At 62.6% G+C, this 367,933-nt stretch carries 313 protein-coding genes, 1 tRNA gene and 10 pseudogenes; 132 read left to right on the forward strand and 192 right to left on the reverse strand.

All coding sequences use genetic code 11. The features are described 5' to 3' along the window. Positions 1-911: IS21 family transposase (istA, locus tag XH84_RS00010; RefSeq protein ID WP_245471573.1), on the reverse strand; the 911-nt coding region annotated here is incomplete at its 3' end. A 1,567-nt stretch (positions 912-2,478) separates the two neighbouring features. Between istA and XH84_RS00015 the strand changes: the two genes are divergently transcribed. Continuing rightward, positions 2,479-3,228 (forward strand): P-loop NTPase family protein, encoded by a 750-nt coding sequence (locus XH84_RS00015; protein WP_128947931.1) that lies wholly within the window; start codon positions 2,479-2,481, stop codon positions 3,226-3,228. Positions 3,229-3,287: 59 nt separating this feature from the next. Beyond that, positions 3,288-4,007: a hypothetical protein gene (locus tag XH84_RS00020; protein ID WP_128947932.1), complete on the forward strand. Its 720-nt coding sequence runs from the start codon at positions 3,288-3,290 to the stop codon at positions 4,005-4,007. A gap of 279 nt (positions 4,008-4,286) precedes the next feature. Here XH84_RS00020 and XH84_RS00025 read toward each other — a convergent pair whose 3' ends face one another. Then, positions 4,287-4,544, reverse strand: a complete 258-nt coding sequence (locus XH84_RS00025; protein ID WP_208757026.1) for a hypothetical protein — start codon at positions 4,542-4,544, stop codon at positions 4,287-4,289. Between the two features lie 11 nt (positions 4,545-4,555). Between XH84_RS00025 and tnpA the strand changes: the two genes are divergently transcribed. Then, the gene (gene tnpA, locus XH84_RS00030) at positions 4,556-4,978 is read left to right on the forward strand and encodes an IS66-like element accessory protein TnpA (protein WP_128947933.1); all 423 of its coding nucleotides are present in this window, start codon (positions 4,556-4,558) and stop codon (positions 4,976-4,978) included. Between the two features lie 126 nt (positions 4,979-5,104). Here tnpA and XH84_RS00035 read toward each other — a convergent pair whose 3' ends face one another. The 3 genes from XH84_RS00035 to XH84_RS00045 are packed head-to-tail and all read right to left on the reverse strand — an operon-like array spanning position 5,105 to position 8,267. Further along, on the reverse strand, positions 5,105-6,118 hold the full coding sequence (locus XH84_RS00035) for a tyrosine-type recombinase/integrase (RefSeq protein WP_128947934.1): 1,014 nt from the start codon (positions 6,116-6,118) through the stop codon (positions 5,105-5,107). After that, positions 6,115-7,029, reverse strand: a complete 915-nt coding sequence (locus tag XH84_RS00040; RefSeq protein WP_128947935.1) for a tyrosine-type recombinase/integrase — start codon at positions 7,027-7,029, stop codon at positions 6,115-6,117. Before XH84_RS00040 ends, XH84_RS00035 begins: the two co-directional genes overlap by 4 nt. Continuing rightward, positions 7,029-8,267: a tyrosine-type recombinase/integrase gene (locus XH84_RS00045; RefSeq protein WP_208757028.1), complete on the reverse strand. Its 1,239-nt coding sequence runs from the start codon at positions 8,265-8,267 to the stop codon at positions 7,029-7,031. The genes XH84_RS00040 and XH84_RS00045 overlap by 1 nt, the downstream gene beginning before the upstream one ends. A 152-nt stretch (positions 8,268-8,419) precedes the next feature. Here XH84_RS00045 and tnpB point away from each other — a divergent pair, with 152 nt between their 5' ends. From tnpB to XH84_RS00060, 3 genes and pseudogenes are all read left to right on the forward strand, one after another. Next, positions 8,420-8,743, forward strand: a complete 324-nt coding sequence (gene tnpB, locus XH84_RS00050) for an IS66 family insertion sequence element accessory protein TnpB (RefSeq protein ID WP_128947936.1) — start codon at positions 8,420-8,422, stop codon at positions 8,741-8,743. Positions 8,744-8,793: 50 nt separating this feature from the next. Further along, positions 8,794-10,368: pseudogene (gene tnpC / locus XH84_RS00055) on the forward strand (IS66 family transposase). Next, positions 10,365-10,967 (forward strand): plasmid pRiA4b ORF-3 family protein, encoded by a 603-nt coding sequence (locus tag XH84_RS00060; RefSeq protein ID WP_128947937.1) that lies wholly within the window; start codon positions 10,365-10,367, stop codon positions 10,965-10,967. Before tnpC ends, XH84_RS00060 begins: the two are co-directional and overlap by 4 nt. A 42-nt stretch (positions 10,968-11,009) precedes the next feature. Here XH84_RS00060 and XH84_RS41550 read toward each other — a convergent pair. Continuing rightward, positions 11,010-12,482 (reverse strand): annotated as a pseudogene (locus XH84_RS41550) (NEL-type E3 ubiquitin ligase domain-containing protein); the annotation flags it as partial. 898 nt (positions 12,483-13,380) lie between these two features. Here XH84_RS41550 and XH84_RS00070 point away from each other — a divergent pair. From XH84_RS00070 to ahpD, 5 genes are all read left to right on the forward strand, one after another. Next, entirely contained in the window at positions 13,381-13,680 is a 300-nt protein-coding gene (locus XH84_RS00070) for a hypothetical protein (RefSeq protein WP_245471556.1), read from the forward strand. 2,074 nt (positions 13,681-15,754) lie between these two features. Continuing rightward, a complete protein-coding gene (gene modC / locus XH84_RS00080) occupies positions 15,755-16,948 on the forward strand; it encodes a molybdenum ABC transporter ATP-binding protein (protein ID WP_164937315.1) in 1,194 nt (397 codons plus the stop codon). Between the two features lie 163 nt (positions 16,949-17,111). Next, positions 17,112-17,432 (forward strand): DUF2478 domain-containing protein, encoded by a 321-nt coding sequence (locus XH84_RS41745; protein ID WP_128947940.1) that lies wholly within the window; start codon positions 17,112-17,114, stop codon positions 17,430-17,432. A 571-nt stretch (positions 17,433-18,003) separates the two neighbouring features. Then, a complete protein-coding gene (locus XH84_RS00090) occupies positions 18,004-18,558 on the forward strand; it encodes a peroxiredoxin (RefSeq protein WP_128947941.1) in 555 nt (184 codons plus the stop codon). Positions 18,559-18,564: 6 nt separating this feature from the next. Continuing rightward, a complete protein-coding gene (ahpD, locus tag XH84_RS00095; RefSeq protein ID WP_128947942.1) occupies positions 18,565-19,113 on the forward strand; it encodes an alkylhydroperoxidase, AhpD family in 549 nt (182 codons plus the stop codon). A 224-nt stretch (positions 19,114-19,337) separates the two neighbouring features. On the opposite strand, the gene XH84_RS00100 is transcribed toward ahpD, so the two are convergent. From XH84_RS00100 to nifH, 6 genes are all read right to left on the reverse strand, one after another. Further along, a complete protein-coding gene (locus tag XH84_RS00100) occupies positions 19,338-19,634 on the reverse strand; it encodes a ferredoxin family protein (protein ID WP_128947943.1) in 297 nt (98 codons plus the stop codon). Positions 19,635-19,671: 37 nt separating this feature from the next. After that, positions 19,672-20,979, reverse strand: a complete 1,308-nt coding sequence (locus XH84_RS00105) for an FAD-dependent oxidoreductase (protein ID WP_128947944.1) — start codon at positions 20,977-20,979, stop codon at positions 19,672-19,674. Positions 20,980-20,990: 11 nt separating this feature from the next. Continuing rightward, positions 20,991-22,100, reverse strand: coding sequence for an electron transfer flavoprotein subunit alpha/FixB family protein (locus tag XH84_RS00110; RefSeq protein ID WP_128947945.1), 1,110 nt, complete (start codon positions 22,098-22,100; stop codon positions 20,991-20,993). 891 nt (positions 22,101-22,991) lie between these two features. After that, positions 22,992-23,333 (reverse strand): nitrogenase stabilizing/protective protein NifW, encoded by a 342-nt coding sequence (nifW, locus tag XH84_RS00115; protein ID WP_128947946.1) that lies wholly within the window; start codon positions 23,331-23,333, stop codon positions 22,992-22,994. A gap of 862 nt (positions 23,334-24,195) precedes the next feature. After that, on the reverse strand, positions 24,196-24,972 hold the full coding sequence (locus XH84_RS00120; protein ID WP_164937316.1) for a nitrogen fixation protein NifQ: 777 nt from the start codon (positions 24,970-24,972) through the stop codon (positions 24,196-24,198). Positions 24,973-25,116: 144 nt separating this feature from the next. Then, entirely contained in the window at positions 25,117-26,001 is an 885-nt protein-coding gene (nifH, locus tag XH84_RS00125) for a nitrogenase iron protein (protein WP_128948000.1), read from the reverse strand. A gap of 576 nt (positions 26,002-26,577) precedes the next feature. On the opposite strand from nifH, the gene XH84_RS00130 reads away from it, so the two are divergent. Together XH84_RS00130 and XH84_RS00135 are read left to right on the forward strand one after the other, a co-directional pair. After that, positions 26,578-26,991 carry a thioredoxin domain-containing protein gene (locus XH84_RS00130; RefSeq protein WP_128947948.1) on the forward strand — a complete coding sequence of 138 codons (414 nt, stop codon included), beginning with the start codon at positions 26,578-26,580 and terminating at the stop codon, positions 26,989-26,991. Positions 26,992-27,442: 451 nt separating this feature from the next. Then, entirely contained in the window at positions 27,443-28,186 is a 744-nt protein-coding gene (locus XH84_RS00135) for an OmpW/AlkL family protein (protein ID WP_164937325.1), read from the forward strand. Between the two features lie 439 nt (positions 28,187-28,625). Here the strand turns inward: XH84_RS00135 and XH84_RS00140 are convergent, their stop codons facing one another. From XH84_RS00140 to XH84_RS00200, 10 genes are all read right to left on the reverse strand, one after another. After that, positions 28,626-28,973, reverse strand: coding sequence for a (2Fe-2S) ferredoxin domain-containing protein (locus tag XH84_RS00140; RefSeq protein WP_128947949.1), 348 nt, complete (start codon positions 28,971-28,973; stop codon positions 28,626-28,628). A 24-nt stretch (positions 28,974-28,997) separates the two neighbouring features. Then, positions 28,998-29,228 carry a hypothetical protein gene (locus XH84_RS00145; protein WP_128947950.1) on the reverse strand — a complete coding sequence of 77 codons (231 nt, stop codon included), beginning with the start codon at positions 29,226-29,228 and terminating at the stop codon, positions 28,998-29,000. Positions 29,229-30,772: 1,544 nt separating this feature from the next. Continuing rightward, entirely contained in the window at positions 30,773-31,129 is a 357-nt protein-coding gene (locus XH84_RS00160) for a DUF3024 domain-containing protein (protein ID WP_128947952.1), read from the reverse strand. Positions 31,130-31,191: 62 nt separating this feature from the next. Beyond that, positions 31,192-31,386 (reverse strand): nitrogen fixation protein NifZ, encoded by a 195-nt coding sequence (locus XH84_RS00165; RefSeq protein WP_128947953.1) that lies wholly within the window; start codon positions 31,384-31,386, stop codon positions 31,192-31,194. Continuing rightward, complete coding sequence (locus XH84_RS00170) at positions 31,383-31,697, reverse strand: nitrogen fixation protein NifZ (protein WP_128947954.1); 315 nt, start codon at positions 31,695-31,697, stop codon at positions 31,383-31,385. Before XH84_RS00170 ends, XH84_RS00165 begins: the two co-directional genes overlap by 4 nt. Positions 31,698-32,035: 338 nt before the next feature. Then, positions 32,036-32,260, reverse strand: a complete 225-nt coding sequence (locus tag XH84_RS00175; RefSeq protein WP_128947955.1) for a 4Fe-4S binding protein — start codon at positions 32,258-32,260, stop codon at positions 32,036-32,038. Positions 32,261-32,270: 10 nt separating this feature from the next. Further along, positions 32,271-33,830, reverse strand: a complete 1,560-nt coding sequence (gene nifB, locus XH84_RS00180; protein WP_164937317.1) for a nitrogenase cofactor biosynthesis protein NifB — start codon at positions 33,828-33,830, stop codon at positions 32,271-32,273. Between the two features lie 652 nt (positions 33,831-34,482). Then, positions 34,483-34,707, reverse strand: a complete 225-nt coding sequence (gene nifT / locus XH84_RS00190) for a putative nitrogen fixation protein NifT (protein WP_128947956.1) — start codon at positions 34,705-34,707, stop codon at positions 34,483-34,485. Positions 34,708-34,712: 5 nt separating this feature from the next. Then, positions 34,713-35,885: a cysteine desulfurase NifS gene (nifS, locus tag XH84_RS00195; RefSeq protein WP_128947957.1), complete on the reverse strand. Its 1,173-nt coding sequence runs from the start codon at positions 35,883-35,885 to the stop codon at positions 34,713-34,715. Between the two features lie 324 nt (positions 35,886-36,209). Then, the gene (locus XH84_RS00200; RefSeq protein ID WP_128947958.1) at positions 36,210-36,530 is read right to left on the reverse strand and encodes an iron-sulfur cluster assembly accessory protein; all 321 of its coding nucleotides are present in this window, start codon (positions 36,528-36,530) and stop codon (positions 36,210-36,212) included. Positions 36,531-36,791: 261 nt separating this feature from the next. On the opposite strand from XH84_RS00200, the gene XH84_RS00205 reads away from it, so the two are divergent. After that, positions 36,792-37,382, forward strand: a complete 591-nt coding sequence (locus XH84_RS00205) for a hypothetical protein (RefSeq protein WP_128947959.1) — start codon at positions 36,792-36,794, stop codon at positions 37,380-37,382. Positions 37,383-37,391: 9 nt separating this feature from the next. Here XH84_RS00205 and XH84_RS00210 read toward each other — a convergent pair whose 3' ends face one another. The 14 genes from XH84_RS00210 to ald all read right to left on the reverse strand — a co-directional run bounded on the left by XH84_RS00210 (position 37,392) and on the right by ald (position 50,921). Further along, on the reverse strand, positions 37,392-37,787 hold the full coding sequence (locus XH84_RS00210) for a Rieske (2Fe-2S) protein (protein WP_128947960.1): 396 nt from the start codon (positions 37,785-37,787) through the stop codon (positions 37,392-37,394). 621 nt (positions 37,788-38,408) lie between these two features. After that, positions 38,409-39,245 (reverse strand): host specificity protein, encoded by an 837-nt coding sequence (locus XH84_RS00215; protein ID WP_245471557.1) that lies wholly within the window; start codon positions 39,243-39,245, stop codon positions 38,409-38,411. Positions 39,246-39,315: 70 nt separating this feature from the next. Continuing rightward, a complete protein-coding gene (locus tag XH84_RS39460; RefSeq protein WP_164937318.1) occupies positions 39,316-39,609 on the reverse strand; it encodes a hypothetical protein in 294 nt (97 codons plus the stop codon). 543 nt (positions 39,610-40,152) lie between these two features. Further along, positions 40,153-40,452, reverse strand: a complete 300-nt coding sequence (gene fdxB / locus XH84_RS00225) for a ferredoxin III, nif-specific (protein WP_128947961.1) — start codon at positions 40,450-40,452, stop codon at positions 40,153-40,155. Positions 40,453-40,463: 11 nt separating this feature from the next. After that, on the reverse strand, positions 40,464-40,664 hold the full coding sequence (locus XH84_RS00230) for a CCE_0567 family metalloprotein (RefSeq protein ID WP_128947962.1): 201 nt from the start codon (positions 40,662-40,664) through the stop codon (positions 40,464-40,466). Between the two features lie 12 nt (positions 40,665-40,676). Then, a complete protein-coding gene (locus XH84_RS00235) occupies positions 40,677-41,141 on the reverse strand; it encodes a NifX-associated nitrogen fixation protein (protein ID WP_128947963.1) in 465 nt (154 codons plus the stop codon). Positions 41,142-41,147: 6 nt separating this feature from the next. Then, the gene (gene nifX, locus XH84_RS00240) at positions 41,148-41,543 is read right to left on the reverse strand and encodes a nitrogen fixation protein NifX (RefSeq protein WP_128947964.1); all 396 of its coding nucleotides are present in this window, start codon (positions 41,541-41,543) and stop codon (positions 41,148-41,150) included. Next, positions 41,540-42,949 (reverse strand): nitrogenase iron-molybdenum cofactor biosynthesis protein NifN, encoded by a 1,410-nt coding sequence (nifN, locus tag XH84_RS00245; RefSeq protein WP_128947965.1) that lies wholly within the window; start codon positions 42,947-42,949, stop codon positions 41,540-41,542. The genes nifX and nifN overlap by 4 nt, the downstream gene beginning before the upstream one ends. Positions 42,950-42,958: 9 nt before the next feature. Continuing rightward, complete coding sequence (gene nifE / locus XH84_RS00250; protein ID WP_128947966.1) at positions 42,959-44,605, reverse strand: nitrogenase iron-molybdenum cofactor biosynthesis protein NifE; 1,647 nt, start codon at positions 44,603-44,605, stop codon at positions 42,959-42,961. Positions 44,606-44,699: 94 nt separating this feature from the next. Beyond that, positions 44,700-46,256: a nitrogenase molybdenum-iron protein subunit beta gene (gene nifK, locus XH84_RS00255; protein WP_128947967.1), complete on the reverse strand. Its 1,557-nt coding sequence runs from the start codon at positions 46,254-46,256 to the stop codon at positions 44,700-44,702. A 66-nt stretch (positions 46,257-46,322) separates the two neighbouring features. After that, a complete protein-coding gene (gene nifD / locus XH84_RS00260; protein ID WP_128947968.1) occupies positions 46,323-47,825 on the reverse strand; it encodes a nitrogenase molybdenum-iron protein alpha chain in 1,503 nt (500 codons plus the stop codon). Between the two features lie 321 nt (positions 47,826-48,146). Next, positions 48,147-48,587, reverse strand: coding sequence for an aminotransferase class V-fold PLP-dependent enzyme (locus XH84_RS40495; RefSeq protein WP_347338860.1), 441 nt, complete (start codon positions 48,585-48,587; stop codon positions 48,147-48,149). A gap of 517 nt (positions 48,588-49,104) precedes the next feature. Continuing rightward, the gene (locus tag XH84_RS00270; protein ID WP_245471559.1) at positions 49,105-49,410 is read right to left on the reverse strand and encodes a 4Fe-4S binding protein; all 306 of its coding nucleotides are present in this window, start codon (positions 49,408-49,410) and stop codon (positions 49,105-49,107) included. A gap of 398 nt (positions 49,411-49,808) precedes the next feature. Continuing rightward, positions 49,809-50,921: an alanine dehydrogenase gene (ald, locus tag XH84_RS00275; RefSeq protein ID WP_128947970.1), complete on the reverse strand. Its 1,113-nt coding sequence runs from the start codon at positions 50,919-50,921 to the stop codon at positions 49,809-49,811. A gap of 70 nt (positions 50,922-50,991) precedes the next feature. On the opposite strand from ald, the gene XH84_RS00280 reads away from it, so the two are divergent. Next, the gene (locus XH84_RS00280; RefSeq protein ID WP_128947971.1) at positions 50,992-51,249 is read left to right on the forward strand and encodes a hypothetical protein; all 258 of its coding nucleotides are present in this window, start codon (positions 50,992-50,994) and stop codon (positions 51,247-51,249) included. A gap of 49 nt (positions 51,250-51,298) precedes the next feature. On the opposite strand, the gene hypE is transcribed toward XH84_RS00280, so the two are convergent. The 15 genes from hypE to XH84_RS00365 form a co-directional block, all read right to left on the reverse strand. After that, positions 51,299-52,345 carry a hydrogenase expression/formation protein HypE gene (gene hypE, locus XH84_RS00285; RefSeq protein WP_128947972.1) on the reverse strand — a complete coding sequence of 349 codons (1,047 nt, stop codon included), beginning with the start codon at positions 52,343-52,345 and terminating at the stop codon, positions 51,299-51,301. After that, positions 52,342-53,484: a hydrogenase formation protein HypD gene (gene hypD, locus XH84_RS00290; RefSeq protein WP_164937319.1), complete on the reverse strand. Its 1,143-nt coding sequence runs from the start codon at positions 53,482-53,484 to the stop codon at positions 52,342-52,344. The genes hypE and hypD overlap by 4 nt, the downstream gene beginning before the upstream one ends. Continuing rightward, entirely contained in the window at positions 53,481-53,717 is a 237-nt protein-coding gene (locus XH84_RS00295; protein WP_128947974.1) for a HypC/HybG/HupF family hydrogenase formation chaperone, read from the reverse strand. The genes hypD and XH84_RS00295 overlap by 4 nt, the downstream gene beginning before the upstream one ends. Before the next feature lies 1 nt (position 53,718). After that, positions 53,719-55,974 carry a carbamoyltransferase HypF gene (gene hypF / locus XH84_RS00300; RefSeq protein ID WP_128947975.1) on the reverse strand — a complete coding sequence of 752 codons (2,256 nt, stop codon included), beginning with the start codon at positions 55,972-55,974 and terminating at the stop codon, positions 53,719-53,721. Beyond that, on the reverse strand, positions 55,971-56,912 hold the full coding sequence (gene hypB / locus XH84_RS00305; protein WP_128947976.1) for a hydrogenase nickel incorporation protein HypB: 942 nt from the start codon (positions 56,910-56,912) through the stop codon (positions 55,971-55,973). The genes hypF and hypB overlap by 4 nt, the downstream gene beginning before the upstream one ends. Beyond that, complete coding sequence (hypA, locus tag XH84_RS00310) at positions 56,912-57,253, reverse strand: hydrogenase maturation nickel metallochaperone HypA (RefSeq protein ID WP_128947977.1); 342 nt, start codon at positions 57,251-57,253, stop codon at positions 56,912-56,914. Before hypA ends, hypB begins: the two co-directional genes overlap by 1 nt. Beyond that, the gene (locus tag XH84_RS39465; protein WP_164937320.1) at positions 57,246-58,340 is read right to left on the reverse strand and encodes a hypothetical protein; all 1,095 of its coding nucleotides are present in this window, start codon (positions 58,338-58,340) and stop codon (positions 57,246-57,248) included. Before XH84_RS39465 ends, hypA begins: the two co-directional genes overlap by 8 nt. 91 nt (positions 58,341-58,431) lie before the next feature. Then, positions 58,432-59,289 carry a hydrogenase expression/formation protein gene (locus XH84_RS00325; RefSeq protein WP_430641863.1) on the reverse strand — a complete coding sequence of 286 codons (858 nt, stop codon included), beginning with the start codon at positions 59,287-59,289 and terminating at the stop codon, positions 58,432-58,434. Between the two features lie 608 nt (positions 59,290-59,897). Beyond that, positions 59,898-60,188, reverse strand: a complete 291-nt coding sequence (locus XH84_RS00335; RefSeq protein WP_128947980.1) for a HypC/HybG/HupF family hydrogenase formation chaperone — start codon at positions 60,186-60,188, stop codon at positions 59,898-59,900. 16 nt (positions 60,189-60,204) lie between these two features. Then, positions 60,205-60,789 (reverse strand): HyaD/HybD family hydrogenase maturation endopeptidase, encoded by a 585-nt coding sequence (locus XH84_RS00340; RefSeq protein ID WP_128947981.1) that lies wholly within the window; start codon positions 60,787-60,789, stop codon positions 60,205-60,207. Between the two features lie 34 nt (positions 60,790-60,823). Then, positions 60,824-61,516, reverse strand: coding sequence for a Ni/Fe-hydrogenase, b-type cytochrome subunit (gene cybH, locus XH84_RS00345; RefSeq protein ID WP_164937321.1), 693 nt, complete (start codon positions 61,514-61,516; stop codon positions 60,824-60,826). Positions 61,517-61,520: 4 nt separating this feature from the next. Next, entirely contained in the window at positions 61,521-63,311 is a 1,791-nt protein-coding gene (locus tag XH84_RS00350; protein ID WP_128947982.1) for a nickel-dependent hydrogenase large subunit, read from the reverse strand. Positions 63,312-63,324: 13 nt separating this feature from the next. Then, on the reverse strand, positions 63,325-64,425 hold the full coding sequence (locus XH84_RS00355; protein ID WP_128948005.1) for a hydrogenase small subunit: 1,101 nt from the start codon (positions 64,423-64,425) through the stop codon (positions 63,325-63,327). Positions 64,426-65,244: 819 nt separating this feature from the next. Further along, the gene (locus XH84_RS00360) at positions 65,245-66,507 is read right to left on the reverse strand and encodes a serine hydrolase domain-containing protein (RefSeq protein ID WP_128947983.1); all 1,263 of its coding nucleotides are present in this window, start codon (positions 66,505-66,507) and stop codon (positions 65,245-65,247) included. Positions 66,508-66,585: 78 nt separating this feature from the next. Then, entirely contained in the window at positions 66,586-67,368 is a 783-nt protein-coding gene (locus XH84_RS00365; RefSeq protein ID WP_430641860.1) for a molybdate ABC transporter permease subunit, read from the reverse strand. Positions 67,369-68,367: 999 nt separating this feature from the next. Here XH84_RS00365 and dctA point away from each other — a divergent pair. From dctA to XH84_RS00390, 5 genes and pseudogenes are all read left to right on the forward strand, one after another. Next, on the forward strand, positions 68,368-69,690 hold the full coding sequence (dctA, locus tag XH84_RS00370; protein ID WP_128947984.1) for a C4-dicarboxylate transporter DctA: 1,323 nt from the start codon (positions 68,368-68,370) through the stop codon (positions 69,688-69,690). 962 nt (positions 69,691-70,652) lie between these two features. After that, positions 70,653-73,325 carry a PAS domain S-box protein gene (locus tag XH84_RS00375; protein ID WP_128947985.1) on the forward strand — a complete coding sequence of 891 codons (2,673 nt, stop codon included), beginning with the start codon at positions 70,653-70,655 and terminating at the stop codon, positions 73,323-73,325. Next, on the forward strand, positions 73,322-74,005 hold the full coding sequence (locus tag XH84_RS00380; RefSeq protein WP_128947986.1) for a response regulator transcription factor: 684 nt from the start codon (positions 73,322-73,324) through the stop codon (positions 74,003-74,005). Before XH84_RS00375 ends, XH84_RS00380 begins: the two co-directional genes overlap by 4 nt. Before the next feature lie 86 nt (positions 74,006-74,091). Further along, positions 74,092-74,478 carry a response regulator transcription factor gene (locus tag XH84_RS00385; RefSeq protein ID WP_164937322.1) on the forward strand — a complete coding sequence of 129 codons (387 nt, stop codon included), beginning with the start codon at positions 74,092-74,094 and terminating at the stop codon, positions 74,476-74,478. A gap of 863 nt (positions 74,479-75,341) precedes the next feature. Then, positions 75,342-76,460, forward strand: a pseudogene (locus tag XH84_RS00390) (IS630 family transposase). 40 nt (positions 76,461-76,500) lie between these two features. Here the strand turns inward: XH84_RS00390 and XH84_RS00395 are convergent. The 3 genes from XH84_RS00395 to glmS form a co-directional block, all read right to left on the reverse strand. After that, positions 76,501-77,262 (reverse strand): Effector protein NopP, encoded by a 762-nt coding sequence (locus XH84_RS00395; protein WP_245471561.1) that lies wholly within the window; start codon positions 77,260-77,262, stop codon positions 76,501-76,503. 490 nt (positions 77,263-77,752) lie between these two features. Continuing rightward, positions 77,753-77,995, reverse strand: coding sequence for a hypothetical protein (locus tag XH84_RS41750; protein ID WP_430641861.1), 243 nt, complete (start codon positions 77,993-77,995; stop codon positions 77,753-77,755). A 512-nt stretch (positions 77,996-78,507) separates the two neighbouring features. Continuing rightward, the gene (glmS, locus tag XH84_RS00400) at positions 78,508-80,334 is read right to left on the reverse strand and encodes a glutamine--fructose-6-phosphate transaminase (isomerizing) (protein WP_128948007.1); all 1,827 of its coding nucleotides are present in this window, start codon (positions 80,332-80,334) and stop codon (positions 78,508-78,510) included. Between the two features lie 1,040 nt (positions 80,335-81,374). Between glmS and gmd the strand changes: the two genes are divergently transcribed. After that, positions 81,375-82,460: a GDP-mannose 4,6-dehydratase gene (gene gmd, locus XH84_RS00405; RefSeq protein WP_128947989.1), complete on the forward strand. Its 1,086-nt coding sequence runs from the start codon at positions 81,375-81,377 to the stop codon at positions 82,458-82,460. Continuing rightward, positions 82,441-83,418, forward strand: a complete 978-nt coding sequence (locus tag XH84_RS00410; RefSeq protein ID WP_208757030.1) for a GDP-L-fucose synthase family protein — start codon at positions 82,441-82,443, stop codon at positions 83,416-83,418. Before gmd ends, XH84_RS00410 begins: the two co-directional genes overlap by 20 nt. Before the next feature lie 273 nt (positions 83,419-83,691). On the opposite strand, the gene XH84_RS00415 is transcribed toward XH84_RS00410, so the two are convergent. The 7 genes and pseudogenes from XH84_RS00415 to XH84_RS40505 form a co-directional block, all read right to left on the reverse strand. Next, positions 83,692-84,828, reverse strand: coding sequence for an MFS transporter (locus XH84_RS00415; protein WP_430641864.1), 1,137 nt, complete (start codon positions 84,826-84,828; stop codon positions 83,692-83,694). Between the two features lie 773 nt (positions 84,829-85,601). Then, entirely contained in the window at positions 85,602-86,081 is a 480-nt protein-coding gene (locus XH84_RS00420) for a hypothetical protein (protein ID WP_245471562.1), read from the reverse strand. Continuing rightward, positions 86,020-86,310 (reverse strand): hypothetical protein, encoded by a 291-nt coding sequence (locus tag XH84_RS40500; protein WP_245471563.1) that lies wholly within the window; start codon positions 86,308-86,310, stop codon positions 86,020-86,022. Before XH84_RS40500 ends, XH84_RS00420 begins: the two co-directional genes overlap by 62 nt. Positions 86,311-86,997: 687 nt before the next feature. Beyond that, positions 86,998-90,102, reverse strand: coding sequence for an efflux RND transporter permease subunit (locus tag XH84_RS00425; protein ID WP_128947992.1), 3,105 nt, complete (start codon positions 90,100-90,102; stop codon positions 86,998-87,000). A gap of 663 nt (positions 90,103-90,765) precedes the next feature. Further along, positions 90,766-90,942: a pantoate--beta-alanine ligase gene (locus XH84_RS41755; protein ID WP_430641862.1), complete on the reverse strand. Its 177-nt coding sequence runs from the start codon at positions 90,940-90,942 to the stop codon at positions 90,766-90,768. Continuing rightward, a pseudogene (locus XH84_RS41760) lies at positions 90,935-91,277 on the reverse strand (pantoate--beta-alanine ligase). Before XH84_RS41760 ends, XH84_RS41755 begins: the two are co-directional and overlap by 8 nt. A 119-nt stretch (positions 91,278-91,396) precedes the next feature. Beyond that, positions 91,397-91,570: pseudogene (locus XH84_RS40505) on the reverse strand (3-methyl-2-oxobutanoate hydroxymethyltransferase); the annotation flags it as partial. A 2,258-nt stretch (positions 91,571-93,828) separates the two neighbouring features. Here XH84_RS40505 and XH84_RS00445 point away from each other — a divergent pair. Both XH84_RS00445 and XH84_RS00450 read left to right on the forward strand, forming a co-directional pair. Beyond that, a complete protein-coding gene (locus XH84_RS00445) occupies positions 93,829-94,224 on the forward strand; it encodes an Lrp/AsnC family transcriptional regulator (protein WP_128947994.1) in 396 nt (131 codons plus the stop codon). An 877-nt stretch (positions 94,225-95,101) separates the two neighbouring features. Beyond that, positions 95,102-96,358, forward strand: coding sequence for a site-specific integrase (locus XH84_RS00450; RefSeq protein ID WP_128947995.1), 1,257 nt, complete (start codon positions 95,102-95,104; stop codon positions 96,356-96,358). Positions 96,359-96,665: 307 nt separating this feature from the next. Here the strand turns inward: XH84_RS00450 and XH84_RS00455 are convergent. After that, positions 96,666-96,742: transfer RNA gene (locus XH84_RS00455), tRNA-Pro, on the reverse strand. A 68-nt stretch (positions 96,743-96,810) separates the two neighbouring features. Here XH84_RS00455 and XH84_RS00460 point away from each other — a divergent pair. The 6 genes and pseudogenes from XH84_RS00460 to XH84_RS00485 all read left to right on the forward strand — a co-directional run bounded on the left by XH84_RS00460 (position 96,811) and on the right by XH84_RS00485 (position 102,608). Further along, positions 96,811-97,800, forward strand: coding sequence for an L-threonylcarbamoyladenylate synthase (locus XH84_RS00460; protein WP_164935897.1), 990 nt, complete (start codon positions 96,811-96,813; stop codon positions 97,798-97,800). A 23-nt stretch (positions 97,801-97,823) separates the two neighbouring features. Beyond that, positions 97,824-99,251, forward strand: a complete 1,428-nt coding sequence (locus XH84_RS00465) for an FAD-binding oxidoreductase (protein WP_128916709.1) — start codon at positions 97,824-97,826, stop codon at positions 99,249-99,251. Continuing rightward, positions 99,248-99,696: pseudogene (locus tag XH84_RS00470) on the forward strand (GNAT family acetyltransferase). Before XH84_RS00465 ends, XH84_RS00470 begins: the two are co-directional and overlap by 4 nt. 9 nt (positions 99,697-99,705) lie before the next feature. Then, the gene (locus XH84_RS00475; RefSeq protein ID WP_128916708.1) at positions 99,706-100,287 is read left to right on the forward strand and encodes an NUDIX hydrolase; all 582 of its coding nucleotides are present in this window, start codon (positions 99,706-99,708) and stop codon (positions 100,285-100,287) included. A 161-nt stretch (positions 100,288-100,448) separates the two neighbouring features. Continuing rightward, positions 100,449-101,378 (forward strand): glycine/sarcosine/betaine reductase selenoprotein B family protein, encoded by a 930-nt coding sequence (locus tag XH84_RS00480; protein ID WP_128916707.1) that lies wholly within the window; start codon positions 100,449-100,451, stop codon positions 101,376-101,378. 36 nt (positions 101,379-101,414) lie between these two features. Then, positions 101,415-102,608 (forward strand): CaiB/BaiF CoA transferase family protein, encoded by a 1,194-nt coding sequence (locus XH84_RS00485; RefSeq protein ID WP_128916706.1) that lies wholly within the window; start codon positions 101,415-101,417, stop codon positions 102,606-102,608. A 107-nt stretch (positions 102,609-102,715) separates the two neighbouring features. On the opposite strand, the gene XH84_RS00490 is transcribed toward XH84_RS00485, so the two are convergent. Beyond that, positions 102,716-103,480 (reverse strand): SOS response-associated peptidase, encoded by a 765-nt coding sequence (locus XH84_RS00490; RefSeq protein WP_128916705.1) that lies wholly within the window; start codon positions 103,478-103,480, stop codon positions 102,716-102,718. Positions 103,481-103,543: 63 nt separating this feature from the next. Between XH84_RS00490 and XH84_RS00495 the strand changes: the two genes are divergently transcribed. The 4 genes from XH84_RS00495 to XH84_RS00510 all read left to right on the forward strand — a co-directional run bounded on the left by XH84_RS00495 (position 103,544) and on the right by XH84_RS00510 (position 105,350). Beyond that, positions 103,544-104,044 (forward strand): hypothetical protein, encoded by a 501-nt coding sequence (locus XH84_RS00495; RefSeq protein ID WP_128916704.1) that lies wholly within the window; start codon positions 103,544-103,546, stop codon positions 104,042-104,044. A gap of 17 nt (positions 104,045-104,061) precedes the next feature. Further along, positions 104,062-104,496: an NUDIX hydrolase gene (locus XH84_RS00500; protein WP_128916703.1), complete on the forward strand. Its 435-nt coding sequence runs from the start codon at positions 104,062-104,064 to the stop codon at positions 104,494-104,496. Between the two features lie 46 nt (positions 104,497-104,542). After that, on the forward strand, positions 104,543-104,920 hold the full coding sequence (locus XH84_RS00505; RefSeq protein ID WP_128916702.1) for a TIGR02301 family protein: 378 nt from the start codon (positions 104,543-104,545) through the stop codon (positions 104,918-104,920). Positions 104,921-105,083: 163 nt separating this feature from the next. Next, positions 105,084-105,350: a hypothetical protein gene (locus tag XH84_RS00510; RefSeq protein ID WP_128916701.1), complete on the forward strand. Its 267-nt coding sequence runs from the start codon at positions 105,084-105,086 to the stop codon at positions 105,348-105,350. A gap of 57 nt (positions 105,351-105,407) precedes the next feature. Here the strand turns inward: XH84_RS00510 and XH84_RS00515 are convergent, their stop codons facing one another. The 5 genes from XH84_RS00515 to XH84_RS00535 all read right to left on the reverse strand — a co-directional run bounded on the left by XH84_RS00515 (position 105,408) and on the right by XH84_RS00535 (position 109,669). After that, on the reverse strand, positions 105,408-105,728 hold the full coding sequence (locus XH84_RS00515) for a cupredoxin domain-containing protein (RefSeq protein WP_128916700.1): 321 nt from the start codon (positions 105,726-105,728) through the stop codon (positions 105,408-105,410). Between the two features lie 10 nt (positions 105,729-105,738). After that, positions 105,739-106,272, reverse strand: a complete 534-nt coding sequence (locus XH84_RS00520) for a DUF4142 domain-containing protein (protein ID WP_128916699.1) — start codon at positions 106,270-106,272, stop codon at positions 105,739-105,741. 88 nt (positions 106,273-106,360) lie between these two features. Then, positions 106,361-107,050 carry an RNA polymerase sigma factor gene (locus tag XH84_RS00525; RefSeq protein WP_164935896.1) on the reverse strand — a complete coding sequence of 230 codons (690 nt, stop codon included), beginning with the start codon at positions 107,048-107,050 and terminating at the stop codon, positions 106,361-106,363. Between the two features lie 260 nt (positions 107,051-107,310). Then, a complete protein-coding gene (locus XH84_RS00530) occupies positions 107,311-108,180 on the reverse strand; it encodes a sulfurtransferase (protein ID WP_128916697.1) in 870 nt (289 codons plus the stop codon). 154 nt (positions 108,181-108,334) lie between these two features. After that, on the reverse strand, positions 108,335-109,669 hold the full coding sequence (locus XH84_RS00535) for a dihydroorotase (protein ID WP_128916696.1): 1,335 nt from the start codon (positions 109,667-109,669) through the stop codon (positions 108,335-108,337). Positions 109,670-109,770: 101 nt separating this feature from the next. On the opposite strand from XH84_RS00535, the gene ygfZ reads away from it, so the two are divergent. The 6 genes from ygfZ to XH84_RS00570 all read left to right on the forward strand — a co-directional run bounded on the left by ygfZ (position 109,771) and on the right by XH84_RS00570 (position 116,561). Then, positions 109,771-110,646 (forward strand): CAF17-like 4Fe-4S cluster assembly/insertion protein YgfZ, encoded by an 876-nt coding sequence (gene ygfZ / locus XH84_RS00540; protein ID WP_128916695.1) that lies wholly within the window; start codon positions 109,771-109,773, stop codon positions 110,644-110,646. Beyond that, entirely contained in the window at positions 110,643-111,269 is a 627-nt protein-coding gene (locus XH84_RS00545) for a DNA-3-methyladenine glycosylase I (protein ID WP_128916694.1), read from the forward strand. The genes ygfZ and XH84_RS00545 overlap by 4 nt, the downstream gene beginning before the upstream one ends. Further along, a complete protein-coding gene (locus XH84_RS00550; protein WP_128916693.1) occupies positions 111,266-111,880 on the forward strand; it encodes a YfbR-like 5'-deoxynucleotidase in 615 nt (204 codons plus the stop codon). Before XH84_RS00545 ends, XH84_RS00550 begins: the two co-directional genes overlap by 4 nt. Before the next feature lie 215 nt (positions 111,881-112,095). Further along, a complete protein-coding gene (locus XH84_RS00555; protein ID WP_128916692.1) occupies positions 112,096-112,602 on the forward strand; it encodes a tyrosine phosphatase family protein in 507 nt (168 codons plus the stop codon). Positions 112,603-112,822: 220 nt separating this feature from the next. Beyond that, complete coding sequence (locus XH84_RS00565; protein ID WP_128916690.1) at positions 112,823-113,791, forward strand: NUDIX hydrolase; 969 nt, start codon at positions 112,823-112,825, stop codon at positions 113,789-113,791. A gap of 49 nt (positions 113,792-113,840) precedes the next feature. After that, a complete protein-coding gene (locus XH84_RS00570) occupies positions 113,841-116,561 on the forward strand; it encodes a DUF2339 domain-containing protein (protein WP_128916689.1) in 2,721 nt (906 codons plus the stop codon). 3 nt (positions 116,562-116,564) lie between these two features. Here the strand turns inward: XH84_RS00570 and XH84_RS00575 are convergent, their stop codons facing one another. After that, a complete protein-coding gene (locus XH84_RS00575) occupies positions 116,565-118,253 on the reverse strand; it encodes a methyl-accepting chemotaxis protein (protein ID WP_164935895.1) in 1,689 nt (562 codons plus the stop codon). Here XH84_RS00575 and XH84_RS39470 point away from each other — a divergent pair. Beyond that, positions 118,228-118,467 (forward strand): hypothetical protein, encoded by a 240-nt coding sequence (locus XH84_RS39470; RefSeq protein ID WP_164935894.1) that lies wholly within the window; start codon positions 118,228-118,230, stop codon positions 118,465-118,467. The genes XH84_RS00575 and XH84_RS39470 overlap by 26 nt on opposite strands. 68 nt (positions 118,468-118,535) lie before the next feature. Here the strand turns inward: XH84_RS39470 and XH84_RS00580 are convergent, their stop codons facing one another. The 6 genes from XH84_RS00580 to XH84_RS00605 all read right to left on the reverse strand — a co-directional run bounded on the left by XH84_RS00580 (position 118,536) and on the right by XH84_RS00605 (position 126,073). Beyond that, complete coding sequence (locus XH84_RS00580) at positions 118,536-120,506, reverse strand: methyl-accepting chemotaxis protein (RefSeq protein ID WP_128916687.1); 1,971 nt, start codon at positions 120,504-120,506, stop codon at positions 118,536-118,538. Between the two features lie 198 nt (positions 120,507-120,704). Then, positions 120,705-122,447, reverse strand: coding sequence for a methyl-accepting chemotaxis protein (locus XH84_RS00585; protein WP_164935893.1), 1,743 nt, complete (start codon positions 122,445-122,447; stop codon positions 120,705-120,707). Between the two features lie 230 nt (positions 122,448-122,677). Continuing rightward, entirely contained in the window at positions 122,678-122,911 is a 234-nt protein-coding gene (locus tag XH84_RS00590) for a DUF6894 family protein (protein ID WP_128916685.1), read from the reverse strand. Positions 122,912-123,077: 166 nt separating this feature from the next. Further along, positions 123,078-123,677 carry a hypothetical protein gene (locus XH84_RS00595; protein ID WP_128916684.1) on the reverse strand — a complete coding sequence of 200 codons (600 nt, stop codon included), beginning with the start codon at positions 123,675-123,677 and terminating at the stop codon, positions 123,078-123,080. A gap of 113 nt (positions 123,678-123,790) precedes the next feature. Further along, on the reverse strand, positions 123,791-124,777 hold the full coding sequence (gene acuI / locus XH84_RS00600; protein ID WP_128916683.1) for an acrylyl-CoA reductase (NADPH): 987 nt from the start codon (positions 124,775-124,777) through the stop codon (positions 123,791-123,793). A 42-nt stretch (positions 124,778-124,819) separates the two neighbouring features. After that, the gene (locus tag XH84_RS00605) at positions 124,820-126,073 is read right to left on the reverse strand and encodes an MFS transporter (RefSeq protein WP_128916682.1); all 1,254 of its coding nucleotides are present in this window, start codon (positions 126,071-126,073) and stop codon (positions 124,820-124,822) included. A 339-nt stretch (positions 126,074-126,412) separates the two neighbouring features. Between XH84_RS00605 and nadA the strand changes: the two genes are divergently transcribed. The 3 genes from nadA to nadC all read left to right on the forward strand — a co-directional run bounded on the left by nadA (position 126,413) and on the right by nadC (position 130,203). After that, positions 126,413-127,519, forward strand: a complete 1,107-nt coding sequence (nadA, locus tag XH84_RS00610) for a quinolinate synthase NadA (protein ID WP_128916681.1) — start codon at positions 126,413-126,415, stop codon at positions 127,517-127,519. Positions 127,520-127,711: 192 nt separating this feature from the next. Beyond that, entirely contained in the window at positions 127,712-129,316 is a 1,605-nt protein-coding gene (locus tag XH84_RS00615; RefSeq protein ID WP_128916680.1) for an L-aspartate oxidase, read from the forward strand. An 11-nt stretch (positions 129,317-129,327) separates the two neighbouring features. After that, positions 129,328-130,203 carry a carboxylating nicotinate-nucleotide diphosphorylase gene (gene nadC, locus XH84_RS00620; protein ID WP_128916679.1) on the forward strand — a complete coding sequence of 292 codons (876 nt, stop codon included), beginning with the start codon at positions 129,328-129,330 and terminating at the stop codon, positions 130,201-130,203. Between the two features lie 125 nt (positions 130,204-130,328). Here nadC and XH84_RS00625 read toward each other — a convergent pair whose 3' ends face one another. The 3 genes from XH84_RS00625 to XH84_RS00640 all read right to left on the reverse strand — a co-directional run bounded on the left by XH84_RS00625 (position 130,329) and on the right by XH84_RS00640 (position 135,589). After that, positions 130,329-131,783 (reverse strand): cell wall hydrolase, encoded by a 1,455-nt coding sequence (locus XH84_RS00625; protein ID WP_164935892.1) that lies wholly within the window; start codon positions 131,781-131,783, stop codon positions 130,329-130,331. Positions 131,784-132,388: 605 nt separating this feature from the next. After that, positions 132,389-135,337, reverse strand: coding sequence for a pyruvate, phosphate dikinase (ppdK, locus tag XH84_RS00635; protein WP_164935891.1), 2,949 nt, complete (start codon positions 135,335-135,337; stop codon positions 132,389-132,391). Between the two features lie 96 nt (positions 135,338-135,433). Next, positions 135,434-135,589 (reverse strand): DUF3096 domain-containing protein, encoded by a 156-nt coding sequence (locus tag XH84_RS00640; RefSeq protein WP_018648785.1) that lies wholly within the window; start codon positions 135,587-135,589, stop codon positions 135,434-135,436. Between the two features lie 227 nt (positions 135,590-135,816). Between XH84_RS00640 and XH84_RS00645 the strand changes: the two genes are divergently transcribed. Then, positions 135,817-136,170: a DUF1236 domain-containing protein gene (locus tag XH84_RS00645; RefSeq protein ID WP_128916675.1), complete on the forward strand. Its 354-nt coding sequence runs from the start codon at positions 135,817-135,819 to the stop codon at positions 136,168-136,170. A 291-nt stretch (positions 136,171-136,461) separates the two neighbouring features. On the opposite strand, the gene glyS is transcribed toward XH84_RS00645, so the two are convergent. From glyS to XH84_RS00675, 6 genes are all read right to left on the reverse strand, one after another. Next, a complete protein-coding gene (gene glyS / locus XH84_RS00650) occupies positions 136,462-138,561 on the reverse strand; it encodes a glycine--tRNA ligase subunit beta (RefSeq protein ID WP_128916674.1) in 2,100 nt (699 codons plus the stop codon). Continuing rightward, the gene (locus XH84_RS00655) at positions 138,561-139,499 is read right to left on the reverse strand and encodes a glycine--tRNA ligase subunit alpha (RefSeq protein WP_128916673.1); all 939 of its coding nucleotides are present in this window, start codon (positions 139,497-139,499) and stop codon (positions 138,561-138,563) included. The genes glyS and XH84_RS00655 overlap by 1 nt, the downstream gene beginning before the upstream one ends. Before the next feature lie 196 nt (positions 139,500-139,695). Continuing rightward, a complete protein-coding gene (locus XH84_RS00660; RefSeq protein WP_074122886.1) occupies positions 139,696-139,887 on the reverse strand; it encodes a hypothetical protein in 192 nt (63 codons plus the stop codon). Positions 139,888-139,991: 104 nt separating this feature from the next. After that, entirely contained in the window at positions 139,992-140,900 is a 909-nt protein-coding gene (locus XH84_RS00665; protein ID WP_128916672.1) for a S49 family peptidase, read from the reverse strand. A 214-nt stretch (positions 140,901-141,114) separates the two neighbouring features. Next, entirely contained in the window at positions 141,115-141,882 is a 768-nt protein-coding gene (locus tag XH84_RS00670) for a tRNA1(Val) (adenine(37)-N6)-methyltransferase (RefSeq protein ID WP_128917154.1), read from the reverse strand. Continuing rightward, positions 141,875-142,102 carry a putative signal transducing protein gene (locus XH84_RS00675; protein ID WP_126260423.1) on the reverse strand — a complete coding sequence of 76 codons (228 nt, stop codon included), beginning with the start codon at positions 142,100-142,102 and terminating at the stop codon, positions 141,875-141,877. The genes XH84_RS00670 and XH84_RS00675 overlap by 8 nt, the downstream gene beginning before the upstream one ends. 132 nt (positions 142,103-142,234) lie before the next feature. Between XH84_RS00675 and XH84_RS00680 the strand changes: the two genes are divergently transcribed. The 5 genes from XH84_RS00680 to XH84_RS00700 all read left to right on the forward strand — a co-directional run bounded on the left by XH84_RS00680 (position 142,235) and on the right by XH84_RS00700 (position 147,025). Beyond that, on the forward strand, positions 142,235-143,242 hold the full coding sequence (locus XH84_RS00680; RefSeq protein WP_128916671.1) for a polyprenyl synthetase family protein: 1,008 nt from the start codon (positions 142,235-142,237) through the stop codon (positions 143,240-143,242). 429 nt (positions 143,243-143,671) lie between these two features. Beyond that, a complete protein-coding gene (locus tag XH84_RS00685; protein WP_128916670.1) occupies positions 143,672-144,187 on the forward strand; it encodes a winged helix-turn-helix transcriptional regulator in 516 nt (171 codons plus the stop codon). Position 144,188: 1 nt separating this feature from the next. Next, the gene (gene fabF, locus XH84_RS00690; protein ID WP_128916669.1) at positions 144,189-145,451 is read left to right on the forward strand and encodes a beta-ketoacyl-ACP synthase II; all 1,263 of its coding nucleotides are present in this window, start codon (positions 144,189-144,191) and stop codon (positions 145,449-145,451) included. Between the two features lie 58 nt (positions 145,452-145,509). Continuing rightward, a complete protein-coding gene (locus tag XH84_RS00695) occupies positions 145,510-146,142 on the forward strand; it encodes a LysE family translocator (RefSeq protein ID WP_128916668.1) in 633 nt (210 codons plus the stop codon). Positions 146,143-146,149: 7 nt separating this feature from the next. Then, on the forward strand, positions 146,150-147,025 hold the full coding sequence (locus XH84_RS00700) for an alpha/beta fold hydrolase (RefSeq protein WP_128916667.1): 876 nt from the start codon (positions 146,150-146,152) through the stop codon (positions 147,023-147,025). Positions 147,026-147,131: 106 nt separating this feature from the next. Here XH84_RS00700 and XH84_RS00705 read toward each other — a convergent pair whose 3' ends face one another. From XH84_RS00705 to XH84_RS00715, 3 genes are all read right to left on the reverse strand, one after another. Further along, positions 147,132-148,016 (reverse strand): 4-(cytidine 5'-diphospho)-2-C-methyl-D-erythritol kinase, encoded by an 885-nt coding sequence (locus XH84_RS00705; protein ID WP_164935890.1) that lies wholly within the window; start codon positions 148,014-148,016, stop codon positions 147,132-147,134. Between the two features lie 84 nt (positions 148,017-148,100). Beyond that, positions 148,101-149,897 (reverse strand): tetratricopeptide repeat protein, encoded by a 1,797-nt coding sequence (locus XH84_RS00710; RefSeq protein WP_128916665.1) that lies wholly within the window; start codon positions 149,895-149,897, stop codon positions 148,101-148,103. A gap of 305 nt (positions 149,898-150,202) precedes the next feature. Next, positions 150,203-151,864, reverse strand: coding sequence for an electron transfer flavoprotein-ubiquinone oxidoreductase (locus XH84_RS00715; protein WP_128916664.1), 1,662 nt, complete (start codon positions 151,862-151,864; stop codon positions 150,203-150,205). 136 nt (positions 151,865-152,000) lie between these two features. Between XH84_RS00715 and XH84_RS00720 the strand changes: the two genes are divergently transcribed. Then, on the forward strand, positions 152,001-152,807 hold the full coding sequence (locus tag XH84_RS00720; protein ID WP_128916663.1) for a uracil-DNA glycosylase: 807 nt from the start codon (positions 152,001-152,003) through the stop codon (positions 152,805-152,807). A 151-nt stretch (positions 152,808-152,958) separates the two neighbouring features. On the opposite strand, the gene XH84_RS00725 is transcribed toward XH84_RS00720, so the two are convergent. The 4 genes from XH84_RS00725 to XH84_RS00740 form a co-directional block, all read right to left on the reverse strand. Then, a complete protein-coding gene (locus XH84_RS00725; protein WP_128916662.1) occupies positions 152,959-154,467 on the reverse strand; it encodes a glycosyltransferase family 39 protein in 1,509 nt (502 codons plus the stop codon). A gap of 246 nt (positions 154,468-154,713) precedes the next feature. After that, positions 154,714-155,562, reverse strand: a complete 849-nt coding sequence (gene rnhB, locus XH84_RS00730; RefSeq protein WP_128916661.1) for a ribonuclease HII — start codon at positions 155,560-155,562, stop codon at positions 154,714-154,716. A gap of 73 nt (positions 155,563-155,635) precedes the next feature. Beyond that, positions 155,636-156,091, reverse strand: a complete 456-nt coding sequence (locus XH84_RS00735; protein ID WP_128916660.1) for a VOC family protein — start codon at positions 156,089-156,091, stop codon at positions 155,636-155,638. Between the two features lie 22 nt (positions 156,092-156,113). Further along, on the reverse strand, positions 156,114-157,280 hold the full coding sequence (locus XH84_RS00740; RefSeq protein ID WP_128916659.1) for a PA0069 family radical SAM protein: 1,167 nt from the start codon (positions 157,278-157,280) through the stop codon (positions 156,114-156,116). A gap of 220 nt (positions 157,281-157,500) precedes the next feature. On the opposite strand from XH84_RS00740, the gene XH84_RS00745 reads away from it, so the two are divergent. From XH84_RS00745 to XH84_RS00760, 4 genes are all read left to right on the forward strand, one after another. Further along, positions 157,501-159,915, forward strand: a complete 2,415-nt coding sequence (locus tag XH84_RS00745) for a phosphoketolase family protein (RefSeq protein WP_128916658.1) — start codon at positions 157,501-157,503, stop codon at positions 159,913-159,915. 2 nt (positions 159,916-159,917) lie between these two features. Next, on the forward strand, positions 159,918-161,108 hold the full coding sequence (locus XH84_RS00750; RefSeq protein WP_128916657.1) for an acetate/propionate family kinase: 1,191 nt from the start codon (positions 159,918-159,920) through the stop codon (positions 161,106-161,108). A gap of 82 nt (positions 161,109-161,190) precedes the next feature. Next, entirely contained in the window at positions 161,191-163,119 is a 1,929-nt protein-coding gene (locus tag XH84_RS00755; RefSeq protein WP_128916656.1) for a hypothetical protein, read from the forward strand. A 10-nt stretch (positions 163,120-163,129) separates the two neighbouring features. Next, positions 163,130-164,740, forward strand: coding sequence for a PEP/pyruvate-binding domain-containing protein (locus XH84_RS00760; RefSeq protein WP_128916655.1), 1,611 nt, complete (start codon positions 163,130-163,132; stop codon positions 164,738-164,740). Here XH84_RS00760 and XH84_RS00765 read toward each other — a convergent pair. Continuing rightward, on the reverse strand, positions 164,734-165,573 hold the full coding sequence (locus tag XH84_RS00765) for an RMD1 family protein (RefSeq protein WP_128916654.1): 840 nt from the start codon (positions 165,571-165,573) through the stop codon (positions 164,734-164,736). The two genes, XH84_RS00760 and XH84_RS00765, sit on opposite strands and share 7 nt — an antisense overlap. A 322-nt stretch (positions 165,574-165,895) precedes the next feature. On the opposite strand from XH84_RS00765, the gene XH84_RS00770 reads away from it, so the two are divergent. Together XH84_RS00770 and XH84_RS00775 are read left to right on the forward strand one after the other, a co-directional pair. Continuing rightward, a complete protein-coding gene (locus tag XH84_RS00770; protein WP_128916653.1) occupies positions 165,896-166,471 on the forward strand; it encodes a glycosyltransferase family protein in 576 nt (191 codons plus the stop codon). 62 nt (positions 166,472-166,533) lie between these two features. Further along, positions 166,534-167,463: a bifunctional helix-turn-helix transcriptional regulator/GNAT family N-acetyltransferase gene (locus XH84_RS00775; RefSeq protein WP_128916652.1), complete on the forward strand. Its 930-nt coding sequence runs from the start codon at positions 166,534-166,536 to the stop codon at positions 167,461-167,463. 238 nt (positions 167,464-167,701) lie between these two features. Here the strand turns inward: XH84_RS00775 and moaB are convergent, their stop codons facing one another. Together moaB and ypfJ are read right to left on the reverse strand one after the other, a co-directional pair. Further along, positions 167,702-168,265 (reverse strand): molybdenum cofactor biosynthesis protein B, encoded by a 564-nt coding sequence (gene moaB / locus XH84_RS00780; RefSeq protein WP_128916651.1) that lies wholly within the window; start codon positions 168,263-168,265, stop codon positions 167,702-167,704. A gap of 218 nt (positions 168,266-168,483) precedes the next feature. After that, positions 168,484-169,425 carry a KPN_02809 family neutral zinc metallopeptidase gene (ypfJ, locus tag XH84_RS00785; RefSeq protein WP_128916650.1) on the reverse strand — a complete coding sequence of 314 codons (942 nt, stop codon included), beginning with the start codon at positions 169,423-169,425 and terminating at the stop codon, positions 168,484-168,486. Positions 169,426-169,850: 425 nt separating this feature from the next. Here ypfJ and XH84_RS00790 point away from each other — a divergent pair, with 425 nt between their 5' ends. From XH84_RS00790 to XH84_RS00800, 3 genes are all read left to right on the forward strand, one after another. After that, positions 169,851-170,981, forward strand: a complete 1,131-nt coding sequence (locus tag XH84_RS00790) for a site-specific DNA-methyltransferase (RefSeq protein ID WP_128916649.1) — start codon at positions 169,851-169,853, stop codon at positions 170,979-170,981. 184 nt (positions 170,982-171,165) lie between these two features. Then, on the forward strand, positions 171,166-171,492 hold the full coding sequence (locus XH84_RS00795; RefSeq protein ID WP_128916648.1) for a hypothetical protein: 327 nt from the start codon (positions 171,166-171,168) through the stop codon (positions 171,490-171,492). Between the two features lie 125 nt (positions 171,493-171,617). Next, positions 171,618-172,304, forward strand: coding sequence for a glutathione S-transferase family protein (locus tag XH84_RS00800; protein WP_128916647.1), 687 nt, complete (start codon positions 171,618-171,620; stop codon positions 172,302-172,304). A gap of 58 nt (positions 172,305-172,362) precedes the next feature. Here the strand turns inward: XH84_RS00800 and XH84_RS00805 are convergent, their stop codons facing one another. The 4 genes and pseudogenes from XH84_RS00805 to XH84_RS00820 form a co-directional block, all read right to left on the reverse strand. Then, the gene (locus tag XH84_RS00805) at positions 172,363-174,372 is read right to left on the reverse strand and encodes a HAMP domain-containing methyl-accepting chemotaxis protein (RefSeq protein WP_164935889.1); all 2,010 of its coding nucleotides are present in this window, start codon (positions 174,370-174,372) and stop codon (positions 172,363-172,365) included. A 213-nt stretch (positions 174,373-174,585) separates the two neighbouring features. Beyond that, positions 174,586-174,819, reverse strand: a pseudogene (locus XH84_RS00810) (response regulator); the annotation flags it as partial. 17 nt (positions 174,820-174,836) lie between these two features. Continuing rightward, the gene (locus tag XH84_RS00815; RefSeq protein WP_128916645.1) at positions 174,837-174,992 is read right to left on the reverse strand and encodes a YjiS-like domain-containing protein; all 156 of its coding nucleotides are present in this window, start codon (positions 174,990-174,992) and stop codon (positions 174,837-174,839) included. Positions 174,993-175,057: 65 nt separating this feature from the next. Further along, the gene (locus XH84_RS00820; RefSeq protein ID WP_128916644.1) at positions 175,058-175,501 is read right to left on the reverse strand and encodes a nuclear transport factor 2 family protein; all 444 of its coding nucleotides are present in this window, start codon (positions 175,499-175,501) and stop codon (positions 175,058-175,060) included. Positions 175,502-175,593: 92 nt separating this feature from the next. On the opposite strand from XH84_RS00820, the gene XH84_RS00825 reads away from it, so the two are divergent. Continuing rightward, positions 175,594-176,517, forward strand: a complete 924-nt coding sequence (locus XH84_RS00825) for a LysR family transcriptional regulator (protein WP_128916643.1) — start codon at positions 175,594-175,596, stop codon at positions 176,515-176,517. A gap of 286 nt (positions 176,518-176,803) precedes the next feature. Here the strand turns inward: XH84_RS00825 and XH84_RS00830 are convergent, their stop codons facing one another. Continuing rightward, entirely contained in the window at positions 176,804-177,424 is a 621-nt protein-coding gene (locus tag XH84_RS00830; RefSeq protein ID WP_128916642.1) for a glutathione S-transferase family protein, read from the reverse strand. A 126-nt stretch (positions 177,425-177,550) separates the two neighbouring features. Here XH84_RS00830 and XH84_RS00835 point away from each other — a divergent pair, with 126 nt between their 5' ends. Then, complete coding sequence (locus tag XH84_RS00835; protein WP_128916641.1) at positions 177,551-178,825, forward strand: flavin-dependent oxidoreductase; 1,275 nt, start codon at positions 177,551-177,553, stop codon at positions 178,823-178,825. Positions 178,826-179,028: 203 nt separating this feature from the next. Here XH84_RS00835 and XH84_RS00840 read toward each other — a convergent pair whose 3' ends face one another. Then, positions 179,029-179,448, reverse strand: a complete 420-nt coding sequence (locus XH84_RS00840) for a PaaI family thioesterase (protein WP_128916640.1) — start codon at positions 179,446-179,448, stop codon at positions 179,029-179,031. Positions 179,449-179,500: 52 nt separating this feature from the next. Continuing rightward, on the reverse strand, positions 179,501-180,619 hold the full coding sequence (gene mutY, locus XH84_RS00845) for an A/G-specific adenine glycosylase (protein WP_128916639.1): 1,119 nt from the start codon (positions 180,617-180,619) through the stop codon (positions 179,501-179,503). 161 nt (positions 180,620-180,780) lie between these two features. On the opposite strand from mutY, the gene XH84_RS00850 reads away from it, so the two are divergent. The 9 genes from XH84_RS00850 (at position 180,781) to XH84_RS00890 (ending at position 191,104) form a co-directional block, all read left to right on the forward strand. After that, positions 180,781-181,278, forward strand: coding sequence for a DUF721 domain-containing protein (locus XH84_RS00850; RefSeq protein ID WP_128916638.1), 498 nt, complete (start codon positions 180,781-180,783; stop codon positions 181,276-181,278). Positions 181,279-181,416: 138 nt separating this feature from the next. Next, positions 181,417-182,088: a DsbA family protein gene (locus XH84_RS00855; protein WP_128916637.1), complete on the forward strand. Its 672-nt coding sequence runs from the start codon at positions 181,417-181,419 to the stop codon at positions 182,086-182,088. 219 nt (positions 182,089-182,307) lie between these two features. Further along, positions 182,308-185,772: a chromosome segregation protein SMC gene (gene smc, locus XH84_RS00860; RefSeq protein ID WP_128916636.1), complete on the forward strand. Its 3,465-nt coding sequence runs from the start codon at positions 182,308-182,310 to the stop codon at positions 185,770-185,772. Positions 185,773-185,921: 149 nt separating this feature from the next. Beyond that, positions 185,922-186,902, forward strand: coding sequence for a small ribosomal subunit Rsm22 family protein (locus XH84_RS00865; RefSeq protein ID WP_128916635.1), 981 nt, complete (start codon positions 185,922-185,924; stop codon positions 186,900-186,902). Between the two features lie 138 nt (positions 186,903-187,040). After that, entirely contained in the window at positions 187,041-187,601 is a 561-nt protein-coding gene (locus XH84_RS00870; RefSeq protein ID WP_128916634.1) for a LemA family protein, read from the forward strand. Between the two features lie 153 nt (positions 187,602-187,754). Then, on the forward strand, positions 187,755-188,996 hold the full coding sequence (locus XH84_RS00875) for a M48 family metallopeptidase (RefSeq protein WP_128916633.1): 1,242 nt from the start codon (positions 187,755-187,757) through the stop codon (positions 188,994-188,996). Positions 188,997-189,202: 206 nt separating this feature from the next. Next, on the forward strand, positions 189,203-189,955 hold the full coding sequence (locus XH84_RS00880; RefSeq protein WP_128916632.1) for a P-loop NTPase family protein: 753 nt from the start codon (positions 189,203-189,205) through the stop codon (positions 189,953-189,955). A 62-nt stretch (positions 189,956-190,017) separates the two neighbouring features. Continuing rightward, positions 190,018-190,686, forward strand: coding sequence for a P-loop NTPase family protein (locus tag XH84_RS00885; RefSeq protein ID WP_164935888.1), 669 nt, complete (start codon positions 190,018-190,020; stop codon positions 190,684-190,686). Positions 190,687-190,771: 85 nt separating this feature from the next. Further along, positions 190,772-191,104 (forward strand): GIY-YIG nuclease family protein, encoded by a 333-nt coding sequence (locus tag XH84_RS00890; RefSeq protein ID WP_128916630.1) that lies wholly within the window; start codon positions 190,772-190,774, stop codon positions 191,102-191,104. Between the two features lie 13 nt (positions 191,105-191,117). Here the strand turns inward: XH84_RS00890 and XH84_RS00895 are convergent, their stop codons facing one another. The 6 genes from XH84_RS00895 to petA form a co-directional block, all read right to left on the reverse strand. Then, on the reverse strand, positions 191,118-191,657 hold the full coding sequence (locus tag XH84_RS00895) for an adenine phosphoribosyltransferase (protein WP_018323310.1): 540 nt from the start codon (positions 191,655-191,657) through the stop codon (positions 191,118-191,120). A gap of 9 nt (positions 191,658-191,666) precedes the next feature. Further along, complete coding sequence (locus XH84_RS00900; RefSeq protein WP_128916629.1) at positions 191,667-193,832, reverse strand: anthranilate synthase component I; 2,166 nt, start codon at positions 193,830-193,832, stop codon at positions 191,667-191,669. A gap of 237 nt (positions 193,833-194,069) precedes the next feature. Beyond that, the gene (locus XH84_RS00905) at positions 194,070-194,357 is read right to left on the reverse strand and encodes a hypothetical protein (protein WP_128916628.1); all 288 of its coding nucleotides are present in this window, start codon (positions 194,355-194,357) and stop codon (positions 194,070-194,072) included. A gap of 103 nt (positions 194,358-194,460) precedes the next feature. Further along, a complete protein-coding gene (locus XH84_RS00910) occupies positions 194,461-195,135 on the reverse strand; it encodes a dienelactone hydrolase family protein (RefSeq protein ID WP_128916627.1) in 675 nt (224 codons plus the stop codon). Positions 195,136-195,411: 276 nt separating this feature from the next. Then, positions 195,412-197,484: a cytochrome b/c1 gene (fbcH, locus tag XH84_RS00915; protein ID WP_128916626.1), complete on the reverse strand. Its 2,073-nt coding sequence runs from the start codon at positions 197,482-197,484 to the stop codon at positions 195,412-195,414. A 62-nt stretch (positions 197,485-197,546) separates the two neighbouring features. After that, positions 197,547-198,077 (reverse strand): ubiquinol-cytochrome c reductase iron-sulfur subunit, encoded by a 531-nt coding sequence (gene petA / locus XH84_RS00920; protein ID WP_128916625.1) that lies wholly within the window; start codon positions 198,075-198,077, stop codon positions 197,547-197,549. Between the two features lie 278 nt (positions 198,078-198,355). On the opposite strand from petA, the gene XH84_RS00925 reads away from it, so the two are divergent. The 7 genes from XH84_RS00925 (at position 198,356) to XH84_RS00955 (ending at position 203,494) form a co-directional block, all read left to right on the forward strand. Then, complete coding sequence (locus XH84_RS00925; protein ID WP_128916624.1) at positions 198,356-198,814, forward strand: tRNA (cytidine(34)-2'-O)-methyltransferase; 459 nt, start codon at positions 198,356-198,358, stop codon at positions 198,812-198,814. A 19-nt stretch (positions 198,815-198,833) separates the two neighbouring features. After that, positions 198,834-199,466 (forward strand): 7-carboxy-7-deazaguanine synthase, encoded by a 633-nt coding sequence (gene queE, locus XH84_RS00930; protein ID WP_128916623.1) that lies wholly within the window; start codon positions 198,834-198,836, stop codon positions 199,464-199,466. Between the two features lie 133 nt (positions 199,467-199,599). Beyond that, a complete protein-coding gene (gene hemF / locus XH84_RS00935; protein ID WP_128917153.1) occupies positions 199,600-200,487 on the forward strand; it encodes an oxygen-dependent coproporphyrinogen oxidase in 888 nt (295 codons plus the stop codon). Positions 200,488-200,492: 5 nt separating this feature from the next. Next, positions 200,493-201,236: an HAD family hydrolase gene (locus XH84_RS00940; RefSeq protein WP_206734072.1), complete on the forward strand. Its 744-nt coding sequence runs from the start codon at positions 200,493-200,495 to the stop codon at positions 201,234-201,236. 301 nt (positions 201,237-201,537) lie between these two features. Beyond that, positions 201,538-202,587 carry a hypothetical protein gene (locus XH84_RS00945; RefSeq protein WP_128916621.1) on the forward strand — a complete coding sequence of 350 codons (1,050 nt, stop codon included), beginning with the start codon at positions 201,538-201,540 and terminating at the stop codon, positions 202,585-202,587. A gap of 139 nt (positions 202,588-202,726) precedes the next feature. Further along, entirely contained in the window at positions 202,727-203,239 is a 513-nt protein-coding gene (locus XH84_RS00950; protein WP_164935886.1) for a GNAT family N-acetyltransferase, read from the forward strand. Positions 203,240-203,287: 48 nt separating this feature from the next. Next, the gene (locus tag XH84_RS00955; RefSeq protein WP_128916619.1) at positions 203,288-203,494 is read left to right on the forward strand and encodes a YodC family protein; all 207 of its coding nucleotides are present in this window, start codon (positions 203,288-203,290) and stop codon (positions 203,492-203,494) included. Between the two features lie 154 nt (positions 203,495-203,648). Here the strand turns inward: XH84_RS00955 and XH84_RS39475 are convergent, their stop codons facing one another. The 6 genes from XH84_RS39475 to XH84_RS00980 all read right to left on the reverse strand — a co-directional run bounded on the left by XH84_RS39475 (position 203,649) and on the right by XH84_RS00980 (position 207,686). Further along, positions 203,649-203,819 carry a hypothetical protein gene (locus XH84_RS39475; RefSeq protein ID WP_164935885.1) on the reverse strand — a complete coding sequence of 57 codons (171 nt, stop codon included), beginning with the start codon at positions 203,817-203,819 and terminating at the stop codon, positions 203,649-203,651. Between the two features lie 269 nt (positions 203,820-204,088). Beyond that, positions 204,089-204,859 (reverse strand): sulfite exporter TauE/SafE family protein, encoded by a 771-nt coding sequence (locus tag XH84_RS00960; protein WP_128916618.1) that lies wholly within the window; start codon positions 204,857-204,859, stop codon positions 204,089-204,091. Next, positions 204,856-206,124, reverse strand: coding sequence for a CCA tRNA nucleotidyltransferase (locus XH84_RS00965; protein WP_128916617.1), 1,269 nt, complete (start codon positions 206,122-206,124; stop codon positions 204,856-204,858). Before XH84_RS00965 ends, XH84_RS00960 begins: the two co-directional genes overlap by 4 nt. Before the next feature lie 10 nt (positions 206,125-206,134). Further along, on the reverse strand, positions 206,135-206,398 hold the full coding sequence (locus tag XH84_RS00970; protein ID WP_128916616.1) for a DUF6111 family protein: 264 nt from the start codon (positions 206,396-206,398) through the stop codon (positions 206,135-206,137). Beyond that, positions 206,395-207,066 carry a CoA pyrophosphatase gene (locus tag XH84_RS00975; protein WP_128916615.1) on the reverse strand — a complete coding sequence of 224 codons (672 nt, stop codon included), beginning with the start codon at positions 207,064-207,066 and terminating at the stop codon, positions 206,395-206,397. The genes XH84_RS00970 and XH84_RS00975 overlap by 4 nt, the downstream gene beginning before the upstream one ends. Next, positions 207,063-207,686, reverse strand: a complete 624-nt coding sequence (locus tag XH84_RS00980) for a DUF1285 domain-containing protein (RefSeq protein ID WP_128916614.1) — start codon at positions 207,684-207,686, stop codon at positions 207,063-207,065. The genes XH84_RS00975 and XH84_RS00980 overlap by 4 nt, the downstream gene beginning before the upstream one ends. 258 nt (positions 207,687-207,944) lie before the next feature. Between XH84_RS00980 and XH84_RS00985 the strand changes: the two genes are divergently transcribed. From XH84_RS00985 to XH84_RS01010, 6 genes are all read left to right on the forward strand, one after another. Continuing rightward, positions 207,945-208,943 (forward strand): AAA family ATPase, encoded by a 999-nt coding sequence (locus tag XH84_RS00985; RefSeq protein ID WP_128916613.1) that lies wholly within the window; start codon positions 207,945-207,947, stop codon positions 208,941-208,943. After that, positions 208,943-209,887: a DUF58 domain-containing protein gene (locus tag XH84_RS00990; RefSeq protein ID WP_128916612.1), complete on the forward strand. Its 945-nt coding sequence runs from the start codon at positions 208,943-208,945 to the stop codon at positions 209,885-209,887. Before XH84_RS00985 ends, XH84_RS00990 begins: the two co-directional genes overlap by 1 nt. Further along, a complete protein-coding gene (locus tag XH84_RS00995) occupies positions 209,884-212,694 on the forward strand; it encodes a DUF4159 domain-containing protein (RefSeq protein WP_128916611.1) in 2,811 nt (936 codons plus the stop codon). The genes XH84_RS00990 and XH84_RS00995 overlap by 4 nt, the downstream gene beginning before the upstream one ends. 142 nt (positions 212,695-212,836) lie before the next feature. Beyond that, entirely contained in the window at positions 212,837-214,900 is a 2,064-nt protein-coding gene (locus XH84_RS01000; RefSeq protein ID WP_128916610.1) for a hypothetical protein, read from the forward strand. Between the two features lie 153 nt (positions 214,901-215,053). After that, a complete protein-coding gene (locus XH84_RS01005; protein WP_128916609.1) occupies positions 215,054-215,470 on the forward strand; it encodes a DUF2946 family protein in 417 nt (138 codons plus the stop codon). 147 nt (positions 215,471-215,617) lie between these two features. Next, entirely contained in the window at positions 215,618-217,999 is a 2,382-nt protein-coding gene (locus XH84_RS01010) for a TonB-dependent receptor (protein WP_128916608.1), read from the forward strand. Positions 218,000-218,164: 165 nt separating this feature from the next. Here XH84_RS01010 and XH84_RS01015 read toward each other — a convergent pair whose 3' ends face one another. Beyond that, positions 218,165-218,680 carry a GNAT family N-acetyltransferase gene (locus XH84_RS01015; protein ID WP_128916607.1) on the reverse strand — a complete coding sequence of 172 codons (516 nt, stop codon included), beginning with the start codon at positions 218,678-218,680 and terminating at the stop codon, positions 218,165-218,167. A 149-nt stretch (positions 218,681-218,829) separates the two neighbouring features. Continuing rightward, positions 218,830-219,321, reverse strand: a complete 492-nt coding sequence (locus XH84_RS01020) for an NUDIX domain-containing protein (RefSeq protein WP_128916606.1) — start codon at positions 219,319-219,321, stop codon at positions 218,830-218,832. A gap of 92 nt (positions 219,322-219,413) precedes the next feature. Between XH84_RS01020 and XH84_RS01025 the strand changes: the two genes are divergently transcribed. Next, the gene (locus tag XH84_RS01025; RefSeq protein ID WP_128916605.1) at positions 219,414-220,295 is read left to right on the forward strand and encodes a metallophosphoesterase family protein; all 882 of its coding nucleotides are present in this window, start codon (positions 219,414-219,416) and stop codon (positions 220,293-220,295) included. 101 nt (positions 220,296-220,396) lie between these two features. Here XH84_RS01025 and XH84_RS01030 read toward each other — a convergent pair whose 3' ends face one another. From XH84_RS01030 to XH84_RS01040, 3 genes are all read right to left on the reverse strand, one after another. After that, positions 220,397-220,951, reverse strand: coding sequence for a hypothetical protein (locus XH84_RS01030; RefSeq protein WP_128916604.1), 555 nt, complete (start codon positions 220,949-220,951; stop codon positions 220,397-220,399). A 183-nt stretch (positions 220,952-221,134) separates the two neighbouring features. Further along, positions 221,135-221,344: a DUF4170 domain-containing protein gene (locus XH84_RS01035; RefSeq protein ID WP_028134831.1), complete on the reverse strand. Its 210-nt coding sequence runs from the start codon at positions 221,342-221,344 to the stop codon at positions 221,135-221,137. A 30-nt stretch (positions 221,345-221,374) separates the two neighbouring features. Then, entirely contained in the window at positions 221,375-223,009 is a 1,635-nt protein-coding gene (locus XH84_RS01040; protein ID WP_128916603.1) for an isocitrate lyase, read from the reverse strand. A 229-nt stretch (positions 223,010-223,238) separates the two neighbouring features. Between XH84_RS01040 and XH84_RS01045 the strand changes: the two genes are divergently transcribed. After that, positions 223,239-224,684, forward strand: coding sequence for a helix-turn-helix domain-containing protein (locus XH84_RS01045; protein WP_128916602.1), 1,446 nt, complete (start codon positions 223,239-223,241; stop codon positions 224,682-224,684). A gap of 176 nt (positions 224,685-224,860) precedes the next feature. Here XH84_RS01045 and XH84_RS39480 read toward each other — a convergent pair whose 3' ends face one another. Continuing rightward, a complete protein-coding gene (locus XH84_RS39480) occupies positions 224,861-225,154 on the reverse strand; it encodes an antibiotic biosynthesis monooxygenase (protein ID WP_014497428.1) in 294 nt (97 codons plus the stop codon). A gap of 381 nt (positions 225,155-225,535) precedes the next feature. On the opposite strand from XH84_RS39480, the gene XH84_RS01055 reads away from it, so the two are divergent. Both XH84_RS01055 and XH84_RS01060 read left to right on the forward strand, forming a co-directional pair. Continuing rightward, positions 225,536-226,336, forward strand: a complete 801-nt coding sequence (locus XH84_RS01055; RefSeq protein ID WP_164935884.1) for a hypothetical protein — start codon at positions 225,536-225,538, stop codon at positions 226,334-226,336. 163 nt (positions 226,337-226,499) lie between these two features. Then, positions 226,500-226,853 (forward strand): hypothetical protein, encoded by a 354-nt coding sequence (locus XH84_RS01060; protein WP_128916600.1) that lies wholly within the window; start codon positions 226,500-226,502, stop codon positions 226,851-226,853. A 161-nt stretch (positions 226,854-227,014) separates the two neighbouring features. Here the strand turns inward: XH84_RS01060 and XH84_RS01065 are convergent, their stop codons facing one another. After that, positions 227,015-227,656 (reverse strand): tetratricopeptide repeat protein, encoded by a 642-nt coding sequence (locus XH84_RS01065; RefSeq protein ID WP_181769489.1) that lies wholly within the window; start codon positions 227,654-227,656, stop codon positions 227,015-227,017. 135 nt (positions 227,657-227,791) lie between these two features. After that, entirely contained in the window at positions 227,792-228,739 is a 948-nt protein-coding gene (htpX, locus tag XH84_RS01070; RefSeq protein ID WP_128916598.1) for a zinc metalloprotease HtpX, read from the reverse strand. Between the two features lie 389 nt (positions 228,740-229,128). Between htpX and XH84_RS01080 the strand changes: the two genes are divergently transcribed. From XH84_RS01080 to XH84_RS01095, 4 genes are all read left to right on the forward strand, one after another. Next, positions 229,129-229,329 carry a hypothetical protein gene (locus XH84_RS01080; RefSeq protein ID WP_208757032.1) on the forward strand — a complete coding sequence of 67 codons (201 nt, stop codon included), beginning with the start codon at positions 229,129-229,131 and terminating at the stop codon, positions 229,327-229,329. A 57-nt stretch (positions 229,330-229,386) separates the two neighbouring features. Continuing rightward, positions 229,387-230,691, forward strand: a complete 1,305-nt coding sequence (locus tag XH84_RS01085) for a lytic murein transglycosylase (RefSeq protein WP_430641865.1) — start codon at positions 229,387-229,389, stop codon at positions 230,689-230,691. 109 nt (positions 230,692-230,800) lie between these two features. Next, entirely contained in the window at positions 230,801-231,304 is a 504-nt protein-coding gene (locus XH84_RS01090) for a DUF1993 domain-containing protein (RefSeq protein WP_128916596.1), read from the forward strand. 176 nt (positions 231,305-231,480) lie between these two features. Continuing rightward, positions 231,481-232,581 carry an alkene reductase gene (locus XH84_RS01095; RefSeq protein ID WP_128916595.1) on the forward strand — a complete coding sequence of 367 codons (1,101 nt, stop codon included), beginning with the start codon at positions 231,481-231,483 and terminating at the stop codon, positions 232,579-232,581. A gap of 189 nt (positions 232,582-232,770) precedes the next feature. On the opposite strand, the gene XH84_RS01100 is transcribed toward XH84_RS01095, so the two are convergent. The 7 genes from XH84_RS01100 to glpD all read right to left on the reverse strand — a co-directional run bounded on the left by XH84_RS01100 (position 232,771) and on the right by glpD (position 240,485). Continuing rightward, the gene (locus XH84_RS01100) at positions 232,771-234,513 is read right to left on the reverse strand and encodes an ABC transporter substrate-binding protein (protein ID WP_164935934.1); all 1,743 of its coding nucleotides are present in this window, start codon (positions 234,511-234,513) and stop codon (positions 232,771-232,773) included. A gap of 131 nt (positions 234,514-234,644) precedes the next feature. Beyond that, a complete protein-coding gene (locus tag XH84_RS01105) occupies positions 234,645-234,974 on the reverse strand; it encodes a DUF2160 domain-containing protein (protein WP_128916593.1) in 330 nt (109 codons plus the stop codon). Positions 234,975-234,984: 10 nt separating this feature from the next. Further along, entirely contained in the window at positions 234,985-235,791 is an 807-nt protein-coding gene (locus XH84_RS01110) for a carbohydrate ABC transporter permease (protein ID WP_128916592.1), read from the reverse strand. After that, the gene (locus XH84_RS01115; protein WP_128916591.1) at positions 235,791-236,765 is read right to left on the reverse strand and encodes a carbohydrate ABC transporter permease; all 975 of its coding nucleotides are present in this window, start codon (positions 236,763-236,765) and stop codon (positions 235,791-235,793) included. The genes XH84_RS01110 and XH84_RS01115 overlap by 1 nt, the downstream gene beginning before the upstream one ends. Beyond that, on the reverse strand, positions 236,765-237,850 hold the full coding sequence (locus XH84_RS01120) for an ABC transporter ATP-binding protein (protein WP_128916590.1): 1,086 nt from the start codon (positions 237,848-237,850) through the stop codon (positions 236,765-236,767). Before XH84_RS01120 ends, XH84_RS01115 begins: the two co-directional genes overlap by 1 nt. An 11-nt stretch (positions 237,851-237,861) precedes the next feature. Next, on the reverse strand, positions 237,862-238,938 hold the full coding sequence (locus XH84_RS01125; protein WP_128916589.1) for an ABC transporter ATP-binding protein: 1,077 nt from the start codon (positions 238,936-238,938) through the stop codon (positions 237,862-237,864). Then, positions 238,935-240,485, reverse strand: a complete 1,551-nt coding sequence (gene glpD / locus XH84_RS01130; RefSeq protein ID WP_128916588.1) for a glycerol-3-phosphate dehydrogenase — start codon at positions 240,483-240,485, stop codon at positions 238,935-238,937. The genes XH84_RS01125 and glpD overlap by 4 nt, the downstream gene beginning before the upstream one ends. 229 nt (positions 240,486-240,714) lie before the next feature. Here glpD and XH84_RS01135 point away from each other — a divergent pair, with 229 nt between their 5' ends. Both XH84_RS01135 and XH84_RS01140 read left to right on the forward strand, forming a co-directional pair. Then, on the forward strand, positions 240,715-240,999 hold the full coding sequence (locus XH84_RS01135; RefSeq protein ID WP_128916587.1) for a type II toxin-antitoxin system Phd/YefM family antitoxin: 285 nt from the start codon (positions 240,715-240,717) through the stop codon (positions 240,997-240,999). Further along, positions 240,996-241,421 (forward strand): type II toxin-antitoxin system VapC family toxin, encoded by a 426-nt coding sequence (locus tag XH84_RS01140; protein WP_128916586.1) that lies wholly within the window; start codon positions 240,996-240,998, stop codon positions 241,419-241,421. The genes XH84_RS01135 and XH84_RS01140 overlap by 4 nt, the downstream gene beginning before the upstream one ends. A gap of 3 nt (positions 241,422-241,424) precedes the next feature. On the opposite strand, the gene XH84_RS01145 is transcribed toward XH84_RS01140, so the two are convergent. Together XH84_RS01145 and XH84_RS01150 are read right to left on the reverse strand one after the other, a co-directional pair. Continuing rightward, complete coding sequence (locus tag XH84_RS01145; protein WP_128916585.1) at positions 241,425-242,270, reverse strand: DeoR/GlpR family DNA-binding transcription regulator; 846 nt, start codon at positions 242,268-242,270, stop codon at positions 241,425-241,427. Between the two features lie 92 nt (positions 242,271-242,362). Beyond that, entirely contained in the window at positions 242,363-243,037 is a 675-nt protein-coding gene (locus tag XH84_RS01150) for an HAD family hydrolase (RefSeq protein ID WP_128916584.1), read from the reverse strand. A 154-nt stretch (positions 243,038-243,191) separates the two neighbouring features. Here XH84_RS01150 and XH84_RS01155 point away from each other — a divergent pair, with 154 nt between their 5' ends. Continuing rightward, complete coding sequence (locus XH84_RS01155) at positions 243,192-243,641, forward strand: nuclear transport factor 2 family protein (RefSeq protein ID WP_128916583.1); 450 nt, start codon at positions 243,192-243,194, stop codon at positions 243,639-243,641. 118 nt (positions 243,642-243,759) lie between these two features. On the opposite strand, the gene XH84_RS01160 is transcribed toward XH84_RS01155, so the two are convergent. The 10 genes and pseudogenes from XH84_RS01160 to XH84_RS01205 form a co-directional block, all read right to left on the reverse strand. Next, the gene (locus XH84_RS01160) at positions 243,760-243,951 is read right to left on the reverse strand and encodes a hypothetical protein (RefSeq protein ID WP_128916582.1); all 192 of its coding nucleotides are present in this window, start codon (positions 243,949-243,951) and stop codon (positions 243,760-243,762) included. 290 nt (positions 243,952-244,241) lie between these two features. Next, complete coding sequence (locus tag XH84_RS01165; RefSeq protein WP_128916581.1) at positions 244,242-244,673, reverse strand: acyl-CoA thioesterase; 432 nt, start codon at positions 244,671-244,673, stop codon at positions 244,242-244,244. A gap of 209 nt (positions 244,674-244,882) precedes the next feature. After that, positions 244,883-245,506: pseudogene (locus XH84_RS01170) on the reverse strand (fatty acid desaturase CarF family protein); the annotation flags it as partial. A gap of 57 nt (positions 245,507-245,563) precedes the next feature. Then, positions 245,564-247,660, reverse strand: coding sequence for a 3-hydroxyacyl-CoA dehydrogenase NAD-binding domain-containing protein (locus XH84_RS01175; RefSeq protein WP_164935883.1), 2,097 nt, complete (start codon positions 247,658-247,660; stop codon positions 245,564-245,566). A 2-nt stretch (positions 247,661-247,662) separates the two neighbouring features. Then, positions 247,663-248,946: an acetyl-CoA C-acetyltransferase gene (locus XH84_RS01180; RefSeq protein ID WP_128916578.1), complete on the reverse strand. Its 1,284-nt coding sequence runs from the start codon at positions 248,944-248,946 to the stop codon at positions 247,663-247,665. Beyond that, on the reverse strand, positions 248,946-251,213 hold the full coding sequence (locus tag XH84_RS01185; RefSeq protein WP_164935882.1) for an acyl-CoA dehydrogenase: 2,268 nt from the start codon (positions 251,211-251,213) through the stop codon (positions 248,946-248,948). Before XH84_RS01185 ends, XH84_RS01180 begins: the two co-directional genes overlap by 1 nt. 290 nt (positions 251,214-251,503) lie before the next feature. Next, entirely contained in the window at positions 251,504-252,127 is a 624-nt protein-coding gene (locus tag XH84_RS01190; protein WP_128916576.1) for a flavin reductase family protein, read from the reverse strand. 178 nt (positions 252,128-252,305) lie between these two features. Next, complete coding sequence (locus tag XH84_RS01195) at positions 252,306-252,905, reverse strand: TetR/AcrR family transcriptional regulator (RefSeq protein ID WP_128916575.1); 600 nt, start codon at positions 252,903-252,905, stop codon at positions 252,306-252,308. Positions 252,906-252,939: 34 nt separating this feature from the next. Continuing rightward, positions 252,940-256,077 carry an efflux RND transporter permease subunit gene (locus XH84_RS01200; RefSeq protein WP_128916574.1) on the reverse strand — a complete coding sequence of 1,046 codons (3,138 nt, stop codon included), beginning with the start codon at positions 256,075-256,077 and terminating at the stop codon, positions 252,940-252,942. Positions 256,078-256,365: 288 nt separating this feature from the next. Continuing rightward, entirely contained in the window at positions 256,366-257,472 is a 1,107-nt protein-coding gene (locus tag XH84_RS01205) for an efflux RND transporter periplasmic adaptor subunit (RefSeq protein ID WP_128916573.1), read from the reverse strand. Between the two features lie 167 nt (positions 257,473-257,639). Between XH84_RS01205 and XH84_RS01210 the strand changes: the two genes are divergently transcribed. Further along, positions 257,640-257,870 carry an antitoxin MazE family protein gene (locus tag XH84_RS01210; RefSeq protein WP_128916572.1) on the forward strand — a complete coding sequence of 77 codons (231 nt, stop codon included), beginning with the start codon at positions 257,640-257,642 and terminating at the stop codon, positions 257,868-257,870. Between the two features lie 153 nt (positions 257,871-258,023). Then, the gene (locus tag XH84_RS01215; RefSeq protein WP_128917152.1) at positions 258,024-258,377 is read left to right on the forward strand and encodes a type II toxin-antitoxin system PemK/MazF family toxin; all 354 of its coding nucleotides are present in this window, start codon (positions 258,024-258,026) and stop codon (positions 258,375-258,377) included. A gap of 72 nt (positions 258,378-258,449) precedes the next feature. Here XH84_RS01215 and XH84_RS01220 read toward each other — a convergent pair whose 3' ends face one another. After that, positions 258,450-259,790 (reverse strand): MFS transporter, encoded by a 1,341-nt coding sequence (locus XH84_RS01220; RefSeq protein WP_128916571.1) that lies wholly within the window; start codon positions 259,788-259,790, stop codon positions 258,450-258,452. Between the two features lie 80 nt (positions 259,791-259,870). Here XH84_RS01220 and XH84_RS01225 point away from each other — a divergent pair, with 80 nt between their 5' ends. Then, a complete protein-coding gene (locus tag XH84_RS01225) occupies positions 259,871-260,299 on the forward strand; it encodes a ribosomal maturation YjgA family protein (RefSeq protein WP_164935881.1) in 429 nt (142 codons plus the stop codon). Between the two features lie 84 nt (positions 260,300-260,383). Here XH84_RS01225 and XH84_RS01230 read toward each other — a convergent pair whose 3' ends face one another. The 3 genes from XH84_RS01230 to XH84_RS01240 all read right to left on the reverse strand — a co-directional run bounded on the left by XH84_RS01230 (position 260,384) and on the right by XH84_RS01240 (position 262,282). Further along, on the reverse strand, positions 260,384-261,550 hold the full coding sequence (locus XH84_RS01230) for a winged helix-turn-helix domain-containing protein (protein ID WP_128916569.1): 1,167 nt from the start codon (positions 261,548-261,550) through the stop codon (positions 260,384-260,386). 115 nt (positions 261,551-261,665) lie between these two features. After that, positions 261,666-261,917, reverse strand: a complete 252-nt coding sequence (locus tag XH84_RS01235; protein ID WP_128916568.1) for a hypothetical protein — start codon at positions 261,915-261,917, stop codon at positions 261,666-261,668. A 119-nt stretch (positions 261,918-262,036) separates the two neighbouring features. Further along, positions 262,037-262,282 carry a hypothetical protein gene (locus tag XH84_RS01240; RefSeq protein ID WP_128917151.1) on the reverse strand — a complete coding sequence of 82 codons (246 nt, stop codon included), beginning with the start codon at positions 262,280-262,282 and terminating at the stop codon, positions 262,037-262,039. A gap of 495 nt (positions 262,283-262,777) precedes the next feature. On the opposite strand from XH84_RS01240, the gene XH84_RS01245 reads away from it, so the two are divergent. Then, the gene (locus XH84_RS01245) at positions 262,778-263,419 is read left to right on the forward strand and encodes an OmpA family protein (RefSeq protein ID WP_128916567.1); all 642 of its coding nucleotides are present in this window, start codon (positions 262,778-262,780) and stop codon (positions 263,417-263,419) included. A 52-nt stretch (positions 263,420-263,471) separates the two neighbouring features. Here the strand turns inward: XH84_RS01245 and XH84_RS01250 are convergent, their stop codons facing one another. After that, entirely contained in the window at positions 263,472-264,902 is a 1,431-nt protein-coding gene (locus XH84_RS01250; protein ID WP_128916566.1) for a phospholipid carrier-dependent glycosyltransferase, read from the reverse strand. Between the two features lie 51 nt (positions 264,903-264,953). Here XH84_RS01250 and XH84_RS01255 point away from each other — a divergent pair, with 51 nt between their 5' ends. Beyond that, positions 264,954-265,655: a FecR family protein gene (locus tag XH84_RS01255; RefSeq protein ID WP_164935880.1), complete on the forward strand. Its 702-nt coding sequence runs from the start codon at positions 264,954-264,956 to the stop codon at positions 265,653-265,655. A gap of 2 nt (positions 265,656-265,657) precedes the next feature. Further along, the gene (locus tag XH84_RS01260) at positions 265,658-266,812 is read left to right on the forward strand and encodes a hypothetical protein (protein WP_164935879.1); all 1,155 of its coding nucleotides are present in this window, start codon (positions 265,658-265,660) and stop codon (positions 266,810-266,812) included. Between the two features lie 121 nt (positions 266,813-266,933). Here the strand turns inward: XH84_RS01260 and XH84_RS01265 are convergent, their stop codons facing one another. The 3 genes from XH84_RS01265 to XH84_RS01275 form a co-directional block, all read right to left on the reverse strand. Further along, positions 266,934-267,422 carry a VOC family protein gene (locus tag XH84_RS01265; RefSeq protein WP_128916563.1) on the reverse strand — a complete coding sequence of 163 codons (489 nt, stop codon included), beginning with the start codon at positions 267,420-267,422 and terminating at the stop codon, positions 266,934-266,936. Between the two features lie 41 nt (positions 267,423-267,463). Further along, positions 267,464-267,892 carry a VOC family protein gene (locus XH84_RS01270; RefSeq protein WP_128916562.1) on the reverse strand — a complete coding sequence of 143 codons (429 nt, stop codon included), beginning with the start codon at positions 267,890-267,892 and terminating at the stop codon, positions 267,464-267,466. Between the two features lie 115 nt (positions 267,893-268,007). Beyond that, on the reverse strand, positions 268,008-268,541 hold the full coding sequence (locus XH84_RS01275; protein ID WP_128916561.1) for a cupin domain-containing protein: 534 nt from the start codon (positions 268,539-268,541) through the stop codon (positions 268,008-268,010). Between the two features lie 128 nt (positions 268,542-268,669). Here XH84_RS01275 and XH84_RS01280 point away from each other — a divergent pair, with 128 nt between their 5' ends. Beyond that, positions 268,670-268,888 (forward strand): CsbD family protein, encoded by a 219-nt coding sequence (locus XH84_RS01280; RefSeq protein WP_128916560.1) that lies wholly within the window; start codon positions 268,670-268,672, stop codon positions 268,886-268,888. Between the two features lie 168 nt (positions 268,889-269,056). On the opposite strand, the gene XH84_RS01285 is transcribed toward XH84_RS01280, so the two are convergent. The 5 genes from XH84_RS01285 to ggt all read right to left on the reverse strand — a co-directional run bounded on the left by XH84_RS01285 (position 269,057) and on the right by ggt (position 275,265). Continuing rightward, on the reverse strand, positions 269,057-269,521 hold the full coding sequence (locus XH84_RS01285) for an FKBP-type peptidyl-prolyl cis-trans isomerase (RefSeq protein WP_018323238.1): 465 nt from the start codon (positions 269,519-269,521) through the stop codon (positions 269,057-269,059). A gap of 61 nt (positions 269,522-269,582) precedes the next feature. Then, complete coding sequence (locus XH84_RS01290) at positions 269,583-271,874, reverse strand: xanthine dehydrogenase family protein molybdopterin-binding subunit (protein WP_128916559.1); 2,292 nt, start codon at positions 271,872-271,874, stop codon at positions 269,583-269,585. 2 nt (positions 271,875-271,876) lie between these two features. Then, entirely contained in the window at positions 271,877-272,893 is a 1,017-nt protein-coding gene (locus XH84_RS01295; RefSeq protein WP_128916558.1) for an FAD binding domain-containing protein, read from the reverse strand. Between the two features lie 4 nt (positions 272,894-272,897). Further along, positions 272,898-273,512: a (2Fe-2S)-binding protein gene (locus tag XH84_RS01300; RefSeq protein ID WP_128916557.1), complete on the reverse strand. Its 615-nt coding sequence runs from the start codon at positions 273,510-273,512 to the stop codon at positions 272,898-272,900. Positions 273,513-273,678: 166 nt separating this feature from the next. Then, the gene (gene ggt / locus XH84_RS01305) at positions 273,679-275,265 is read right to left on the reverse strand and encodes a gamma-glutamyltransferase (RefSeq protein WP_128916556.1); all 1,587 of its coding nucleotides are present in this window, start codon (positions 275,263-275,265) and stop codon (positions 273,679-273,681) included. Positions 275,266-275,461: 196 nt separating this feature from the next. Between ggt and trhO the strand changes: the two genes are divergently transcribed. Both trhO and XH84_RS01315 read left to right on the forward strand, forming a co-directional pair. Beyond that, positions 275,462-276,229 (forward strand): oxygen-dependent tRNA uridine(34) hydroxylase TrhO, encoded by a 768-nt coding sequence (trhO, locus tag XH84_RS01310; protein WP_128916555.1) that lies wholly within the window; start codon positions 275,462-275,464, stop codon positions 276,227-276,229. After that, entirely contained in the window at positions 276,219-276,437 is a 219-nt protein-coding gene (locus XH84_RS01315) for a SlyX family protein (protein ID WP_128916554.1), read from the forward strand. Before trhO ends, XH84_RS01315 begins: the two co-directional genes overlap by 11 nt. A 21-nt stretch (positions 276,438-276,458) precedes the next feature. Here the strand turns inward: XH84_RS01315 and XH84_RS01320 are convergent, their stop codons facing one another. After that, positions 276,459-278,363, reverse strand: coding sequence for a sensor domain-containing diguanylate cyclase (locus XH84_RS01320; protein ID WP_128916553.1), 1,905 nt, complete (start codon positions 278,361-278,363; stop codon positions 276,459-276,461). Between the two features lie 172 nt (positions 278,364-278,535). Continuing rightward, entirely contained in the window at positions 278,536-278,751 is a 216-nt protein-coding gene (locus tag XH84_RS01325) for a hypothetical protein (RefSeq protein WP_164935878.1), read from the reverse strand. 106 nt (positions 278,752-278,857) lie between these two features. On the opposite strand from XH84_RS01325, the gene hemE reads away from it, so the two are divergent. After that, positions 278,858-279,892 carry a uroporphyrinogen decarboxylase gene (hemE, locus tag XH84_RS01330; protein ID WP_128916551.1) on the forward strand — a complete coding sequence of 345 codons (1,035 nt, stop codon included), beginning with the start codon at positions 278,858-278,860 and terminating at the stop codon, positions 279,890-279,892. A gap of 255 nt (positions 279,893-280,147) precedes the next feature. Here hemE and hemC read toward each other — a convergent pair whose 3' ends face one another. The 3 genes from hemC to XH84_RS01345 are packed head-to-tail and all read right to left on the reverse strand — an operon-like array spanning position 280,148 to position 283,423. Beyond that, the gene (gene hemC / locus XH84_RS01335; RefSeq protein WP_128916550.1) at positions 280,148-281,128 is read right to left on the reverse strand and encodes a hydroxymethylbilane synthase; all 981 of its coding nucleotides are present in this window, start codon (positions 281,126-281,128) and stop codon (positions 280,148-280,150) included. Between the two features lie 24 nt (positions 281,129-281,152). Next, positions 281,153-282,778, reverse strand: a complete 1,626-nt coding sequence (locus tag XH84_RS01340; RefSeq protein ID WP_128916549.1) for a GMC family oxidoreductase — start codon at positions 282,776-282,778, stop codon at positions 281,153-281,155. A gap of 54 nt (positions 282,779-282,832) precedes the next feature. Further along, positions 282,833-283,423: a TetR/AcrR family transcriptional regulator gene (locus tag XH84_RS01345; RefSeq protein WP_128916548.1), complete on the reverse strand. Its 591-nt coding sequence runs from the start codon at positions 283,421-283,423 to the stop codon at positions 282,833-282,835. Positions 283,424-283,523: 100 nt separating this feature from the next. On the opposite strand from XH84_RS01345, the gene XH84_RS01350 reads away from it, so the two are divergent. Then, positions 283,524-283,889: a nuclear transport factor 2 family protein gene (locus XH84_RS01350; RefSeq protein WP_128916547.1), complete on the forward strand. Its 366-nt coding sequence runs from the start codon at positions 283,524-283,526 to the stop codon at positions 283,887-283,889. Between the two features lie 6 nt (positions 283,890-283,895). Here the strand turns inward: XH84_RS01350 and XH84_RS01355 are convergent, their stop codons facing one another. Together XH84_RS01355 and XH84_RS01360 are read right to left on the reverse strand one after the other, a co-directional pair. Continuing rightward, positions 283,896-284,138: a hypothetical protein gene (locus XH84_RS01355; protein WP_128916546.1), complete on the reverse strand. Its 243-nt coding sequence runs from the start codon at positions 284,136-284,138 to the stop codon at positions 283,896-283,898. Between the two features lie 24 nt (positions 284,139-284,162). Next, positions 284,163-284,450, reverse strand: a complete 288-nt coding sequence (locus XH84_RS01360) for a hypothetical protein (protein WP_128916545.1) — start codon at positions 284,448-284,450, stop codon at positions 284,163-284,165. Between the two features lie 372 nt (positions 284,451-284,822). Here XH84_RS01360 and XH84_RS01365 point away from each other — a divergent pair, with 372 nt between their 5' ends. Continuing rightward, positions 284,823-286,784, forward strand: coding sequence for a putative bifunctional diguanylate cyclase/phosphodiesterase (locus XH84_RS01365; protein ID WP_128916544.1), 1,962 nt, complete (start codon positions 284,823-284,825; stop codon positions 286,782-286,784). Positions 286,785-286,984: 200 nt separating this feature from the next. Here XH84_RS01365 and XH84_RS01370 read toward each other — a convergent pair whose 3' ends face one another. The 4 genes from XH84_RS01370 to pgm all read right to left on the reverse strand — a co-directional run bounded on the left by XH84_RS01370 (position 286,985) and on the right by pgm (position 291,724). Next, a complete protein-coding gene (locus XH84_RS01370; RefSeq protein WP_128916543.1) occupies positions 286,985-287,965 on the reverse strand; it encodes a PDR/VanB family oxidoreductase in 981 nt (326 codons plus the stop codon). A gap of 11 nt (positions 287,966-287,976) precedes the next feature. Beyond that, positions 287,977-288,729: a GntR family transcriptional regulator gene (locus XH84_RS01375; RefSeq protein ID WP_128916542.1), complete on the reverse strand. Its 753-nt coding sequence runs from the start codon at positions 288,727-288,729 to the stop codon at positions 287,977-287,979. Positions 288,730-288,732: 3 nt separating this feature from the next. After that, complete coding sequence (locus tag XH84_RS01380; RefSeq protein ID WP_128916541.1) at positions 288,733-289,782, reverse strand: aromatic ring-hydroxylating dioxygenase subunit alpha; 1,050 nt, start codon at positions 289,780-289,782, stop codon at positions 288,733-288,735. 295 nt (positions 289,783-290,077) lie between these two features. Further along, complete coding sequence (gene pgm, locus XH84_RS01385) at positions 290,078-291,724, reverse strand: phosphoglucomutase (alpha-D-glucose-1,6-bisphosphate-dependent) (protein ID WP_128916540.1); 1,647 nt, start codon at positions 291,722-291,724, stop codon at positions 290,078-290,080. A gap of 227 nt (positions 291,725-291,951) precedes the next feature. Between pgm and XH84_RS01390 the strand changes: the two genes are divergently transcribed. Together XH84_RS01390 and XH84_RS01395 are read left to right on the forward strand one after the other, a co-directional pair. Further along, positions 291,952-293,088: an alpha/beta hydrolase family protein gene (locus tag XH84_RS01390; RefSeq protein WP_128916539.1), complete on the forward strand. Its 1,137-nt coding sequence runs from the start codon at positions 291,952-291,954 to the stop codon at positions 293,086-293,088. A gap of 49 nt (positions 293,089-293,137) precedes the next feature. Beyond that, positions 293,138-293,908, forward strand: coding sequence for a transglycosylase SLT domain-containing protein (locus tag XH84_RS01395; protein ID WP_128916538.1), 771 nt, complete (start codon positions 293,138-293,140; stop codon positions 293,906-293,908). Between the two features lie 10 nt (positions 293,909-293,918). Here XH84_RS01395 and XH84_RS01400 read toward each other — a convergent pair whose 3' ends face one another. After that, positions 293,919-294,776 carry a response regulator transcription factor gene (locus XH84_RS01400; protein WP_128916537.1) on the reverse strand — a complete coding sequence of 286 codons (858 nt, stop codon included), beginning with the start codon at positions 294,774-294,776 and terminating at the stop codon, positions 293,919-293,921. A 314-nt stretch (positions 294,777-295,090) separates the two neighbouring features. Between XH84_RS01400 and XH84_RS01405 the strand changes: the two genes are divergently transcribed. Together XH84_RS01405 and XH84_RS01410 are read left to right on the forward strand one after the other, a co-directional pair. Then, positions 295,091-296,233 carry an acyltransferase family protein gene (locus tag XH84_RS01405; protein ID WP_245471564.1) on the forward strand — a complete coding sequence of 381 codons (1,143 nt, stop codon included), beginning with the start codon at positions 295,091-295,093 and terminating at the stop codon, positions 296,231-296,233. Positions 296,234-296,320: 87 nt separating this feature from the next. Next, positions 296,321-297,169 carry an MBL fold metallo-hydrolase gene (locus tag XH84_RS01410; RefSeq protein ID WP_128916535.1) on the forward strand — a complete coding sequence of 283 codons (849 nt, stop codon included), beginning with the start codon at positions 296,321-296,323 and terminating at the stop codon, positions 297,167-297,169. Positions 297,170-297,218: 49 nt separating this feature from the next. On the opposite strand, the gene XH84_RS01415 is transcribed toward XH84_RS01410, so the two are convergent. Further along, positions 297,219-298,094 (reverse strand): aldose 1-epimerase family protein, encoded by an 876-nt coding sequence (locus tag XH84_RS01415; protein WP_128916534.1) that lies wholly within the window; start codon positions 298,092-298,094, stop codon positions 297,219-297,221. 187 nt (positions 298,095-298,281) lie between these two features. Here XH84_RS01415 and XH84_RS01420 point away from each other — a divergent pair, with 187 nt between their 5' ends. The 7 genes from XH84_RS01420 (at position 298,282) to XH84_RS01450 (ending at position 310,626) form a co-directional block, all read left to right on the forward strand. Next, positions 298,282-299,385, forward strand: a complete 1,104-nt coding sequence (locus tag XH84_RS01420) for a glycosyltransferase family 4 protein (protein WP_128916533.1) — start codon at positions 298,282-298,284, stop codon at positions 299,383-299,385. A gap of 221 nt (positions 299,386-299,606) precedes the next feature. Further along, positions 299,607-300,785, forward strand: coding sequence for a glycosyltransferase (locus tag XH84_RS01425; RefSeq protein WP_245471565.1), 1,179 nt, complete (start codon positions 299,607-299,609; stop codon positions 300,783-300,785). Further along, positions 300,785-302,122, forward strand: coding sequence for a hypothetical protein (locus tag XH84_RS01430; RefSeq protein WP_128916532.1), 1,338 nt, complete (start codon positions 300,785-300,787; stop codon positions 302,120-302,122). Before XH84_RS01425 ends, XH84_RS01430 begins: the two co-directional genes overlap by 1 nt. 30 nt (positions 302,123-302,152) lie before the next feature. Continuing rightward, positions 302,153-303,430, forward strand: coding sequence for a glycosyltransferase family 4 protein (locus XH84_RS01435; RefSeq protein ID WP_128916531.1), 1,278 nt, complete (start codon positions 302,153-302,155; stop codon positions 303,428-303,430). Then, on the forward strand, positions 303,427-304,818 hold the full coding sequence (locus tag XH84_RS01440; RefSeq protein WP_128916530.1) for a hypothetical protein: 1,392 nt from the start codon (positions 303,427-303,429) through the stop codon (positions 304,816-304,818). Before XH84_RS01435 ends, XH84_RS01440 begins: the two co-directional genes overlap by 4 nt. A gap of 519 nt (positions 304,819-305,337) precedes the next feature. Then, positions 305,338-309,246, forward strand: a complete 3,909-nt coding sequence (locus tag XH84_RS01445) for an RHS repeat domain-containing protein (RefSeq protein WP_128916529.1) — start codon at positions 305,338-305,340, stop codon at positions 309,244-309,246. 255 nt (positions 309,247-309,501) lie between these two features. Continuing rightward, positions 309,502-310,626 carry an acyltransferase family protein gene (locus tag XH84_RS01450; protein WP_128916528.1) on the forward strand — a complete coding sequence of 375 codons (1,125 nt, stop codon included), beginning with the start codon at positions 309,502-309,504 and terminating at the stop codon, positions 310,624-310,626. Positions 310,627-310,653: 27 nt separating this feature from the next. Here XH84_RS01450 and XH84_RS01455 read toward each other — a convergent pair whose 3' ends face one another. After that, positions 310,654-312,015 (reverse strand): polysaccharide pyruvyl transferase family protein, encoded by a 1,362-nt coding sequence (locus XH84_RS01455; protein ID WP_245471566.1) that lies wholly within the window; start codon positions 312,013-312,015, stop codon positions 310,654-310,656. Between the two features lie 19 nt (positions 312,016-312,034). Then, positions 312,035-313,492 carry a lipopolysaccharide biosynthesis protein gene (locus XH84_RS01460; RefSeq protein ID WP_128916526.1) on the reverse strand — a complete coding sequence of 486 codons (1,458 nt, stop codon included), beginning with the start codon at positions 313,490-313,492 and terminating at the stop codon, positions 312,035-312,037. A 290-nt stretch (positions 313,493-313,782) separates the two neighbouring features. Between XH84_RS01460 and XH84_RS01465 the strand changes: the two genes are divergently transcribed. Beyond that, complete coding sequence (locus tag XH84_RS01465) at positions 313,783-314,880, forward strand: glycosyltransferase family 4 protein (protein ID WP_245471567.1); 1,098 nt, start codon at positions 313,783-313,785, stop codon at positions 314,878-314,880. Between the two features lie 18 nt (positions 314,881-314,898). Here XH84_RS01465 and XH84_RS01470 read toward each other — a convergent pair whose 3' ends face one another. The 4 genes from XH84_RS01470 to XH84_RS01485 are packed head-to-tail and all read right to left on the reverse strand — an operon-like array spanning position 314,899 to position 319,659. Beyond that, complete coding sequence (locus tag XH84_RS01470; RefSeq protein WP_128916524.1) at positions 314,899-315,990, reverse strand: acyltransferase family protein; 1,092 nt, start codon at positions 315,988-315,990, stop codon at positions 314,899-314,901. Further along, the gene (locus tag XH84_RS01475; protein ID WP_128916523.1) at positions 315,987-317,093 is read right to left on the reverse strand and encodes an acyltransferase family protein; all 1,107 of its coding nucleotides are present in this window, start codon (positions 317,091-317,093) and stop codon (positions 315,987-315,989) included. The genes XH84_RS01470 and XH84_RS01475 overlap by 4 nt, the downstream gene beginning before the upstream one ends. Positions 317,094-317,102: 9 nt before the next feature. After that, positions 317,103-318,440 carry a hypothetical protein gene (locus XH84_RS01480; protein WP_128916522.1) on the reverse strand — a complete coding sequence of 446 codons (1,338 nt, stop codon included), beginning with the start codon at positions 318,438-318,440 and terminating at the stop codon, positions 317,103-317,105. A 7-nt stretch (positions 318,441-318,447) separates the two neighbouring features. Next, positions 318,448-319,659, reverse strand: coding sequence for an acyltransferase family protein (locus XH84_RS01485; RefSeq protein ID WP_245471568.1), 1,212 nt, complete (start codon positions 319,657-319,659; stop codon positions 318,448-318,450). Between the two features lie 688 nt (positions 319,660-320,347). Between XH84_RS01485 and XH84_RS01490 the strand changes: the two genes are divergently transcribed. The 3 genes from XH84_RS01490 to XH84_RS01500 all read left to right on the forward strand — a co-directional run bounded on the left by XH84_RS01490 (position 320,348) and on the right by XH84_RS01500 (position 323,894). After that, positions 320,348-320,839, forward strand: a complete 492-nt coding sequence (locus XH84_RS01490; RefSeq protein WP_128917148.1) for a hypothetical protein — start codon at positions 320,348-320,350, stop codon at positions 320,837-320,839. A 31-nt stretch (positions 320,840-320,870) separates the two neighbouring features. Beyond that, a complete protein-coding gene (locus XH84_RS01495; protein WP_128916521.1) occupies positions 320,871-323,102 on the forward strand; it encodes a Wzz/FepE/Etk N-terminal domain-containing protein in 2,232 nt (743 codons plus the stop codon). Positions 323,103-323,603: 501 nt separating this feature from the next. Further along, complete coding sequence (locus XH84_RS01500; RefSeq protein ID WP_128916520.1) at positions 323,604-323,894, forward strand: hypothetical protein; 291 nt, start codon at positions 323,604-323,606, stop codon at positions 323,892-323,894. 42 nt (positions 323,895-323,936) lie between these two features. Here the strand turns inward: XH84_RS01500 and XH84_RS01505 are convergent, their stop codons facing one another. Continuing rightward, a complete protein-coding gene (locus tag XH84_RS01505; protein ID WP_128916519.1) occupies positions 323,937-325,367 on the reverse strand; it encodes an undecaprenyl-phosphate glucose phosphotransferase in 1,431 nt (476 codons plus the stop codon). Between the two features lie 613 nt (positions 325,368-325,980). Between XH84_RS01505 and XH84_RS01510 the strand changes: the two genes are divergently transcribed. Beyond that, complete coding sequence (locus XH84_RS01510; protein WP_128917147.1) at positions 325,981-326,718, forward strand: metallophosphoesterase family protein; 738 nt, start codon at positions 325,981-325,983, stop codon at positions 326,716-326,718. A gap of 178 nt (positions 326,719-326,896) precedes the next feature. Here XH84_RS01510 and XH84_RS01515 read toward each other — a convergent pair whose 3' ends face one another. Next, entirely contained in the window at positions 326,897-327,175 is a 279-nt protein-coding gene (locus XH84_RS01515; RefSeq protein WP_245471570.1) for a hypothetical protein, read from the reverse strand. Positions 327,176-327,756: 581 nt separating this feature from the next. Here XH84_RS01515 and XH84_RS01520 point away from each other — a divergent pair. Next, positions 327,757-328,020: a hypothetical protein gene (locus XH84_RS01520; RefSeq protein ID WP_128916517.1), complete on the forward strand. Its 264-nt coding sequence runs from the start codon at positions 327,757-327,759 to the stop codon at positions 328,018-328,020. A gap of 302 nt (positions 328,021-328,322) precedes the next feature. Here the strand turns inward: XH84_RS01520 and XH84_RS01525 are convergent, their stop codons facing one another. Continuing rightward, the gene (locus tag XH84_RS01525) at positions 328,323-339,038 is read right to left on the reverse strand and encodes a VCBS domain-containing protein (RefSeq protein ID WP_164935877.1); all 10,716 of its coding nucleotides are present in this window, start codon (positions 339,036-339,038) and stop codon (positions 328,323-328,325) included. 1,011 nt (positions 339,039-340,049) lie between these two features. On the opposite strand from XH84_RS01525, the gene XH84_RS01530 reads away from it, so the two are divergent. Further along, the gene (locus tag XH84_RS01530) at positions 340,050-341,150 is read left to right on the forward strand and encodes a helix-turn-helix transcriptional regulator (protein WP_128916515.1); all 1,101 of its coding nucleotides are present in this window, start codon (positions 340,050-340,052) and stop codon (positions 341,148-341,150) included. Positions 341,151-342,808: 1,658 nt separating this feature from the next. On the opposite strand, the gene XH84_RS01540 is transcribed toward XH84_RS01530, so the two are convergent. Beyond that, complete coding sequence (locus XH84_RS01540; protein ID WP_128916513.1) at positions 342,809-344,260, reverse strand: OpgC domain-containing protein; 1,452 nt, start codon at positions 344,258-344,260, stop codon at positions 342,809-342,811. Between the two features lie 437 nt (positions 344,261-344,697). On the opposite strand from XH84_RS01540, the gene XH84_RS01545 reads away from it, so the two are divergent. Next, positions 344,698-345,360 (forward strand): response regulator transcription factor, encoded by a 663-nt coding sequence (locus XH84_RS01545; protein ID WP_128916512.1) that lies wholly within the window; start codon positions 344,698-344,700, stop codon positions 345,358-345,360. On the opposite strand, the gene XH84_RS01550 is transcribed toward XH84_RS01545, so the two are convergent. Together XH84_RS01550 and XH84_RS01560 are read right to left on the reverse strand one after the other, a co-directional pair. Next, a complete protein-coding gene (locus XH84_RS01550; protein ID WP_164935876.1) occupies positions 345,355-347,475 on the reverse strand; it encodes an MASE1 domain-containing protein in 2,121 nt (706 codons plus the stop codon). The two genes, XH84_RS01545 and XH84_RS01550, sit on opposite strands and share 6 nt — an antisense overlap. A 1,437-nt stretch (positions 347,476-348,912) precedes the next feature. Next, the gene (locus XH84_RS01560; RefSeq protein WP_128916511.1) at positions 348,913-349,575 is read right to left on the reverse strand and encodes a phytochelatin synthase family protein; all 663 of its coding nucleotides are present in this window, start codon (positions 349,573-349,575) and stop codon (positions 348,913-348,915) included. Positions 349,576-349,780: 205 nt separating this feature from the next. On the opposite strand from XH84_RS01560, the gene XH84_RS01565 reads away from it, so the two are divergent. The 4 genes from XH84_RS01565 to XH84_RS01580 all read left to right on the forward strand — a co-directional run bounded on the left by XH84_RS01565 (position 349,781) and on the right by XH84_RS01580 (position 351,165). Beyond that, entirely contained in the window at positions 349,781-349,996 is a 216-nt protein-coding gene (locus tag XH84_RS01565) for a dodecin family protein (RefSeq protein WP_128916510.1), read from the forward strand. A 161-nt stretch (positions 349,997-350,157) separates the two neighbouring features. Further along, positions 350,158-350,469, forward strand: a complete 312-nt coding sequence (locus XH84_RS01570; RefSeq protein WP_128916509.1) for a hypothetical protein — start codon at positions 350,158-350,160, stop codon at positions 350,467-350,469. A gap of 148 nt (positions 350,470-350,617) precedes the next feature. Beyond that, positions 350,618-350,833 (forward strand): hypothetical protein, encoded by a 216-nt coding sequence (locus XH84_RS01575; protein ID WP_128916508.1) that lies wholly within the window; start codon positions 350,618-350,620, stop codon positions 350,831-350,833. A gap of 8 nt (positions 350,834-350,841) precedes the next feature. Beyond that, the gene (locus tag XH84_RS01580; RefSeq protein WP_128916507.1) at positions 350,842-351,165 is read left to right on the forward strand and encodes a GcrA family cell cycle regulator; all 324 of its coding nucleotides are present in this window, start codon (positions 350,842-350,844) and stop codon (positions 351,163-351,165) included. A gap of 137 nt (positions 351,166-351,302) precedes the next feature. Here XH84_RS01580 and XH84_RS01585 read toward each other — a convergent pair whose 3' ends face one another. From XH84_RS01585 to XH84_RS01610, 6 genes and pseudogenes are all read right to left on the reverse strand, one after another. Continuing rightward, positions 351,303-351,641, reverse strand: coding sequence for a hypothetical protein (locus XH84_RS01585; RefSeq protein WP_128916506.1), 339 nt, complete (start codon positions 351,639-351,641; stop codon positions 351,303-351,305). Positions 351,642-351,676: 35 nt separating this feature from the next. Beyond that, positions 351,677-351,910: a DUF6894 family protein gene (locus tag XH84_RS01590; protein WP_128916505.1), complete on the reverse strand. Its 234-nt coding sequence runs from the start codon at positions 351,908-351,910 to the stop codon at positions 351,677-351,679. Between the two features lie 663 nt (positions 351,911-352,573). Next, positions 352,574-355,741: an ATP-binding protein gene (locus XH84_RS01595; protein WP_245471571.1), complete on the reverse strand. Its 3,168-nt coding sequence runs from the start codon at positions 355,739-355,741 to the stop codon at positions 352,574-352,576. A gap of 75 nt (positions 355,742-355,816) precedes the next feature. After that, positions 355,817-355,942 (reverse strand): annotated as a pseudogene (locus XH84_RS41765) (double zinc ribbon domain-containing protein); the annotation flags it as partial. A gap of 1,587 nt (positions 355,943-357,529) precedes the next feature. Beyond that, complete coding sequence (locus XH84_RS01605) at positions 357,530-357,895, reverse strand: hypothetical protein (protein ID WP_128916503.1); 366 nt, start codon at positions 357,893-357,895, stop codon at positions 357,530-357,532. 241 nt (positions 357,896-358,136) lie between these two features. Then, a complete protein-coding gene (locus XH84_RS01610; protein ID WP_245471576.1) occupies positions 358,137-359,564 on the reverse strand; it encodes an alpha/beta fold hydrolase in 1,428 nt (475 codons plus the stop codon). Positions 359,565-359,858: 294 nt separating this feature from the next. Here XH84_RS01610 and XH84_RS01615 point away from each other — a divergent pair, with 294 nt between their 5' ends. Next, positions 359,859-360,797 (forward strand): class I SAM-dependent methyltransferase, encoded by a 939-nt coding sequence (locus tag XH84_RS01615; RefSeq protein WP_128947997.1) that lies wholly within the window; start codon positions 359,859-359,861, stop codon positions 360,795-360,797. A 174-nt stretch (positions 360,798-360,971) separates the two neighbouring features. On the opposite strand, the gene XH84_RS01620 is transcribed toward XH84_RS01615, so the two are convergent. The 8 genes and pseudogenes from XH84_RS01620 to XH84_RS01655 all read right to left on the reverse strand — a co-directional run bounded on the left by XH84_RS01620 (position 360,972) and on the right by XH84_RS01655 (position 367,484). Continuing rightward, positions 360,972-362,096, reverse strand: coding sequence for an alpha-amylase family protein (locus tag XH84_RS01620; RefSeq protein ID WP_128916500.1), 1,125 nt, complete (start codon positions 362,094-362,096; stop codon positions 360,972-360,974). Between the two features lie 306 nt (positions 362,097-362,402). Then, positions 362,403-362,741, reverse strand: a complete 339-nt coding sequence (locus XH84_RS01625; protein WP_245471572.1) for a hypothetical protein — start codon at positions 362,739-362,741, stop codon at positions 362,403-362,405. Positions 362,742-363,236: 495 nt separating this feature from the next. Continuing rightward, positions 363,237-363,503: a hypothetical protein gene (locus XH84_RS01630; protein WP_128916498.1), complete on the reverse strand. Its 267-nt coding sequence runs from the start codon at positions 363,501-363,503 to the stop codon at positions 363,237-363,239. 538 nt (positions 363,504-364,041) lie between these two features. Next, positions 364,042-364,692, reverse strand: a complete 651-nt coding sequence (locus XH84_RS39485; protein WP_164937323.1) for a hypothetical protein — start codon at positions 364,690-364,692, stop codon at positions 364,042-364,044. Positions 364,693-364,925: 233 nt separating this feature from the next. After that, on the reverse strand, positions 364,926-365,147 hold the full coding sequence (locus tag XH84_RS01640; protein WP_128916497.1) for a hypothetical protein: 222 nt from the start codon (positions 365,145-365,147) through the stop codon (positions 364,926-364,928). A gap of 434 nt (positions 365,148-365,581) precedes the next feature. Next, positions 365,582-365,764, reverse strand: coding sequence for a hypothetical protein (locus XH84_RS01645; RefSeq protein ID WP_128916496.1), 183 nt, complete (start codon positions 365,762-365,764; stop codon positions 365,582-365,584). A gap of 377 nt (positions 365,765-366,141) precedes the next feature. Further along, entirely contained in the window at positions 366,142-366,378 is a 237-nt protein-coding gene (locus XH84_RS01650; protein WP_128916495.1) for a hypothetical protein, read from the reverse strand. Positions 366,379-366,723: 345 nt separating this feature from the next. Continuing rightward, positions 366,724-367,484: pseudogene (locus tag XH84_RS01655) on the reverse strand (IS5 family transposase). 160 nt (positions 367,485-367,644) lie between these two features. Between XH84_RS01655 and XH84_RS01660 the strand changes: the two are divergent. Then, positions 367,645-367,926 (forward strand): hypothetical protein, encoded by a 282-nt coding sequence (locus XH84_RS01660; RefSeq protein WP_128947998.1) that lies wholly within the window; start codon positions 367,645-367,647, stop codon positions 367,924-367,926. The last annotated feature ends 7 nt before the right edge of the window (positions 367,927-367,933 follow it).

The raw sequence follows: 367,933 nt of genomic DNA on the forward strand, positions 1-367,933 counted from the left end.
CGCGTCACGCCGAGCCGCCGGATCGGCCGCTCCTCGTTGAGCCTGGTGAGCAACTCGCCGATCGCTGCGTTGACCTCGGCGAGGCTGTAGAAGGTGCGATGGCGCAGCCGGCCGAGCAGCCAGCGCTCGACGATGAGGACAGCCTGCTCGACCTTGGCCTTGTCGCGCGGCTTGCGTGGTCGCGCCGGCAAGACGGCCGTGCCGTAATGCGCCGCCATCTCCGCATAGGTGCGATTGATCTGCGGGTCGTAGAGGCTCGCCTTGATGACCGCGACCTTGGTATTGTCGGGCACCAGCAGCGCCGGCACGCCGTCGATCGCCGCCGAGGTGCCGACGTGGGCGCTGATCCAGTCGGCGAGTCCCTGCGTCCACGTCGCCTGCGCATAGGTGAAGTTCGAGGCGCCGAGCACGGCGACGAAGATCTGCGCCGTCCTCCGCTCGCCGGTGAGGCGGTCGACCACCACCGGCACGCCGTCGCCCGCGTAGTCGACGAACAATTTGTCGCCGGCCGCGTGTGACTGGCGCATCGTCACCGACAGGCGACCCTCCCAGGCGCGGTAGAGCTCGCAGAAGCGCGAGTACCGGTATCCGCCAGGCTCGGCGGCAATGTACTCCTCCCACAGGATCGACAGCGTCACGTGCTTGCGCTTGAGCTCGCGGTGCACCGCCGCCCAGTCGGGCTCGGCGATGCGGCGGTGACCTTGCCGGTTGCCGTTGCCGGTCTTGGCGAACAGGCGGGCCTCCAGGGCCGCGTCCGTGAGTTCGTCGGGCAACGGCCAGCTCAGACCTACGGCCTCGAACCGCCGGATGGTCAACCGCACCGTCGAGGGTGCCGCGCCCACCCGTCGCGCAATCTCGCGGCTCGGCAGCCCGGCCGCCTTCATTCTGATCACATCGCGCACACGGCGCATCGCAAGCCTCTCCGTCGGCATCCAGGTCCCCTTCGCAAAGCCGAAAGGGTTGCCCCTATGGGAGCCAGAAGAGGTCTCGTCACCCGGGCGACATCATCCCGGAATGGTGGGCGACATCATCTCGGAACGGGCGGGCGACTTCAAATCGGAATGGTGGGCGAGATCATCTCGGAATGCTGGGCGACATCGAGCGGAATCCGCATTTTGCGCAAACGCGTTAAACATGGCGGCAGTCCGAGTTAAACTTCAGGTAAGCCAAATAAGACAGAGATTGCCAACCTGCCAGAGCCCCGGATCGGAGCTCTTCGCAGCGCCAGGGGATCGCTACTTTCGGCCGGCCTTCGGCGGCAGCTTCGAGCTCGACCCCTCCTTTCAGGCATCCCTCGATTGTTACAGTGAGTATCCGGCTTAATCGCGTTCAGGAGTGTTCGAGTTGCATTGCCTTGCCATGCCGGCGCTATATACCGTTGCGCCGGCAGGATCGATGCCCCCTGGAGCGCAAACTATAGTGGGCGGCCTCACCATGCTGCGGTTGTTATTCCATATGAAGTAGAGCATGACGTAGCTGCTTTAGGCCGAGGCCGAATTTGCAGATCAATTACGTCAAGCGCGATCGATCAGAAGAAAGAGAACTTGACGCACAGCTCGCAACCCATTTCAGGCGGACTTGCTAGCATATCGAAGGGTGGTCAGAGTGGGCGCCTTAAAACCCTAGCGTATAGTATCTTCTGCCCCAAGGAAGCGCCCAACGAGAGTGCACACCCGCCAGGCTATCGTTCATTCCACTAAGAGTCCTTTTCGCCCCGTAGTACGTAGCTCGGCGAAATCTCTGTCCGAGACAAGATCGCCGGTTCCGACCATTCGACGTCGGCTTCTTTTAACGGAGCATCCGATATCGCTTCCCCACCGGTGCTGCACCGTCGGCCAGAGGTCAGCTCTCCCTTCGATCTTGGTCTCAGTGGCAGCGATAATCTCGCTGCAGAGCGACAGATGCATGCCTCCTATTGCGTCACCAACGCGTTTCAGCGTTCGCATATCCCGACATTCTTCAGCAGAGTGAGAGCTCGCTCGTTCACGGTCGCCCCTCGGGAACTAGCCAGCTAATTCGCTCTCGTCCGAAAGAAGACGATCTGATCCAGCAGACCTTTGATGGTCTGCCAACCCATAGTCGGGCCGCATAGCATCGGCTTGATTTGCGCTCTCATCGAGCTCGCAATCTGACGTAACGTAAGACTCGTTTGCTTCATGAAAATTGGATGGTGGCAGCGACGGCTTCCATAGCTCTTGGCAATGCAACGATCACCGCCGGCAGAAAGTTGATTCTTGGCCCGCGCATTCCAGCGGCACAAACCTCACGTAAATCGCCACTACAAGTGATTGCTCCCATTCTCGGGCCTGCATCATCACACGACGTTACTCGCTTGATGTTGAAAACGTCTATCAGTTGCAGAACTCTCGCACCCAAGGTTCATTGCCCCTTCTTTCCGCCATGTTCGCAACCAAAGCAGAGACGCGCTGATTGCGCACTTCGCGCGCGGCGATAGCGAGAGTCTCAGGAGACGTTTCTATGGTAAAGCCAGTGGTAATTGTGGTCGGCGCGGACAAGGGAGGAGTCGGGAAGACGACCGTATCACGAACGCTACTGGACTACTTCAGCGTGAACAACGTGCAAACACGCGCATTCGACACAGAGTGGCCTCGGGGAACGCTGAAGCGCTTTTATCCTGGGATTACTGAGATCGTCGACATGACGACGACCACGGACCAGATGAAGATCTTCGATACCTTGAATTCAGGGCTGTCCGTCACTGTCATCGATGCTCGCGCAGGCCTACTTTCCTCTGCGCTGGCTTCCTTGCGCGACATCGGCTTTCTGGACTCGGCACGGTCTGGCCAGATCACATTTGCGGTGTTCCACATCCTTGGATCATCCATCGCGTCGCTAGACGAGATCGCGGAAACCGCGACTTTCATGAGCGGCGCAAAGTACTACCTGGCCAAGAACTTCATTAACGACACTCAATTCTTCCAGTGGGACCAAGCGACTTACAATTCCTATTTTCACCGCATCAAACATGCGACTGAGTTGACCATACCGAAGCTTAACGAGATGGCCTATGAGCAGGTGGAGATCGCATCCGTCCCATTCATAGACTTCGTCGCAAACAAAGCACGGAACGATGAACCCGCGAACAACTCCTTCGTGCTGCGCGGCTATGTCCGGCACTGGCTGGCAAATGTCTGGAGCGAATTTGACCGAATCAACTTGACGGAATTGGCCGGCGCCAAGTCCGCCACCCGGACCGGCGAGAAGTAGTCGCATATCTGGCGAGCTCAGGTCGGGCCCACGTACGGAACGAAATTGATCTGCTGGCTATGTTAGCGACCCCCATCTACATCATCTGCTCTCCTAGCCCGCAGGTCGGTAAAACCCTCATCGCTCGGGCCATGAGCGAGTTCTTGCTGCTGAAAAACGGCACAGCGCTGTCGTTTGATGTCAACTTGAAAGATCCGTCATTGCTCGACTACCTTCCCAACATCACGGAGACCGCGGATGTGATCGACACTTACGGCAAGATGCAGCTGATGGACCCTCTTATCATCCACGATCGTGTAGCCAAGGTAATTGACCTCGGCTTTCACGCCTTCGACGAATTCTTCAAGATGTGCGAGGAGATTGGCTTCATGAAGGAGACAGCGCGCTGCTATGTCGCCCCTATCATCCTCTTCGTCGCAGCCGCAGACCGTATCTCCTTGCGCGCTTATGAAATGCTGCGGCGGCGAATTCCGCCGAGGTCGCTGATCACCGTCCACAATGAATTCGTGCTGCACGGCGGATTACCCGACGCGATGGATAGCGAGCGGGTGATTCGCATTTCCGCACTTCCGCTGTTCCTCAAAAGATATATAGACCGGCTTAGCTTTTCCTTCACTGGATATCTGCGCAACGAGAAGGACTGGTCCACCGAGCTGCATCAATGGATCCGACGGAACTACAGTATGTTTCGCGATCTGGATTCGAGTGTGACGCTGCGAAAGTCCGATCGACCGCGGGGGACGGATATCGATAGCCTACGTTGCACAAAGTCCACTTGAGAGTTCGGCCTGGTTGCCATCTATTCGCCCGGGCTCTGAATGGTCGTTGATCCCTGAGTTCGATGGCGTTCGCAACGCGAAGGCATGGAGTTTTGTATGCGACTCTTCGCTTGGATCTCCATCCTTACCGTAATCGTCCCGACGGACAGCACGAGGGGCAATTGACGGTGGCTCATTCGCGAATGCCTCTTTCAAAGAGCACGTCCTCGAAGGAATCGATGACTCTCTTGACGTTGTGATCGGTTAGGCGGATCGGCTGGGCCTTCCTTCGGAGGGCGCTCATAGCTCAAGGTCGAGTTTCCCGAGCACCTGATGCAAGACCGCACTTTTGATCTCCCGGGCGATCTCGTTTCGTATCTCTGCGCCGAGGACCCGCTCGGCATCGGCATCGCCTGTCAGGCCATGCTCGGCCAGTCGCCCATTCAAGCGGGTTTCAAACTGTACGCCCATGGCGTCGACGGTAAGCGTAGCGCCGAGGCCCTTCAGATTGCCTGTGCGCAGCCTTGGGAGCACCGTTAGAAGAGTCATCTTCGGCAAGGGTGCTCATAATGGACGACCATTCGGACGACATAAGACGACCGTTGACGCAGCGTATCGAAGTGTATGCTGGCGCAGGCCGGAAGCAGTGGCCGGATGCTTTGAAGGCACAGATTGTCGCGGAAAGCCTCGAGCCAGGTGCGGTTGTAACAGATATCGCACGCCGCCATGGCTGCCGGCCGCAGCAGGTGCATGACTGGCGGCGCCGGGCGCGTTCAGGTCAACTGGTGCTGCCGGCTTCGGCGGATACACTATCATTCGTGCCTTTGGTGTCGGAGACGTCGCTGCCGGCGGCTGCCGCGCCCTCCGGATCGCCCGAGGCTGCCGCTGTTACGGTTGAGTTCCTAGGGGCACGGGTGGAGGTGCGCGGAACGCCTGGGCTTGCCGTGCTGAGTGATGTGTTTGTGGCATTACGCCGGACACGTTCATGCTGACGGCTCCCGCTGGCCTCATGATTTACGTTGCAACCCGACCTGTAGACTTCCGGAATTATGCGGAGCCCACGATTATGCGGAGTGTGCGGCGGGAAGTTGGTTCCCGCCGCGGTCTTCTCGCCTGTTTCACTCCGCATAATTCGGCTTGCGTCCGGCCACATTCAGCATGGCCAGGAGCTTGTCGGGCGCCCGGAATCGACCGGGCGTCAGCATTGGCGGCGACATGGCGGCGAGCGCTTCGAGCTTCTCTGTCGGATCGGCGCGAAGGTAGACCTCGGTGCTTTGCAGGCTGGCGTGTCCGAGCCATAGCGAGACTTTCCGGACGTCGCGAGTCGCCTGAAGCGTATGCATGGCGCAGGTATGGCGCAGTACGTGCGGACTGACGCTTTTGCCGGCGATCGACGGCGCCTTGCGAGCGGCGGCGGCGACATGCTTGGTCAGGATGTATTCAAAGCCCGAGCGGGTCATTGCCTGAGCACGGGCGTTGAAGAACAGCTCAGGAGCGTCGGTGACTGGGCGCACTTTGAGCCAAGCCTTCACGGCTGCAGCCGTTTGTTTCCAGAGCGGCAAGACACGTTCACGACGGCCCTTACCCATGATGTGCACGCTGGACATGGTCTGGCGGTCGATCTGATCGAGCCGGAGGCCGACTAGCTCCGACACGCGCATGCCTGCGGCGAAGGCCAGATGCAGCATGGCTCGATCACGGATGCCGGACACGGTGCTCGCGTCTGGCGCATCTAACAGAGCCTGCAGCTCGTCACGAGTGAGATAGCCGACGAGCGCCTGATCGGTCTTCTTCATCGGGATCGCATGGATCCGACGTGATTGGTCGAGGCAGGATGGCACCCTGTATTCCAGATAGCGGAAGAACGAGTTGATCGCAGCGAGCCGGGCATTGCGAGTTCGCGCCGAGTTGCCGCGCTGCCTCTCTAGATGCTCCAGGAATGCCAAGATCAGCGGCGCGTCGAGCCGTTCGATCTCGATCTTCGATGGCTTGAGCTTGAGTCGGCCGGCGGCAAATTGGAGCAACAGCTGGAAGCTCTGGGCATACGCCTCGCAGGTATGCTGGCTCGCCCTGCGTTCTTTGGGCAGGTGCTCGCGCAGGAAGCTGCTCAGGTAGGGGGCGAGCGCAGTCATGCGGCGCCTCCAATGAGCAATGCCTCGCCGGCCTCGGCGATCTGGCCCATTAGGGTCGGCGTCGCCTGCAAGTACCAATAGGTGTCGGTCACGTGGGCGTGGCCGAGGTAGGTGCTGAGCGCCACGATATGGCGGGCGATCGCAGCACGATCGTGGCGGCACTGCTCCAGCGAGCGGACCGCGAAGGTGTGGCGCAGATCGTGGATGCGCGGATCTCGCCCCGCGCAGGCGCCCCTGAGATTGGTACTGTCGAGGAGTTGCAGGAAGATGCGTCGCACGGTGTTGTAGGGCAGCGACTGTCCGGCAACCGATACGAAGAGAGCACGATCTGTGGTGGTCAGCGACCGCCGGGTGACCAGATATCTGTCGAGCGCCAGCCGAGCTGTTGCGTGAAGTGGCAACAGCCGGCTCTTCTGGAACTTGGTCTGTCGGACGACGAGCCCATCGGCAGTTACATCGTCGATCCGCAGCGCCAAAGCTTCCGCGATCCGCATGCCGGTAGCGGTGAGCAGGCCGAAGAGCGTTACGTACATGGTCGGTCTGATCGAGCCTACCGGCCGGAGTGCCGCCGCAGCGCGAAGCAATCGTGCGATCTCGTCCGCACTATAGATATAAGGCGGTCGCCGCTTGACGACAGCGTGGCCGAGTGCATCCGCCGCCGGAACCTGATGGCGCGGATTCTCGGCGTGCATCGCCAGCGCGAACCGCCGCACGGTAAGCAACCGGTTGCGGCGCTGCTCCGGTGACGGCGCTCGTGCGGCCCATGCCAGGACCCGGGCACTTCTGATGTGCCGGTCGCCGTGCTCCTCGGCGAAGCTGACGTAGCCCCTCAGCAGGATTTGCTGGACACGGAACTTGAACCCCAGCGACTGCTGCTGGTCCACATATTTGGCCAGATATTGACTCAGCATCACGCATCTCCCGGCCAGGGCTGCGCGATCTGCAGCAGCATCGTCACGTCGACTTTGGCATAGTGCGCGGTCATGTCAGGCGAGCGGTGGCGGAGCACGGCACCAACCGTGTCGAGCGTCGCGCCGCCCCGGAGCATGGCCGTCGCGGCCGAGTGTCGAAGCAGGTTGGCCCCATTCGACGGAGCGGTGATGCCGGCCTTTCGTATTGCACAGCGCACAACGTCAGAGACTACGCTCGACCTTGTCAGTGGTCGGATTGGTGCGTTCAACATGAAGAAGATTCGACCACCGACGACGTGCGGCCGGGCTTGATCCAGATAAGCGAGCACGGCATCACCGGCGTCTTGCGGCAATGGTAATCTCGTTTCCCGGCGCCCCTTGCCACGAACCGACAGCGTGGCTTGTTGCCAATCAATGTCGGTGAGACGAAGAGAAAGAATGTCGCTGGCTCGCAAACCCAGTCGCGCCAACAGCAGCAAGATCGCCCGATCACGCACGCCAGTCGCCGTGGTCTGATCGCACGTTGCAATCAACGTCTCGACATCCGACGAGCGGATGTATCGCGGCAGCGACGACAGTCGCCACTGCGGAATGATTGGCACAGCCTGATCGAGTCCAGCTCGGCACAACCCCCGCGCGCTGAGGAACCGCAAATATCCTCTCAGCGCCATCGTCATCGTCTTCACATAGGCCAGCGAGACCTGCTTCGTCTCTGCAATGATCACGTCGCGAATGAGCTGAGCATTCCAACTTCGCGGCCTGATGCCAAGCGCCGGGAGCAGCCGCATGACCATGCGACCGTGCCGATCTATTGTCAGCTCTGTGACGCCGCGATGCTGTCGCAGCCAGTCCTGGAACTCGACCACCCGGCGGTGGGGCGTCGGTAATGCGGGCTTCGGCTTGCGCTGGACGATTCCGCGCTCGCCGAGAAACTCGATGAACCGGCGTACCCGCCTCACGTACTTCGCGGAAACGCTCCTCTCGCGACGGATGCCGGGGCATCGACAGCGATGCCGAGCGAACCGATCGGCGACGCCATCATCGATATCAGCGACTGCGATCTTGGCCAGCGTCAGCCATTGCGCGAGGTGACGGGCTGCAGCGTCATAGCCGCTCACCGTCAAGCTCTTATGCCCCAACACCGTCAGGTGTCGTGTGAACTCCGTCACCAGCGGGGCGAGATCGCCTGCGTCCATGCAGCGCAGCCCGTGGCAGTGATCCTCACTCGACTTGGCCATTCCTTGTCTCCCTTTCGTTGCCATCAAGGCAGGAAGGGAGGCCTCAGATTATGCTGAGTGAGAAAGAGGGCAGCAGGAACTAAACTGTTGATAACGAAGCGGGTCTCGGATTGAACGGCCGCACACTCCGCATAATCGTGGGCTCCGCATAATTGCGGTTATGTGGTGCACCACATAACAGAAAGGGCGCGGATGGCTTGGCACTCTTGGCGAAGGAGACGCTGGGCCACGATCCGATGAAGGGCGTGGCAGTGGTCTTCCGTGCGAAGCGTGCCGATCGGGTGAAGATCGTCGTTTGGGATGGCAGTGGCCTTGTGCTGTACTGGAAGCGGCTTGAGGGCAGCGCCTTCAAATGGCCGCCGGTTGTTGACGGTGTGATGCGGATGAACGCCGCGCAGCTGTCGGCGCTTCTGGCCGGCATGGATTGGACACGCATGCACGCACCTCGAATCCCGCAGCCGAAAGCACTTGCGTAGGGAATAAAATCTTCGCTGCATCGGGGCGCGAAGCATGGCAGACTCGGGCAATGAGTGATTTGCCTGATGTGCTGCCGAGCGATCCAGCCGAGTTGCGTGCCTTTGCCGCGGCTCTGCTGGAGCGCTGCGCCAGGCTCGAGCGGTTGCTCAAGCTTGCAAAAGATGCGCAGTTCGGTCGATCCTCGGAAAAGCTTGACGCTGATCAGCTCCAGCTTGTTCTGGAGGATATCGATCAGGCCGTCGCGGCTCTCGAAGCAGCCGAGGATCGTGCCAATCCCAAAACATGCGAGAAGAGAGCTGCCGAGCGCAGGGCCAATCGCGGTCAGTTGCCGGAGCATTTGCCACGCATCGTTGAAACACTGATGCCGGCTGCAACCTGCTGCCCATCCTGCGAAGGCGATCTCGTTGAGATTGGTCACGATGAGAGCCAGAGGCTGGACGTCGTACCGGCGCAGTATCGCGTAATCGTCACCCGCCGGCCCAAACTGGCCTGCCGCGCCTGCCAGGGCGTCGTTCTCCAGCACGCTGCTCCCGAGCGACTGATCAGGGGTGGATTGCCTACCGAGCGGCTCGTCGCGCATGTGATCGACGCCAAGTATCATTGGCATTTGCCTCTCTACCGCCAGGCGCAGATGCTGGCAACCCACGGAATTGCCATTGATCGTTCCACGCTCGCCTTCTGGGTCGGCTATGCTGCCCAGGAGCTGAAGCCCTTGTGGCGCCGTCTGCGCGAGGTTTTGCTCGCCTCGGCAAAGCTTTGTGTCGATGAGACCCCGTTTGTGTCGATGAGACCCCGGCGCCAGTGTTGGATCCGGGGCGTGGCAGGACCAAAACCGGCTACTTCTGGGCGCTCTCGCGCGATGACCGGCCTTGGGCCGGACCTGACCCACCTGGGGTGATCTATGCCTATGCACCGGGCCGCGGCGCCGTCCATGGCTTGAGGCTGCTCGAAGGCTACCGTGGCATCATCCATTGCGATGGCTATGAGGCCTACAAGACCATGACACGAGAGACGCGTGCGGACGCCCTGTCCGGTACGCTCGCGTTCTGCTGGTCGCATCTACGGCGTCAGTTTGTGAAGATCGAGCGCGAAGCGTCGCCGGCACCGGCTCCGGTTGCCCGCGAGGCCCTCGCGCGCATCGCCCAGCTCTATGCGGTCGAGAAAGCCCTCCGCGGCCGAGCGCCGCGCGGGCCGACAAGCGCATGCCCGGCCTCTGGCTGCAGCCTTGAAGCAGTGGTTCGAGGCAACGCTTGATCACCTTGCGCAGAAAAGCGACACGGCGAAGACTTTGCGCTATGCGCTGCGTCATTGGAACGGCTTGACGCTCTACCTTAATGACGGGCGCATCGAGATGGACACGAATGCGGTCGAGCGTGCGATGCGGCCGATCAAGCTCAATGCCAAGAACGCCCTGTTCGCTGGGTGCGACGAGGGTGCCGAGAATTGGGCATTGCTGGCTTCGCTCATTGAAACGTGCAAGCTCAATGGCGTCAGCGCCGAGCGCTGGCTCTCCGACGTTCTCGCGAAGCTCGTCAATGGCTGGCCTGCGGCGCGACTGGACGAACTGCTTCCCTGGGCGTCGACCTACACGATGCATGCGCACGATCCGAGGCTAGCAACATGAGCCTGAACACGACCGCCGTCCGGATCAGGGTAACCCTCAAGGACGTGAAGCCGGAGGTGATGCGTTGCCTTGTCGTACCCGTCACCCTGCGCCTTGATCGGCTGCATCTGACGCTTCAGGCGGCGTTTGGCTGGACGAACAGCCACCTCTTCGAGTTCCTAGCTGGCGAAGGACGTTGGGGCATCCCTGATCCCGACGGTGATTTTGGCCCCCAGCCGATCGATGCCCGCAAGGCGCGGCTCTCCGATATCGTTCAAGAGACAGGCGCCAAGACGATCCATTATCTCTATGACTTCGGCGACAGCTGGGACCATGTGATCAAACTCGAAAAATGGTTCGACAACACGACGATAGAGGGACTTCCCCTCCTGCTCGAGGCCGCCGGTCGTTGTCCTCCGGAGGACGTCGGCGGTGCGCCAGGCTATGCCGACTACCTCGACGCCATCGGCGACCCTACCCATCCAGAACATGAAAATATGCACCTCTGGGGGCCCGAACAGTTCGATCCCAACGTCGTCGACCGGAAGACGCTCGAGGCCGCCGTCAACGCATTGTCCGGAATTTGGAAGCCGCGGCGGCGCGCCACGCGGCTCAAATAGACGTCAAGCGTCAATCAAAAGGGCCGCAGAGCTACGCTTACCGTCGACGAGCCGCTCCTGCATTTCAGCATAGACTTGGGGTGCGATGCGCCTCACCGCACTTTCCCATGGTTGCCAGCGCGCTGCCAAATAGTTCGGAAATTCCGCCGCTTCCTGGTCCCGCACTGATGCCTCGGCCCTGGCCACATCCTCCTCGGTCACGTGAGAGACGTTCGTGAAGCGCATGTCGGGAGCGATTTGCCTCAGCTCCAGCGCGTCCCGCAGCTGGGTCTGGTAGGCAAGGTAGACCTCGATCTCATCGACGTCCGCGCCGGGATCGGCACGACGAAGCGAGTTGACCCTCTCGCGCGCGATCCCATCAAGCGCTTCCAAGCGAAACATGACGCGGCCGTTCTGAAGCAATTCGCCGACTCGCCCGTCATAGACGCCGTCCTGCACATCAGCGTTCAGGCGCGCTGTCTGCATGCCGTTCCAGACCAAAGTAATGCGATCTTCGCAGCTCGCGTTCGCTCCTGAAGCCAACTCGAAATACTACTCGCGCAAGCGCGGCCTGACAGCTGCCTGCCGCAGATCTTCGGCAACCGCCTGACGGAACGTCTCGTGATGGTAGTTCAAGGTGCTCCGGAGCCTGTCAAGGAAACGTGCATAGTCCGCGGCCCCCGGCTCATGGGCGAAGTGTTGCCAAGCGGCCACTACCGTGGGCTCGCCCTCGAGCCACTCCGCGGCAACCTCTTGCAGGGACCGCGCCGCAACCTCCAACGCTCCACTCATGGTCGAGATGAAAACCTGAGGGCCGGCATAGTGTCTGGCGCGCATCGCTGTTGCCAGGCCGACCTGCACCCAATCGGCGAGCGGATTATTCTCCAGATTAACGCTCGACTCGCGGCTTAGACGCGTCAGCAGCGTCTCGGGCACGCTGGTCAGCTGATTGTTGCTGGCGCCGAGCCATAACAGCTGGTGCGGGACGGTCTCAGGCAGGTTGGTCAGCCGGTTGTGGCTGGCGCTAAACCATTCGAGCCCGGCCGGAAGAGGCTCGGGCAGCTCCGTCAACTGATTGTACTCGACGTTCAGAAGCTGGAGCCCGGCCGGAAGCCGGGGTAGGTAGGTCAGGCGGTTACCGCTGGCGTCCAACTCCTGAAGCGTTGCTGGAAGGTGTTCGGGCAGGCTTGCCAGCCGATTGTTGTCGACATTCAGGCGGCGCACGCCGGCCAGAATGGGCGCAGTTAACATAGTCAGGGACAGGGACGACAGAGCTAGCGGCTCATCGAGATCACCCGTGCCCCGCCAAGCCCTCGTAAGACTTACCGCCTGTTGCCGATCCTCATGTTGCGCCTGCCCGTCTTCGGCAGCCCAGTCGGCCAACACCTCCTCCTGCCAGGCAGCCGCCTCGGCAGCGGACGCGTGCACGTCCCTCAAGACCTCTCCCCACTGCGACGCGGCCGGAGAGCCCGGTTGGGAGCTTTCGGAATCAGAAGTTGCGGAAGGAGTACCTGCGCCGAGCTGTTCTGCGTTCATCGATATGGTTTCTTAGGTAGCAAAATGGAGCGAACGCGCCGGGTCGGCGCATCTTAGAACTGGTAGTCCCCCCTATCGCTGACACCCCACCGGCCGACCGAAACGAGGTGTGATCCCACAATCGGGCCGTCCCGCACGACCGGCGCGAATACGCTTCTGCAGGTGCCACCGAGCAACTGCAGGCAGTGCAGCCGGCAACATCCCGCCCGTGGATCGGCTGATATCGGAGTCCACCCCGGTCTCGCCTGCGAGGTCTGAACCTTTTGAGCCGAGCCTGCGAGCGAGTAGCGATGTTCATAATGTGGAAGCTAGCTGTCGATAAGCTGACGGACACCGGAGCGACGGGAAGACTGATGGCCCCCCATCGATTTCTCAACCTTAAGCTCGGTCCTGCGCAGATGAATCAGTTCGAGCTAGACCGCCTGGTGCCGGGTGCAGGCACGACGGCAGCGGCGCCCTTACGCCGGCAACTTTGCTGTGGCTTGGGGCGAGCTAGCCCCACTGCCATTCTCCGCCTGGCTCAAGACCTAGTCCTTCTGTTTTGTTCAATTCTGTAGTTCTTGGCGATCACATCGGCGATTGCGAATGCCCGTAGCAGCGCGGATCTATTTAAGTACTCTCCGGCCACACCAATCCTGTGGAGCGCTGGAATTGTGCAGGACACACGATCGCGGCGCCGCGAAAACGCGAGGATCTGCCGCGATTTATCGTCACACGAGCAGTGTAGGGTGATATTGATTGGTAAGAGTTGCATACATCGAACTGCTCGCCGCGTCGGGGAAGAACGACGCTGGAAGTCGCAAGTCCTCGGCTCAACTAATCGGCAGGAATGCAAAGCCGAGGGACGGCCGCTCGACGACGATCGCCATGCTTGATACTCCAGGGACGAACATCTGTGATGACTTCGATTGATGATACACTAAGTGAGATCAGATGGCTGCGAAACGACATCTGGCGCTGCCGTCGGTTACTTAATGCTAGTCTTCCTGGCGCTGAGCGCAAGCTCGTTGAGAAGCGGCTACTTGAACAGCTTTCTGCCTTTGAAGGACTCTTGTCGACGGCGTTTCCTTTGGCCTTGGGGCCAAAAGTGTGTTCGGTCGAGAGGACCACGATCGGGCGAAGCCATTCCCCTGAAGCGGTCATCGAGAACGCCGCGATGGCATCAAGCGTTACATTCGGCAAGTCGATCAGCGGCTAACAAACGAGCTTCCTAGCTCAATCTGTTGTCTTGAGGCCGGCGGTCCAGCCGAAGGTAATCCCAAGCTGGGAAATGCAAGAAAAACCTGGATGGTCTTCTACCTGTCACAACCGACTTCGCCACCTTCCCTAAAATACCTAGTCGCCGACCACGACACCATAGATTGGTGAGTAGTCCAGAATTCCTGCATATGTCTGGCCCATTATCTCTACAGCTGACGCAGATTGTCCGTCGGACACTTACAGCGAACCGATAGCCCTCTGACGAATGCCTCGGAGTCGCCGAATGCTGCAGCGCTCAATAAAGCACAAATGCTGCGGTACGAAATCAAAATTCGGGGCGCACTACAACCTCGTAACACGGGTGGGTGCACCGTCTATCGCTGATCGAGGCCAATCGATTCACGGATCAGTCCTCAGATAGTTGAGCTGCACCTCGCAGGTTGATGCTCCAGCTCGATCGCCTTTCAGCCAACGACCTGGCCAAACCCCAGCGCCAGTCAGTCTGAACATCTCACTATCGTTCGAGTTCGCAACTGCCGCCCCTCACTCTCGATGAAGGCCTACGGGACGCCTATTCAGAGATTCTCTCGGTCCGTTGTTTCCGTCCGCGGCGGTTGGCATCATGCGTCGGCATTCGCGGCGCAAGTTTTTGAAATTGTCCTTAAGACAAAAAATGGCCACATCAACATCGCTACGGCCTGTAAAGCGGTCACAGAAGCGACTCACGTCTGGTTTGCACGACACCAAGACGTCCTCGGCGCGACGATCTCGCGCGCGAGCGTGTGCTGTGCACCACGTCGCTGCGATCGCGATCGCAGCGAGGGCGGCTGCACCGCGATGCGCGTTGCAAGTCCAGCCCATTCGTCGCAATTGATTCACCACACCTCTCTTAATCCGCATATGCTTCACTATTTTTCTTTGCCCCGCGAGGGCGATCCGTTTACCGGATTGCAACGCCTCGGCAGCCACCGGCTCGCTGTTCCGGGCCGACGCAATGATTAGAGGGCCCGAATCATCGTCCCTCAACGCGCAACACGCATTGCGAAGACCGGGATGCAACAGAGATCGGCCGTTTAGCGCTTGTGTACCGATGTTGGCTCCCGATATGGCGTTCTGCTTCGCAATGCCTACAACCTGACGCTACGGTCGATTCAAGCGCTTTAAGCGCGCAGGCACCGCATATCATCTCATATCAGCGCTTCTTCCAAACGACCGGCCACCGACCGTCTCCTGTGCTCAGGTCGGAAGATACACCAATCGGATGGCCTGGACTTGTGCATCATTGACGAGTCTTACGGACTCATATTCGCCAAGCACCATGGCCTCTGCGATAGGCATCGTATCATCTTCGGGTGCCATCTCGTAGCTCTTACATGCGCGGTTGGTGACGCGAACGTCCAAAGTCTTACAATAAGATGCAGCGATCTGAGACGCTGGGTGGAGACCGATACAAAAGCCTGCCTTGCCACTAGCCGCCCAGATATTCCTTGAAACGGCACAGCGATTGCTGGGTGAGGATCAGCCAGTTGCGAAGGAAGCGGTGGCGGCGGACCGGGGTTCCAATGAGGCTTATTCGATTCATTCTGATTGATCTGGCTTTGATGCTGCTCGCACCTGAGAGTGCAGAGGCCACGATTATGAGGACCTGCGCAGACTTCAAATCGGCTCGCGAAACTTTGGGATGCTTGAGGCCGATTTCCGTCCGGAAGCTGGTATTCAGCCCTGGCGTGATCCGACATCTTTGCCGGCACACCTCTCAAGCCGCGCCATTCGAACATTCAACAGAAGCCCTCGGCCCGCCAAGCAGAGTGACAACCTCGCGCGGCCGGAAAGCCGCTTACCTCTCAATGGGTAGCGCACAGGACAGCGTCTGATTGCCACGAGCCTAGCGGCTCGGAGATGCTCAATAAGACTGAAGTCTTGACACCGATCTGCGGTCCGTCCTCCCACCTTATGCCCTCACGCGAGCTGAAAACACCCTGCTGGAGCGGAATAGAATGGATCGTCGGAGGCATGGCGATCACCTCCATTGCAACCACCGGGATTGTGACACAGATGAGAAGATACAGCACATGCGCAGGTTCATCAGAGAAGCCAAAAAGGGCTATATTGAAGTTGCCTTCAACGGCTCTCCCGCAAGCATTCCGCTGGATACGCAATTCAGCCTACCCGCCAAAGGGGTCACAGCGATTTTTGGTCCCCCCGGGTGCGGTAAAACTACACTCGCTCGCTGCATCGCTGGCGTGCAGCGTCTACCAAATGGATTTTGTGCGATTGATGGGGAGATTTGGCAGGATGAGACGACGTTTCGACCACCTCATATGCGTCGCGTCGCATATGTCTTCCAGCCACCGATTCTCTCCTCTCAATTGTCTGTACGACGCACCCTTTTATACAACGCGTCAAAATCGGAACCGACACTGATCGATTTTGATGGTGTGGTCGATTTGCTCGCCCTGGCCCCACTGCTCGAGCGTTCGCCATCACATCTTTCCGGGATCGAGCGACAGCGACTTGCCCTTGGCTGCGCGCTGTTAGGCCAGCCTCGGCTACTCTTGCTGGACGATCCGCTTCTTGTGCGCGACCGCGCCGCCAAATGCGAGATCCTGCCATTTCTCGAGCGCATGCGGCAAACGCTTCCATTGCCAATGATCTACATCAGCCATGACATCGCTGATATCGAGCGTATTGCCGATCAGCTCGTCATGATGAAAGATGGCGCCGTGACTGCGGCCGGTCCACTCAATGTCGTTCAGGGCGATCCGGCGCTTGCCAGGCGCGGCGAAGCGGCAGTCTGTCTTGATACGGTGGTCGGCGGTTATGACGGGCGCTATGGGCTGATCATGCTCCGCCTCAAGAATGCGCGCTTTCTGATACCTGGAGTGCCGCTTAGACCGGGCGCGCAGCTGCGGCTGCGTATCGCTGCCGACGACGTCAGCATTGCGTGCGAGCGTCCGCGCGCAAGCTCTATCCTCAATGTATTTCGAGCACGCATAACAGCCTCCCTACCGCACGGCGAGGCTGAGGTCACCTTGGTTCTGATCCTTGAAACCGGCCGTTCTAGCGTGCCGCTTTTGGCGCGCATCACGCGCCGCTCCTTTGATGTGCTACGGCTCAGCATTGGAGCGGAAGTATTCGCGGAGGTCGCGCGCGCCGTTCCGCTCGGGCTGCCGAGCGGTAGCTTGCAACGCCCGCCGCATCCGCATGAGCACCTTCGACAGCTATACCCGGACGTGAGAAAAGCACCAACAGATTCCCGGCCGTGATCTAGCTGAAATAGATCCGAATAGCCTCGTGGGCAGTTCTCTACCTTCCAAAAGACGAGGTCGATAGGCTACTGGCCGAATTGGCTCACGATGTCGCGCAGCAAGGCGTAGGCGTCAGCCGCAGGCGCAGCGACACTCGAGGGGAGCAAATGGCACACACATTATGCTCGCAATCGAGGTTGCGACGGGACAAGATCCAGATTTACCAACCACTCGGCAGCCGAGCCTCGAGATCGGCAAATTCGCCGAACAACGAGAAACAGCTGGCTGGGGCCTTCGCGCCGAATTCGTTACCATAACCCGAGGCGTACCAGTCCTGACAGACGTTCCGAAAACATGCCTTGCCGGCTGGCGAGCCTCACCGCGAACGTTGACACGCTGCTGCCTTGCGATCGTCGACTTTTTCAGCAGCAGTGGTTCGATATCTCAAGCGGCGGCGCGCGGCAGCTGCGGTTATTGGTCACAACGATACCGGACCACTTGAAGGTGACATTGAGGCTGCCGAGTACGTCGGCTCGGAAATCGTCCATCGGACTCGTTGGCCATCTCCGGCAGCCGCCTTAGCTCGGGCGTCGGCTCCTGGCCACCTTGATGCCTTGCGAACGCGCCGATTGTGGACCTTCAATGGCGAGACGTCGCAGTTCAACCGGCTTCGTCCGCTAAATAGCCCAAGCCGATGTCAACCCCTAGTCGCCTCTGCAGTGCCCGCCGGTTGAGAACGAGATTGCTACGGTTCAGGAGTGGCTGCCGTGTTCGCGCCAACCGCCTAGCCTGCGCTCGCGTACTGTCGAGCTCAAAGGCACCGCGATCGTAGGCATTCGTCCGCTGGCGTAGGGGAGTGTTTCTCAGGGTGGCCCCAACGCGTTGTGTGCGAGCGCAGGTGCTCCAGATGACCGCCAGCTTAGCGGGATCGAGGCACCAAGCGCGCAAGCATGCCTGTAACCAGGCCGCTGGGCTTGTCTTGTTGGGCCCATTCCCGTCCTAAGAACGGGTGGCATATAGTTTGCTCCACCAGTGAGGTCACGATCCCAAAAAGCAAAATGCGTGAGGACAGCATGCTCGGAATTGGAAGTCAGTTGCCGCCGTTCGAAATCACAGGCGTGAAGCCCGGTTTTCAAGCGCAGGAAGAAGAAGGACAGAGTGCATTTGAGACGCTGACCGAAATGAGCTTTCCGGAAAAATGGAAGATCATCTTCTTCTATCCCAAGGACTTTACCTTCGTCTGCCCGACGGAGATCGCTGAGTTTGCCCGCCTTTCCAAGGAATTCGCTGACCGCGATGCGGTTGTACTGGGTGGTTCGACTGATAACGAGTTCTGCAAGCTCGCTTGGCGGCGCTCACATGTCGACCTGCACAATCTACCAATCTGGCAGTTTGCCGACACAAAGGGAATGCTCGTCGATGGTCTTGGTGTGCGTTCACCCGAAGGGGTTGCCTATCGTTACACCTTTATTGTTGACCCCCAAAACACGATCCAGCACGTCTATGCGACGAATCTCAGCGTCGGGCGCAGTCCCAAGGACACACTCCGCGTTCTGGACGCACTGCAAACCGACCAGCTCTGTCCCTGCAACCGCGAAATCGGCGGCGAAACATTGAAAGTTGCTTGACGCCGCATGTCGTCGATCGAACAAATATACGATAGGATTCCCGATTTCGCGGAGGATGTCAGGCTTAACTTGACCTCCTTGGTGACTGATGAGACGCTTTCGCCGCAACGAAAATACGGGGTGCTGGTGGCGAGCGCGATTGCCACCCGCAATTCAGCTCTGATTGCCGCGGTCGAATCGGCAGCCTCCGCCGTGATGACATCTGTAGCGATCGCTGCCGCGAAAGCCGCGGCGTCTGTAGTGGTAATGAACAACGTCTACTACCGCTTCGCTCACCTCGCTTCCAACCCGGAATACAAGACAATGCCGCCGCGGCTGCGTATGGACGTGACCGCCAATCCCGGCGTAGACAAGACCGACTTCGAGCTGTGGTCGCTTGCTGTCTCCTCCATAAACGGCTGCGGTGTCTGCATCGATGCCCATGAGAAGACACTGAGAGCCGCGGGCGTGAATTCGGAAGCGATCCAGACCGCTGTGCGCTTTGCTGCGATCATACAGTCAGTGGCGATCGCAATCGAGGCCGCTGGGCCTGTCGCCCCTCAGGCGGGAGACTGATCTTTCCTCTGCCATTCGCTCCACGGCATTGTGGCGCTACTCAGTGCGCCACAACCAGCCCTTTGCGGCTTCCGAACGAGTGCGATATCTGCAAGTCATGCCTTGCGGAGCGTCCCCATGACGTGTCTTGCTCGAATACCCGGCGCCATCCAACTGACGGTGAACGCGCCGCGGATACGGTGAGATTACGCGAAACTTGGTCTCACCACTGCGGCGTCCTCTCATCAGCCAAACTTGAACAGAACGCCATATCCGCCGCGCGGATGGCTCCATTGGATGTCGCCGGTCGGCTCGGCGATCACGCGGCAGGTACCGCACTCGATGCAGCCGTCAACTGCTATCTCGACTTGGCCGTCGTCGTTGAGCTCGTAGCATCGTGCCGGGCAGGCCTTCAAAAGTGCGAGGAGCTGCGGCGATGGCGTCTTGTGCGCACGGATCCTGACGTGAGGGTGACCGACGTCGACAAGATAGCGGTTGTAATACAACTTGTCTTCAACGCGCACGGAGGGTTCGACGTTCATGCTTTTGCGTTCCATTGTTGGGCATCACACGTTGCGGTCAGCGCCAGGCCCTGGCAAGACGACAAGCATCGCCGACCAGACCTGACCATGACCGCGCCTTGACAAAGGATTTCAGGCTCGCCTTCTCCTTCTCAGCCTTGGGCGTACCATCGACGCGCACAAAGTTCTGCATCGCCTTGGAGATGAGCTGCGGATAGGTGAGAAAGAAATTTTGGGAGTGGGTATGCATGAGGGGTGGCAAATCCTTGTACTTCTTCAGATCTTTGATGACGAAAGAGTCGTCCAGCATCTTCTTGTAGATTGACAGATTTGCTGCAGTCATCGGTTCACCGCGCGATTTGATCAGTCCGATCGCTTCGGCGGCGATACGGCCGGAGGTCATCGCGAGATTTGAGCCCTCACGATGAATGGCATTGTTCAGTTGGGCCGCATCGCCCACTACGACCCAGCCTTCCCCATAAAGCTGCGGGATGGATTTGTAACCACCTTCGGGAATGAGATGCGCCGAATATTCCTTTACTTCCGACCCTGCTATCAGGGGCGCCACAGACGGGTGCCTCTTGAATTGATCGAGCAGGCCGTACGGCGTTTGGCCCGTGCGCTGGAAGTCGGCGACGAGACAACCGATGCCAAGCGAAATGCACTCCTTATTGGCGTAGATGAAACCCATCCCGGTCATGCCGCGGGAAATCGTACCGGCTGCCTCGATCACGACGCCTTCATCGCCCTTGAGGTTGAAGCGCGCTTCAATGGTCTCACGAGGCAAGAAATGCATTTCCTTCACGGCGAGCGCAACGGTATCGGGTGTCGGACGCGCGCGCAGGCCCGCACGCGTGCCGAGCAGACCATTGACGCCTTCGGCCAGAACGACGACGTCGGCATGTATTTCCCCGTCTTGGCGATCTGTACGAACACCGACGATCCTTTTACGGTCGTCCTGCGCGAGCTCTGTGACGGTCGTCTCGCACAGAACGATCGCGCCAGCCTCCCGCACCTTGGAAGACAACCATTTGTCGAACTGAGCACGTATAATCGTGTAGCGGTTCGGCCGCTCCTCGTTGAAGTCCTCCGAACGGTAGTGCATACCGACATGGGAACGATCGTCCATCATCCAGAACCGCTGTTCGATCACGTGACGTTCGAGCGGCGCCTCCTCTCGAAACTTGGGGACCAGCTTTTCCACCATGTCCGCATAGAGGATGGCCCCCTGCACATTCTTCGATCCGGAATATTCGCCCCGCTCGAGCTGCAGCACCTTCATACCGTGTCTGGCCATCGTCAATGCCGCCGCGTTGCCGGCCATACCGGCTCCGACCACGATCGCATCGAATCTCTCTTCAATCATCAGTATCTCCTCTAGACCGCAATCCTGGCGCGCGAATCTGGCAAAAGCCGCGCGCGAAATGCGGCCGTCAGCGCCGGTAGCAATTGCATGGCATCACTGACGATCGCAAGGTGGGCAAAGTCGAAGATCGGCGCGTTCTTGTCAGTATTGACGGCCACGATCAGATCCGCGCCCTCGACGCCAACTCGGTGCTGGATCGCACCGGAAATGCCCGCGGCAATATAGAGCTTCGGCCGGATGGTCTTGCCCGTCTGGCCGATTTGCCGGTCAGGCGTAACCCACCCTTTCTGCACGAGAGGACGCGAGCAGCCATATTCAGCGCCAAGCAGAGTTGCGAGCTCGCGCACCAATCGAAAATTCTCAGGCGATCCCAGCCCCAGCCCGCCCGCAACCACCACATCGGCATAGGCAAGATTGGACGTTTCTGCATCTCGGTCGGGTAGGAACGACAATACTTTTGTGACTATATCGTCTTCGACAAGGCCGAGCGGATGAACGATGATACGAGCGGCATCGCGCACAACACGTTCAGGCATCGGCATGACCCGCGGGCGGACAGTGGCCATCTGCGGACGATAATTCAAGGTATAGATTGTGCAGAGCAGCGAGCCGCCAAAGGTTGGACGAGTCGCCGCAAGCGAACCATCGGCGTCCACGTCCAGCGCGGTGCAGTCGGCAGTGAGCCCCGTCGACAGAGTCGTCGCCACGGAACCTGCGAGATCGCGACCGAGCGTCGTCGCACCCAACAGCAGTATCTCGGGCTTGTAGGTGTTGACGAGTTCGGTAAGCGCTTTGGTATAGGACTCGTTGCGGTAATCCGACAAAACGTTGTCGCTCACGAGATAGGCCAGATCGGCGCCATAGCAAAACGCTTCAAGTGCTGCATTACGTGTGTGCTGCCCCTCCGGGCCGATAACGACGGCGGCAAGACTCACCTTTAGCTTGTCGGCAAGGCGGCGCCCCGCACCCATGAGCTCCCAGGAAACGGGATGCACTTGGCCACGCTCCAGCTCGACGAAGACCCAGACGTGCTTGTAGGACTTGAAGTGCTCCGGCAGTTCTTTTTTGGCTGCACCGCGGCCGGCCGCGGGTGGCATGGCCGTTCTGCTGACGTTGCTCATACTCTAAATTCCTCTCAACGATAGGCGCGCCCGCGCCGCGGGTTGCTTTTTCGCTCCGTTAACTGAAGTTCACTTTTGGTCAGCAAGTGGCTGGTTGCTCTGCCCGCTTGCGTGCTCGCACCGGTCGCACAACAACACGCGTCGTCGCAATAGACGTACCCGTTCGGCCGGATTTGGAGAGATCTTGCAAACTGAACCCTTGCGCGCCAGGTTCGACGAGCGCCACCGCGGCTGGCCAGGACGCCGTGCTGATTCTAACCGGCCGCTCCCAGGCCTGGTTGATGAGTCCGCTCGCCGCGCCTCCAGCGCTAGCAGTCCGTATGGGCCGATGCTACCGCTCTTCGTGGCGTAGTTTCTATCCGCCATGAGATGGAGACAAATCTCAGCGGCATCGGGAGTCGATTTGATGCGGATGCTGCTGTGCATACCCGCCACAGGAGTAGCGCGAAGGGGACACTTATTCATTGACCACCATCTCACCGTCGCTACGAAACTGCGACCGCGTCAGAGACCGTTGCGAAGGGATCTGCCGGGATCGTGCGCCTCGATACGATGGCGCAGGGCGGCTCGGCAGGCAGTAACAGCAGCATCATGGCTCCTCCTTCAAACTCATCGCCGACGCTACCATCTGTCGGCATTGATAATCGGATCAGCGGGACATCAGGCAAGTGTCGTACCAGTTGCAAAGACGGTTGAAAGTCGGTGGGAAGTAATGGCTTGCGCGACACTTCAAACAGCTGCTGATATCGTAGTCACGAACAAAACAATTCAGACATGGGCGGGAATACGACAGTCCTTGCTGGGCCGAGGGCCGCAGAGACTTGCCCCCGAAAATAGAAAGCTCGTGCCTCGGCTCCGTCGGGCAGACTTCGCTTACAGTGGAATGCTCGGTCACTTCAACTCGCTCAAAGGGACAAAGGCCGCAGGCTTCCTAGAGTCTACGACGGCATCCCTCAAAACCTTGAACACTCGCTCCTGGATCGGTGACGATGCTACGAAATCTGCATAGGCCTGTTCCAACATGGCCTTGCATCGAGCTCTGATTTCCGGCTCTGCGGCACCATAAAATTGCTCTTGGGCGAAGTATTGTCCCATGCGCTTTAGAATGTGAAGGCGCGCGACATCCACGACCTTCGGGTCGTACTCGACCCCAAGCAGCAAAAAGAAATCCTCTGCCGATGAGGCTTTGCTGAGTCGATCCAGGATGCCCGCTCCTGGTGATGAGTTGGTCATCGAACATTCTCCTTCGGAGTTCTGAATGGCGCCCACACTGAGCGGATCTGAGTACTAAAGCGACGTGCGCGCGGCTTTTGCGGTGCCTATCAATCTGATGAGAAATCGGTGACGGGGCGGAGGGAGTTCTCATCATGGACGGCGACCTCATGTTCCCAACCCCGGGATATCCTAGTACTTACTTCACCCATTCCACACGAAGTCCTGATGACCACACAGCTTGGAGGCGGTCTCGATATCGCCGGTTGGGATCACGTATTGATCATGACCGCCTTTGTTTCGATCGCCACGTCGGGACCGGTTTCCCGCGTCCGCGCACCAGCCCCGTGATAGAGAGCGGAAGATCTGCTTCGATGATGGCGCGGATGGTGGCGGTGTCTTGATTGCCCATGACGGCGTGCCGCCGCAGTCTTTGTGACTCCGCCCCACGCCGGCGGCCGCGCAATCGCCAGCTTCTCCTCGCCGGTGAACGCAATGCCAGGCGCCTGCAGGCCATGGCGTACTGGCGTCTCGTTTAGCGCGGTAGAGTTGGTGCATGGTTTTATCGGACCAAGCCGATTTGGCGGCGGTGCTGGCGGCAACCACTCGGGAACTCCTCATAGTTTGAACTGCCGACACTCCAGCAACCAGCATGCCAGCCTGTCGTAACAGTCCACCCATTGAAGAAGCTAACGCCTCTTTTTCTGATCTTCTTCAGCAAATGGATTGTGGCAAATGCGACAGCGCTACGAAACAGAACGCGCCTCCCTTCTTTTACGACGGCTTCCTTGCGGCGCACTAGGATGTGAGAATTGTAGCGGAGCACTCGATCCTGCCGCCTTGAACACACGCCATCCCCTCGCATCCACTCTCCACGAACGGCCTACAAATCCGGCAAGGCCTTCTCGGATGACGGTGCGGTTGCGGACTCTCCAGGCATTGCAAACACCCGGCCGCTGGCCACATCCGGCCAAGCTGCGGCGTGCGACAGAAAATCGCGCCGGCGCTCGGCCATCCGGCTCTCACCGCTTTCTTCACCGAAGCAGACGTTGAAGTCGTCACATTGAGTGCACACGGGTGTCGTGCACATCCCAAGGCCTTCATTCTCGCAAATCATGCGGTAGAAGAAGCGCTTCCAACGCATATTATTGACATTACGCGCGGCGAGCGGCGCGAAATGCCGGCTCAGCAGCAGAGAGAGTTCGCCACGATTGCGCAAGCCCAGAGCTTCCCAGAGATGGTCCGGCTCAATGGCGCGGCGCGCGATCATCGCGGCCAGCCAGCGGCCGATATCCCCTTCGGTTGAGCGTTGCTTGAGCAACAGATCGCGAACCATTGCGATCTCCTCGTCGTCTTCCCACCTGAAAGGCGAGGCCTGCTCCGCGGCCATGGTCTCGGTTGAGGGAAAGTACCGCTCCAGCAAGGCCGCCAATTCAACGCCGGATAGGCCAACCTTCTCAAGAAGGGAGCCACTATCCATCGTGGCAGCGGCTAGGATAGACGCCAGAACATGGCGATCGAAATTGCTATCCGTGGCGATATCGGCATCTGCAGGATGCCTACCGGTGAGCAGGCGGTAGGTTGTAATTCCCCTATGCGACTGGCTGTTAGCGTCAACAGCACAAGCAGCCACGAACGGAAAGACGTGCGGCTCGGACATAACTCTGTGGTTCTTCACAATGCAAGGTTCGTCACGGCGCATCCTGGTTTTGGCAACCGTCGTTTGTCAGTATGCCGGTCTCCCGGGATGGTGAGGGAGACCGGCATCTGTCGCGCGCCTTCACAAGGCCGCGACTCGCGACCTTTACGAGGCTGCGAGTTCGGCAGCAGTTTTGCCGATGATTGATTCATCGACGGGCTTCATAATGCCATGCTCCATGAGCATGTCCTCGAGCTCATCCATTGAGATCGGGGTCGGGATGATGCCTTTGCCGCCATTATTGTGAACCTTGGCCGCGAGCTTCCGATAGTGATCAGCCTGCTTGGAATCCGGTGCATACTCAAGCACCGTCATGCGGCGTAGCTCTGCATGCTGCACCACGTTGTCGCGGGGCACGAAGTAGATCAGCTGAGTTCCTAGCTTCTTGGCCAACGCTTCCGCCAGTTCCAGTTCCTTGTCGGTCTGCCGCTCGTTGCAAATCAGGCCGCCCAGCCGCACCCCACCAGAGTTCGCGTATTTCAAGATCCCCTTGGAAATGTTGTTTGCGGCATACATCGCCATCATTTCACCAGACATCACGATGTAGATCTCCTGCGCCTTGTTCTCGCGGATTGGCATCGCGAAACCACCGCAAACGACATCGCCAAGCACATCGTATGAGACATAGTCAATGTTCTCGTAGGCGCCGTTCTCTTCCAGGAAATTGATCGACGTGATGACACCGCGGCCGGCGCAGCCGACACCTGGCTCTGGACCACCGGACTCCACGCAGCGAATGTCCTTGTAGCCGACCTTCATTACGTCCTCGAGCTCTAGGTCCTCCACACTGCCGGCGCTCGCGGCGAGGCTCAAAATCGTGTCTTGGGCCTTGGCGTGCAGAATGAGGCGGGTCGAGTCCGCTTTCGGATCGCACCCTACAATCAGAATTTTCTGACCCAGCTCGGCTAGCGCCGCCAGCGTGTTCTGTGAAGTGGTGGACTTGCCGATACCGCCCTTCCCGTAGAACGCGATTTGTCTTAGTGAAGCCATGTTGCTCTCCATCAACCGATTATCCAAAAGCTCGCGCTTCTCGCGCGAGCTTGTTTCTCTCGCAGAAGCGGGGGCCACACGGGTTGAAGGGAAGGAGCGCATCGCTCGCCTTACGCGTCGGCCTGCACTCAGCCCTCACTCAGTGTTGCTGCCGCTTATTAGCAACGGCCGTGCCAACGCTTGGCCGCGCACCTTAAGCTTCTGATTACGTTTCCAAAAGCTAACCAGCTCTTGCGTGATCGTTGGCCGTTTTGGATCTAACAGAATCTGCGCGGCTGTCGGACATCGAACAAACAACCACAAACATCAGCGCCAAAAAAAACGAATTGACGACACCTATTCCGATGTCTCAGTTGTGGAACGGAACTTGCTGCTCCTCTGATAAGAGGGGCAAGTTGAGGAGAATGAACATGCCGGTCGGGCTCGAAACCTGGCGGACCCGCGGCGAGGGTTGCAACTACGGAACGGCGCCTGGTGCGCTGATATCGGAGATGATCAGAAAGCATTTCAAATGGGCAGCCGGATGCAGCAGCGCCGTGCCACCCGTTCGTCTCACAACGCGTACATAGGTTTGCCGTGGCGACAATCATTTTCTATCAGAAGCCCGGCTGCGCCACGAATGCGCGTCAGATTCAAGCGTTTCAATCCGCGGGCCACGACGTGGTCGTCAAAGACATCTTGACGGAGCCATGGCATGCGGACGAATTGCGCAGCTTCTTCCGCAATATGCCCGCCGGCTCCTGGTTCAACCGAGCCGCGCCTCGTATCAAGTCAGGCGAAGTCAACCCCGATTCTGTCGATGCTGCAAACGCACTTGCATTGATGGCTGGCGATCCGCTCCTGATACGACGACCGCTGATTGACGTAGACGGGGCACGATGTGCCGGACTCGATCATGGGCTCGTGCTGTCGCTACTTGGCCGCAAGGCTCACGATGAGCTCGAGGGATGCTTGCAAGAAGCAAACCGCACGTGTTGCCCGCAGACGTGAGGAAACGCTGAGCGTTTGCCATGCCAAGAATGACGTGCTCCACTGGCGGCTTGCACGAGCAGTAACAGAGTGGGCCTCTGCTGAGACCGCCCCGCGCAGGTGCCTACTCCGTAGGGAGGCATCGCCAATATTACGCTTGAATGTCGCCCGTCCGCCTTAGCGACCCGTGAGAGGATTCGCCGCAGTCGGTGGCTTTATCACGCATGACTTCCGCGGCTTGGATTAGATCAGAGCACCAAGCCGAGAGGCAGCTGCTTCGAGAGCCTCGGCTCAGACGACCTCTCGGATACACTAACGATCAGAACAGATCACCACGCTTCGCCGGTGTGATCCTAATACAACTTACAGGCATGATTGCACTAACCGCCGCTCTCATTTTGATCGATATCAAATCCTCCGGCAGTCCCAATGTGTGACAGAGACCTTGCGCGACATCTCGCGCGACTTTGGAATGGAGAATTCGATGAAAGCAAGAGCAGTTCTGGCGATGGCATCGGTCCTCGCGCTAGCGACCCCGTTGGCCAGCAACTCGGCACGTAGTGCGGATCTGGATCCGGCGCCGGTCTACTATAAAGCGCCTCCAATTGAACCCCGCAACCCTTGGATGATCCGCTTGCGCGTGCTCGGCGTTTTGCCGGATACCGCAGGCAGTTCGGTCAACGTTTCCGGGACGCCATCGCTCTCATCACCAAGTTCTGGGCTTTCGATCAGCGATCAAGTCATACCAGAGCTGGACATCACCTATTTCTTCACAAATAACTTAGCCGCTGAACTCATTCTCGGCGTGACTAACCATCACATCAGCGGCAATGGCGCGCTCACTGGGCTCGATATCGGAAAAACCTGGCTGTTGCCGCCTACACTGACCCTGCAATATCACTTCACCGATTTTGGGCCGCTCAAGCCTTATCTCGGCGCGGGCATCAATTACACTGTATTCTTCAACCAATCGGCAGCCAACACGTCGCTCGCCGGTCTTGCCGTCACCGATCTACACCTCAGAAACCAATTTGGCGCGGCGATCCAATTCGGATTCGATTACATGCTTGATCGTCACTGGGGCCTCAACTTTGACGTGAAAAAACTGTGGCTGCGGCCGGAGTACTCGGCGGCCATAAACAATGCGATTGCCGTTACCGGCCGTGCACATATCGATCCATGGCTCGTCAGCGGCGGCGTCGCTTACAAGTTCTGAAGAACGGGGTCCCAAAGGAGACTTCGTTTGATCAGCTCGGACGCAGCGAGCTCATCGAGCCCATCTCCTACTCTCACCGCACTATGGCAGGAAGCAAGCTGACGCGTCGCGTCAGCTCGCAAGAGAGTGCCCCATTCGCAGCATTGCGCCCGCTGCGAGTTACGGACTCGCGTGGCACGTGAGTGACAGTACACAAACATAAACCCGGCACATGATCATATGCCCGTTTCGTCGCGCGCTGCAACGGAGCCATTTTCCCATTTTGGCATAGAAGAAACACGGTACGCCGCGCCAAGCTCTATGGCCTGCTGTCAGCGGACTCGTGGGCGCAAGGTGCCCGGTCAACATCAGATGATCTGAGCTCCAAACATGCCGGTTCATGGACTAACAAGCCGTTCATGCTTGCTAGCCAGGGCAAGTGGCGACCCAAGCGACGCCTCTAGCTTCGCTTGAGCACCATCACGAGGCGGTCGACACGTTTGCCCTGCTTGAGGTGGGAGTTGACGATCTCGTCAACGTCCTCAGGCGTGGTCGCGCGATACCAGACTCCGTCGGGATAGACAACCAGCAAGGGACCAGTATTACAAAAGCCAAGGCAGTCCGCTGTCGTGAAGCCAATATCGTTGAGACCTTGCGCTTCGATCGCCTTGCCCATTCGATCCCAGAGAGCTTGCGCGCCCGAGGCGCCGCAACTGCCGTGCGGATGGCTTGGCGGACGCTGCGTGTTGCACGCGAAAACATGATGCCTATAGAGCTGAGGAAGATCACATTTGTTTTCTGAATTCACGCGCCTATTCTCCGATAGTGGACTTCATCTGAAGGGATGAGGTGTGAGCACATAGTCGCCCATACCCTCTAACGGTTGAACGCCCCATTGGCGATCGATACGACTGATTCCCACTCGCCTTGCGAAAGCAGCCGGAATGAGAGGGCGGCATAGTCGTTGTCGCCGCTGAGGATGAGCGATCGATACCTTGGCGTCCGAAACCGCTTCCTGATCAATACCAACGTCTTCTTCCGTCATCCCGATCTCATCCTTCATTCACCACTCACTTGTCATCGAAATTCTCCAAAGCAAGTTGCACACCAGATGCGTAACGGGCGCGTCTTACAATTCGGCGCAGTCGCAACAATGTCGGCATTCTCGCCCATAGCAGCGATCCGAGATCGGGCTAAACGCCCATGGCCTCGGTCAGAATGATGCGTCGGTCGGACTGATTCGATCTGCTCGCTCATCAAGTCGCCGACAATCAGTGCGCTGATGCCGGCCCCGCGGATTCCTGCTTGAAGGCATCGACCGCAGTCCGGCTCAGCCGAAAAACCCCTCGGCCCCGAGCGAGCGGCCGATAAGCCGAGCTCGCACGGGTGTTGAGGACATCAAACCATTGGTTCGGATTGAGCTTTGCTGGACGCTCGCTGATTTGTATCACCCGCCCGTTCGGCGCGAAGCGGACGTGGATGATGACTTCTTGAGAGTTCATACCGATTCCCGATCTTGGTCAGCAACGATCACGAGCTGGACACCGACAATCTCGATTGTAATGTGCTCGCTTTCAGACATCTTGGCGCCTGCCTCAAGCCGCGCCTTGCACGCCGAGCTGTTCTATGATCGAGCATGCCTTCTCCGCACTCACCTGGAACATTTCTCTTGCGGCTTTCTAGATGCGTTGTCTTCGGCGGCCGGCACCCTCCTGCACTGGGCGGATCACGATGTCGCTCGGCAACGTCGTACAAACCAGGTGTCCTTGGTCCGCTTGCTCATCTCTTGCGCTGACAAAACCTAAACTCACCCCCAATGAACCTCTCGTACTCTTTGTCTTGGATGACGATCATCTCAGTCAATCGCCGCGCAGGCGCCCACGTTGTCGCCACATCTTTCATGGTCTCGACGATAAACTCGATCTGCTTGTTCGCGAGACCGGTGTGAAATGGAAGCGACATGACGCGATTGGCTATCTTCTACGCAAGCAGAGAGTAGCCACGCCGATAGCCGGCGATAGGTTAGTTGCGTGCAAGCGTTTGGGCAATATGGGCGCCGTTTCAACCCGTGTGCCGCGCTGACCATCGATAACGGCGCAGTGCTCCGATCGCGTGAAGTGCACCTCAACATAACCGGGAGCATGCGATCAACTCACCTCTGTCACGTCGGGCGCAACATAAAGCGACCCGACACCTTCACATGATTGCAGATGCGCCTCGTAACACTGCTCGACCATTCGACACCCTCTTGGATTTCATCGGAAGGCTTAAAATGCACTACGCCATATTCCGCTGGTTCAGTGCTCACCGCCCAGCATTCATCTTGGCCAATACGATCCCGGTCGCTCGCGTTCGGTCGGCCGTAATCTGCACGCAGTGGTCCGATCATCGAGCAGAGGAAGATCGAAACGAGGACACTGTTGGAACGGCTGATCCGACAAATCTGACGCATCACAGCGCACACAAGCAAGCTGGGGAAAGCCGCGGCGCACCTCGACAAAGTGACCCATGTCGGCGCCATCGGCAGTATGCAGTTGTCCGAATTCGATCAATCCGTCCGTCGTGAGCGCCATCGTCGTTCCTCTATCCCTCGGACATGGCAGCCTCTCATTGCCAGAACAGGCGCTCGGGATCCGCATTCAACTCGTCGATTGCAGGAGTCAAGCGGTGATAAAGGCTGTAAAACTCCCAGACTCCCCCCGCGTGATTCTTGTGAAACAGCTTCCAGATCCCGCTCACGGAGTCATAAAGAATCAGCGCGACGTCGACCAAGGCGCCGTCCTTGTCGATGTTGCGCGAGCAACATGGACTCTCGATGAGGTAGCCGCCCCTCACTGGCGTCACGTTTGGCGAGACGTAGAGATAGCGCTTGCGCGCGCTCAAGCCGCGCTCGATCCGTTTGCGATCAAGCTCGTTGGGGTGAGGAACTATCCCCGTTGCTTTCCTCATCAGTGCGGCATTCATGACGAAAGCCTCCATTCAAAGCACTCTGATTTCTTCTTGAAGACCAGCACATGAGCAGCTCCTCACCAAAATCGCACAATAAAGATCGGCTCATAAGCTTCGTTGTTGAGAGTATCGATGACGGTCTGGCGGGTCGTTCTGGCAGCGAGCAAAGCTCCGTCGGGCTCCGTATTGGTAGATGAGTGGTCCTTGATGAGGTCGGCGGCGGGTTTGCCCCGCTGGCCCCGCCGACATTTCGTAACACCTTGCTTAGTCATGACTCCTCCGGTAATGGCAAATCATCGACCTCCTCGCAGGCATCCACTGGCTCTAGTTCCTTGCGTTTCATGCCAACGCGGCGGCCGCTTTCCAAAAACTCTACACCGTAGATGTAGAATTGCTGTAAGAACGTACCGATCGAGATGACGTAACCCACCTCGCCCTTCTTGACTAAGACGTCGCCAATCTCCTTACCGGGATAGGTGCCATCATTGCGGATGGTGCGATTGGCTCGAAGCTTCTGGCCAAAGCTGAAGACGGGCGGATCGCTTAGCTCGACGACGTCGCTGTCGCGAAGAATGATGTTCATATACCGCTCCTCATGCATCGCTCGCTCTAGAGATGCACGGACGCCGCATAGCCCCCCAGGCGACATTCCGCATCACTTCGTGGCCGCGCGCGATATTGTCAATCACATCCACGATGGGAGCGCGGCCTGGAAGGCCGCTCTCAGCATTACGACGCGCCCTCGAACCGCCGAAATGCCGCCAAGCCATGCTGCCGACCAGCAACAGCACTATCGCAGGGTAACCCAGAGGAATCGCCGTCCATAAGGGAGAGCGAACGTCGGCACCTGCGATCCAACGGGCGGCGCTTGCGACGTATTCAGCACCAGGTCCTTGCATGCCGCTCATGAGGGCGCCCGCTTTAGGCTGGCGCTTGGTAGCGAGGCAACGACGTGTCAACCACGCAGGTATTGTCGACTGGACAGGCGGCGACACATTGTGGCTCGTCAAAATGGCCAACACATTCGGTGCATTTTGCCGCTTCAATGACAAAGCTTCCCCCCTTCTCCGAGATAGCAACGTTCGGGCATAATGGTTCGCAGGCTGAGCAGCTCGTACACTGCGAGGCGATGATTTTGAACGGCACATATTTCTCCTTACGCCGCAGAGATCCGATCTCCCAACCGACACGCAGGCTCGCCGCGCTGCACGTGCTGGATCTCCCCGCGCTTCACCTTGTCGAGATAGGATCTGAACCAAGCGATCGCCGACTTCTCAATGAACTCATGAGCGAATTGATCAACTGGCTCAATTCCTGCCTCGATCAGACTGCTTTTCGGGCAGCCGCCGATCTTAGCCACGAAGACCGCGTGGCAGTCATGGATGTCGCGCATGATCGCGGATAATCTATCTTCCTCGCCATAGCCGCCCTGGCAGTAACCTTCCACACAGCGCAGACCAGCGAACTTGGCGCCGGATGTGGAAAGCTCGTACACTTGGAATTCCTTTGCATGTCCAAAGTGCTCGTTGATCAATCCGGAGCCCTTGGTGGCGACCGCCACCAGAAGAGTGATCGCCCTCATGTCTCCGGAAAGTTCCGCAAGCTCCTTTTGGTCGGCGGCAACTTTGGAAAGGCGCTCGTTCTCTACCTTTTCCTGATAAGCCTTGCGCATCGCTAAGTCGTATTGGACGTCCATTTTCATCACCCGATCATTAGTGAACTCTGCGCTGCGATCCTCGCCGAGTAGACCGACCGCATCAGCGCGGCACTGGCGGCAATGCCGCATGATGTTTATCTGCCCTTCACAAGCATCTTGCAGCGCCTTCAATTCTTGCGCCGTCGGGCCGCGCTGAGCGTTGAGGCCAAATGCTGTTCCGTGCTCGGGCGCGGAGATGAGCGGCATGATATTGTGAAGGAAGGCACCGCGCGACGTGACCGCCTTATTGACCTCGACCAGGTGGTCATCATTGATGTTGGGGATCATCACCGAGTTGATCTTGCACAAAATGCCGCGTTCGCTAAGCATCTCGAGGCCTTGCAGCTGGCGATGGGTGAGTATCCTTGCCGCCTCGATGCCGGTGTATCGCTTGTGGTTGAAGAAGATCCACGGATAGATCTTGGCTCCGATTTCCGGATCGACCATGTTGATCGTGATGGTGACGTGGTCAATTCTGGCCTTGACGATGGCATCGACATAGTCCGGCAGTGCGATTCCGTTGGTTGACAGACACAGCTTGATGTCGGGAGCGGCCTGGCTGATCAGCTCGAACGTTTTAAACGTCTTTGCTGGATTGGCCAGGGCATCGCCGGGACCAGCGATGCCAACGACGGTCATCTGCGGAATGGTCGTCGCGACCGCGATCACTTTTCTCGCCGCCTGCTCAGGGGTGAGTTTCTCGCTCACCACTCCGGGACGCGATTCATTGGCGCAGTCGTATTTTCGGTTGCAGTAATTGCACTGGATGTTGCAAGCAGGCGCGACCGCGACATGCATGCGAGCGTAATGATGATGCGCATCTTCGCTATAGCAGGGATGGTTTTTGACCTTTTCCCAGATCCCGATCGGCAGATCGCCTTGGCTGTCCTGCGAGCCGCAGCTCGCCCGCCCGGTGTTGGCCGAAGCGCGGCAGCCCTTATGCTCGGTGATGGGCTGCATGATGTTTCCGCCATTCACTGCAGCTTTGATATACTTTCCGCGTCCCACGACCGCGTTCATTCCCATTCTCTCTGCAAGCATCATCGCCCCAGGTCATTCTTGAGCGCGCTTCAGGAAGCTGCGTAGCAACTTGCATGCCATGGCGAGGATGTGCGATCGCAACCGTAGTCCACCGAGTTATCACGACGATAGCGTTGGCGCTTGCAAGAACAGCAATGATGAGCCTGTCGGCAAAGCGACAGACGCGTCGCCGTTCTCACTCAGAGCTCCATCGCTTGCGCATTTACTCTCGCGCTGGACGCGCCCGCATGCGGCTTCATCTAAACGGGCCTTCACGCGCTGCCGCTTCCAATTGGGTGGATCCGAACTGGGGGATCCGGACTTCATAAGGCTAATAGTGGGCGACACGCGCCCTACTATGACGGGCAGCAATGAGGGCCAAAGATGATGGTGCAATCGCCTGGGCCCAACTGACCGAGCGATGCCTGCGTCATCAATGCCGTCGCGGCGGGCCGACGTTTGCTGATCTTGATATGCCGCACCGACAGCTATTCGTTCCCCAAAGATCCCCCGGATAGGTCAACCGGCCGGAAGGAAGCGACCGATGCCTCTGGGGGGGGCGCAGCACATCGGATCCAATTCCGTCATGCCAGGACGAGATAGACGCCAATGGTTCCGGTCCCCAGGCGGGCGCCAATGTCCATGAGTGCCTTCACGGATCGTCGCCGTTCTCATCCCGCTTCTTCGCGTCGATTGTGATCGGTAACCGTGTGTCGCTCGCCATCTCGGGCAAATCGAGCACCCAGCCGTTAGCTACTTTGATCCAGCCCCCCCATAAGGTCTCGTACTCGGAGGCAACGATTGGCTCTTCGAGATCCTTTTTTGGCACGTAGATCGACAGGCCCGCGTCCGGAGAGCGGCGGATCATGATTTTCACGACGTCTACTCCCCGACTGTGACGCTGGATGTGGCGCGCATGCGAGCCACGATATCTGACACTGCGTACACGACCTCATCGACTTCAGCGAAGGTGGTTTCACGCGAAAGAGAAAAGCGAATGGCGCCGTGCATCCGCCACGCCGGCACCTGCATGGCACGCAGAACATGCGATGGCTGCATTGAGCCCGAACTGCAGGCTGATCCGAGCGACACGGCGATGCCCGCCCGGTTGAGACGGTGGGCAATGCCTTCGCCTTCGAGATGGTCGAAGGCAATATTGGTCGTGTTCGCCAACCGATTGCCGATGTCGCCGAGCACAGCGCACTCGCCATTGCGCAAAATTCCCTGCTCAAGGCGGTCGCGTAACGCGCCAATGCGGACGCGCTCGGGTTCAAGCCGCTCCGCCGCAAGCCCGGCAGCTTTCCCCAGTCCGACGATTCCGGGAATATTCTCAGTCCCGCCGCGTCGCCCTCGTTCCTGTGATCCGCCGCAGATCAGCGGCCGGAATTTAATCCCCTTGCGCAAATATAGCGCGCCGACCCCCTTGGGGCCGTGCAGTTTGTGCGCGGATAGCGACAACATGTCGATCGCGCTGTCCTTTAGGTTTAAGCGCACCTTACCAATCGCCTGGACCGCATCTGTGTGAAACAGTGCGCCCGCCTCACGGGTCAACCCGGCCAGAAACTCCACAGGAAACATCGTTCCGGTCTCGTTATTGGCCCACATAACCGAGGCAATCGCTGTTCGTGGCCCAAGCGCGCAGCGAAACGCCTCGATGTCGAGCCTGCCGCAAGCATCTACGGGTACAATGCGCGTCTTGATTCCCCTTGCCGCCAATTGCTCCGTTAGCGCAAGTACGGCGGGGTGCTCAACCGAAGTGGTGACCACCTCGTCTCGACCTTCTTGCGTCGCAAGCGCAGAGAGGATTGCGGCATTATTGGCCTCGGTCCCTCCCGAGGTGAAGACGATTTCGTGATCGTATGCACTACCTAACAGGCCGCTCAGGCTTCTCCGGGCCCGCCTCACAGCGACTGCGATTTCGCTGCCCAAGGCATGCCTTGACGAGGCATTGCCGAATTGCTCAGTGAAGAAAGGCAACATGGTTTGCACGACGGATGGATCAGTCCGCGTCGTTGCATTGTTATCGAGGTAAATCAGCGCTCGATTTTCACTCAATCCACCACCTCGCCTGCTGCAGCGACGAGGGCTAGGCGATCCAATCCTCCGCTCTTATCTACCAATCGCGTCTGAACGCCTCCTAACCTTACGCTCGAAAGCTTGCACGACCTGCCAGCACCGGCCCGCCTCGCCATGAGCACGCTGCTATCGTGCTGTTCAGCGAACAGTCGCCTCGGCCGGCTTGCATATTGGGCCGGATCTCGCCGTGCACGCAGCGAATGCGCCCCTCCCGCTTCGTAGTGAAAGACGATCTCCTCACTTGTTCTGGTTCGGCCGGCATGGTTCAATTCCTTCTCCTCCTGACCTCATCAATGTTTTCCGTCAGCTGAACGATTTTCCGCAGGAGCAGTTCGCGGTGGCGTTCGGGTTGTGAAAGGTAAAGCCGGAGCTCTCCGGTGCCAGCACGAAATCGATGGTCGTGCCGACCAGATGATCACGGCTCTTGTTATCGACGAACACCTTCAGTCCATCGCATTCGATCACGGTGTCGTCAGGCTTTGGCTCCTCGGCCAGGCCCATCTTGTATTTGAATCCATTGCAGCCGCCTGCTTCGATCATGACGCGCAGACCACCGGCCGGGCGCGCCGAGGATGAAATCGCGCTCTTGATCGCATTCACTGCGCTATCGGTCAGGTTGATCACGTCTTTCCCTCGTCAGCTTGGACCCAGCTGAGAGCAAGTCACGTGCCAGCGCGCAGACGCTTAATGATGCTCACTTTCGCGCCGTCGGCGTTGGAACGGCTGTCAGGATCCTGACAAAGCTACTTGAGGCGGTCCCAACCACCGAGGCGTTTTCTTTCCAAGCTGCGCTGAAGGCCGCTACGCATGCGGCGGCAGGCAATTTGCATCGCGTCTGGCACCGACCAACGGATCGGTGAAGAGCTTAGATCGAGGACACATTTAATGACTGCAATCGAGAACACCGCACTCGGCAGACTCGAGAAGGAGGGCCGCCTTCTCAACGCCGTACTCAAAGGCGCGACCACCAAGCCGGGCCGGTTCGGCTTTCGCGGGGACATCGCACTAAAGTTCCAGACTCAGGTCGCGGACGAGAAACGACCGCCAGACTATTCGATCGAGCAGGTTCTGACGATCGCGCAGGACGGAGAGCGCACTATTCCCGTGCTGGCCGGCTACTTACATTCCTTCGCGTATCTTGCTGACGTCGCAACCGTCCTCAACGGTGCCTTAAGCCCAACCGGCAGCTACTTCATTTTCTGCAACAACATCGATCTGCTGGCGAAGTACCGAGTTAACCTCGGCGATATTAACTTCCACGTGTTACCGTGCGACGAATCCACCGTTTGGAAGGAGCTGATGGACCTGGTCGGGCTGAACAAGGACGACATCAAGAAGCTCGATCCGGGCGGCAAGCTTGATTACCTCCTCGATGCCACAAAGCATCTCGATCTATCCCATGAGGAGATCTCGTATGACGACGGACTAAAGCGGATGGAGGCTGTTAAAAACCGCAACGAGAACCGGCCGGTCTGAGCGCGGTCTTCAGTTGTCGGCCGATGCATCGTCTTCCACAAGATGCACACCGACGACGCAGATGTCACCATCCATAACGACCAATGCGATCGGCGCGAGCGCTCTACCCTGACATGGACCTTCGACGCACCGCCCGGTGCCAAGTTCGAAGGTCGAACCGTGCTTGCCGCACATCAGCCTGATGCCGTATGGATCGAGGAATTGGTTCAGCTCCCAATCCAAATTGACGGCGTTGTGGGGGCATTTATTGACATAGCCGATCACCTTTTTGCCCCATCGCACCACAATGATGGGCCACGGGCGGCGATTGCCGTCATCATCGACGACTACAAGACGGAATCCCATAGCCTGGCGGCTCGGAATGTCGTTAAAGCTGCAAATCACATAGATGGGATTGTGCTGCATTCATCGCTCGTTTTATTGCAAGGCTTCATTGTTGCTGTTCAAGCGCCCCTGCAATAACCGTACGAGTGCCGAGACGTATCGCGTTTCTGGTAATCCAACGCGCAAACTTCGGCATTGCAGCAGACGTCATTGCCCGGGGCGCATAATTCAGACCAATTTGCACGAACATTGAGCCTTCTTATCTCCTCCATGCTAGCTGCAGACTTGCAGTTTTCGAGCTCGGGCTTTGCCGGACTGCTTAACGCGGTGGATGGTCGTCGCTGTTCGTTGAGGCCACGCTGCATAAGGCCGGCTACGGTGCCGTCGGATGGCGCTCCCCCGCGGCATCGCATGTGCCTTCGCAGAAGCGTCGAGTGCTCGCTTCCAGCCGGCTGGGGCGCACGCGGCGAGCGCGCGCCCCCTTTTGAATTAAGACCGTTGCGCCCGCGCTTAGAACGGTCACATGCCCCTCATTTCAGGCCAGCGCTGCTAGCGCAGCCACGTTACTCCATGCGCGTTCGGCAAAAGCGCGCTCCAAGCAAAATGAAGGGTCATCGTCCAACAATTCCCTTTCGAAAACTTCTCTGAGTGTCGATATCACTCTCTCAGCTTTCGAAAGATCGTTCAGGTTTAGCGGTTGCTTTACTCTATGCGCTGCCCTGCAAGGGCGCGCTCCAAGTAGAATGACGGGTCATCTTCGTCGGAAAAGTCCGTCTCGACGGCCGGTCCAGGGGCAGTATCACCGCCCTCTGCCGTGACAAGGTACTTCGTAGGCTTGCCTACTCGCTGCCACTCGTCGTTCTCATTCTTTGTCCACACCTCAGGATGCTGGTGAGGATCAAGCACCCAGTGATTTCGGCCCACGTGCTCAAAACCCATTTTCTCTAGGCGGGGTTCCATGCCGTCCCGGGCTGGTTTGGACAAGATCAACGGATAATCACCATCCTTTCTCAGTTGGTGTTCCAGCAGAATATCGCCCGCGTTCTCGACGAGGGGGTGAGTCACCCGAAGGTCTACCACGGAGGTGAGATCGTTGCGCCCAAACTGTTCCCGGAAGGCCTCTCCCTTAATCCGAACCGGACCTCCGACTCTTAACAGGCCAACTGTTTCGCCATCCAATGGATAGCTGTAGAAGCGCGCGGGCCTAGCCGGATCATGGTAAGTGTTGATATAGCTTCCAGTAACCGTTGCTGCGTGCTCAGCTTTCTCCGATACGAAGTCCGAGTACTCTTGCGGGTTGCTCGCGATGTGCCTGATGTCTGCCCCCAAAAATTTCTTCAGCCCTTTGTCGAAGGAATATTCGCTGATCTCTACAATGGGCGACTTGGAATCCAGAGAGTATGGAGCCCTTGTTTCAGATGACGATCCACCTGGCTCCATACCTGCAATTGTTTCCGCAAAGCGGGGGCTATCTCCCGATTCATCAGCTTGGCTAGCGCTTGTGGATTGGCTGGATGAGCCAACGATTCTGCCATACATCAGATCGCTCTCCTATCGGCAAAATTGCACGCAATTGAGCTCGTGCCGCGCAAGCTCGCGGCGAGAATATTTAACCTAACTGACCACAACCTGACCGAAGCATCTGCCGGCATTTGGGAGACTGCGGCTGCGCAATCGCACGCGAGTCACGCCCCCGCTGGTCACCGATCGAAAGCTGACGGCGCGTGATATTGCCCGTGCTTGATCCATCAAGAATGCGACCGATAATGGCGCAGATCAGCGCCACCATCCTTTTCCTCGGACCGCCGCCATTGAGCAGGCACATTGACCAATGCAGCCTTCCATCGAGGATCAGCTGCTCGCGAGCAGAATTGCTGATCGGTGCCTTTTTCGCGGCGTCCACGAACTCGCATAGGCTATTGCACCGTCATCCAATTCCGGGCTGCTTGATCCGGTCCCCAGTGGAGAATTGCGGAGGACACAGGTGCGGCCGTCACATGCGGTTCAACGCAATCGGCTATGATCGGGCAGACAGATGTCAACGCCCGTGCACCTCGGGCGACTTATGCTCCTGCCGATCCTCCAACCGGGCACGCCACAGGATAAGATGGGCACCATTGGCTCCGTAGGAAAGTCCCTAGTTCGGAAACCGGCAATTCGCAATCTTGAAGACCACGAAGGTAACCGATCGCCCTCCCCGCGTCAGGGCCAGGCGCCTTTCGGGAAAACGGGGTCCCTGCAGTACGGGACAGGCTCGCAAGCAGGCGCACTCAGCCGGTATGGCTTGCCTGGGAGCTAAGCTGCCTATGCGACCTATGCCAATATCTCCGCTCGCTCCGTCTTGCTGTTCAGTGGAAGATCGGGACCATTCGAGTCGGCCGCTGCGAGTCTCGGTTGCGGGTTGACCTGATCCAACGGGTCGTCCCCTCATGCGATCCCCCTTCGCTCATGCAGCTTCGGTTGCGGCTGAAACGTGGGTCTGGCAGTTGGCCGGGCAAACCCTATCGCACGCACCGCAGCCGATGCAGGCGCCCTGATCGTTTAGAACCATGATCTTCTTTTCGACTTCATCGTCCTCGTCATTGTCGAGATTGACAAGTTCGCCCTCCTCGTTGATTCCTTTCAAGGTCATGACATCTCGACCGCACACCTTGAAACAGCGGCCACAGCCGATGCACTTCTTGGCATCGATCGAGGTCAGGTATTGCGGCGTCCAGTCGCGGCCGTCTCGCGTTGCAAATGACATCCATTGCCCCTTCAAGTATTTTCCAGTGCTTTCAGCTCGCGGCTCTTGCGCTCGAGCTCGGCGTAGACATGGTACGCCTTCTGCGCCACAACCATGATCGACGTCCAGTTGATGGGCAATTCTTCCGAAAGGTCGTGCAGATCCATCTTGGCCTGTATCGCCTTGGCGGACACTTTCTTTAGTTCTGCCTTCAGTGTTTCACGATCGCACATGAGTGAGTATCCTCAATAGTTCGCCACGTCCGGAAATTTCCGAATCAGGCCGATTCCCTCGCTGACATATTTATCCCCCTCCTGAGCCAGCTTGACGCGACTATCGAATCCGAAGCGATGCACATCGCGCAGCTGCTTGTTTACGGCGACCAAGCGCCCTGCGATGAGCACTATGCGCCCGAAGCCTTCATGATGCAGCTTCAGAATCGGCTGAACCATAACGCCTGTCTCCCTCTCCATCGAGAGCGCGACCGCATCGAAGAATAGCTCAAGCCGCCACAGTGTGTCGGGATCGGGATCACCTATAATCGGCAATGCGCGCCGTTTCTCCCTGTCCAGGATATAGGGTTCGAGCAGATCAAGATCGCTCTTCCCTTCCCAAGATCCGTTGGTATCCTGAGCACGCCAAATCTTGACCAATTGGATGAGGAATGGTGCGTCGACCACGCTGCCCTGCTGCTCTATTTTTGCGGTCATGTCAGCTCATTCGCCGAACTCAAACGTTCGCCGTTGGTCCTTTGCAAGGACCTTGCGCAGCCAGGGAGGTGGCGTGCCCTTCAGCACCCGCTCGAGCTTTTCTAGCAACACCGGAATGCTTTCTGGTTTGCTCACCTTGATAGGATGGATTTTGTTGGCCACCACTCGCGCAGCCGCAGCACCACCAATGGCAGCGACGTAAAGGATTGCGCAATCCTTGATCGCCTCGATCTTTGGCGCCAACTTGTCATCACTGCCGTCCTCCTTAAGGTCACCGTCAAACTCGATCGCTTTAAGAAACACATGACCGTCAGGCGCGACATCGTAGATTGCGATATTCTTTGCCCAACCAAAATGAGCATCGACGCGTTTCAGGTCCTGAGTGGCAAAAGCGACCTTCATGCAATTGGCCTTTCAGCCGCGCCGGTGGAGCGGCGATACCCAGAGCTTTGCGGCAGACCGGGCGTAGTCCGCCACCTATCGGGCGTAGGACGATCGTTCTCCTCGCGATGCGCGATCACGAGATTGGCGATTTCGAAGATTACATTGCGGGTACCACGATAGCCTACGGACATTTGGTGGCCCGCGCCAAGCCGATCGAACATCGGAAAACCTGTACGATAGAACGGCACCTTCAGCCGCGCCGCCGCTTGCCTTCCATGCGAATGCGTGATCAGCATGTCGCAACGCTTCTGTTTGGCAAGTCCTTCCAGATCTTCGAGATCGCCAATGAGCACCTCCTTGGTCTTGATCCGCTCGATCACCTCCGATTGAGTGGTCGTCACGGCGACGGTCACCTGCGCTCCCATATCGTGCAGCATGCTCGATAGATCGAACAGAAGGTCTGGCTCAGCACCGATCGCGACCTTGCGACCGCCTATATGGAAGTGAGCATCGAGCATAGCGTCCGCGAGCTGACTGCGCTGGCGTCGATATTTCAAGGGTATTGGGCGGCCGCTAATCTCGCTCAAAAACGTCATGAATTCGTCGTTCGGATGGAGACCACACAGCCGCTCGAACACGCGAAAAGGCACGCCGGTCTTAGCCTGCATGATCTCAGCCGCGCGCTGCATCTGAGCACCGATTGCAATCGTCCATCCTGCGCGCCCCATGCTCGCGATTTCGTCGACGTCAATGCCGCCGATGGTCGTTGACGTAAACTCATCGGGGATATGCCCGTCGAGGGACCCCGCCAGGTCAGGGAGGAAGAAGGGGCACAATCCGAAATCCTCCAGTAAGACACGGAGTTCATCAATGTCGCCGGGCGTCAGGTGACACCCCGGCAGAACATTCACCTTCGATGGATACCACAGGCCATTGGCGCTGGGCCGGTCCACCAGCACCTCCACCATGCGTGCAACAGCCTTCTCCCAGCCATCCTGGAACGAGCCCTTGAAATCTGGCGTCGAGACATACACCAGTGGCAACTTTGCGAGTTGCGGATGATTGCTCCGGATTAGCTTGAGGTAGGCATCCACATCGTCGCCGTTGGTTTCGGTGACCCCGGTCGAGCAGATTCCGATGATCTTTGGCTTGGTACGGTTATAGATGTTCAGTATCGCCTGCTCGAGATTCTCATAGCCGCCGAGTACGGTCGCAACCTCGCTCATCGCGGTGGTCTGCAGCGGTATTGCTTCTTTGAAATGCCGGACAAAGAGCGTGAGCCCGAAGGATGTGCACCCCTGGGAGCCGTGCAGAAGCGGCATCGCCCCGCGCAGCCCCATGAACGCGTATGCGGCGGCGATCGGCTGGCTCATCTTCAGCGGGTTGACAGCGCAGGCTTTTGTTGGCGCCGTGACGAGGGCCATGACGACTCCCTACTCTGCGGCCTGTCGCATGTCAGACGGCTCGGACACAAACATATCTTCGATGCGTCTTCGACAGCAGCCACCGCCCGCATTGGTATGCTCTCGGACCGCTGCGACGCTCCTCAGGTCGTGCACGCGGATTGCATCCTCAATCGTGCCCAGATCAACGCTCTTACACACGCAGATCTTCCTCGCGCGCCGCGCGGTTTCGGCGAGCGCCGGGTCGCAGGCGATTGCGGCCATCGGCGATTGCATCTGCTCCCTCGCCTTGGCCAATGCCTCCCATGGCCCTGGTCGACGTAGCTGCTCCCACATCGGACTGGAGAGTGACTTATCGATCTCCTCCACCAGCTTAACCATTCCGACATAGCCCATATAGGCGTGGCAACGCTCCTGGTTGATATCAAGCCACGGCACCGCCGCCTTCAGCGCGACAAACTGCGACTTGCCGCCTGATAGCATGATGTCCGCTTTTGCGTCCTTCAACATCTTGTACATTTCGCGCGCGGTCATGTCCTCGATCATGTGGGCATCCTGCCCCATGAGCTCCTTGATGCGCTCCTTGTCTTCCCTGGTCGATTTCTTCACGCTAGTTCCGACCAACTCCAGCCCGGCTTCCTGGAGTGCCGCAACGACCGACCATGACTTGACGCCGCCCGTCACCAACAAGGCCTTTTTGCCTTCGAATCGCGGCTTGTACGGCTCGATGGCAGCCCACGCCCGCGCTTCCTCGCGCGCGATCACCGCTTCGGTGCGCCCGAGCAGATCTGTCGGGGCGCCGCGTTCAACCAATAAGCGGGCGAGCTGGCGTAGCGATTCGCTTGAATCCTGAATACCGTAGAACGATCCCTCGAAGAACGGGATCCCGTAGCGTTGCTCCATCTTGCGTGCCACGTTGATCATGGACTTTGAGCACACCAACATCGCCGCCCGCGCGCGATGAGATGAAGCGGCTTCGCGATATTTACCATCGCCGGAGATGCAGCAGAGAATTCGCACTCCCAGCTCGTCTAGCAATGGCTTCACTTGCCAGAGCTCTCCCGAAAGGTTGTATTCTCCGATCAGATTGATGTCGTACGGCGTGGTGTAGTCCGGTTCTCTCGTCCCGATCACATAGTCGAGCAAGGCCTCGCCGGCGAGCTTGTTACCGAGGTTCTTCGAACCGACGAAGCCCGGAGAATTGATCGGGATCACCGGCTTTGAAAATCTTTGAGATGCTGCCTTGCAGACTGCGTTGATGTCATCGCCGATCATCGCCGGGATGCAGGTTTGATAGACGAAGATGGCGGGCGGATCGTACTTGTCGATGATCTCCTTGATCGCTTTGCAGAGCCGCTTCTCGCCTCCGAAAACAATATCGGTTTCGCTCAAATCGGTTGTGAATGCGGTGCGCCACAGATCCGAGCCGGACGACGCCGCGCCGCGATTGTCCCAGGAATTACCTTCGCACGCGATCGGACCATGTACCAAGTGAGCGACATCGGTGAACGGCTGCAGCGCAACCTTGGCGCCATCGAAAGCACAGCCGCCGGCAGCGCTACCCGGCTGCAATTGTCTGGTGCAGCCGTTCCTGCGTTCGGCCCCCGACTTACTGCCATTCTTGGCGCAGCCCGGCTCGTCGAAGATATTCTGGACCGTGGCCGCTAGTGAACTCATCCTGTTTCCTCTCAGGGCAAATGAATTGCAAATTCCACCTTCACGTGCTCGTGCCATCGTCCTGTGCTTGGGCGATGGCACTTGTAATCGCTCATCAACGAATGATGTCGAAGCTGTAGTCCGTCTTGCCAAGAACGTTGGTCTTCTTGTCGATCTCGTCAAAGATCTTGTCCAGGATCTTCACCAATACATTCAGACCGCCCTGATAGCCCCATACGGGGGAGCGGTGATGGTGATGCCGATCAAAGATCGGAAAGCCAATGCGGATCAGTGGCGTTCCGGTATCACGCTCCAGGTACTTCCCGTAGGTGTTTCCAATCAGAAAATCGACCGGCTCGGTGAACAAGAGCGAGCGCATGTGCCAGAGGTCTCGACCCGGATAGACTTGGCAGCCCTGCCCAAATGGCGAGCTTGCAAGTAGCGCCTGCATTTTTTCCTGCCACGCTTTGTTGCCGTTGGTGGAAAGCACATGAATCGGTTCGGCGCCGAGTTCGAGCAGAAACGCAGCCAATCCATAGCAAAGATCCGGGTCGCCATAGATCGCGAACTTCTTGCCGTGAACATGAGCGCTGGAGTCGGCGATGGCATCAACCAGGCGACCACGTTCTCGCGCGAGTTGCTCGGGAATCTCCTTGCCGCTGATGCGTGACAGCGCGACGATAAAGTCATCCGTTGCAGATAAGCCCACCGGATAGTTGAAGGATACGATGTCCTGGCCGTGTTCCGCCACGAATGTCAGCGTTTTTTCCGTGCACCACTGCTGCATGGAAATAGTCGCCTTGGCGTGAATCGCGTTCGCCGCATCCTCCAGCGTCGTACCACCTTCATACATCCGGAATTCGCCGTCTGTCGGGGTATCGAACACTTCAGAATTGTCGGCGAGAACCGTGTGGTCGATGGCCATCAATTCTAAGATGCGCTTGATCTCTCGAAGGTTCCCGACGGTATAGCCATCGAACCCACCAATGATGTTGATCGCCCCATTCGGTTTGCGCTCCAGCTTCGGAGCTGTTCCGGCCTTTCCGTCCCAAAAATGCTCCAGAATGCCCTTGAGCGCATTGTCATAACCAGTGATGTGGCTGCCCACGAACGCCGGCGTGTGAGCGAACGGCACGTCGAAGTCCGCCGGAACCGAGCCCTTTTCTTTCGACGTCTTGATGAAGGCGTTGAGGTCGTCGCCGATCACCTCTGCCATGCAGGTTGTGGAAACCGCAATCATCTTGGGCTTGTACATGTTGTAGCTGTTCGCGAGCCCGTCGGTCATGTTGTTCAGACCGCCGAATACGGCAGCGTCTTCCGTCATTGATGAAGAGACACAGGAGCTAGGCTCCTTGAAGTGCCGCGACAAATGACTGCGGTAGTAGGCCACACAGCCTTGCGAGCCGTGGACGAAGGGCAACGTGCGCTCAAACCCAACGGAGGCGAATACGGCGCCAAGCGGCTGGCAAGCCTTGGCCGGATTTACCGCTAGCGCCTCCCGCGCAAAGTTCTTTTCGCGATACTCGGCGGTTTTCGTCCATTCCTTGATACGTTCGACCTCGGCAGGATCGCGAGGATTCTCGAATATCTTCTTCTTGGCCAGCATCTGCTGGTATTCTGGATCGCGGAACAGTTCGACATGATCGAGCACGTGTTCAGCACTCTGCGCCATTGGTGAAATCCTTCACTATCGAGATTTGTATCGCCCCGGCTTTCCCAGAGAGCGAGATGAATTGCTTTACTCTGCAGCCTGGAGCTTGGCGCTCGAAGCTTCCTTCCAGGGAGCCTTCGTTTTCTTCCAAACCGGCGAGTTGACGGCCATGTCCATGTCGCGCGCAAAGATCGCAAAGCCGTCATAACCGTGATATGGACCCGAATAGTCCCACGAATGCATCTGCCGGAACGGCACACCCATCTTTTGGAAAACGTACTTTTCCTTGATGCCCGAGCCGACAAGGTCAGGCTGGAGCTTCTCGACGAAGCGCTCGAACTCATAGCCATTGACGTCATCATAGATGAGCGTGCTGTCCTTCACGTAGTGCTGAGCTGTGCGCTGATAGTCGTCGTTGTGACCGAACTCGTATCCGGTGCCAATTACTTCCATCCCTAGGTCTTCATATGCGCCAATAACATGACGCGGACGGAGCCCGCCGACGTACAGCATCACCGTCTTGCCCTCCAGGCGCGGGCGATATTTAGCGATCACCGCGTTCACGAGCGGCTCGTACTTCTCGATCACCCGCTCGGCGCCTTCCTTGATCTTGTCGTCGAAATAACCCGCAATCCTGCGCAGCGACTCTGCGATCTTTGAAGGTCCGAAGAAATTGTACTCGCACCAGGGGATACCGAACTTTTCTTCCATGTGGCGGGAGATGTAGTTCATTGAGCGATAGCAATGCAGAATGTTGAGCTTTGCCTTCGGCGTTGCTTCGAGCTCTGCCAGCGAGCCGTCGCCGGACCACTGCGCGATCACGCGCAGGCCCATCTCCTCCAGCAGAATTCTTGATGACCACGCATCGCCGCCGATATTGTAGTCTCCGATGATCGCAACATCGTACGGCGTCGGCTCGAACTTTGGTTTGCCGTCGCCCTCGAGGTGGCCGAAAATCCAATCGCGCACCGCATCGTTAGCGATGTGATGGCCTAATGACTGCGACACGCCCCGGAAGCCCTCACAACGGACCGGCACGATGGTTTTGCCGCCATATTCCTTGGATTTCGCTCTTGACACGGCCTCAATATCGTCGCCGATCAGCCCTATCGGGCATTCCGATTGGATCGTGATGCCGTTGTTAAGTGGAAACAGCTCTTGGATTTCATCAAGGATTTTGTCCAGTTTTTTGTCTCCGCCGAATACGATATCCTTTTCCTGGAAGTCGGAGGTGAACTGCAGAGTCACGAAGCTATCGATGCCCGTCGTGCCGACGTAATAGTTGCGTCGCGAGCCCCACGAATACTGACCGCAGCCGACCGGGCCATGGCTGATATGAACCATGTCCTTGATTGGTCCCCAGACCACTCCCTTTGACCCTGCATAGGCGCAGCCTCTGATCGTCATCACGCCAGGTATGGATTTGATGTTGGACTTCACCCCGCAGTCTGACTTGCCGGCTTGGTGGACGTTGAGGTGCTTGGCACGCCGTTTCGCGGTTTTTTCCGGATAGACCTTAAGCACCTCCTCGATCAGCTCTTTGTTGCGAGCCCTGATTTCTGCGATGCTCTGGGTCGTGGCGAGACTCATCTGATATCCTTCAAAGGTTAGCTGTTGCGAGGGCGGCTTCTTGACCCAAGTTTTGCAACCAGCATGCCAGCGTCTCGTCAGCACAAAAAACCGAACAATCAAAGTTGCTTAGCGCGCCTCGTGCGGGAAAAGATGTGTTGTTGCGAATCCGACATCGCGCTTTGCGCAGAGAACTCTTGGTTTGGGCCTGTTCGAAATGGAACAAGGTGGGCTGTGCGTGAAATTCCCTGGCGTATCCGGCACCGCAGCTGGGATCGAAGGCGGAAGGCGGCTGCAAGGCCGGCTGACCGATACAGGCTTGCCAATGCTATCTATGCTGACCTACAGGTGCTCGCCTGCTGCAATGCTGATGAGGTGCACGATTGCATCCTCCCAGAGCTCTATGCGAGCGGCCTCGCCGCGTGGCGCCCAGTGCAGTTGCCGCGCTCGATCGGGGCACGCACGAGCACATCGATCTCTCCGCGTGCATTCTAAAGTCCAATGGACCCACGGCACGTCGCCAGCACGCCGAATTGGTTGAGCAGCGGCATCGCACAGTGCGCCCGCCCCGCTACACCGGCGCGGTCCATAGGTGGAAGCCAGCCTCTCCTGCGCGTAAGCGATTGCCTGCGGATCTGCAATGTAATCGATAGGCGCGCTTAAAGCGATGGCTTCGGCGATCGGCGGCGTACGCGCTTCGAACCGGCGTAGCGGATCGCCATAAATGGCACCGCAACGCGAGACCTCGCGGATCATGTCCCCACGGCCATTAGAGGGCGCCATCGATGCCGGATGCGCAGACTTGCCGTAAGCACAGCAATCCCAGTCGGACCACGCCGGTCATGACGTAGAATTCGCAATCGATATCGCAGACTTCGGCGGTCGGATGGACGTATCCTTGCCACCCGTCGACCAGCACCGGATACCGCGGGCATGCGCATCCCCACCGCGTCTTTCGGCGGCAACACGGCTCAGAGCACGCGACATTTGTGTGATCGCTACCCGTGGTGCGCGGGCTCAGGAGTCGCTCAAAATCATCGAGCAAGGAATTGCCGTCACCGACCGCCGGGGCCCATTTGATCACTGCGCCAGGAAGCATCGACCAACGTGGAAGAACTCATACGTTCGCGTTTGCCTTCTTTAAGGACTGGCGGAAATCTACGATTGCTTCTCAATCCTCGAACGGACCGATGATCGAAGCTGCGACTCGGGCCAGCGACTGAGTAAAACAGGAGATGGATTGAAAAGGCGGCGGCTGTCGAGTATCTCCATAAATTCGTGCGGGAGCTCCTCTCATCGGCTACCCCACCTTTGCCGGCACGCATGTATCGGGCACCGGGCAAACGACGGCGCATTGCGGTGCGTCAAAATGGCCCTCACATTGGGTACACTGGGACGTATTGATCACATATATGTCGTTCTTCAGGCTGATCGCGGCATTGGGACACTCGAACTCGCACGCACCGCAGACGGTGCACTGGGATGCGATTATCTTGTAGGCCATCACTGCGATTCCGTAAGCAAAAGTGCGGGACGGTTTCTTGCTATCAAGTCTTGTGCCAGACAGTTTGAGCTTGGTTCGTCTGCAGTATTTTCCATAACGCAAGTCGCCGCCTCGACACGGTGTCGCAAATCCTACAAGGGGCCTGACAGCAGCGCATAGCGGGAGTCATCGCCGGTCCGCGCCTCACAGGCAGTCGGAAAGCTCGCGGTGATCGCTCCAGATAAAGTCGCTCCGGAAATGCGCGTCCTCCTGGGACCCGCGGCAGGCATTCTCAATTGCCTTGGATTATCCGACAACACCGGCATTCATAGGCGCTGTATGAGTGAAAGTACATTGTCTTCCCATCGTGCGGGCGACTAAAGCCAGGCGTTCGTCTGGTGATCCTCCGCTTCGCCCCACGCTAGAAAAATGCCGGCGTCAGCAGATCGATGGAGCCAAAAAAAAGCCACCCCGAAGGGTGGCCTAAGTCAGGGAGGAAACGCCCATGAGGGCCTCTGGGATCAGGCCGCAGCCTGTTCGATCGGTGAGAAGGGCAGCCCGAGGCTCTCGGCCACCGCTTTGTAAGTTAGCCGGCCCCGATGGACGTTGAGGCCCGCCCGCAGATGTGGATTTTCGAGTACGGCGGAAAAACCGTTGTTGGCCAGAGCCAAACCAAACGGCAGGGTCGCGTTATTCAGTGCCTGGCTCGAGGTCAGCGGTACGGCACCGGGCATATTGGCTACGCAATAATGAATGACTCCATCCACTTCGTAAGTTGGATCAGCGTGAGTGGTTGGGTGCGATGTCTCAAAGCACCCGCCCTGATCGATAGCGACGTCCACGAGTACCGCCCTCTTGCGCATCGAGCTCAGCATGCTCCGGCGAACCAACTTCGGGGCGCTCGCACCTGGGACGAGCACCGCACCAATCACCACGTCCGCCGCAAATACCTCTTCCTCCACAGACTCGATGGTCGAAAACCTGGTGCGAACGCGTCCTTCGAATAGCTCGTCCAGCTCACGGAGGCGGATTATCGAACGATCGATGATGGTCACTTCTGCTCCCAGACCGACCGCCATGCGCGCCGCGTGCGTACCGACGACGCCACCTCCAATCACGACGATTCGAGCAGGCTGAACGCCGGGCACCCCACCGATCAGCAGCCCTCGGCCGCCTGTACTCCGCTTTAGAGCGCTACCCGCCGCTTCGATCGCAAGCCGACCCGCGACCTCGCTCATCGGCGCCAGCAGTGGAAGACCACCATGCGCATCAGTTACGGTCTCATAGGCGATCGCGGTGCATCCAGATTTCAAGAGGCCGGTAGCCTGATCCGGGTCCGGGGCCAGATGCAAATAAGTGAATAGGATGTGATCCTCGCGCAGCTGGGACCATTCGGCCGGCTGAGGCTCCTTAACCTTTACGATCATCTCGCTCGATGCGAATACCTCAGCCGCCGAAGTTAGAATCGTTGCGCCAGCATTGCGATAATCGTCATCGGTTGCACCAATGCCGGCGCCGGCATCAGTCTCGATCATCACGCGGTGGCCCGCTGCCACGTATTCTCGGGCAGCTCCAGGGGTAAGGCCGACGCGATATTCGTGCGCCTTGATTTCCTTCGGAACTCCGACCTTCATTTGAAACTCCCTGCCTGACCCGCCCTTCTTATCTGAAGCGTGCAGCGATATCGCGACGCAGCCCACCAAAATGGCGCAGGAATTCAGCGATATTTTACAGGCTTCGCAGGATTTCAAACCGACGGGTTGCCCAGATCGTGCGATCCCGTTCCGCGCGATACCGATGAATCGTTCCGAATTGCGGTCTCGCCCCGCAGAAAAGCTAACAACCGAATCCAGCCTCGCCGAACTTCTCAAGCCGCAAAGACGGCAATTTGCCGATGGGCAGGATTGCCTATCAAGCGAAGCCTTGTGGAGCTGGTGGCTAATCACCATCGATAGGAGCTAATCACCATTGATAGTAAATGGCCGCCAAAAAAGGACGTTGCGCAGCCTGTTCAACAGATCCGAGGCAATTGTTCGCCCCACAGCCAGTCGACGATTCGTCGGCCGCCGAAATCGGTCGTCATCTGAACAAATTTGTGATCGTCAGCCACCGCCTCGCCAATATCAGCCGCATTGGACCCGAGCGGGTGCGCCTTCATGGCTGCAAGAACGGCATCGGCCGAATCAGGCGCCACGATCGCAACGAGCTTGCCTTCGTTGGCGACATGGATCGGATCGAGTCCAAAGAGTTCGCAGCTAGCCGCAACAGCGGGCTTCACCGGAATGGTTGATTCCTGCAGATGAAACCCGAGGTCGGATTGCTGCGCAATCTCGTTGAGAGCAGCAGCGAGCCCACCGCGCGTGGGGTCGCGCATCACCCGGATGCCTCCCCCACCTGCGGCAAGCATGGCCGCTACGAGATTATGCAACGCTGCTGAGTCCGAGACGATTTCGGTTTGAAAAGCGACGTTCTGACGTTTTGACATGATCGCCACCCCATGATCGCCGAGGCTACCTGACAGCAGCACACGATCCCCGACCCTTGCCTTTTCGGCGGAGAGATCGAGCCCCCGGGCCACAAGCCCGATCCCGGCCGTAGAGATGAACAGACCATCCGCCTTGCCCCGCTCTACGACCTTGGTGTCCCCGGCAATGATGTAAACGCCGGCCCCTCGCGCCGCCGCGCCCATCGAATCCGCGATCGCCTTGAGATCGGAAAACCGGAAGCCCTCCTCGATGATGAAGCTGGCTGACAAATAGAGTGGACGCGCGCCGGACATCGCGACATCATTGATCGTGCCGTGCACAGCCAAGGACCCGATATTGCCGCCGGGAAAAAACAGCGGCGAAACCACATAGCCGTCAGTCGTCATCACCATCCTGCCTGCCGAAACATCAAACGCCGACTGATCATTGCACCGGGCGAGCCATTCATTACCGAAGGCCTGGTGAAAAAGGCCGGAGATCAGCTGTGCCATGGCACGGCCTCCAGAGCCGTGGGAAAGTTCGACGCGTCCGTTCTCCAGGTCGAGGCTGCGTTGATCGGCTTTCACGCTCATGACGTCTGCCTCATCTGCTCATCGCGAACTCGGCCATAGGTCCAATACGCCGCACAAGCCCCTTCTGATGACACCATGCAGGCCCCTATGGGCGTTTCCGGCGTGCACACATTTCCAAACAACTTGCAATCGACCGGCCGTTTGGCGCCACGCAGGATCGCGCAGCACTCACAGGCCGGATTGTCTGCGACACGCATGTCGTGGATCGCAAAACGCGTCTCCGCGTCGAACTTTGCGTAAGACCGCTTAAGCTTCAGTCCGCTGTTGGGTACAAGTCCAAGCCCACGCCATTCAAACTGCTCACGCAGTTCGAATACCTGCGATACCTCCTTCTTGGCGCGCCGATTGCCATCGCGTGTCACTGCACGGCTGTATTGGTTTTCTACCTCGTAGCGGTCTTGGTTCACCTGCCGCACCAGCATCAGGATAGCCTGCAGCACGTCGAGTGGTTCAAATCCGGCGACCACGATCGGCTTCTCGAACTGTTCCGCCAGGGGCTCGTAAGGCCGCGTACCGATAATGGTGCTGACATGTGCAGGCCCGATGAAGCCGTCAATGGGGACCCCACCTGTGTTGCGGATCATCGGGTTCTCGAGAATGCTGTGCATCGCCGAGGGTGTAAGCACGTGATTGCAGAACACGCTAAGGCCCTCCAACCGTTTGTTCTCGGCAATGCGAATCATGACCGCCGACGGGGGCGTCGTGGTCTCAAATCCGATGGCAAAGAAAACCACTTCACGGCCCGGCGTCTGTTCGGCCAGCCGGATAGCGTCGAGGGTCGAGTAGACCATCCGAATGTCGGCCCCGAGCGCTTTAGCTCGCAACAGGGACTGCCCTTGCGACCCGGGCGCGCGCATCAGGTCGCCGTAGACGCACAGAGTGACCTCTGGTCGCTCGGCGAGCCGGATCGCCATGTCGATACGGCTCGCCGGCAGAACGCAGACGGGACAACCGGGCCCGTGGATCATCCGGACGTTCGCGGGCAGCAGATCCTCCAGACCGTAGCGGGAGATGGCATGAGTGTGTCCACCGCAAAATTCCATGAACCGGTAGGCTCTTTGTGAACTGACCTCAGTGTCAATCGCGCGCGCAAGTCCCTGCGCGATGGTCTTGTCGCGAAATTCGTCAAAATATTTCACGATCGGCATTCCTGCGCTGCGCTGCCTAGCTCCTGCAGGAGCTCTAGCGTGCGCTTGGCTTCTGTCGGATCGATCTTAGCGAGCGCATAGCCGACATGGACTAGGACGCAATCGCCAACCTCAAGCTCGTCGATGAGGGCAATCGATATCTCCAGGCTGATGCCATCGATGGACACGAGGGCCATTTGGTTGGGAAGAATCTTGGCGATCTTTGCCGGAACCGAAAGACACATATCAGGCAGTTCCTCCCCTGGCGGGCGACTGTTGAGCCATCTGTAGAGCGGCAATCCAGGCCTGGCCAAGGCTCAAACCGCCATCATTGGGCGGCAGCCGCTGCGGCACCAGCGGGGTAAGACCGGCATCACTGCAACCGCGCGGGATTTTGTCCGCCAGCACCGCGTTCAGGAAGCAGCCGCCGCTCAGAACCACGGTATTAACGCCCGTTGTCCGCGCAGAGCGCGTGACCCAGTCAACGCAGGCGGCGGCGAAAGTGCCATGAAACAGCCCGGCTCCGCCGGCGACGTCAAAGTCATCAGCAATCAACCGCGAGAATAGCGGACCAAGCGACAGCACGCCGCCATCGATGGTCCAGCCGGCTTCCAGAATCGCAGTCTGCCGCACCAGCGCTTCGAGCTTCATCGCTGCTTCGCCGTCATAGCTCTGCAAATTCGCAATCCCCAGCAGCGCCGCTGCCGCATCGAACAACCGTCCCGCACTGGTCGTGGTGGTCCCGCCCGGCTGGTCGAGCAAGTCCGACAGCCCCCCGGCTTGGCCCTGCGCCGCAAAGCGCTGCCCGATTTCGTTACCCCGGCCGAGCCCGTGTAATACTGCGCTCGCCATGCGCCACGGCTCGCGGGCTGCACGATCTCCACCAGGCATCTGCAGAGGCGCTAAGTGCCCGATGCGTCGGGACCACGTCCCTTCGCACAACAATAGTTCGCCACCCCAGTTACCGCCCTCGGAGCCAAAGCCATGTCCATCGAGCACCAGGGCAAGCGCAGGTCCCGCATGGCCGTGCTCGGCGATCACTGCGGCAGCATGTGCGTGGTGATGCTGAACCGCGACCAGCGCGCGGGCATTTGCCTCCGCAAACCGGGTAGAAGCCATGTCGGGATGCAAATCATGGGCGACGGCGACGGGCTCCACGTCAAGGCTCGATGTGAGGTGTCGGATCGTCTTCTCAAACGCACGGATGCCTTCGGCTGTATTTAGATCGCCAATATGCTGAGAGACGAACGCTTGGTCGTCCCGCGTGATGGTGACGGTCGATTTCAGTGCCCCGCCGACGGCGAGCACGGGCGGGACGGACCTTGCAAGCCGTATCGGTTCGGGAACATAGCCGCGAGCACGGCGAACGAATTGGGCCCGGCCGGCCACCACTGAAACCACGGAATCATCAGCACGCGTCAAGATATCGCGATCATGGGACACGACCAGGTCGGCGACCCCCTTGAGTCGCCGCAGCGCCTGAGCGTTATCGGTCAGGAGCGGTTCGCCGCAGAGATTTGCACTGGTGACGACGATGACCGGGCCAGACCCCGCACGCGCCTGCGGCGAGCGAAACGCATGGAAGATGAGGTGATGCAGCGGCGCTACGGGCAGCATGACACCCACTCGTGATAAACCAGGAGCTATGGCGGGCGCCAGATTGTTGCGCGTTGGCAGGAGGACGATAGGACGTGCGATGGATTCGAGCAGCGTAAGCTCGGCCGCGTTCGCCTCCGCGATCTCGCTAACGCGCTCTTTCGACTCGACCATAACTGCGAGCGGCTTCTGAAGGCGGTGCTTTCTCCTGCGCAAACGCAGCACGGCCTCCTGATTACGTGCATCGCAAAGAAGCTGGTATCCGCCCAGCCCCTTTATCGCCACGATCTGTCCCGCCGTGATTGCCGCGACAATGGCGCTGATCCCATGGCTGAGCCGAGGACCGCATGCCGGACACGCGATCGCCTCCGCGTGAAACCTGCGGCTCGCCGGATCGGCATAGTCGGCCGCGCACGCGGCGCACAACCTAAAAGCCCTCATCACAGTGTTGCGACGGTCGTACGGTAGCCGCTCGGCGATAGTGTAGCGTGGCCCGCAATGGCAGCAGCTTATGAAGGGATAAAGGTAGTGCCGATCTTCCGGATCAAATAACTCGCTCACGCATTGCCGGCAAACGGCAGCGTCGGCGACGATCTGCGTCGACAGCTTGCCGACTTCGCTCGGACCGATGGAAAAGTCCTTCGCCGCGAGCGCCACAGTCTCCCGAACGCAGATTTGGTCGATGCGTGCCAATGGAGGCGCCTCGAGCGGTAACGTGGCAACAAACTCCGACGCACGGTGACCCTCGACCTCGATGATAACGCCCTCGGGGCCATTGATGACAAACCCGGCCAATCCGTACCGCATGGCGAGTCCATAAACGTAAGGACGAAAGCCGACCCCTTGCACTGCCCCGCTCACGCGCACGCGCAGCCGTGTTCGGTCGCGGGTGGCTGCGGCGTTCATAGCCTTGTGTCCTCTACGATGCGCCTCTGATCGCCCGCCTGCTTATCGATCCAGGCGTAGAGCGCGCCAAAGCCCTCTCCAGTACGAGCCGAAACGACAAGCACGTCGATCTTTGGATTGACGCGTCTGGCGTATTCGATGGTCTTTCCCAAATCGAATTCAAGCAGCGACGCCAGATCAATCTTGTTGATCACCATGAGGGACGAAGCGGCAAAAATATCAGGGTATTTGAGCGGCTTGTCTTCACCTTCCGTAATCGAAAACACTACGATCTTGCGGGCCTCGCCAAGATCGAAGGCAGCGGGACAGATCAGATTGCCGACGTTCTCAATGAAGAGAATACCGCCTGTGAGCGGCGGCAAGTGGCGATAAGCCTCGCCAATCATTGCAGCATCGAGATGGCAATTCTTGCCGGTATTGACTTGAACGGCTGGCACGCCGGTCGCCCGAATACGTTCGGCATCGTTCGAGGTCTGCTGGTCGCCTTCAATGACTCCGATCGGCCGCCTACGTTTCAGCTCGGACACGGCGCGGACCAGCAGTGTCGTTTTACCTGCTCCGGGACTGGACAAAAGATTAAAGACAAGCAGGTCGTCGGCAACGAAGAGCGCGCGGTTGACGGCCGCAATCCCATTATTCTTGCCCAGAATATCGCGCTCGATCTCAATGATCTGCTTTCTGCTCATGCCCCCGACCCTTAAACCAGCCGAGCCGGCGCCGCCGCTCGGAAGGGCCTGATGATGAGCCGACCAACGGCGGTTATAACTAACGCCACCGTCGTTTGAGAGCGGCGGCCTTTGGTCGGGCGGCGGAAGGACAGAATGGCTATCGCAATCGTCCTGCACATGGTCAGCGTATCGCTCATGGCTCTCCGCATCATTCGCCTCCAAGTGTTTGGTCGACGGCGTCCCTTCCGTGCAGCCGCAAACGGTACACATCAATCGATCTCCAGCTCTTTTACTCGCATCTGTTCGCCCGCAATCACCTGCAATCGATAGCTGCCGCAGCAAGGACAGCACTCACCGCGTCGTGAAATTTCGACACTTTTCGAACAGCTCATGCACCAGGCAACGCCTGGTAGTTCAACGATATTAAGAGCGGCGCCCTCGGCAACGGTTCGCGTTGCGGCGACAGCAAAGCAGAACCTGATCGCTTCCGGCGCGGCATGACTCAGCGCTCCCATCTCTAAACAGACGCTCCGCACCCGCGAAGAGGATCGCTCCCGTACCTTCTCCTCGACGATCTGAATGATCCCAAGACAAATCGCCATTTCATGCATCGCGAACTTCGCGAAAATTGAGGGTGAACCCGACGCATGGATCGAGCGATGCAATCAATGCGCGCACTTCATCACAGCGTCGTCGAGCCGTCAGCACCGCCCCGTGCAGGTTCCGTACAAGCGGTCCGCGCCGGTGGAAATTCCACTCCGTCGGCGCAAGGAATTCGAAGCGGGATATCCGGCCCTGAGCATCAAGCTCAACCGCGTGGTAGAGACGGCCCCTGGCGCATTCGACCGCGGCCGCTGCACGGCCGGGCCCTAGCTTATATCTTTCGATAATCCCATGCTCCGCGGCGTCAATCTGAGCGCCGTCCTCAAGCCAGGCACATAGCCGGACGATTTCAACAATTCTGGCCGTCAGCCGCTCGGCTGCACCGAAGGGTCTCAGCGACAGCCGATCCCGGGTCATTTGGCGCGCCCATGGACCCGTCTCGGGCACATGTCCTTCGAGATCGGGGCAGCAGCAAAACGTCGAGTCATCCCCGAGCAACCGCTTCGTGATGCTGAGGTCGTCAGCAGCGGACAGGAACGAGTGTCCCGTCGGAGCCGACTTCAGGCCGACCTCATTAAGCGCCGCAACGCGACGCGCCAGTGGGCTACCGGACCTGAGCGCGCCCCCCTCATTCGGTACGCCCAGCGCGCCCATCGCAGCGACAATCCGTGCTGTTGCTTCCCTTTGAGGGGAGCCCCAGGCTAGTTGTTCGGAGCGGACAAGCGCTGACAATTCCGACATCAGGGAGCCGATTGCCGCAGCACTGGCGACGTCTAGCGTAAGATGTCCGACAAACAGCCCCCGTACCAACTCCACGATGCGCTCGGTAACGATAAGCGCAATACGACGCTGTTTTGTTGCGAGGGTGATCACTTCGTCGCGCGCGGTTTCGATCGCGGATAACAGTGCGGTTTGCTGCGCAGCGGCACACAACGCGAAGAGCCGCGGCACGACATTGAGCAGCGACGAGGCCGGCTTTCCGGCGAATATCCGCGCCAGCGGCGGCCGGACTCGCGGCAGGACCTCGACCGAGGCGACTACGTCGGCAGCTAGCAATACGCGGACATGGATTTTGTTGCGGGCAGCGATGATCATGCGCAACGCTGCCCCATCATCGCGCGCAAGTTATGGCCCATGCGCACGCGCCGTCTACGGGATCCTACCTGATGCCAAATGCCCGAGCGCTTCATGTGAAGTACGCCTTAATGATTTCCTGCAAGCGTTCGGCAGAGTCTTGGAAATCCTCGTCGGCAGCCAACGCAACAATCGGCACGCCCCCAATCTCCAGCGTATCAAGGATGATGTTGTCCGTGGAATTGAAGAACTGCACGGACCAAACATTCCTAGTCCCGGTCGCCTGCACTCGGCAGGGGCCGTAGCCCCGCAACATGAGTTGGACCGGTCCGTTGCCCAAGCTTTGCTGCAGGAACGTCAAGTCGACCATGCTCATTGGTAGCAATGTGAGATTGATGATATGCGCATTCATGCCAAATCGCCACACGCTAGCCCGCTCGCGTATTTCGGCCAGCACCGGTTGAACGTTCATCGCGCCATGCGGCGGCGTGCCAATCACAAGATCGGCGGACGTCAGGTCAGTTGCGGCACGCCGGACAATCTGCGGAATCCCTCCGACCTCAACATATTCGTTTGCCGGTTCGGTCCCGATGCGCACGCGCCAGATTCCCGCAAGCACGGATTCACGGATTTGCGCCAAACAGCCATCGGGCAGCGCAACCACGCCGGTCACCTCGCCTTCTCCGAGCAATTCGTCGATCAGCTTGTGCTCGGCATCGCTGAGATATGCGAGATCGTACAATTGTGTCGGAGAACCGCTTCTCTGCCTCCCAACGGCAGCAGCGGCATTTGACAACAGCAAGGTGGCGTTCGGGTGCTTCCTTGCACGTTCGTCGCAATCGCGCCAGGCGCGCTTGACGAGCGCACTCGTCGCGGGGCGATAGAATACATCGAGACATCCAGATCTGGTGGTAACGTCGCTCGCCGCCCGGTCGGCGGCGCCGGATACAACGGGGATCGCTGTTTTCACGATGCGATGTTCCATTGTCTGTATCCACGGGCATTGCACTTGCCGACGCCGATGCTGCCGGCGTGTGCCCGAATGATCGGCCCGGAGATGCGATTGATCGTGAGCGAACGGACCGGTATCTTGCCGATTAGGCAGAGTATATCGTGCCTTTGGCATAGGCTCGGCGTCGACGGTCTACGCCGGCCGACTGGTGTGCCACTAGCCCCGCACGAGTGTATTGCACCTTGCATGCCTGGCCGAACAAATTCAGAAAGAAAGAATGCGAGCTGGATGATCCGGAGCATATGTAGGGGATCGGCCGCCGACAGCGGCATCACGGTCTCCTTCCCGGGAGCGTGCACGGCCAGGCGCGCATCGGCGCTGACGCCCTCCACGTCCGACTGAGTGGGTCGTGTCAGACCATGCTGCGCCGGCTGCAACTTCATCGCACTTCTTTCTGATAATGTTCGGTTCTGCTAGCAGGCGGTTAGCAAGGCGCATGCCAATCACCTTCAGCCGCGGCTCACATTCGAACCAACGGCATAGCGCCTGACATTATCCAGGCCGATGTTCCTGCGACTGGAATTCGGTCTGTGAAGAACCCCAGTCCGCGCAAGGGAGCGGAACCGTTAGCGTAGGTGCTCCGGCAATTGCGGCTCGTGACCGATCAAGTCCGCAAAGAAGCGATCGTAGTTCTGACCGTTGAGGCTGGCCTCAAGCCCGTCAAGTGCTTCGGAGATCTGCCTTGCTTCATTTTCGTCTAAGAGCCGCACTGCGCTGTCGATATGAACGAGCACCTTGGCGCCGACCGATACATCAGCGAGCAGCATGACGGAGATGCGCCGCTGTTCACTGCCATATTCGCACAGCGCGGTAATACCGTCCGTCTCGACAATCGTCATTGGCAAGCCAAGGCACATGGTCAGTCGCAGGCTTCTAGATCGGCTGCGCCCTCATTTCATAATTCGCATGGTCAATATTGTTCGCCAAGAGCCGTTCAGATGCAGCCAGCGGCGCGCTCCGCGGTCTTGCCGGCGAGTCCCACTGCTCTAGGAGTTCACAAGCGAGTTTGATCGCAGGGGCAATCTGAAGGCGCACCGGCGCGGTCAGCGGTCCGCCCCAATTCTCCAGATCCAACGGCTGGCAGCCGATAAGAGCGATCTCTCGCGGGCGGCGGCCAAGCAAATCGGCCGCGCTCAAGACCTCCTGGAAGCCGGTCTGATGCAGGCTCACTTTCTTGGCGCCCGTGAATTTTGGCACTTCGTCATCTCGTACAAGCTTCAACTGCCCGGGCAGCAATCCATAGTCGATAGCATCGAACACGATCAGGCAATCGGCCCGCTCAAGAAAACTGACGAGGTAGAGCCCCTGGGTGCCGCCATCGAGAACGGTGACGTTGTCAGCGACGGCGTAGAGGCGATGAAACTCCTCGACCGCACGCACACCAAATCCCTCATCGGCCCACAGGATGTTGCCAATGCCGAGCACCAGAATCCGCTTTTTGTCTTTCGGATTGAGCATCCGCTTCCCAGTCAATCGTCAAACCCGCGCTCACCTACTTCATAGAAGGGAAGTTGCGGCGCGACATGATGTCGTCCCGGAGCACCGCGTAGATGTGGACCAGCGCGAACATCACGATCACCCATAGGCCGAGATGATGCCAGGTGTGGACGTCCTGACTGTTCGGCCAGAGTGAAAACACCCAGCCGAACACCTTGTACTGCCAGCTGTCAGTACCAGCACCTTGCCCATAAAGTGCAAAGCCTGTGACGACCATGAATGTGATCGTCTGCGTAAACATGAAGAACATTGCGAGCTGAGCAAGGCGGTTGTGCCCGAGGCCCCTCTCAGGCTCAACCGTAAGGAAGGCATACCTGCGAATCTCGTGGTACAATTCCCGCCAAAAGCAGCCGCGCCAGAGCGGCACGCAAAAGATTTGTATGGCATTCGCGTTTCCCCTCAAAGCCCAGTAGATGCGCAGAAGAAAGCCGACGCTGAGCACATATCCCGCCGAGAAATGAGCGAAGCGGATATAGCCGAACAGGAAACTGCCGCTTGCCTTTCCCCACGTCGCTGGTGTCCCGGTTCCAATAAAATAGCCGGTTAAACTCAGCACCAGAATCGCAGCCGCATTAACCCAATGCCAGAGTCGCACCGGCGCATAAATGTAGGCGACGACGCCGCCCCTCCTGCGAGCGGTCGGTGCCGCATCGACGGCGGCAAGAAGCTTCTGAGCCCTGTCCTGCATGGACCTAACGAACTTTAACTGAAGCCATTTCTTGGCCCTCAGCACTCATCACGTGCGTCGAGCAAGCCAAGCACGGATCAAAGGAATGGATGGTGCGCAAGATCTCCAGAGGCCGCTGCGGATCGGCCATCGGGGTACCGATCAGGGAAGCTTCAAAAGCGCCAATATTGCCCTTCGAATCGCGAGGAGATGCGTTCCACGTCGTCGGCACGACACATTGATAATTGTCGATCTTACCGTCCTTGATCTTAATCCAGTGCCCGAGCGCACCGCGAGGCGCTTCAGTGAACCCGTAGCCTTTGGCTTCCTTGCGCCAGCTTTCCGGGCTCCACTTGCTGATATTGGCAGTTGCCGTATTGCCCGCCTTGATGTGGATTACGAGCTTATCCTGGAAATAGCGCATCTGATGGGCCGCCCACTGGCATTCGAGCGCCCGCGCCGCAGTACGGCCAAGCGTCGAGAACAGCGCAGTCAAAGGAAGATTGAGCTCCTTGAGCAGTCTCTCGGCTGGCTCCTTGAACTCGGCTTTGCCTTGCGCATAACCGACGATGTATCGGGCCAACGGCCCGACCTCCACGGCACGGCCGCGCCAGCGCGGCGCTTTGATCCAGGAATATTTGCCGCCCTCGTCGAGTTCCTTAATATCTGTCTTGCTGCCTTTGAGTTTTGGCCCAAGTTCAAAACTCGGCTCGGTAATACCATCCCAGGGATGCAGTCCACAGCAATCGCTGGGGTATTTATACCATGAATGCTCGACGAACTCCTGGATCTGTTCGGGGTCACCATGGTCGATCGGCAGTATCTCCTTGAGATTGCCATCAAGAATGACCCCGCGCGGCAGCTTAAAACTCTGGGCGGAACAGTCATTGGCCTTTTCCGGGATGTCGCCATAGGACATCACGCTTTTGCTCGAAAGACCACCGCCGTGGAGCCAGTCCCTATAGAACGAGCAGATCGCGGTAACGTCGGGCAGGTAGACCTGCTCGACAAACTCGATCGAGCGGTCGACGATGGAGGACACAATGTTCAGTCGCTCCATGTTGATCGCGCCCACCGCACCGATTCCCTCGATGTTGATCGCGCACGGCACGCCGCCCACGAGCCAGTTTGGATGCGGGTTCTTGCCACCATAAAGAGCTTGGATCTTGACGATCTCCTTCTGAAAGTCGAGCGCTTCCAGATAATGAGCGACCGCCATCAGGTTCGCTTCCGGTGGCAGCTTGTAGGCCGGATGCCCCCAATAGCCATTCTTGAACGGACCGAGCTGCCCTGATCCGAAGAACTTGGTGAGCCGGATTTGCAAATCCCTAAAATAGCCAGGGGATGACAGCGGCCAAGGCGAGATAGACTGCGCCAGTGTAGAGGTCGAGTGGGGATCGGCCTTAAGCGCGGAGACCACGTCGACCCAATCTAACGCATGGAGGTGATAGAAATGTACGAGGTGATCATGCACGAGCAGGCACAGCTGCATGATGTTGCGGATCGAATTGGCATTCTCCGGAATCGCAATTCCTAGTGCATTTTCAACTGCGCGCACGGAGGTGAGCGCATGGGTGCCGGTGCAGACCCCGCAAATCCGCTCGGTGAACGCCCAGGCGTCGCGCGGATCGCGCCCGCGCAGGATGACTTCGATGCCACGCCACATCGTCCCGCTTGAGACCGCATTGCGGATCACATTCTCGGAATCGAGATTGGCTTCGATGCGGAGGTGGCCTTCGATGCGCGTCAGCGGATCGATAACGATTCGCCTGCCGGAACGATCGAGATTAAACCCATTCGGCGTCTGGACGGCCACTGTCGTCCCCTCCTCAACTCGGTTTGCCTTTGTCGGCTGGGCGATCCGGCCGATGGGTCAACCGCTTCACGGCGGTGACCGCCGCGTGGGCAGCGACGGTTAGCCCCACCACGCCGGCAGCGGCCATGCCGATCTCGTCGGCGTTCTCCTCAATGCCGAACTGCCTGATGGTTGTGAGTCGGTCGTAAAATGGCCCTTTATCCCAGAAGCTGTCTTCGGAGCAGCCGAGGCAGCCGTGGCCGGATTGAATCGGAAATGAAACGCCGCCGTTCCATCGAAGTGCCGAACAGGCGTTGTAGGTGGTTGGCCCCTTGCAGCCCATCTTGTACAGGCAATAGCCCTTGCGTGCATTGGTGTCGTCCCACTCTTCGACGAATTGGCCTGCGTCGAAATGGGACCGCCGATAGCACTTATCGTGAATGCGCTCGGAATAAAACATACTTGGGCGCCCTTGGCGGTCAAGCTCGGGAAGCTTTCCGAACGTGGTGATGAAAGTCACGAGGCCACTCATGACCTCTGCGACAGGAGGGCATCCAGGCACCTTGATGATCTGCCTATTGGTGACCACCTTATCGATCGGCACCGCGCCAGTCGGATTTGGCTTGGCCGCTTGCACGCATCCCCAGGACGCACACGTGCCCCAAGCGATGATAGCCATAGCCTCTTCCGCCATCGACGTGAGCTTTTCAACGAACGGCTTGCCGCCGTCGATGCAAAACATGCCACCTTCGTTCAACGGGGGATTGCCTTCAACGGCGAGCACATACCCGCCTTTGTACTTGGCACGGGTTTCCTCCAGGATGGCCTCAGCCTGGTGTCCTGCCGCCGCCATGATCATATGATCATAATCGAGCGAAATCATCGACAGCAGCGCGTCTTTGATCAGGGGATGGGCCGAGCGGATAAAGCTTTCCGAGCAACAGGTACACTCGAGCCCGTGCAGCCAGATGACGGGCACACGCGGTTTGGTTTCCAGGGCGTGCGCAATTCTGCTTGCGGTGAGCGGACCAAGCCCCAAGCTCGCGGCCGTCAAACTGCAGAATTTGTGGAAACTACGACGCGTGATACCCTGGCGTCTGATCACGCTGTAGAACGTTTCCCTTCCGTCACCCATGAAACCGTCCATGCGAATTGTCGCCAGCCGTTACGGATTGGTGACGTTCAGCAAGAAACAGGCCAGCGAAGCGAAACACTTGAAAGATACCAAGCCGGCACTTCGAGGTCTGCGGATTGTCGAACCCGAGTAGCGTGCCAGAAGCTGGACCATTGATCTGTCACGCTCATGGCGCCCAGTTTTTGAAAGTCTATGTGAGCACTTCAACAAATCAGCACTATGGTTCACCCATGCAGGGGACTACGCTCCTGCACAACCGCGACACTCGTCATGCCGATCGTTGAATAGAACTGGTTCAGTTGTCGGGCACCGCACCCCCCGCCTCAATCAGACTTGCCGATTACTGACAAGCATGCGGTGAAGCGCTCACAGTCGCAACTATGCAGGCAGCCCGTACCAAAGCGGCTGTCGAGCGAGGAAGAGAACCCGCAATGGGCTGAGCTGTGGTGCGCACGCTGACTCGCTTTTTAGGTCTGCTTCGATCCGATCTGCCCTTGGTTTCAAAGCGGCTCGTCGCGCGGCTTTTCTACGGCGTCGTGGGCGGCGACAGAACGGAGTTTATAGCTATCGCCTCGGAGCCTTCATCGCGCAAGCCAATCGTTAGCAACGTGCGACGTCGTTGGCGCATCGCGACACCCACCTTGCTTGAAGGAGATTCTTCGCAATGGCGGAGGCGATTGCGTTTTTGAAGCATGCTGCGATTCGTCTGACGCCGATAGAAAACGGCGGCGCCTACTTTCAGTCGGCATCGATCCGTCCTAGCAATACTGTCCGCCTACTACACCAAACGGCTCATCGCGCCTTTGGGCGGAAAGCGAATTATCGGATTATCGCAGCATAGACGATATACTGGACTTGTTCGCGGTAATACTTCCGGATTTCTCCGGGCGCCGCCGTCCCGACCACCGCGACCAGACGCTCTTTTGGGTCGCAGAAAAATTGTGTCCCGTAGGCGCCAGTCCATGTGAACTCACCTGGATTGCCCGGAACCGCCGAGAGTCCCTCGTTGATGCGTACAGCCACTCCAAGCCCGAAGCCGAAGCCGGCACGGTGCGCCTCCACATTGGCAACCTTATTCTTGATCCCTGGTCCGAGGTGATCGGAAATCATGTGACGCACCGTCCTCGGGCCAAGAATGCGCTGGCCATTGAGCTCCCCGCCGTTCAGGAGCATTTGTCCAAAGCGCACGTAGTCACCGACTGTCGCAAATGCGCAGGCTCCCCCGCAGTCAAACTTCGTCGGAGTTTCGAGGAGCTCGATCTCTTGTGGTTTTCCCGTCAGCGGGTCGTCTGGAAATGGATGCGCCAGGCGCTTGCGTTGCGATTCCGACAAATGGAAAGTGGCATCTTGCATTTCGATTGGCTTCCACAAGTTGCTGGCAAGATAGTCGCCCAATCGCTGTCCGCTGACTTGTTCCACGACAGCTCCCAGCACATCGGTCGAGAAGCCGTATTCGAATTCTGTCCCCGGTTGATGCGCTAGCGGCAGCTTGGTAATGGCTTCGATGAAAGCCTGCTTATCACCCCTTAGTGCCGGAGCAGCGAAATCGGGATAGAGACGCGCCACTTGGTCTGAGCTGTTGGGGGGCGCGCCATAGGTGAGCCCGGATGTGTGGCGGTAAAGATCGTGGATCAAGATCGGAGAATTCTGCGTTTGAAATTTCAGTGAACCGTCATGCTGTGGCACTCCCACCTTCATGCCTGCGAATTCCGGATAGTAATCCGTAAGTCTGGCCTGTAGAGGCAGGCGACCTTGTTCCATGAGGATAAGACCCGCAACGGCCACCATCGGCTTGGTCATAGAAGCAAGCGCGAATATCGCGTCGAGCCGCATCGACCTTCCTTTTGCCGGATCGAGTTGTCCGTACGCCTTGTAGTGAATCAGCTTTCCGTCTCTGGCGATTGCAACCACCGCGCCCGGCACGCGTTTACTCGCGATCTCCCGAGCGAAGAACTGGTCTAGCTTTGCAAGGCGCTGCTGAGAAACGCCGACGTCATCGGCCTTCGCTTCGGGCAGTGGCGCGGACTGCACTGAATTGAAGCCGATTGTGGCTGCCGCTGCGACCATAACAAGGTTGTTCATTGTAGCCTCGAAAGGACGGATGGATCCGGTTTGTAATACTGCGGCTCGGCCGCTGTCGGATATGTGTGGCTGGCAAGGCTAGGATGATTCGGTGCCTCGCCTAGCACAATGTCTGTCGATGATGGCTAAGGTGAAGATTGTCGCAAGGGCGAACATCACCATACCAGCGGCAACCACACTTGCCTCGTGCCAACGCGACGCTTGGACGTAGTCTACGACGTAGGCCGACAACACCTTGGTCCGTCCAGGAATATTGCCGCCGATCATCATCACGACGCCGAATGTGCCGATCGTATGAGAAAATCCGAGCAGGGCTGCTTTAACAAGCTCCAGTCGCGCCAGCGGCGCGCTGATGGCAATGAAGGCATACCATGGCGAAACACGCCCTGTCATTGCCAACGGGTGATCGCCAACCGCAACAAAGGCGTTACGTATAGGCTGCACGACCAATGGCAGGGCCGACAGCACCGATCCGACCACGATACCCCCGAAGGTAAAAGCGAGCGTGCGCCCGCCCCAGAAAGAGGCGAGAACGCCACCCGGTCCGTCGGGGCCGAGCAAAACGAGTACGCAGAAGCCGAGAGCCGCTGGAGGTAGCACCAGTGGAAGTGCGATCATCGCGGCCACCGCCTCGCTCAAAAAAGTCTTTGAGCGGGCTAGCCACCAGGCGAGGGGCACACCAATCACGAGGAGGATCACGGTCGTCACGCTAGCGAGCTCGATCGTGAGCGCAACGGATTGCGAAATCTCTGACGAATCGACATTCACGTGCGTCAGCCCGCCAGTGAGCGCAGGTCGCCGTATCCTGACAGTGATCGCCTGCATGTCCGGGGCATCCAGCGATGCGGCGCGAATAGCCATTTGGTGGCGCGGCAGCTCGTTGCGGCCGCCGAATTCACGTGCGTCGCTTCTGCGAGCAATAGCAGCATCACAATCGACAACTCCTGTGACAAGTGCGCCTCGATCCGACCGACGGCGGCAGCTTCTCGTTTGTCATCAGCAATTCCTGTGCCGCGTGCGAACTGTGGCGGCTCTATGCTCAATGTAAAGAAGTTGCGCAGGCGCCGACGTCACTGTGGAGTGAATCGAGCGCTCTGTCAGATTTCAGGCATCTTTGTTCCCGAGCAGACAGTGACAGCGCGCAACAAAAACGGCAGACTTCTACACCTCGGCATATGCCTGTTTTGGTTTGTAGGCGGCTCAAACGCCGCCCTCGCCGGGGCCGGTAGCTGAACGCTCGGCAGCAACGCGAAAGATCTAGCTAAGAACTCGTCGTACGCTGCTTCTGCGACGCGGCAAAGGCGCGAGGGGCCGCGAGCGAAGGCCGCCTCTCGACCGTCCCAGCTAATGCGCAGGGTCAGCACAGGCGTGGAGACACACGCTCCGGCACTAACGAGCTTCGCCGCTAGCGGCAACGCAATTCATCCATCAAAGATCTTGTCCGCGCAATGGAATCAAAAGCCACGCTTCCATCCGGTAAATGCGTACGATCCAAAATATCAATTTTACCAATGCCACATACTGTTGCATCGATCTCAGCACTCCAGCCGAGACGTAACGGCGCTAATGCGCGTGACGGTTTTTGTTCGACCTTGCGCGAACGCGGTACGAGCACTCAAGCCGATGCGCCGAAGACAGGCTAGTTGCTGCGACTTGTTAATCGGCCGCAGTTTGGGATCTGGTGCATATCTTGCTTAGGGAGAAAGGACAACGTAACTAAACGTCTGCCTTTGGAAGGACGCGCCGGCTCTCGGAACCGTCTTCAATCAGGGCAAGGCAAAAATGATTGGTCTCGTATGACGCTGTCGTCTCTCAACAAAGCGGCGGCTCACATTCGAGTATATTCGGGAAGGAAGCGTCATGACCACCATGGCAACTGCGTTGCCTGTACGCGCGTCGCAAGCTTGGTATAAGATACTCTACGTCCAGGTGCTAATCGCGATCTTAATTGGCGTCATGGTTGGCTGCCTATGGCCGTCTATCGCCACAAACGACTGGATCAAGGCGCTTGGTGACGGGTTCATCAAGCTCATCAAGATGGTGATCGCGCCGATTATTTTCTGCACTGTCACATCTGGTATTGCGCATATTCAGGATGCCAAGAAAGTCGGGTGCGTCGGCGTCAAGGCGCTGTTCTATTTCGAGATCGTCTCCAGCTTTGCCTTGCTGTTGGGCCTTGTTATGGGCAATCTGGTCCGAATCGGCCATGGCCTTGCGGTTAAGCTGGATGCTGCGGCGGTTGCCAATTACGTCAGGCAGGCGGAAGCCTCAAAAACTGTCGACTTTGTTCTCAACATCATTCCCGATAGCGTGATCGGCGCCTTCGCTCGCGGCGATGTTCTGCAGGTTCTCCTGTTCGCGATCCTTTTCGGCTTCTCCCTGATGGCGCTGGGAAAGCGTGGGGAACGTCTGCGCGGGATGATTGACGACGTCGCGCACGCGGTGTTCGGGGTAATCGCTATTGTAATGAAAGCGGCCCCGATCGGCGCCTTCGGCGCCATGGCTTTCACGGTCGGCAAGTTCGGGCCCGCAGCACTCGGCAATCTGATCGGTCTCATCGCTCTGTTCTACGTGACGGCTGCGCTATTTGTGGTGGTGGTGCTTGGTCTGATCGCCCGCCTCGTCGGCTTTTCAATCTTCAAGTTCCTTGTCTTTATCAAGGACGAGCTTCTGATCGTGCTCGGTACGTCGTCCTCCGAAAGCGCGCTGCCGCAATTGATGGAGAAGCTCGAGCGGCTGGGCTGCTCCAAGCCGGTAGTCGGGCTGGTGGTGCCAACTGGCTACTCCTTCAACCTTGACGGCACTAATATCTATATGACACTTGCAACATTGTTCATTGCCCAGGCACTCGGCGTCGATCTCACCTTTGGCCAGCAGCTCACGATCCTGCTCGTCGCAATGCTAACGTCGAAGGGAGCAAGCGGCGTCACCGGCGCGGGCTTCATCACGCTCGCTGCGACATTATCGGTGGTAAACCCAGCTCTGGTGCCGGGTATGGCAATCGTGTTTTCGATCGACAAGTTCATGAGCGAGGTGCGCGCCCTTACCAACATCATCGGCAATGGCATCGCGGCTGTGTTCGTATCGTGGTGGGAAGGCGAGCTCGATCACATGACCCTGCAGGCTCGGCTCAGCCAGCCCACCGTTTCCACCACTATCGACACTACAAGCACAATGAGGTAGGTCCGGGATCTTAGCCGCCGCCATTCGGGCACGAATAACTATCTCATGCGCTCTCCGGTGCGCAGCCCTTGCGCGGCGGCCAGACGGCTCTCCTGGGAGGCAGGCGTGCAAAGAAGTAGGCCTTTTTCAGGGCTTCTCTCTCTTCGCGGTCAGGGCTACCGGCCACCTGAGCGCTTGTGCAACATTTTTGCCAAGCCAGATAACAAGACTGCGACAGAACACGTCCGGCGTGACGGACTAGGTATTAGTCCGCATACGAATACTCATATGCGCGTCGCTCCCCTTGCCTCACACGAGTAAGAGCGCCGGAGGGATCCTGCGGACGCAGCTCGTCATCCGTCGTTACTATGCGCGCTGCGTCATCAGATCATGGTGGGTGTGGTCAGCGTGGATTAGATGGCACTCGACGCAGGCGTGGCGAGTCGTTGCAAGGCTGCGCTCGGTTCGACGTCGATGTCGCCGCTCGATTCCAGCGAAACCAGATGGAAACGAGTCTTTCGCAGCTAGGCGGGATGGCACTTGCGCGTTCTTCGTGCCCGCGAGACCAGTGATTCGGCAGCTTGTTTCTGCTCTTTGCCGGTTTGGAGGCGCGCCTGATTTCTTTCGATTCTACCTCCCGGCTGAACTGAAACCGCTGTTCTCATTTCAGGGGTGTAAGGGGATGTATCGGCTGTAGGCTCAAGAGACTGGCCCAAAGGACTGCCGGCAGCGGCGCAAAGCAGACATTTCAGCTTCGACAGCAGCCCCGTCTGCGACGCCTATTGATAGGTTTAGGACAACTATACGTATGTTTATGATGCGTTTTTTCCCCGCTCGTGCTGAGTTCGGCAGCGGTGATCAATCTCGGACACGCTCACCCGCGGACCCAAGCGTCTAAGGCGGACCCAAGCGTCTGAGATTGCCTCATTTTTGCCTAAAATGCTATAGCTCTCCCGCCGGAGAACAGGCCGGACGGTCTCAAAATGTATAGTATCAGCAGACTTAAACTTTCAGCCCCTCAGTTGACCTTGGGCAGCATAACGCTAGCCGCGGTCACACTGACTTGCTTGTACTTTCACGCGCATTTCGCCGCCACGGCGTTCGCCTATTTGTTAGTAGTATTACTATTTTCGTTGATGGGCAGCTTCATCGCGTCATCCGCGCTTTGCATCGTGGCAATCGCTGCTCTCGCTTACTACTTTGCCCCGCCGGCGTTCAGTCTGCGAATCGATGATCCCCGCGATGTTTCTGTGGTTGTTGCATTCTTTATTGTCTCGATTGTGGGAACGCACCTGATTGGAAAACTCCGCCAGGAACGAGAGGCTGCGCGCGTGGCTGCGGCCAAGCTTCAGCGAAGTGCGACGGATTTGGAGGATCGTGAAAAACGGTGGCGCGCAATCTTCGAGCACAATCCGGCCATGTACTTCATGGTCGATGAAGCCGGCATTGTCCTCAACGTCAATACGTTCGGCGCGACACAACTGGGATACGCTTGTGCAGAACTGATCGACCAATCAGTGCTCGGCATATTTCTTGAGGAGGATCGTGCATTTGTCCGTAAATGCATTCGGGCGTGTTTTGAGGATGTTGGACAATCCCGCACTTGGGACGTCCGGAAAGTGAGGAAGGACGGCTCTGTTTTGTGGGTACGTGAACACGCCAAGGCCATGCTTTGGGCCGACGAGCGCCCCGTCGCCCTAATAGCCTGCGAAGATATCACGCAGCGCAAGCAGACCGAGCTTGCACTGCAGCGGAGCGAAGCGCATTTGGCTCAGGCGCAGGAGCTGAGTCATACAGGCAGCTTCAGCTGGAACCCCACTACGGGCGAGGCCTTCTGGTCCAAAGAAACATTTCGGATTTTCCAATTAGACCCTCAGACAGTGCCGCCGGGGCCGCAGCTCGTCGTTGAGCGCACTCATCCAGATGATAGGGCTTCGGTTAGAGAAATTATCGATCGCGCGATGCGAGACCCGAGCGATTTCGAGCACGAGTACCGGCTTCTGCTACCGGACGGCTCGGTAAAGCACATTCATGCGCAGGCACGAGCCACGAGGACAGCCTCTGGTGACATCGAGTTTGTTGGGGCAGCCACGGATATTACGGCGGCGAGGCGAGCAGAGCAGCAGCTGCGCCGCAGCGAGGCCTATCTGGCCGAGGCCCAGCATCTCACTCACACAGGCAGCTGGTCCTGGGACGTCTACGGTCTAGATTTCGTGTATCGCTCCGCCGAGGTCGATCGTCTGTTTGGCTTTAGCCCGCAAGAGCCGGTATCGATCGAGACCATTCGATCGCGCATCCATCCGGACGACTTGCCGCGGCTACAGGAGGTGCAGCGGCAGGCGATTGAACACGTGGAAGAACGGTTCGAGTATGATTTTCGTATTCTTCTGCCAGATGGCGGGATGAGGCGCATACACTCCGTTGCACACGTTGTCCTCGGCAGCGATGGTAATGTCAGCGAGCTGATCGGAACACATATGGATGTCACCGAGCAGCACGCAGCTAGGGAACGCCTGGAAAACACCCTTGTCGCGCTGCGCGAAAGCGAGCAGCGCTTTCGCGACTACGCCGAGACAGCTTCCGACTGGCTCTGGGAGACCGGGCCAGATCATCGGGTCACTCACTTGTCCGAGCACACCAGCGCTGCGGGAATTTTGGCGACAGGAGTGATGGGCCTGCTTCGCTGGGACATTGCGTGCGACATGGAAGAAGAACCCGAGAAGTGGCATCAGCATCGGGCGACGTTGCAGGCGCATCTGCCGTTTCGGGATCTCATCTACCGTACCGTGAATCGGACGGGATCTCCGATCTATGTCCGCACGAGTGGAAAGCCATTCTTCGACGGAAACGGAACTTTTCTGGGCTATCGTGGCGTCAGCACTGACATAACGGCTCTCATTCGCGCTGATCAGGCCGAACAAGAGCTGCGAAAGGCACAAGCGGAGCTTGCACATGTGACGCGTGTAACGACGCTAGGAGAACTGACGACTTCCATCGCTCACGAGATAAACCAACCACTCGCCGCTATTCTCAACAACGCCGATGCGTGCCTCGGCTGGATGGCTCGGGAAACTCCTGATCTTGCCGCCGCGCGCTCTTCGGTGGAATGGATCATCGAGGACGCAATCCGGGCAAGCGAGGTGATCCGCAGTATTCGCGCGCTCGCGAAGAAGGGCGAGATTGAGATGGTGCCACTCGACATTAATGAGGTCGTTAGGGACGTCATTGCGCTGGTAACACGAGAGCTGGTGAGCCACCGAGTGACGTTGCGAACCGAGTTGGCGGCCGCGCTGCCTAGGATTCTCGGTGACCGAATTCAGCTACAACAGGTGATCATCAATCTGGTAATGAACGGAATCGAGGCGATGGACGCAGTTACGGACCGGCCGCGCGAACTTCTGATTCAATCATCCAAGGACGATCTGGGGCACGTGCAGCTTGCCGTCGCCGATTGCGGCGTCGGGATCGCCGAGAAGGACGCTGACCACGTCTTGGATCCCTTCTTCACCACGAAGTCGAGTGGCCTTGGAATGGGCCTTTCGATCTGCCGTTCTATCGTGGAAGCTCATGGAGGACGGCTATCGCTTCTCCAGAAAAATGAACCGGGCGCGACCTTCCAGTTTGTCCTGCCCGTGCACAAGGAGGCCCTCCAGTGACAGGACGATTTGACTCGCCAGGTGAGGGTAGCAGTGCCGAGGCCTCGACGAAAGCGATGGTCTTTGTCGTTGAGGATGACATCTCCGTGCGCCGCTCGCTTACGAACCTTTTTCAACAGGTAGGGTTGGAGGTCGTTGCGTTTGGATCGGCCCGTGAAATGCTGCAGAGCACAATTCCGGACGTCACAAGCTGTCTAGTTCTTGATGTCCGGCTGCCAGGCTTGAGCGGCCTTGACTACCAGACCGAGCTGGCCAGGTTGAACATACACATCCCGATCATTTTCATCACCGGCCATGGCGATATTCCCATGACCGTCAAGGCCATGAAGGGAGGTGCGGTCGATTTTCTCAGCAAGCCGTTCCGCGATCAGGAACTGCTTGATGCCGTGGTTGCGGCGACCGAACGAGATCGCAAAAGACGGGAAGCTCAGCGAACGGTGGCGAACCTGCAGTCTCTATTTGAGACCTTAAGCCCGCGCGAGCAGGGAGTGATGAAACTGGTCGCGGCCGGCCTGATGAATAAGCAGGTAGCCGCCGAACTTGGGCTCGCCGAGATTACGGTGAAGATCTACCGGGGTCGCGTAATGAAAAAGATGCGTGCCCGGTCGCTGGCCGACCTGATCAGAATAAGCGAGACGCTGGGAATTCGCGTCAATCGTTCCGAACAAACGCAAGTATGATTTTACAATTCCATCACTTAAGCCCACTTTTCGCCGAAAGTGGCTAGCGCTTTGGCTGCCGCTGTACTGCGTCGGGAGGGCTCATCTTGTCCACGCCTTTGATTTCCGTCGTTGACGACGACGTCTCCGTCCGTGCGTCGACAGAAAACCTTTTGAAATCGCGTGGCTACGTCGTGCGGATATTTGCGTCGGCCGAGGCACTCCTGCGGTCGCCGTACTTGAATGAGACATCCTGTGTCATTACCGATGTGCAGATGTCAACTATGAGCGGGCTGGAGCTGCTGGCAGAGATGCGGACGCGTGGTTACGACACACCTTTCATTTTCATTACAGCTTTCCCCAACGAGCGCGCGCGCGCGTCAGCCCTGGAGGCCGGGGCGATTGGCTTCCTCGCCAAGCCATTTGGCAGGCAAGAGCTACTCAAGTGCCTCGACATCGCATTGACGGCATATGGCGAGCGAGGTGACATCTGATTCGATCAATCTGCGAGTTCTTGTCCGATCTAAATGCTCGTCGGAACGACGATCACGCACTGAGCAACGTCTTCTCAGTCGGAACCACGACTTGCCCGCCCACGCTTTACCGACTATGGGCGCGGCTGCAGAACAACACCCCCGCGAGAGACGGAGGGCACGCCGGCTTGATTTATTCCAGGTCGGCGCTCAAAGTAATGCTGACCCGGAGCCATCGACGCCCCTCAGCACTTCTTAACTCCATCTGGAGCAGAGCTGTCCCCGAGAGCGCTCGGCAAGCACGAAATTGGTTGTGCTGAGCCCGACTGCGGTGACGATGAAATGGAGCTTCGCCCAGGACGCCGTTCGTCTTGGTCACCGCTTTTCTGGTGAAAGAGCTCTGCACGATGCTCGTGCTCACGGCGTCGTTATGTCCGTTGACGCATACCCGCCGTCTTGTCGATCCGGCGCCGCTTCGCTGTGCATTTCCTTGCCCAACGACTCACGGCAAGCGCCCACGCCGTTACTATTTCGTAGGCCATCTGTAGAGACTTCTGGTCTCCGAGCCGTCCAACGTGCTCCGCGCAAACGCCCGGCCTCGGCGGCCGGGCGCACTTTGGTGGCACCCCAAGCGAGCATTGTCGCAATTGCCTCGCGCGGTGAGCCCCTACTTCCAATACTCAAACAATTAGCAACCGCTAAACGAAGGAGCACTGGGGCAGTATTCTGAGCCAACTCAGAGGAACTCTCGGCCGAAACGGCGATAAACACAGAGGAGCCCGGAGCAGGCTAGTGTCCTGAGTCACAAGTTCGCAATCGTAGATTCGCAGTAGATTCGCGTCGCCGTGCCAAGGTTGGAGGCTGCAGCAGCGACGGAGGATCTGATGGCGGTCCAGCAACTTGCGCCCCTGACATTGAGCGATGAAGAGCGTGCCGAACTGAAGTCGCTGACGATGCGGCGGAAGACGGCGCAGGCGCTGGCTCTGAGAGCCCGGATCGTGCTGACCTGCGCGGAAGGCGGTCAGAACAAGGAAGTGGCGGCCAAGCTGGGCCTGGACCGATCGACGGTAGGCAAGTGGCGGCGGCGTTTTGTGGAGCGGCGCGTGGATGGGCTGCATGACGAGCCGCGCTCCGGGGCGCCACGTACGGTTGACGATGCCCGCATCGAAGCCGTGATCGTGAGGACGTTGGAGAGTTGCCCCGAGAACGCCACCCATTGGAGTTCCCGCGACATGGCGAAGGCCAGCGGCCTGTCGGTGTCGACGGTGCAACGCATCTGGCGGGCCTAGGGGCTCCAGCCGCACCGGATCGAGACGTTCAAGCTCTCGACCGATCCAAACTTCGTGGCCAAAGTGCGTGACGTTGTGGGCCTCTACGTCTCGCCACCGGAGCACGCCATCGTTCTATGTGTGGATGAGAAGTCCCAAATCCAGGCGCTGGACCGCAGTCAGCCGATGCTGCCGATGCGTCCCGGCCAGCCGGCCCGAAGAAGCCATGACTACACGAGGCACGGCACCACATCGCTGTTCGCCGCCCTCGACATTGCTAGCGGACGGGTCATCGGCAAGTGCTATGGACGCCACCGTGCTGCTGAGTTCCGCAAGTTCCTCGACGAGATCGAGGCTGCCGTGCCGCGTGAACTCGACGTCCATCTCGTCATGGACAATTACGCCACGCACAAGACCCCCTTGATCCGAAAATGGCTGGCTAAACGGCCGCGTTGGCACGTGCACCTGACCCCGACCAGTTCGTCATGGCTCAACCAGGTCGAGCGCTTCTTCGCGCTCCTCACCGATAAGAAGATCAGGCGCGGCATCTATCGCAGCGTCGCCGCTCTCAGGGCTGACATCACTTCGTTCATCGACCGACACAACGCCGATCCAAAACCGTTCCGATGGACTAAGTCCGCCGATGGCATCCTTGCTTCCATCGAACGCTTCTGCCGATACAATGCCCCGGCAAAACACGACCCGATGTCGCGAACTTCTGGTTCAGGACACTAGTTGGTCTACTCCATCGGGCCAAATCACCGGTGAACCATGGTCACATAAAATCATCCTTATAGTCGTATGTTGAGCGGCTCGCTGGGATCTCGGTATCACGACCTTCACTGTCGTCATCTTTGGACAGATACAGCGCAGCAGTGCCTTTTCGCTGCCATTTGCCGTCGCTATTCCTTACCCACTTGTCTGACTTCTCTGGGTCGAGAACCATGTTGTCTGCGTCAACCTCGACGAATCCCATCTTTGCCGCACGGGCTCTTGCTTCCGAATTAGCCGGACGTAAATTGAGCAGCGGCGGCTGTCTGCCGGGTAGTCGAAGCTGGTGCTCGAGTAGGATATCACCAGCGTTCTCGACAAGCGGATGAACGACTTGAAGATCCACAGTAGAGGTAGTCCCGTCGCGTCCAGGAAATAGCTTCTTCCACCTTTTGACGTCGAACTCGGTCATGCTGTCGCCGCCTTCCGTTCTTAGAAGTCCGACACTCTTGTTGCCCAATTGATAGCTGAAGTATCGCGCATCCTCGGAATCTCGGGTTCTCCCGTAGTCTTTGGCAACTTCTGCAGTTCGCCTTGCCTTGTCGGACACGAAGTCGGAGTACTCTTGAGGGTTGTTGGCGATTTTCATGATTTCGTCACCATGATAGGCCGCCGCGGCTTCTCGGAATGACTGACGATTCAACTCTTTTATGGGAGGGCTTGAAACGAGCGAATACGGTCTTGTTGCCGAAGATGAACTGCCACTGGAACGAGATTCAGCTAAGCTCATATTTGCGAACGCATCCGAAAAGATGTCTGCGTCCATTTGCTCATCAGTTCCGACAAAGTCAGAGGATTGGAAGTAGGACGAGCTATTGATCCGATTATGGTGCTCCCGTCGGACATACATTTCCGCATCTAGTTTAGGCTTGTTAGGCCCAGCGGCGCTGATAGGGAGCCTGACTTACGAAAACCTGACGTGGCCCCCTCAAGTTGGCTTGTCATACGGCTTCCTTTTGAACGACATGGCGGCACACTCGTGCCATTGGCATTCATCAGGTTTGATCAGAGGCCACGAACACCTCCGAGGAAGCTCCTCTATTGGGAATTGGACGCTGATTGACCTGCTGACGCCAACCGGATTGTACTCTTTTAAAAGTTCCGCCCCGCCGCTTAATATTCGGGTTTTCTTTTCAACGTCAGGAGCACGCGGACCGCCCCCATAGATTGGCCGATTTCCAGACTGACCAACGATATCGCCTGCGCCAGAAAGGTCGTCTAGTTGACTCGTGGAAGCGCGACCCGCGCGTTCGGCGTCAGCGCTCATTTATCCAAATCCGCATTTTGCCTTCGTCGCGGTTACCCCAGCCGAACCACGGGACGAATGTCAGCCGCTGCGGTTCTAGCTGTCCAGGCACTTTGTTGCAGTGATAAAGCGCCGCTTCTTCAGAATGCGTGTGTTGCAACCGCGCCCGCGCCCCGGATAGTGGCCAATAGTACTCGCCTGCCGCATATACAGCCAGGGGCGCTGCGTCCTTCCGGTGTGGCGCCCCCTGCACTTGGTTTTGGGCCCTCGACCTTGCGCGGGAATGTCAGGTATCCAACAATCGATCTGATGACACCTATCAGGTCGGAGGGCCGCGGTGGAACGTTTGGTTCAAGCGGATTGCGTGAACGGCTGCCACGCGCGATCGAAGGGGCAAACTGGACTGCTAATCCTAAGCAATCGTCCCGGGGCCGAAGTGCATGCTCGACGTGCCCGACATCGCGCGGATGCTGGCAATCGGGAAAAGTAAGTTGTCGCGCATGTGCGCTGCCAGTGAATAAGCTGCGACGGAGCGGCCCGAAGCTGTTGTGCACCGACTTGTTCGTCGCCATCGGCGAGGTGGGAGGATGAGTTAGAGAGTATCTTTTGTGAACCGAGCTTCAGGCAGATTTGGCCAGATAGCGGGCTGGGTAACCGAGAACCGACTTGGATCTTCCAATTGTCCGTAATTCCCACTTATTATCGACCGATCCGCTCAACGACAGGAAGATAACGCTCGCTCCCAGTAGCGCTAGTACTGTAGCCTCATTCCACAGTCACCGATTTTGCTAGATTACGCGGCTGATCCACGTCCGCGCCCCTTACGACGGCGGTATGGTAAGCCAAGAGCTGAACCGGAATGGCATAGAGCATCGGCGTAAAGCTTGCGACCATCTCAGGCAGCACAATGGTCATGAGCGTGTCCACCGTCGCTTCCAGAGCACCCTTCGAATCGGTGATCAGGATGATCTTGCCACCCCGAGCCGCAACTTCTTGCATATTCGAGACGGTCTTCTCGAACACATCGTCATAAGGCGCGATCACCACCACAGGCACGGCCTCATCGATCAGTGCGATCGGTCCGTGCTTGAGCTCGCCGGCGGCATAACCTTCTGAATGGATATAGGCAATTTCCTTCAGCTTGAGTGCGCCCTCCAACGCCAGGGGAGCAGATGTGCCACGACCGAGATAGAGCACGTCCCTTGAATCGGCGATATAACGCGCGAGTTTCTCGATCTGCGGCTCGATCAACAGCGCCGCAGCAATCAACCGCGGCACTTCGATAAGCTCACGCACGAGCCTTGTTTCATCGATCTCGGACAGCTTACCGCGCTGTTTGCCTGCTGCGACGGCAAGCGCCGCCAATACCATCAGCTGGCAGATGAATGCCTTGGTGGAAGCGACGCCGATTTCCGGCCCCGCCAGCGTCGGCAGAACGGATTCGCTCTCGCGCGCAATCGTCGACGTCGCGACGTTGACCACAGATATCGTGTGCACGCCCTGGTCCTTGGCGTATCGCAACGCAGCTAGCGTGTCAGCGGTTTCGCCCGACTGCGAGATGACAATCGCGAGATCGCCACGGCGCAAAGGCGCGCCCCTGTAGCGGAACTCGGACGCTACATCGATCTCGACAGGCAAGCGCGCCAGCCGCTCGAACCAGTATTTGGCGATGTGCCCGGCATAGCTTGCAGTGCCGCACGCGGTAATAGAGATGCGCTGAATGGATTTAAAGTCGAACGGCAATGTGACCGGCAGGGCGACTCGCTTGGCCGCCATGTCGACATAATGCGCCAATGTCTTGCCGGCTACTGTCGGCTGCTCGTGGATTTCCTTGGCCATGAAGTGGCGATAATTCGCTTTGTCCACAAGGAGTGACGATACGCCAGACTTTGATGTTTCCCGCTGGACGACAAATCCGTCGGCGCTATAAATCACGCACATCGTGCGCGTAAGCACGGCCCAATCGCCGTCTTCGAGATAGGTGATGGTGTCGGTCAAAGGCGCGAGCGCGATGGCGTCCGATCCTAGATACAGTTCGCCATCACCATGTCCGATCGCAAGGGGCGACCCCTTACGCGCACCGATCAAAAGATCATCGTGGGCTTTGAAAAGGAACGCGAGCGCGAAGGCACCGCGCAGCCGTGGCAGCGACGCTTGTACCGCATCCTGCGGCGAGTAGCCCCTCTTGAGATAAGAGTCGACGAGATGCGCCACCACCTCCGTGTCTGTCTCTGAGTGAAAATGGGCTCCATTCCGCTCCAGTTCGGCTCGCAGCTCGCGAAAATTCTCGATGATGCCGTTATGAACGACCGCGACATTTTCCGTCGCATGCGGGTGAGCATTGCTCTCGGTCGGTTTTCCATGAGTCGCCCAGCGGGTATGACCGATGCCGGTATGACCCAACGGCGGATAATAGCGCAGCTGCTCCTCAAGGTTTCTCAGCTTACCTTCAGCGCGCCGGCGCTCGATACGGAGACCTTCGAGAGTCGCGAGGCCTGCGGAGTCATAGCCACGATATTCCAATCGCTTGAGCGATGCGACCAACTGGCCAACGACCGGACCACGCCCCAAAATGCCAACAATTCCACACATATCGATCAATGCAGCCCAAGTTCAAGGAGTCCGAGGTCCCCCTGCAGGAATCAGATCATGAAATTCGCTTGCCCGATGGTAACAGGTTTCAGGTTCGGGCCCTTTCGCGGCCGCCTGTATCGCTGCCGCATTCGCAAGCGTGAGTTAGACCTCCTTCAGCCATCATCGCTTCGCCCGGCTACATTCCGCTTTGGGCTGCCGATCGAGTACAAACTGCGCAGCAGCTCTAGCTTGAGTTGTTGTGTGCTACCGGAAACATTTTGCCGACGCGGGTTTAAGAGGCCCATCATACTCGTACCGAGGAAAGTTACGCTCATCGAGATTAGACGACTGGCAGCGAAGCTCTATTGTACGAGCGTAAACTTTCGATATCAAAACGTTGGAGCATCTATACCAACGTTTACTACTCTTGCTCATCTTGTCTTGCGTTTCTTCTCCACTGCCTGCCGCGAGCTTGATATTGGCAAGAGCGCTGATCACAGGCGATGCATCGACCGTCAAGACCGGGTGTTCTGTCCGGAAGTTAACGGTAGGGGTGCTTTCTAGACTAAGAAATTGACGTGAGGCTTGACCGTGCGCTTGCTTGCATCTCCTCATCCGGCAAATGCATCGATGACTGCGGCCTCAGCTCGTCGTCTCCCAAGCCGTGACGAGACCACGCGTATGCGTACTTGCGCCTGAGGATAGATAGGAACACAGATCCTCGGCTTCTATCTCGTTGGAGATATAGCCCGGACAAGCGCGCCCTTGCGCTTGCAACGGCGATCGCATCCTCTCGCCTGCTTAGGAACATCGCGGATATAAGCCAAGATGCGAGCGTTAGTTGAATTCGATGTTTTGAAGATCAATGCGTTGGCACACTCCAGTCCAATCTAAATCAATGTATATAGTGTGCTTTCCTACATGATGTGTATGACTGGACCTAACGATCGCTTTCCTCAAATTGCGGGTGGCGCGGGCTTGCTCATCTAGGCGTTGCCGAGAAACGGCTCCCACTAGCGTTTCACAGGGCTTTCTTTCCGGCGCAACTACGAGAGACCATGACGGCTCAAGACTCAAAGCGGCGCGTTGCGCTGATCACCGGCGTCACCGGGCAGGACGGAGCATATCTCGCCGAGTATTTGCTCGGTCTCGGCTACGACGTGCACGGGATCAAGCGCCGATCGTCCTCGTTCAACACCGCGCGCGTCGATCATCTCTACCAGGATCCGCATGCCGGCAGCGTGCCGTTCCTGATGCACTATGGCGACATGACGGATTCGACCAATCTGATCCGGCTGGTGCAGCAGATCCGGCCGACCGAGATCTATAACCTGGCCGCCCAGAGCCACGTCCAGGTCAGTTTCGAGAGCCCGGAATACACCGCCAACGCCGACGCAATCGGCGTTCTGCGCCTTTTGGAAGCGATCCGCATCCTCGGCATGGAAAAGGAGACGCGGTTCTACCAGGCCTCTACCTCGGAGCTTTACGGGCTCGTGCAAGAGGTGCCGCAGAAGGAAACCACGCCATTCTATCCGCGCTCGCCCTATGGCGTCGCCAAGCTTTATGGCTACTGGATCACGGTGAACTACCGTGAGGCCTATGGCATTTTCGCCAGCAACGGCATCCTTTTCAACCATGAGAGCCCGACCCGCGGCGAGACCTTCGTGTCGCGCAAGATCACGCGCGCCGTCGCCCGCATCGAGGTCGGCCTCGATAACACGCTCTATCTCGGCAATCTGGACGCCAAGCGCGACTGGGGTCATGCCCGCGACTATGTCGATGGCATGCACAGGATCCTGCAGGTCGACGAGCCCGGCGACTTCGTGCTCGCGACCGGCGAGACGCGGTCGGTCCGCGAGTTCGTCGAGGTGGCGTTTGCCGAGGTCGGGCGCAGCATCGAATGGCGCGGCAGGGGGGTCGAGGAGGTCGGCGTGGACAAGGCCTCCGGCAAGACCCTGGTGCAGATCGATCCCACCTATTTCCGTCCGACCGAGGTTGATCTCTTGATCGGTGACGCCAGCAAGGCGCGCGTGCAGCTCGGCTGGGCTCCGAAGACGCCGTTCTCGCAACTGGTGAAGGAAATGGTCGCCAGCGATCTCGTCGAAGCCATGCAGGATGCGACCAATGGCAAGCACAGCGTTTGAACTGAAGGGTAAGACGGTTTTCGTTGCGGGCCATCGCGGCATGGTCGGCGCGGCGCTGATGCGCCGGCTAGCACGCGAACAGGCCGATCTCTTGACGGTGCCGCGCAGCGAGCTCGACTTGCGCGACCAGGCCGCGGTGAACGCCTGGTTTGCCGCGAAGCGGCCGCAAGCCGTGTTCCTCGCCGCCGCCAAGGTCGGCGGCATCGTCGCTAACAACGCGCTGCGCGCCGAGTTTCTCCACGACAATCTGGCGATATCGAGCAACGTGATCCAGGCGGCGCATGCCAATGGGTGCGAGAAGCTGATGTTCTTCGGCTCCTCCTGCATCTATCCGCGCTTGGCGCCGCAGCCGCTGCGAGAGGATTTGATATTGACCGGCCCGCTGGAACCGACCAACGAACCCTATGCCATCGCCAAGATCGCCGGCATCAAGATGGCCGAGGCCTATCGCAGTCAGTACGGCGCCGATTTCATCAGCGTGATGCCGACTAATCTCTACGGCCCCGGGGACAATTATCACCCCGAATACAGCCACGTCGTCGCCGCGCTGATCCGCCGCTTCCACGAGGCCAAGATTTCGGGCAGCCGCAACGTCGTGGTGTGGGGCACCGGCACGCCGCGCCGCGAATTCCTCTATGTCGATGATCTCGCCGATGCCTGCATCCATCTGATGAAGACCTATTCCTCGTCGGAACTGGTCAATATCGGTAGCGGCGAGGACATCAGCATCGCCGACTTCGCACTCATGGTGGCGGCCGCCGTCGGCTTTCGAGGTGAGATCAGCTTCGATACGTCGCGCCCGGACGGCACGCCGCGCAAGCTGCTCGACGTGCGTCGGCTGTCCGGGCTCGGCTGGCGCGCTACGACTTCGCTAAAGGATGGCATTCAGCTGGCATACCGGGCCTATCGGGCTGACAGCGACGGACGGCACCAGAGTGATTCGCTTGTTCCCAGATAAGGGGGCGATCCTACGATCAACCGGCGGTGAACGTCCGGCCTAGCAGACACGCCGCTCTCGTAACGATCAATCTTGCTTCGCAAGTTGACGAACCTTCATTGTCAACAACTGCCCTCAGCTCGCCGCCAAGAACCCCTGCCGACTTGCAGGAAAAGGAGAATGATCATGATCGAGACGTACTGCCAGCACTTGAGAGCTCATCGACTTTAAATCTCAAACGCCGACGGACGATCACTAGCCGGAAGCTGCGCTCCCTTCCTCTTGACCAATGCCTTAGCGATGGTCGGTCATCATCCTCGCCGACAGCATCACGATCGACATGAGCGCGCCTAACATCCCGAACGCCATGGGCAAGCCAAAGATGTGTGCGATGAGCCCGATGCCGGCCGGCCCGACGAGTATACCCGCGTAGCCGCCTGTGGTGATGACCGCGATCGCTATGCCTGCTGGCATCACGTTCTGTTTGCCGGCGCGTCGACACAGTACGGGGACAACATTTGAAATACCCAATCCGATAAGCAGGAACCCTGCCATAGCAATCAACGCAACGCGCGCGGCCACCACGGCCAAGAAGCCTGTTACCATTAGCACAGTCCCGAGCATCAATGTGGCACGGTCGCCGATTCGCGCCACCACGGCATCTCCGCTGAGACGCCCTGCGGCCATGGCGATTGAGAAGAGCATATAACCAATGCCCCCGTGCGCCTCCGCTAGAAGATCTCGTTCAACGAGAAGCAAAGCGCTCCAATCGAGCATTGCACCTTCTACAAGAAAGGTGATACCCGCGAGCACCGCTATGAGCAACACACTGCGGTGGGGCAAGACAAATAATGGCCCCTGCTGTCTCGAACCCGTCGCCAGCAACCTCGGCCAGGCCGTCACAATCGCGATCGTTACTAACGCCGAACAGACCAGCGTCGAGAGAAGCGAGCCACACTGCAGCGAGACGAACAACGTGACCGCGGCAGAGCCGGTGACTTCCCCAATGCTGTACCGGGCGTGGAAGCCGGACATCAATAGACGGCCCGTGGCGCGCTCCAGTTCAATCGCATGGATGTTCATGGCTACATCGATCGAGCCGAGTGAAACGCCGAAAGCAAATAGCGTGGCACCGAGCCTTACAGGTGTGTCGGAAATTGCAAGGCACGGCAGGATGATCGCGAGTCCAAGTCCACCCGCGAGGATAATGGGCTTGCTGCCGTAACGCGAATTCAACACGCTGGTCAAAAGCATCGCGACGACGGATCCCGTTCCGAGACAGAGCAGCAGTAGACCAAGCATGCGGTCATCCGCCGCGAGCCGCTCCTTGGCTAGTGGCACCAAAGGCGCCCAGGCCGCGAGGCCGAATCCGGCCACAAAAAATGTCAGGCGTGTCCCAAGCAGGCCGGCAGACAAATTGGCACATGGTATCACGGACGCTCCTGAGAGAACGGACTCGCGGGCGCGGCGCCCCTCATCCTGCGTGCGTCGCCTGCGAGCGACGCGCGGCTCGACGATGATGGCCTCAGTTGACGTCCTTCATCCCTGCAAATGCGATGCCGTCACGAATACTGAACTGCGTCGTCACACGGAGAGCGACAAGGGGGTGATCCTCGAGCCCCTGGGGATGGCGGTGTTTCGGCCAATCTCTCCCGGATGAGCTGGCCATACGAGGGCGATAGTTTTTGCTTGTCTGCGACAGCTGGATCGCAACACTCAGTATGGCTTGTCGCAACGCCTACAAAGCCGACGGCGCCCCACGCCTCTATGTAGTTGGGGCTAACACGGCCGTAGTTTTTCCGACAACTTTGCACAATCGGAAGCTCTCATCACGAGTGGCGGCGCTGTCTCGCGAGATCACTACAACGAGCCCCGCTACCACGCGCAAGCGGCCAATGTCGGCCCCGATGCTTTTGATATTCGTTCGTCCTGGTTTCCGGCCGCCAGATGGTTCCCGCCATTGGGCCTAAGTTCGTTTGTTCTGGGCCACCGCCGGGAACAGCCATTTCGAGTGGCATGGCGGCAACATCAGCCTCCAACAGTTCAGGGGTGTCCTGCGATCCCGGATTCCTGGCACCGGTGGGCTGGGAAGTCTGGAGCAATCAACCAGATTTGCATGCCATCATTATCGCCGCCGAAGAGGGCGGCGTCGATCAGGTCCAGGACGCGCGCTCATTCGATACCGAGTTGCCCGCCGGCATCGTTCAAGCGCCTATATCCGCAGTTCGCCGAGACCGTCGCTTTGACCAGATTGGATTGTGCGTTGTAAAGAACAAGTATAGCAGGCAGAGATCGATCAGTATCGCCGCCGCCATCACGCTATAAGCCCAGGCGCTCTGCACTAGATCGACCTCAATCAGCACCCGTGACAAACCGAAGCCCACGATCCAAGCATCAAAGCTCATACAGATGCGTCGGAATATCTCCGGATCAAGCCGGCGAATGACGTAGGACCCCAGCGGGACGCCAAGCATGACACTCGGTACAAAAACATAGAGCAAGCTGCCGCTTTCGTAAATGAACAAGCCGAGCTGATAGTAGACGAAGGCGGTAACGCTCGATTCCACCACGCGAACCAGCGCTAGGCCGGGGCGAAATTCGTGTTTGACCAAGCCCTGGTTGTTAAACAGCATCGCTATGGGAGGCCCGGAGATTGTCGTCAGCGAACAGAGAGCGCCCAGCATCCACCCGAACGGCAGGCCGATCAGCCAGCTTGCTCCGATAGGGCGGCGCCAACCCGTTGACGAAGACCTCGATGATGACAATGGCGGGGTTGAGAATGCGATTGGTGTAGAAAACTAACGCAAAGGGTACAGTGAGCGACGAAAAGCCGTAGCCAATGGCTCCATTTACAAACGCAGCAAAAAACGTCGTTGCGGCCAGAAACCAGATAGCAGCATCAAACTCAGGCATTTCCTTAATTTTCCCACTCCGGAGGGCGTCGGGTCACACGTCGGGGAGCCAGCGCGGCCATTGGTCATCGGGTTGCGGCAGATTCTGATCATTCGCTTAGCAGCTCCGCCCGTCTTCACAATGACAGCGGCCGTTTTTGCGTTCAGCAGTCGCTCTTGTTCTCGACTTCGATCGTGCAACGCAAACTGTGCTGCACTTCCCGGTACCCGGCAACGATCATTCAGCCAAAACGCGTCGGCTTGTTTCTCGGCTTGTCGATCAATGGTCCTCGTATCGAAAGCCGTAAGTGCGTCGGTCATGGGTACGGGGCCGTTCCCAGGGAATTGAACTCGTCTCGACCCCTAAGCGGTTCAGCGCCATCATTTTTCAGCTAGCAACGCGACGCGGTTAGACGGAAGCAAACAATTCTCCTTCAAGAGCCCTGGGATAAATAGCAACGCACCTTTTGTCAGGCGAGGATCAATTCCCTTCTCCCCCGGCGATGTCGAGCTTGGGCATTCCGCTGCCTTGAAATGCACGGTGCAATACACCTTAGCGGAGCAGCCGGGGATCACCGATGTGTTCTTCCGAGCCCCCGATAGCCGCCAAGCTCGGCACCACGGCGTGAAGATCTCAATGCGTAACGGAGCGTGAAGCGATCGCAGGCTCCCTCGCTTGCCACAGAGCGAACCTGGATTGAATTCATCGTCATTGCTTGGCCAGCTGGGAATCAGCCGCGCCGGTGAGGCCGAACGCCGCGGCGTTCTTCGCGCGGCCGGAGCTCGCATCGGCGCGGTGGTCGGACGCGAACACGACATAGACCGCCGGCAGCACGAAAAGCGTGAACAGCGTGCCGACAGTCATGCCAGCGACGAGCACGAGCCCAATCGAGAAGCGGCTCGCGGCGCCAGCTCCAGTTGCAGTCAACAAGGGTATGAAGCCCGTGACCATTGCCGCCGTAGTCATCAAGATTGGACGCAGTCGGACGCGCGCCGCCATCTCTATAGCCGAGCGACGGTCAAGTCTCTCCTTGAGCTGCAGCTCATTGGCGAACTCAACCATCAGGATGCCGTGCTTGGAAATCAACCCAACCAGCGTCAACAGTCCGACCTGGGTGTAGATGTTCATAGTGGCCCAGCCAAAAAATGGCGGGATCAAGGCACCCACGATTGCCATCGGTACGCTGATCATGATGATGAGGGGATCGCGCAGACTTTCGAACTGCGCCGCAAGCACCAAGAATATGATGATGATTGCAAATGCAAAGGTAATCGCCAGTTGGTTACCCTCGTACACGTATTGGCGGGCGTCGGCCAGAAAGTCGTGGCTGAAGCCTGCGGGCAGTTTCTTTGCCTCGGCTTCCAGGAAGTCCACAGCCTGACCGATCGTGACGCCAGGCATCGGCACGGCCTGAAAGGTCGCGCAGTTGAGCTGATTGTAGTGGGTGAGAGCGTTCGGATCGGTCGCAGTCTCGATGGAGACTACGGTAGAGAGCGGGAGCATCGAGCCCGTCGCAGTCTTCACATAATAGCTCCCGATTGCTTGCGGCGCCAGGCGTTCCTGACGTGGGACCTGCGGGATCACCTGGTAGGAACGACCCTGCAAATTGAAGCGATTGACGTAGTTTCCGCCAAGTAAAGTGGCGAGCGCGCTACCGATAGTCTGCATGGTGATGCCAAGCTCGTTGGCTTTGGACCGATCAACCTTAATTCGTGCCACCGGCTGGTTGAACTCGAGGTCGGAGTCGCTCACCATGAACAGACCGCTCTTGCGCGCGACTTCCTTCAGCTTCGACATCTGCTCGTAAACGGATTGGAAGCCAACCGTCGAATTAATCACCATCTGCACCGGTAGGCCACCCGAACCGCCCGGAAGCGGAGGCAAGCTAAAGGCAAACGCGTTAATGCCTTCGATTTTGGACAGCTCGGCTTGAACAAGGGATTTTAGTACAATCGATGATCGCGTGCGCTCGTTCCACGGCTTGAGCAACATGCCGGCCATCCCACTCTGCTGGCCGCTGATGCCATTGAGCACGAAGCTCAAGTCACTCTCTGGAAATTTCTTGAACGCATTTTCAAGTTTGGTGCCGTAATAGTCGAGGTAGTCGATATTGGCGTATTTCGGCGCCTTCGTTAGCGCGAATACGATACCTTGATCCTCCTCCGGCGCCAGCTCCTTGGAAATATTCATATAGAGAAAACCGACAAGGCCTAACATGGTCAGCGCAAATAGGCCGGTAATTGGGCGATAGTCGAGCGAGCGGTCGAGCTTGCGGCCGTACCATCGTGTTATGGCGCCGAACCCGCGGTTCACAAGCCTTGCAAATCGCCCCCCCTCGGCGCGCCTCAGGAAGAGCGAGCACATCATGGGCGACAGCGTCAAAGCGATCACGCCCGACACGATCACAGCTCCCGCCAGCGTAAACGCGAATTCGCGGAACAGCGCACCGGTGAGGCCGCCGAGAAACCCGATCGGTGCATATACCGCAGCCAAGGTGATCGTCATGGAGATAACGGGACCGACGATCTCGCGCGCGCCCCTTGTAGCAGCCAGTAGGGGCGTCGCACCTTCTTCTAAATGGCGATGAATGTTCTCCACCACCACGATCGCGTCGTCGACCACGAGACCGATCGCGAGAACCATCGCAAGGAGAGTCAGGAGATTGAATGAAAACCCCAGCGCGAGCATCATGCTGCAGACACCCACGAGCGACAACGGAATAGTGACTACAGGAATGATGACCGACCGCAGCGAGGCCAGGAACAGAAAGATCACGATCACCACGACCACGACAGCCTCGATGAGCGTCTTCTCCACTTCATCGATCGATGATTGAATAAACTGGGTGGAGTCGTAGGCCACTTTCATCCTCAGCGACGGCGGCAGGTTACGCTCCATTTCTGGAAACAGCGCTCGGACGCCTCGCACTATGTTTAGCGGATTGCCTTGCGGGCTCGCCTGCACGCCGATGAAGACCGCGTGCTCGCCGTTCATCGCGACGCTAGTGTCTGTCGTCTGCGCGGCAAGCTCGACTACTGCAATGTCTTCCATGCGCACAAAGCCACCGTCATTGGCTTTGACGATCATCCGCTTGAAATCATCCACACTCCGCAGATCCGTATTTGCCGTGACATCGGAGATAGTGAAATAGCCCTTGGCCTGGCCCGCCGCGGCCTGGAAGTTATTGGCGGCGATTGCAGCCGAAACCTCAGCCGGCGACACGCCATGCCCAGCCATTTTCGCAGGATCGAGCCATAGCCGCATTGCAAAACTCTGGCCGCCCAGGATGTCTGCCGCTGCAACCCCGTCGACGGTTGAGATAACCGGTTGCACGACCCGCGAGAGGTAGTCGGTTATCGCGCTGGCCGCCAGCTCCTCGCTGGAGAAAGCGATATACATAACAGCAGTGGTCTGACCGCTCGACTTCGTGACCACCGGATCGTTTGATTCCTTCGGGATTAGGTATCTGACTGAGTTGACCTTCGAGAGCACCTCCGTGAGCGCTTCGTTTGGATCGAAATTCAGCTTGATGTAGACTTGGATCGTCGAGGCACCAAGCACAGACGAGGAACTGATGTAGTCGACGCCTTCGGCGGACGCGACTGCTTGCTCCAGGGGAGTGGTGATGAACCCCTGGATCGTGTCGGCAGAGGCGCCAGGATAGACAGTCGTGATATTGATGACCGTATTGGATAGCTTCGGATATTGCCGGATCGGCAGTAGGGTGGCGGCGCGCAAGCCGATCAGCAAGATCAGGAGACTGACGACGATTGACAATACCGGACGTTTGATGAAAAGCGCGGTAAATGCCATGTCGACTCGTATTTCCGGAGTGGGATGTAAATTTGCCAGCAACTTACTATGGCAATGATCGGCAACGCGGCGACTGTGCTAGAGCCCCAGCTACGAAGTCCCTGCCCTTTTTGCGTGCACTCGGCCAAAGATTCGAACCAAGATGTTCGTCTTAACAACTGATTGGAACGCAACGACTTCTAGCAAGGCGTTAGTTCAGGCTTCGCACTGTCCCGCAGACCGAACGATCCAGGTTCGACGTCGAAAGTACAAACGATCTGACCGGTGCTCAACTCTACAAAGGTAAGTGGGTGATATAGCCTCGGCTGCAAAGCACTATACCAAGGTTTGTCGAATTGGCCGGTGATCTCCGTCGCAAGACTTGCGGGTTGCCGGACACACAGTTCACGGCCTTACATATTCCGTGGGCACGCGATGTCGCTTCGCTACTCGCCGAACAAAGTCCTCTCGGAGCTCGCCCTCTGCTGCCAGCTCGATACACCTCTCAGAATAGTGCCTGAACGTTTCTGTCAGCTGACTAAGCTGTGCGCGGCTTGGCCACGCCTTGCGCTACCGAGTTGGCAACGCCAGGATTACTTGTCGATCAGCGCGTTGAGCCAACGTAGGCGGCCGCACATAGCATCGCGGGGAGCCGCAGTGGACTGTCGGCGGCTTTGAGCCGTGTCACCGTCGATACTGCAGTCTGTCAACCCCCTCTAAATGCGCCTTTGCGGCCGCAATCAGCTTTTCTACGTTGCGCTCTCCCGACCGAAAATCATCGAGCGCTGCGGATAGTCCCTGGTTGATCGCTAGGGCCTGCTGACGTTCTCTCTTGCTGAGATAGCGGTTGCGACTACTCATGGCGAGCCCATCCTTTTCGCGAACCGTTTGGTACGGTGATGATCTCGATAGGGAGATTGAGATCAACCACCATACGACGCACGACTGTGCAATGCTGACGATCCTTCTGGCCAAAAGACGATGTCGGGCTGCACCATGTTGAACAATTTGCATACGACAGTCGCGAAACCGCGAAAATGTCCAGGCCTCAAGGCTCCGCACAGAGGTCTCGCGAGGTCGCCAGGTTCAACAAAGGTTTCGAAATTGCTCGGATAGACCTCCTGTGACGACGCTCACATCGCATTCGCATGGCTTGCCGCAATCAGCGCCAGGTGGCCATCGTGGGGATAGCCCATCGTCGGCACGAATCCGACCCGTTGATCGCACTGCGGGATTTTGTGAGAGTGCGGCGAAGTTCAGCGACGCTCGTGATTGTTTGCATGTCGAGCTCAATATTAAATTGAGTTGGGCGGGGCCAGTTTGCAATAGCCTCGCCGACGCCTTTGGAAAGCCGATAGGACTCCTGCGGTTGCGGGAATGCACCACGGCGGACATCCGCTGCTCAGCGCGAAAGCGCATCATGCAACTGCTGAAAGCCTTCCGTACAGGCGCGGACGAATTTGGGGCGATGACCTTCAGTTAGGCCCAGCTGCGATCTGTTTACCTGTGCTGCGCTGTCGTCGCAACGCTCCGACTTCTGCGCAGGGGGCAGGCAAGATTTGGCTTAAATGAAAGAGGTCTTGTGGAGCGATCTCGTTCCACGTCTTCCTGGCGGAAACACTTGACCTCTTGGCGATGGCCTTCGCCGAAAATATTGAACTGGAGCGCGCTGCAGCCTTCGTCAGGTCACCTACGATCAAGCTTGGCACCACGGCGTTTCGGCGTCAGTGGCTCATTCTTATGGGTGTCCATTCGATCCTCAAGGGGTAGGCTAAAGTTTCGACAAGTTCAGCTTCCTCGTTCAAGATCGGACGGGCACCTACTGAAGCTCACATCTTGTGGTCTCAAAAACATGCTACCCGAACGGGCTCCACCCCATGTGGCGCCTCTAGAACCGCGCGTATGCGCGCAGCGATCTGCCGTGCTTCCTTCGGCTGCATGTTTGGATTCATGCAATCGAGTATGGCTAGCATTGCCTGAACTTCCTCGATGTTAAATGTGGCGGCCTTGCGATCTGATAGTCCCAGCGACTGATCGGCGGCACGGGCCTGATTGGCTGCAAGCACCGCAAGCGCTTGCGATCGCAGGGACGTGACATGCCGCTCGAACATATGCATTCGTTGGCCTGGCGCTACTCTGTGTGCATGGCGTCGCAAGCGCTGGTGGCCAACCCCGGTCACGAAGACTGGGGCTGGCCACCTTTGCTCCCATGAGGCTCAAATTCTCAAGGGCTACAATGTTGTATCTTCGAGAAGTACCCAGGGCACCTACCAAAATCGGTCGGTCCCATCCTCGTCGGCGACTCTCTAAGCTGAGTCTTTGCCGTAAACAATTGGAGACACAGGTGACCAGACACGCGCGCCTCGCATAAACAAGAATCACAAGCCAAACGCACATGAGAGACGCAAGAATGTTGGCGGAGTAAATCCAGACGGAGCGTAATAGAAAGCACCCCATTGCGACCGCGAAGGAGCACCTCGTTGAAGAATCGGCGACGCTGTCGGCGTGGTCGTCGCCACGGATGGCGCACACAATTGCAACAAGGCAACAGCGGACGGGATTCAGCTAGGCAATCTCCTTCCGTTCAGAGTGTTGGCGATGTGATCGGAAGCAGTGCGGGCGCGACTCGACGTCGTTTGTTGCGCTGGAGCAGACGCTGTCCCTACCCCGCCCGAATAGCAAAACTTGACTCGGCGCTTATACCCCACGGATACGCAGGGGCAGCGCACTGTCCCTGCCGCCCAGCTAGCTGCCTCAAGCTCACCTTTAACGGTGGCAAGAAACTGATCAGGAGCTTATTGCTCGCAAGACGAGCGAAATCGCCAGAATGAGAACTAACCCGTGAGTCGGAAGCTGTGCGAACGCCGCTCGGCGCTTGACGGCCTGGGCAGCATCATGAGGCACTATCCCTGCCGCATCCGAACGGCAATGCTTAACGGAAGCGTAACTCGGCACATGGTGGTCCTTCAGCTCATGCGCTGTCCCTGCCACGCCCCCGTTAAACAAACGATTCTTTATCGGGGCTGGCTTACCGAAAGCTGACGGACCTGCGCGGCAATTTACAAAACGGAAAGCGGCCCATGTGGCCGCTTGCCGTCGAGAGCAATATCGACGTTTACGTCTCAGACAATAGCCATTCGGCGCGCTTGCGATCAGCGGCAGCCGCTCGGGGCTACGCGCCGGATTGGCGCGCAGCCAATCCACTGGACATTTATGACTGATTGACCTCACGGGCTCCCCGGCTCGTGGACCGTGTGGGACTGGCCATTCGGATCGCGCATCAGTTGCTTTCGAACCGTCGCGCCGCTTACCGGGTCGGGCTCCACGCAAGTTTCTCGTATCCAAGACGATTGTGTCCGTTGCGTCAAATGCGTTACCAAGCTCCATCAGGCGCATCAGCCGGTAAGGCGTAAAAACTGGACCCGATTCGTGGAGTTCAACCAGAAAGCAGCGCGGATGCGACTCGGCGCCTATGTCCACCCGGGGAGGATCGACAAATGCGCTATCTCTGCCGCATCCGCTTCGCCGGACAGCCAGAGGCGACGTGACTCGGCACCCTCATTGGAGCAAGGAAGGCGCTGTCCCTATCACGTGCCGCTGGCTCAGTAGTCAGCCTCGGGGATCACAAGGCTACCCACCCGGCTTTCCCGTGAGGCCCCTCGCCTCTGGGTACTGGGCACTTTAGCGAGAGTGCGGGCTCGAGTGACCTACCAGCATTGGTGGTCATACACACCAATCGAGAAACTGTTGGTCAAACTTGAAGACCGTCGGCAGATTGTCGGCCTGCGCGTCATGGCATTCATCCAGGTGACGTTGGAAAAACACGTGCAGAGTGTCCGCGACGGCTTTGCTACTGAAGTCGGCCGCATCGCCGAAATCATGGACTGCTATCTCAAGGTCGGAGATCAGGATTATCTGTTGCGTGCCATTGTGTCCGACGTCTCCGACCTCGAAAATCTGATTGCACGCATATCCCGGATCGCCGGCGTCGCGAGCATCCGCTCTGGTCTCGCGGTGCGCAACGTCTCCAGCCGGCGAGCACTGCCGCTCGATGTATCCAGGCCGATCCAGGTAAAGTCGCCGTCGGCCGACTCGGAACGACATCGCCCATCCCTACATCGCCACCTACAAGCCCTCGCCTGACAAGCGACCACAGGATCGTCGTACAATTTACGGCCCGGACTGTGGCAACCGATCGCCACGCACATTGCGGGCTTATGGTGCCCTCGGAGGGTGGATTCATTTGCTCGCCGGGACTGCCCGCGTCTGCGACCTCACCGCCATGCTGCGGCCGGAGGCGGAACGACAGACCTTTGATAGCCAGGTGGACACTGGAGCAAATCAATAGCCTGCGGCGACGGGCATAACAGATTGCCCGTTTTGCTCGCTCTTGTATCCTAATCTACGACGAGCACGTGATCGGCCTGTACCATAGGATTTCCGCGCTGTATCGAATGGGTGAAGGTACAGAAACAAAGGATAAGGTCGACACCCGGTCCGGTCGTGTAACGTCCGATTCCAAATAATTTCGCACGAGACCCGTTTTGTTCTCGAAAAGCGGCTCGCCCAAGCGATTGATCGAGAAGGGCTTTTATGGTGGGCGCACGAGGGCCCGAACCTGGGACCCGCTGATTAAGAGTCCGAGATTGTCCGATTTGCACTCGGAAGCCACCGATTGCCGCATCAACGAGATGCAGCGCTTCCAAGAGCAGATTTCGCGTACACCTTGAAACCCGTCGGCCGATCCAAAGGCCTGGAGCACTCACGAGCACCGCGTTCAAGATATGCCAAAGCGCAAGATCGACAAACTCGCTCGCGCGAAAGCACGGCCCGATCCTGCCCAATGGGACGAGGACGAAGTGATGACTCTCGTCGAGGCCGCTGTCGTATTCTTTCCCCACGGTCCATTGACTTTGTCTTCGTTGCGCAGGGCCGCAGCCGCTGGGACTCTTGAAATCGCCAAAGTGGCAGGCAAAGATTTGACCACACCTCGCGCCATCCGCAAATTGGTCAAGCCATCATGCCGGGCCGTAAAGCCAAGCCCCCACGCCTCTGGTTCCGAGAGGATGATGAAATCTGGATCATCCTCGACCGTGGCCGGCAAATCCGCACAGGCTGCGGCCGCGACGACATTGACGGCGCTGCGAAGGCGCTCGAAAACTACATCGGCGAGCGGCATACCAGCACAATCGGCGCCACCGACCCCGGCGTACTCGCCATAGCTGACGTCCTCACCGCTTACGAAATTTCAAAACGTCCTAAGGACAAAAGTGACCAGCGGGCATGGGCCCAGCACGACCTGCTGCTCATTCGTTTGCTAGATCTCAATAACTTCTTTGGCGACAAGACGGTCGGCGAACTCAAGGCTCAGCTTTGTCGCGATTTCGTAGACTGGTCTACGGGCACGCCGAACGACAACAACAGGAAAGCCGGCATCAAGCCCCGCCACGGTACGGTCTCGGACCAGACCGCGCGACGTCGACTTGAGGACTTGCGGGCTGCAATTAACGCGTATCACGCGGAACACACGCTTAGGGTGGTGCCAAAGATCACTCTGCCATCAAAGGCGGAGGGGCGTCACCGATGGTTGACACGCAATGAAGCCGCCCGCTTGCTCGGCGCTGCGATTGGCTACGTGTGGGACAACGAGCGGGGCACCTGGAAACGCGGGGAAGATGGCAAGCTCATGAGACGTGAGCGATGGATTATCCGTCGGCGCTATCCGGCTGCGCGCTTCACTCTGGTTGGCATGTACAGCGCCCGCCGCGAAGAGACGATCCGCCGAACACAGTGGCTGCCGACAACGACCCATCCCTGGATGAATCTGGACGCGATGGTGTACCAGGGCAAGGGGGCTTTGGAACGGTCAACCAAGAAGCGACGCCCGCCCGCAAAGATTGCCAGCCGGCTACGCCCTCACTTGGTCCGTTGGCGGAAGATCGACCAGACGCGCTCGTCCGAGCTGCGAGCGGCGGGCCTTTTGAAGGATGGCGATCAGATTCGCTTCGTCGTCAACCGCATGCACGATGGCCAGCCGCTTGCTGGCAAGATCAGATCGGCTTGGGAGGGGATCCTGGAGGATGCCGGGCTAGGCGATGACGTGGTTCGCCACTCCTTGCGCCACACCGCGGCCACCTGGCTGATGCAGGCAGGTGTCGATATGTGGGAAGCCGCTGGCTGGCTTGGTATGACTGTGGAGCAGCTCGAGGCCAACTACGGCCATCACCATCCAGATTTCCAGGAAGCGGCCGCAGAGGCGTTTGGGGGAAAGCGCTGAGCTGAACCCTATTCGCCGCGGGCTATTCGTGCCCGGAGGTCAGCCAGAATAAGCTCGTAGGTCCGGAGGGAGGACTTGTGGTGCTTGACCATGTCCTGCGTGACGTCCCGCCAAGGCCCGTTTCCTTCGCGTTCCCCGATTGTCATTTTCCCGGCTTAGCGGCGCAAGATCGTCCCGGATCTGCTTTATCTGCTCCTCGACGCCCTTGGCGAAAGCCTTGAGATCGACGGGCATGGCTGCCGTGCCTCAAATCATTGCGCATTTCATTGCGCCCGAAAAACATAGAAACTATAAGTACTTGAAATGATGGTCGGAGTGGCAGGATTCGAACCTGCGACCCCTGCGTCCCGAACGCAGTGCTCTACCGGGCTGAGCCACACTCCGACAAGAAGGCGGCTTATAGCGTTGGGTTTGACGCACCGCAAGCGGCCGAGATGAGGAATTTTGTCCCTGTGAAAACGGGTGTTGAAACGCTGATTTTACCGGCCGGCGTGGCCGGCGCGGAAGCCGCTGCCCGGACCCTGGCGGCCGGCGGGCTGGTCGCGTTTCCGACCGAGACGGTCTACGGGCTCGGGGCCGATGCCGCCAACGCCACCGCGATCGCCCACCTCTACGCCGCCAAGGGGCGGCCGGCGTTCAATCCGCTGATCGCGCATGTCGCCGGCCTCTCGGCCGCGCAACGGATCGGGCGGTTCGACGCGCGCGCGTTGAAGCTTGCGGAGGCGTTCTGGCCGGGGCCGCTGACGCTGGTGGTGCCGAAGACGGAGGGCTGCCCGGTGGCGGATCTCGCCACCGCCGGCCTCGACACGGTCGCGATCCGCATTCCCGCCCATCCTGTCGCGCAGGCGATCCTGCGCGCCTTTGGCGGGGCGGTGGTGGCGCCGTCCGCCAACATCTCCGGTCACGTCTCGCCGACGCTGGCCGCCCATGTCGAAAGCGATTTATCGGGGCGGATCGACCTGATCGTCGACGGCGGGCCTGTGACGGTCGGCGTCGAATCGACCATTATCGGCTGCTTCGAGACGGCGATGCTGCTGCGACCCGGCGGGCTGTCGCGCGAGCGGATCGAGGCGGTGCTGGGTGCGAGCCTAGTGCGACCGACGGCCGAGGGCGAGAGCGACGACAGCCAACCGTTGGCGCCGGGCATGCTGGCCTCGCATTACGCACCGCGCGCTCCCGTGCGGCTCAACGCGCAGGAGGTGGCGCCCGGCGAAGCGCTGCTGGGGTTCGGACCGGCGCGCCTGCCCGGTATGGAGGCCGCAGCCGCCGTCATGAATCTGTCGCCCACCGGTGATCTCGATGAAGCCGCCGCCAATCTGTTCGGCTATCTTCGCAGCCTGGATGCGAAGGGGACGCGGACGATCGCGGTGATGACGATTCCCGAGGAAGGCCTCGGCGAAGCGATCAACGACCGGCTGCGCCGGGCCGCGGTTGCGCGATAAGAAGCTTGAGAAGAGACACGAGAATGAACGTCAATCAACCTGCCACCCCTCCGCTTGCGCCCGAGCTGATCGAGCAATTCCGCAAAATCGTCGGCGAGCGCCACGCCATCACCGATGCGAATGACATCGAGCCCTACGTCACCGAGGAGCGCAATTTGTTCCACGGCCGCTCGCCGCTGGTGCTGCGCCCGGGCTCGACGGCCGAAGTCTCCGAAATCTGCAAGCTCGCCTTCGCGCACAAGATCGCGCTGGTGCCACAGGGCGGCAATACCGGCCTCGTCGGCGGCCAGACCCCGCACAATGGCGAAGTCGTGGTGTCGCTGCGGCGGCTCGACAAGATCCGCGAGGTCGATACCGCCTCCAACACCATGACGGTCGAAGCCGGCGTGGTGTTGCAGGTGGCGCAAGCGAAGGCCTCCGATGTGGACCGGCTGTTTCCGCTGTCGCTGGGCGCGGAAGGCAGCTGCACCATCGGCGGCAATCTCTCCACCAATGCCGGCGGCACCGCCGCGCTCGCCTATGGCGTGGCGCGCGAGATGGCGCTGGGCTTGGAGGTGGTGCTCGCCGACGGGCGCGTGCTCAACGTGCTCTCGAAGCTGAAAAAGGACAACACCGGCTACAATCTGCACAATCTCTTCATCGGCGCCGAAGGCACGCTCGGCATCATCACGGCGGCGACGCTGAAACTGTTCCCGAAACCGCGGGCGGTCGAGACCGCTTTCGTCGGCCTGAAGTCGCCGGACGCGGCCTTGAAGCTGCTGACGATCGCGCAAGGCGAAGCCGCCAATGCGCTGACGAGTTTTGAGCTGCTGTCGGAGATGGCGGTCGACTTCTCGGTGCGGCACGGCATCGATGTGCGCGATCCGCTCGCAGAGAAGCATCCCTGGTACGTGCTGATGGAATTGTCCTCTCCCGGTGACGACGCCCGTACGCCGCTGGAGACGATCCTCGCCCGCGCCATGGAAGAGGAGATCGTCGACGATGCCGTGATCGCGTCGAGCCTTTCCCAGCGCAACGATTTCTGGAAGCTGCGCGAGGAGATGTCGGCGGCGCAGAAGCCCGAGGGCGGCTCGATCAAGCACGACATTTCGGTTCCCGTAGCCGCCGTGCCCGCCTTCATCGCCGAGGCCGACGCCGCCGTGGTGAGGCTGATCTCCGGCGCGCGCCCCGTTCCGTTCGGCCATCTCGGCGACGGCAATCTTCATTACAATGTCAGCCAGCCGATCGGGGCCGACACCGCCGATTATCTGGCGCGCTGGCACGAGGTGAACGCCGTGGTGTTCGAGATCGTGCTGCGCATGGGCGGCTCGATCTCCGCCGAGCACGGCATCGGCGTGCTCAAGCGCGACGAGCTGCCCGACGTCAAGGACAAGACCGCGATCGAGCTGATGCGCGCGATCAAGGCGATGCTCGATCCGCACGGCATCATGAACCCGGGGAAGGTGCTGTGAGCGTGTCGCTTGCGATCTCTGCGATCACCGACGCCGATGTCGAGAAGGTCGTCGCGCTGTGGCAGCGCTGCGGCCTGACGCGGCCCTGGAACAATCCGCATGCTGACACATCGACCTGGCGCGGCGGCGCGACAATTCCACCGTGCTGATCGGCCGCGACAATGGCGCGATCGTCGCGAGCGTCATGGTCGGCCATGACGGCCATCGCGGCTGGGTCTATTACGTCGCGGTCGATCCAGACTGCCAGAAGCGCGGCTTCGGCCGCGTCATCATGGCAGCGGCCGAGGATTGGCTGCGCGGAGCCGGCATTGCCAAGCTGCAGCTCCTGGTCCGCCGCGAGAACGCGCAGGCCAATGCGTTCTACGGCTCGCTGGGCTTCGAGCTATCGACGTCCGTGATGTACCAGAAGTGGCTCGACGGCCGCGCGACCACGCCAAGCAATTGAGATCCCGCCATGACCATTTCCGACCGCGTCCGCATCAAGGACGTCCGTGTGCTCTCGGACGGCTGGACCACGCTGAAGACCACCACGTTCGAGTACCGCCGCGCCAGCGGCGAATGGCAGACGCAGCACCGCGAGACCTATGAGCGCGACAACGCCGCCGCCGTGCTGCCGTACAATCGCGCACGGCGGACAGTGATCCTGGTGAAGCAATTCCGCCTGCCGGCCTTCATCCGCGGCTACGACGATCTGCTGATCGAGGCGGCCGCCGGCGTTTTGGACAATGCCGAGCCCGAGGAGCGCATCCGCGCCGAGGCCGAGGAGGAAACCGGCTATCGCCTGCATCACGTCCACAAGGTGTTCGAGGCCTTCATGAGCCCGGGCGCCATCACCGAGAAGCTGCATTTCTTCGTCGCCGAATACGAGCCCGAGATGCGCGTCAGCGACGGCGGCGGTCTCGAGCACGAGGGCGAGGACATCGAGGTGCTGGAGCTTTCCATCGACGAGGCCCTGGCGATGATCGCCGACGGCCGCATCATCGACGCCAAGGCGATCATGCTGCTGCAATATGCGGCGCTGCATGTGTTCAGGTAGGTGCTTTCTTCGCCTCTCCCCGCGTGCGGGGCGAGGGAGCGCACCTGCCGCGCGGCGAGGCATTGCGCAATGCAATTCAGGCCTGCATCCTCCCACCCCCCGTTGAGCAATCCCAGAACTATCTCTAGTCTGGTCCCGACCAGGAACCAGGAGACGCGCCCATGTCCGCTTCGCGCGACGACGAATTCGGCTTTGCGCCCGACTACGATGCCCCCATCCCCTACATGCAGCGCACCCGCGATTACTATGCGGCGATCGGTTACACCACGGCGTATCGCTGGGCGCATTACACTTCGGCACCGTTCCAGGCGCTGAAGAAGCCGCTGGCAAAGTCGCGCGTGACCATCATCACGACCGCCGCGCCGTACGATCCTGATAAGGGCGACCAGGGGCCGGGCGCGGCGTATAACGGCAGCGCGAAATTCTATCAGGTCTATGGCGGCGACACGTCGAAAGAGCACGACCTTCGCATCTCGCATATCGGCTACGACCGTAAGCACACTTCGGCCACCGACAGCGGCACCTGGTTTCCGCTGCCGCAGCTCTTGAAAGCCAGCGCCGCAGGACGCATCGGTGAAGTGGCCCCGCGCTTCTTCGGCGCGCCGACCAACCGCAGCCACCGCGTTACGCTCGACACCGATGCGCCGGAGATTCTGGCACGCTGTCTTGCCGACAAGGTCGATGCCGCGGTGCTGGTGCCGAACTGCCCGGTCTGCCACCAGACCACGGCGCTGGTGGCGCGGCATCTGGAGCGCAACGGCATTCCGACCGTGATCATGGGCTGCGCCAAGGACATCGTCGAGCACGCCGCTGTGCCGCGCTTCCTGTTCTCCGACTTCCCGCTCGGCAATTCCGCCGGCAAGCCGCACGACGTCGCCTCGCAGGCACAGACGCTCGAGCTGGCGCTCAAGCTGCTGGAGACGGCGAGCGGTCCGCAAACGACGATGCAGTCGCCGCTGCGCTGGAGCGAGGATGCCTCCTGGAAGCTCGACTACAACAACGTCGCGCAGCTCTCCCCCGAAGAGCTGGCGCGCCGCCGCGCCGAATTCGACAAGCAGAAGGAGATCGCGCGCGGCAACCGCGCCGCCTGACGTCCTCCGGCAACCAAAACAAAAAGGGAGAGCGACGTGACGCGACCGTTCGAGGGCGTGAAGATCCTGGATTTCACGCAAGTGCTGGCCGGCCCCTATGCCAGCTATCAGCTCGCGCTGCTGGGCGCCGAAATCATCAAGGTCGAGCGGCGCGAGGGCGAGGACATGCGCCGCACGCCGCTCAGCCGGGAATGGGCCGAGCGCGGGCTGGCGCCGGCGTTCCAGGCCATCAACGGCAACAAGCGCAGCCTGACGCTCGATCTGCAGAAGCCCGAGGCGATCGCGATCGTGAAGAAGCTCGCAGAGACCGTCGACGTCGTCATGGAGAATTTCCGCCCCGGCGTGATGGACAAGCTCGGCATCGGCTATGAGGCGCTCTCCGCGATCAATCCAAAGCTGATCTATTGCGCGGTGTCAGGTTTCGGCCAGACCGGCCCGGATCGCTTGCGGCCCGGCTATGACGGCAAGATGCAGGCGCTCTCGGGCATCATGGCCATCACCGGCCATCCCGAAACCGGGCCGACGCGCACGGGCTTTGCCGTGTGCGACGTGCTCTCGGGCGCGACCGCCGCGTTCGGCGTCTCGAGCGCGCTGTACCAGCGCGACCGCACCGGCAAGGGCCAGCTCGTCGACGTCTCCATGCTGGAGGCGACGCTGGCGTTTCTGTCGGGCCAGATCGCGGACTGGTCGGTCGCCGGCCATCGCCAGACACTCTCGGGCAACCAGGCGGTGAGCCGCAGGACCACGGCAAACCTGTTTAAATGCGGCGACGGCCACATCCTGCTTGCCGTCAACAACGAGAAGCAGTATCGCGCGCTGATGGCTGCGCTCGGCCGCGAGGACACGCTTGCCGACCCGCGCTTTGCCGACTGGTTTTCGCGCAACGAGAACGAACCTGCGCTACGCGCCATCATCGAGGAGGCGCTCGCCGCCAAGCCCGCGCGCGAATGGGAGAGCATTTTGGAAGACGCCGGCGCACCCTGCGCCAGCATCTGGAAGGTCGAGGAAGTGATCGATCATCCGCAAATCAAGGCGCGCGGCGCGATCCAGGAGCTGGACACGCCCTATGGCCGCCTGCGCTTTGCCGGCAGCGGTTTCAAGCTCGCGCATGGCGGCGGGAAGCTCGACCGGATGGCGCCGGAATTGGGCGCGGATACGGATGCGGTGCTGGGCGAGCTGGGATTCGATGCGGCGGAGATCGCGGGGTTGAGGGCGAAGGAGATTGTGTGAGGCGGCGCTTCACACTCGATGTCGTCCCGGACAAGCGTAGCGAAGCGGAGCGCTGATCCGGGACGACAGCGGAGTGAATGGCGGCAGCTCGGCTAAAGCAAACCCGCCTAAAACAATGATCCCTGCCCATCATCCGCCGAGCTGGCCGCGGCCTTCCGCGTCGCCTTCTTCGGCTTCGCAGCCTCTGCCTCCGCCTCCATCTCCTCCGCGCTGATCGGCAAGAGCAGCTGCTCGTCGTCGTTGGCGACGCGGTTGACGCGGGTGGAGATCGGGTGCCAGGCGAACTCGCCGATGCGCGGTGCGGCCATCAGCGGCAGGATCGAATCGATCTCGTCACTGCGGCAATCGAGCCAGCGCTCGAAATCGCGCTCGCTGATGGTGACGGGCACGCGGTCATGCAGCGCGGCGAGATCCTCGCCCGCCGCGGCGGTGAGGATCGCGATGGTGTCGAGTTCCTCGCCGTTCGGCCCGGCCCAGGTCTCGAACACAGCAGCGAAGCCGAGCGGCGCACCGTCGGCGCGGTGGATGAAGAACGGCTGCTTGCGGCCGCCCTCCACCTTCCATTCGTAATAGCCGTCGGCCGGGATCAGGCCGCGCCGCCGGCGTATCGCCTTTTTGAACGCGGGCTTCTCCAGCACCGTCTCGGAACGGGCATTGATCAGGAGCGTAAAACCCTTGGGGTCCTTGACCCAGCTAGGCAAGAGGCCCCAGCGCATCAGGCGGAAATGGCGCGCGCCGTTCTCGACCAGCACGATCGGAATGGGCTGCGTCGGGGCGACATTGTACCGGGGCGGGAAGTTCGGCTGCTCGACATAGCCGAACAATTGCCGCAAAGCCGCGGGGGCCGAAGTTATGACGAAGCGTCCACACATCCCAAGGCGTCTATATAGGGTTCGTTCAGGTCCTTTTAACCCCGAACGTTAACACTGCGGCAGATGAGCTCAACGGCCTCCCAACCCGCGCGGACGCATGTACAGACGGGCCCCGAGGCCACCGCCTGGGCCGAGCGGCTGCGCGTGGCCAATATCAATCCGCGGACCGGGCTTGCCACCGACTATCTCAACCATTTCAATGAAGCCGTGATGCTGCTGGAAATGGTTCCCGACATGCCGGAATGCGCGGAAGATTTTTTGACCTGGACGCCGCTGTCCTATGCCGAGCATTTCACGGCGTCGAATTTCAAGGCGCGCGATCTCGCCATCGAAGCCTATGAGAAGGCCGATCCCAACCTGCGCGCCCAGTTCGACCACCTCACGGACACCATGACCTCGATTTTAACGGCGGTCGGCTCGGCCATGCGCGAGGTCGAGAAGGACACGACCCGCGTCCGCCTCGCCGAGCAGGCCGCCCTCTGGGTCAAGCCGCTGATCGCCGCCTGCGGCGGCATCATCAATGGCGGCGCGGAAGCGGACGTCGACACCATCATGTCGAACTAAGCCAGATCGTTGAAGAGATGCCGGCCGTCGTCCAGCCCACCCACCCCCAGATCGCGGTCAGTGCCGCGATCTTCCGTGACGGCAGGGTGCTTCTGACCCGCCGCGCGCGCTCGCCGGCGAAGGGGTTCTATTCGTTGCCCGGCGGCCGGGTCGAGTTCGGCGAATCGCTGCACCAGGCACTGAGCCGCGAGGTCGACGAGGAGACCGGGCTTCGAATCGAGATCGTCGGCCTTGCCGGCTGGCGCGAGGTGCTGCCCGCCGCGCCCGGCGCCGGCCATTACATAATCATGTCCTTTGCCGCCCGCTGGGTGGCCCGGGAGCCCTCGCTCAACGACGAGCTCGACGATTACCGCTGGATCGCCCCGGATGCCCTCGCCAGCCTCGGCGACCTCAAGCTGACCGGGGGGCTGGAGGAGGTCATCCAGTCCGCCGCGCGCCTGATCGGCCCCTGACCACCCGCCTTGCGTCATCAGCCCCGAGGGGGCATACACCCCGCCGATGTCCACGCGATTTCTGGCCATTTTTGCCCTGATTCTCGCCTGCGCCTCCGGACCCATGCGGGCCCAGGACGTGGCGGCGCCGTTCGACGCCGATTTGCAGCGGCTGGCCGAGATCCTCGGGGGGCTGCACTATCTGCGCGGCATCTGCGGATCCAACGAGGGCAACAAATGGCGCAACGAGATGCAGGCGCTGATCGATGCCGAAACCCCCTCCGGTGAGCGCCGCACCCGCATGATCGCCGGTTTCAACCGCGGCTATAACGGCTTTCAGCAGACCTACCGCAGCTGCACGCCGGCCGCGACGGTGGCGATTCGCCGCTATATCGAGGAAGGCTCGAAGATCTCGCGGGATCTGACGGCGCGTTACGCGAACTGATTTCTTGGCGCGCCCCGCATGACAGCGGCTGGAACCCTGTCATCGACTTTGTTCACAGCCGTTAACCGTTCTTAAAGATGTGGCCTAGCGGTCGTTAACGCCCGTGCTAAACCTCTCGCACAGCGCATCGCCGTGGATCGCGCCCCAGCCCTGATCGAGTTTCATGAGCCAGCCGATTTCCTACGCCCCCGCCCGCGCGCCGCTGCCCGATCACGAGCAGAAGCAGGCCGCACTGGGCTATCTCAACGAAGCCTGGGCCGAGGCGCGCCATGACGGCGTCGACGGCGACTGCCTGGCACAGGCGAGCCTGTTTGCGGCTTTTGCCGAGCTCGTCGGCACCTATGGCGAGGATGCGGTCGCCAAGTTCGTCGAAGGCTTTCCCGGCCGCATCCGCAATGGCGAATTTTCGGTCACGCTCGCGAGGCAGTAGCCTTTCGCGAAAAGGACCCCGCCACGCGGGCGGGGCCAGTGAAAGCTCCCTCCTCCCTCAAGGCTCGATCTTGAGCGTCGCCTTCATGTTGGGATGATAGCGGCAGTAATACTCGACCGTTCCCGCCTTCTTCAGAACTGACGTCGCCGATTTCTTCGGCGGCAGTGTCACGTCGAAATCGCCGTTCTTCGCGGTGGCGGTATGGGCGAAGACGTCCTTGTTGACCCAGTTGACGGTATCGCCGACCTTGGCCGATATCTCAGCCGGAGAGATCACGAGATTCTCCATCGTGATCTCTATCGTCGCGGCGTGCGCCGGGACGACCATCGCCGCGCAGACGAGCGCGAGTGGAAGCGAAAACAGCCGTCCCGACATCATCGCACGCTCCCTATTTCAGCTCGGTCGCGACATGCTCGGCGTGCTGCTGATGGCCCTGGAAGATCTTCAGGCCGGTCTGCAGCAGGCTCTTCAGCTCGGCATTGCTGGCCGAGGGAATGAGCTGAGTCTCCAGCGCGCCGTTGACCTGCTTGTGGTAGGCCACCTCGTTGGCGACATAGGCCTTGTCGAAGGCAGCGCCGCTCAGCTTGTCGAGCTCGGCGAGCTTGTCGCTGGCCTGCTTGGACAGCGCCTTGCTGGTGTCGTTGTCTTCAGGGGTGACGTTCAGCTTCTTGACCAGCGCGAGCGCCTGCTTGTTGACGGCCTCGTGGTCGCGCAGCATGTCCTCGGCAAACGCCTTGACGTCCTTGCTCTTCGCCTTCTTCTGCGCCTGCTTGGCGGCGTTGATGTCGATGACTCCAGCGGTATAGGCGATATGGGCGATCTGCGGATCGGTGGGCTTGTCGGCTGCACTGGCGCTTTGCAGCAGCGCCGGACTGGACAACAGAATTGCGGCAGCGATCGCCGCGCTCCAACGGACAAACATGGTTTGACACTCCTGTGCTGCCGGACGTTTGCCGGCGTTGCTTCACAGGAGTTGGATGGGCGTCTTATGCGAACGTTCCCGAAAAATTTCAGCCGCCGACACCAAGGCGCTTCAACACCGCTTCGGTCAGACGCTCGCAGCGCCAGCCGGCGAACGGGAACGCGTCCATCATCACCGGACCGATCTCCTTCTCGACATTCTCGCGCAGCATGGTGCGGGCGCGATGCAGCCGCGTCTTCACGGTTTCCGGCTTCACGCCGAGCAGATCTGCGGTCTCCTCGATGTTCATGCCCTCCATGACCCGCGCGATGAAGACCATGCGGAAGACGTCCGGCAACTCGTCGATGGCGCGTTCGACGACGCGCTGGATTTCACGTTGAGCCATGGTCCTTTCCGGATCGCCTGCGGGAGAAACGGGAAATTTGATGATCTGCGCCTCGAGCGCCTCTTCCGGCACCGCGCCAAGCTCGACATGCGGCTTTGCGCTTCGCACCCGGCCAAGCGCCTCGTTGATGGCAATACGCGACAACCAGGTCGACAGTCCCGACTCGCCACGGAAGCCATCGAGATGGGTGAAGGCGCGGACATAGGTTTCCTGCACCACGTCCTCGGCCTCGCTGTCGCTGCGCAATATCCCGCGCGCGAGGCGATAGAGCCTGCGATTGTTGGCCTGCATGATCTCGCGGATTGCGGCCTCGTTCCGGTGCCGCGCGCGGTCGATCAGCTCGGCTTCCGACGTCCTGATACCGGCGGTCAGGCCGGCTGCGGTCCCTGGCATGGCGGGTATCCTGTCTCCATTGGTTCCGGACATTGGATGCAGGCCGGGAAGAAAGGTTCCGAGATTTCTTACCCTCCCCTGGAGGGGACGGCCATCGCATATAGCATTTTGCACGAGCTGAGCGCGCGCCTCGTCCTTCGAGACGACCGCTTCGCGGTCTCCTCAGGATGAGGCTAAGCAGCATCGATCCTCGTTAAAACTAGCGCAAAGCACTCGGCGTCTCGAAGGATGGCCACAGGCGAAATCGCTCCCGAGCCAACCTAATCCGTCTCGATCGGCAGCGCCGGATCCCTCGCCCATTCGCCCATCGAGGCGTCGTAGAGCGTCAGCTTGTCGTAGCCGAGCTGCGTCAGCAGGAACAGGTCGATGGTCGCCGAAATGCCGCCGCCGCAATAGCAGATCACGGTCCTGTCCCGCGTGACGCCCTGGGCCGCGAATTTGGCTTCGGCATCCGCAAGCGTCGTCAACGTCTTGTCGGCATTGGTGAGCGTCGCAGCTGATACGTTGACGCTGCCGGGAACGCGGCCGGGCCGGCCGTAGCGGCTCGGCTCGAGGCCGCGATGAAACTGCGGCCCGAGCGCGTTGACGATCACCGTCGCGGGATCGCCGATCCGCGCCTTCACATTGGTCTTGTCGACGAAGAAGCCCGTGCGCGGCGTCGCCTTGAAGGTCGTCGCGGGATAGCCTTTCGGTGCGCCTGTTGCGACCGGCCGCCCCTCCTCCTTCCATTTGTCGAAGCCGCCATCGAGCACAAGCGCGTCGATGCCGAGCGAGCGCAGCATCCACCAGAACCGCGTCGCCCACATCATGGTGCCGATGCTGTAGAGCACGACGGTCTTGCCCGCATCGAGGCCATGCCGGCCGAAGGCGGCCTCCAGTTGGGCAACATCAGGCATCATGAAGAAGTGTTGCGACGAGGTGTCGGAGAACTCGCCTTGCAGGTCGAGGAAATCGGCGCCCGGAATGTGCCCGGCTGCGAAGGTCTTGTCGCCGGGCACGGCGCGATACGGCACGTCGCTGCCGGGTGGGACCGGCTCGTTGTAGGTCGTGCAGTCGTAGAGGCGAAGGTTGGGATCGCCGAGAATGGCGGTGAGTTGCTCGGTGGTGATGAGGGCGGCTGGCTGGGACATCGGACTGCACTCCCATTCGAGAGGAAATGTAGACCCATCCCCTCGTCATTGCGAGCGCAGCGAAGCAATCCAGGCTGCCGCCGCGGATGGATTCTGGATTGCTTCGCTGCGCTCGCAAGACGGGTGGGGAAACAGTGTGCATCCCCACATCAACCTACGGCTTCAGCGTCTCCAGAAACCGCACCGCTTCGCCTTGCGCGGGCGTCACCAGCTCGCCCTGCCACATCACCCGGCGGCCGCGGACGAAGGTGCCCACGGGCCAGCCGGTGACACGCACGCCGTCATAGGGCGTCCAGCCGGCTTTCGACGCCACCCATTTGTTGGTGATGGTCTCGCTGCGCTTGAGATCAACGACCGTGAAATCGGCGTCGTAGCCGGCAGCGATGCGGCCCTTACAGGCCATGTTGTAGAGGCGCGCGGGACCGGCGCTGGTGAGGTCGACAAAGCGCGCCAGCGACAGCCGGCCCGCGTTGACGTGGTCGAGCATCAGAGGCACCAGCGTCTGCACGCCGGTCATGCCGGAGGGCGAGGCGGGATAGGTCTTCTGCTTCTCCTCCAGCGTGTGCGGAGCGTGGTCGGAGCCGAGCACGTCGATGATGCCCTGCTCGATGCCGCGCCAGATGCCGGCCCGGTGATCGGCCCCCCGCACCGGCGGGTTCATCTGCGCGAGCGTGCCGAGTTGCTCATAGCATTCGGGCGCGACCAGCGTCAGATGGTGCGGCGTCGCCTCGCAGGAGGCAACGTCCTTGTGGTCGCGCAGGAACTCGATCTCTTCCCTGGTCGAGATGTGCAGCACGTGGATGCGCTTGCCGGTCTCGTGCGCGAGCTTGACCAGGCGCTGCGTCGCCATCAGCGCCGCGGTCTCGTCGCGCCACACCGGATGCGACCGGGCATCGCCCTCGATGCGCAGCGATTTGCGATCGTTGAGGCGGTATTCGTCCTCGGCATGGAACGCGGCGCGGCGGCGGATCACCTGGAAGATGCGGCGGAGACTCTCGTCGTCCTCCACCAGCAGCGCACCGGTCGAGGAGCCGATGAACACCTTGACCCCCGCGCAGCCGGGCGCGCGCTCCAGTACCGGCAGGTCCTGCACGTTCTCACGGGTGCCGCCGATGAAGAAGGCGAAATCGCAATGCATGCGGTGATGGGCGCGCTTGACCTTGTCGGTGAATTCGGCCTCCGTCACCGTCAGCGGCGCGGTGTTCGGCATCTCGAACACGGCGGTGACGCCGCCCATCACGGCGCTGCGCGAACCGGTCTCGAGGTCTTCCTTGTGCGTCAGGCCGGGCTCGCGGAAATGCACCTGCGTGTCCATCACGCCGGGCAGGATGTGCAGGCCCTTGCAGTCGATCACCTCCGCGGCGCTGTCTTGCGACAGCGGACCCAGCTCGGCAATGCGCCCCTCCGTGATGCCGATATCGCGAACAATCTCGCCGTCCTGGTTGACGACGGTGCCATTCTTGAGGATCACATCGAAGCGCTGGGTCATGGCTGAAGGCCTCTCTCGTCCCCAAGCGCAGGGCTCGAGGTCTTGTCGTTTGTGCCTCGCGGGCTTACGTTCCGGAGCAACATGTCGCAAGAGATTTTCGCATGAAATCAGCGTTTCTTCCCGACCGGGGCGTGATCAAGGTCGCGGGCGAGGATGCGCGCAACTTCCTCAACGGCCTGGTCACGACCGACGTCGACAGGCTGAAGCCGGGCCTGGGGCGATTCGGCGCGCTGCTGACGCCGCAGGGCAAGATCATCGTTGATTTCCTGATCATCGAGGTGCCCGCAGGCCATGGCGGCGGGTTCCTGATCGACTGCCCGAAAGCGCTGGCAGACAACCTCGCCACCAAGCTGAAATTCTACAAGCTGCGCGCCAAGGTCACGGTGGAAAACCTCGATCTCGGCGTGCTCGCCGCCTGGGACGGCCAGCCCGCGACGCAGCCAGACCTTGCCTTCGCCGATCCGCGTCAAGACGGGCTCGGCTTTCGCATCCTGATCCCTGAAGATCTCAAGCAGAAGCTCTCCGACCTCATCGGGGCCGAACTGGTCGATGCGAGCGAATATGAGGCGCACCGCATCGCGCTCGGCGTGCCGCGCGGCGGGCTCGATTTCACGTACAGCGATGCGTTTCCGCACGAGACCAATATGGACCGTCTCGCCGGGGTCGATTTCGACAAGGGCTGCTATGTCGGCCAGGAGGTCGTCTCGCGCATGCAACATCGCGGCACCGCGCGCACCCGCAGCGTGAAGGTGCTGCTCGACGGCCCCTCGCCCGAAGCCGGCGCGACCATTCTCGCCGGCGACAAGCCGGTCGGCACCATCGGCTCGACGTCCGGGGGCAAGGGCATCGCTTTGGTGCGCATTGACCGTGTCGCCGACGCGCTCGATGCCGGCCAGCCGCTCACCGCCGGTGGTCTCGCGTTGAAGCTGGCAGAACCTGAGGTCGTCCGTATCCCCGCGAAGCAGCCTACCGCATGAGCCGAGCCCCCCGCCTGCATCCCGACGGAAAGACCCGCTGTCCCTGGCCGGGCGACGATCCGCTCTACGTCGCCTATCACGACACCGAATGGGGCGTGCCGGAATATGATGACCGCGCGCTGTACGAGAAGCTGATCCTCGACGGCTTCCAGGCCGGCCTGTCCTGGATCACGATCCTGCGCAAGCGCGACAATTTCCGCAAAGCCTTCGACGATTTCCAGCCGGAGAAGATCGCGCGCTACGATGCCAAAAAGGTTCATGCCCTCATGAACGATGCCGGCATCGTCCGCAACAAGGCCAAGATCGACGGCGCGATTCTGAGCGCGAAGTCGTATCTCGACATCATGGAGAAGGGCCCCGGCTTCTCGAAGCTGCTGTGGAACTTCATGGACGGCAAGCCCAAGGTCAATCATTTCAAGACCACGGGAAGCGTGCCCGCCTCGACGCCGCTGTCGACGCAGATCTCGAAAGAGCTATCCTCCCGCGGCTTCAAATTCGTCGGCCCGACCATCGTCTATGCCTTCATGCAGGCGACCGGCATGGTCAACGACCATCTCGTCGACTGCCATTGCCACGCGACCTGCGGCAAGACGCAGCGCAAGCCGCGCCTCAAGGCCAAATGACGGCGAAGAAGACCGCGCGCAACGCGCAGTCCCGTGCCTGGCAGCGCATGCTGTCGGGCCGGCGGCTCGACCTGCTCGATCCCTCCCCGTTCGATGTCGAGATCGCCGACATCGCGCACGGGCTGGCGCGCGTCGCGCGCTGGAACGGGCAGACCATCGGCGCGCATATCTTTTCGGTCGCGCAGCACACGCTGCTGGTGGAGACCGTGCTGCGGCACGAGATGCCGCGCACCGATCAGCGCATGCGGCTCGCCGCATTGCTGCATGATGCGCCGGAATACGTGATCGGCGACATGATCTCGCCGTTCAAGGCCGTGCTCGACGGCCATTACAAGGCGGTCGAGAAGCGCCTGCTCGGCGCCATCCATATCCGCTTCGGACTGCCGCCGGTCTTGCCGGAGGAGATCACGTTAGCCATCAAGGCCGCCGACCGCGGCGCGGCCTATCTGGAAGCGACCGAGCTTGCCGGCTTCAGCGAAAGCGAGGCAAGGCGGCTGTTCGGCAAGGATCCCGGCCTCACCGACAGCGTCCGGCGCGACTATCTGACGCCCTGGACCGCGGCACGGGCCGAGAAGCAGTTTCTGGAGCGGTTTGGCGCGGTGTTTGCGTAGGGCATTGTCGCGGATTGGTGGCGCCTATTATTCCGGTGTCATCCCTGCGAAAGCAGTCCTGTAGGGCGGGCAAAGGCGCTCTTGCGCCGTGCCCACCATCCTTTCGCATTTGCGACAAAGTAGTGGGCACGCGTCCGTCTTCGCTCTGCGAGCTACGGCGGACGCTTTGCCCACTCTACAAGCACCGGCTATAGTTAGCGGCAAAAAGGTCCGCCATGATCCACGTCTGTTCCCTCGCCGCGCTTCCCGAAACCGTCCGTCTCACAGGGGCCAGCCATGTGCTGACCGTGATGGCCAATGTCGAGCAGGTGGCGAGGCCGGTCTCCGTGCTGCCGGCCAATCACCTCAAGGTCTCGATGGACGACATCACCGAGGAGATGGACGGTTTCGTCGCACCGTCCGAGACGCATATCGATCAGGTGCTGACTTTCGTGCGCGGCTGGGACCGCAGCGCACCGCTGGTTGTCCATTGCTATGCCGGCATCAGCCGCTCCACCGCGAGCGCGTTTGCCGCGGTCTGCGCGCTCAATCCAAACCGCGACGAACTCGAGATCGCCAGGAAGATCCGCGCGGCCTCGCCGATCGCCTCGCCGAACCGGCGCATCGTCGGCCTTGCCGACCGTGCGCTGGGACGCAGCGGCCGCATGCTGCGCGCCCTCGACGAGATCGGCCCGGGCGCGATGATGGTCGAGGGCCGCCCCTTCGTGATCGACCTCGAATGACAGCTGGGCGCTACAAGGTAGGTGCGCCCCCTCTCCCGCTTGCGGGAGAGGGTCAGGGAGAGGGTGTCTCCGCATCGGGACAGCCCCCTAGAGGAAAAAGCCCTCTCCCGGCGCTACGCGCCGACCTCTCCCGCAAGCGGGAGAGGTTGCAGCGAGCCCGCGGAGAGCCCGCCGTTATTGATTGGCATATCTCTTCCTCACCCCCCGCGATCGCCAACGCATGAGCGAGACCCTGCTGACGCCGATCGAGATCGGGCTGACTGCGGCGATCGTCGCGATCGAGGGCCACGAGCCCCTGATCCTCACTGCGCGCGGCAGTGACGGGCTCGCCGGCCTGCCGTTCGGCCCGTTCGACGCCCTCGCGCACCGCACCTTCGAGATCGGCCTGCGCGCCTGGGTCGAGGAACAGGCGGGCTTGCGGCTCGGCTATGTCGAGCAGCTCTACACCTTCGGCGATCGCGGCCGCCATGCCGAAGCCGGCGATATCGGGGCGCATATGGTGTCGATCGGTTATCTCGCACTGACGCGCGCGGTGGACGGCGAGCTTGCAGCAAACGCGGCGAGCTTCGCGCCATGGTATCGTTTCTTCCCCTGGGAAGACTGGCGCGAGGAGCCGCCAGCGATCATCGCCAGCGACATCATTCCCGCGCTGACCGAGTGGGCCGCGGAGGAGACCCCGGAGACAACGCGCGCGCTGCCGCGCAAGGATCGCGTGCGGTTCTATTTCGGCCTCGACGGAGCGGCCTGGGACGAGGAGCGCGTGCTCGACCGCTACGAGCTTCTGTACGAGGCCGGGCTGGTCGAGGAAGCCCGGCGCGACGGCCGCCCTGCGGCATTAGCGCGCAAGACGCTTCCCCCGCTCGGGACCTCGATGCGGTTCGACCACCGCCGGATTCTCGCGACAGCGATCGCCCGGCTGCGTGCAAAACTGAAGTATCGTCCTGTGGTCTTTGAACTTTTGCCGCCCGAATTCACACTTACCGAACTGCAGCATACGGTGGAGGCGATTTCCGGCCGGCACCTGCACAAGCAGAATTTCCGCCGTCTGGTCGAAATGGAAGCCCTGGTCGAACCGACCGGGGTGATGTCGACACAGACGGGCGGACGGCCGGCGGCGCTCTACCGCTTCCGCCGCGACGTGCTCCAGGAGCGGCCCGCGCCGGGCTTGCGCGTCCGCTCCCGGCGCTAACTCGAGATTTGCGTGATCGGCCCCTGCCCGTCGATCGCCTGGAGGCTTCATGTTCGACGGCCCGTTTGACGTCTTTGCGCTGATCATCGCGATCATCGCCATCCTGATCGCAATCAAGGCCTCCAGCCAGGCGGCCGAGCTGCGCCGGCGATTCAACGCGCTGGAGGAGAGGTTCTACGCGCAACGGCAGGTCCAGCCGCCACCGCTGATGCCGATGCAGGAGCAGGCGCCCGCCCCCGCGACAATGGCCGCCGAGCCGCCGCCGCTTGCGCCTGAAGCCGAGCCGGCGCCGCCTTCGCTCGTCACTGAACAGGCGTCCCCGCCTCCGCTCGCGGCGAGCGCCTCCGCCGATGCACCGCCTCCCCTGCTGCCGCCGGCACCTGATATTCGAGAACCTGGCTTCGAGGAGCAGCTCGGCACGCGCTGGGTGGTGTGGATCGGCGGGCTTGCGCTCGCGCTCGGCGGCTTCTTCATGGTGCGCTATTCGATCGAGGCCGGTCTTCTCGGCCCCGGCGTGCGCGTGTTCCTGGGCGGCCTGTTCGCAGCGGCGCTGCTGGCAGCTGGCGAATGGACGCGGCGCAAGGAGAGCATCTCCAACATCGCGGCGCTGCCGATCGCCAACATTCCCGCGATCCTCACCGCGGCGGGGACCGCGGTGGCGTTCGCCACCATCTATGCCGCCTATGCGCTGTACGGCTTCCTCGTGCCCGCCACCGCCTTCGTGCTCCTCGGCATCGTGGCCATGGGCACGCTTGCTGCCGCCCTGCTGCACGGACCGGCGCTCGCCGGCCTCGGCGTGGTCGGCGCGTTCGTGACGCCGGTGCTCGTCTCCAGCGGCAAGCCGGACTATTGGGCGCTCTACATCTATCTTGCCGTCGTCACCGCCGCGAGCTTCGGCCTCGCCCGCATCCGGCTGTGGCGCTGGCTGGCGGTCACGACGATCGCCTTCGCCGTGCTCTGGCTCTTCCCGGGCCTCGACACCGAGCAAGTCCAGGTCGCGCCGCACGCCTTCCATGTCGTCGCGGGCTTCGCGCTGGCCGCACTGCTCGTCGTCTGCGGCTTCATGTTCGGACCTGCAATCGAGGACGGCGAAATCGAGCCGATCTCGTCGGGCTCGCTCGGCGCCTATCTGTTCGGCGCGATGCTGATCGTGCTGTCGAGCGCGCATGCGGACCTGGCGCTGATCGCGTTTGCGCTGCTCGTCGGCGCAACCCTGCTCGTCGCCTGGCGCGCGCCGGCGGCGACCGGCGCCATCGGTGCCGCCGCGGCTGCCGTCTTCATCGTGTTCGCCGAATGGGCCGTGCGCGCCAATCCCGACATGCTGGTGCTGCCGGGCGGCGCGATGTCCGGCATCGGGCCCAGCGCGATCGACAGCTCCGTGACGCTGCATCTGGTGACGGCCGCGATCTTCGCCGCCGGCTTCGGCATTGCGGGCTTCCTCGCGCAGGGCCGGTCGAATTCGGCGGTCATCCCGGTGGTGTGGTCGGCGGCAGGCGTCGCCACGCCGATCGCGATCCTGGTTGCGCTCTACGCGCGTATTGCTCATCTCGACCGCTCGATCCCGTTTGCGATCCTCGCCGTGCTGCTCGCCGCGGCCTTCGGCGCCGCGACCGAGGCGCTCACGCGCCGCGAGACCCGGCCGGGGACCATGATCTCCACCGCCTTGTTCGCGACCGGCACGCTCGGTGCGCTGGCGCTGGCGCTGACCTTCGCGCTGGAGAAGGGCTGGCTGACGATCGCGCTGGCGCTGATGTCGCTCGGCACCGCCTGGATCTCGATGCAGCGGCCGATCCCGTTCCTGCGCTGGCTCGCCGCGATCTTCGCCGGGCTCGTCACCGCGCGCATCGCCTATGATCCGCGCATCGTCGGCGATGCCGTCGGCACCACGCCGATCTTCAATTGGCTGCTCTGGGGCTACGGCCTTCCGGCGGCCTCGTTCTGGGGCGCGAGCATCTTCCTGCGCCGTCGCGCCGACGATCCGCCGCTGCGCATGGTCGAGACCGCCGCGATCCTGTTCACCGCGTTGCTCGCCTTCATGGAGATCCGGCACTTTGCGACCGGTGGCGACATGATCTCACCGCCGTCGCTGCTCGAGTTCGCGCTGCAAGTCTGCATCACGCTCGCGATGGCGATCGGGCTGGAGCGCCTGCGGCTGCGCAGCCACAGCATCGTGCACAATGTCGGCGCCGTCGCGCTCACGGCGATCGCCGGGCTCATCAGCGTGTTCGGTCTTCTGATCCTGGAGAATCCGCTGCTGTTCTCCAGCGTCAATGTCGGCGGCTTCGCCTTCAACCTGCTGCTGCTCGGCTATGCGCTGCCGGCGGTGCTGATGCTGCTGCTCTCTTACGCCGTCGCCAGCCATCGCCCTATCGCCTACGCCAACACGATCACGGGTGGCGCCCTGGTGTTCGCGCTCACCTATGTGACGCTGGAGATCCGCCGCTTCTATCACGGCCCGGTGCTGCTCTACGGCGGCACCACGAGCGCCGAGCAATATACCTATTCGATCGGCTGGCTCGCGTTCGGGGTGGTGCTGCTCGGCGTGGGAATCCTGGTCAATTCGGAGCGTGCGCGGCTGGCCTCGGCCGCCGTCATCGCGCTGACGATCCTGAAGGCCTTCGCCATCGACGTGTGGACGCTGACAGGCGTCTATCGCGCGCTGTCGTTCATGTGCCTCGGCGTCGTGCTGGTCGCGATCGGCTGGCTCTACCAGCGCATCCTGTTCCGGCGGCAGGTCGCACCGCCGCCGGCTCCGCAAACAGGCGCGTGAAGATCAGGCCGCGCGGACCGATTCCAGGAACTGCGCGACCTCGACTTTCAGACGGGTGCTGTCGGTCGCCAGCGATTTCGCGGCCGAAAGCACTTCGCCCGAGGCCGAGCCGGTGTCGATCGCGCCGCGCTGCACGTCGGTGATGTTGGACGAGACTTCCTGGGTGCCGAGCGCGGCCTGCTGGACGTTGCGCGAAATCTCCTGCGTCGCAGCGCCCTGCTCCTCGACAGCGGCGGCGATGGCTGAGGACACCTCGGACAACCGCTCGATGGTACCGCCGATCTCCTGGATGGCGGTGACGGATTCCTGCGTCGCGGCCTGAATCCCCGCGACCTGCGCCCCGATCTCGCCGGTTGCCTTCGCGGTCTGCTCGGCCAGCGCCTTGACTTCGGATGCGACAACGGCAAAGCCGCGGCCGGCTTCGCCGGCGCGCGCCGCCTCGATGGTCGCATTCAGCGCCAGGAGGTTGGTCTGGCCCGCAATGGTGTTGATGAGCTCGACGACGTCGCCGATGCGGGAGGCCGCCTGCGACAGCGCGTTGACGCGGTCGTTGGTCCGCGCCGCCTGCTCGACGGCTTCCGCGGCCATCCGCGCCGAATCCTGCACGCGGCGGCTGATCTCGGTGATGGAGGACGACAGCTCTTCCGAGGCGGACGCCACCGCCTGGACGTTGGTGGAGGCTTCCTCGGACGCAGCGGCAACGACGGTTGCGAGTTGCTGGCCGCGCTGCGCCGTGCCGCTCAGCGTGGCCGCGGAGGCCTCGAGTTCGGTCGAGGCCGAGGACACGGTCTCGACGACCTCGCCGATCATGGCTTCGAAATTGCGGGTGATGGCATCGACGCGGCGGCCGCGTTCGATCTTGGCCTCGGCGTCCCGCGCAGCCGCCTCGTCGGCGGCCTTCTTGGCGATCAGCGCCTCCTTGAAGATCTGCAGCGCATCCGCCATCGATCCGATCTCGGTCTTCTCGCCGCGATGCGGCACCTCGGCCGAGAGGTCCCCCTCGCCGAGGGACTTCATCGGACGGATGATCGAGGCTATGCCGCGAGACACATCGCGCACGAGATAATAGGCGGCGCCGATCGCGATCACGACGGAGAGCACGATGATGCCGACCAACACGCGGAAAATCGTGGCGTAGCTGTCGGCCGCCTGCTTCGTCTCCAGCTCGGCACCTTGGTTATTGAGCTCGATGCCCTTCTGAAGCAGGGGATCGGCGGCCTGGGCCATCTTGGCGACCTTGGTCTGCAACATCTCGTTGGCGTCGGTCGGGAAGCGGCCGACGCTCTTGCGCGACAGCGCCATCGTCTCCTGAACGCCATTCAGGTATTCGGCCCAAGCCTTGACCCACTGCCCGTAAATCGAGCGTTCCTCCGGCGAGTTGATCAGGCCTTCATAGACCTTACGCGTCTTCTCGATGCGCTCGCGGAGGGGAGCCATGCGCTTCTCAGCGGCGTCCTTGCCTTCAATACTCTCCTGCATCAGGTGAAGTCGCAAGACGACGCGCAGCTCGTTGATGTCGGCGCGCATCGAGCCGAGTGCACGCACGCTCGGCAGCCAGCTCTGCGCAATCTCGACCGTGTGGGCGTTGATGTTCTGCATGGTGCCGATCGCCGTCACGCCGACACCGGCGAGCGAGAGAACGAGAACTGACAACACGGTCAGAAGCTTGAAGACGATCGACAACTTCGACATCACACAAATCCCAACGATGCCTGGCAATGCGCACGTCACCTGCGCCACGGGTGTCACGACGGACGACCGGGCGGGGGTCAGTTTCAACAATGCTGGCTGGTTCTTATTCCGTAAGATTGCGCCCCATAATTGCAAGCAGGCGTTAACAGGAGCCTACGCAAAACTACGGGCCGGCCTCGTCGGGCGTTATTTTCTCCGCAACCGTCTGTTGTAGCTGCACGAACACCTGGTGCTGCGGCGCCAAATACCACGCGCCGCCACGTTCGCCTTGCGGCGGCCGCCTCAGGCCGCCCGCACCGTCTCCAGGAAGCGCGCGACCTCGCTCTTGAGCCGGTTGCTCTCCTGCGACAGCGACTTCGCGGCCGAATGCACCTGCGCCGAGGCGGCCCCGGTCTCGCCGGCGCCGCGCTGGACGTCGGCGATGTTCGACGAAACTGCCGAGGTACCTTGCGCCGCGTGCTGGATGTTGCGGGAGATCTCCTGCGTGGCAGCCCCTTGTTCCTCCACCGCGGCGGCAATGGTCGACGAGATCTCCGACATCTTCGCGATGGTGTCGCCGACCTCCTTGATTGCGCCGACGGACTCTTCCGTCGCGGCCTGGATCGCGCCGATGTGCTGACCGATCTCTCCGGTGGCTTTCGCGGTCTGCTCGGCGAGCGCCTTCACTTCGGTCGCGACCACTGCGAAACCCTTGCCGGCTTCACCCGCCCGCGCCGCCTCGATCGTCGCGTTGAGCGCCAGGAGGTTGGTCTGTGCGGCGATGGTGTTGATCAGCTCGACCACGTCGCCGATGCGGGAGGCAGCCTTCGTCAGTTCGGCGACCCGCGCATTGGTGCGCTGGGCCTGCCCGACCGCGACGTCGGCGACACGCGCTGATTCCTGCACCTGGCGGCTGATCTCGGAGATCGATGAAGTCATCTCCTCGCTCGCGGAGGATACCGACTGCACGTTGGCGGACGCCTCCTCCGAGGCCGCCGCCACGGCAGTGGCAAGCCCGTTGCCACGCTCGGCGGCGTGGGTCAGCGTGTTCGATGACGCCTCGAGTTCGGTTGCCGCCGACGACACCGTCTCGATGATCTCACCGACCGCGCCCTCGAAGTTATCGGCAAGCCGCTGCATGTCGGCCTTGCGCTGCTCGCGACCCCGCGCGTCCGCTTCAGTCTGCTCGGTGCGCAGCCGCTCGGCTTCCGCCATGTTGCTCCTGAACACCTCGACGGCACCGGCCATCTCGCCGATTTCATCCTTGCGCCCGATACCGGGAACGGAAATCGAGAGCTCGCCGCGCGCAAGCCGCGTCATCGCGCCGACCATCGCTGCGAGCGCCTTCGAGATCGCACGTCCGAGCAGGAAGCCAACCGCGGCGAGCACCACGAGGGTGACGCCGAAGGCGACCGCCATCCATAGCCGCACGGCGTCACGTGTTGCAGCCTCGGCGGTCCCGGCCTGCTTATGCTGGGCATCGACGGCAGCCTGCACCTCGGCCATGACAGGCTCGATCTCGCGGAAGGTCTTCATCATGCTGGCATCGAGGGCCGCGCTCTGCTGCGCCGCCTCCGCCCAGGCCATGAATCCGGATTGGTATTTCTGGAGCTTAGCCGTGATGTCGTCCATCACGGCCGTAGGGACTGCGACAACTTCGATTGCCTTGGAGAATTCCGCCGCGGCCTTCCTTATCTCGGCAATGTATTTCGGATCGCGCCGCAGCATGAAGTCCTTCTCGTGCCGGCGCATCATCAGCATCCAGCTCGTCGTCCTGGGATCGTCGATCTCTTTCAGCTTGGCCTCGATGTCGTGCACGGCGGTACGAAGCGAGCCGGACAGGCCGAGCGTCTCGTTGAGCCCGAGCCTGGTCTCGGCCGCCACCTGTGCGGCGAAGTCCGACGCGTAATGCCTGAAGCCGTCCTGGGCCTGCTTCACCCTGTCGGATAGCGCATTCATGCCGCTGGCCGCCATCAGCCGCCCCATCTCGTCGAAATCGCGGTTGATCGGCCCGATCAGTTCGGCATGCGCCTTGGCGAAGCTCTCGTTCCGGCGCTGCTGAAAATTCTTCTCGTTGCGGCGCGCCTCAAGCATCTCGATCGAGAGCTGCTTGTTGAGGTCGGCGATTGCGCGGGCGCGGTCAGCAGTGCTGCGGGAGGCGTCCTGGGAGAGACTGCCGATCTGGTAGATCGCGCCGAAGGCGACGAGCCCGATGAGGCCGAACAGTCCGATCGCCATGACCTTGTGGGTTAGGCGAATGGAAATGCCACTCATGAATGTGCTCCAACGATTGAGACGCAATACGCGAAAGGCGACTCAGCGCCCGGAATATTGCGGGCATCATGACTGCCTCGCTTTTCCGGAAGGTTAACCTTGTGCGCAGGGGGTCGCGGTGTGGAAATACGAACGCGCGCAGCCGCCGCGCAGTCACGCGCGACGGTTGCAAGCGGATCTGCCGAGCAATATCGGCCATCAGGCGGCGCGCACGGTGCCGAGAAACTTGCCGACCTCGAGCTTGAGGCGATTGCTGTCACCCGACAGCATCTGAGCGGCGGACAGCACCTGCGAGGAGGCCGAGCCGGTCTCGCTCGCGCCGTGCTGCACATCGGTGATGTTGGACGACACCTGATGGGTGCCCTCCGCCGCCTGCTGCACGTTGCGGGAAATCTCCTGCGTCGCCGCGCCCTGCTCTTCGACGGCAGCTGCGATCGTCGAAGAGATCTCCGACAGCTTCTCGATGGTGTGGCTGATGTCCTTGATGGCGCCGACGGAGTGCTCGGTGGCGGTCTGGATGCTGGCGATTTGCTGGCCGATCTCGCCGGTCGCCTTCGCGGTCTGTTCGGCGAGCGCCTTGACCTCGGAGGCGACGACGGCAAAGCCGCGGCCCGCCTCGCCGGCGCGCGCGGCCTCGATGGTTGCATTGAGCGCCAGGAGATTGGTCTGGCCGGCGATGGTGTTGATCAGCTCGACCACGTCACCGATCCGCGACGCGGCCGCGGAAAGCTCGCCGACGCGGTCGGTCGTGGTGCGGGCCTGGCTCACCGCCTCGCTGGCGACGCGCGCGGATTCCTGCACCTGCCGGCTTATCTCGGTGATCGACGACGACAGCTCCTCGGTCGCCGATGCTACCGACTGCACGTTGGTGGAGGCTTCTTCCGACGCCGCGGCGACCAGGGCGGTGAGCTTTTGCGTGCGCTCGGCGGTCGAGGTCAGCGTGGTGGCGGATGCCTCGAGCTCGGTCGAAGCCGAGGACACCGTGCCGACGATCTCGCCCACCGCCGCCTCGAAAGTGTCCGCGAGCTTCTGCATCTCGGCCTTGCGCTGCTCGGCCGCGATCTGATCCTGCCGCACCTTGGCTTCCGCTTCCTCGCGGGCCTTCTGCTCGGACACGACCTTGAATTTCTCCACGGCGCCAGCGACCTCGCCGACTTCGTCCTTGCGGCCGAGGCCCGGGAGCACCACTGAGAAGTCGCCGCCGGCGAGCTTCTCCATCGCCAAGGTCAGCGCGCGCATGGGCCGCGCGATGCTGAAGACGGAGAAGATGCACGCGCCGATCAAGACGAGCGCGACCAGCACGCCGGTGACCAGCGACGTCCGGGCAACCGACGCGGCCTCGGCTTCCGCTTCCGCGCGCGCCTCGAGGCTCTTCTGCTTGGCGAAATCGGTGATCTGGTTGGCCAGCTCGGTGATCTCTTCGTTGATCGGCGCAAGCGTTCCCTTGCGAAAGCGATCGACCTCGGCCACGAACTTGGCGATCTGCGCCACCGCCTCGGCGTCCTTCTTGCCGTCGAGCGCGAGCTCCTGCTTGCGGATGGCCTCGATCTGCTGCTCGCCCTTGCCGAAATTTCCGATCAGGACGGTCAGGCGATCGATCCGCTTGTGATTTTCGGCCGAGTGCGACAGCTTTGCCATCTCGCCGGAGAATTTCAGCGCCGCTGTCTGGCGGTCGTTGAAATAGGTGACCGCCTTCTGCATCTCGACCGGAGAGGACGACGTCAGGATATCGCGAATGCCGATTTGCATGCCCCGGACCGACGCCTTCGCTTCCGCAGCGTTTTGCGCGATCGCCTGCTGTCCGGACGCTTCACTGCCGAGCTTCTGAACCTCGGCGCTCCCGCTCATCTGGAGAAAGATCATGAGCGCGACGAGCCCGATGGTCAGCGCGGAGGTGACGGCGAGCTTGGTGCCAATTCGCAGGTTCTGAATGAACATCATCGAAGTATCCCCGGAGGTACGCATCTGCCGCGACGAAGCGCGTGCACAACCCGGGAAGGCTAACAGCGAAGTTCCTCATTAACGTTAAGCAGGAACTCGGCGCGCTAGGTAGAAGTACTGGAAAAGCCGCCCAACCTTTTTGGCTCCTCGCAGCTTTTGCGTGCAATGAAATCCACTTCGCGGATTTGCACGCATGGGCATCGTTAACGCCGCTCGCACCATCGCAATCGTCAGCGCACGTTCTCGCCGACGAGGCTGATGCGAAAGACCGGCTTCTTGTTCTCGTCGAGCAGCTCCATGCACCACTCGGCGTTCGGCTTCAGGCTGCGCGCGATGCCGCCGAGCAAATTGGCGCACACCTCCGTCATCTCGGTCCAGGCGGCCGCGCGATCCTCGAACTCGTACGGCTGGTCGGCGGCGCCGGAATAGCGACCGGTACTGATGCGGAAAAAGTACAGCGACATCGTTGAACCCTTTTATCGGGCCGCGCCCCCCCGGCCGTACGCAAACTGGAGCGCGAACAGCTACCAACGCATGAAAGCCGCCGTCCGTATGACTACGGCGCGGCGGCTTCATGTTCGATCGAGGTCTGCAACGATTAAGGCGTGCGGGCAGTCCCGCAGGGCCGTCTCACTGGGTCGAGCGGCGCAGCTCCAGCGGGGCCTCGTTCTTGGCGGGCTCCGACTTGATTTCCGACTTCACCGGCTCGAGCCGGCTGGTCTCGACCCGCGGCGTCTCCACGCGGGCGGCGACTTCGGTGTTGGCCGGGCCGACCGAACCGGTGTGCTCCAACCTGTGCAGCGAGCGCGGCCGCGCCGCAGCGCGCGCCATCAGCATCTGATTGCCGCCCTGGTGATGGAAATCGCAATAGGCGAAGCCCATGCCCGACACCGAGCCGCGGAAGCTGCGATCGTCGGTCTTTTCCAGGTTGAAACAGGGCTCGAACGGAATGCCCTTGATCGAGGCGCAGACATTCTGGCCGCGGATCTGGAGCGTATTGCCGGGCAGGCGGAGATGCTTGACCGGGCCTGCACCCGAGAACTGCACCGCACCGGCGGCGCCGAGATCGTCGAGGATGCGGCCTGCACCGCGGGTGCCGTCGAAACAGGTGAAGGCAAACACTTTGCCGGCCACGAAGCGACGCGCCTCGTCGGCGTTCATGCTCCCGGCAATGGCCGGCGCAAACGTCGCTGCCGCCGTGACAGCCCCCAACACAATACGCGCAAGCATGCTCAACTCCGAACCCAACCCCGCAGCGGGCGATGCCTTATCTCTTTACCCGCTGCTTACCATACTAACCATGGCAACATTGGAGCAGCTTGGTTGGTAAAGTCTAAACGTCCTTAAGCGATTTTTACCACGATGCGCCCGCGCACTTCACCGGCCAGGATTTTCGCGCCCCAATCCGAAACCTCGGCGAGCGGAATTTCCTTAGTAATTTCAGACAGTTTTGTCCGATCCAGGTCGGATGCGAGGCGCTGCCATGCGGCCTTTCTGGGCTCGATCGGACACATCACGGAATCGATGCCGAGAAGGCACACTCCGCGCAAAATAAACGGCGCCACGGAGGACGGCAGGTCCATGCCCGCCGCCAGGCCGCAGGCCGCTATCGCTCCGCCATATCTCGTCATCGAGAGCAGATTGGCGAGGGTGGTCGAGCCGACGCTATCGACGCCACCGGCCCAGCGCTCCTTGGCGAGAGGTTTGGCCGGCGCCGACAATTCGTTGCGATCGATGATTTCGGCAGCTCCCAGGTGTTTCAGATAGTGGGCCTCCGAGGCGCGGCCGGTCGAGGCGATGACGTGGTAGCCGAGCTTCGAGAGCACGGCGATCGCGACCGAGCCGACACCGCCGGCGGCGCCGGTCACCACCACCGGGCCGCTCTTCGGCGACAGACCGTGCTTCTCCAGTGCCAGCACCGAGAGCATCGCCGTGAAGCCGGCGGTGCCGATCGCCATGGCATCGCGCGCCGAGAGCCCTTGCGGAAGTGCGACCAGCCAGTCGCCCTTCACCCGCGCCTTCTCGGCATAGGCGCCGAGATGGGTCTCACCCATGCCCCATCCGGTGCAGACCACCTTGTCGCCCGCCTTCCACTGGGGATGCGAGGATGCCTCGACCGTACCGGCGAAGTCGATGCCGGCGATCATCGGGAAGCGGCGCACCACCGGCGCCTTGCCGGTGAGCGCAAGGCCGTCCTTGTAGTTCAGCGTCGACCATTCCACGCGGACCGTGACGTCGCCGTCCATCAGTTCGGCTTCATCGAACTGCGTGAGCGCGGCTTTGGTGCCCTTGTCCGCCTTGTCGATCCGGATCGCCTTGAATGTGGCCACGACTGAACTCCCTGACTTTGTTGGTCGGGGATGTTTAGCCGATCAGGCAGGCTGCGCAACCGCCCGTGCGACGGGTTTTTCCACGATCGGAAGATTGATCAGCGCGGAGAGCACGCCGAACAGGATCGAGAGCCACCAGATCGGCGTGTAGGAACCGAAGCGCTCGAACACGATGCCGCCTAACCAGACGCCGAGGAAGCCGCCGACCTGATGGCTGACGAACGCGAAGCCGTAGAGCGTCGCAAGCCAGCGCGTGCCGAACATCAGCGCCACCAGCGCCGAGGTCGGCGGCACCGTGGAGAGCCAGGTCAGGCCGGAGATCGCACCGAACGCGATCGCCGAGGACGGCGTGATCGGGAACGAAATGAAGGCGAGTGTCGCAAGCGCGCGCGTCAAGTAGATGGTCGAGAGGATGTAGCGCTTGGGAAGTGAGTTCTGGAGATAGCCGACGCTCAAGGAGCCGATGATGTTGAACAGGCCGATCGCCGCGATCACCCAGCCACCGGTTTGCGCGGAGATGCCGCGATCGACCAGGAAGGCCGGCAGATGCACGGTGATGAAGGCGAGCTGGAATCCGCACGTGAAGAAGCCGAGCACAAGCAGCACGTAGGAACGGTGACCGAAGGCTTCGGCGAGCGCCTTCGTGAAGGTCTGCTCGTCCGCCGGCGTCGCGTTCGCCGCGTGTGCGACCGGCGGCGTCGAGAGCGCCAGTGACAGCGGGATGATCAGCAACATCAGGAAGCCGAACACGGAGAGCGCCTGCTGCCAGCCGAAATTGTCGATCAACGCGACGCCGATCGGCGCGAACAGAAACTGCCCGAACGAGCCCGCCGCCGTGCCGGCACCAAGCGCAAGGCCGCGCTTCTCGGCCGGCAGGAGCTTGGTGAACGCCGACAGCACCAGATTGAACGAGCAGCCGGCAAGACCAAAACCGACCATGACGCCGGCACCGATGTCGAGCGACAACGGCGTCGTGGAGTAGCGCATCAACAAGAGGCCGCCGGCATAGAGCAGAGCTCCGACGCACATCACCCGAAACAGTCCGAAGCGATCCGCGACCGCACCGGCGAACGGCTGGCCCAAGCCCCACAACAGATTCTGCACGGCGATCGCGAGGCCAAACACGTCGCGGCCCCAGGAGAATTCGTGGCTCATCGGCTGCACGAAGAAGCCCAGCGCCGAGCGCGGACCGAAGCCGAGCATGCCGATCGCACAACCGCAGAGAATGATGACGGCCGGGGTGCGCCAGTTGGAGGAACGTGAGGCGGGAGCAAATTCGCTCGCTGATGTCGACATGGTGCTCCTCATCTGTCATTGGCGGATTCGCAAGGCGACCGCCGCGAATGTGCCATTTAATGCACTTGCATGAAAATCCCAAGCCAAAAACGGTTGCATTTCACGGGGAGCTGTCGCGGGAGCATTGCATTTCAATGTGGCCTCGGCCGACGCGTCAGGCCCGGTCTGACGGAAATGTGTGCGGACGGATCTGGCGATCCCTGGCACAGCATGTTATCTTTGATTTGCTCAGACTGAGTATATATGACCTTGAGGAAATCCGCGCCGGCCTCTCGGCCGGATTATTCAGGACTCATATATACTCAATATGAGTACAACTGAAATGCAAGGGAGGCTTCGATGCCGATCGCTGGAATTTACGGCCCCGACGACTTTGCCAACCGGCCCCAGGGCCACGTCACCGCCTCCCCTCGTGCCGCGCCGGGGCGGACCGTACCTGCGCTGCCGATGCCTTCGCTGGAATGGACGCCGGAGGTCGCACGCGCCACCGCGCCGCTCTACGAGCGCGTGAAGCATGTGATCCCGCCGATCGAGTGGCCGCTGATGGCGCCGACGATCCTGGCGATCAACGAGCTGAAGCGCGCGCGCGGCGCGGTGATCCTCGCGCACAATTACCAGGCGCCCGAGATCTTCCACTGCGTCGCCGATATCGGCGGCGATTCGCTTCAGCTCGCCGTCGAGGCCACCAAGGTGAAGGCCGGCATCATCGTCCAGTGTGGCGTGCACTTCATGGCGGAGACGTCAAAACTGCTCAACCCGCACAAGACGGTGCTGATCCCGGATTCGCGTGCCGGCTGCTCGCTCGCCGCCAGCATCACCGGCGCCGACGTGCGGCTGCTGCGCGAAAAATTCCCCGGCGTGCCTGTGGTCGCCTATGTCAACACGTCCGCGGAGGTGAAGGCCGAGGTCGACATCTGCTGCACCTCGTCGAATGCGGTGCAGGTGGTCGAGAGTCTGGGCGCGCCAAGCGTGATCTTCCTGCCCGACCGCTATCTCGCCACCTACGTGGCTTCGAAGACCGACGTGAGGATCATCGCCTGGAAGGGCGCCTGCGAGGTGCACGAGCGTTTCAAGGGCGAAGAGCTGCGCGCTTTCCGCGAGGCCGATCCATCGGTGCAGATCATCGCGCATCCAGAATGTCCGCCGGACGTGCTGGCGGAGGCCGACTTCACCGGCTCGACCGCGCACATGATCAACTGGGTGCGCGAGAATCGACCGCGACGGCTGGTGATGATCACGGAGTGCTCGATGGCCGACAATGTGCGCGCCGAGCTGCCCGGCGTCGAGATGCTGCGCCCCTGCAATCTCTGCCCGCATATGAAGCGCATCACGCTCGCCAACATCCTGGACAGTCTGCTCACGCTCCGTGAGGAGGTAACGATCGATCCCGCGCTCGCAGTGCGCGCGCGGCATTCGGTCGAGCGCATGATCAACCTGAAGAATTGAAGGCACCCCGCCGCAGCAAACACCGCTGTCGTCCCGGACAAGCGTAGCGAAGCGAAGCGCAGATCCGGGACCCATAACCACAGGGAGAAGTGGTTGCGAAGGAAGGCAAGACGCAGCTTCGCGCAACAACTTCCGTCGCAGCGTATGGATCCCTGCCTCGCAGGGACGACAGCGGAGTGAATGGAGAGAACGATGACCAACAACATCCACAACCTCACCCGCACCGACGACGTCGTCATCGTCGGCGGCGGCCTCGCTGGACTGTTCTGCGCGCTGACGCTCGCGCCGCGGCCGGTGACCTTGATCTCGGCCGCGCCGCTCGGACAGGGCGCATCATCCGCATGGGCCCAGGGCGGCATCGCCGCAGCCGTGGCCGAGGGCGACACGCCGGAAGCGCATGCCGCTGACACAATCGCGGTCGGCGGTGGCCTCGTCGACGAGGCGGTCGCACTTGGGATCGCGCGCGAGGCCGCGCCTCGCATTCACGACCTGCTCGCTTACGGCGTGCCGTTCGATCGCGATCTCGAAGGCAGGCTCGCCGTCGGACGCGAGGCGGCACATTCGGCCCGGCGCATCGTGCATGTGCGGGGCGACGGCGCGGGTGCCGCGATCATCGTGGCGTTGGGCGAAGCGGTGCGCCGCACGCCGTCGATCCGCCTGGTGGAGGGATTTGTCGCCGAGGCGTTGTTGACAGAGAACGGTGCCGTCACCGGACTTCAGTTGCGCGAAGCGGGCAGTCCCTCTGCGCTGCCGCTCCTGCTCGCCTCGCGCGCGGTGGTGCTTGCCACCGGCGGCATCGGACATCTCTATGCCGTCACCACCAATCCGCTCGAGGCCAGCGGCTCCGGCCTTGCCATCGCCGCCCGCGCGGGTGCCGTGATCGCCGACCCCGAATTCGTGCAATTCCACCCGACCGCCATCATGACCGGAGGCGATCCGGCGCCCCTCGCCACCGAAGCCTTGCGTGGCGAAGGCGCGACGCTGGTCAACGGCAACGGCGAGCGCTTCATGACGGCGCGCCATCCGCTCGCGGAGCTCGCGCCACGCGACATCGTGGCCCGCGGCGTGTTCGCCGAGATCGCGGCTGGGCGCGGCGCCTTCCTCGATGCACGCCAGGCGCTCGGCGCGCGCTTCGCTGACAAATTTCCGACCGTGCATGCGAGCTGCATCGCCGCCGGCATCGATCCAGAGACACAAATCATCCCGATTGCGCCCGCAGCGCATTACCACATGGGCGGCATCGCGGTGGACGGGCGCGGCCGCAGCTCGATCGACGGGCTCTGGGCCGGCGGCGAGGTGTCGTCGACCGGCGCACACGGCGCCAACCGGCTCGCCTCGAATTCGCTGCTTGAGGCCGTGGTCTACGCCGCGCGCATCGCCGACGACATCGCCGGCCGCGTTCTCCCCTCGCCTGCCCGCCTCCCCGACGCACCGGTCGCTCCGCGCGGCGGCACGCCCGATGCCGCAATCGTGAAACGGCTGCGGGCAATGATGAGCGCGGATGTCGGCGTGGTCCGCCAGGGCGACGGTCTCACGGAAGCCGTGCACCACTTCGCCACGCTCGAACGCGAGGCGACGAGCATCGCACTGCGCAACATGGCGGCGTCCGCCCTGCTTGTCGCAGCCTCGGCGTGGAGCCGGCGCGAAAGCCGCGGCGCGCATTTCCGTATCGACCACCCGACGGATGTGCCCGCGCTGGCGCAGCGAACGATGACCAATCTCGCCGCCGCGCGCAAGGTCGCCGAAAGCCTGAGCGAGCGGCCAGTACCACGCACCGCCCAGCCCATGATTGCCTGAAGGAAGCCCAGATGACCCCGACCTCACTGCTCTATCCCGACGCCTTCCTCTCGCCGCTCGCAATGGACACGGCCGTGCAGCGCGCGCTCGACGAGGACCTCGGCCGCGCCGGCGACATCACCTCGCTCGCGACCATCCCGGAAGCGACGAGGGCCCAGGCGATCCTCGTTGCGCGCGAGTCCGGCGTGATCGCAGGCCTGCCGCTCGCGCTTGTGACGCTGCAAAGACTGTCGCCCGACATCGAGGTGCGCGCGCATGTCCCTGACGCCGCACGCGTTGCCCGCGGACAGCAGGTGCTGACGATCTCCGGGCCCGCGCGCGCCATTCTCACCGCGGAGCGGTGTGCGCTGAACTTCGTCGGCCGCCTGTCGGGCGTTGCGACGCTCACGGCGGACTATGTCGCACGCACCGAAGGCACCAGCATGCGCATCTGCTGCACGCGCAAGACCACGCCGGGGCTCAGGGCGCTGGAAAAATACGCGGTGCGGTGTGGCGGCGGCTTCAACCACCGCTTCGGCCTCGACGATGCGATCCTGATCAAGGACAACCACGTCGCGGTTGCCGGCGGCATTCGTCCGGTGCTGGAGCGCGCCCGCAGCCACGCCGGCCATCTCGTCAAGATCGAGATCGAGGTCGATACGTTGTCGCAACTGCGCGAGGTGCTCGACACCGGGCTGGCCGACGCCGTGCTGCTCGACAACATGGATCTTGCGACGCTGCGTGAGGCTGTCAGGCTCAATCAGGGCCGCCTCAAGCTGGAGGCGTCCGGCGGAGTCACGCTGGACTCGATCGCCGCCATCGCCGCGACCGGCGTCGACTATGCGTCGGCCGGTGCGCTGACGCATTCGGCCCCGAATTTCGACTGCGCGCTGGATATCGAGATGTGATTGGCGCTCTAACGCCTCCACAACGTCTTGGCCGGGCTTGTCCCGGCCATCCACGCATTGCCACACGGCACGGAGAACGTGGATGCCCGGGACAAGCCCGGGCATGACGACCTCTTTTTGAACGTTTACCTCCGCTCGCTCACGCCCATCTCCGCGGAGCTCTTGGCTTCCTGCACGAGCTCGGCGGAGAGCGCGGCGGTCTGGGCCGGCGTGCCCCAGCTCGGTTCCTCGCTGCCGTCGCCCCAGGCGCGCGGGCGGTAGAAGGTGTGCACGCCGGTCTTGTACATCTTCTTCATCTCGGCGACCCAGGACGGGCGCACCCAATAGGCGTGGTAGTGCGTGGACTTGCCGACCTCGGGCAGCCAGATCTGGCCGTCGAGCATGGCCTTCGCGATCTTCTTGGCACGCTCCCACATCTCGGGCTCGCGGATCACGTCGGGATTGTTGTCGCAGGCAAAGGTGAACTGACAGGCAAGATGACGGTGCTTGTTCTGATAGACCGCCCCGCACACGGTGTCGGGATATTTGCCTGAGAACACGCGGTTCATCACGACTTGCGCCACGGCCATCTGGCCGCGGACGGCCTCGCCGCGGGATTCGAAATAGACCGCTTCGGCAAGGCACTTCTCGGACTTCGCGCGCGACTTGTCGTCGAGCCCGAGCCGCTCCGCCGGCGACCTCGTGCGCTGGTTGTCGGCATTGACCTCGCCCTTCGGCGCAACGCTCTCGCCGCTCTCGATGTCCTTGGCGATCTCCGCTGTAGGCGGCGACAGCGAGGCCGTCACCTTCATATCGGGGTCAGGCATCACGATCAGCGGCTCGGCGCCGGGTTGCCAGCTCTCGATGCTCTCCAGATTGCCGCCGAGCGAGGAGCTGCCGAAGAACAGGTTGGAGGTCTTGACGCTGAAGGGATCACGCACCGGCGTCGTCGGCGCGGTGGTCCGCTTGAGCGCCTCGAGCGGCGCGGTCGCGAGCGCGCGCGCAGCGTCGCTGGCCCGCGGCGCATTGGTGTATTGGGGCAGCGGCGGCGCGCGGAGCGCCTCCTGCAGTTCCGGATCGAGCGCGGCCGCGGATTCCGGCGACATCACCTGTGGCAGGGCGGCAGTCTTGGCGCCGAACACCGAACTGTTCGACGTCGCGGGATCTTCCTGCGCCGGTGCCGCTGCGGGCGCGGTCGCCTCGGGAGCCTGGCCCGGTGTCATTGTTGCGAGGCGATCACCCTTCATGGAGCGATCGACCTTGGGAAAGTCGGAAGCCTGGTAGCGCGGCGCAGCCTGCAGCGCCGGATTGCGGCTGATCGCGCCGGTGACGTCGCGGCCATCGAGGCTCGCCAGGCGAACCATCGCGCTCTGTGGAACCGAGGTGCCAAGGGGACGCGAAAAACTGTAGGTGGCGAGCTGGATCGAGGACGCCGCGGAGAACACCTGCTTCTGCCAACGCTCGGCGACGCCGGGTTGGCGCGCCAGCAAGGAGGCAATGTCCTGATAGCCGGTCTCTCTCGGCATCAATGCGAAGATGCAGAGACCGATGCCGAAGGACGCGAACCGCGCGCCCTTCGGATGGTTACGCAACACTGACATCAACACGCTCACGCTACGCTTACGCCAGAAAAATCGAAACGCAGTACATCCGTGCAATTCGATCTTTATCGTAAGTATCCAATTTAGGTTGCCGGGGCGTTAATCGGCGTTGCGCGTGCAGCACACTCAAGCGCACACAGGTGTTTTCACGGAGCGATCACGCACGGTGGCAAATGCGTCGTCACGTGAAGCGGTAAACAAGAAGTCAACGCGAATGGTGAAGGAACTCTTGCCGGCGCGTATCATTACGGGACGCGTGTGAGTTCCGTATTCGCGACAACAACAGGTGTCGTGCCCCGGCTTGACCGGGGCATCCAGTACGCCGCGGCTGATCCTCGCGCTGCCTCTGGAATACTGGATCGCCCGGTCAAGCCGGACGATGACACCGAGTGTGGGGGGCCCACAATCGCGTCATTGCGAGGAGCTCTTGCGACGAAGCAATCCAGGCTGCCTCCGCGGAAAGATTCTGGCTTGCTTCCGCCTTCGCTAAGGCTACGGCGGACAAGTCGCAGCGCTCGCAATGACGATGTGGCGAGAGTATCGCCTCAAACGAAAAGAGGCGGAGCTTGCGCTCCGCCTCTTTCATTCCAGCATTTTAATTCCGCTTACGCCTGGCTCGCGATCTCCTTGCCGAGCGCGGCTTGCGCGGCGGCAAGGCGGGCGATCGGCACGCGGTAGGGCGAGCAGGAGACATAGTCGAGGCCGATATTGTGGCAGAAGGCGACGGAAGCGGGATCGCCGCCGTGCTCGCCGCAGATACCGACCTTGAGCTTCGGGCGCGTCTTGCGGCCGCGCGCGACGCCGATCTTGACCAGCTCACCAACGCCTTCCTGGTCGAGCACGATGAATGGATCCACCGACAGGATGCCCTTCGCCACGTAGGGGCCGAGGAAGCTCGCCGCGTCGTCGCGGCTGATGCCGTAGGTCGTCTGCGTGAGGTCGTTGGTGCCGAACGAGAAGAACTCGGCCGACTGCGCGATCTCGGCCGCGAGCAGACAGGCGCGCGGCAGCTCGATCATGGTACCGACCTGATAGGCCAGCTTGGTGTTGGTGTCGCGCATCACGGCCTGTGCGGTGGCATCGATCCGCGCCTTGACGAGGTCCAGCTCGGCCTTGGTCGCGATCAGCGGCACCATCACCTCGAGGCCAACGGCCTTGCCGGTGCGCCTCTCGGCTTCGACCGCCGCCTCGAAGATCGCACGCGCCTGCATCTCGGCGATCTCCGGATAGGCGATCGCGATGCGGCAGCCGCGGAAGCCGAGCATCGGATTGAACTCCGAGAGCTCGCGCGCGCGGTCAGCCAGGCGCCGCGGGTCGGTGTTCATGGCGCGCGCCACTTCCTCGACCTCGGCGTGGGTGTGCGGCAGGAACTCGTGCAGCGGCGGGTCGAGCAGACGGATCGTGACCGGCAGGCCCTTCATGATCTCGAACAGCTCGACGAAGTCGGCGCGCTGCATCGGCAGCAGTTTTGCGAGCGCCGCGCGGCGGGACTGCTCGTCCTCGGAGAGGATCATCTCGCGCACGGTGCGGATGCGCGTCTCTTCGAAGAACATGTGCTCGGTGCGGCACAGGCCGATGCCTTCCGCGCCGAACTTGATCGCGGTCCGCGCGTCGTCGGGCGTGTCGCCATTGACGCGGACGCCGATCTTGCGGACCTGGTCGGCCCAGGTCATCAGCGTTCCGAACTCGCCGGACAGCTCCGGCTCGATCATCGGCATGCGGCCGGCCAGCACTTGGCCGAGCGAGCCGTCGATGGTGATGACGTCGCCGGTCTTGAACGTGCGCGAGCCGATGCTCATGGTGCCGCGGCCGTAATCGACGCGGATGGTGCCGCAGCCGGAGACGCAGGGCTTGCCCATGCCGCGGGCGACCACCGCCGCGTGCGAGGTCATGCCGCCGCGCGTGGTCAAAATGCCTTCGGCGGCGTGCATGCCGTGGATGTCTTCCGGGCTGGTCTCGATGCGGACCAGGATCACCTTGCGCCCATCGGCCTGAAGCTTGGCCGCCTCATCCGAGGAGAACACGATCTCGCCGGAGGCAGCTCCGGGCGAAGCCGGCAAGCCGGTCGCGATCACGTCGCGCTTGGCGTTGGGATCGATGGTCGGATGCAAGAGCTGATCGAGCGAAGCCGGATCGATGCGGGTGACCGCTTCCTTCTTGGTGATCAGGCCTTCGTTGGCGAGCTCGACCGCGATGCGCAGCGCGGCTTTCGCGGTGCGCTTGCCGCCGCGGGTCTGCAGCATCCACAGCTTGCCCTGCTCGACCGTGAACTCCATGTCCTGCATGTCGCGGTAGTGCTTCTCGAGCAGCGTATAGATCCGCGTCAGCTCCTTGAAGGCCTCCGGCATCGCCGATTCCATCGACGCCTTGTCGGAGCCCGATTCTCTCCGCGCTTCCTCGGTGATGTCCTGCGGCGTGCGGATGCCCGCCACCACGTCCTCGCCCTGCGCGTTGATCAGGAACTCGCCGTAGAGCTTGCTCTCGCCGGTCGAGGGGTTGCGGGTGAAGGCAACGCCGGTCGCCGAAGTCTCGCCCATGTTGCCGAACACCATGGCCTGCACGTTGACCGCGGTGCCCCAGGATTCCGGAATGTCGTGCAGCTTGCGGTAGGTCACCGCGCGCGCGTTCATCCAGGATGAGAACACCGCACCGATCGCGCCCCAGAGCTGATCGTGCGGATCCTGCGGGAAGTCCTTGCCGGTCTCGCGAGCGACGGCGTCCTTGTACTTGCCGACCAGCTCGACCCAGTCGTCGGCGGACAGGTCGGTGTCGAGCGTGTAGCCCTGGCTGTCCTTGAAGGTGTCGAGGATTTCCTCGAAGTGATGATGCTCGAAGCCGAGCACCACGTCCGAATACATGGTGATGAAGCGGCGATAGCTGTCATAGGCGAAGCGGCGGTCGCCCGACAATTCCGCCAGCGCTTCCACGGTCTGGTCGTTGAGGCCGAGATTGAGCACCGTGTCCATCATGCCCGGCATCGAGGCACGCGCGCCGGAGCGCACTGAAACGAGCAGCGGGTTCTTGGTGTCGCCGAAAACCTTGCCGGTCAACTTGCCGACATGGTCGAGCGCCTTCTCAACCTGCGACTGCAATTCCTTCGGATAGGATTTGTCGTGGGCGTAGAAGTAGGTGCAGACCGAGGTTGGAAGGGTGAAGCCCGGAGGCACCGGCAGGCCGAGATTGGCCATTTCGGCAAGATTCGCGCCCTTGCCGCCGAGCAGGTCGCGCATCTCCGTCCGGCCTTCGGCCTTGCCGTCACCGAATGTGTACACCCATTTGCCGGCCTTGATGGCTGCTGGCGCCGCCTTTTTCGGTGCGGGCTTTGCGGCGACCTTCGGCAGAGCCGCCTTGGTCACAGCCTTTGCCGCCGGTTTGGCGGCAGGCTTCGCAGCGGGCTTGGCAGCTGGTTTGGCAGCTGGTTTGGCAGCAGCTTTGGAGACCGGCTTCGGCGCTCTCTTGGCCAGCGCCTTGCGGGCCGGCGGCGCGGCCTTCGCGGCGGCGGAGGACTTTGATTTCGCTGGCATTTTTTTAGGCTTCGAGGCGGCTTTGGCCATAGCTTGCACACAACCTGCGAGAGGAATGGGAAATCGCGGGCCTTACACCATTTTGGGCGGGCCCGCGCAAGTCGGACAGTTCCGAAAAGTGAACGCCTAGAGGTGGAGCCACTTCAGGAGCCCAAGCCCGATCGCGCCGTTCACGATCAGGAAGATCGCGACAATGAGGTTCAACAGCCGCGGCATGATCAGGATGAGCACGCCCGCAATCAACGACAGGATCGGCGAAATGTGGGCGACGGTGATGTGCATGAATTATCTTTCTGTGGAGGGGACGAATCGCAGGCGGATCATAGCGGCCCCGGTTCCGCGAGTAGAGACGCGCAACGGGCGAGGTGAGTTCCGGCCCCACGAAAACTGCCTGAAATTGCCGCGAATGCGGCAGGGCTTTTCCCGGAACATTGCCAACACGCATGCATTGGCCAACCGGCTGCGCCATTGGCGCGTCCGAAAATAGAATCACGTCGAAGGAGTTGTCCATGCGGAACAGGATTCTTGCTCTTGCAGCGCTCGCGGCCGCGATCGGCTCGCCTCTGGCGGCGCAGGCGCAAACCAGTATCACCGTCGGACGCGCGCCCGCCGTGGTCGACAGCGGCCCAACCATCGCCGTCGAGCAGCGGCCGGCCTTCCGCGACTACGTCGTCGAACAGCGTGTGCCGGCCTTCAGCATTCCCGATCGCGTCGTGGTCGGGACCACCTTACCCGAGGCGGGCGTCACCTATTATGACGTGCCGCAACGCTTCGGCGCCACCACCTATCGCTACACCGTCGTGAACGGCGAGACCGTGCTGGTCGAGCCGCGCTCACGCCGCATCGTCGAGGTGCTGGACTGAGGCGGCATCGGACTGAGATCGACTAGATGTCCGGCGCGTCACATCAGGCTGGCGCGAGCAGTTTAGATCGGACATCAGGCCCCGCCCGGTCTTCCCCCCGCCGGGCGGGGCACTTTTTGTGCGACTCTCGCGTGTGCACGCTCGTGTCCCGGGCAAGCGAAGCGCGACCCGGGATCCAGAAGCCAAATGCACCGGACGCGGGATGGGCCCCGGCTCTGCAGCGCACCGCTACTGGACGATGCTGCGCATCGCCAGGGCAGCGCTGCGCTGCGTCCGGGGCACGAGACCAACTTAATCCTGGATCTTCGAGAAATCCGCCACCGCGCGCGTGGCGCTGCGGATCTCGTTCAGGAGCTTCAGGCGGTTCTCCCGCACCTTGGCATCGTCGTCGTTGACGCGAACCTTGTCGAAGAACGCATCGACCGGCGGACGCAGCTTCGCCATCGCACTCATCGCGGCGGCAAAATCCTCCTTGGCGACCGCAGCATTGGCTTCCGCTTTCACCTCGCCGATCGCTTTCGCCAACGCCTTCTCCTCAGCGAGGCTGTAAAGTGCAGCATCCGGCGCGCCGTCGAAGCTGCGCTTGTCCTTTTTTTCCTCGATGGAGAGGATGTTGCCGGCGCGCTTGGTGCCGGCAAGCAGGTTCTTGCCATCGTCGCTGTCGAGGAATTTGCCGAGCGCTTCGACGCGGCGGACGATCACGAGGAGATCGTCCTGACCGCCGAGCGCGAACACGGCATCGACGAGATCGTGACGCGCGCCCTGCTCGCGGAGTTGGACCTTGAGGCGATCTGCGAAGAAGGCGAGCAGATCGCTCGGAAGCCTCGAGGCATCGGCCGGCTTCACCGACAAGCCGGCGAGCGCGGACGCGGCCACCTTCATGAGCGACAGACGCAACGCGTTCTCGGCAATCAGCCTGATCACGCCCAGCGCTGCACGGCGCAGCGCATAGGGGTCCTTGCTGCCCGTCGGCTTCTCGTCGATCGCCCAGAATCCAACCAACGTGTCGATCTTGTCGGCGAGCGCCACCGCCACGCTCACCGGATCGGTCGGCACGCGGTCCGCAGGCCCTTGCGGCTTGTAGTGCTCCTCCGACGCTGCGGCGACGGACGCATCCTCGCCCTGCGCCAGCGCGTAATACTTGCCCATCAGGCCCTGGACCTCGGGGAATTCGCCGACGACCTCGGTCAGCAAGTCGGCCTTGGCGAGATGCGCGGCACGCGTGGTCTTAGCGACATCGGCGCCGACCAGCGGTGCGATCTCCGCGGCGAGGCGCTCGATGCGCTTGATGCGTGCAGCCTGGGTGCCCAGCTTCTCATGGAACACGATCTGCTCGAACTTCGGCAGACGCTCCTCGAGCTTCGTCTTCAGGTCTGTCTCGTAGAAGAACTTCGCATCGCTCAAGCGCGCGCGGATCACGCGCTCGTTGCCGGCGATGATGGTCGCACCACCGTCGGTCGCCTCGATGTTGGCGACCAGGATGAACTTGTTGGCGAGCTTGCCCGTTTTGGGATCGCTGACCACGAAGCACTTCTGGTTGTTGCGGATGGTGGCGCGGATCACTTCGCCCGGAGTCGCCAGGAATTCTGGCTCGAACGAGCCCATCAGCACGACCGGCCATTCGACCAGGCCCGCGACCTCGTCGAGCAGGTTCTGGTCCTCGACCAGCTCGAAGCCTTGCGCGAAGGCGAGCTGCTTGGCATCGGTGAGAATCGCGTCCTTGCGTCTTTCAGGGTCGAGCACGACCTTGGCGTCGAGCAGTTTTGCCTCGTAATCCTCGAAGCGGCGCAGCTGAATTGGCGCCGGCGCGAGGAAGCGGTGGCCGCATGTCGTCTGGCCGGCTTCGACGCCATCCACCGAGAACTTCACGACATCCGGCTCCTCGGTCTCGAGCCCGAAGGTCGCGGTGATCGCGTGCAGCGGGCGCACCCAGTTGAGCGAGCCGGGCTTGCCCGAGCGCGCGCCCCAGCGCATCGATTTCGGCCAGGGGAAGGTGCGGATGATGACGGGCAGGATTTCGGCGAGCACGTCGATCGCATCGCGGCCGGGCTTCTCGATCAATCCGATGTAGAAATCGCCCTTGGGGTCGCGCTGGATCTTGGCCTCATCCAGCGACTTCAGACCCGTTGCCTTCAGAAAGCCCTGCACGGCCGCATCGGGCGCGCCGATTTTCGGTCCGCGGCGCTCGGTCTTCAGATCAGGCTGGCGCGCAGGAATGCCGTGCACGGTGAGCGCAAGCCGCCGCGGCGTCGCGAACGCCTTCGCGCCCTCGTAGACGAGGCCTTCGGCAACGAGCTTGTCGGTGACCATGCGGCGCAGATCGTCCGCCGCCTTCGCCTGCATGCGCGCGGGGATCTCTTCCGAGAACAGTTCAAGCAAAAGATCGGGCATCAGGCCGCTCCGCCCGCTTCAGTGTGGATCCAGGCCTCGCCGCAGGCCTTGGCCAGCTCGCGCACGCGAAGAATGTAGCTCTGCCGCTCGGTCACCGAGATCACGCCGCGCGCGTCGAGCAGGTTGAACACGTGGCTCGCCTTGATGCACTGGTCATAGGCCGGCAGCGCCATCAAATGCTGCTTCTTGTTGCCGCCGTCGCGCCAGCCGGCGTCGAGATATTTCTTGCAGGCCGCTTCCGCCATCTTGAACTGCTCGAACAGCATCGCGGTGTCGGCATATTCAAAGTTATGGCGGGAGTATTCCTGCTCGGCCTGCAGGAAGACGTCGCCATAGGTGACCTTGGCATCACCATCGCGACCGTTGAAGTTGAGGTCGTAGACGCGGTCGACGCCCTGCACATACATCGCAAGGCGCTCGAGCCCGTAGGTGAGCTCGCCCGCAACCGGCGCGCATTCGAAGCCCGCGACCTGCTGGAAATAGGTGAACTGGCTCACCTCCATACCGTCGCACCAGCACTCCCAACCGAGGCCCCAGGCGCCCAGCGTCGGGCTCTCCCAATCGTCCTCGACGAAGCGGATATCGTGCACGGCGGAATCGATGCCGATCGCGGCGAGCGACTTCAGGTACAGCTCCTGAAGATTCGGCGGCGACGGCTTCATGATCACCTGGAACTGGTAGTAATGCTGCATCCGATTCGGATTCTCGCCGTAGCGGCCGTCCTTCGGCCGGCGCGAGGGCTGCACATAGGCGGCGTTCCACGGCTTGGGCCCGAGCGCGCGCAGCGTGGTCGCCGGATGGAAGGTGCCCGCACCCATCTCCATGTCGTAGGGCTGCAGGATCACGCAGCCCTGCTCGGCCCAGAACCGCTGGAGCGCGAGGATGAAGCCCTGGAACGAGCGTTCCGGGCGCATATGGGCGGGCAATGAGGCGTCCATCGTCAGATCAGGCTCTCGCGGGGGTTTTGAATCGCGCGGGACCGTATCGACGGCGGGGGTGGGAATCAAGGCAAAGGGGGCGGATTCGGGCCCAGTTCTCCGTCATGGCCGGGCTTGTCCCGGCCATCCACGACCTTTCTCGATGCACGAAGAACGTGGATGCCCGGGACAAGCCCGGGCATGACGACCAGCGCGGCTAACCCGGCCGATAAGCCCCGGTCACGGGGTCACGTTTCAGCGTCTGGATATCCCCCATGCGGGCGGTTTCAGCGACACGCGACAGGCGCATCTCCTCCAGCTCCTGGTTGATCCTGACAGCGGTCTTGTAGGCCCAGCGGACCACGGCAAGCCCGCCCAGCACGCCCGCGAAAGCGACGAACGGCGGCATCGGTCGATCCTTGTCTAGTGCTCAGCCCCCACGCGCATTCTCGCGCAGTCCGGGCCGCGCCGCAATTGGCATGGCGAGGGCGAAATGGCGCGGGAGGGCGCCGGCTAGAACCCGAATTTCGCCCAAATCGCCCGCGTCTCGACCGCCGAGATCAGATCGTCCGGCAGCCCGGCCATCGATTCCAGGGCCGAAAGCTGCCCCGCGCCGGGCGATTTCCGACCCAAAAGACCGGACAGCAGCCCGGTTGGCTGCGCGATCACGGGGGTGAGAACCTTCTCGCCGTAGCGGGCACGAAGAGTTGAGCGGAGATCGCCGATGCTGTCGGCAAGCCCCAGCGCGACCGAACTGTCGCCGGCCCAGTATTCGCCCGTGAACAGAGTGTCGTCGGAGCCCTTGAGGCGCGCAGCGCGGCTCTCCTTCACCAGCGAAATGAAGATCTGGTGGATCTCGCGCTGGATCGCCTTCAGCTTGGCGACGTCATCAGGATTTTCGGGCAGGAACGGATCGAGCATCGCCTTGTGCGCGCCGGCCGTATAGAGACGCCGCTCGATGCCGAGCCGCTTGATCGCCTCCTGGAAACCGAAGCTGCCGCCGACCACGCCGATCGAGCCGAGGATCGAAGACGGATCGCAAATGATCTCGTCGCCGGCGCAGGCGATCATGTAGCCGCCGGAGGCCGCAACGTCCTCGACGAACACGAGCACCGGCAGCTTCTTTTCCGCGGCGAGCTGCTTGATGCGCAGATAGATCTGGCGCGACTGCACCGGCGAGCCGCCGGGCGAATTGATCACCAGCGCCACCGCCTTGGCGTGACGATACGAGAACGCGCGCTCCAGCACTTTCGCGACTCCTGCAAGCGTCAGGCCGGGGCGCAGCGGCGTCACCGCGCCGATCACACCGGAGAGCCGCACTACCGGCACCACCGCGGCGCCGGGGCGGAAGCGCGCCGGCAGATATTGCATGAGCTTGTCGGCCAGGCCGGAACTCTCACGATCGTTCAATTGTTCGGCCATGCCGTTACCTCTGCTTAACCATTTCTTATCACGCGACTGTCATTGGAAGTGCCCGGAACGTGTTTTGCAGAAACTCCGTTGGGAGGCTGCAATGGGGCAGCGGAGAACACCATGAAAGTCTACCTGCTGATGCTGCTGATCGGTGCGCTGTTCATGGCGATTCGCCTGACGTCTCCACAAGAGCAGCAATCGGAATCGCTTCCCCAATAAGTCGTCAAGGTTCCACCAGCGGCAAGGCCGCTCTCCCCTGCAAAATCTCCGTCATCTCGCTTTTTGACACGCGCGCCTCGTCGTTGAGCATGAGGCCCGGCAGCAATCGCGTCGGGGCCCGGCCACCTTTGACCGCACGCACCAGCACGCGGATCGCGGGCCGCCCCGCTTCGCCGTGAACCGGCAGGATCGAGAGGCTGCCGAAGCCGCGCGACAGTGCCGCCAGGACAGTGGCCAGGCCATCTGCACGCCAGATCAATGTCAGCACACCATTCGATCGGAGGATGCGCCGCGCTGCATGCACCCACGCATGCAGGGTCTCTTCCGTCGCCACATGCGCGATGTGACGCGCCTGATCGGGCGAGCCGCGATGCCGGGCCGGATCGTTGAATGGCGGATTCATCAGCACCACGTCGACGCTGTCGGGCGACAACCCGTTTGACGCAAAAGCGTCGGCGCCGGCCGTGACGTCGAGCACGATCGTCTCGGCGGCAATCGCATTTGCCGCCGCGTTGCCGCGCGCGAGCTCGGCCAGTTCCGGATCGATCTCGACCAGGCTGAGGCCGACACCGGGGACGCGGCGGGCCAGCGCCAGTCCGGCCGCGCCGACGCCGGCTCCGAAATCGACCACGCGATCTCCGGGGCGGGCCTCGGTCGCCGCAGCGAGCAGGATGGCATCATGCCCGGCACGATGGCCGGATCGCTTCTGCTTCAGGCGCAACTGCCCGCCGAGAAAGGCGTCCTCGGTAATATCTGCCGGCGCCTCACTCATCGCCGCGCAGTTCGTGACTGAGGCCGGCTTGGGTGAGGAGTTCCCTCGCCTCCTGGGCATCGTCCTCATGGACGAGGATCCGCCGCGGCAAGATGCCGAGCGAGCCCTCGATGATGCTCATGTTCTGGTCCAGCACCAGATGATGGATATTGGCGCCATCGAGCAGCGCGCCGATCGCCGACACCAGCACCATGTCGTTGGTCCGAACCAGCTCACGCAAATTGCAGGTCTCCTGCCTGAAAAGGGGGCAACGGCAAATGTCAATGGTTCCGCAGCACTTGCCGCATCCGCCGCCAGTTTCTATTGTCTTTCCGTCAGAATAGCCCTTCCGGGGCAAATATTGGAGACCGGCGTGGCCGTCATCGTACCTTTCGAAACTCCCGGCGCGTCGATCGAAGAGCTGGTTGCCCTTGTCGCCCCTGACATGGAGCGCGTCAACGCCACGATCCTGTCGCGGACCGGTTCGGACGTGACCATGATCCCGGAAGTCGCCAACCATCTGATCTCCTCGGGGGGCAAGCGGCTGCGGCCGATGCTGACGCTCGCCATGGCCAACCTCGCCGGCTACACCGGCGACGGTCACATCAAGCTCGCTGCCTCCGTCGAGTTCATGCATACCGCCACGCTCCTGCATGACGACGTCGTGGACGAGAGCGAGATGCGCCGCGGCAAGCTGTCGGCGCGCATGCTCTGGGGCAACGAGGCGAGCGTCTTGGTCGGCGACTTCCTGCTCGGCCAGGCCTTCCGCATGATGGTCGAGGTCGGCTCGCTCCGTGCGCTCGACATCCTCTCCGCGGCGGCCGCCACCATCGCCGAGGGCGAGGTGATGCAGCTTGCCGCCGCCAAGAACACCGCGACCACCGAGGACGAATATCTCGCCGTGATCCGCGGCAAGACCGCCGAGCTGTTCGCCGCCGCCTGCGAGGTCGGCCCCGTCATCGCCAACCGCCCGAAGGCCGAGCAGACCGCCTGCCGCTCGGTCGGCATGAATCTCGGCATCGCCTTCCAGCTCGTCGACGACGTGCTCGACTATGGCGGCAAGAGCGCCAAGCTCGGCAAGAACACTGGCGACGATTTCCGCGAGGGCAAGATCACGCTGCCCGTCGTGCTCGCCTTCCGCCGCGGCAACGACACCGAGCGCGCCTTCTGGATCCGGGCGCTGGAGCGCGGCGAGATCGGCGACAGCGATCTCGATCACGCCCTCGGGCTGATGAACAAGCACCGCGCGCTCGAGGACACGTTGAGCCGCGCCCAGCACTACGGCGCCATGGCCGTCGACGCGCTGGCGCTATTCCCGTCCTCGCCGATGAAGAGCGCGCTGGAGCAGGTCGTGGCGTTCTGTCTGGCACGGTCGCATTAGGCTTTCTGAGTTTCGGCGCACCGCTAGCGAAACACTCGGTGTCGTCCCGGCGAACGCCGGGACCCATACCGCGTGATCTATCGACACAGTGTCGGTGCGAGTACCGATAATAACCAATCTTCGCCAACCACTCCCTGTGGTTATGGGTCCCGGCGTTCGCCGGGACGACACCGGTGAGATAGGTCCCAGCTGCGTCAACACCGTCATTGCGAGCGCAGCGAAGCAATCCAGAATCCCACCGCGGCGACGGTCTGGATTGCGTCGCTGCGCTCGCAATGACGAATACGGCGCCCGGCCGTCGTGCGCAGTCTCGCATTTCAAATCGCTGCGCAACTCTCGCTATAGCAGCCCCCTCCCGTCCTCCCTCGGCCCGTATCGCTCATCTACAGTCACTTGCATTTTGCAAGTTACTCACCTATCTTCCGCCTCATGCAGCCCAAATCTCCCTCCATCCTGGAATGCCCGGTCGGCCGCGCCGTGGAGACGGTCGGCGAATGGTGGAGCATCCTGATCCTGCGGGATGCGTTTCAGGGGGCGACCAAGTTCGACGAGTTCTCGCAAAGCCTCGGCATCGCGCCGAACATCCTGTCGCGGCGACTTGCCCATCTCACCGCATCGGGCATGTTCGTGCGTCGCCGCTACAACGAACGCCCGCCGCGCTCCGAATATGTGCTGACGGACAAGGCGCGGGATTTCTTTCCCGTCATCGTGGCGCTGCTGGCCTGGGGCAACAAGCATCTCGCGCCCAAAGGCGAGTCCATCGTGCTGGCAAACCGGAGCAACGTTCGCCCGGTCGATCCGATCGTGGTCGACGCTACCGACATGCAGCCGATCACGCTCGCCAATACCGTCGCCGTCCCCGGGCCGCGCGCCAGCCGCGGCATGCGCAAGCACCTCGCTTCACTCAAGGCCATGAACCCGGCCGTCGCGCCGGCTGGAGAATAATATGCGTCGGATCGTCGTGACAGGCATGGGCGCGGTGTCACCGCTCGGTTGCGGTGTCGAACTGTCCTGGCGCCGGCTGCTCGCCGGTCAAAGCGGGCTGCGCCCGCTGCCGGAATGGGCGCAGGCACTGCCGGCGCGCATCGCCGGTCTTGTGCCCGACAAGGCCGACGATGCCGAAGGCGGCTTCGATCCGGCAGAGGCCGCCGCGCCAAAAGACCAGCGCAAGATGGACCGCTTCATCCTGCTCGCATTGCTCGCCACGGCAGAAGCGGTCGCGCAGGCCAAATGGACGCCGCTGGACGCTTCCGCGCTGGAGCGGACCGTGACGATCATCGCCTCCGGCGTCGGCGGCTTCCCGGCGATGGCGGAAGCGGTGCGCATCACCGGGCAGCGCGGGGTGCGCCGGCTCTCGCCGTTCACGATCCCCTCGTTCCTCGCCAATCTCGCCGCCGGCCACATCTCGATCAAATACGGCTACAAGGGCGCGCTGGGCACGCCCGTCACGGCCTGCGCCGCCGGCGTCCAGGCGATCGGCGATGCCGCGCGCATGATCCGCGCGGGCGAAGCCGACATTGCGATCTGCGGCGGCGCGGAGGCCTGCATCGATATCGTCAGCCTCGGCGGCTTTGCCGCCGCGCGCGCCCTCTCGAGCAGCTTCAACGACGCGCCCGCGCGCGCCTCGCGCCCGTTCGATCGGGATCGCGACGGCTTCGTCATGGGCGAAGGCGCCGGCATCCTCGTGATCGAGGAGCTGGAGCATGCGCTGGCGCGCGGCGCTTCGCCGATCGCGGAGATCGTCGGCTACGGCACGACGGCGGACGCCTATCACATGACGTCGGGGCCGCCCGACGGCGAGGGTGCCCGCCGCGCCATGGAGATCGCGCTGCGCCAGGCGAAGCTTACACCGGCGGATTTGCAGCATCTGAATGCGCATGCGACCTCGACGCCGGCCGGCGACGAGAGCGAGCTCGGCGCGATCGCCGCGCTGTTCGGGCGCAACCGCGGCATCGCGGTGAGCGCGACCAAATCGGCCACCGGCCATCTGCTCGGCGCCGCCGGCGGCCTCGAGGCGATCTTCACGGTGCTCGCTTTGCGCGACCAGATCGCGCCGCCGACGCTCAATCTCGAAAACCCCGATGCGGGCGCTGACGGCATCGATATCGTCACCGGCAGCGCGCGGCCGATGCCGGTGCAGCATGCCATCTCCAACGGTTTCGGCTTTGGCGGGGTGAATGCCAGCGTCATCTTCCGCCGCATGGGCTAAACGACGGGCCCTGAACCGGAAGACTTGCAATCGCGGTCCGCTGCGCTACGAAAACAGGATGATCGAAACCAACATCTGGCTGTTCCTGGCCGCAGCCTGTCTCATTGCCGCCGTTCCCGGACCCGGCATCTTCTACGTCGCGGCACGGACCTTATCCGAGGGGCGCGCCAGCGGCTTTGCATCGACCGCGGGCACGGCGCTGGGCGGGCTGGTTCATGTGGTGGCGGGCAGCCTCGGCATCTCCGCAATCATCTTCGCGAGCGCAGAATTGTTCACCGCAGTCAAATTCGTCGGCGCGCTCTATCTGGTCTGGCTCGGCATCAAGACCTTCCGCAGCGCCGGCCGCGCGCTGTCGCTCGGGAGCGAGCCAGCCAGTGACAAGCGCGCGTTCCGCGACGGCGTGCTGGTCGAGGCGCTGAACCCGAAGACCGCCGCGTTCTTCCTCGCCTTCATCCCGCAATTCCTCGATCCCGCGGGACCGAACCCCACGCTGCAATTCGTCATGTTCGGCGCGATCTCGGTGGCGTTGAACACGTTCGCCGACGTCGTCGTGGTGCTGATGGCCTCCGCAACACGCGCCCAACTGATTGGACGGCCGCATCTGATGCGGCGTCTCACCCAGGGCTCCGGCATCTTCATCGCGGGCCTCGGCCTGTCGCTGGCTCTGGTCCGACGGCCGGCGAATGGATAGCGCCGCGATGCTCGCCCCGCAAAGCCGCTTCTACGAGTCACATGGTCTGCGGCTGCATTACGCCGATTGGGGCAATGAGAGCGCGCCGCCTCTCATCCTGATTCACGGCGGCCGCGATCATTGCCGCAGCTGGGACGTCATCGCCCGGTCGTTGCAGCCGCATTTTAACGTGCTCGCACCCGACCTTCGCGGCCATGGCGATTCCGACTGGACCAGGGGCGGCAGCTACGCCCTGACCGAATATGTTTACGATCTCACCCAGCTCATCCGCGTCGTCGCAGCGTCTCAGGTCACTCTGATCGGCCATTCGATGGGCGGCATGGTGAGCCTGATCTTTTCAGGATCGTTCCCCGACCAGGTCTCCAAGCTGGTCGTGCTCGACGGCGTGACCATGCTGCCGGATACGCCGAAGGCCCCAGTGCATGAGCGCATCGGCAAATGGGTCGACCAGCTCGACAAGCTGCACGACCGCACACCCCGCCGCTACACGACGCTCGAGGACGCAGCGGCGCAGATGGTGCTCCACAACAAGCGTCTGTCCCGCGATCTCGCGCTGCACCTCGCCACCCACGGCGCCCGACGGAATGAGGACGGCAGCTACAGCTGGAAGTTCGATCCGTACCAACGCGCCTCGGCGCCGCACCGGCTCTGGCCCGACGATCATGTCGCGCTGTGGGCCCGCATCGCCTGCCCGACGTTGCTGCTCAACGCCGGTGAGAGCTTTCTCGCGGGCGCCAGGGCGGCGGGCCTGGAGCGGTATTTCTCGCAAGCCCGCGTCGAGACGATCGCCGGCGCCGGACACTGGCTGCAGCACGACAAGCCGCAGGAGGTGTTGGGCGAGATCCGACGGTTTCTTGGGTTGGCTGAGGAAAGCGGCGGCTAGCTCGATATCGTAACCCGCATGAGCGCAGCGACATGCGGGACGCCGCAAGAAAGAATCCCGGATATCGCTTCGCTCATCCGGGCTACGCAGTATCGTTTGGAAATACCTAGCTCAACGTCCCCGCATGCACCCACCAACCAGGGTGGTCGCGCCGGATCCTTTCGGCGGCGGCATGCGCTTCGTTTGCCGCGCCATAGATCGCAAAGCACGTCGCGCCGGAGCCGGACATGCGGGCCAGCTTGACGCCGGCGGAGTCGCGCAAGGCTTCGAGCACCTCGCCGATCACGGGCTGGATGCGCAGCGCAGGCGCTTCGAGATCGTTGGGGACGCGTTCGAGCACTGCGACCCAATCGGCAATCGACCCGCCCTCCTCCGGCCAGGCCGGGGCGCGGATAACGTCGGTGACGCCGACCAAGAGTTCACCGTTGCGCAGGCCGAGCTCCTGGAACACGTCCTTTGTGGCGACGGGCACGCGCGGATTGACCATCACGCAAGGCATGCTCGGCAGCTTGAGCGGCAATAGCTGCTCGCCGACGCCGGTCATGTCGCAGGCGCGCGAAACGAGGCACACCGGCACGTCGGCGCCGGTCGCGAGCGCGACCTTCTGCAGCCTGGGATCATCGAGCGACAGATCGTTGAGACGCGCCAACAGCCGCAGCGCCGCCGCGGCGTCGGCCGAGCCGCCACCAATGCCGGCGGCCACCGGCAGCACCTTGTCGAGCGCGAACGCGCCCAGCTTCAGGCCCGGCACCGCCCCGGCGAGCAGCCTGGCGGCCTTGAGCACGAGATTGTCGGACGTATCGCCGCAAGCCGCAGCCAGCGGGCCGGTGGTGGTGAGCTTCAGCTCGCCGCCCGGCTCCAGCGTGAGCCGGTCGGCGCAATCGGCGAACGCGACCACGCTTTCGAGATCGTGATAACCGTCGGCACGACGGCCGACCACGCGAAGGCTCAGATTGACCTTCGCGCGCCCTTCTTCAATCAACGCCGGCATCGGCGACACGCCCCCAACTTCGCTTGATTGGGCGCATGATCTTGTCGGAAAACCGCTCCGCACTTTTCCGGATCATGCGCCAGACTAGCCGCCCTTGCCGTCGTCCTTCTTCTTGTCCGCCTGCGCGGCCGAAGAGTTCGAATTGTCGTCGGTCAGCCCGTTCGCGATCTTGGCCTCGATCTTCGGCAACTCGTCCGGCTCGGGCTTGAGATCGCGGGCGTGCGACCACTGGAATTTGGCTTCCAGCGTGCGCCCGACGCGCCAATAAGCATCGCCGAGATGGTCGTTGATGGTGGGGTCCTCAGGCTTGAGGTCGATCGCGCGCTCGAGATTCTTCACCGCTTCCTCGTAATTGCCGATGCGGTAATAGGCCCAGCCGAGCGAGTCGACGATGTAGCCGTCGTCGGGACGCTGCTCGACGGCGCGCTTGATCATCTTCATGCCTTCGTCGAGATTCACGCCCTGGTCGATCCAGGAATAGCCGAGATAGTTCAGGACATGCGGCTGGTCAGGCTGCAGCTCGAGCGCCTTCTTCATATCGGCTTCAGCCTTGGCCCACTCCTTGGAGCGCTCCTCGCAGATGCCGCGATAATAATACCAGACGCTGTTGGCCTTGTCGTTGCCGGCGGACAACGCATCGATGCCTTGCGAATAGGTCGCGCCGCAGTCGCCGAACTTCTTGCGGCCGCGCTCGATATTGCCGAGCGCCATGATGGCTTCGAGGTCCTTGGCATCCTCCGTGGTGACGCCCTTGAGGATCTTGATCGCCTCGTCGGTGCGGTCGGCGGAATCAAGATCAATGGCGAGCTGGATCTGCGCGTTGCGCTTGAGCGGCGAGCTCGCGGGCACGCGCTCATAGACCTTGATCGCCATCTGCGGCCGCTTCACCGATTCATAGAGATCGGCGAGCGAGAGCAGCGCCAGCGGATGCGTCGGCTGGAGGTAGAGCGAGAGCTGGAGATAGACCAGCGCCAGATCCTCGCCGCCGCGGCGGGTCAGCGTGGCGCCGATGCCGTAGAGCGCTTCGGCGGCGCCGGCCTGGGCGGAATCGACCAGCGGCGGCATCTTCTTGCCGGCCTTGGTGTCGTGCAGGCCTTCCTGGATCAGCGGATGGCGCGCGAGCTTCTTGTCGAAGGCCTGATAGACGGTAGTGGCGGCGGCGGAGTCCTTGTTGCGCGACAGCCAGCGCGCATAGGCCTCGGTCACGCGCAGCATGGAATCGTCGAGCTTGTAGGCGCGCTCGAAGCGGGTGCCGGCGTCCTTCTCCTTGCCGGAGAGTTCGAGGATCATGCCGGCGTGAAGGTCCTTGAACAGCGGATACCATTCGGGACCTGCCAGCTTGTCGATGGTGGCGACACCGCCCTTGGCATCGCCCGCACCATAGGCGGCCCATCCCGACAGCAGCGTGGCGACGAGATCGGTGATCGGACCGCGGATCGACTGGTTGATGTTGGTCTGCGCAGCCGCGTACTTCTTCACCTTGAGATCGTGCACGCCGACGACGAGACGCGCGACGCGGTTGGTCTTGTCGATGGTGAGGACGCGCTCGGCGAGCTTGACGGCTTCTTCGATGTCGCCGTCGGCGACCGAGGAGATGAAGGCGCGGTCGAGCAGCTCGTTGTTCTTCGGATCGGTGCGCAGCGCCGAGCGGTAGAACGCGGCGGCGGAGGCGGCATCGCGCTCGACGCTGGCGTGGCGGGCGGCGAGATAGCTGCCGGCGGTGGTGAGCGACTTCAGATCGTTTCGGCTCGGAAACTGCGCCGCCGTGTCGGAGGGATGATCCGGCGTCTGCGCCAGGACCCCGCCGGGGACGGTCGCGATCGCTGTGCCCATGAGGGCGATGGCGGCAACAGTCCAGCGGTTGAAACGTTTTGAAAACATCAGGGCTCGCCTTGAGTTGGTAGTGCCTGGGTTTACAGCAGAGGGCCGTATCGCATGCGAACGCGGCCGGAGGCATCCGGACCCGGAACCGTCGAGCCGACAATGCCGCTTTTGGCGCTTCGCCGCAAGGATTCGGACCGGACGCCGGCCTCCGAGAGGCCCAAATCAGCCAAGTATCCGGTCATGAGCAGCCCAAGACGCCGCTACTATGGCCTTATCGTGGCCGCGACCGGTAGCCGCGGCCCCATCCTCACGCGAACGTGCATCGGATCACCTTGTGACCCGATCCGCTTGCCCGGCCGCTCTTACATCGCCTCGTAGTTCGGGCCGCCGCCGCCCTCCGGGGGAACCCAGGTGATGTTACCATTGGGATCCTTCACGTCGCAGGTTTTGCAATGGACGCAGTTCTGGGCGTTGATCTGGAAACGCGGCCCCGATCCCTCCTCGATCCACTCATAGACGCCGGCCGGACAATAGCGATTCGAAGGACCGGCGAAGACGTCGTGCTCTGAAGTCTTCTGCAGGTTCATGTCCGTGACCTTCAGATGGACCGGCTGGTCCTCCTCATGGTTGGTGTTGGACAGGAACACGGAGGACAGCTTGTCGAACGAGATCTTGCCGTCCGGCTTCGGGTAGTTTTTAGGCGCGTGGCTCTTCGCCGCGTCGAGCGTGGCGCGATCGGGCTTGGCATGAGACTGGGTGCCGAACAGCGAGGCGCCGAACAGCGTGTTGCACCACATGTCGAAGATGCCGAGCCCGGCGCCGATGAAGGTGCCGAACTTCGACAAGAGCGGCTTGGCGTTGCGGACCGGGTAAAGGTCCTTGCCGACGACGGAGTCGCGCCATGCATTCTCGTATTCGACGAGCTCATCATTGGCGCGGCCAGCAACAAGCGCGGCGCTCACATGCTCGGCGGCGAGCATGCCGGTGCCCATCGCATTGTGCACGCCCTTGATGCGCGGGACGTTGACGAATCCGGCGGCGCAGCCGATCAGCGCCCCGCCGGGGAAGCTCAGCCGCGGCACCGACTGGTACCCGCCTTCGGTGATCGCGCGGGCGCCATAGGCCAGCCGCTTGCCGCCTTCGAGCGTGGTCCGCACCGCAGGATGGTTCTTGACGCGCTGGAATTCGTCGAACGGCGACAGATAAGGATCGTTGTAGTTGAGATGGACGACGAAGCCGATCGACACCAGGTTCTCGTCGTAATGGTAGAAGAACAGGCCACCGCCGGTATCGTTCTTCAGCGGCCAGCCGACCGCGTGCTGGACCAGACCCTTCTGGTGCTTGGCGGGATCGATCTGCCAGACCTCCTTGAGGCCGATGCCGAATTTCGGCGGCTCGCTCTTGGCGTCGAGCGCGTATTTCGCGATGAGCTGCTTGGACAGGCTGCCGCGGGCGCCTTCCGCAAACAGGGTGTACTTGCCGAGCAATTCCATGCCGCGGGTAAAGGAGTCCTTCGGCTTGCCGTCGCGGCCGATTCCCATGTCGCCGGTGGCGATGCCGCGCACTGCGCCACTGTCGTCATAGAGCACTTCGGCTGCGGCAAAGCCGGGATAGATCTCGACGCCGAGCGCCTCGGCCTTCCGTGCCAGCCAGCGGCAGACATTGCCGAGCGAGCCGATGTAGCAGTGATGGTTGTTCATCAGCGGCGGCATGACGAAATTCGGCAGCTTGATCGCGCTGGTCTCGGTGAACCAGAAGAAGCGGTCGTCCTTCACCTGGGTCTTGAGCGAGCAATCGGGATCGTCGCGCCAGTCCGGGACCAGCTTGTCGAGACCCGCCGGATCGATCACCGCGCCGGAGAGAATATGCGCGCCGACCTCGGAGCCCTTCTCCACCACGACGACGTTGAGATCGGCGTTGAGCTGCTTCAGCCGGATCGCGGCCGACAGGCCCGAGGGGCCGGCGCCGACGATGACGACGTCGAATTCCATGGATTCGCGCGGGGGAAGTTCTTCGGTGCTCATCTGATCTCAGCCCTTGAGACGGTCCTCGGTCGTTTGCGCCCCCTTGTTTCCGATTTTTCCGGGCAGGACAACAGCGGAAATGCGTTTCGCTGGGATGCAAGGCGCCCCAAAGTGATATAAAAGTCCGACTTTCCAAATGATCCCCGAACCCGCACCCACCGTCCGAGAGCTTCTTGCCTTCTATCTGGAGGCCGGAGTCGACTGCGCGCTCGCCGAGGAACCGATCGACCGCCTGGCGGAATTGGATGCTCCCCCCGCGACGCCGCGCACGGCAGCTGCGATCGAGCCACCGCGGCCGCTCGCCGCGCCGGCGGTGATGCGCGGCGAGGCCGCGCCTGCTCCCGACATCGCGATTGCCTCCGCGCGCGAGGCCGCGCGCACCGCGCCGACGCTGGAGGCGCTGCGCGAGCTGATGCAAAACTTCGAGGGCTGCGCGCTGAAGCATACGGCGACGCGGCTGGTGTTCGCCGACGGCAATCCGCAGGCACGCATCATGTTCGTCGGCGAGGCGCCGGGCCGCGACGAGGACATCGAGGGCCTGCCCTTCGTCGGGCGCAGCGGCAAGCTGCTCGATCTGATGATAGGGGCCATCGGCCTCAACCGCAGCACCGCCTACATCGCCAACGTGATTCCCTGGCGGCCGCCCGGCAATCGCACGCCGACGCCGCAGGAAACGCAAGTGTGCCTGCCCTTCATCCAGCGCCAGATCGAGCTGGTGAATCCCGACGTGCTGGTGACGCTCGGCAACCCCTCGACGCAGACGCTGCTGGGAACGCGCGAGGGCATCATGCGCACCCGCGGGCGCTGGTTCGACTACGAAACGGGCGCGCGCACCATCCGAGCGCTGCCGACGTTCCATCCGGCCTATCTCTTGCGCTCACCGTCCTACAAGCGGCTGGCCTGGCAGGATCTGCGGGCGATCGCGAAGGTGCTGGCGGGGTAGCGAGCTCTCGTGTCCCGGACGCGGTGCGGCACGCAGTGACGCTCCGCAGAGCCGGGATCCAGAAAGCTACACAGCACCCTAAGGAAGCATGGGCCCCGGCTCTGCAGCGCATCATTTCGTGCTGCGCAGCGTCCGGGGCACGAGACTTACCTTACGTCCCCTTCGGCCGCACGATGGCCCAGCCGATGCGCAGGAGCTGCTGGCGTCCGGTCACCAGCCATTCGAAGGCACGCGGCACTTCGGGCACGATGCCGGGAAAGCGCTTGAGGATGTCCGGCGGCGGGGTGCCGGCGGTGTCGGAAGCGCGCCAGACCACGACGCCGCCGGTCTCGCTGAACTTGGCCTGATTGATCCACGGCGTGCGCGCAGGGTCGGCGTCGATGAAAAGATGGGGCCGGCCGGAATGCAGCGTGATCAGGCTCGCAAGCTGTGTCTCGCCGGCAACTGCGCGGAGGCGCTGGTTGGTGCGGCGGGCAAAGCTGTCGTCGAAGAAGCCCGAGATCGCGCGCGCCGGCATCGAGGTCGCGATCTCCGTGCTGCCGGTCCAGGGCAGCAGCAGGACGCCGAGCACGACGCCGACGGCCGGGGCCACGACGGCCGCGGACCACACCATGCGCAGCATCCGCGCGCGGCGCATCGCAATGAGATCGCCGGCCGCGACCACCACGGCCAGCCCGGACACGACCAGCACGACGCCAGGGCCGCCGACGACGGAGTCGAGCCCGAGCAGGCCGGAGATCAGCACCCCGCCCAGCACCGGGGCCAGCGCGAAGAAATAGACGAAGTTGCGCGCCAGCGGCTCGACCGGCGGTCGGTAGATGATCGGCGGCTCCTCACCCTTGCCGGCAAACAGGCCGGTGTTGAGGAAGGTCAGCGCCGGAATCGCGGCGGCCCCGAGCACGAGGCCGCCGAGCAGCCAGGCCACGTGCAGGGCGCGGGCACTCAGCTCGGAGATTTGCGGCAGGGCCGGCATCGCAAGCGTCTCCGCCCGCATCAGCCAGGCCGCATAGGGCAGCGCCAGCACCGCGACGACGATCAGCGCGAACAGCGGATCGAGCGCGCGCAGCGTCCGGCGGCCGCCGGCGGTCGAGACCGCGAACACGACGAGCAGCAACAGCAGAAAGATCGCCGCGGGCGTCGTCAGCAACAAGAGGCCGGCCTCGATCGACCAGGCAAACCAGGCATTGCCGCGACGCTGGCCGATGATCTGCCAGGAATGCAGCAGCAGCAGCGCCCACAGCGGCCGGGCCAGGACGAGGGGGCCGAAATCGAGCGCCGACGAGGAGAAGGCGAGCACCGTCATGGTCAAGAGCACGGCGAGCACCGCCTGCTGCGAGCCGATTACGGCGCGGGACAGATGATAGAGCGCAATGAAAGTCGCGATCTCGCACAGCTCGGCCAGCACATAGACGCCGAGCATGTGGCCGCCCGCGGCGCGATAGGCGATGTCGGCGAGCCAAACCGGCAAGGGCGGACCGAGGTCGGTGCCGACCTGATATTCGCGTCCGAAAGCCAGGAGCGTCGCGAGGGTACCGGGCGGGCTGCGGTAGAACACCAGCGCCACGAACAGCCACATCGCGGCCTGGAGCAGCACGACGATCCACACGATCAGCCGCGGCCGGGCGCGGATGAGCTCGATGACCAGGGAGGTAAACCGCATGCAACGCCCGAAAGATGCAGCCAACCCATCCAGCCGGCCTATTCGCTCACATCTGTTTTGATAAAGGGCGTCACGCGTTGTGGCAACGACGGTTTGCTCGTCATGCCCGGGCTTGTCCCGCCTGCGCGGGCGAAGCCGCTCCGGCGCGGCGAAGGCCCGGGCATCCACGTTCTTCGTGCAGCAGCAAAGACGTGGATGGCCGGATCAGGCCCGGCCATGACGGAGAGAGAGAGCTGGGTTAGGTACTTAGAGCCCAGCCGACGCGTCGATCTCGACGCTGGCTTCCACCTGCACCTCGACCTCGGTCACCGCAAACAGATCCTGCACCGGCTCGACAGTCCATGGCATGTGCTTGGCGCGCGCGGCCGCGACCGGGGCAAAGAAGCGGCGATGATGGATGGTGGGGCCGAGGCGGTCGAGCGCGTCGAGGTGTTCCGGGACGGCGTAGCCTTTGTGCTGCTCGAAGCCGTAGCCGGGGCAGTCCTGCGCCAGCGCACACATCAGGCGGTCCCGCGTCACCTTGGCGACGATGGAGGCCGCGGCGATCGACAGGACGATGCCGTCGCCGCCGATCACCGCCTCGCAGTCGCATTCGGTATCGAGCCGGTCGCGGCCATCGACGAAGACATGCCTGGGCGCCTCCGGCAGCGCCACCACGGCGCGCTTCAGCGCCCAGAGCGAGGCACGCAGGATGTTGTCGCGATCGATTCGCGAGGGCGAGGCGACGGCGACCGAGACCTGCGCGGTGGCGCAGATCTTGTCGAACAGCCTTTCCCGCTCCTCGGCCGTCAGGCGCTTGGAATCGTCGATGCCGCGCGGGATGCGGTCGGGGTCGAGAATCACCGCAGCTGCCACCACGGGACCTGCGAGCGGCCCGCGGCCGGCCTCGTCGCAGCCGGCGACCGGCCAGACGCCGCGCTTGATCAGCGCGCGCTCGCGGCGAAAGCTTGGGGGAGCGACGGCAATGATACCTTTCTTGCCGGCGGGAGCGACCGTTGCTTTGGCCGCAGCCGTTTTGGCGGGCGCTGCCTTCTTCGCAGCTGCCTTCTGAGGCGCGTCTTTGGCCGGCTTCGTCGCGGACTTGTCCCGAATCATGGCCGCGATCGTGCGCAAGCGGCCCGGCCTGCGCAACCGGGAACCTCTCGCAATTCCCGTTATTCAGGCCGCCCTACACGGCCAGATGCACCCGCCTGTCGGCGCCGACATCGATGCCGGGGGCAACTACGACCTCCCAAGGATGGCCGTCGGGGTCGGCGAAATACCCGGAATAGCCGCCATAATCCGTCTCGTGCGCCGCCTTCACCAGCTTCGCCCCCTTGCCGAGGGCGAAGGCCATGACCGCATCGACCTCCTCACGCGTAGCGCAGTTCCAGGCGAGCGTCATGCCGCGGAAGGCCTGCGGCCTCGGCTGGTCCGGCAACGCCGCGTCGGCCGCGAGCTGATCCCAGCGATACAAGGCGAGCACCGGACCACCGGTGTCGTAGAACGCAACCGCCTCGCCGGTCGCCTTCAGCCGGCGCGAGAAACCGAGCGCGTCGTAAAAAGCGATGCTGGCGCGGATGTTGCTGACGCCGAGCGTAATGACGGTCAGCCGCGGCACCGGCATGTTGAGTTGATTGACCATGCGACGCCTCTTCCACTCCCGATCAGAACAGGCTGAGCTGATCGCCGTTCCGCTTCGGCCGCGCAAAGTGATCCGTCGTCAGCTTGGAGCGCCGCTTGTTGAGGCCGAGCCGCTCGCAGGCGATCTCGAAGCGGCGGCCGATGGTCCAGGCCATCGGTCCCGTACCCTTCATCCGCTCGCCCCATTTCGCGTCGTAGTCGCGCCCCCCGCGCATGTCGCGGATCAGGGTGAAGACGTGACGGTAGCGGTCCGGATAGTTCGCCATCAGCCATTCGCGGAAGAGATCGCGCACCTCCAGCGGCAGCCGCAGCAGCACATAGGAGGCTTCCTTGACGCCGGCATGGGCGGCGGCATCGAGAATGCGCTCGATCTCGGAATCGTTCAGCGCGGGGATCACGGGCGCGACCATCACGGTGGTCGGGATGCCGGCATCCGACAGCTGCTTCAGCGCCTCCAGCCGCTTCGGCGGCGTCGCGGCGCGCGGCTCCATGGTGCGCGCCAGTTTCGGATCGAGCGAGGTCACGGAGATCGCGACCTTGGCGAGGTTGCGCTTGGCCATCCGCGCGAGAATGTCGATGTCGCGCAGCACCAGCGCCGACTTGGTGACGATGCCTACGGGATGGCCAGCACGTTCCAGCACCTCGAGGAGGCCGCGCATGATTTTGTGCTCGCGCTCGATCGGCTGGTAGGGATCGGTGTTGGTGCCGATCGCGATCATCCGCGGCTCGTAACCGGGCGCGGCGAGTTCCTTCTCCAGCAGCGAAGGCGCCTCCGGCTTCACGAACAGTTTCGACTCGAAGTCGAGTCCCGGCGACAGGCCGAGATAAGCGTGGGTCGGCCGGGCGAAGCAGTAGACACAACCGTGCTCGCAGCCGCGATAGGGATTGATCGAGCGGTCGAAGCCGATGTCGGGTGAGTCGTTGCGGGTGATCACCTTGCGCGACGTGTCGACTGCGACCGTCGTCTTGAACGGCGGCAGCTCCTCCAGGCTCTGCCAGCCGTCGTCGAATGCGACGCGTGCCTCGGCCTCGTAGCGGCCGCTGGCATTGGACTGCGCGCCCCGCCCTCGCCGGCGCGCGCGGTCGATGGCGACGCCGAGTTCCGGAAAATCAGAGTCCGCACCCGCCGGCTCGGAGGGCGCCTTGACCGGCGGGTGCTTGAGAGCATGAGAGGATGCTGCTGGACTCATGTAGCCAAGATAGCATGCAAAAAGAACAAATCAAGAACGCAAACAAAGAACTGAAGAACAACCCCATGCAAAGTAGGCGCGCCCAAATTTCGAGCGCGGTCCCTTGACCTCACGCAACATGCCTGTCGCAACGATTCCGTTTGATGCCGTTCGGATCGATCGCGCCGGAACCTCGTTGGTGACGATCGCGGGGCTTCGCTCGGCAACAATCGGCAAGAACATGACAAATCAACAACAATCGGCTGCCGCGAGCAGCAATCTCGATCTGCTCGATCGCTACTGGCGCGCCGCAAACTACCTCTCCGTCGGGCAAATCTACCTGCTCGACAATCCCCTGCTGCGCGAGCCGTTGCGGGCCGAGCACATCAAGCCGCGCTTGCTCGGCCATTGGGGCACGACGCCCGGCCTGAACTTCATCTATGCCCATCTCAACCGCGTGATCGGCGCGCTTGATATCGACGTGATCTATGTCTGCGGCCCCGGCCATGGCGGGCCGGGCATGGTCGCCAACACCTATCTGGAAGGCAGCTACAGCGAGATCTATCCCGACATCGCCCGCGATGCGGACGGAATGCGCAAGCTGTTCAGGCAATTCTCATTCCCAGGTGGCATTCCGAGCCACGCCGCGCCGGAAACGCCCGGCTCGATCCACGAAGGCGGCGAGCTCGGCTACGCGCTGGTGCACGCCTATGGCGCGGCGCTGGACAACCCTGATTTGATCGTCGCCTGCGTGGTCGGCGACGGCGAGGCCGAGACCGGCCCGTTGGCTGCGTCCTGGCACTCCAACAAGTTCATAAATCCCGCCCATGACGGCGCGGTGCTGCCGATCCTGCATCTCAACGGCTACAAGATCGCCAATCCGACCGTGCTGGGCCGGATGCCGGACGCCGAAATCCGCGATCTCTTTCGCGGCTTCGGCCACGAGCCGCTGTTCGTCGAGGGCGACAATCCCAAATTGATGCACCAGGCCATGGCGGACGCGCTCGACGTCGCGCTCGTCAGCATCCGTTCGATTCAGCAGCACGCACGCGACGGGCGCGGAAGCGTCGAGCGGCCGCGCTGGCCGATGATCGTGCTGCGCAGCCCGAAGGGTTGGACCGGTCCGAAAGAGGTCGATGGCAAGAAGGTCGAGGGCTTTTGGCGCGCCCATCAGGTCCCCGTCGCGGGCTGCCGCGAAAATCCGGCGCACCTGAAAGTGCTCGAAGACTGGATGCGCAGCTACGAGCCCGAAAAACTGTTCGATGCGAGCGGCGCCCTCGTTCCCGAGCTTCAGGCGCTCGCGCCTCATGGCGGCCGCCGCATGGGCGCCAACCCGCATGCCAATGGCGGCCTCCTGAAGAAAGAGCTGAAGCTGCCGGACTACCACAGTTTCGCGATCGAGGTGCCGCGGCCTGGCGGCGTCGTGGCCGAAGCGACGCGCGAGCTCGGCAAATTCCTGCGCGACGTCATCAGCCTCAACGCGAAGGAGCGCAACTTCCGTATCATGGGCCCGGACGAGACCGCGTCAAACCGGTTGGATGCGGTGTTCGAGGCGACCGAACGCGTCTGGATGGAGCCGATCGAATCTTACGACGTGCATCTCGCGCAAGATGGCCGCGTCATGGAGGTGCTGAGCGAGCATCTCTGCCAGGGCTGGCTCGAGGGCTATCTGCTCACGGGCAGGCACGGCTTCTTCTCCTGCTACGAGGCCTTCATCCACATCGTCGATTCCATGTTCAACCAGCACGCCAAATGGCTGAAGGTCACGCGCGACCTGCCATGGCGGCGCCCGATCGCCTCGCTCAATTATCTCCTGACCTCGCATGTCTGGCGTCAGGATCACAACGGCTTCAGCCATCAGGACCCCGGCTTCGTCGATCTCGTCGCCAACAAGAAGGCCGACATCGTCCGCATCTACTTCCCGCCGGATGCCAACACGCTGCTGTGGATCGCCGACCATTGCCTGCGCACCTACAACCGCATCAACGTCATCGTCGCCGGCAAGCAGCCGGCGCCGCAATGGCTGTCGATGCGGGACGCCGCCACGCATTGCGATGCCGGGATCGGCATCTGGAGCTGGGCGGGGACGGAGAAAGCTGGCAGCGAACCGGACGTCGTGATGGCCTGCGCCGGCGATGTACCGACGCTGGAGACGCTCGCCGCCGTCGACCTCTTGCGCAAGGCACTTCCGGATTTGAAGATCCGCGTCGTCAACGTCGTCGACCTCATGACGCTGCAACCGAAGGATCAGCATCCGCACGGCCTGTCCGACCGCGACTTCGACAGCCTGTTCACGCGCGACAAGCCTGTCATCTTCGCCTATCACGGCTATCCCTATTTGATCCATCGGCTGACCTATAACCGCACCAACCATAGCGGCATGCATGTGCGCGGCTTTGCCGAGGAAGGCACCACGACGACGCCGTTCGACATGGTCGTGCTCAACGAGCTCGACCGCTACCACCTCGCGATCGAGGCGATCGAGCGCGTGCCCGGACTCGCGGCCAAGGCCGCGCAGGCCAAGCAGCAGTTCCGCGACAAGTTGATCGAGCATTCGCGCTATGTGCGGGAGCACGGCGAGGATATGCCGGAGATCCGCGACTGGGTCTGGTCCAACAGTTCCGGCGGCAACACGCCTTCCGAAGCCGGCGACTAGCCATGTCGGACACAGTCCTCGTCCTCAACTCGGGATCGTCGAGCATCAAGTTCGGCCTGTTCGACATCTCGGCGGCTGAGCCCATCCTGCTTTGCAAGGGCCTGCTCGACGAGCACGAGGCAAATCCCCGCCTCGTCGTCAAGAGTCCGGCGGGCGAAGACCTGTTCGCGACACGAAAGGAGGCACCGGATGCCGACGGCGGCCATTTGTTCGCCGAGGTGCTCGCCTTCATCGAGGAGAGGTTCGGCACACACAGCCTGCGCGCCGCTGGTCACCGTATCGTCCACGGCGGACCGGATTATTCAGGTCCGGTCGCACTGACCGACGAGGTCACCGCGAAGCTGGCGGCATTGACGCCGCTGGCGCCGCTGCACCAGCCGCGGAGCCTCGCGCCCGTTCGCGCGCTTGCGGCGATCCGGCCTGAGCTGACGCAGATCGCCTGCTTCGACACCGCCTTCCACCATGGCCTCGCGCCGCCCGCACGCCGCTTCGCGATTCCGCGGCGCTATGAGCAGCGCGGCGTCCGACGCTACGGTTTCCACGGCCTCTCCTTCGAATATGTCGCAGGCCGCCTTGCCGAGATTGCGCCGGAGCTCGTCGCCAAGCGCAGCGTCATCGCGCATCTCGGCAACGGCGCCAGCCTGTGCGCGTTGCGCCACGGCCGCAGCGTCGACACCACGATGGCACTGACGCCGCTGGACGGTCTCGTGATGGGCACCCGATGCGGCACGATCGATCCCGGCGTGCTGCTCTATCTGCAACAGCACGAGAAGATGTCGGTGGAGCAGGTCCAGCACCTGCTCTATCACGAGTCCGGTCTCCTCGGCGTCTCCGGCATCTCTGCCGACATGCGAACGTTGCTGGCGAGCGGTGAGGTCGGAGCGCGGGAGGCTGTCGATCTCTTTACTTTCCGCGCGGCGCAGCAAGTCGCGATGATGGCCACCACACTCGGCGGGCTCGATTGCCTGGTCTTCACCGGCGGCATCGGCGAGCACGCCAAGGAGATTCGCAGTGCGATCTGCGAGCGGCTCGGCTGGCTCGGCGTGCACATCGATGCTGCGGCGAATGACGCGGCGCGCGAGCGCATCAACAGCGGCGGCAGCGCTGTCGATGTGTTCGCCATCCCGACCGATGAAGAGATGACGATTGCGCGGCATTGCGCTGCTCTGATCCGCGAACGTCACGTCACGTGACATTTTTATGAATGATCTGCCGCAATGATGCCGCCGCGGTTTCGCGGCATAGAGAGCGCATCAATCATCGAGCGGATGGATCATGAAGACCCACATCATCGAAGAGCTCGGACAAGGCGGCATCCTGCTGCCCGCACTGGTGGCAGAGGGGCTCGCCGCCAACGACCGCATCAAGGTGCGGATGAGCGCACTGCAGGCGGCAGCCCAACATGCGCAAGACCCGGACCGGCCCGCAAGTGACCTTGGCGTCGAAAGCCGGACTGCGGGCATCGCCCCCGCCGGGATCGCGGCGCTGATCGGCGGCGCACATCTGATCGGACAGGGCCGGCTCGCAGCCCCTGATCTTGCGACGCTGATGCAGGAGATTTCGGACGATACGGCGACCATGATCCGCGCCGTCGGCGCTGGCGCAGCGAGCGAAGGCGAGCGAGCGCAGGCGCGCCTCGACACGATCCGCGCGGCCGGCCTGCTAGACCCCGCCGGGGAGATCGCGATGTCCCACATCGCGCGTCTGACCGGCGTGGCTGATGCAGGCGGCGACAGCCTGCATCGACTCGTCATGGATCTGCACAAGCAGCTCAACAGGCTGGCAACAAGTTGCTCGGAAGAGGCGCTTGACGGCGCCCACGTCTTCGGCCTGCACAGCGAGGACCGGCCGGCTGTCGCTGCTTTCATGAAAGGCCTGAACGCGACGCGCGGCCTCAAGTTCAATCATCCAGGCCTCGATACCATGGCCACGCGCGCCGATGGCCGGCTGCTGATCCAGAACGACATCGGCACTACGGACGCCCATGTCGTCGTGATCGCGGTGAAGAAGAACGCAGTCACGGTCACCTACACCGACGTGCATCTGGCACGCGCGAAATTCTTCATTTCCCTGTTCGACAAATTCGAGGCGATTTGGAGCGGGCTCGATCGTCACACCGCAGGTGGCCTCGGCAAAGACAATTCCTTCTATCTCGTCACCGGCCAGTATCAGGCCGGAAACGCCGCCGATCGCAACGAATTCCTCGCGACGGTCGGTGCCGCGCTGGTCTTTCTGATCGACTGGAATAAGGCGCGCAAGCTGCTCAGAACCTGGGTTGCCAAGGAGGACGCGGCACACATCCTGGAATGGGCTGCGGGTCAGCGGATCGGCCATCGCGGCTTTCTCGAGCTTGGCGGCAACGATCTGCTGGGTTCGGCGGTCCGGAACGCCGCCCCGACGCGGATCGGCTTCGGCGAGCGGCTCGACCAGGCGCTCGGCCGCAGCGCCGCGATCGATTTCCTGAAGGCGTCGCTGCGCGCCTCCACCGAGGCATTGCTCGCGGGCCGCTCGGTCCGGACGGTGCGCGACCAGATCGAAGCTGATCTGATGCGGCACCTGGATCGCGTCGATGGGGCTTTGCTGGCAGCGGTGTTGCGTCAGATCGGCCTCGCCCAGGATCTGGTCGCGGCGATCTCGCGCCATCTCGCCGCGTTGCGGGCCGGTCAGGCTGCCGACGGACGGCTGCTGACGCAGCGCTGCGGCGCAATCGAGCGGAAGGCGGACAGAATCGCCTTCGAGAGCCGCAACGAGGTCGACCGCCTCAATGCGCGGCCGCTGATCGGACAATTGATCGATCGCGCCGAGGAAGCCGTCGACGAACTGGAGCAGGCCGCATTCATCGCCTCGCTGATGCCGGAGAAGACCGATCCAGCCCTGCTGACATCGTTGGCTGAACTTTGCGCGGTGGCGGCGACCGCGACCGAAGTCGCCGCGAGCGGCGTCGCCGCCGCGATCGACGTGCCGGAGGGACGGCACGCCGATTCGGAGGACGCGCTCTCCGCTGTGACCCGTCTGATCGATGCCGAACATGCCGCCGACGACCGCGAACGTGCGACGACGGCACTGGTCTTCTGCGGCGGCTTCGACGTCGCGACCTCGCTGTCGGTGATCGAGCTCGCTCGTGCCGTCGAACGCGCCACCGACCGCTTCGCCGCGTTCGGTCATCTGCTCCGCCGTCATATCATGATCGATCTCGCAGCTTGAGGAAGCCAAAATGCATATCGTACGTATCGGCGCTGAAGCTTCCGAATTGCGGCCCGCCGAGGAGATCGGCGCCAAGGCCGCCAACCTCGCCCGCATGGCGGCGCTGGGCCTGCCGGTGCCGCCAGCCTTCGTGTTACCGGTCAAGCTCTGCGCCGACGTCATTGCCGGCCATGCGCACGCCACGCGGCACCTGCGCGATGGCTTGGCGGAGGGAATCTCGTTCCTGGAGAGCGCCACCGGAAAGCGCTTCGGCGACCGCCGGCAACCGCTCCTGGTATCGGTGCGCTCGGGTTCGGCGCGATCGATGCCGGGCATGCTCGACACCGTTCTCAATGTCGGTTGCACGCCCGATGCCGTGCATGGCCTGATCCGTGCGACCGGCCGACCGCGGCTCGCCTGGGATTGCCGGCGCCGTTTCCTGGAGAGCTTCGGCGAGACCGTGCTCGAGATCGACCAAGCCGCCTTTGCCGCGCACATCTCGGAACTCGTCGCAGCCGAATACGCCGGCAGCGACCGCGAGCTCGACAGTGAAGCGCTGGAGCGGCTCGCCAGCCGCGAGCAGACGCTGATCGAGGATCGCGCCGATGGCTCGCTGGAGGATGCCTTCGCGCAGCTCGAGGCCGCAGCCCAGGCGGTCTATCGCTCCTGGACGAGCGAGCGAGCGCAGACTTATCGAAGCCTCCAGCACCTCGAAACGCTCGAGGGTACCGCCGTGACCGTGCAGGCGATGGTCTTCGGCAATAGCGGTCTTGCCTCCGGCGCAGGCGTGGCCTTTTCGCGCGATCCGTCGACGGGCGCATCGCGCCCAATGATCGACCTCGTGCTCGATGCGCAAGGCGAAGACGTCGTTTCCGGAAAGCGCGCACCCGATACGGCCGAGGCGATCGCGCGCGAGTTGCCGAAACTGGAATCGGAACTCGGCGATATCCTGAGGCAACTGGAGCTCGCATTCGCGGATGTTCAGGATGTCGAGTTCACGGTCGAGAACGGTAGGCTCTGGATCCTCCAAACCCGGACGGCCAAGCGCACGCCGCGCGCCGCCGCAAGGATCGCGATCGACTTCGTGCACGAAGGGCTGATCTCGAAAGACGAAGCATTGGGGCGGATTGCGGAGATCGACCTCACCTCGCTCGCCGAGACCCATTTGGTTTCCTCGGGCAAACCCGCTACGACCGGCATCGGCGCATCCGGCGGCATCGGTATTGGACGGGCGGCGTTCTCGTCCGAAAGCGCTCAGCGCCTGTCGGCCGCGGGCGAGCCGGTCATCCTGCTGCGTCCCGATACCAGCACAGCCGATGTCGCCGGCTTCGCTCTGGCCGCCGGCATCGTCACTGCGGTCGGTGCGCGCACCTCGCATGCAGCCTTGGTGGCGCGGCAAATGGGCAAGCCGTGCGTGGTCGGCTGCCGTGAGTTGAAGATCGACCCTGTCGCGAAGCGGGCTCAGCTCGGAAATGCCGCTCTCGCCGAAGGCGAATGGATTACGATCGAAGGCGACGCCGGGGCTCTCTATCTCGGACGCTGCGAGACGATCCGGACGCAGCCCGAAGCCGAGCTTGCCGAGATCGCCGCGTGGAAGGCCCAATCCGGCCGACATGGCAGGCTCGCCGCCGCGCCTCAGTGAGTACCGGTCAGGATCTGAAGACATCCGATCGCGATCTCGATCACGATCAGCACCACGACGGCGATTTCGAGGCGGAGCGAGCGCTGGGTGTCGATGATGTCGGTCAGCGCGTTGGCGGTCTCCGACACCGCGGTGAGCTTGCGCTCGAGCGTGTCGAGGCGCTCCTTCAGCTCGTACTCGTCCTCGAGACGGGAATAGAGCCGGTCGAGCTCGGGCTTCTCCCAGAGCACGTCGGGCTTCTCGGCGATCGCGACGCGGCCGGCGACGCGCTGCTGCACCAGCAGTGCGTTGCCGATCAGTTGCAGGATGCCCTTGCGCCGACGCGGCGTGCGGCCACGTTCGGCAAGCTCTCGCGCAAAAGGTTCGATCACATCGAACACCGCCGCGACGCGGCGCTCGTCGCGCGCCAGCGACGTGCTCTTGGCCAGCGCATCCGCAACCAGCAGCAGCCGGTCGTCGGAGAACTTGGCGAGGCAGATCGGCCCGCCGGGCTGGATCGCCTCGGCGGCCTCGTCGTTGCAGAGCTGCGCCTGTGCGATCTCCTCCTCAAAGGGGCTGAGCTCTCCGGTCACGCGTGACTTCAGGTTGTCGATGAGAACCTTCTCTTCCGAAGGCAGCAGGCCGATCAGCACCACGACGCCGTAGCGGAAGATCACGGCAAGACCGGCATGGACACGGAAGGCCGCCGGCGTGGACGAGACCAGCGCCCCGATCTCCAGGCCGGAAGCATTGATGCGGTCCCCCAGCATCAGCGCCCGGATCCGCAAGCTCGGCGCGGCCTCCTGCTTCGGCGATGTTGTCGCCGCGCCAACAGCGAGTTGATCGGCGTTCATGTGAAGCCTCCGCCGGCACCAAAGTCACACATTTTCCTGCTCCAGCCTTTCTCGCAAGGCGCACCTTCTGCCGAAGTCGTTGCCGCGCGCTGCGCAGCGTCGCCGTAAAACCACGGATGGACTACCCGCGGGATGAGCTCGTGCCGGAACATTCGGCAATATTGCCAGCCTGCTTGTGACACAAACGGCTACGGTGACCGGTTGCGATTTACCATCCATGCCGAAGCGCCGCCAGAAAGTTGCACTCGGCAACGCGACCGGTTTATGACAGCATTGTAGCGAGCTACGCTTCTCCCGAAATGCAGACACTGAAGCCTCAATCATGCTGAGCGTCATCATTCCGACCGAAGGCGTCGAGCAGACGGCGGTGGCGACTCTGGCCGCGCTGGTGCCCGGAGCCGCCGCCGGAATCGTCCGGGAAGTGCTCCTGGTCGACGGCACCCGCAACGGCGTCATCGAGCGCGTTGCCGACGTCGCAGGCTGCCGTTTCGTCGGCTTCGAGGGATCCTCGCAGGGCGCCGCGCTCGCGGCCGGCGCGCTCCAGGCGCGTTCGCCCTGGTTGATGTTCCTGCCTGCGGGCGCCGTGCTGGAAACCGGCTGGATCGAGGAAACCACCCAGTTCATCCAGGCCGTTGCGACCAGCGGACGGGACCGGGCCGCGGTGTTCCGCTATGCGCGCTCGCCCTATGCGGATACTGGATTGCGCGACATCCTCCGGGCCGTGGCACGCGGGCTGATCGGCCCGCTCGGCGATCAGGGGCTTCTGATTGCCCGTGGCCATTACGACCGGGTCGGCGGCTACCCGCCGCAGGCCCGCCGGTCCGAGGCGCAGCTGCTCCGGCGGCTCGGCCGCTCGTCCCGGACCATGCTGCGCAGCCGGATCGTCATGGTCGGCTGAGGCCCTCCGACACTTGCCAAAGTCAAATAATTATTTGACAGTGGCAAGTATCGAGGTGACCCATGCAAATCAACGATACCGACGACCACGTTGCAGCAGTCCGCGCGTTCAACCGCTTCTATACCCGCAAGCTTGGTGTGCTCGACCAGCATCTCGGAAAGAGCCCGTTTTCCCTCAGCGAGGCCCGGGTGCTGTATGAGCTCGCGCATCGCGACGATCTGGCGGCAAAAGAGATCGGCAACGAGCTTGGTCTCGACCCCGGCTATCTCAGCCGCATCGTCCAGAGCTTCGATGAAAAGGGGCTCATCACGCGAAGGCCCCTGCCCGCAGATCGCAGACAATACCAACTCAGCCTCACCGCCAAGGGCCGCCAGACGTTCGCCAAGCTGAACCTGAGCTCGCAGAACGAGGTCGCCGCAATGCTGGCTCAGCTTTCGGCCAGCGACGCATCGCGGCTCACGCAGGCCATGGCGACCATCGAGTCCGTGCTGGAGCAACGCCGAACCCAGCCCGCGGCTTTCATGCTGCGCAGCCATCGCGTCGGCGACATGGGCTGGGTCATCTCCCGACAGGGTGCTGCCTATGCCGCGGACTACAATTGGGACATCAGCTACGAGGCTCTGGTCGCCGAGATCTGTGCACAGTTCATCAAGAATTACGACGCCGCGCGCGAGCACTGCTGGATCGCGGAATTGGGCGGCGAGCCGGTCGGCTCGGTCTTTCTGGTCAAAGCCACGGACGAGATCGCCAAGCTGCGCCTGTTGCAGGTGGAGAAGAAGGCGCGGGGGCTCGGCGTCGGCCGCGCACTGGTCGAGCAGTGCATCCAGGGCGCACGCGAGCGGGGCTACAGCAAGATGACGCTGTGGACCCAGAGCATCCTGGTCGCCGCACGCGGCATCTACAAAAGCGCCGGCTTCAAGCTCGTCGTCACCGAGCCGCATCACAGCTTCGGGCAGGATCTGATTGGCGAGACCTGGGAGCGGGATCTGTGATCATCTCGCAACGAGCACGATGCGCATGACTGTGCCCTCGCCCCTTGTGGGAGAAGGCAGCAGAGGGATCGTAGGGTGGGCAAAGGCACGCTCTTCGCGCGCAGTGCCCACCACCTTTCAGCAATGGGCAAAATCGAGGGCACGCTTCCGCCTTCGCTCTTCGAGCTACGGCGGACAAGTCGCTTTGCCCACCCTACGAGGCTGTCGGCGTGGAGCGATACCGGTCAGCTATCCGCAACTACGCCGTCGCACCCTGCGCCTTTGGGCGACGCAGATCTTCGTCCAGCCGCGGCATAATCTCGACGAAATTGCATGGCCGCGTACGGTAGTCGAGCTGGGCCGCAAGGATGCCGTCCCAGCCGTCGCGGCAGGCGCCGGGGGAGCCAGGCAGGCAGAAGATGTAGGTCGCCCCCGCAACCCCCGCAGTGGCGCGGCTCTGGATCGTCGACGTCCCGATCTTGGCGTGGCTCAGCATGTGGAACGCGATCGAGAAACCGTCCATGCGCTTCTCGAATAACGGCTCGATCGCCTCCGGCGTGACGTCGCGTCCGGTGAAGCCGGTGCCGCCGGTGGTGATGACGACGTCGACACCGCTATCTGCGATCCAGCGGCGAACGACGTCACGGATCGCCTCGACGTCGTCGGTGACGATCTCGCGCGCGGCAAGATGATGGCCGGCAGCGGAGAGACGATCGACCAGTGTTTGGCCGGACTTGTCGTCCGCAAGCACGCGCGTGTCGGACACGGTGAGCACCGCGATGTTGAGCGGGATGAACTGCTTGGATTCGTCAGTGGAGGCCATGACTCGCTCCTGTTTCCCCAATCACCGCCGTCATCCTGAGGTGCTCACCTGCGGTGCAAGCGCACCGCAGACGCGCCTCGAAGGATGGGCCGGGGGTTCGTCCTCCTTCGAGGCCCGCCGAAGAGGCGGGCACCTCAGGATGACGCCACTACTTCTGAATTCTAAGATGCGCAATCCCGCATCATATTTCGTGCCGCGTCCGGGGCACGTACTCGTGCCTACTGCACCCCCGCTCCAAACGTATTGCAGGCCTGGACCGTGCCCTGCTGGTAGCCGGTCATGAACCATTGCTTGCGCTGCGCAGCCGAGCCGTGGGTGAAGGAGTCGGGCACGACGCGCCCCGTCGCCTGGCGCTGCAGCGTATCGTCGCCGATCGCGCTCGCCGTGGTCAGCGCGGCGTCGATGTCGCCGGCCTCGAGGAAGTTCGGGCGCTTCTTCGCCTCGCGATTGACCCAGACGCCGGACAGGCAGTCGGCCTGCAATTCGACCTTGACCTGAAGCGCATTCGCCTCCGCCTTCGAGCCCGCCTGCTGCTGCAGCCGCGTCACCCGCGGAATGATGCCGAGCAGGTTCTGGATGTGATGGCCGGCCTCGTGCGCGATGATGTAGGCGGTGGTGAAATTGCAGGCGGACTTGCCGGAGCAGCCGCGGAAGCGCGTCTCGACCTCGCGGAAGAAGCCGGTGTCGAGGAAGATGGTGCGGTCCGGCGGACAATAGAACGGGCCCATCGCCGACTGCGCCATGCCGCAGCGCCCGCCATTGGTGGCGTTGCGAAACAGCACGATCTTCGGACCGGTGTAGGACTGGCCCGAGGCCTGGAAGATCTCGCTCCAGCGGTCGTCGATCTCGCCGAGAATGCCGGAGATCATGCTGCCCATCTCGTCGGTCGGCGCGCCGCGCTTGCCGGAGGAGGCCTGACGGTCGGTCTGGTAGCTCGGCGCCTGGCCGCCCCCGGTGAGGATCTCGGCGCCGCCGATCAGGATGCGCGGATCGATGCCGAAGGCGTAGCCGACCAGGCCGAGGATGATGATGGTGCCGATGCCGAGCCCGCCACCGCCCATGGGCAGGCCGAACCCGCCACCTCCGCCGCCGCCAAACCCACCACCTTCGTCGCGACGATCCTCGATGTCGTCGCTGCGGCGGAAGTCATCGTAACGCATGGCGGCCTTTCCTTTGGGGTCCCTGATCTAGGTTCGTCGGCTTCGTCGGGCGCATACACGCGAAAGCTCAACGCGCCACACACGTAAAATTTCCGTTGCTTTCATCAATATCGTGGCCGGCAAAAATTGCCTAGTGCGGCGGCATGCCGATGCCAGCAATATTTTCCGAGGGAAGAGCAAATTTTTCCGAGAGAAATTTGCGGCCTTTTTGCAGCCATGATTGCTTCCGCGACGCGGGCGAAGGCGAAATCTCCCGTAAAACACAGCGAATGCGCACGACAACATGCACGCAGAACGCGATGCGAGGCCTGCTCACCAAAGCGGCGGGTTAAGTCGATTTTTACTTTGCCGCTTCAATGTAACGGTCAGTCGGTTGTTTGGTCCCGCGTCGCCGACAGCGTCGCCTGAGTCAGAGTTCTTGAGTCATGGTAGAGTCGCGTCGCGGGGCGTCTGCAAGGGCGCCCCGCACAAATTTCGAGTCTCCGTCGCATCGCATCGTCCTCGGCGATTGCGTCGCCGAGATGTCGAAGCTTCAGGCCGGTTCGGTCGATCTCGTGTTCGCCGATCCGCCCTACAATCTCCAGCTCAAGGGCGATCTCAAGCGCCCCGACGAATCCCACGTCGACGCCGTCGACGACGACTGGGACAAATTCGATTCGTTCTCCGCCTATGACGATTTCACCCGCGCCTGGCTGCTTGCCGCCCGCCGCGCGATGAAGCCGTCGGCGACGATCTGGGTGATCGGCTCCTATCACAACATCTTCCGCGTCGGCGCGATCATGCAGGACCTCGGCTTCTGGCTCCTGAACGACATCGTCTGGCGCAAGTCGAACCCGATGCCGAATTTCCGCGGCCGCCGCTTCACCAATGCGCACGAGACCATGATCTGGGCTGCGCGCGACGAGAAGGCCAAGGGCTACACGTTCAATTACGAGGCGCTGAAGGCCGCCAACGAGGACGTGCAGGCACGGTCCGACTGGCTGATTCCGCTCTGCACCGGCGAGGAGCGCCTCAAGGGCGCCGACGGCAAGAAAGTGCATCCGACGCAGAAGCCGGAAGGCCTGCTCGCGCGCGTGCTGCTGTCCTCGTCGAAGCCCGGCGATCTCGTGATCGATCCGTTCAACGGCACCGGCACCACCGGTGCGGTCGCAAAACGCCTCGGCCGCTCCTATATCGGCTTCGAGCGCGACAAGACCTACGCCAAGGCCGCCGAAGCGCGCATCGCCGCGGTCGAGCCGCTGCCGGAAGCGAGCCTCGCCCCGTTCATGACCGCGCGCGAGGCGCCGCGGGTCGCGTTCTCCGAACTGATCGAGCGCGGCATGATCATGCCCGGCACGAAGCTGTTCGACGCCAAGAAGAAGCTCGGCGCCCTGGTGCGCGCCGACGGCGCCATCATGTTCGGCGACAAGGTCGGCTCGATCCACCGCATCGGCGCGGTGGCACAAGGCGCGCAAGCCTGCAACGGCTGGACCTTCTGGCACGTCGAGACCAAGAAAGGTCTCAAGCTGATCGACGAGCTGCGCGCCGAGATCCGCGCCGGCATGGCGGCGGAGTAGCCGCTTTCGGCGGTCCTGCAGGGTGGGCAAAGGCGCCCTCGCGCCGTGCCCACCATCTCTCCAAGACACACAGATTTCGTGGGCACGGCGCTTCGCGCCTTTGCCCACCCTACGGCACCTTGAACGGGGCGACAGCCAGCACTAGATTCGCCCGATCAGCCTCCGTCCTGGCCGGCCTGCTCCCATGCGACGACAGTCCGAGACATTGCTGCTGGTGCCGCTGCTGCCGATCTTTCTGGTCGGCATGTTTCCGATGTTCCTGATCGCCCTGCTCGGATTCTTCGGCCTCGCATTGTTCGGCGTGCTCGTCATCTCTGTCGGGCTCGCCAGCAGCAACGAGGCTCACGACAATTTCAATCACGACGTCATCGTCCACGGCTATGCCCGCGGATCGGAGCGCAAGGCGCGCGCCTCCGACATGCACCTCGCCGCGCGGCTCGGGCTGCGCCTGGAGGCGGTCGGCGCGGCGATGGTCCTTACGGCGGCGATCGGGCTTTGTTACGCCGGCTGATCTGCGTGGCGCGCAGGTGCCGCCCGGCAAACTCGCCGGTTGCCCTCTCCGACGCGGTTCGGGCAAGAGAAGCGGCGCGGCAATGACGCTGCATTCGCGTCTGGCAACAAACCCTGGGGAGATCGATGCTCAAATTCTATTTCAACGGATCGCCGAACCCGACCAAGGTCGCGCTCTACCTGGAAGAAGCCGGCCTGCCTTTCGAGCCGGTGAAGATCGACACCCGCAAGGGCGAGCAGTTCACGCCGGAATTTCTCAAGATCAATCCGAACGCCAAGGTGCCGGCGATCGACGATGGCGGCACCATCGTGTTCGACAGCAACGCCATCCTGCTCTACCTCGCCGAGAAGACCGGCAAGTTCCTGCCCGCCGCGAGCGTGCGCGGCGAGACGCTGTCATGGCTGATGTTCATCGCAACCGGCGTCGGCCCATATTCGGGCCAGGCGGTGCACTTCAAGCATTTTGCGCCGAAGGACCAGAACCACGACTACGCCCATAACCGCTACCAGTACGAGACCGACCGCCACTACAAGATTCTCGACGGCCACCTCAAAGGCCGCCGCTACATGGTCGGCGACGACTATTCGATCGTCGACATGGCGCTGTGGGGCTGGGCGCGGATGCTGCCGTTCAAGCTCGGCGACGACGCCTTCGCGCGATACCCGAACGTGAAGCGGCTGGTCGACGAGATCTCGGCGCGCCCCGCAGCAGCGCGCGCGATCGCCTTGAAGGACAAGTTCACCTTCAAGGCCGAGATGGACGACGAGGCGCGCGCCAACATGTTCAAGCACATGACGACCAAGGTCGCCTGATCGCGCGACGACGCTGTTCGGGCCACGCGCATGCGCGTGGCCCATTTGCTTTCAGGACTCAGGCGGCGTGGACCGAGCTGAGGAACTTGGCGACTTCCTGCTTCAGCCTGTTGCTGTCGGCCGACAGCGACCGTGCCGCGGACAGCACTTGCGACGAGGCCGATCCGGTCTCCGACGCGCTGCGCTGCACGTCGCCGATATTGGTCGAGACGCGCTGCGTGCCATGCGCCGCCTGCTGGACGTTGCGGGAAATCTCCTGCGTCGCCGCGCCCTGCTGCTCCACGGCGGCGGCCACCGTCGACGATATCTCCGACAGCCGCTCGATGGTGCCGCTGATCTCCTTGATGGCGCCGACCGATTGCTCGGTCGCAGCCTGGATGTTGGAGATCTGCTGGCCGATCTCACCGGTGGCTCTTGCGGTCTGCTCGGCCAGCGCCTTGACCTCGGAGGCGACCACGGCAAAGCCGCGGCCGGCATCGCCGGCGCGCGCCGCCTCGATGGTGGCGTTCAGTGCCAACAGGTTGGTCTGGCCGGCGATGGTGCTGATCAGCTCGACCACGTCGCCGATCCGCGCGGCGGCCTTGGAGAGCTCGCCGACGTGCGCGTTGGTCCTGCTCGCCTGACCGACGGCCTCGCCGGCGATCCGGGCGGATTCCTGCACCTGGCGTGCGATCTCCGACACCGAGGAGGAGAGCTCCTCGGTCGCCGAGGCAACCGCCTGCACATTGGCCGAGGCCTCCTGCGAGGCGCTGGCGACCTCCGTCGACAGGTCCTGCGCCCGCGAGGCGGTCGTGGTCAAGGTGCCGGCGGAGGCTTCGAGCTCGTTCGATGCCGACGACACCGTGTTGACGATCTCGCCGACCGCCTGCTCGAACTGGTCCGCCAGCCTGACCATGTCCTTCTTGCGGCTTTCGGCCTGCCGCGCCTCGAGCTCGGTCTGCTCCGCGCGCATGCGCTCGGTGTCGATCATGTTGTCCTTGAACACCTGGATCGCCTTGGCCATGTCGCCGATCTCGTCGGTCTTGCCACGACCGGGGACCTCGACCTCGAGATTGCCGCCGGCAATCAGCCCCATCGCGCGTGTCATCGAAGTCAGAGGACCGACGATGCTGCGGGCGATCAGGAACGCGACGATGCCGCCGAACAGGACGGCAAGACCGCCCGCAACCTCCTGGACGGTCGTCGTGCCGGCGATCACCGCTTCGGCATGGGTGCGGGAGTCCTGATAGTCCTTCTTCAGGGTCGTTTCCGCGGCCTTGAGCCTGCCGATGCTGTCGACGATGAGCGGCGCGAGGTTCTTGTGATAGATCTCGTCGGCCTGGAGCATCGCGGCGGAGGTCGTCTCGAACGCGGATTTGTAGATACCGAGCGCGGTCTTCACCGGCGCGAGCGTGGATCGCAATTCCGTGGCCTGCGGGCTCTTTTCGATCGCCGCGAGCCGTTGCGCCGCCCTGTCGACACTGGCCCGGAAGTTGGCCGGCCCCTGGGCGTCGCGCAGCGCCAGGAAGCGCCAATTTGCGATCCGGACGAGGAGGACCCTGGATTCGAGGTCGGCGACGAGCGCCGCGGTATCTTCATCGACCGCTGCGCGCGCCGCATCGACCAGCTTGCCCATCTTGACGGCCAGATCCTCGCCGCTCGGCAGCAGCGTCGCCTTGCCCGTTCTCGCCTCGTTGACGGCGTCCCCGAGATTGTCACGCAGACTACGCATCTTGGCGACATCTTCAATAAGGCCGTTGTAGAGCGCCCGCCGCTCCTCCGAGAGCGTTCCCTTGGCGCCGACCCGCAACAGCTCGGTCGCCGCGGTTTCGCGCTCTTGCGCCTCCTTCATCGCGGGTTCGTTGGCATCGTAGACGTAGCGCAGATTGGCGCGCTGGATCGCCTGAAGGTGGGTCGAGATCTCCAGCACCCGCGCCGTGCTGTCCGAGAGCGCGGATTGTCTTGCGACCTGATCCTGCACCGCCCGCAAATTCCAGACGGCAACCACCGCCATCACGAGACCAACCGCCACCAGGGCCATGAAGCCTGCGTACAGGCGTCCCCTGATCCGCAAACGAAACTTCGGCATTCCCACTGTCCACCAAGATGCATTTCACTTCGAGCGGCCGAACGATTCCGGCGATCGTCACCGGCCACCCTGGCAGCCGCGCGTCGCGTCCTTGCGACCCACGCTGCACCGCGACACAATGGAGGACACTCGTTAATTGAACCTTCAAATTCTTCGCGCGTGCGCGCATCGTCGCACATAAGATCTGCTGATTTTATCGGCAGCTATGCGAAGTCATGCAAGAATCCGCAGCGTCATGCATAGCGTGGCACGCGATCTATTAAAGGGCGCCTGCAGTTTGCCGAGTGCGCTCTCGACCACTTCGAGTGTGTACGGCTTCTGGACGACCGGCGCCGACGAGGCAAGCTCGGCCGGAAGCGGCGCGCGCTCGCCATAGCCGGTTGCGAAGATGAAGGGCACGCCGATCTCCTTCAGTTTCTGCGCCACCTTGATGCTGCTCTCGCTGCCGCTTCCTCGTCGTCGATTTATTTCCGCCGCACAGGCTTGTTCAGTTCGTAGGCAATCTCGGCGCGGGTCATCCCGCAGTCCTGAAGCTCCCGCTCGGTCATCGCAGCGAGTTGGCACCGGACCCGGGACCGCTGTCGCCGGACCCGCACGAGGTCCACCAGCGTTCGCCACATCCGCACACGCGTTGCGAGGTGTGGCGGACAGGGCCGGCCGGTGGACCCGACATCGTCCAATCCGGTCAGCTCGCAGCCCTCACGGGTGCTTGCGGAAACGAGCCCAGCGCCCTCTCGGTCAGGATCGAGTCGCAATACTCGCGGATCTCCTTGATCTTGCCGCCTTCGAGACGAAACACCAGGCAATAGTCGTTGTCGTAGCGCACGCCCTCGGGCGTGACGTTGTCGCCCTTGGCCTCCACGACGACCACATCGCCGTCGGCGATGAAGCGGTGCGCGACCGTGCGCGTGCGGTCGCGCAGGCGGGTGCGCACATAGCCGTGCAGATCATTGAGGATCGCCTCCTTGCCCGAAAAGGTGCGCGACCAGGAATACTGGCCGGTGACGACCCATTTGGCATCCTCGGCAAGGCTTGCGGTGAACAGGGCGCGATCGCGCGCGGCCGGATCGGGATTGGCGGCGGCGGCGAAAATATCCTGCATCAGTTTCTTGTTGGCGCTCGCGCTCATGGCGGCATCTCCGTTTGGTGGGCAACACGGAGATCATCGCGGTCGAACGAGAATTCTTCAAATCGATAGAGAATATGATATCTATTCACTTCATGAATTTGAATTCGCTTGACCTCAACCTGCTGACCGCACTCGATGCGCTGCTGCGCGAGGCCAGTGTCAGCCGCGCCGCCATGCGTATCCGGCTGTCGCAGCCGGCGACGAGCCACGCGCTGCAACGCCTGCGCGACATCTTTGGCGATCCGCTGCTGGTGCGCACCGGCGCGCGGATGGAGCTGACCCCGCGGGCGCTGGCCCTGCGCGCGCCGCTCGCGCAGGCGCTCGACCAGGTGCGCGGGCTGTTCGTGCCAGACGACTTCGATGCCGCGCGCAGCGAGCGGCAATTCCGTCTGATGATGCCGGACCTCGCGGTCGAGCTGTTGATGCCGCCTTTGATGGAGAAGGTGACGCGGGCCGCGCCCAGCGTCCGGATCGACGTCGTGCCGTGGCGAGGGTCGGCGATCTTCCACGCCGAGTTCGCCCGCACCATCGATCTCGTGATCTCGATCGGCAACGCCTTCAAGGGATTCCATCGCCAGCTGCTCTACACCGACAGCGACGCCCTCGCCGTGCGGCGCGGCCATCCAATGGCTGCGAAGCTGAAGCGACGCGAGACGTTCCTGGCCGCGCGCCATGTCGGCGTGATCATCCGGGGCGCCAACGAGGATCTGATCGATACCTGGCTGCGGGCCAAGGGCATCGAGCGGCACATCTCGCTGGTCGTGTCAGGCTATCTCGAGGCACTGCACGTCGCTGCCCGTACCGACCTCGTCGCCTTCGTGCCGCGTCGGCTGATCGCGGCACTGTCGAAGCAGCTTGGGCTCGTCACGGTGACGCCGCCGCTCGACCCCGGCGTCGACGAGCAGTTCATGTTCCATCCGACCCGGGCCCAGATGGACCCTGGCTCGATCTGGCTGCGGCGGCTGATGCTGGAGACGGGACGGGAGCTGGAGCAAGCCAAGCGCAAGCTCTCGTAGGATGGGCAAGGCGGAAGCGTGCTCACCACACTCGTCGACGTGGAAAGATGGTGGGCACGACGCAGAGCGCCTTTGCCCACCTTACAAGAGCTGCGTGCTGGGTCGAACGTCCTCCCAACACACTCGATTGCGCGCCCAAAGCGCGCGTAGATCCGGGACCCATAGCCATAGGTAGGAATTTGGCGAAGCCTATTCGTTCGGGACGACGACCGAGCGAAATCGACAGAATCCGCGGTATGGGTCCCGGGTCTGCGCTGACGCTTGCCCGGGACGACACCGCCTTTTGTTACGCCTTCTGGGCAGCCATGACCTTTGCCACCGCAGGGCGGTCGGACATGCGCTTGAAATGGTCGGCAATCCTGGGCGTGGCATTGATGTCGACGCTGTCGCCTTCGAGCCAAGTAGACAGGGTGTAAAGATAGGGATCGCAGATCGTGTACTGCTCGCCCATCACCCAGGGTCCCCTGAACATCTTCTGCTCGATCAGCGCGAAGCAAGCGGCCATGGTCTTCGGAACCATCGCCTTCATGTCGGCGAACGAGCTCTCCTGGGTCGCCCAGCGCGCGCCGCGCATCTTGTGGGCATGATTGATGTGCACGGTCGAGCACAGATAGGAGTTGAACGACTGCACCTGGGCGAAGTCGAAGGGATCGTCGAGCGGTGCGAGCTTCGCCTTGGGGAAGGTCTGCGCGACGTAAACCAGCATCGCGGGCGTCTCGGTCAGGATGCCGCGATCGGTCACCAGCGCCGGCACGCGGCCCTTCGGGTTGATCTTGAGATAATCCGGGCTGTTCTGCTGGTTGTCCTTGAAGCTCAGCCGCTCGGCCGTGTAGTCGGCGCCGGCCTCCTCCAGCGTGATGTAGGTGGCGAGCGCGCAGGTGCCGGTGGCGTAGTAGAGCTTGAGCATGTCGGACCTCGTGGGGAAAATCCGAGGTTAGCGGCCCACCGCCGCGCCGTCCATAGGCGACCTCTTCGCAGTTGCCCACGGCCGCCCGGCTGTGCGAAGACGCCGTCAATCGGAGGGGGATTTGTCATGACGGTACTCATCGCCGGTGGCGGCATCGGCGGGCTGACGCTTGCGCTCAGCCTGCACGGAATCGGCGTTCCCGTAAAAGTGTTCGAGAGCGTCGCCGAGCTGAAGCCGCTCGGCGTCGGCATCAACGTGCTGCCGCATGCGGTGCGCGAGCTGATCGAGCTCGGGCTGCTGGACAAGCTCGACGCCAGCGGCGTGCGGACGCGCGAGCTCGCCTATTTCTCCAAGCACGGCAAGCCGATCTGGAGCGAGCCGCGCGGGCTGGAGGCCGGCTACAAATGGCCGCAATTCTCGATCCATCGCGGCACGCTGCAACAGCTCCTGCTCGACACCGCGGTCGAGCGGCTCGGCCGCGACAATATCCTCACCAGCCATCATCTGACCGGATGGACCGAGACTGCAGACGGCGTGCGCGCCGAGTTCATCGACCGGGCAACCGGCAAGGCCGCAGGGACCTATGAGGGCGCTATCCTGATCGCCGCCGACGGCATCCATTCCGCCGCGCGAGAAAAGCTCTATCCAAACGAAGGCCCGCCGATCTGGAACGGCCGCATCCTCTGGCGCGGCGTCACGCCGGCGAAAGCCTTCCTCACCGGGCGCACCATGATCATGGCCGGGCATGAGATCCTGAAATTCGTCTGCTATCCGATCAGCAAGGAACCGGACGCGTCCGGCAACCATCTGATCAACTGGGTCGCCGAGCGGCACATGCCGCCGACCTATCAGTGGCGGCGCGAAGACTACAACCGCACCGCGCGGCTGGAAGAGTTCCTGCCCTGGTTCGAGAGCTGGCACTTCGACTGGCTCGACGTGCCCGGTCTGATCAGAAACTGCCCGCATGCCTATGAATATCCGCTGGTCGACCGCGATCCGGTCTCGCAATGGACCTTTGGCAAGGTCACGCTGATGGGCGACGCCGCGCACCCGATGTACCCGATCGGCTCGAACGGCGCCTCGCAGGCGATCCTCGATGCCCGCGTCATCACCCGCGAGATTCTCGCGCATGGCCCGACGACCGCGGCGCTGCTTGCCTATGAGGCCGAGCGCCGGCCCGCCACCACCGATCTCGTCCTGCTCAACCGCAAGAACGGTCCCGAGCAGGTGATGCAGCTGGTCGAGGAGCGCGCGCCCGACGGGTATAAGGTCGTCACCGACGTGCTGTCGCAACAGGAGCTTGAAGACATCGCCGCGAATTACAAGCGCGTTGCGGGATTCCAGGTGGAAGCGTTGAACGCGAAGCCGCCGATCGTGAGCAAGGACGCGCGGGCGGGTTAGCCCATCATCCCGCGGCGGACTTCCCTTCACCTCGCCCCGCTTGCGGGGAGAGGTCGGATTGCATTGAAGATGCAATCCGGGTGAGCGGGGTACAGGTCTCACGACAGTCTCACGTTTGGAGAGAGGCCCCTCACCCCACCCTCTCAGCGCGAGCGAAGCTCGTCGCGGCCCCGTAAGAACGGGGCGAGGGAGCGAGACCCGCCTCACTTCAGCACCCTCGCCGCTTCGAGCAGCCGCTCGCTGGCGCTCGCCGTCGCCAGCACCGTGCCATCCTCCGCCATCAGCTTCGCCTCGACGAACGCAATGGTCCTGCCGAGCTGGATCACCTTCGCTTCGCCAATAATCGTCCCGGGCTTTGCCGGGCTGAGGAAATTCACGGTCATGCTGATGGTGGTGGTGTAGAGCCGGCCCTCGCTCATCACCAGCACGGCCGGGCCCATGGTGTCGTCGAGCATGGCCGAGAGCATGCCGCCCTGAATGAAGCCCGCCGGATTGCAGAACTCCGGCCTGCCCGCGAAGGCGAGCTTGATCCAGCCTTCCTCCGGACGGGCATCGAGCAGACGCCATCCCAGCAGCTCGGCACAGGGCGGTCTTGGAAAGTTGTCGAGTGCGGTCTTGACCATTGGCAGCCTCCGTTGCGCAATCTCGTAGCGCAACGCTGCTGCCAACGTGCTGTCAGGAGGATCGGCCCGGTGGAAGGTTCAGTGCGCGTGCGATCACCTTGCGCATGACGTTGGGCAGCGCTTCACCGGCCAGGGTCGCGGTCGGCACCCAGCGCATGCCCTCGGGTGCGCGCGTGCGCGCTTCGGCCTTCGCCGTGTAGACCACGAGTTCCAGCGGAAAATGCGTAAAGACGTGGGTGACCACGCCTACCTTGCGCTGCCAGCGCGACAACCCCTTCAACTCCGGCGCACGCCGCTTCGCGGTGGCGTCGTCCTGGCCGGCAACCCAATCCGAACCCGGCACCTCCGTCATGCCGCCGAGAAGCCCCTTTTCCGGCCGGGTGCGGACCAGCAGCTCGTCGCCGCGCGTCACCACGAAAGCGGCGCCGCGGCGCAACGTGCCGCTCTTCTTCGGCGCCTTGCGCGGAAAGGTCTCCTGCGTGCCTTGCGCATGTGCGATGCAATCCTCGTTGAACGGACACAGCGAGCAGGCCGGCTTCTTCGGCGTGCAGATCGAGGCGCCGAGATCCATCAAGGCCTGCGCACTGTCGCCGGCCCGGCTGTCGGCCAGCAACGTCGCCGCCAATTGCTGGATCAGCGGCTTGGCCTGCGGAAGTTCTTCCTCGACGGCAAAGAGCCGCGATACCACGCGCTCGATATTGCCGTCGACCGGCATGGTGCGGCGGTCGAACGCAATGGCCGCAATCGCCGCCGCCGTGTACGGCCCGATCCCCGGCAGCGCGCGCAGGTCCTCCTCAGTGTCCGGAAAGACGCCGCCATGCTCGCCCGTCACCGCGACGGCGCAAGCATAGAGGTTGCGCGCGCGCGAGTAATAGCCGAGCCCGGCCCACATCCGCAGCACGTCGTCCTGCGAGGCCCGTCCGAGCGCGGTGACATCCGGCCAGCGCGCGACGAATTTTTCGAAGTAAGGCCCGACCGCCTTCACCGTGGTCTGCTGCAGCATGATCTCCGACAGCCAGACGCGGTACGGGTCCGACGCCTGCCCCGGCCCGGCGCGCCAGGGTAGCCGGCGGCGGTGGCGGTCGTACCAGGCGAGCAGCAGTGCCGGGCGCGATGTTGCTTTCGACGGCGCGGGTTCCGGCTTGGCCTTAAGGGCAGATTTGGGGCTCATGCTCTCACCCTAACGACGTTACGTCGATCTCTCCACGCCATGCCCGCGCTCGTCGTGGGCATCCACGTCTTTCTTCGCGGGAGAACGTGGATGGCCGGGACAAAGCCCGGCCATGACGGCGAAGCACATGTGGCCCGCCCGCCGAAATGCTATAAGGGCCCATGTCCAAATCCGGTCCCATCTACAAACCCGGCCCGATCAGCGCAAAGCCGCTCGGGATCCTGCTCAACGACGTCTTTGCCGAGGCCTATGCCAAGCAGGGGTTCGCGGCGCGCGAGTTGGTGACGCGATGGGCGCAGATTGCGGGAGCCGAGATCGCGGCTCATGCCGAGCCGCTGAAGATGCAATGGCCACGGCCGGTCGAGGGCCAGCCGCAGGAGCCGGCGACCCTGGTACTACGGGTCGAGGGGCCGATGGCGCTGGAGATCCAGCATTCCGCCGATGTGATCCTGGAGCGGGTCAACCGCTTCTTCGGCTGGAGCGCGGTCGGCAAGCTCGCCTTCCGCCAGGCGCCCCTGTCGCGGCCCCGGGCCCGGAAGCGGCCCGGCCCGCCGGATCCCAAAAGCGTTGCCAAGGTGGCGGAGAGCCTGGGAGATATCGAAGATGAAGACCTGAAGACGGCGCTGGCCCGGCTCGGGGCTGCCATCAAGCGAAATTGAGCCTTATTTCGCGGCCAATCTGGACCTGTCCTGGCCGCACGCCATTGCCTCAAACCACGTTTCAAGCTAGCGACAGGCCGCCCGTGTGGGAACTCGATAAACCCCTTGGGCACGACCACGCCAATTCGGGAGCCGACCGTGATCATCACCCGCCGCGCCTTCACCACGATGCTGTCGCTGACCGGGCTTGCCGCAATCGCCGGGTTCTCGCCATTGCGGTTCATCTCCGAGGCCATGGTCCCTGAAGCATCGGCACAAGCTGCTGCCGACGTGGCCAAGCCGGTGTCGCTGCCCGACATGGCGCTGGGTCCGAAGGACGCCGCCGTCACTATCACCGAATACGCCTCGATGACCTGCCCGCACTGCGCCGCCTTCAACGAGCAGGTGTTCCCCAAGATCAAGAAGGAATACATCGACGCCGGCAAGGTGCGTTACATCTTCCGCGAGTTCCCGCTCGACATCAAAGCCGCCGCCGGCTCGATGCTGTCGCGCTGCGTCGCCAAGGACGATGCGCCGAAATACTTCGCGGTCACCGACATGCTGTTCCGCCAGCAGAACGACTGGGTGGTGAAGAACACCACCGAGACCTTGACGCGGATCGGCAAGCAGGCCGGCCTCACCCAGCAGCAGGTCGAAGCCTGCCTGAAGGACCAGGCGCTGCTCGACAAGATCGCCGCCGACCAGAAATACGCCAGCGACGTGCTCAAGGTCGATTCGACGCCGACCTTCTTCATCAACGGCGAGAAGATCAAGGGCGAAGCCTCGTTCGAGGAGTTCGCCAAGAAGATCAATCCGCTGCTGAAGAGCTGATTCGCAAACGCTACAAATCTGATTCGCGCATCCAAAGCCGTATCTTTCCCGGCATAAATCCCTTGGGAAAAGCGGCTTTCGCCGGTTGCCCTCGCAGCATACCGCGGCCATTGTCCAGCCGCATGAGGCGCCTCGCGCGACTCGCCCGGATAGCGACATTGCCTTCCATGGTATTGTCCCGGCAGGGGGATTCGCGCCTGCCAACAGAGATGCGTGCTTATGAAAATCACCCGCCTGCGCCTTCACGGCTTCAAGTCCTTCGTTGAGCCCACGGACTTCGTCATCGAGCCCGGCCTGACCGGCGTGGTCGGCCCCAACGGCTGCGGCAAGTCGAATCTCGTCGAGGCGCTGCGCTGGGCGATGGGCGAGACCTCCTACAAGAGCTTGCGCGCGGCCGACATGGACGCGGTGATCTTCGCCGGCTCCGGCAACCGTCCGGCGCGCAACCACGCCGAAGTGACGATGACGATCGACAACGCCGATCGCACCGCGCCGGCGGCAATGAACGACAGCCAGCTTCTCGAAATCTCCCGCCGCATCGAGCGCGAAGCGGGCTCGGTCTACCGTATCAACGGCCGCGACGTGCGCGCGCGTGACGTGCAGATCCTGTTCGCGGACGCTGCCACCGGCGCGCGCTCGCCTGCTCTCGTCCACCAGGGCAAGATCGGCGAGATCATCCAGGCCAAGCCCGAGCAGCGCCGCCGCGTGCTGGAAGACGCCGCCGGCGTCGCCGGTCTGCATGCCCGCCGCCACGAGGCCGAGCTGCGGCTGAAGGCCGCCGAAACCAACCTCACCCGCGTCGAGGACGTGATCGGCCAGCTCGCAGGCCAGATGGAGGGTCTGAAGAAGCAGGCCCGCCAGGCGGTGCGCTATCGCGAGGTCGCGGCCAAGGTCCGTAAAGCCGAGGCCACCCTGTTCCACCTGCGCTGGATCGGCGCCCATGCCGACGTCAACGAGTCCGGCCAGACCCACGATCTCGCCGTGCGCGAGATGGCGGAACGCACCCAGCACCAGGCCGAAGCCGCCCGCATCCAGGCGATCCGCGCCGCGGAGATGCCGGCGCTGCGCGATGCGGAAGCGCGCGCCGCAGCCGGGCTGCAGCGCCTCACCAATGCCCGCGAGCTGCTCGACCGCGAGGAAGAGCGCGCCAAGGAGCGCGTCGCCGAGCTCGAGCGCCGCCTTGCCCAGTTCGAGGGCGACATCTCCCGCGCCCAGCAGCAAACCATGGATGCCGACGTCGCGCTGCAGCGGCTCGACACCGAAGATGCCGAGCTGAAGGAAGAGATCAAGTCGCGCGTCGAGAAGCGCTCCGGCGTCGACGAGCGTGTCGCCGAGGCCGAGGCGGTGCTGACCGAAACCGAGCAGCGCTTCGCCGAGCTCACCACCGCGCTCGCGGACCTCACCGCCAAGCGCAATCAGCTCGAGGCCAATGTCCGCACCCATCGTGACAAGCTCGCCCGGCTCGACCAGGAGATCGCCAACGTCGCCGCGGAAGAGCAGAAGCTTGCCGCCGAGACTGGCGGCTTCGGCGACCTCGACGAGCTGACGGCGACGGTCGAGACCGCGGAGCAGACGCTGGCGGCTTCGGAAGCAGCCGCGCAAGCCAGCGAAGCTGCCCACGTCGCCGCCCGCCAGACGCTGGAATCCTCGCGCTCGCCGCTGGTCGAGGCCGACAAGCGCGTGCAGCGACTCGAGACCGAGGCGCGCACGATCTCGAAGATCGTCAACGGCGAGACCAAGAATCTGTGGCCGCCGATCATCGACGGCATCACCGTCGACAAAGGCTTTGAAAAAGCGATCGGCGCCGCCCTCGGCGACGATCTCGACGCCCCGATCGACCCGTCGGCGCCGATGCGCTGGACCAATGTCGGCCACGCCGAAGGCGATCCGGAGCTGCCCGAAGGCGCCGTGCCGCTCGCCAATCACGTGCAGGCGCCGGCCGAGCTGGCCCGCCGCCTCGCCCAGATCGGCGTGGTGCCGCGCGAGCGCGGTGCCGAGCTGGTCTCGCAGCTCAAGACCGGACAGCGTCTGGTCTCGCCCGAAGGCGATGTCTGGCGCTGGGACGGCTTTGTCGCGGCGGCTCATGCCCCGACCGGCGCCGCCCGCCGCCTCGCCGAGCGCGCCCGCCTCGTCGACATCGAGAACGAGCTCGAGCAGGCGCGCATCGACGCCCAGATCAAGCGCCAGGCACTGGAGAACGCAGAGTCCGAGTTGCAGATGGCGGCCAGCACCGAGGGTGCCAGTCGCGAAGCCTGGCGCGCCGCACAGCGCGAGCTGAACGTCGCACGCGAGCGCCATGCCAACGCCGAGCGCGAGATCAGCCGCCATGCCGCGCGCAAGGCGACGCTGTCGGAAGCGCACAGCCGCCTCGCCGCCGACCGCGCCGAGGCCGAAGCCGCCTACGAATATGCCGAAGCCGGCATCAGTGAGCTGCCGTCCAGCGAGGACACCGAGACCCAGCTCGCCGCCGTCCGCAGCGACATCGAAGGCCACCGCCGCATGGCCGCCCAGGTCCGCGCCGAAGCGCAGGCGCTGGCGCGCGAGGCCGAGCTCGCCGACCGCCGCGTGCAGGCGATTCTCGCCGAACGCACCGAGTGGCAGAACCGCAAGGAGAGCGCGGCCTCCCATATCGACACCATCCAGGCCCGCATCGCCGAGCTCACGATCGAGCGCAGCGAGCTCGAAAACGCACCCGCCGTGTTCGCCGAGAAGCGCAGCGCGTTGATCACCGAGATCGAGTACGCGGAGAACGACCGCCGCATGGCCGCCGACGCGCTCGCCACCGCGGAAAGCGCGATGGCCGAGACCGACCGCGTCGCCAAGCTGACGCTGGAGGCGCTCTCCAGCGCCCGCGAGGCCACCGCGCGCGCCGAGGAGCGCATGGAAGGCGCACGGCGCCGGCTCGAAGACATCGAGCGCGAGATCCGCGACATGCTCGAGGTCGAGCCGCAGGCCGTCGCAGGCCTTGCCGAGATCGAGCCCGGCGCCGAGCTGCCGCCGCTGCACGACATCGAGGAAGACCTCGAAAAGATGCGACGCGACCGCGAGCGCCTCGGTGCCGTCAATCTGCGCGCCGAGGAAGAGCTGCGCGAGGTCGAGACCCAGCACACCGGTCTGGTCACCGAACGCGACGACCTAGTCGAAGCCATCAAGCGGCTGCGCCAGGGCATCCAGAGCCTCAACAAGGAGGCGCGCGAGCGCCTGCTGACCTCGTTCGAGGTCGTCAACAACCATTTCAAGCGCCTGTTCGTCGAGCTGTTCGGCGGCGGCGAGGCCGCGCTGCACCTGATCGAAAGCGACGACCCGCTGGAAGCGGGCCTCGAAATCATCGCCAAGCCGCCGGGCAAGAAGCCGCAGACGCTGTCTTTGCTGTCGGGCGGCGAGCAGGCGCTGACGGCGATGGCACTGATCTTCGCGGTGTTCTTGACCAACCCTTCGCCGATCTGCGTGCTGGACGAAGTCGACGCGCCGCTCGACGATCACAACGTCGAACGGTACTGCAACCTCTTGCACGAGATGACCGGCTCGACCGACACGCGCTTCATCATCATCACGCACAACCCGATCACGATGGCGCGGATGAACCGTCTGTTCGGCGTCACCATGGCCGAGCGCGGCGTGTCGCAGCTGGTGTCGGTGAGCCTCGCCGAGGCCGTCGACATTCTCGACCAGAACGTGGCGTGACGCGGCGGTCGCGCCACACCCATTGACGTCATCATCCGCCTTGTGCGCAAATTGCGCACTGGAGCGGATGATCCAGTACGCCGCGGCTTCTCGGTTGACGACGCTGTCTCGGAGTACTGGATGCCCCGCCTGCGCGGGCATGACTGCGGATGATGATAGCCCCCACCCTCCCCGCTGAACTCAAAGCCGCCCTCGACGGCAAGCTGCAAGGCTTCTCCCGCACCGACGCGGCCCAGCGCTCGCAAAAAATCTCGACCACCTATCGCGCCGGTGGCGGCTCCGGCGCGATCAAATCCGAGGCCGATGCGCTCGCCTACGCGCTCGCCCGCATGCCGGCGACCTACGCGGCTGTGGCGGCCAGCCTGAATGCACTCACCGAGATCGCACCGGACCTCGCGCCGGAGACGCTGCTCGACGTCGGCGCCGGTCCAGGCACCGCCAGCTGGGCGGCCGCGGAGGCCTTTCCCTCGCTGCAAGACGTCACCCTGCTCGACGCCAATGCCACCCTGAGCCGGCTCGCGCTCGAACTCGCACGTGACAGTTCGCGATTGGCGGAGTGCCGCTATCTGCCGGGCGATGCCGGCGGCAACCTCGCCGAGGTCTCGCAAGCCGATCTCGTCGTCGCCAGCTACGTCATCGGCGAGCTCGGCGAGAGCGAGCAGCGCGCCCTGACCGCGGCGATGTGGGCCAAAGCGCGCCACGCGCTGGTCGTGATCGAGCCCGGCACCCCCGCCGGCTACGCCCGCATCCTCGCGCTGCGTCAGCAATTGATCGCGGCCGGCGCCTTCGTCGCCGCGCCCTGCCCGCACGAAAGGCCCTGCCCGCTCGTCGCGCCGGACTGGTGCCATTTCTCCCAACGCCTGCCGCGCTCCCAAGCGCACCGCCAGATCAAGGGCGCCGAGGTGCCATTCGAGGACGAGCGCTTCATCTACGTCGCCCTGACCCGCACCCCGCCTGCCACGCGCGCCACGCGCGTGCTGGCGCCACCGGACGTCGGCAAGGCCGAGATCGCGGCGAAGCTCTGCACCGAGGAAGGTGTCGCGCTGGCGAAAGTCCCACGACGCGACAAGGCGGCCTATGCAAGTGCCCGGCGCTGGCGCTGGGGCGACGCCGTCATTGCCGAAAGTTAACCTCGTCCGGGGCTTTTGCCTTGAACGCGGGGGGCTTCTCATCCGACCAAGTCTCACCTCCCCCTGTACCGGGCTCTCGTTCGGCGCCAATTTGGTCTATCCTAGCGGCCCGCCTTCTTCCCCCTTCAGGAGTTCTCCATGTCGACCGGCTGGATCGTTCTCGGCGTCATCGTCGTCCTCGTGTTTCTGGCGTTCAGCGCCTACAACCGCCTGGTGGCGCTGAGCCAGCGCGTCGGCCAGGCCTTTGCCGATATCGACGTGCAGCTCAAGCAGCGTCACGATCTGGTCCCGAACTTGGTCGAGACGGTGAAGGGCTATGCCTCGCATGAGCGCGGCACGCTCGACGACGTCATCAAGGCGCGCAATTCGGCGATGTCGGCGCAGGGTCCGGCGCAGGTCTCCGCGGCCGAGAACCAGCTGTCCGGCGCGCTCGGCCGGCTGATCGCGTTGTCGGAGGCCTATCCGGACCTCAAGGCCAATGCCAATTTCCAGCAGCTCGCATCCGAGCTCTCCGACCTCGAGAACAAGATCGCAGCAAGCCGCCGCTTCTTCAACAGCGCGGTCCAGGAATACAACACCGGCATCCAGCAGATGCCCGCCGCCTTGTTCGCCGGCATGTTCGGCTTCACCAGGAAGGACTTCTTCGATCTCGGCGCCAGCCGCACCGAGGTCGAGGCGGCGCCGCAGGTGAAGTTCTGACGTTATCTCACCTTCGTCATTCCGGGGCGCGTCGCAGACGCGAACTATGGTGCGCAGTTGCGCACCTGAGAATCTCGATCGAGCGACTGAGCTCGGGATTCCGGGCTCGATGCTGTCGCATCGCCCCGGAATGACGAGGATTAGGAAGCAGTCATGGCCGCGTATGGTCTCTACACGCACATCGCCTCGAACAAATTTCGTTCGATGCTGCTGCTCGGCGGCCTGTTCGCGCTGGTCTACGTGCTGGTCTATGCCGGCGCGCTGGTTGCCGAGGTCGTCATCAACGGCAATGGCACGGTCGCCTATTATCTGAGCCGTGCCTTCACCGACCTGCTCAAGGCCGCGCCCGTCGCGACGGTCGTGGCGGCGGCCTGGATCGTGATCGCCTATTTCTTCCACCAGTCGATGATCGATGCCGTGACCGGCGGCCACGACGTCACCCGGCAGGAAGAGCCGCGGCTCTACAACCTGCTTGAAAACCTCTGCATCTCGCGCGGCATCACCATGCCGAAGCTGAAGATCATGGAGAGCCCGGCGCTGAACGCGTTCGCGACCGGCCTCAATCCCAGGCAATATTCCATCACCGTCACTACGGGTCTGCTCGATGCGCTGAATGACAAGGAGATCGAGGCGGTGCTGGGCCACGAGCTGACCCACATCAAGAACGGCGACGTCCAGATGATGGTGGTCGCCGTCATCATCGCTGGCGTGGTCGGCTTCTTCGGCGAATTGTTCTTCCGCCTGTTCACGAATTTCAATTGGAGCTCCGGCTCCGGCGGCTCATGGTCTTCGGGCTCCTCCTCGTCGTCGCGGTCGTCCTCGTCATCGAGCGACAGCAAGAATTCCGGCGGCGGCGCGGTGATCGTGATCATCATCGCGATCGTGCTGATCGTGGTGGCCTGGCTGCTGTCTCAGGTGGTCAAGCTCGCGCTGTCGCGGTCGCGCGAATATCTCGCTGACGCCGGCTCCGTTGAGCTGACCAAAGATCCTGACGCCATGATCTCGGCGCTGCGCAAGATCGAGAATCGCGGCGAGCTGCCCGGCGCGACCTCGGCCGTGATGGAGCTCTGCGTCGATAATCCCCGCGAAGGCTTTGCCGATCTGTTCGCAACCCACCCTTCGGTGCAATCGAGGGTCGATGCACTGGTCAAGTTTGCCGGCGGCCATGATCCGGGTCCGCTACCGCCGGCCGAGGAAACGGACGAGCCCGAGGCGCAAGCCGACCAGCAGGACGCCCCGCCGCCGCTCAATCACGGCCCCTGGAACGATGCCAGCGGCCCACACGCTCCGCCGCCCGTGCCCGCACCCGGCCCCTCCGGAACAGCGAGCAGCAACCCGGGCAATCCGATCGGCAATCCCATAGGCAATCCCATGGGTCCTTGGGGCCGTCATTAAGCATGCGGTGTGCCGCCATGCGCGGCAGTTTCGCCGCGATTGGGAAAAACTTCGGGAATTGCCGTTTCGACATGCCAAGGAATTGAATTCTCCCTTGTTTCTGCCATGTTCGCGCCCAACAGCAGACTTGGGACATCCTTGGGACATCGATTTGGGGCCCGGCCGATTGCGACCTCGCGATCGGGGGCGCGCGTTAGGGGACAGCAATGGCAAAGCCGGCAGTGGTTGTGGTGGGCGCGGACAAGGGCGGGGTCGGCAAGACCACGGTGTCGCGCACCTTGCTCGATTATTTCTCAGCCAACAACGTGCCGACGCGCGCCTTCGACACGGAGTCGCCGCGCGGAACCCTGAAACGCTTCCACCCCGACATCACCGAGATCGTCGACATGACGACGACGTCGGATCAGATGAAGATCTTCGACACACTCAACGCGGTGAGCCCGTCGGTGACGGTGATCGACGTCCGCGCCGGCCTGCTCTCGCCGGCCCTCGCCTCGCTGCGCGACATCGGCTTCCTCGACGCCGCCAAGGCTGGCCAGATCACGTTTGCCGTGTTCCACATCCTGGGACCGTCGATCGCCTCGCTGGAGGAGATCGCCGAAACGGCGGGCTTCATGACCGGCGCAAAATATTTCCTGGTGAAGAACTTCATCAACGACACCCAGTTCTTCCAGTGGGACCAGGCGACCTATAATTCCTATTTCCACCGCATCAAGGACGCGACCGAGCTGACCATTCCCAAGCTCAACGAAATGGCCTACGAGCAGGTCGAGGTGTCGTCCGTCCCGTTCCTGAAATTCGTCGCGAACAAGGGCATCAACGACGAGGCCGCGAACTATTCCTTCGTGTTGCGCGGCTATGTCCGGCACTGGCTTGCCAACGTCTGGAGCGAATTCGACCGCATCCGCCTGACCGACATCGTCGGTTCGAAGCCCGCCACCCGCAACAGCGAAAAATAGTTGCGGACCCCGGGCGGATACGGCTGGATTGGGCGGTGACTTCGCTCAGATAATAGTTCGTGATGCCCGCGACGCCCGTTTACATCATCTGCTCGCCCCGCCCGCAGGTCGGCAAGACCCTGCTGGCGCGGCTGCTCGCCGAATTCCTGCTGCTCAAGAACGGGAATGTCGCGGCCTTCGACGTCAATCTGAAGGAGCCGTCGCTGCTCGACTATCTGCCTGGGGTCACCGAGACCGCCGACGTGATCGACACCTACGGCAAGATGCAGCTGATGGACCGCGTCATCGTCGATGACGGAATTGCCAAGGTGATCGACCTCGGCTTCCACGCCTTCGACGAGTTCTTCAAGATGACCGACGAGATCGGCCTGTTGAAGGAAGCAGCACGCCGCCATGTCGCGCCCCAGATCCTGTTCGTTGCCGACACCGACCGCGCCTCGACCCGTGCCCATGAGATGCTGCGCGGGCAGATCCCGCGCATGAACCTGATCACGGTCGACAACGAATATGTGGTGCGCGGCGAGCTGCCGGCCGCGATGGCCGGCGGCCGGCTGTTGCGCCTGCCCGCGCTGCCCGGCTTCCTCAAGACCTATATCGATCGGCTGAACTTCTCCTTCACCGGCTATCTGCGCCAGGAGAAGGACGCCTCAACCGAGCTGCACCAATGGACCCGGCGGAATTACCTCGCTTTCCGCGAGCTTGAACTCAGCCTGATCCTGCAACGGTCCTGAATTATTTTACCCGGGTAATATTGACAGAAGGCAGGCCTGCCGCTACTCGGGTTGCGCATCAACGTCCTCAACAAGGCCCGCCCCCATGAGCATCGACCGGAAGGCAGCGATCGCCGCCTACAAGGAGCGCAGGACCATTGCGGGCGTTTTCGTCGTGCGCTGCGCGGCCTCGGGCGAGGCCTGGGTCGGCCAGGCGCCCAATCTGGAGACGATTCAGAACCGCATCTGGTTCTCGCTGCGCCAGGGCAGCCACCCCTGCCGCGGCCTCCAGGCCGCCTGGACCGCGCATGGCGAGGCCGGCCTGACGTTTGGCGAATGCGAGCGTCTGGACGACGAGGAGAGCGCCTATGTCAGGAACGCGCTCCTGAAGGAGCGCCTGCTGCATTGGCGGGCCGAACTGAAGGCCGAGCTGATTTGACCGCTGCGGCGGCTCAGTGCCCTTCGAACGTCATCAGCGTGCGCACCGGCACGTCCATGGCGCGCAGCTTGGCGGCGCCGCCGAGCTCGGGCAGGTCGATGATGAAGCAGGCAGCGACGACGTTTGCGCCGATCTGGCGCAGCAGCTTCACCGCGCCTTCCGCGGTGCCGCCGGTGGCGATGAGGTCGTCGACCAGGATCACACGCTCGCCGGGCTGGATCGCGTCGACATGCATCTCCATCTCATCGATGCCGTATTCGAGCGAATAAGCGATGCGCACCGTGGTGTGCGGCAGCTTGCCTTTTTTCCGGATCGGCACGAAGCCGGCCGAGAGTTGATGCGCCACCGCCCCGCCGATGATGAACCCCCTCGCCTCCATGCCCGCGACTTTGTCGATCTTGTTGCCGGCCCAGGGATTGACGAGTTCGTCGACCGCGCGGCGGAAGGCCCGCGCATCCGCGAGCAAGGTCGTGATGTCGCGGAACATGATCCCCGGCTTGGGATAGTCGGGGATGGTGCGAACGCTCGCCTTGATGTCATGGTCAAAGGTCATTGGTGCCTCTCAATCGACACGCGCATCCAGCCGGAACGCGTTTTCAACAATACGTAGCCCCACCTCATTGCCGAGCGACATCAGCGATTCCGGATGGAATTGCACGCCGGCGATCGGCAGGGTCTTGTGTTCCAGCGCCATGGCGACGCCGTCCTCGGTGCTGGCGGTGACGGACAGCACCTCCGGCATGCTGTCGCGTTCGACATACAGCGAGTGATAGCGGCCGATGATGATCTCGTTCGGCAGATTGCGCATCAGGCGCCCGCCGCGCACCTGCACCCGCGAGGGCCGGCCGTGGGCGGGATGGGTGAGCTGCCCGAGCTCGCCGCCGAAATATTCGCCGATCGCCTGCACGCCGAGGCAGACGCCGAACACCGGCAGCTTCCTCTCAAGCGCCGCGTCGATCGTTGTCTTGATCCCGAAATCCTCGGGACGTCCGGGACCGGGCGACAGCACCAGCAAATCCCACGTCTTCTGCTTGAGCATGTCGAGCGCATGCACATAACGGACCACGGTGACCTCCGCGCCGACCTGACGGAAGTAATCGGCCAGCATGTGCACGAAGCTGTCGTCGTGGTCGATCAGCAGCACCCGCTTACCTGAACCGGTCGCATCCGGTGCGAAGGTCGACAGCGGCTTCGGCGGATCGCCACGCAGCGCCTGGAACAGTGCGGCGGCCTTGACCTGGCACTCGCGGTCTTCTGCGGCCGGATCGGAATCAAACAGGCAGGTGGCGCCGACGCGCACTTCGGCGAGGCCGTCCTTCATGCGGATGGTGCGGATGGTGAGGCCGGTATTGATGCTGCCGTCGAAGTTCACCGCACCGATCGCGCCGGCATACCAGCGCCGCGGCGAGCGCTCGTGATCCTCGACGAACTGCATCGCCCAGAGTTTTGGCGCGCCGGTGACGGTCACGGCCCAGGCGTGGGTGAGGAACGCATCGAGCGCGTCGAAGCCGGGGCGCAGCATGCCCTCGACATGATCGACGGTGTGAAACAGCTTCGAATAAGTCTCGATCTGCCGGCGCGCCAGCACCTTGATGGTGCCGGGGACGCAGACGCGCGCCTTGTCGTTGCGATCGACGTCGGTGCACATGTTGAGCTCGAACTCGTCCTTCTCCGAGTTCAGCAATTGGCGGATCTGCTCGGCATCGCCGATCGCATCGGTGCCGCGCGCGATGGTGCCCGAGATCGGGCAGGTCTCGACGCGACGTCCGTCGGAGCGCACGAACATTTCCGGCGAGGCGGAGACGAGAAACTCTCCCTCTCCCAGATTCATCAGCGCGCCGTAGGGCGAGGGGTTGATGACGCAGAGACGCTGGAAGACTTCGGCCGGCGAGCGGTCGCAGGGCTCGGCGAACAGCTGTCCCGGCACGGCTTCAAAGAGATCGCCACGCGCGAAGGCGGCGCGCGCCGTCTCCACGGTGGCCTGATATTCGCCGGGCGCGTGATCGGCAAAGCCCTGGCGCGGCGTCTTCAGGTACGGGCTCTCGGCGGTCTCGCGCGGCAGGCCTGCGGTGGATTTGCCATTCCAGGCGAAATCGTAAGCGAGCACGACGCCGCGGCCGGTGGCGCGGTCATAGGCCAGCAGGCGATCGGGCACATAGAGCACGATGTCGCGCTGGTCCTGCTCGCGCGCGCGCTTCTGCTCGAGATCCTCGATCTGGAACACGAGGTCGTAGGCGAAGGCGCCGAACAGGCCGAGCAGCCCGTCGTCATTGGCGGAGAAGGCGGCGATGATGTCGCGCACCAGCGACATCACGCTGGCGCGCCGCGTGCGCTGGTCCTCATCGACCGGCGCATCGCCGCGGACGATGTGGCCGGCAAGGCGCACGGGCGTCTTCTCGGAGATCACGACGCAGGGCTCGCGCAGGACGTCGCCGAGGAAGGCGATCAGCACCTCTCCTCGCGCGTTGAGCGCTTCGAGCTTGAAATTGACGCCCGTAGTCTCGAGCTTGAGCGGCGGATCGGAGAAGCCGAGGTCAAAACTCTCGTAACGACCGGGAACGGTCGTGCCCGATGACAGCACCACGCCGCGGCGGCGGTCGAGCAGATTGATCAGGTCGTCGAGCCGGCTCGCGCCGCCGGTAAACTGCTCAGCCACGCGCGTGATCGCAAGCCCCGCGCGGGTCACATAGTCGCTTCTGGCCGGGAGGGCAAAGACTGTCCTGTTCATGTCGTCCTCTTACGAAACTTGCCGAGGGAACGCCACACAGGACAAACGATCAGGCCGCCGCACTGCGTTGGCGACCTCAGACGATTTGGGAAAGGAAAATCGCACCGGCCACCTCGTTAGGAGGTGCGCCACCAAAGACGGGCTGGGCGGACGGCGGTGCTCATGGGGGAACTAACACCACGGCGCGGGGGCGGCGTCAAGGGCGCTACCTGGGCTACCGGCTGGGGGGGCACGTCTTCAAACTGATCGATCGCGGGCACCGCCGATTGCTCGATGCGATGCAGCAGCGAAAGAATTTCCGTTTGTGGCAGTCAGCGTCTTGTTCTCAGGAAGCGCGATGTCGCTCTTGATCTCGGTCAGGTCCCGGCGAACTTCCGCGACGTCGCGCTCCAGACGTCCCAAACGCTCGGTATGGCGGGCCTGAGTTTCCAGAACCAAGTCCATCTTCCTGTCGAGCGAACGCAGAAACGCCAAGGTGTGGCTTGCCACCTTAGCGACATCATCATGCGTGTCTGGCTCGGCCATGACTCTAGCTCCGCTCCACTGCGGCAATATAGCGGAACGGATCCAGTGTAGTTGGTCTACATCGAGACGGAAAGTCGCTCTCACCGGAAGACCTTAGGGCCTCCTACCCCAAATGCCTGCGGAAAAACTCGGTCGCCCGGCCCCAGGCCAGCTCGGCGGCCTCGCGGTCGTGCACGGCCTGGCGCTGCTCGTTGACAAAGGCGTGCTCGGCGTCATAGCGGAAAAGCTCCAGCGACTTGCCGGCCGCCTTCATGGCCTTTTCGAAGCCGTTGACCAGCTCCGGCGTGCACCAATCGTCCTTGTTGGCGAAATGGGCCTGGAGCGGGATCTTGACGTCGGCAGGCTTGGCCGCCTGCTCCGGCGGGATGCCGTAGAACACGACGCCGGCCGCGAGCTCCGGAATCTTGGTCGCGCCGATGATGGTCACGGCCCCACCGAGGCAGAATCCGGTCAGACCGACCTTGGCGCCGTTGCGCGACAGATATTGCGTGGCGCCGCGCACCGTCTGCGTGGTGGCGTCCATGAAGTCGAGCGAATTCATCTCCTTGTTGGCGCTGTCCGTGTCGTGATACGGCACCACCTTGCCCTTGTAGAGATCGGGCGCCAGCGCATCGAAGCCGGCCAGCGCAAAGCGGTCGCACAGGCCCTTGATCTGATCCGACAATCCCCACCATTCCTGGATCACGACCACGCCCGGCGCGTTGCCTCGCGCGGCATTGGCGAGATAGCCCGAGGCGTCCTTGCCATCCGGGCGCTTGAAGGTGATGGCGGTTCCCATGATGTCCTCCGATGAGTTTCTGGGGGAGCGGTTGACGGGCATTTTGGCCGGTGCGAGCGGATGACGCAATCACCGCGCAAACAAACTCTCGTGCCCCGGATGCAATGCAGCGCGCCCCTGGCGATGCGGAGCATCGTCCAGTGCGACGTGATGCGTTGCTGATCTGGGGCAGCTATCGGCATTCCGGGTCCCGGCTCGCGCTTCGCGCGTCCGGGACACGGCCAACAAAAAAGCCCCTTTGCGGGGGCTTTTTCATTTGGTCTCGTCCATCGCCGCTCAATGCGAGTCGGCCCAGACCTTCTTCTTGGTGAAGTACATCAGGCCCGCGAACAGGATCAGGAACACGAACACCTGGAAGCCGAGGCGCTTGCGCGCTTCCATGTGCGGCTCGGCGGTCCACATCAGGAACGTGGTGACGTCCTTGGCATATTGCGCGACGGTGGCCGGCGAGCCGTCGTCATAGGTCACCTGGCCATCGCTGAGCGGCTTCGGCATCTTGATGGCATGGCCCGGGAAGTACTTGTTGTAGTATGAGCCCTCCGGAATGGTGACGCCCTCGGGGACGTGATCGTCAAAACCCTGCAGCACCGCCGAGACGTAGTCCGGGCCCTGCTCCTGGTACTGGCTGAAGAAGTCGAAGACGAACCAGGGGAAGCCGCGCTTATAGGAACGCGCCTTGGTGATCAGGGAGAGGTCCGGCGGCGCAGCGCCGCCGTTCGCCGCACGAGCGGCCTGCTCGTTCGGGAACGGCGACGGGAAATAATCCGCCGGTCGCCCCGCACGCTCGAACATGTCGCCCGCATCGTTCGGGCCGTCCTTGAGCTTGTATTCGGAGGCGAAGGCTGCCGCCTGCGCCACGGAATAGCCGGGCCCACCGGGCTCGGCGAGGTTGCGGAAGGCGACATACGACAGTCCGTGGCAGCTGGCGCAGACCTCCTTGTAGACCTTCAGGCCGCGCTGCAGCGCACCGCGGTCGAACTTACCGAAAGGGCCCGAGAACGACCATTTATTGCCGGGCGGCTGGTCGCTGCCCTCAGACGCCTTCGCACTGTCGACGGAGCCTGCGAACAACGAACCGGCGAGCGCCAGGACGATCGCGGTCGATACCATCGGCGTCGATCGGCTGCCGGTCTTGGCCAGCACCGCATCCGAAATCGAGTTCGGCACCGGCCGCGGCTTCTCGATCCGCGAGAGCAGCGGCAGCACGATCAGGAAGTAGGCGAAGTAGCACACCGTCAGGACCCGGCCGGCAACGACGTAGATGCCTTCCGGCGGCTGCGCGCCGAGATAGCCGAGCAGGATGCAGACCACGACGAAGATCCAGAAGAACTGCTTGGCCAGCGGGCGATATTTCGACGACTTCGTCTTCGCTGCGTCCAGCCAGGGCAGGAAGCACAGGATGATGATCGCGCCGAACATCGCGATGACGCCCGCGAGCTTGTTCGGGATCGAGCGCAGGATCGCGTAGAACGGCAGGTAATACCATTCCGGCACGATGTGCGGCGGCGTCACGCCCGGATTCGCCGGAATGTAGTTGTCGGCGTCGCCGAGATAGTTCGGCATGTAGAAGATGAACCAGGCGTAGAGCAGCATGAAGCAGGCCACGCCGAACATGTCCTTGATGGTGGCATGCGGCGTGAACAGGACCGTGTCCTTTTCAGACTTCGGCTCGACGCCGTCAGGATTGTTCTGGCCGGCGACGTGCAGCGCCCAGACGTGGAGCACCACGACGCCCGCGATCAGGAACGGCAGCAGGTAATGCAGCGAGAAGAAGCGGTTCAGCGTCGGGTTGCCGACCGAATAGCCGCCCCACAGCAGCGTCACGATGCTCTCGCCGAAATAGGGAATGGCGGAGAACAGGTTGGTGATGACGGTGGCGCCCCAGAAGCTCATCTGCCCCCAGGGGAGCACGTAGCCCATGAAGCCCGTGGCCATCATCAGGAGGTAGATGATGACGCCGAGGATCCACAGCACCTCGCGCGGCTCCTTGTACGACCCGTAATAAAGGCCGCGGAACATATGGACATAGACGGCGACGAAGAACATCGACGCGCCGACCGCGTGCATGTTGCGCAGCAGCCAGCCGTAGTTCACGTCGCGGACGATCAGCTCGACCGACTTGAAGGCGAGATCGGCATGCGGCGTATAGTGCATCGCCAGGATCACGCCGGTCAGGATCTGTATCCCCAGCATGAAGGAGAGGATGGCGCCGAAGGTCCACCAATAGTTCAGGTTACGCGGGGTGGGATAGGCGACGAACGAGGAGTGCATGAGGCCGAAGATCGGCAGGCGCCGCTCGATCCATTGCAGGGCCGGATTGCTCGGCTGGTAGTCGGATGGTCCGCTCATGATGCGATCCTGAGGAAATAGTACGACGAGACGGCGCGAAGCTTCGGACGAAGGCCCAAAGCTCAGCCGATCTGGATTTTGGTGTCGGAAACGAACTGATACGGCGGCACCGGCAGGTTCGCGGGCGCGGGCCCCTGGCGGATGCGGCCGGACGAATCGTATTGCGAACCATGGCAGGGGCAGAAGAACCCGTCGTAATTGCCTTCATGGGCGATCGGGATGCAGCCGAGATGGGTGCAGATGCCGATCACGACCAGCCACTGGTCGTGGCCCGACTTGACCCGGGCCTCGTCGGTCTCCGGATCGGGCAGGCTCGCGACGTTGACGCCGCGCGCCTCGTCGATCTGCTTCTTGGTGCGGTGGCTGATGTAGATCGGCTTGCCGCGCCAGAACACCTTGATGTCCTGGCCTTCGGCGACCGGGCTGAGATCGACCTCGATCGGCGCACCGGCGGCGATGGTCGAGGCGTCAGGATTCATTTGGGAGATGAAGGGCCAGAGCGCGGCCGCGCTCCCTACTGCTGCAGCTGCCCCGGTTGCAACGAATAAGAAATCACGGCGTGTCGGATGGTCCGCCGAAGACGCTGTCGTCACGATTCCAACCCTTTCTTCTTGCGCAACCGGTGGAACCGCTCCAGAGGGCGCCCATGAGGTCCCCGGAAAGGCTGCCGGCGCCCGCGGCCCCCCGCGGCGGCAGAACTTCGCTTATTCACCTCTAAACAGGCGAAACAGCAGTCCAGAATCGTTCTATTGGCACCCTTGCCGGGCGAGCGCAAGCCCGCTATCGGCGCGGGAGCGTGCCAAGCACGAATTCCCGGGCAGGCGATGTTTTATTGAGACATTTCCGCTCCACAACCAAGCCGCCACCCCCGATGCAGATAGCGCTTTTCCAGCCCGACATCCCTCAGAACACCGGCACGATTCTCAGGCTCTGTGCCTGCCTCGGACTCGACGCCCATATCATCGAACCGGCGGGGTTCCCGGTCTCCGACCGCGCGTTCCGCCGGGCGGGAATGGACTACCTCGGCCATGTCAGCATCGTCAGGCACGATTCCTGGCTGAAATTCGAGGAGTGGCGCGCCGGGCATGGCTACCGCCTGCTGCTGTTCACCACCAAGGCCGCCACCGACTATCGCGATTTCCGTTACCAGACGTCGGACATCCTGCTATTCGGGCGCGAGAGCGCCGGCGTCACCGACGCGGTGGTCGAGGCCGCGGATGCGCGGCTGGTGATCCCGATCAAAGCGGGGCTGCGGTCGCTCAATGTCGCCATGACCGCGGCCATGGCCGCAGGCGAGGCACTGCGACAGATCCGGAACCCGCAAGTTTGAAGGTTTAAAGGAGAGACGATTGAGTTACGCGGTCAAGGAAATCTTCCTGACCCTGCAAGGCGAAGGCGCCCATGCCGGGCGCGCCTCCGTGTTCTGCCGCTTTGCCGGCTGCAACCTCTGGAGCGGGCGCGAGGCGGACCGCCTTGAGGCCACTTGCAAGTTCTGCGACACGGACTTCGTCGGGACCGACGGCACCCTCGGCGGCCGCTACGGCTCGGCCGCCGAGCTCGCCGACACCATCGCCGCGCAATGGCGCGGCACCGAAGCCAACCGCTATGTGGTGCTCACCGGCGGCGAGCCCCTGCTTCAGGTCGACACCGCGCTGATCGACGCTCTCCACGCCCGCGGCTTCGAGATCGGCGTCGAGACCAACGGCACCATTGCCGCGCCTGATGGCCTCGACTGGATCTGCGTCAGCCCCAAGGGCGGCAGCGAGCTGGTGCTGCGCCAGGGGCATGAACTCAAGCTGGTCTATCCGCAGGCCCTCGCCGCGCCTGAAACCTTCGAGAACCTCGCCTTCGAGCGCTTCTCGCTGCAGCCGATGGACGGACCCGAGGTGATCGAGAACACCGCGCGCGCAATCGACTATTGCCTGCGCCATCCGCAATGGCGGCTCAGCGTGCAGACACATAAGTCGCTCGGCATCAGATAGGGACAGTTTTGTAGGGTGGGCAAAGCGAAGCGTGCCCACCATTCAGGATGACGATAAAAGACGTGGGCACGGCGCAAGGGCGCCTTTGCCCATCCTACGGCACACTCCGCGTGGTAAGCGACCGGGAATGAAGATGGACATGTCGACGATCGAAGACCGCAAGACCCACGCCCGCACCTGGTTCGAAGCCTTGCGCGACGATATCTGCGCGAGCTTCGAGCGGCTCGAGGACGACGCCCCGCAAAGTCTCTATCCGGGCGAAGCCGGCCGCTTCAAGCGCACGCCCTGGCAGCGTGCCGACCATACCGGCGCGCCCGGCGGCGGCGGGGTGATGTCGATGATGCATGGCCGGCTGTTCGAGAAGGTCGGCGTGCACTGCTCGACCGTGCACGGCGAGTTCGCGCCCGAATTTCGCGCCCAGATTCCCGGCGCGGCGGACGACCCGAAATTCTGGGCCTCGGGCATCTCGCTGATCGCGCATATGCGCAATCCGAACGTGCCCGCCGTGCACATGAACACCCGCTTCGTCGTCACCACCAAAGCCTGGTTCGGCGGCGGCGCCGATCTGACGCCGGTGCTCGACCGGCGGCGCACGCAGGACGATGCCGACACCATCGCCTTCCACGCCGCGATGAAAGTGGCCTGCGCGCAGAACAGCGGCGTTGCCGATTACGACAAGTACAAGAAATGGTGCGACGAGTATTTCTACCTGCCCCACCGCAAGGAGGCGCGCGGCATCGGCGGCATCTTCTACGACTGGCACGACAGCGGCGACTGGGAGGCCGACCTCGCCTTCACCAAGGACGTCGGACGCGCCTTCCTGAAGATCTACCCCGAGATCGTCAGGCGCAATTTCGCCAGCGCCTGGACCACCGCCGACCGCGAGGAGCAATTGATCCGACGCGGCCGCTATGTCGAGTTCAACCTGCTCTATGACCGCGGCACCATCTTCGGGCTCAAGACCGGCGGCAATGTCGATTCGATCCTGTCGTCGATGCCGCCGGAGGTGAAGTGGCCGTGACGACGATGAAGCCCGCCCTGAAGCCGCTCCCCCGCGCCATGCTGATCGACATGGACGACACCATCCTGTCGGCCTATGGCCGGCCCGAGATCGCCTGGAACACGATCGCGAACGAGTTTGCCGAGGAGCTTGCGCCGCTGCCGCCGCCGCAGGTCGCGACCGCAGTGCTCGCCTATGCGCGGCAGTTCTGGTCGACCGCGGAGCCGATCTGGCGGATGAAGCTCGGCGAAGCGCGGCGGCTCACGGTGCGCGGCGGCTTCGCCGTGCTCGCCGCAGAGGGCCATCGCGCCCTGCCCGACGATCTCGCCGATCGCATCGCCGACCGCTTCACCACCTACCGCGAGGAAGCGATCTTCGTCTTCCCCGGCGCGCATGACGCGATCGACGCGTTCAGGGCACGCGGCGTCAAGCTCGCGCTGGTCACCAATGGCGCCGCCGAGATGCAGCGCGCCAAGGTCGAGCGGTTCGAGCTGACCCATCGCTTCGACCACATTCAGATCGAGGGCGAGCACGGCTTCGGCAAGCCCGAGGAGCGCGCCTATCTGCACGCGATGGAAGCGCTCGGCGTCACGCCTGCGGACACCTGGATGATCGGCGACAATCTGGAATGGGAAGTCGTGACGCCGCAGCGCCTCGGCATCTATTCGATCTGGATCGACGTCCATGGCGACGGCCTGCCCGAAGGCTCGACCGTCAAGCCCGACCGCATCATCCGCTCGCTGACCGAGCTGGTGCCGGGCCGCTCCTGAGCGGGCCATGAGACAAAAATCGAAAAACAACCCCATGCACAGTAGACGGCCTCTGCAAGATCAAGGGGTTACGGATTTTACGAATCGCCTTTGATCCGCCGGGCAAAACAGGAGTATGACGCCATCGTCGAAATTTGCGATGGACGGATTTTTGTCTGAGCCGCAGCCGCCGGCCCGGCGAGCTGGGCCAGCGCAATTTGCGGCAGCCCGCCTGCCTCACTTGACGTGAAATGCTTCACAAGCCGAAATCCGGGATTGCGGTAGCCTTTCCGCCATGGGGCGTGGTGAGTTGGAGGCGACAATGGAGCAGGACCTTCCGAAGCAGACAGCGCGCACGCAACCGACGAATGAGGCGCCGGGCGTCTGGCAAAAGATCCAGGTCTGGGACAGCCGTCTGTCGGTCACCAAGGGCCTGACGGCCGTCACTCTGCTGACGGGCCTCGTCGGTGGATACTTCCAGTACATAAGCTCTTACGAGCAGAAGATAGGTGAGCAAGCCAAGGCCGACATGGACATGGCGACGCGAACCTTTCTCGAGATTTCGGACGCTTTCGCCGAAGTGCAGACACAGCAGGAGACCATGCTGCCCGAACAATTCGGCTCGCTGAAGGCGCAGGTCAATCCGGCCTTCATCCCCGTGGATACGAAAGCGCTGGAGACATTCCCGGATTATTGGAAGGCACGCACCGCCCTGCTGCGGAACGGCGCCATCTTCGCACGCAAGGCGGAGATCTACATCGATTGGCCCAGCGACCTCGGGCGCGATGCGGCGGCGGAGCACACCCTCGACCAGGATCCCCTGACGGCGACGCTGCTGACGAAGTACAATTTCGATTGCGACGCCGAAGCCAATCTCCCGCAGTTCAAGGGAGCCATCTACAACGGAGGCGAGGCGAAGCGCCCCAGCGAAGAACTCTGCAACGACCCGACGGCCAATGGGCTGAAATCCTATGTCGATCTCTGTGCCCGGCGCGCGGACGGCGAGATCGACCCGCTGCAGAAGGTCGTGACCATCAACTGGTGGAGCGCCAAGCACCACGTCCTGGTGATGCACCATTGCTTCGAGGTGCTCCGGGACCAGCTGAATCCGCTGCAAGCCCAGGCGTTGGGCGGCGGCGACGGACCCAACGACCGCAAGCTCGACAGCATGAAGCCGCGGGACAGCAACGAGCACAGGCTGCAGCTTCAGGCCCGCCGGCTCGACGCGTTCATGACCTTGACCATGTCACAGCTGGACCGGATCAGGGTGCGCTACCGCCCGACCGGGTTCGTCTGCCACGTTCCGCTCGTTCGTGGCGCCGTCGGCTATTTCAGCAATCAGTGCCTGCCGAACCAGCCGATCACGGGCTAGCGCCCCTAGGACGGGACCGTAAGCTCGCCCAAATTCCTCCACCTGCCGACGTAACAACCCGCCGACCCTGCCCGTAGATGACCCTGCGGGCGCTTTCAGGCCAGGAAGCCAAAGGAAGGCGCGAGGGAGGCACGGCATCGTGAGTGGACAATTGAGCATCCGGCGAGCTCAGGCGGACGATTATGTCGCCGTTCGCGGTCTCGCGGACGCATTGGCGGCCCATATCGAAGAGCCGCCACCGCCTCTGACGCTCGACCGCTATCTCGCCTTCTATGTCCGAGAGCATGCGCCAGTGCACCTCTTCGTCGCGCTGCTGGAAGATCGCGTTGTCGGCATGATCGCGTGGATCCTGACCCACGAGCTCTACAGCGCCCAGGCCGGCATCTACATCAGCGACATTGCGGTGCATGCCGATGCGCGCAGGAAGGGCGTCGGCAGAGCGTTGATGACGAAGGCAAGGGAATGGGCCTCCGATCACGGCGTGACGAAGCTCGGCTGGGATGTCTGGAAGCACAATGCGTCGGCCATGGAATTCTATGAGCACCTGGGCGCGACCGTCGACACCGAGGCCGTGCCGCATCTCCTACTGCTGACGAACGTCCCAACCCATCCTGCGAACGGCCCCGCTCCCCCCGTTTTCCGGGTGTCATGACAACTTGCTAGCCTCGCGTCCGCTCGATCAAACTCGAAAGGACAATCCATGGAATTGAAAGCCGGCGATGTGGTGATGCTGAAATCCGGCGGCCAGCCGCTGACGGTTGCGGAAGTGAAGCAGGACGAGGTGCTCTGCCTCTGGATGGGCATGGAAGGCGACCTGTTCCGCGAGACGCTGCCTCTGGCCGTGCTCGACCGCGTGGAAATCGAAGACGAGGAAGAAGAGGACGACGAGGACGAGGACGAGGAGTAGGCACGCCTGAGACCGCATCCCGGTCAGGCCGGCCAGGCGTAAGCCAGGTGCGGTGTACCCCAACTTGCCGACATCCGATGACGGCGCCCGGACTTCGTTCACGGGCCACAAGGCGACATCATATCGTATGACAAGGCCGCCAACTGAGGCGGCCTCAGTCGTTCCAGATGCGTTCGCCGCATTCGCATTCGAACAGGTGGATGAGATTTCCGGTTTCCATGTTCAGTATCGCGCGAACCAGCACTAGCTGCTTGTCGCAGACACGACATTTCCGGTCCGAATTATTTTCGATCTCTGCGATCTTCTCTGCGCGGAGCAGGTCCATAGTAAAGTCCCCTCAAGACAGCAGCGATGCTACTCCATGAGCTCCGCAATTGGATCATACAGAGGTATACTTGCCGGTGCTTCGCCACCACCAAGGGGCCGATGGAACAGACAGGCAACCAGGTCCTGCGAACCTAGGCCCGCGTCGCCTCTGGGTCGTAAACTGTCGCGGACAGATGAGCCGGACGAACCCGTTTCGCGCTCGGAGGCCGACACTTATGAGTACCGGGCTCGATACTCAGTTTAGGCGCCAACGCCCAATTGGGTCCGCTAGATCAAGAGTTGCCTCGCCGCCGCCGAGATCATCACCAGCCCTCCCGTGACGACAGCTACATCGAGGATCGCGGTGTGAATGTGCACCGGCATCCGCTCGACAAAGGCTTTTGCCAGGAACGCGCCGGGGATCGCGATCGCGCCGATCAGCAGCGCAAAGGCGAGCACCTGCGCGGTGACGGCGCCGGCGAGGCCGAACACCGAGATCTTGATCAGGCCGGTGCCGAGCGAGATCATCGCGTCGGTCGCGATCACGGCGGCGCCCTCCAAGCCGGCGGCCATCAACAGCGAGAGCAGGATCACGCCGGAGCCGGAGGTGCCGCCGACCAAGACGCCATAGCCGACAGAGCCGGCGGCAAGGCCGCTGTCGGAGATCTTGACCTCTCGGCGGCGGAGCACGCGGCGCAGCGGCACGCTCAGAATCAGCATGGTGCCGATCACGAGCGCGGCGCCCGCATTGGTCAGCCGCGTGTAGCCGTAGGCGCCGAGCGCGGTCGTGAGCGCGGCGCAGGCAAGCACGATCAGCGCGCGACGGCGGTCGGCGTAGCGCAAATAAGCAACCGCGCGGCTGCAATTGGTGAAGATGGCTGAGATCGCGATGATCGGCACCACGGGCTCGGCGCCGACCAGCGGCACCAGCACCAGCGGCATCAAGGCGCCGGTGCCATAGCCGGCGAGACCACCGATGATCGAAGCAAACAGCGCCATCAACGCGACCAGCAGGAGCTGAAAAATCGAGATGTCGGCGAAGGCTGAGACGATGGTCACGTTCTCTCGTCGCGGCTGATGCGGGCCGCAGCTTGATCGGCGATGGCAGCGAGTGCGGCTTGCTCTAAGGGAAAATCCGCCGCAAGCCAAGCGTCCTCGGCGAGTGTCAACACATGCCCGAGCCCGGGCCCTTCCGCCATGCCGCGGGCGATGAAGTCGGCGGCCTTCAGCGGAAATTTCGGCGCAGTCCAGCGCTGCGGCAGCTCAGCGAGCGCGCGCCAGCGCGTGGAGGTGACATCGCCGCCGCTCCTCGCCCAGCCGAGCAACACGCGGTCGTGATAGCGCTCGGCGCCGAGCCGGTAGAGCAATCGCCGTGCATTGGCTTCGTCCTTGATGGCGAGGCGCCACCAGCGGTGGCCCATCGAATCCAGCGCCTTGGTCTCGGCATTGGAGAGCCGCAGCCGCGCGGCGACGCGCTTGGCATCCTCGGTCACGGCGACGGTCAGCGCGGCGAGGCGCCGCGTGCTGCTCGCCGCGAGGCCGAGCTCGCGCTCGATCGCGATCATCGTCGTCAGCGGCCCGGTGTAGACGACGCCGCCGACCAGCGTCTGCAGCAGGCCGCCCTCGGCCATGGCCAGCGCGGCCGCGGATGCGCCCGATGCCACCAAGAGCTTCAACATCTCCATCCGCACCCGCTCGGCCGAGAGGCTGGCAAGGCCGGCGCGGCCGCGGATGCAGGCGAGATAGCCGTAGCGGTCGGGCTCGCCCGCGCCGAAAGCGGCGTGGATGCGGAAGAAGCGCAGGATGCGCAAATAATCCTCGGCGATGCGCTGGTCGGGATCGCCGATGAAGCGCACGCGGCGCGCTTTGGCATCCGCGATGCCGCCGACATAGTCGTAGACCACGCCCCTTGCGTCGACCGACAGGCCGTTCATGGTGAAGTCGCGCCGCTCGGCGTCCTTCACCCAGTCGCGGCCGAACGCGACCTTGGCCTTGCGGCCGAAGGTTTCGGTGTCCTCGCGCAACGTCGTGACTTCATAGGGGTGGCTGTCGATGACGAGCGTGACGGTGCCGTGATCGATCCCGGTCGGCACGCCCTTGATGCCGGCGGCCTTGGCGCGCCGCATCACCTCCTCAGGCCGCGCCGTGGTCGCGATGTCGATGTCGCCGGGCACGAGGCCGAGCAGCGCGTTGCGCACGGCGCCGCCGACCACCCGCGCCTCCTCGCCGTCAGAGTTGAGCAATTGCAGAACGCGCGCGGTCCCGCCCGAGATCAGCCAGGGCGCATCGGCAAGAACCGGCGCAAGTAACGGCTCTGCGCTCATCGTGCTGCCCCTATTTTTCCACGCCCGGCACCAGCCTGCCGTTCTCGATATGGGCGGGAACGTAGGTCGAATCTGGCGCGGCGCCGGAGAAATGCGCGAAGCCGATCAGGCCCGCGATCACCAGCGCGAGCGCCACCAAGGCAAGGCGGGCGACGACATAGACCGGCCAGGACGAGCGTGCGAACAGGCCGGAGCGCGTCGCGGCCACAAACAGCGCATAGACGGCAAAGGGAATGAGGAAGATTCCGATCTCGGTCAGAACCGGCCGGATCATGATGAATAGATCCGCTCATACAGCACACGCAGCATTCCGGCCGTGGCCCCCCAGATGTAGCGCTCCGCGAACGGCATGGCGTAGTAGAACCGCTCCATGCCGCGGAATTCCTTGCTGTGCACCTGATGGTTCACCGGGTTCATCAGGAAGGATAGCGGCACCTCGAAGGCGTCATCAACCTCGGAATGGTTGATGGTGAGCGAAAAGCCGGGCCGCACCTTAGCTACGGTCGGCAGGATGCGGAAGCCGAAGGCGGTGCCGTAGAGATCGAGATAGCCGAGCGGCTCGACGAAGTCCCTGGACAGCCCGACCTCCTCCTCGGCCTCGCGCAGCGCCGCGTCCAGCGGCGAGGAATCGGTCACGTCGATCTTGCCGCCGGGAAAGGCGATCTGGCCGGCATGGTCGTTGAGATGCGCCGCGCGCTGCGTCAAGAGGATGGTCGGCTCGGGATGGTCGACCACGGCGATCAGGACCGCCGCCGGTCGCACCGGCTGCTCGCGCGCGACGATCTCGAGCATCTTGTCGGTGCCGGGATCGCCCGAGGCGGGAATGATGTTGGGATCGTAGAGGCCGGCCGGGACGTCGAAGCCGAGCTTCGCCTTCGAGCGGGCGAAGAAATCCGCCGCGCCGAGCGCAACCGGGTCGGTCGTCAGCGTAGGCTTGTTCAAAGCGCGGCCCTCACCTGCTCCGCATCGGCCATGGCGAAGAATTCGCCGGATGATTCGACGCCGAACATCGGCTGGCCATCGACCATCCGCTCCTCACCCATGTCAACCAGATCGTAATAGAGCGCCCTCGTGACCTTGGCCCAGAGATCGGCACGGACATGCAAGTAGGGCGTCAGCCCGCCATCCGCCGCCTGCTCGAAGCGTAGCCGGTGCGCGGCATCGCAGGTGACCCAGTCGTCGACATTGGTACGGAAGCTCAGCACGCGATGGTTGCCCTCGCCGTGCTTCTGCATCTCGACCGCCATGAACGGCGCATCGTCGACGCGAATGCCGACCTTCTCCACCGGCGTCACGAGAAAATGCTTGTCGCCCTCGCGCTTGAGGATGGTCGAGAACAGCCGCACCAGCGCGGGACGCCCGATTGGCGTGCCCAAGTAGAACCAAGTACCGTCGGAGGCGATTCGCATGTCGAGATCGCCGCAAAACGGCGGATTCCACAGATGCACCGGCGGCAGGCCGTTCTTGGCGCCTTCGGCATTGGCAGCATTCTTGGCAGCGTTCTTGGCAGCGGCCGTCAGCCCTTCGAGACCGTGATTGGCGCTCTGCCCTTGGTTCGCCATGGTTTGCCCTGACTTTGTCCTTGGCACGATTGGTGCAGGTCTACGTTGTACTTAGGTGCACGGTTCCATCCGGAATAGTCCGGTGTGGGAGGTCGCCACTTCGTGATGCCGTACATAACCCGAAGCCGATAAGGTGGGGATAGGTTAATTCAACGAATACATGGCCTTCCTGCAAGTCTAGCATAGGCCCATGATCTGACGTGATGCGATGACATGACGGCCCAGGCAAGCCGCATGGCGGGCTGAAGGAGCGAACGGATGGCGGAGAGTGTCGAGAAACTCGAGGACGGGATCGTTCGTTCGGCCGAGCAGGTGTCGAGCCAGATTCGCGCAGCGAAGGATGCGATTGCGTCCGTCATATTCGGCCAGGATCGCGTGATCGAAAACACGCTGGTCACCATCCTCTCCGGCGGCCATGCGCTCTTGATCGGCGTACCCGGCCTTGCCAAGACCAAGCTGGTCGAGACGCTCGGCGTCACGCTCGGCCTCGATGCCAAGCGCATCCAGTTCACGCCTGATTTGATGCCGTCGGACATTCTCGGCGCCGAGGTGCTGGATGAGAGTACGACGGGCAAGCGCGCCTTCCGCTTCATTTCGGGGCCGGTGTTCGCGCAGCTGCTGATGGCGGACGAGATCAACCGCGCCAGCCCGCGCACGCAGTCGGCGCTGCTGCAGGCGATGCAAGAGCAGCACATCACCGTCGCCGGCGCGCGCCACGATCTGCCAAAGCCCTTCCACGTGCTCGCCACGCAAAACCCGCTGGAGCAGGAAGGCACCTACCCGCTGCCCGAAGCGCAGCTCGACCGCTTCCTGATGGAGATCGACGTCGACTATCCCGATCGCGACGCCGAGCGCCGCATCCTGTTCGAGACCACCGGCGCGGAAGAGACACTTGCCAAGGGCGCGATGACGGCGGATGCGCTGATCACCGCGCAGCGGCTGATCCGGCGCCTGCCGGTCGGCGATTCCGTGGTCGAGGCGATCCTGTCGCTGGTGCGCTCGGCCCGTCCGGGTCCCGACGCCGGTGAGGCCGGCAAGTTCATCGCCTGGGGCCCCGGCCCGCGCGCCAGCCAATCCTTGATGCTGGCCGTGCGTGCGCGTGCGCTGATCGACGGGCGCCTCGCGCCTTCGGTCGACGACGTGCTCGACCTCGCCGAGCCCGTGCTGAAGCACCGCATGGCGCTGACGTTCCAGGCGCGCGCCGAAGGCCGCACGATTCCGGACGTGATCCGGCAATTGAAGACACGGATCGGTTGATGGCAGCGGAGAACGGGCACACGGCGAAGGAGATACTCGCGATCCGACGTGCCGATGGCGAAAGCCGCACGCTCGCCGCGTCCTTGCCACGCCTGGTGCTCGAAGCCCGCCGTATCGCCGCCAACGTCATCCACGGCCTGCATGGCAGGCGCCGCGCCGGCTCCGGCGAAAATTTCTGGCAATATCGCCGCTTCGTCTCCGGCGAGCCGTCGCAGAACGTCGACTGGCGGCGCTCGGCGCGCGACGACCATCTCTACGTCCGCGAGCTCGAATGGGAAGCCTCGCACACGGTCTGGATCTGGCCCGACCGCTCGCCCTCGATGGCGTTCGCATCGAAGACCGCGCGCGAGTCCAAGCTCGAACGGACGCTGATCGTTGCCTTCGCGCTAGCCGAACTCTTGGTCTCCGGCGGCGAGCGCGTCGGGATTCCCGGGCTGATGGCGCCGACGGCGAGCCGCAGCGTCATCGACAAGATGGCGCAGGCGATGCTGCATGACGATGCCGATCGTCTCAGCCTGCCGCCGTCCTTCGTGCCTGCCGCGCTCGCCGAGACGATCGTGCTGTCGGATTTCTGGTCGCCGATCTCCGAGATCAGGACGACGCTCGCAGGGCTCTCCGGCTCGGGCGCGCATGGCACGCTGGTGCAGATCGTCGATCCCGCCGAAGAATCGTTCCCCTATTCCGGCCGCGTCGAGTTCGTCGAGCCCGAAGGGTTCGGCGTGGTCACCGCCGGCCGCGCCGAGAGCTGGGCGCAGGATTACACCGCGCGGCTCGCGCTGCACCGCGACCAGATCCGCGCCGAGACCAACAAGCTGGACTGGCTGTTCACGACGCATGCCACCGACCGCTCCGCCGCCGAGCTGCTGCTGTTCCTGCATGCCGGCATGCAGGTGAGCAAGTCGGGCGCCCGCACCACGACCATCAAGGCGGGGCCGGCCGCATGATGGGACTGCCGCTCGCCTTCACCGAACCGCTGCTGCTGATCGGCCTCGTCAGCCTCCCGGTGCTATGGTGGCTGCTGCGTGTGATGCCGCCGCGGCCGCGCCGCATCGAGTTTCCGCCGACGCGCCTGTTGTTCGACATCGCCCCACGCGAGGAGACGCCCTCGCGGACGCCATGGTGGCTGACCGCATTGCGCCTGCTTGCCGCGGCGCTGGTGATCTTCGCCGCCGCCGGCCCGATCTGGAATCCGCAAACGGGCCTCGCCGGCAGCAAGGCGCCGCTGATGATCATGTTCGACGACGGCTGGAGCGCCGCATCGCACTGGGACGTCAGGATCAGGGCTGCGGACGAGCTGATCGCCAATGCCGATAACGACCGCCGCGCCATCGCGCTGGTGCCGCTGTCCGAGCCGAACCGCGACATCACCCTGATGCCGGCGGGCGCGGCGCGCGTCGCGCTGCGGCAGCTCGCGCCAAAGCCCTATTCGATCGACCGCGTCGAGACGCTCACCGCGGTCGACCGTTTCCTGAAAGCCACCGGCGATTGCGAGATCGCCTGGCTGTCCGACGGCGTCGACACCGGCCGCGGCGAGGACTTCGTGACCGGCCTCGGCAAGACCATCGGCGAGCGCAGCCTGACCATCTTCGAAGGCGGCACCTCCTCGCCGCTGGCCCTGGTCGCGGCCGAGAACGCCGCCGCCAGGATGACGGTGAAGGTGCTGCGCACCGACAGCGGCATCGCGATCGGCACCGTGCGCGCGCTGGACCAGAAGGCCTCGCCGATCGGCGAAGCGCGTTTCTCATTCGGTCCGCAGGACAAGGAGACCGACGCCGCGTTCGATCTGCCGGTCGAGCTGCGCAACGACATCACGCGGCTCGAGATCTCGGGCGAGCGCTCTGCCGGCGCGGTGCAGCTGCTCGACAAGCGCTGGCGCCGCCGCGCCATCGGCATCGTCTCGGGCTCGACCAGCGAGACCGCGCAGCCGCTGCTGGCGCCGACCTTCTACCTCACCCGCGCGCTGGCGCCATTCGCCGACGTCAGGCTCGCCGACAAGGGGGCGCCGCAGCAGGGCATCACACAATTCCTGGACCAGAAGCTGCCGATGATCATCCTCGCCGATGTCGGCACCATCGCGCCGGAGCTGCGCGAGCGTCTCAACGCCTGGATCGACCAGGGTGGCGTGCTGGTACGGTTCGCAGGTCCAAGGCTGGCGCAGGCCGAAGACGACCTCGTGCCGGTCAAGCTGCGCAAGGGCGGACGCACGCTCGGCGGCAGCCTGACCTGGGAAAAGCCGCAGCATCTTGCGACCTTCGCGGCCGACGGCCCGTTTGCCGGCATCGCGGTCCCCAAGGACGTCACCGTGAGCCGCCAGGTGCTGGCCGAGCCCGACGCGGTGCTCGCCACCAAGAGCTGGGCCTCGCTGGAAGACGGCACGCCGCTCGTCACCGGCGAGCATCGCGGCAAGGGGCTGGTCAGCCTGTTCCACGTCAGCGCCGACATGCGCTGGTCGGATTTGCCGATGTCCGGCACCTTCGTCGAAATGCTGCGGCGGGTGGTCGACATGTCCGGCTACACGTCCAAGCCCGGCGCAGGCGCTGCCAGCGAAGCGACCACCGAGACGGTGGCGCCGCTGCACATCCTCGACGGTTTTGGCGCCTTCGGTCCGCCGCCGGCGACCGCAAAGCCGCTGCCCGCGGATTACCGCGACCGCGCCACATCCGATCATCCGCCGGGCTTCTACGGCCCGGCAGAAGGACCGCTCGCCGTGAACACGCTTGCCAGCGCCGACCGCATCGCGGCCCTCAACACCGCGAGCCTGCGCGCCCGGCACGCCACCTACACCAATGCCGAGCCGCGGGACCTGCGCGGCTGGCTGCTGTCGACGGCACTCGCGCTGTTCCTGATCGACGCCATCATCGTCGCGGTGCTCGGCGGGGGAATCGCCGCTCTGCTGCGCCGCCGCGCCGCGCCTGCAATGATCGTGCTTGGCCTGCTATTCGCATCGCTCTCGCCGACGCCGTCACGCGCCGACAGCACCACGGACGATTTCGCGATGAGAGCGACGGCGCAAACCCGCCTCGCCTATGTCGTAACCGGCAATGCCGACGTCGATTCCATCGTCAAAGCGGGGATGAACGGGCTGACGCTGTTTTTGGCCCAGCGCACCGCGCTCGAGGCCGGCGATCCCGTCGGGGTCGATCCCGCGCGCGACGAGCTCGCCTTCTTCCCGCTGATCTACTGGCCGATCGTGCCGGGCGCGCCCAAGCCGCCGCAGGACGCCATCAACAAGATCGACGCCTATATGAAGCAGGGCGGCACCGTGCTATTCGACACCCGCGATGCAATCGAGGCCCCGCCCGGTGCGAACGGCGCGGCGCAGACCCCCGCCATGCAGACGCTGCGCGAGATCCTGTCCTCGCTCGACGTGCCCGAGCTCGAGCCGGTACCGCGCGAGCACGTGCTGACCAAGACCTTCTATCTGCTGCGCGACTTCCCCGGACGCTTCGTTACCGGCCAGACCTGGGTCGAGACCCTGCCGCGCGAAGACGAGGACGAGGACGCCGCCGCGCAGCGGCCGGCCCGCGGCGGCGACGGCGTCTCGCCGATCATCATCACCTCGAATGATCTTGCCGGCGCCTGGGCCGTGCGGCCCGACGGCCAGGCCATGCTGCCGGTGACCGGCGGCGACACCCGCCAGCGCGAATTCGCCTACCGCGCCGGCGCCAACATCGTGATGTACACGCTGACCGGCAATTACAAGGCCGACCAGGTGCACGCACCGGCCCTGATCGAACGGCTGGGGCAATGATGCGGGTTTCGAATTGGGTGTTCGCCAAACAGAAAGCCGTCATGCCCGGCCTTGTGCCGAGCGTCCACGTTCTTCGTGCCGCGTGGCAAGGCGTGGATGGCCGGGACAAGCCCGGCCATGACGATGCCGAGAAAGTGACGCCATGAATTACGGTATCGCCTTCACGCCGCTTGTCCCCGCGATCGTGCTGTGGCTCGCGCTCGCCGCGATCGTCGTCGTCGCGCTCGTGCTGCTGGTGGCACGGGCGCGCGGCGCCGCCGTGCGCGTGGCCGCGCTGGCGCTGTTCCTGCTGGCGCTTGCCAACCCCTCGTTTACCCGCGAGGACCGCGATCCCCTCACCTCGGTCGCCGCAATCGTCGTGGACAAGAGTCCGAGCCAGAATTTCGGCAGCCGCAATCGTGAAGCCGCGCAAGCGCAGGAAGCGCTGGTCGACAGCCTGAAGAAGATCAAGGGGCTGGAGGTGCGCGTCGTCGATGCCGGACAGGCCGATGGCGAGACCGACGGCACCAAGCTGTTCGGCGCCCTCGCCTCGGCATTGTCCGACGTGCCGGTCGACCGTGTCGCCGGCGCGTTCCTGATCACCGACGGCCGCGTCCACGACATTCCGGCGAGCGCCGCCGCGCTCGGCTTCCAGGCGCCGGTGCATGCGCTCGTGACCGGCCAGAAGGACGAGCGCGACCGCCGCATCGCGATCACGGCCGCGCCGCGCTTCGGCATCGTCGGACAGACCCAGACCATCAGCTACCGCCTCGACGACCAGGGCGTCACGGGCGAGCGCGCCAAGGTCACGATCCGCAGGGACGGCGAGGTCATCAACGAGCGCACGCTGTCGAGCGGCCAGGCCGCGAGTGTCGACGTCGACATCAAGCATGCCGGTCCGAACATCGTCGAGATCGAGGCCTCCCCGCTCGAGCGAGAGCTGACGCCGGTGAACAACCGCGCCGTCGTCGCCATCGACGGCGTGCGCGACAAGCTGCGGGTGCTCCTGGTCTCCGGCGAGCCGCATTCTGGCGAGCGCACCTGGCGCAACCTCTTGAAGTCCGACGCCAGCGTCGACCTCGTGCACTTCACCATTCTGCGTCCGCCGGAGAAGCAGGACGGCACGCCGATCAACGAATTGTCGCTGATCGCGTTTCCGACCCGCGAATTGTTCCAGCAGAAGATCAACGAATTCCAGCTGATCATCTTCGACCGCTACGCCCGTCAGGGCGTGCTGCCGATCGCCTATTTCGACAACATCGCGCGCTATGTGCGCTCGGGCGGCGCGGTGCTGGTCTCGGCCGGCCCCGACTACGCCTCCAACACCAGCATCTGGCGCACGCCGCTGGATACGGTGCTGCCGGCCGAACCGGTCGGCGTGACGGAAAAGCCGTTCTACGCGCATCTGTCCGATCTCGGCAAACGCCACCCGGTCACGCGCGCCCTGGAGGGCTCGGCCTCCGAGCCGCCGCGTTGGAGCCGTTTCTTCAGGACGGTCGACACCCGCAATTCCGTCAATCCGCCGGTGATGACGGGCGCCGACGGCAAGCCGCTCCTGTTCCTGTCGCGCTTCGGTGACGGCCGCGTCGCGCTGCTGCTCTCCGACCACATCTGGCTGTGGGCGCGCGGCTATGAGGGCGGCGGCCCGCATCTGGACCTGCTTAGGCGGATGTCGCACTGGCTGATGAAGCAGCCCGACCTCGACGAGGAGGCGCTGCGCCTCCAGGTCCAGGGCAAGGACCTCGTCGTGGTGCGCCAGACCATGGCGGACAGCGTCCAGCCGGTGAACGTGACCTCGCCATCAGGCGTGTCGCACGATTTGACGCTGAGCGCCGGCGATCCCGGCGAATGGCGCGCCAGCTTGCCGGCGAGCGAGCTCGGTCTGTGGCAGGCGACCGATGGCACGCTGAAGGCACTGATCAATGTCGGGCCGACCAATCCGAAGGAGTTTTCGGAAGTCACCTCCACCGTCGATACCTTGCAGCCGCTGACGCAAGCGACCGGCGGCAACGCCGTGCGCGTGGCGAGTGGCGCCAGCGTCGAGCTGCCGCGCATCCTGCCGGTGCGTTCGGCCAGCGTCTTTGCCGGCGACGGCTGGATGGGGGTCAGGATGCGTGATGCCAGCGTCGTGAAGGGCGTCGGCGTGCTGCCGATCTTTGCCGGCCTGATCGGCCTCCTGCTGCTGCTCGGCGCGTTTGCTGCGACATGGGTCCGCGAGGGGAGGTAAGCTCTCCGTTGCCCTAACGCCACATCGGTCCGCCAGCCACGCTGGGTGGGCCGGAGTGCGGTTGACATCAGCTGACCGTTCGAGCGATGTTACATTATAACATCGCGACGCCCCGGGATTTGGCGCCTCGCGATGTGGGGGTAGCTCTTTCAGATGAAGTGGTTCCGGTCGCATATCAGGCACGGCGCCCGGCTCGCGTTGTTCGCGATGCTGGTGCAGTTCGCGCTGACGTTCGGCCACAGCCATTGGTTCGCGCAGGCCGCACCGCTTGCGCAAGGGACGCTCCAGCAGACCGACGGCGCCAAGGACAGTGCCAAGGACCAAGCTGCGGTCGATCGTGCGGCGGTTCACAAGCAATCGCCCTCAAGCCCCCACCGCGAGCAACCGGGCGAAGACAATTGCGCCATTTGTGCCGTCGTCGCGATGGCGGGCACGATCCTGTTCGCGACGCCGCCCCTGCTGCAGCTGCCGCAGGCGATCGACCTGCTCTACCGCACCACCGATGCCGAGTTTCTCCATCTGAAATCGGCCGGCGCGGCATTCCAGCCGCGCGCCCCTCCCGCGTCCTGACTCTCAACATCACTTGATCACGCCCGCCCTCGCCGCTTCAGGCGATCAGCCGGGAGAAGTTGAAGTCGAATTCCGTCGCACCGCGACGGCAGGCCGCCTCTGATCAGCAGACCATCGTGCGGACGGCGCCTGACTGGAATCAGGACCATGTCATTTCAATTGCGACGCGCGCAGCGTCTTGGCGGAGCAAGCCTGCTCCTGCTCGGTGCCGCCGCGACATCCGCATTCGCGCAAGAGTCGGCCCAAGCGCCTGTGCAAGACAAATCGTCGACCGAGATCCCTGCCGTCACCGTGACGGCCCCAAGCCCGATCGTGCGCAGAGCGGTGGTGCCATCCCGCAACGCAGGCCGCGGTACGCGGACCGCGCGGGTGCGCAGCCGCGAGCAAGCGGCCGAAGCAACGCCGGCAGCCGCCGCGCCCGCCGCGCCTCAGCAGGGTGTGCTGCCTGTCGTGACCAACCAGTTCGCCACCGTCACGGTGGTGCCAAACGAGGAGATCCGCCGCGAGGGCGGTGGCCAGCTCGGCGATCTCCTGTTCTCCAAGCCCGGAATCACCGGATCGAGTTTTGCTCCCGGCGCGTCCAGCCGGCCGATCATCAGGGGTCTGGACGTCAATCGCGTCGGCATCGTCGAGAACGGTACCAATGGCGGCGGCGCCTCCGATCTCGGCGAAGATCATTTCGTCCCGATCGATCCGCTCGCGACCAACCAGGTCGAGGTGGTGCGCGGGCCCGCCGCGCTGCGCTACGGCTCGACCTCGATCGGTGGCGTCGTCAGCGCCACCAACAACCGGATTCCGGATGCGCTGCCTGCCTGCGCGCCATCGTTTCAGGCTTACGGCCTGCCGACCAAGGCGCCGCTCGCAAGCGCCGCGACCTCGCCCTGCGTCACCGCCGAGACCCGCACCGCCTTCAGCTCGGTCGATCGCGGCGTCGAGAGCAGCGTGCTGCTCGACACCGGCGGCGGCAATTTTGCCTTCCATGCCGATGCCTATGGCCGCACGACCTCGGACTATTCCATTCCGAGCTATCCCTATCTGAACGATCAGTCGCGCCCGGTGAACGGGCGCCAGCCCAACTCGGCAACGCGTTCGGACGGCGCCTCGATCGGCGGTTCCTACTTCTTCCAGGGCGGCTATATCGGCGCGTCGATCACGCAGAACGACTCGCTCTATCACATCCCGGGCATCGACGGCGCCGACCACAAGACGCGGATCGACGGCCACCAGACCAAGATCAACGTCAAGGGCGAGTACCACCCTGATGCGGCCGCGATCGACACAGTCCGCTTCTGGGCCGGCGCGACCGACTACCGGCACAACGAGATCGGCCTTGCCGATCCCGCCGATCTCAACAGCGACGGCATCAGGCAGACCTTCACCAACAAGGAGCAGGAGATCCGCACCGAGGTGCAGCTGACGCCGTTCAACGCGCGCTTCGCCGAGGTGACGACCGCGCTGGGCTTTCAGGTCGGGCATCAGGAATTGAGCGCGCCGAGCCCTGACAATCCCGGCACGCTATTCAACGGCCTGTGGGACCCGAACAACAGCAACCGCGTTGCCGGTTACGCCTTCAACGAGTTCAAGTTCACGGAGGCGACACGGGCGCAGGTCGCCGGCCGCATCGAGCACGTCGAGCTGCACGGCACGACGCCGGACTTCCCAGCCGATTATTTGCCCGACGGCACGCCGCAGGCGGCGGTCTCGCGCAATCCGTCCTTCACGCCGAAGAGCGGCAGCATCGGCTTGCTGCAGGACCTGCCGGGCGGCATGGTCGGAAGCATCACCGCACAATATGTCGAGCGCGCGCCGAAGGCGGCCGAATTGTTCTCGCGCGGCGGCCACGATGCGACCGCGACGTTCGACATCGGCAATCCGAACCTCACGATCGAAACCGCGAAATCCCTCGAGCTCGGCGTGCGCAGGGCGGCGGCACCGTTCCGCTTCGAGGCGACCGTCTACTACACGCATTTCGACAATTTCATCTACCGCCGCCTCACCGGCGTGTCCTGCAATGACGACTTTGCCTCCTGCGGCACGCCGGGCGCCGAGTTGAACCAGGCGGTCTACTCGCAGCGCAATGCGAATTTCCGCGGCGGCGAATTCCAGTCGCAGCTCGACGTCGGCGCCTTCCAGGGCGGCATCTGGGGTATCGAGAACCAGCTCGACTTCGTCCGCGCCACCTTCTCTGACGGCACTAACGTGCCGCGCATTCCACCCTTGCGGATGGGCGGCGGCGTGTTCTGGCGCGACGATAATTGGCTGATGCGCGTCAACCTCCTGCACGCCTTCGCGCAGAACAACGTCGCCGCGATCGCGGAGACGCCGACGGCGGGTTACAATCTGTTGAAGGCCGAAATCAGCTACAAGACCAAGCTCGACCGCAATTGGTTCGGCGCACGCGAGATGATGGCCGGCATCGTCGGCAACAATCTCCTCAACGAGAACATCCGCAACCACGTGTCCTACACCAAGGACGAGGTGCTGATGCCCGGTATCGGCGTGCGGGCGTTTGCGAACTTCAAGTTCTGACGTCGAGCCGGTCGGGGGCTGCGGGCCCCGACATACACGCCGTCATTGCGAAGCAGCGAAGCAATTCAGACCGTCTCTGCGGAAAGATGCTGGATTGCTTCGCTGCGCTCGCAATGACGGAGTATCAGGCGGCGCCGCGGCGCCCTCAATCCACAGGGGCGCAATCTACCCCCGCGCCTTGCTCCAGTCCGGACCCACCGCTCCCGACACGCCCTCGAAGGCGCCGTCGACGAGCTCGAATACCAGGATGCGGGCGGCGTCGACCGGGCCCGGCATGGTGACGCGGCCCTTGGGGACCTGCTTGAAGCCGACGCGGCTGTAATAGGGCTCGTCGCCGACCAGCAGCACGATGGCGTGGCCCTTCGCCTTCGCGTCCTTCAGCGCGCGCTCCATCAACAGCCGGCCAATGCCGCGATCGCGGAATGGCGGCTCGACGGTGAGCGGCCCGAGCAGCAGTGCCGGTGTCTCGCCGATCAGGATCGGCAACTGCCGGACCGAGCCAACCAGCAGCGTGCCGATGCGGGCGGTGAAGGACAATTCGAGCAGATGGTCGACGTGCTCGCGAATTCGGTAGGCGCTGAGCACGAAACGGCCTGGGCCGAAGGTGCGTTCGTGCAGCCGTTCGATCGCCTGGGCATCGCCGGCGGCTTCGGGAAGGATGGTCAGTGAGAGATCGGTCATGTCGATCGCGGGATAGCACCTGAACGCGGCGCGGTCCATTGGGCAGCGAAGGCGCTCAGGTCCATTTCTGGCGCCGATCCGACAGGTGTTCCGAGACCTCAGCTTGCTCGTGTCGAATGACAATCCTCATGCGCAAGCACAGCCCGCCGTCAGCGCCACGTCGCAATCAGGGGCCGGCCGTCCAGCACTTCCGCGATCCGCAGCCGCGTACCGGGCGTGGTCCCCTCGGGCAGCGCCGTGATCGCGAAGAATCCGCATTCGACGATCTCGCGATTGGGCTCAGGGACGCGGTTCTGCCTGAACTGCCTGACCACATAGACTGCAACGTGGTCGCGGCGGGAGACGTGGCTGTTGAGGAAGATGCCATGCAGCTCGGCAGCACCGGTGAGGTCGATGTCGCCCTCCTCCTTGAGCTCACGCCGCATCGCCTGTTCCATGGTCTCGCCGTGGTCGACGCCGCCGCCGGGCAGGTACCAGCCGCTGACGTAACTGTGCCGGACCAGAAACACCCGGTTCTCGGCATCCAGCACCACGGCGCGGACGCCGAGCGTCATGGCGCGCACGACCAGGAAATAAGCGTGGAAGACTCGCCGCAACAGCGGCTCGCATGTCCGTCGGATCCGGTTCAGACGTTCTCCCATCAGGCTTCCTTGACGCGGCGGTTCAGGCTCTGCTTGCGCGTTCCTTGCGACCTTGCCATTACAGCGGAGCAATAGCGAGGCAATCGCGCCCCATGGCTCCCTTTACGCTCGCCCATCTGTCCGATCCGCATCTCGCGCCCCTGCCGAAACCGCGGCTGATCGAGCTCGCGGGCAAGCGCGCGCTCGGCTACGTCAACTGGACGCGCAACCGCCACAAGTACCAGCGCCGCGAGGTGCTCGACGCGCTGGTCGCGGACATGAAGGCGCAGGCGCCCGACCACATCGCGGTGACGGGCGACCTCGTCAACCTGGCGCTCGAAGCCGAGTTCGCGCCCGCCCGCGCCTGGCTCGACGGTGTCGGCCCGCCCGACCGCGTCACCACGATTCCCGGCAATCACGATGCCTACGTCCGCGCGACCTCGCACCGCTTCGGCGAGACCTTTGCACCCTATCTTGCGGGTGACGACGGCCGCATCGGCTTTCCCTCGGTGCGCCGGCGCGGGCCGCTCGCACTGATCAGCCTGTCGACGGCGGTGCCGACGCTGCCGCTGATGGCGACGGGCACGCTCGGACGCGATCAGCTCGCCTCGCTCGAAGGGGTCCTCGAACGGCTCGCGGCCGAGGACGTATTCCGCGTGCTGCTGGTGCATCATCCGCTGAAATCCGACGCGCGTCAGAAGCGGATGACCGACGCAGCCGCACTGCTGGCGCTGCTCAAGCGCCACGGCGTCGAGCTGATCCTGCACGGACATGACCACGTTCATTCGACCGCGTGGTTCGAGGGCCCCAACGGCAACATTCCCGCGCTCGGCGTGCCCTCGGCCTCCGCGCTCGCGCACGGACGCTACCCGGCGGCGGCGTATAATCTGTTCAGGATCGAGAAGGACAATGCCGGCTGGCGCTGCGATCAGACGGTGCGAAGCCTCGGCGCTGGATTTCAGATCGGGCAGATCAAGCATGTGCGGTTGATTTAGTCCCACGCCGTCATTGCGAGCGCAGCGAAGCAATCCAGACTGCCTCCCCGGAAAGATTCCTGGATTGCTTCGCTGCGCTCGCAATGACAATGGAGAGAGCTTCACCAGCTCCGCAAGACCGCCAGCACGGCGAGCCCGAACAGCGCGGCGGCACCGAGGATGAAGCCGAACACGAACGGCCAGAAGCGTGAACGGCGCGGCAGCGCGGTGACCGGCGCCTGCGGTTCGGGCGGGACCACCATGGCCCGCTCGCGCTCGACCATGCGGCGCGCGACGTAGTCGGTGACGGCCTCGACGATCGCCGCGGTGTCGTGCGATTCGGCGAGCACGATGCGTCCGAACCGGGTGTCCTGGACGAAGCGGTACATCCGCTTGTCGCGTCCCATCACGATGTGGGCGACGACGTCGATCCAGAGCCGCGGCGTATCGCCCTGGCTGATGCCGCGGTCGAACAGGTCGATCTGATCAGGCACCTGCGCGAACAGGGGATCGAGCGCATCGTTGAGGATCTCGAGCCGCGCCACCTCGGCGTCCCTGAGATCGACCACGACGCCGGTGCGGTCGGCGGCCTCGATCCGCGCGCGCAACAGCGCATCGCGCAGCCGCACCGGGCGCGGCTGGCCGGGATGGGTCCCGCTGGTCTCGGGCTCTGACATTGTCGGCCTCGTCCTCGACTTTCCGCCATTAACCTATCAGCAACCACACCCTCCGCAAAGGCCTACAATTCCAGAGACTTACGGCGCCCACAGCCGTTTCACCTGTACCAAAAACAGACGATCCCACCCAGGCAGAGCCTGGATGGGACCATCCGTCCTTGGACGTCTTCTTGAGTGAGGCGATCAGGCCGAGACGCGCGAGGGCTCTTCCACGATCGAGAAGCGGACACCGGCCTTGTGGCGGCTCTCTTCCGAGACCTCCTTCCAGCAGTCCTCGGCTTCCTTGCGGGTCTTGAACGGACCCTTGACCTGGGCGGAGCCTTCCACGAGCTTGTGGAAGTTCATCGAGCCGAACTCGCCGCCGATCACCCAGAAATTGCTGCCTTTGGTCATTGTCGGTCTCCTGTCCAATAGCGTGCTGCGTTAGCCGAACTGGTTCATCGTGTTGTGGGCGCCGCCCGCCTTCAGGGCCGCCTCGCCCGCGAAGTACTCCTTGTGGTCGTCGCCGATGTCGGAACCGGCCATGTTCTGGTGCCTCACGCAGGCGATGCCCTGACGGATCTCGGCGCGCTGGACGTTCTTGACGTAGCCCAGCATGCCCTGCTCGCCGAAATACTCCCGAGCGAGGTTGTCGGTCGAGAGCGCCGCCGTGTGATAGGTCGGCAACGTGATCAGATGGTGGAAGATGCCGGCGCGCTTGGCCGAATCCGCCTGGAAGGTGCGGATGCGCTCGTCGGCTTCCTGCGCCAGCGGCGTGTCGTCGTACTCCGCCTTCATCAGCTCGGCACGGTTGTACTTGCTGACGTCCTTGCCGGCTTCCTTCATCGCGTCGTAGACCTGCCAACGGAAGTTCAGCGTCCAGTTGAAGGACGGCGAGTTGTTGTAGGCCAGCTTCGCGTTCGGGACGACCTTGCGGATGCGGTCGACCATCTTGGCGATCTGCTCGATATGCGGCTTCTCGGTCTCGATCCAGAGCAGGTCGGCGCCGTTCTGCAGCGAGGTGATGCAGTCGAGCACGCAACGGTCCTCACCCGTGCCCGGGCGGAACTGGTAGAGGTTCGAGGGCAGCCGCTTCGGGCGCATCATCTTGCCGTTGCGGTTGATGATGACGTCACCGTTGCGGGCGTTCTCCGCAGTGATTTCCTCGCAGTCGAGGAAGCTGTTGTACTGGTCGCCGATGTCACCGGGCTTGTGGCTGACCGCGATCTGCTGCGTCAGGCCGGCGCCGAGCGAGTCGGTGCGGGTCACGACGATGCCGTCTTCGACGCCGAGCTCGAGGAACGCATGGCGGCAAGCGCGGATCTTCGCGAGGAAGACTTCATGCGGCACGGTGACCTTGCCGTCCTGGTGGCCGCACTGCTTCTCGTCCGAGACCTGGTTCTCGATCTGCAGGGCGCAGGCGCCCGCCTCGATCATCTTCTTGGCGAGCAGATAGGTCGCTTCCGCATTGCCGAAGCCGGCATCGATGTCGGCGATGACGGGGACGACATGGGTCTGGAAGTTGTCGATCTTCGCAATCAGCTCCTTCTCGCGGGTCTTGTCGCCTTCCTTGCGCGCCTTGTCGAGCAGACGGAAGATGTCGTTGAGCTCACGGGAGTCCGCCTGACGCAGGAAGGTGTAGAGCTCCTCGATCAGCGCCGGCACCGAGGTCTTCTCGTGCATCGACTGGTCGGGCAGCGGACCGAACTCGGAGCGTAGCGCCGCGATCATCCAGCCCGAGAGGTACAGATAGGTGCGATCGGTCTTGCCGCCGAAGTGCTTCTTGACCGAGATCAGCTTCTGCTGGGCGATGAAGCCGTGCCAGCAACCCAGCGACTGGGTGTACTTGGTCGGATCGTTGTCATAGGCCGCCATGTCGGCGCGCATCAGCGCCGCGGTGTAGCGGGCGACGTCGAGGCCGGTCTTGAAGCGGTTCTGCAGCCGCATGCGGGCGACGGCCTCGGCCGACACGCCGTTCCAGGTCGGCTGGGTCTCGAGGAGCGCCTGGGCCGCCTTGACCTCGTCCTGATACGACGACGGGCCCTGGAGGGTGCTGATGCCGCGGGGCTGGTAGTTCATGTGCCTGATCCTTTCGCTGACGATGGCGATGGCTGGCCATCGACATTCTTGACACTGCATTGCGAGATACGTGTCAGGAGCTAAACGCGAAAACAGAAACTTCGTATAGATGGCTTGTCTTTTATTGGTGATGTCATGTAACATCAGAACATGTAATAGATGTTACTTTGTAAAGTTTGTAAAAGATAGGTCAGAATAGCTGTCCTGATGCAGATGGAGATCTCAAGACATGGCCGCCGAATCCGGGAAGAAACTGTTCGTCGGCCCGCGCTTCCGGAGGATCCGGCAGCAATTGGGGCTGTCACAGACCCAGATCGCCGAGGGGCTCGGGATCTCACCGAGCTATGTCAACCTGATCGAGCGGAACCAGCGGCCGGTGACGGCGCAGATCCTGCTGCGGCTGGCCGAGACTTATGACCTCGATCTGCGCGATCTCGCCACCGCCGACGAGGACCGCTTCTTCGCCGAGCTCAACGAGATCTTCTCCGATCCCTTGTTCCGCCAAATCGACGTTCCCAAGCAGGAGCTGCGCGACCTCGCCGAGCTCTGCCCGGGCGTCACCCATGCGCTGCAGCGGCTCTATGCGGCCTATACCGAAGCCCGGCAGGGCGAGACACTGGCCGCCGCCCAGATGGCCGACCGCGACGTCGGCACGCGCTATGAGGGCAACCCGGTCGAGCGCGTGCGCGAGCTGATCGAGGCCAATCGCAACTATTTTCCGGAGCTGGAGCAGGCCGCCGAGAATTTGCGCGATGAATTGAACGTGCCGGCCGAAGGGCTCTATGCGGCCCTGGCCGCGCGGCTGCGGGAAAAGCATTCGATCCAGACCCGCATCATGCCTGTCGACGTGATGCGAGAGACGCTCCGGCGTTTCGATCGCCACCGCCGCCAGCTCTTGATCTCCGAGCTGGTCGACCCGCCCGGCCGCGCCTTCCAGCTCGCCTTCCAGCTTGGCTTGGGTGAATGCGCGCAAGCCCTGGAGAGCATCATCGGCCGTGCCGGACCGCTCGACGACGCGCCGCGCCGGCTGTTCCGCATCACGCTCGGCAACTACTTCGCAGCTGCCGGGATGATGCCCTATCCGGCTTTCCTGGCTGCGGCCGAAGCCCTGAATTACGACATCCACGTGCTGGCGCAGCGCTTCAATTCCGGCTTCGAGCAGGTCTGTCACCGGCTCACCACCTTGCAGCGGCCGAACGCGCGCGGCATTCCGTTCTTCCTGTTGCGCGTCGACAATGCCGGCAACGTCTCCAAGCGCTTCTCCTCCGGCACCTTCCCGTTCTCGAAGTTCGGCGGCACCTGCCCGCTATGGAACGTGCATTCGACCTTCGACACGCCGGACCGCCTGCTCAAGCAGGTGATCGAGCTGTCCGACGGCACGCGCTATTTCTCGATCGCACAGATGGTGCGCCGCCCGGTCGCGCCGCACCCGCTGCCGCAACCGCGCTTCGCCATCGGCCTCGGCTGCGAGATCCGTCACGCCGCGCGCCTGACCTATGCCGCCGGCATGGACCTCGAGAAAACCGAGGGCACGCCGATCGGTGTCAATTGCCGCCTGTGCGAGCGCGAGAACTGCGCGCAGCGCGCCGAACCGCCGATCACGCGCACGCTGATTTTGGACGAGACGACGCGGCGGGTGTCGAGCTTTGCATTCTCGAACGCACGGGAGTTGTGAGGATATTCGTCTCTCGTGTCCCGGACGCGCTACGGCGCTCTCGCGCTGCTGCGCAGAGCCGGGACCCAGCGAGCCACGCATACACACCACATGGGCCCCGGCTCTGCAGCGCACCGCACGATGCCTCGCATCGCCGGGGGCGCTGCGCTGCGTCCGGGGCACGAGACTGCCGCACCTCACGCCAGCGTATGCACGATCACCGGCCCGGCGGCGGCGCTCGCATGGCCGGCGAGCAGGGGGCCGAGATCCTTTTCAATCCAGGCAATGGCCCGTCTGTTCGCTTCCTCGGCCTGCTCGAACTTGTCAAAGATCGAGATCGCGGTGACCGTGTCGTCGCCGGCATAGACGACGTAATAGGCGCGGAAGCCGTCGACGTCGCTGATGATCGGAACGGCGCCGTCCTTGATGCGGCGCGCCAGCTCTTCCGCGCTCCCGCTTTTCGCCTTGGCCTGACGGATGGCGGCATACATGGCATCCTCCCCTTCCGGCTGTCTGTGTTAGGGCGTGCTGCCCTCAAAGTGAATCTACACCCGACTGCCCGACCCGTCATCCTGAGGTGCGAGGCATGGGACGCAACGCGTCCCAGGGGGAGCCTCGAAGGATACACGGCCCCCGCTGCTGCAGCTGGGCCGTCGCCCTTCGAGGGCCGCTGAAGAAGCGGCCACCTCAGGGTGACGGGGATAGGCTAGCTCGCGATATTGGCCTTGGTTAACCCGACCCTAATCCGCGCGCACGATCTGCAACCAGCGGTTAAGCACGCCTCAACATCGGTGCCTTAGTCTTGCCCCACTCACTTTTCGCAAACAACGGTGGCCTATTCTGCCGGGCGAAGTGACATCAGGGGGTTCATCATGCGCATTGCGTTGCTGCTGACCGCAACCATCGTCGGCGCGCTCTTCGCCAGTCCATCCCGTGCCGGATCGCTCGATGCCGATGCAGCGCAGCCGCTGCCGCCGGGGTTCCAGAGCTATCGCGGCTACATGTTCGACCTGTCGGAGAATTCCGATCGCAAGGACGTCGACAAGCTCACCGACAATCTGAAGCAGCAGATCGACCTTGTCGAAGGCGCCGGCCTCTCACCGCGCGTGCTGCGCTTCTTCCACACCGTTCCGATCGTCGCGAGCGAGCTGGCTTGCCTGGACGAAGGCGCGGCAACCGCGTGCTACGGCCGGGTCACGCCGGACATCCACCGCACCGCGCCGCGGACGCTCACGGTGTGGGACCCGGACAAGCAGCGCTGGACCAATCCGAATGCCGTCGATCTTGCGGTCGATTCCGGGCTCGGCGTGATCATGCTGCGCCCGGACATGATGCGCTACGAAAAGGAGGCCGTGCTGCTGCACGAGCTGCTTCATGCCTATCATGCGCGGCTGCTGCCGGACGGCTACGCCAACAAGGGCGTGATCTCCTATTACGCCCTGGCCAAGTCCAAGGACCTGTTGCCCAAGGACACCTATGCGATGAAGAACCCGATGGAGTTCTTCGCGGTGACCGCCAGCATTTTCCTGGCCGGAAAGAGCGAATTCCACGATCCGAAGTCGCGCGAGGCGCTCAAGGAGAAGATGCCGGACTATTACAAATATCTGGTCGGCGTGTTCGGCTTCGACCCTGAGCCGGCGGCGTCGAACGGCCCGGTTGCCTCGCTGAAATAAGGCGCCCCGACGAAACTTTCAAAAAGCCGCGCGGCATGCGCGGCTTTTTCAGTTTTGGCTGGCTGGAAGCTGCGGATGACGCACAGCCGGGAATTGCCAAGGCGGGGCCCGATCTGCATAGTCCCGCCCGCATCGATACCTGATTTCAAGAGGATAGAACAACATGGCGGACGCCGACCTGGATGTCGTGATCCGGCAACTGGCCAGACAGCTGCATACGGGCCTGATGACCCGCGCCAAGGAGCGGCGGGATCGCTTCAACGGCCTGGCGGCCAAGGCCAAGAGCAAGGACGCCGCCGACCGCTTCAAGATGATGGCCAAGGCCACGCTGGAGCAGGCCACCGCCGCCGCCAAGCGCCTGCAGATGTCCGCCGATAACGTCGCCGACAGCTACGCGCGGTCGATGCGGATCGCCGCCAGCACGCCGGTTGCGGCCAAACCGGAGAAGAAGGCCAAGGAAGAGAAGCCGGCGAAGAAGGCTCCGAAGGCGAAGAAGGCCAAGGCGAAGAAGAAGTAAGGCGAGGTGCCTTCACCTCTCCCCGCTTGCGGGGAGAGGTCGGAATTTGCGTCAGAAAATTCCGGGTGAGGGGGTACAGGTGCCTCGATAGTCGAGAGTGTGGAGAGAGCCCCTCACCCCACCCCTCTCCCCGTAAGAACAGGAGAGGGAGAGAGACTCCCTCACCTTCTCGACGCGGCGATCGGGGTCGGCTCGGCGCTCGCGAGTTCGGCGAGCTTGGCGCGCGCGGCTTCGCGGGCGCGGCCATCCTTGCCGGCGGGCAGCGCCAACGCCGCCTCGAAATCGGCGCGCGCATCGTCAGTCTGGCCACGGGCCAGGAATGCCAGGCCACGGTCGAGGCGAGCCTCGGCATCCCTGGGATCAAGGCGGATCGCCGTGTTGTAACTCAGGATGGCGCGATCGAGATCGCCGGTGGCAGCGAGCGCGAGACCGCGCTCGTGATAGGGCGCAGCGAGCTTGGGGTCCTGCGCGATCGCCTCGTCATAGTCGGCGATGGCGAGCTCGAGATCGCCGTTCTGACGGCGCGCGAGCGCGCGGTCCCGATAGAGCGCAGCGCGGTTAGGATTGAGGTGAATGGCCTCGTCGAAATCGGCGATCGCCCGCCTGAAGTCGCCATGGCGCAGCGCGATCCGTCCGCGCCCTTCGTAGGCAAAGGCGATCAGCGAGCCGCGCAGCGGCGAGAAGCCGATCACGGCCGAGCAGATGTCGGGATCGTCCTCGTCACCGCAATTGACGACCATGTGCGTGGACAGGCCAACGAGCACACACAGGACGAGCAGCAATGGCACGGCTGTTCTGGTCATCTTCGACGGCGGCCGGCATTGGGCCGGCCACGCATCCCCTTTCGAAGAAAGCATCATCCGCGCGTGGTAGCACCGGCTCTGGCGATCCTGTGTGCGCCAGCTCACAAAGCCGGTTTCAAATCCTGACGGGTTCCGTCAGCCCCAATGACCGCGGGAAGGACCGCGTGGGGACGAACGCCCCCACGGGCTGCGAGGGGGATAATTCTCGTTGGCGCCGACCGACGGCGCGCCCCGCGTGCCGAGCTCGGCCGCGAGTTGCTGGAGCGCGGCAATGCGGTTCTGGGTCGAGGGATGAGTGGCGAACAGGTTGTCGACACCATGGCCCGACAGCGGGTTGATGATGAACATGTGCGCGGTCGCGGGGTTTCGCTCGGCCTCGTAGTTCGGGACCTGGTGCGCGGCACCCTCGATCTTCACCAGCGCGGAGGCCAGCCACATCGGTTGTCCCGCGATGCGCGCACCGAGATTGTCCGCGGCGTATTCACGGGTGCGGCTGATCGCCATCTGCACCAGCATGGCGCCGAGCGGAGCGAGGATCATCATCAGGATCGAGCCGACGATGCCGAGACCATTGTTGTTGTCGCGATTGCCGCCGAAGAACATGCCGAACTGCGCCAGCATCGAGATCGCGCCTGCAATGGTCGCGGTAACAGTCATCAGCAGCGTGTCGTGGTTTTTGATATGGGCGAGCTCGTGCGCGATCACGCCGGCGAGCTCCTCGCGGCTGAGCTGGCGCATCAGGCCGGTGGTGACGGCGACCGCGGCATTTTCCGGGTTTCGTCCGGTCGCGAATGCGTTGGGCTGCGGCTCATCCATCAGGAACACGCGCGGCATCGGCAGGCCCGCACGGCCCGCGAGCTCGGCGACGAGACCGACCAGCTCCGGCGCGGTCGAACGGTCGACCTCATGGGCGCCGTACATCGAGAGCACCATGCGGTCGGAGTTCCAGTAGGTGAAGAGATTGGTCGCCGCCGCGATGATGAGCGCGATCATGGCGCCGGAGGCGCCGCCGATCAGATAGCCGACGCCCATGAACAGGGCGGTCAGGCCTGCAAGCAGCATTGCGGTACGAAGATAGTTCATGGCCGTCTCCCGGGCCGGCCGCGGCAGGCTGGAAGCGCCAGCGGGCCGGCAGACATGAGGTAGGGATGATCCCGGCCGGGGCGCAAGGTTTCAAGGTGCGTCGCGGAGCCGCGGCACTTGACCCAGCCTGAGCCCCCCGGCCACTATCGTTCATGCATTTCGAGATTCTCGGCGGAATTACCGAGGTGGAGACCTTCGCGAGCGGCTCGGGCATCCGCGAGGTCGCGCGGCTGCGACGAATTTATCGGCGGGGACGTTGGCGCAAGCGCAAGGGCGTCGCTCAAGTGATTATCCGATGGCTCTACCCATCTTGCCGAGTTACATTGGTATGAGGCCGCCGGCATCGGCCGCAAGGAATTCAAGATCAAGAACCTGTTCCGGGAATCATGATGAAATCGCGAAGCAAACAATTGGTGATCTGCGTGGACAACGAGGGCTACGAGGCCTCTCGCGAGAAGCGCAAGATCTACGTGACGCTGCGCGATCCCGTGGCAGACAAACTTGACATGCTGCGGATCATCGACGAGTCGGCGAGGATTACCTTTATCCGAAAACCTTCTTTCGCGAGATCGCCCTTCCCCTCGCTGTGAAACGCGCCGTATTGGCCGCCTAGCAGCGCCCTGCCAGCACCAGAGATGTCGATGCCGATGAACTGCTTTGGTTCTCGCCTTGCGGTCGCAATGATCGCGGTCTCGTTTGCCCTTCCCGCCTTCGCCCAGTTTGCACCGCCGCCAGCCAAGCCCGCTGCCCCCAAGGCGACGGCCCCCTCGCCCCGCGCCGCCTCATGCCACAACGGCGCGAGCTTCGATCGCTTTCTGGCCGAGGTGAAGCAACAGGCGGTCGCGGCCGGCGTATCGCAGCGGACGATCGCGGAGGCTTCGCCCTATCTCGTCTACGACCAGGGCATCGTCAACCGCGACCGCGGCCAGCGCGTGTTCGGCCAGCTCTTCACCGAATTCGCCGGCCGCATGGCCGCGCCCTATCGCATGCAGAACGGCCAGCAGCACATCAAGCAATACGCGGCCGCATTCGCGCGCGCCGAGAAGGAATATGGCGTACCGCCGGCGGTGATCGCCGCGTTCTGGGGGCTGGAGAGCGACTTCGGCGCCAACATGGGCAATCTGCCGACGCTGAGATCGCTGGTGTCACTGGCCTATGACTGCCGCCGCTCGGAGATGTTCGTGGGCGAGACCATCGCCGCGTTGAAGATCATCGACCGCGGCGATTTGCATCCCGACGAGATGATAGGCTCCTGGGCCGGCGAGCTCGGGCAGACGCAGTTCCTGCCCGTGCATTACGTCAACTACGCCGTCGACTATGACGGCGACGGACGGCGCGATCTGTTGCGTTCGGGTGCCGACGTGATCGGCTCGACCGCGAACTACATCGCCAACGGCCTGAAGTGGCGGCGCGGCGAGCCGTGGCTGGAAGAGATCAAGGTGCCGCCGAACCTGCCGTGGGAGAAGACCGATCTCACGGTGCGAGAGCCGCGCTCGACCTGGGCGCAGCTCGGCGTCACCTATCCCGACGGCCGTCCGTTGCCGAACGACAATCTGCCGGCCTCCTTGCTGCTGCCAATGGGACGCTTTGGCCCGGCCTTCATGGCGTACGCGAATTTCGCCGCCTACACCGAGTGGAATAACTCGCTGATCTATTCGACCACGGCCGGCTATCTCGCCTCGCGCATTGCAGGCGCAGCCCCCATGCGCAAGCCGGCCCAACCGGTGCCGCAGCTGCCGCTCAACGAGCTCATGGAATTGCAGCAGCTGCTGGTGCGTGCCGGCTTCAATGTCGGCAAGATCGACGGCGTGCTGGGCCAGCAGAGCCGAACTGCGGTGAAGGCGATGCAGATCAAGTTCGGCCTGCCCGCCGATTCGTGGCCGACGGCGGAGCTGCTGACGCGGATGCGCGGCGGCACGGCGCAGGCGCAGCCGGCGGGGGTGGTGCGGTAGAATTTTCGCATCGCACAAGCCGCTTTGCGCGATTGTATTTTTCCATGAGGCCCCCATGTGAGTGGCTCAGGTTTTCTCCTGAGATTTCCCATTCACAAGCGAGCCTCACATGTCCTTCTACGACGCCGTCGTCCCCGCCTATCTGCAAATGCTGAACAGCATGGTCGGGCTGCTCACCAAAGCCGAGGCGCATTGCGCGGCGAAAAAGATCGACCCGAGCGTCCTGCTCGGCTCCCGCCTCTTCCCGGACATGCTGCCGCTGTCGAAACAGATTCAGCTCGTCAGCGATTTCGCCGCCAAGGGCTGTGCGCGGCTCACCCACAGCGAGATGCCCTCGACGCCCGACACCGAAACGAGCTTTGCGGAATTGAAGCAGCGGCTGGCGAAGACCGTCGACTATGTGAAGTCGTTCAAGCCGGAGCAATTCGACGGCGCGGATTCCAAGGACGTCACCTTCCCGACTGGACCTGATAAGACCACGACTCTGAAGGGCCAGCAGTTTCTGAGCGCGTTCTCGCTGCCGAACTTCTATTTCCACTGCGCGACCGCCCACGGCATCCTGCGTCATAATGGCGTCGAAATCGGCAAGCGCGATTTCATGGGCTTGAGCTGATTTGCCAAGTCGCACGCGGCAGTCAAAATCCGCTGCCGCGACCGGAATTGCACATGAATTATGCTACGCGGTCGCCGCCGCGTAGCTCGCCTGCACTTTCCGTATGGCTCGTCCCTTGCGCCTGATGTCGCGATGCACAAGTGTTCCTGACCTTTCACCGTCTGGAACATCCGAAAATGAGCCGTTCGACCAAGTTGTTTGAGACCTACAAACTCGGCCCGATCACGCTGGCCAACCGCCTCGTCATGGCGCCGCTGACGCGCAACCGCGCCGTGCCCGGCACCTTCGTACCCGGCGCGCTCGCCGCCGACTATTACGGCCAGCGCGCCTCCGCGGGGCTTCTGATCACCGAAGCGAGCCAGGTCTCGCAGCAGGGGCAAGGCTACCAGGACACGCCCGGCATCTACAGCAAGGACCAGGTCGCCGGCTGGCGCAAGGTCACCGACCGCGTACACGAGCGCGGCGGCAAGATCTTCATCCAGCTCTGGCATGTCGGCCGCATCTCGCATGTCGATCTCCAGGCGAATGGCGCCGCCCCGGTGGCGCCGAGCGCGATCCGCGCCAAGGGCAAGACCTTCGTGAACGGCACCTTCGCCGACGTCTCCGAGCCGCGCGCGCTCGAGCTCTCCGAGATTCCAACCATCATCGACGATTTCAAGCGCGCGACGAAGAACGCGCTGGAGGCCGGATTCGACGGCGTCGAGATCCACGGCGCCAACGGCTATCTGCTCGACCAGTTCGCCAAGGACGGCGCCAACAAGCGCAACGATGCCTATGGCGGCTCGATCGAAAACCGCGCGAGGCTGATGCTCGAAGTGTCCAAGGCCGTTGCGACTGAAGCCGGCGCCGATCGCACCGGCATCCGCATCTCGCCGGTGACGCCCGCCAACGACATCTCCGACAGCAATCCGCAAGCCCTGTTCGATCACATCGTCGACGGTCTCAGCGCGCTGAAGCTCGTCTATCTCCACGTCGTCGAAGGCGCCACCGGCGGGCCGCGCGACTTCGCGCCGTTCAACTACGCATCCTTGCGCAAGCGCTTCACCGGCGCCTACATCGCCAACAACGGCTATGATTTCGATCTCGCCACCAAGGTGCTGAACGCGAACGCGGCCGATCTCATCGCCTTCGGCAAGCCGTTCATCTCCAATCCCGACCTTGTCGAGCGGCTGAAGACGGGCGCAGCGCTGAACGACTGGGACAAGAATACGTTCTATGGCGGCGGCGCGAAGGGATACACGGACTATCCGACGCTGGCGGCCGAGCCGGCGGAGTAAGCGGCGCGCTCTCCGCCGTCATTGCGAGGAGCTCTCGCGACGAAGCAATCCAGACTGCCTCCATGGAAAGACTCTGGATTGCTTCGCTGCGCTCGCAATGACGGTGTGGAGAGAGCGCACCGAATGCTCAGAACAAGAATAAAGGCCGGGATCGCTCCCGGCCTTTCGTTTTGGTGACTCTCTACGCGCTTACTTGGCTTCCGCGCGCTTCGGGGGAGTGGCCGGCCACGACTTGATCAGGGTGTCGTAATCGACCGTCTCGCCCTTCGGCTTCTCGTTGGCGAGCTTGCGCTGGGGCGCGATGGTGCCGTCCTTCTCGGCCTTCGCGAACCAGTACTCCGGCTTCTCCTTCTTGTGCAGCTTCGGGCCGCAGGCGCCCTGCACGCCGGACTTCTCCAGGCGCTCCATGACGGAATCCTGAGCGGCCGCGAGGGCATCCATCGCCTGTTGCGGCGTCTTCGCACCGGACGACGCATCGCCGATGTTCTGCCACCACAGCTGGGCGAGCTTCGGATAGTCGGGCACGTTGTTGCCGGTCGGGGTCCACTGCACGCGCGCGGGCGAGCGGTAGAACTCGATCAAGCCGCCGAGCTTCGGCGCACGCTCGGTGAAGGACTTGTCCCAGATGTCGGATTCACGGATGAAGGTGAGACCGACATGGCTCTTCTTCAAGCTCACCGACTTGGAGATGATGAACTGGAGATAGAGCCAGGCCGCCTTGCGCCGATCCGGCGGGGTCGACTTCAGCAGGGTCACGGAGCCGGCGTCCTGATAGCCGAGCTTCATGCCTTCCTTCCAGTAGGCGCCGTGCGGCGACGGAGCCATACGCCATTTCGGCGTACCGTCCGCGTTCATCACGGCGATGCCCGGCTTCACCATGTCGGCGGTGAAGGCGGTGTACCAGAACATCTGCTGGGCAATGTTGCCCTGAGCGGGCACCGGGCCTGCCTCGGAGAACGTCATGCCCTGCGCCTGCGGCGGCGCATACTTCTTCAGCCACTCGAGGTATTTGGTGATCGAATAGACCGCGGCCGGACCGTTGGTGTCACCACCACGTTCCACCGAGGAGCCGACCGGGCGGCAGCCTTCCATGCGGATGCCCCACTCGTCGACCGGCAGGCCGTTCGGAATGCCCTTGTCGCCGTTGCCGGCCATCGAGAGCCAGGCGTCGGTGAAGCGCCATCCGAGCGAGGGGTCCTTCTTGCCATAGTCCATATGGCCATAGACCTTGACGCCGTTGATCTCCTTGATGTCGTTGGTGAAGAACTCGGCGATGTCTTCATACGCCGACCAGTTCACGGGCACGCCGAGATCGTAGCCATACTTGGCCTTGAACTTGGCCTTGTAGTCGGGGTTGGTGAACCAGTCGTAGCGGAACCAGTAGAGGTTCGCGAACTGCTGGTCGGGCAGCTGGTAGAGCTTGCCGTCCGGCGCGGTCGTGAACGACTTGCCGATAAAGTCGTTGACGTCGAGCATGGGGTCGGTGACGTCCTTGCCCTCGCCGGTCATGTAGTCGGACAGAACGATGGTCTGGCCGTAGCGGAAGTGGGTGCCGATCAGGTCGGAGTCGTTGATCCAGCCGTCATAGACATTCTTGCCGGACTGCATCTGGGTCTGCAGCTTCTCGACGACGTCACCTTCCTGGATGATGTCGTGCTTGAGCTTGATGCCGGTGAGCTCGGAGAACGCCTTGGCCAGCGTCTGCGATTCATATTCGTGGGTGGTGATGGTCTCGGAGACGACGTTGATCTCCATGCCCTTGAAGGGCTCGGCCGCCTTGGCGAACCACTCCAGCTCCTTCTTCTGGTCTTCCTTCGACAGCGTCGAGGGCTGGAATTCCGCAATCCATTTCTGGATCACGGCGTCGTCGGCGGCGCGGACTGGCGCCGAGACGGCGAACGACACCGCGATGATAGCGGCGGCGCTGGACATGGTCAGAAAACTGCTCTTGGTCAATGGACCTTTCCTTCTCCTAAACTGTCGCATGTTGTTCCTCCGTTGCAGCGACAAACTTTTATACAGGCCCGGGTTGCCCCCCGGATCTGGCCGTCCCTTCGCGGGCTTCAGACCGTGCGGAAAATGAGCACGGCCGTCACCAGCGAAATTCCACTTGCGAGCCACAGGCGCGAGATTTCAACGCCGTCCTCGCCGATCGGCAGCGTTGCGATCGCATCGGTGCCGAAGAAGCCGATCCAGAGAAGGTGGATGACGGCCGCTGATATCAGCGAAATGAACAGGCGATCGCCGCGCGTGGTCGGGATGCGCAACACGCCGACGCGCTCGGCTTCGGGATAGACCGCCGCGAGCCACGTCATCACGGCAAGCGTGCAGGCAAGCGCAGCGAAGAAGATCGCCGTCGGCAGTGTCCAGGCCATCCATGCGATGGATTCCATTGATGCCTCCTTACACGCGACCGAGCGCAAAACCGCTCGCGATGTAGTTGCGGACGAACCAGATCACGAGCGCGCCGGGGATGATGGTGAGCACGCCGGCTGCTGCCAGGAGACCCCAGTCCATGCCCGATGCCGACACCGTGCGCGTCATGATCGCCGCGATCGGCTTGGCCGACACCGAGGTCAAGGTGCGCGCGAGCAAGAGCTCGACCCAGGAGAACATGAAGCAGAAGAAGGCGGCGACGCCGATGCCGCTCGCGATCAACGGCACCAGGATCTTGATGAAGAAGCGCGGGAAGGAATAGCCGTCCAGGAATGCCGTTTCATCGATCTCGCGCGGCACGCCGGAAACAAAACCTTCGAGGATCCACACCGCCAGCGGCACGTTGAAGATGCAATGCGCGAGCGCCACCGCCCACGGCGTATCGAACAGGCCGATCGCCGAATAGAGATTGAAGAACGGAAGCGCATAGACCGCGGCCGGCGCCATGCGATTCGACAACAGCCAGAAGAACAGGTGCTTGTCGCCGAGGAAGCGGTAGCGCGAGAATGCATAAGCCGCCGGCAGCGCCACCGAGATCGAGATGATGGTGTTGAGCACGACGTATTCCAGCGAGTGGATGTAACCGGAATACCAGCTCTCGTCGGTGAAGATGCGCTTGTAGTGCTGCAGCGTCGGCGTGTGCGGCCACAGCGTCATCGTCGAGACGATCTCGCTGTTGGTCTTGAAGCTCATGTTGACGAGCCAGTAGATCGGCAGCAGCAGGAAGATCAGGAACAGCCCCATGATGAGGCGGCGGCCGGGGATCGAATGCATCAGGCCACTCCTTCCTTTGGCTTGAGCGCGGGCACGGGCTTAATCGCGGTCGCAGGCTTCGGCTCCGCCGCCGGCTCACTTTCCGCCTGAACCTTCCGTTCGACGCCCGCGTTGGTCATGACGGTGTAGAAGATCCAGCAGACGATCAGGATGATCAGGTTGTAGACCAGCGAGAGCGCCGCGGCCTTGCCGAGGTCGAACTGGCCGAGCGCGATCTTGACGAGCTCGATCGACACGAAGGTCGTGGAATTGCCGGGTCCGCCGCCGGTGACGACGAACGGCTCGGTGTAGATCATGAAGCTGTCCATGAAGCGCAGCAGCACCGCAATCAGCAGCACGCGGTTCATCTTCGGCAGCTGAATCGCCTTGAACACGGCCCAGCGCGAGGCGCCGTCGATCTGCGCGGCCTGGTAATAGGCTTCGGGGATCGACTTCAGGCCGGCGTAGCAGAGCAGCGCGACGAGGCTGGTCCAGTGCCAGACGTCCATCACGATGACGGTGACCCAGGCGTCGATGTCGTTGGAGACGTAATTGTAATCGAAGCCCGCGGCGTTGAGGACATAGCCGAGCAGCCCGATGTCGGGACGCCCGAAGATCTGCCAGATCGTGCCGACCACGTTCCACGGAATCAATAGCGGCAGCGCGAGGATGACGAGGCAGGCCGCCACCGTCCAGCCCTGGCGCGGCATCGACAAAGCGACGACGATGCCGAGCGGCACCTCGATGGCGAGGATCACCAGCGAGAAGAACAGGTTGCGGCCGAGCGAGGCGAGGAAACGGCCGCCGAGATCGGTCGAGGGATCGAGCAATTCCTTGAACCAGCCGACGCCGTTCCAGAAGAACTGGTTGTTGCCGAAGGTGTCCTGCATCGAATAGTTCACCACCGTCATCAGCGGCAGCACGGCCGAGAAGGCGACCACCAGGAACACCGGCAGCACCAGGAACCAGGCTTTTTGGTTGACGGTCTTGTCCATCAGGCGGCTCCCTCCACCAGAAGGCTGTCGGCATAGACGTGGACGTGCGACGGATCGAACTTCAGTCCGGCCATGCCGTCCGCACTCGTGAAGCCGGCCGGCGCGCGGGCCGCGAGCTTGGCGTCGCCGAAGCGCGCGCGTGCGAAACGGATGCGGCCGAGATCGTCGAGACGCTCGATCTTCGCCGTGAGCAGACCGGGCGCGGGCGCGACGACCTCGACGAATTCCGGCCGCACGCCGATCTCGATCTTCGCGGCGGCAGACAGATTGTCGTAAGCGCGGTTGAGCGCGATGACGTGGCCGCCGACCCTGGCCTCGCGCCCCCTCACCTCGGCCGGCAGGATATTCATGCCGGGCGAACCGATGAAATAGCCGACGAAGGTGTGCGCCGGCTTGTCGAACAGCTCGGCCGGGGTGCCACTCTGCACCACACGGCCGTCGTGCATGACGACGACGGTGTCGGCGAAGGTCAGCGCCTCGGTCTGGTCGTGGGTGACGTAGATCATCGTGAGGTCGAGCTCGCGATGCAACGCCTTCAGCTTGGAGCGCAGCTGCCATTTCAGCTCGGGGTCGATCACCGTCAGCGGCTCGTCGAACAGCACCGCGGCGACGTCGGAACGGACGAGGCCACGGCCGAGCGAAATCTTCTGCTTGGCGTCGGCGGTCAGCCGCGTCGCTTTGCGATTCAGATAGGGCTCGAGATCGAGCAGACGGCCGATCTCGGCGACGCGCTTGTCGATCTCGGCCTTCGGCACGCCGCGGTTCTTCAGAGGAAACGCCAGATTCTGCCCCACCGTCATGGTGTCGTAGATCACCGGAAACTGGAACACCTGGGCGATGTTGCGCTTCTGGGTTGACAGGGGTGTGATGTCCACCTCGTCGAACAGGATTTTCCCGCGCGACGGCGTGATGATGCCGGAGATGACGTTGAGCAGCGTGGTCTTGCCGCAGCCGGATGGCCCAAGCAGCGCATAGGCGCCGCCCTGCCGCCAGGTCATGGTCACCGGCTTCAGCGCAAAGCTCTCCTGCGGCGCGTCATTGCCGCCGTAGGAGTGCGCGAGATCGACGAGGTCAATGCGGGCCATGGCGCATCTCCTCAGGAGTTCGGTGCTGCGACGAGGCGGTCAGCCGCGTCGAACACGAAGACGTCGTTGGGATCGAGCACGGCATCGAGCGTCTGGCCCGGCTCGAACTCGTGTACGCCATGCAGCACCGCCACCCAGTTCGATCCGTCGCGGGTCAGATGCACGAAACTCTCCGAACCGGTGATCTCGGTCACCGTGACAATGGCGTGGAACGCATGGCGGTCGGCCTCGCCATTGGCGAGCGCGAGCTGATGCGCGCGGAAGCCGACGCGATAGGCCCCGTCGGCAAGGCCTGAATAGAGACCGGAGGCCGGCGAAGCGGTGCCGCCGGCATATTGCACCGAGCCGTTCTTCTTCTCGATGCCGACGAGATTGAGCGGCGGATCCGAGAACACCTGGGCGACGCGAAGCGTCTGCGGGCGGCGATAGACGTTGGTGGTCTCGCCCATCTGAAGCGCCTGGCCTTCCCACATGCAGACCGTGTTGCCGCCGAGCAGCAGCGCTTCGGTCGGCTCGGTGGTGGCATAGACGAAGATCGCGCCCGAGGCCTCGAAGATGCGCGGCAGCTCGGCGCGCAGCTCCTCGCGGAGCTTGTAGTCGAGATTGGCGAGCGGCTCGTCGAGCAGCACGAGATCGGCGCCCTTGACCAGCGCCCGCGCGATCGCGGTGCGCTGCTGCTGGCCCCCGGAGAGCTGCAGCGGCGTGCGCTTCAGGAACGGCTCGAGCCGCAGCAGCTTTGCGGCCTCCGCCACCCGCGCCTCGATCTCGTCGCGCGGCTTGCCCTGCACACGCAGGGGCGAAGCGATGTTCTCGTAAACGGTGAGCGAGGGGTAGTTGATGAACTGCTGGTAGACCATCGCGACCGAACGCTGGCGCACGTCGGCGCCGGTGACGTCCTTGCCGTTCACCACGACCTTGCCACTGGTCGGCTTGTCGAGACCGGCGAGCAGCCGCATGATCGAGGTCTTGCCCGACAGCGTCGGCCCGAGCAGCACGTTCAGCGTGCCGCTCTCGAGCGTCAGCGAGACGTCGCGGATGTGCGGGATCCCATCGACGGTCCGGGTCACATGATCAAGTGTCACAGTCATGAGCGTCCTCCCGCTTCCAGCAGGGGACTTTGCGACACAGCGCGGGTCCTGATCCAGTCGTCAAGCACGGCGATCTCGTCGGCAGTTAGTCGCAGGCCGAGCTTGGAGCGGCGCCAGACCACGTCTTCGGCGGTGACGGCCCATTCATTGGCGATGAGGTAGCGGACCTCGCGCTCGGTGAGCGTCGCGCCAAAGGACTGGCCGAGATCGGCGGCCGCCTTGGCATCGCCGAGCAGCTTGATCGCCCTCGTCCCATAGGCGCGCGCGAGGCGCCGCGCATGCTCGTGGCTGAGGAAAGGATAGCCACGCTGGAGCTCGGCAATCAGCCCGTCGATGTCGGACACGTTCATGTCGCCGCCGGGCAGCGGCCATTTGCCGGTCCAGCCCTCGCGCGCCTTCGCGCTCCGCAAGTAGGGCGCGAGCCGCTCCAGCGCCTCTTCGGCAAGGCGGCGATAGGTCGTGATCTTGCCGCCATAGATCGACAGCAGCGGCGCCCCGCCGGGCGTGTCGAGCTCGAACACGTAATCGCGGGTGGCGGCCTTGGCTTCGCTGGCGCCGTCGTCATAGAGCGGGCGCACGCCGGAATAGGTCCAGACCACCTCGTCCGGCGTCACCGGCTTGGCCAGATATTCGCTCGCCGCCGTGCAGAGATACTGGATTTCCTCGGGCGTCGCCTTCACCTTGGCGGGATCGCCGTCATAGTCGCGGTCCGTGGTGCCGATCAGCGTGAAATCGTCCTGGTACGGGATCACGAAAATGATGCGGCCGTCGGCATTCTGGAACATGTACGCGCGATCGTGGTCGTAGAGCTTTCTGACCACGATGTGCGAGCCTTGCACCAGCCGCACCTTGGCCTTCGCGTTGACGCCGGCGCCGCGGCCGAGCACGTCCTCGACCCAGGGGCCGCCGGCATTGACCAGCGCCTTCGCCTGGATCTGCGAGCGCTCGCCGGTCAGCGTGTTGACCATGCCGACGGTCCAGAGGCCATTGGCCTGGCGGATCTCGGTGGCGCGGGTGCGGGTGCGAATCTCGGCGCCCTTGTCGGCGGCATCGCGCGCGTTGAGCACGACGAGGCGGGCGTCGTCGACGAAGCAATCCGAATATTCGAAGGCGCGGCTGTAGCGATTCGGGATCAGCGGCTTGCCGACCTCGTCACGCCTAAGATCAACCGAGCGGGTCGCCGGCAGCAGGTGCCGGCCGCCGATGTGGTCATAGAGGAAAAGGCCGAGACGCAGCAGCCAGGCCGGGCGCAAGCCGGCATGATGCGGCAGAACGAAACGCAAGGGGCGGATGATGTGGGGGGCGATTCCCCAGAGGATCTCGCGCTCGATCAGCGCCTCGCGGACCAGGCGAAACTCGTAATATTCGAGATAGCGCAGGCCGCCATGCACCAGCTTGGTCGACCAAGACGATGTCCCGCTCGCCAGATCGTTCATTTCGCACAGGAAAACGGTATTGCCGCGGCCCACCGCGTCACGCGCGATGCCGCAGCCGTTCACACCGCCTCCAATAATGGCGAGGTCGAAAATACGCTCCAACAGACGCATCCCCCGAACGCCGCCCGTTCCTTCGGACGACTACTTTCGCTTTTGATTAGATCACACCGAAAAACGAAAGCAAGATGAAAGAGAGGCGAAAGGAAGCGAAAGCGGAACTTTTTCGGGGGCAAAGGGGGCGCGAAAACGAGCAGCTGGACGGCAGTCCCGGAGACACCCGTCACTTGAATAGCCAACCCGGCGGCAATATAGTCATATTAGTCATTTTGGTTCTTCGCTCATGACCGATCACAATACTGCTTCCGATACTCTTCCCACGGAGGACACCTGGACGTTGGCGAACGCCAAGGCGCGGCTGTCCGAGGTGATTGATCGCGCTCAAGCCGGCCCGCAGGTCATCACCCGACACGGCAAACCCAATGCGGTCGTTGTTTCCGCCGAGGAATGGGCGCGCAAGACCGCACGCAAGGGCACGCTGGCCGAATTCCTGCTGGCCTCGCCGCTGCGCGGCGCTGAGCTCGAGCTTGAACGAGTGCACGACGCGCCACGCGACGAACTACCGTGAACCTGCTGCTCGATACCAACGTGCTGTCGGAGGTCCGGCGGCCGACGCCCTCCCCGCGAGTTTTGGCGTGGCTTGATACGATCGACGAAGATCGTGCATTCATCAGCGTTGCCTCGATCGCGGAGCTTCGCCGCGGCATCGCATTGCTGGAAGATGGCCGTCGGCGCACGGCGCTGGCTGCTTGGCTTGCCCATGATCTCCCGACACGGTTCGCCGAACGCGTCCTGCCGATCGACCAGGCGGTGGCCGAGCGCTGGGGCGACCTGATGGCGCAGAGCCGCAGAAGTGGCGTCGCATTGTCTGTGATGGATGGCTTCTTTGCGGCGACCGCGCTCGTCAACAACCTCACCCTCGTCACGCGCAACGTGAAGGATTTTGCGGCGTTCGGCGTCCCGCTGCTCAATCCATGGGACGACGTATAAGCTCTACCTCAGCCGCACCACCGGCGCGGCTTCCGGTGCCGCATCCTGGGCGTCGGCCGGCGCATCGTCGATGTCCGCCCCCTTCGGCATCGCCGCCATCACCTCGATGCCCTTGCTGTGGCAGATGGTGGCGAGACGCTCGGGAAGCTCCTGGTCGGTGACGAAGGTCTGGATCTGCGTGATATGGGCGATGCGCACCGGCGCGCTGCGACGGAGCTTGGTGGAATCGGCAACAAGCATGACGCTGCGGGCATTGGCGATGATGGCCTGAGCGACCTGCACCTCGCGATAGTCGAAGTCGAGCAGCGCGCCCTCTTCGTCGATCGCGGATGCGCCGATGATGGCATAGTCGACCTTGAACTGGCCGATCAGCTGCGTCGCAGTGGAGCCGACGACCGCGCCGTCGGCGCGCCGTACCGTACCGCCGGCGACCACGACCTCGATACGGGGATGGCGGTAGAGCAGCATCGCGACGTTGAGATTGTTGGTGATGACGAGGAGATCCTCGTGCGAGGTCAACGCGCTCGCGACCTCCTCCGTCGTGGTGCCGATGTTGATGAAGAGCGAGCAGCCGTTCGGGATCAGCGAGGCGGCGGCGGCTCCAATCGCCTTCTTCTCGTCGGCGGCGACGAAGCGACGCGCCTCATAGGCGAGGTTCTCGACGCCGGAGGCGATGATGGCGCCGCCGTGAATGCGGGTCAGCGATCTCCGCTCGCAGAGATCGTTGAGATCTTTCCGGATGGTCTGCGCCGAGACCTCGAAGCGGCGCGCGAGCTCCTCGACCATGACGCGGCCCGAGGCGCGCGCGATGTTGAGGATTTCGGCTTGGCGATGGGTCAGTCCGGTCACGGCAAGGGCCTCAAATCAGGAAGCTGCATGGTGCGGCGGTTCGCAGCTGCGGTCAATGCACGCCTCGATCACGGTTAACGGATAAGGCGGCCTCACCATGCCATCGCGGCGGCAAGGCGCACGAGCAGGTCCGGATCGTCGAAGGCGCTTGCAGAGGCAACGGCGCCGGCACCGACAAGATCGTCATGGCTGAGGCTCGTCCGGATTCCGATCGTCGGAATGCCGGCGGCGGCCGCCGATTGCACGCCGGAGCGGGAATCCTCGAACGCAACCGAGGCCGCAGCACTGCCTCCGACGAAACGCAGCCCCTCCTGATAGGGCAGCGGATGCGGCTTGCCGTGCGGCAGTTCGTCGCCGATCACGATCGCCTTGAACCGCTCGGTGATGCCGAGGCCCGAGAGCAGCAGTTCGGCGTTGAGACGCGGCGCATTGGTCACGGCGACCATGGGAACGCCGGCCGCGTCGGCGCGGTCGAGCAATGCCAGCAACCCGGCCAACGGTTCGATCTGCCCGGCCACGAGCGTACGGAAGATCGCTTCCTTCTCGGCGAGGATCGCGGCGCGCCGCTCCGGCGTTTCGTCGGGCAGAAAGCGCTCGCCAATCGATACGTTGGCGAAGCCTTGCAGCTCCCTGGAGAAGCGGGCGTGATCGAATACGTGGCCCCGGGGCCCGAGCACCTGGTTGAAGGCCTTGAGATGCAGCGGGTCGGTGTTGGCGAGCGTGCCGTCGATGTCGAACAACAATGCCCTGCCGATTGCCTCGATCATTTCCCTACTTTCCCAAATCCGCGACGCATCGATGCGGAAGACGTATCAATACGGCCTCGCACGCGCAATGACGCATCCACATGACGACAATGCACCACTCGACAAAGTCGCGCGCGGCTGCAACACTCCTCGCAAGATCAAAAAGGAGGAAACGATGATCAACCGACGCGACCTGGCTCTTTCGACTCTCGCCGTCTCCGCGCTTGCGCTCACGGCACCGGCGTTCGCCGCCTCGGCGGACGAAGAGGCGGTGGCGAAAAAGGTCGAAGCCTTCCGCCTCGCCCAGATCGCGGCTGACCCGAAGGCGCTCGGCGCGCTATGCTGGGACGATCTCAGCTACAGCCATTCCAGCGGCAAGGTCGAGGACAAGGCGACCTTCGTCGCCAACGCCACCGACGGCAAATCGAAATTCCTCTCGATCGAGTACAAGGACCCGACCATCAAGGTCGTCGGCCCCGCAGCAATCGTACGCTTCCACTGGATCGCCGAACAGGAGATGGCGGCCGATGGGAAAAAAGTGCCGACTAATCTTCACATCCTGATGAACTGGCAGAAGCAAGGCGACGAGTGGAAGCTGCTGTCGCGCGCCGCGACGAAGTTGTGACCAATGTCATTCCGGGATGCGCCGAAAGGCGCGCCCGGAATGACATTGGTCGGCAATTTCTGCAGCATGATAGATTCCGGATTCGCGCTTCGCGCGCTCCGGATCGACCGGCAGGCGCTTACGCCGCCTCCTTCACATCGCCATTCGCGAGCTTGCGCGCGGCGCGCTCGGCTTCGCGGGCGTTGCGGAAGAGCTGGCCTTCGAGACGGTTGAAGCGAGGGGACGAGGCAAAGAAGCAATAGCCTCCGGAAGAACGAACGACGATACCCGCGGTCTGCGAATCGACTTCGATGATGTAGCTGTCCGGCATGGTCCGTGGATTCCTCAGTGCGGGCAAATAACGGTGCTCCTGCCCAAAGGTTCCAGGCATTTGAGGCCGTTTCCACCCCGAATCGACACGCAACTGAGTACGCCGAGACCTCATCCGTTTTATGACTGGTTCTTGGCGAAGCCGCGACGCGGGAACGCGTCATCTGTCATCATCCGCGAAGCGGACGATCCAATACGCGGCAGCGGCAAGATGTTACACGACCGCTACTGGAATACTGGATTGCCTGCCTTCGCAGGCAATGACGGTTACACATATAATCAGGCGCGTCGTTACGTCGCGATGACAGGATCGGTCGATCGAACCGCTTGCGGGCGACCGTGTTCGTCGATCGAGACGTAGGTGAAATTGCCGTCGGTGACGAGAAACGGATGCTCCTCGCCGCGACGCAGCGCCCACGCTTCCAGATGCACGGTGAGCGAGGTGCGGCCCACGCGCACGAGATTGGCATAGACCGACACGAGATCGCCGACATAGACCGCTTTGCGAAAATTCATCGCCTCGATCGCGACCGTCACGGTCCGCGACTTCGCGGCCTTCGAGGCAAACACGCCGCCGCCGACATCCATCTGGCTCAGCAGCCAGCCGCCGAAGATATCGCCATTCGCATTGGTGTCGGCGGGCATCGCCAACGTACGGATGCAGAGATCGCCGCTCGGCCCAGTGCCGGAGCTGATAGGGGCGTGGACGTGCGTGTCGGTCATATGGCAAATCTCCCGCGGCTCTCGCCTCTCGATACAGAGCCGCGACGCCTCGCGCAACATCGACACGCGACAAGCTTGCGCTATCCAATCGGCCGCGGCGCCCCGACCAAGATGCCGGTATCGTTCAGTTTGCGTTGCCACTCCGCATCGTCGGCCCGCGGCGCGCGTCCGGTCGTTGCCGTTACCAGCCGTTCCAGCCTGCTCCAAAGCCGGAGACGGTCGCATGGATAATTGGCCCATCCATTGATGACGCAATAGCGGATGGTGTGGTCACGGTGATGACGCCAATGATGCTCGGGTGAGCAGACCAGATGCAGCCGCTGCGCCATGCGCAGGAGCGGCGGGCGGACCGGCCGGTGCGCCAGATTGTGAAAGCTCATGCCAAACAGCATGCAGGTCGCGATCACGAACCAGACGATCATCAGCGCATAAGTGAGCGCGGAAAGCGGAAACAACGCCGTAACGGCCGCCGCAATTCCGACCATGACGGCGCTCGGTGCCGCACCGAGCGACGCCTGGTCGAGGAAGTCGTAGAGCAGGACGTGGCTAGGATGGGTGTGATGCTCTCGCGTGATCGCGATGCCGCGGCCGAGCATCTCCTCGTCGAGCCAGGTGTCGACCACCCAATGCACCAACCCCGAAAAGAGGTCAGCGAGGAAATACCCGGCCAGAAGCGGCACGATCAGCCACGGCCAGCGCAATCCACCCGCGGAATAACGCCCGACGAGATAACCTGCGCAGCACAGGATCACGACGACATTGGCCCCGCAGCACAGTCGCGTGATGATGATCTCGCGCAGGGTCGCATGCTTGAAGAACGGGATTGTCGACATCGGCGATACTCCCTGCGGGCTCCACCACCCATGATAGCATCTTTCGCCGACGGCTCCCTATTGCAAACTGTCCCAGCCCGCATCCGGCGCGAAACGTCCGCCGAACCTCTCGGCGAGCCCGCGCAAGGTGGACACGACATTCTCCACGCCGCGCGTACGCGCATAGTTCAGCGGACCGCCGCGGAACGGCGCATAACCCGTGCCGAAGATCATGGCGCCATCGACCGTATCAGGATCGTCGACGATGCCTTCGCGAAGCGCCGCAACGCAGACATTGGACATCGGCAGCACCAGGCGGTCGATCAACTGGTCGGTGACGCGCGGGCCGGTCTCCGGCAGCGGCATCTTCTCCGCCTTGCCGTCCTTCCAGGTGTAAAAGCCCTTGCCGGTCTTGCGGCCGAGCTCGCCCTTGGCGACCTTGTCGCGCAACCAGGCCGGCGTCGGCGGCAGGAGATCGCCGAACTTGGTGCGCAGCATGTCGCCGACGTCGAGGCAGATGTCGAGCCCGACCTGATCGGCGAGCTCGATCGGCCCCATCGGCATGCCGAACTGCTTGGCCGCAGCGTCGATAAGGCGCTGGTCGATCTTCTCATCCAACATCACCATGGCTTCCAGCATGTAGGGCGTCAGCGCGCGGTTGACGAGGAAGCCGGGCGAGCTCTTCACAGGCAACGGCAGGCGGTCAATCGCACCGACGAAGGCGAGCGCTTGCTTCAGCACCTGTTGGTCGTTGCCGTCGTGACTGACGACTTCGACCAATTGCAGCCGCGATACCGGATTGAAGAAATGCAGGCCGACCAGCCGCTCCGGCCGCGCCAGCGTCGTTCGCAGATCCTGAAGCGGGATGCTGGACGTGTTGGTCGCCAGGATCGCCCCCGGCTTCATCCGCGGCTCGAGCCCGGCATAGACTTTCTGCTTGAGCTCGAGCTTTTCCGGCACCGCCTCGATGATGAGATCGGCATTGCGGACGCCCTCCCCGTCCATGTCGGGGACGAGACGGTCGAGTGCGTCGCGCACCTCGGTCGGCTTGCGGATGATCTTGCCATAGAGCTCGGCGGCGCGCTTCACCGCGCCCGCGATCGGCTCGGCCTTCATGTCGGCGAGCGAGACACGCAGCCCCTGCCCCGCACACCAGGCTGCGATATCGCCGCCCATGGCGCCGGCGCCGATGACATGGACGTGCTTGATCGCGTTGCCGGAGCCTGCCGCCTTCTTCATCTGCTCGCGCAGGAAGAACACGCGGATCAGATTCTGGGCGGTCGGCGTCACCATCAGCCTGGCGAAGGAAGCCTGCTCGGCGTTCAGCATCGCGGCCTTGCTGGCGCCATGGGTTTCCCAGAGGTCAATCAGCGCATAAGGCGCGGGATAATGCTCGCGGGACGCAGCCTTGGCCGCCTCCGAGCGCATGCGTTTTGCCAGGAGCCCGCGCACGGGGCCGAAATTGGCTGCGCGCGTCAGGAAACCCGGGCGCGCCCGCTTCAGGCGGCCGAACAGCGCATCCTTCACCGCGTCCCGAACGTGCCGCTCCTGCGTCACGGTATCGACGAGGCCGATCGACTTGGCGCGGCGCGCATCGATGGTGCGGCCGGTCAGCATCAAGGCCATCGACTGGGTCGGGTTGACCAGCGCGGTGAACCGCGCGGTACCGCCGAGGCCGGGATGCAGACCGAGCATCACCTCCGGGAAGCCGAAGCGCGCGCCGTCGATCGCGATGCGCGATTGGCAGGCCAGCGCAACCTCGAGCCCACCGCCGAGGCAGAAGCCGTGGATCACCGCGACCGTCGGCAGCTTCAACGCTTCCAGATGGTCGATCACGGCGTGCGCGGCGCGGATACGGGTCTCGACCATGTCCGGATCGGACGCGCCACGGAATTCGTTGACGTCGGCACCCGCGATGAAGCCCGACGGCTTTGCGGAGCGGATCACGAGGCCGGCCGGACGCTCGGTCTCGATCGCCGCGAGCACGGCGTCGAACTCCTCCATCACGTCGGAGGACAGCGTGTTGGCGCTTGCGTCAGTGCGGTCGAACAGCAGCCAGGCAACGCCATCGGCATCGCGCGTCAGCTTGAAGTGCTTGTACGGACTGTCCGTCGCGGGCTTGGGCCCGAGTTCAAGGACGCGGTCGCCAAGCGCGGTCATGATCTTGGAATCCATGGTCACACCGCCTCGATCAGCATGGCCCCGCCAAGCCCGCCACCGATGCATTCGGTGGCCACACCACGGCGCGTACCGAGCCGCTTCATCGCGTTGACGAGATGCAGCACGATGCGGTTGCCGGAGGTGCCGACGGGATGACCGAGCGAGATCGCACCGCCATCGACGTTGAGCTTGTCACGGTCGATCTCGCCGGCGGCGCCCTCGAGTCCCAAAATTTCGCGGCAGAATTTATCGTCGTTCCAGGCAGCCAAGCAGCCGAGCACTTGCGTGGCGAACGCCTCGTTCAGCTCCCAGGTCTCGACGTCCTTGATAGTAAGGCCATTGCGCTGGAGCAGCGACGTCGCTGACATCACCGGACCGAGGCCCATGATGCTGGGATCGAGCGCCGCCCAGTTGCTGTCGACGATCGCGGCCTTCGGCGTGAGCTTGTGTTTTGCGACCGCGGCGTCGGAAGCCAGGATCACCCAGGAGGCGCCGTCGGTGATCTGCGAGGAATTGCCGGCGGTGACCTGGCCCCAGGGGCGCTCGAACACCGGCTTCAGCTTTGCCAGCGTCTCGGCCGTCGAGTCCGGGCGCACGCCGTCATCGTGGTCGAAGAACTTGCCGTCGCGCGAGAACGCGGTCTCGACTTCGCCTTTCAGATAGCCCGCGCCTTGCGCATGCGCGAGCCGGCGATGGCTCTCGGCGGCATAGGCATCGGACTGCGCCCGCGTAATGCCGAAGAGATGACCGACGACCTCGGCGGTCTGCCCCATGTTCAGGTCGGTGACGGGATCGGTCAGCCCGCGTTCCAGGCCGATGATCGGCTTGAGATAGCGGGGGCGGAGCCTGAAGGCCGCGGCGAGCTTCGCGGCCACGCCCTTGCCGGTGGCGAGGCCGGCGAACCAGCGCACACCCGAATTCGACCAGACCAGCGGCGCGTGGCTCAACGCCTCGGTGCCGCCGGCGAGGATCATGTCGGCATGGCCTTCGCGAATGTAGCGATAGGCGGTGTCGATCGACTGCATGCCGGAGCCGCAATTGATCTGCACGGTGAAGGCGACCATGTCCTCGCCCATGCCGAGCCGGAGCGCGGCAACGCGGGCCGGATTCATCTCGTCCGCAATCACGTTGACGCAGCCGAGAATGACCTGGTCGAAGCTATCGGGCGCAAACGGCTGGCGCGCCAACAGCGGCCGGCCGCATTGCACGGCGAGATCGACCGGCGTGAACGGTCCTGGCCCCGAGCGTGCCTTCAGAAACGGCGTCCGGCTGCCGTCGACGATGAATACCGGTCGTGCCATCAGCCCGTCGCCCTCTGTTCACCGAGTTCCTGGAAGAACTGATGCACATTGACGGTTTTCTTGTAAATCGGCGACAGCGCCTCCGGGGCAAAATCGTCGACCTCGATCACGTCTTTGACGGCCTGATGGGCCGCGGCAAGCTGCTCGCCTTCGGCCTGCGTGATCACGCCCTTGGCGACCGCATCATTCCAGTCGCGCAGCTGCGCGGCGCGCATGCGCTTGGCGATCGCATCGCTGCCGGTGGCCAGCATAAAGGCGCGCTCCAACCGGGCAAAGCCGCCATCGTCCTCGACATGGGCCAGATCCGGCGTCAGACGCTCACGCGCCGCCGAGGGCTCCAGCACGATGCCCGCGCATTGATGCACGACGCGGTCGGACGGGCCGAGCACGCGGGCACCGAACGGCTGGACCACCAGCTTGAGAAACATTGCGACGAAGCGATTGGGCAGGTTGGCGAGAATTTCGGCGAGCCGGTTCTCGATCGTCCTGAAGCCGCTGGCCATGCACCATTCCAGCGCGGCAAAGTCCTCCTTCTGCCGGCCCTCGTCGTGCCAGCGCTTCAGCGCCGCGGAGAGCAGATACAGCTCGGACAGGATGTCGCCGAAGCGCGCCGACAGCATCTCCTTGCGCTTGAGCGCGCCGCCGAGCGTCAGCAGCGCCATGTCGGCGCAGAGCGCAAACGCCGCCGCATAGCGCGAGAGCTGGCGATAGAACGGCGTGGCGTCGCCCGCATCAGGCGCAAGCGCGAAGGCGCCAAAAGTCCAGCTCCGGCCGATGGCGCGAAACAGCGTCCGGAAGCTGTGGCCGACATGCTTCCAGAAGGCTTTGTCGAACGCGGTGAGGCCACGCTCGCGATCGGCGTCGGCGAGCGCGTTCATCTCGTCGAGCAGATAGGGATGCGCGCGGATCGCGCCCTGCCCGAACACGATGAGATTGCGCGTCAGGATGTTGGCACCCTCCACCGTAATCCCGACCGGCACGGCGCGGTGCAGATTGCCAAGATAGTTTTGCGGACCATCGATCACGGCCTTGCCGCCATGGATGTCCATGGCATCGTCGATCGCGATCCGCATCCGTTCGGTCGCCTGCAGCTTCATAATGCCGGAAATGACGGCGGGATGAACGCCGGCGTTGAGCGCCGCACAGGTCAGCCGCCGCGCCGCGTCGAGTTGATAGGCGGTGGCGACGATGCGCGCGAGCGGCTCCTCGACGCCTTCAAACTTGGAGATCGAGATCCCGAACTGCTCGCGGATGCGCGCGTAGGCGCCGGTGGTCCGCGCGGCATAGGCGGCACCCGCGGCCGAGAGCGATGGCAGCGAGATGCCACGACCGGCGGCAAGCGCCGTCATCAGCATCTTCCAGCCCTGCCCGAGCCGCTTCTTGCCACCGATGACATAATCCAGCGGGATGAAGACGTCGCGGCCCCGGTTCGGCCCGTTCTGGAACACCTGCATCGATGGCAGATGGCGCTGGCCGATCTCGACGCCGGGCAGATCGGTCGGGATCAGCGCGACGGTGATGCCGAGCTCTTCCTGCTGGCCGGCGAGATGATCGGGATCATAGGCCTTGAAGGCGAGGCCCAGCAGCGTCGCGACCGGGCCTAGCGTGATGTAGCGCTTGTGCCAGTTGAGCTTGAGCCCGATGACCTCGCGGCCATCGAACTCTCCCTTGCAGATGATGCCGCTGTCGACCATCGAGGCGGCATCGGAGCCGGCTTCAGGGCTGGTGAGGCCGAAGCAGGGAATATCGCGGCCGTCGGCGAGACGCGGCAGCCAGTGCGCCTGCTGCTCTTTTGTGCCGAAACGCATCAGGAGCTCGCCAGGCCCCAGCGAGTTCGGCACCATCACGGTGACGGCGGCGGCGATCGAGCGGGTCGATATCTTGCGCACCACTTCCGAATGGGCGTAGGGCGAGAAGCCAAGGCCGCCGAACTCCTTCGGGATGATCATGCCGAAGAATCTCTCGCGCTTGACGAAGTGCCAGACGTCCTGCGGCAGGTCGCGCCATTCCCAGAAGATCTTCCACTCGTCGAGCATGGCGCAGAGCTCGTCGACGGGACCGTTGAGGAAGGCCCGCTCCTCCTCGGTCAATCTGGCTGGCGCAATTTTCAGCAGTTTCGACCAGTCAGGATTGCCGGTGAAGAGATCCGCGTCCCACCAGACGTCGCCCGCCTCCAGCGCTTCGCGCTCGGTGTCGGACATCGCGGGCAGCACACCGCGCGCCCAGGAGAAGATCGGCTTTGTCAGGGTGTCGCGGCGGAAGCTCATGGCTGACCTCATGCATCGGCGCGGTTATCGGCATTTTAGCGGAAACTGGCTGGCGGAGGCGAACACTTCGCCTGCAAAATTGACGCGGCCGGGCGGCCGCCCCCAGGACCATAACGGCGGGGGCGCGGGGGCAGTTCCGGGGAGGGAGATTGGGGCTAGATGTCTCTCCGCCTCATTCCGGGGCGACGCGCAGCGTCGAGCCCGGATTTCATAACCACCATCGGGAGTATGGATTCCGGGTTCGCGCCTCGCGGCGCACCCCGGAATGACGGCGTGAGAGAGGCGCCTGCCTAGTCCGGCCGAACCATCTCGAACATGTTTTCGGGCTTGATCTCGAAATAATCGCCGCGGCGGCCGGCGCGGACGATCGGGCGGGCGGCGGCCGTCTGGTAGACACCGTCCTTGATCATGGCCTTGTCGATGTGCACGGCGACCACCTCCCCTAGCGTCAGCCAGGCGTCGGCGGCTTTGCCATCGGCGCCTTTGAGACGGACGATGTCGGACACCCTGCACTCGAAGGCGACCGGGCTTTCGCCGACCCGCGGCACGTTGACGAGCTTGCCGGGAACGGCGGTGAGCCCCGCAAGCTTGAACTCATCGACCTCGGGCGCGACATGCGCGGCGGTCGCGTTCATATGCTTGGCCAGATCCATCGTCGCGAGATTCCAGACGAACTCGCCGGTCTGCTGGAGATTCTCGACCGTGTCCTTCCAATTGGTGGAGGAGAAACCGATGATCGGCGGCACGTAGCAGAAGGCGTTGAAGAAGCTGTAAGGCGCGAGATTGACGTGACCCTTGGCATCGCGCGAGGAGATCCAGCCGATCGGCCGCGGCGCGATGATGGCGTTGAAGGGATCGTGCTTGAGGCCATGGCCCTTGGAGGGCTCGTAGAAATACAGGTCTTTGTCGGTCACGCGCTGCTTCCTTTTCGTCATTGCGAGCGCAGCGAAGCAATCCAGAATCCCTCCGCGGAGACAGTCTGGATTGCTTCGCTGCGCTCGCAACGACAGAGTTTGTTGGTCCGTCCTGCGCCGCCACCAACCGGTCAGCCCGAGGCGGTCGACTGCTTATAGGGAGAAACTTCCCGCCCCGTCAGTGGCGCGGCGACAGACCCGCGATGACGAAATCGATCATCTGGTCGATGGTCGGGCCCGGCTTGGTGGCACACTGGGCAATCATCTGGGGGTGGAAGAACCGCATCATCGCGGTGCAGGCGCACAGCGAGGCCAGCTGGAGGTCCGGCGCTTCGAACTCGCCGGAGGCCACGCCCTGCGCGATCATCTGGCCGACGACGCCGGCGATGCACTCCATATGATTGACGCAGACCTGCCAATCCTCCTGCATCGCGATCTCGACCATCTCGTGCAACTTGTTGTCGCCGACGTAGCGCTCGGTGTTCATGCGATGGATGGTGGTGAGCAGTTCGCGGAAGCGCTCCGGCACCGGCCCTGGCCTCGCCACGATCCGCTGCGCCTCGAGCTCGACCTCGCCCATCAGCCCGCTGGCCACCGCCTGATGGATCGCCTTCTTCGATTCGAAGAAGCGATAGACATTGGCGGGGCTCATCCTGAGCTCCTTGGCGATGTCGCCGACCGTGGTCTTCTGGTACCCGATCTGGCGGAACAGCCGTTCGGCCACCTCGAGGATACGATCCCGGGTGTCGCCTTCGATATGTTCCGCAACCAGTGTCATCTGTCAGGACTCGTCAACCAGCACTTCATCTCACCTATTCAGCCGCTTCAGCAAGCGGAATTGCGCGGGGGTCATCGCTCCCATGCTGCGGCGCGGCAGGCTGCTCGGGGTTGCCCGCCTCGTCCAGGCTCTTCCTGAACCACAGCGCATAGAGGCCCGGCAGGTACAGCAGGGTGAGGAAGGTCGCCACGAACAGGCCGCCCATGATGGTGATCGCCATCGGACCCCAGAAGGCCGAGCGCGACAGCGGGATCATGGCGAGGATAGCGGCGAGCGCCGTCAGCACCACCGGACGGGCGCGGCGGACGGTTGCCTCCACGATCGCCTCGCGCCGGGTCAGGCCGTGGGAGACGTCGGTCTCGATCTGGTCAACCAGGATGACCGTGTTGCGCATGATCATGCCGGCGAGCGCGATCAGGCCGAGCAGCGCCACGAAGCCGAACGGGGCGTTGGCGACGTTGAGGCCGAGCGAGGCGCCGACGATGCCGAGCGGCGCGGTCAGGAACACCAGGATCAGGCGCGAGAAGCTCTGCAGCTGGATCATCAGCAGCGTCAGCATCACCATGACCATCACCGGAAAGAGGATGAAGATCGAGGCGTTGCCCTTAGCCGATTCCTCGAACGCGCCGCCCGCCTCGATGCGGTAGGCCGGCTCGAGGTGATCCTTGATCGCCTTCAGCTTCGGCGCGATCTGGTTGGTCACGTCGGGCGCCTGCACGCCGTCGACGACATCGGAGCGCACGGTGATGGCCATGTCACGGTTGCGCCGCCACATGATCGGCTCCTCGTGCGCATACTCGATCTTGGCGATCTGCTGCAGCGGCACGGCAACGCCATTGCGCGAGGTGATGGTGAGGTCGCCGACACCGCCGAGGTCAAGGCGCTCGGACGGAACCGCACGCGCGACCACGCCGATCTTCTCGATGCCGTCGCGCACGGTCGTGACCTGCGAGCCCGAGATCAGCATCGCGAGCGCCTGTGAGACGTCCTGCGGGGTCAGGCCCATAGCGCGGGCGCGATCCTGATCGACGACGAGCTTGAGGTATGGCGACTGCTCGTTCCAGTCGAGCTGGACGTCCTTGACGCTCTTGTTCTGCCGCATGACGTCGCGAACCTGGTAGGCGATCTCGCGCACCGTGTTGGCGTCGGGGCCGATCACGCGGAACTGCACGGGGAAGCCGACGGGAGGACCGAAATTGAAGCGGTCGACGCGGACGCGCGCCTCGGACAGGAAGCCCTCGGCAGCCGCGTTCTCGATCTTGGCCTTGATGCGCTCGCGCGCCTCGACGCCCTTGGCGACGACGACGATCTCGGCAAAGGCCTCGTTCGGCAGCTGCGGATTGAGGCCGAGCCAGAAGCGCGGCGAGCCCTGGCCGACATAGGACGTATAGGTCTCGATGTCCTTGTCGTCCTTCAGCAATGTCTCGGCCTTCTTCACCGCCTTTTCGGTGACGTTGAAGGCGGTGCCCTCGGGCAGGCGCAGCTGGAAGAACAGCTCGGGCCGCTCCGACAGCGGGAAGAATTGCTGTTGGACATGGCCGAATCCGACGATCGAGGCGACGAAGACGCCGACGGTCGCGGCCACCACGGTGATGCGATGGTTGACGCACCATTGCACGATGGCGCGCAGGCCCCGATACATGCGGGTCTCGTAGACCGCGTGCGGATCGTGGTTGTGGTGCACCTTGATCTCCGGCAGCAGCTTGACGCCGATATAGGGCGTGAAGATTACCGCCACGAACCAGGAAGCGACCAGCGCGATCGCCACGATCCAGAAGATGCTGCCGGCATATTCGCCGACCGCGGAATTGGCAAAGCCGATGGGGAGGAAGCCAGCGGCCGTGACCAGCGTTCCCGTGAGCATCGGAAACGCAGTTGATTCCCAGGCAAAGGACGCCGCACGCATGCGGTCCCAGCCCTGCTCCATCTTCACCACCATCATCTCGACCGCGATGATGGCGTCGTCGACGAGCAGGCCGAGCGCGATGATCAGCGCGCCGAGCGTGATGCGATGCAGGTCGAGCGACATCGTGTTCATGACGACGAAGACGATGCCGAGCACCAAAGGCACCGACAGCGCGACCACGATGCCGGTGCGCCAGCCGAGCGCCAGGAACGAGACGAACAGCACGATGACGAGCGCTTCCATGAAGGAGTGCACGAACTCGCCGACGGCGTGCTCGACCACCTTGGGCTGGTCGGCGATCAGCTTGACGTCGATGCCCTGCGGCACCGCCTTCATGAAGTCAGCCGTCGCCTTCTCGACCTCCTTGCCGAGGTCGAGGATGTTGGCACCCTTGGCAGTGACGACGCCGATGCCGATCGCGGCCTTGCCTTCCTGGCGGACGACGAAGCTCGGCGGATCGACATAGCCGTGGGTGACGGTGGCGATATCCCCTAAGCGGAACACGCGGCCGTTGCTCTCGACCGGCGTTTCGGCAACGGCCTTGGCACCGTCGAGCGCGCCGGTGACACGGAGCGGCACGCGCTGCGAGGAGGTCTCAACCGTGCCGGCGGGGGTCACGTTGTTCTGCTTGGCGAGCGAATCGAACAGCGCCTGCGGCGTGATGCCGAGGGTGGCGAGTTTGGCGTGGCTGAACTCGACGAAGATGCGCTCGTCCTGGTTGCCGTAGACGTCGACCTTGGTCACACCGGGCACCTTGAGCAGGCGCTGGCGGAAGCCTTCCGAAACCTTCTTGAGCTGGGCGTAGTCCGTCCCGTCGCCGGTCATCATGTAGAGGATGGAATCGACGTCGGAGAACTCGTCGTTGACGACGGGTCCCAGGATGCCCGATGGCAGCTGACCCTGCACGTCGACCAGCTTCTTGCGCAGCAGATAAAAGAGATAAGGCACGTCCTTCGGCGGCGTGCTGTCGCGGAAGGTCACCTGCAGCGCGGTGAAGGCGGGCTTGGAATAAGTCTGCACCTTCTCGAAATAGGGCAGCTCCTGGATCTTCTTCTCGATGGGATCGGCGACTTGCGTCTGCATCTCCTGCGCGGTCGCGCCCGGCCAGATCACGGAGACGTTGACCACCTTCACCGTGAAGAACGGATCCTCGGCGCGGCCGAGCTTCTCATAGGAGAAGAAGCCGGCGACGCCGAGAATGATCATCAGGAAGAGAACCAGCGTCGGATGGCTGACGGCCCAGGCCGAAAGGTTGAAGCGCTTCATCGCTCTCTCCGAAAAGACGATCCAATTGCCAAAAACACGACAGTCACTCTGTTCAACCCGTCGTCGCGAGGCAGCGAAGCAATCCAGGGGGCTGGGCAGGTTCTGGATCGCTTCGCCGCTTCAGCCCAAGCATTGGCGCCGGGGCCGAAACTCGCCTTGCAACGACGGAACTCGACTTCTCTTGTCATTCCGGGATGGTCCGAAGGACCAGACCCGGAATCTCGAGATTCTCAGGTGCGCAATTGCGCACCTTAGTTCACGCTACGCGTGCCCCCGGAATGACGAGAGTTAAAACGACAGTGACGACACGACCCGCACCCGCTGGCCCGGATCAAGCTTCTGCACACCGAGGGCAACGATCTTGGCGCCCTCTTCCACGCCGCTGGTGATGACGACGTCGTTGCTCTCGTAGGACTTCACCGTCACCGGCTTCAGCGTAAGCGCGCCGTTGTCGTCGACGACGTAGAAGGACGGCTTGCCGCCTTCGTTGAACAGGGCCGACAGCGGCAGTCGCGCGACGCGCTCGGTCGCGGCATCCGACAGCGTGAGCGTCGCGGTCATGCCGAGCGCGACCTTGTCGTCGGCCTCGGGCAACGAGAATTTCGCAAGATAGGTGCGCGTGGCCGGATCGGCCGCTGGCGCGATCTCGCGCAGCTTGGCTGTGTATTTCTTGTTCGGCTCGGACCAAAGAGTGACGCTGGCGACGCCCGACTTGGCACGTCCAACCAGCGTCTCAGGGATCGCGACGACCGCTTCCTTCTCGGCAAAGCGGGCGACACGGATCGAAGCCTGGCCCGCGGCGACCACCTGGCCGGGCTCGATCAGCGTTGCGGTGACGACGCCACGGGCGTCGGCAACGAGCGTCGCGTAGGAAAGGGAATTCTTGCTCAATTCGAGCGCGCGCTCGGCGCGGTTCAAGCGCGCGCGGGCTTCGTCGGCGGCGGCGCGGCTCGAATCCATCTGTGCGTCCGTGGTCCAGCCCTTGGCCTTCAAATCCTTGGCGCGCTGCTCGGCGGCCGCCGCCTGGGCCAGCACGCCGGTGGCCGCGGTCTGTTCGGCGAGGGCCTGCTCGGCCTGCAGCTTCAAATCGACCTCGTCGAGGGTCGCGAGCGGCTGGCCGATTTCGACGGTCTGACCGACCTCCACGAGGCGCTTGGCGACCTTACCGGCGACGCGAAAGCCGAGGTCACTCTCGATCCGCGGCCTGACGGTGCCGACGAAGCTCCGCTCCGGCGTCTCGGAATCATAATGCGCGGTTGCGACCAGAACCGGCCGCGGCGGCTCGGCCTTCTCGGCGACGGTGTCATTGCACCCGGCCAGGGTCGCGGCCATCAGGGCCAGCGATACACCCGCCAACAGCCTGGAATAACTCGACGAAACCGACCGGACGAACATCGAAGGACACTCCTGTATCTCGAATGAGAGGAATGTCGACTAATCACTGATGAAAGTCAATAATCGTCAGTCATCAGAAAAGCGTGATCGTTAAAGTGGTGAGTTCCTACCGGATTGGCAGAGTTCTCCCATCTTGATATGGTTACATGTAACCATTGGAGGGACCCATGCCGTCCTCGTCTAAGCCAAAGTCGTCTCGGGCCAAGGTCCGCGAGCATAGAGAGCGACTGCGCGCTCAGGGACTGCGTCCGATCCAGATCTGGGTCCCAGATGTCCGTTCAGCGTCCTTCAAGGCCGAAGCCCACCGCCAGTCACTGGCGGTCGCGACGAGCCCCCACGAGCAAGAGGATCAGGCCTTCGTTGATGCGATCTCCGATTGGCCTGGCGAACCGGAATGACCTGTAGACAGATCCCAGAATTCAGTCGGCAGGGTCTCAGGTAAGAAACATTTTCGCAGGAAGCTTTGTCCAAAACTCGCCCCACTGAAACCCGTCCGCGCGCGGACGGACGTCCAGCAACGGAGCACGCCCAAGATGGCGGTTTATCGAGCAATGCGGAGAGGCGACGTTTGGACAGCAGCCGGCGGAAAGGACCATGCAGGGAAACCACGTCCGGTTGTCATCGTGCAGGACGACGATTTCGACGCAACAGAGTCGGTCACGGTTTTCCCAATAACAACATACGAAACTGAGGCGCCGATCTTCCGCCTGCTGCTTGAACCGAACGATCGTAATGGCCTCCGGGTGGCATGCCGCCTGATGGTCGACAAGATCACCACAGTGCCGAAATCCAAGATGGGGACGTCGATCGGGCGGCTCGATGACGAGGATCTCTTACGCCTCAATCGCGCCTTGCTGGTGTTTCTCGGACTAGCTGGCTCACAAAAAGCCCGTGGCGCAGATTAGCAGCCCGTACGCCACAGCAGCATCGTCCTTCCGGGATGGTCCCGAAGGCCACCCCGGAATGGCAGCCAATTCCTACTGTCGCTGCTCCACAAACTCGTGCTTGCTGTCGTGACCTCCCACAAACACCAGGATGCCGGCAAGCAGAGGCAGCACGGCGAGCACCAAGAGACCGGTCGAGGTCTGGCCCGTGGCTTCCTTGACCCAGCCGATCAGGTACGGCCCGCCGAAGCCGGCGAGGTTGCCGACCGAGTTGATCAGGGCGATCGCGCCGGCGGCCGCGGTGCCGGAGAGCCAGGCGGTCGGCAGGGTCCAGAACACACCGAAGCAGCAGAACACGCCGATGGCCGCGACAGTCAACACCACCATCGTCAGCGTGGGATCGGTGAGGTAGCTGGAGACGGCGAGCGCGACGGCGGTGAGCAGCAGCGGCGCGCCGACATGCATCACGCGCTCGCGCGTCGCATCGGAGTGCCGCGCCCACAGGATCATGGCGATGGTGCCGAACAGATATGGGATCGCGGTGACGAAGCCGGTCTGGGCGTTGGTGAGGCCGAACGCCTTGACGATCTGCGGCAGCCAGAACTGCATGCCATAGAGCGCGCCGACGAAGCCGAAATAGATCAGGCTGAGCGCGATCACCTTCGGCGACGACAGCGCCTGGCCGAGCGAGGGATGCTTCACCGCCTGCTTGATGGCGATCTCCGAATCGAGCTTCGCCTTGAGCCAGGCCTTCTGCTCGCCCGACAGCCAATCCGCCTTCCCCGGCTTGTCGGTGAGATAGAACCAGGTGACGATGCCGAGCAGTACGGAGGGGATGCCCTCGATGATGAACAGCCACTGCCAGCCCTTCAGGCCCATCAAGCCGTCGAGCCCGAGCAAGAGGCCCGAGATCGGCGCGCCAATCACGGTCGAGACCGGCACCGCGATGGCGAAGGCCGCGAGAAAGCGGGCGCGATATTCGGCCGGATACCAATAGGTGAGATAGAGGATGATGCCGGGAAAGAAGCCGGCCTCGGCGACACCGAGCAGGAAGCGCAGGACGTAGAAGCTCGTCACGCCGCTCGTCAGCGCCATCAGCGCCGAGATGATGCCCCAAGTCACCATGATGCGGGCGATCCAGCGGCTGGCGCCGAACTTCTCCAGCGCCAGATTGCTCGGCACCTCGAAGATGAAATAGCCGATGAAGAAGATGCCGGCGCCCCAGGAGAAGATCAGCGGCGTGAACTTCAGCTCGGCGTTCATGGTCAGCGCGGCGAAACCGAGATTGACGCGGTCGAGATAGGAGAAGAAGTAGGCCAGCACCAGGAACGGAATCAGGCGCCAGGAGATGGCGCGGATGGTCGAGGTCTCGATTTCGCTCTTGGCGTTCTTGGCGCCGCCGGCGGAACCGGCATAGGTGGTGGTCTGGCTCATGGCTCCCCCCGGGGTTGTTGCTTTTCTAGGGCCGAGTGGCGGTTTTGAGCATCGTGGGCGAAGAGTCAATGGAGCGAGCAATGCACGGGACGCAGCCGGATCACGCCATTGCGCCGATGCAGATGGCGATGATCCGCGCCATCCTCGCTCTGCTCGCGATCGCTTGCGGGCTATCGTTGCGCTGGTACGGCTTTTCGCTCGGCCTCCCCGCTTTCGCGGTGAAGTATGGCGGCTCGCTATTGTGGGCCACGATGGTGTTTCTGCTGGCCGGCGTTTTGCTGCCGCGACTCACGCGGACGCGGATCGCAGCCGTCGCGGCGATCATCGCAGTCGTCGTGGAATTCTCCCGCCTGGTGCACGCGCCATGGCTCGATGCATTCCGGCTGACGACGGCCGGCGCGCTGCTACTGGGGCGAATCTTCTCGCTGTGGAATCTGGTGGCATATGCGGTCGGGATTGCGGTTGCCGTGTGGATCGATCGGCTAGCCGAGAAACGTAGGGTGGATTAGCGAAGCGTAATCCACCGCTTTCGTCTCTGCAGAAACAGACAGTGGTGGATTACGCCTTCGGCTGATCCACCCTACGATCCGCCTTCACTCCGCGAGCTGAAACCGCTCGAAGCGATCGAGCTCCTCCTCGATCCTTTGCTTGAGCTCCTTGCGGCCCGCAGTCTTCTTCCCCTGCCCGATCCAGGTCCATTTCTGCATCAAGAGCTTCTTGGCCTGCCGATCGGTCTTCAGATCGAGCGCGGCGACGATCTCGTCGCCGACCAGCACGGGCAGCGCGAAATAGCCGAGCTTGCGCTTGGCCTTCGGCACATAGGCCTCGAACAGATGGTTGTAGCCGAAGATGAGATTGGTGCGCTTGCGCTGGATGATCAGGGGATCGAACGGCGAGAGGATGTGGACGAGATCGGGTGAGACCGCCTCACCGCCCGCCTCGAGCGCGGCCGGCACCGCCCAATGCTCCTGCTTGCCGGCGCCGTCGATCGCAACAGGCACGAGCTCGCCGCGGCGCACGCGCGAGGCGATCAGGCCGGCCACCGCCTTCTTGCGCGGCGCGTCGAGGTGGCAGATGGAATCGAGGCTCACCACACCTTGCGACCGCAATGCGCGCTCGAGCAGATAGGTCGTGATCTCCTTTGCCGAGGCCGGCCTCGGCAGCTTGTCCCAGCCGAAATGGCGCGTCATCAGCTCGTAGGTCTTGAGCATGCCCTGCCGCTCGCTGATGGTCACGGCGCCGGTATAGAAGGCGAGCTGCAGCGCCCGCTTCGAAGGCTTGCGGCTCTGCCACAGATGCTCCTTCTCGGTGAGCACGTCATCCTCGATGTCGCGGATCGTCAGCGGACCGGCACGCACCAGCCGCATCACCTTGCGCATGTCGGCCGGCTGCACCGAGGCGAACCATTTGTGCCCCTCGCGCTGATGTTCGCGCATCGCCGGCAGGAACATGCGGAAGTCGCCGGTCGGCACGTAAGAGAGCGCATGCGTCCAATACTCAAACACGCTTCTGTCGACGCTCTGGGCATGACGCAAATCGGCGCGGCGATAGGACGGGATACGGCTGAACAGGATGTGATGATGGCAGCGCTCGATGACGTTGATGGTGTCGATCTGCACATAACCGAGATGGGCGACCGCATCCGCGACGGCCTTTGCTCCCTCGCCGAACGGGGTGCGCTCATCCAGCCGCTGGGCATGCAGCCAGATCTGCCGGGCCTGTGTCGTGGTGAGGGGGTGGGGTTTGGGCGTGCGTGACATTGCAGAACGCAATGTAACGGGATTCGCGCCGGGAGAAAGAAGCGCAGGCAAAACGCCGAAAGAAAAGACCGCGCTGCCATCTGCTGACAGCGCGGCCGTTCGACGCCGCCCAGGCCTACTTCGCCATCATGGCCTTCTGCGACTTCATGTAATGCATGCAGGCGCTCTTCATCTTGCCATTGCTCATGTCGGCGTTGGCCATGGCCATTTCCTTGTTCGACGCCATCTTGGCCGGGGTATCGGGCGCGCCCATCATCGCGGCGGACTTCATCATGTTGTCCTTGGTGCACGCCATCATCGCGGCAGATGCCGGGGACAGCGAAAGGGTGAAGGCGACCAAGGCTGCGGCCGTGAGCAAGATCTTCATCGAAAGTCTCCTCCGTAAAACAAAACCGGCGTCATGCCGGCCTTCGCAATTACGTACTCTCTCGCGCCGACGTTTCGCGGAGAAGACAATTTTCTTGCTGCGGTGCGAAGACGGAGGGCCTAGCGGCCATCCTTCGGTGCCTTGGGCCGGTCACCAAGGCTTCCGGTGGCGACCTCGGGCTCGCACAAGGCCTTGCCGCGCCTCTCCGCCTGGCAGCGATAGATGCTGCCGGTGAGGCGGTCGACCAGCCACACGTTCTCCTCGGTCGGACCTTCGAGCCCGACATAACGCGAGGTCAGCCCGGTGATCAGCGTCGACAGCAGGATCGCCACCGCGATCATGGCTGCACCGACATAGATGGGCATCGAGTTCAGGGACACTGTCCGATCCGGCGGGCCACCGCGATAGAATTGATAGTCACGTTGATAGTCGTTGGGCCTCGGCACTGGACGGAACTCGGCTCCTTCGTTCGCGATTGCAGGGCAAGCGCCCTGCTATGCGGGCATCTTGCCGATTTCTTGTTCGCGGCCGGGCCACGCGGCGACGGCTTTGCGACGATCGGTGTGCGGAGGCTTCGGTCCAAGAGCCCGTGCACCTCAACGTGATTTCAAGCACACCGGGCCCGCCGCCGCGTGAACCTATCCCGCGGAGATTGCGACCACTGCTATTGGACGATCGGCCCTGCCTCCCGAGCGGCCGCGAAACGTGCCGGTCCGCCACGCCGGAACGCCGGGACATACTCGAAAAATGAGCCTGGAAGCAGTTGTGGCCACCGTGACCAAGGTCACATCAGGGCCTTTGAACCCGCCCTATGCTCGCAGCATCAAATCGCCATCAGGCGTAATAACGAGGATACGACAATGAGCCGTTTTGATAAGTTCTTTGGACTGAAGGCGATTGCTTTCTCGGCCGCGCTGTCGATGACGGCCGGCGTGGCTCTTGCCGGCGACAACAACGTCTCCACCGGCCAGATCCTGGATGCGCTGAAGCCGAAGCCGGCGACCCGCGGCCTGTCCGTCGATTCGCAGCCCGACGCGGCCGCGCAGGCCAAGGAAGCGACGTTCCTGAGTACCTTGCGCAACCGCTCGACCCGCTCGCTCTCGACGGGCGAGCGCGAGCAGATCGCCGAGCTCGCGGCGACCAAGCCGAAGATCGACCTGGAAATCCAGTTCGACTACAACTCGGCCGATATCGCCAAAACCTCGATGCCGTCGGTGCAGGCGCTCGGCAAGGCCCTGTCCGATCCGGCGCTCAAGGGTTCGACCTTCGTGGTCGCTGGCCACACCGACGCGATCGGCGGCGAAGAATACAATCAAGGACTCTCCGAGCGGCGCGCCGACACCATCAAGAAGTACCTGGTGCAGAACTACGGCCTCAACGGCACAGATCTCGTTACCGTCGGCTACGGCAAGACCAAGCTGAAGGATACCGCCAACGGCGCCGACCCGATCAATCGCCGCGTCCAGGTCGTGAACATGGACACCAAGACCGCGTCGAAATAACTCGCCATCATCGCTCGAAACACGCCGCCTGCCGCCTCGGCAGGCAGCGATGTCATATCCAGCTCTGGAACAGCATCAGCCGGCCGAAAGTCCGCATCGAGGTGCCGATGAAGGCCGCCGAGATCGGCAGCATGACCGCAAAACCGATCCCCGCCACGCCGACATAGACCCAAAGCAGCCAGCGCGGCAGGCCGTCCCGGCGCAGTACGTAGACCAGGGCGAGCGACGCTGCGGTGGCGGCCGGCAGATAATAGTAGATGAAACCCAGCGTGCGCGGCAGCAACGCCCAGGCGAGCCAGGGACCGAAATAGAACGCCGCGATCAGGAACGCGTCCCAGCGGCGCTCGACGACGAAGTCGCGCAGCACGAGCGCGAGCGCGAGCAGAGCCGGCCACAACACCAGCGGATTGCCGAGGAAGACGACCGCGGAGACGTTGTCTTCCGCGATCTTGTCGAACAGGAACCACACCGGGCGCGCGAGCAGCGGCCAGGATGGCCATGAACTCATATAGGTGTGGCCGGCAATCGCGGTCGTGGTGTTGTCGGCGAAGATCCGGCGCTGCGCCTCGATCAGATCCGGCAACGACAATCCATAGAGCGGAACGAAAGCGGCAAGGTAAGCCACGGCGGGCAAGACGGCGAAGCACAGCGCGACATGATGCAGCCGGAGGCCGGGCCAAAGGTCCGGCCGATACCAGTCGTCCGGCTTCGGGTCGGCGAACAGCGTGCGCCAGCTCTGCATCAGGCGGATCATTGCAACGATCGCGATGCAGACGCCGAGCGGAAACAGGCCACTCCATTTGCAGGCTGCAGCACAGCCGAACAGGCTGCCGGCGAGCGCGAACAGCGCCTGCGGCCGCTCTCGTCGAAACCCGTGCATGAAGGCGGCGGTCGCGAGCAGACCGAATCCGAGCGCAAAGATGTCGAGCATGGCGATGCGCGCCTGCACGTACAGCATCTGGTTGAGCCCCGCGATCAGCGCCGCCGCGATCGCGGGGCCTTGCCCCGAGAACAGCGCGAGGCCGCATAGATAGATCGCGACGATCGCCAATGCGCCTAACAATGTCGCGGGATAGCGCCAGCCAAGCGCGTTGTCGCCGAAGGCCGCGATCGAGATCGCGATCAGCTCCTTGCCCAGCGGCGGATGCATCGGATTGAGCATCGGTTGCGACATCGCCGGCGCCAGCATCTGCCGCGCCGCCGGCACGTAGTGCACCTCATCGAAGACGAACTTCTCCGGCGTCGTCAGTCCGATCAGCAGCGCGAGATGCGCGACCAGGAAAATCGCGACAGCGATCACTGCGCTTCGCGACATCATCGGAACCGCGGACAATTCGAGCGGCTGCTGAGGGGATATTTTGCGTGGCAAATTTGCGTCACCGCGGACAAAAATAGAAGTCTCGTTTTTCATTGAACGCATTCTGCCGCAACTGTCACTAAGCATGACGCACGTCCCGCGCCGCTTGTGATAATTCCGCCACATCACAAGCACGCGCGATCCGGTACGATCAGGGACATATCGATCGGTTGCGAAATGAATTTGCGTTTCTGGCTTTTCCCCACCCTGTTGTCGGCGGCACTCGGCGCCGCGCCCTGCGCAATGGCGCAGACGCGCATCGGCGAAGCCGTCGTGATCCGGAACGAGGTGGTGCGCGTCGCCGCGGCCACCACGCCGATCAATGTCGGCGACAGCATGCTGCGCGACGAGACCGTGCGCACCGGCGCCGACAGCGCTGCGCGCTTCGTGATGGCCGACAGCACCAATCTGTCACTCGGTCCCAGCGCCACGCTGAAGCTCGACCGCACCGTCTTCAACGACGAGCACAGCTATCGCGACGTCGCGATCCGCATGACCACGGGCGCATTCCGTTTCGTCACCGGACACTCCGAGAAGACCGCCTACAAGATCACGACGCCGCTTGCGACCATCGGCGTGCGCGGTACCACGCTCGACATCCTCTCGCAGCGCGGACGCTCCGTCGTCGTGCTTCAGGACGGCGCGGCCAGCGTCTGCACGACGAGCTTCCAGTGCGTGCAGCTGACCCAGCCGGGCGACACTGCAATCATCACCTCGACCGGCGGCAAGGTCAGCATCACCAAAACCAACTCGCCGCCTTGGACCTTCGCCGCCAACTGCGCCGCAAGTGCCGGGCTGTGCGCGGTGAACCAGTATGCCGACGCCTCGCCGACCATCACGCCCGCCGTCCATGACGACGGCATGCTGTGCGGGCGCTGACGATGGCGAAATTCAACTTTCGGCTCTTCGTTCTCACCGGCCTGCTGACCGTGGTCGCTGCGCTTGCGTTTGTCGCACTTGAGATTCGTCCAGCGGCGGCTCAGGGGACCTGCGAAATCGAATGCGGCGAGCCGACGCCTGACCCGAGCTATTCACCGTCCCCAACGCCGACATATTCTCCTTCGCCCTCTCCTTCGCCGAGCCCCTATCCCTCGCCCTCGCCCTCGCCGAGTCCAAGTCCATCACCGAGCCCGACGCCGACCGGCGCAGATTCCAGCGGCAATTCGATCGGCGGTCTCGCGGGCCAGCGCTTCAACCAGATGATCACCAACCGGGTGCTCGGCACGGTGCTGCTCGGCGTCAACGAGCAGGTCAATTGCAGCGACTGCATCAGCGCATTCGGCTCGGCCGGCTCGTTCTCGGCCGGCATCCACGGCCGCAAGGAATTGACCAACAATTTGTCGCTGCTCGCCGGCATCGCCTACACGCAATACAACGAGGGCGGCTACAAGATCACGAGCGCACCGATCGGCGCCTTCGCGCTGCGCTATGACTTCACCGACTGGGGCTCGTCGCGTCCGTTCTTCGACGTCGGCACGATCCTGACGCCGTGGGAGAAGGCGCGCTACACCCGCAGCTACGACACCAGCCTCGGCCCGGTGAGCGTGACGAGCTCGACCAACGCCTCGAACTACGCGGTCTACGGCCGCGCCGGCTGGATCAGCCGCGTGTCACCGCGCGACGAAGTCGCAGCCTCGATCGAGGTCTGGCAGCTCTGGCAGCGCGTGTCCGGCTATAGCGACAATGCGGTGGCATTCAATCCATTCGACGCCACTATCGCGACCGGCACCGACCGCACCAGCCTGGTCAAGATCGGCGGGCAGTGGACGCATCTGTTCGGCAGCAACATCGAGACCAATGTCAACGGTGGCTGGGTGCAGTCGTTCGCAAGCCACAGCGGCATCGTCGCCACCGTGACCGGCAACGGCGTGGTGGTGCCGACCATGGGCAACCAGGGCTGGTTCGAATATGGCGGCCGCCTCGGTTTCCGCGTGCAAAAGGGCTGGATCGTGGATCTCTTCGCCAACGGCACGCTGGGCCCGCAGCCGGTGGGCAACACCATCCACGGCGGCGTCGGGCTAAGGATCAATTATTAGCTGCAGGCGCGGTCTCGTAGGGTGGGCAAAGCGAAGCGTGCCCACTAACTCCCTCACGCAGGGATGGATGGTGGGCACGGCGCAAGAGCGTCCTTGCCCACCCTACGACACCTGTGTCGGCTCACGCCGCCGACTTGCCCTCGAACGCGCGCCGCAACGCGTCGACATCCAGCTTCACCATCTTCATCATCGCCTGCATCGCGCGTGCAGCCGCCGCCCTGTCCGGGCTCGACAGGAATTCGAACATCACCTTCGGCACCACCTGCCAGGCCACGCCCCAGCGATCCCTGAGCCAGCCGCACTGCTCTTCCTTGCCGCCATGAGCGAGGAAGGCATTCCAGACGCTATCGACCTGGGTCTGGTCGTCGCAATGGATCATCAGCGAGATGGCGTGGGTGTACTCCATCTTCATGCCGCCGTTGAGCGCGACCAGGGGCTGCCCGGCCACCGTGAACTCGACGACCAGCACGGAGCCTTCCTTGCCGGATGGACCGTCCGAGACGTTGCGCTGGACGTGCGTGATTGCCGAATTCGGCACGAGCGCGGTGTATAACTTCGCGGCTTCCTCGGCATCGCCGTTGAACCACATGCAGGGGACGACCTTAGGCATCGTGAATGCTCCTCTTGGATTTAGTGTTCGGGGGACGGCGGTCAGGCATTGGCCATCGCGGGCTGCGGAGGGACAGCCGCCATGTCGAGCCAGTTCACGCCCCACATGTGGCCATCCGGATCCTCGAAGCTGCGGCCGTACATGAAGCTGTATTCGTCCTTGGGGCTGGGATCGGCCACCCCGCCAGCGGCGTCGGCCTTGCCGACGATCTCGTCGACCTCGTTGCGGGTGTCGGCGGACAGGCAGAACAGAGCCTGGTTCGAAGTCTTTGCATCGGCGATCGGCTTCGGCGTGAACTGACGGAATTTGTCGTGGGTCGTCAGCATCGCGTAGATGGTCTCGGAAAAGACCATGCAGCTCGCCGTATCGTCGCTGAATTGCGGGTTTCGGGTCGCGCCGATCGCCTCATAAAAGGCAGTCGCGCGCTTGAGGTCGGTCACTGGCAGATTGAGGAAGATCATCCTGGGCATCGGAAGCTCCTTGGGCGGGGTTCTGCCCAAGGACGGATGGGCCGACAGCCATCCGACAGCGCTTCCGGATATTTTTTCAGCCCCTGGGGACGATCGGCCGCCCCCCAGGGCAGTCTTACTTCTTCTCGTTCGGATCCCGATGCACCGGATCGATCCACAGCACGGTCTCGGGCTTCTCGACGGGTTCGATGTCGAGGTTGATCGCCACGGCCTCGCCGTCGCTTCGCACCAGCACGCATTCCAGCACCTCGTCGGGGCTCGCGTTGATCTCCTGGTGCGGCACGTAGGGCGGGACGAAAATGAAATCGCCGGGGCCAGCCTCCGCAGTGAATTGCAGGCTCTCGCCCCAGCGCATCCGCGCCTTGCCCTTCACCACGTAGATGACACTTTCGAGATGGCCGTGGTGATGCGCGCCGGTCTTGGCATCGGGCTTGATGCTGACCGTGCCTGCCCACAACTTCTGCGCGCCGACGCGCGCGAAATTGATCGCGGCCGCGCGGTCCATGCCGGCCGTCGACGGCACGTTGGTATCGAGCTGATTGCCGGGAATGACGCGCACGCCGTCATGTTTCCAGCGATCGTCGTGATCGTGGTCATGGTGGGAATGCGAATGGTCATGGTGGGAATGCGAATGGTCATGGCCGGTCATGGGACTTGCTTTCTGTTGGTTCCGTGCGCGGCAAACTAACCCGAAGCCGCGCCGGCGAGCCATACCAAAATCGGAACCCTCATAGCTGCGGGACGTTACCTTTGCGAGCAAAATGCAAGGAGAGTTTCATGGGCAGCACGACCGACAAGATCAAGGGCAACGCCAACGAAGCGATCGGCAAGGCCAAGCAGGGCATCGGTGAAGCCACCGGTTCCGACCGCATGAAGGGCGAAGGCGCGGTCCAGGAAGTGAAGGGCAAGGGCCAGCAGGCCATGGGCGATGCCAAGGACGCCGCCAAGGACGCGATCGATCGCGCCGCGGCATCCGCAAAGCGCGCGGCGGAGTGACTCGCGTAGAAGCTGAAAGCGAAAAGACCGGCCGAAAGGCCGGTCCTTTTGTTTTGTCTTGCTCACTTCGTCATGGCCGGGCTTGTCCCGGCCAACCACGTCTTCGCATGCGGTATAAGAACGTGGATGCCCGGGACAAGCCCGGGCATGACGACGTGGAAACGTCAGTTACTTCACCGCGAGCAATTCCACGTCGAACATCAGCGTCGCATTCGGCGGGATCACGCCGCCGGCGCCGCGCGCGCCGTAGCCGAGCTGCGGCGGGATGATCAGCGTGCGCTTGCCGCCGACCTTCATGGAGGCAACGCCCTCGTCCCATCCGGCGATGACGCGGCCCTTGCCGATCGGGAATTCGAACGGCTCCTTGCGATCGACGGAGCTGTCGAATTTCTTGCCCTTCTGGCCGTTCTCATAGAGCCAGCCGGTGTAGTGCATCACGCAGATCTGGCCGGGCTGCGGCGAGGCGCCGGTGCCGACGGTGGAATCGATGATCTGCAAGCCTGAAGCTGTGGTCATGGTCTTTCCTGCGGTCTGGGCCGAGGCCGTGGTGGAAACGAAATGCGACACGCCTGCGATCACGGTGATCGCGAGCGCCGACATCAGGGTGAGGAGCGCGCGCTGGAAACGCTGCATAAAGACACCTTCCGTTTGTGGCGGGAGGTGTCTAGCGCAACGCGGGTGGGGTTTCCACCCCTCACACCTCGATATTTTCCAGCCGAACCGGGAGCTTGCGGATGCGCTGGCCAGTGGCGTGGTGGATCGCGTTGCAGATGGCCGCATTGGTGCCGACATTGGCGAGCTCGCCGACACCCTTCACGCCGACTGGATTGATGTGGTCATCCTGCTCCGACAGCAGAATGACCTCGACGTCGGCGACGTCCGCATTCACGGGCACGAGGTAGTCGGCGAGATTGTCGTTGACGTAACGCGCATTGCGTTCGTCGATCTCGGTGGCCTCCAGCAGCGCCGACGACATGCCCCAGATCAGCCCGCCCATCAGCTGGCTGCGCGCGGTGCGCGGGTTCATGATGCGGCCCGCAGCGAAGGCGCCGACCAGGCGGGGGCAGCGAATCTCGTGCGTGAAGCGATTGACGCGAACCTCGACGAACTCCGCGCCGAACGCATAGGCGATCTGGTCCTTCATTGCGTGACCGCCCACGAGCCGCACCTGCCCGCTATGCATGGCGCGGAAGGAATCCAGCGGCGCGCCTTCCGGCTTCCACTCGCCATATTCCTCGACGACGCCAACACCGAGCGCGTCGAACGCCTTCTCCAGGTCGAGCGGCCGGTCGCCCTTCGCCGCCTGCGTGGCCGGCGTCTGGCCGATGCCCACGGTCTCCTTGGCCTTGTCCGTCAGGCTTTGGCTGGGCATCACCGCCTTGAACAGGCGCTGCCGGATCTGATCGCACACCATCGTCACCACGGAGCAGGTGCTGGCCGTGGAGTTCGAGCCTCCGGCAACGGGCGCCGGCGGCAGATCGCTGTCGCCGATGAAGACCGCGACCTTCTCCAGCGGCACGCCGAGCCTTTCGGCCGCAGTCTGGGCAATGACGGTGTAGGCGCCGGTCCCGATTTCGTGGCCGGCGATCTCGACGCGGGTGCGGCCGTCGCGCTGCAGACGTACGCGTGCTGCGGCGGGTCCCATCTGCGTCGGATAGCAGGTTGCGGCACAGCCATAGCCGATCAGCCAATCCCCGTCCGACATCGACTTCGGCTGAGGCGAGCGCTGCGCCCAGCCGAACGCCTTGGCGGCCTCGTCGAAACAGGCCATCAGCGAGCGCGAGGTGTAGGGCTTGCCACTGATGGGCTCGTTGGTGGTGTCGTTGATGCGGCGAAGCTCGACCGGATCCATGTTCAGCTTGACCGCGAGCTCGTCCATGGCGCTTTCCAGCGCGAACAGATACGGCACCTCCGGCGGCGAGCGCATGAAGCCGGGCGTGTTGCGGTCGGCCCGAACGATCGAAACGAGACTATCGACATTCGGACAGGCATAGAGCCGCGTCGTCGTCTTGGTGCCGCCGACGCAATAGGCGTCAGGCCGTGAAGACACCTCGGCGCCCTCGTGCCTGAGCGCGACCAGCTTGCCGTCGCGGCGCGCACCGAGCTTGATCTCGTGGCGGGTCTCTGCACGATAGGTGGCGATGGTAAAGCCCTGGTCGCGGGTCGGGACCAGCTTGACCGGCCGGTTCAGGCGCTTGGCAATGCCGGCGATGATGGCGGTGCGGGGCGTCATCGAGCCGCGCGAGCCGAAGCCGCCACCGACATAGGGATTGACCACGCGCACCTTGTCGGCGTCGATGCCGAGCTGTTCGGCGACGCCGTACTTCAGGCCGTAGACGAACTGGCTTGGCTCGTAGATGACGAGCTCGTCGCCCATCCAGGCGCAGCTCGTCGAGAACAGCTCCATCGGATTGTGATGCTGGGTCGGCGTCTCGTAGGAGGCGGTCAGCTTGACCTCGGCCTCGTCGAACGCCTTGGCGAAATCGCCGACTTTCGGGTCTTCCTTGAACTGGGCATTCTGCCCCGTCGCAGCCGCAACGGTCGTCCCCGGCGAATCGAAGGTCGCGGTTGGCGCAGAGGCCGTGTAGCTGACCTTGACGCGGTTGGCGGCCTCGCGCGCCGCCTCGTAGGTTTCGGCAACGACCACCGCGATGATCTGGCCGTCATGGGCGATCTCGGCCGTCTTCAGCGGCTGGATCGTCGTGCCCGCATAGCCGCCATTGCTGAAGAGCTTCGAGTCCTTCAGCTTCGGTGCGTTCTCGTGGGTGACGACATCGATCACGCCGCGGACACGCCTGGCATCATCGAGATCGAAGCTGTCGATCCGCCCCTTGGCGATGGCGCTGGTGACGAGGAACGCATAGGCGGGGTCGACGAGCGGCATGTCGGACGCGTAGGTCGCGCGTCCCGTCACCTTTACGACCGCGTCATAGCGCGGCACAGGCTGGCCCATGTTCGTCTTCGGCTCGGGAGCAGCAGCGGTCATGATCAGATCTCCATCGTTACGGCCTGCTGGAGCGCACGTGCCACGACGCGCTTGCCGAGCGCGATCTTGAAGCTGTTCTGCCGACGCCCCTTGGCGTCCGCGAAGGCGGCATCGGCAACACGCTGCGCCAGGCCGTCATCGAATTTCTGTCCTTTCAATAGCGCCTCCGCCTCGCGCGCCCGCCAGGGCACGGTGGCGACGCCGCCGAGCGCAACACGCGCGTCCCTGATCATGCCGTCCTGTACGTCGAGGGCGACAGCCGCCGAGGACAGCGCGAACTCGTAGGACTGCCGGTCGCGCGCCTTGAGATACACCGAACGGGGCCAGCGTCCGGAAATGGAGAACGCCGAGATCAGCTCACCCGGTTGCAGCGTGGTCTCGATCTCGGGTGTGTTACCGGGCGTCTTGTGCAGCTGGGCAAAGGGCAGGCTGCGGGCACCGGATTTTCCGGTGATTTCGACGATTGCATCCAGAGCGATCAGCGCCTGCGCGAAATCGCCGGGATAGGTCGCGATGCACTGGTCGGAAACGCCGAGCACCGCATGCATGCGGTTGACGCCGTCCATGGCGGCGCAGCCGGAGCCGGGATTGCGCTTGTTGCAATTCTCGTAGGACACGTCGCGGAAATAGCTGCAACGCGTTCGCTGCATCACGTTGCCGCCGAGCGTCGCCATGTTGCGCAACTGGGCGCTGGCCGCCAGCTTCAGGGAATTGGCGATGACCGGATAATTGCGCTGGATCTCATCGTGCGCGGCAACATCCGACATCTTCGCGAGCGCGCCGAGGCGCACGCCGTCGCCCTTGGGCTCAATCGCCGACCAGTCGCGTGCGAGCGGATTGATGTCGACGAGCGCGGCGGGCCGCATCACGTCGAGCTTCATCAAATCGATCAGCGTGGTGCCGCCGGCGAGCGGCTGCGCGCGGGCCTGGGTCAGCGGATTGTTCGCGGCCGCAGCGGCGCTGAGCGCCTGCACGGCCGTATCAGGGTCTGTTGCCCTTTGATATGAAAACGGTCGCATGCGCCTAGCCTTTCATGATCTCGGGCGCGGCCTGCTTTACCGCCGCGACGATGTTGGGATAGGCGGCACAGCGGCAGATATTTCCGCTCATATATTCGCGGATGTCGGCCTCGCTCTTGGCATGGCCCTCCTTGACGCAGGCAATTGCGGACATGATCTGGCCGGGCGTGCAATAGCCGCACTGGAACGCGTCGTTGTCGATGAAGGCCTGCTGCATCGGATGCAGGCGATCGTCGGTAGCGAGGCCCTCGATCGTCGTGATCTCCTGCCCCTCGGCCGCGAGCGCGAGCGTCAGGCACGACACCACCCGCCGGTCGTCGATCAGCACCGTACAGGCGCCGCACTGGCCGTGGTCGCAGCCCTTCTTGCTCCCCGTGAGCTTGAGATGGTCGCGCAGCGCATCGAGCACCGTAGTTCGTGCGTCGACGTGCAGGCGCTTGTCCTTGCCGTTGACGCGCAACGTGACGTCGACGGGAAGTGCCGGATCCTGTGCAGCTGGGGCCCTGGCCTCCTCTGCGGCCGCGCGCGCCGTGATCGGGACGAGTACACTGCCGGCCGCCCCCGCCATGAAGGCGCGCCGATCGAATGCTGATTGTTTGGAACTTGATGAATCGGACATCGACGCCTCCGCCGCTGATCTTCAAAGCAGCGCACGCCTGCACCGCTCATCGCCCCTTAACCTGAAGCAATGAGCTCCGTTCCGAACGGGAAAGGGCGATGCGGCAAATGCCGCATCGCCCTTCGTCAACTTTTCCTGATCTCGCGCGGGGAACTAGCGCTGGCGATCAATAACCCAACGCGCAGCCGTCCTTACGCGGATCGGAACCGCCGGTGAGCGTGCCCTTGTCCCAATCGATCCAGATCGCCTGGGCGCCGCCGAGCGGACCAACCACGCTGGTGGTCTTGTGGCCGAGCTTCTGCAGGCCCTGGACGATTGCGGCCGGCACGCCGTCCTCGAGCTGATACTGGCCCTCGTAGTGCAGGCCGCGCGGCATGTCGATCGCCTCCTGCACGTCGCAGCCGTAATCGAGGATGTTGGTCAACAGATGGGTCTGGCCGGTCGGCTGGTACTGTCCGCCCATCACGGCGAACGGCATCACGGAGCGGCCGCCCTTGGTCAGCAGACCCGGCATGATCGTGTGCAGCGGGCGCTTGCCACCTTCGATGCAGTTGGGATGACCCGGCTGGATGCGGAAACCGCCGGCGCGGTTCTGGAACAGGACGCCGGTCTTGTTCGAGACGATGGCCGAGCCGAAGGAATGCGCGACCGAGTTGATGAACGAGCAGACGTTGCGGTCCTTGTCGACGACGGTGATGTAGATCGTCGACGGATTCATCGGCGGTGCGACGTTCGGCAGGTCGAGCATGCCGTCCATGCGGATCTTGCTGATGTACTCGTCGGCAAAACCCTTCTCGAGCATCTCGGCGACGTTGATCTTCATGTGCTCGGGAGAGGCGACATGCATCTCGCGGTTCATGTAGGCGATGCGCGCGGCTTCCGCCTCGAGATGGAAACGCTCGACGCTGACGGGCGCGTACTTGGTCAGATCGAAGCGCGACAGAATGTTGAGCATCAAGAGCGCGGTGACGCCCGGGCCGTTCGGCGGGCACTGCCAGAAATCATAGCCCTTGTACATGGTGCCGATCGGCGTCGTCGTCTCGGTGGTATGCGCGGCGAAATCGTCGAGCGTGTGCAGGCCGCCGATCCCACGCAGAGTCTCGACCAGGTCTTCCGCGATCGGGCCCTTGTAGAAGGCATCGCGGCCGTCCTTGGCGATCGCGCGCAGAGTCTTGCCGAGCTCGGGCTGACGGATGACGTCGCCGGCCACCGGCGGCTTGCCGCCCGGCAACAGGTAGCGGGCGGTGTTGGTGCCGGCCTTCAGTTTCTCGAACTGGTTCTTCCAGTCGAAGGCGACGCGGGGCGCGACGACGTAACCTTCCTCGGCTGCCTTGATCGCGGGCTGGAGCAGGCGGTCGAAGCCGAACTTGCCGTGATCGCGCAAGACGGTGGCGAAGGCATCGACCACGCCGGGGATCGAGACCGCATGCGCCGAGGTCAGCGGCACGGAGTTGATCTTGCGTTCGAGATACCAGTCGGCGCTCGCCGCCTTCGGCGCGCGGCCGGAGCCGTTATAGGCGACGATCTTGCCCTCGCCGCGCGGCTGGACCAGCGCAAAACAGTCTCCGCCGATACCGGTCGATTGCGGCTCGATCACGCCGAGCACCGCCGAGCCCGCCACGGCCGCGTCCACCGCCGTGCCGCCCTCACGCAGCACCTCGATCGCCGCGAGCGAGGCCTGCGGGTGCGAGGTCGCAACCATAGCGTTGGTGGCGTGGACCGTGGACCTGCCGGGGAAATGGAAGTTTCTCATCGAATTTCTTGCTTTCTTGGCGTGGGCGCAGGTGGCGCGCCATCTCGGGAAAAACCGGGTCTACATGACACATTCCCGCGGCCCTCGGCAATGCTGGCATACCAGAGAAATGGCTGCCATCCGCTGGGCGTATAGACCTTCGAGGCCGGCGGCATGTGGGTTTTCCGAGCGGCGGTCGCCTGCTAAACGAGCCGCCATGTCTGATCCGAATTCGGTTACCAAGGTCGCCGCCTTCTACCAATTCGCCGCCCTCCCGGATTACCGCGAGCTGCGCGAGCCCCTGCGCGCGTTCTGCGCCGACCTTGAGCTGAAGGGCAGCGTGCTGCTGGCGCAGGAGGGCATCAACGGCACCCTCGCCGGCGCGCCGGAGGCGATTACCGCCCTCGCCCATGAGCTGGCGCGCGGCGGCATGTTCGGCGGCAGGCTCGACAATCTCGAATTGAAATTCTCGACCGCCGAAGCCATGCCGTTCGGGCGGCTCAAAGTGCGGTTGAAGAAGGAGATCGTCACGCTCGGCGATGCGGCTGCCGATCCGACCCGTCAGGTCGGCACCTACGTCGATGCGAGCGAATGGAACGCGCTGATCTCTGCGCCCGACACGCTGCTGCTCGACACCCGCAACGCCTTTGAGGTGGCGATGGGCACGTTCGAGGGCGCGATCGACCCCGGCATCAGGAGCTTTGGCCAGTTCAAGGATTTTGCCGCAATCAAGCTCGACCCGGCAAAGCACCGCAGGATCGCGATGTTCTGCACCGGCGGCATCCGCTGCGAGAAGGCGAGCGCGCATCTGCTCGCGCGCGGCTTTGCCGAGGTCTATCACCTCAAAGGCGGCATCCTCAAATATCTGGAAGAGGTGCCGGAGGCGCAGAGCCGCTGGCGCGGCGAATGCTTCGTGTTCGACGAGCGCGTCGCGCTCGGCCACGGTCTGCGCGAACGGAATAAGGACGCAACGCGTGACGAATGACATCAAGACGCTGAGCGAGCGCATCGACACGCTGGAGACGCGCCTCGCCTATCAGGACGACACGATCGAGACGCTGAACCAGACCATCACCGCGCAGTGGAAGCAGATCGACGTGCTGACGCGGAAGATCGCGGAGCTCGGCGAGCGGCTGCAGGAGGCCGAGGTCAATGCGCCCGGACCTGCCAACGAGCCTCCGCCGCATTACTGAGCTCTGGTCCCCCCCGGCGTCCTACTGACCGGACGCCCGGGGCATCAAATTCATGAGCTCGCCGGACATCATCAGCCGGTCGCGGCCTGCCTCCTTGGCGGCATAGAGCGCCCGGTCGGCAGCCTCAACCAGCGAGGTCACGCCGGCCGTGCGCTCCAGCGCCGGCCGGCAAGTCGCACCGCCGACCGAGGCGGTGACACATCCAGACGCCAGATTGCTGCCATGAACGAGGCCGGCCTCGTGAATGGCCTTGAGGATCCGGTCGCCGACCAGGGCGCAGCCGTCGGCATCGGTGTTCGGCAGCAGCATGGCGAATTCCTCGCCGCCATAGCGCGCCGCCAGATCGCCGGCGCGCTGCGTCTCGGCCGCGATGATCTTTGCGACCACACGCAGGCAGGCATCGCCCGCGGGGTGGCCGTATTCGTCGTTATAGGCCTTGAAATGATCGACATCGATCATCAGCAAAGCGAGGCTGGAGCGGTCGCGATAGGCCCGCGCCCATTCCTCCTTCAACCGCTCATCGAAGCGGCGGCGGTTGGCAAGGCCGGTGAGGCTGTCCTCGATCGCCAGCGTCTCGAGCCTGGTTTCCAGCTTCTTGTGCTCGGTGATGTCACGGGAGATCGCGACCACGCCGTCGACGCGGCCGTTGTCCTTGCGCGTCACCCGCATGGTCGATTCCAGCCAGACTTCGCCGTTCTGCCGGGTCGAGTTGCGGTAGGTGAGGCGCGCCTCCTCCCGCTCGCCGCGCTTCATGGCGTCGACGATGGCCTGGACCGCCGGCAGATCCTCCGGATTGATGCCAGCCAGTGCCGGGGTGCCGATCAACTGGCTGGCGCGCCAGCCGACCACGCGCACGGACGAGGGCGAGACATAGCGCAGCCGCTCGTCGAGCCCGATGCGGGTCACCATGTCGCTGGAGCCTTCGGCGAGCAGGCGGAAATGCGCCTCTTTCTCGATCAGGGCCGCAGCCATTCTCTGGCCGCGCTGGAGCTGCCGCACCAGCACGGCGCCGATCACCGCGATCAGCATCACCAGCGCGAGCACGTAGAGCATGCGGGAGACGGCCGCGGCGCGCCAAGGCGCAAGCAACTCCTCCTTGTCGACAGTGGCGAGCAGAAGGAGCGGGAAACGGCTGCTGCGCTTGAAGAAGCTGACACGCTCGACACCGTCCAGCGGCGACTTGAAATGATAGGCGCCGCTCGGCCGTTGCAGGCCGGCGTCGCGGAACAACGGCTTGTCGGCAACGCTGTGTCCGACGAATGATTCGTTGCTGGGATTGCGCGCGATCATCAGGCCGTCGCCATGCGTGAGCGACACCGAGCTGTTGCGGCCGATCTCGAACTGCTCATAGAAATGCGAAAGATATCTTGAACTGATGGTCGCGAGCACCACGCCGCCGAAGCTGCCGTCGGGCTTGTTGAAGCGGCGCGACAGGGTGACGACCCATTCGCCGTCCAAGAGGCTCTTTACGGGACGGCCGACATGGGGCTCTCGTTTCGGGGAGAGCTGATGATAGCGGAAGAACGCATCGTCGCTGAGCGTCGAGCCGATCGTGCCAGGCGAGGTCAGCCAATTGCCCTGGTCGTCGATGATGGCGAGGCTGTGAATGCGCTCAACGGCCTTCTTGCGTACTTCCAGCAGGGTGCGCAGCTTGGCGATCGTGGCCGGTGCCGTGCCGTCCATCTCAAGCCGGCTGACGACGCCGACGACACCGGAATCCAGCAGATCGAGGCTGTCCTCGGCATGCTGGGTCAGCGACCGGGCGACGTTCGCCATCTCGGCCTCGGCGCCCCTGAGCACTGCATCGCGCGCAGCCCATTCGCGCCAGCCGCTGACGCCGAGGATGGTCGCGCAGGTCAGCACGACAAACGCCGCCGCGCGCAGCGGCAGACGGCTCCATCCGGTTCGTTGGGTTGCAGCGCTCATGCGGCAGGGGTCTCCGATGTTCCGGAACCTCTGCCGCTTCTGTTAGTGAACTCTGAAATCCCTACTGGAATACGCGGCGAATCCGCCCGTTCCCGGTAGTCCTACGGAGGCCGCAATCAGCGCATCGCTAACAAGATATTAGCGAGCCTATCGGAATCCGGCGTGCCTCGCGCTAGCTGAAGATCGCCTTGACCTTGTCCCAGAGCGAGGGACTGTCCGCCTCCGCATCGGCCTTCGAGGGCGTCGGCTGCGCCGCGCTCACGGGATCAGACGCTGGGAACGTATCCCTGAGCCCGGCATCGAGCTTGGACTGCCGGTCGGCGGCGAGCGCTTCACGCAGATCGTCGGCGTGCTTGTCATGCGGCGCAGGATTGAATCTCTCAGCCATGATCTCCTCCATCGGCTGGTCAACGCGGCCCTGTTGCGCTGGTTCCCCTGTTCCGCTGAGGGCCGAGGCGGTGTATCAGGGGCGATAACCCTGTTCAGGACCATTCGTGCCCCAGTCTGCAAAAAAGCCCTTCATCGACGTGCTCTCCGGTCAGCGCCAGAGCATCCCGCCCATGTGGATGATGCGGCAGGCCGGCCGCTATTTGCCGGAATATCGCGAGGTGCGCGCCAAGGCCGGCGGCTTCCTCGATCTCTGCTTCAACCCGGAGCTTGCGGCCGAGGTGACGCTGCAACCGATCCGAAGGTTCGGCTTCGATGCCGCGATCATCTTCTCGGACATCCTGGTGATCCCCTACGCGCTCGGGCGCTCGGTACGGTTCGAGGTCGGCGAGGGCCCGCGGCTGGATCCGCTGGATGATCCCGCCAAGGTCGCGACGCTGGCGCCGCGCGCCGACTTCGGCAAGCTCGAGCCGGTGTTCGAGGCGCTCAAGCTCGTGCGCAGCGCTCTGGACCCGAAGATCGCGTTGATCGGCTTCTGCGGCGCGCCGTGGACGGTCGCGACCTATATGGTCGCAGGCCAGGGCACGCCCGACCAGGCGCCGGCACGGATGATGGCCTACCGGCATCCGGAGGCGTTCGCTGAAATCATCGACGTGCTGGTCGACAACTCCATTCAGTATTTGCTGGCCCAGCTCGACGCCGGCGCCAACGCCTTGCAGATCTTCGACACCTGGGCCGGCGTGCTGCCGCCGACCGAATTCGCGCGCTGGTCGGTCGAGCCGACGCGGCGCATCGTCGAGGGCGTGCGGGCCAAGGTGCCCGATGCGAAAATCATCGGCTTCCCCCGCGGCGCCGGCGCGCTGCTGCCCGCCTATGTCGAGGCGACCGGCGTCAATGCGGTCAGCATCGACTGGACCGCGGAGCCGGCCTTCATCCGCGAGCGCGTGCAGAGCAAGGTCGCCGTGCAGGGCAATCTCGATCCGCTGGTGTTGATCACGGGCGGTGCCGCGCTCGACCGCGCGGTCGACAACGTGCTGGCCAATTTTGCGCAAGGGCGCCTGATCTTCAACCTCGGCCACGGCATCCAGCCGGAAACGCCGATCGCCCATGTCGAACAGATGATCAAGCGCGTGCGGGGCTGATCGCGGACGGTCTGTCCGCATCGTCATGGCCGGGCTCGTCCCGGCCATCCACGCCTTGCCACGCTGCACGAAGAACGTGGATGCCCGGGACGAGCCCGGGCATGACGAGCTGTTGAGGTCGGCTCAAACATGAAAACGCGAAAACAACCCCATGCACAATAGACAAGTCATTGAAAAAGCTGGGCCGGCATGAGGCGGCTCTGACCCGCGTTTGACACGTCGGGCAAAACAGGCGCGGTGTTTTCGCAATGAGGCTCAGCGCAGCCGGCTGCGCTCGATGATCTCGGCGGCGCCCTTCATCAAGAGATCAAGACCTACCGCACGGCCTAGCTCGCGCGGGCGATTGGCGGGACCTTCGCGCGAAGCCTCGATGATGGTGTTGCCGGAGAGGTCGAGCACGGACGCGGTCAGCGACATCCGATCGCCCGCGATGGTCGAGAAGCCCGCCACCGGCGAATTGCAGTGGCCGTTCAGCACCCACAGTACTTCGCGCTCGGCATCCGCAGAGGCATGCGCGGCGGGATCGTCGATCGATGACAGGATTTTTCGCGTTTGCCAGTCCTGCGCCGCGCATTCGACGGCGACGATGCCCTGCCCCGCCGCGGGCAGCATCTCCGCCGCTGTGAATTCGTAGCCGATGCGGCCGGCGAGGCCGACACGGTCGAGCCCCGAACGCGCCATGATCAGCGCATCGGCCGGCCCCACGGTGCCGCCATCCGGCAGGCGCTGCTTCTCGCCATTATCGAGCTTGCGCACCCGCGTATCGGCCGCGCCGCGGAAGTGGATGACTTCGACATCCGGAAACAATCGGCGCGCATAGGCGGCACGGCGCACGGCGTTGGTGCCGATCTTGAACCCTTTGCCGCCGGACTGACGCAGCGCCTGCAATGTCACGCCGTCGCGCAGCACCAGAGCGTCGGTCGGCGGATCGCGCGACAGCGTGGCGCCGATGACGAGGCCGGGCGTATCCTCGTTGCCGGGCATGTCCTTCAGCGAGTGCATCGCCGCCTGCAATTCCCCTGATAGCACGGCGGCCCGGATCTGCGCCACGAAGGCGCCGCCCTTGCCGCCGTGGGGCAGCAGCTTGCTGGTCTGGTCGAGATCACCCGTGGTGTCGAACTTGACGATCTCGACATCGAGACCGGGCACGGCAGCGGTCAGGCGGCGCGCGATCTCTTCCGTCTGTGCCAGCGCCATCGCGCTCTTGCGGGTGCCGATCTTCAGTCGCGTGGCCAAGCAATTGTCCTTTCGAGCCGCGAATTACCGCGCATCCTCCAATATCATGTCGGAGGCCTTTTCGGCGATCATGATGATCGGCGCGTTGGTGTTCCCCGAGACGAGGTCCGGCATGATCGAGCCGTCGACGACGCGGAGGCCTTCGAGGCCCCGCACCTTCAGCCGCTGATCGACCACCGCGAGCGCGTCGTTGCCCATACGACAGGTCGAGGTCGGATGGTAGATGGTGCTGCCGCGCTCGCGGCAATAATCCAGTATTTCGGCATCCGTGGATACCTTCGCCCCGGGGTCGTACTCGCTGACCACGAACGGCTTCAGCGCCGGCGCATTTAGGATCTTGCGCAGGATCTTGATGCCCTCGACGTTGGTGGCGCGGTCGGTCTCGGCCGACATGTAGTTGATGCGGATCTCAGGCGGCACCGTCGGGTCGGCGCTCCGGATGCGCAGGGAACCGCGACTCTCGGGACGGAGCTGGCACACCGAGGCCGTAAAACCGGAGAAATCGTGCAGCTTCTCCCCCATCTTGTCGGTCGAGAACGGCAGGAAATGCACCTGGATATCGGGCGAGGCCAGCCGCGGGCTGGTCTTGAAGAACGCGCCGGCCGTGCCGGCGGCAATCGTCAGCCAGCCCTTGCGGAACAGCGCATAGCGCGCGCCCGCCATGGTGCGGCGGAGTGGATGATTGACGGTGTCGTTGAGCGTGATCTTCTGCGAGCAGCGCATGACGATGCGGACCTGCATGTGGTCCTGGAGGTCGTGACCGACACCGGCTGCGTCCAGCACCACGTCGATGCCGTGCTTGCGCAAGAGATCAGCGGGACCGACGCCGGAGAGCTGCAACAGCTGCGGCGAGTTGTAGGCGCCGCTCGACAGTACGATTTCCTTCCGCGCCCGGGCGCGGCGTACGTTCGCGCCTTGCCGATATTCGACGCCAACGGCGCGGCGGCCCTCGAATAGCACGCGCTGGCCGAGCGCGCCCGTTTCGATCCTGAGATTGCTGCGCGCCTTGGCGGGGCCGAGATAGGCCACCGAGGTCGAGGCGCGGCGGCCGTTGCGCGTCGTGGTCTGAAACAGGCCGACGCCTTCCTGCGTGGCACCGTTGAAATCAGGGTTGTAGGGCAGACCGGTCTCGACCGCGGCGTCGATGAAGGCTTTCGACAGCGGGTCGGTGACGATCATGTTAGAGACCGGCAGCGGCCCGTCCGTGCCGTGATATTGATCGGCGCCGCGCGACTGGTTCTCGGCCTTCCTGAAATAGGGCAGCACGTCGTCATAGCCCCAGCCGGTGTTGCCGAGCTGGCGCCAGCGGTCGTAATCCTCGTGCTGGCCGCGGACATAGAGCAGACCGTTGATCGAGCTCGAGCCGCCCAGCGTCTTGCCGCGCGGCTGAAACACCTTGCGGCCCTTCAGCTCGGGCTCGGGCTCAGTCTGGTACATCCAGTTGACGCTCTTCTCCTTGAACAGCTTGCCGTAGCCGAGCGGCACGTGGATCCAGATGTTGGTATCCTTTGGGCCAGCCTCGAGCAGCAGGACGCTGTGCTTGCCGTTCGCAGAGAGCCGGTTGGCAAGCACGCAGCCGGCGGAGCCGGCGCCGACGATGATGTAATCGAATTCGGGATCGGATGGCGTAAGGGCGGAGTTTGCGTTCATGCGCTACTGTTCTTCTTGTTGGTGCGGGGCGTTTCCGTATCGTCACTAGCACAATCATGCAGCGGCGCGCAGCGCCTCGACCAGCGACTTGAACGCACGGGCATATTCCGCGCCCGCCCTTGCGATATCGGCCCGACCGGCGCAGGCGACGGCGGCCTCCGTGACCGCGCCAAGCAGCAGCCGCGCCAAGGGCTCGACCGGCTGTCGCGCGATCAGGCCGGCGTCCATCGCCGCGGACAGCGCGCGCGGGAGCTTGCCGCCGAAGTGCTTTGCGTCGATCTCGCGCCAGCGCTCCCAGCCGAGCACCGCCGGGCCATCGTGCAGGATGATCTGGCCGGTCGGGCCGTTCGCGGTCGCGGCGAAGTAATGCTGGGTGCCGGCGACCATCGCGGCAAGCACGTCCTTCTCGGCGCGGGCGGCACCGTCGATCTCGACGACGAGGTCGCGCGAGACCTGATCGAACACGGCCTCGAACACCGCCTCTTTGGTCTTGAAGTGGTGATAGACCGCGCCCTTGGCGATGCGGGCTCCATCCGCGATCTCATCCATGGTGGTGGCGGCAAAGCCTTTCGTCCCGAACAGGCGGCGCGCCGCCGTCAGGATCGCCTCCAATGTCGCGGCCCGCCGCTCCGCCTGCTTCGCCATGAGTCTCGTCTAATCCAATCGCGCTCAGGCCGCCAGTTGACTTTTCGACCACCAGTCGGTATTTACCGACTATAAGTCGGTTTTTATCCTGAGGTGCGCCATGCCGAACAGTGACATCGTCGAAGCGTTTGCCAGGCGCCTGGAGGCCGGGGATTTCATCGGCGCGATCGAACACTTCTATGCGCCGGATGCCGCAACCTACGAGAACAACGCCGCCCCGACGGTCGGGCGGGAAAAACTGGTAGCGAAAGAGCGCGGCGTGCTGGCGGCGACCAAGGAGGTCAAGGCGGCACGCATCGGTCCGAGCCTGATCGAGGGCGACCATGTCGCCACACGCTGGACCTTCAGCTTCACCAATGCCGAAGGCGTCACGCGGACGCTGGACGAGATCGCGTGGCAAACCTGGCGCGGCGACAAGCTGGTCGAGGAACGCTTTTACTATGACCCGAAGCAGCTGGGGCGCTGACGCTGCTTACGCGGCGCGTTCCTTGCCCGACCGTTCGTCCGGCTGTTCGTCTCCGGAGATCGTGGTCTCCTCCAGCCCCTTATCGTAATTGCCGGCGAACCTCTCGATACTATCCGCCCACATCCTCAGCATTGAGATCTGAAAGTTCATGATCGGCTTCAAGGCGTTCATGCCGATGGCCGTCGCCGCGGTAATGCCCCCTTGGGGATTGCGCGCGAAACGATCTGCGTTAGCGGTTTTGTCTGCCATGTCGTTTGCTCCTTCGATCCAGTGTCATGACCTACGTGTCGGTTGTGCACTGCGTGATTCCAAACACTCGGCCAAGACCTGATCTGCCGCGAGTCTCGCACTTCGGTCGTCATGCAATTCATCAAGTTTTTTCAAGTAAGCGACTGCCGCTATTTGCAGGAGATCGAAATTATCTTCGCCGGTATCGCGGAGGTTGGTGACGTAGCGATGGAGTGCGGAACGCCTGTTGTCGTTCTCGCTGATGCCGCTGTGGAGCAGCAGGTAGTTCCGCCAAGCGAACGCACACGCGCCTTCTATGGCCTGAGAAGTCATGTGCACCTCCCAAAGGCCGAGAAAGACTGACGACAGAATTTGTTCCGTCAGTTTCGCAGATGTAACGTTGTTCCGTAGCTGCGCTGCAGCGCGTTTGCAGGCCCCAGGTCGGCGGCGCAACGTGCGGATCTGAACCGATTTGGCCCAACTCGGACCTCTGGCTAGGCCCGCCGGCCTCATGCGTGAACCAAGATACCCAGGCATAGGGCCATCGCCGCGCATTTGTATCGATTTGTTAGCGATGCAACGACTTGAACACGCAGAAGTGGCCGCGCCGGCTGCCGCAGCTAAGGATAATTCATAGTTCGTCAAAGGTTTGCGGCGAATTCTTCCGATCGGGCCGGACAAGCGGCCCATGCTGCAGGCTCTGAAATGCGGACTCAAACGACCAGCTATGTCGCGCGGATGTTCGCCGGCGATCTGTCGGCCTTTGGCGGTCCCGCGACGGACGAAGCCGTGGCCGGCCATATCCGCGCCGAGCAGATGTCGCTCGTGCTCGGCTATTCGGTCGGCATCATGCTCGCCAATGCCTGCAACGCCATCGTGCTCGCGATCGCATTGTGGCAATCGCCGGATAGAATCTCCGCCCTGATATGGGCGACCGCCGTCGCCAGCGCCGCCATCGGGTTCGGTCTGCAATCCCGCGCCGGGCGCCGCATCACCAAGCCGCAATTCGTCTCGCGCCGCGCCATGCATCGGCTGGTGCGAAACGCCTTCGTCCTCGGTGCCGCCTGGGGCATCGTCCCCGTCGCCTTCTTCACCGACGCTTCGACCGGCGGCCAGCTCGTCATCACCTGCCTGTGCTCGGGCATGCTGGCCGGCGGCGCACTCGCCTTCGCCACCATCCCGATCGCGGCCATCGCCTTCACCGCCCCGATCTTCGTCGGGATCGCCATCTGCCTCGGCAGGAACGGCGATCTGGCCTTTCTCCTGATCGCCTTCCTCGTCGTGGTCTATGGCAGCGTGCTGATCCGCGGCGTGTTCGTCAATTCATTCTCGTTCGCGCGGCGCGTCACGCAGCAGATCGAGGCGGAGCGCACGGTGCGCCTCGATCCTCTGACCCACCTGCCCAACCGCGTCGCCTTCAACGAGACGCTCGAGGCTGCGCTGAAGCGGCTGGCGCTGTCCGGCGAGGAGTTTGCGGTGCTCCTGCTCGATCTCGATCGTTTCAAGGAGGTCAACGACAAGTTCGGCCATCCCGCTGGCGACGAATTCCTGGTCCAGGTCGCAAGCCGCCTGCAACGCTGCACGCGCGCCGCCGAGCATGTCGCGCGCATCGGCGGCGACGAGTTCGCGCTGGTGATGGCCAATCTGGCGCGCCCGGAAGATGCGCTCGAGATCGCCGAACGCTTCGTCGCGGCCTTCGACGAGCCGTTCCGCATCGAAGGCCGGCAGATCGCGGGCGCGACCAGCGTCGGCATCGTGCTGGCGCCACGCGACGGCACCGTGCCGCTTGACATCATGAAGAACGCCGACGCCGCGCTCTACCGCGCCAAGAAGGCGGGATCTGGCACGGTCCGTTTCTTCGAGGCAAGCGACGACAGGGTGTCACGCGATCGCAAGGCGCTGCAATCGGACCTCGAAGGCGCGATCGCGCGAAACGAGCTGTTCCTCGTGTTCCAGCCGTTCCTCGATCTCGACGGAAGCCGGATCACCGGCTTCGAGGCGCTGCTGCGCTGGCAACATCCTGGGCGCGGCTTGGTGCCGCCGAGCGAATTCATCCCGATCGCGGAGGAGACCGGGCTGATCCACGAGATCGGCGAATGGGTCATCCGCCGCGCCTGCGCAATGGTTGCCAAGTGGCCTGACGAGATCAGGATCGCCGTGAACTTCTCCGCAGCGCAGTTTCACAACGCCGGCATCCTCCAGGTCATCGTGCAGGCGCTCCGCGACGCGAAGATTGCCCCGCACCGGCTCGAGATCGAGATCACGGAATCGATGCTGCTGTCGAAATACGGCTCGGCCGAGCCGGTCCTGAACGCGCTGCTGCAGCTCGGCGTCACCGTGGCGCTGGACGATTTCGGAACGGGCTTCTCCTCCCTCACCTATCTGCGCAAGCTGCCGTTCAGCCGCATCAAGGTCGACCAGTCCTTTATCCGCGACATGCTGGTGCAGCCCGACTGCGCGGCCATCGTGAAATCGGTGATCGGCCTTGCGCGCGACCTCAACATTAGCGTGGTCGCCGAAGGCGTGGAGACCGCCGACCAGCTCGAATATCTCAGGCAGATCAATTGCGACGAGGTTCAGGGCTATCTGATCAGCCGGCCGGTGTCGGCGGATGGTGTGCTGGCGCTGCTGGAGACGAAGAAGTATCGGGCGACGTTCGCGGCATAGGCGGAATTGAGCCTTGGTGCCGACGACACGGGAGGCGCGCCCTCCCCAGCTTGCGGGGGAGGATTGGGAGAGGGTGCCTCCGCAGAGAGCCCCCTAGAGGAGAGAGCCCTCACCCGCGCCTTCGGCGCCACCTCTCCCGCAAGCGGGAGAGGCGGAGCCCGCGGCGCCGCCCAGTACTCCTGACAGACTTCGGAGCTCGCTTAAATCGCATCCGCCCGCAGCAGCGTGTCCACCGTGATGGTGCCCCGTGCGCGGGAAACGCAGGCGCAGATCTTCTGGTTGGTCTCTTTCTGATGATCGCTGAAGAAGACGTCGCGGTGGTCGATCTCGCCGTCGACCTCTACCACGTCGATGGCGCACAGGCCACATTCGCCGCGCCTGCAGTCGGACATCACGTCGTGACCGCTGGCGTTAAGCACATCCAGCATCGAGCGCTCGCGCGGGATTTCCAGCTCGACATCGGAGCCCTTCAAGCGCACACGGAATGTCTCGGTCGGGAGCGTGCCGCTGGAGCCGAAGGTCTCGTAGCGAAGTTCAGTCAGCGGATGGCCGGCCCCAATCCAGGCTTGGCGCGCGGCATCGAGCATGCGCATCGGGCCGCAGAACAGCGCCAGCGCGCCTTTCGGGACGGAGGCGAACAGGGCCTCGAGGTCGAGCCGCCGGCCTTCGTCGCCGGCATGAACAACCAGGCGATCGCCGAGCAGCGCGGCGAGATCGTCGAGATATGCGGCCTCGCTCCGCGAGCGCACCGCATAATGCAGCGTGACGTCGGCGCCGCGCCGCGCCAGCGCCTGCGCGGCGCCGAGGATTGGCGTGATGCCGATGCCGCCGGCGATCAGACAATAGCTTTCGCGGGACCAGTCCACCGCGAGCAGCGAGGCCGGCTGCGTGATATCGAGCCGCGCGCCCGGTGCGAGCTGCCACATGTAGCGCGAGCCGCCGCGGGAATCCCCGGCACGACGCACGGCGATCTTGAAGCCGGCCGCGGAGGCCTCACCAACCAGCGAATAAGACCGCGTCTCCGGCAGACCGTCGATGGTCACGCTGACGTTGATGTGGCTGCCGACCGGATAGGCCGCGCCGTCAAACTGATCGGGCCGGATCAGGAATTCACGGATGCCGGGGGCGAGATCGCGCGTCGATACGAGCGTCGCCGGAGTCCAGGTTTCGATGAAGCGCATGATGATTGCCCTCAGTCGGTTGCGGACTTGATCAGCGCGAGCGCCGGTAAGAGGTCGAGATGAGTGCGGTTGCGCAACGCGAGGCGCAAATTCCGCACCGCGAGCCGTGCATGCTCCCGCATGATGGCTTCGGCGCGCGCGCCTTCGCGGTTCTCGATCGCGTCGATCACGACGCGATGGTGCTCCTGCCCGATGATCAGGATCTGCTGCGCCTCGGGCAAGGCCGATTGCGCCATCACGAAGCCGCTTGGCGAAGCGAACGGCAACGCCGAGGCGCGGTCGATCTGGCGGATCAGCGGCGGGCTGCGCGACAATTCGGTGAGCAGCGCGTGGAAGCGCGCGTTCAGCGTGACATAGGACGAGAAGGCCTCGATCGAGATCGGCACCTGGCGCAGCAATTCGTCGATCGCAGCCAAGCACTCCTTCAGCGGCTCGAGCTCGCGCGCGGAGACGCCGCGCTCGGCCGCGAAGCGCGCCGCCAAGCCTTCCAGCGTGCCGCGCAGCTCGATGGAATCGGAGATGTCGCGCTCCGAAAACGCCTTCACCATGAAGCCGCCGGACGGGATCGCCTCCAGCAGGCCCTCCTCTTCCAAGCGCACCAGCGCCATGCGCACCGGAGTGCGTGAGGCGCCGGTGGTTTCCACCGCCTGGAGCTCGGAGATGCGCTCGCCCGGGCGCAAGGCGCCCGACAGGATCTGGTCGCGCAGCGCGAGCTGCGCCTTCACGGTCTGCGAGACGGAGCGGTCGACTTCACGCTCGGCCATGACCTACTCCGCGGCCTGAAGGCGCGGCGGTGCGCTTTCCTTCGCCACCATCCTATCGATCAGCTTGCGCGACCACATCGCGCCGGCATCGATATTGAGGTTGTAGAAGATGCGGTCCGGGTTCTCGTCCATGGCGCGCTGCTGCGCTTCGAGGATCAATTCGTCCTCGCGGAAGATGGTGGAGACGCCCTCGCGGATCTCGGACGTGATGCGCTGCTCGCCGAGCTGGTAGTTGCGCACGAAGGCCCAGAAATAGTGGCAGGTCTTCTCGGTCTCCGGCGTGATGGTGTTGAGCACGAAGCCGTTGACGCCCTGCGAGCGGTCGCCTTCCGGCGCGCCGGTGCCAGCAGGCGCGACGCCGACGTCGATCGCGATGGTGCAGGGCGCTTCGAAACGGATGATCTGCCAGCGATCGACCAGGCCGGGCTTGCCGAGCTGCTTGGCCCAGAACGGCGGCGGCTCGATATTCCGCATCCAGCGCGTCACCGTCACCGTCTTCTCGCCATGGGTGACGTCGAACGGCGCCTCGGCGACCGCTTCGTTGCCGATGGACGAGCCGTGCACGAAGGTCTCGTGGGTAAGGTCCATGAGATTGTCGAGCACGAGGCGATAGTCGCATTTGACGTGGATGGTCTTGCCGTCACCGGCCCAGGCCGGATCGTGATTCCAGTGCATGTCGGGGACGAGCGCGGGATCGGCCAGCGCGGGATCGCCCATCCAGAGCCAGATGTAGCGGTGGCGCTCGACCACAGGATAGGAGCGCACGCAGGCCGACGGGTTGATGGTCTCCTGCGAGGGCATGAAGGTGCAGCGCCCCTGCGCGTTGAACTTCAGACCGTGATAGCCGCAGACGACGGTGTCGCCTTCGAGCCGGCCCTTGGACAGCGGCACCAGGCGATGCCAGCAGGCATCCTCGAGCGCAGCGACGGAGCCATCGGCCTTGCGATACATCACGACATGCTTGCCGCAGATCGTCCGCGGCAGCAGTGCCGGCTTCACCTCGGCATCCCAGGCGGCGGCGTACCAGGCGTTCATCGGGAAGGGTTTTGTCATCGGTCTCACTCCCACGGCTTTATGTATGCGTTATGTATACAATAACGGAGAGAAAGAATTGTTCAAGGCCTTATTACACCTATCTAAATACCTATATGGCACATAATGTATACATCTTATCTTGCGTAGATGGGTCAGCAGGGGGAGGCAACCCCTCAGCAGCCCTCATGGCCGGGCTTGTCCCGGCCATCCACGCGCTTGTCGTCCGGCACGAAGAACGTGGATGCCCGGGACAAGCCCGGGCATGACGACCTCTCGCGAACCTTTAGTTGGCGATCCCCTGCCGATCAGGGCCTTACGCCCCGAACACCTTCGCCAAGCCCGCCTGAGCCTCCTCCTGAATTCGCTTCAGGTGCGCGGGACTGCGAAAACTCTCGGCGTAGATCTTGTAGACGTCCTCGGTGCCGGAAGGCCGCGCGGCGAACCAGCCGAAATCGGTCTCGACCTTGATGCCGCCGAACGGCTGGCCATTGCCGGGTGCCTTGCTCAGGGTGCTGCGGACGGGATCGCCGGCGAGATCCTTCAGGCCGAGTTGCTCGGGCGTGACGGACTTCAGGATGTTCTTCTGCGGCCCTGTGGCGGCGACGTCGATGCGGGCGTAATGCGGCACGCCGAACTCGGCGGTGAGGTCGCCAAACAGCTGGCTCGGATCGCGGCCGGTCTTGGCCATGATCTCGGCGGCGAGCAGGCCGAGGATGATTCCGTCCTTGTCGGTGGTCCAGACCGTACCGTCGCGACGCAGGAATGAGGCCCCTGCACTCTCCTCGCCGCCGAAGCCGAAGCCCCCGGTGAGAAGGCCGTCGACGAACCATTTGAAGCCGACCGGCGTCTCGACCAGCTTGCGGCCGAGCTTCCTGGCGACGCGATCGATGATCGAGCTCGACACCACGGTCTTGCCGATCGCGGCATCCTTGCTCCAATTCGGGCGGTGCGCGAACAGATAGAAGATCGCGGTCGCCAGATAATGGTTCGGGTTCATCAGGCCGCCGGTGCGCGTGACGATGCCGTGGCGGTCGGCGTCGGTGTCGTTGGCAAACGCAACGTCGAAGTGGTCGCGCATCCCGATCAGGCTCGCCATCGCGTAGGGCGAGGAGCAGTCCATGCGGATCTTGCCGTCCCAATCCACTGTCATGAAGCGGAAGGTCGGGTCGATCGCCTCGTTCACCACCGTCGCCTTCAGGCCGTAGCGCTCGATGATCGGATGCCAATAATGCACGGCGGCGCCGCCGAGCGGGTCGATGCCGATATTGATGCCGGCGGATTTGACGAGTTCGAGATCGACGACGTTGCCGAGATCGGCGACGTAGGGCGTGACGAAATCGGTGGCGCGGACGTTCGAGGATTTAAGCGCCTTGGCATAGTCCATGCGCTTCACGCCCTTGAGGCCGTCGGCGAGATAGGCATTGGCGTGCTTCTCGACGACGCCCGTAACATCGGTGTCGGCCGGGCCGCCATGCGGCGGATTATATTTGTAGCCGCCGTCCTCCGGCGGGTTGTGCGAAGGCGTGATGACGATTCCGTCGGCAAGGCCGCTGGTGCGCCCCTTGTTGTAGGTGAGGATCGCGTGCGAGATCACAGGCGTCGGCGTGTAGCCGCCGTCCTTGTCGATCATGACGTCGACGCCGTTGGCAGCGAACACTTCGACGGCGCTGACCAGCGCCGGCTCGGCCAGCGCGTGGCTGTCGATGCCGATGAAGAGCGGACCGGTGAGGCCCTTTTCCTTTCGATAGTCGCAGATCGCCTGCGTGGTCGCGAGGATATGGCCCTCGTTGAAGGTGTTCTTGAAGGAGGTACCGCGATGGCCGGAGGTGCCGAACGCCACGCGCTGCGCAGGATCCGTGACATCGGGCTTGCCGGCGAAATAGGCCGTCACCAGCCGCGGAATATTGGTGAGCGCGTCCGGCGAAGCCTGCTTGCCCGCCGCGGGATGAACATCAGCCACTGGATTATCCTCGTTCCGTCGCAACAGAGATAGCGGAGCACCATAGCATTGGCGGGCCCCCCGCCAAGGGCACAACACGCGCGAGGGGAATGGCGTTCCTTTAAGGGATTGCCGTAGCCCGCATGAGCGAAGCGATATGCGGGACCATCTGCCCCGGATATCGCTTCGCTCAACCGGGCCACAGGACGTGCTATGCTTCCCGCCATCGAGGCCCGTCGAATCGTCTTATGGCTCTGTCCCGCAAGCTGCTTCTGCTGTTCGCCGGCCTCGTCGCAGCGGTGACGCCGGCGCGCGCCGCGGAGTTCTACACCGAGGACCTGCGCATCCCCATGGCGGAGGCGGGGCCGCAAGGGCTCGAGGCCTTCCTGGTCCGCCCGGCGGGAGGAAAGCGCTATCCGCTGGCGCTGCTCAGCCACGGCTCGCCGCGCAGTTTCGACGACCGCGCGAGCATGTCCGCGCACAAATATTACGGCATCGCGCTGGAATATGCCCGGCGCGGCTTTGCCGCGCTGATCGTGATGCGGCGCGGCTACGGCACCTCGCCCGGCGGACGCGCCGACAGCGTCGGTGGTTGCGCGAAGGCCGCTTATTTGCCCGCGGCCGCGGTCGCCGTTGCCGATCTGCGCGCCGCGATCGATGCGATGGCGCGCCGCGCCGACGTGACGACGTCGGGCATGATCGCGGCCGGCCATTCCGCCGGCGGGCTCGCAACGATCGCGCTGACCGCGCAGGCTCCGCCCGGTCTCGTCGTCGCGATCAATTTTGCCGGCGGCCGCGGCTCGCGCGACGACGACGACGTCTGCAATCCGGACGGGCTGGTGCAGGCCTTCACCGCCTTCGGCAAGACCTCGCGCGTGCCGACGCTGTGGATCTATGCGACCAACGATTCCTATTTCGGTCCCGAGCTCGCGCGACGCTTTCATGACGGGTTTCGCGCCGGTGGCGGCAACGCGACATTCATCGCGGCGCCGGCTTACGGCGATGACGGTCACTACCTCTATTCGGTGGCAGGCCGTCCGCAATGGACGCCCTATGTCGACGCCTTCCTGCGCGAGCCCGGCCTCCTCGGCCGCGACATCCTGAGCCCACCCGATTCCTTGCCGCCGCCGCGCCAGCTCAACGAGGCGGCTAGAGGCGAGTTCGCGCGCTATCTCGCCAGCATGCTGCCGCACAAGGCCTTTGCGGTGTCGCCGAACGGCGGCTACGGCTGGCGCGCGGGACGCATCACGGCCGACGACGCCCAGCGTGACTCGCTGGCGGCCTGCATGAAATGGTCGCCCACCTGCACGCTCTATGCGATCGACGACCACTTGGCCGGCCCCTCGCAAACGACATCCACCGACCAGAGCGCCCGTGCGCGATAGTAACGGCGCGAGAAGCCGGTTGTTAACTCCGGCGCCTTATGACGGACCCATGCTGTGGGATCGGGCACGCTTCAATCTCGGCGCGACGTGGAGACACGTGGCGGTCATCCTGCTGCTGTCAGCCCCGCTCTGCGCGCATGCGGCGGACGGCAGCACGGAGCTCGGCGCCGGCGAAACGCCGTCGTCCCGGGCCATGATCCGGAAGATCATCGAGAGAGAAACCGCAAACACCAATTTACCAGCCGACATCGCCGAATCGGTCGTCTTCGTCGAAAGCGGCTACAATTCGGCCGTCATCGGCAGCGTGGGCGAGATCGGCCTGATGCAGGTGCGGCCCGAGACTGCGGCGATGCTGGGCTTCCGAGGCAGCGAGGCGGAACTCGCCGACCCCGACGTCAACATTCATTATGGCGTGCTCTATCTCAGCCAAGCCTGGCGTCTGGCCGGCGGGGACGTCTGCCGCGCCCTGATGAAATACCGGGCAGGCCATGGCGAGGAAGCGATGACGCCGCGGTCGCAGGTCTATTGCAACCGGGCCCGCAACCGTCTTGCCGCCATGAAGTCGACCTCGGTCGGGGCCGAAGCGGCTGCCGTTCCGGATTCCGCGCGCCTGCCCCCGGTCGCAGCTATTGCTGTGGCTGCAGCTCCGGCCAAACCGGCGAGCCGCCCGAAGGTGGCGGCGCAGCCCAAAGCCGTCTATGCCCGCTATCGTCAAGGCACCGCGGCCGCCAGCCGCGCCTATTGGGCCGCCCACGAGGCGCGTATCAGCCAGATCAAGGCTCGCATCGAAGCGCGATGGAAGCGCGTCGCATCGCGTTGACGACGATGCTCTACAGCCGCTCGCTGAGCGCGAGCTTGTAGCCGACCCCGGTGACGGTCGCGATCACGGGCGTGCCGCTGCCGACGAGCTTGCGGCGCAGCCGCGCCACCAGCGCGTCGACCGTGCGGATGTCGACCTCGGCCTGGCGGTTGCTGACGACCTCGATCAGATAGTCGCGACTGAGCGGCCGTCCGTCGGCGCCGACCAGCGCCGCGAGCAGATCGAATTCGGCGCGCGTCAACGCGACCGGCTTGCCGTCGCTGCCGAGCAATTCGCGCCGGGTCAGGTCGATGATCCAGTCGCCGAAGGCGATCGAATTGTGGTTGCGCGCCGCCTTGCGGTCGAGCGACCGCCGCCGCAGCACGCTGCGGGCGCGCGCGAGCAGATCGCGCAGATTGATCGGCTTGGTGACGTAGTGGTCGCCCGCGATCTCGAGGCCGAGGATGCGGTCGACGTCGGTGTCGCGGCGCGTCACGAAGATGATGCCCGCGTTGCTGGTCGCCTGGATCTCCTTGGCGAGCTCGAAGCCGTCGCCGTCGGGCAGCTGCAGGTCGAGGAAGACGAGATCGGTGCGCCCGCGCAGCGCCTGGCGGCATTCCGCGCAGGAGCCGGCGCCGACGACGTCGAAATTGTTGTCGCTGAAATAGCCGACCAGCATGGTCCGCGTCACCGGATCGTCCTCGACGACGATCAGCCGCTCGCGGCCGGCGGGACGCAATTCCCGAAGTGCGGTATCAACCACGGTCTTGGCTGTCCTGTGTGCCTGCGCCCCGCCTTGGATTGCCTGCGGCCCGCCTTGGATTGCCTGCGGCCCACCTTGGAAATTCAAGCCGCCGCGCAATGCGCTGTCATGTGAACGGACATTCACGACTTGTTGGAGCCCCCGAAATTAGCCGTGGGAATATTAGGCGCGTTGTGACGCACAAACAATATTGCTCATGGTCTTGAAGCATTAAGTATGAATTGGCCCACAATTCTCATTCTGCGCATCAAATGCGCAGAGATGGCTCCGGCAGGCAGCCCTGCGCCGACCGTGGCAATCGATTCCGCACATTCGGCCCAGGGCTCAGCCGCCGGTTAACGTAAAGAAGGCCTTCGGCTTCGGAAAGCCCACCTGCCCCTCTATTGTCAGGCCTGCACGATGAGAACCACGGAGCAGGCGTGATGCAGGAGCGGGCCCGATTGGCTGCCGGTCGAACCGAGCAAGGCACAGTGCCGTTCGCTCGTTCGCACACCCTCGACGTCCTGCGCGGCCTCGCCATCGCCGGCGTCATGGCGATCCACGTTTCGCAGTCTTTTCCATCGAATATCCACGCCGTCGACTACGCCTTCATGTGCGGCTGGACCGGCGTCAACGTGTTCTACTTCGTCAGCGCCATGACGATGTGCCTGATGTGGACGCAGCGTAGCGGCGAGACGAATCCGACCGGCAAGTTCTATATCCGGCGCTTCCTTCGCATCGCCCCGCTGTTCTGGCTCGCGATCCCCGTCTACCTCGCCATTAACGGCACCGGGCCGAGCGACAATGCACCTGGCGGCATCGGGCCGGTTCAAGTGGTCCTGACCGCGACGTTCCTGCACGGCTTCTGGCCGGACAGCGTCAACAGCGTGGTGCCTGGCGACTGGTCGATCGCAGCGGAGATGACCTTCTATCTCGTCTTCCCGCTTCTGATCACCGCGTTCGGGTCGCGCCGTCATCTCTATCTCGCGCTGGCGATCGTGCTGCATCTCGTCAATGTCTGCCTGTTCAAGCCGTGGGCCTTCGCGCTGTTCTCGGCCTATTACGGCCCGGGCCACGAGGGATTTGTCTGGACCACGCTACATCTCAGCTTCCTGAACCAGCTCCCAGTCTTCCTGGTCGGATGCGCGCTGTTCTTTGCGCTGCGCGACGGCTTCACCAGATCCGACGGTGCGATCTATGTCGCCTTCATCGCGCTGTCCTTCGCCGCCGACCGCGCGACCGGCTCACACGAATTCAACTACCTCATGATCAATCTCGTGCTCGGGGCGCTGGTTGCGGGTTGCATCAAGCTTGCCATCCGCTTCCAGCCGATCGAGGCGCTCGGCCGCAATTCCTATTCGATGTACCTGTCGCACTTCGCGGTGATCTATGGCCTACGTCAGATCTGGCCGCTCGCGGACGGGCTGATCTCGCTGCTCATCGCCTATGTCGTCACCGCCACGCTGAGCTATCTCGTCGCACGCGCGACATGGCATCTGGTCGAACGGCGCGCGCACGACCTGGCGCATCGCCTGACAATGGCGGGATCGGACCGGTCAAGTCTCCGGCCGGCCATCGCCGCCACTGCGGTGGTCATAAGCTGACCGACCGCCCGACCCTGCCGGCCGACGGCTTGCTTCATGGCCGCCTTCGAATCTACTGTGAAGACTCTTCACACTGGAGTGGGCACCATGGAGGTCATACTGCTCGGCACCGGCGGCCCGCGCCCGGACCCGCGCCGCATGGCGACGACCACGCTGATCAGGCTCGGTGACGAGAATATCCTGTTCGACGCAGGCCGGGGCGTCGTGGTGCAGCTCAGCAAGGCCGGCGTTCCGCTCGGCGCCATCAACACGGTCTTTCTCACGCACCATCACTTCGACCACATCGGCGACCTCTACGATGTGATGCTGAATTCGTGGATGCACGGACGCAAGGACGCGTTGCGCGTCTATGGACCGCCGGATACCGAGCGGCTCGTCAACGCGCTGGTCACGCAGGTCTACGACAAGGACATCGCCTGGCGAGATCAGGGCGAGCCGACGTTTGGCGGCTGGAAACCTGTCGTTGCAACGGACATCATACCCGGTCCCGTTCTCGACACCGGACGCTGGAAGATCAGCGCCGAGCTGGTCTCGCATGGCGATGGTCTCGACATGCAGCCGGCCTTCCTCGCGCGGTGGATGTGTCTCGGCTACCGCTTCGAGGCGGACGGCAAGATCATTGCAATTTCCGGCGACACGGTCCCCTGCCCCGGGCTCGAGCGGCTGGCACAGGGAGCCGACCTGCTCGTCCAGTGCTGTTTCCTCGCAACGCCGGAGATCAACAACGAGCATCTTCGCCGCCTTGCGAAATTCACGATCGCCTGCGGCGACACCGTCGGCAAGGTGGCGGCCAAGGCCGGCGTCAAGAAGCTCGCGCTGACCCATCACCGGCCCCGCACCGACGATGCCATGCTGAACGCACTCCTTGAAGACGTCAGGCAGGACTATTCGGGCCCTGTCGTGATCGGTGAGGATCTCACGCGGATCGAAGTCTGAAAGCCGTCGCTCAACAAGCAACGGGATGTGCGCGGAAGGCCTTCCGGCGTCAGGACGATCCGACCTCGATCCGGAACGACAAGCGCTCTTCCGTGCCTGGTGCAATGTGCATCAGGCCGGGCTTGTCGCTGAACTCGCCGTCGAATCCGGCTGGACTGGCATAACCGTGCCAGGGCTCGATGCAGAGAAACGGCGCGCCAGATGGCTTGGACCAGACGCCGAGTTCGCGAAAGCCGCGCCAGGACATCTTGAGCCAGGGGCCGGTGGGCGCGGCATAGCGGACCGCGTTGCTCGCGATCCGGTCGAAAATGACGGCGTCGTCGGTGAACAGGGCTTCGGACAAGGAGAGCACCGCACCTTTGACCGGGCTCGGCTCTGTGGCCGCGCGTAGCAATCCGCCATCGAGACGACGGACGGGAGACGATTCGGCACTCGCAAAGGTCAGCGAATAGCTCTCCTTGGCCAGTCCCGGCTGGAGCGGCCAGTTGAATGCGGGATGACCGCCGATCGAAGCCGGCAATGTCTCCTTGCCGGTGTTGGCGATCACGAGCGTCAGATCCAGACCGGCATCATCGAGCGTATAGATTGCGGCCAGCCGGAACGCGAACGGATAGAGCGCACGCGTCGTCTCGCTGTCTTCGAGCACCAGCGTGCAGCGGTGCTCGCCGCGTTCTGTCCACGCAAAGCGGTTGTCGCGCGTAAAGCCGTGCTGGGTCATCCGGTAGGTCTTGCCCCGATGCCGCAATTCGTCCCTGGCGAGGCGCCCGACGATCGGAAACAGCAACGGCGCATGGCGCAGCCATTCCGGCCCCGCCTGCCAGACGAATTCGGTGGTGCCGTCCTTCAACGAGCACAGCTCGGCGCCGTGCGCCTTGATGGTGGTGGTCAATCCACCGCTGCGGAGAGTATGGGTATCGTCACTCATGGCCGACATCTACACCGCGCCCCCACACGCAGCAAGGCGGCTCCCCTCGTGCAATCGGAGGGTTTTGGCGTCGGGCAGTGAGCTGCGTCATATTTCTGTACCTTACGATTGCTCCTGTGGTGCGCGTCCACCACCTGCCTCCGAGCCATATCCGGCCTGAAGGCCGAGGAACCCCTATGGTAGCCAATTGAAGTTCTTCATCAACGGCCGCTTTCTGTCGCAAAAGCTCACCGGCGTTCAGCGCTATGCCGCCGAAATGGTCAAGGCGATCGACACGCTCCTGGCGTCGGAGCAAACGCCTGTCTCGCTGCGGAACGCGGATTGGCAATTGCTGACGCCAAGTGATGCAAGCGAGAGCCTCGATCTCGAGCGGATCAAGATTCGCGCCGTCGGCTCCTTGCGTGGCCACGCCTGGGACCAAATCGATCTGGCGCGCGCCGCTGCAGGGGGACGCCTGATCAGCCTGGCCAATGCCGGTCCCGTCTTCCATCGCGACCACATTGTCGTGATCCACGACGCTCAGGTCTTTCGCAGGCCCGATTTCTTCAACTGGCAATATCTGACCGTCCATCGGACGATGGGGCGACTGCTCGCCCGCCACGCTGCCATCGCAACGGTGTCGGCCTTTTCCCGCCGAGAACTTTCCCAAGTGCTAAATCTATCGGCACCGCGCATTCCGGTATTTCCCAACAGCGCCGAACACTTCGCAGCGACGAAGCCCGATCCCGGCATTCTCGCCAGACTGGGCGTTCAGCCGCAGAAGTTCTTCCTCTTCGTCGGCTCGAAGACCAAGAACAAAAATCTTTCCGTGGCGATCCGTGCCGTCCAGTTGCTTGATCGGGCCGACGTTCCGCTGGTCATCGTCGGAGGAGATAACAGCAAGGTCTTTCAGGACAATTCGGGCGAGGGGGTTTCCGGCCTGCTGCTGGCCGGACGACTGACGGACAGCGAGATTGCCGCTCTCTATGCGCATGCATCGGCATTCGTGTTTCCCTCGCTCTATGAAGGTTTTGGCGTGCCGCCGCTCGAAGCCATGATCTTCGGTTGCCCGGTCATCGCCTCGACGGCCGATGCGGTCGTGGAGACGTGCGGTGACGCCGCTGCGTATTTTGACGCCAGCGATGCCGAAGCATTGAAACAACTCATGCTCGAAAGATTGGCAGCCGGCGCAATCTCGGATCAGGAACGGCGACGGCAGCAGGAACGCGTTGCGTTTTATTCGTGGCAAAAGTCGGCTAAGTCATTGCTCGACCATCTCGCGCCGCCGGCAAGGGTTGCCAGCGCTGCTTGAAGTTCAAGGCACTTCGCTTATCGCGCGCATCGGTTCTCGCGCAAACAATTTGCAACCGGCTGCAACTCGCGTGCCTTCGCATTGTTCCACGAAATGTTTTCTTTCGCATGACATTCGTGCCGCAAAGGCACGGGCGCAACATCACCACATCGCTGCCCCAATATCGCTACGTATTCGAGGAACTGTGCCGGCATCAGCGAAGCTCAGACCAAGGATACATGATGTCCGGCTCTCCGACGCAGCCCTATGCGAGGCAACCGATCAAAGTGCTGCACGTCGCCGAGACGATTCGAGGCGGGATTGCGAGCTACCTGAACGAGTTGCATCCACAGCAACAGGCAAGCTTCGGCGCGGATAGCGTGCATTACGTCGTGCCTTCGGATCATCGTCGCGATCTCCCCGGGATCGATGACGATCAGATCACGACGTTCGAGCGGCCCCGCCGCGGCGTCGCCGGATTATTCCAGATGCTGCGCGCGAGCATGCGGGCCCTGGATGCCTTCCGTCCTGATGTCGTGCACCTGCATTCCTCCTTCGCTGGCCTCGTGCTCCGCCCAGCGCTCGCGGCCCGCTCGGACGGACCGCGCGTCGTCTATTGTCCGCACGGCTGGGCGTTTTCGCGCGAGACCGGCCGCCTCAGTCACGTGGTGACGAAGGCGGCGGAGAACCTGCTCGCACGGACGTCGGACCGGATCATCTGCATCTCCGGCGATGAGTTCAACGAAGCGGTCCGCGCGGGAATTCCCGCCGACCGGCTCACGCTGGTCCATAACGGCATCTCGAAGACGCGCTCGCCGCAGCCCGTCGCGGCGGACTGGACGTCCAAGAAGGTCAAGGTTCTCTTCATCGGACGCCTTGACCGTCAGAAGGGCTTTGATCTCCTGATCGAGGCGGCGCGAACGCTCGAAGACGTGCTTGATATCCGGATGATCGGCGCCTCCGTCGTCAACAAGTACGAAGGCCCGAGCGTACCGTCCAACGTATCCCTGCTGGGCTGGCTCGACCGCCCGACCATCGAGACCCAGCTCGAGGCCGCCGATCTCGTCGTGATCCCGTCACGATGGGAAGCCTTCGGCCTCGTTGCGCTGGAAGCGATGCGCGCAGCAAAACCCATCCTAGCGTTCCGCAGCGGGGCACTGCCCGAGATCGTCGTCGACGGCGTCACCGGCGTGCTTTGCGAGCCCGTCGCCGTTCAGCCGCTCGTGGACGGTTTTCGGCGGGCGCTCGATTTCGATCTCAGGGTATTGGGACAGCGCGGCTACGACCGGTTCAAGCAGCTGTATGACGTTCAGAAGACGCATGGGCAGTTGCAGCAGGTCTATGTCGAGCTGCTGCAGAACGACCGGATACCGGTCGAGGCGAAGGCGGGACTGCAATCGGATCTCTCCAAGAATTTCTGATGGCTCCGCACCTCCCACGCACCTTGGTTCGCGACAGTGTCCGCCTCGCGAGCCTCATCGCATCCATTTTCTTGCCGGTCTCCGTCTGTGCGCAGCAGCCGAAACCGCTCGATGCCCGATTCCTGCTGGGGGTCGGCACGCATCAGGGACTGGGCGGCCCGGTCAGCACGCGCGGATACGTGCCTTCGGAGAACATCGCCCAGATCAAGCAGCTCGGCCTCAACGCCTTCCGCGATGATTTTCCCTGGTCCGATTTCGAGGTGGGGGGACGCCGGATGGGGTTCACGCCCAGGCTCGGCAGGCTCGAAGCGCAAGTCAGGTCCGGCGTCGCGCGCCCACTTCTGATCCTTGCGTTCGGTCATCATCTGGTTCCGAATTCCTCGCCGCCGACGACCGATGAGGCGCGGCAGCGGTTCGCCGATTATGCGGCGGCGGCGGCGCAATCGGTCTTGCCGCAGCATCCGCTCTTCGAACTCTGGAACGAATGGAACCTGGCGGCGAAGAAAGATGCGGCGTTCTCGCCGGAGAATTATCTGGCGCTGGCGCAAGTCGCGAGGCCGGCGGTCAAGCGGGTTGCACCGAATGCGCCGTTCTTGGTCGGCGCGCTCGGCGACGATCCGGGCTGGACATGGACGGAGAAGATGCTGCGAACCGGCATCCTTCAATATGCCGACGGCGCTTCGATCCATCTCTACAATTTCTGCATGGGCCCGAGCAAACGCACCTCGGCCGAGATCATCGACCGACTCACGGCGTTTCACCGCCTCGTCGGCCAGGCGAGCGGAAACCCCGACTTCCCGATCTATGTCACCGAGACGGGCTGGACCACGGCGACCAACAAATGCGGCGTCAGTGAGCAGGCCCAGGCCGACAATACGGCGCAGCTGATCCTGTGGGCGTCGACCGCGGCCCGCTGGCTCAAGGGCATGTGGCTCTATGAGCTCAAGGACAGTGGACAGAATCCATCGGAGCTGGAGCACAATTTCGGACTCTATCGTTTCGACAATACGCCGAAACCGGTCGCCTGCGCGGCTCAGGGCGCCTGGGCCTTTATTCGCTCCAGCCGGAGTGCAGAGCGTCGCGAGCTCGCCAGCGGCGTCGTGTCGATCAATGCATCAACGACGTCTGGCGGCAGAATTGCGGTCTGGTCCGAGGCTCCGGACCGGCGCTACGAAATTCGGCTCAAGGGCGATCAGCAAGGCGCAACCTTTGCGATGCCGTGCGACCAGGCGGCAAAGCCTGCCTCCGGGGTCTGGATCCCCGTCTCGAGCACACCTGTTCTGATTGCAGCCAATGACAGTGCCGTTCCCGCCCTGGAGATAAGGCCGGCGCGGTAAAGCCGATTTTGCAGACATGAGGTTGACGCGATGAAAGTTCTTTTGACGTCCACGCTTTATCCGACGCCTCAGGCTCCCAAGATCGTCGGCGGCGCGGAGATCTTCGCCCGTCGTTTTGCCGAAGGCCTGGTGCAACGCGGTGACGAGGTGGAGGTGATCCGGGCCGCATCCACACCCGGGCAGGCTCCGGAAGCCTGCGACGGCATCAACGTCTATTCCGCGCCCGTACAGAACATCTATCTACCCTTCACCGAGCAGAAGAACGTCGCGTTGCGCAGCATCTGGCACGCGATCGACGACTGGCAGATGGAGGCTCCCCTGATCGCGGAACGCATCCGGGCCTTCAAGCCGGACGTGCTGCACTCCAACAATTTGTCGGGTCTCACCACCGCGATCTGGCGCGTTGCCGCCCAGCTCGGCGTTCCCGTGCTGCATACGCTTCACGACTATTATCTGACCTGCCCGCGCTGCTCCCGCTTCGACAACGGACGATCCTGCGAGCACACCTGCACGAGCTGCGGAATTCTGACCTTTCATCGCAAGCGCGCCACACATTGGCTCAGCGCCGTGGTGGGCGTGAGCGAGCGCGTCCTGTCCATTCATACCGACATGGGCATGTTCGCGGAGACGCCGATCCGCACCGTGATCCGCAATGCCTCGACCGAGCCGCCGCATGCGCCCTATCCCCGCCCCATCTGCACCACGGAGGTGACGTTCGGATTCATCGGCCGCCTCACAGAGGAAAAAGGCATCGACAACCTGATGCGGGCTCTGGCTCTGCTGCCCCAGGATCGCATCCGTATGTTGATCGCCGGCCGGGTCAGCGACGAGGAGCAACGACGCCTCAGGACGCTCGCGCCGGATGCGCGAATAGAGTTCATGGGCTTCGTCGCGCCGGACGATTTCTACAAGCAGGTCGACGTGGTGGTCGCGCCCTCCATCTGGCATGATCCCGGTCCACTGGTCGTCGCGGACGCCAAGGCGGCCGGCAGGCCGCTGCTCGGAACGCGCTTTGGCGGAATGCCTGAGGTCATCGAGCACGGCGTGACGGGCTGGCTGACCGAAGCCGATCCGCAATCCCTGGCCAGGAGCATGCTCGCGGTCGCAGCCGATCCGTACAAGATCGACGAGATCAGCAGGCGCCTGATCGCCGATACCAACAAGTGGATCTTCTCCGACGTGCTGTCTTCATACAAGAATCTGTATGAACAATTGCGCGAGCAGCGGATGTCACACGTGCGCGCGGCAACGGCCGAAGCGCCACAGGGAGCGGCGATCGTCGGTAAGGAGCGCCTCATTCCGCGATGACACGCCTCTTCGCGATGGCGGGCTACGTCTATCAGAGCGCCGCGGCGATCATCCTGATCTTCGCGATCAGTCATCTGCTGCCCGCCGCCGACTACACCAACTTTTCCCTCGCACTGGCCTCGAGCCAATTGCTCTGCGTCCTGATGTTCGAATGGCTGCAGCTGGCTGGATTGCGCTTTCTGGCGGCAGCCCGGGAGACCGAGGCGGCCCGGCTGAGGTGGTCTCTCCTTGCAGCCGGCCTGTCGAGCGCGGCCGCGCTCGTCGTGGTCGGGAGCTGCGCGTCTCTGGCCAGCGCGCTCCCGACGGGGATCATCGCGTTGGGCCTGAGCATCTCCGTCCTTCAGGGCCTGACGGACCTCTATTTCCTGTCGGTCCGTCTGTCCGACCGGCTCGGCATTGCCTCCTTCCTTCTCGCGCTGCGGGCCACCGCCCTTCTGGCCGGTGCCGCCGCGGGAGGCGTGATCTCGGGAACGGCCGAAGCGGCGCTGCTCGGCATCGCGTCGGGGCACGCCCTGGGCCTCCTCGCCGGCCTCGTCGCATATCGCACGCCGATGGAGCGCGTGTCCTTGCAGGCGATGCTGGCCGACTGGAAGGACTTCTCCCGCTACGGCATGCTTGCGGCGGGCGCGTCCGTCATCCATTTGTCGGTGCCGGTACTGGTCCGTGTCATCGTCCTCGGCCGGCTGGGCGCGACGGGAGCCGGCGCCGGCTTTTCGATTGCGCTCGACCTCCTGCAACGTCCCTTCTGGGTCCTCAATGCGGCGATCCACACCGTGAGCTATCCGGAGGTGGTCAACGACTTCGAACACGGAGGCAGCGCAAAATCGGTGCAGTCTGCGCGGCAGATGTTCGAATTCATGATCTGCACGACGCTCGTGCTGCTTGGCGGTCTGATTGGATTCATTCCAGATGCAGCCCGTATCCTGGTGCCGCAGGCGAGCCTGGCTGGCTTTCTCGAGACGGCGCCGATTGTCGCCGCCTTCTATTTCCTGCACACCCATTTGCAGGCGACGATCGCGGTCGTCCCCCACCTCGAGAAGCTGGCGACCAGGCTCGTCCTCGTCGCGGCCGGCCAGCTCGCCATCGTTGTGTCCTTCTCCCTGGTCGCGGTGTCGGCCGGCCTGTCGCCGCGAGGGACGGTCGGCTGCGCTGCGGTCGCCACGCTCGCGACGATCCTGGTCGCACTCGGTCCGACCCTGCGGTTTGAGGCATTCCCGCGCTGGCCGCTGGTCATGCAGGCCGTGGTGGCCGCAATCCTGATCGGATCGCTCGGCTCGATACCGACGGAGCCCCCGACATGGCTCGCCGGCAAGATCGTGATCGCCGCGATTGCAACCGCGATCGTCGGATGGCGCGGCGACTTTCTGATGCTGGCCCGCCGCGGCTGATTCTCGCACCGACGGTCTGCGACGCAGCTCCGGTTCCGATACGGAACCGGACTGTCGCGTTCATCAGCAGCGAGCGCCTGCACCCTCTCTGAGCATCTACAACTATTGCGCGTAAATCCTATACTTTAACCGCCCATGGAAGCGGCATCTGCGAACTTCTCGTGCAGGAAAAGAGAGTGAGCTGTGCGAAGGCAGGTGACGAAGATACTCCGAACCGCGGACAAGCGAGCCGCGTCGTCCCTTCCCAACACCGTCAAATGAAATCTTTCGCGCCGCCTGCGCATACATTCAGCAGTGAAAATCGAGAAAATCTTGAAAGCGCCTTCCTCGCGCCACGCTGAACCGGCATCGCATTCATATTCTGCTGCAGCAGCCGAGCAAGTCTGTCTGTTCCTCCACAAGGAACCTCGTTTCGCTCGCGATTTGTAGCTTCGATTTTTATCTGAAATTCACACTCGACAGAGAAGCTTGAACGCAAATCCTGCGAGCAATTTCGTTCGCGCTGAAATCGAGTGTGCAATGTCCGATCAAACCATCTTGTCCGCCAGCGGCTTCATCAACTCCATTGGCGTCAACACGCACGCCGGCTTCGGGTGGACCGGCTACAACGATCTCGCGCTGATGGTCGATGACCTCAAGTATCTCGGCGTCAGCCATCTCCGCGACGCGATGGGAACCAGCCCGGCTGCGCAACCCGTCGTCGATGGTCTGGCCGCTGCCGGCTACAAATTCGACTTCCTGGTGTCGTCCGCCCTGCCCCAGACGGGCACAACCGGACTGCAGAACTACATCGTATCGCTCGAGAAGTTCGTGGCGAGCCATCCGGGCAGCATCAGCGCCATCGAAGGGCTCAACGAGGCCAATCACCAGCCCTTCAGCTACAATGGCAGCTCGAGCCTCACAGCCGCGGCTCAGTTCCAGAGCGCGCTCTATCAGGCCGTCAATGCCGACGCCGCGCTCGCCAGCATTCCCGTCTACAATCTGTCACTGGCCTACAACGATCCGCAAGGCTACAGCCAGCTCGGCAACATGTCGGGCTCGGTCGACTACGCCAATGCCCATGCCTATGTCAGCACCAGCCTGACGACCAGCAGCTCAATCTCGGCAACGCTGAGCGCCGTGATGACCGCGGCACCCGGCAAGCCCGTCGTCATCACCGAGACCGGCTACACCACGCAAGCCAACACCCAATATCTCGGCGTCGACGAAACCGTGCAGGCCAAGTCGATCCTGAATACCCTGGTCGATGCCTACAAGGCGGGCGTCAGCGCCACCTATCTCTACGAACTGCTCGACCGTGACTCGTCTGCCAGCAATACCAATCCCGAGGCCAATTTCGGACTGTTCAATTCCGACGGGACGCCGAAGCTCGCCGCCACCGCCATTCACAACCTGACGACCATTCTGGCCGACGATGGCACCGGGGGCCTGCAGCCGACTAATCCGTTGAACTACACCCTGAGCAACATGCCAGCTACCGGCAATAGCATGGTGCTCGGCAAGAGCAACGGCGCCTACGAGCTCGTCGTGTGGGCGGAGCCGAAGCTCTGGAACGATTCCACCGATACCGAGGTGTCAAATACGGCCCAGACGGTCACCGTGAACCTCGGCGCCGTGCATCATTCGGTGAAGGTGTACGACACCCTGACCGGAACCACGGCGATCGCCAGCTACACCGACGTCAGCTCGATCACGATTCCGGTCAGCGACCACCCGCTGATCATCGAGATCGACGCGCCCCCGACCACTTCGACTCCGCCGGACACAAGGACCAGCATCACGGGCACGGCTGCCGAGATCGTGCCGCAACTGTCCGACCTGAGCGAGTCCACGGCACTGCAGACCATCACGTTGACCGACTCGCACGTCCTGCCGGTTGCCTCGAAGGCGACCATGGACTACATCATTGCCCATTACGGCAGCGCCCTCTCCAAGATCCAGGGCGGCTACTCGTTCTCGGTGACGAACTCGACCTCGACCTGGAGCAGCACGAAGACCTATAATTCCAGCGGAACGCTTCTGTCGAAATCGGATACCGGCCTGAATTCGAGCGGGCAGCCGACCTCGACCACCGTGGCCTACACCGACGGCTCCAAAGACTTGATCAGCTACACCGGCGGTGTGAAGACGAAATTCGTTCATGTCGGCACCGACGGAACCACAACCACCGACACCTACAACACGGCCGGAACCCTTCTGAGCGAAGTCGTCCAGAAGTCCGACGGCTATTACTCCACCACGCTCTACTCGAGCGGCGTGAAGACCGCCGCCTACGTCAAGAATGCCGACGGCTCGCAGGACAATTACACCTACGGCATCACGGGCAAGAGCTTCACCACGCAGGTTCAGCATCTCGACGCCTCGGGGAAGGTCACCTCGGTGACCCGCAGCCATGCCGACGGCTCGCTGGACTCGACGCAGGTCTACAACAGCGACGGCAGCAGCGTGATCACCACCTATAGCGCCACAGGCGTCAAGCTGGTCGAGACTGCCTATCATGCCGATCACAGCAAGGATGTCTGGACCTACAACATCACGGGCCAGACCTACACGACCGAGCACGACGTCTACAACACCACCGGCTTCCTCACCGGCCTGACGCGTCTGCACAGCGACGGCAGTCTCGCCTTCAAGCTCGCTCAGACGACCGACGGCACCAAGACGACCGACTGGTACAATGCCGCCGGCAGCCTGACCAGCGAGGTGATCCAGAAAGCGGACGGCACCACCTCGACCACCGTCTACAGCAACGGCGTCAAGACCAATACCTATATCAAGAATGCCGACGGCAGCCAGGACAATTACGCCTTTGGCATCACCGGCCAGAGCTACACCACGCTGATCCAGCACGTCGATCCCTCCGGCAAGGTCACGGCCGTGACCCGCAAGCATGCCGACGGCACGCTCGACTATACCCAGGTCATCAACGCCGACGGCAGCAGCGTCGTCACCAACTACGATGCTGCGGGGACGCGAACCAAGGAAGCCGACTTCCATGCCGATGGCAGCAAGGACGTCTTCCTCTTCAACATCACCGGCCAGACCTACACGACCGAGCACGACATCTACGATGCGACCGGCTTCCTCACCACGCTGATTCGCGAGCATGCCGACGGCAGCATGGCGTTCCAGCTGGTGCAGAGCGCCGACGGCACCAAGACGACCGACTGGTACGATGCCAGCGGCGTCCTCACCAGCGAGGTGTTCCAGAAGCCGACCGGCTACAGCTCGACCACGGTGTACACCAACGGCGTGAAGACGGCGGCCTATATCACCAATGCCGACCAGAGCCACGACAATTACAGCTACAACATCACCGGTCAGAGCTACACCACGCAGTATCAGCACCTCGACCCAACAGGCCAGACGACCGAGGTGATCCGCTGGCATGCGGACAACTCGTTCGACTACACCCAGGTCATCAACAGCGACGGCAGCAGCGTGGTCACCAACTACGATGCGTCGGGCGTCAAGAAGACCGAGACCGACTACCACGCCGACGGGTCGAAGGACGTCTTCCAGTTCAACGTCGTCGGCCAGACCTACACGAATGAGCACGACAGCTACGATTCGACCGGCTTCCTCACCGATATCGTTCGCACCCACGCCGACAACAGCCTGGCCTTCACGCTGGTGCAGAGCGCCGACGGCACCAAGACCTCCGACTGGTACGATGCGAGCGGCGTCATCACCAGCGAGGTGACGACCAAGATCGATGGTTACAACTCCACGACCGTCTATACCGGCGGCGTGAAGACCGCCGCCTATATCAAGAATGCCGATGGCACGTCGGACAACTGGAACTACAACGTCACCGGGCAGTCCTACACCACCCAGCATCAGCACCTCGATGCCTCGGGCAAGATGGTCGAACTCACCCGGACCCACGCCGACGGCACTCTGGACTATACCCAGGTCATCCACGACGACGGCAGCAAGCTGACCGACATCTACGACAGCGTCGGCACCAAGACCCAGGAGATCGCCAACAACACCGACGGCTCGAAGGACGTCTTCCTGTTCAACTTCAACGGACAGACCGGCACCACGCAGCACGAGAACTACAACTCCGCCAACGCGCTGCAATTCTTCGATCAGACCAAGACCGACGGCACCCACAACGTCACGGCCGTCGCCAGCGGCGTAACGATCCACGGCGGGGCGGTCAACGACGTGTTCTCGGCTGCACCGGACTCGACCACCGTCGCCTACGACCACGGCCAAGACCAGATCCTCAACTTCCAGGCCGGCGATGGTACGACTCACGACGTGGTCCAGATCTCGAAACTGCTGGCCGCGGACTATAGTCACCTGCAAGTCACGCAGTCCGGCACGAACGCGCTCATCACGTTCTCCGCCACCGACTCGATCCTGCTGAAGAACGTCTATGTCTCCAGCCTGACGAGCCACGACTTCGTGTTCGTCTGAGCGCGGCGAATGAGAGCCCGGACGGGCATCAGCACCGCTTCAGGGGCCGGGACCATACAGGGTTCCGGCCCCGTCGTTTGTTGGGCGCCTGCCTGATCGATAAGCAGCGTGCCGGCTGCCATCCGCAATTGGATAGCCCCCATGAATTCGGACGAGCTGCCGCGATTGCGCCGCATCGGTCAACGCGCTCAGCGAACTTGCGTCACAATTCGCCGCTAGACACTCAGACGAACCGCGCAAGGACTCCGAGGCCCGATGCAAGCCAGTGAAGCAAGACGTTTCGTCGTTCTCGACTTCTACCGCTTCGTCGCCGCGCTCGGGGTCTTCATCTTCCACCTGAAGCTGATCGACACGGGGATCTCTCCGGCGTGGAACGGGTCCTATGGCCTGTTCGTGGACATGTTCTTCATCCTGTCCGGCTTCGTGATCTCGTACTCCTACCCGTCCGACGCGCGTGGCGTGGCTGCCTATTCCCGCTTCATGATCCGGCGCATTGCGCGGATCTATCCACTGCACCTCTTGAGCCTGCTCATCTTCGTGGTGCTCATCGGCGTCGGGCTGGAGCGCACGGCCCGCTCGACCCCGCTGGACTTCCTGTACAACATCCTGCTGCTCCAGGCCTGGGGCGTCACCGATCACCTCAGCTTCAACTCGCCGTCCTGGTCGATCAGCGCGGAATTCTTCTGCTACCTGATATTTCCGCTGCTGATGCTGTTCGCGCGCAAGGTCCAGCCGATCATGCTCGGCGCCATCGTGGCGGCGCTCTATCTGGTCCTTGCCCACGGCCATCTGCCGATCTGGCAGGAGCGGTCGCAGATGTATGGCGCCAATTTCGATTACGGAATGCTCCGCGCACTGCCGAGCTTCCTGAATGGAATCCTGCTCGCCATTCTGTTCCGGATGTCGCATCCCTACCGGAACAAGCGGATGATCTTCGCCGGCATCGGCGTGTTCGGCCTTTCCGTGCTCGTCCTCAACGTCTTCGCCAAGCCCGACCTCGCCATCCTGCTGTTCTCCTGCGCCATCCTGCTCACGGCGGTCGGCGAAAGCGCCTTCAAGGAGTTTCCGGGCGCGCGCCTGCTCGGTCGGCTCGGCAACACCTCATATGCGATCTACATGCTGCACGATGCCGTTCTCATTGCCGTGTTCAAGCCGCTATGGACCTGGCTCGGACTGCGCCCTGATCAGTTCGGCCTGTTCGCCCTGGCGTGCTGCGCGGTCCTCACCGTCATCGCGGACCGCACCTACGCCTATTTCGAAAATCCCGCGCGGCGCCTGATCAATCGCTGGGCCGACACCTCTCCCTCCTCGCGCAAGGTCCAGACGGCCAGCGCCGAGGCATCCATGCGTTTCGACAACACCGAGCGGGCAGTCAACTGACTGCCCTGCCGATGACGTGAGGGACGTTCAGGCGACCTTACCGTCGGCCACCGGCACCATCCGCATGGCACTCTCGCCCAGCAGAGGTGCGATGTTGGCGCGGGACAATTCCATGACTCCCGGCAGCGCCTGGCGGACCTGCTGGCCGACGGAGTCGTACGCACCGAGGAAGTGCAGCAGGAACTTCTCAAAGCTGTCACCGACCAGGAATTGCGACGGCGACAGCAGCAGCTGCTCGCTGACGCCGAAATGCGCGAACAGGCCCTGGAATTTGTCCTGGTAGGTAATCGCTGCGACGGGCGTTCCCTGCCCGAGCGCCGCAATCGCCAGATGCATGCGGCCGGTGATCACGCCGTCGACCAGACCGACGACGGCCTTGATCTCGCCAGCCGACAGCGCCTGATCGACGTGATGCACACGATCGCCGAGCGCGGGCTTGAGGCGGTCGGCCAGCGGTCGAAGGCAATTGTCGTCGGCGATCTCGGGACGGTAGTCGTGCGCCAGCAACACCCAGCTCGCATTGTGCTCGCGAGACAGCCGCTCCATGGCACCCGCCGCGAGGTCTATCATTTGCCGCAGCTTGGCCGGCTCCGGCCGCTTGAACAACATCGGATGAATGTTGAAGACGAAGACCTTGCGACCCTGCTCGCGCTGTCGCGCGATCGTAGCCGCGATCTGCTTCACGGCGGCGGTATCGGCCCGCGGCGTCAACATGAACGCCGCATCGGTGACGAGATGGGCGCGCTTCCGGGCGAAATCGTCGAACCGCTGAAGAGACATCGCATCGCGCAGGTTCAGGACCACGTCCGGATCCAGCAGTCGGAACACCTCGCGCAGCGCCTTCGCCGGGTGGGAGTTGAAGCTGAAGCCGAGCACGCTGACCTTGGCGCCGAACGCAGCCATCAGATCGGCAACCAGCAGCATGCGCGCGGCATCCACCGGCGAATAATAGCCGTCGAGCACGTCGGCCCCGAGAACCAACCCGAAGTCCGGCCTGGTGAGCGACAACTCCTGCGCCACCGTCTCGTAGGAGAACGGCTGTCTCCAGAGTTCGAGCGGCTTGAAGCCCATCGCGCGGACGTCCGCGCTGGCCGCTGGGGTCGCGGTAATGATGTAGACCTCGAGGTTCGGATAGGCCCGCTTCATCTCCCCGGTGGCCGCTTCGATCATGGCCTCATCGCCGCGCGACTGATGGACGCTCCAGGGATCGGAAGGAAGCACGACGAGCCGACGCGGATTGTTGCGCGGCGCGACGTTGACGCCGATATCCTTCCGGGCGATCTGCCACCTGCGCAGCTCGAGCAGATCGAGCGCCAACGGCGTATTCTTCGCGCTGTTGAGCCAGCCTCGGAGCTGCCTGCGTACGGGCACGGGGATCAATTGCTTCACGACATCCTCCTCGTCTTCATCAAGCGGTCGCACCGCGCTTCACGACGAAATCAATCAGGGACAGGGCCTGCTTCCGCCAGAACAGCAGAAGGCCCGTCAGGTAGGTCGCTCCAAAACAGGACGACAGCAGTCCAATCCGCAAATAGGGGTTCATGCCCGGCGTCGCCTCGCGGCACAGCACGACCGCGCCGTAAGCCAGGACGATGGCACAAAGGCAGCCCGCAATGGGGCGCAGAAACTGGCTCCAGCTCAAGCCCAGCAGCCGGAGCGCCAGCGCGAACGTCACGGGAGTCACCACGAGCTGGGAGAACGCGAAGATCGTGGCCAGTTGGCCTATGTCGCGCGAGGGCAGCAGGAACATGGCCGGCACGACCGTGCAGAACTTCAGAATATTGAGCAGGAAGACGTAGTTCGGCTTGCCCAGAGCGCCAAAATAGGCGCTGTTGACGAACTGCACGGTCTGGACCGCGCCAATCAGCATCAACGGCCGCATCACCGCTTCGCTGCCGCCCCACTTGGCGCCGAACAGCAGCAGGGAGAATTCCGGCGCGATCGCCGCGAGCAGCACGAAGACCGGAGATCCGATCAGCGCGCCGAGGCTGACGCTGCGCAGATACGCGCCGGCGATACGGTCCCGCTCGTGCGCGATCTTGGACAATGCGCTCAGCGCGACGTCCATGACCGCCTGGGTGAGCAGCTGCATCAGGATGATGTAGACCCGCGCACCGACCGTGTAGATGCCGAGGGCCGCAACGCCGTAGAGCGACAAGATGATCATGTCGATCGTCCGCACGATGGCGAAGTCCAGCAGCCTGTTCAGCACGACGTGGATGCTGTAGCCCGAGAGCTCGCGAAAGCTCTTCATATCGTGGCCGCGCATCGGCAGCCATCGCGGTTGGCTCCAAAGCCACAAGCCGCTGATCGCGCTCTGAACGACCACCTGGATCACGAGGCTCAGGGCGCCAAACCCGGCATAAGCGCAAGCGATGCCCACCACGCCGGACACGGCGGTTGCCACCATGGTCCTGAGCGCAAGCACGCGAAAATCCATCTTGCGCTTGTAGAGCGCTTCCTGGAACAGAGTTGCGGTCCCGATCGGAAGCGAGAGACTGGCCGCGGCGAGCAGCGGCGCGAGCCCCTTCACGCCAAGCCAATGCTCGATATGCCTCGCAAGCAGCGCAATCAGGACGGCCAGGAGCACAGAGGCTGCAAACGAGCAGAAAAAGGGCAGCGTCACGTCGGCGGCCTCGAGCGTCCGCCGCTGGATCAACGCATCGCCGAAGCCGAATTCCGCGATCGAGCTCAAGAGCAGCAGGATGAAGGCGACCAGCGCGGCAAGGCCGAAATCGGCGGGATTGAGCAGCCGCGCCAGCACCAGGAACAGCACGAACGACAACGCGCGGCCGCCCCAATTCTGTGCGAGCGACCAAAACAACGCCACCACGACCTGATGTTGTTTGCCCTGAATGACGTTCATCAACAATTCGACCCAATTCCGACAGATCCAATCACAATCGCAGACTAGACGACGTGACACGCGATGCTGCCGCACCGTCACCATCTCCGATCACAGCGGAGCAGTGATTGCTCGCGACATTACGACGGAGTGATGGCAATCAGATGAGTGCCGTCACGATTCCGATTTAGAGTGGAAGTGAGTTCAAATCGTGGACTACACTCCAATCAACCTTTGCGATGTGATGCAAAATGGATGCCTTGATGAATTCGCCCGCTCCGCGTTCTCTCCGTAGCTCCAAGCGTTTGCGCGTGGCGATCTACGCACCGCATTTTGCAGAATATTCCTATCGGCTCGCCTCGGGATTGGCTCACCATTGCGACGTCCGGCTCGTGCTCAACCGCAAAGACGCTAATCAGCAATGGGAACTGGCCGATATCGCCGTGGCAGCTCCCTTCGAGACACGCATTCGCGACCTGAGCCTGCGCCGCGGCGGCGCGATCGGCATCCCGGCCTCGTTCCTCGACATAATTTCGTTTCGTCCGGACGTGATTCATTGTCACGAAGTTCCGGAGATCTACACGTCCAAGCTGATCCAGCTCCTTCGTCCGCTCGGCATTCCGCTCGTGTTGACCGTTCACGATGCGATTCCGCATTCGGAAGGCGGCTCCGGCACCTCGCCACGTGAAGATGCCTGGCGCGAACGCATGCGCGCGGCTGCATCGGTCGTCACAACGCATGGCGAAAGCTGCATTGCCGATTTTTGCCGCGCTTCGCCTGACTTCAAGGGGCAAACGGTTTCCAGCATGCACGGCGTGCTCATGGTTCCGCCAGCGACGGGTGCGATCACCGCGCCCGACACCGCACGCATCCTGTTTTTTGGACGGATGTGGGCCTACAAGGGCCTGGACGTCTTCGTCGACGCGATCGACATGTTGGCCCGGCGCGGCGTGCCACATGAAGCGATCGTCGCCGGCCGCGGCCCCGAGATGACGCGGCTCGGCGCGCGAATGGAGGCGATGCCGACGGTCAAGACCATCAACGCCTACATTTCGCCTGCGGATACCGGGCGGCTGTTTCAATCCGCCACCGTGGTCGCCCTGCCCTATAAGGATGCAACGCAGAGCGGCGTGCTCGCCTCCGCATACGGCAATTCTCGTCCCGTCGTTGCCAGCGCCACCGGCGGCATTCCCGATGTCGTGACAGACGGCGTCAACGGGCTGCTTGTTCCTCCGGGCGACGCAGCTGCGCTGGCCGATGCTCTCGAACGCGTGCTGACCTCGAAGCCTCTTGCCGCGACATTAACTGATGGCGCACGGCAAACCGCGGCCGGCATTTTGAACTGGGACCGGATCGCCGAGCAATTGCTGGGGTCCTATCAGAAGCTCGCCGGTCGTACCGTGAGCTGACCGCGGGCACGCGGTCTCTCAGATCGATTGCCCGATCTTCAGCGGTCGAAAGAACATGCCGCGGATCGCTCCGTCCAACAGGCGCCTCAGCCTCACCTCGATCAGCTCATAGCTGATTGCGCTTGCGACCAACGACATCACCAGCCCGAGCGCGATGAAGGCGGTCCACAGCAGCCAGCGGTCGACGCCGACGGCGACCAACTTCAGGCCGATCACCTGCAAGGGGAAGAGCACGAAGGGATGCACGAGATAGAGACTGTAGCTGATCTTGCCGACATATTGCAGGGCCGGCGCGCTCAGAGCCTTGCCCAGGCCCGCCCCCGGGGCAAGCACCATGCCGAACAGCAGGAAGCCGGGAAGCAGCCCCACGAACGGGTGGAACAGCACCAGGCTCGCATACATCGCCGCTCCGCAAGCAAGCCCTGCGATCAAGCCGAGACGCCCCGGAATCGCAATGCGAAAGCCGGTTGCGCTGAAGAGCATGCCAATGCAGAAGAAGGCCGTGATCGGCCAATGCATGAGACAGGCGATGCCCAGCAGGATCAGGGGCGCGGCCAGCAGCTTGCCGCCGATGCGCAGCATTGAAAACGTGGCTGCAAACCAGATGTAGAAGGCCCACTCATAGGTCAGCGTCCAGGCATTCTGCTGGGCAATGGGCAGGCCGAGCGCATCCTGCACGAAAAACAGATTGGCAGTGAAGATGGCGAGATAGCTCGGTAGATCGATCCCGCGGAAGAACTTGTAAGCGACGATCGGACCTATCGCGAACAGCGCGAGATGCAGGACGACGAATACCGGCATGATGCGCAGGACGCGATCGAAAAAGAACCGCGGCAGCGACCCGTGCCGTACCAGGCTCGCCGGGATCAGAAAGCCGCTGATCATGAAGAACAGCTCGACGCCATGCCCGCCGACATTGATCACCGATTGTAGCCAGGGCCAGAGCGGCGGCAGGAAGCCGGGATCCGGAATGTCGTACATGCCGCCCTTCGGCATGTCGTAGAAATGATCCATCAGCACGCTCAGCGCCGCAATGCCGCGGAGCCCCTGGACCGACGGAACGAACGATCCGTCGTAGGCTCCGCCCGGCTGGTGCGGAAGCTGGGTCACTCTGCGGCTCCCTGGGTACTGAGCGCAGGCTCGAGAACGACGGCCTTTCGCCGCGCAGAGCGGAACCTCTGCCCGAACGAAATGCAGGGCTTCTCGATGAATGCGTACGTCATCCAGCTGACAAGAACCGACAACGCCAGGATCAAGACCATGAAGATCGACCATCCAAGCGGCCCGTCGCCGAACCAGACGAGGCGATGAATGAAGACGATCACGAACGGCGACATCAGGTAGATCGAATAGCTGATCACGCCGACGAACGCCATCGGGCGCCACGCCATTCTCTCGCCGAAGACGGCAAAGCCGATGAAGACCAGCGCCGCGCAGACATAGGCCGATCCGATCGAATAGCTGTAGAAGAAATTCTCGTGATACACGCCCCCGAACCGCCGGTCGGACAGTGTGGCGGCAAAGACCGCATACAGCAGCGTACAGACCGCCACGTGAGTCCATCGCAATTTTCCGCCGATGACGGTGTCGCGGATGATCTTGCCCAGGAACATCGCCGACAGGTTGAGCCCGACTTCCATCACGGAGGAAACGGTCCTGCTCTCCACCAGGAGTGCAGCGGTGGTTCCGACCAGCGCGGCCGCAACGACAATCGTCACTGCCGTGAACCGCTGGTTCAGCAGCCCCATCGCGAACAGAATGGTGCATCCGACGTAGAACAGCAGCTCGATCGCCAGCGTCCAGTAGAACACCCAGAGGTTCGGTACGTTCACGAAGGTCTGCAACATCGTCACGTTCGCAGCGACCTGTCCGAGCGGATAGACCTTCAACTCCAGCAGCTGCATCGTCACGAGCCCGACCACGAGCGAGGTCCAGTAGGCCGGATAGAGCCGGAAGAAGCGGCTGATCGCGAAGTCCCGCATGGGCGTGGCGCTGTTCGGGAAGCTGAACGGAATGACGAAGCCGCTGACGAAGAAGAACAGCACCACGCCGAACCGGCCGAAATTCATGTAGTAGCCGAACACGTCGTGGATCGGCCAGTAATAGGCACCTGTCGGGTGCTTTTCGACGATGATCTCGAAGACATGCTGGACCAGGACCGACAACACGGCAATACCGCGCAGCGTATCGATGAATGCGAGCCGTTTATGCATCGTTCGTTCTCACCTGCTTCCGCTCGCCGCCGGTATATCCGGGCGGAAGCCTTCCAATGACGGCATGGGCTGCCGCAAGACAATCGGCACGGTGTCGCCCGCCCGTGCGGACGCTGTACGGCGCGAGAACACCTCGCTGAAGCTCAATGCGATGATCAGGAGGCCAGACGCCGGGCCGTAATTCAGCACCGTGATCGTGAAAAGGTTGACGACGAAGATCAGCGTCAGCTTGTAGACGTCGGTCGCTCCGAATGTCGCCCGGAACACCATCACCATGAATGCGGCGAACGGGAGACCGAACATCAAATAGGTCCCGATGTAGAAATTGTCGACGGGCACCCAAAAAGACGCGAGCGGCGAGAACAGCTGTTGCGGATAGTTGAAGCAACCCGCACCGCAGCCAGTCACGAGGCCGACCGGCATGAGCTGGGTCAGGTAGATGAACGGCTTTTGCCAGCTGTTGTTGATGCGATCGACGATGCTGAACAGCGTCGAGTGCGGCACCGCGGCGGTACCGGAAGCGACCACGATCATGAAGAACGGCACGAAGATCGAGGCGAAAGACCACAGCGCGATGGTCCGGATGGCAGGAAAGCGCGACTTCTCCGGCAGCATCCGCACGAACACCAGCAGAATCAAGTAGAGCACGAGGACAATCATAGTCGTCTTGCTCGTGGTCAGCTTGATGGCATAGATCGCGATGGAGCCGAACAGGAGACACCACGTGGTGCTCATGCGAATGGACGTGATCGCGAACGACACCAGGATGAAGAAGGCGGCCATGGTGTTGTCGGCCGCAAAACCCATGAGGCGCTGGTCGTCGCCGCCATAAGCCCACCACAACCGGCCGGCCTCGCGTACCGCGCCGAAGGACTCGTATTTGTAGCCGACCCAAGGCATCAGGTAGAATTTCGTCAGGAAAACACCGATCACGGACAGGTAGAAGGTCACGGCAATGACCGACAGAAGCTTTCGGTATGAGCCGAGGCTCGAATCGCAGAAGCAGAATCCGACGAACACCGGCAGCATCATCTTGAACGACGAGACCGCTGCGTTGACCGTACCCAGCATGAAATAGCCGAGCACGAGCGACAGCATGATCTGCACCAACACCAGCAGGGCCAGGGTGCTGCGATTGCGCAGGATACAATGGACAAAGAACTGGACGAGGCACAGAAGCGCAACGGCGTCTGGCACGTACCAGAGCGCATTCATGTGATAGATGCTGGTGTAATAGCGGATCACGCCGCCGAAGGCGTCGCGGATCAGATAGACCGCGAGCGCGATGGCCTCGATGTTGAGGCTGATCAGCGTCATCTGGGGTCGATGCAGCGCAGAGATCGTCATGTCCGGCTCAGTTCGTCAGCCGCGCCGACCGCGCGGGAGAGCGCGCGAAATCCCGGCGGCTTCCGAGTGCATTTCGCATGAACTTGCCGCCGGGAATTTCGACGTAGAGATAAGTGAAGTGAGACACCGCCAGGACGGCGGCCAGCGAGACCACGAGGTTCAGCGTCGCCGGCAGGCCCGTCCAGACCGAATCCAGCGCGGCGATCCGCCCTGCCCCCACCGCCCGTACGAAATATTCAGCGAGCAGCACCACGAGGGCGTGCACCATATAGATCGAGTAGGAACGTTTCCCGAGCCAGACCAGCGGCCCAGCCACCAGGATCCGCGGCACCAGCAGCGCATCCGGAAAGGCCAATAGGCTGCCGAGGAAGATCGCAAACGTCACGGGCGCGAGGAAGGTTGAGGCAGGACTGGACTCCGCCAAGGACACCAGCACGATGCTGGCTATCATGGCGACGAATTGCAGCGCGCCCTGCACGGCAGGGCCCGGCTTGGCCGGCAGGCGATCAACGATCCTGACGGTCAACACGCCCAGAAAGAAGCTGACGAAGCAGCGGAGGATACCGAAGTCGGTCTGAAGCCCGAGGCTCCTCTTGTCGAGCACGAAGATGATGAAGACCAGGCTTCCGACCGCGAGCGCGCCGCAGAGGACGTAGAACCACAACAGGGAACGCATGCGCTGGGCAAAGAGGACGATCAGGCCGAACACCAGATAGGTGTAGAACTCGACGCTGATGCTCCAGCTCGGCGCGTTCCAGCTGAGATAGTCGATGAACCCCATCGAATGCAGCAGCAGGACGTTGAGACCGAAGGAATAGGCGTTGTTCACTTCGAAGGCCGCCGGCGCGGCCACAACGACACCCGTCATGACCAGGCTGATACGCAGCAGGCGAAACAACAGATTTGCCATCAGCACGACGATGTGCAGCGGATAGACCCTCGCCAGGCGCCGCACCATGAACTCACGCAGCGAGAAACGCCCGAAGTCGCTCTCGACGTAGCTGAGCGACATGACCATCCCGCTGAGAACGAAGAACAGATCGACCAGCAGCCAGGAGCTTCTGAAGAACGAGCAGTTGATCCACGCATTGTGCGGGAACGCAGCGAGGAACGTCGGCATCAGCAGGAGATGGTGAATCACCACCGATGTCGCAGCAATGCCCCGGATACTGTCGAGCGGCAGGACATGCGCCTTCTCACGATGAACCAACTCCGTCACATCAACATTCCCAGCTATTGCACCGCAGCAGTGTGTATCAGGACTCGCGCGCGTTCAATCTCCGCGATGGCGGACTCGCATTCGACGCATGACGATCGACGATAATTTCAACGCTCGCAGTTCGTTCGGACATGCGAGCGCCAAGTTCACGCCACTTTTTGCTTGAGACCGCCGTGCGTCGGCGCGCAAATCAATTCGGGCGCGATGATGGCGGGTATTTGCGTGCAAAGTGTGCGCGAAATTCGGCGCTGTTGCGGTCAAGCCGAACGCAACGGCGCTGATTTATCCGCGTGCAGGTGGTCATGCATGTCGCACCAATAATTCTTCACGGCGGGAACTAATGTCTCGCCCGGCGACTTGTGTCGGTTTTGCGACGCGACCGGCGGCGCCGGATGGAAGACGCCTCATATGTTTTCAAGTTGCAACATTCTTGGGCGCGAGCATGCCGATCTCGCAGGCATTGCATATCGTCATTTTGCAACCGATTGGGAAACGACAACGCAGCGGTTGCAATCGACGACATGGACTCCTCTTTTGCGTCGCACAAAAATTGACACAGTTACCTGCCAGGTTTCGCGTGTTCTCCTAATGCAACAAGGAGCAAGGGACACGGATGGGCTGCGGACTGACACGTCGTCATGCAAGGCCACGATGGCTAACGATCGTCTTGGCGAGCTTTGCCTTGACCGTGTCGAGCATCGATGCTTGCCGCGCTCAGTGCGTCGAATTTACAGATCGTGCCTCGCAGCTCGAGCTCGACACGTTCGTCAAGTCGCCCTCCTCGCTGCTGGAGCGACTGCGCAATGACAAGGAGAAGCTGAGATATCGGCTCTCCACCTATATCGCCACGACTACGTCGGTGTTGCCGTCCGTGCAGACACTGATCTCCGCATCGGCTTCGACCGATCGGTCCTCCATCGGCGCCGCGCTGCGCATTGCCGAAGGGCGATGCACGTCGACGAAGCCGGACGCTGCGCGCAAGATCAAGGATTTCGTGCAGCGGATTGGCGATCTCAACGTGCAAGCAGGTTATTCCGCCGCGGGAGACGACGCCTCCGGCGTCCAGGCTCAGGCGCAAGACAAAGGCCCGACGCAACCGTCCCGGGGTGGGGCGCTGCTCGACGGCGAATGGAAGACCAAGCTGGCCAATCCTTTCAAACCCGTCCCCCTTCCGAACTGATCAGCGATCGTCAGAGGCAGCGAATTAGACAATGTACCAACCCAGAGAACATTTCCAGTCGGGACACCGATTTGGCATCGAGTTTGGCGGAGCGGTCCTCAGCTTCGAGCGCGTGGCCGACGTCCTGCGCCGGCAGTGGCCGATCATCGCGGCGTGCACCGGAGCTGCGCTGGCCCTGGTGGTCGTCTATCTGGTTCTGGCGCAACCCATGTACACGGCGAACGCCCGCATCATGATGGATACGCGTCAGGCGCAGGTGCTGGACAAGGACAGCAACGCCAACAGCGCCCTCATCGACACCGGCTACGTCGACAGCCAGGTCGAGGTCATCAATTCGGACGACCTGATTCTTTCGGTCGTTCGTCGGCTGAAGCTGACGGACGATCCGGAGTTCAATGGCTCCGATCCGGGCCTGCTGTCCATCGTCCTCGGCAAAGTCATGTCGCTGTTTGGCTCCGGCGAACCGGCGTCCCAGGATCGTCTCGAGCATGCGGTGGTGGAGCAGGTTCAGAAGAACCTGAGGACGGAACGCGTCCTGACGACGTATGTCTTGTCGTTGAACTATCGCGCGCGGAGCCCAGACAAGGCCGCCAAGATCGCCAACGCCATCGCCAAGGCCTACCTGGTCGGCGCCCTGGAAGCCAAATATGAATCCACCAAGCGGGCGACCGAGTGGCTTCAGCAGCGCAGCATCGAGCTGAGCGAGCAGGCTACGGCCAGCGACCGCGCCGTACAAACCTTCAAGGCCGAGCACAATATCGTCGGAACCAGCCGCGGCCTGATGTCCGAACAGCAATTGTCGGACCTCAACACCCAGCTGGTTCAAGCGCGTGCGGCGACGGCCGAAGCCAAGGCCCGGCTCGACCGGATCACCGCGATTTCGGATCAGGACGTCGCACAGTCGACGGTGACCGACGCTCTCAACAACTCGGTCATCACCCGCCTCCGCGCCCAATATCTCGACCTTCAGGCCCAATATGCCGACTGGTCGAGGCGCTATGGCAAGCAACATCTTGCTGCGGTCAATCTGGCCAACAAGATGGAGGAGCTGCGCAAGAACATCGCCGACGAGCTACATCGGATCGGAGACGCCTATCGCAGCGACTATGAGATCGCGAAGAGCCGAGAAGCCTCGCTCGAGAAGAACGTGAAGGAGCTCGTCGCCCAGGCCGGCCACACCGGCCAGGCCGAAGTCAAGCTGCGCGATCTTGAAAGCGCCGCGGACACTTACCGCAACCTCTACAACAACTTCCTCGAGAAGCTGCAGAGCGCGACGCAGAATCAGAGCTTTCCGCTCAGCGAGGCACGCCTGATCAGCACCGCCACCAACCCGGATCGCAAGAGCTCGCCGCGCACGGTGCTGGCGCTGGTGGGAGGCCTGGTAGGCGGTCTCTGCCTCGGCTTCGGTATCGCATTCGGGCGTGAACTGCTCAGCGACGTCCTGCGGACCCCCGGCGAGGTCGAGGAGGAGCTTGGCGTCAAGTGTCTCGGAGTCCTGCCCGACATTCGTCCGCCAACGACGACCGGCGCCTTGCTTTCGACGTCGGCCAAAACAAGCTCAGCCGATCTGTCCCGCTACGTCGTCGATCATCCGTTCTCGCGGTTCGCCGAGACGTTGCGCAACATCAAGGTGTCGATCGATGTTGCGCGCCTGACCCGCGAGATCAAGGTGATCGGCATCGTGTCTTCCCTTCCCAAGGAAGGAAAAACGACGGTGGCGGCCAACTTCGCACAGTTGATCGCCCTCACCGGACATCGCACGGTCCTGATCGACGGCGATCTGCACACGCGCTCGCTCACCCGGGAGCTCGCACCCAACGCCAAGAGCGGATTGGTCGAGGCTCTGAGCGATCCGGCGAGCCTCGGCTACCATGTGCAGCGAAGCAAAGAGACGGGCCTGGATTTCCTGCCCTCCGTCGTGGCGTCCCGCATGGTCAATTCGGCCGACGTCATTGGATCGAAGGCGATGGCCGAGTTGCTCAAGGTGCTGCGAGAGCACTACGAGTACATCGTGATCGACCTTGCCCCGGTGATGCCGGTGGCGGACTCGAAGGCCGTCAGCCTCCTGATCGACGCCATGGTCTACGTGATCGAATGGGGGCAGACGACACGAAGCGCTCTTCAGGAGTCGGTTTCCGGGTCGGAAGTCCTCCAGAAGAAGCTCCTCGGTGCCGTGCTCAACCGCGCCAACCCGAAGATGCTCAAGCGTATCGAGGCGTATAAGGGCAAGCACCACAACAGCTATTACGTCGAGCACGCCTAAAGCATGATCCGGAAAAGTGCGAAGCGATTTTCCGGAAAGATCATGCGCAAACAATAACCTAAGGCGCGATGACGATTCATCCAAATCTCTTCGCGCTTTAGACTGGAGGCGCGCAGCGCCACGCCAACCGAACTTGAACGATTTCGGGCCCGTTGCCGTTGGCAGCGGGCCTTTTCTCGTGCTTTGCGGAATTGTCGCGTGAAGGCGATCGAACGCGCCTTCGTTTACGGGACCGAAGATTGCACCAAACCACTCAGACCTTGCTCAGGCCTCCGTATTCGCCCGGAATCCACAACTTGCAGTTCTTGCTCTAGCCAAAAGCAAGGATTGACGAAACCGGTGATGGCTAAGACAGTACGCCAATTGGCAGCCATCCATCGATAAGACGAGACAATCCGGTCCTCGAGGCCTCAAAATGCCGAAACCTTGGGCATCTTTCTTTTTGGGTTCCCTGGGGCTAACCTCGGCTTATATTTGCAGTTCTTTTCCGGCGGGCTCGGAATGCTGATCGTCCTGACGATTTTGACTATTTGGGTGCTGCTCAACATCCTGTTCGTGTTGATCGTGGTTCCTCCACGCAAGGCGCGCCGGCAGCCGATGGCGGCGCCGACGCTCTCACCCGCGCCCATCGATCCGAGCCGACGGGAAATCGAGCAGGACGAACCTTTCTCGATTCGCCATGTCATCGTTTCCGTTGCGATGGGGGCTTTCTTCGTACTCGTGCCGCCGTTGCTCGCCTTGCGGGATGCGATCATGCGGCTCTTCGGCAGGTCGTCGCGAGATGGAACCTGAGCTCCAGCGCCTGCCGCTTCAGATCAACGGGACATTGAACGGTCAGTAGGCTTCCTGGAACATCACCGCCGACGCCGTGCGGGCCATGATCTTGAGGTCGAGCCAGATACTCCAATTGCTGACGTACCAGACGTCGTACTCGACCCGCTTTTCCATCAGATCGATCGTCGGCGTCTCCCCTCTGAACCCGTTCACCTGAGCCCAGCCCGTCAGGCCCGGTTTCATGTGGTGCCGGTAAACGTACTTGCTGATCAGCTCGTCATAATAATTGTCATGGGCCAGCGCATGCGGGCGCGGCCCGACCAGCGACATATCCCCGCGCAGCACGTTCCAGAGCTGCGGCAGTTCGTCAATGCTCGTCATGCGAAGGAAGCGCCCGATCTTGGTGACCCGGGCATCCCGCTTGGTCGCCTGGGCAATCGTCTCACCGTTCTCGCAAACGGTCATGGTTCGGAACTTCCAGATCTCGAACGGCCTGCCGTTGAAGCCGCGGCGCGATTGCCGGAATATGACGGTTCCTGGGGAGTCCAGCTTGATCAGCATGGCAACGGTCAGCAGCAACGGCGTCAGCATCACGAGTGCGAACAAGGCCACGCCAATGTCGAGACAGCGCTTTTGCAACCGCTCGAGAATGGTGAGAGGCGGCCGCTGGATTTCGACCGCTACGGTTCCACTGACCGGCAGAAATGGACGGGCCACGAGATCCGCGACCGGGTCGTCAGGCAGCAGGCGTATAGGCTGCGGGACGGCGCGCAAGTATGGCCCCAGCTTGCGAAGCATCGGCAATTCGTTCCAGTCGATCGCAAGCAGATATTCGTCGACGTCGGCCGAACGCGACTGACGGATTACGTCACGAATCTGCCGCTCCCAATGGCCGTCATCCTGATCGGCTCCGAGCACGAAATGGCGCATCACGTCGAAGCCATTCCTCCGCAGATCCTTGAAGCGGCTCGAAGTGAAGTCGAGCGGCTTGAGGCTGAGCAGGACCACCTTGCGGTCGACCAGCCGGCTTCTCGCAAAGCTCGTGCCGAACACCGCCTGCCAGAGGAAACGGAGGCTGATCAAACCAAGTCCGCCGATCACAGCGAACACGATGACCGTGCCGCGGGATAGATTATCCGTCGATTTCAGCAAGAAGGCCGCAACGGCAAGGATCGTCAGCGACGTCAGCCAGATAAGCACCGCCTTTCGAAGCTGCCAGACGATGTTGAGCAAACGGTGCGTGGCATAGACGTCGCGAAAATAGGCGACAGCCACGAACACCGCGCCGACAAACAATCCGGCTCCCAGCGAAGCGCCATCTGTGGGCGAAGCGACGGCCGCGCCGTACAGCGAAGCCCCGGCGGCATAGCTCAACAGGATCAGCAGAAAGTCAGCAGCCATGACGACGATCTGAAACGGCCTCTGAAGAGAGCCACCGCGCGTCGACGACAGCGTGTGAGCGTTTTCAGAACCATAAGTTGCAACAGCCATTCGAACCTCTGCCTATCGAGAGAGTGCCTGACGCTCATCGTGATGCTGAAGACTCGTCACTTCCCCGCACGGAAAGTGTTGGTTGATCGCAGCGACATTGTGGCGCTGCACGCAAAACTTTTGCGGCGCAAGGATCATGCGCCGCGTTGAAATGCGCAGCGAAATTCGTCGCGCCGAAAATGTCGTCACAGTGATGACATATGAGCGAACGCGTTGCCCTATTTTGAATCAAGTTCCACATCCAGCGCGATGCATGATCGTCGCGCGAGCGCCCATCGCTCATCTTTCAGGCGAAGCGAGTCCCCGCGAGGAGGCGGAACGAGTCAGTTGCGAGAATTTCGATGGATTTCCATCTAGGCGTGCGTCTGAAAAATTGGCTCAGGCATGCAACTTTGCCGCACTCTCGCACGCAGCAATGCAATCATGCGGACCGATCATTCGCGCCGCCCGTCGCATAACCAGGTCGGCAAAAAATGCCGCGCCCTTCTTTTGGCGTGATCGAGCCGGAGAACAGGAACGCTCCCTCACCGAATTCACGTTGTTCGTGTTGGATGGAAGCTCTCCGGTGCCGGCGACTTGGGGAAATTTTTCAACCACCCGTCGATTGAGCGCCATGATATCTCTCGCCCGACCACGCCCGACCCTTCCCAAACCGCAATTGCCGGAGGGAGTCCGCATCTATGCGATCTCCGATATTCACGGATGCGCGCATCTGCTCGAGCCCATGTTGCGGGTGATCGACGCCGACGTTACCCGCAGCCGGCCGCGCTATGCGGTCGAGGTCTTCATGGGCGACTACATCGACCGCGGCCCGGATACGCGCGCCACTCTCGACGTCCTGGTCGAACGGAGCCGTCGGGGAAACGCGGTTTTCCTCAAGGGAAACCACGAGGAATTTCTTGTGAGGGTGTTCGAAGACCCTTCACTGTTCGAAGATTGGATTGCCGTCGGCGGGGCCCAGACGTTGATGTCCTACGGGCTCGCCCCGCCGGACCTGAAGCGCGACGAGCCCGCATCGATCATGCGCGATTTGATTCGGGCAATGCCCACCGAACATCTGGAATTCCTCGACAATCTGCGGCTGAGCTTCAGTTGCGGGGACTTCTTCTTCGTTCACGCCGGCGTTCGCCCGGGCGTTCCACTTGCCGAGCAGACCGAGCGCGATCTGCTCTGGATTCGCGAAGAATTCCTGCGGAGCGAGGAACAGTTCGGAAAATATATCGTGCATGGTCACACGCCGGTCCGCAGCGCCGAATTCCTGGCGAACCGGGTCAACATCGACACTGGCGCCTATGCGACCGGCAACCTTACCCTGATGAGTATCCAGGGCAGCCGCATGCTCGCAGTGTGAGGTGACGGCGGCTTGCCATCAGCCTGCCGAAGCTGGCGCGCCTCGGAAGGCTGCTGCTCACATTTCCTGATCAGAGTCTAAAGCGCGATGAGATTTGGAGGAATCATCATCGCGCTTTCGGTCGTTGTTTGCGCACGATCTTTCCGGAAAACCGCTTCGCACTTCTCCGGATCATGCTTTAGTTGAGCAAGCAGGGCTTCTCCAGCCGCGCACGCGTTGCGGCCATCCAATCGTTCCAGGCTCGCTCGTGCTTGACGTAGAGTTCCAGCCAACGTTCGCCATGCTTGTCCTGACGGACACGGTGCGCCTCGACAAGCAAGTCGGCGCCATGGCGGGCGCTTGGATTATCGAGGGCTTCGAACTCGACCGTCTCCGAGATCGTCAGCCCGACAAGCACGCGTTGTCCCGCGCCATCCACGATGTAGCGCCGGGGCGCGTCCCTCTTGGGTTCGCTCATCTCGTCATGACCCATTCGTATCCGTGAGATCCCGCGTCCTGCCAGCGCATCGGACGTTGCCTAAAAGGCTCGTCGGGCGTGGCCGAACGTTGAGGTCGGAGTCGGCCCAGTCCTTCGGCGCGAGACGCCACGGGATGAGTTCGCAGGACTTCGTTGGACGCGCCAAGCCCGCAACGCGTAGCCCAAGATGAGACCAGCGCTGAAAATGAAAGCGGAGACGAATGCAGAAGTCATGGGAGGTGCCTTGGATAGTCTAGGACTTATCAAGAGCGAGCAGTGTGTCGACATCATGATTCTTGCCGACCCTGGACGCCGAAAGATTGTTCATGCCTGACCTCTCGCGTGCATCCAGCGTAGTCTCGCGTGCATCGATCGCAACGATCAAGATTCTTCCATGAGAAGCACTCTATATAGAGAGATGTCCTCGCGCCCCCCACCCTCCAACACCGTTGCAGTCGGGCAAGCCTGACGCGCCTTCCCTCGCACCGGAAGATTCGGGCCAACCGGCCAGCCCACGGCCTTGCAACCGACCGGAACCCGTCGCATTATTTCGCATCGCATTTCAGAGGGATTCAAATCCAATGACCTTCCGCGCCCTTATTCCATCCATTGCCCTGGCCGCTCTTGGCCTCGCCGTAACGGTCTCGGTTGCGCCGGCCGCCGAGCTCGCGCTTGCTCCGTCACACCGGGCCGCCGTCGTCCAAGGCGGCCTTGTGCTGTGGGATGATGTCTACCCGCCCGCGATCTATGGTCCCCAGCTTCGTCCGGTCGAGGAAGTCGCCGCCATGAAGGCGCAGGCACGGCCCGTATCCCAGCGCTGGTGGGGATATTGGTACGTCCGGTAAATGCGACTGCGCTGAGCTGAGCTCGACTAACAACTGCCGCCCTACCGGCCAACGGGGGGCGGCAGGTTTGTTTGAGAAAGGCCATCGGCCGCGGCCCTCAAAAGCGCCACGCGTTTGGGCTCCAAGGCCGGGAAGGCCAAATTGTTCCGGCCGCCCGAAGCCTGCGCGCTTTCCCCTTCCGTTATCCATGGGCGCTCCCAGAAGTCCTTCGATGGCCCAATTGGAGGCGCTTCGGCGGTCGCAGCTCGCGGGACGCAGGTCCCGGAGCCAGATGGACCGGAACCTCCAAGGCCGATGAGCCGCTAGGCTATCAAGAAGTTGCTATTGTGCAGCGTGCCCCCCGCATTTTGCAGGCTCACGTCCATATCACTCGTTCCGTCGCCATCGATATCGATCTGGAGATAGTCGTTACCCGGCCCGAAATTCTGCAGGTGGGCTGAAGCCTGGTTACCGCCGAGCAAAGGTGCACCATCCACATACTCGATGTGACCGCCGGCGACGCTGATGCCCGAGAACGTGAAGCTATCATTGTTCGCATCGAAATTGTGGATGGTGTCGGCAGCACCGGCGGCGGAATCTGCGGTGCCGACGAAACGGAAGTTGTCATGACCTGCGCTGGCGAAGATCTCGTCCGCGCCCGCGCCGGCAGTGATGGTGGTATTGCCCGACGAGTTGCCGATCGTGATCAGGTCGAAATTAGCGGCGGCATTGATGGTCTCGACGTTGGTCACGGTCACGCCGTAGACATTCGCGTTGAAGTTCAGCGTGTCGTTGCCGTCGCCGAGATCGATCACGTTCGCCGGGCTGCCCTGCAGCGTCAGTGTGTCGTCGGACGAGCTGCCGTTGAGCAGATTCACGTTCCACAGATTGTCGAACGAATTGCTGCCTGCGGCGAGATTGAGGACGTTGGCCGTTCCCTCTCCGAGATTGACCGTTACGCCGGACACTGTGTTCAGCAGCGTGACCGTATCGTCCGACGGATTGAGATTGCCGGTAAAGTCGCTGCCGTTGAGGTTTTCGACGCCATTGATGCTGAGCGAATTGACGCCGTTGGCGAGCGACACGAAGTCGTTTCCACCGCCCAAATCGATGGTGATGCCGGCGACGTTGTTCGTCAAGCTGAGCGAATTGTCGCCCGAATTGCCGTTGATGTGTTCGATACCCGTTGCGGCAAAGGCAGCGAAGTTTCCGTCGAAGACGATCGTATCATCGCCATTGCCGAGGTCGATCGCGACGCCGTTGGCCGCCGCGATCGCACCGGTGACGGTCAGGGTGTCGTCGCTCGCCGTGCCGTTCACGTGGTTGACATCGTAGATGTTCACGAACGAGTTGGCGCCGGCAGCGAGGTTCATCGTGTTGTCGCCGTTGCCGAGGCTGATGTTCAGGCCCGCGACCGTCGTCGACAAGGTGAGCACGTCGTTGACGCCCGGCGCCGCACCGAAATCGGATCCGCTGATTCCCTCGACACCGATCAGGCTCAGCGTGTTGGCGCCGCCCGCGAGACTGAGCTGATCATTGCCGCCACCGAGGTCGACGACCAGTCCGTTGGCGTTCGTCGTGAGGTTGACGAACTCGTCGTTGCCGTTGCCGACAAGATTTTCGACACCTGCGAGATTGAGCGTGTAACCGTTACCAAAGATGCCATTGAGCAGGACGGTATCTCCCGTCCCCCCTCCCAGATTGATCACGTGTCCGAAGATATTGGCTCCGACGCGAAGGTAGTCGTCTCCAGCCGTTCCGATCACGGGGGCAGCGCCAGAAAGCTGCTGCGTCGAGAGGTCGATCGGACTTCCCGAAGCGCCCGAGGACAGCAGCATGATGGCATCGCTGAACTGCAGCACTTCGACGTTGGCCAGAATGTCGGCGCCGTCACGGCCCGCAACATTATCTTGAACCTGGATCGTTCCTGCCGTCGCGACGGTGTACTGCGATTGCGTGCCGGAGAAGGTCACCATGTCGGTGCCGGTGCCACCGTCGATCACATCGTCGCCGCCCTGACCGGTGATGCCGTCGTTGCCACCACCCGCGTTGATCGTGTCGCCGCCGCCGCCGCCGAAGAAGAACTCGTTATTGGAGCCACCGACCAACGTGTCGGCCTGGTTCGAACCCTGCACGCTGTTGACGCCACCCGTGATGACATCGGCACCCGCTGCGCCGCTCACAATTCCCGTCGAAAGGTCGACGGAAACGCCGCCTCCGCTCGCCTGAGAATAAGACACCCGCGTATTGCCGTTACCGGTGATGGTGTCGTTGCCGAGAAGGCCCTCGAACAGGTTGAAGGTTCCGAACGACCCGGCCGAGGTCACGCCGGTGAAGCCTGCGGCATTGTAAGTGTCGTTCAGGTTGCTGCCGGTCGCACTGTTGACGCCGACATAGGTGTCGGTGCCGATGGAGCCGCCGCCGGTCGCAGTCCCCGCCTGCAGGTTGATCGTCACGGCATCGATCGCGCTGGAATAGATGATACGGGTGTTGCCGTTGCCGGTGATCGTATCGTTGCCGGCGAGGCCTTCGAACTGATTGAAATTACCGCTGTTGCCCACGTTGTAAACGGCACCGTTCTGGAAGCCGGCGGCGCCGAAATTCGTGGAGGTGAAGACGTCATTGAACGTGGTGCCCTGGGCACCCTCGATGCCGCGGAACGTATCGTTGCCGATCGAAGCGTCACCGGTCGCGGTGCCCGCCGTGAAGTTGATGGTGACCGGGCCGGTCGAGAAGTAGAGGTTGTTGTAGCTGATGATGTCGAAGCCACCGCGGCCATCGATGAAGTCGTCGCCGGCAAGGCCGGTGAACGTCTCTGTAGCCGTGGTGATATTGCTGCCGCGGATGGTGTCGTTGTACATCGAGGCCATCACGGCGTTGACGCCGCTAAACGTGTCGAGGCCCGTGGATGCGTCACCGCTTGCGGTTCCTGTGCCGGGCGTCGCGCCAGTTTGCAGGTCAACGACCACGGCCCCGGTCGCGTTCGTGAACGCAATACGGGTGTTGCCGTTACCTGTGATGCTGTCGTTGCCTCCCATGCCGATGAATTCGTTGAAGGTGCCGTTTGACCCGGCATTGGTGCTGCCCGAACCGAAGCCGGTGGCGTTGAACGTATCGACGTCGTTTGATCCGCGCACGGATTCAATCGATCGAAGCGTGTCGGTGCCGACCGTGGAAGTATCACCCGTCACGATTCCCGAGGCCAGCTGAACGTTGATCCCGCCCACGGCAGCCGGATCGAGCGCGTAGTCGGCCCGGTCGAAGCCAGCCCGGCCGTCGATGAAGTCGTTCCCGGCCCGGCCTTCAAAGATCTCCACGGTGCCGGGACCATTGGTGCTGCCGAGCAGCTGGTCGGCAAATCCAGAACCGACGACACCCGCAAAGCCCGAGCCTATCAGAGTGTCGGTGCCGACCGAGCTATCTCCGGTCGCCGAATGGGCCGCCAAATCGACGGTCACGCTGCCCGTCGCGCTGCCATAAGAGATGCGTGTCAGCAGCGCACCCAGGCTGTTCATTGCTCCCGTGATGGTGTCGTTCCCTCCGCGGCCCTCGAACTCGTTGAAGCCCACATTGGTGCCGGCAATGCCGGTATCGCCCGCAAAGCCGGTCGCGTTGAACGTGTCGGCGTAGTCGCTGCCCACGATGCCCTCGATGTTCACGAGCGTATCGGTGCCGACCCCTGGACCTGTCACGGAGCCTGCCGCGAGATTTGCGGTAATGCCTCCCGTTGCAGCGGTATAGTCGGCGCGGTCGAAGCCGAGGCCGCCATCGAGCAAATCGTTGCCATCGAGGCCCTTCAGGCGATCGTTACCGGCTAGGCCGCTCAGGCTGTCGGCGTAGGCGGTCCCGACCAGCGTATTCGCGCCGGCATCGCCGATCAGGTGAACGCCAGGCGCGAAGATGAAATCCGCAGCCGTGAGGTTCGACGGATCAACGTTCTGCAGCGTCAGGCTATCGCCATTGCCGAAGTTGATGAACGTATTCAGTCCCTGCTGCGAGGCGATCGCCTGGACGTCAGCGAGGTTGTAGATGCCTGCGACGCCCGATAGGTCGATCTTGTCGGCTTGCGCATGCGAGAAGTCGCCGATGAAATCGGCGCCGCCGCCGCTCACATAAACAAAGGTGTCGGCTCCGCCGTTACCGAACAGATTGTCGGCACCGTTGCCCCCCTTCAGCGTATCGTTGAAGCCCGATCCGGACACGCTGTTCACGCCGCCGGTGATGGCGTCATGCCCGACCGAGGCATCTCCATTGACGGTGCCGCTGGCGAGATCGACGACAACGCCACCGGTTGCGTTGGCGAACAGCAGCTGCGTGCTACCGTTGCCGGTGATAACATCGTTGCCGGCAAGGCCCTGGAAGGAATTGAACCCGATAAAGCCTGTTGCATCGTACACGTCGGCAGAATTGCTGCCATAGACGCTGTTGACGCCCGTGAAGGTATCGTGCCCGACGGACACGTCCCCCGTTATCGAACCGGCGTTCAGGCTGACCGTGACGCCGCTGGTGGCATTCGAGTAGAGCAGTCGTGTGTTGCCGTTGCCGGTGATCTGGTCATCACCGCCCAGGCCTTCAAACTGGTTAAAATCGCCGAACGAGCCGGCATTGGCGCTGCCCCCGTTGAAGCCCGCTGCCACATAGGTGTCGGCATAACCCGTGCCCTGAATGCCCTCGATCGAGCGCAGCGCGTCGGTGCCGATCGACGCGTCGCCGGTCGCCGTGCCTGCCGCCATGTCGACTGTGACGCCACTCGTGACTGTGCTGAGGCTGTTGTAGACGGCAACGTCGAAGCCGCCGCGGCCGTCGATATAGTCGTCGCCGCCAAGACCGGTGAAGTTGTTGTTGAAGCTGCTGCCCAGCAGCGTGTCGGAGAACGTTGAGCCCTGCACAGCGTTGACGCCGGTGAAGGTATCGGTGCCCTCGGTTGCGCCGGTGGCGCTTCCGGCAACCGTGACCGCATTGGTGGTCCCGACAGCGCTGGTCTCGAGGTCGACGCTGACGCTCGAAGCCGCGATCTGGTAGTTCAGGCGGGTGAAGCCGTTGCCGATGATGGTGTCGTTGCCGCCGGCGCCGGCGAAGTCGTTGAAGGTGCCGGAGGACCCGACATTGGTCGCCCCGGCCCCACCGAACCCGGTCGCGTCGAACGTGTCGTCGAAATTGGTGCCGCGGGCGGCCTCCACGCTGCGAATCGTATCGGTGCCGACCGTCGCATCGCCGTTCACGATGCCCGCGGCGAGGTGAACATAGATGCCCGACGTGGTCGTCGTATCCGAATTGTAGGTGACCTGGTCGTAGCCACCGCGGCCATCGATATAGTCGTCGCCGCCGCGCCCCTCATAGGTCTCGTAAGTGAAGGCCGCATTATCGCTGCCATAGAGCGTGTCGTTGTAGGCCGATCCCCAGATCGTCGAGACGTTGGAGAAGCTGTCGTGGCCGACGGAGGCGTCGCCATCCGCGGTCCCCGCGCCAATGTCGACGGTGATCGCACTGGTGGCTCCCAGATACGACAGCCGGGTGACGATCTGCCCGAGAGCGTTGACATCGCCGATCACAATGTCGTCGCCGCCCCGCCCTTCAAACTCGCTCTGACCCGCGGCCACACCGGGCAGACCGGTCGAGCCGGTAAACCCGGCTGCATTGAACGTGTCCGCATAGTTGCTGCCGACCACCCCTTCGATGTTGACGAGCGTGTCCGTCCCGACGCCAGGTCCCGAGGCGGTGCCGGCTGCGAGGTTGACGGCAATGCCGCCGGTCGCATCCGTATAGATGGCGCGGTCGAAGCCCTGGCCGCCATCCAGGAGGTCGCTGCCGCCGAGACCCTGCAAACGGTCGTTGCCGCCGAGACCGCTGATGGATTCGGCATTGGCCGTGCCGACGAGGTCGTTCGCGTTGTCGTCGCCGACGATCGGTGCAGCCGGCGTGCCGAACAGGAAATCGCTGGCCGTCAAGCTGCTCAGATTGACGTTCTGAAGCGTGAGGCCGTCACCCGAATCGAACGTGATGACGGTATTGGAGCCGTTCTGAACCGTGTGCGATTGCAGATCGGCAAGACTGAAGATGCCGTAGACGCCGGTCAGGTCGATCTGGTCCTGGCCATGAACGAAGTCCTGGATGAAGTCGAAGCCGCCGCCGGTCGCATAGACAAAGGTGTCTGTGCCGGCGCCACCGCTGAGGAAGTCGTTGCCGGCACGACCGTCCAGAATGTCGTTGCCGACGCTGCCGGAGAGGCCGTCGTTGCCGGCGCTGCCGATGATGGTGTCGTTGAAGTTGGAGCCCAGGACGTTGAACACGCCACCGGTGATGGTATCGTGGCCGACCGAGCCGTCGCCGTCGGCCGTACCCGCGGTGAGATTGATGCTCACACCGCCGGTCGCGTTGCCATACTGGATTTGCGTATTGCCATTGCCGGAGATGATGTCATTTCCGGCATTGCCCTGGAATGAGTTGAAGTTCGCGTTGAGACCGGTGAAACCCGTTGCGTCATAAACGTCGTCAAAACCGCTGCCGGTCGCGCTGTTCACCCCGCTGAACGTATCGTGCCCGACCGAAGCATCGCCGGTCGCGCTGCCGCCCGCGAGATTGATTGTCACCCCGCCGGTCGCATTGGCGAAAATGAGGCGCGTGTTGCCGTTACCGGTGACGAGGTCGTCGCCACCGAGGCCTTCGAACTGGTTGAAAGTGCCGTTGTTGCCGGTATTGGCTCCGGTCACACCGTAACCGGTCGCATCGTAGGTATCGTTGAAGTTGGTGCCCTGAATACCCTCGATCGAACGAAGCGTATCCGAGCCGTTCGACGCATCTCCGGTGACCATGCCGGCCGCCATATTGACGGTGATGCTTCCCGTGATGAAAAAGATGTTGTTGTAGGACGAGACGTCGAAGCCGCCGCGGCCGTCGATATAATCGTTGCCGGCAAGGCCGGTAAAGGTATCGTTGGTCGCGCCGCCGAGCAGCGTGTCGTCGAACATCGATGCCTGGACGGCGTTGACGCCGGTAAAATGATCGGTGCCGACGGATGAATCGCCGGTGGCAACGCCGGTGACGAAGTCGACCTGGACACCGGCGGTCGCGTTGTTGAAACCGAGCCGCGTGAAGCCGTTGCCGGTGATGGTGTCGTCGCCGCCGTTGCCGGTGAACTCGTTGAACGTCCCGTTGGAGCCGGGATTGACGCTGCCCGAGCCGAAACCAGCGGCATTGTAAGTGTCAGCGAAGTTAGTGCCACGGATCGCTTCGATCCCGCGCAACGTGTCCGTTCCGACGGTCGAATCGCCGGTCACGAATCCGGCGGCGAGATTGACCGTAATCCCCGTCGTGGTGTTGGGATCGACGTTGTAGTCCACGCGGTCATAGCCACCGCGGCCGTCGATGTAGTCGTTGCCCGCAAAGCCCGCATACACCTCGGCGGTGAACATCGGATTGTTGCTGCCCAGAATCGTGTCGTTGTAGGCGGAGCCCCAGACGCCGTTGAAGCCGGAACCGACGAGGGTGTCGTGGCCCACCGATGCATCACCCTGGGCATACCCCGCGGCGAGATCCACCGTCACCGCCCCGGTCGCGCTGACATAGGAGACGCGCGTCAGCTCGGCGCCCTGGCTGTTGGTGTTGCTGATGATGGTGTCGTCGCCGCCTTTGCCTTCGAACTCGTTGTACCCGACCGGGCTACCCGGGACATGCGCATCGCCGGTGAAGCCGGCCCCGTTGAACATATCGTCAAAATCGCTGCCGATGGCGGCTTCGATGTTGACGAGCGTGTCTGTCCCCACGCCTGCGCCGGACGCCGTTCCCGCCGCGAGATTGATCGTGACTCCGCCCGTTGCGTCGGTATAGACGGCGCGGTCGAAGCCCTGGCCACCGTCGAGAAGGTCGTTGCCGTCACCACCCGTCAGATAGTCCTTGCCAGCACCGCCATAAAGGAAATCGTTGCTGGCGCCGCCGCTGACGCGGTCGTTACCGTCGAGTCCGTCGATCGAGTCGCTGCCATTGCCGCCAGCGAGCACGTCGTCGCCGAGCGTGCCGAGCTGGGCGCCGTCGACGTCGCCGACCACGGCGGTCGTCACCTTGGTGTTGAGGTCGGTGACAAAAGCCTGCTGGAGCTGGGTCACCTCGGTTGGATTGCCGAAGTCGGTGTTGGCGAGCTGATCGGCGGCCGCGCCCTGTGCGACCTGCCCGGCCTGCGCCAGTTCGGTGAGAGTCGTTGCCGATTGGATGCTGACGTTGGCCGCCGAGACGACGTTGGTGACGGCGTCGAGAGTCGTCTGGTCGACGTTGGCGATCGCACCGGTAATCACGGCCGACACGGTCGAGGTTGCGCTCAGGTTGATCGCAGTTGCGGGTGCGTCGATGATCACCTCTGCAATGGCCGCGACCACTGCATCCGGCGAGCCGCCTACCGCCGACACCTGCGCAATGGTGCTCTGGACCTGAATCGCGGCCGACAAGACCGTGGTCGCAGCGGCAATGGCCGTCGCATCGGTTCCATTGACGACCGCTTCTACCGGATCGAACGTCTTCAAGTCGATACCGGCACTGAGACCGAACGCCGTCTTGATCGCGCTTTCCGCGTCCGCCGCACTCAGCGGCGTGGGATCGTTGGCCGTTGAATCCACCAGCGCCGTGATCAGCGTGGTGAGCGGCGTGATGACAGTCGATCCGGCCGGCGCCTTCAGCACGCCGGTTATTGCAAGGCCGGTCGACAGGTCTGTGCCGCCGATGCTGACGAGCGTACCTGTGCCGCCCACGAGCGAAAAGCTTCCGTCGGCATTCGTCGTCGTATGGGCCTCGTCGGCATCGAGTACGCCATCGTTGTCCGCATCAGCGAAGACAGTCGCGCCTGCGATATAGCCGTCGAGAAGTTGACCGACCTGAACGTTCGCGCCGGCCGAAATATCAACCGCGATGTTCAAGATCGCGCTGCTCGCCTGATGGAGGCCGTCATTCGAGATCGCCGTGACCTGAAGCGTGAACGAACCGGGCAGAACGGCGGGATCCGGAATCAGTGCGAGGTCCGCATGCACCAGATCGGCGGCCGACAGCCCCCAGACGCCTTCGTCGATCGCGGCCCCGTAATTCAGCGTGAAGCCGGATGGCAGGCCGGTGATCTTGACCAGCAATGTGCTGCTGGTGTCGATCAGCGTGGCGGAAATCGACAGAGGAATGGACGAATCACTCGCGCCCGACGTGCTGCTGCCGACCGTAAGATCTGGCGCATCCTGCGCGCCGTGGATCGTGAAGCTGATGTCCTTCGAGGTTCCATCCAGGGATTTGACGGTGAACGTGTCGACCTTGGTCTCCGTCGCACTCAGATACTGAGTGGTGGCGTTCGCGACCGAATAGGTATAGCTGCCGTCCGCAGCAAGGCTGAGAGAACCGAGATTGCCGTTCGCCGACACGACGCTGGTCTGAAACGCGCTCTGGTTCTGGTCGGCATCGCTGATGGACAGTTGCCCGGACGCCGTGAGCGTGCCGTCCTCGGTGACATCATGCTGCGCGGGGCCGCCGATATCGGCGGCATCGTTGACACCGTGGATCGTGAACGTCACGTCCTTGGCCGTGCCGTCCAGAGCCTTGACGGTGAAGGTCTCGTCGCGGGTCTCGCCCTGGCCGAGATACTGAACGAGGTCGTTGGCGACCGAATAGCTGTAGGCGCCGTCGGCGCCGATCGTCAGCGTCCCGAGATTGCCGGGCGCCGAGACGACGGCGGTCTGGAACGAATTCTGGTTCTGGTCGACGTCGTTGATCGACAGCGTGCCGGCCGCCGCCAGGGCGCCGTCCTCGGTGACGTCATGCTGGACGGGATTTCCGATCATTGCTGCGTCGTTGGCGCCCGTGATGTTCACCACGATATCGTGGGTGGCGGTGCCGTCGACTGAAGCGACCGTCAGGGTATCGGTGACATGCTGTCCTGCGACAAGCGAATCCGACTTCAGCGGATCGAGCGTATAGGTCCAGGCGCCCGACGCCGCATTGAAGGTGAAGTTGCCGTAGGTGCCGGCCAGCGAGGCCGGGACCGCGAAATGGTCTTGGCCGTTGTCGACGTCCTGCACCGCAAGCTGGCCCGACGCGCTGGGATCGCCGGCGACGCTCCCGGCCTCTGTCACCGAGATATCCTGGCTCCCCGACACCGCGATCGTGGCCGCGTCGTTGCTGCCGGTAATTGTCACCGTGAGCGTCGAAGATCCCGTTCCGCCGTGGTTGTCGGCATTCGTGTAGGTGAACTGCTCCGTCACCTGCTGGCCTTCGGCGAGCCCTTGCACCGACGCGCTGGAATTGTTGAGCGCATAGGAGTAGGCGCCGCTCGCCTTGGTGACGACCAGCGTTCCATAGGCGCCGACGACGGTGATCGTGGTGCCGTTGTCCGTGCCTCCCGCGACGGCCGACACGATGTGGGTATCGCCGGCATCGACGTCCGTGTCGTTTGCAAGCAGATTGCCGTTGGCAACCGTCGTCAAGTCCTCCTTGACGGAGATGATATCCGCGACTGCGACCGGCGCATGATTGGCCGCACCTTCGATGACGACCTCGACCTTCTCGATCGAGGCGATCGCCAGGTTGAAGCTCCTGAACGCGTAGTCCGCACTGCCATAGCGCGCGATGAGGGTCTGGATTGCCGCAAGATCGGACCTGAACGAGGCCGAGTCCGCGAACTCTTGAGTGACGACGAGGCGGAGCGTGTCCTGGCCTTTGCCGCCGTCGTAGATATCGATAGAACCCACATTCTCGGAAACGCGGTAGATCAGGATGTCATTGCCGTTGCCGCCGCTGACGATATCGGTGCCGGCGCCGCCATCGATGATATCGTCGCCGTTGTCACCGGAAATCAGATCGTTGCCCGCCCCGCCGAGCAGCGTATCGTTGCCGTTGCCGCCGAGAATGATGTCGTTACCGGTGCCGCCATCCACCGTGTCGTTGCCATTGCCGCCCAGTATCAGATCATTCCCCGCGCCGGCGTCGACAGTATCGTCGCCATTTCCTGCATTGATGATGTCAGCCGAGCCGGTGCCGGTGAGCTGATCGTTTGCATTGGTGCCGTTAATGATCATGGCGATTCATCTCTCTCGATAGGGCAACAGGCATTGCTCGCGAGCGCGCGGAGCGGCTTGCGTTGTGCGGATGCAGGAATCTTCAATCGTCGAAAGCGGAACGCGATATGCACGCGACGCGTGACGTCGTGCGGTCGCTCATGGTGAGCCCCCTCCCGTAACCTTCTGATTTTTCAGGTTCGCCGTCAGCCCAACGGCGCGAGTTTGAAATGACGTGGTCTTGTTATTGTTCGACGCCTTGCGCCGTTGGTCGGCGTCGCCTGAATTCTCGAAGTCGAAATTCCCGACCGTCGAAAAACTTTTCTGATAATTGCAAATTGTTTCCACTGTTGCGGGACTGCGTCAAGCCGCCACGGTTGCTAACCTTAAGCAGGGTGTGAACTGAACGGTGCAGATGCGAAAGCGTGTGGCGCCGATCTGCATTCGCGCCCGGGTTCAACAAACTGGAGGGTCGAAGCTTTGCCGGGGTGCAGCTCAATGAAGGCTGGAACGAAGCCAGCGCCTTCCCTCGCCCACTTGACGCGAGGACATCGTTGAAGCTGCCAAGCAAGGGAGCTACCACCGCTGATAGCGACGGCCTGCAAGTCGCGGCCGCTCGCGCTGGATTGCATGCGACACTCTGACACACCGAGATCTCACCCCGGATCGATATCGGGAGCGGAGACCCAACACCGAAACTCATCTGGCTCGAGCGGAGCAGCGTCATCTCAAAATCCTGGACCGGAAAGTATTCCTCGCCCATGGAATAGCGCCGGCACATCTTGGCGCATGACCCGAATGGGTCATCGGATCGTGGGGACCGCGCCCTCGCCGGAATTATCTTGTTAGACTTTGGTCGAGCACCATTTTTCAGGAAAAACACGCAAGGAGGCTTGCGTCGAGCCGCCCTCTCGCGAAGCATGACCGGTCAGGGAAACGCGGCGGGAAGGCTCCAATATCAGGGGGTCTTCTGCATGGCATGGAGCGCCGGCTCACAGCAACGCCAGGGGCTCAGCGGAAGGGGGACCGCTCTTGAAAGCCAATAAAATCGACGGTGAGGAGCTATCGAAGGTTCTCAATCGACTTGGCGAGGCCGCCGTGAATCCGGAAGCATGGCGCGCCATCATGGATGACATCTGCAAGGCGGTCGGAGCATCAGCGGCCTTACTCCTTCAGAGCGATATCAGGACCCCGGACGTTCCACGCACGGAATCGATCGACGAAGGGACCAAGTTCTACTTCAGGAATAACTGGCATCTGAGGGATCCCCGGGCCAGGGCCTTTCCGCGCATGATGGCGGGCGAGGTCGTGACCGACCTCGACGTGATGACCCCTGAGCAGATTCGCGCCGATCCCATGTACAACGAGGTGCTGTTTCCATATGGATACCGGTGGTTTGCCGGCATCGGCTTCTGGGCTGACCGCGCAGCATGGGCGTTGACGATCCAGCGAACCGGCCGCGAAGGCGCATTCGAGGCGCGCGACAAGCAAATGCTTGCCCAATTGGCGCCGCGCCTGACCGAGACCGCGACGCTGGCAACAGCCATCGGACGGGTCGCGCTGACCTCGATGACCGACGTCCTCGACCGGGTGCGACAGCCCGCCTTGGTCCTCAACCGGGAAGGAATGGTCCTGCGCACGAACGAGGCGGCCGACCGTGGGTTCGACGATGAGATCCGCATCAGGGAACGGCGTCTCGTTCTCCGTGACAAGCAGGCGATGGCAAGGCTCGACCAACTGATCAGCCTGATCCGATCGACGCCGGATGCCGCCGCCGTCCCCGCTTCTCCGATCCTCGTGCGCCGGACGGCAAAGCCACCGGTCGTCCTGCGGGTCCTGCCAGTGGACGGCGCTGCGCGCTCCGTCTTCCTTGGCGCGCGCGCCATGCTGATCCTGTCCAACCTCACCCCACGCGCGGCGCCGGACCCGGGACTGATCGGCCAGGCCTTCGATCTCACCCCGGCAGAATCCCGACTGGCCGCCCTGCTTGCAACCGGCACATCGATTGCGAGCGCCGCCGAACACCTGCGCATCTCGCGCGAAACCGCGCGCAACCACCTCAAGTCGATCTTCTCGAAGACGGGAGCCCACCGCCAGTCGGAGCTGGTTACGCTGGTTTCGCAGCTGGTGTGAGCATTGGGTTTGCGCCGGTCGGCGGTCACAAATTTCGCCTGAGGCCGAACGAAAGACCTCGGCCTTTCCGGTGCTTCAGCTGAAAGGTGTGGCCTTATGGTTTGCGTATCCCTTCTCATTTTCGGCTCCGAGGCGCCACGGATACGTTCATAAGCAAGAGAAACAACGCGCTGGTCGCCTGATATCTCGCCACCACGCGCTTCCTCGCTCTTCCTCGCATGATGGCTTTTCCGTCCCGGGAGCCGATACGCCACTCCCAGCTCCGCGAACGTTTGCGCATCTCGAGCTCGAAGAACGGGAAGTCGTCCAAGCCCAACAGATCGTCTCCCAACGAGTTCGACGTCATTTCGCTACTTAACGAGGTGCCGGCATCTTGTCCCACACGAGGGCAAGAGCGCCGCCGTACATTGGAGGTTCGTAAGGCGATAGGATAAAACCCCTTGAGTGCGCCTCCCCCAAATGGGCTAGGCCGGCAGAATCAGTGGGCAGAGTTCAGTTTCTGCCCGCCGCGATCTATGGCCTCGACTCTGCCTGGTAAGGAAGTCGCAGGCAGCGCAGGCCCGGCCCGTCTCCCAGGGCTGGCGGGGGATATCGGGACGTCCGCCCACAGGCGGGATCGGCCAGTCACGGCGCGGGCGAGGAGCTTGGCGCAGGCACGCCATGAGCGCCCGAACCAGACTTGCGCGGGTCCGAAGACTCCTCCAGGTCACCGGCCCTAAGGCCGCCGACATTCAATTCCCTGGTTACAGGGAATTCTGCAGGGAAACGTATCTGCCGCAGGGGGCGCTACCGGGCATGAAATTGCGAAAGGAGCGCTGGAATCGTGGCATTGCGGCGCCATGCATTAGAGTCGGAACAGGGAAAATTCCGCTGGTGATCAGGGAATATGCTCGCGCCAAGCAGGCAACATGTCCGCCCTTCGTAAAGCACCCATTTTCTCGAGCACGCCGCATCGGCGTCGCCTGCCCGGTGAGCCGCCACGCCGCCGATGCCGGCTTCCGCCCAACTTATCCACCCAGCGTCGTAAGCAGCGAGTCGCGCAGACCCGTCCTTGCCAGCGTCGATCTCGCAGCTGGCCGAGTGACGCTCAAAAGACCCACACTTGGCTCTGGCTTGCTTGCAACGCCAGAAGCCAACCATACCAGCTTAAAAGCACGACGATAATCGCGGCGGAGATCACAAGGTATGGCAACTTGCTTTGGTTCATCGGCAGCGGGCACTCTAATCAGGCTCGTTTGGGTCGAATGCGACAATGGCTTGCATAACATCGATCGGGATCGATGCTTTACGGCGAAGGTCTTCGCGCCGAGATAATCGAGAGCGATGAGTTCGACGGCGGACTTCAACCTCTGAAAGAAGCTGAGTAGCCGATCCAGCCTGAATGGCCACTGAACCAGATACGATTCCCGTGCTGAGACCTTCCGCATCCCGCCGCGAAGAAAACGCGATCCTTCCCACCCGGACTTCGTTCCAGATAATATGGCCGGCATAGAGTTCATTAAAGATGGGCCCGGCACCGCGGCAGGTATTGCCATTGATCGTCGACGCGCTCCATCGCCGGCCGGTGGACCTTGGCCTCAAAACAGCAAAAGCGGACTTCTTGCTCCTGAGACGTGATCTCTCAGCGCGGCTGGAGGTCTGCCGGAACTTTCCCGTGCCTAGGTGCCAAAGCGATATTCCGCCGATGGAATGGTCGCGGTTGCATTCCTGGCCGTCATGGCTGCAGGCTTCGGCGAGGGCGCGATGACATCCGCCCTCGGTCGTACCAATCGGTCTGCGAGGCGAAATACCCGGTGGGATTGCCTATCCGCGAACCGGCAATCGATGACGGAATTCCGGCTGCCGGCCCATCCGAACTCGCGCAGTCCGAACTCGCGTATTCCACGGCGAAACGCTTTCAAGGGGCGCCAGTCAACGGTGCCCCAGGCGTCCGGCTGGGCGGGCACGCCCGCAGCCAGTGCAACGGTCGGCTGCAGCCCGGGCGGCGTGATCTTGACCAAGTTCAGCAGCGTCGCCGCCACGATCATCATGAGGATCCCGCCAACGCTGAGCGTGATCTGCATCGCAAGCCCTTCCGATATGTCGAGCAGCGCCAGCAGGCTAGCGAGCGTCAGCAGGACGCCGAGGCAGAAGATTGGCAACGAGTGCTTGCCACAGAGGATGGCGCCGCGCATCACCGCAGTTGTCAATGCTTGCCGATTGGGCGGCACGAACCACACCGCCACAACCGCAAGAGCCAAGAAATGCAACAGACGCAACGGATCGAGATTGGATTTGTCTAGCGAGTAAGCCAACTTGGTCAACCCCTGCGGGACTAACGCTTCCAGTGGCTTGATCCTCCAACTCAATGCGATGACAAGGCTGAAGACCAGATAGAGAGCGGCGGGCACGAGCGCCTTGCGAGATGTTAGCCAGGGGCGCACTCTTTCGCCCTCGATTATCATCCACGCGCCAAGGACCGCCAATAGCTGCCAGGCCAGTGGATTGAAAGCCCAATGGCCGCTCGGCCACGCCGGCATGGACCAGCCGAACATATGCACCAGCGCATAAAGCGTCAGCGAGGCGCCAAGCGTTACGTTCGGCATTCGGAACAGCAACCACAGCAACGGCGCGAAGAAGAGGTGGAGAAGCACAAAGATCGGCAATACGTCGGTATTGACCGGACGGTATTGCAGGATCGCTGCGTGCGCGAGCGCCGAGCCCGGCTGGTCCAACAGAATGCGCGTATTGCTCTCATCAGCAAGACGGTCTCCGCCTGCAAGGTGAACCAAGATGGCGCAGGCGAGCGTCAGCAGCAGAAATGCGACATAGATGTCCCAACTTCGCCGCAGTGTCCGGCGGATCACGCTGGTCCACCCCTCGCAGCTCCGTACCTTGCCGTAGGCCAGCGCGCATGTGACGCCCGAAACGAACATGAACACTTCCGCGGCGTCGCTGAAGCCGTAGTTCCGCAGCGTCAGCCAGCTTCCAATGTTATTGGGGACATGATCAAGAAAGATGCACCAGAGCGCGATGCCGCGGCAGGCATCAATGCGCAGGTCGCGGCTGTTGACTTTGAGCTCCGGCAGAGCGCCCGCAAATGGCTTCGGGGATGCGGTCCGATCCTGCATGGCTTACCTCGTCCAGGGTACGCAGGCTTCGAGAGAAACGATCGAAAGGAACCGAATGTGACAAAAAGCACGCTGCGGCAGCGCCGCCGTCCAGAATTGCTTCACACCGACCGGCCACGACAGCAATGCGACAATGATGATATGGCCGCGCTGCGCACAACCTTCTGGTGGAGAGGCCGACCGTCGTCATCATCGTGCAAGCGCCGCAGCCTGTAAATCGGCCGGAGGTCGGTACAGCGAGGTGCCTAGGTCCTATGACCAAGGTACGGTCCGCCCTGTCGTCTATTTGGTCAGAGCGGCTGGTTCCCGTAGTCCAAGCTCCCTTCTTACCTGACGGCGAACTGCTGCCGAGCCCGAGATGGAAGATGGACGTATTCGAAGGTGGGTGTATGATTTTCCATTGATCTCCGGGCGATCAGAGGACGGAGAGCTTTTTCGTGAAAGTGCTTGTTGTTGACGATCACACATTGATTCGGGCGGCGTTGCACGCCGTCTTGAAGCAATTAAAGCGAGAAGCCGTCATATTCGAAGCTTCGAGCGGTCGAGAGGCCATGCACATCGTCGAGGAGCATCCCGACATCAGCCTCATTTTGCTTGATATCAATTTGCCTGATCGCGACGGCTTCTCTGTCCTTTGCGAACTGCGCGATCGCTATGCGACCATTGCTGTCGTCATTCTCTCGTCCTCCGACGATCAAGACACGGTCAAGCGCGCATTCAAACTCGGCGCGCTGGGTTTCATTCCGAAAACCACGGAACGCGAGGTGATGCTCAACGCTATTGAGCTGGTGTTCTCCGGCGGAGTTTACATCCCCTTGGAGATACTGGAGAAGACAGCGGGCCCGCGGCTTGCAAACAAGCCAGTAGCGCCCGACCCGCTCAAGGGGCTCGGATTGACCGATCGGCAGATTGAAGTACTTGCGCTGCTGATGAAGGCAAAGAGCAACAAGGTTATTGCCAAGATGCTCAATATGGCAGTGCCAACGGTGAAGAATCACATCACGGTCGTTCTCAAAGCGCTTGGCGTAGCGACACGCACCGAGGCCGTCATCAAGGTCGGAAAAATGGGCTGGGAGTGGCCGCCGAAATCGGGATCATGAAACTGCCCCAGCGTCTCTCCCACCATCGTGATCCCTAAAGACTTCGTGCATGACAGCGCGGAGCTGCATTGGGTCGACCGGCTTGTGCAGCAAGACGTATCCTCTATCCTTTGCGTCCCTCAATGGTTCAGCTGCCGTATCGCCGCTGATGAGAATAGCGGGAATCGACGAGCCAAACGCCGCATTGATTTGTTCAATTGCCCTGATTCCGGTCTTCCCGCGTGCGAGATGATAGTCCGAGATTATGAGATCGGGGCGTTGTTCGCGCTCGGCAAGTCGGACCAGTGCGGCTTCATCGGATCCGGCGGCAACAACCGAGCATCCCCATTTGCTGAGCAATCCGCCCGTTCCCTCCTGCACGATGGGACTATCGGCAATAACAAGAATTGCCTTACCATCGACTGCAAAAACACCGGGGTGTGGTAAGGCGGTGGGCGCTACGGATCTGACGCATTCGTCGACCTTCGGAACCAGGACCGTGAATCGCGAACCGCGACCTACCGTCGAAGCGAGCTCGATTTGATGATTGAGTAGCAGGCGAAGCCTGTCGACAATGGCAAGGCCGAGCCCCAGTCCGCCGCACCGGTTCTGCTCCGGAGCGGGAATTTGAAAAAACTCGCCAAAAATATTCTGCTTTTGATCCTCGGGAATGCCGGGACCGGTATCGTATACTTCGATGCGCAGCATTTCACCGCGCCGGCGGCATCCGACCAGGATCCCGCCCTGCAAGGTATAGCGCACAGCATTGGATACCAGATTCAGCAATATGCGTTCGAGCAGCATGGCGTCGCTCCGTACCCAGGCGTCACTTGGCCTGACGCGTAAGCGCAAGCCTTTTTCTCGCGTCGCCTGATCAAACGCCGTCTCGATTTTTTGCAACAGGCGTCCGATCGGAAATTCGGTAATGTTAGGGACGAGCATCCCGGCATCGAGTCTCGAAATGTCCAGCAGCGAATTGAACATTTCATCCATTTCCTTGCGCGTTGCGTCGACTCGCTCGATCGTCCTTGCCCTCTCCGCCGGTTCGAGCGGCGTGCGCAGCTGGGCAACGAACAGCCCTAAGGCATGTAACGGTTGCCGCAAATCATGGCTTGCCATGGCAAAAAAGCGTGATTTTGCTGCACTGGCGAGCTCCAGTTCTTGCGTCCGCTCTGCGACCTTCCGCTCGAGCTCGACGCGCGCGCGGCGCAGACGCTCCTCTGCTTTCTTGCGCACCTCGACATCGGCGCTCAGCAACAAGCTAGGAACGGTAATGCTGATCAAGAACATCAACACCAGCAGAAACGATGCGTTAAGGTCCGCAGTTGTGAACGGACCGCCGCCCGTGAGCGTGCCCCAGATCGTGATGCCTGCAAGCACCAGGGCGACCGTCGCGGTATCGCGCGGACCGCGGCGCAGCGCCGCCCACAACATTGGCACGATCGCCAGAAAACCCAGTGGATCTCGGCCGGGCGTTTGCTCGATCAGGGGGCTGAAAGCAATGAGTCCAACAACCGCCGCTGTCGTGAGGACGCCGGCCGTCTCCAGAAAAGCATCGCATTCGAAGTCACGATAGCGGCTTGATACCCAAAGCACGATAACGGGGGCAATGACCAATGCGCCTGTCACATCTCCCAGCCACCAAGTGATCCACGCGTCCGCGAAACTCTTCTGTTCGATGTACCCGAAGATTGTCAGGCTGGTCAGTCCAATGCTGGCGCTGATCGGTGTCGCGATCACGACGCAGATCACAGCAAACTTTGCGACAGAATCGGGGCTCGAAAACGTGTTACACCCGCCCGACCACCGATTAATGAGATAAGCGCCCACAACGGCTTCAAGCGCGTTACCGGCCGCAATCGCGATTGCGGTGGCAACCGAGCCTGCCGTCGTCGCATTAGCGATTAACGCTGCCGCAAAAATTGCTGGCCAGGTCCGATATCCCCCCAACAGCACCGCCGCCAGCGCGACACCTGTCGGCGGCCAAATTGGCGTTGAACTGGGATGAATGGACGCGAGGGCAAGCCCGCCTTTGGCTAAGACGAGATAGACGGCTCCGATTGCGACCAGACTACCGACGTAGCTTACGCCCCGGCTAGAGTTTGTCGCGGGAGCTAATGATCGAGGGTTGGACATCGTCGACGTCCTGGACTAAGCAATTGGTTGGTGCACCGAAACTGACTTTTGACCTCTGGATCCAAGATCGCTTGGTCGACACGGCAGATGCGCTCAGATCGAATTAATCACAACAGTCTGCTGGCGAACTAAGAGACGGCGCATGCGATGGAGCTGGCCGACTTGCTGTTCAATCCCCGTGGATCGCATCAAGATCCACTGCGACGAACAGGGCGCCGTTGCACCCCGGCGAATTCGCACCGTCTGATGTTCACCCCGAGCCTTGGGGGGACGCATCGTACGACGAAGCTAGGCGCTCCGAAAGGCGGGAAAATTTGGACCTGGACTGGGTCGCCATATGCGACCTAGACCCATCTCTCGTTGGATTCTCGGGACTGAACCACTTACACGATAGCTTGCTGCGGCGTGTGACGAGGAAGCGGAAGCTTCGCTCAGAAACAGAAGAATCTCCACGACCGATGAGGCGACGAGTGCGCTGCATCCCGCGGCGTTTGCGATGGCCGTGGAATTCTCCTTGATCGAACTACAGTAACGAAGTCTTTGCTTGGTTCCGTGATCGAGTGGCCTCGTCTACGACCTGCACGGCAATCATCATGCTTGAAGCGCTGCGTGCTTTGTTCGCTATCGCTGACAAAACAGCGCAGTCGCGTCACCGCATCCGAGCACCTTCGAAAGCGCGGCGATAGTCCGGCGTGCTCACGCCGGTCAGAGGGCGCCAATTATCACCTGCGTGGGCGACCGCCCGATCCGAAGACGAATGCGCCGTACGACACAGCCTTCGTCCGGATTGATCGAAGCGAATTGGCGGGCATGCCGAACATTCGCCCGTATCCCGGCATGCCGGCGATCGTCCTGAGCGCGACCGTTCACTGAACCGCGTTCGAGCACATCGTCGGGCCGCTCGCAATGTCATTCGATCAATCATTCCGGCACAAATGACGCGACCCCGCAGCGGTTAGGAGCCGCATCATCAACTGAGGTGAGCAACGTCCTGTTCGCGCGCCTGTTGAACGCCGCGCACCCCGGGCGCACTCTCAGGAATCGACGTCCGGACTCAGGCGGGCTTCAGCCGAACCGTTCCCGCGGGTGCTCGCTCGGCCAGCCGCTCTTCAAGAGAGCGCGTCTGCTTCACTCGACGGCGGTGCTGGGTCATTGCGAGCCTCTTGGAGCAACGGCGAGGCGACTCTTGACGAAAACGGAGCATTCAGTTCCGGGAATGGAAACTAGGACAAGCACGATTTAACTTCGGACACTTGGAGTCAAATACGGACAGTACCGACAGCTGGATAGGAAAACTCATGACCCGGGCCAGTCCGCTCTGGGTCAGGAGCGCCCGTCGACGCGCCCGTCGTGCAAGGTCCGGTCTCCCACTGACGACCGACATGGCCGCAGCCCGTTCGCTGTTCAGGTGAGGGCCAAGAGGTGACATCCGGGATATTATTCTATCAACAGCAGCCCCCGCTTCTTATCGCCGTCGAACGTATTTGTGGCGTCGAACAGCCGCTTCCGCTCGACGAGCCATGGCTGGAAATCGAAATTCACATCGAGTACGAAAACGAGGTCCTCGGCTTCCAAATAGCCCCCAATTGGGGAATGGTGTCCACTCCCAGCACCAAAAATTTGAGCGCGATCAAAATTCACGATGTAGCGTCGCCCCGGATCGTTGGAGCGGTGGAGATACTCCAGAAACTGGGTCTCGCCGAGATCGCGCAGGACCGTAACTTTCCGGCTGGTGTGGGACTGGGCGACCTTGGCCAGCTCGTCAAGCGTGAGACCCATTATGCATACGCCTGTCCAGCAGCTCCAGGTGTCGGCCAAGACCTTGCCCTCCGTGCTCGCCGCCTCGCCAAGGGAGCGGTATGCATTCGCGACAGCGGCAGGTCCGCAGCGAGAGCCATTTGACTGCCAATCAACGTGTCTTTGGAACGTGGCTGCCACGGGCAGGTGCCACGCACGCTCTACAAGCTCGGGAGTACGCGTTACCGATGAAGCTATGGCTTCTGCTGGAACGTGCGATCGACTGACCACCAGGGCCCCGGCACACACCAGGCCCACGGCGATAACCAAGCTGCTGATGCTGACGCGGTGCCATCGCTTCATGGGTCAAAACCTTTGGTAGCAATGACGATATCGGCCGGCAAAGTTATATTCAGAAGCCAACTGGCAGGAAGCAGATTCCATGTGCGCGTCGATCAACAGGAAAAGTGGCAGCCTATCGGACCCTTTTCGGCAGCATCCCTCCGACACGTATCGGTGTCGGGATCCAGATGCTAGATTTCCGGCCCCTACCGAAGAGGAGGACGACATGCCCGATAGCGTCTACAAGGTCATTGAACTTATCGGCACCAGCACCGACTCGTGGGAGAAGGCGGCTGCCAATGCGGTCGAGCAAGCCGCTAAATCTCTCCGAGATCTTCGCATTGCAGAGGTCGTCAAGCTCGATATGCAACTGGATGACAAAGAAAAAGTCGAGGCCTATCGCGCCAAGCTCAACGTGTCGTTCAAGTTTGAGGGCACCTGAGTCTCAAGCACCTCGCCCTTGCGGGCGAGGATGGCTCATTGGAAAAAGTGCGTTGCACGGACCGACCAACCGGGCGCCATGGCCTATCCCGGAAGTTGGCACTAGTCCGACCGAGACCGATATGCTCTGATGCGAGGGAGCGCATGGCGCGTGGTGGCCCCATGTACATGGTCATTCGCAAGTACACGAAGGTTCGTTCGGTAGCGGACGTCGCTCGTCGCGCCAAGAGCGGCGTCGGTGAGATCCTGAGGCAATCGCAGGGATTTAGATCTTACCATGTGCTGGATGCGGGCGACGGCGTCGGTATCGCCGTGATGATATTCGATGACCGCGAGAGCGCCAACGCAGCGAACGCCAAGATACTGGCGTTTGTTCAGGCAAGTCTGCATGACCTCGATCTTGGGGTCCCCGAAATAACCAGCGGCGAAGTTTTGGTGGACATAGAGCCTGATGGATCTTCCGGCATAAAGTAGCGTCGCCAGTTCCATGGCGGGTGCTGCCCTTGCTCATGTCATCGAGCTGATGTCCACCCTCGCGTTTGCTACAATCGCGCCCTGAACCTACGCGTGTCGCCGCTCAGGAACATCCGACCGCGAGGGCTTTTCGAGGAGCAGCAACGACATGAAGCAACACGCCTTCGAAGCATTTTCCATCCCGGCGATCTGCTGGACACCGCTCGTACTTATAGGCACCGCGAAGCCGCCAAGAGATCCTGATGAAGAGGAAGAAGATGAGGAGGACGAAGACGACGAAGGGGAAGATGACGCCGACGAACCGGCGGTCGTGCGGGAGCCGGACGAAGACAGATTGACGCGTGTTCGGAAATCGGCGCTATAATATTCCCCATGAGCTGGGATGCGAAAGACATAGGGCTCCTCACCAGGCTCTGGTCTGCAGGACAGAGCGCGGCGCAGATAGCGCGTCGGCTCGGATGCAGTCGTAACGCGGTCTGCGGGATGCTTACCCGTCAGGGGCTGAAGCGAGGCCACAAGCCGCCCACGGCAAGGCCCAAGATAAGGCCATCCCCGAAGCTCAGGCCAACGTCGGCAGCTTGCGTCCGTCCAGCCGTAAAGAAGGTGTCGCCGAACGCACCTGAGAAGCGGCAGCCCAAGCTCAGCAAGCAGCAGCTTTACGAGATTCTGGCTGAGGCGGTCAAAAATACTGGCTAAGAGTTCACCGCGAACACCTGTTGCGCTGCAGTCAGTGTCTGTCTCGGCTCGTCGGTTTCGGAGGCGTGCACCTTGTTCGTCTGGTTCGAATGTCCGCTGTGGGTCAAAGGCTGCCTTAGCTCGCCGCATCGCCTTGTTCAGATCACCTTCAGTAAGCGGACCTCGCGGTGCTCCGGGCTGAGGTCTGGCACGGGCCAATTCCGGACTCGAGAACAGCAAAGCGACGGCTTGGCGGGATCACTACGGCGAGCGCCGCGACAGCTATGATAATGAGGTCTAAGCAAACGATTTTCCAAACTCGCGTCCTTGAGTTGACTGATTCCGTGCAGTGACATAACCGTTCTCGCGATATTAATTTCACGAACCTTGCGAGCATATGTCAGGTATCTGTTGACAAGATCGTTGTCGTTCGGATTGAACTGAATTTGCTTTTCCATAACGGCAAGATCTTCGCGCAGAGTTGCAGCGTCCAACATGAATTACGCCTCGCTGAAGTGGCACCCGTAGCCGCTTAGTGCGGTTTGCCGAGCACTGTTACGAACGGCACGTCAAAGATTTGATCGCCGTCATTATCGGTAACGTGGAGGACCCAACCGCGCCAATCTTCCGCGCTCGCTGTCATGATGAGCGACCGCACCACACGATCCGCGCGCTCGCATGCCTCCACCAAGTCGTCCACGACAGTGCCGCCTGGATCAATCAACAAGCCGCGCGCATTGGAGTAATGGAAATAGACCTCCGTCATATTCCGACTCCTACATCAGCCGAGCGCATGGTCACCCAATAGCAGGAGAAGAAACATCAGAACATTCAGGTCGATACCCTAAGGGGATATACGGAAAAAGCCGAAGGGGGCTGCTCAATCGTGTTTCCAGTTGCGCAAAGCCGTCCGACCGACGCTGTCACTCGCAAATGTCCTTAAGCAACCCACCGGAATTTCGCAAAAAGGCTTCTTGCGATATGAGAATCAAAGCGTTGACCGCGCCTAGCAGCTTAGCTCAGGAGGCCAGCATGATCTCGAAGCTTTCAAGTTTGCAGAGCAGCTCACACAATGCCACGAATCGTCCGTCCGCGAAGCAGCGATTCCTCAACTTTGACCTTGATCGATCCCGCGCCTCTCGTCGCCGTTATCGGGTCCTTTCAAGCGCCAGAAAGATAGCTGCATTGTTTCACCACGATATTAAAGCTCGCCAGAGCCTCTACTAAAGCAAGGTCTGATCGAACAAAACTCCCAGGACCGCTCTGGGTCAAAAGCTGCGGTCAGCACTCCATCGTGTGAGGTCTGGTCGCCCTCGGACAGCCGACGTGGCGACAGCTCGCCCGTTGTTCGGATCAGGGCCAGAAGCGGACGCCCAGTTTTCGCTCTTGACCCACCACTTGTCGCCTGCTCCGGCCGATTGATGTGGTTCTAAGTGCAGAGTTCTTCTAACAGTGCCTTGCCTTCCTTCAAGTCGCGGATATCGAAGCCCTCGTCGAACCAACCGTAGACCGACGCAAGAAGATCGCGTGCTTCATCATCCTTGCCCTGACGGCGCCAGAGCCGGGCGAGAGCGACGGCAGAGCGAAGCTCCCAGAGTCTCGCCTCCTGTTGGCGAGCAATCGCGATGGCGTGGCGAAATTCGGCCTCCGCCTCGACCTCGGCGCCCGGCCGAGCCGTCAGCATCAACTCGCCTCGTCGCCGGTGCAGCTCGGCCTCGAACCACCGCACCCCCAATTTCTGGGTTAGTGCCAAGGCGTCGGAGAGTTGGCCGAGCCCGGTTTCAAATCGTGCTCTCTTTGCCTCGGCTGCCGCGAGCTGCGCGAGGTAGAATGGAAGAGTCCACGCTGCGCCGGAGGCCTGGAATCCCTCGATACCGCGCCGCAGCAAGTCCACCCCGGCTTCGGCGTCGCCGGCTTCGGCCAGCGTCCAGCCGCGATATGCCGTCCCCATCGCGAGAAAGAAGGCAAAGCCCTGCTCGGTGGTGAGCGCAACCAGCTCGTCCGCCCGTCGCCCAACCATGCCCGCATCATCGAGCACGAAATGCAACCGGCAGGCGACGCTCAGCGCGAATGCGAGGCTGATCGGGTGCGACGACTCGCGCGCCTCTGCCAGGGCGTCACTGCTCTGCACGCGCGCCTGATCGGCGAAGCCAAGCAGGCCACACGTCAGCGACAGGAACGAAAGCATCGCCACGCGGGCGTTTTCTGCGAACAGGGCCGTCAGAGAGCGTTGCTGCGCCGGATCATACAGGGCGAGTCCCCGCTCGAGATGGGCGCGCGCCAAGGCCAATTGTCCGCGATGAAGCCAGCTATCGCCGACTGCCCGATGACCGGCGACAAGAATGGCCGCATCGTTCTGTCGTCCGGCCAAATCGAGCAGATTCTCGGCGATGCGATGCGATCGGTCCGTTTCACCACGAACGTGATAATGCACGAACTCGCCCCAGAGTGCCTTGAGCAGGTTCGGAGTGTCGTTCAGTGCCTCGCAGAGGCAACGCGCCCGGGCGTAGGCCCTGCCAGTCTCTTCGGCCGCATGGCCCTTCGCGGCGATCAGTGCACCGCCGAGCGCGAGTTGAAGTTCAGTTTCGGTGCGCTGGCGCCCGGAGGTGTCCGGCAGATGGGATAGCAGATCGAGCGCCTTTCGCATCTGCGCGATTGCTTCGGTCATTGCCGATCGAGCCTTTGAACGCTCACCAGCCTCCCGCCAATAGGAAACCGCCTTTTCGGCCAGGCCCGCATGCCCACAGTGATGGGCGAGGATTTCCGGCTGCTCTTGGATGCCCCTGGCGAGCCTCTCCTCGAGCGCGCCAGCGATCTGCGCGTGCAGCTCGCGACGTTGGCTGCGTAACAGTGTGCCGTATGCCGCATCCTGGACCAGTGCGTGTTTGAACAAGAAATTGGCGTCGGGCGGCTCGCCACTCCCAAACACGAGGCCGGTGCTGATCAGCCGACCGAGCGCCGCCCGCAACTCGTTGTCGCACCGCTGTGCGACCGAGGCTAGCAGGTCGTAGGAGAACTCGCGGCCAATAGCCGCGCCGATTTGCGCCACCTCCTTGGCTATCGGACCAATCCGGTCGAGCCGCGCCATCAACGAAGCATGTAGCGTCGCCGGTACGGCAAGTCCGGGCAGCGGCGCGAAGGAGATCGCTCGCGCAATACCCTCGGGGCTTGTTTCGAGCACCGCTTTGGTCAACTCCTCAACGAACAGCGGCACACCATCCGTTCGTTCAGCAATTTCATTGACGATTTCGGTCGGCAGCGTCCGGCCGCCTGCCACGCTCCGGATCAGCGCAGCGCCCGCTTTCTGGTCAAGCCGGTTCAGCGTGAGCAAGCTGACATGCGACTTTCCGGTCCATACTAACTGGAACTCGGGGCGGTAGGTGATCAAGACCAAAACCGGTAGGCTTGCTACGCGATCGACGGTTCGGTCCAGTAGCTCGCGCGAGCTTGGATCGATCCATTGCATGTCCTCGAACACGATCATGATTGGACGTCTTTGCGCGAGAGCTTCAAGCTGGCGAACCAGAGCGGCGAAGATTCTCTCCTTCTTTTGTTGCGGCGTACTCGTAACTGGCGGGTACAGATTATCGTTCGGGATCGACAGCAACTCGGCCAGGATCGTCACGTCTTCATCGGGCGGCAATGCAGGTGATAGGAGCGCTCGAAGTTTGTCGAGCTTCGCCCTCGGTGTGTCCTCACGATCGAAGCCAGCCGCTCGCTGGAGTTGTGCGGTGAAGGGGTAAAGCGCGCTTTCCTGATGATGAGGAGAGCAGAAGTAGCGCAAGCAGGTGCGCGGCTCCCGGTCGATACGCTCCTGAAGAGCCGCCACGAGGCGCGACTTGCCGATCCCAGCCTCGCCGACGAGCAGTATGACTTGACCGGTACCCGCCCGCGCACCGTGCCAGCTTCCCTCCAGCCGCGCGAGTTCTTCTTCACGCCCAACCAGCGGGGCGAGGACTGAAGGGTGCAACGCTTCGAAGCGGCTTTCCACTGTTCCCTCATGAAGTACCCGCCAGGCTTGCACCGGTGCGGCGAAGCCCTTTAGCGTCGCCGCGCCGAGATTCTCGTAGTCAAAGAGCCCGCCGATGAGCCGCCGCGTGTCCTCAGCGATGACTACCCCATCCGGTTCGGCGAGCGTTTGCAGTCGTGCGGCAAGGTTCGGTGTCTCGCCAAGGACCGCCTGCACCTCCGCCGCTTCGCTGCCGATAAGATCACCTACGACGACGAGACCAGTCGCGAGCCCAAGGCGAACCCGCAGCTCGAGCTCGGGTGGGGCTCCCGGCGCGTGCCTGGTCGCGGCGATCTCAAGCGCAGCGCGCACTGCGCGTTCGGCATCGTCCTCATGCGCTGAAGGATGGCCGAACAGGATGAGCATGCCGTCGCCGATGTAGCGGCTGACGGTGCCACCGTACTTGCGGACGACCGCCGCTACGCTGTCGCGGTACTCAGCAATTATATCTCGTAGATCTTCGGGATCGAGCTTTGTCGCAAGTGCCGTCGAGTCGACGAGGTCGCAGAACATCACCGTGAGCTGACGGCGCTCGGCGGAAGAACTTGGTGCGGCTAACAAGCCTGAGCGCTCCGTGCCCCGTGCCACGATGGACCTCGATGCGCCGGCCCCCGCTGTCACTTGCGGCGGTACTGTCGGCGTGAGCGCGGCACCGCAGTCGCCACAGAAGTTCTTGCCTGTCGGATTATCGCCCCCGCACGCGGGGCAGCGAAAGAATAGCGGCGCGCCGCAATCGCCGCAGACCTTCGTTCCCTCTGGCTCGACTCTGCCGCAATTCGGACAATCCATGCCGCACCCAATCGAATTTCGACCGACATGAGTTCGGTCCAGGTCGACTCTTCAGTACACGCTTTCCAACGCTTCTCTTCGTCAGCAGGGTAAGCCACTCGTCCGATCGGACGGACAAGCAGTCGGTCCCCAATCGCTGGACTCGTCGATTGGATTTCCGCCAGTCTTGATGACAGAAATTCCATCGCTCTGCCCAATACCCCGTCGTACGCAGGTATTTAGGAAGTGCCTCGGTCTGGGTTGGGGACCCATTCCTCCGCGGTTGAGTCCCAATGATGAGTGTCGTCGAAATGCTTCCAGAGGGGCTGTCTTTGCTTCCTTTCGCCGTTCTGCCGGGTTGCCCTTGTGCGGACGAAAAGCGCCACAGCCATCGTTACCCATTCGCGAGCACTATGTCGGGAGTTCCATTTGATTGCTGCGAGCATTGGAGGCCTCCGTCAAGGTGAGAACCTTTCGTCACATTAGCGCGCGCCACGAGCGAAGGGATGTAAGCTACTTCACAGGCATCTTCGACAGAGTCGAGGTCGATCCCGGCGCGGCGAACGCGAGCAAATCGTCGGCTTGCCCTTTCCGTTAAGCCCCAAGGCAGCGGTTGGCGGCCCTGGGCGGGATTCATCGTAAGGGAGCTGCAGGCGGCCCGAAAAGCCAGTCCACGTTCCATTGCAGAGGAGCAGATCGAAGCCGACAACCTGTTTGCGCGCGGGCGAGCTTCGGTTTGCTCGGGCCGGCACCTGCAGGTGTCCTTTCCGTCGCAAGATGGAATGGGCCGGGAATAGAAGCAGCAATCCCTGCAACAATGGGCTCGCCCAACGATGCCGCTGCGATCGTGATTGTCATCAAAGATATGGCGACTACAAGCACATCGATCACAATGCGCTTCGAAAAGTTTTTCGTCATGAATTGAGCCCTCACAACCGAGATGAAGTACTGCGCAGTTACAATCTTAGTTCGTACGCAAAATGGGTGCCCGAGCATCGCCGCTTGTGCGTTATTGCGGCCGCGGCCGCTTCAATTCGGCGCGCCGTGGCTGATTTCGTACTGCGTGTCTGTTCTGCCAACGCTTCCCTGATCAGCACGATCACAATCGGCCTGTAGGCCTTCAGGATCTTGTCCCACGATCAGAAGCTGTTTCCGCATTTCAGCGAGGCGGGCGGCAGTATTCGCGATAGAGCAGGTCGAATATGGCGGGCATGGTTGCCCCCGTCGTTTGAAAATGATCGTAGAATTTCCACTACCGAATTTTCGGATGACCTTGGCCCGTTGATCGCTGCCCGATGTGAGCCCATTCACAGCTTATGTTTGAGCGTCGGCATGGCGCGATTGGCTGACTTGGATTGTCGGCACAAAAAAGAACAGGGCTAGTTACCTAAGATATATTGTAGCAGCGCTTTGTTTCAGCAAAATTTCGTCAAACAACTTAAGAGCGCTGCTGCGCGAATAAGATCCAACTACAGCGCGAAATGACTAATACCTCCGGGTGCACAACCACTACCACCACGCAGAACAACGGCGGGCATAACAGTGACTGGTGGTCCGACAGCGCATTGACGGCCTCGTCGTTGGGGCAGACGGTCTCACCCAAATGTATCAACAAAAGATCGTTGAATGGGTGGCCGGGACGGTGATCCTCGCGATCAGCCAATCCGACGCCGATAGTGCTGGTGACTCGCACGGCGATGGGAACGACTCTGTCAGACCATCCAGCCCGTCGTGACCTGGAAACCGCTCGGTCCGACCGTCGGCCGACCGATACTCGATGATCAAATTTCGTCCTTCGAAGTAACCGAAATCGCGCAGACCTTTGCGCAGGGCCTCAAGATTGGCGGCGTTCCGTGCCGCCGGTATTGGCTCCAGAATCCCGATACGATAGACTTTCCCGCCTCGCTGCGCGCGCGCTACGAGCGGCCCGGCCGCCGCGCCGCCGAGCAGCGTGATGAATGAGCGCCGGTTCATTGCCCGGTCCCTCTGTTCTTGCGGCCGAAAGGATAGCACACCTTATTGCGGCAGGAGACTGCCGCGCTGCGGGATTTCGATCTAACTCATGTCGCAGATGGGTCACAAGCGGCGATCTTGCCGGCGCGTGGTCAGGTCCGACATACGGACGAGAGCCGGATTTCGCCGGTGTGGGCCAAAGGGCGACATTCCCGTGCCGCCAGTGAGCGTCAAGCAGCACGCATGCGGCCGCACGAAGAAGCTAGAGTAGAAAATTGCGCACTTCCTCCTGGAAAATAGGTGCGCCAGGATCCTGCGATAGCAGCATATGATTTTGACCAGGCAGCGAGACGAATCTGGCGCCCGGAATTTCTGCGGCCATATCTCGGCCCGAAGAGATTGGAACCCTGCGGTCGTCTCGAACATGCATCACGAGCGTGGGGGCCTTAATTTGCTTGAGAAGGGGTCGGACGTCGAAATTAGCTACTGTTTCGAGGTAACGTACCGCAGACTCCGCCGAGGCGCTGAGACGCTGGAGTTCATTGAAGGCGTCGACCTGCTCTTTTGTGGCGGTTGGTAACATCGAGGATGTAAAGAGCTGCCGGAAGGTTGGCTCATCCGCGCCCCAGCCCAGCTTCATCAGTGTTTTCATTGCCGCAAACCGCTCCCGGTCGGCGGCCGAAAGATTGGGATTTTTGTTGGCGCCGACAGCAAACCCGCCATACAGGATCAGGTGCGACACGCGCTCCGGATGCCGGACCGCAAACGCAATCGAAACGGCGCAACCCTGCGAGAACCCGAGAAGCGGAAACCTGTCGAGGCCGGCCGCGTCGGCCACGCTTTCCATGTCCTTGACCCAGGCGTCAAGCGAGAGCTCGCCGACGTCCCAGTCCGAGAGGCCGTTACCGCGAGCATCGTACCGGACGAGGGTGAATGACGAGGCAAGTCCGAGCAGAAAATCACGGTAGAGTGGAAGGTCCCAGTCATACTCAAGGTGGCCAAGCCAATGCGCCGATTTCAATAAGCCTGGTCCACTTCCGACCGTCGCATAGGCCAACCGCACGCCGTCCGTGGCCCTGCAATAACGGATGTCCTGTTTGAGATTAGCGGCCGACAGGACACGCGCTGCGGGCGATCCGTTCTTGTCCAGATCGATGGCATAGACTTCGATCGGTCGGGCGATGTTCTTGAGGTTCTGCCGGCCCAGCTCGCGAAAGGGGAGCTTCAGCTTACCATCGATCTGATCAAGGACCTGCCGGGAAATGCAGATGCCGCCCCGCACCGCCATGCCTTCGAGCCGCGCGGCGACGTTGACGCCGTCTCCGAAGATATCGCCCTCATCTTCGATGATGTCCCCGACATTAATGCCCACGCGGAATTCAATACGCCGATCGGGAGGGATGCTCGCGTTCCTGGTGACCATCCCGCGCTGAACTTCGACTGCACACTTCACCGCTTCGACGGCGCTCGAAAACTCCACGAGCATTCCATCACCGGTCGTTTTGATAAGACGCCCGCGATGGGACTTGAGCTTGTGATCGACCAGCTCCCGCCGGTGCGCCTTTAATCCGGCAAGAGTGCCTTCCTCGTCGTCGCCCATAAGCCGTGAATAGCCGGCTACGTCAGCTGCCAGGATCGCCGCCAGCCGGCGCTCGACGCGCGCGTGCACCACGAAAGTGTCCTCCGTCACCTCGCTCAAGCAAATCATATGCAGTGGAATGGCGCCAGCAAAAATCTCCCGTTAGCCGCCGCCTGGGCGTATCGGCTTCGGGGTTGATTACGTCGAGCATGACGTTGGTCGGTCGGATCCGGTTTTCCTTGCCAACCGGCGCAACGAAGGCTGAGCCCCTGGGCATGGGCCAAAAACAGAACTCCAGAATTCTATTTTCAAGTTAGTCTCTCGTCCGAAGTCACAAACCGCCGGCAATCCTGCCGTGCAACTAAGGCCCGCAGCGGCGGGCAAGCCCTGCTGGAGGGACGATCAATGGTGGAGTCATTGCCCAGCCGTACCGCGTTGGTGACATCGCTTATGCGAGCGCTGCATTCGCGGTCCGACCCGTCTCCTCTGCTCGATGATCCCTGGGGCGATCGACTCGTTCCCGAAGTCGAGCGCGAAAGAATGATCCAGCGGATTTTGGCTCGCATGGAGTCGGACGCGCGTGTCCGCGCAATGCGGGCAGCAGATTCCGTCTTGGACGACTTTCTACTGACCAACGCCGCCTTCCCGGGAGTAGTAATCCGCTCCCGGTACGCGGAGGATGCGCTGAGGGAGGCGACAATCAGGGGAATACGTCAGTATGTCCTGATTGGTGCCGGATTCGATAGCTTCGCGCTTCGTCGCCCCCCGTTTTCCGACGCCCTGAGAATCTTCGAAATAGACCATCCGGCGACGCAAGCGATGAAGGCTCAACGTATCAAGGAATACGGTATCTCACTTTCGCCGTCCGTACATTTCATCGCTGCCGACCTCGCGAAGGAGGATCTAGCAACGGTTTTGGCTCGCACGGCGTTCCGAATGGACGAAGCAGCATTCTTCTCTTGGCTTGGCGTTACGGTGTACCTGACGCGGAAGGCCAATCTGGCAACCCTGCGTGCGGTAGCGACTTGCGGCGCTCAGGGAAGCGAGCTCGTATTCACCTACGTTGATCAAAGCGAGCTCGCCTCTGACAGATCGCAGTCCCCCCACAACGAGAATGCCAAAGTGGTGGCGGCAATCGGCGAACCCTGGATTTCGGGCTTCAATCCCAATGAAATTATCAACGATCTCGCCTCTGTTGGGCTTGAGCTGGTTGAAAATCTGGACGGAAAGGCAATGTGGGATCGCTACCGGGGAGCAAACACCACGCTCAGGCAACCGCCTGCCAGCTTGCACATAGCCCTGGCGCGCGTTGTTAAGGGACAGCGCATCAGCAGACTTCGGTGAGCGTGGCACTGATATCGCTCTCGGGTCAAAATGCGAACAACCCCGGTTGAGCAAATCTGGTCCGGTCTGCCGCAATAAGCGGACCTCCGTTAGGCGCGCCGTAACTTCGCAGATGGGCCAGATCCGGAAGTCGCAGCTTTGGCGGCGAAATCCCGTTCGCTCCGGAATGGCGTGCTATGGTATGTGATAAAGATGTACGCCGTAGCCTTCAAATTGGTCTTCGAAAGAACCTTGTGCGAGGGTTACGCTACGGCCCTCGCCGATGACGCCAGCGGTGGTCTGACGAACGTTATTGACCGTGATCCGCGCTCTCGACGGAGAGTTCTGCATCGCGACGGCAAAGATATACGTATCGTCTTTGTACACCTTCACCATGGTTGCGATCGGGATCTGCGAGCTTACGGATACAGCCCCGGATACGCTTGGGCTCTTCAACGCTGGCGAGAGAGACAGGATCAATTGGTTAGTTCTGGTGACCTCCTCCACGATATCGGGGTAACGGAAGATGGCGTCTTCCCGGAACGTTGGCTTAAACTCATGCACGAAATAAAAAATGCCTGTCGCGCCATGAATCAATGCCATCCAGATCTCCGCCCGAACTTCCGACGCAGTCGGTCGACGAGTTGGATCTAGTGCCGTCGTCTCGATCGCCATCCATATGGTTTGCTTATCACCAGCCCTCTTCGCGAGATTGGTGACGCCACGTGCAACATATTCCAGCCTTCCTTTAACTTCAGGGGTAGTGGATCCCACTGGATAGATGTCGTACGACAATATATCTGCACCCTGGATCGCAATATCGTAGTAACCCTGATCACCGTTGCAGCTGCCGCGGCCGCGCCAGAACTCGTTGGCCACACCCTGCCCGAAATTGATCATCACGGGTCGCGCTGGGTCCCGGGCTTTCATCTCTTGCGTGCGCCGAGCCACTTCAATTGCTGGGACGCATGTTCCGTACAGTCCTGGCCCGATCGGTTGAGCATTGTCCGGTTCGTCTTCTTGCATCCACGCTTTGATAACGTGCCGGTTGACGGACTTCAGCGCAAGGTCGTTTTGGCCGGCAACGGCGAACATGTGCAGCTGCGCCAATGCGGCGAGTTGCTCTTCAGTGGGACCTTCGTACAATCCCACAAAGGTGTTGATCCCGATTGCCTTGTAATTGACAGCGCGAGTCGGCGATTGCAACCAAACGCCTATCGGGAAGAAATTGGCAGATCCATTTACCTGCAACTCGCCGCCAGATACCGAAGTGCCTGCGAGGAGCAAGAGTCCCACAACTATCCTAAAACCGAACGGCATGGTGCGACCTCCGGCTAAGTGTGTGACACAAATGAAGCTGCCCACTTCATCAGGTCGACTCCTACAGTCGTCCAATGAAGGCTAGCATATTCCAGCTAGACCTGCCGCACACATGATGCAGGCAGAACGTTCTGGAGGCGGCGCGGCGGCCTAAGGTCCGCTATGGATCACATGCGGGCGGCGCGGCGATCTCCGTCCTCGGTCCGCTCGCACCTCGCAAGCCGACGTTAGCGCGTGCAGACAGGGAAGCAGCCAAGGGCCATGAGCCTACGTCGCCCCAATCCAGCGCGACACTTGTCAGGCTTCTTAGCGGCCGTAAGGGAAGCAGCGTTGGCGATCGAGTGTGAGACCGAAATGCGCTCCCAGCGCAGCGATGGCCACGTCCTGCTCAGGATAAGGATCGGCATTGGATGCGGCAACGATGATGATCCGGAACCTGCCGCGATCCTTGCCGCCCGGTGGCAGCATCGCTGTAGCCAGTGCATTGCCCTCCCTGTCGCGCAACGTGAGGAAAACCGGCATCTCTCGCCGTACATGGGCCTCGAGGCCGATGTCGCGCTCGATCGCGTTGGGCCGCTCCGGACGCCAGGATTGGACTGCCTTCTCCCGCTCGTTGCGGAAATATTTCTCGACTGTATGGTTCATCAGGCGCGACTCATGCGCCGCTTCACCTTCCGTCTCGATACGGAACCAAGTCTTACCCTTCGGCGCGTCGCAAACATACTGCATTTCGCGTGTCCTGCGATCGTCGCGATTCTAGGACGTCTGGCCTGCAAAGCCAACATGCGATTCGCTCCCGTGTATACGGGCTGCAACACCGCGCGACTATTGACTGAGAGACGATGGTAAAGCTCCGATCTGATGAACCTTCGCAAAGCGGTCCGGTCGGTCCAGCCTAGTAAATCTGTTCACTGAAACTTCCGCTGTGGGTCCAGGAGCGCCCGTCGACGCGGCCGTCGTGCAAGGTCCGGTCTCCCACTGACGACCGACATGGCCGCAGCCCGTTCGCTGTTCAGGTGAGGGCCCAGAAGCCGACCACGACAATCCCGGCGCCTATCCCATGCACCTGTTTAGGGGGCGGGTAGGCCCCCGAACCTCGAAGGCACGATCAGCGTCAACAAACTGAGGGAGGGCTCGGCTTCACGTGGGTTTTCGGAGCTGTCGTGAGGAAGCCATCTCGGCCTCCGCCTCCTTTATTGTGTTGAGAACGTTTTTCACGGACGCTTCCAAATTGGAGACAAGATCGGGATCGGCTTCGATCCGCGGTGGACACAGTAAATTGACGGGGCGAGCATCGTCGAGGCGTGCTTCGGAGCGACGCGTCGCAGCATAGGCTAACACGCGTTGGGCATCCTTATGGCGAAAGAACAATGGGATAAAGCCAAGTGCGACGAGTGCCATCATCATCGCTAGCAGCCCGTCGAGTGACCTCGTTGTCGACGCGTCGTCATGTCCAATAACGGAGGGCGGGGTGACTTGAGTGACGTTCGCCGAGACATCTACGAATGCCGCGCCGATCGTTTGCTCGCTTTCGCGCTCGGTGGCGGGTGACGGGGTGACCTTAACTACATCCGCCGAGGCATCTACCGGCGCCGCGCCAGTCGTTTGCTCTTACGCTCGATCAAGGATGGCGGCGCTACCTGGACATCGACCCGCGGACGATTTACCCGTCGGCGTGCAGCCGTCGCATCATCGCCCTCCCCGCGACGCGCGTCCAATGAGGTTCGCGTCCCGAACGATTGCACAGATTTCTGGCCCGAGAGCATCTTCCGCATTTCGTGCGGCTTGAGCCTTGTTCGCTGAGCCTTGTGAAGCCTGTGGAGGTCAGATACGGGCGCTGCGTGCCTCCACATATCCCACCGCAGCCAGGGCGCGCGTTCGCGGAACGAATAAGAAGTATCGTCACGAACCCAGCCACCACCAGACGAGGCCTTGCTCCTTTGGATCAGCTGCATGTTCGTGCCCAGCCGGCTGGAATAGGGCAAGCTGGATGCACCAGCATCATAATGGCCCCCGCCATAACCGCCACCGGCACCACCGTTGGCAGCTCCCGCACCACCAGCGGCACCTGCACCACCGCTGCCGGCTCCAGCACCACCAGCGGCACCCGCACCACCGCTGCCGGCTCCAGCACCACCAGCGGCACCCGCACCACCGCTGCCGGCTCCAGCACCACCAGCGCCACCCGCACCACCGCTGCCGGCTCCAGCACCACCAGCGCCACCGCCACCACCGCTGCCGGCTCCAGCACCACCAGCGGCACCTGCACCACCGCTGCCGGCTCCAGCACCACCAGCGCCACCGCCACCACCGCTGCCGGCTCCAGCACCACCAGCGCCACCGCCACCACCGCTGCCGGCTCCCGCACCACCAGCGGCACCGGCACCACCGCTGCCGGCTCCCCCACCACCAGCGCCACCCGCACCACCGCTGCCGGCTCCCGCACCACCCGCGGCACCGGCACCACCGCTGCCGGCTCCAGCACCACCAGCGGCACCGCCACCACCGCTGCCGGCTCCAGCACCACCAGCGCCACCACCGCTGCCGGCTCCAGCACCACCAGCGCCACCGCCGCCACCACCACCACCGCCGCCACCACCACCGCTCCCGTGGCCAAAGGCCTGGGTGACGACCGGCGGGGTAATCAGGGTGATCAACAACGTTGCTACGACCGTAGACTTGATCACCGATCTGAGCATGTCTGCCTCCAATGCGCCCTACCCTCTGGCGCGGTGGCACTCTTCAGAGGCCAATAGGTCACAGAAGCTGAAGGAGGCCCAGTTCATTAAGCGCTAAGCGGCGCTTACTTCTGCCCGGCCGAGCTTTTCATCAGATGAAACTCGGGTCGAGCTTCTGCTCGGCCTCAAGCACTCGTTCGCGAAGCGCTTCCAGTTCGGCGAGCTGAGAGGCGAGCGTTTCGAAACGGTGACGAAGAAGGGCGGCAGCGGCAGCAGCATCCGCCCAGGGATTGCCCGCCGGCACCTTGGCCGATTTGAAGAGGTCGGCCCGGTGGGCCGACGGGGAAGCCTGGAGATCATGGAGACCACTCATGGCCGGGTCCTCCGCGTGGCGACGTACCGAGGGTTCGAACCTCCGCACGTTCCCCACCGATTTCTTCCCGAGGAGAGATGGAGTCGTGAGCCGCGCCCCGGTGGGCGACCCTCAGCTAATCTCCCCGCGTGTGACGATAGCGTTCGTGGGACCCCGCGCCCTTCCCCCCAGACGCCCGCGCCCTTCCCGCCAGACGCCGCGACAGAGTTGCTGTCGACAACAGCACAGTCACGGCAGGAGGAGTTACGGCGGCGAATTTTCCGCAGGTGTTCAAAAACTCGCGCCGCTAGGCGTATTCGTGGTGAGGACATGGCGCCCCTCATGGATATTGAAATTAAATCGACCTCCAATGCGAATAAATTAAATTACGTTAATTGAGTTCAATCACTAAATATAACGAGACCCGGTTCCCGCTAGAAACCGGCTTTCGCGTCCTAGTGCTTCGCCGGGGAGTTTTTCGCTGGTTCGTTCAAGTTTGCTCCCTGGCCGAGCTGATCGAGGCGCTTTTCGAGCTCGCGCTTTTCTGCAAAGAGTCTCGCCGCGAGGATCTGATCGACCTCCGTGTGCAGCGCCCACAATTCATCGATGGACAACGTGTCAAGGCATTCTCGATCCATGCCAGCCAGCTCCATAGGGACAGAAGAGTTTGCGCAACTGGGCACGTGCGTGCGCGCAATGCCCTGGCGCTAAAGTTTGTTCGGGTATCGCCGCGCTTTATCTCGTTTAATATTTTCGATAATTAAATTAGATTAACTCTAGGTTATTAACTTCTTCCCGTCATGTGCTCTGGCGCGAGAATTAACCGACGAGCAGCCTGAAAAGGACGTGCTGGACAGAGAGGCGAGGACCGGAATGGGTCAAAATGCGAAGAAGTGATGTCAAGCAAATCTGGTCCGCTCTGCCGCCATGAGCCGACCTCGTAATGAAGCCATGTTCACGAAGCTGTTGTGCCGCAGCGCGATAGAGGTCGTTGTCGGCTTAAGCTTTTTCGGCGTCAGCCGCGCTGCTTCTGAGAGGGAGCCTTAAACTCCACGACCTCATGCTGGTCGCACGGGTTCAAAGGCTCATTTTGTTTCACGATGAGCTCAAGTTCGAGAGCTTCGATGGCGAGTTCATCCGCCAAGCGCTTGAACAGCGCCCGCTTTTCAAGGTCCGGCGCCTGCTGACTCATCAGCGCAAAGTCTCTGGCGTCAGCGCGGACCTTCTCCAATCGTCGCCGGAGGTCCTTCATGGTGTGTTGGCCCCAGCTCCTAACCTCATCCGCCGGCCGGAACAATCACCTTGCCTGTTCGAATGGCGCCGGAGTTAACTGCCGAACCAGGACATTGGTTCTTTGCGAACGCGAAATTCGCCGCTTAGTCATCCTGCCATGCCTAGCGGTCGCCTGCTCGATCAACTCCCGGGCCGGCCGCAGATCGGCGATTGCAGGGGCTGCAACGGCGGCCGGTGGCATTTGGCTAACGGGCTCCCAGGGCGAGGCCATCCCTGTCCGGTTCTGGCCTGATGCTCCATAAGAATACCATTCCCAAAGGCGTATGAATGTTCGCAAGCATACAGACCCGAATGTTGCGCCGAACTAGGGCGCGCACTCATAACACGCGGCCAGCCATAGCCGGATAGATGCGAGTTGGACGAAGGCGAGGTAGTTGGCGGCGAGCCTGTCGTAGCGAGTCGCCACCCGACGACATTGTTTGATCCTGTTGAAGAACCGCTCGACCTGGTTGCGAGCGCGGTAAAGATATGGGCTGAAGCAGATCGGCTCGCTGCGACTGCTTTTCGGCGGGATATTGGCCCACGCGCCTCTTTTCATGGCAAGCTCTCTGATCCAGTCGGCATCATAGCCATGGTCGGCAAGCAGCATTGATCCGGATTTCAGACGAGACAGCAGCTTTCTAGCAAATCGGACGTCGTGGGCCTCGCCCGGGCTCAACGCCAGTCGCACCGGCAGACCATTGCTATCGACCACAGCATCTTGCTGGTCAATCCACCTCGCGAGCGCCCCATTGACTGCCGCCGGTTGCGTGTGATGCAAGCCCCATGCTGATGCACACGAACAATAGACGTGTCGATCATTTGCACGGCGGCATCATGGGCGCCGGCCAGTGCGCGCATAAGCTTGGTCCGCACACCCGCCCGTCGCCATCGAACGAAGCGATTGTAGCAGGTGGTGTACGGGCCGAAGTTGTCCGGCAGATCGCGCCATGGCGCGCCAGAGCGCAAGATCCAGAAGATGCCATTGAGCACGCGACGGTCATTCACTCGTGGCACGCCGCGCGGCTTATTCGGCAGCATCGGCTTGATGGCAGACCACTCATTGTCGGTGAGTTCGTAGCGCATGATTCGAGCCCCTAGTTTGGGACTTTGAATCATGGATTGGAGGGCCAGCTCAACCTGGCGCGTCAAAGGGGAAAGTTTGGGATGCTATTTGCCCGAAAGCAGTCCTTTAATGCGCTCAGCAGGACGACAAGCTTAGCTTGTCCGAGGCGATAAGTCGCCTGTGCGGCTGGGACTTACGTCGCACGGCGGTCAGGATCGCCAGAAGCAGCGCGCACGCAAAATGGCTGGCGATACGATCGACCGCATAGGCGACACAACGACCACGGCGGACGATCGGGCAAACCGCAAGCGTGATCTGCTCGACGGGCCTAAGGAGTTCGACCGCGTGCGAATTGATCGCCCCAAGCGCATCAAGCTGCGGATTCCGACGAAGTCGCCCAGGCGTACCGATATGAAGTCGCCCGTGGATTCCGAGACGATGTCGCCCACCTTTCCGATTTGATCTCGCC

Source organism: Bradyrhizobium nanningense (genome assembly GCF_004114535.1).
GTDB classification, from domain to species: domain Bacteria; phylum Pseudomonadota; class Alphaproteobacteria; order Rhizobiales; family Xanthobacteraceae; genus Bradyrhizobium; species Bradyrhizobium nanningense.

Bases quoted from the DNA above. Each gene is read 5' to 3' on its own strand.
- XH84_RS01550 (WP_164935876.1), bottom strand. From the start codon at position 347,475: ATGTCCAACCCTCGATCATTAGCTCCCGCGACAAACTCTAGCCGGGGC.
- XH84_RS00545 (WP_128916694.1), top strand. From the start codon at position 110,643: ATGAGCCGAGCCCCCCGCCTGCATCCCGACGGAAAGACCCGCTGTCCC.
- XH84_RS00685 (WP_128916670.1), top strand. From the start codon at position 143,672: ATGCAGCCCAAATCTCCCTCCATCCTGGAATGCCCGGTCGGCCGCGCC.
- rnhB (WP_128916661.1), bottom strand. From the start codon at position 155,562: ATGATTCGGGACAAGTCCGCGACGAAGCCGGCCAAAGACGCGCCTCAG.
- XH84_RS00510 (WP_128916701.1), top strand. From the start codon at position 105,084: ATGAGCCAGCCGATTTCCTACGCCCCCGCCCGCGCGCCGCTGCCCGAT.
- XH84_RS01605 (WP_128916503.1), bottom strand. From the start codon at position 357,895: ATGAACCGGCGCTCATTCATCACGCTGCTCGGCGGCGCGGCGGCCGGG.
- XH84_RS01090 (WP_128916596.1), top strand. From the start codon at position 230,801: ATGTCCTTCTACGACGCCGTCGTCCCCGCCTATCTGCAAATGCTGAAC.
- XH84_RS00410 (WP_208757030.1), top strand. From the start codon at position 82,441: ATGGCAAGCACAGCGTTTGAACTGAAGGGTAAGACGGTTTTCGTTGCG.
- ppdK (WP_164935891.1), bottom strand. From the start codon at position 135,337: ATGGCCAAAGCCGCCTCGAAGCCTAAAAAAATGCCAGCGAAATCAAAG.
- XH84_RS00875 (WP_128916633.1), top strand. From the start codon at position 187,755: ATGGCCGCGTATGGTCTCTACACGCACATCGCCTCGAACAAATTTCGT.
- glyS (WP_128916674.1), bottom strand. From the start codon at position 138,561: ATGCCCGATCTTTTGCTTGAACTGTTCTCGGAAGAGATCCCCGCGCGC.
- XH84_RS00570 (WP_128916689.1), top strand. From the start codon at position 113,841: ATGTTCGACGGCCCGTTTGACGTCTTTGCGCTGATCATCGCGATCATC.
- XH84_RS00015 (WP_128947931.1), top strand. From the start codon at position 2,479: ATGGTAAAGCCAGTGGTAATTGTGGTCGGCGCGGACAAGGGAGGAGTC.
- XH84_RS01630 (WP_128916498.1), bottom strand. From the start codon at position 363,503: ATGATGATGGCACTCGTCGCACTTGGCTTTATCCCATTGTTCTTTCGC.
- XH84_RS01225 (WP_164935881.1), top strand. From the start codon at position 259,871: ATGCACGGGACGCAGCCGGATCACGCCATTGCGCCGATGCAGATGGCG.
- XH84_RS01325 (WP_164935878.1), bottom strand. From the start codon at position 278,751: ATGGCTGAGAGATTCAATCCTGCGCCGCATGACAAGCACGCCGACGAT.
- XH84_RS01200 (WP_128916574.1), bottom strand. From the start codon at position 256,077: ATGAAGCGCTTCAACCTTTCGGCCTGGGCCGTCAGCCATCCGACGCTG.
- XH84_RS01010 (WP_128916608.1), top strand. From the start codon at position 215,618: ATGTCATTTCAATTGCGACGCGCGCAGCGTCTTGGCGGAGCAAGCCTG.
- dctA (WP_128947984.1), top strand. From the start codon at position 68,368: ATGACCACCATGGCAACTGCGTTGCCTGTACGCGCGTCGCAAGCTTGG.
- XH84_RS01040 (WP_128916603.1), bottom strand. From the start codon at position 223,009: ATGAACTACCAGCCCCGCGGCATCAGCACCCTCCAGGGCCCGTCGTCG.
- XH84_RS01365 (WP_128916544.1), top strand. From the start codon at position 284,823: ATGCGGACTCAAACGACCAGCTATGTCGCGCGGATGTTCGCCGGCGAT.
- XH84_RS00700 (WP_128916667.1), top strand. From the start codon at position 146,150: ATGCTCGCCCCGCAAAGCCGCTTCTACGAGTCACATGGTCTGCGGCTG.
- XH84_RS00280 (WP_128947971.1), top strand. From the start codon at position 50,992: ATGGCGCAGGAATTCAGCGATATTTTACAGGCTTCGCAGGATTTCAAA.
- XH84_RS00735 (WP_128916660.1), bottom strand. From the start codon at position 156,091: ATGGTCAATCAACTCAACATGCCGGTGCCGCGGCTGACCGTCATTACG.
- XH84_RS00105 (WP_128947944.1), bottom strand. From the start codon at position 20,979: ATGATTGAAGAGAGATTCGATGCGATCGTGGTCGGAGCCGGTATGGCC.
- XH84_RS00070 (WP_245471556.1), top strand. From the start codon at position 13,381: ATGACTTCGATTGATGATACACTAAGTGAGATCAGATGGCTGCGAAAC.
- XH84_RS00160 (WP_128947952.1), bottom strand. From the start codon at position 31,129: ATGAATGCCGCACTGATGAGGAAAGCAACGGGGATAGTTCCTCACCCC.
- XH84_RS00335 (WP_128947980.1), bottom strand. From the start codon at position 60,188: ATGTGCCTTGGCTTGCCAATGACGATTGTCGAGACGGACGGTATTACC.
- XH84_RS01250 (WP_128916566.1), bottom strand. From the start codon at position 264,902: ATGTGGCGGAATTATCACAAGCGGCGCGGGACGTGCGTCATGCTTAGT.
- XH84_RS00295 (WP_128947974.1), bottom strand. From the start codon at position 53,717: ATGTGTCTTTCGGTTCCGGCAAAGATCGCCAAGATTCTTCCCAACCAA.
- XH84_RS01095 (WP_128916595.1), top strand. From the start codon at position 231,481: ATGAGCCGTTCGACCAAGTTGTTTGAGACCTACAAACTCGGCCCGATC.
- XH84_RS00925 (WP_128916624.1), top strand. From the start codon at position 198,356: ATGCAGATAGCGCTTTTCCAGCCCGACATCCCTCAGAACACCGGCACG.
- XH84_RS01615 (WP_128947997.1), top strand. From the start codon at position 359,859: ATGGTGGAGTCATTGCCCAGCCGTACCGCGTTGGTGACATCGCTTATG.
- XH84_RS00985 (WP_128916613.1), top strand. From the start codon at position 207,945: ATGGCGGAGAGTGTCGAGAAACTCGAGGACGGGATCGTTCGTTCGGCC.
- XH84_RS01135 (WP_128916587.1), top strand. From the start codon at position 240,715: ATGACCGATCACAATACTGCTTCCGATACTCTTCCCACGGAGGACACC.
- htpX (WP_128916598.1), bottom strand. From the start codon at position 228,739: ATGAACTATCTTCGTACCGCAATGCTGCTTGCAGGCCTGACCGCCCTG.
- XH84_RS00775 (WP_128916652.1), top strand. From the start codon at position 166,534: ATGCAAATCAACGATACCGACGACCACGTTGCAGCAGTCCGCGCGTTC.
- XH84_RS01425 (WP_245471565.1), top strand. From the start codon at position 299,607: ATGTCCGGCTCTCCGACGCAGCCCTATGCGAGGCAACCGATCAAAGTG.
- XH84_RS00500 (WP_128916703.1), top strand. From the start codon at position 104,062: ATGCCGGCCGTCGTCCAGCCCACCCACCCCCAGATCGCGGTCAGTGCC.
- XH84_RS01150 (WP_128916584.1), bottom strand. From the start codon at position 243,037: ATGATCGAGGCAATCGGCAGGGCATTGTTGTTCGACATCGACGGCACG.
- XH84_RS01245 (WP_128916567.1), top strand. From the start codon at position 262,778: ATGAGCCGTTTTGATAAGTTCTTTGGACTGAAGGCGATTGCTTTCTCG.
- XH84_RS01195 (WP_128916575.1), bottom strand. From the start codon at position 252,905: ATGACACTGGTTGCGGAACATATCGAAGGCGACACCCGGGATCGTATC.
- mutY (WP_128916639.1), bottom strand. From the start codon at position 180,619: ATGAGCCCCAAATCTGCCCTTAAGGCCAAGCCGGAACCCGCGCCGTCG.
- XH84_RS00995 (WP_128916611.1), top strand. From the start codon at position 209,884: ATGATGGGACTGCCGCTCGCCTTCACCGAACCGCTGCTGCTGATCGGC.
- XH84_RS01560 (WP_128916511.1), bottom strand. From the start codon at position 349,575: ATGAAGCGATGGCACCGCGTCAGCATCAGCAGCTTGGTTATCGCCGTG.
- XH84_RS00825 (WP_128916643.1), top strand. From the start codon at position 175,594: ATGAATTTGAATTCGCTTGACCTCAACCTGCTGACCGCACTCGATGCG.
- XH84_RS00695 (WP_128916668.1), top strand. From the start codon at position 145,510: ATGATCGAAACCAACATCTGGCTGTTCCTGGCCGCAGCCTGTCTCATT.
- XH84_RS00110 (WP_128947945.1), bottom strand. From the start codon at position 22,100: ATGAGCAACGTCAGCAGAACGGCCATGCCACCCGCGGCCGGCCGCGGT.
- XH84_RS00660 (WP_074122886.1), bottom strand. From the start codon at position 139,887: ATGCCGCCGTTCGTCGCTTTCGCGGGCGTGCTGGGCGGGCTTGCCGTG.
- XH84_RS00205 (WP_128947959.1), top strand. From the start codon at position 36,792: ATGACTGCAATCGAGAACACCGCACTCGGCAGACTCGAGAAGGAGGGC.
- XH84_RS00165 (WP_128947953.1), bottom strand. From the start codon at position 31,386: ATGACTAAGCAAGGTGTTACGAAATGTCGGCGGGGCCAGCGGGGCAAA.
- XH84_RS00580 (WP_128916687.1), bottom strand. From the start codon at position 120,506: ATGAGTGGCATTTCCATTCGCCTAACCCACAAGGTCATGGCGATCGGA.
- XH84_RS01285 (WP_018323238.1), bottom strand. From the start codon at position 269,521: ATGCAGCGTTTCCAGCGCGCGCTCCTCACCCTGATGTCGGCGCTCGCG.
- XH84_RS01180 (WP_128916578.1), bottom strand. From the start codon at position 248,946: ATGGCACGACCGGTATTCATCGTCGACGGCAGCCGGACGCCGTTTCTG.
- XH84_RS00575 (WP_164935895.1), bottom strand. From the start codon at position 118,253: ATGTCGAAGTTGTCGATCGTCTTCAAGCTTCTGACCGTGTTGTCAGTT.
- XH84_RS01515 (WP_245471570.1), bottom strand. From the start codon at position 327,175: ATGAGCGAACCCAAGAGGGACGCGCCCCGGCGCTACATCGTGGATGGC.
- XH84_RS01575 (WP_128916508.1), top strand. From the start codon at position 350,618: ATGAAGCAACACGCCTTCGAAGCATTTTCCATCCCGGCGATCTGCTGG.
- XH84_RS01240 (WP_128917151.1), bottom strand. From the start codon at position 262,282: ATGCCCATCTATGTCGGTGCAGCCATGATCGCGGTGGCGATCCTGCTG.
- XH84_RS00045 (WP_208757028.1), bottom strand. From the start codon at position 8,267: ATGGCCAAGTCGAGTGAGGATCACTGCCACGGGCTGCGCTGCATGGAC.
- XH84_RS00795 (WP_128916648.1), top strand. From the start codon at position 171,166: ATGCGACGACAGTCCGAGACATTGCTGCTGGTGCCGCTGCTGCCGATC.
- hypA (WP_128947977.1), bottom strand. From the start codon at position 57,253: ATGCATGAAATGGCGATTTGTCTTGGGATCATTCAGATCGTCGAGGAG.
- XH84_RS00360 (WP_128947983.1), bottom strand. From the start codon at position 66,507: ATGAACAACCTTGTTATGGTCGCAGCGGCAGCCACAATCGGCTTCAAT.
- nadA (WP_128916681.1), top strand. From the start codon at position 126,413: ATGCCGATCGCTGGAATTTACGGCCCCGACGACTTTGCCAACCGGCCC.
- ggt (WP_128916556.1), bottom strand. From the start codon at position 275,265: ATGAGAAACTTCCATTTCCCCGGCAGGTCCACGGTCCACGCCACCAAC.
- XH84_RS40500 (WP_245471563.1), bottom strand. From the start codon at position 86,310: ATGCCTGAGTTTGATGCTGCTATCTGGTTTCTGGCCGCAACGACGTTT.
- XH84_RS01280 (WP_128916560.1), top strand. From the start codon at position 268,670: ATGGGCAGCACGACCGACAAGATCAAGGGCAACGCCAACGAAGCGATC.
- cybH (WP_164937321.1), bottom strand. From the start codon at position 61,516: ATGCAGGACAGGGCTCAGAAGCTTCTTGCCGCCGTCGATGCGGCACCG.
- XH84_RS39475 (WP_164935885.1), bottom strand. From the start codon at position 203,819: ATGGACCTGCTCCGCGCAGAGAAGATCGCAGAGATCGAAAATAATTCG.
- XH84_RS01580 (WP_128916507.1), top strand. From the start codon at position 350,842: ATGAGCTGGGATGCGAAAGACATAGGGCTCCTCACCAGGCTCTGGTCT.
- hypB (WP_128947976.1), bottom strand. From the start codon at position 56,912: ATGTGTACCGTTTGCGGCTGCACGGAAGGGACGCCGTCGACCAAACAC.
- XH84_RS01295 (WP_128916558.1), bottom strand. From the start codon at position 272,893: ATGCGACCGTTTTCATATCAAAGGGCAACAGACCCTGATACGGCCGTG.
- XH84_RS00565 (WP_128916690.1), top strand. From the start codon at position 112,823: ATGAGCGAGACCCTGCTGACGCCGATCGAGATCGGGCTGACTGCGGCG.
- XH84_RS01165 (WP_128916581.1), bottom strand. From the start codon at position 244,673: ATGACCGACACGCACGTCCACGCCCCTATCAGCTCCGGCACTGGGCCG.
- XH84_RS00905 (WP_128916628.1), bottom strand. From the start codon at position 194,357: ATGGCCGAGCCAGACACGCATGATGATGTCGCTAAGGTGGCAAGCCAC.
- XH84_RS01370 (WP_128916543.1), bottom strand. From the start codon at position 287,965: ATGCGCTTCATCGAAACCTGGACTCCGGCGACGCTCGTATCGACGCGC.
- XH84_RS01645 (WP_128916496.1), bottom strand. From the start codon at position 365,764: ATGGATCGAGAATGCCTTGACACGTTGTCCATCGATGAATTGTGGGCG.
- XH84_RS01235 (WP_128916568.1), bottom strand. From the start codon at position 261,917: ATGAAGATCTTGCTCACGGCCGCAGCCTTGGTCGCCTTCACCCTTTCG.
- XH84_RS00525 (WP_164935896.1), bottom strand. From the start codon at position 107,050: ATGCCAGGGACCGCAGCCGGCCTGACCGCCGGTATCAGGACGTCGGAA.
- XH84_RS01015 (WP_128916607.1), bottom strand. From the start codon at position 218,680: ATGACCGATCTCTCACTGACCATCCTTCCCGAAGCCGCCGGCGATGCC.
- XH84_RS00585 (WP_164935893.1), bottom strand. From the start codon at position 122,447: ATGATGTTCATTCAGAACCTGCGAATTGGCACCAAGCTCGCCGTCACC.
- XH84_RS01115 (WP_128916591.1), bottom strand. From the start codon at position 236,765: ATGGACAAGACCGTCAACCAAAAAGCCTGGTTCCTGGTGCTGCCGGTG.
- XH84_RS00885 (WP_164935888.1), top strand. From the start codon at position 190,018: ATGCCCGCGACGCCCGTTTACATCATCTGCTCGCCCCGCCCGCAGGTC.
- XH84_RS00365 (WP_430641860.1), bottom strand. From the start codon at position 67,368: ATGGCTATTCGCGCCGCATCGCTGGATGCCCCGGACATGCAGGCGATC.
- ald (WP_128947970.1), bottom strand. From the start codon at position 50,921: ATGAAGGTCGGAGTTCCGAAGGAAATCAAGGCGCACGAATATCGCGTC.
- XH84_RS00100 (WP_128947943.1), bottom strand. From the start codon at position 19,634: ATGAACGTCGAACCCTCCGTGCGCGTTGAAGACAAGTTGTATTACAAC.
- XH84_RS01480 (WP_128916522.1), bottom strand. From the start codon at position 318,440: ATGACGATCTCTGCGCTGCATCGACCCCAGATGACGCTGATCAGCCTC.
- XH84_RS40495 (WP_347338860.1), bottom strand. From the start codon at position 48,587: ATGGCGCCCTCTAATGGCCGTGGGGACATGATCCGCGAGGTCTCGCGT.
- XH84_RS01120 (WP_128916590.1), bottom strand. From the start codon at position 237,850: ATGGCCCGCATTGACCTCGTCGATCTCGCGCACTCCTACGGCGGCAAT.
- gmd (WP_128947989.1), top strand. From the start codon at position 81,375: ATGACGGCTCAAGACTCAAAGCGGCGCGTTGCGCTGATCACCGGCGTC.
- XH84_RS00480 (WP_128916707.1), top strand. From the start codon at position 100,449: ATGTCCGCTTCGCGCGACGACGAATTCGGCTTTGCGCCCGACTACGAT.
- XH84_RS39480 (WP_014497428.1), bottom strand. From the start codon at position 225,154: ATGTATGCCGCCATCCGTCAGGCCAAGGCGAAAAGCGGGAGCGCGGAA.
- nifX (WP_128947964.1), bottom strand. From the start codon at position 41,543: ATGAAGGTCGCTTTTGCCACTCAGGACCTGAAACGCGTCGATGCTCAT.
- XH84_RS01620 (WP_128916500.1), bottom strand. From the start codon at position 362,096: ATGCCGTTCGGTTTTAGGATAGTTGTGGGACTCTTGCTCCTCGCAGGC.
- XH84_RS00910 (WP_128916627.1), bottom strand. From the start codon at position 195,135: ATGGGAACCGCCATCACCTTCAAGCGCCCGGATGGCAAGGACGCCTCG.
- fdxB (WP_128947961.1), bottom strand. From the start codon at position 40,452: ATGTCATTTGCAACGCGAGACGGCCGCGACTGGACGCCGCAATACCTG.
- ypfJ (WP_128916650.1), bottom strand. From the start codon at position 169,425: ATGCGTTACGATGACTTCCGCCGCAGCGACGACATCGAGGATCGTCGC.
- XH84_RS01275 (WP_128916561.1), bottom strand. From the start codon at position 268,541: ATGACCGGCCATGACCATTCGCATTCCCACCATGACCATTCGCATTCC.
- XH84_RS00945 (WP_128916621.1), top strand. From the start codon at position 201,538: ATGGAGCAGGACCTTCCGAAGCAGACAGCGCGCACGCAACCGACGAAT.
- XH84_RS01540 (WP_128916513.1), bottom strand. From the start codon at position 344,260: ATGCAGGATCGGACCGCATCCCCGAAGCCATTTGCGGGCGCTCTGCCG.
- XH84_RS00870 (WP_128916634.1), top strand. From the start codon at position 187,041: ATGTCGACCGGCTGGATCGTTCTCGGCGTCATCGTCGTCCTCGTGTTT.
- XH84_RS00420 (WP_245471562.1), bottom strand. From the start codon at position 86,081: ATGCTGGGCGCTCTCTGTTCGCTGACGACAATCTCCGGGCCTCCCATA.
- XH84_RS00425 (WP_128947992.1), bottom strand. From the start codon at position 90,102: ATGGCATTTACCGCGCTTTTCATCAAACGTCCGGTATTGTCAATCGTC.
- XH84_RS00965 (WP_128916617.1), bottom strand. From the start codon at position 206,124: ATGAGCGCAGAGCCGTTACTTGCGCCGGTTCTTGCCGATGCGCCCTGG.
- nifH (WP_128948000.1), bottom strand. From the start codon at position 26,001: ATGGCTTCACTAAGACAAATCGCGTTCTACGGGAAGGGCGGTATCGGC.
- XH84_RS00520 (WP_128916699.1), bottom strand. From the start codon at position 106,272: ATGTTTGTCCGTTGGAGCGCGGCGATCGCTGCCGCAATTCTGTTGTCC.
- hypE (WP_128947972.1), bottom strand. From the start codon at position 52,345: ATGAGCGTGAAAGCCGATCAACGCAGCCTCGACCTGGAGAACGGACGC.
- XH84_RS00590 (WP_128916685.1), bottom strand. From the start codon at position 122,911: ATGTCGCTGTACTTTTTCCGCATCAGTACCGGTCGCTATTCCGGCGCC.
- XH84_RS01525 (WP_164935877.1), bottom strand. From the start codon at position 339,038: ATGATCATTAACGGCACCAATGCAAACGATCAGCTCACCGGCACCGGC.
- XH84_RS01435 (WP_128916531.1), top strand. From the start codon at position 302,153: ATGAAAGTTCTTTTGACGTCCACGCTTTATCCGACGCCTCAGGCTCCC.
- XH84_RS01360 (WP_128916545.1), bottom strand. From the start codon at position 284,450: ATGACTTCTCAGGCCATAGAAGGCGCGTGTGCGTTCGCTTGGCGGAAC.
- XH84_RS01265 (WP_128916563.1), bottom strand. From the start codon at position 267,422: ATGCCTAAGGTCGTCCCCTGCATGTGGTTCAACGGCGATGCCGAGGAA.
- XH84_RS00800 (WP_128916647.1), top strand. From the start codon at position 171,618: ATGCTCAAATTCTATTTCAACGGATCGCCGAACCCGACCAAGGTCGCG.
- XH84_RS00120 (WP_164937316.1), bottom strand. From the start codon at position 24,972: ATGTCCGAGCCGCACGTCTTTCCGTTCGTGGCTGCTTGTGCTGTTGAC.
- XH84_RS00895 (WP_018323310.1), bottom strand. From the start codon at position 191,657: ATGACCTTTGACCATGACATCAAGGCGAGCGTTCGCACCATCCCCGAC.
- XH84_RS00230 (WP_128947962.1), bottom strand. From the start codon at position 40,664: ATGTGCGATCGTGAAACACTGAAGGCAGAACTAAAGAAAGTGTCCGCC.
- XH84_RS00515 (WP_128916700.1), bottom strand. From the start codon at position 105,728: ATGATGTCGGGACGGCTGTTTTCGCTTCCACTCGCGCTCGTCTGCGCG.
- XH84_RS00790 (WP_128916649.1), top strand. From the start codon at position 169,851: ATGGTAGAGTCGCGTCGCGGGGCGTCTGCAAGGGCGCCCCGCACAAAT.
- nadC (WP_128916679.1), top strand. From the start codon at position 129,328: ATGACCCCGACCTCACTGCTCTATCCCGACGCCTTCCTCTCGCCGCTC.
- XH84_RS01100 (WP_164935934.1), bottom strand. From the start codon at position 234,513: ATGTCCAGCGCCGCCGCTATCATCGCGGTGTCGTTCGCCGTCTCGGCG.
- XH84_RS01045 (WP_128916602.1), top strand. From the start codon at position 223,239: ATGGCCGCCGAATCCGGGAAGAAACTGTTCGTCGGCCCGCGCTTCCGG.
- nifD (WP_128947968.1), bottom strand. From the start codon at position 47,825: ATGAGTCTCGCCACGACCCAGAGCATCGCAGAAATCAGGGCTCGCAAC.
- XH84_RS00615 (WP_128916680.1), top strand. From the start codon at position 127,712: ATGACCAACAACATCCACAACCTCACCCGCACCGACGACGTCGTCATC.
- tnpA (WP_128947933.1), top strand. From the start codon at position 4,556: ATGGACGACCATTCGGACGACATAAGACGACCGTTGACGCAGCGTATC.
- XH84_RS01215 (WP_128917152.1), top strand. From the start codon at position 258,024: ATGCGGAGAGGCGACGTTTGGACAGCAGCCGGCGGAAAGGACCATGCA.
- XH84_RS01410 (WP_128916535.1), top strand. From the start codon at position 296,321: ATGGAGGTCATACTGCTCGGCACCGGCGGCCCGCGCCCGGACCCGCGC.
- XH84_RS01155 (WP_128916583.1), top strand. From the start codon at position 243,192: ATGATCAACCGACGCGACCTGGCTCTTTCGACTCTCGCCGTCTCCGCG.
- XH84_RS01255 (WP_164935880.1), top strand. From the start codon at position 264,954: ATGAATTTGCGTTTCTGGCTTTTCCCCACCCTGTTGTCGGCGGCACTC.
- XH84_RS01125 (WP_128916589.1), bottom strand. From the start codon at position 238,938: ATGACTGTGACACTTGATCATGTGACCCGGACCGTCGATGGGATCCCG.
- XH84_RS01005 (WP_128916609.1), top strand. From the start codon at position 215,054: ATGAAGTGGTTCCGGTCGCATATCAGGCACGGCGCCCGGCTCGCGTTG.
- nifK (WP_128947967.1), bottom strand. From the start codon at position 46,256: ATGGCGCAGAGTGCTGAACACGTGCTCGATCATGTCGAACTGTTCCGC.
- XH84_RS00040 (WP_128947935.1), bottom strand. From the start codon at position 7,029: ATGCTGAGTCAATATCTGGCCAAATATGTGGACCAGCAGCAGTCGCTG.
- XH84_RS01590 (WP_128916505.1), bottom strand. From the start codon at position 351,910: ATGACGGAGGTCTATTTCCATTACTCCAATGCGCGCGGCTTGTTGATT.
- XH84_RS00890 (WP_128916630.1), top strand. From the start codon at position 190,772: ATGAGCATCGACCGGAAGGCAGCGATCGCCGCCTACAAGGAGCGCAGG.
- XH84_RS00670 (WP_128917154.1), bottom strand. From the start codon at position 141,882: ATGAGTGAGGCGCCGGCAGATATTACCGAGGACGCCTTTCTCGGCGGG.
- XH84_RS00840 (WP_128916640.1), bottom strand. From the start codon at position 179,448: ATGGTCAAGACCGCACTCGACAACTTTCCAAGACCGCCCTGTGCCGAG.
- XH84_RS00725 (WP_128916662.1), bottom strand. From the start codon at position 154,467: ATGCGGTTTACCTCCCTGGTCATCGAGCTCATCCGCGCCCGGCCGCGG.
- XH84_RS00495 (WP_128916704.1), top strand. From the start codon at position 103,544: ATGAGCTCAACGGCCTCCCAACCCGCGCGGACGCATGTACAGACGGGC.
- XH84_RS01220 (WP_128916571.1), bottom strand. From the start codon at position 259,790: ATGAGCCAGACCACCACCTATGCCGGTTCCGCCGGCGGCGCCAAGAAC.
- XH84_RS01300 (WP_128916557.1), bottom strand. From the start codon at position 273,512: ATGTCCGATTCATCAAGTTCCAAACAATCAGCATTCGATCGGCGCGCC.
- XH84_RS01520 (WP_128916517.1), top strand. From the start codon at position 327,757: ATGACCTTCCGCGCCCTTATTCCATCCATTGCCCTGGCCGCTCTTGGC.
- XH84_RS01110 (WP_128916592.1), bottom strand. From the start codon at position 235,791: ATGCATTCGATCCCCGGCCGCCGCCTCATCATGGGGCTGTTCCTGATC.
- XH84_RS01065 (WP_181769489.1), bottom strand. From the start codon at position 227,656: ATGACCAGAACAGCCGTGCCATTGCTGCTCGTCCTGTGTGTGCTCGTT.
- XH84_RS00450 (WP_128947995.1), top strand. From the start codon at position 95,102: ATGCCGGGCCGTAAAGCCAAGCCCCCACGCCTCTGGTTCCGAGAGGAT.
- XH84_RS01030 (WP_128916604.1), bottom strand. From the start codon at position 220,951: ATGTCAGAGCCCGAGACCAGCGGGACCCATCCCGGCCAGCCGCGCCCG.
- XH84_RS01025 (WP_128916605.1), top strand. From the start codon at position 219,414: ATGGCTCCCTTTACGCTCGCCCATCTGTCCGATCCGCATCTCGCGCCC.
- XH84_RS00215 (WP_245471557.1), bottom strand. From the start codon at position 39,245: ATGTATGGCAGAATCGTTGGCTCATCCAGCCAATCCACAAGCGCTAGC.
- XH84_RS00145 (WP_128947950.1), bottom strand. From the start codon at position 29,228: ATGAAGGATGAGATCGGGATGACGGAAGAAGACGTTGGTATTGATCAG.
- fabF (WP_128916669.1), top strand. From the start codon at position 144,189: ATGCGTCGGATCGTCGTGACAGGCATGGGCGCGGTGTCACCGCTCGGT.
- XH84_RS01185 (WP_164935882.1), bottom strand. From the start codon at position 251,213: ATGAGCTTCCGCCGCGACACCCTGACAAAGCCGATCTTCTCCTGGGCG.
- XH84_RS01440 (WP_128916530.1), top strand. From the start codon at position 303,427: ATGACACGCCTCTTCGCGATGGCGGGCTACGTCTATCAGAGCGCCGCG.
- XH84_RS00135 (WP_164937325.1), top strand. From the start codon at position 27,443: ATGGAGAATTCGATGAAAGCAAGAGCAGTTCTGGCGATGGCATCGGTC.
- XH84_RS00170 (WP_128947954.1), bottom strand. From the start codon at position 31,697: ATGAACATCATTCTTCGCGACAGCGACGTCGTCGAGCTAAGCGATCCG.
- XH84_RS01080 (WP_208757032.1), top strand. From the start codon at position 229,129: ATGAAATCGCGAAGCAAACAATTGGTGATCTGCGTGGACAACGAGGGC.
- XH84_RS01270 (WP_128916562.1), bottom strand. From the start codon at position 267,892: ATGCCCAGGATGATCTTCCTCAATCTGCCAGTGACCGACCTCAAGCGC.
- XH84_RS01505 (WP_128916519.1), bottom strand. From the start codon at position 325,367: ATGGCTGTTGCAACTTATGGTTCTGAAAACGCTCACACGCTGTCGTCG.
- XH84_RS01415 (WP_128916534.1), bottom strand. From the start codon at position 298,094: ATGAGTGACGATACCCATACTCTCCGCAGCGGTGGATTGACCACCACC.
- XH84_RS01475 (WP_128916523.1), bottom strand. From the start codon at position 317,093: ATGCATAAACGGCTCGCATTCATCGATACGCTGCGCGGTATTGCCGTG.
- XH84_RS01495 (WP_128916521.1), top strand. From the start codon at position 320,871: ATGTACCAACCCAGAGAACATTTCCAGTCGGGACACCGATTTGGCATC.
- XH84_RS00625 (WP_164935892.1), bottom strand. From the start codon at position 131,783: ATGTCAGTGTTGCGTAACCATCCGAAGGGCGCGCGGTTCGCGTCCTTC.
- XH84_RS01055 (WP_164935884.1), top strand. From the start codon at position 225,536: ATGCGCATTGCGTTGCTGCTGACCGCAACCATCGTCGGCGCGCTCTTC.
- XH84_RS00550 (WP_128916693.1), top strand. From the start codon at position 111,266: ATGACGGCGAAGAAGACCGCGCGCAACGCGCAGTCCCGTGCCTGGCAG.
- XH84_RS00990 (WP_128916612.1), top strand. From the start codon at position 208,943: ATGGCAGCGGAGAACGGGCACACGGCGAAGGAGATACTCGCGATCCGA.
- XH84_RS00715 (WP_128916664.1), bottom strand. From the start codon at position 151,864: ATGAGCACCGAAGAACTTCCCCCGCGCGAATCCATGGAATTCGACGTC.
- XH84_RS01085 (WP_430641865.1), top strand. From the start codon at position 229,387: ATGAACTGCTTTGGTTCTCGCCTTGCGGTCGCAATGATCGCGGTCTCG.
- XH84_RS01320 (WP_128916553.1), bottom strand. From the start codon at position 278,363: ATGAGCGCTGCAACCCAACGAACCGGATGGAGCCGTCTGCCGCTGCGC.
- XH84_RS00375 (WP_128947985.1), top strand. From the start codon at position 70,653: ATGTATAGTATCAGCAGACTTAAACTTTCAGCCCCTCAGTTGACCTTG.
- XH84_RS01175 (WP_164935883.1), bottom strand. From the start codon at position 247,660: ATGGATTCCAAGATCATGACCGCGCTTGGCGACCGCGTCCTTGAACTC.
- XH84_RS01380 (WP_128916541.1), bottom strand. From the start codon at position 289,782: ATGACAAAACCCTTCCCGATGAACGCCTGGTACGCCGCCGCCTGGGAT.
- XH84_RS00535 (WP_128916696.1), bottom strand. From the start codon at position 109,669: ATGACCCAGCGCTTCGATGTGATCCTCAAGAATGGCACCGTCGTCAAC.
- XH84_RS00705 (WP_164935890.1), bottom strand. From the start codon at position 148,016: ATGCCGGCGTTGATTGAAGAAGGGCGCGCGAAGGTCAATCTGAGCCTT.
- XH84_RS01450 (WP_128916528.1), top strand. From the start codon at position 309,502: ATGCAAGCCAGTGAAGCAAGACGTTTCGTCGTTCTCGACTTCTACCGC.
- smc (WP_128916636.1), top strand. From the start codon at position 182,308: ATGAAAATCACCCGCCTGCGCCTTCACGGCTTCAAGTCCTTCGTTGAG.
- XH84_RS00640 (WP_018648785.1), bottom strand. From the start codon at position 135,589: ATGCACATCACCGTCGCCCACATTTCGCCGATCCTGTCGTTGATTGCG.
- XH84_RS00340 (WP_128947981.1), bottom strand. From the start codon at position 60,789: ATGCTCAATCCGAAAGACAAAAAGCGGATTCTGGTGCTCGGCATTGGC.
- XH84_RS00605 (WP_128916682.1), bottom strand. From the start codon at position 126,073: ATGTCGACATCAGCGAGCGAATTTGCTCCCGCCTCACGTTCCTCCAAC.
- XH84_RS00090 (WP_128947941.1), top strand. From the start codon at position 18,004: ATGCTCGGAATTGGAAGTCAGTTGCCGCCGTTCGAAATCACAGGCGTG.
- XH84_RS00955 (WP_128916619.1), top strand. From the start codon at position 203,288: ATGGAATTGAAAGCCGGCGATGTGGTGATGCTGAAATCCGGCGGCCAG.
- XH84_RS01345 (WP_128916548.1), bottom strand. From the start codon at position 283,423: ATGGCGAAGCAGGCGGAGCGGCGGGCCGCGACATTGGAGGCGATCCTG.
- XH84_RS00850 (WP_128916638.1), top strand. From the start codon at position 180,781: ATGTCCAAATCCGGTCCCATCTACAAACCCGGCCCGATCAGCGCAAAG.
- XH84_RS01570 (WP_128916509.1), top strand. From the start codon at position 350,158: ATGTACATGGTCATTCGCAAGTACACGAAGGTTCGTTCGGTAGCGGAC.
- XH84_RS00865 (WP_128916635.1), top strand. From the start codon at position 185,922: ATGATGATAGCCCCCACCCTCCCCGCTGAACTCAAAGCCGCCCTCGAC.
- XH84_RS01390 (WP_128916539.1), top strand. From the start codon at position 291,952: ATGGCTCTGTCCCGCAAGCTGCTTCTGCTGTTCGCCGGCCTCGTCGCA.
- nifN (WP_128947965.1), bottom strand. From the start codon at position 42,949: ATGGCCCTCGTCACGGCGCCAACAAAAGCCTGCGCTGTCAACCCGCTG.
- XH84_RS00655 (WP_128916673.1), bottom strand. From the start codon at position 139,499: ATGGACGCCTCATTGCCCGCCCATATGCGCCCGGAACGCTCGTTCCAG.
- XH84_RS01060 (WP_128916600.1), top strand. From the start codon at position 226,500: ATGGCGGACGCCGACCTGGATGTCGTGATCCGGCAACTGGCCAGACAG.
- nifE (WP_128947966.1), bottom strand. From the start codon at position 44,605: ATGAGTTCACTAGCGGCCACGGTCCAGAATATCTTCGACGAGCCGGGC.
- XH84_RS00720 (WP_128916663.1), top strand. From the start codon at position 152,001: ATGATCCCCGAACCCGCACCCACCGTCCGAGAGCTTCTTGCCTTCTAT.
- XH84_RS00830 (WP_128916642.1), bottom strand. From the start codon at position 177,424: ATGCTCAAGCTCTACTACGCCACCGGCACCTGCGCGCTCGCCACCTAC.
- XH84_RS00835 (WP_128916641.1), top strand. From the start codon at position 177,551: ATGACGGTACTCATCGCCGGTGGCGGCATCGGCGGGCTGACGCTTGCG.
- XH84_RS01565 (WP_128916510.1), top strand. From the start codon at position 349,781: ATGCCCGATAGCGTCTACAAGGTCATTGAACTTATCGGCACCAGCACC.
- XH84_RS00745 (WP_128916658.1), top strand. From the start codon at position 157,501: ATGACAAATCAACAACAATCGGCTGCCGCGAGCAGCAATCTCGATCTG.
- XH84_RS00595 (WP_128916684.1), bottom strand. From the start codon at position 123,677: ATGCTTGCGCGTATTGTGTTGGGGGCTGTCACGGCGGCAGCGACGTTT.
- XH84_RS01625 (WP_245471572.1), bottom strand. From the start codon at position 362,741: ATGAACCATACAGTCGAGAAATATTTCCGCAACGAGCGGGAGAAGGCA.
- XH84_RS00980 (WP_128916614.1), bottom strand. From the start codon at position 207,686: ATGGCGAACCAAGGGCAGAGCGCCAATCACGGTCTCGAAGGGCTGACG.
- XH84_RS01035 (WP_028134831.1), bottom strand. From the start codon at position 221,344: ATGACCAAAGGCAGCAATTTCTGGGTGATCGGCGGCGAGTTCGGCTCG.
- XH84_RS00355 (WP_128948005.1), bottom strand. From the start codon at position 64,425: ATGGGTGACGGAAGGGAAACGTTCTACAGCGTGATCAGACGCCAGGGT.
- XH84_RS01340 (WP_128916549.1), bottom strand. From the start codon at position 282,778: ATGAACGCAAACTCCGCCCTTACGCCATCCGATCCCGAATTCGATTAC.
- XH84_RS01500 (WP_128916520.1), top strand. From the start codon at position 323,604: ATGCTGATCGTCCTGACGATTTTGACTATTTGGGTGCTGCTCAACATC.
- XH84_RS01585 (WP_128916506.1), bottom strand. From the start codon at position 351,641: ATGTTGGACGCTGCAACTCTGCGCGAAGATCTTGCCGTTATGGAAAAG.
- XH84_RS00035 (WP_128947934.1), bottom strand. From the start codon at position 6,118: ATGACTGCGCTCGCCCCCTACCTGAGCAGCTTCCTGCGCGAGCACCTG.
- XH84_RS01395 (WP_128916538.1), top strand. From the start codon at position 293,138: ATGCTGTGGGATCGGGCACGCTTCAATCTCGGCGCGACGTGGAGACAC.
- XH84_RS00505 (WP_128916702.1), top strand. From the start codon at position 104,543: ATGTCCACGCGATTTCTGGCCATTTTTGCCCTGATTCTCGCCTGCGCC.
- XH84_RS01020 (WP_128916606.1), bottom strand. From the start codon at position 219,321: ATGGGAGAACGTCTGAACCGGATCCGACGGACATGCGAGCCGCTGTTG.
- XH84_RS41745 (WP_128947940.1), top strand. From the start codon at position 17,112: ATGCTCGCAATCGAGGTTGCGACGGGACAAGATCCAGATTTACCAACC.
- XH84_RS00475 (WP_128916708.1), top strand. From the start codon at position 99,706: ATGACCATTTCCGACCGCGTCCGCATCAAGGACGTCCGTGTGCTCTCG.
- XH84_RS00555 (WP_128916692.1), top strand. From the start codon at position 112,096: ATGATCCACGTCTGTTCCCTCGCCGCGCTTCCCGAAACCGTCCGTCTC.
- XH84_RS00210 (WP_128947960.1), bottom strand. From the start codon at position 37,787: ATGCAGCACAATCCCATCTATGTGATTTGCAGCTTTAACGACATTCCG.
- XH84_RS00900 (WP_128916629.1), bottom strand. From the start codon at position 193,832: ATGAACAGGACAGTCTTTGCCCTCCCGGCCAGAAGCGACTATGTGACC.
- XH84_RS01105 (WP_128916593.1), bottom strand. From the start codon at position 234,974: ATGGAATCCATCGCATGGATGGCCTGGACACTGCCGACGGCGATCTTC.
- XH84_RS39465 (WP_164937320.1), bottom strand. From the start codon at position 58,340: ATGATCATCGCTGCCCGCAACAAAATCCATGTCCGCGTATTGCTAGCT.
- XH84_RS01510 (WP_128917147.1), top strand. From the start codon at position 325,981: ATGATATCTCTCGCCCGACCACGCCCGACCCTTCCCAAACCGCAATTG.
- XH84_RS00710 (WP_128916665.1), bottom strand. From the start codon at position 149,897: ATGTTTTCAAAACGTTTCAACCGCTGGACTGTTGCCGCCATCGCCCTC.
- nifW (WP_128947946.1), bottom strand. From the start codon at position 23,333: ATGACCAACTCATCACCAGGAGCGGGCATCCTGGATCGACTCAGCAAA.
- XH84_RS00940 (WP_206734072.1), top strand. From the start codon at position 200,493: ATGAAGCCCGCCCTGAAGCCGCTCCCCCGCGCCATGCTGATCGACATG.
- XH84_RS00060 (WP_128947937.1), top strand. From the start codon at position 10,365: ATGAGCCTGAACACGACCGCCGTCCGGATCAGGGTAACCCTCAAGGAC.
- XH84_RS00395 (WP_245471561.1), bottom strand. From the start codon at position 77,262: ATGGACGCAGACATCTTTTCGGATGCGTTCGCAAATATGAGCTTAGCT.
- XH84_RS00750 (WP_128916657.1), top strand. From the start codon at position 159,918: ATGTCGGACACAGTCCTCGTCCTCAACTCGGGATCGTCGAGCATCAAG.
- modC (WP_164937315.1), top strand. From the start codon at position 15,755: ATGCGCAGGTTCATCAGAGAAGCCAAAAAGGGCTATATTGAAGTTGCC.
- XH84_RS00530 (WP_128916697.1), bottom strand. From the start codon at position 108,180: ATGTCCCAGCCAGCCGCCCTCATCACCACCGAGCAACTCACCGCCATT.
- XH84_RS01160 (WP_128916582.1), bottom strand. From the start codon at position 243,951: ATGCCGGACAGCTACATCATCGAAGTCGATTCGCAGACCGCGGGTATC.
- ahpD (WP_128947942.1), top strand. From the start codon at position 18,565: ATGTCGTCGATCGAACAAATATACGATAGGATTCCCGATTTCGCGGAG.
- XH84_RS00465 (WP_128916709.1), top strand. From the start codon at position 97,824: ATGAACGTCAATCAACCTGCCACCCCTCCGCTTGCGCCCGAGCTGATC.
- XH84_RS00490 (WP_128916705.1), bottom strand. From the start codon at position 103,480: ATGTGTGGACGCTTCGTCATAACTTCGGCCCCCGCGGCTTTGCGGCAA.
- XH84_RS00760 (WP_128916655.1), top strand. From the start codon at position 163,130: ATGCATATCGTACGTATCGGCGCTGAAGCTTCCGAATTGCGGCCCGCC.
- fbcH (WP_128916626.1), bottom strand. From the start codon at position 197,484: ATGAGCGGACCATCCGACTACCAGCCGAGCAATCCGGCCCTGCAATGG.
- XH84_RS00740 (WP_128916659.1), bottom strand. From the start codon at position 157,280: ATGAGTCCAGCAGCATCCTCTCATGCTCTCAAGCACCCGCCGGTCAAG.
- XH84_RS01640 (WP_128916497.1), bottom strand. From the start codon at position 365,147: ATGAGTGGTCTCCATGATCTCCAGGCTTCCCCGTCGGCCCACCGGGCC.
- XH84_RS00755 (WP_128916656.1), top strand. From the start codon at position 161,191: ATGAAGACCCACATCATCGAAGAGCTCGGACAAGGCGGCATCCTGCTG.
- ygfZ (WP_128916695.1), top strand. From the start codon at position 109,771: ATGAAATCAGCGTTTCTTCCCGACCGGGGCGTGATCAAGGTCGCGGGC.
- hypF (WP_128947975.1), bottom strand. From the start codon at position 55,974: ATGAACGCCGCAGCCACCCGCGACCGAACACGGCTGCGCGTGCGCGTG.
- XH84_RS00020 (WP_128947932.1), top strand. From the start codon at position 3,288: ATGTTAGCGACCCCCATCTACATCATCTGCTCTCCTAGCCCGCAGGTC.
- XH84_RS01290 (WP_128916559.1), bottom strand. From the start codon at position 271,874: ATGACCGCTGCTGCTCCCGAGCCGAAGACGAACATGGGCCAGCCTGTG.
- moaB (WP_128916651.1), bottom strand. From the start codon at position 168,265: ATGGCCTCCACTGACGAATCCAAGCAGTTCATCCCGCTCAACATCGCG.
- XH84_RS01000 (WP_128916610.1), top strand. From the start codon at position 212,837: ATGAATTACGGTATCGCCTTCACGCCGCTTGTCCCCGCGATCGTGCTG.
- XH84_RS00765 (WP_128916654.1), bottom strand. From the start codon at position 165,573: ATGAACGCCGATCAACTCGCTGTTGGCGCGGCGACAACATCGCCGAAG.
- XH84_RS01460 (WP_128916526.1), bottom strand. From the start codon at position 313,492: ATGAACGTCATTCAGGGCAAACAACATCAGGTCGTGGTGGCGTTGTTT.
- XH84_RS01375 (WP_128916542.1), bottom strand. From the start codon at position 288,729: ATGGCCGAGCGTGAAGTCGACCGCTCCGTCTCGCAGACCGTGAAGGCG.
- XH84_RS01205 (WP_128916573.1), bottom strand. From the start codon at position 257,472: ATGTTCGTCCGGTCGGTTTCGTCGAGTTATTCCAGGCTGTTGGCGGGT.
- trhO (WP_128916555.1), top strand. From the start codon at position 275,462: ATGTCTGATCCGAATTCGGTTACCAAGGTCGCCGCCTTCTACCAATTC.
- XH84_RS01355 (WP_128916546.1), bottom strand. From the start codon at position 284,138: ATGGCAGACAAAACCGCTAACGCAGATCGTTTCGCGCGCAATCCCCAA.
- glmS (WP_128948007.1), bottom strand. From the start codon at position 80,334: ATGTGTGGAATTGTTGGCATTTTGGGGCGTGGTCCGGTCGTTGGCCAG.
- XH84_RS01210 (WP_128916572.1), top strand. From the start codon at position 257,640: ATGCCGTCCTCGTCTAAGCCAAAGTCGTCTCGGGCCAAGGTCCGCGAG.
- XH84_RS00665 (WP_128916672.1), bottom strand. From the start codon at position 140,900: ATGGCCGAACAATTGAACGATCGTGAGAGTTCCGGCCTGGCCGACAAG.
- XH84_RS01430 (WP_128916532.1), top strand. From the start codon at position 300,785: ATGGCTCCGCACCTCCCACGCACCTTGGTTCGCGACAGTGTCCGCCTC.
- XH84_RS00815 (WP_128916645.1), bottom strand. From the start codon at position 174,992: ATGTGGCGAACGCTGGTGGACCTCGTGCGGGTCCGGCGACAGCGGTCC.
- XH84_RS01445 (WP_128916529.1), top strand. From the start codon at position 305,338: ATGTCCGATCAAACCATCTTGTCCGCCAGCGGCTTCATCAACTCCATT.
- nifB (WP_164937317.1), bottom strand. From the start codon at position 33,830: ATGAACGCGGTCGTGGGACGCGGAAAGTATATCAAAGCTGCAGTGAAT.
- XH84_RS41755 (WP_430641862.1), bottom strand. From the start codon at position 90,942: ATGAGTAGTCGCAACCGCTATCTCAGCAAGAGAGAACGTCAGCAGGCC.
- hemF (WP_128917153.1), top strand. From the start codon at position 199,600: ATGGACATGTCGACGATCGAAGACCGCAAGACCCACGCCCGCACCTGG.
- XH84_RS00820 (WP_128916644.1), bottom strand. From the start codon at position 175,501: ATGAGCGCGAGCGCCAACAAGAAACTGATGCAGGATATTTTCGCCGCC.
- XH84_RS01260 (WP_164935879.1), top strand. From the start codon at position 265,658: ATGGCGAAATTCAACTTTCGGCTCTTCGTTCTCACCGGCCTGCTGACC.
- XH84_RS00645 (WP_128916675.1), top strand. From the start codon at position 135,817: ATGCGGAACAGGATTCTTGCTCTTGCAGCGCTCGCGGCCGCGATCGGC.
- glpD (WP_128916588.1), bottom strand. From the start codon at position 240,485: ATGCGTCTGTTGGAGCGTATTTTCGACCTCGCCATTATTGGAGGCGGT.
- XH84_RS00880 (WP_128916632.1), top strand. From the start codon at position 189,203: ATGGCAAAGCCGGCAGTGGTTGTGGTGGGCGCGGACAAGGGCGGGGTC.
- XH84_RS01350 (WP_128916547.1), top strand. From the start codon at position 283,524: ATGCCGAACAGTGACATCGTCGAAGCGTTTGCCAGGCGCCTGGAGGCC.
- XH84_RS00805 (WP_164935889.1), bottom strand. From the start codon at position 174,372: ATGCCGAAGTTTCGTTTGCGGATCAGGGGACGCCTGTACGCAGGCTTC.
- XH84_RS00770 (WP_128916653.1), top strand. From the start codon at position 165,896: ATGCTGAGCGTCATCATTCCGACCGAAGGCGTCGAGCAGACGGCGGTG.
- XH84_RS01650 (WP_128916495.1), bottom strand. From the start codon at position 366,378: ATGAAGGACCTCCGGCGACGATTGGAGAAGGTCCGCGCTGACGCCAGA.
- XH84_RS01230 (WP_128916569.1), bottom strand. From the start codon at position 261,550: ATGTCACGCACGCCCAAACCCCACCCCCTCACCACGACACAGGCCCGG.
- XH84_RS00970 (WP_128916616.1), bottom strand. From the start codon at position 206,398: ATGATCCGGCCGGTTCTGACCGAGATCGGAATCTTCCTCATTCCCTTT.
- XH84_RS00235 (WP_128947963.1), bottom strand. From the start codon at position 41,141: ATGACCGCAAAAATAGAGCAGCAGGGCAGCGTGGTCGACGCACCATTC.